Origin of the sequence: Bradyrhizobium barranii subsp. barranii, from assembly GCF_017565645.3 — a bacterium.
In the GTDB taxonomy this organism is placed as follows: Bacteria; Pseudomonadota; Alphaproteobacteria; order Rhizobiales; family Xanthobacteraceae; genus Bradyrhizobium; species Bradyrhizobium barranii.
On sequence record NZ_CP086136.1, the window covers coordinates 1553501 to 1997260 of the forward strand.

A 443760-nucleotide genomic window follows, 5' to 3' on the forward strand; every position below is an offset into this window, starting at 1 on the left:
ATCCACTGACGGAAGGCTCTACGCGCTCGTTCTTCGATGCGTTGTATCCAGAAATTGCAGCGCGTCAAAATCTGAGGCTGGTTCTCATCGGGCTGTCTGACCCCGATATGCCGGCCCTTCAGAAGGTCGATCCAAAAAAAGTTGATGAATTGAAGGACCATCTTGGCAAGCTGGATATCAAGAACTGGGTCGCAAACAGGCTCCAAGGAGCAGTCTCCGACGAAGCGTTAACGAGCTTTGCTAACATCGCCGTGGCGCTCGCCGAGCGTGACGAAAAGCCTGCGCGCAGTGCCGCTGTCGGCCGCATCATCAACGAGTTTTTCGAGCCGTCGTTTCCGCGGAGGCCAGTCGCATGACCGGAGACGAAGCTTCATTAGGCCAGGGACGCATCGATCTCGTAAGGGCGCGAGCCGCGATCACTGGTGCATTCGATCCATTTGACCTGCTTGACCGGAATCTGGATGAGAAAACAGAAGCGAGCCTCCTGAATGCGCTCGCGAGCGATATCGACGAAGTGGTTGTCGGAACAAAGACGCTTTGGCGCTTGTCAGCGCATGCGAGGCACCGAGAGTTGCCACGCGCAATGGCGAGAGGCGATTTTTCAAAATTGCTTAAAGACGCGAAACCCCAGCCTGAGGATCTGTTTGCGCTGCATCTGATCAGGTTGCTGAAGGGGCCGCGTCCGCCCAGTTACGACAGATTTAGTCCTCCTGAATTGCTTAATATTGCCGTCGCGCAGGATTTCGTCAATCACGCGAAAGGCGCACCGGCTCCTGCGGGGACCGAGGATCCAAGATGGGTCCTCGGCCGCATAGACGAAAAGCAACGTCTCGACCATGTCGCTCCGAGATTGGTAGGTCGCAAGTCGCAACTCACCGCGCTACGAAAGTACGCGATGGCGGGTGAGATTGTAATGCCGCTGATTAAACTAGCCGAGCCGACAGTCGAATCAGGCAAGCTGCCCTGGCTAAGGCCCGTGCTTGTGACAGGCATCGGAGGCAGCGGTAAGTCGGCCCTCATCGCGGAGACCGTTAAATCTCTTCGGAGGGATGATTGGAGTGGTCCAATTACGGTTCTCCTTGACTTCGACGAGACTAACCTTTCGTTCGGCCTCGAGCGGGAGTGGACCGCCGAACTTACGCGGCAAATTGGACGAGCGCGCGCCGATCTCGATGGTCAGATGGATACATTGCGGCGCGAAATGGCGCGTGAAGCCCGGCGTCCAGATAGCGAACTGAAGGCGATAGACAGTGCGATGCTGGGTCTCGCCAAGGTTGTTTCTGAAAAGAGGAGGCAGCATCATCTCGTAATTGTCGTCGATACGTTTGAGGAAGTTCTAGTTCAATGTGCCATGAGGCGGCCGCAGGACGTCACTGTACAAGAACACGATGAAATGCTCGAGCTTACTCCATTCGGGCTGCTTCTTGGTTGGATCGATTCGATCAAATCGCTCACCGGACCAAATGGGAGGCCGGCGTTTGAGAGCGTACGGGTCATTGTAGCTGGCCGCGCAGCGCCTTTCCCGGACGAGCAAGAGCGGCTTGCCACTTGGTTCGGCGCAAAGATGGAAATCGAGGGCTTTTCATCAAGTGAGGCGGCCGAATTCCTCCGAGATCGACGGCGCGACGCCAAGGTCTTGTCGAATAGGCGGATTGAGAGAATAGCGGCTGTCGCTGGGGTCACATGGTACCCGCTACTTCTCTTGATCCTAATCCTCTACGCGCGCGGTCGATCGGGCGAAGAAATTGATGATCTTATTGCTGATTTTGGACGATCGGATCTCTATCGCTCCAAGTTTGCGATCTCCGTGCTCTACTCGCGCTTCCTTGACCGCATCAAGGATCACAAAATTGTTGCTGAGGGCGGGGAGACCAGGGAAGTCAAGGCCAGCGAGATAAAGAGCCTCGCTCATCCGGGGGTGGCGCTGCGCAGCGTCACTCCCACGCTTATCCGCGAGGTCTTGGCTGCGCCTTGCGGACTCGGGCCAATTAGCGGCGAGAAGGCTCGAGATCTATTTTCGGCGCTGGCAAAGGAAGTGTGGCTCGTTGAGTACGTGGGGCCTGACGAAGTGCGCCACGTGAAGAATCTGCGCAGAGTCATGCTGCCTATGCTTCGCGGCGACGGCACGAGAGAAGGGGGTGGCCGCAGTTTAAAGGAGATTGTTGCCGTCGTTCATGCTCGCGCCGCAGAGTGGTTTTCAGGGCAAGATTCAAACGATCCACGTAATCGGCAGATGGAGGCCTACTATCGTGCTTTTCTTGGGCAAACAGAGATGCTCGAGAATGACACAACATTGCGTCAACAGGTTGCCCTTCTCGCTGGTGAGGATGCGCACGCGATGCCGATCGAGGCCGCTTCTCTTCTGGTGCAGGGCAATCTCTCGGAAGACGAGAAGGCTGCTCTACCCGATCCGCTGCGCAAGAAGGTCAGGAGCGACATCAGAGCGAGAAAGGCAAGATCCGGCGTGGTTCACGCCTCACGGGTCCGTGTCCTTAAAGAAGACTACGATGATGAGGAGAAGATCGGTAGCTCGGCGCCGCCCACGCGCAGGCATTTGTCCAGAGTCCTTCAGGATCGTGACCTCGAATCGCGCGTAGGAGACTTATTCAATCAGGCAGACTTTTTCGGAGTACAGCGTCTCACTCGGTCAAAGCTGTTGAATATTAGCGCCGAGGATCTGGATCCCAAACCAGCCGGATGGCTTACCGGACATTGGATATGGAAGTGGGCGCTGGCAAATCTTGCCGTAGATCGTTCTCATGACGTCGTCGCGACATGGATGCTAGACGACCTGAGGGTATTTCGTCGCTACGGCGGGATGATACTCGCTGCGGTGGCGACCGTGGCAACCGGTGGGCAGGAGTGGGCAAGTCGAGGGCGCGTGCGTCGGCTAGACGTTGTGCGGGAGCGACTCGAACCTGACATCATGCGTATGATGGCGCTCGGCTTGACAATACTGCCCAAGGCGGCGGATCTGCCGACGGTTTACAGCCAGATCCTGCGCGGGGATAGCAACGCGCACGAGGGGCGTCCCCCGATACCCGTTAATCCTGCGATCGCGAGGCGACTTGCGGCTCTCCGTCGAAGCAAGCAAATCAATTATTTGCAGTTGGATGAGGTTATCAGCGCGCGCGAATCCGTCCGAATCGAGTTCCACGGTGACGATCAGGAGATGCGATGGCTAGTGCGTGGGCGCACTCACGAACTCTATGCGCCTGCTCGCGCAGCGTTGATCGATGCAGCAAAGTACGAACCCGGAAATTTTCGATCAGGGCTGGAGTATGTGAAGTCTCGTGCACCGCTCTGGCCAGTTGAATTGGAGCCGTCACGTTTGATTATTGAGCTGCAGAAGACACGACAAGCCGATTTCCTCCTTCAGCGGCTCATTGAGATATTGGACGCCGCTGGCTTGCTGGGGAAAATACTCGAAACGCTGGACTCAAGTTCGGCCCTTGAACGCGTCCACGGTGTTGCGCGATTGTTCTCCCTTTACGATGAATTGCTTTTGCACGGCGCGATTAGTGATGAGCCGGATGGGCGGAGGAAGAAGAAATGAAGTTGGACTTGTCCATTAGACCATTGCTGGCTGATCTTGAATATCTTCTGCCGCCAGACGCAACTCTCGAGAGTACTGGTTCGCTGGAGGCGGTCCGCCGGCCAAGGCGTTCACTACCAGAGCGATTTACGGGCCGTCAGGGCTTCAGCAGCGATTTCCTGGGCTTCGACGTCCCGCTCCCCGTTCCGCTTGGCCTGCGCAAAAGCGATGTGCTGAAGATCGACGGTGTTGAGGGTATCCGACCAACACTTTTCCAGACACTATTCAGGGCGTCATCAATCAGAAGTCCCAATTTTCTGCAATCAACGATCTCGGCACATGGGAGCGCCTGCCCAAGGCTCCAGACGCGCATTTTCAGATGGTGCTTGATTACATCCAGGGGCGCGCACAGGGCGGGAAAAGCGAGATCAAGGGCGCCACTCATTTCTTTAACCCGGATACGTCCGATCCAAGCTGGGGTGCGCCGATCAGGAAAAATCCAACTGCCCGCTTCGGCAGACCGCGGAATTCCCATATCCACGGCTTTCCGGACGGTTTTCATCCTCCCGAGGGCTATGCGATCCAGCTCGGCAAGCACTCATCGGTGTTTACAGGGGATGGGCAACCTCGGGGGCAGCTCATCAGTCCGGACAAGTCCGTTCCGTCGATTATCGCCGCCGCCAGCAAGGAATGGCAATTCTGGGGACAATCGACGCCGGGCCGCATTGCGCACTCGGACAACGAACAGGATTTTGCCATGTACGTCCGGGACAGGTATTGCAGCCCCCTGGGCGCTAGCCCTTCGCTGGCTGACATCGAGAATGATAAGTACGCGTGGTCGGCCGTTGCTATATCCTACTTCCTCCGGCAGGCCGGTTTGTCGAGTTCCGAATTCACGTTTTCGCAGCGCCATTCCACCTACATCCGCGAAGCCGTCAAGGCCCGCAATGACCGGGATAGGAGCAAAGCTTTCTGGGGATTCCGGCTCAGTGAGTCCGATGCTGTCGTGGCACCAGGCGACATTATTGGGCGGGCGCGTGAAGGAAGCATGAGCTTCGATCAGGCGCAGGCTCTTTTTGACAAGCACGAGGACTATGAAAGTCACAGCGATGTCGTCGTTGCCGTGAGAGCCGGCGTGGCTGAATTGATCGGTGGCAACGTCTCGGATTCGGTGACGAAGCGGACGATTGCCTTGGACCGCCGCGGCAAAGTCTCGGACAAGAGGTCGCTTGCATTTGTGGTGATGAAGAAGAACTGACGCTGCATCCTAGCCTGCTGCCAGCCGTCTTTCTTGCACGGGCCATAACACCGGCAGCGCGCACCGGCTGTTGTGCGGCGTGGGGTCCCGACGCCGATCGGCATCATAAGTCGGTGCTCCACATGACATTGGAGGGGTCATGCTTCGAGTCTGACTCATTTCTGATGAAGTTTGCCGGGCGACTGTGGTTCTCAAACGGAGAATCAGCGCCATGCGGACGGGCTTTCAAATCTCATCGCTCGTACCGAGTGGTTTGGTGTTTGATGGTGTAAGTGACTCAATGGATTCGCTTATTCTGGCGGTTAGGTCGGAAGCTGCGGAGGCTCGGTGCCCTTTGTGCGCAACAGCGTCGAGCCGCATCCATAGCCGGTACGTCCGGCATGTTGCCGATTTGCCATCAGCGGGCAGAAAGGTGCGCCTCCGGTTGCTGACGCGGCGCTTCACATGCGAGGCGCCGCATTGCCGCCGACGGATCTTCGCGGAGCGGTTCGGAGAAGACGCGGAATTCTGCTTGTCCCAGCAAGTGCCAACGCACGTGATCCGACGACTTACGTTAATCATAAAGTCGAGGAAATGTGCAAGGCGGCCAAGGGTATCGACACCCCGCTGGGCAAGGCCGTATTGGCCTTCCATAAGCGCTGGGGCTAGTCATTCGCCGGTGCGGATCGCCGCTTCAGTTAACTTAGGTCCGTATTGGCCGAGATGTCCTTGATGCCCTCACGTCAAAATCTTTATGACCTCTATGGGTCGACAAGCCTGCTGAACCTCGAGAGGCGCATTGCCGAGGGCAAAATTCCGACCGCTGAGGAACTCGCCGCAGTGCTGGAGGCTAATTCCGCGGAGCCACTGCCGGCATGGTTTTCGGCATTGGTCGTCAAAAGCCTGCGCGGTGAGCTAAAGAAGCGCGGTCGTCCACCAAAGGATGACGCACTTTTCAGCATCCGATTCCAACTCGCCCGGGCGAAATATCGCCAGTATCTGACGTGGCTGCAAAAGCGTGAGCGCGCTGTCGGCCTGAAAGGATGGCCTGCAGTTCGCGATCAAAAGTGGTGGACAGGCCCGCCCCACGAACGTGCGGCCCGAATGGCCTCTGCGCGCTGGCTTCGCCACATGGACTGGAGAGCTTTTTTGAATCGCGTCTCGTCTTCATAATAATTCAGTTGATTTATCGTGAATGATTGCTGCGGTTGCCGGCCCTAAGACCTCCTCATTTCCCAAAGGAGGTTACAGTGTCCCTATCAGAATCAAACCAACCCACCCTCTCGATCGTCTATCAGCCGGTAAGCTCGCTCAAACCGCGCGCCACCAATCCTCGAACTCACTCGAAGAAGCAGATCAGCCAAATCGCCAGCGCTATCCGTCGATTTGGCTTTACCAACCCCGTGCTGGTCGATGACGCTAACGGGATCGTGGCCGGGCACGGCCGGGTCGAAGCCGCGAAAGCCGTTGGCCTCGACCAGGTTCCGACCGTGCGTCTGTCCGCGATGAGCGAAGCCGAGATTCGCGCCTATGTGATCGCCGATAACCGCCTGGCCGAAAATGCGGGCTGGGATCGTGAACTACTGGCGCTTGAGCTAAAGTACCTTACCGACCTCGATATCGATTTCGACGTTACCCTTACCGGCTTCGAGCTGCCGGAGATCGATGTGCTGATTGGCGAGCTGTCGCTGGCAGACGATAATGATCCGGCCGATGCAGTGGTGGAGGTCGCAGCCGGGGCGCCTGTTACTCGGCTGGGCGATATTTGGCGTATCGGCGGCCACCGGCTGATTTGCGGCGATTCGACCCGATCCGAGACCTATCAGGCCTTACTTGGCGAGCAGCGCGCCCAGCTCGTGTTCACCGATCCGCCTTATAACGTGCCCATTTCCGGGCACGTTGGCGGCCTTGGCGCGGTCCAGCACCGCGAATTCGCCATGGCATCGGGTGAGATGTCGTCGGCCGAATTTACAGCGTTCCTGCGGACCGTATTTGGCCATCTTGCGACCTACTCTACTGACGGATCGGTTCATTTTCAGTGCATGGACTGGCGCCATCTCCGGGAAATGTTAGCCGCCGGTAGTGCCGCATACACCGACCTGAAGAATCTCTGCGTCTGGGTCAAGAACAACGGCGGCATGGGTTCGCTGTACCGGTCGCAGCATGAACTTGTGTTCGTTTTCAAGTCGGGCACCGCGCCCCACGTTAACAATGTGGAGCTCGGCAAGCACGGCCGATATCGCACAAACGTCTGGAGCTATGCTGGCGTTAACAGCTTTGGCGGCGACCGTGATGATCTGAGCCTGCATCCGACGGTCAAGCCGATGGCGATGGTTGCCGATGCTATCCGGGATTGCTCGCATCGGAAGGCCATCGTCCTGGACGCCTTTATCGGCTCCGGCACGACGCTAATCGCGGCTGAGAAGACCGGACGCCGGCGCTATGGCATCGAGATAGATCCGGCCTATTGCGACGTCACGATTCGCAGGCTGCTCGCTGTATGCGGTTTGGACGCTGTTCTGGAAGCCAGTGGACAGAACTTTGCCGAGGTCGATGCCGAGAGGGCGCCTGCAGCCCCGGCGCTCGTAGAAGCCGCGCCGAGGTTGGAGGGCCCAGCATGAAAGGTCAATCGGCCCGAGTTGTAGGTCCCCGCCCCCGCCAATCGCGGCTGTTAATCCGCGTGGGGTCTCGACGCCGATCGGCACGACAACTCTTTGATTCTTTTGACATTGGAGGGGTCATGCTTCGGCTCTGACGCATATTCGATGATCATGTTTGTTTTTATGGCGCGCCAATCAGCCTAGCCTGAAGGAGATCGAGCTTAGCGCGCCCGTACATCTGCCGTTTGACCAGCTTGAGTTTGGTGATCTGAGCTTCCACTTGGCCATTGGACCATGGTTGCGTGATAGCCGCGTGCACCGCGCCCTTATCTTTGGCTCTTTGGCGATGCCATTCGCAAACGAGCCAATGAGGCTCCGCTTGGATTCATCTATCCAAGGTTCGAGCTCGATCTCGGCCCTCTTTCGGATCATCGCGTGGAAGCGGCCAACGAGAGCGTGGGCATCGGCCAGCATAGGAACGCTTTGCGGCAACCGTTACGGTCTCGGCCTTGCTTAGGTGGTCGCGCTTTGTCGTCAGCAGCTGCGCTATCGTCCTGGCGGCGGGGACCTTCTGCAATTGTTGACGGCTGATAGTCTCGGCGCGCCGCCGTCGCGTGGCCCATTCCGCCACCACCCGCAGCGATCCCTTAAAGCCTTGCCCCCTCAAACGGCGCCAGAGTTCGGCGCCGTTGCGACAGCCGCCTGACCACTGCGCGTCCAGGAACGGCAGGTACCCATCCAGAGTGCTTTGACGGCTGCGGAACATATCCGTACCGCCGCCGCGGCTAATTTGGCGAACCAGATTGCGACTATGTCCTGTGCGGCGGACGATCTCCTTGAGCGGCACACCGTCGCTGACAAGAGCCGCAATTGCGGCATGGCTGTCCTGGCGCCGCAGATAGCCCTGATAGCGAAGCTTTTCCGCGCAGGTCAGCAGTTTAGGATCGATCGTCGTCGCCCCGATTGCGGTTCGGATTTGGCTCATGGAGCGGCGCACCGCATCAAGGAAGGCCGCGCTCGCGTTTCCATCAGATGCCAGCGGTCGGCGACCTGGATGGCGTTCGGGAGCGCCTTGGCTGCTGCCTCGCCATATCCACCACCGCGATCTCGCGACACAATGTTGATGCCCGGGTGCTTCGACAGCCACGCCTGAACGGTCGCCGTTTCCCGGTCGGGCAGCAAGGCAACGATCCGCCGACGCTCCAAATCGCACACGATGGTGCCGTACCGACGGTTTCTCCGGAACGCCCAGTCATCGATACCCACAACAAGCAATGGATCCGTCGGTATCGCCGTCCGCCGGCGGACCACCCGCAGCAAGGTATCGTTGCTGACAGGCAGCATGAGCCGCTTGGCGAAGCTTGCTGCCGGCCGGCCGCCGAGCGCCAACCCCAGGTGATGGACGATGTGTTCGAGCCGTGCCGTCCGACGCCGTCGAAGCGGAACGACGTCTTCTCCGAACCGCTCCGCGAAGATCCGTCGGCGGCAATGCGGCGCCTCGCATGTGAAGCGCCGCGTCAGCAACCGGAGGCGCACCTTTCTGCCCGCTGATGGCAAATCGGCAACATGCCGGACGTACCGGCTATGGATGCGGCTCGACGCTGTTGCGCACAAAGGGCACCGAGCCTCCGCAGCTTCCGACCTAACCGCCAGAATAAGCGAATCCATTGAGTCACTTACACCATCAAACACCAAACCACTCGGTACGAGCGATGAGATTTGAAAGCCCGTCCGCATGGCGCTGATTCTCCGTTTGAGAACCACAGTCGCCCGGCAAACTTCATCAGAAATGAGTCAGATGGGGTATTCGGCCTGTTGCTGAGCCCCGCGTTAGCAGGGTGCTGCGCTTCAGGTTGATGATAAACGTGGTCTGTTTTCGAACAGCCACAAGCATCAGACGGAGAAGCGCAGCATGAAACATTACGCTGGACTGGACGTGTCGGTCAAAGAGACGTCCCTGTGCATTGTCGACGAAACGGGCCGCATTTGCCGGGAAGCGAAGTTGGTGAGTCACCCGGACGATCTTCTTGCTGCACTCAACGATCCGATTTGGCGGTTTGATCGGATTGGGCTCGAGGCTGGACCGCTGTCGCAATGGCTGTTCAGCGGGCTGGCGGAGGCTGGCCTGCCGGTAATCTGCATCGAGACGCGACATGCCAAGGCGTTCCTCAAGGCGCAGGTGAACAAGAGCGACCGCAATGATGCGCGTGGCATTGCGCAGATGATGCGCGTCGGCTTGTTCCGGCCTGTCCACGTCAAGACCCTGATCAGCCAAAAGCGACGGGTCCTGCTTGCCGGTCGCAAGCTGCTTCAGGAGAAGGCCATTGCCATCGAGAATGACATTCGTGGGCTGTTACGCAACTTCGGCTTGAAGGTCGGAATTGTGGGGGTGATCGGCTTTGAACAACGTATCCACGAACTCGTCGGCGGTCAGCCGGAGCTGGCCGAACTCATGGAACCGCTTCTCGTCGCCCGACGCGTTTTACGCGAACAGTTCACACAACTGCATCGCAAAGTGCTTCTACTTGCCCGGGAAAGCGAGGTCTGTCGTCGGTTGATGACGATCCCTGGTGTCGGCCCCGTCACGTCGCTGGCCTTTATCAGCACGATCGACGTTCCCGCCCGCTTCAAGAGTTCGAAAGCCGTCGGGCCGTCCCTTGGATTGACGCCAGTTCTCAACCAGTCCGGCGAAAGCCACCGCATCGGCCGGATTTCGCTGTGCGGTGATGAAACCATGCGAGCGCTACTCTATGAGGCCGCACAGGTCATGCTGACGCGGGTGCAGAAATGGTCCTGGCTCAAGGCGTGGGCCATGCAGATCGCCAAACGACGCGGGCAGCAGAAGGCGATCGTCGCTTTGGCGCGGCGGCTCGCCGTCATCATGCACCGCATGTGGAGCGACGGAACGGAATTCCGCTGGACACGGGAGGCCACGCCCGCGGCACAATAGTGCGACGCGCGGTCCACGCACCCGTTGTTTAGCGGGAGGAGGTCCCTCGCGGGACGATGGACGAGATGAGTTCGCTTTGGGCTCTTGTACGGTCGCGTCCTTGCGATCAGCACGCGAGTCAGATTGTTCCGTCTCGTTCTACTGATCCCATGCTGGGAGAGCCATACGGCTGATCCCGAAGAGAAGCACGGCCCCGCGAGCGGTACCGAACCCAAGGAGGCGCCCAATCAAGCCCTTGACTAAATCCGGCCGAATAGAGAAGGGCCCGAAGGGGCTATTCCGGAATTGGCTGCGCAGCCGCCAAGAACCAACGTGCACGCAAGCGCTATCGCAATCCGCATGTGCTTTCCCCAGCATCACAGCGCGGCGTCCAAATCGCGGGGGCCCCGCCATAGCCCGCAAAACTGCAAGAGCCTCTCGTGTATCTTCGCGGAACAATTCTGTCAACAAGTTGTTGACAGGTGTCGCTAGGCCGCTTACATCGAACTCATGATCAAGTCGTTCCGGAACAAAGGCCTTGACAAACTCTGGTCTACCGGAGCGTCCAAGATTGATAGGAGAATGCACGAACGCATCGGGCGCCGTCTCGATACGCTCAACGAAGCCATCGAGACTTCCGAACTGAACCTGCCGGGCTACAATTTCCACAAGCTGGCCGGAAAGCCCGCGCGCTACACGATCCACATCAACGGCCCGTGGTGCATCACATTCGAATTTGAAGGAGGCGATGCATCTAACGTTGACTTTGAACAGTACCACTGAATCCACAATACCGAATGAGCGAATATGGAGCCCCAAGGGCTCCGACATTGGAGAGCATCAATGGCACAGCAGAGAGCTAAGCGCGACCCTAACCGCTGCCCGTCTCATCCTGGCGCCGTCCTTGATGACATTCTGCAGGACATCAGGAAGTCCAAGACCGAGATTGCAGAAGCGCTGGGCATTTCCCGGCAGCATCTGCACGATATCCTCGCGGAGAAGAAGCCGGTTAGTCCGAATGTGGCGGCCCGGATTGGAAAGCTGGTCGGCAACGGCCCGGCCATCTGGCTTCGTTTGCAGGCAGCCTACGATGCGTGGCACGCCGAACGCGAAGTTGATGTCAGCGAGATCAAGACGCTAGAACCGGCCTAGGGCGACGAGCCCGGACGATGAAATCCGGCGGCCGTTAACGCACTACGGAACGCGCTGCCACTCGGACAGGTCTTCCGGAATGCCCATCTTCGTGGGGTCGCCAGCCGACGGCCAATGGCATATCCCGTTCGCTAGTTCGCCTGCGGCTACAATCGGTGAGATGTATTGGCCTAACACCTGACCGTCAAACAAGAGCGCGCAGCCACCCGGGACGCTAACGATCTCAGCTAACCCCGCGCGTGTTTCGTACGTCCACTTCATAACTTAGCTACTCCGGTGACCGGAAGCAGCGCGAGCGCGACTCGGCGTCGGAATGCGTAACCGCCGCTGTCCCTGCCACACCCGCGCTGCCCAGTGAAGTTAGCAGCGACGTGACTCGGCGCTCGGCGGGGGGGGGCGCTGAAGCGCTGTCCCTGCCATGCGCCACCAACTTCGGCGGCCAGCCTTGCAATAACACGCTGACCGCCCTTCCCGCGGGTGCCAGGCTAGCCCGCGGGGCGCCGCCAAGTTGTATCGGCGAGAAGCCTCCCAGGCACCTACCAGGATTGGTTGGGCTGCCTGGGCCGCCACTGAACGCTAAACTGGTCACCCAGCCCTTGCATACGAAGGAGAGAGCCCTGTGGCTAAACTCGCACGCGTTCGGTGCATCAATAAGACCGACAGGATGAATCCCCACGAGAGGATTGAAAGTGCCGGAGGTGAATATTCAAACGGAAGTCAATGGAAGCAGTCTGTCGTTCAGACGATCAGAGACATCGAAAGCGGCGAATGGGAGTTCTATGTCGAAGAAGACCGACTCATGGCTGGCGTGGTCGTGGCCGAACACAACGGGCGCAAGTACATCAAGACGACGGCGGACGGCGTTCAGCCAGACAATCTTCTTTCACTGGCTGAGTGTCCGTGATCCCCACTAGCGAAGGCCTCCACAGCGAAGACCTCCACCTTATCGGGCTGAAGGCGAAGAGGGAAATGAGATGAAGATAGCGGTTGGACTTCTCGCGCTTTTGTTCGTATCAAGCGCGTTCGCTCAGACCCCACCGAAAGTGAGCAAAAAGCCAGCAGTACAGGCAAAGCCGCACGCGCCGATGGGTTGCAAACTAGTCGGCACCGTCAGGGGCACCAAGATTTGGGCTGGCGACTGTGCAGCTACACCGGAAACCGGCGCCGCTCCTGCTGGAGAACCCGAGTCGCCTACAGCTGCTCCCACCGACAAGCAATAGCCCCCGCGCGGTCAAGGCGCCCCTTGCCGCACTGTGGACTGAAATTTATCCCTGGATAATAGCCGGCTTCGGCGGATTCATCGGTTGCGCACTGCTGCTGCCAACGAAGCTCGGTGAAGCCGTGATTCAGTTCAGAACCAACAAGCTCCTCGCCTTCCCAAAGGGCTAACGCTTCCATTGATCAATCGGTTGCGAGACCGGACCGTGGCCCACAAGCCGCACCGGCTGGCCCCCTGCTCGACTCGCTCGCACCTATCGCCATGACCAAGGCAGAGAACAGAGCGGCCGCGATCGCGAGTTCGTTGATGTCGCCCCATGCGGGCGGCGGCGCCGGCGCATTCAGGGATCTTCTCAAAAAGCTACAGCCCGCATCTCCACCGGCGCTCGCAACCAGGTCGAGCGGTACTTCAACAGGGTCGAACAATGTCGTCGGGTGGCGACGCGCTATGACACTTCCTTGAAAGCAGCGACTGACGCGCTTTCTCCGCGGAAACAGCGAGAGCCCGAGACAACTCAAGCGCCTGCTCCACTGTCACTTGGAAGTGAACGCCGACAATGCTTGCAATGACGAGCGTGATTTCGTCGTCCATCTGCTCAACACAGATCGCCGCCGATTCATTTAGTTCGATCTCAGCAATACGTCCGATGAGATCATCCGGTTCATTCGTCATGGCTACACTCCATCCGGCGATTGGGCTCGCGACTGGCATAGGGTCCGCTCGACAGCGATTCAAGCCCAGAGAACACGAACTGGTCAACTACAAGAATTTGTAGTCGCACACCTACCGCAGTGACCGGCATGATTGCGGACCGTCGCAGCGGAGGCCGCAGGCGCAATTTCGGAGGGGGATGTGCCTGCGGCCTAGGGGGGAACTGATGAGCGAAAGCTTTAGGGTTGGTTTCGCGATAGCCATCACGGCAGCCATAGCCATCACGGCAGCCATAGTCACAGGGGCGTTTTTTGCTATCCGTTTTTTGATTTGATTTTACGGATAGGGTCTCACCGCCCTACTTCCAGCCGAACCGATCACAAATGGAGGCGATGATTTTGTCGATCGCTATCGCGATGTTCTCATCAGCATATTTTCTGGCCAGGGCGGCAAGTGCGACTATCTGAATCGGAAAAATGCAGATGACGGCCACAAATCCTAAGTGGGGAAATGTGGCCAAATCAATTATCGTGATGAACGCGCATATCCAGTAGAATCGTTCCTCGCGGCGCTCGTCGGCCTGCCCACCCTGTGAGGCACCGCGCGTTGCGTCACACTGCCCGCGGGATGATCCTCAGTCTCAGTGACAGCGCGGGCGCGCCGCGCTGGCGAAAGTCTCACAGGCATCCCACCCGAACCGGTTGGCACACACGCGGCTCTCCTAGAAGAGCGCGTATGCGTCCAGCGATCTTCCGCGCCTCCTTCGGCCCGAGGTTGGGTTTCAAGCTGTCGAGTATGCCTAGCACTGCCTGAGCCTCCTCGGCATTAAACGTCGCGACTTGGCGATCTGCTTGGCTCAAAGACTGATCGGCCGCGCTGGCCTGATTGGCTGCAAACACCGCAAGCGCTTGCGACCGCAGGGACGTGATTTGCTGCTCGAATATGTGCATCCATTGGCCTGTAGCTACCCGGTGGAGATCGCGTCGCAAGCGATGGTGGCCAGCCCGTCCTCGAAGACTGGGGCTGGCCACATTGCCCCTGAGAGGGTCACATTCTCAAGGGGCCCCAGATAATGGCGCAGACAAGTAACCGGGGCACCTACCAGAATCGGCCGGTCCCTCCTCCTCGACCAGTCTCTAAGCTGGTCCAACAGCTTGCACAGATGGGAGACACCCGCATGCCCAAACGCGTGCGCATTCGTTGCATAAACAAGACTGACAGGCGAAACGCACACGAGAGAATCAAGAATGTCGGCGGGGTAAATTCAGACGGAACGCGATGGAAGCTATCCGTTAAGAAGACTATCCGAGATCTCGAAAGCCGCGAGTGGGAGTACTACGTCGAAGAATCTGGCGTCACTGTCGAGGTCATCGTCGCCACAGACGGCCGAAACAAGTACATCAAGACAACAGTGGACGGAATTCAACCGGACAATCTCCTTTCCCTCCCTGAGTGTCCGTGATTGTCGCAGGGATTAATTTCATTGGCGATTGCGGCGGAGCAGTAGTACAATCTTTGAAAAAGAGCGCCTGTCGTTCCGCTTCGACGGCGTCGGACGGCACGGCTCGAACACATCGTCCATCACCTGGGGTTGGCGCTCGGCGGCCGGCCGGCAGCAAGCTTCGCCAAGCGGCTCATGCTGCCTGTCAGCAACGATACCTTGCTGCGGGTGGTCCGCCGGCGGACGGCGATACCGACGGATCCATTGCTTGTTGTGGGTATCGATGACTGGGCGTTCCGGAGAAACCGTCGGTACGGCACCATCGTGTGCGATTTGGAGCGTCGGCGGATCGTTGCCTTGCTGCCCGACCGGGAAACGGCGACCGTTCAGGCGTGGCTGTCGAAGCACCCGGGCATCAACATTGTGTCGCGAGATCGCGGTGGTGGATATGGCGAGGCAGCAGCCAAGGCGCTCCCGAACGCCATCCAGGTCGCCGACCGCTGGCATCTGATGGAAACGCGAGCGCGGCCTTCCTTGATGCGGTGCGCCGCTCCATGAGCCAAATCCGAACCGCAATCGGGGCGACGACGATCGATCCTAAACTGCTGACCTGCGCGGAAAAGCTTCGCTATCAGGGCTATCTGCGGCGCCAGGACAGCCATGCCGCAATTGCGGCTCTTGTCAGCGACGGTGTGCCGCTCAAGGAGATCGTCCGCCGCACAGGACATAGTCGCAATCTGGTTCGCCAAATTAGCCGCGGCGGCGGTACGGATATGTTCCGCAGCCGTCAAAGCACTCTGGATGGGTACCTGCCGTTCCTGGACGCGCAGTGGTCAGGCGGCTGTCGCAACGGCGCCGAACTCTGGCGCCGTTTGAGGGGGCAAGGCTTTAAGGGATCGCTGCGGGTGGTGGCGGAATGGGCCACGCGACGGCGGCGCGCCGAGACTATCAGCCGTCAACAATTGCAGAAGGTCCCCGCCGCCAGGACGATAGCGCAGCTGCTGACGACAAAGCGCGACCACCTAAGCAAGGCCGAGACCGTAACGGTTGCCGCTATTGAACAAAGCGTTCCTATGCTGGCCGATGCCCACGCTCTCGTTGGCCGCTTCCACGCGATGATCCGAAAGAGGGCCGAGATCGAGCTCGAACCTTGGATAGATGAATCCAAGCGGAGCCTCATTGGCTCGTTTGCGAATGGCATCGCCAAAGAGCCAAAGATAAGGGCGCGGTGCACGCGGCTATCACGCAACCATGGTCCAATGGCCAAGTGGAAGCTCAGATCACCAAACTCAAGCTGGTCAAACGGCAGATGTACGGGCGCGCTAAGCTCGATCTCCTTCAGGCTAGGCTGATTGGCGCGCCATAAAAACAAACATGATCATCGAATATGCGTCAGAGCGCATTGCCTCACCCAGAATGTTACTGGACAACTTCTCGCCGATGATTGGGTCGGTGCCATCGAATTGGTTCGGTGGCGTCTATGGCGGGAAAGATCAGCATGGGCGCGCGGCGCGAGGTGGTGTCGGTGGTAACGGAGCGTTACCGATCGGCCAAACGAGCGGAGAAGGGACGGATCCTCGACGAGCTGTGCGCGACGACTGGCTGGCATCGCAAGCATGCGGTGCGCGCGCTCAGGCGACGCGAGGCGGTTGGACCGGGCGAGGTCGAGGCAACAAGAAAGCGAAGACGCAGATATGGCGCGACGATCAAGGACGCGCTGACTGCGCTGTGGGAGGCGTCGGATCGGGTGTGCGGCAAGCGGCTCAAGGTGATGATCCCGACCTTGCTGCCTGCCCTTGAGCGACATGGCCGATTGCAGCTTGGCCAGTCGGACCGTGACCGTGTTCTGGCTATCAGCGCCGCCACCATCGATCGCCTGCTCGTCGATGTGAAGATCGCGGCGAGCGGCGGCAGGCGGCGCCGTGCCGGGTTCCATTCGGCAATCCGGCGCGAGGTCCCGATCCGCACCTTCAATGACTGGAACAGCCCGCCGCCGGGCTTCTGCGAGGTCGACATGGTAGCCCATGGCGGCACGTCGGTGGCTGGCTCGTTCATCCAGACCCTGACGATGGTCGATATCGCCACGGGCTGGACGGAGTGCCTGCCGTTGCTGACGCGGGATGGCTCGCTGGTTGCCGAGGCGATCAACCGCGCACAGAGCCTGTTCCCCTGGCTCTTGCGCGGCGTGGACTTCGACAACGACAGCGCCTTCATGAACGATGTCGTCGTGCCATGGTGTCGCCAACAGAAGCTCGAGGTGACGCGCTCGCGTGCCTATAAGAAGAACGATCAGGCGTTCGTCGAGCAGAAGAATGGTGCCGTCGTCCGCCGCCTCATGGGCTATGGCCGCTTCGATGGCGTCGAGACGGCGCGTATGATGGGCCGCCTTTATGCTGCGGCACGGCTCTACGTCAACTTCTTCCAGCCGTCGTTCAAGCTGAAGGAGAAGCGTCGCGAAGGGGCTAAAGTGATCAAGCGTTATCATGCTCCGTTGACGCCCTATCAGCGCGCGCTGGCCCATCCCAAGGTGACCGCGGCTGTAAAGCGGCGGCTACGCGATCAGTATCGCTCGCTCGATCCGGTCGCGCTGTTGGCCGAGATTCGCGCAACGCAGGACGAACTCGGCAATCGCGTCGATCGTCGTGCCGGACAGGCGCGCTGCCTGCAACGCGCTTGCACGAGCACCGCGCCGGCGACCGCGGCGACGTTTGCGAAGACGCTCGGCAAGACGGTGACGGCCGGCGAGCCGCGTGCCACGCACCGGCGAAGCCGTCGGCCCTATAAGACCAGGGTTCGCATGCCGTCCAAGCTCGACCCGCATCTTGCTGCGATCGAAGTCTGGCTCGCAGAGCAGCCGCAGCCGCAGCTGACTGCACTCGCCATCGTCGGCCGGCTGAGCGAGAAACACCCCGAGGAGTTCGGGACGAGACAGCATTCGATCGTGCAGCGTCTGCTGAGGGCGCTTAGACGGAGGGCTGCCGAGCAGTTGGTCGCGGAGGAGTCGCTCGGCGACGCCACCACCGCTGCCCCATTGTCCGGGGTTGTGGACGGCTCGGGCTATGTAGGGCCCGACCCGCCCACAGCCCCTCCCACCGAGCAAGCTTGGAAAGCAACCTGGCGCGGCCAATCAGTCGACATCGCATCGACCGCTGCAACGGCGCCATCAGGGTAACATTCGCAGATGCGGCAATACGAGAGCCATGCTTCGGCGCCGATTTACAGCGATGGGGGCGCAAAGGGCGCGGCGGCTCGCGGGTCAGGTGGCGCCCGCCGCGCCCGACGCAACCCCATGGAGGGCTTCCGCGGCCCGCTCGGCCTCGACAAAGCGCTGCCCGGTAGCCTCCAGAACTGCATCCAAGCCGCATACCGCGCGCAGCCTCCGAATCGTGACATCGCAGTAGGCCGGATCGATCTCAATGCCATATACGCCGGACAGTTCGTCGTCAATCTTATCGGTGCGATCATTGCCATCATTCAATGTTCTTTCATGGCGGCAATCAGCGGGTCCTCCTTCAGCTCAGGGTTGGTCCGAAAGCGGCTCAAGAACATCTGCTGCGCGATATATTGTTCGTCAGGCATAGTTTCAGGCACAACCAAGAACCCGACGTTGCTTTCCTGGGGCAGCTGCCGCTCTCGGTATTCGCCGAGCCATTTCGCGGCCTGCAAATGTCCGGTCATGGCGAGATTACGCATCGAAAGCAGCAAGAGCTCGACCGTGTTGAGCTCAATTTGCCGGCCGCTGTGCTGAACCTGATGCCGTTCGCTCGCAATTTTCCGTGTGATCGCCTTCTCGCCGAAAGCTCCCTTTGGGCGGCCGGCAGCGCGCTTTTGCCCGCGCCCGAACTGCGTCCCCGATGGGCGGCTGCGCCCCGTTTTTGAATCCTCGCTCATGGCGGCATCACTCCCGCTTCGTCGCAGAGGCGCTCAAGCTCGGTCCTGGTCTCCTCGTACTGTTTGCGGCCCCAGGCGATGTGGCGCTTGGTCCAGTTCTCGGGAACGCCGTACTTCTCCAAGAGCAGCCACGCCATTCGCGATGGCATACGGCTCGTCGGAAGATTGACCACGCCGCAAACGCGTTCAGTTGCAAAGCAATTATGCTTTTGGAAAAGGCCGAGCAGATGAGCGGTCGCTCTGAAGTCCTTTTTCTCCAGCGCACGCTTCAAGATCTGCCGGATCTCAACTTCCTTGGCCGACATCGCCTGCACACGGCCGGCAACACTGACCTGAAACGTCTCATTGAGAATACTCTCTAGATCAACGTGAACAGGCCCCGACTTTTTCCGGCGACCACCAGGGTTGCCGGATTGGCCTTTCTTGAACTGGCTTTGCTTAGGCGGGCGCTTGTAACCGATCGAGTAGTCCTTCTGTTTATGATCCATGACGCCTCACAAGGCTGCCTTCCCGCTTGAGCAGGGCACAGCTGATGGATGTAAGAATGTGGGAAGCGTACGAAAACGCACGGGTCCGGTTTACCGAAACCACGCAATCTGCCCATGCAGCGTCGAGGTACCCTAAGATCAGCTCCGGCCCATGCCGGCTCTCTGTCACGACGGGAAAGAACATCACGGCCCATGCCGCAGCTCCATCTCCCATCTCAGGCAATAGGTATCTAGCGTGATCGGCCGAGAAATTCAACTGCTGCATCCATGATCGTGCCCAACCGGGCGCGAAGCTTTCCCTGCATGCCCTGCCAAAATTCCCTGCTAACTCAGCATCCCGATTCCTGGATAAATGACTGAATCACCGCAGGAATCGCGGCATGGGCAGCCGTTTGCGGGCTCCAAATCGGCTTTTTTCCCAGTAAATTCCCTGATTTCAGGGAAATTGCGCCCGAGACCGGTTCGCAGCAGACTGCCTGCACCACCATCCTTCGCTCGCGATAGCGAGAGAAGGATGCCACGCCGAAGCCCAGAGGGCGCAGGCGGGCTGCAGCTGCGAGCTTCGGCCAGCCAAGCCCAAACAACCTGCCATTGCGAAGCGTGCGTGTAGCCCGGATGGAGCGAAGCGCAGTCCGGGGTGTATCCTCTCCGACGCTGTCCCGGATTGCGCTGCGCTCCATCCGGGCTACGATTCTGGATCGCGGCTATTTCAGTTCCGTGTTCGCGACCGGCAGGACGGAGGCGACGGACCAGCCGTTCGCATCCCGCACGTAGGTCTGGCTGATCAGAAACGTATTCTGTTGAGCTGGCTTGCCGGGAAGGCCGCGCGTGAAGACGATGGGAACGAGGACCTGCATGACCTCGTTCGAGATCACGGCGACGTGGAATTTCGACATGTCGGGTTCGAGGTGCCAGGTGCCCTCGTAGTAGCCCTTGAAGCGGTCCGCGACCGCATCTCGTCCTCTCGTCTCGATACCTCTCGCAAACAACAGCACGCCGGGCGAATTCCACAGCATGGCCTTCACATCGTTCGCGTTGTGCGCGTTCTGCGCGGCAATGAACTTTTCGAAGATGGTTCGCGCCTCGGCATCATCTGCCGCGGCCAGCGCCGGCCCGGTGGACCAGGCTGTCGCGGCGAGAAACAGCGCTGCGGCAATTGCCGCAACATGACCGCGCCGTGCAACTCGTCGTAGCCTGATGGAGCCGCGGGACATCTTGGAAGGGGGCATGATCATCTCTCTTTTGGATGACAATGATCATACCATTGATCGCCGCGCCGGCTTTTCAGGATCGCGCGAGCGGCGGTCACCGTTGCATCACGGATGCGTTGGTTCACGCCACGTCCGATGCCGCGGACGTGGCGCATCGTCGTCACACCGCCACTCGCCTCACGTCAGCGGCAACAGATGATCCGGGATCGGCACGGGTGCTGCCGGCACGAGCGATGCGACCGAGACGTGCGGCCAGGTCAGCCCGGCGAAATCCAGCATGACCTTCTGTGAATACTGGATCTGCGTCGTCGCCACCCTGACGTGGCCGCCCTTGAATCCCTTGTTGGGCACGAACGGGATCGCGGCGACGAAGCTCGGAACCAGCGGCACGTTGCTCCTCTGGCGCGGTTGCAGGATCACCGGCGGCGTTCCCGGCGGCAGGGCCGGCACGTCGATGTCGTAAACCACCGTCTCGATCCAGAACACTGCGTCCATCTGGAAGGCGTTGGCGTTCGAGCCATTGCCGCCCGGCGTCGGAACGGGCAAGCCCTGAAGGAACGCGATGTTCGCGGCGCCGCCGGCAAAGCTCGGCGCCTGCGGATGCGGGCCGGGCGAGGGGATGGCCGGCAAGGGGCCGCCGGACAGCGGCGTGCCGGGCTTCGTGGATGTCTCGATGACGATGGTCTGCGTGATGGTCTGATGCGCGATCTGATTGCGCAGCACCGTGTTCGGGTCGGTGATCATCGCCTGGGTGAGCTTGCCGGAGGCCATCAGTGCGGTCAGATCCTGAGGTAACCTGCGGGTCGTGTTGTTGGCCGCGGTCTGATTTTGGAAGAGGATCTTGTTGCCCGGATTGCCGCCGATGAACGGGGTGATGTCGATTGCCGCGATGGTCGGTTTGCCGGCAACCGGAGGCAGCGCGGTGCCTTGCGCGACGATCGTCGTGCCGTGCGGGATCGACGCCATGCGCGCAACGGTGAACGGCTCGTGCGGAATGGTGGTGGCCGGCACCGCCAGCCAGATGCCGGGTTCGAAGTGAATGCCCACGGGCGTTCCCGTGGTGATGTCGTTGATGGTCTGGAGGTATGGCACGCCGTTGAGGAATGCATCCGCCTGCTGCAGCGAGCCGCGATTGGGAATCGAGCCGAGATTGTTCGAGAACGACATCGTCTCGTCGGTGAGATTCAGCTCCAGCACGTTGTCGTCGGGGTCGGTGGTGTTGATCGGCCCCGGCATCGGCGTCGGCGTGATCTTGCTGTCGGGCCGGAAGATCGTATTGAACCCCTGTCCTGTGAAGGTGCCCGCGAAGGCCGACAGCGGACCGAGGATGGGCGGCAAGGTGACCGGCGGACGCGCAGCTCGGGCGGCGGCCCCCGCGGCGGGCTGCGCGGCGTCCCTGAACACCTCGTCGACCTCGTGGATGGAGAAATTCGCGGTCTTGGTGAATGCACTGGTGAGTGGTTTGGGCTCGTCCATGGTGATTCCTCGCGATGCTGCAGCTGTCGATGCCGGCATTTCCCCGGGCCGGCTGTCCGGGCAGGTGAATCCTGCGCTATTGCGCCTCGTGATCCCGATCGCGTCTCGTGATCCGCCCGATGCCGGGCATGACAACATCGTTCACGCGCGCTCATGCGCGCGGGCCGACTACGAACATCGATCGGCCCTACGTTGTCGGCCGGGCCGGATACTGTACGGATCTGCGTGAATCGATCGTGATTTTCAACTTGCGGTTCGGGCAAATGTGCGGTCGGGAAATAGCCGGGCCCTGCGAACTGAGCGAAGCATTGCTTCCTTCTCCGTGCTCGAAAATGAGATCATCAAAATGGATGTCGGGCGCCTGGCCGGCTTCGGTTATGCTGGGCTATCATACAACCTTAAGATGGTCGCAAATGTGTGCCAGGTCACAGGGCCAAAGAGTCGCAGCAACGAGAGACGAGCGAGGCTGCCCATGAGCGTTTCCGTCATCGAGCAAGCAAAAATCCAGGCGCAGGTGCTGGTGCCGCTGGTCAAGGCATTGCAGGCCGAGCTCGGCGAGGCGCGCGCCAACGCGCTGGTGCGCAAGGCGCTCGGCGATCTCTATCGCGGCTTCGGTGAGGAGTTCTGGAAAACGAAGAACGAGACCGATCTCGGCAACGCTGTATCGTCGGCGTTCAAGACCTATGCCCGCGACGACGCGCTCGCCTATGACGTCGTCGAGCAGACGGCGGACACCTTCGCGTTCGACGTGACGCGATGCGCCTATGCCGAGTTCTACAAGGCGCTGGGCGAACCGGAGTTAGGCTTCCTCCTGGTCTGCACCGCCGATTTCGCGACCGCGGAAGGGTTTGGTCCCGACGTCAGGCTCACGCGCACGCAGACGATCATGCAGGGCGCCAGCCATTGCGATTTTCGCTACCGGCGCGACGCCGGGAGATCACAGTGAAGGGAATGCAAATGATGCGGGCAAGCTGCCTTGCCATGGCTGCGCTGGCGCTGATGGCATCACGCGCCGATGCGGCGATCATCGACTGGCAGGCCGAGCTCCAGCGCTGCCGCGTGCTGCGGCAGAACGTGGCGCCGCTGCTTCAGGCCGGCGAGGGGATATCCGCCGTCGGCCGCTCCAACAGATCCGTCCGTCGCTGCATCTGGATCCAGCGCATGGCGGTGCGCAAGAAAATCCCTGGCGCGGAGGTGTGGTAGCAGGCGCCCGTCAGGTGGACTGGCTCTTCTGCCGGAGCAGCAGGTCCTTCAGTCCTGTCGGATAGAGGCTCGGTCCGCCCTGCGGAGCGGCGTCTTGCGTCGATCGACAGTCTTGCGGGCGTCGCCTCAGCCGGCGGACACGCCCGGCTTGAACAGGGCTCCGACCGGCAGCTTTTCCTGGAGGTCATACGAACTCGGCCGGTTCTCCTTGACCCATCTTTTTTCGGCGTGGGATTCGAATGGCGGCGGAATTTGCCCCTGAATCGACCAAAGGTCGGCCGGTAGCTCGTCGATGGTGACCTCCCAGTCGTATCCCCGGTCCTTGACGTAGGGCGCGATCAACTTGTCGACGGCTTTCACCCACCATTCCCTGATGACGGGGCCGGGCATTGTCCTCGCCATGTGGTCGATCTTGAAGCGGACGAATTTCTCGTGCGAAGCTCCGCCGACATAGACCGAACCTGCGGCGACTTCCTAGAAGATCATCACGGCGTAGAATTTCGAGATGGGAATCCTCGCATACATTGCGGTGACCTTCTCTGCGAATTCCTTCTTGTCATGAGCCGAGTAGGCCCCGACGGGGTGATAGACTTTCCACAACGGCACTCGAGTTCTCCTTGACGTTGGCTGGTTCTTAGGGAAGCCCGCGCAGCATTTGGTATGATGGGGATAATATCACTGACTGCGCCGTCGGCTCTTCAGGATCTGGCGATCCGCGGTAACCGCTGAATCACGTCTGCGTTGGCTCAGCCTTGTTGGGGCCGCCACAGCTGGGCGAGCCGGAGCTCGGCTTTTCTCCTTTGTCTGCACTTCCGACTTCGCGACTGCGGAAGGGTCCGGCCCCGACGTCAAGCTGACGCGGGCGCAGACCATCATGCAAGGCGCGCGAGCCATTGCGACTTCCGCTACCGGCGCGACGCGGGGGGATCACAGTGAAAGGAATGCGAACGATGCGGGCGACCTGTCTTGCAATGGCTGTGCTGGCGCTGATGGCGTCACGCGCGGATGCAGCGGTGATCGACTGGCAGGCCGAGCTCCAGCGCTGCCGGGCGCTGCGCACGAACATCGCGCCGCTGCTTCAGGCCGGCGAGGGGATATCCGCCGTCGGCCGCTCCAACAGGTCCGTCCGTCGCTGCATCTGGATCCAGCGCATGGCGGTGCGCAAGAAGATCCCCGGCGCGGAGGTTTGGTAGCCAGGCGCCCGTCAGGCGGACTGGCGCTTCCGTCGGAGCAGCACATCCTTCAACCCGTTCGGATAAAGGCTCGGCCCGCCCTCGACGTCGAGCTCCGCAAGATCGAACCAGCGTGCGACGATCTCTTCGCCGTTATCCTCGCGGAAGTCGATGCGATCCCGGCCGCTGAACGCGCCGTCTGGAAGCGCGACCTCCGCAATGAACATCACCTCGTGCCCGGTCGATCCCTCGTGCAAAAAAATGTTCTCCATCACCAGCGGCTCGCCGATGATCGTGATGTCGATGCCGAGCTCTTCGTGGAATTCGCGCAACAGCGCAGTTCGCCAGCTCTCGCCAAACTCGATCTCGCCGCCGAGCGGCCTGACGCCCTTGATCCGCCCCGCATCGTCACGCACCTCGGCCGCGAGCAGGCGCCCGTCCCGCCAGTGCAGGCCGAGCGCGACGACGCGGATGTGAGGGTGGGGCCGCCATGTGGACATGGGGGCATCGTTATCGTGCCCGCCGCCGCTGCGCAATGCGCGGTGGCGAGGCCTTGTCGGGCCGGATGCGCACTGCCTTCGGCATGCAGATGCTTCGCAGCCTTGATCCGTGACTCGCCGCCTGCCATTGTCCGGTCATCCATGACGGCGACGAGCCTGGTGAGATACAATTTGCGGCGTTCGGCGAAACGTGTCGCTTCGCCGGACGTGAGCAGAAGGCAGGTTTCCGAGATGAGCAGCGTGAACAAGCCCGGCGGCAACTATTTGCCGGTGATCATCCATGGTGGAATTGCGTATGTCAGTGGTCAGCTGCCGCGTCGCGGTGAGGACCTGCTGTATGCGGGCAAGGTCGGCGCAAATGTCGATATCGCGGCCGCGCAGGAGGCCGCTGCTCTCTGCGCCGATCTCTGCATTTCGGCCATCAACCACGCAACAGGCGGAGAGGACAGGATCGTCCAGGTCCTGCAGCTCGTTGGATACATTGCTTCAGCGCCTGGATTTACCCAGCAGTCGCAAGTCATGAATGGGGCCTCCGACCGGCTGATCGAGCGCTTGGGCGATCGCGGTCGTCACACGCGCACGTCTGTCGGCGTCGCCGAGTTGCCGCGGGGCGCTCCCGTCGAGCTGAGTATGATTGCCGCTGTTCGGTCGTAAGAGGCGGTCTTATCAGACGAGATACTTCTTCACCGCCGCCTCGTCCCAGGCAATCCCGTTACCCGGCTCCTCGCCCGGCAGGGCAAAGCCGTCCTTGATCTGCAATCGTGTCGCCAGCACCGCGTCGGCCCAGTCGACATATTCCAGCCAGTGCGCGGTCGGCGTCACGCAGAGCAGGTGCGCGCTCACTTCCGAGAACAGGTGCGTCGACATCTCGATGCCGGCGGCATGTGCGAGCGCGGCGGCGCGGAGCCACCCGGTGACGCCGCCGATGCGCTGGACATCGGGCATCACGTAATCGCAGGCCTCCGCGGACAGCGCTGATTGCATCGAGAAGGCGCTGTCAAAATTCTCGCCGATCTGGACCGGCGTGCGGAGCGCATCCGCAATGCGCGCGTTACCAGCGTAATCGTCGTGGCGGACCGGCTCCTCGATCCAGGTCAGCCCCTCGTCGTCGAGCATCTCGCCGCGGCGGATGGCCTCGGTGACCGTCAGGGCCTGGTTGTAGTCGCACATCAGCGTGACCTGATCGCCGACGGCCTTGCGCACCGCGCGCACCACGGCGAGATCCTCCCGCGCATCGGGCCGGCCGACGCGGATCTTTGCGGCGTGAAAACCTTCGGCCAGCAGCTTGTGGGCTTCGTCCACGGCGGCGCCCGCCGGCATGATGCCGAGCCCCTTCGAATTGTAGGCCCTGACCGGCTTCGGCGCGCCGCCGAGCAGGCGCGCGAGTGGCAAGCCCTTGCTGCGCGCCAGCGCGTCCCACGCCGCCATGTCGATGCCGGATTGCGCCAGCCGCTGCAGGCCGGCGAGGCCGAGCAGGGTGAAGCGCTGGGTCAGCTTGCGCTCGATCTCGAACGGCAGCAGCTCGTCGCCGGCAATGAGCTCCGACATTTCCGTGACCATCGCCGTCAGCGGCTTCAAGGCCGAAGGCGTGATCGAGAACAGATAGGCATGCCCCACCGCGCCCTGGTCGGTCTCGCAGTCGATCAGCACCAGCGGCGCCTTTGCGACCGCGCCGGTCGAGGTCTTGAGCGGCAAATTCATCGGCACGATCACGGGGCGCGCATTGAAGCGCCTGATGCGGACGGTCTCGGTCATATGGAGGATCTCCCGGCGGAGTGAATGCAGGTTCATACCGATCTTAAACAATCGCCATGAAACGAAAAGCCATTTGCTGCGACCCACCATGAAATGGGGTTGCGCGGCCTCGCATTTGCGGGCTCTGTGCCGCCGCAAGCTCTTGCCGCGAATTCCAGGGATTTGCGACAAGATCGCACACGACGGAGCCACAGGGTGAAACAAGAGATCTCCGAAGAACAGCGCAAGAGCGGCATCCTCACGGGGGCCGTGATCGCCTTGCTCCTGCTCGCTTTGCCGGTCGCGGTGTGGCTGGACCTGACCGACCTCAGCAAGACCGCGCTGCGCCGGCAGGCCGCCGACCTCAACTCGGTGATCACGAGCGTGCGCAGCTACTATGCGTCCAACGTCGTCGGCCGCATCCTGGCCAATCCTGATGGCACCACCAGGGTCGTGCACAATTACGAATCCGTCCCCGGTGCGATCCCGATCCCGGCGACGCTGTCGCTGGAGCTCGGACGGGTGATCGGCGCGCAGCAGGAGAACATCACCTACCGCTTCGTCTCGGATTTCCCGTTCCAGAACCGCGCCGCGCACCAGCTCGACAAGTTCGAGAAGGACGCGCTCGACGCGCTTCGCAAGGACCCCGAGCAGAAGATCGTCGAGACCGAGACCTCGCTGTTCTCCGACAAGGTCCGGCTGGTCGCGCCCGTCACGATGGGCCCGGCCTGCGTCAGCTGCCACAACAGCCACCCCGAGAGCCCGAAGAAGGACTGGAAGGTCAGTGACATCAGAGGCATCCAGGAGGTGATCATCGCGCAGCCGATCGCCGCCAACATCTTCTCGTTCAAGTTCCTGCTGGCCTATTTCCTGATCGCCGCGGGCTGCGGCCTGTCGTTCCTCTCGCTCCAGCGCCGACAGGCCGGCCGTATCAAGGGCATGAACAAGGAGCTCGAATCCGCCAACGACTTCCTGGCTTCGTTGTCGATGAAGATCTCGCGCTACATCCCGCCCCAGGTCTACAAGAGCATCTTCAGCGGCCAGAAGGACGTCACCATCCACACCGAGCGCAAGAAGCTCACGATCTTCTTCTCCGACATCCAGAATTTTACGGCGACCGCGGAGCGGCTGCAGCCGGAATTGTTGACCCAGCTCCTCAACGAGTATTTCACCGAGATGTCGGCGATCGCCCATGAATATGGCGGCACCATCGACAAGTTCATCGGCGATGCCATGCTGATCTTCTTCGGCGACCCCGAGACCAGAGGCGACCGTGCGGACGCTGAGGCCTGCCTCCAGATGGCCTGGCGCATGCAGCAGCGTCTTGCCGAGCTCAATGCGAAGTGGCGCGCCTCCGGCATCGAGCAGCCGTTCCGCTCGCGGATGGGCATCAATTCCGGCTATTGCAATGTCGGCAATTTCGGCAGCAGCGACCGCATGGACTACACCATCATCGGTGCCGAAGCGAACCTCGCCGCGCGCCTGCAATCGATCGCCGAGCCCGGCGGCATCGTGCTGAGCTACGAGACCTTTGCGCTGGTCAGCGACATCGTCCGCGCGCACGCGCTGCCCGCGATCACGATGAAGGGCATCAGCCGCGAAATCATTCCCTATTCGGTCGACGCGCTCAACGACGCGGCGGCGGAGCGGAGCGGGGTCATCACCGAGCGCGCGCCCGGCCTCGAGCTGTATCTCGACCCTGCCGTGGTGAAGTCAGGCGATGCCGCGCGCGTCCGCTCGCTGCTGGAAAACGCGCTGGCTTCGCTGAAGCCGGCGTGAAGGTGCGCGCAGACTTGCGTAGCCGCGTTTCTGATTGAGAGAGTCCCCGTGCGGACCCCTCTCCCTAACCCTCCCCCGCAAGGGGGGAGGGAACGCATTTGCGCGTGCGGTTGGATTGAGGTGCTGACAATTGGCTTTGGTCCTGTGAACTCATTGAGCTTGTGAGCCCAGCCTTCGCCGCGCGGCACACTGCGCTCCCTCCCCCCTTGCGGGGGAGGGCGGGGGAGAGGGGTGGCCCAGCAAAAGGTGCGTGCCTGAACGCCGCGCTGCACCAACCAGCGTCGACGCGAGACTCACCGCGCCGCCCCTTCCGTGAACGCGGTCTCGATCACATCGCCAAAAGGTTGCCAGGAACGGCCGTCGAACTGGACAAGCCGCATCTGCTTGATCGGCAGGTAGCTGTTGGGCGAGGTGCTCATCCTGATGTTGGGCAAGGCAACGGAGGGCTGCTGATCCCTCAGCGAAGCCGCCTGACGCATGATGTTCTCGCGCGACAGGTCGTCGCCGCATTGCTTCAGCACCTGCGTCAGCGCCTCGGCGGCGCCGTAGCCGTAGACCGCGGCGCTGTTGTTGGTGCTTTCGACGTGGTGGTACTTGTCCATGAAGGCGAACCAGTCCTTCATGGCGGGGTCGTTCTTCCATGCGGGGTCGCTCGGATCCTTCAGGAAAGCCGCCGAGATCACGCCGGCCGAATTCTCCAGGCCCGCGGGCGCCATCGCGTTAGCGATCGAGGCGGAGGCGTCGTTGACGATGATGACCGGGCGCCATTTGAGCGAGGCCGCCAGCTTGATCACCTTGGACGCCGTCGACGGCACGCCGAGGAAGACGAAGATGTCGGCGCCGGCGCGCTTGAGGATCGAGACGTGTCCTTCGAGATGCTCATCGGCAATGTCGAAGGCGATGTCGACGAGGACGAGGCGGTTCAGGTCGCCGAGACCTTCCTGGATGCCCCTGTAGAGCATGCGTCCGAACTGGTCGTTCTGCCAGAGCACCACGATCTTCTTCTTGGGGTAATAGGCCTGGATATAGTTGGCATAGATGCGCCCCTCCGACCGGAACGACGGCTGCCAGCCCATGGTCCAGGGAAACGCCTTGGCCTGGCTCAGCTCCTCGTCGCCGGATGCGACGAACAGCTGCGGGATTCTCTTCTCGTTCAGGTACCAGCGCGTGGCGATATTGCCGGGCGTGCCGAACGAGCCGAACATCAGGTGCACGTCGTCCTTCTCGACCAGATTGCGCGTCAGCTCCAGCGCGGTGGCCGGATCGGAATTGTCGTCGCGCGTGATGAAGCGGATCTTGCGGCCGTTGATGCCGCCGCGCGCGTTGACCATGTCGAAATAGGCGGCTTACGCCTGGCCGATGGCGCCGAATTCCGAGAGCGGTCCCGAATACGGCATGACGTTGCCGATGCGGATTTCATCGCCGCTCGCGGGTTGTTCGGCGTGTTGCTGGGACATCGCGCCAAGCGACGCGATAGCGATCATCGAAACGAACAGCATCCTGCCGATGACGCGCATGCTCGATACCTTGATATTGGCCCCTCCAAGAGGTCGGCTCAATCCGCACCAAGTCCGCTTGATCTACGTCAAGCGTTTGTCAAAGCTGTGGCTTGATCGCCCGCTTCAAGGCGACGCATCGCGAACGAAACGACAGCCGTGTTGACGGGCCATCAATCGACAGAGCGTGCCGTGTGGCACCCCTCTCCCTAACCCTCCCCCGCAAGGGGGGAGGGAACGCATCTTTCGTTTGGCGAGTGACTCCATTCATTAGCGCGTCGGCGATGAGGGCACAGCGTGGCCACGTGCTCCGCTGCGCTCCCTCCCCCCTTGCGGGGGAGGGCGGGGGAGAGGGGTGGCCCAGCAAAAGGTGAAAGTCGTCGCGCCGCCCGCAACGCGCCGCTACGGCAGCTCCCGCGCCTCGAGCTGATGCACCAGCAGCAGCGTCGGTTCGGCGAGGCTGTCGCCGGAGCCGTCGAGGCCGAAGGCGGCGGCGATGCCGTCGCGGCTGCGCATCAGCGTGCTGCGCGGGCAGTGGCCGGCGCCGCAGAGGGTCTTCTTCAAGGTCTCGCCCTGCGCCACGAGGTTCGCGGGATCGTTCGCGGCCCAGGCCAGCACGATCGGCGCGTCGACGTTGAGGATGCCGGGGAAGACCGACCGCTTGTCGTATTGGGTGGGGTCAGTGCCAAGATAGGCCTTCTCGCTGTCGCTCGCGTCCTTGCCCGCGCGGTAGATCCCGGACACCAGCACGACGGCGGCGACATCGGCGCGGTCGGTCTGGAATTCGGGATGCGCCAGCAAGGTGGCGACATGGAAGGCGCCGGCGCCGTAGCCGACCGCGACGATCTCGCGGGCATCGCCATTGAACAGGTCGATATTGCCGTGGACCCAGGATAGCGCCGCCGCGACGTCGGTTGCACCCATCGGCCAGGTCGCCGCAGGCGCAAAGCGATAGTTGACGCGCACGCCGATCATGCCGTTGCGCGCGGCAAAGCACATCGCCTGGTCCTGGACCTCGCGGGACAGGTCCGGCGCGCCGCGATCGCCGGTAAAGGTGTCGCCCCCCACGAACAGCAGCACGGGCCGGGGCGTATCCGCCTTGGTCTCGCTGCTGGTGGCGACGTCGAGCACATTGGCCTCGCTGTCGCCGTAGCGCAGCCCGCGCGAGAAGGAGATCTGCTCGCACAGCCGCGCGGTGCCACCGGCGGTCGTGTCGTTGTCGGTGAGGCCCACCCGGACGAGATTGGACGGCCCCGTGAGCCGCGCCGGCAACGGACCGTGTGCGGAGGCTGCCGTCATGCCCAGGATGAGAAAGAAAGCGAGATAATTCTTCATGTTGGTATGTTGGTGCCGGCCCTGCGTGCCCGATATGGGTTCGCGCGTTTGGCCCGTCTTTTCAATTCGCCTTATTAGTTAGTTGGTCTTGAGGCGATTTCACGGCACCCGGTTTCTTGCCCATGTTCTTGCCCATGCGCGGTTCAATTCCCCGGCTGGAAGGTGCAGTCGGCTCCGCTCCCGTCCTTGCGGCGGATGGCATTGGGGTCGATCGTGCAGCTCAGCTTGCTCAGGCTCTCGAAGTTCGATCCCGCCGCACCATCGGGCGGAATGCCGGCGAGCGCTTCGGTCGCGAAAATTTCATTGGCCGTCGAGCCGTTCACGGTCCTGCTCTTCTTGCCGAAGGTCAGCTCGCAATTGCGTAGCGTGATGTCGACATTGCCGGTGCGGCAGACGATTCTGTCCACGGTCACCACGATTGGCTTCTTGTAGGGAATCTCGGCATTGGCGGCGAACAGCATCGCCACCGCCTTCCTCTCGGCGCCGGTCAGGTCCGGCGACAGCGGCGCGATCACGCCCGCGAGCGCCAGCGCCGTCGAGCCCGAGACTTTTGCAGGCGTCGCCCCCGAGGCTCCGGCGGCGTTGAAGGCGCCGGCAAAAGCGAGCGCGGCGACGATGCGGGCCCAAATCCTGGATCGGGCCCTTGTCGTGAATGTCATTCGCGTCGCTTCCTCTCCGGTCACGGCTTCGCCGCCGCAAGGCGCCCCGAGCCTATGACAGAATTGCTAGTCCGGGCAGTGCCAAGCGCTTCAGGCTGCTTGTCGATCGCCTTGATGATCGCAGCCGCCGCCGTCTGGCCGGACTGGAGAGCGCCTTCCATGTAACCGAAATAGGCAAAGCAGGTGTGCTCACCGGCAAAGAACAGGCGGTCCTCGAAGCCCCTGGCGAGCAGCGGCCCGGCGCGGCAGACCTCGCCGGGGGCGGGACAGGAATAGCCGGCGGCGGTCCATTCGTCGCGCGGCCAGGCCATGAACTCCGGTTGATCGGCCAGATGCGCGACATAGCCCTTGTAGACGCTGCCGATCTGCTGCGCGTAGAACGCGTCGACCTGCGTCTGGTCACCGGGCCGGTAGTGCTTGAGAGCTTCCGCCGCGACGTCGGCGCCGGCGAACAGGCTGAGCTCGACCGGGTGCTCCGGCGGGGCGATCTGGTTGTCCGTCCCTTCCCAGGTGACACCGAACTGGTTCGAGATGGCGGTTGGGGCGAGGCCCTCGCCGATCCAGAAGCGCTTCTTGAGCGGGCTGAGATATTTCACCGCCGTCCCCATCGTGACGTAGTAGTCGTGCGGCAGGTGGGGCGTGATCGTGATCTTGGCGTTGGGTGAGTCCGGCCACAGGCTCGGGGGTATCGCGAGCACGGCATAATCGGCGGCGAAGGGCGCGCGTGCCGTTCCGTTGCCGCAGGGGCTGAATTCCAGGGTCACTCCTTCGCTGTCGATGCGGATGGCGCGCACCGGCGTCGACAGGTTGGTGCTGGCGCCCTTGTCCTCGATGTCCTGCGCGAGACGAATGGCGAGCTCCTGATTACCTTCCGAGCAGCGCAAAGTCTCGGTCTGGGTGAAGAAGGCGTCGATCTGGTCCTTCATCCGTCCGCCCGCGACGACGGCCAGATTAGCAAGAAGGCTCTGCTTGGTGGTCGGCTGGCCGGCGTCGTTGGAGAACTGCTCCTCCATGGCGTGCTTGGTGAGCTTCGAGCAGTCGAGGCTGGCGATCCACTCCGCAATCGTCCTGGCGTCGAGCTTCCTTGCACCCTTGGCGCGCCAGGGCTTGTCAGGCTTGACCCGGCCGGCCCACCGGCTGAGCTTGCCGAAAGCGTCGTCCATCTCGTGATAGACCCGCTTCATCTGGCCGTCGGAGAGCTTGTGGCCGTCGAGAAACACCGGCATGTCGAGCTCGAGCGCGTCGAAATTGGTGTCCGAGGTGATGACGGAGAGGCCGAGCTCGAACCGCTTGGCATATTTCAGCCAGAGCGGATGGTTGTAGCCGATCAGCTCGCCGCCGGCCTCGACGATCCCGCTCGGCTTCTTCTTGCTGAGAACGCGGCCGCCGAAGCGGTCGCGGGCCTCGAACAGCGTCACCTCGCAATGCGCGACGAGCTCGGAGGCCGCCATCAGGCCGGCGAAGCCGCCGCCGATGATCGCGACTTTCGGGCGTCGCACCGCCAGCGCGCGGAGCGCGGTGGGTGAGCGGATCGTGGGTGGGGTGGGTTGAAGGGCGAGCTTGTCCTTGACCCGCCGCTGGCGCTCCGCCCCCGAAATCCTGGGCCCGTAACGCCGGTGCAGCCGCGCAAACAGCGAACGCATCGCGAGCTTCCCTTGAAAATGTCTTCTGCCGGGACGGCGCCGTGCCGCGCCCTGAAATGCTGCAACATCGGTTAAAAATAGACCGGCTGATAGAAGCGAGATTAACTTACAATCTTGCGGAGAGTCGAGTGGCGGCTTCTCTTCCGCCCGAAATCTTGCCCCAGGCCCGCAATTGAAGGGAAAATCCGCGAACCGCGCGGCGATTGCGTGGCGCGGCTGTTTTGGTCCGACGTGTCAAACATTTGGGGCGCGCGACCGCGGCCGCATGCCGGCCGCGCGTTCTACTGTGCATGGGGTTGTTTTCGCAATTTTAGTTTTGGACCGGCCGTTACACCCGCTGCATCGTCCGGAAGGTGATGGAATAGCGGCGTGCCTCGACCGGCGGGATGCTGTGCTCCCATTGCGAGCGCGCCTCGCGGTCCATCAGGTAGAGCGAGCGCGGCAGGGCTTCGAGCGCGTGGCGCTCCCATTTGTCGCCGCTGCGGCGGCGGAAGCGGAATCTGCACGGTGAGCCCAGCGACAGGCCGAGGATCTCCTTGAAATGCGGCTTGTCGCGGTGCCAGCCGATGCCGACGCCGGTGTCATATTCGGTGCAGAGCACCTGCCGGACGCTGCCGGCGGCGAGGCCCGCCCAGGCCTCGACCTGCCGCGCGACGGGCAGGACCCAGTCCGGGATCGGCTCGGCCTCGGCCAGCCGTTGCAGCGAATAGTCATAGCGATAGCCGAACGACGCCACCCGGCGGTTGCCCTCGAAGGCGCCGAACTGGAAGCGCTGCAGCGGCAATGCTGCGATGCGGCCGATCAAGTCCTGCTCGACGGCGGCCTCGACGAAGTCATCGGTATAGCGAAGCCCGGCAGGACCGGCTTGCGGTTCGGCGAACAGACCAAGTTGCGTCATTCCTCGCATTTCCGTGATGGAACCTATTGGCGGCTGAAGCGACTTACATAGGACACGGAAAAAAACGTGCGAGGCTGTCATGGCAGAGAAGCATACCGCCGATCCGGCAGAGATCATGCGGGCGACTGGTCATCCTGAGCTGGAATATGCCGCCGGCTGGACCATCGCCGGTCTGGTCACCATCGGCACCATCGTCGCCGCCTGGGTGTTCGCGATCTAGGCGATCGGAAACTGGAGCTCGAAGGCCGCGCCCTCGTCGGTCGGCTTCAGCTTGATCGAGCCGCCATGGCTCGCCATCACCGCGCGCGCGATCGCCAGCCCCATCCCGGTGCCACCCTGGTCGCGGCGGGTCGTGAAGAACGCATCAAAGATCCTGTCGCGGTTCGGCGCCGAAATCGGCTCGCCGTCATTGCTGACCGTCACAAGCAGGGTCGTCCGCTCGTCCACCGCCTCCAGCCTGATGGTCCTCGCCCTGTGCCGCATCGCGTTGTCGGCGAGATGCGACAGCACGATCAGCGCCTTCTCGCCGGACATGCCGATCGTCCGGTCGAGGCGGCCGCTGGCCTCGATTGAGCTGGCTGGAAACCGGCTCCGGAGGTCGGCGATCACGGGCGCAAGCTCAGTGCGCTCGTTCTGCGGCAGGCTCTCGGCGCGGGCGAGCTCGCGCAGCCGCTGCGCCATCGCCTCCAGCCGCTGCGTGTCCGACAGGATGTTGGCGATGAACGTCTTCTGCTCGGCCGGCGTCAGGCCTTCCGGCTTTCCTTGAAACGAATCCTGCAACAGCTCGGCCGCGCCCTTGATCGAGGTCAGCGGCGATTTCAGCTCGTGAGTGAGGTGGGCCGAGAACGTCGCGATATAGTCGGAGCGCCGCGCCAACTGCTCGGCCATGCCGAGAAAGCTGTGCGAGAGCTGGGCGAACTCCCGGGTTCCGTAATGCCGGAGCGGCCGAAACGCCTCGCCGTCGCCGCGGCCGATCCGCGCGGCGCGGTCGATCAACTCGCGCATCGGCAGCGTGATGGTGCGCGAGAATACGAGGCCGATCGCGATGGTGCCCAGGATCACGGCGAGCCCCGCCAGCACGAACTTGGCCCGCTCCTGGTAGAGATGGTCAAAGATGTTGCTCGGCGTCCGCGTGGTGTAGATCACCCCGGCGACGCGGTTGTTGACGATGACGGGCATTGCCGAGAACACGTGCACGCCGAGGCCGCGGCTGAACGAATAGATTGGGGGCGGCGGCCGATCCGGGACGCGGTTGCGCAGCGTGGCGCGGTACTGCCCGTGCAGCGCGTCCGCGACCTCCTCGATATGGGCGAGCGATTGCCCGACCTCGTAGCGCCCGGCGATCACCACGCCCTGCGGATCGAGGATGCGAAAGCCCGCCAGCGTCACCTTCTGGGTCTCGCGGATGATCGGCGTCAGTCTTGCGCCGATCTCGACATAGGCTGGCTGCGCCGGCTGCGGAGCAGCTTGCGCATCGGGCCGCCGCCGCAAGAGATCGTTGGCGGTGAGGTCGAGCGCGGGACGGATCGGGGTGACCTGGTCGCCGGGGTCGGGCAGCACGTTGGGCGGCACCTCGGCGCCGAGCGTCAGGCCGCTGTCGAGCCGCGCCGTGACCTCCTGCGCATAGATCGTCGCCAGCACGCGGCTCTGCGCAATCAGCTCGGCCTGGGTCTGGCGGATCAGCTGGTTGTCGTAGAGGCGGAAGAAGAACAAGCCGACCAGCGGCAGCACGCCGACGGTCGCCAGCACCGTGAAAATCACGAGGGTGAGCGACGGCCGCCATTTGTCGGGCGCCGCGCTCATGCCTCTTTCTCGCAGCGGCCGAGCTTGAATCCGACGCCGTGGATGGTCTCGATCACGTTCTCGCAATCGTGCGCCGCGAGCTTGGCGCGGATGTTGCGGATGTGGCTGTCGATGGTGCGGTCGGAGACCTGGATGTTGAGCTGATAGGCCGCGCGCATCAGCTGCTCGCGGTTGAACACCGAGGTCGGCCGGGTCAGGAAGGCGCGCAAGATGCCGAACTCGATGGCGGTCAGTTTCAGCGGCGTGCCGGCAAAGGTCGCGACATGCTGCTCGGGATCGATCAGGAGGCCGCCTTGCGACAGTGCGGCCGGCCCCGCCTTGGCCTCGCCATTGCGCGGGCTGAGGCGGCGCAGGATGACGTTGACCCGCGCCACCAGCTCGCGCGGGCTGAACGGCTTGGTCACGTAATCGTCGCCGCCGATCTCGAGGCCAAGGATGCGGTCGATCTCCTCGTCGCGCGCCGACAGGAACAGGATCGGCACGTCGGAGGTCTTGCGCACCTCGCGGCAGACATCGAGCCCGTCGAATTCGGGCATTCCGATGTCGAGCACGATCAGGTCGGGCCTGTCGGCGGCAAAGCGGGCGAGTGCCTCCTTGCCGTCGCGCGCCTCGACCACGTCCATGCCGGCCTTCTTCAGGGCGACGCGGATGACCTCGCGGATGTGGCCCTCGTCGTCGACGATGAGAATGCGATGCGCCAAGAACCTCTCCGCTTCCTCAGCCTGCCTGCTGATCCTTCGCCGGCGCGTCCAGCCTGCGCTGGAGCCGCCAGCTCCGAAAGCCCCAGCTCCGCCAGGCCAGATCCTGGCGCTGCTGTTCTACAAGGCGGTCGCGGCGCGACACAAGGCAGCTCTCGGGGGCGCCGGGCCGGAGCAGAAGCGCCTTGTCGATGGCGGGCAGCGCCTGCGGCCCGAGCGTCAGGAGATAGTTGATGTCGATCTGCACGCCCTTGCCCGATGCTTCCCGGCTGTGGACGACATTGTAGTCGGCAATGAACGCATCGAAGTTCACGAGCGAGCAGCTATAGAGCACGACCGTCAGCGCGATCAGATTGGCACCGACGAGCCATTGGTTGGACCGGTTGAGCGCGATGCGCGCCACGATCAGGACCAATCCGAGCGCCACCAGCCCCATCCAGATGAAGGCCGCGATCCGCCAATAGGTCAGCATGTAAATGTCGACATAGAGGTCGAGGCGGAGGATGGAGGAGGCGACGAGCAGCACGTTCTGCCCGACCCAGAGATAGACCAGCGGCCGGATCACTTTCGATTTCTCGGCCGCCCCGCCCGGGCGCATCGCCACCAGCACGAAGGCGGCGGCGAGCAACGCGGTCGCTATCAGCGGATAGGCGCCGCGATGGGCGTAGGCCGCATAGGTCAAATTGTCGGGCAGCGCCACATGGCCCCAGAGATAGATGCCGTCGAGGATGGATTGCGCGGCGAACAGCAGGTTGAACAGGATCAGCGAGCGCAGAATGGTGGAGGGGTTCAGAAATTCGGCCGAGACCAAGGGCGGGAGCGGGGGCGGCACAGGGCCATCGGCAACGGCGGTGGTGACAATCGTCTGGCGCCGCCAGCGCACATGAATGAACGGCCAAACCAGCGCCAGCATCATGGCCCAGAACAGCAGGCGTGGGATGCTGATATATTCGAGGATGAGCTTTGGATTGAGCAGCGACACCCACTGCTCGATCACCGGATTGGCCGCAGCGAACAGTGCGACGAAGACGGTGCTGAGCGCGGCAGGCATCAGCCAGAGTGCAATGCCGCGGGTGAACGCCGACATGTTGAAGATCTGGAGCGCCTCGAGGAAGAACCTGAAGGGCCCGAACAGGACAAAGTTGCGCAGCGCGCGGGCACGCTCAGCGAACCCGGTCGTTTCAGGATTGGTCGCGATCAGAAGCGCAATGGTCAGCGCCATGGTGAGGATCAGGAAGGACAGCATGTTCAGCTCCTCGACGGCCGGAACGAGGCCGGCGACGAGTATGGCCCCGCCGATCATGGCGCGCCGCAGATCCAGGGCCGCATGATTGAAGAGCACCGACACGCAGGCCGTCGCGATCGCAAAGAGCGTCAGCGACAGCCCGATCCGCTGGCCGTAGAACAGCCAGTCGGCGAGCGCGGCCAGCACCAGCGCGAGGCCGACCTTGGCCGGGATCGAGGAATGTCTGATCGGCTGGATTTCCGCTGCTATCGTCGAAGCCAGGCTCGTCATGTCCAAATGACCTTTCGTGATGGGTGGCATCACGAAGTCTGAACGGCGCTTGTGCAGAAGGCGGGACCATCGTCTGCACGGTTTCAGGAGTCTTTTGCAGTTTTCGTGCAGGGGCGCGTTTGCCGCTCGCACAGCGTGATTCGCTTTGATAGGTGCGAAGCATTCGCCACTCATAGCGTGTGACGCATCATGCAATTCTTCGGTCGTATTGGTCTCATCCTGCTCTGGCTGGCCGCGCCGCTCGTCGCATTCGCGGCCGCCAACAAGAACGATCCCTATCTGGTCCCACTGCGCGGCGCGGGAAACCTCGCGCTTGTCGTCGCAAGCCTCGCGATCGTCATCCTGCTGCTACGCAGAGGGCGTTGGCGTACCGTCGCGGGCAAGCTGCTCGTCGTGCTCTGGTGCCTGCCGCCGGTCCTGATGTCCGCGGCGCATCTGAAGTTCGAGCTGCGCAAGCACCACGTGCTTGCCGCGAGCGCCACCGAGGCGCGTCAGCTCGGGCCTCACTTCATGGTGGGCTATTCCTCCTTTCCCGAGGTTGCGCGCCTTGCCGAGCAGGGCTTGATCGGCGGCGTCTACGTGACCCGGCGCAACATCCGCGGCCGGACCGTCGAGACGTTGCGCACCGAGATTGCGGCGCTCCAGGACAAGCGGCGCGTCGCCGGCCTGCCGCCGCTGGTCGTTGCGGCAGACCAGGAGGGCGGCATCGTCGGACATCTCGCGCCGCCGCTGACGAAGGTACCGGCGCTGGCGACGCTCAGCGGGCTCGCTCCCGACGACCAGCAGGCCAGGGCCGAAGAGTTCGGCCGCATCCACGGCCGCGAGCTCGCCGGGCTCGGCGTCAACCTCAACCTCGCGCCGGTGCTCGACCTCAAGCCGCCGGTCCGGCGCAATCGCCTCGACTTCCATACACTGATCGGCCAGCGCGCGATTGCGACCGACCCTGCCGTCGTCAGCACGATCGCGAGCGCCTATGTGCGCAGGCTGGAAGAGTCAGGCGTCGGTGCTACGCTGAAGCATTTTCCCGGCATCGGCCGCGTCCGCACCGACACGCATCATTTCAGCGCCAATCTCGATACGCCGGTTAGGGAATTGGAGGCAACCGACTGGCTGCCGTTCCGCGAGGTGCTGTCGCATTCGCGCAGCGCGCTCATGGTTGGGCATGTGACGCTCACGACCGTCGATCCCGATCGTGCGGCCTCGCATTCGAAACGCGTCGTCGAAGGGATCATCCGCGACAAGTGGGGTTACCAGGGCATGGTGATGACCGACGACCTCGTGATGGGTGCGATCTACCAGCACGACGTCTGCAAAGCCGTGGTCGAGGCGATCAACGCCGGCGTCGATCTGCTGCTGGTTGCCTACGACGGCGCACAATTCTACCGGATCTTCGCCTGCGCGCTGGATGGGGCGCGGCAGGGCAAGCTCGACGCCGCGATGCTGCGCACGAGCGCGGCACGGTTGGCGCGGGGCTTCCCGACCCAGCAGGCGCGAGCCGCCTCGGACGTCATCCGCGTTGTCGACCGGCATCAGCCCTTCGCGAACTGGCGGTAGTCGGGTTCGCGGTGAAACCAGAACTCGTAGCCGGTGATGGCCTTCTGCATGGCGACGTCGTGGATTGGCTGGTTGAGCGGAACGACGGGAACGTCGCGCATGCAGAGCGCGATGAAATCCTTCACGCACCGGTCGTATTCCGCCGCATCCGCCGTGAAGCGCGCCTTGTCGATCAGCGCGTCCATCGCCTTGTTCTGGTATGACGAGATGTTGAAGATCGAATTGTTGCCGTGGAAATTCCAGTAGAAATAGTACTCGGGATAATCGAGCCAACCGCTGAAGCGGTTGAGCGCGAGCGGCAGCTCCTTCTTGTTCAGCGTCGTGCGCCAGTTCGCGCCGGGGATTTTTTCGATCGACGCCTTGATGCCGATCTTGGCCAGACTCTCCTGGATCAGGATGGCGGTGGGCTCGCCGACGGTCGCAGTCCCCGTGTCGAGCGACAAGGTCGTCTCCAGGCCGGACTCGAACCCTGCTTCCTTCATCAGTGCTTGGCTTTGTCGAGATCGGTGACATAGGGAGAGGGCTGCGGCCACACCGGTTTTGAAACGTCCGCCGCTCCGCCGTACATCGGAACCGCGCGTCCAAAGAACGCGCTGCTCTGGATTTGCTCATACGGCATCGCCCAGGCGACGGCTTGGCGCAGCTTCACATTGTCGAACGGCGGCTTCGCCGTGTTCAGCGCGACGTACCAGAGCGCGTTCGGGATCGGCACGCCTGATACCTTGACCTTGCTTTCCCGAATGATCTGCTCGAAATCACGCGGCGCAAAGCCGCTTGAGATGTCCGCATCGCCCCGCTCCAGCATCGCGCGGCGGGTGCCGGCCGAGGGGACGTCGCGCGCGATCACGCGCTTGATCTTCGGTAGCGGACCACTTTTCCAATCATCGAAACGCGCCAGCACGGTTTCGCTGCCGGGCTTCCAGCTTTCGATCCTGTAGGCGCCGCCGCCGGCCTCGTTGGTCCTGAGCCAGGCGAGCGCCCATGGGTCTTCCGCCGTCGCGTTCTTCTTCGCGAGCTCGGAATTGATGATGAAGGGCACGACGACGGCGACATTGAACAGCAGCATCTTGTCCTTGCGGACATAGTCGATGCGGAAGGTGTGATCGTCGACCACCACGAACTGCTCGGGCTTCTCCAGCGAACCCGCCGACATCTGGAAGGTCGGAAAGCCGCCGACCCTCACCGCGCGGTCGAACGACCATTTGACGTCCTTGGCGGTAACAGGCGTGCCGTCGTGGAATTTCGCGTCCTTGCGAAGCTTGAAGGTGCAGGACATGCCGTCGGCGGCGACTTCCCAGCTCTCGGCGAGTTCGGGCGCGAGCTTTTCGCGATCATAGGACACGGTCCCGTCGGGCAGCGTCTTGGAGGCGTAAGTGAGCAGGCGGTCGTAACAGTTCCAGGACAGGCCGTTCACGGTCTGGTTGGAGCCGACGCCCTGCATGTCGAGCGAGTTCGGCCCGAGCTCCTGCACCACCAGCAGCGTCTCGCTACGCCCTTGGGCAGTGGCGAAGCGAGGTGCGATGGCGGTCAATCCAGCTGCGCCAAGGCCTCCCAGCAACACATTGCGGCGGCTGATGTCGAAAGACGATGCATTCATCGATGCCTCCTTGAGCCAATTGCGACCAAAGGAAGCAAGCGCCATGCCAGTAAATGCGACGCATGGTGTCGCAGCCCGCTGTGCCCGCGGAACGGTCCGGCGCGTCGCTCATGGCGTCTGCTTCATGTCGGTCGCGAGATAGTCCACCAGAGCGCGCACCTTGGTCGAGGGGCGGCGGCCACCCGGGAAGACGGCGTAGACGTCGATGGGCGAAAGCTTGTAGCTCTTCAACAGGGGGACCAGCGTGCCGGCGGCGATCTCGGGTCCGGCCATGATTGGCGATGTGATCGCGATGCCGAGCCCCGCCTGCACACAGGCGAATACGCCGGGGCCGGAATCGGTGGTGATGCGGCCGCGGACATCGACCGATGTCTCCGTTCCGTTCCGCGTGAACGACCAACTGGTGCGGCCGGACTGGCCTGGTCCGAAAATGCAATCGTGGGACGCGAGGTCCGCCGGCGTTTTCGGTGTGCCACAGATGGCAAGATAAGACGGCGATGCCACCACGAGGCGCGGCAATATCCCGAGACTTCGCGCGCCAAAGCCGGAGTCGTTGAGCAGGCCGAGCCGAATGGCGACATCGGTCCCCTCGGCGACGAGGTCCTGGCGTTCGTCGACCACGGATAGCTCGACGCGCAGCAGCGTATGCGCAGCCAGGAATTTCGGCAGGCGCGGGATGATGTTCCGGGCGCCGTACATGACGGGCATCGTGATGCGGATCGTGCCACGCAGCGAGTCGATGCCGCGCGCGGCGTCCTCGGCGTCCTCGATATCGGCCAGCACTTCGCGTGCGCGGGTGAGGAACAGCGCGCCGGCGTCGGTGACGGTGATGCGGCGCGTGGTTCGCAGCAGCAGCTTGACGCCCAGCCGGGCCTCCAGCTCGCCGATGATGCGGGACACCGAGGGTTGCGACAGGCCGAGCTCGCGTGCGGCCTTCGAAAAGCTGCCACTCTCGGCCGCGCGGACGAAGACGGCCAATTCCTGGAGCCGGTCACTCATTTGAAATCCAGATAAATGTTCTCCGTATCGACCGTATACCCCTTCATTTTCGAATGATCCAGATAGGACGGGCCAACAGCAAAAGATGGAGCTACCCATGGCCCTTCAAGACAAACTCGATGCCTTCAAAGCCGACTTCGAAGCCGGCCGCTTTCCGCTCAAGCCCAGCAAGGAGGCGCTCGACACCATGCAACGCGCCACCGCCGAACTGATCGCGAGCGGCCAGGCGCAGCGCGCCAAGAAGGCCGGCGACGCAGCGCCGGAATTCGTCCTCAGGGATCCCGACGGCAAGCAGGTCGCGTCGCGCGACCTGCTCGCGAAGGGTCCGCTGGTCGTGTCGTTCTATCGCGGCGTCTGGTGTCCGTATTGTAACCTCGAGCTCCAGGCGCTCCAGGAAGCGCTGCCGGAGATCGCCGCGCGTGGTGCGAGCCTTGTTGCGATCTCGCCGCAGACAGCGCCGAACAGCCGCAAGTCGGAGCGCGAGAACAAGCTGTCGTTCCCGATCCTGAGCGACGTCGCGAGCGGCCTCGCCGACGCCTTCGGCATCCGCTTCGCGCTGCCGGCCGATCTCGTCTCGCTCTACAAGTCCTTCAAGAACGACCTGCCGACGTTCAACGACAATCCGGCCTGGGTGCTGCCGATGCCCGCGCGCTACGTCATCGGCCGCGACGGCATCATCGCCTATGCGGAGGTGAACCCGGACTACACGCAACGCCCCGATCCATCCGAATTGCTGCCGGTGCTCGACCGGTTGCGGGCCGGCAAGGCGGCCTGATCAAGAACCGGCCGGCTCACGGGCCGGTCACTCTCTCTTCCTCAAATGGTCAACGGCGTGCGCGTGCCGAACGCCCGCGCACGCCCAAACCAAAGGACTGTGTCATGTCAAAGCTCGAAGGAAAGATTGCCGTCATCACCGGCGGCTCCAGTGGTATCGGTCTCGCTGCGGCGAAGACCTTTGTGACCGAAGGCGCTTATGTTTTCATCGTTGGACGGCGTCAGGGCGAGCTCGACAAGGCCAAGGCCGAGATCGGGCGCAATGTCTCCGCGATCCAGGCCGACGTCGCCAATCTCGACGATCTCGACCGGCTCTACGCCCGGGTGAAGGATGAAAAGGGTGCGCTCGATATCATCGTCGCCAGTGCCGCGTTCGTCGAGCGCAAGCTCACGGTGGACGTCACTCCGGCGCATTTCGACACGACATTCGGTATCAATGCGCGTGGTGCCTATTTCACGGTACAGAAGGCGCTGCCGCTGATGCGCAAAGGTGGCTCGATCGTGCTGGTGTCGTCTGGCCTGCACCTGAAAGGCCTTCCCGAGCACGGCACCTACGCCGCCACCAAGGCCGCGCTGCGCTCGTTCTCGCGGACCTGGGCGATGGAGCTGAAGGATCGCGGCATCCGCGTGAACACGTTGTCACCGGGCGCCATCGATACGCCGATCATCGACGGCCAGTTCAAGACCTCTGAGGAGGCCGAAGGTGCCCGCGCGATCTTCGCTTCGATTACCCCGCTCGGTCGGATTGGTCGCCCGGAGGAAATGGCCTCCGCCATTTTATTTCTGGCGTCGGACGACAGCAGCTACAGCACGGGCATCGATCTCGCGGCCGATGGCGGTATTACGCAGGTTTGAGGTAACCCTACGGCGTCACCGCTCCGCGTGCGACCGCACGCGGGGCGGTCAGTTGCTTCCACGTCGAGTTGGCGACGTGCACCGGCGAGAACGCCGGACGTTCGATGTAGTGGCCGTCGCCGGCCTCGGCGCGCAGATCGCCAGCCTTCCAGACGACGCGGCCACGCGAGAGCGTCGCGGCCGGTCCGCCGGTGCAGGCGAAGCCTTCGAACACGTTGTAATCGATCCGGCTCATCTGCCGCTTCGCGCTGATGGTCTTGCTCGCCCTGGGGTCCCACACCACGACATCGGCATCCGAACCGACGGCGACCGCGCCCTTGCGCGGGTAGATGTTGAGGATGCGCGCGATGTTCGCCGAGGTCACCGCGACGAATTCTTCCTTCGTGAGCCGTCCCGTGGCGACGCCTGCGGTCCAAAGAAGTGCGAGCCGATCTTCGAGGCCGCCGGTGCCGTTCGGGATCTTCCTGAAATCGCCGAGCCCGAACCGCTTCTGCTCCGTGGTGAAGGCGCAATGGTCGGTGGCGACCACCTGGAGCGAGCCTGATTGCAGGCCGGCCCAAAGACTATCCTGATGCGATCTGTCGCGAAACGGCGGCGACATCACGCGTTGCGCGGAATGATCCCAGTCCCTGTTCTGGTACTCGCCGACATCCAGCAGCAGATGCTGGATCAGCGGCTCGCCGTAGACACGTTTCCCCGCAGCCCGCGCGCGGGCGATCGCCTCATGCGCTTCGCGGCAACTCGTGTGGACGATGTAGACGGGCGTGCCCGTCATGTCGGCGATCATGATGGCGCGGTTGGTGGCTTCGCCCTCGACCTCCGGCGGCCGTGAGTAGGCGTGGCCTTCGGGGCCGGCGACGCCGCGCGCGATCAGCGCTTCCTGCATCAAGGCGACGACGTCGCCGTTTTCCGCATGGACCACAGGCATGGCGCCGAGATGGGCGCAGCGCGCGAACGAGTTGTAGAGCTCGTCATCGTTCACCATCAGCGCGCCCTTGTAGGCCATGAAATGCTTGAAGGTGTTGATGCCGTAGGTTTTGACCACGGTCTCCATCTCGTCATAGATCTGCTTCGACCACGACGTCACCGCCATGTGGAAGCCGTAGTCGGTCGCCGCCTTCTCGGATTTGTGCCGCCACTCCTGATAGGCCGCGAGCATCGACTGGCCGGGATCGGGCAGGCAGAAATCCACCACCATGGTGGTGCCGCCGGTCAGCGCCGCCTTCGTTCCGGATTCGAAATCGTCGGCAGTCACCGTGCCCATGAACGGCATTTCGAGATGGGTGTGCGGATCGATCCCGCCCGGGATGACATAGGCGCCGCCGGCATCGACGATCTCCGCGCCCGTCGGTGCATCGAGCGATGTTCCGATCGCGACGATGGTCTCGCCGTCGATCAGCACGTCCGCACGGCGCGAATGATCATGATTGACGACGGTGCCGCCGCGGATGAGGAGGGGCATGGGAGACTCCGGAGAGAGGACGAGACGCGGCGAAAGCTAAGCGTGCTGCCAGCGATGCGACAGGCGAAATTTTAGTCAGGCGTCGCCGCCGGTTTCGCTGCGCTCTCTCGGCTTCTACGCCGCCCGCGCGATCAAGCCGTCGATCATCGCCCGCACCAGGCCCGCGATTTCCTTCCGCAGCGCCGGCAGCGGCACGGCGACCAGCCTCTGCTCGAGCCCCAGCGCCACCATGCCATGCACGGCCGAGAACAGGCTGCGTGCGGTGATGCCGAGCTCCTCGGTCCCTCTGTCCGGAAACAACGCTGCCAGTGGCGCGTAGATGTGGCGGAACAGCTGCAACTGGTCGTCGACGGACCAGTCGGGGACTTCCTTGCCGGGCTCCATGCGATGCTCGAACATTGCGCGCCAGAGCTCGAGATTTTCTGCGGCGAAATCGCAATAGGCGATCGCGATGCGGACCAGCGTCTCCTGCGGCGACGGATTGCCCGCGCTCACCGCCGCGCTGAGCACCTTGTCGAGCCGGAGCAGCGTGCGCGAGCCGACGCGCAGGACCAGCTCGTCGACATCGGCGACGAGATTGTAGACCGCGCCATTGGCGCAGCCGATCTCGCGGGCGAGATCGCGGGTTTTGAGACCCGCCAACCCTCGCTCAGCGATCATCCGCTCGGCCGCCTGGATCAGGTCGGCCCGCAGTTTCTCTCGACGTTCCAAGGCTTTAGTCATTTATTAATCAAATTCTTGAGCGATGCTCAAATATTTATTGAACGATGTTCAAGGTCTCTGCTACAAACCATCTGTGAGCAACGCTCATAACAGGGAGCAGCAAATGTTCAAGACCGTAGTGACACTTTTCCGCGGCAGCGTGGCGGCCGCGGGCGAGGAACTGGAAGACCGTACGGCCCTCCTGATCCTCGACCAGCAGATGCGCGACGCGGCCGCCGCCGTCGAGCGCAGCAAGCGGACGCTGGCGCTGGCGATCGCCCAGGACCAGCAGGAAGGCCGCAAGCTCGAGGCGACCGTCGCCCGCATCGCCGACCTCGAGACCCGCGCGGTTGCGGCGCTCGACGGTGGCCGCGAGGACCTCGCCAAGGATGCCGCCGAAGCCATCGCGGGCCTGGAGGCCGATCGCGATGCGGCGATGACCGCACGCGCATTGTTCGCGACCGAGATCATCAGGCTGAAGCGCCATGTCGCGAGCGCGCAGGCCCGCATCACCGAGCTCGATCGCGGCCGCCGCGTCGCCCGCGCCTCGGAAGCGGTGCGCTCGCTTCGCCGCAGCGGCATCGAGGCGGCACGCCCTTACGAATCCACGCTGCCGGAAGCGGAGAGCACCTTGAGGCGCCTGCGCGACCGGCAAATGGAAGCCCAGGCCGCTGACGACGCGCTGGTCGAGCTCGATACGGCCAGCGGTCCGCTCGCCACTGCGGAAAGACTCGCCGAGCAGGGCTTTGGCCCCCGGCTCAAGACGACCGCGGACGACGTGCTGGCGCGGTTGAAGTCCAAGCGCATGCCGACTGCCTGACCCCAAACCCCATCATCATTCGAACCGACAGGAGACCATCATGAACCAGAACGGCCAGCCCCACAGCAGCGCCTGGGTGACCTTCACTTACGCGTCCTTCGCAGCCTCCGCGTTCCTCGTCGCCATCGGCATCTTCTTCCTGCCGATCGATCTCTGGATGAAGGGCTATCTCACGATGGGCATCGTGATGCTGATCCAGACCTGCATCACCCTGACCAAGACAGTGCGCGACAATCACGAGAGCAGCCGGCTGGTGAACCGGATCGAGGATGCAAAGGCCGAGCGCCTGCTGATGGAAGTGTCCAAGGCGGCTTGAGGCGAGAGCGCATATAAGCGCAAAGCTACCTGCAATATGGAGCGGAGGATGCCGTCGCATCCACCGCTCGCGCCGTGAGACCATCCATCCTCGAGCGGTCGCCCCGTGCGGCGATCGCGGAGCTTCGTATCGCGCCTGCGAAATGCAACCGAGCCATGACGGATCGCGCGGGCGGGCGACCTTGCGCGCCAGCGCGGGCAGGGGCACTCTGCGCAAGCGGCGCACAAGAACGCCGCCAACAAGATGTGCTTACAAGATCCCGGCGAGGAAGCTTCATGGCGGTGACGCGGATCGACTGCGATATCCACCCGGCCGTTGGTGGCACGCGCACGACGCTGCTTCCCTATCTCAGCGATCACTGGAAAGAGCAGGTCGTGAGCCGTGCCATCGACGGGCTCGATCTCACCTCCTATCCGCCGAGCATGCCGCTGACCGGCCGTGCCGACTGGCGGCCGGCCAATGGCGCCAAGCCCGGCTCCGACCTCGCCATGGTGCAGAAGGGCGCCTTTGATCAATTGGGCGCCAGCCACGCGATCCTCAACGTGCTCTATGGCGCGCAGGCCGTGTTCGACGCCTATATGGCGGCAGACTTCTGCAAGGCGATCAACGACTGGATCGCCGCCGAATGGCTGTCGCGCGATCCTCGCCTGCGGGTTTCCATCGTGGTGCCGATGCAGGACCCTGATTTGGCGATCGAGGAGATCGAGCGCCGCGCCGGCGACAACCGTTTCGTCTCTATCCTGGTCCTGGCGCAGGGCGAGACGCTGCTGGGCCGGCGGCATTACTGGCCGGTGTACCGGCTCGCCGAGAAGTACAAGCTGCCGCTGGCGATCCACGCCGGCACGCAATATCGCCAGGCGCCGAGCTCCGCCGGCTGGCCGTCGCACCGCTACGAATATTACTTCGTCGAGGCGCAGGCGTTTCAGGCGCAGATCCTGAGCCTCATTTATGAAGGCGTTTTCGGCAAGTTTCCCAACCTGAAGGTCGTGCTGATGGAATCCGGCGTGAGCTGGCTGCCGGCCTTCATGTGGCGCGCCAACAAGACCTGGCGCGGCGTCCGCGTCGAGGTTCCCTGGGTCGAACGCGAGCCGGCCGCGATCATCCGCGATAATTTCCGCGTCACCATGCAGCCCTTCGACGCGCCGACTGATGCAAGAAGCGTCGAGGAGATCATCGACCAGATCGGCTCGGCAAAGATGTTTCTGTTCGCGTCCGACTATCCGCACTGGCAGTTCGACGGCGACGATCCGATCCCGCCGAACCTGCCGAAGAGCATCATCGCGAAGATGTGCGTCGACAATCCGCTGGAGACGTTTCCGCGGTTGTCGCTGAATTGACGCATGATCCGGAAAAGTGGGTACCGGTTTTCCGATAAGATCATGCGCAAACAAAAAGTTTGGAGGATCGCATGAGTGACGTCATCGACCGCCCGCTGCTCGACGAAGAAAAGCCCGCCGCCTCGCGGCTGCGCATCGTCGATTGCGACGTGCACCCGAGCCTGCGCTCGACCGACGATCTCAACGAGTTCCTGCCGAAACGCTGGCAGCAGCATCTGAAGGAATATGGCAGCCATTTGCGCACGCCCTATCTCTTCACCACGCCCTATCCGCGTTCCTCGCCACTGATCGCGCGCCGCGATGCCTGGCCGCCGACCGGCGGGCCGCCCGGCTCCGATCTCGCTTTCATGCAGAAGCAGCATCTCGACCCGTTCGACGTCGAGTTCGGGATTCTGCAGGTGCTCGATCTCTTCATCTTCTCGCAGCAGAACCTGGAATTCGGCGCCGCGATCCAGCGCGCCATCAACGATTGGCAACTGGCGTTCTGGTCGCATCGCGATCCGCGCCTGAAGGCGTCGATCCTGGTCGGGCAGGACGGCGTGGATCTCGCCATCGCCGAGATCGAGCGCTGCGCCAAAATCGGCGAATACATCCAGATCAACGTCTCGCCGCGCGCCAACGAGCCGCTCGGCCGCCGTCGCTACTGGCCGATCTACGAGCGCGCCGAGGCGCTGGACCTGCCGCTCGGCATCCATGTTGGCGGCTATGGCGGCCATGCGCCGACCGGTGGCGGCTGGCCGTCTTATTATGTCGAGGAGCATCAGTCCAACGCGCACACGATCGCGGCGCAGCTTGCGAGCCTCGTCATCGAAGGCGTGCCGGAGCGCTTTCCGAAGCTGAAGATCGTCTTCATCGAGGGCGGCTTCGGCTGGATCCCCTCGGCGGTGTGGCGGATGGACCAGCATTTCGAGCGCTTCCGCAGCGAGGTGCCGCATCTCAAGCGCAAGCCGTCCGAATATGTGCGCGAGCATTTCTGGTTCACGACGCAGCCGATCGACGAGCCCGACGAGGCGCGGCATCTGCGGTCGCTGATCGAATGGGTCGGCATCGACAGGCTGCTGTTCTCGTCGGACTATCCGCACTGGGATTTCGACGATCCGCGCTTCGCCTTCAAAACGCCGCTGACGGACGCCGAGCGCAAGAAGATCTTCAGCACCAATGCCCGCGCGGTCTACAAGTTCTGAGCAAAGAGGTTCCGAAGGGTTATGGCCCGTCACATCGTCGCGCGCACCTCGGAGATCCCGCCCGGCGGCAACAAGGTCGTCGATATCGCGGGCCGCGACATCGTCGTGTTCCACGTCAACGGCGAGTTCTTCGCGCTGTTGAACCGCTGCCCGCACGAGGGCGCGCCGCTGGAGAAGGCGGCCTGCGTAGCGCGGCTGACCTCGCCCGAGCCCGGAATCTATGAGCGCTCGCGCGTCGGCGAAATGCTGCGCTGTCCCTGGCACGGCTGGGAATTCGACATGCGCAACGGCCAGTCCTGGTTCGATCCGAAACGGGTCAAGATCCGGTCCTATCCAGTCGCGGTGGAACGTGGCGAAGAGTTGCAGAAGGGCCCGTATGTCGCCGAGACGTTTCCGGTGCATGTCGAAGACAGCTATGTGATTGTCGAGGTCTGAGCCGGCATTGCCGATTGAGATTCCAACGCAGGTGCGTTATGGCTCTCGCGCTTTCCAGAGGCGGAGATGAGCTTTGTCGAAACAATCCCTGCGTGAGGAGGCCGAGCGCCTGATCCGCGAATCGATGGAAAAGAAGACCATCGTCGTCAAGCAGGGCTCGACCCGCATCGAGGCCGTCTGCGGCAAGTGCGGCGCGCCGAACCGGGTGCAGGCTGAAAAAGGCCAGAGCCGGGTCAAGTTCGCGTGCAAGAATTGCGGGCATCAGCAGGAGACGCTGTAGGGCGCTTGCGCGGTATTGCCGCGCCGCGAGGCTCTAGCTCCTCATCCTGAGGAGCCCGCTGAAAGCGGGCGTCTCGAAGGATAGAGGCCGAGCTGTCGCAGCGGGGCCTTCATGGTTCGAGACGCGCGTTCCGCGCTCCTCACCATGAGGGTCTGATAGTCACTCCCCCTTCACGAACTTCGCGAACGCGTCCGTATAGTCCGGGTGCCAGCGCGACAGCGGCGGGCGGTTCTCGACGATGTCTCCGGCGGCCCACAGCATCCGCTTCTCGTCGAGCGCGCGCGGCACGTCGTTGTCCGGGCAGAGGATGTAGAAGTCGCCGGCCTCCAGCCGCGCCAGCATGAAATCCACGGTCTGCTCAGCCGTCCAGGCCCCGGCCGGCTTTTCGATGCGGCCCTTTGCGGTCAGGCCGGTGAAGACGAAGCCGGGGATCAGCAGATGCGCGGTGATGCGGCAGTCCTTCGTGTTGCGCAGCTCGTGCTGGAGCGCTTCCGTAAACGCCTTCACGCCGGCCTTGGAGACGTTGTAGGCGGGATCGCCGGGCGGCGTGGTGATGCCCTGCTTCGAGCCGGTTTTGATGATCAGCCCAGCATTGCCGCGCGCGATCATGCCGGGTGCGAAGATGCGCGAGCCGTTGATGATGCCCCACATGTTGACGCCGATGATCCGCTGCCAGTTGTCGGGCTCGCCGAACAGCGTGCTGCCGGGCTGGATGCCGGCATTGTTCATGAGGATGTCGGTGCCGCCGAAGCGCTCGCGCACGGCGCGTTCCAGTTCCGTCACGCTCTCGGCCTTGCTGACATCGACCGCGAACGTCATCACATGTGTGGCAGGCGTGACGGATGACAGTTTTGTTGCAGCTTCCGCCAGCCGCGCCTGATCCACATCTGCGATGCACACCTTCAAGCCGGCGCGCGCGAAGGCCAGCGCGGCAGCCAATCCGATGCCGGATGCGCCGCCCGTGATCACGGCGACATTGTCTTTGACGATGGCGGAATGTGGCATGGTTGGTCTCCGGGGAAGGGCTCGGTCGAGCTATAACATGGCACTCGCGCGACCCTGCACAAGTCGGCATGGGAGGTCTTCGTTCCACGCCGCCTTTACGCCTTTCCGGCGGCGCTGTATTCTATTCGACTTAACGATCCCGCCCAGATCGAACCAATCAATCATTTGACAGGGAGTGCAGCCATGGCTGTGTCGCAGGCTATTCCGATCACGCGCCATCCGTTCGCCAACGGGTCCTACAAGCAGATGCTGATCGACGGGAAGTGGGTCGATGCTGCCTCAGGCAAGCGCTTCGAGACCCACAACCCCGCCACCGGCGAATTGCTGGCGACGGTCGCCGAGGGCGACAAGGAAGACATCGACCGTGCGGTCGCCGCCGCCCGCCGCGCCTTCGAAGGCCCCTGGAGCAAAGTAAAACCGTTCGAGCGGCAGAACCTGCTGCTCAAGCTCGCCGACCTCGTCGAGAAGAATTTCGACGAATTGTCGCAGCTCGACACGCTCGACATGGGCGCGCCGCTCAGCCGCACCCGCGCCTATCGCCTGCGCGCCGTCGGCATGCTGCGCTATTACGCCGGCCAGACCACCGCGATCCACGGCGAGACCATTGAGAACTCGCTGCCCGGCGAAATCTTCTCCTACACGCTGAAGGAACCGATCGGCGTCGTCGGCGCCATCATTCCCTGGAACGGCCCGCTCACCGCGACGATCTGGAAGATCGGTCCGGCCATCGCGACCGGCTGCACCGTGGTGCTGAAGCCTGCCGAAGAGGCGCCGCTCACCTCGCTGCGCATCGCCGAGCTGGCGATGGAGGCGGGTGTACCGCCCGGCGTCATCAACGTCGTGCCCGGTTATGGCGAGACCGCGGGCGCTGCGCTCGCCTCGCATCACGACGTCGACAAGGTCGCCTTCACCGGCTCGCACGTCACGGGTCAGTCGATCATCCGCGCCTCGGCCGGCAACCTCAAGCGTGTCTCGCTCGAGCTCGGCGGCAAGTCGCCGGACATCGTGTTTGCCGATGCAGATCTCGATGCCGCCGTCCCCGGCGCCGCGATGGCGGTGTTCGCCAATTCCGGCCAGATCTGCAGCGCCGGCACGCGCCTGTTCGTCGAGCAGTCGGTCTACGAAGAGTTCGTCGGCCGCGTCGCCGAGTTCGGCAAGAAGCTGCAGGTCGGCAACGGCCTTGATCCCAATGTGCAGATCGGCCCGCTCGTGTCCGAGGAGCAACTCAAGCGCGTCACCGGCTATCTCGACATCGGCCAGAAGGAAGGCGCGCGTGCGCTCGCCGGCGGTGGCCGTGTCACCGAAGGCGCGCTGTCGAAGGGCTTCTTCGTCTCGCCGACCGTGTTCGCGGGCGTGCAGGACAACATGCGCATCGCGCAGGAGGAGATTTTTGGTCCCGTCATCTCCGCGATCGCGTTCAAGGACATGGACGAGCTGGTCAAGCGCGCCAACAACACCACCTTCGGCCTCGGCTCGGGCCTGTGGACGCGCGACGTCACCAAGGCGCATGCGGTCGCGAAGAGCCTGCGCGCCGGCTCGGTGTGGGTGAACTGCTACCAGGCGATGGACCCGGCCGTGCCCTTCGGCGGCTACAAGATGAGCGGCTATGGCCGCGAGTCCGGCAAGCAGCACGTCGAGGAATATCTCAACGTGAAGGCCGTCTGGATCAAGACGGCGTAGGGCCTGCTCTCTCCGGCGTTCCGCGAGAGGGAATATCTGCTTTTAATGGGGCGGCGCCTTTTCCAGGGGCCGCCCCTCGCTATATGATCCGCATCCTTCCATAGCCGTCTGAGGCCCACATGAAATTCGAGGCGTTGTTCAAACCGTTGCAGGTCGGTCCGTACAAGCTCGCGCATCGCGTCGCGTTGGCGCCGCTGACGCGCATGCGCGCCGAGCGCGAGAGTTTTTCGCCGCGGCCGCTCAACGCCGAATATTACGGTCAGCGCGCCACGCAAGGCGGCTTGATCATCGCTGAAGCGTCCCCCGTGCTCTCGCATGGCCGCGGCAACCCCGCGACGCCCGGCATCTATTCGGAGGCGCAGATCGCCGGCTGGCGCAAGGTGACGGATGCCGTGCACGCCAAGGGCGGCATCATCTTTCTTCAGCTCTGGCATGTCGGCCGCGTCTCGCATTCGTCCTTCCACGGCGGTGAGCCGCCGGTCTCGGCTTCGGCGATTGCGATCAAGGCCGAAGGCATGAAGGCGATGACCGCCGACGGCAAGATTTCTGATTACGAGACCCCGCGCGCGCTGGAGACCGACGAGGTCAAGGGCATCGTCGAGGCCTTCCGGCAGGGCGCCAAGAACGCGCTCGCAGCCGGCTTCGACGGCGTCGAGATCCACGGCGCCAACGGCTATCTGCTCGAGCAGTTCCTGCAGTCGCGCAGCAACCAGCGCACCGACCAATATGGCGGCGGAATCGAGAACCGCGCGCGGCTTCTGCTCGAAGTCACGCAGGCCGCCATCGACGTCTGGGGCGCGAACCGCGTCGGCGTGCGGCTGTCGCCCCACGGCATCGCCAATGATTCCGGTGAGCCCGATCCGATGCCGCTTTACACGCACGTCGTGAAAGCGATCGACAAGCTCGGCCTTGCCTATCTTCACTTCATCGAGCCGCGCTCCAGCGGCGCCGGCCGTGCCGACGTCCACTGGGAGAACGTGCCGTCGGCGATGGTACTGTTCCGCCCGCTCTACAGCGGCGTGCTGATGACCGCCGGCGGCTTCACCGGCGAGACCGCAAATGCGGCGATCGCCGACGGCCACGCCGACATCATCGCCTTCGGCCGCATCTTCATCTCCAACCCCGATCTGCCGCGCCGCCTTCGGCACGACTATCCGATCACGCCGTATAATCGCGCGACGTTCTACGGCGGCGAGGAGAAGGGGTATACGGATTACCCGGTGTATGACGAGCTCGCGACGGCGTAGAGACCTTCGTAGCCCGGATGGAGCGCAGCGAAATCCGGGTTTCTCACCTCGCCGATAGACTTCCCCGGATTGCGCTTCGCTCCATCCGGGCTAAAGGTCTATATTCGTAGCTCCGACGAGCCCACAAACTCCGTCATTGCGAGCGTAGCGAAGCAATCCAGAGTCTTTCCGCAGAGGCAGTCTGGATTGCTTCGCTGCGCTCGCAATGACGACGGAAGGACCTACCATGGCCAAAGCCGCAGTCGCCGCAGGAACCGCCACCGGCCAATGCCTCTGCGGCAAGGTCACCTTCGAGATCGACGTCCCCGCGCGTTGGGCCTGGCATGATCATTCGGCCGCTAGCCGCCGTGCCCACGGCGCGGCCTATGCGACCTATGTCGGAAGCTGGAAGAAGCGCTTTCGCATCACCTCGGGGAAAACCGTGCTCGCCCGCTACGAGGACAAGGCCACCAAGACCGCGCGCAGCTTCTGCGCCCATTGCGGCACGCCGATCGCGTACGAGCGGCCGCGCGGACCGCACATGGTCAACATCCCCCGCGCACTATTCAACGAGCGCACCGGCCGCCAGCCGCTCTATCACATCGCGATCGAAGAGCTTCAGGAATGGGCCTATACCGGCGAGCCGCTGGTGCCGCTGAAGGGCTTTCCGGGCGTGGTCTGGCAGCGCTCGAAAAAGAAGAAGCGCGCTAGCGGCGAAGACCCTTTCGAGCTCGGCCGCGAGGAGGTGCTTTAGCCTTGGCGGCGACGTTGGTCTTCGCCGCAACAGCCTTCCGCGGCGCCGCTTTGCGTCCCGCCGCATTCGCCGCCACGAAGTCGAGCCCGCGCTTGACCCATTTTTTCAGATCGGCATCGCTCTGATAGCCGTCCGGCGCGACGCGCACAAAGCCGGTCATGATGCGCCCGCGCATTTCCATCGGGCTGGTGTGCGGCTCCTGCAGCATGCGGGCATGCGCGTCCGGGCCGACACGGATCAGCATGCCGCCGCGCCCGCTGACGGTGCAGCACATGGTGTTGTTCACCATGAAGCAGAGGCCGCCCATCATCTTCTTTTCCGCGACGTCTCGCTGACCCGCCAGCAATTTGCGCACCCGCGCCGCGGTGTTCTCGTCATAGGCCATCGCGTCTCCCCGTGCAGGTTTACGCCCGAGCATGTTCCCAGCTTGCCCGCGCCGACGCAAGATGTGATGGCCATGCAGGAGAGCCTGGTGGTCGCGATCGCCGATGGCTACAGCCGCGCCTCCGGCAAGCTCGTCGCCTGCAACGTCCATGTCGCGCCGGGGCTCGGCAACGCGATGGGCTCGCTCTACAACGCCCAGTTCACGGGCACGCCGATGATCCTGACCGCCGGCCAGCAGGAGCAGGGCCACGGCCTGATGGAGCCGGTGCTTTATGGCCCGCTGGTGCGGATGGCCGAGCCGCTGGTGAAATGGGCGGTCGAGGTGACGCGGCTGGAAGATCTGCCGCGCATCGTCCGCCGCGCCGCCAAGGTCGCGATGACGCCACCGACCGGGCCGGTGTTCATCTCGCTGCCGGGCGACATCCTCAACAGCGAGGCCGGCATCGATCTCGGCCGCTCCACCCGGATCGACGCCCGCGTAAAGCCGTCGGACGAGGCGCTGAAGGCGTTTGCCGCGCGGCTGCTCAAGGCCGAACGTCCCGTCATCGTCACCATGGACGAGGTGGTCAAGAGCGATGCACTGAAGGAGGCCGCCGAACTCGCCGAGCTGCTTGGTGCTGCCGCCTATCAATCCTCGACGCCCTACGGCTCGCATTTCCTCTCGGAAAGCCCGAGCTTCGTCGGCGCGCTGGCGCGCGTGCAGAAGGTCGCGCGCGACGCGCTTGCGCCGTATGACCTCCTGATCGCACTCGGCGGCGATCCCCTGCGGATGTCGGTCTATAGCGAGGTCGATGCGCTGCCTGATGGACTCGGCATCGTGCAGATCGGCCTCGTCGATTGGGAGATCGCCAAGAACTACGGGGCTGAAATCGCGCTCAAAGCGGATCTGAAGGAAACGCTGCGGGCGCTGATCCCGGTGCTGAAGGAGAGGGGCGGCGCCGCGCTGGCAAGCCGTGCAAAGCAGCGCCTTGCCGAGCTCGCGCCGAAGAACTGGACCGCGCGGCGTGCCGCGCTGGTCGAGCAGATCGGCAAGAGCGCCGGCCGCAGCCCGATCGATCCGGATTTCCTGGTGCTGCAAATGGTCGAGGCCATGCCCGACCATGCGATCCTCGTCGACGAAGGGCTCACCTCGAGCCGCCAGATCACGGCGTTGCGTCCGCACCGCGACCGCTTCGGCTATCATGGGCTTGCCTCCGGCGGCATCGGCTGGGGCCTGCCGGCCTCCGTCGGCGCCAGCATCGCCAATCCGGATCGCCCGGTGGTGTGCTTCTCCGGCGACGGCAGCGCGATGTATTCGATCCAGTCGTTGTGGACGGCGGCACATCACAAGCTGCCGCTCAACGTCGTCATTGCCAACAATGGCGGCTACCGCATCATCAAGCAGCGCCTGCTCGCTTTCCATGGTGACGACAATTACGTCGGCATGGATTTCGTCGATCCGCCGGTGGATTTCGCAGGGATTGCGAAGGCGCTCGGCTGCGAGGCGATCAAGGTGAGTGATCCCCGTGAGCTGAAGGCGACGCTGTCGTCGGCGTTCAACCGCCCCGGAACGAAGCTGATCGAGGTAATGGTGGACGGGAAGGTGTAGCGCAGCGCGCCATCGCGTCGGTGCTCGCCACGTTCTCAGCTGTCATCGCCCGACTTGATCGGGCGATCCAGTATTCCAGAGACGGCTGTGATTCCTCGATAGGCCGCGGCGTACTGGATGCCCCGGTCCCGGCTCCGCCAAGGCTACGCCGGGGCCACAAGGGTGCTCGGCCGCCGAAGCCTTTTGGCGAAGGCGGCAAGCCGGGGCATGACAGCGTACCTCGCGGCTACCCCTTCTTCCCCACCCGATATCCAGCAGCCGGATGCGGTGCGTCGAGCCTTGCGCGGCCGTCGCCGAACAGCTTCTCCCGCAATGTGCCCTTTGCGTATTCCGGCTTGTAGCGGCCGCGCTTGGTCAACTCCGGCACCAGCATGTCGGCGATGTCCTCGAAATCGCCGGGCGAGATCGCGAACGCGACATTCAGCCCGTCGACGTCAGTCTTCTCGAACCAATCCTCGATCTTGTCAGCGACGCTCTCCGGCGTGCCGACCACGACCGGGCCGGCGCCGCCGATACCGACATGCTCGATGACGTCGCGGACGGTCCAGACGCGGTCGGGGTCGCCGCGGGTGACGTTGTCGAGTGCGCTGCGGCCGGCATCGTTCTGGACGTGACGCACCTGCTGGTCGAGCTCGTAGCCGGAGAAGTCGATGCCGGTCCATCCCGACATCAGGGCCAGCGCGCCTTCCGGACTGATATGCGACCGGTAGTCGGCATACTTGGCCGCCGCTTCGGCTTCCGTGTTGCCGAGGATGATCGTCATCATGTTGAACATCAGGATCTCCGCCGGATTGCGGCCGAGCGCGGCGGCTTCCTGGCGGATCGCGGAGACGCGCGGCGCAATGATCTTGGCCGATGGTCCCGACATGAACACGCATTCGGCATGCTTCGCCGCGAACTGCCGCCCGCGCGGCGAGGTGCCGGCCTGGTACAGCACCGGCGTCCGCTGCGGCGACGGCTCGCTGAGATGGATGGTGTTGTTGATGCGATAATTCGCGCTCTCATGATCGATGCGATGAACCTTGCTCGGATCGGTGAAGATGCCGCGCTTGCGGTCGCGCAGCACGGCGTCGTCCTCCCAGCTGCCTTCCCAGAGCTTGTAGACGACCTCCATATATTCGTCGGCGATGTCGTAGCGATCGTCGTGTCCGGTCTGCTTGTCCTTGCCGGCGCCGCGCGCGGCGCTGTCGAGATAGCCGGTGACGACATTCCAGCCGATCCGTCCCTCGGTGAGATGGTCGAGCGTCGACATCCGCCGCGCGAACGGGTAGGGCGGTTCGAAGGACAGATTGCTGGTGACGCCGAAGCCGAGATTTTTGGTCACCGCCGCCATCGCCGAGAGCAGCAGCAGCGGCTCGTTCGACGGCGTCTGCGCTGCGTTGCGCAAGGCCGCGTCAGGGCTGCTGCCATAGACGTCGTAGACCCCGAGCACGTCGGCCAGGAACAACCCGTCGAAACGGCCGCGTTCCAGTGTCCTGGCGAGATCGATCCAGTAGGGCAGGCGGTTATATTCGGCGGTGCGATCGCGCGGATGGGTCCACAGCCCGGGTGATTGATGCGCGACGCAATTCATCGCAAAGGCGTTGAGCCTGATCTGCTTGGCCATGATGATCCCCCGGCGCCCTGTACCGAGCGCTCTTCGAATGATAAACGTGCGCCTCAACTTGGCGAAGTTCTTGCATATTCTTGGCCCTTGGCAAGGGCCAAGAATAGAAAGGCTTGCGCTTGGCAAGGCCAAAATCAGCGGCGCTCCCGCTCTTGGCAAGCCAATCTCAAGAGAGCAAGAACGAAATCGCAAGAGAACTACAAGAACTGTCCAAGTCCCCGCCACTTTCGAAGGCCACCCTGTCTCGGGTAGGGTCCTTCGCCTCGAAGTCCGAAAAGCAAATCATGACCAGAGCCGACGCCATCTCCCGCGCCCGTGAGGATTTCAAATCCGGCGCGTTCCTCGCTGAACTCGACCGCCGCGTCGCCTTCAAGACTGAGAGCCAGAATCCGTCGCGCGGCGCCGAACTGCGTTCCTATCTGGAACAGGAGATGATCCCCTCCTTTGCTGCGCTCGACTTTACCAGCCACATCGTCGAATCTCCGAGCGGCAAGGCGCCGTTCCTGTTCGCCGAGCATCACGAGAGCGCGTCAGCGCCGACCGTGCTGATCTACGGCCATGGTGACGTCGTCGACGGCATGGAGGGGGAGTGGCGCGACGGCCGCGATCCCTGGCGCACGACGGTTGCGGGCACGCGGCTCTATGGCCGTGGCACCGCCGACAACAAGGGCCAACACAGCATCAACATGGCGGCACTCCGCGCGGTGCGCGAGGCCCGCGGCGGCAAGCTCGGCTTCAACGCAAAATTCATCGTCGAAATGGGCGAGGAGATCGGCTCGCCCGATCTCGGCAAGGTCTGCGACCTCAATCGCGATGCGCTCAAGGCCGATTTGTTCATGGCCTCCGACGGACCGCGCCTGTCGGCCGACCGGCCGACCTTGTTCCTGGGCTGCCGCGGCGGCATCCGCATTCATCTCGACGTCAATCTGCGCGACGGCGGCCATCATTCCGGCAATTGGGGCGGCGTGCTCGCCAACCCCGCGACCATTCTCCTCAACGCGATCTCGACGCTGGTCGACGGCCATGGCCGGCTTCAGCTCGACACGCTGAAGCCGCCGCGGCTCACCAACCAGATCCGCAGCTATCTTGCCGACGTGCAGGTGGTGCCGACCGAGGACGAGCCGGCGCTCGCGGAGAACTGGGGCGAGGAAGGGCTGTCGGCCGCCGAGCGGCTCTATGCCTGGAACACGCTCGAAGTGCTGGCGATGTCGTCCGGTAATATCGAGAAGCCCGCGAATGCCATCCCCGGCCACGCCAATGCCGTGCTGCAACTGCGTTTCGTGGTCGGCACCAAGGTCGATGGCCTGATCGATGCGGTCCGCGCGCATCTGGTGCAAAAGGGCTTTCCGATGGTCGAGGTGCGGGCCGCCCAGAGCTTTGCGGCGTCGCGCACCGATTTCGACAGCCCCTGGATCACGTGGGCGGCGGATTCGGTTAAGGAGACCACCGGCAAGGCGCCGGCCGTTTTGCCGAATTTCGGCGGCTCGCTGCCCAACGACGTGTTTTCCGAGATCCTGGGCCTGCCGACGATCTGGGTCCCGCACTCCTATCCCGGCTGCTCCCAGCATGCGCCCAATGAGCACATCCTGCTGCCATTGACCGAAGAGGCCTTGACGGTGATGGCCGGGCTGTTCTGGGATCTAGGGGAATTGCCCAAGCCATTAAGCTGTGCCATTAACCTGAGCCGCAATCCAGCCGAAAGTCACATTCTAATCCGGCCCAATCTGTGCTTGCATCCGGGCCGCATCATCCTGGCCGCATCATCCTGAAAGGGGAATAAAAAAGTGAGACATTTCCGTAGCATCGGCCTCGCGCTCGCCGCGACCTTCGCCGTCAGCCAGGCCGGGGCCCAGGAGCTGACCGGCACGCTGAAGAACATCAAGGACACCGGCGCCATCACGCTCGGCTTCCGCGATTCCTCGATCCCGTTCTCCTATCTCGACGACAACCAGAAGCCCGTCGGGTTCGCGATGGACATCTGCTACAAGATCGTCGACGCCGTGAAGAAGGAGCTCAAGCTCGACAAGCTCGAGGTCAAGCTCAATCCGGTGACTTCGGCGACCCGTATTCCGCTGATGGCCAACGGCACGATCGACCTCGAATGCGGCTCGACCACCAACAATGCCGACCGCCAGAAGCAGGTGGCCTTCACCAACACGCACTATCTGACTGCCAGCCGCTACGTCTTCAAGAAGTCGAGCGGCCTGAAGTCGATCGACGATCTCAAGGGCAAGACGGTGGTCTCCACCGCCGGCACCACCAACATCAAGCAGCTCACCGAGGCCAATGTCGCGAAGAGCCTGGGTGCCAATATCATCCCGGCCAAAGACCATGCCGAGGCCTTCCTGATGGTCGAGACCGACCGCGCGGTCGCCTTCGTGATGGACGACGTTCTGCTCGCGAGCCTCGTTGCCGGCTCGAAGACGCCGGACGACTATGTCATCTCCAAGGACGCGTTCTCCAAGCCTGAGCCCTACGGCATCATGCTGCGCAAGGACGACGCGCCGTTCAAGAAGGTGGTCGATGCAGCAACCGCTGCGCTCTACACCTCCGGCGAGGGCCTGAAAATCTACGATAAGTGGTTCACGGCCAAGATCCCGCCGAAGGGCCTCAACCTCAACACCCCGATCTCGGCCGAGCTGAAGAACGAGTTCGCGAAACCTTCGGACTCGCCGAACCCGGACGACTACAAGTAAGATATAACCTCGGTCTCCGGATCGGGATCATGTCCGGCCACTCTTGACACCAGAGTGGCCGGACATTTGCATAGGCGCCGGGACATCCATAGCTGGCGCGTTCGCGCGGGGGACACGTGAACTACCACTGGAACTGGGGAATTTTCTTCGAGCCGAACCCGATGGGGACCGGCACCTATCTCGATATGCTGCTGTCGGGACTGGTGTTGACCCTCAAGACGGCGGCGCTCGCCTGGATCATCGCGCTGATCTTCGGCTCGCTCGTCGGCGTCATGCGCACGCTGCCGTCCAAGGGCGCATACTGGTTCGGCTTCTGCTGGGTCGAGTTCTTCCGCAACATGCCGCTGCTGGTGCAGCTGTTCCTGTGGTTCTTCGTGCTGCCGGAATTGCTGCCGAAGGCCGCCGGCCTCTGGCTGAAGCAGCTGCCGAACGCGCCGTTCTGGACGGCCGCGATCGGCATCGGCTTCTTCATGTCGGCCCGCGTCGCGATACAATTGCAGGCCGGTATCGGCTCGCTGCCGCGCGGCCAAAAAATGGCGGCGACCGCGCTCGGGCTCACCACCGTGCAGTCCTATCGTTACATTTTGCTGCCGATGGCGTTCCGCATCATCCTGCCGCCGCTGACCTCCGAGTTCCTCAACACCATCAAGAACACCGCTGTCGCCATCACGATCGGCCTGATCGAGCTGACTGGTCAGGCGCGCTCGATGCAGGAATTCTCGTTCCAGGTGTTCGAGGCTTTCACGGCCGCGACCTTGCTCTATCTCCTTGTCAACGCCATTGTCGTGACGGCGATGCGCTTCCTCGAGCGCTGGGTCGCGATCCCCGGCTACATCACGGGGAAATAGCACCATGTTCAGCAATCTCGATTTCGAGGTCATCCGCCGCTCGCTGCCCTATCTGTTCTACGAGGGCATGACCTTCACGGTGACGCTGACGGCGCTCGCCGCCCTCGGCGGCCTGATCTTCGGCACGGCGATCGCCCTGATGCGGCTGTCCGGCTACAAGACACTCGGGCGCATCGCGGGTGTCTATGTCGACTTCATGCGCTCGCTGCCGCTGGTGCTGGTGATCTTCTGGTTCTATTTCCTGGTGCCCTATATCGGGCAGTGGGTGACCGGCGCCTCGCGTCCAATCAGCGTCGGCGCGTTCGCATCCTCGCTCATCACCTTCATCATGTTCGAGGCGGCGTACTTCTCCGAGATCATGCGCGCCGGGATCCAGTCGATCTCGCGCGGCCAGCCGGCCGCCGCCAACGCGCTCGGCCTGACTTACGCGCAGACCATGCGCTACGTCGTGCTGCCGCAGGCGTTCCGCAACATGCTGCCGGTGTTGCTGACGCAGACCATCGTGCTGTTCCAGGACACCTCGCTGGTCTACGTGCTGTCGATCCCGGACTTCCTCGGCGCGGCCAGCAAGGTCGCGCAGCGCGATGGCCGTCTGGTCGAGATGTATCTGTTTGCCGCCGTCGTCTACTTCACCATTTCCTGCATCGCGTCTTTCGGCGTTCGCCGCCTCCAGTCGCGCATCGCCATCATTCGATAGAGCGCATCGGTCATGATCGAAATCAGCCACGTCAACAAATGGTACACCCCGACCTTCCAGGTGCTGACCGACTGCACCACCAGCGTGACCAAGGGCGAGGTCGTCGTGGTCTGCGGCCCCTCGGGCTCGGGCAAGTCGACGCTGATCAAATGCGTCAATGCGCTGGAGCCGTTCCAGGAGGGCGACATCAGCGTCGACGGCACCAAGGTCAATGACCCCAAGACCAATCTGCCGAAACTGCGTTCGCGCGTCGGCATGGTGTTCCAGCACTTCGAGCTGTTCCCGCATCTGAAGATCATCGACAACCTCTGCCTCGCGCAGCAGAAGGTGCTAGGACGGTCGTCCGACACGGCTGTGGCAAAGGGTATGCAGCTCCTGGACCGCGTCGGCTTGAAGGAGCAGGCGCAGAAATTTCCGGCGCAGCTCTCCGGCGGCCAGCAGCAGCGCGTCGCGATCGCCCGCGCGCTTGCCATGGACCCGATCGTCATGCTGTTCGACGAGCCGACCTCGGCGCTCGACCCCGAGATGGTGAGCGAGGTGCTCGACGTCATGGTCGATCTCGCCCGCGAAGGCATGACCATGATGGTCGTCACCCACGAGATGGGCTTTGCCCGCAAGGTCGCCAACCGCGTCATCTTCATGGACCGCGGCGAGATCGTCGAGGACGCGGCGAAGGAGGACTTCTTCGGCAAGCCGCGCAGCGACCGCGCGCAGAAGTTCCTGTCGAAGATCTTGTCGCATTAACCTCTGCTGTCATTCCGGGACGCGCCTCTTGGCGCGGGTCCGGAATCCATAATCACCATCGGGGGTATGGATCCCGGGCTCGCGCTACGCGCGCCCCGGGATGACGAAGAGTGGGGTTTATCGGGCCCGCCAAATCTCCTATACCGGTGGCCAAATTCCCCACTCCCGCCAGGAGACCTGCCTTGGACTCGATCGCCTACGTCAACGGCTCATTCGTCCCGCTCTCGGACGCCAAGATCTCGGTGCTTGATCGCGGCTTCCTGTTCGCCGACGGCATCTACGAGGTCTCGGCGGTGCTCGACGGCAAGCTGGTCGACAACGCTTCGCACCTGACGCGCCTGGAGCGCTCGGTCGGCGAGATCAAGCTGAAGTTGCCGGAGACGGTCGAGCGCATCACCGAGCTCCAGAAGGAGCTGATCGCGCGCAACAAGGTCGAGAACGGCCTCGTCTATCTGCAGGTCACGCGCGGCGCCGACAAGGGCCGCGACTTCGCCTTTCCCAAGGGCGACGTCAAGTCGAGCCTGGTGATGTTCACCTCCGAGAAGGACATCATCAACGCCGCCTCGGCCAAGACCGGCATCAACGTGATCACCGTGCCCGACATCCGCTGGGAGCGGCGCGACATCAAGAGCGTGGCACTGCTCGCGCAGGTTCTGGCGAAGCAGGCCGCGGCCGAAGCCGGCGCCGGCGAGGCCTGGATGCTGGAAGACGGCTACGTCACCGAGGGCGGCTCGTCCTCGGCGTTCATCCTGACCAAGGACGACGTCATCGTGACCCGCAAGAACTCCAACGCGATCCTGCCGGGCTGCACCCGCAAGGCCGTTGTGGCGCTCGCCGAAGAGCGTCAGCTCCGCGTCGAGGAACGTTCCTTCACGGTCGCCGAGGCGCTCGCCGCCAAGGAAGCCTTCGCCACCTCGGCGTCGCTGTTCGTCCAGCCGGTGGTTGCGATCGACGGCAACAAGGTCGCCGACGGCAAGCCCGGCCCGATGGCCACGCGGCTGCGGGAGATTTATATCGAGTTCGCCAAGGCGACGGCGGTCTGAGCCGCAAACTCCGCTGTCGTAGGGTGGGCAAAGCGAAGCGTGCCCACCGTTCCTTCAGCGAAGGCGTCAGAAGACGTGGGCACGGCGCAAGTGCGCCTTTGCCCACCCTACGAGATTTGCGCGCGAGGCGGCGTTGCGGCCTACGCCACCGACGCCTTCACCTTGACCGGATGGACCGCGCGGAACGCGATCGCGATCCGGTTCCAGGCATTGATCGCCCCGATCAGCATCGTCAGGTTCACCGCCTCCGCATCGGAGAATTGCGCGCGGACCTGCTCGTAGACGTCGTCCGGCGCGTGGGTCTCGGAGATCAGCGTCACTGATTCCGTCCAGGCCAGCGCGGCACGCTCGCGATCGGTATAGAGCGGGGATTCCCGCCAGGCGTTGAGCAGATAGATGCGCTGTTCGGTCTCGCCGCGCTTGCGGGCGTCCTCGGTGTGCATGTTGATGCAGAAGGCGCAGCCGTTGATCTGCGACGCCCGGATCTTGACGAGCTCGATCAGCGATTTCTCGAGTCCCGTGGACTGGATCTGCTCCTCCAGCGCCATCAGCGCCTTCATCGTGTCGGGGGCGGCCTGGTAGAAGTTCATGCGGGGCTTCATGGTCGTTCTCCTTTGCTTGAGTTAGTCTCTTGGGTTGATCTCAGTGAGCTCCACCGGCCGAGGTCTGGCCGGGTTTCTTCAGGAAGAATACGGCGATCAGGGCCACGATCAGTGCCATGCCGAGCAGATAGAAGGTGTCGCTGAAGGCGAAGATGTAAGCCTGCTTCTGCACGGTATGGCCGATCGCGACATAGGCGCGATGCGCGGCGTCGGCGCGGTCGAGCACGCCGTGATTGATGAAATACTGGGTGAGCTGCTCCAGCCGCGTCCGCGTCGCCTGCTCGAACACCGAGACCGACTGCGTCAGCACGTTGGAGTGATATTGCTCGCGCTTGGTCAGCAACGTCTGAAGCAGCGCGATGCCGACGGCGCCGCCGAGATTACGCATCATGTTGAACAGGCCCGAGGCCGAGCCCGCATTCTCCGCTTCGATGCCGGCGGTTGCCACAGCCGACAACGGCGCCATCACGAGCGCTTGGCCGATCGCACGGACGACATTGGGCCACAACAGCTGGTCGGCAGCGTAATCGTTGGTCATATAAATGTTCAGGAAGTTCGAGGCCGCGAACAGGACGAAGCCGACGCCGATGATGATCCGCGCGTCGAACTTCTGCATCAGGCGCGGCACCAGCGGGATCAGCACGAGTTGCGGCAGTCCGGTCCAGGCCAGCACCATGCCGATCTGCTCGGCATTGTAGCCCTGGATGCGCGCCAGATATTGCGGCAGGATGAACACCGAGCCGTAGAGCGCGACACCGAGCAGGAAGTTCGCGAGCATGCCGAAGCCGAAATTGCGGCGCACCAGCAGGCGCAAATTGAGCAGCGGCTTCTTCGCCGTGAGCTCGATGATCAGGAAGGCGGTCAGCGCGGTGGCGGCGATGACCGACAGCTTGACGATGAAGGGCGAGCCGAACCAGTCGTCCTTGTTGCCCTCTTCCAGCACGGTCTGAAGCGCCGACAGGCCGATCGCCATGGTGATGATGCCGGCCCAATCGCCCTCGCGCAGCAGCGCAAGCTTCATGGGCTTGGCGTCGAGCGCGTACCAGAGCATGCCGACCATGATCGCGCCGGGCACGAGGTTGACGTAGAAGATGTACTGCCAGCCGAAATTCTCGGTGAGATAGCCGCCGATGGTCGGGCCGATCGCCGGTGCGAACGTCGCCGACAGCGCGAACAGCGCAAGGCCGACGGGCTGCTTGGCGCGAGGCAACAGCGTGATGATCAGCGTGAAGGCCATCGGGATCAGCACGCCGCCGGTGAAACCCTGCACCGCGCGCAGCACGATCATTTGCGGCAGGTCCTGCGCCAGTGCGCAGTCCGCGGACAGAACCAGGAACAGGACTGCATTGGTGAGCAGATAGATGCGGATCGAGAACACCTGCGCAAGCCAGCCGGAGAGCGGGATCACCACGATCTCGGCGATCAGATAAGAGGTCGAGATCCAGCCGCCATCGTCGATACCGGCGCCGATCGCGCCCTGGATGTCGGCGAGCGAAGCGTTGACGATCTGGATGTTCAACACCGCCATGAAGGCGCCGAGGGTCGCGCCGATCACCGCGATCCAGGTTTTTGCGGAAACCGCCGGCGTGGCGGGCGCAGCAGGGGCTGGAATGCTGGCAGCGGAGGCGGTGTCGGCGGTCGGTTGGGGCGTGCTCATGGAAGCCTCGTCTCGGTCACGGAGACAGGATGCATTAGGCGGTTGGTTTTGATAATCGAGGAAGCGTGGGAAGGATCATCCGGCAGGATTTGATAATCCTGCCGGCCTTCCCGGCTTCAGCCGCCGTTCGGGCGGGAGGCGTTGTCGGCTAGTCGCTTGGCCGTCTCGCGCTCGGTCAGCACAGTCGCCTTGGTGTCGATGGTCGGCACCGCCGACATGCCGGGCCTGAGCAGGCCGGTCAGGCTGTGGTCGTCGAGCACGATCTTCACCGGCACGCGTTGCACGATCTTGGTGAAATTTCCGGTGGCGTTATCGGGTGGCAGCAGCGCGAATTCAAGTCCGCTGGCCGGCGAAAGGCTGTCGACATGACCGCGCAGCGTGCGATTGCGAAAACTGTCGACCTGCAGCTCGACCGGCTGGCCCGCACGCACATGCGTGAGCTGCGTCTCCTTGAAGTTCGCGACGACATAGACCGCATCGAGCGGCACCACCGCCATCAATTGCGTGCCGGCCTGCACATACTGGCCGACGCGTAATGAGCGTGCGCCGACCGTGCCGTCCACCGGTGCGGTAATCTCGGTGTAGGACAGGTTCAGCTCTGCCTGCTGTGCGACCGCGCGGGCGCGGTCGAGCTGCGCCGTGGCCTGGGCGCGCTGGGTGGTGAGCACATCGACCTTGCGCTGTGCGGCCACCAGGCCCGACTTGGCGTGCTGCAATTGGGCGTTGCTGGCGCGCAGCGCCGCATCGGTCTGTTGCGCACGCTGGATCGTGCCGGAGCCCGACTTCATCAGGTCGTCGTAGCGGGCGCGTTCTTCCTGCGCGAATTTCAGATTGGCGTCGGCCGCGGCCACGTCGGCCGTGCTCTGCTCGATGATCGGCTGCTGCAGCTCGAGCTGGGCATCGATGTTGCGCACCGAGGCTTCGCCGGCGGCGACATCGGCGCGGGCCTGGTCGAGCGCGGCCTTGAAGTCGCGGTCGTCGATCTTCGCGAGGAGCTGGCCGGCCCGGACCTTCTCGTTGTCGCCAACCAGCACCTTCGCGATGTAGCCGGAAACCTTGGGGGCGATGATGGTGGAATCCGCCTTCACATAGGCGTCGTCGGTGGATTCGAGGTAACGGCCGGTGCTCAGGTAGTTGTAGCCGAAGTCGCCGGCCGCGGCGATTCCGAGGGCCAGTGCCAAGCCGATGGCCGCCCGCTTGATCGCCTGCCGGGATGGACGAAAGCTGATTTTCTGATTGGTTTCAGTAGCATAAGAAGCGTTCGACATGGCATCCTCGGAATTCCCAACCGCCCCGGTCCGAACGGTGCGCCGTTGATGCCGGCAAGATGCGCTGTCTTCCCGCTTGTGATAATCCCGGAAGAAATGGAAGCATTATCCACCCATAGCGGATAATCCGGAGCCAGACCGATGGACCGCTTCACCAGTCTCACCGCCTTCGTCCGGGTGGTCGAAAATGGCGGATTTTCCGCCGCCGCCCGCCGGCTCAACATGTCCACGACCATGGTGAGCAACCACGTCCAGGCGCTGGAGGACCGGCTCGGGGTTCGGCTGCTCAACCGCACCACGCGAAAAGTGAGCCTCACCGAAATCGGCAAGGCCTATTACGACCGCTCGACGCAGATCCTCGCCGATCTAGAACAAGCCGATGACATCGCCGGCGCGCTGCAATCGACGCCCCGCGGCACGCTGCGCATTCACACCGCCACCCACATGGTGCCGTTCGTCGCGCCCGTGATGGCCGAATTCCTCGCGACCTATCCGGAGGTCAAGGTCGATCTGCGCATGGGCGAGACCAATGTCGATCTGATCGAGGAGGGCTTTGATCTCGCGCTGCGCATGGTCGCGCCGCCGGACTCCAGCCTGATCGTGCGGAGCCTGGCGACCTGGCGACACGTGCTTTGCTGCTCGCACGGCTATATCGAGGCGCATGGGCGCGTGCAGACGCTCGAGGAACTCGCCGGGCACAATTGCGTGCGCCACATCAACTATCCCTTCGACGAGTGGCGCTTCTTCGATCGCAAGGGCACGCCGGCCTCGGTCCGCGTCTCCGGCAATTTGATCACCAACAGCGGCGAAGCGCTGCGCGAGGCCGCGTTGCAGGGCGCCGGCATCAGTCTTGCGGCCGGCTTTCTGGTGGGGGATGACCTCGATGCGGGCCGGCTGGTGCGCCTCCTGCCGGAGTACCGGCCGGTCGAGATGTCGATGAACGCGGTCTATCCGCATCGGCATCATCTGTCGGCGAAGGTCAGGACCTTCATCGACATGCTCGTCCAGCACAGCGCCGAGCAGCAGAAGCTGATCAATCCGTATGCGTGAGCGGCGCGGCGGTGGCAGAACTGTAGGGTGGGCAAAGGCGCGAAGCGCTGTGCCCACCATCTTTTCTAATCGGCACCAATGGTGGGCACGCTTCCGCCTTCGCTCTGCGAGCTACGGCGGACAAGTCGCTTTGCCCACCCTACAATAGCGTTAGTGTGGCGCGGGCAGCCGCCCGAACACGCTGTCGAGCGCCATGCCGATCCCAAGCAGGCGGCGATCGCTGCCCGCCGGGCCATCCAGCTCAAGTCCAATCGGCAATTTGCTCGTCGCGCCAAGCGCGATCGGAATCTGGACGCCGGGAATGCCGGCATTGCTGCCGGGATCGGTGTTCTGGATGATCAGGCCGAAATTCTCGAGACTGCTGGCGTCCGGGTTGGAGGCAATTGCAACGCGCGGCGTGGTCGGGAAGGCGACGGCGTCGAGCTTGTTGCTGGCAAACGTATCGCTGTAGAGCGCCTGAAGCGCGGGGCGGGCGGTCGTGATCGCGGCGTCATAGATCGGCCTCGCGTCGAACAGCGCGTTGTCGGGTCCGGGCAGTTTTCGCGGGATCACCATGCCATCATAGATGCCTTTCACGTCGGCGCTGGAGATCTTCTCTGCCAGCGCCTCGACGCTGAGGCCGGTCCCGGTGTGCTTGAGATAGGCGACCATGTCGTCATAGGCCTCATACAGCGCGACGGGAAAGCTGACCTGGCCGTTGAGCTCGGCGAGCTCAGGCATCTCGATCTCGACGACCGTGACGCCCTGCGCCTTCACTTTTGCGATCGCCGCGTGGAACGCGGCTTCCGTGTCAGCGTCGAGATTGGTCAGCATCGCCTTCGCGATGCCGATCCGCACCTGCTTCAGATCAGCCGGCGTAACCTCGTCGCCGCCGGCGATCACGCGATCGAGCAGCGCGACATCTGCCATCGTCGCGGCCATGGGCCCCGCGGTGTCGCGGGTGTGCGAGATCGGCGCAATACCCTCTTGCGGATAGCGCCCGACCGTCGGGCGCAACGCGGCGCATCCGTTCAACGCGGCGGGGACACGGACCGATCCGCCGGTGTCGGTGCCGAGCCCGCCCGCGACGATCCGCGCGCCGAGCGCGGCGCCCGTGCCGGACGAGGAGCCGCCGGCGATCAGCGTGCGGTCATAAGCGTTGCGCACGCCGAACTCCGCGCCGGTCTTGAACGCGGTGTTGTAGCCGGAGATGCCGAAGGCGAGCTCGTGCATGCTGGTCTTGCCGATGATGACGGCGCCTGCAGCCCGCAGCTTCGCGACTACGGGCGCGTCAGCCTTCGGAACGTAGTCCTTCAGTGCCGGTGTGCCGGCGCTGCAGGGCAGTCCCGCGACCTCGATATTGTCCTTGATCACGATGGGCACGCCGCCGAGCGGCTTTGTCCTGTCGCCCGTCGCGTCGAACGCAGCCGCGGCCTTCAGGGCGCCGGCCTCGTCCAGCGTGACGAAGGCATTGAGCTCGGCATGGGCTTTGGCGCGGCTCAGTGCTTCCGTCGTGAGTGCGGTACTCGTGACTTTCCCGGCGCGCAGGTCGGCGACGGCCTGACTCAGGGTCAACTGGTCCAAATCCATGATGCGTCATCCGATTGCAGGGGCGCCAACAGGGTGCCGCCTAAAGTCCGGAGGCTGAGGCCTCACTGGTGCCGCGTCAACCGTGGGCGTGCATCTTTTGCGTTACCGACGTCGTCAAATTCGTGAGCAGCCGCTCGACCTCGGGCTTCACCTTGGCGATCGCGGTGTCCTTCACTGGTCCGTAGCCGCGGATCTCCATCGGCGCCTTTGCGACGGCAACGAGGTCGGGTAGATGCGCTGCGTCGAGCTGGCCGAGCATGCGTTCGATCAGGCCTTCATACCAGGCGATCAATTCCCGTTCAGTGCGCCGCTCATCCGTGTAGCCGAACGGATCGAATGGCGTTCCGCGCAATCCCTTCAACCGCGCCAGCATCGCGAGCGGCATCTGGATCCACTGACCGAAAGCGCGCTTGCGCGGACGGCCGCGTGCGTCGGGTTTTGACGGCAGGAACGGCGGCGCGAGGTGATATTGGATGCGAAAACCGTCCTCGAACTCGCGCTTCAGCTCGCCGAGGAAACCGCTCTGCATGTGCAGGCGCGCCACCTCGTGTTCGTCCTTGTAGGCCATCAGCTTGAACAGGGCGCGCGCGATCGCCTCGGTCAGCGCCTCGCTGTTCAGGTTGGCTTCGGCACGGCGGACCTTCGCGACGCTCGTCCGGTAACGCGCCGCATAGGCCCTGTCCTGATAGGCGGCGAGGAAATCGGCGCGGCGATCGATGATCTGATCGAGCGTCTCGGCTTCGGGCGCCTCGTATGCCTTCGGTAAAAACTCCGGATCGGCCGCGGCGATCCGGCCCCAGGCAAGGGCCTGCTTGTTGCGCTCGACCGCGACGCCGTTGAGCTCGATCGCACGCAGCAGCGCCGACAGCGCGACCGGAATAAGCCCGCGCTGCCAGGCAAAGCCGAGCATGATGATGTTGGCATAGACGGCATCGCCGAGCAGCCGCTCGGCGAGCGCGTTGGCGTTGATGGTGTCGAGATTGTCGTTGCCAATGACTTGTCGGATCGCGCGCAGGCGGGCGGGTGAGGCGAGATCGGCGTCGCGGAAGCGGACGACGTCGCCGGTTGGCATCTCCGCGGTATTGACCGCTGCGCGTGTGCCGCGGTGATAGGTGCCGGACGCCTTAGGTGAGGAGCTGACGACGAGGTCGCAGCCGATCAGCGCGTCGGCCGCGCCCTGGTCGATGCGGACCTGATGCAGCGCGTCCGGACTTGATGCAAGGCGGATGAAGCTCAGCACGGGACCAAATTTCTGAGCAAAGCCGGTGAAATCCAGCACGGAGACGCCACGCCGCTCCAGATGCGCGGCCATGCCGATCAGCGCGCCGACCGTGATCACGCCGGTGCCGCCGACGCCGGTCACGAGCAAATCGTAGGGACGATCGAGCGTGGCGGGAGCGGGCAGGGGAAGCGTAGCCGCGCGACCGACTACGTCGATCTCGCTCGCGCTCTTCTTCCGGCGCGTCGCGCCTTCGACGGTGACAAAGCTCGGGCAGAAGCCGTTGAGGCAGGAGAAATCCTTGTTGCAGGACGAGAGATTGATCTGGCGCTTGCGACCGAACGGCGTCTCCCTCGGCTCGACACTGAGGCAGTTGGATTCGACCGAGCAGTCGCCGCAGCCTTCGCAGACGAGATCGTTGATATAGGCAAAGCGCCTTGGGTCGGCCATCTGTCCGCGTTTGCGCCGGCGACGCTTCTCGGTGGCGCAGGTCTGTTGATAGATCAGGACAGAGACGCCGGAAATGTCTCGCAGCTCGCGCTGCACGGCGTCCATTTCCTCGCGAGGATGGATGGTCACGCCGATCGGCAGGTCTGCCGGCAAGAACTGCGCGGGATCGTCCGACACCAGCGCGATGCGCCCCACGCCTTCGGCGCGAACGCTGTGGGCGATAGCATGCACGCTGATGGGACCGTCGACCGGCTGGCCGCCGGTCATCGCCACCGCATCGTTGAACAGGATCTTGTAGGTGATGTTGGCCCTGGCGGCGATCGCCTGCCGGATCGCCATCGAGCCGGAGTGATAGTAGGTGCCTTCACCGAGATTCTGGAACACGTGCTTGTGGCCGGTGAAGCGTGACGACGCCGCCCAGTTGACGCCTTCGCCGCCCATCTGGATCAGCGAGGAGGTCTCGCGGTCCATCCAGCTCGCCATGAAATGGCAGCCGATGCCGGCCAGTGCCTTGGAGCCTTCCGGCACCTTCGTCGACGTGTTGTGCGGACATCCGGAGCAGAAATACGGCGTGCGCGTCGCACCGCTGACGTTGATCGTGCGCGCGGCCTCGGGCATCAAGCCGGCCGCGCGTGCGGCGAGATTGAGGCCTGGGAACATCGGATCGAGCCGGCGTGCGAGCACGCCAGCAAGCGCACGCGGCGACAATTCGCCGATCCAGGAGATCAGCCGCGCCCCTCGCTCGTCGTGCTTGCCGACCATGCGCTCGGGCTTTGAGCCTGGATAGTCGTAAAAATATTCCTTGAACTGGCTCTCGATGATGCCGCGCTTTTCCTCGACCACGAGGATCTCGCGCTTGCCTTTCACGAAGTCCATCGCGTCGTGCAGCGCCAGCGGCCAGACCATGCCGACCTTGTAGACGTCGATGCCGATGTTGCGGCAGGCCGCTTCATCGAGGCCCATCAGCCGCAGGGCCTCCATCAGGTCGAGATGCGCCTTGCCCGTCGTGACAATGCCGTAAGTGGCATTGGGAATATCGTAGATGTGGCGATCGATCGGATTGGCTTTTGCAAAGGCGTAAACCGCGTGCTTCTTCGCCTCCAGCCGCTCCTCGATCTGGGGGCCCGGCAGGTCGGGCCAGCGATAGTGCAGTCCGCCCGGCGGCGGCGTGAAGTCAGGCGTCTGGAAGGCGCGCGGCGGGTGCAGCGCGACGGATGCACCTGACTCGACAATCTCCGAGATCGCCTTGAAGCCGACCCACATGCCGGAGAAGCGGCTCAGCGCGTAGCCGTATTCGCCGAACTCGAGATATTCGCTGACGCTTGCGGGGTGCAGCGTCGGCATGAACCAGCTCATGAAGGCGACATCGGACTGATGCGGCATCGAGGAGGATACGCAGCCATGGTCGTCGCCGGCGACCACCAGCACGCCGCCACGCGGCGAGGAGCCATAGGCGTTGCCGTGCTTGAGGGCATCGCCGGAGCGATCGACGCCTGGGCCTTTGCCGTACCAGAGCCCGAACACGCCATCGACTTCGCGATCTGCCTGCGTCTCGACCTGCTGCGAGCCGAGCACTGCCGTTGCCGCGAGGTCCTCGTTCACCGCAGGGAGAAATTCGATGCGATCCCGCTTGAGCCGCTCCTGGATGCGCCAGAGCTCGAGATCGACGCCGCCGAGCGGCGAGCCACGGTAGCCGGAGATGAAGCCGGCGGTGTTCAGCCCGGCGGCGCGGTCGCGCCGCGCCTGGTCGAGCGCGATGCGGACGATGGCCTGCGTGCCCGTGAGGAAGACACGGCCCTCTTCGCGGTCGTAGCGGTCTGAGAGCTCGTAGCTGTCGAGTGATGGAACGGCGTCCATGGCGGACCTCGTGCGGCATCCTGCCTGATGACGGAAGGGTATGCCGGGGAGGCTGGTAGGTCTTGCCTATTCACCCTGTCTTGATCGATAATTCGGTAAAATTTTGCGGAAGATGGCATAATTCGGTAGAAGTTACCGAATCGGGGGCTTCCATGATTGAAGAGCAGGACGCGCGGATTCTCGCCCATCTCCAGACGGACGGCCGCGCCACCAACCAGCAGCTCGCCGACGAGGTCGGCATGTCCACCTCGGCGTGCTGGCGCCGGGTGCGTGCGCTGGAGGAGGCCGGCGTCATCCAGGGCTATGCCGCGCTGATCGCGCGCGAGCAGGCGGGCTTTGCGATGTCGGCCATCCTGCATGTCTCGCTGGAGCGGCACGATGCCAAATTCGTCGACGAGTTCGTCGCGCGGGTGACCACGCGGCGCGAAGTGCTGGAGTGTTTCGCGACCACGGGCGACGCCGACTATCATTTGCGCGTCGTCGTGCAGGACATGGCGGCCTACAACAGGTTCCTCGACGAGTTCATGTTCCGCATTCCCGGCATCCGCTACGTCCGCAGCAACGTGGTGCTGAAGGAGATCAAGACGAGTGTGGCGCTGCCGTTTTGATTGCGCGGGAAGTGCCGTGGTGCCGTAGGGTGGGCAAAGGCGCGCTTGCGCCGTGCCCGCCATCTCGCCTCGATTTGCGAAGGTGGTGGGCACGCTTCGCTTTGCCCACCCTACGGCACCTCTACTACCGCTGCTCCCGCACAAACCTGTTCCGCAATGTCCCCACGCCCGTGATGTCGATCTCCACCACGTCGCCGTGCCCGATGTCAGGCGAGGCGCCGTCCGTGCCCATCCAGATCACGTCGCCGGGCCACAGCGTGAAGTACTTGGTCAGCTCGACCAGGAACGGCACCACGCCGAAGATCATGTCGTTGGTGTAGAAGCGGTTGGTCTCCTTGCCGTTGACCCGGACGACGGTTTCCATTTTCGCCAGATTGGCCTCGGTTTCGATCCACGGGCCCATCGGCTTGAACGTGTCGGCGTTCTTCGAGCGCCACAGGCTGCGGTCGGCCTTCTGCCAGCTGCGTTCGCTGACGTCGTTGCCGATGGTGTAGCCGAACACGCAATCCATCGCATTCTGCTTGGTGAGATGCTTCACCTTCTTGCCGATCACGACGACGAGCTCGCCTTCATAGTGGATCTTGTCCGTCGCAAAGGACGGGATCACGACGTCCTCGTCATGCGCGATCAGCGCGTTCTGGGCGCGGTAGCCGATCTCGGGTCTATCAGGGACGGCCGGCACCTCGCCGCGCTTGTCGGCGGCTTCCTTCAGGTGCTTCAGATAGTTCAAGCCGACGCAATAGAAGGTGCGCGGGATCAGCGGCAGCTCGATCCGAACCTGCGCCAGCGGATGCGTGCGCGAGGTGCGCTGCCATTCGCCAAAGGGATCGCCGTCGACCGCGATCACCTGGTCGCCCTCGACAATTCCCCAGGAGGTCTTGTCCGAGACAGTGAATTTCAGCCAGCGCATGCTCTGTCCTCGTTGTTATTCCGCGGCATCGCGCGGCTGCACCTTCCAGGCGCCGGCCGTGGGCCGCTTCAGCCCGAGATTTTCGCGGAGTGTCTTGCCCCGATACTCCTTCTGGAACAAGCCGCGCCGTTGTAGCTCCGGCACGACGTGTTGCACGAAGTCCGCATAGGAGCCGGGCACATAGGTCGCGGCGATGACAAAGCCGTCGCAGCCACGCTCGACGAACATCTCTTCCAGCCTGTCCGCGATCTCCTTGGGACCGCCGACCATGGCGTCGTGGACCTGGCCGCGGCCGGAGAAGGTGACGAAGTCGCGCGCGCTCGGATTGCTCTTGCCGGAATTCTTCAGCACGCCGTCGCGGAGGCCCAGAATGCCCTGCATGCTCTTCAGATCGTCCGTCGTCAACGGCTCGTCGAGGTCCTTGGAGGCGAAGTCGTAATTGAGCGCTTCGGCAAGCAGCGACAGCGCGTCGATCTCGAGCGGCAGCTTGTTGATCAGCGCCATCTTGTCCTCGGCCTCCGCCTTGGTCGCGGCGCAGACCGGCGTCGTCAAATTGCAAAGGCGCATCTGATCGGGATCGCGGCCAGCCTTGGCTGCCTCGTTTCGAACGGCGGCATAACCTTCCTTGGCACCAGCGAGATTGCGCGCAGCCGTGAAGATCACCTCGCCCCAATGGCCGGCAAAGCGTTGGCCGCGGCCGGATGCGCCGGCCTGGATGATGACGGGATGGCCCTGGTCCGAGCGCGGCACGGTGAAGGGGCCACGGGACTTGAAGGCCGCCCCCTTGTGATCGAGCCGCTTCACCTTGGCCGGATCGGCAAAGCGGCCGCTCTTCTTGTCCATGATGAGCGCGCCGTCTTCCCAGGTGTCCCAATGCCCGAGCACGACCTCCATGAATTCGTCGGCGCGGTCGTAGCGCGAATCATTTTCGGGATGGGAGTCGCGGCCCATGTTGAGGGCCTCGCCGTCATTGAGCGAGGTGACGACGTTCCAGCCCGCGCGCCCGCCGGACATCAAATCGAGGGTCGCGAAACGGCGGGCAACGTCGAACGGCTCGTAATAGGTGGTCGAGCAAGTGGCGCCGAGGCCGAGCTTGTCGGTGACCATGCCCATCGTGGTCAGCACGATCAGCGGATCCATCTTCACGCAGCGGATGCCGTATTCGACGGTGTGGGCATGATCGTTGCCGTAACGGTCGGGCATCGCCAGCCGATCGTCGAAGAACGCCATGTGGAACTTGCCGGCTTCGAGGATTTTCGCGATCTCTTGATAATAGTCCGCCGACATCGAATCGTCGCGCGAGTCCGGATGCCGCCACGAGCTCGGCAAATTCGTGCAGTTCTGCGCCTGGAGGAAGCCGACCAGTACCATCTGCCGCGTCATACTGTTCTCCCAAATTCCGTCAGGCCAGATCGAGGACGGTATCGAGCCGGTACTCGCCCGCCAGCGCGCGCAGTTTTTCCCAGGTCGCATCCTCGATCTCGATGCCGTCGCGCAAGCGTTGCTGCTCGCGCAACCCCTCGATCTCGCCGGGATAGTACACGCCCTTGCTCCCTTCGGAGGGTGGCGTCGATTTCAGATAGCGCGCGAATTCGGCGACCTCGCGCTTGAAATCCTTCAGCGGACGGAACGCGGCGACGTTGAACACCGCCATGAAGCATCCGTCATTGTGACGGCCGGTCGGTTCGACGCCGAAGCCGAGACCGGTCAGCAGGCCGCACAGCACCTCGACCATGGCGGCGAGGCCGCTGCCCTTGTAGCCCTCGGTGCCGCCGAGCGGCAGCAGCGCGCCGCCCTTGCGATATTGCGTGGGGTCGGTGGTGTGCCGTCCCTCGGCATCGATGATCCACCCGGTCGGAATCTCCTCGCCGCGGGCGACCGCGAGCTGGATCTTGCCGGCCGCAACCGCCGAGGTTGCCATGTCCAGATAGAACGGCGCGTCGAGATCGGACGGCACCGCGATCGAGATCGGGTTGGTGCCGAGCCGCGCCTCCTTGCCCCCGAACGGCGCCACGTGCTTCGGCGAGCGGCCGGAATCCGCCGTCGCAATCCCGATCATGTCTTCGCGCATCGCCATCAGAGGATAGGCGGCGAGGCGGCCGACATGGCTTTGCCGGAATACGGTGCAGGCGGCAACGTTCGCCGTCTTCGCCTTCTCGATCGTCAGCGCCATCGCCTTGGCGTTGACGTGGAAGCCGAACCCCCACTGGCCGTCGATCACGGTCGTGGTCGGCGATTCCTGGACGATGGTCCATTTGGCGCCGGGCACGATGTGGCCGGCCTTGATGCGGTCGATGTAGGTCGGAACCGCGATCACGCCGTGGGAGTCGTGACCGGCGAGGTTGGCGTTGACGCAGCCCGTGGCCACCGCATCGGCCTCTTCGTCGGAAGCTCCGGCGGCGCGGAGCAGCGCGGCGCTGATGAGCGTGAGGCGGTCGGCCTTGACGATGGGCATGGTGTTCCCTCGGTATTGTGCCCTTAACGGGCTGCTTGTTGGGAGCCATCGTCTCAAAGCGTGGGAGCGATATCAATCTCCCGTAAACCAATACAGGGCTGCAAATTCGTGACGAGAGCGCGCCTTTGGCCGGAGAATCCTCCCGTGCGGCGGCATTCCCGACAGTTTGGCGCCGGCCGTTCGCAGCTCGTTCACTTTGATCGAGGGTTTGCAGCGCGCAATAACGACCACTTAGGCCGTCGCCGTTCATAAAGCACCCGGGAGAATTAGGCAGAAATGCCCGGGAGCTGAGACCGTGCAGACGACCCTCGCGCGCACCTTTGCAGCGTTGAGCGCCATCAACGAAGCGATCCTTTACGCGAAATCGCCGGACGAGCTGTACCAGAAGGTCTGCGACGCCGGGTTTTCGAGCGGAGACTTTTTGGCCGTTGCGGTTTTCCTGGTGGGGCCGGATGGCCGGCGGCTGTGCTTTGCGGCCGGTTGCGGCGATGACGTTGCGCGGCTGCGTTCGCTCGAGATCACGACTGACTCCGTCACGCCCGAGGGAGCGGGTGTCGGCGGCGAAGCCTTTCGCAATCAGAAGCTGAGCATCAGCAACGATTACCTGAATGATCCTCGCTCGCTGGCGTGGCGCGAGGGCGCAGCCAAGGCCCACATCGGCGCGGCGGCTGCGCTGCCGCTGCTCTGCAACGGCAAGAGCGTCGGCGTGCTGTATGTGACCCGCAGGGAAGCCGGCTCGCTGAACGAGCAGATGGTGTCGCTGTTCGAGCGCATGTCGGCCAACATCTCCTATGCGCTGGACAATTTCGCGCGCGAGACCGCGCGGCAGACCAGCGAGCTTGCGACGCGGCGGCTCAACCGCATGTTTGGCGCGCTCAGCGCGACCAACGAAGCCATCCTGCGTGCGAAGACCGAGCGGGAATTGTATCAGCTCGTGTGCGACGCCTCGGTGCACGGCGGCAAGTCGCTAGCGACCTTCGTTCTCCTGAAGGAGCCGGACTCGCATTGGCTGAAGCCTGTCGCCGGCACCGGCGAGAATCTGGAGATCGTGGCCCGGACCCACTACTCCGTCGACCCCGAGAATCCCTATGGTCGCGGCATTTCCGGCGAGGTGTTTCGAACCCAGAAGCCCCATGTCGAACGCGATCTCGCGCGTCGCACCAGGGGAACGCCGTGGGAGCAGGCCAATCTCAACACGGGTGTTGCCGCCTGCATCGCGGCCCCCCTGATCCGGAACGGCGAGAGCATCGGCGTCATCCTGTCCTTCCTCAGCAAGTCCTGGGCGAAGGACGAGGGGGTCGTCGCACTCATGCTGCGCATTGCCGAGAACGTCTGCTTCGCGATCGACAATTTCGACCGGGAGGCCGAGAAGGCGCGGATCGCCGAGGAGGAAGACCGCCTGGCGCGCATGTACGCGGCGCTGAGCGCGACCAATGAGGCGATCCTGCGCGCACGCTCGCGGGCCGAGCTGTTCGACCTCGTTTGCGAAGCGACGGCGAAAGGCGCCAAGTTCACCTCGGCCAACATCGCGCTCGTCGATCGCGATGCCGAGCTGCTTCGCGTCGTTGCTTGCTACGGGCCGAACGCGGATATGGTCCGAAATTTCAAATTCTCCACGTCCGACCAGGTGCCTGAAGGCCGAGGGCTGACGGGAACCGCTTTCCGCACGCGCCAGCCTTGCATCAGCAATGATGTGCAGTCCGACGACCGGATCGCGCCCTGGGCGGCCAACGCTCGTCGGAACGGCATCGGCTCCTCCGCGGCGCTGCCGCTGTTCAATGGCGACAGCGTCGAAGGCGTCTTCCTCTTCAACTCGCCGGAACGCGGCACGTTCACGCCCGAATTCGTCGAGCTGCTGCAACGGCTCCAGGCCAATGTCGCCTTCGCGCTCGAGAACTTCGATCGCGCCGACGAGAAGGCGAAGGCCGAGATGCAGCGCAACCGTCTTCGGGGCATGTTGGAGGCGCTGAGCGCGACCAACGAAGCGATCATGCGCGTGAAGTCCCGCGCCGAGTTGTTCGAAGCCGTGTGCGAGGCCGCCGTGCTCGGCGGCACGTTCACGTCTGCCACCATCGCCCTGGTCGATCCGACGGGGCGCTATCTCGACATCGCCGTCACCAAGGGCGAGTGCCGCAGTCACGTCGAGAACTGGCGGTTCGCGACGTCCGCCGATGAGCCCGAAGGACGCGGGCTCGCCGGCACCGCATTTCGCACCAAGGCCCCCTGCGTCGCGAACGAGCTCCTCACGGACGTTCGTGCGACGCATTGGCGTCGAATCGCGCGGGATCAAGGGACGAAATCCGGCGGCTGCTTCCCGCTGCTGAAGAACGGCACCAATGCCGTCGGCGTCCTTCTGTTCCTTTCGCCGGACGAAGGCACCTTCACGCCCGACCTCATCCAGTTGCTGGGGCGCCTCGCGGAGAACGTCTCTTTTGCGCTCGACAATTTCGCCCGGGCCGAGGAGCGGTCACGGGCCGAGGCGCAGAAGGAGCGCCTGACGCGCATGTTCGCCGCGCTGAGCGCCACCAATGAGGCGATCGTGCGGGCCAAGTCCCGCACCGAGCTGTTCGAGCTGGTGTGTCAGGCCGCGTCCACCGGCGGCAAGTTCACCTCGACGACCATTGCGCTCGCCAAGGCCGACAGCGACCAGCTCGCGATCGTCGCGGCCGCAGGGCCGTCCGCCGAGACCACGAGGAATGTTCGTCTCTCCATCGACGCCGACCGGCCCGAGGGGCGCGGCATGAGCGGCACCGCGTTCCGCACCCGGCAGCCCTGTGTCAGCAACGACTATGTCAACGACAGCCGTGTGAGCGCTTTCCATGCCGTCCTGCAAGGTGACGGCACGCGCTCGGGCGCGGCGTTCCCGCTGATCACGCACGGCCAGCCCGTCGGCGTCATGATCTACATGTCGACCGAGCAGGAGACTTTCACGGCCGAGTTCGTCGAGCTGTTGCAGCGCCTCGCCGACAACGTCTCCTTCGCGATGGAGAATTTCGATCGCGCCGACGAGAAGAACGAGGCCGACGAGCGGATCGAATACCTCGCCTCGCATGACAGCCTGACCGACCTGCCGAACCGCGAGACCTTCAACGGGCTGTTGCGGGAGGCGATCGACGAAGCTCAGCGCCACGATCATCGTTTCGCGGTGTTGTTCATCGATCTCGACCGCTTCAAGGTCATCAACGATTCGCTCGGCCATGAGGCCGGCGATCTGCTCCTGCTCGAAGTGGGGAGCCGGCTGCGCGGCGCGCTGCGGGAAACCGACGTGGTCGCACGCCTCGGCGGCGACGAGTTCGTGGTGATCCTCGACCAGTGCGGTGAGATCGACGACGTCCAGCGCATCGCGACCGGGCTGCTCGTGGCGCTCGCCGAGCCCATGGAGTTGGCCGGCCACGAATGCCACACCACAGCCTCGATCGGGATCGCGATGTATCCGGCCAACGGCTCCGACGTTCAGACGCTGACCAAGAACGCCGACATGGCGATGTATCTCGCCAAGGAAGACGGCAAGAACGGCTATCGCTTCTTCTCCAAGGAGGTGAAGACGCAGTCGATCGAGCGGCTGTCGCTCGAGAGCGCGCTGCGCCGGGCGCTGGAGCGCGAGCAGTTCTCGCTGAACTACCAGCCCAAGGTGGACATGGAGACCGGCCAGATCACCGGCGTGGAAGCGCTGCTGCGCTGGACGCACCCGGATCTCGGCAGCATCTCGCCGGCGCAGTTCATTCCGCTTGCGGAAGAGACCGGGTTGATCGTGCCGATCGGCCGCTGGGTGGTGAAGGAGGCCTGCGCGCAGGCCATGGCCTGGCAGCGCCGCGGCCTGTTGCCGGTGTCGATGGCGGTCAACCTGTCGCCGCGGCAGTTTGTCGACGAACATCTGTTGCAGGACGTCGACGAGGCGCTGGCGGCCTCCGGCATGTCGCCGGTGCTGCTCCAACTCGAGGTCACCGAGAGCATGATGATGCGCAATGTCGGTCGCGCGCTGAAAGTGCTGGACGCCATCCAGAGCCGCGGCATCCGCCTCGCCATCGACGATTTCGGCACCGGCTATTCGTCCATGTCGCTGATGAAGCATTTTCCGATCGACACCATCAAGATCGACCGCTCCTTCGTGCGCGACCTGCCGCAGGATTCGGAGGACCAGGCGATCGCGCAGGCGATCATCAGCATGGGCAAGGCGCTCGGCATGACCGTGGTCGCCGAAGGCGTCGAGAACGCCGAGCAGGAGGCGTTCCTGCGCGCCCATGGCTGCGACGAGATGCAGGGCTTCCTCATCTCCAAGCCGGTGCCGGCGCGGCAGATGGCCGAGCTGCTGCGGCCGATCGAGCTGCCTGTCGCGCCGCCGCTCCAGCCGGAGCCGGACCTCGCTGCGACCGAAGCCGCGGCGTTACGGCTGAAACGCGCTGTCATCTGACGGCTGCGGGTGCAGCTCGCGGACGTTGTCTTGCTTGATGTCCGCTTTGCGCGGAAAATCATCCGGCCAGGGCTGCGAGGTTTGCTCGGCGAACAGCTCGAGGAGGGCATGCGCACCTTCGGCAAAGCTTGAGCCCTCGCCGAGGCCTAGCTCACAACACCACACCTGTCGCATCGGCTCGTGCGCGTCGACCACCGCCATCGCCGGTCCCCACCACCAGGCCGGTGCCGGCGAGCGTTCATCCTCCGGCACGGCGTGCCATAGGACGAGCTCGTCCATCACGCGTTCGAATTGCAGGCTTGCGGCCTGATGCATTCGCTCCGTGCTCCCTGGGCCGCGCCTGAAAGCAGGCCGATGCCCGGACTCGATCGTGGCCTTCGCTGTGAAGAACAGGCTCGCGCTATTGGCGGAGCCTCACATGCCGCTTCCATTGGCGGCCATAAGAGCAACATGCGGCGGTCGGGACATGCGCCGCCGCCGGCTGTGATCATCTCTTTAGCCGCTCGGGGGCCCGACCGGCAAGCCGTAATACGGGTGTCTAGCGCGACCTGAGCGGATGCGCCGTCTGGTGCCAGGCCCAGGCAGTCCGGATCACCGTCTTTAGATCGGAATGGCGCGGCACGAAGTTCAGCACCTTTCGCGCGGCGGAGGCATCGGCGACCAGATAGGTGGGATCGCCGGCGCGACGCGGCTTCATGGTGTGCGGCACCTCGCGCCCGGTCTCCTGCCTGATGGCGTTCAGGATCTCGCGGACCGAAAAGCCTGAGCCGGTGCCCAGATTGAAGCTGCCGCCGGCATGCCCCGTTTCCAGGAGCTTCAGTGCTGCGACATGCGCCGCAGCGAGGTCGGTGACGTGGATGTAGTCGCGGATCGCGGTGCCGTCGGGCGTGTCGTAATCGTCGCCGAACACGGCGAAGTCGACATGGCCCTGCAGCGCCATCATGGCGCGCGGAATGAGATGCGTTTCGTTGTCACGCAACTCGCCGATGCCGCCGGCCGGGTCGGCGCCGCTGGCGTTGAAATAGCGCAGGCAGAACGCGCCGAAGCCATAGGCTGCGCGATAATCGGCGAGCATGCGCTCGATCATCCATTTCGACGCGCCGTAGGGATTGATCGGTGCGCAGGGGAAGTCCTCCGGCAGCTCCTTGGAATCGGCGTTGCCGTAGACGGCGCCGGTCGAGGAGAACACGATGCGCTGGCAGCCTGCGTTGCGCATCGCCTGCAGCAGCGACAGCGTGCCCTGGACGTTGTTGATGTAGTATTTCTGCGGGTCGGTCATGGACTCGCCGACGAGGCTTGCCGCCGCGAAATGCATCACCGCCGTGACCTTGTGGTCGGCGAAGGCGCGCGCCAGCGCGGCGCCGTCGAGCAGGTCGCCTGTCACCAGCGGGCCGGCGACGAAGCTGCGATGACCTGTCGAGAGATTGTCATAAACGACGGGCTGATAGCCGGCGGCAGACAGTGCGCGGCAGGCATGCGAGCCAATATAGCCCGCGCCCCCTGTGACGAGGACGGTCGGTCGGTCGGTCATGTCGTCTTCTACTCTTCTCTCAGCGATTGGAAGGCCGTTTGCGGCTGAAGAGAAGATAGAGCGCGCGAGGGTTGGTGGTCAAATAGCGCCAGAGCAGGCGGCGCGGCTCGAGCCATGTGCGCCAGGCCCATTCGAGTCCGATCTTCTGCATCCATTGCGGCGCGCGGGATCGGCTGCCCGATAAAAAGTTGAACAAGCCGCCGGATGTCTTGATAACGCCAACATTGGTCAGCAGCGGCGTGTATTGCTCGACGAATGCCTGCTCGTTGGGCACGCCGAGCGCGACCCAGAGGTAATCCGGGGCGAGCGCGTTGATCTCCTCGACTTTCGCGCGCAGGGCGTCGCCGCGCAGATAGCCGTGGCTGTACCCGACGATCTTGAGGTTTGGATACAACTGCTGGACATTCGCGACCGCCGCGGCGTTCTCTTCCTCGCTGGCACCGAACATGTAGAAAGTGCGGCCGACGGCTTCGGCCTTGCGCGCGACCACGTGGAACAAATCGGTGGTGGCGACGCGCTCCGGCAGCGGAAACCAGGATTGCAGCTTTGACGCCGCGACCAGCGGCTGGCCATCGGCGTTGATGAGGTCGGCGCCGCGGAACAGGCGTTCGGTCTCTGGTTCGGTCGAGCAGCGCGCCAACACCTCGCCATTGGCCGAGGTCAGGTGCAGCGGACGGCCGATGCGATTGTCGGGATCGGTCGCCTCGATCATGAAATCAGCGGTTGCTTCCAGGTCGAGCGCGGCCATGCGAAGGCCGCCGATAGCGATCCGCGGCACGTCGGCGGTTGCGGCCCGGCCGTCCAGATTGACGCGGCGCTCAAGCATATTGTCTGCCTCGCTGGCGCGCTTGAGTTGCGGGGGTGAGCTCGTCGAGCACGACACCGACGAGCTTGCGCTCGGCGCGACCGAGCGTGTTCAGGATTTCTTCCAGGCCGTCGTTGATGTCGAGGCTGGTCGGCAGCACCGCCACCAGCGCGTCGGCGTCGTCGAGCAGCTTGCGGCTGGCCGCACCAAGCGGCGTCACGGGGCCGTCGAGGATCACGAGATCGTAGCCGCCGGCGGCGCGCGCCTGCTCGATGGCCTTGCGGATGCCCGCAGTCGCCTTGCCGGCATCGCCATCGGCGGCAGGCAGCACCGAGACGCCGTTGACCGTCTTGATCTCGCGCGCGGCCTTGCTGCCGATCGAGAGCCAGCCGAGTCGGCTCGGCTCGCTCTTGCCGGGGCGGCTCACCTTGTTGGAGAGCGAGTGTGCCTGATGATCGGCATCGATCATCAGCACGCGGGCGCCGTCGCGCGCGGCCGCGAGTGCGAAATTCAGCGCGGTCACGCTGCGCCCGGTGGTCTCGCCCGCGCCGACGAGCGCGATGACCGGCATGGCCTTGCCGCCGGCACGCCGGGCCACGGCAGTGCGCATGTCGCGCCAGGCGTTGAGCAGCGTCGTCAGCGGAAAGCCGGGGCGCAGCGTCGGCCAGCCCAGCCGGGTCAGATCGACGCCGCCGCCGGTGGCGAGGATGGCGCCGAGCGTGTGAATGACGTCTGCCTCCTGGAGGCGCGCGATCAGCGGCTTTCCGATCAGCGTGTTTTCGTCCATCTCCGGCTGCAGCGATGGCGCGGCGAGCTTCGGTAGAGATTGCGCAATTTCCGGAGCTCGCGGAGCCGGCTGCGGCTGGGCTACCTCCGGTGTCCGTGAAACCTCCGGCGCGCGCGGAGGCCGCGGTGCCGGCGTGCGCTCACGACGGGCCGGTGTGGGCGCTGCCGGCGCGGTCGCACCGGCGGACAGCAGCTCGGCCGCGACGAACCAGCTTGCAGCAGCGAGCGCGCCGAAGATGAAGCCGATCATGGCGAACATGCTCATCGCCGGCGGGAACGAGCGCCGCTGCGGCACGGTGGCTTCGCCGATGACGCGGGCCGCCGAGGTGTTCAGGGTCTCCTGCTCCTCGGTCTCGCGCGAGCGCTTGAGGAAGGATTGATAGACGTCGCGGCTGGCATCGGCCTCGCGTTCGAGCTCGCGCAGGCGCACGGCGGCCTGGCTCAGCTGGACGCTCTGCCGCTTCTGCGCTTCCAGCGCCCGGTTGAGCGAGGCTTCAAAGTCGCGGGCGCGCGTCAGATCGTTCTTGGCGGACTGCGCGAAGCGATCGATCTCTTCGTTGATGGTGCGCTTGAGATCCTCGACCTGCTTCTCGGTCTGGCGCAGCGCCGGATGCCGCGGGCCGAGCTCGCCGGCCTGCTCCGCATATTTCTTGCGCGCGTCGGCATATTGCGCGCGCAGGTTCGCGATGGTCGGCGATTGCAGCGCTTCCGAATTCGCGCCGGCATCGGCAGCGGTGCGCCGGCTCGCCTCGATCTGGTCGAGCCGCGCCTGTGCGTCCATCGTCGCCGCGCGGGCCGCGGAAAGCCGCTGGTTGCTGGCGGAGAGCTGCTGGTCGCTGATCAGCGCGTCCTGGGTGCCGACGAAATTGTTCTGGGCCTTGTAGGTGGCGAGCGCGGTCTCGGCACTGCGCAGCCGCTCGCGCAGCTCCTTGAGGCGGCCGGAGAGATCGTTGGTGGCGCGTCGAGCGGCCGAAGCCTGCGAGTTGCGGGATTCGGCGAGGTAGGCATTTGTCAGCGTGTTGGCGAGCATCGCCGCCTTCGCCGGATCGGTCGACCAGACCTCGATGTCGACGATGAAGCTCTTCTCGGTCTTGCGGACCGTGATGTGCCTGTTCAGCGCGTCGAGTGCCGCGAGCTGCACTTCCTTCGTCTCCGCGGCGGAGGGCGCGCGGGGCTGAAGGCCGATCAGGCCGAGCAGCGACGACATCAGGCTCCTGGCATCACCGCCGCCGCCGAATTCGGGATCCTTGTCCAGATTGGCCTGCTGGATCACCTGGAGCAGCACGCTGTTCGAGGTAATCAGGCGCGCCTGGCTCTCCACCACCATGGCCATGCCGGAGACGTCCTGGGCGCGCGGCGTGAGCTCGCATCGACGAGCTGAAGCTCGCGCGGGTCGACGTAGAGCTGGGCGGTGGCGGTGTAGCGGGGCGTCACGCTCTTGCCCGCGGTGACGGCAAGCGTCGCGCCGAGGAGCGCGGCAGCGGCAATCGCGATCTTTCGCCGCCAGAGCAGATTGACGAGCTCCAGCACGTTGAAGCCGGTCTGAGGCCTCTGCTGCGGGGCCTCCGGTCCGGCCCGATCTATCGGCTGGTTGTAGTCAAGCATAGTCCCCAGCTTTCATTCCAACGACCGCGGGCTGAGGGGTTACTCTTCGCTTTACGCCACGCACCCGGGATATAGGTGCCCAATCAACGCAACAGGGAAAATTAACCATACTCATTGAGGGACTATTCACCGAAATGGCAAACAAAGCGTTTAAGCGCATGCCACTCTTCGACGCGTCGCGATGACGCTGAGGTCCCCAAGGGATTAACGGTTCGTTACCGCGCGCAGCGAGGCCGCAAGGCTTCGCTCGTCCTGCGATGGACCGCGCGCGTGTCATGATTGTCAGCGCTTCCGCAGGATGACGTGGTAATCACCGCGGCGAACGTCGATCCCGCCCGGCAGCACGGCGTTCATCACGGCGGCGGCGGCATCGACCAGAGCGGCGAACAGCGGCTTCCGCCGGCGCATCTCGGGATAGCGCGGACTCTCGACCTCGCGGCGGTAGATCATCTCGAGGCCGTTGGCCGCGGCGAATGCTTCGAGCCGCGGCAGCGTCACCAGCGGATGGAAGAAGGTCGGGAACGGCGGCTCGCCGGGCAGGCCGGCATCCTTGATGCCGCGGATATTCCGGTAGAACCAGACGTGAAACCAGTGCGGCGAGTATTTGGTGACGACGCCCGACAGCGAGCGCGGATTGGGTGCACCGATCAGGATCATTCCACCGGGCTTGAGCGCGTCGCGGAAATTCAGGAGCGCGGCATCGACATGGGGCAGATGCTCGATCACGTTGTAGCAGATCACCAGATCGAAGGTTTCGCGTCCAAAGCTGTAAGTCTGCACGTCGCCGAGGATCGCCTCGTCCGCGTAAGTGTTGTTGCGGACCTGGTCCTCGTCGATGTCGACGACGGTGACCTTGCTGCGGTTGAGCAGCTCCGGTGGCAGAACACTGCACGAGCCGCCGCCGGCTTCGTAGGTGGCGAGCTGGCCCTGCGGCAGCTCGCGGCGGAGCACGTCGTGGACGGCGAGCAGGCTGTCGCGGGCTTCGCCGGGGACCAGATCGTGCAGCGCCTGGGTGCGTGCCGTGGCCGTTGGGATTTGGATCGCCGTGGCTGTCGCGAAATCGATCGAGGCTGGCTTGTTCATTTTTTCTGACCGCGCTTGTTCGACTCAAATTTACAGGAAAAATCTCGCATGCCCGAAGAGCAAATCCGGTGCCGCGCCGCTTCACCGGTCGCGGTGCTTACGGTCGGGTTAATGCGGGCAGGCGTTAACTACGGCATCGTCCATGTTGGGCTGTTGTCCGCGTGATGGACTGCGAATTGCACTATCACGTATGCAGGCACTTGCAGGAGAAACGCGCAAAAGCGGTTAAGTGTATGGAGGGCGGGAGATCGGCGGCGTTGCGCCGTCGCGAGCCTCGGGCCCGCCGTTCATTTTGGGGCTGATATGTCCCGCGGCGATGTGCCGTCGCAGGACAGCGCCGATTACTGCGCGATTGACGCAGGGCTTTTTCAATACATATCGGACATCTAGGATGCCATGACGCTGATCCCGACAGACCTTTCCGCCAGCCGGATCTCGGATGCCGTGCGCGATCCCAACCGGGAGATCGCGGCGAGCTCCTGCGTCATCGACCTGTCGGTCGGCATCGTCGTCTGTATTCCCTGCTTCCGTCGCCCCCACCATCTGCGGCTGACACTGGACTCGCTCGTGAGCCAGCGCACGCCGCGCTCCTTCGCGGTGGTCATGGTCGAGAACGACGCGGCGGGGCGCGAAAGCGCGCCGGTTGCCGCGGAGTATCTGGCCGACGGCCGGCTCCAGGGCGTTTGCCTGGTCGAGAAGCGGCAGGGCAATTGCCAGGCGATCAACGCCGCCTTCGAGACGGCCCAGGCGCTGTTTCCCGCCGCGACCCGCTTCCTGATGATCGACGACGACGAGATCGCTTCGCCCGACTGGCTCGAGCTGATGGTTCGCACCGCGGAGGCGACCGGCGCCGACGTGGTCGGCGGGCCGGTGCTGCCGGTCTTCGACGATGACAGCAAGCCCTGGCTCGCACGTCATCCCGCCTTCTGCCCCGCCTATGATTACAGCGGCGCGGTGCCGCTGATCTATGGCTGTGGCAACTGCCTGATCACGCGTGCGGCGTTCGAGCGGTTCGATCGTCCCGCGTTCGACCTGCGCTTCAATTTCCTCGGCGGCGGCGATTGCGATTTCTTCGTGCAGTGCCGCGATGCCGGCATGATCTTCCACTGGACGGCTGAGGCGATCATCACCGAGACCGTGCCGCAAAGCCGCACCAGCCTCGGCTGGATCGCCAAGCGTGGCCTGCGTATTGGCGCCATCAATTATCGCGTGCAGTACAAGGCCGCACAAAGCGCGCCCGCGCGGGCGCGGGTGTTCGCGCAGATGCTCGGACGGCTGCCGCTGTCGCTGGTGCGTTCCGCCCGTCTGCTCGCGACATCGAAGGCCGTCGTCGCCATGCATCCCGCGCTGGTCGCGCTTGGCTCTATGCTCGCAGCGTTCGGCTTCGCACCGAAGCCTTATGAAGCGTCGAAAATCGTATCGTGACGCGGGTCAGATGCCCAAACGGGCGAGGGCGACCCTGACCGCGGCGCGGGGCAGCGATTTGAGCGAGCGCCGGCCGACCATCCCGAGATAAGCCAAGGCGTCGCGATATCTGCCGAAGCGGACGGCCTGCATCGCCGAATAGGTGACGAGATGGACCTCGGCGGCCTGGCGCAGCCCGGCCGCCGTGCCCTCGGGCAGTCTCGCCAGGATCAAGCCATCGTCGAACACCCGCGCGATCGCAGGGAAGAAGTCCTTCGGCGTCCGCACGGCCGCATTCATGGTGTTGGCGGTGTGCAGGCGATAGTCCAGCAGAAGCTTTGGTGCGAACTCGAACTCGCCGATAGCGGCGAGGCGGCACCAGCAATGCCAGTCCTCGCAATATCTGAGGGAGGTGTCGAAGCCACCGATGGCGCGGAAGGCCTCCGCACGTGCGAGCGCGATACCGCCATTGACGATGAAATTGCCGGCCGCGAGCCGCGCCAGCACATCGCCTGACGGCTTGCGGCGTCCCTTCAGCAGGCCCCGCCGGCCGATCTGCCGTCCCTCGCTGTCGATCGTGTTGTAGTCGCCGTAGACGAGAACCGCGCGTGGAGCATTGCGGGCCGCCACCAGCAGCGCGGCCACCGCGCCGGGACGCAGGCGGTCGTCGGCATCGAGGAAGAGCAGCCATTCGCCGCTCGCATATCGTGCGCCGAGATTGCGCGCGGCGGATACGCCGGCGGAGTCGTTGGTCATCAGGCGCAGCCGCGGGTCACGAATGGCGCGGACAATGGCCGTGGTGGTGTCGCTCGATCCGTCGTCGACGACGATCACTTCGGTGATCTCGCCTTGCGCCAGTGCGCTGGCGAGGGTTTCGCCGATATAGGCTGCAACGTTCTTGGCGGGAATGACGACCGACACCGATGTGGACGAGCTGGCCGGCAGCGGGAGACGCGGCGCCGGAACGACGCGCGAGGTAGCCGGTAAATCGAGAACATCTTCGGCGGTGATCAGAGCCACGGCTCGCCTTTAAGGGTCTGTTAACCAGGGCGCATCTGCCGACTGACATGGCGATCAATCGCAACATTGGCCCGCCGCGAATGATGCCAAATCGTTGTCGCGAAGGCCTGCGTGTTTCTGGTTTCGTAGATTAGCGTTAAGCCGCGGGCATTAAGCCTGTCGCAAATTTGGAAGAGTGCGACAGCGGGTCCCATGCGAGAATGCGGACCTGTTTGCCGCGGATGGATCTAGTGCCCGCAAAGACGTTCGAACACGACCCCGATGCCATGGTCCTCAACCTCTTCTACGAGGACAAGGACGATCGCTGGTTTCCCGGCGATCGGCATCTGCGGCGCATGGCGCGCCGGATGCTGCTCGGCGAGCCGCGCATGAGCGGGCAGCTTCGCGTGTTCCTCAATCTCCGCGCGGGGCTCGACCGGCTCGGCATCCGTTACCGCGTCAACGACTACGGCTACATCGCGCAGCATCCCGACGAACTCGCCTGCATCATCGGTCGCACCTTCCTGCTCGACAAGTTCGCGTGGAAGAATCCGATCCTGCTCGGTGTCGCCGCCCACAATCATCCGCTGGACGATCCTGATCTGTTCAAGCGGCTGCCGGTGAAGAAGGTCGTGGTGCCCGGCCCTTGGTACGTCGACATGTACCGGCCGTACTGGCCCGACACGGAGGCCTGGCCGATCGGAATCGACACGGATCTCTGGGCGCCGTCGGCGCCGACGCAAAAGACCGTCGACGTCCTGATCTACGACAAGGTCCATTGGGACCGCGAGCGCTATGCACCGGAGCTGATCGAGCCCGTTCGCGCCCGCCTCCTCAAGGAGGGCCGCTCGTTCACGGAATTGCGCTACGGCAGCTACAAGGAAGAAGACTATCAGGCCGCGCTGGCGCGCTCGCGCGCGATGATCTTCCTGTGCCAGAACGAAAGCCAGGGCATCGCCTATCAGCAGGCTCTGTCCTGCGGCGTGCCGGTGTTCGCATGGGATCCCGGCGGCCCGTGGCGCGACCCGGATTATTATCCGCACCGCGTCCAGTTCGAACCGGTGTCGTCGGTGCCGTATTGGGACGACCGCTGCGGTGCCAAGTTCATCGACATCGCGGGGTTCGAGGCGGGCTTGGACAGTTTCTGGGCCGGGTGCACCGCTGATGCGTTCGATCCGCGCGGCTTCGTGCTCGACAATCTCACGCTGGAGCAGCGCGCGCTGCAATATTACGAGATCGCGCGCAGCATCGTGCGGCCGCAGGCGGCAACGCAGGCCTCCGGCCTATTGGTTGACGGATGCTTAACAAGGATGGGCTAGACCCAAAGCTTCCCCGGCTTCATCACCTGCCTTGAGCCATGGATCGCAGCGCCGCTGACATGACCGACGTGGAGACCCGAACGCTGGGCCGCGTCCTGCACGATGGGCTCGCGGGGCTGAATGCCGCGCAGGCGGCGCGCTGCCTCGTCGCGGTTGCGGCGCTGCTGCTGGTGCTGATCACGCTCGATCCGTTTCCCGACCTTCGCAACGAGGATGTGACCACGGTCGTCGGCGGGCGCATGGCGCTCACCTATATATCCTGGGGTCTGCTGGCTGCGGTCGCGATGTTGTTCGTCGCCGCCACCGATGCGCCCGCGCTGAAGAGCCTGGTGACGCCGCTGCATCTTTGCCTCGTCGGCTGGCTGTTGATCAACATCGTCCTCTCCGAGAGTCGTGGCGTTTCGATCCAGCGCTTCGTGCTGGCGGTCAGCGTGACGTCGCTCGCCATGCTGTTGCCATTGCTGCCGCCGACACAGCGGACTTTCAATCTGTGCCTAGGCGGAGCCGCGCTCGTGCTGCTGGTGCTGTGCTATCTCGGCGTCTTCCTCGCGCCGCAATATTCGATGCACACCGCGCTCGATCTCACCGAGCCGCAGCTTGCCGGCGACTGGCGCGGCAGCTTCGGCCACAAGAACATCGCTTCGCCCGTGATGACCATCCTGGTCTATGTCGGCATTTACCTCTGCGGCGTCGGGTCGTTCGTGATGGGTCCCGCGATCGCTGCGCTGGCCGGCATCTTCCTGATCTTCACCGGCGGCAAGACGTCGACGGTGCTGTGCCTTGCGATCTACGCGCTCGCCTCGCTGGTCTATGTCACGCCAGGCCTGTGGCTGAAGCGGCTCATCTGCTTCGTGCCGCTGATCGTGATGAACCTGCTGACGGTCGGCAGCGTCCTGAGCCCGACGCTCGGGGCGCTGACGCGGCTGCTTCCCCTCGATCCCACCTTCACCGGCCGGTCCGCCATATGGGAATTCGCGCTCGCGGCCGTCGCCGAGAAGCCGATCATCGGTCACGGCTATGCGGCGTTCTGGGACGACGTGACCGCGCGGCAGACCGCTCAGGGGTCCGAATGGGCGACGTCCGCCGCGCACAGCCACAACAGCTATCTCGACCTCGCGGTCACCATCGGCCTGCCGGGGCTGATGCTCGTGATCCTCGTCTTCGTGCTCGCACCGCTCGGCAATTTCCAGTCGGCCCAGGCTCACAACCGTAGTCGCGCGCTGGCAAAACTGTTCCTCACCGTATGGCTGTTCGGCTTGTATTACGGGGCCACCGAGACCTTCCAGCTCGAACGGCAGAACCCGATCTGGTTCATGTTCGCGCTTGCAGTGGCTGGCCTGCATTTCCTCGCCAGGTTCCAATGCGTCGAACAGACGGAACCGGAGCGCTGACAGCTTGTCGCAGCCGGAGCGATAGTGATGTTGGCTTAACGATAAGCCGTTACGTCACTTGTGGTCTGCGACAAACATAATCTATCTGGAAACATTCAGTAATCGCATGTCCCGCGGATGACGTTTCTCAGCGTCGAGCAATCAGATGGTCTTGTGTCCAGCACGTCGGGAATCGCTGTCGATTTCGTGCGTGACTGGCGGCAGGCCGCATCGCGCCTGAGCGTGGGGCATCGCACCGCATTCCAGCACGGTTACTGGCTCGGCGCATGGTACGAGGCGTTTCACGGCTTTGCACCGCTGATCGCATTGATCTCCGATGCCGCGACCGGCAAGGACATCGCGGTGGTGCCGATGATCAGCCACATCAGGCGCGGCATCCGCATCGTCGAATTCGCCGACCTCGGCGTCTCCGACAACAACGCGCCGATCCTGGCGCTCGATGCCGCGTTGGACGCTGCGGCGACGGATGCGATCGGCAGGGCGCTGGTCGACGCTGTGCGCGCCTTGCCCGACTGCTTCGATCTGCTGCGGCTGAAGAAGATGCCGGCCCATGTCGGCGGCAAGCCGAACCCGCTGGTGTCGCTCGGACGGATCGGATCCTGCTCGCTCAACGGCAATCTCGTGCTGACGGGCGACGACTATGAAGCCTACCGGGCCTCGATCAAGCGCATGCAGATGCCACGCTGCTGGCGGGTCTTCAGCCGTCATGCCGGCGCGCGGCTCGAGATCGCCGTGGATGTCGCGCGTGCGCGGGAGCTGCTGGACATAATGGATGTCCAGCAGCAGGCCCGCATGCGAAAGCTCGGCTCGCGCTTCGTCCTCAACGACGACGCTCATGCCCGATTCTATCGCGAGGTCGCCCGTCAGGGTATCGCGGAGGGCTATGCCGTCATCTCGGCGCTGGTCTGCGACGAGGCCGTCGTCGCCACCACGTTCGGCGTCAGGTTTGGTGCGAGCTATTTCCTCCTGCGCATCAGCCACGCCGGCGATTCATGGTCGAACTGCTCGCCGGGGCTGCTCGTCACCGAGCGTACCATGGCGGCGCTGCATGCAGAGGGCGTGCGCCGTTTCGATCTCAGCATCGGCAACCAGGACTACAAGCGCCGCTTCGGCGCCGCGAAGGTCGCATTGACCGATGTCAGCATCGCGCTGTCCTGGCGCGGCGCTCCCTATGCATGGCGCGACCATGCCGCGCAGAACCTGCGTCGCTATCCCAGGCTCGCCGCCTTCGCCAGCCGGGCGATACGCAAGATGCGGTGACGGAGGCCGTCCGTACCCGCGTCATCTCGAAAGGCCGGCACTGAAGGCGTCCAGCAGCGCGCGACCCTGCGGCCAGTCGCCGAGCCCGCTCGACGCATTGATGTGGCCAAGGGCGCCCAGTCCGATCAGACCGGACTTCCAGGCACGCGCCCGCTGCTGCGTCTTATCGAGCCTGCCAAAGGGATCGTCGGTGCTGGCGATGATGAGTGAGGGGAAGCGCAGCGTACGGTCCGGCACCGGCTTGAACGCAGCCGCCTCCGCGGGAAAATTGGCGCCATCGGGATCGGGCACCGCGACCAGAAAAGCACCCGCGATCGTGGATGGGAAGCGCGTGGCCCAGTGCGCCACCAGCAGGCAAGCGAGGCTGTGTGCGACCAGCACCGGCGGTTTCGCGCAGCGCCCGACCGCCTGCTCCAGGGATTGCTCCCAATCGGCGAGCTCCGGCCGGTCCCAGCTCGCCGGCTGAAACCGCGTGAAACGTGTATCGTTGCGCTCCCAGAGTGTCTGCCAATGAGCTTCTGCGGAGCCGCCGAGGCCGGGCAAGGTGATGATGTCGTGCATGATCGTCCCGTGATATCTGAGATGCACGTGCAGTGTGGCCGGTCTTGGTGCTGCGTCACATGGCAAGTCATCGGCGAAAGAGATCATCTGCCGATGATCTCAAGGTGGAATGGAGAATTGTCTTGGATCGCTTCGGAAGCATTGACACCAAGGATCTCAAGACCTGGAGGCATTGCAGGCCAATGCGCGCGTGCCGCTGTCCGAGCTCGGCCGTTCCGTCGGGCTGTCTCAGCCGGCCATCTCCGAGCGCGTGAAGCGGCTCGAGGAAGCCGGGATTATCGAAGGCTACGGCGCCCGCATCAATCCGCGCGCGCTAGGGCTCGGCCTGATGGCGCTGGTCCGCCTGCGCACGTCGCATGAGCACATCAAGACCTGCCTCAAACGGTTCAGCGAGATTCCGCACATCGTTGAAGTCCATCGCGTGACCGGCGATGATTGCTTCGTGCTCAAGGTGCTGGTTCCGGCGCCGGAAGATCTGGAGACGATCGTGGATCGTATCGCCGGCTTCGGCGCTGTGACGACCTCGCTCGTGCTGCGGAGCGAGCCGGCGCGACCGATCGGTAAAGACCTCATCAGGAAGAAGACCGAACGCGGTTGAGGCGTGGCCCGCGCGATCGACACGTCACCGGGCTGTCACAAAGCCTTCGATTGCGCCGAGCTTCGATGATCGCGCGCGTTGTGCTATCGTCACTTCCGCTTTCCGGAGGCGACATGGAAGATCGTTCGGCGAAATATCGCGCATTCTATGCGCAGTTGATCTGCGCTGCGGCCAAGACGACAGATCCCCGTATCGAGCAGGCCTTTCGCACGGTCAGGCGCGAACCCTTCGCCGGACCCGGACCGTGGTCGATCTCCGTCGGTGGCCATCCCTATGTCGTGACGCCCGACGATGACCCCGCCTTCCTCTATCAAAACACGCTTCTGGCGCTGGATCCGGCGCGCGGCCTCAATATCGGGATGCCCGGCGCGCACGCCTATTGGCTCAGCGGCTGCGGCGTGCGGGAAGGCGAGACGGTGATCCAGATCGGTGCCGGCAGCGGCTACTACACCGCCATTCTCGCCGAGCTCGCGGGACCTTCGGGCCGTGTCCATGCCTATGAGATCGACGAACGCCTGGCGGCATTCGCGCGCGAAAATCTGAAGGACATCCCGCATGTCGAGCTGGAAGATCGCTCGGGCATCGCGTCCGATTTACCGGGCGCGGATGTGATCTATGTCTGTGCGGGCGCGGCGCAGCCGGCCACGCAATGGCTCGATGCGCTGCGGCCCGGCGGCCGGCTGGTGTTTCCGCTGGCGCCGGAGGGCATGCTCGGTGGCATGTTGATGATCACGCGCCCGGACGAGGGCGCGGTCTGGCCGGCGAAATTCCTGAGTCGTGCCCAATTCATCGGCTGCGCGGGACTGCAGGACGCGGATGCCGGCCGGCGATTGGCCGAGGCGTTCGCGAAAGGATGGGAGAGCGTACAGTCGCTGCGCAGAGGCGGCGCTCCGGACGAGACGTGCTGGTTTGCCGGTGAGGGCTGGTGGCTTTCGACGGCGGCGGCGCCCGTCCCGACGGATTCAATCAAGCCCCACGCCGACCTCACGCAGGCGTAACGGATCGCTCACGCCTTACGATTTGGCGCACCCGGCGCAATGCAGCCGGCCGCGTGAGGCGCGGAACAGGCTGCGGCAATACCAGCGCCGCGCCAATGCTTGCGCAGGCCTGCGGATCATCTGCGCGATCAACAAGAGTTCGAAAGCCATTCGTATCGCTTTGGTCAAATATCCTGACCACGTAGATGGGGCGGCGCTCCCGAATGAGAACGCCGCCCCCGTCGCATCAGCCATGCAGTCGTTCGTACGTAAAGCCTAACTGCGCTCAGCCATGAAGTTCAGCCATGAAGTTTCTTGGCGGTCTCCGCGATCTGGCGGCCCTGGTAGCGTGCGCCGGCGAGCTCGTTGGCGCTGGGCTGGCGGCTGCCGTCGCCGCCGGTGATCGTGGTGGCGCCGTAGGGGGCGCCGCCGGTGACCTCGTCGAGCTTCATCTGACCGGCAAAGCCATAGTTCAGACCGACCACGACCATGCCGAAATGCAGCAAATTGGTGATGATCGAGAACAGCGTCGTCTCCTGGCCGCCATGCTGGGTCGCGCTCGCGGTGAAGGCGCCGCCGACCTTGCCGTGCAGAGCGCCCTTGGCCCAGAGTCCACCGGCCTGGTCCAAAAAGTTCGCCATCTGCGAGGCCATGCGGCCGAAACGGGTGCCGGTGCCGACGATGATTGCGTCGTAATTGACGAGGTCCTCAATCTTGGCGACGGGTGCTGCCTGATCGACCTTGTAATAGGACGCCTTGGCGACTTCGGCCGGCACCAGCTCGGGCACGCGCTTGATGTCGACGGTGGCGCCGGCCTCGCGCGCGCCTTCGGCAACAGCGTTGGCCATCGCTTCGATGTGGCCATAGGCGGAATAATAGAGGACGAGAACTTTGGTCATGGTGGTCTCCGTTGGGATCGATGTTGACTGTTTGTGGGGACGTCATGCCCGGGCAGAAGCGCGAAGCGCGTCTTCGCGCTAGATGTCCCGGGCATCCAGGTTCTTGTGCGCCCATGATGGGGCGTGGATGGCCGGGACAAGCCCGGCCATGACGAAGCGCGTTGTTAGGCCGCGTCGACGAGCACGAGCTCGGAATCTTCCAGCGCCGTGATCTTCAGCTTGTCCTCGTCGCGGATCGCGGCGCCGTCGCGGGCGTTGACGCGCACGCCGTTGATTTCGACCGCGCCTGCCGCCGGCACGAGATAAAGGTGGCGCGACTTCTGAGCTGAATACTCAGCCGTTTCGCCGGCCTTCAGTGTGGTCGCCAGCACCCGCGCATCGGCGCGGATCGGCAAGGCGTCCTTGTCGTTCTCGTCGCCGCTGGCGATGGTGACGAGCTTGCCGGTGCGGTCCGCCTTCGGAAACGGCTTCGAGCCCCAGGTCGGCTGGCCGCCACGCGCGGTCGGTTCGATCCAGATCTGGAAGATCCGGGTCTTGGTCGGCTCGAGATTGTACTCGGAGTGGCGAACACCGCTGCCGGCGCTCATCACCTGCACGTCGCCCGCTTCGGTGCGGCCCTCGTTGCCGAGGCTGTCCTGATGGGTGATCGCGCCCTCGCGCACATAGGTGATGATTTCCATGTTGGCGTGAGGATGGGCGGGAAAGCCGGTGTTCGGCGCGATCTCGTCGTCGTTCCACACCCGCAAGGCGCCATGACCCATGTTGTTCGGGTCGTAGTGGCTGGCGAAGGAGAAATGGTGCTTGGCCTTGAGCCAGCCGTGATCGGCACCGCCGAGCTTTCCGAAAGGTCTGAGTTCGATCATCTGCGTAATTCCTTTGTGTGATCCTTTGGGTTGAACGGCTGGCGCCTTGATCAGGCGCCGAACCCGCCGTCGACGTTGAGCACTGTGCCGGTGACGAAGGAGGCTTCCGGGCTTGCGAGGAACACGACTCCGGCGGCGACTTCCTCGGGGCGGCCGAAGCGCTGCAACGCGTGCTGCTTGCGCTGCGTCTCGGCGAACTCGCCGCCGTCCTTCGGGTTCATGTCGGTGTCGATCGAGCCGGGCTGCACCACGTTCACGGTGATGCCGCGCGGGCCGAGGTCGCGTGCCGCGCCCTTGGTGTAGCCGACGACGGCCGCCTTGGTGGCGACGTAGTCGGCAAGCCCCGGGAACGAGGCGCGGTCGGCGAGCATGGAGCCGACGGTGACGATGCGGCCGCCTTCGCCCATCAATTGCGAGGCAGCGCGGATCGCCGCGATCACGCCGTGTACGTTGATGGAATCCTGCCGTTCAAGCGCGGCCGTGTCAGCCTTCGCATCGTCGATCGCGCCGCCCGCGGCAACGCCGGCATTGTTGACGAGGATGTCGAGATGGCCGAATTCCCTGGCGACGTCATTGACGAGCTGCGTTACGTCCTTGGCCGAGGCCTGGTCTGCCTTGAAAGCGCGGGCCTTGACGCCGCGGGCCTTCAGTTCGGTGACGACCGCCTCGGCCTTTTCGGGCGAGGCGACATAGCTGATGGCGACATCCGCGCCTTCATCGGCGAGTGCGCGGGCCGATGCCGCGCCGATGCCGCGCGAGCCGCCGGTGACGAGGGCAACCTTGCCTGAGAGCTTCTTGGTCATTGGATTTCTCCATTCCTGAATGTCTGATGACCCTTGGATAAGCCTCCGCCTATGGTATAGAAATAGAAACTGTCGAAACACATTGTTTCCCGAAATACCCCAATTGGACCTGCGCACATGGCAAAACTCCCCGATTTCGAGGCGCTCGCGATTTTCGCAAAAGTCGTGGAATTACGGTCGTTTGCAGGGGCCGCGAGCGAACTTGCGATGTCCAAGGCAACGGTGTCCAAGGCGGTCACGCGGCTGGAGGAACGGCTCGGTGCCCGGCTGTTCAACCGCACCTCGCGGCGGCTGGCGCTGACCGATGCCGGGCACAAGCTCGCCGAACGCGCCACGCGTCTGCTCGTCGACGGCGAGGCGGCCGAGAACGAGGCGCTGGCGCAATCGGTGGCGCCGCGCGGCCTGGTCCGGCTCGCCGTGCCCATGACGTTCGGGATCAAGGCGGTGGCGCCGTTGCTGCCGGAGTTCTTCGAAACCTATCCGGAGGTCTCGGTCGATCTGCATCTGAGCGATGCGACGATCGATCTGATCGGCGAGGGTTTTGACATGGCGGTGCGGATCGCGCGTCTGCCGGACTCTTCGCTGATCGCACGGCGGCTCTTCACCATGCCGCGCTTCACGGTGGCCGCGCCGTCCTACCTCAAGAAACATGGCCGGCCGACGCATCCGATGCATCTCGCCGAACACAAATGCTTCAGCTACGCCTATCTCTCCACGCCCAATGTCTGGAACTACACCAATTCGGCAGGCGAGCAGGCCAGCGTCCGTCCGGGCGGACAGCTTCGCGTCAACAACGGTGAGGCGGTGATGCCGGCGCTGATCGCCGGCCTCGGCATCGCCGAGCTGCCCGAGTTCATCGTCGGCGAGGCGATTTCGTCCGGCGAGGTCGAGGTGATCCTGAAAGACTGGAAGCAGGCCGAAGGCGCCGTGCATCTGGTGACCCCACCCGGCGGCCCGCGCCCCGCACGCGTCGAGGCGCTCGGCGATTTTCTCGCGGCGAAGCTGCCGGGCACCTGCAAGCGGCGGCCTCGCGGGAAAGCAAAGACGTCGTAGAGCGAGCCGCCTCAACAATTCGTCATTGCTTCTCGCAATGACTGGACCTGACTACGACACTTTCACGCCGTTGATCGCGACAATGCGCAAGGCTGGCTTCAGCGTCCCCTCCAGCTGCGTCTTCAATTCGTGAACGCGCGGGTCGTTCGAGCGTGCCGCGCAGGCGGTGTATTGATGGACCGATTGCGCCAGGGCGCGCCGCGCTTCCGGCGTTCGCGTCAATTCGGGCTTTGAAAGCCGCAGGACGATCGCTGCGAGATTCACCAGCATCTCGTCCAGGGCGACGTCGATGGTCGCAAGATTCCGCATCACTCACTCCCTCAAGAGGGCAACAGCGGGTTCAGGGAAGCGTTCCGGGCCGGGCCGAACATGGTCAATACTTCGTAAACGCCTTGTTCTTGCCGCTCGGCCGGTTAGGCTGCCAGCGAAACAAAGATAATCGGGGGCGAGGGGACCATGATGGATCGACGCGATCTCTTGCGCGCCGCTGCGGCATTGCCGTTGTTGCGGGCTGCTTTACCTGACAAGGCCTTCGCGCAAACCTATCCGGTGCGCAACATCACCATGATCGTGCCGTTTCCAGCCGGCGGTCAGGCTGATCTTGCCGCGCGTCCCGTCGCGATGGCACTGGAGCGGATCCTCGGCAAGCCCGTCATCGTCGACAACCGCGCCGGTGGCGCCGGCGGATCGGTCGGCAATGCCGCGGCGGCGCGCGCAGAGCCCGACGGCTACACGCTGCTGATCACGCTGTCCTCGCTCGCGGTGCTTCCCGAGGCCGACCGTCTGTTCGACCGACCCGTTGCCTACGAAGTCTCGCAGTTCATGCCGATCGCGCGCGTCCTCGCCGATCCCACGCTGCTCGCGGTGCCGGCCTCGGCGCCGTGGAAGACGGCGCAGGATTTTGTCGAGGATGCGAAGAAGCGGCCGGGCCAGATCACTTACGGCTCGTCCGGTCCTTACGGGACGCTGCATGTCGCGATGGAGATGTTCGCGAGCAGCGCCGATATCAAATTGCTGCATGTTCCGTTCCGCGGCGCGGGCCCGGCGCTGACCGCGCTGCTCAGCGGCACCGTGCAGGCGATAGCAGCCGCGCCCGGCACGCTGAAGCCGCAGGTCGACGACGGCAAGCTGCGCGTGCTCGGCAATTGCGGCGCACAGCGCATCTCGAGCTTCCCCGACGTTCCGACCTTCCAGGAGCTCGGCTACAAGGACGTCGAGATGTACATCTGGGCCGGGCTCTTTGCACAGAGTGCGCTTCCTGCGCCGGTCGCGAGCCGCCTGCGCGAAGCGATGGCGCAGGTGATGACGAGCCCGGATGTGCTCAGGAGCTTCGAGGCCTCGGGCAGTCTGGCCGCCTATCAGGACGCGCCGGCATTCTCGCAATTCGTGGCGACGGACAGCGCGCGGCTGATCACGGCGGTGAAGAAGATCGGCCGGGTGGAATAGGTTCCCGTCGCACTTTCACATTATTTTGTTGGTTCAGAACCTGACCGCGTCTCATTGATTGAAGACAAATCAAGGAAAGCGAGAAGGATCGGGACATGCGAACAGAGCGAATTGCGCTGGGTCTGGCGCTTGCAGTCAGCGGCATCGTCGCGCAGGGCGCGGCATCAGCCCAGGACTATCGCGGCACAATGGAACAGCAGATGGCGTGCACGCCGGATGTCTGGCGCCTGTGCAGCGACCAGATTCCGGATACGAACCGCATTGTGGCCTGCCTGCAGCAGAACACGCCGCAGCTTTCGAGCGCATGCCGGGCGGTGTTCCAGTCGAACAACCAGGCTCAGCCTCAGCAGCCTGTCCCGCGCGGCCGGGCTGTGCCGCCGCCGCGCTACAACAATGCGCCGCCGGCTGTCGCCGCGCCACCACGTCCCCATGATGATGACAACGACTAGAGCATGATCCGGAAAAGTGTGATGCGATTTTCCGAAGAAGTCATGCTCAAGTCATAACCTGAAGCGACCGTCTCACTCCCGACTCGTTTGGCGCTCCCGCTTGCTGTTCGGCTCGGGTCGCTGCCGGAGCGCTGTCCGCAAGAGGGCACCGAAGAGCAATGCTGCGACTGGCCAATGGAACCAGATCTTGTGCATGCCGGTGAAAACGTTGATCAGAATCAGAAAGCCCGAAACCGTGAGGGCCACTGCGACCGGGCGGGGCAGCTTCGCCAGCCAATCCGAGACGAAGCCCATCCAGGTGGATGGCTCGTGCCTGCTGTCAATCCATCGCGCGCCAGTTTCCGAATCTGCAACTGCCCGCCCCTGCGGAGGGAGGCTTTCGTCAACCGGGAAGCTCCGTCGCCCAGCGCTTTGGCCGCTCATGGCCACGCGATAGCTGGTCATGGGAGCAACGTTCTTCATTGGTCGCTGGCCGAGACAGTCGAAGCCAACGGACAATTTGTTGTGCACCTGATCGTAGACGGAGCTTGAGATCACGACGCCGCCGGGTTCGGCGAGCTCTTGCAGCCGTGACGCGATATTGACCCCGTCGCCATAGATGTCGGACCCGTCCACCATCACATCGCCGAGGTTGATGCCGATGCGAAACCGCATCGGGTTCGCGTGAGGTGGGTCCGAATCCTGGTTGGAAATTTCCTGCTGAATTTCGACCGCGCATTGCACGGCCTCGACGACGCTGGCGAACTCGGCGATCACAGCATCGCCCCAGGTATTCACGATCCGGCCGTCATGGCGCTCCACCAGTCCCGCAAAGGCAGTGCGGTAGCGGCGCAGCGTCTCCAACGTTCCGGTCTCGTCTGCTTCCATGAGGCGAGAATAGCCCTGCACATCAGCGCACAGGACGGTGGTCAATCGTCGTTTCACCTTGTCGTCGGCCATGGTCCGTATGGTAGCCTTCCTGACCGGCAATTGCATCAGGCATCGCATCTGGCGCCATCGCGGTTCAACGACCGGTCGTCCAGTCCCGAAACCGTCATAACCGTGCAACGAATGCGGTCAGCCAAGTGCCAAAGCCGACCTGAGGCCGTCCTCCGCGCCCCGGTTCATGAGTGCAGGCCAGAGTCGCCTTAAGGCCTGTGCTCGCAGACGTCGACCCATTCGGCCGCGGTGAGCTCCGCCATCCGCTCGGGCGTGATGCGTACGGCACTGTGGGTCGAGCCTGCGGCGGGCACCACCACGTCGAACGCCTTCAGCGACACGTCGCAATAAATCGGCAGCGGCGACTTCAGTCCGAACGGGCAGACGCCGCCGACCTCGTGGCCGGTGATCTCGGCGACCTCTTCCAGCCCCAGCATCTTCGGCTTGCCGCCGAACGCAGCCTTGACCTTCTTGTTGTCCATGCGCGAGGTGCCGGCGGCGACGATCAGGATCACGCGTTCCCCGATGCGCAACGACAGGGTCTTGGCGATCCGGCCGGGCTCGACGCCATAGGCTTCGGCGGCCAGCGGCACCGTGGCCGAGCTGATCGGGGATTCGATGACGGAGATGTCGGGGGCTTTCTCGGCGAAGAAGGCGCGAACGGATTGAAGGCTCATTCCAAACAGCTCATTCCAGACTCATGGGCGGGCGGCGATGCTTAGGCGACCGTTGGCAGTTCCGAGAGCGCGCGGACACGATGATCCGGCGCGAACCCAAGCTCGTCCATCTGGGTCCGGATCGCCTTGTACATCGTCAGCGGTGCCACGAGTTCGTTCTCGACGCAAGCCAGCGCCATCGCCTCGGGCGTCACACGTTCGATCCAGGCGACGTTCAGCCCGAACGACTTCGCGCCGGCGACATCCCAGGGATTGGACGAGACGAACAGAACCTCATCCGGCCTGGTGCCGAACGTCTCGCCGATCAGCGTGTAGGCCTCTGGAGATGGCTTGAAGACCTTCTTCGCATCCACGCTGATGGTGGCATCGAGCAGACGGTCGAGCCCGGAATTGCGCACGAGCGCATTCAGCATGTCCGGACTGCCATTCGAGAGGATGGCGAGCTTTCGCGGCTTCAGCGCGGCAAGCGCGGCGGCTGCATCCGGATAGAGATCGAGATCCAGATATTTCTCGATCACCCGCTCGAACGCTTCGCCTTCGTAGGCGAGGCCGAGCAGGCGCAGCGTATAGGCGAGCGAGTCGCGCGTGACGGCGGAAAAATCCTGGTAGCGCCGCATCAGCGAGCGCAACCAGGTGTATTCGAGCTGCTTGATCCGCCAGATTTGCGTGATGATCTCGCCATAGCCCGGAAAAGCATCCTCGGTGATCTCTGCGACCGACTGGATTTCGTACAGCGTTCCGTAAGCGTCGAAGACGACGGCCTTGATGCTCATGGCTCGCTCCTTTGGGACTTTGCGGTGGCGCACGGACAATACCGAAACGGCCCGGTACTCGACAAGGTCGGAACCTTCTTCAAACAATCGTCACCCCGTCGACCTCGCGCAGCAGATTGACACTGCCGCCGGCAGGCGTTTAATTCAGGGTACGGGGATTTGCGATCTCCCCGCGAGGCGACATGCCCAAGTATCGCGTCCTGGTCACCAAGGACGCCGCATGTCTTCTTTCATCTCGATCTCATCAGAGAAATTGTCCCGTCAATTGGTGCCGCCAGCGCGCCGACCCTCGTCGATGTCCGTATCGACAAGGGCCGCGCGGTCTATTTGCGCACTCGACAAGACGGCGAGCACCAAGAGCTAGCGAGCACGCGGGGCAAGTCGGGGACAACGATGAAGTGGAGGACTCCATGACGACGAATACCGACCGCCGAGACTTCATCAGGGGCGTGGGGGCCACCGCGGCATCGACTGCAATACTCGCGGGGACGCAAGCCCTTGCGCAAGCCAACCAGCCAACAGGAGCCAGGCCAATGCCATACCAGCCCAAGCCGATGCCGTTCGATCCGAAATCCATTGCCGGCATCTCGGAGAAGGTGCTCGTCAGCCACTACGAGAACAACTATGTCGGTGCCGTAAAGCGACTCAACGCGATCGGACGCAACTCGCCGAGCTCGACTTCGCAAAAGCTCCGAACTTCGTCATCAACGGCCTGAAGCGCGAGGAACTCGTCGCGTCAAACTCGATGATCCTCCACGAAATCTATTTCGACGGGCTCGGCGGTGCCGGCAAGCCGAGCACACCACTTGCCGACGCGATCGCGCGCGATTTCGGCAGCATGGAGCGGTGGCGCGCGGAGTTCTCCGCCATGGGCAAGGCCGAAGGCGGCGGCTCCGGCTGGGTGATTCTTTCCTACTCACCACGCGACAAGCGGCTGGTCAATCAGTGGGCCGCCGACCACACGACGACGCTGGCCGGCGGACGCCCCGTGCTGGTGCTCGACATGTATGAGCACGCCTATCACATGGATTATGGCGCGGCGGCCGCGAAGTATGTCGATATCTACATGGAAGCGATCAAATGGGACAACGCTGCAACACTGTACGATCAATACAGGCGGGAAGCTTAGACGTTGTGCAAAAAATGAGCGTAGCGCTGTTGGGGGCGGCGTTGTTCCTATTGTTGGTGGGAGGAAACGCGATGGCAGAAACTGTAAATTTTGACAACGCAGCAACCGGCGCAGCGCCCGAAGGCTGGACTCTGACGATGACGGGTCGTGGCCAGCCCAAATGGACGGTCGAGGTGGAGTCGACGGCGCCAAGCAAGCCGAACGTCCTGAAACAATCCGGTCAGGCGACGTTTCCAGTGGCGCTCAGGAACGGTACCAGCATCATAGACGGGTTTGTCGAGGTCAAGTTCAAGGCGATCGCAGGCTCCGAGGATCGTGCGGCCGGTATTGTCTGGCGCGCAAAGGATGCCGACAATTACTATGTCGTGCGGGCCAACGCGCTTGAAGACAATGTTGTGCTCTATAAGACGATCAAGGGTGTTCGCAGCGCGCTCGATATCGTCGGCCGGAAAGGCGGCTATGGCGTCAAGGTATCGGTGCCGTCAGGTCAATGGCATTCCCTACGTTGCGAATTCGCGGGAAAGCTATTCAAGGTGACGTATGACGGCAAGCCGATGTTCGAGGTCGAGGACGAATCGATCAGGGAGGCCGGCATGATCGGCTTGTGGACCAAGGCCGACAGTGTCACCGTATTCGACGACCTGACATACGGTGTGCTGAACTAGGTTAACATCGGCGTCGACCCGCTCACGTCGGAGAAACCATGCTCGCTCGAACCCTGCTTGCGGCCACCGTCCTGTTGATGCTCGCGCACCCGGCAATGGCGCAGGAGCCGCTCGCGACCTACAAATCCCTGAGTCCCGAGCTGGCGCTTGATCTGGCCCGGGCATCGCTTGATGACTGCCGATCACGCGGGTACCAGGTAGCCGTCGCGGTCGTCGATCGCTTCGGGGGGACACAGGTGATCCTTCGTGACAGGTTCGCAGGTGCTCACACCGTTTCAACGGCCTCGGGCAAGGCGTGGACCGCAGCAACATTCCGTACCAGCACCACCGAACTGAATGCCGTCAGCCAACCTGGCATGATGCAGGCCGGTATCCGCAATCTCCCCGGCGCGGTCATTATAGGTGGCGGATTGATTGTCGAAGCGGGCGGTTCGCTGGTCGGAGCCGTCGGTGTGTCTGGGGCGCCCGGCGGTGATGCTGACGAAGCCTGCGCCAGGGCCGGAATCGACGCCATCCGCGACAAGCTCGAGTTTTAGGGCCGCCTTGCCCGCCTCAGCGAGGCCTTGAGCGCCTGAGCGTGAGGGCTTCGGCAACCGGTCGAAGCCCTCAATGCGCCGTGGCGATGAGTGCGCGACTAGATCCCCAGCAGTTTTCGCGCGTTGGCCTTCAGCACCTTCGGCCGGATCTCGTCGCGGATCTCGATCTTGGCGAAATCCGACAGCCAGCGGTCCGGCGTGATCACCGGCCAGTCCGAGCCGAACAGCATCTTGTCCTGAAGGATCGAGTTGATGTAGCGCACCAGGATCGGCGGGAAATACTTTGGCGACCAGCCCGAGAGGTCGATGTAGACGTTCGGCTTGTGGGTCGCGACCGACAGCGCTTCCTCCTGCCAGGGGAAGGAGGGATGGGCGAGGATGATCTTGAGGTCGGGGAAATCTGCCGCGACGTCGTCCATGTACATCGGGTTCGAATATTTCAGCCGCATGCCCATGCCGCCGGGCATGCCCGAGCCGACGCCGGTCTGGCCGGTGTGGAACAGCGCGATCGCGCCGCCATTGTTGATCTCTTCGTAGAGCGGATAGGCCATGCGGTCGTTGGCGTAGAAGCCCTGCATGGTCGGATGGAATTTGAAGCCGCGGACGCCGTATTCCTCGATCAGCTTGCGCGCCTCGCGCACACCGAGCTTGCCCTTGTGCGGGTCGATCGAGACGAAGGGGATGAGGACGTCGAGATGGTCGGAGGCGATCTCCAGCATCTCCTCATTTTTGTAGCGGCGGAAGCCGGTCTCGCGCTCGGCATCGACCGGAAAGATCACCGCGGCGATATTCTTGGAGCGGTAGTAGGCCGCGGTCTCCGGCACGGTCGGCGGATGCTTGTGCGGCGACTTGAAATAGTCCGCCATCTGCGCCTGGAAATCGTCATAGCCGTCGTCGGGATGGGTGCCGCAAGGCTCCTCGGCGTGGGTGTGGATGTCGATGGCGACGACATCGTCGATGTTGGGCAGCTTCAGCTTCGGCATTGGTTTCCTCCCGACGGGTTGTCGAATTGATTATATGATATAACGAATTTGGCAAGGCACGTCGTCGAAGCGAAGCCCCAAGTCGACAAATGTGTAGATCGGGCCGATCCGGCCGTTTCTACTTGCTTTCTACTTTGCATGGGGTTGTTTTCCAGAATTTGCTGGTCCGGAACCGGGCAGTTAACATTGACATCCGGTCCTCCCATGCCTTAAGAACCGCCCCGTCCCGGGCGGTCGGTCCGCCAGCGGGAAAGATCTCATTTTGCCACATTCGCGCGTGCCGAAACGGTAGTGCCGAACACGGCCTTTCGAACGTTCAGGATTCTGCCATGAAGGTCCGTAACTCGTTGAAGTCGCTGCGCGGTCGCCATCGCGCCAACCGCCTGGTCCGCCGCAAGGGTCGGGTCTATGTGATCAATAAGGTGCAGCGCCGCTTCAAGGCTCGCCAGGGCTGATATTGCCCTCGCGGTCGCCGCGCGCGCGCCCCGCAAGACCACGGCTCACACGAGTTTGACGCCGCCTTTGCTTTGCAAGGGCGGCTTTGCGCGTTTAGACTTTGCGCATGGCAGTGAGATTCCTGGCAGTGAGCTTCCCTTTCGCGCGCACCCTGTGTCTGGCCCTTGTGCTGGGCGCCACTGGCCTTACGCCAGCCCTGGCGCAGAAAGAGCTGCCTGCCCCTCCCGGCAAGGAACAGAAGAAGCTGCCGGAGGCGCCGGCCAAGCTGCCCAAGGTCGACCGCAGCAAGAATCTCGATTTCCTGTTCGGCGCGCTGAAGGCCGCGCCCGACGAGGCCAGCGCCAAGCATGTCGAGGCGCGGATCTGGGCGATCTGGATCCAGACCCCGAGCGACACCGCATCGCTGTTGATGGCGCGGGCCAAGACCGCGGTCGACGCGCAGAAGATCGACATCGCGATCAAGCTGCTGGATTCGGTCATCAAGCTCAGGCCCGACTACATCGAGGCCTGGAACCGGCGCGCCACGCTCTACTACATGCAGAATGACTACGGCCGCTCGCTTGCCGACATCCGCGAGGTGCTGATCCGGGAGCCTCGCCATTTCGGCGCGCTCGCAGGCCTCGGCATGATCATGCAGGAGGTCGGTGACGAGAAACGTGCGCTCGAGGCCTACCGCAAGGCGCTCGCCGTCAATCCGCACCTCGAGAAGATCCCCGAGCAGGTCAAGGCGCTGACCGAGAAGGTCGAAGGCCGCGACATCTAGCGGACAAGTTGATCATTTCCCGAGTGATTGCAGCGTGCGCGGATTAACCACGATCACACGTGCGGCGTTCTCAGGGGTATTGTTGAAGCGCGCGCAGGCCTACCTGCATGGCAGGAGCACGGCCATGAAGCGTTTGATCTTTGCAGGTGTATTGCTGCTCGCGTCGGGCTCGGTGAGCCTCGCCGACGGCTTGTTCTGGGTGGTCGGCAATCGCGCCACGGGCAAATGCAACATCGTAACCAGCAATCCCGTGATCATCGGCGACATCTGGTTCGGCGACGGTCCCTACAAATCCAGGGCCGATGCCAAGCTTGCCCGTTCGACGATCCGCGCCTGCCCTGCGGCCACACCCGACGAGGAAAAGGACGAGGACGGAACGAACTAGCCTGCACTTAGTGCAGGACGCTACCGGCGCGCTCGACAAGGCCGTGATCGGCGGCCGCGGCGTAAGCCTTTGCAAGCTCCGTCTCGAGATGCTCGTTGATCAGAAGCAGTGCCCGCACTGCACCGCGCAGGTCACCGTTGCAGCTCGCCACGATCTCGTCGATCGCAGTGTCTTTGGATCTGAAGCTCATCGACATTCTCCGGTTCAAATCAGGACAAATCCTGCCGGCCTTTCCCGCATCCCCTTGGAGTTTGCGAGGAGGATCGGCGCCCACCCGCGCCTAGATGGCGGAACCGACCGTGGCGATTATATGGAAGCCGCGATGACGACTGCATGAAGCTGGTCCGAGGCTTGCGCGCTGCGGGGAATGCCATTGATTTTATTGCATTTTTTCATGCTTGAATTATGCACATATCCACAGCCCCGGCATTTCAAGTGGAGCGCCGGGTTCCACGAAGCGAAATTGCCGCCCGCTAGTCTCGTAACTGCCAGGTGCCCTGGACCGTCCGGATTCTCTCCATGATCGTGATGTCAGTCGTGACCGCGCTGGTGCTGCTGGCGCTGGCCACGCAGGCCGGCGTCCTCGCCGTGCAACGCGCCTTTCCGCCTCAGGGCCGGATGGTCGAGGTCGACGGCGCTGTGCTTCACGTCGTCGATATCGGTCCGCGTGGTTCCGGCGTGCCGATCGTGATGCTGCACGGCGCGAGCTCCAATCTCGAAGCGATGCGGCGTCCGCTCGGCGACCTCCTGGCCAAAGACCATCGCGTCATTTTGATCAACCGTCCCGGTCACGGCTGGAGCACGCGGATGCGGCGGCACGATTCGACGCCGCAGATCCAGGCCCGGATGATCGACGAGGCGCTTCGTAAGCTCGGGATCGATCGCGCGGTCTTCGTCGTGCATTCCTGGAGCGGTGCGCTCGGCGCGCGGATCGCGCTCGATCATCCCGGCCGCGTCGCCGGTCTCGTCATGCTGGCGCCGGTGACCCACCCCTGGCGCGGCGGCGTCGGCCGCTACAACGAGATCGTCGCAACGCCGGTGATCGGCCCGCTGCTCGCCTACACCGTCACGCTGCCGCTGGGGTATTTCGTTGCCGAGGCCGGCGCGCGCAGCGTCTTCCTGCCGCAAATCATGCCGGACGGCTTCGTGCAGGACTCCGCGACGCCGCTATTGCTGCGCCCGCGCGAGTTCATCGCCAATGCCTATGATTTGGTGACGCTGAAGGAAGCGGTGACGGCGCAGGCTGCGCGTTATGGCGAGATCAAGGCACCGGTCACGATCATCGCTGGCGAGCCCGACAAGACGGTGAAGACCGCCATCCACGCGCGTCCCTTCGCCGCGATGGTGCCGGGTGCAAAGCTGATCGTGCTGCCCGATCTCGGCCACATGGTGCAGAACGCTGTGCCGGATCTGGTGAAGACGGAGATCGAGACGATGATCGGGAAAATCGTCCCTGCGCAGGCGGCCGCCGATTAAAGCGTTTTCGAGCGAAGTGGATACCGGTTCGCGTGAAGAAAACGCGTCAAAACAAGGAGCCCGAGCTTCGGTTCTTCTCTATTCGGCCGGATTTAGTCAAGGGCTTGATTGGGTGCCTCCTTGGGTTCGGTACCGCTCGCGGGGCCGTGCTTCTCTTCGGGATCAGCCGTATGGCTCTCCCAGCATGGGATCAGTAGAACGAGACGGAACAATCTGACTCGCGTGCTGATCGCAAGGACGCGACCGTACAAGAGCCCAAAGCGAACTCATCTCGTCCATCGTCCCGCGAGGGACCTCCTCCCGCTAAACAACGGGTGCGTGGACCGCGCGTCGCACTATTGTGCCGCGGGCGTGGCCTCCCGTGTCCAGCGGAATTCCGTTCCGTCGCTCCACATGCGGTGCATGATGACGGCGAGCCGCCGCGCCAAAGCGACGATCGCCTTCTGCTGCCCGCGTCGTTTGGCGATCTGCATGGCCCACGCCTTGAGCCAGGACCATTTCTGCACCCGCGTCAGCATGACCTGTGCGGCCTCATAGAGTAGCGCTCGCATGGCTTCATCACCGCACAGCGAAATCCGGCCGATGCGGTGGCTTTCGCCGGACTGGTTGAGAACTGGCGTCAATCCAAGGGACGGCCCGACGGCTTTCGAACTCTTGAAGCGGGCGGGAACGTCGATCGTGCTGATAAAGGCCAGCGACGTGACGGGGCCGACACCAGGGATCGTCATCAACCGACGACAGACCTCGCTTTCCCGGGCAAGTAGAAGCACTTTGCGATGCAGTTGTGTGAACTGTTCGCGTAAAACGCGTCGGGCGACGAGAAGCGGTTCCATGAGTTCGGCCAGCTCCGGCTGACCGCCGACGAGTTCGTGGATACGTTGTTCAAAGCCGATCACCCCCACAATTCCGACCTTCAAGCCGAAGTTGCGTAACAGCCCACGAATGTCATTCTCGATGGCAATGGCCTTCTCCTGAAGCAGCTTGCGACCGGCAAGCAGGACCCGTCGCTTTTGGCTGATCAGGGTCTTGACGTGGACAGGCCGGAACAAGCCGACGCGCATCATCTGCGCAATGCCACGCGCATCATTGCGGTCGCTCTTGTTCACCTGCGCCTTGAGGAACGCCTTGGCATGTCGCGTCTCGATGCAGATTACCGGCAGGCCAGCCTCCGCCAGCCCGCTGAACAGCCATTGCGACAGCGGTCCAGCCTCGAGCCCAATCCGATCAAACCGCCAAATCGGATCGTTGAGTGCAGCAAGAAGATCGTCCGGGTGACTCACCAACTTCGCTTCCCGGCAAATGCGGCCCGTTTCGTCGACAATGCACAGGGACGTCTCTTTGACCGACACGTCCAGTCCAGCGTAATGTTTCATGCTGCGCTTCTCCGTCTGATGCTTGTGGCTGTTCGAAAACAGACCACGTTTATCATCAACCTGAAGCGCAGCACCCTGCTAACGCGGGGCTCAGCAACAGGCCGAATACCCCATCTGACTCAATCAGAACCGAAGCTCGGGCGGCCGCCATTCACGCGCTTACTGCTTGATTTTCCCGTCCTTGTCGAACTGCGCGACGAAGGACCAGAGATTGTTGATCTCGTTCTCGTTCTTGATGCCGGCGAACGCCATCTTGGTGCCGGGGATCTTGGCCTTGGGGTCCTTGATGTATTCCTTGAACGTGGCTTCATCCCAGGTGATGCCGGAATTCTTGTTCGCATCCGAATAATTGTAGTCCGGCGCGGTGCCTGACTTGCGGCCGTTGAGGCCGTTGAGCTCGGGGCCGACCTTGTTCTTGGCGCCTTCGCCGATGGCGTGGCAGGCCAGGCATTTGTTGAACGACGATTTGCCGGCCGCAACATCCTGCGCCATCGCGGCGGGTGCGGCGGCAGTCACGGTGAGGATCATCAGTGCGCCAAAAGTCAGTTTTGTCATCGGGTGCTCTTCGTCTCTTCCCTGGTGGGTCTAGGCTGGTCGGTCTTGCCTGGTCGGCAAACGACGGACCCGCCGGTTTTGGCAGGCCCGCCCGGCTTGGACAAGCCACGAAACCATGACAGGTTTCATGCTGCCCTACTTGTCCCAGAGCGAACTCGCCGATGATCGCCGCTCCGACTTTCGGATGGCCTACCCAGACAGGCGCGGACGTGGTTGATTTGCCGCGATAATTTGATCGTGGGCTACGAGTCGGAAGGATATGTTATGGCCATCATGATGCCCGCGAGCGACCAGACCGTGCTGGCGCGCCGCGCTGAGATCGTGGCTGCATTGCGCGCAATCGTGCCCGGCGAGGGCGTGATCGACAGCGCCTCCGAGATGCGGGCCTACGAATCCGACGGGCTGACGGCCTATCGGCAACCGCCGATGGTCGTGGTGCTGCCCGATACGACCGAGCAGGTCTCGCTCGTCCTGAAATATTGTGCCGGGCAGGGGATCAAGGTGGTTCCGCGCGGCTCCGGCACTTCGCTGTCCGGGGGCGCGCTGCCGCTGGAAGATGGCGTGCTGCTCGGGCTCGGCAAGTTCAAGCGGATCCGCGAGATCGATTTCGACAACCGCGTCGTCGTCACCGAGCCGGGCGTCACCAATCTCGCCATCAGCCAGGCGGTCGCGCATGCCGGCTTCTACTACGCCCCCGATCCGTCCTCGCAGATCGCCTGCTCGATCGGCGGCAATGTCGCGGAGAATTCCGGCGGCGTGCACTGCCTGAAATACGGCATGACCACCAACAACGTGCTTGGTTGCGAGATTGTCCTGATGAGCGGCGAGATCCTGCGCATCGGCGGCAAGTCGGCGGAGAACACCGGCTACGACCTGATGGGCGTCATCACCGGCTCGGAAGGGCTGCTCGGGGTCATCACCGAGATCACGGTGCGCATCCTGCAAAAGCCGGAGACCGCGCGGGCGCTGATGGTCGGCTTCGCGCAGGTCGAGGCCGCCGGCGAATGCGTGGCGCGCATCATCGGCGCCGGCATCATCCCGGGCGGCATGGAGATGATGGACAAGCCGGCGATCCACGCCGCGGAGGCCTTCGTTCATGCCGGCTATCCGCTCGACGTCGAAGCGCTGCTCATCATCGAGCTCGACGGTCCCAAGATCGAGGTCGACGAGCTGATCACGCGCGTCGAGACCATTGCGAATGCTTGCGGCTCGACGACCTGCCAGATCTCGACCTCGGAGGCCGAGCGCAATTTGTTCTGGGCCGGCCGCAAAGCGGCGTTTCCGGCCGTGGGCCGCATCTCGCCCGATTATCTCTGCATGGACGGCACGATCCCGCGCGGCGCGCTGCCGAAGGCGCTCGCCCGCATCCGGGAGCTCTCGGAGAAGTACCAGCTCGGCTGCGCCAACGTGTTCCACGCCGGCGACGGCAATCTGCATCCGCTGATCCTCTACGATGCCAACAAGCCCGGCGAGATCGAGCGCGCCGAGGCCTTCGGCGCCGACATCCTGCGCGCCTGCGTCGAGTTCGGCGGGGTGCTCACCGGCGAGCACGGCGTCGGCATCGAGAAGCGCGACCTGATGCCGGAGATGTTCACCGAGATCGACCTCAACCAGCAGCAGCGCCTGAAATGCGCTTTTGACGCGCAGGGCCTGCTCAACCCCGGAAAGGTGTTTCCGACCCTGCACCGCTGCGCCGAGCTCGGCCGCATGCATGTGCATGCCGGGAAGGTGGCATTCCCGGATATTCCGCGGTTCTGACGGTCGATACCCGGCATGGCGGCGACATGGCGGACGTTCGGATCAGTGTGACGAAAGAAGCGCCGGGCAGGCCGCTGGCGAAGTCGCGCCTGCTGTTCATCGACAACGTCCGCTGGTCGATGATCATTCTCGTGCTGAGCATGCACGCAGCCGACACCTACAGTCCGTTCGGCAATTGGTACTATGTCGACCGGCGGGAGACCGGCTTCGGCACGGCCCTCTTCTTCGGCATCTATCAGAGCTTCCTCCAGGCCTTCTTCATGGCCGCGCTGTTCTTCATCGCCGGCTATTTCGCCGTCGGCGCCTTCGATCAGAAAGGACTTTCGAAATTTGCGCGTGATCGGCTGATCAGGCTCGGCTTGCCGACTTTGCTCTACATGTTGGTGATCGGCCCGCTGACGCAGTATTTTCTGTCATGGACTTGGGGCAAGGGCGGTTTCGGCCATCAATGGCTGACCCATCTGATGGACGGCGAATGGCTTTCCGAGACGGGACCGATGTGGTTTTGCGCGGTGCTGCTGCTGGTCTCGCTCCTCTATGGCCTGATCCGCCAGACTGGATGGCGGGAGCCCGAGGTTGCGCTGTGCGGCACGGGGATTGTTCTGTTCGTTGCGGCCATGGCGGCACTCACCTTCGCCGTTCGCATTGCCATCCACGCCGATACCTCCGTGCTCAACGTTCACCCCGGCGATCTCCCGCAATACGCTCTCATGTTCGCAGCCGGCGCCGTCGGCTATCGCGGCAATTGGATGCTTGGGCTTGCCGCGCGCTCCTGTATCCGCTGGGGACTGCTCGCGCTGTCGCTCTCTGTGCCGCTGTTTGCAGCGCTCGTGCTGTTCGGCGGAGGCCTGCAGGGTGACACCGCGCTCTATGCAGGCGGCTTCAACTTCGTCAGTGCCGGGAAGTGCCTGTGGGAGGCGCTGGTCTGCGTCGGCATGGGTCTCTTGATGCTGGCCGTCTACCGCCGCTATTTCGACGCGCAAGGGCCGGTCGCCAAATGGCTCTCGGACAACGCCTTCGGCGTCTACCTGATCCATCCGCCGATCCTGGTCGGCTTTGCCCTGCTTCTGCACGCACTGCCGCTCTTCGCACTCACGAAGGCGCTCCTGCTGACCATGTTGGCCGCGATCGGCAGCTTGGCCGTCTCGGCACTGATCCTGCGCAGATCGCCGCTGCGCGCGATCATATAGTCGTATGCCGCGGTCCGGATCGAACCGCGGCATACGAGTTGGTGTTTACATGAGTGCGTATCGAACCCGTTCGCGCTTCGCCAGCAGCGGCAGGGCTTCGCCGGCGATCCAGGTCTTGAAATGTGCGCTCTCCTGATGCGCCTTGAAAGCCGCCTCGTCGCGGAACAGCTCGTAGAACAGGAACTGGGCCGGATTGTCCCTGGCGCGCGAGATCAGGAACAGCTTGACGCCCTCCTCGCGCTGCGCCTCCGGCAGGAAGCGGTCGAGGATCGCGGCGACCTTGTCGGCCTCGCCGGGCTTGGCCTCCCATTGCGCGACGACGAGCAGGCCGCCGCCGTCGACGGCGTCGCTGAGGGATTTCTGCGTGGCATAGTGGTTCATGGTCCTTGCTCCTTGCTGCTGGGCTTGAGATGACGCCGCCGCCCATGGCGAGAGATAGATCGCCAGGACGGCGCCGAAGGCCCGGATCACCGATCTGCGGCTGAACGCTTCGTGGACGCGCGGAACCAGCCGCTGATGTGTCGATCGCATGCTTGTCTCCATCGGTTGGCCTCGATCGCGATCGGCGCAAGCTTGTAGCGAGGGTCTGCCGGCTTTGGTTCGCCGCTGATCGAAGTGTCGATGTCGTGAACGCTTCGATCATGATCGAAGCGTCGTGGTCGCCCGTGCAGGATCCCCGACTGCACCGGCGCTGATCGCCGGCGTCACGCCGCATTTGATTTTGGCGGCGAATTTCGCTACCGCCTTTTCCCGTGGATACGCTCAGGGTCAGAGACGCCAAAGACGTCGAAGAGGTGGTGCGCGCGGCGATTGCCAACGAGCAGCCGCTCGAGATCATCGGTCATGGCAGCAAGCGCGGCATTGGCCACACAATGGCGACCAACGCCGTGCTCGACCTCTCCGCGCTGAATGCCGTCACCTCTTACGAACCCAACGAGCTGATCGTCACGCTCCAGGCCGGCGCCCCGCTGGCCGATGTGCTGTCGCTGATCGATGCCAAGAACCAGCAATTCGCCTTCGAGCCGATGAATACGGCGCCGCTGCTCGGCACGCCCGCGTTGGGTACCATCGGCGGCATGATCGCGGCCGGTCTTGCCGGTCCGCGACGGATCAAGGCGGGCGGGGCGCGCGATCACCTGCTCGGGGCGCACGCCGTCTCCGGTTTCGGCGACAGCTTCAAGACCGGCGGCAAGGTGGTGAAGAACGTCACCGGCTACGACCTCTGCAAGCTGCTGGCGGGGTCCTGGGGCACGCTGTCGGTGATGACCGAGGTGACGTTCAAGGTGATGCCGAAGCCCGAAGCGGAGCGGACGCTGCTGCTGCGCGGGCTCGACGATGCCGTCGCCAACAAGGCGATGACCGCGGCGCTCGGCTCGCCCTTCGACGTCTCCGCCGCCGCGCATCTGCCGAAATCGGCCTTCCGGGCGAAGACCGACGGGCTGGGCGACATCGCCAGCCAGGGCGAAGCGCTGACCGTGCTGCGGCTCGAGGGCATCACGGCGTCCGCCGCGCACCGCGCCGGCTCGCTGCGCGAATTGTTGGCGCCGTTCGGAACCGCGACGCTGGTCGAGGATGTGGCGTCCGCCGCATTGTGGGCCACGATCCGCGACGTCCTGCCGTTCGCGGCCGGCGGTGCAGTTGGGGCCTGGCCGGTGTGGCGGATCGTCTGTCCGCCGGCTTCCGGCGCGGCGCTCGGGACCCAGCTGGCGCGCGAGACCGGCGGCGACATCATCTACGATTGGGGCGGCGGCCTGATCTGGGCCGCACTGCCGCCGAAGGCCGATGCGCATGCCCCGGCCGTGCGCCAGCGCGCGGATGCGGTCGGCGGGCACGCCACGCTGATCCGGGCGGCCGAGGACGTCAGGCGCGGTGTGGACGTATTCCATCCGCAGGCGCCCGGCGTCGCCGCGCTGAGCGATCGGGTCCGCGCCAGTTTCGATCCGAAAACCATTCTCAACCGGGGGCGGCTGACGCGGGGCGCTGCGGCATGAAGACCGAATTCTCACTGGCGCAGCTCGCCGACCCCGACATCGCGGAAGCCGACAAGATCCTGCGCGCCTGCGTCCATTGCGGCTTCTGCACTGCAACCTGTCCGACCTATGTGCTGCTCGGCGACGAGCTCGATAGCCCGCGCGGCCGCATCTACCTGATCAAGGAGATGCTGGAGAAGGACCAGGCCCCGACGGCCGAGGTGGTCAAGCATATCGATCGCTGCCTGTCGTGTCTGTCCTGCATGACGACCTGCCCCTCAGGGGTGAACTACATGCACCTCGTCGACCAGGCCCGGGTCAGGATCGAGCAACGCTACCAGCGGCCGCTGACCGAGCGGCTGTTGCGCCAGGTGCTGGCCTTTGTCCTGCCGAATCCGCAGCTCTTCCGCACCAGCATGTGGCTGGCGCGGCTCGCCCGTCCGCTTGCCGTATTCCTGCCGACGCCGCGGCCGTCGGCGACGCCCGGCCTGATCCAGCGCCTCAAGGCGATGCTGGCGCTGGCGCCGAACCGTCTGCCGTCGCCGGGCCCGCTCCCCGGCAGCGTGTTCGCGTCACTCGGCAAGAAGCGCGGCCGGGTCGCGCTGCTGCAGGGCTGTGCCCAGCAGGTGCTGGCGCCGCGCATCAACCAGGCCGCCATCAGCCTCCTCACCCGCCACGGCATTGAGGTTGTCCTGGTCCGGGACGAGCAGTGCTGCGGCGCGCTGACCCATCATCTGGGCAACGACCAGGATGCGTTGGCGCGGGCCCGCGCCAACGTCGCGGCGTGGCGAAAGGAAGCGGCCGGCGAGGGGCTCGACGCCATCCTGGTAACGGCCTCCGGCTGCGGCACGGTGATCAAGGACTACGGCTACCTGCTGCGCGAGGACACGGCGTTCGCGGCCGATGCGGCGCAGGTGTCCACGCTCGCCAAGGACATCACCGAATTCGTCGCCGGCCTCGAGCTCGCGACCACTACGCGACAGGACAACATCGTCGTCGCCTATCACTCCGCGTGTTCGTTGCAGCACGGCCAGAAAATCACGGGCCTTCCGAAAGAATTGCTTTCCAAGAATGGATTCGTGGTGAAAGATGTGCCGGAGAGCCATTTGTGTTGCGGCTCGGCGGGGACCTACAACATTCTCCAGCCCGAGCTTGCGGGCCGGTTGCGCGACCGCAAGGTCGCCAACATCGCAAGCGTCAAGCCGGACATGATTGCCGCGGGCAATATCGGCTGCATGGTGCAGATTGCCAGTGGCACGTCAGTTCCGGTCGTACACACGATTGAGCTTCTCGATTGGGCTACGGGCGGGTCGCGGCCGGCATTGAATGCCTCGAGCTAGCCTTCGTCCGGAGGTGACGGCTGAAGACGCCCGATCGACCATTGTTCGGCGGCAACAGGAGGACCACGATGGCGAAAGCGAAGAAGAAAAAAAGCAAGAAGGCCAAAAAGGCCAAGAAGGCTGTAGCGGCGAAGAAGACCGCGAAGAGGGCAGCCAAGAAGTCCGCGAAGAAATCTGCCAGGAAGGCCGCCCCGAAGAAGGCCGCCAAGAAGGCTGCGAAGAAGTCGGCCAAGAAGGCTGCCAAGCCGGCTGCACCGAAGAAGGCCGCAAAGAAAGCGGCACCGAAGAAGGCGAAGGCAGCTCCTGCGCCGAAGCCCTCAGCGCCGGTGGCGGCTCCGGCTCCGGAGCCCGCCGCCGAGACAAGCTGGGCGATGCCTTCGTCTTCTGCGGAGCCGACGCCGGCTGAGGGGCAAGGTTAGGCCCCGAGGTAGGGTCCAAGTCAGGTCCAAGGTGAGGGCAAAGGCTGGGTCCATCCCGACGACAACGACCGACAACAGGAAGGCCGCAGCGGTGACGCTGCGGCCTTTTTGCATCGGCACAATGGTCTCGGCGGTTGTCGTTTCTCGCGTCAGTCCGATTCGTGGCACAGGCACCCTGCACCGGCGGCTCCCGTATTAATCCGGGCGGCTCTGTGCACTTTGGAATGAAAATAATGTGATCGAGAAGCAACACAGGCGGACAACCTTCTGTAGAATCGTCAGAACGCCTAAAAAGTCGGCAGATGCTCGTGATTTTTGCTTCACGGTTCGCATCCTCCCATCCAGATTGTCGCGGTAACGAAATTTTGCAGACACGTCGTACGCCCGGGGGGCTTCCGGGAAACCGACTGGGTAGAACTGGTGATGGGGATCGAAATGAAAAAAGTGGCTTTGTTGGCAACGGCGCTGGCAATGGTGACGGGTTCGGCTTTCGCGGCAGACATGCCGGTCAAGGCTCTGAAGGCCCCGCCGCCGCCCGCCTTTGACCCCTGGGATGTCGCCTTCGGCGCCGGCATCATGAGCGATTACATCTTCCGCGGCGTCACTCAGTCGAACCACAATCCGTCGGTCGCGGCCTATTTCGAGCCGCGCTACAACGTCAACAAGGACCTCCAGCTCTACGTCGGTGCGTCCGCGGAGAGCATCTCGTTCCCGAACCGCGCCGCGGCTGAAGTCGACATCTACGGCGGTATCCGCCCGACCTTCGGCATGTTCGCCTTCGACTTCGGTATCTGGGGCTACCTCTATCCGGGCGGAAGCTGCTTCGGTTCGCAGGGCACCCTCGCCCAGGGCAATTGCGGGACCGGCCTCGACAATTCGCAGGGCGCGATCGGCCTTCCGATCAACGGCAACTTCGCCAAGAAGGACGCAAGCTTCTACGAAGTCTACGCCAAGCTGAATCTCAACATCAACGACCAGTGGGTCGTTGGTTTCAACGAGTACTATTCGCCGAACTTCCTGAACCTCGGTGCCTGGGGCAACTACGCCTCGATCACCGCCAAGTGGACCGCGCCGAGCACCACGTTCGGTGCCAGCGGCGTCGGCATGTATGTGTCGGGTGAATTCGGCCGTCAGTGGCTCGGCACGTCCGACATCTTCTACGGCATTGCCGGCGACCCGCTGTATTCCAACGGCATCAAGGAGCCGAGCTACAACACCTGGAACGTCGGCGTCGGCTTCACCTACAAGGTGTTCACGCTCGATCTGCGCTACTACGACACCGACCTCTCGAAGGGTAACTGCAACGCCTTCACCAGCGACTTCTCGGCCACCAACTCCAGCCCCGGTTTCGTGACGCCCATCAATGGCGGCGCGAACGCGGCCACGGCGTTCGGCTCCAACTGGTGCAGCGCGGCCGGCGTCGCCAAGCTCTCGGTCGACCTGACGGCGATGACCAACCTGAAGTAAGTTTCTTCCCGAGACGACCTAACGAGGGCGGCAGAGCAATCTGCCGCCCTTTTGCTTTGGGCGTAGGGTCGTCTGTGAGAGCGCGTAGGGTCGTCTGTGAGAGCGCTCGGCCTGCATTGGTTCGAGACGCGCCGTAAGGGCGGCGCTCCCCACCATGAGGGTCTAGGATCTTGCCGCGAGACAGACCTCATCCTGAGGAGCCCGCCGGAGGCGGGCGTCTCGTAAGGATGGCTGCAACGAAGGTCCTGTCGAGGCTAGCCTCAGGCCTGGTTGTGCCGCCTCAGCTCGCCGCGGTCGGCTCCGCCTGGGCCGGCTCGCCGTCCTTGCCGAGGACGTGGATCTCGCCGTCCTTCACCAACGCCACCTTGCGGGTGTGGAAGGCGTCGAGCGTCGAGCGGTGGCCGATCGAGACGAGGGTGGCCTGCGGCAGCTTCTCCGCCAGCAGCCGGTACAACCGGGCTTCCGATGGTTCGTCCAGCGACGCCGTGGCCTCGTCGAGGAACAGATAATCCGGCACGTGCAGCAGGGCGCGCGCGAGCCCCAGGCGCTGCTGCTCGCCGAGCGAGAGCGTCCTGTTCCAATGACCGTCCTCGTCGAGTCGCTCGGCCAGCTTCGGCATGCCGACCGCAATGAGTGCGTCCCGGATTTTCTCCGGTGCGACGGCGCCATGTTCTGCCGGGTAGATGACCGCGTCGCCTAGCGGGCCGATCGGGAAGTAGGGGCGCTGCGGTAGCATCATCAGCTTCGATTTCCCGGGTATGGCGATGGTGCCGGTGCCGAACGGCCAGACGCCGGCAATGGCCCGGAAAAGCGTCGACTTGCCGGAGCCCGACGGCCCGGTCACCAAGACCCGCTCCGCCGGTTGGATCGTGAAGGCATCGGCTGCGACCAGAGGCGCACCGTTCGGTAGCTTCACGAGCAGCTGCTTGAGCGCGATCGCCGTCGTGCTGCCGGATGGTGCAAGGCCGATGGTCGGCTCATGCGTCGGCGGGTGTGCGGCCGAGGCCACCGACATCTCGAAGCCGTCGAGACGGGCGACGATCGCGCGCCATTCCGCCAGCGCCCGGTAGGCCACCACGAAGAACGACAGCGCACCCTGGACGCTCGAGAAGGCCGATGCCGTCTGCATCATGTCGCCGAGCTGGATCTTCTTGGCGAAGAAGGCTGGCGCCACCAGCACGTAGGGAAAGATCACGGCAGCCTGCTGATAGCTCGCCGTGAACGCGGTGAGGCGCTTGGTCCGGCTCATGATGGCGTACCAGTTGCCGATCACGAAGCCAAAGCGACGGAAGAGACCGCCGCGTTCGGCACCCTCGCCCTTGAGCAGCGCGATCTGCTCGGAATTCTCGCGGACGCGGACGAGGTTGAAGCGGAAGTCGGCCTCATAGCGCTGTTGCTCGAAATTGAGATTGACCAGCGGGGCGCCGATCCAGTGCGTCAACGCGGTGCCGAAGATCGCGTAGATCAGCGCGCCCCAGCACAGGTAGCCGGGGATCATGAGATCGGTGCCGAACAGGTGCAGCGGCGCGGCGTTGGACAGGCCCCAGAGGATGATCACGAAGGAGAACAGCGTCACGATCGACGAGAGCAGGCCCAGTCCGATCGTCAGGGTCTGCTCGACAAAGTTCTTGACGTCGTCGGTGATGCGCTGGTCCGGGTTGTCGGCCGCATCGCCCTTGAGCTGCATGCGGTAATGCGTCGAGCCGTCGAGCCATTCGCGGAGATAGTGTTGGGTGAGCCACTGCCGCCAGCGGATCTGGAGCCACTGGTTCAGGTACAGCTTGTAGACCGCCAGCGCGATCGCCGTGAAGGCGAGGCCGATGAAGATCCAGATCTGCGTGACGAAGGCGTCCCAGTCGCTGTTCTGGAGCGCGCTGTAGAACCGGTTCTGCCACTGGTTCACCAGCACGTCGATCGCGACCAGCGCCAGCTCGATCGCGATCACGGCGGCGAGCAGGCCGCGGCCGACCCACTTGTCCTCCGATCGGAAATAGGGGGCGGCGATTCGCCAGACGATCGCGAGCGTGGCGCTGATGTTCTTCACAGAGCTCTGTCTCCTGAGGGGATGTGCACAACGCCCATAGGCCAAATGGCTGTGGCAACGGCAGAAAGCGCTTAGACTAAAGTCGCAAGTTCAGCAATTTGCGTTGGCTTGTCGCAGCTTGCAACCCTAGCATGGGTACAACGGCGCGGGGTGGGGGCCTCCGGGACTTCGCGGGCTTGTGAGCGGACGGGAACCGCCGCACTCGCGAGGAATTCGCGTCCAGCTCGGGGGTTATCGCTTCCAGCGTCAAGCAGGTTCGGCTGTCCACGCGGGCCGCCTGCCGCAACAGGCGTGGGGGAGGAAGACCATGTGGAATCAAGTCTATGACCCGCTGCACAGCCCGGTGCTGTCGACGATCGCGGCGGCAATACCCGTCGTCACGCTGCTGATCCTGATCGCGAGCGGTCGCGTCCAGGCCCATATTGCTGCAATCATCGCCGTGATCGTGGCCAACCTGATCACGATCTTCGTGTTCACCATGCCGGCGAACATGTCGATCCGCGCCTCGATCCTCGGCATCGTGACCGGCTTCTTCCCGATCGGCTGGATCGTTCTCAACGTCATCTTCCTCTACCAGGTGACGGTCACCACCGGGCGCTTCGAGCTGCTCAAGCGCGCGGTCGGCGGCGTCACCGAGGACCGGCGGCTGCAATTGCTGCTGATCGCGTTCTCCTTCGGCGCGTTCTTCGAGGGAGCCTCGGGCTTCGGCACGCCGGTCGCCATCACGGGCGCCGTGCTGATCGGGCTCGGCTTCTCGCCGCTCGCGGCCTCCGGCCTGTCGCTGATCGCCAATACCGCGCCGGTCGCTTTTGGCGCGCTGGGCACGCCGATCCAGGGTCTTGCCTCGGTCACCGGCCTTGATCCCTACATCCTCGGCGCGATGGTCGGACGGCAGTTGCCGATCTTCTCTCTGATCGTGCCGTTCTGGGTGGTGTGGGCGTTTGCGGGTTGGAAGGGCATGAAGGACGTCTGGCCGGCGATCCTCGTCACCGGCGTGTCGTTCGCGGTCCCGCAATTCGTGATCTCGAACTTCATCAATCCCTGGATCGTCGACATCGGGGCGTCGCTGATCTCGATGGGCGCGCTGATCCTGTTCCTGAAGGTCTGGCAGCCCAGGCAGCTCTGGTTGTCGCCGGCGCTGCGCGGGAACGATGAATCGGCCTCCACCATGGCCGCGGCCAAGCCGCTCGATAAGACGCCGCTGACGCAGAGCGAGCTGTTCAGCGCGCTGCTGCCGTGGATCATCGTCTGCATCGTGATGCTGGTCTGGGGCAATGGCGGCTTCAAGACCTGGGCGAACTCGATCTTCACCTGGAACTATCCCGTTCCCGAACTGCATCAGATGATCAACAAGATGCCGCCGGTCGCGCCAGGGCCGACAAAAGAGAGCGCGGTGTTCGGCTTCACCTACCTGTCCTTCACCGGCACGGGCATGCTGATCGCCGCGATCATCTCAGGCTTCCTGATGGGTGTCGGTCCCGGCAGGCTGCTGATCCAATACGGCCGCACCATCAGGCTCTGCGCGATCTCGCTGATCACGATCTCGGCGATGCTCGCAATCGGCACGCTGACGCGGCTCTCCGGCGTCGACGCAACGCTCGGCCTCGCCTTTGCCGCAACCGGCGTGCTCTATCCCTTCTTCGGCACGCTGCTCGGCTGGCTCGGCGTGGCGCTGACGGGGTCGGACACTGCCTCCAACGTGCTGTTCGGAAACCTCCAGAAGATCACCTCCGAGCAGCTCGGCCTGTCGCCGATCCTGATGGCCGCGGCCAACTCGTCCGGCGGCGTGATGGGCAAGATGATCGACGCGCAATCGATCGTGGTCGCCTCCACTGCCACCAACTGGTACGGCCATGAGGGCACGATCCTGCGCTTCGTGTTCTGGCACTCGATCGTGCTGGCCTCTCTGGTCGGCCTGTTCGTGACGTTGCAGGCCTATGTCTGGCCGTTCACGGCGATGGTGCTGAAGTAGCAGGCCACGCCTCGCTTCAACGCAAATCCCCGCAGGGCTTCGCCGCCTTGCGGGGATTTTTGCATCTAAAGTATGATCCGGAAAAGTGCGAACCGGTTTTCCGAAAAGATCATGCTCAAACAACAACCTGAAGCGCGATGACGATTCGTCCCAATCTCATCGCGCTTTAGCCTCCGCGAACCTTCTCAACGGCGCCGCCGTCTTATAGAACGTGCCGCAAATCAGGTCGGTCGAGAGGTCTCATGGTTTCGCTCAAGCAGATGGCGTGTTTGGCGGTTGCAATGCTCGCGATGTCCACGCTCGCGCGTGCCGAGGACGGTTTTCCGTTCGGTACCGAGATGACGCTGGAGGCCCTGCCGCAGCCGGGCTCGAAGCGGATTCCGAACATCGAGATCGGCGACAATGGCGAAGTCGTGCTGGAGCTCTGGTGCAAGGGTGGCAAGGGCCAGTTCTCGGTCGCCGGCAACACGGTGATCTTCGTCCCCGGCCAGATCCAGGACCGTTCCTGTCCGCCGGCCAGGGCGCAGGCCGACGACGAACTCGTCGCGTCGCTGAGCAGCGTCGAGACCTGGAAGCGTCAGGGCGACGTACTGACACTGATCGGTCCCAAGCCGCTGCGCTTCAGGACGACGGGGAATTGAGGCGCGATCGCTGTCGTGCCCCGGCTTGACCGGGGCACCCAGTACGCCGCGGCCTCTCAATTCAACCACAACTGTCTCGGAGTACTGGATCGCCCGGTCAAGCCGGGCGATGACGGCGAGAGTGGGTGTCTGCGCCTACTTCCACACTGACTTGTCGGCGTCCCAGCGCTGGCCCTTCAGCTCTTTCACGAGCGCTTCGATCGAGCCGTTATCGTCGGGCTGATCGCCTTCCTCGTCGGCCGAAGCGTCATCCGAGAGATTGAGCTTGGCGCCGCTGCTCTCATCGGCGGTCGTGGTCGAGGGGCTGCCGATCCAGAGCATCAGTTTGTCGGTCGTGCCGGGCTTGTCGGGCGAGATCAGGCCTGCAACCTCGATCGTGTCGGTGAGCTCGAGTGCCGGAAAATCCTGGTTCGGCCGCTTGAAGACGAGCTTGAGCTTGCCGGTGGCCGGGTTGAAGCTGTGCGAGACCTGCTTTGCCGCAAGCGTCCGGCTCATCACGCCGGCGACGGCTGAGGCGAGCTTGTCCCGGCTGATCTTGTCGCCGTCGCGCCAGTCGGCCGCGGGAAAGCGGATGGTGCGGTCCATCTCGGTCATGCCCGCGGTCCAGCCCGCCGCGGTGACGCCGGGCATCGCCTTGAACTTCGCCAGCAGCGCGCCGGCGCGTTCCGGATCGACCGACATGTTGATGGTCTGCTCGCCGGCGCGCAGCGCGTCGCAGCCGACGGTCAGGCTCGCCAGCGTCACCTCGACGTCCTGGCCCTTCAGGCTCTTCAGGAACTCGGTCGCCGCATCCAGCTTGACCTTGACCGCGATCGCTTCCGGCGAGACGTCGGTGAAATCCTTCGGCTGCGGCGTGATGCCGTCGTCGGAGGTCTGGTTGTCCTGAAATTCCTTCTCGCTGAGATCGGAGTTGTCGGGCGAGGTGACCTCGGTCACGGTCTGGCCGATCGCGATCTGGCCGCGGAACTCGAACGTGTCGCCGGCCTGCTTGCGCAGCAGCTTGACGGTGACGGGCGCCTTCTCGCCGAGGCTCTGCGTGGTGCCCGTCAGGTTCTGGCCCGCGACCTGGAGATTGACGACGAAGCGGTCCTTGCGGTCGGAATTCTTTGCGACGGGATAGCAGACGTCGAGCACGGCCGCCGTCACCGTCTTGCCCTGCCGCGTCTCCTTCAGGATCACGTCGGCATTGCCGTCCATCAGGCCGTCGATCGAGGTGAAATAGCGGGTCTCTGTCCCGCCCGGCGCCGCGGCCTTCGGCGACAGCTTCATCTGGGCCGATGCGACATCGGGCGAGACGGCAAGCAGGGCCGCCAAAAGGGCTGTCGAACAAACCAGAAGCGCACGCATCGATGAATCCTCGCGCAATCGAATCGGCGCGCCACCGTAGTGGGTTTTGGCCGCCGGTTGAATTGGAAAGCAGAAGGGGCAGGGTCGGCAAAAAAGAAGGCCGCCCGGAGGCGGCCTTCGCAACATTGTAACGGAACGGAGGCTTAGAAGCCGCCCATGCCGCCGCCGCCCGGCATGGCGGGCGGAGCTTCCTTCTTCGGCGTTTCGGCGACCATGGCCTCGGTGGTGACCAGCAGGCCGGCCACGGACGAGGCGTCCTGCAGCGCGGTGCGGACCACCTTGGCGGGATCGATGATGCCCTTCTCGACCATGTCGACATAGTCCTCGTTCTGGGCGTCGAAGCCGAAGGTCTCGGACTTGTTCTCCAGGATCTTGCCGACCACGATCGAGCCTTCAACGCCCGCGTTCTCGGAGATCTGGCGGATTGGGGCTTCCAGCGCCTTCAGCACGATGTTGATGCCGGCCTGGACGTCGGCATTGGCGTTGGTGAGACGGCCCACCGCCTTCTTGGCGCGCAGCAGCGCGACGCCGCCGCCGGGGACGATGCCTTCCTGCACCGCGGCGCGGGTGGCGTTGAGCGCGTCCTCGACGCGGTCCTTCTTCTCCTTGACCTCGATCTCGGTCGCGCCGCCGACGCGGATCACCGCGACGCCGCCGGCGAGCTTGGCGAGGCGCTCCTGGAGCTTCTCACGGTCGTAGTCCGAGGTGGTCTCCTCGATCTGGGCCTTGATCTGGCCGACGCGGGCCTCGATCTCCGGCTTCTTGCCGGCGCCCTTGACGATCGTGGTGTTCTCCTTGTCGATCACGACCTTGCCGGCGCGACCGAGCATCTTCACCGTGACGTTCTCGAGCTTCATGCCGAGGTCCTCGGAGATGAGCTGGCCGCCGGTGAGGATCGCGAGGTCCTCGAGCATGGCCTTGCGGCGGTCGCCGAAGCCCGGCGCCTTGACGGCGGCGACCTTCAGGCCGCCACGCAGGCGGTTGACGACCAGGGTGGCCAGCGCCTCGCCCTCGACGTCCTCGGCGATGATGACGAGCGGCTTGCCCGACTGCACCACGGCTTCCAGCACCGGCAGCATGGCCTGAAGGCCGGACAGCTTCTTCTCGTGCAGGAGGATGTAGGCGTCCTCGAGCTCGGCGGTCATCTTCTCGGCGTTGGTGACGAAGTAGGGCGACAGATAGCCGCGGTCGAACTTCATGCCCTCGACGATGTCGACCTCGGTGTCGAGCGACTTGTTCTCCTCGACGGTGATGACGCCCTCGTTGCCGACCTTCTGCATCGCCTGGGCGATCATCTTGCCGATGGCGGCATCGCCGTTGGCCGAGATGGTGCCGACCTGGGCGACCTCGGAGGAGGCGGCGACCGGCTTGGCGCGCTTTTCAATGTCCTTGATCACCGCTGCAACCGCGATGTCGATGCCGCGCTTGAGGTCCATCGGGTTCATGCCGGCGGCAACCGCCTTGGCGCCTTCGCGCACGATGGCCTGGGCCAGCACGGTCGCGGTGGTGGTGCCGTCGCCGGCGAGGTCGTTGGTCTTGGAGGCGACCTCACGCAGCATCTGGGCGCCCATGTTCTCGAACTTGTCCTCGAGCTCGATCTCCTTGGCGACGGTGACGCCGTCCTTGGTGATGCGGGGCGCGCCGAAGCTCTTCTCGATGACGACGTTACGGCCCTTCGGACCGAGCGTCACCTTGACGGCGTTGGCGAGAATGTCGACGCCGCGCAGCATGCGATCGCGCGCGTCTCCGGAAAACTTGACGTCTTTGGCAGCCATTTCTTCAATCCCTCGTGTTTCGTGATGTGTTTGCCGCTTGCGGAATGACCGAATGCCCGGATCGCGCGATCCGGGCATGACATTCAGCGGCTGTTCAGGCTGACGGCCTTAGGCCATGACGCCCATGATGTCCGACTCCTTCATGATCAGGAGCTCTTCGTTGTCGATCTTGACCTCGGTGCCCGACCACTTGCCGAACAGCACGCGGTCGCCGACCTTGAGGTCGATCGGGATCAGCTTGCCGGCCTCGTCGCGGCCGCCGGGGCCGACGGCGACGACCTCGCCCTGGGACGGCTTTTCCTTGGCGGTGTCCGGAATGATGATGCCGCCCTTGGTCTTTTCCTCGGCGTCGATACGTTTGACCACGACACGGTCATGCAGCGGACGAAATTTGGATTTAGCCATGACGTTTCCCTTTGGAGGCTCGCTTCGGAAGGAATGGAAGTGGGTAGGGGTGGCGTCCGTCCACCCTCTTGCCGAGGATCGAACGGCGCGCTTAGCAATCGGGCTTTCCGAGTGCTAATAGTGCGCCCGGAAATATGGCTTGGCCGCGATCCTGTCAAGCAAGGGTGGTTAAGCGATTGGTGAGGCGGATATAGGATCGTGTCTAGAGAAACTTATTGGTCGCGCTGGCGTATAAAGGACGTCATTGCTCCGACAGCGGTTTTGCGCTTGGCTGCAGGAGGGATGCGGTCGGGGTCTCATTTGGGGGACGGTTTGCTCGGGGGAATGTCATGATCAGGTCAGCTCACGCACGCACGGTTGCCAATCTGGCGGCCGCCTCTTGCCTGGCGCTGCTGCTTGGCGCCTGCGGCGGCGGTATGAGCCTGCCGTCGTTCTCGTCGTCTTCGCCGCCGCCCGAGGCCGAGCCCGGCACCGGCCCGGAAATGCCGGCGAGCATCCGCGCCGACGAGATCGTCGGCCGCTGGGGTCTCGCCTCGTTCCAGAACCCGGCCGACCGCGCCCGCACCGAGGCCGCGGCCCGGGCGCAGTGCAAGAATCCCTACGTGATCACCGCCGGTTCCTCCGGCGGCGTGATCATGCATCTCGCCGACCAGGCGACGCCGCAGGAGCTGCGGCTGAAGGGCTCGCCCAGCGGCAAGAACTACATCGGCCCGGCGGGTCCCACCCCCGGCGAGCAGGACCGCGAGATCGTCTCCTTCGACGGCCGCGTCCTGATCACCCGCTTCATCGACAAGGACGCCGCCACCCGTTACGGCAACATGGTCTACGTCCGCTGCGCGCCAAGGGCGTAGTCTCTCCTTCGTCATGCCCCGGCTTGACCGGGGCATCCAGTACGCCGCGGCCTCTCGGCTCAATCACCGCCGCCTCTGGAATAATGGATCGCCAGGTCAAGGCCGGGCGATGACAGTGGAGGGGATGGCCCCACAAACAAAAACGCCGGCTCTCGCCGGCGTTTTGTTTTTCCGTAATGCCGCGCCCGATCAGTCGAACAGCGCGTCGATGTCGTCCTGCGAGGCGTGGCCGACGTCGCCGGCGAGCTTGGGGCCGTTGAGGAGCTTTTCGTCGTCGCTGCGGGTGTCGGCCGGCGCGGGCACATGAGCCTTGATCGCGTCGACGCCGCCCCAGATCTCCATCATCGCATTGATGTGCTGCTCGATGAACTTCATCGTGGTCATGACCTTGCTGATGCGCTGGCCGGTCAGGTCCTGGAAGTTGCAGGCTTCGAAGATCGAGATGACGCGTTCCTGGATGTCGTCGGCGAGCCGCTTCTGCTGGTCGGCCGATTGCGCCTTGGACATCGCGCTGGCCGCCTGGTCGATCGATTCGGCGGCTTCGAGGATCTGCTGGGTCGCCTGCTCGGTGCCGCCGACGACCGCGCCGAGCTCGCCATTGACCTTGGCCATCTCGCCGCCGTCGAAGCTCTTGCCGTGCAGCGTCGCGATCTCGCGCTTGGTGCGATCGATGGCGTCGTGGATGAGGTCGAGCTCGACCTTCAGCTTGTCGCACTGCTCGATCTGTGCCCGGTAGGTATCGAGCATGGTACGAGCTTCAGAGAGCTCGTGGGCGGTGGAGGCGTCGATCGCCGCCATGGCCGCGCTGCCGGACAAGGGCACGGTGCCCTTCGCCATCTGTGCGCGGATCGCACGCAGCTCCGCCATGATCTCGTTATGCATCGGCGCAGCCTCCTCAATCATTTCGGGGCTGGGCATCTCGCCGACAATAGCCTCCTCGACACGAAAACGTTTGCGGTGAATAGCCATCAGGAACTCCCCCCACCTCACTCACGCGTCTTTGTAGGCAGAAGCAATTTAACACGAGGTTCACAGCGGGAACTGTTGCGCGGCCGCACGCGACGGCGCGAAAAGAAGCGATTAACCATGGGCCTGCGGCGTTTATGGAAAATAAACGCTGATCGCCAAATTGCACCCTCGCTCGCGACGTGGTGAATCGAAACGGCTGATACGTTTACCAAACAAAACGGCTTTTGCTCTTTATTGACCACGTCGCGGTCGCCGGTCAGCCATCGGCTCTGCGCGACGCATGGGATCTAGACGAAACAGTACAGAGTACGTCGATGTTCAAGAAAATGTCTGTCGCGCTGCTCGGCAGCGCTTGCACCTTCATTGCCGGCGCGAACAGCGCCAGCGCCTTCGACAATAGTGTGCCGAACGATCCGCCCGCGGTGCTCTACCAGCCGCAGGTGCAGCCGGCGCCGGTGCGTGTCGCCTCCAATGCGAATATGGGCGGCGGCTTCATCGAGTTCCTGTTCGGTGACGGTCCCGGCCGCGGCCCGGCCTACGCGCCGCAGCAGCCGGTTTATCAGCAGCAGCCCGGCTATTACGACCAGCGCCGCCTGCCGCCGATGGGCGAGCCGCAGATGCAGGGTGGATATCAGCAAGGCGCAGGTCTCCAGCAGGAGGCGGTCGATCCGCGCCAGCGTCCGTTCGATCCGAGATTCGAGAAGCAATCCGTCGACTATAGCGGCAAGGAAACTGCCGGCACCATCGTGGTCGATACGCCGAACAAGTTCCTCTATCTCGTCGAGGGCAACGGCCGGGCGATGCGCTACGGCATCGGCATCGGCCGTCCCGGCTTCACCTGGTCCGGTGTGAAGTCGATCACGGCCAAGCGCGAATGGCCGGACTGGACGCCGCCGGCGGAAATGATCGCGCGCCGGCCCGACCTGCCGCGGCACATGGAAGGCGGCCCGGAAAACCCGCTCGGCGCGCGCGCGATGTATCTGGGCTCGACGCTCTACCGCATCCACGGCTCCAACGAGCCCTGGACCATCGGCACCAACGTCTCCTCAGGCTGCATCCGCATGCGCAACGAGGACGTCATCGACCTCTATGGCCGCGTCAATGTCGGTACCAAGGTCGTGGTGATGTGAACGCCTGACGTTCGACATGAAAACGGCCGCCTTCCGGGCGGCCGTTTTTGTTTGTCGCGCTGATCGGGCAGCCTCACGCGTAGTCGCTGCCGCCATCGTCTCCGCCGCCGAAATCGCTGTCGTCGTCGGCTATGTCCATATTGCCGTTGTCGTGGTCGTTGTCGTCGTAGTTCTGATCGTTGTTGTTGTCCCGGTCGTTCGACGCCTGGTCGGTGAGGCCCTGGCGGGAACCGTCGTCGCGGTCGCGGTTGGAGCCGATGTCGTTGAGACCGGCATCGCGCGAGAGCGAGCCGCCGGACTGGTCGCTACCGCCCCAGGGGCTTCCACCCGCGCTGCGGTCACCGCTCAAGGCGTTGGTGTCGCCGAAGGCCTGCTGGTGCGATCCGCCCATCATCCCGCGAATGCTGGAGAGCAGCAGCGAGCCGCCGACGACGCCGGCCGCAGCTGCCGCCGCGGTGCCGAGGAACGAGCCGCCGCCACCGCCCATCGGCGGAGCGCCATAGCCCTGACCCGGAGCTTGACCGGGACCTTGACCTTGACCTGGGCCTTGGCCGTAGGCCTGTCCATAAGGAGGCGGCGCGCCGTAACCGGGCTGCGTCTGCGGCATCGCCTGACCGGTGTTCCAGACTGGCCGCGAGTCACGCGGCGGCACGTTCGGAACCGAGCCGCGCGAGGGGCCTCCGCCGAACAGCGAGTCGCGCATGGTATCGAGGAAGCCGCCGGACTGCGCCTGCTCGGGCGCATGGGCCGCTTCCAGCTCCTGGATGCGGTTATGAGCACGCTTCAGCGCTTCGTCCTGCAATAGCGTGGTCTGCACCAGTGCGTAGACCGCGCCGGGCGCCTTGCGCAGCCCGTCGGAGATCGCGGCGATCGCGTCGGGATCCCGCGGTGCATTTTCCAGTTTCGAAAGCCGGTCGAAAAGCTCGTCGACGAGCTGGCGTTCCTGCGGCGTCATGATCAGTCTCCCTCGCTCAAACCAAGCGCGAGGCAGATGGTTCCATTGTGGCCCCAACAGTGCCGGCCGGATTAAATTTCGGTATGCGACAAGCTGCCCGGCGGCTTGCTTTCCGCCGGTTTCACCCCAGCGTGACGCCGCTGTCGGCCAGCAGGCGCGCAAACCCATCGCCTGAAAGATAAGCATGCTCGCGTTCGCGGACGTCGGTCATCGGATCGAGGCCGGTGAGGACATCGTCGACGAAGCCGGGGTGGCACATCACGAGGCCGCCATCGGGGAGGCCGTCCAGAAACTGCCGCATCAGCGCGCCGAAATCGGCTTCGCGCGTAAAATCATAGGCGCCGGCAAAGCCGGGATTGAAGCTGAGGCCGGCGCTGGCGGCGCGGCGGCGGAATTGTGCGCTCAGGATATCAAGCACCATGGCTTTTGGTGAGGCCAGCCGCTGCACAAGCGGCAGGTCGCGCCCGCCCTGGCGGACCCAGGCTTTCGGCGCGGCTTCGCTGGCCGCATCGACAAAGCCGTCACGCACCTGCGGATACAGCTGCACATGCTGGTGGCCGTCGACGAAGTCAGGCGCGCGCCCGAACGCTTCCGCGAACGCCGCCAGCTGCGCCTTGACCTCATTGCGAAAGAATTCGCGATCGAGCCGGCGCGCAAGGCCGGCGCGCAGCAGCTTCGGGAACGGCATGAACATGTCGCCGTCCAGCGGTCGGAAATGCATGGTGAGCGGCCGGAACGGCGCCGACAATGTCACGTGCAAGCCGATCGCGCAGCGCGGGCTCGCCTTCGCCGCCGTCTGGAGCGCCTCGATCTCGCCGCGCTCGATCGCCGGTCCCACCATCATCACCGAGGTGGCATTGAGACGGCCGCGTTCGATCAGGTCGCGGATGGCGCGATTGACGCCCGGGCTGATGCCGTAATCGTCGGCGCAGAGCCAGATCCGCCGCAGGCCCGCGGCCGCGCTCATTCGGCGGCCGTCCTCTTCGAGGCGTCGTCGGCCTTCCCGGTCTCGAAATGCTTTTCGCTGTGCTCGGCGACGAAGTAGATCGGGCGCGCCTTCAGCTCGGACAGGATCTTGCCGATATATTCGCCGACGATGCCGATCATGATGAGCTGCACGCCGCCGATGGTCATCAGGCCGATCACGAGCGAGGGATAGCCGGGCACCTGCTTGCCCGTGGTCCAGACTTCCCAGAGGATCGAGAGGCCGAACAGGAAGGCGCCGCCGGCGAGGATGACGCCGAGCAGGCTGGCGAAGCGCAGCGGTGCCACCGAGAACGAGGTCACCCCTTCGATCGAAAGACCGAGCAGGCGCGCGGCGCTGAAGGTCGTCACACCATGGGTGCGCGGCGCGGGCTCGTAATCGACGCGGATCTGGCGGAAGCCGATCCAGCTCGCGAGGCCTTTGAAGAAGCGGTTACGCTCCGGCAGTTGCCTGAGCGCTGCGACGGCGCGCGGCGACAGCAGGCGGAAGTCGCCGGCGTCTTCAGGGATCTTTTGGCGCGCGCCCCAATTGATCAGCGAATAGAACCCGCGCACGGCGACGCGGCGCAGGAAGGGCTCGTTGTCGCGATGCGCCTTGGCGGTGTAGACGACGTCATAGCCGTCCTCGATCCAGTGCCGCACCAGCTGCTCGACGAGCATCGGCGGATGCTGGCCGTCGCCGTCCATGAACATCACGGCGCCGAGCCGGGCGTGGTCGAGGCCGGCCATCAGCGCGGCTTCCTTGCCGAAATTGCGCGACAGCGACACCACCTGAACGTCGACCGCGTCGGCCGGCAGCGACCGGGCGATCGAGAGCGTGGCGTCCGCGCTGCCGTCGTCGACATAGACGACTTCGCAACGCAAGCGATAGCGCTGCTGCAAGGTCTTGGCGAGATCGCAGATGCGCTGGTGCAGGGCGGCGAGGCCAGCCGCCTCGTTGTAGACGGGGACGACAATCGACAGCCCCTTCGCGGCGGCACTGGCCGCGGTGGTCGTCATGCCGGAAACGTCAGAGCCCAGCGTCATTGATCAAGGTTCCAGAGGCGTCCATGGTTCTCAACAGCATATGGTAGCTGCCGTTTGCTGTCGCTACGCTGAACGGACCTGAGGCTCACTGCCGCAGGAATGCCTCGAGCTTGGCGAACAGCGGGTTCTCCCGGTCGAACACATAGTCGAGCGAAACCACCGAGACGGTCTCGGCGCCATGCTCGCGCAGGAAGCTCGCCAGCGCATAGAGCTGACCCGGCGGACAGTGCAGCGTCAGCATGCCCGACGAGGTCGGCCCGCCGAACGGGGCCTCGACGCCGAAGCGCTCGTGGGCTTCGCCGAGCAGGGCGGCGTCGCATTGCTGGAAGCGGGTGCGGACCTCGCGGTATTTGTTGGCCCGCGCCCTTGCTGCGATGTGATCGAGGATGACGCGCGCGGTCTCCCGCGCCTGCGGCGACCAGTCGGCATCCCTAGAGGCGACCAGATTGGCCTGGCTGCGCAGGATCACGCCGTCGTCGAGCACCCGCAAGCCATTGGCGGCGAGCGTCGCACCGGTCGTGGTGATGTCGACGATCAGCTCGGCGCTGCCGGCCGCCGGCGCGCCTTCGGTCGCGCCCGCGCTTTCGACGATGCGGTAATCGGTGATGCCGTGGCTCTGGAAGAAGGTGCGGGTGAGGTTGATGAACTTGGTCGCGACCCGCATCCGCATGTGATGCTGCTCGCGGAAGCCGGTGGTGACGTCGTCGAGGTCGGCCATGGTGCGGACGTCGATCCACGCCTGCGGCACCGCGACGACGACGTCGGCATAGCCGAAGCCGAGCCCGTCGATCAGGGACACGCGCTTGTCGGCATCCGCGATGTTCTCGCGCACCAGGTCTTCGCCGGTGACGCCGAGATGCGCAAAGCCGCGCGACAGTTGCGATGCGATCTCGCTCGCCGAGAGATAGGCGACCTCGACATTGTCGAGGCCTGCGAGCGTGCCGCGATAGTCGCGCGCACCGCCGGCCTTCGACAGCTTGAGCCCGGCGCGGGCGAAGAACGCCTCGGTGTTTTCCTGCAGGCGGCCCTTGGAGGGAACGGCCAGGACGAATGGCGCGCTCATGACTTAAGCTCCCACCTTGCGGCCGATCCGGGTCAGCGCGTCGACCCAGACCGAGAAGCCGACCGCGGGGATCGGCTCGGCCGATCCGAGCTGGGTCATCAGCCCGTCATAGCGGCCGCCGGCCACCAGCGGCTCGGCGCCGTTGCCCCTGTGATGCAGCTCGAATTCGAAGCCGGTGTAATAGTCGAGGCCGCGTCCGAACGCGGTCGAAAAGCGCGTCTGCTTCACGTCGATGCCGCGCGCGGCCATGAAGCCGACCCGGCTTTCGAACTGGTCGACGGCAGCGCTGAGGTCGAGCTTCGCGTCCGTGGTGAGCGCGCGGAGTTCGGCGACGGCATCGTCGGGATTGCCCGCGATCGACAGGAAGCGCTTGAGCACGGCGATCGCCTCGCGCGGCAGCGCGCCGCCCTTCAGCGTCGACTGCTCCAGGAAACGGTCGGCGATCTCGGCCGTGGTGCGGCCCCCGACATTGGTGGTGCCGGCGATCGACATCAGATCGGTGACGAAGGCGAGCGCCGCCTTGCGGTCGGAGCCGGCGAGCGCGGCGAGCACTCCCTCATATTCGCTGCGGGTCGCGGTGGTCGCGGCCGCCAGCTTCTCCAGATCTTTTTCCAGGCTGATCTTGCGGTTGAAATCCTTGACCAGGCGGCGGCGCCAGACCGGGTAGAGGTCGAGCGCATCGAGCAGGGCGTTGAACAGCGCCACGTCGCCGGTGCGAATCTCGACATCGCGGACACCGAAGGCTGCGGTCGCTTCCAGCGCCAGCGCCAGCATCTCGGCGTCGGCCGCGGCGCGGTCCTGGCGGCCGAACGATTCGATGCCGGCCTGAAGAAATTCGCTGGCCTGGCCGCTGCGGTAGCGGAACACCGGGCCCAGATAGCTGAACCCGGCCGGCTGGCCGGCGCGGTTCGAGGTGAGGTAGTCGCGGGCGACGGGAATGGTCAGGTCCGGGCGCAGGCAGAGCTCCTCGCCGGACAGGTCCGTCGTCAGGTACAGGCTCTTGCGGATGTCCTCGCCGGAGAGGTCCAGGAACGGCTCGGCCGGTTGCAGGATCGCGGGCTCGGCCCTGACATAGCCGGCCTGCGCGAACGACAAGAGCAGCGTATCCGCCCAGGCGGCGGAGCCGGCAGCATTTGAGGTGGCAGTCGCGGTCATAACAGGGGTCCATCGTCCCGGTGGAACCGGGCAGGGCGAAAGAAGGGAGGCGAATTGGCGCAGGCCTTAGCATGGCGCGAAAGCGGTTTCGACCTCCAAAGGATCAATCGCTTAACGGCTTTGGAGGCGGGACGCAGCGATCCGTCAGAAGGTATTCTAGGTATTTTAATACCTAGGGCGGGAGGGGCTTGGTTTTCACTCAGTCTGGCCAGGGAGATCTCTGGGCGCATCGCCAAGCGATGCATCGGTCGAGGCGAAGGCAAGCCCTGCGGTTTCGGACGCGGCGTGATCTGCGAGCTCCTCGGCAAGCTCGAGAATTCTCTGCCTCCTGCTCGGGTCCATTATGCCGAGAAATGCCTTGATGAGCCCGAGCTCCTCGCGTCGCCGCCTGTCCGATGCAACATCGTCGTCCATGGCCATGTCGTCCTGCGCGACAGCCTCATTGCCCGTCGCCGATTTTTGTCCGCGCATGCGACTCAATGCAGCAACCGCAAGCTCAACGTCACATTGAGAAATTGAGGAGGACAGGCAAGTCGTCGCATACTCAAATTGGGTATGGCGGATGATCCGTTTGCTGCTGCCTTCGTTTACAATGTGAATATTGGTTTCGATTCATGCGCAATGCATCAGATGTTATCCGGACGGTCTCGCGACACACGCTGGCCTATATGCTGTTTTCGATCAGCGAGCTGTTCCGGCACTACGACGAATTCGATCCGCTGGACCTATTGATCGTTCATGCGATTCTCAACGCGAACGTGATCAATGTGATGAACGATCCGTCGCTGGACGAGAGATTCTCCAGCATCCACGCGGTCGAGCCGGATGCGATCAAGCAAGGGGTGTCCCGCGCGGCGCTCTCTCGCTTCCTCAGCCTGCCGCTCGAGACGGTTCGCCGTCGCGTGACGGGACTTAAAAGACGAGAGATTCTCGCCGAAACCAAGGCCGGGCTCATCGTGACCGAGCAGAACGCATTCAGGTTTGGAAACAATCACGAACTGCAGAAGACTAATATGCTGCTGCTCACGAAACTGCTTCGCGATCTCAAGCGCGCCGGCATCAACGGGCCGGATGATCTGCGTGCCCCCAAGGGCGCTGCATCGACAAGGAAGGCGAAGTAAGCGGCAGGATATGGATCAAAGCCTTCTCGATACTGCTCGCGATGGAACGCAAAGAACAGCATTAGACGGCTTGCTGTCGTTCCAGGGTCTCAAGCCATCGGCGGCTCTCGAGCTCCGATCGTACGACATCGATCATTTCGGAGAGAGTGAGAGATATGTCGGCGCATCCAGCATGCCGCTGTCGGCCGGGGCGACTGCAATCAAGCGCGCCCGGCTCAGCCTGCCGATCCTGACGCTGTCTCTGGTGAAGACCTTCCCGCGGATCATTCGCGGCTATGATCTGGCGCACGCCATCGCGGTGGCGGTGCCGATGGACCACGTGACCTCCACCCGCATCAACGGGCAATCAATTGGCAGCTCCATACTCGTTCTCAAGGGGAGATCCGATTGCCTGGTCTATGAGCCGGCGGGGCGTTTGTGGGCTGTCGCCTATTTCAGCCCGCCCGAGCGCGAGCCCTGGTCTCAGCTGGATGACGGCTATCATTTGCTGAGTCCGGCATCGGAAGTACTTGCCTCCCTGCATGGCTCGATTTCCACGACGCTTGAAACCGCGGCACATGATCCAGACTTCCTGAACGAGCCGACGTCGCGAACGGCGGTCGAACAATCCCTGTTCGCCGCAATGGATGCTGCCATTCGGTCCAACGTGAAGCGCGGGCCCATGCACTCCACGACGGACAGCTATCAGCGGATCGTCGCAGAGACGGAACGATTGATCCGCCACGATCTCGCGATCTGGCACAAGACGACCGAACTGGCAGAGCGGGTGGGCGTGTCCGTTCGGACCCTCCAGAGTGCGACGCAGGCCATCTGCGGCATGAGCCCTCATCGCTACAGCCGGGTCTTGCGCCTCTGGTCGGTGCGAAAGCAGCTGCGCACCGGCCCGGCTCGTCGCAGTGTGAAGGCCTGCGCAATCGGCCATGGCTTCTGGCATCTGAGCGAGTTCGCAGCGAGCTACAGGGCGGCTTTCGGAGAGCTGCCGTCCGAGACCCTGCATCGGTCGAAGCGAGAGGTCATCTGAAGCGCGAACCAGTAGAGCCGCCGCGCGCGAATCGACGTTAGGTTCGCTTGGCTAGGTTAGGTGCCATTCCAATCGCCCAGCACCGCCTGCACCAGCGCCAGCGCCGCCACGGCGGCCGTGTCGGCCCGTATGATCCGGGGTCCCAGCGCCAGCCGCAGGATTTTCGGCTGCCGCAGCAGCAGGGCGCGCTCTTCCTCGGCAAAGCCGCCTTCGGGGCCGATCAGCACCTCGATACCTTGTCCGGCCTCGCGCGCGTCTTGCAGGCTCTGAACGGGATTTTGGACGTCCGCCGCCTCGTCGCAGAAGATGAGCAGCCGGTCGGCAGGGCGCTGACTGAGATACCGGTCCAGCGGCACCGGCTCGGCCACCGTGGCGATGCTGAGGATGCCGCATTGCTCGGCGGCCTCGACCACATTGGCACGCATCCGCTCGGTGTTGACCCGGGAGGCCTGGGTGAAGCGGGTCAGGACCGGCTGAAGCGCGGCGGCGCCCATCTCGATGGCCTTCTGGACCATGTAGTCCAGCCGGGCATGCTTGAGCGGGGCAAAGACGTAGGTGAGGTCGGCGAGCCGGTCCTGGGGCCGGGCCTGCTGGAGGATGACGAGGCCGTCCGGCCGCTTGCGGCCTTCGATCGCGGCCTGCCACTCGCCGTCGCGGCCGTTGAACGCCAAAACCTCGGCCCCGGCGGTAAGCCGCAGCACATTGCCGAGATAATTGCTCTGGTCGCGGTCGAGCGGAACCCTGGCGTCCTGGGCAAGGGGGACATCGACAAACAGGCGGGGGGCGCGAAAATCGTGGGAGGGCATCGTTCAAAGGTCCAATTTACCGCCGTTATTAACCGAAAGCCGCCATTTCGGGGGTAAATATTGCCGAATCGGTGCGTCGGCGCGCCGCGCTCTTGCCCTATTCGACGGGTTGTTAAGGGCCGGCGGGAATCGTAAAATCGCGAGCACGCTGGTTGCGCTTCAATTTGGGAAGACGCCGAACCCCGTAAGCTCCTGCCGGAGAGACTGCCTTGATGATCCGTCGTTTGATGGTTCCGATCACTGCCGCCATGGTCACCCTGGGCGCCGCGGGTGCCCACGCGCAGGGCTTCCCTGCGCCGCTGCCTGGCCAAGCCCCAACCAGTTCCGCGTTTCCGCCCGTGAACGGCTCGGCGCCGAGCGCTTCGGTCGGTGCAGCGCCCCAAGGATCGTTTCCCGTGAACGGCGCCGCGCCCGTCGGTGGCGCAGGTGCCTTCAGCGCCACCCCGCCGACGCAAGGCGGTCCCGGCGAGGACTGCATGAAAACCTTCATGCCGCTGCGCGAGGAAGCCGAGAAGCGCGGCAAGCTGATCAAGGCCGCGAGCGATCGTCACGCGTCGCCGGACGAAGCCTGCAAGCTGATCCGCAATTTCAGCCAGGCTGAGACCAAGATGATCAAGTACATCGAGGTCAACGCCTCGAAGTGCGGGATTCCGGCGCAGGTCAGCGCGCAGATGAAGGACGGCCACAAGAACACCGAGGCCATGGCGACGAAGGTCTGCAACGTCGCGCAGCAGATGCAGAACCAGCCGCGCGGTCCGGCCGGTCCGTCGCTGAGCGAGGTGCTGGGCTCGGGCTCGGCGCCTGAAGCCAATGCCGGCAAGAAGGGCGGCAGCACCTTCGATACGCTCAACGGCAACGTCCTCACCCGATGAGTAATACATCCGCCCGCGTTGCCGATTCCACCGGCAACTGGGTCGATACGCTCGCGCCGCAATGGGCGCGGCCTTATTTGCGCCTGTCGCGCTTCGATCGTCCGATCGGCTCCTGGCTCCTGTTGATGCCGTGCTGGTGGTCGGCGGCGCTCGCTGCCGGCATGGCGCACGACGTCCGCGGCCTGCCGCTCACCATCGTGCTGTTCTTCATCGGCGCCTTCGTCATGCGCGGAGCAGGCTGCACCTGGAACGACATCACCGACCGCGATCTCGACGACAAGGTCGAGCGCACCCGCTCGCGGCCGCTGCCGTCGGGGCAGGTGACGACCAGGCAGGCGCTGGCCTTCATGGTCGCGCAGGCACTGACCGGTCTCGTGGTGCTGCTGCAATTCAACCGCTTCGCGGTCCTGACCGGCATTGCCTCGCTTTTGATCGTCGCGATCTATCCCTTCATGAAGCGCATCACCTGGTGGCCGCAGATCGTGCTCGGCCTCGCCTTCTCCTGGGGCGCGCTGATGGGATTTGCCGTCACCTTTGGTCGCATCGAATTGACCGCGCTGGTGCTCTATGCGGGATCGATTTCGTGGGTGATCGGCTATGACACGATCTATGCGCACCAGGACGCCGAGGACGACGCGCTGATCGGCATCAAGTCCACCGCGCGGCTGTTCGGCGCGCACACGCACCAGGCGCTGATCCTGTTCTACGGGCTTGCGGTGATGCTGATCGGCGTCGCGCTGGCCTCAGGCGATGCGCGCTGGCCGGCCTGGCTCGGGCTTGCGGCGTTCGCCGTGCATCTGGCCTCGCAGATCGTGCGGCTGGATATCAGCGACCCCTTGCTCTGCAAGCGCCTGTTCTTCTCGAACAAGTATGCGGGCTTCCTGCTGTTTGCGGGATTGCTGGTCGACGCGGTGATGCGGGCGGCGTAGCCCGTAGGGTGGGCAAAGGCGCTCTTGCGCCGTGCCCGCCATCTTCCCGGGATTGAGATCAAAAAGGTGGGCACGCTTTCGCTTTGCCCACCCTACGGCGCTGTGCGTGCCGTTCAATTCCTTGCGATGATCTCGCGTTCGCCCTGATGAACCGACAGCTCGCGCGTCATGGCGGTGCGCCGGCGCATCAAAAATTTCGGACGGCGGGCGCGGATCGCGTTGGCGCGACGACGGCGCGGCGTCGGCTTGCGGGCACCTTCGTCGAGCTGCGGAAGCGCAAACAGCTCGCTCCAGATCGCCCAGGCCTCGGCGAGCTCGTCGCCATCGGTGCTGACCAGCAGCGGAACGGACAGCGAGGGATCGCGATGCACAAGGACGAGGGTCTGCGCCTCGTCATTGCCGCGCAACGCAACGCCGATGAAGTCGCTGACGCGGACGTTGATCGCCATCTGCATGCCGCGGACGGCACGGCGCAGCACGACACGCTCGCGATGAAGCTCGATCTGCCTGGTGTATCCGTCGGCGCGCGGATCGTGCGCATCGAAGCGGACCGGAAGGGAAAGAGGGTCGAGCCGCAAGCTGCGGCCCGACCCGGCGGGAGCGATCCCGCTTGTTGCTGTTTGACGCCTCACGGCTTTAGTTCTCCCCGCCGGGATTATGTTCCCGGTCGATGCGAGGACCTTAGCGCGCGCCGTTCCGAAACCACTTAAAAAGGCTGGTTAATCCAGCGTCACCGCCGCTCATGATTGACAAGACCTTGGCACGCATGATTGACGAGACGTTGCGCCGGACTTGCGAATCTGAGCTTTTTGCGGGCTGAAAACGCTTGAAGTCCGTACCAATTGGGCACATCTGGTGTTCAGGGCCGGTATCGCCCCGAAACCTCCCGCCGCAACAGGATTTCGTTTGTGAACCCTTCACCAAGCTCGACGCTTTCGCCCCAGGATTCGTCCAAAGCCAATCGCGACCTGTTCGATCAGACCGCGCTCTCCGATCTCGCGCAGCGGCTGGTCGAGGCGGCCAAGCGCGCCGGTGCGGATGCGGCCGATGCGGTCGCCGTGCGCGGCGTCTCGCAGGGCGTCGAGGTGCGTGACGGGCGCGTCGAGGAATCGGAACGCTCCGAGGGTGACGATGTCGGGCTGCGCGTGCTGGTCGGCCAGCGCCAGGCGGTGGTCTCGACCAACGACGTCAGCGGCGATGCCGTGACCAAGCTTGCCGAGCGCGCGGTGGCGATGGCGCGCGTCGCGCCCGACGACAAATATGTCGGCCTGGCCGATCCCGCGCTGCTCGCGCGCGACTTCCCCGATCTCGATCTGCTCGATCCCGACGTGCCCGCGACCTCCGAGCTCGAGCGCCGCGCGCTCGAAGCCGAGGCTGCCGCGCTCGCCGTGAAGGGGGTGACCAAGTCCGGCGGCGCTTCCGCCTCCGCCGGCATGGGCGGCATGGTGCTCGTCACCAGCACCGGCTTCCATGGTTCTTATTTGCGTTCCAGCCAGGGCATTTCGGCGACCGCGATATCGGGCGAAGGCACCGGCATGGAGCGTGATTACGACTTCACCTCTGCGCCGCACGGCGCCGATCTCCTGTCGCCGGAAGTCGTCGGCCGTTCCGCCGGCGAGCGCACCGTGGCGCGTTCCAATCCGCGCAAGGTCGAGACCTGCAAGGTGCCGGTCGTGTTCGATCCGCGCGTTGCGGGCTCGCTGGTCGGCCATGTCGTCGGTGCCATCAACGGCGCCTCGATCGCACGCAAGACCAGCTTCCTGAAGGACAAGCTCGGCCAGCAGCTGTTCGCCAGGAACATCCGCATCATCGACGATCCCCTGCGCAAGCGCGGCCTGCGCTCGCAGACCTTCGATGCCGAAGGCGTCGCGGTGAAGAAGATCGCGCTGGTCGACGAGGGCGTGCTGACGACCTGGCTGCTCGACTGCGCGACTGCGCGCGAGCTCGGCCTCACCACCACGGGCCACGCCCATCGCGGCGTCTCGTCCTCGCCGTCGCCTGGGCCGTACAATCTGCACCTCGAACCGGGCACGCCGACCCCGGCCGAGCTGATCGCCGACATCAAGCAGGGCTTCTACGTCACCGACCTGATCGGCTCCGGCGTCAACGGCGTCACCGGCGATTACAGCCGCGGCGCCTCCGGCTTCTGGATCGAGAATGGCGAGCTGACTTATCCCGTCAGCGAAGTCACGATCGCGGGCCATCTGTTCGAGATCTTCAAATCGATGCAGCCGGCGAACAATCTCGAGTTCCGCTACGGCATCAATGCGCCGACGGTGCGCATCGAGGGTTTGACGCTTGGCGGACGCTGACGCGCATGCAACGGACGAAACCATCCTGACGCGCGACGCGGCGCTGCTGCGGGACGCGGTGCGGGAGGCAGGCAGCCTCGCGCAGTCGATGTTCCGCACCGAATTGAGGAAGTGGACCAAGGGCGCGTCCTCGCCGGTGTCGGAAGCCGACATTGCCGTCAACGATTTGCTCGAAGCGCGCCTGCGCTCGGCGACGCCCGATTATGGCTGGCTGTCCGAGGAGAGCGCCGACGACGAGGTGCGGCTGTCGCGGCGGCGGACCTGGGTGGTCGATCCCATCGACGGCACCCGCAATTATCTCGGCGGCCATGACGAATGGTGCGTCAGCGTCGCGCTGGTCGAGGACGCCTCGCCGGTGCTGGCTGCGGTGTTCGCGCCCGCGACCGACGAGTTCTTCTTTGCGGCCCGCGGGCAGGGCACGACGCTCAACGGCAAAGCCGTGCGGGCGGCGTCCGGATCCGCACTCGACTTCTCCCGCGTCGCCGGCCCGAAGCCGATGGTCGAGCGGCTCAATACGGCTGGCGGCGACATCAAGCTGCATCCGCGAATCGGTTCGCTCGCGCTGCGCCTGTGCCGGGTCGCCGATGGCGTGCTGGATGCCGCTTTTGCCGGGGGCAACAGCCATGATTGGGACCTTGCGGCGGCCGATTTGATCGTGCAGGAAGCGGATGGTAGGATGAGCGACCTCTCCGGAGATCCCATCCTCTATAACCGCCGGGAAGTCACGCACGGGGTGCTGGTGGCAGCGGGTCGCGATCGTCATGCGGGCATCGTCGCGCATTTTCGAAATCGGCCCTTGCCCTGAGTGCGTCCGCCGTGCTTCTCGAACACTGCTTTGCCGGGCAGCCCGTTAGGAACAGAACCCATGCCAGATAGTGCCCCGCAACAATTGCTGCATCTCGTCATCGGCGGCGAATTGCTCGATCTCGAGCACAACACCTTCAAGAACCTCGATGACGTAGAGATCGTCGGCCTCTATCCGAACTATGCGTCCGCGCACGTCGCCTGGCGCGCCAAGGCGCAGAGCACGGTCGACAACGCGCAGATGCGCTATTTCATCGTCCATCTCCATCGGCTGCTCGACCCGAATCAAGAACCGGCACGTTGAAAAAACTGCTTCGCAATACGCTGCGAAGCAGCTGGCTTCAGCGTGCCGTCGGGGTTCTGGCGGCCGAATATCTGCGTCTGGTCTGGCGGACCAACAAATTCACGTTCGATCCGCCTGACGTCTATGACATCGTCGAGCCGCAGATCCCCGCGATCTTCGCCTTCTGGCACGGCCAGCATTTCCTCACGCCCTTCATCAAGACCAAGGACTCCTACCGGGCCAAGGTCCTTATCTCGCGGCATCGCGACGGCGAGTTCAACGCGATCGCCGTCGAGCGGCTCGGCATCGGCCTGATCCGTGGTTCGGGTGACCACGGCGGCGCCTTCCACCGCAAGGGCGGGGTGGGGGCGTTCAGGGAAATGGTGCACACGCTCCAGGACGGTTGTAATGTCGCGCTGACCGCCGATGTCCCCAAGCGCTCGCGCGTGGCCGGGCTCGGCATCATCATGCTGGCACGGGAATCGGGGCGGCCGATCATGCCTTTCGCGATGGCGACCAGCCGCTTCATCCGGCTCAAGAACTGGGACCGCACCACCATCAACCTGCCGTTCGGGCGGGGCGCATTGGTCGGCATCAAGGAAATCCACGTGCCGCCGGATGCCGACGCCGCCACCATGGAAGCGCTGCGGCTGGAGCTGGAAGAGACCTTGAACGAGGCAACCCGCCGCGCCTATGCGCAACTCGGCCGTCCGGGGCCCCAAGATGGCTAACTCGCTGCCGATAACGCTGCGGATGTACCGGCGCCTGGCCTCGGGCCTGGTGCCGCTTGCGCCGGCGCTGATCAAGCGGCGGCTGAAGCAGGGCAAGGAGGATCCCGCCCGCGTCGGCGAGCGGCGAGGCCTGTCCCGGGACGTGCGTCCGCACGGCCCCCTGGTCTGGATTCACGGCGCCAGCGTCGGCGAGGTGCTTGCCGCAGCCGCGCTGATCGAGCGCCTGCGCGACCTCAATCTGCGCATCCTGCTCACCTCGGGCACCGTCACCTCCGCCGCCGTCGTCGCAAAGCGCTTTCCGCCCGACGTCATCCATCAATACGTGCCGTATGATTCCCCGCGCTATGTCGCGCGCTTCCTCGATCACTGGAAGCCGTCGCTGGCGCTGTTCATCGAATCCGATTTGTGGCCGAACCTGATCCTGGCGGGCGCCGCGCGCCGCCTGCCGATGGTGCTGATCAACGGGCGGATGTCACCGCGCTCCTTCCCGCGCTGGCGGCGGATGTACGGCACCATCTCGGCGCTGCTGTCGCGGTTCGACATCTGCCTGGCGCAATCGAAGACCGATGCTGAACGTTTCTCCGCGCTCGGCGGCCGCGACGTGGTCACCACGGGCAATCTCAAGCTCGACGTGGCCGCGCCGCCGGCCGATCCCGCCAAGCTCGAGCGGCTGATGGCGATGACGCGCGGCCGCCCGATCATCGTCGCGGCCTCGACCCATACGGGCGAGGACGAGATGCTGGTCGCGGCGCATCGCAGCCTCGTCGGTTTCTTCCCGCAGCTTCTGACCGTGATCGTGCCGCGGCATCCGGATCGCGGCACCTCGATCGCGGGCCTGATCACGGCGTCGGGCCTGAAGCCCGCGTTGCGCTCGCGCGAGGAATTGCCGACGGCCGCGACCGACGTCTATGTCGCCGACACCATGGGCGAGCTCGGCCTGTTCTACCGCCTCTCGCCGGTCGTGTTCATGGGCGGATCGCTGATCCGTCATGGCGGCCAGAATCCGATCGAGGCAATCAAGCTCGGCGCTGCGATCGTCCATGGTCCGCACGTCTTCAACTTCGCCGATGTCTACGAGGCGCTTGATAGCAGCGGTGGCGCGCGCCAGGCCGACACACAGGAGGCGCTGGTCAAGCAGCTCGGCCAGCTGCTGGCCGATCCCACGGTGCGCGACGGGATGCAGCGCGCAGGCTCAGGCGTGGTCGAGGATCTCGGCGGCGCGCTCAATCGCACCATGACGGCGCTCGAGCCCTATCTCCTGCAGCTCACCATCGAGATGGGGGCCGCCAATGCGTGAGCCGGCCTTCTGGTACCGGCCGCGTTCCTTCAAGTCTCATGCGTTACGGCCGTTGGGCTTGCTCTATGGCGCGATCACCGAACGGCGCATGTTGCGCCAGGGCTTTGACGCCGGCATCCCCGTGATCTGCGTCGGCAACTACCATGTCGGCGGCGCCGGCAAGACGCCGACCGTGCTCGCACTGACGAAGCTGTTGCGCGAGCTCGGCGAGACGCCGGTGGTGCTCAGCCGCGGTTATGGCGGGCGCCTCAAGGGTCCGGTCATGGTCGACCGCGAGCGCCACACCGCTTCCGACGTCGGCGACGAGCCGCTGATGATGGTGCGCGACGTTCCTGTCGTGGTCGCGCACGACCGTCTCGAAGGCGTTGCGCTCGCGAAGTCGCGGGGCGCGACCGTGGTCCTGATGGACGACGGTTTCCAGAACCCGCGCCTGCTGAAGGACGCCTCCCTGATCGTGATCGACAGCGAGCGCGGCCTCGGCAACGGCAAGGTGTTTCCGGCCGGTCCCTTGCGCGCGCCGCTGAAGGCGCAGCTCGCGCGCACCGATGCGCTGGTGCTGATCGGCAATGGCCATGCCGCCAACGATGTCGCGGCGGAGCTTGCGAAGCGCAACAAGCCGGAGCTGCGCGCGCGCCTGAAGCCGGATGCGGCCTCGGTCGCGCAACTCCTCGGCAAACGAGTCTTTGCGTTCGCCGGCATCGGCGATCCCCAGCGTTTCTTCCGCAGCTTGCGCGCCTGCGGCATCGAGGTCGCGCGCACGCGCCCCTTCGCCGATCACCACATGTTTTCGCAGAACGAGATCGCGGCGCTCGCAGCGGAGGCGCAGCGCGAGCAACTCACGCTGGTGACGACGGAAAAGGATCTAGCGCGCCTGCGCGGCCGCGAAGGCGTGCCTGACGGCATCGTGCCGTTCGCGGTGCAGCTCGAATTCGATGATCCGGCAGCGCTCCGGCAATTGATCAGCGATCATCTCTACAAGGCGCGCGAGCGGCGGTTCGGCAGGCGATGATTTCTTGATGATTTCCTGGTGTGGGCAAAGCGCTCCGCCGTAGCCCAACACCGCGCGCCATGCGATATGCGACAATTGACCGGGGCGACATGTCGCGGCGGATGAATTGTCTTCCGCACGTTCGGGAGTTGATGTAGCCTCGCATGAGAGCCGTCACCGGGACGTGCCGAACTCCCGGCAATCATCGGCGGCGTTTATGCCCACGGCGGGCAACGTACCATCATCATTTCAGATGCGAGACCGTTACGATCAGTTCGGAACGGCCGGAGAGTTATTGCCAAAAGCTCAGAGGAGAACATGCCATGCATTTTTGCCTCACTGGACAATATACACCACGCGCTCTCAACGCCATTTTGGAAAACCCCACGATCAATCGCCAGGAGGCGGCGACAAAACTCATTGAAGCGGCCGGCGGCAAGCTGATTTCGATGTACAGCGTTGCTGCCGACGGTCCGGGCGTTCTGGTGATTTTCGATGTGCCTGATCCGAGCACGGCTCCGGCCATCTCCGGTCTGACCGTCACGGTGGGCACCCTGCAGAACGTGAAACTGACCCGGCTGTTCACGCAGGACGAGATCAAGCAGGTCCGCCAGAACGCGGCGAAGCTGCGCTCTTCGTATAGTCCGCCCGGAGGCTGACATCCGGATCTCAAGCGATGCCGCCGCAATCGTATCGGGCGGCGGCAACGCTTACCTCACAGCAAAAAGCAGGTCTGCGCGCTGAGGCGAGGCGAAGGCCTTCCGGCGTCTATCGACGGACGATGCGGAGGGCGCGTGCTGTGTCCGGCGCCACAGGTCCGACTGAACGTGCTTGCCAGCGGACCCGTCAAGGGCATGCAATCCCGGCTCAGCGGTCAGTCCCCTCACCAGGCTCCAACAGCCATCATTCCGATGATGGTCAGGCACGAGACGCAGGCCACCATGACAGTATAGCATTCGGGTGTATTCATCGCTTGCTCCCAAACTGCCGCCAATTGCTTGGTCACTGCTACGCGGGAGAGTTCGCCGGTCTCGGGCCGCTTCAATGCGGCACGCCGCGACCGGTCTTGCGTTGTGCGTCCGTCCTCTCATCGTCACCCTGATCCGCAAGATGATGATGCGCTTCGGAAGCTTCAGAGCGTTGAGCTATGATCAGAAGCTGTTTCCGCATTTCAGCGAGGCGGGCGCGGCAATATTCACGATAGAGCATGTCTAGTATGGTGGGCATGATCACCCCCATCCTTTGACTTTCGATCTACAAAATATTCCACCGCGAATTTTCGAGGTGATGGTAGCCCGCCAGATGGCTCTTCGATATGAGCCCGTTCACAGACTGCGCCAATTCCAAAGCTCAATGGCCGTTTGGTTGACTTGATTGTCTGCGCGATAAAAGAGCAGGGCTAATTACCTAACACGCAGTTTAGCAGCGCTCTGTTTCACCAAGACTTCGTCAAACAACCTGAGGGCGCCGAACCGCAACGAAAAATCCAACCACAGCGCGAAGTGACTTACTACGGAGTGCAAGCGCGATTCGATGCAACGCGGATCGGCGCGACGGAGATCATTTCGGCGGCGAGGTGCGCAGTTCAGGTGCGCGCGAACATCGTCTCCATCCTCCTGCTGCGCGATAAGCTGTGCCGCTCGTGCGACGCCGGCGGGACAGCTACACTTTGCTCACCCTGTAGCAGCCTACCATTCAGGCAACATTCATCGCTAGACGCCTATCGGTTCCAGACGATCAGGAGGATCCGATGAAACTGCCATCCGCAGCCGTCGCTGCCAGTCTTGTGTGTCTGATCATTGCGCCCGTGTTTGCGCAGACGCCGCCGACGACGGCTCCCGCTGCTCCAACCAGCACGGTGCCAGTCCCCGCGACCAAGCGCGTCACGTGCCTTGCGACGACGCAAAGCCTGAAGGGCCAGGACAGGCGCGATCAGATGCAGCTCTGCATGGCGCAGGCACGGGTCGATTGCCTCAAGCAGGCGATCGATCAGAAGGTCGTCGGCGAGCCCAGGAAGACCTTCATCAAGACCTGCGTGGGCGGAGATGCCACTGAACAGCAATAGAAGCGCAGGCGCGGCCTCACGGCTGTGGCTTCAGCGCGCCGGGGAAATGCCGCTGCAGCACGGCGGCGGGCGTGGCGTAGGCCTCTTGCAGGTCCACGCTCCAGTACTTCAATTCGTCGAGCGGTATCCGCGTGTCGGTGATCGCGCAGCGCACGAAGGTCCCTGGCGAGATCACGCGGAAATCGCCGTCGAGATATTGCACCTGCGCTTCGCCATGGCCCGAGGGGCCGAACTTGTTCAGCACGGTCGAAAGTCTCCGTGGAAGGCCTCTCCGTGGAAAACCCTGGAGGGCACGATGTGTTGCACCGGATTTAGCATAGATAGGGTGGCTTGTCCGCCCGGTAAACCCACCGGTTTGTGATGTTTTGCCGCCGTTTCCGCATGATAGTGCTTCGCGCGAGGGATGGCCGGTTCCGGCATCTTCCACGGCAGAATCCGATGCGCCTTCGACTGACCGCCCTGTTCCTGATGTTGCTGATGTCGGCCGCGCACGCCGCGCCGGCGCCGCAGCAGGTCGACATTCCGCTGTCGTCCGGAATCCTGCATGGGCAGCTCTACAAGCCCGAAGGCGAGGGGCCGTTTCCGACCGTGATCGCGCTGCACGGCTGCGGCGGCCTTGGCAATCATTCAGAATCGGTGCTGCCGCGCTATCGCGACTGGGCGCTGCAATTGCTGAAGGCCGGCAACGCCGTGCTGCTGCCCGACAGCTACGGCTCGCGCGAGCTCGGGCCGCAATGCCGCGTCAAGGAGATGCACATCAAGGCGCGGCGCGAGCGCGTCGCCGACATCGCGGCCTCGCGCGCCTGGCTGATGAAGCAGACTTGGGTCGCGCGCGACCGCGTCAGCCTGATCGGCTGGGCCAACGGCGCCAGCGCACTGCTCTGGGCGGTGCGTCCGCAGAGCGCCGCGCGCGAAGCCGGGCCGGATTTTCGCGCGGCGATCGCGTTCTATCCGGATTGCCGGATCTCCGCCGGCCTCGGCTGGAGCGCGCGGGTGCCGACCCTGGTGCTGATCGGCGCCAATGACGACGTCTCGTCGCCGCCGGCCTGCCGCCAGATGGTCGACGGCGCCCGCGGCCGCAGCGCGCTCACGCGCATCGTAGTCTATCCCGGCGCCTATCACGATTTCGACCGGGCCAATATGCCGCTGCATGCAGCTGCCGGTACCACCGACGCCGCCGCGCCCGAGCACGGCCATCTCGGCACGGACGCAGAGGCGCGCGCGGAGTCGCAGAAGGAAGAAGTCGCGGAGTGGCTGGCGCGGTGAGGGTTTGTAGCCCGGATGGAGCGGACTTGTCCCGCCGTAGCTCGATAGAGCGAAGGCGGAAGCGGGGCCGCCCGAGGAACAAATCTGGCGGACAGCCCCGCATCGACCACCGCCCTGCACGGAGTATGGCCGACCGTGAATCTACGTATCGCGTGTCGCGACGGTTTCAGCAGGTGACGGCGCCTTAGTTCGACCACGATGTCGATTAAACGCAGTCCTCATGCGCAATCGCTTCGTCCTGTTCTCATCCGCACTGATCGTCTTCACCGTCGCGATCTTCCTGTTCGAAGCCCACGCCGGCGCGCCGATGATCGCGCCGGAACATTGCGGCTTCTGGACCACGATCGACGCGGGATTGTCCTGCCGGTAGGCGGGGGTACGCTCGCAATGACGAGGTTGTGGCGACACGCGTCCCCCACACTCACTGTCATCGCCCGGCTTGACCGGGCGATCCAGTACGCCGAGGCTGCTATGATTCACCGAGACGCCGCGGCGTACTGGATTCCCCGCTTTCGCGGGAAATGACACCGAGAGTGGAGCGCTATCCTCGCGCCTCAGAACAACGTGCCCTGATCCACCGGCTTGCCCGCGCGCTTCGGCGCGGGCTTGGCGTCCTGTGCGGCCGGCTTTGCTTGCGCCGGCGCACGCTTTGCCGTCGGCGCCGGGCGATCCGCATCCGCCGTCGCGCCGACACGGCCGTCCGCAAACTCGATCTCGAGGCGTGCGCCGGGACCAATCGCGTCGGCCGAATGCAAGGGATGGCCGGCTTCATCCCGCACCAAGGCAAAACCGCGCGCGAGCACGCCGCGATACGACAAGGCCGAGAGCAGCTTGCCGCTGTTCTCGATGCGGGCATCCAGCCGCTGCAACAACGTGACAAGCGCGCGGCCCGCGCGTTCGGCCAAACGATGCGTGCGCTCGCGCTGGCGGGCAATTGCGTTGCGCTGCGCCTGTGCATTCGAAAGTTTCGAGGCGCGCAAGCGCACCTCCAGCCCGGCGAAACGGTCGCGCCGTTGCCGCAGCAGCGAGCGCGCGGACAGGCCGAGCCGCTCGCCGCACACGGTGAGGCGGTGATCGGCCTGCGAAATCTGCCCGTGCAGCACCCGCAGCGTCAGCTTTGCGCTCGCAGCGGTAAACCGGCGGAAATGCGCGTGCGTGTTGGCCTTGAGGCCGCGAGGTAGCGACGCGCCCGCCGAATCCAGCCGTTGCCGCGGGATTGCGAGCAGATCGCCCGCCGCGGGCAGGGCGCGCGCGGCGGCGCGCAGCTCGCTGCGGCGGCTCTCATGGGCACGCTGCCAATAGGCCCGGGTGCGCCGCGCGAGATCGGCGACCTCGACGAACAGATCGCTGCGCACCGGCACCGCCATCTCGGCCGCCGCCGTCGGTGTCGGCGCGCGCTTGTCGGCGACGAAGTCGATCAGCGTGATGTCGGTCTCGTGGCCGACCGCGGAGATCAGCGGGATCATGCTCTCGGCCGCCGCCCGCACCACGATCTCCTCGTTGAACGACCAGAGGTCCTCCAGCGAGCCGCCGCCGCGTGCGACGATCAGCACGTCGGGCCGCGGAATCTTGCCGCCTTCCGGCAGCGCATTGAAGCCGCGGATCGCGGCAGCGACCTGCTCGGCCGAGCCTTCACCCTGCACCTTGACCGGCCACACCAGCACGTGGCGGGGAAAGCGGTCCTCCAGCCGATGCAGGATGTCACGGATGACGGCGCCGGTCGGCGAGGTCACCACGCCGATCACCTCCGGCAGCCAGGGCAGCAACTGCTTGCGCGCCTCGTCGAACAGGCCCTCGGCGGCGAGCTTCTTCTTGCGCTCCTCCATCAGCGCCATCAGCGCGCCGATGCCGGCCGGCTCCAGCGCCTCGATCACGATCTGGTACTTGGAAGAGCCCGGATAGGTCGTGAGCTTGCCGGTGGCGATGACCTCGAGCCCTTCCTGGGGCTTGAAGCGCATCCGCCCGTGCACGCCCTTCCAGATCACCGCCTCGATCTTGGCGCTCTCGTCCTTGAGCGCGAAATAGCAGTGGCCGGAGGAGTGGGCGCCACGGAAGCCTGAGATCTCGCCGCGGACCCGGACATGGCCAAAGGCGTCCTCGACCGTCCGCTTCAGGGACTGCGAGAGCTCGGAGACGGTGAATTCGGGGGCGTTGAGCAGTGGTTCCGCAGGCGGCATCGGCAAACGATTCGGCATTTTGGGGTCAGACCCGACGTTAAGGATTTTCGCCGCGCGGCGCCAATCCGGGGATTGATATGGAGAGTACTCTGTATTATAGAGTTATCTATAGTTGGTCAGTTCAACGGAGTTTGCACGATGGCGATGCGGTTGCTGCGGGTTCTCTAAGCCTGTTGAAATGGGGCCTGTGCGCGGTTGGCGCAGTCGCGCTGCTGCTCACCGCCCTGATCGCGACGCCGCTGGAGCGGCCACCTGAGATGCGCTCGGTCTCGGACTCCGCCAAGGGGATCGACTGGTCCACCCTCCCGCCGCTGGAGCGCTTCCAGGCCCGCGACGGCACCTGGCTCGGCTTTCGTCACTATGCGCCCAAGGGCGCGGACACTGGACGCGGCGCCATGTTCATCCACGGCTCGTCCGGTTCCTCCGGCACCGTCAATCATGCCCTGACGGCGGCATTCGCCGCGCACGGCGTCGAAACCTGGGCACTCGACACGCGCGGCCATGGCGCCTCCGGCACGCGCGGTGATATCGGCTATGTCGGCCAGCTCGAGGACGATCTGGTCGACTTCGTCGCCCATGTCCGTAAGGCCGCGCCCGATTTGCCGCTGACCTTGATTGGTCATTCCGCCGGCGCCGGCTTCTCGTTGCGTGTTGCCGCGACGCCGATCATGCAGGACCTGTTCGTCCGCACTGTCCTGATCGCGCCCTATCTCGGCTACGACGCGCCGACCAACAAACCGCACGCCGGCGGTTGGGCAAATGCTGACCTTCCGCGCTACTTCGGGCTGGCGGCGCTGCGCAAGCTCGGCATCGAATGCTGTGCGCAGCTTCCGGTGCTCGCCTTCGCCGTGCCGGCGAATTCGGCCAAGTACCTCACCTCTACCTATTCCGACCGCCTGATGCGCAACTTTGCGACACGCGGTTATCGCCTCGATCTGCCCGGGGTGACACACCCGATGACGATTTTCGGCGGCGCCGACGATGAGATGATGATCTCGGACAAATATGCCGAGACCGTGCAGGCGGTGAAGCCGTCGGTCGACGTCAAGATGATCGACGGCGTCAATCACATGGGCATGGTCACCAACCCGAAAGCGGTCAATGCAATCGCCGAGGACGTGGCAACGCGCGGAGCAGGCCAGTCATGATCGACAGCAAGGAGGCGTCTGCAGCGCTGGCCGACATCGACGATATCGTCCAGCGCGTGAAGCAATCGCAGCTCTACGAACTCGCAAGCCTCGCAGCGGTCTGGTGGGGAGTCCTGGTGTTCGCAGGCAATCTCGTGACCTGGCTCTGGCCGGTCTACGCGGTCCACGCCTGGGTTGCCGTGGACATTCTGGGCGTCGGCGGTCTGGTCGGAATCCGGTTGCTCAATCCATCGCCCCGTCCGCATGGTGCCGCCTTCGATGTCAGGCTCGTTCTGGTCTTCGTGCTGTTCTTCGCTTTCGGCTATCTCTGCACCAACGTCGTTGGCCATTTCGGTCCACGCCAGCTCGGCGCGTTCTGGCCGCTCTACTTCATGCTGTTCTATACGCTCGCAGGTCTCTGGTTCGGCTATGCCTTCGTCGCGATCGGTCTCGGCATCGCTGCGCTGACGCTGATCGGTTTCTTCTACATCGGCGAGGCGTTCCCGCTCTGGATGGCGTTCGTCAATGGCGGCGGTCTGATCCTCGGCGGGCTCTGGATGCGGCGGATCTAGCGCATGGCCGAGCTCGACGACATCATCCACCAGCCGCTGCGGCTGAAGATCATGGCGGCGCTCAACGCGCTACCGGTCTCCACCGGCCTGGAGTTCTCGCGATTGAAAAAGCTGACCGGCGCCACCGACGGCAATCTCGGCGCACACATCGAGACGCTGGCGAAGGCGGGCTACGTCTCGGTCGACAAGGCCTTTGTCGGCAAGAAACCGCAGACCACAGTCACCGCCACCGCCGCCGGCCGCGGCGCCTTCGCGCGGCATGTGGCGACGTTGCAGGAGATCATTGCGGGGAAGCAGGTGTAGGCCATCGGCATGACTGCTTACGGTACAAGGTGAGCGTAAAATGGGTCCGTAATAGCGACTGCGTGGATGGTTTTCAGTTGGGTTACTGCCACCGGCGCAATGCCCGCGTTCCGAAGGAGCGAGAGGAGCATCAAGAATTTTGCGTGCGAAATGCGATTTGGAAGTGAAGTGTTGTGAGCAACGATGAATTTTCTGATGGCTGTGAAGCCGGCAACGGTATTAGCAAGCTCGTGGTGAAACTGAGTTACACTTGAAGCAGCAAAGCTCCCTGCCTTGCGAAGTATTGCCTCAAACTTTGGTTGAAGCGGAGAGCCAACGAATCTGGAAAACATTCCAGCGACTAACCGGGTGAGATGCTCGTTGCTTCCCCACATGGAGGCCTTCGTCTCAATAATTGCCATGAGTTCATCGTTCGATGAGTACTTCGAAGCAACCCAGATTTGGGCATACAAGCTCCATATAGCTGTGAGAAGACTTCTCGGATTTGCGCGAGCAGATGATGGACCTTCGTTTTTGTGGGTCCATCGAAACGAACCGAATATCCTTGTACGCGGCGGCCATGCCGTATTTCGAGGCGGGTCCGATAGTGCTTCACCCGCTTACTAAATTTTGGTACGTTTGAAAATCGACGTTCTCAATCTGGGGCACCTCAGTTTCGCCAAAGGCAGCCTCGACGAGTTCGAGTTCTTCAGCTGCCCCAAGGACCTGGGCAATGTAGTCAGTGTAATAAACACTGACGTTCTCCTGCTCGTGCGCTTGTTGGACGGCCACTTCGCACTCGCGCCTGAACCGATCCTCCAGCGTTAGAAACGCTTCTTCGGGATCAAGCGGCAGCTCTTGAAAATCGTAGCTCATCCGGCAGAGCCTCAATTCAAATAGGGCGACAACATACGCTGATCAGAGCGCGATCAATGCTCCCATACCCATCCTGCCGCGGAGACTTTCGAATTGGAACCAGCATTGCGTGGCTTTTCACCGCAATTGGTCTGCTCATGGCCGAATGAATGCCGATTCGCGCCCAAGGCGTGCACCCCAGAATGCCCGGGAGTTTGGGCCGTTCCCCCTTCACACCCGCCCCGATTCGTGCGACCTCCGCCCCCATCAAACCCCTCATTTTCGAGCCCTCGATGCACATTCTCCTGCTCGGTTCCGGCGGCCGCGAACATGCCCTGGCGTGGAAGATCGCTGCCTCTCCCCTGGTGACCAAATTCTGGTGCGCACCCGGCAATGCCGGCATCGCGCGCGAGGCGGAATGCGTGGCGCTCGATGTCGCCGACCATGCCGCCGTGATCGACTTCTGCAAGACGAATGCGGTCGAGCTCGTGGTGGTCGGCCCGGAGACGCCGCTGGCCGCCGGCATCGTCGACGATCTCACCGCCGCCGGCATCAAGGCGTTCGGGCCGAGCGGGGTGGCGGCGCAGCTCGAAAGCTCCAAGGGCTTCACCAAGGCGCTGTGCACCGAATTCGGCATTCCGACCGGCGCCTACAAGCGCTTCACCAACGCCAATGATGCGCGTGCTTACGTCCAGAGCCAGGGTGCGCCGATCGTGGTCAAGGCCGACGGCCTTGCCGCCGGCAAGGGCGTCGTGGTCGCCAAGACCGTGCGCGAGGCCGAGGACGCCATCGCCATGATGTTCGAGGGCGCCTTTGGCGAGGCCGGCGCCGAGGTCGTGATCGAGGAATTTTTGCCGGGCCGCGAGATCAGCTTCTTCGCGCTGTGCGACGGCGAGACCGCCATCCCTCTCGCATCCGCGCAGGACCACAAGCGCGTGTTCGACCACGACGTCGGCCCGAACACCGGCGGCATGGGCGCCTATTCGCCGACGCCGCTGGTCACGCCCGCGATCCACGATGCGATCATGGCAAAAATCATTTTGCCGACGGTTGCCGGCATGAAGCAGCGCGGCACGCCGTTCCGCGGCATCCTTTACGCCGGGATTATGCTGACGACGCAGGGCCCAAAACTGTTCGAGTTCAACGTGCGCTTCGGCGATCCCGAGTGTCAGGTGCTGATGCTGCGGATGATATCCGACATCGTGCCGGCGTTCCTCGCCTCCTGCGACGGGGAGCTTAAGCACTTCGACCTGCGCTGGCATCCGGACTCCGCGCTCACCGTGGTGATGGCGGCGAAGGGCTATCCCGGCGATTATCAAAAGGGCACGCGCATCGAGGGCCTCGATGACGCCGCCAAGGTCGAGACCGCCGAGATCTTCCATGCGGGCACGGTTGAGAAGGACGGCGCGATCCTCGCCAATGGCGGCCGCGTGCTCAATGTCTGCGCGCTCGGCAAGACCGTGACGGAGGCGCAGGCGCGTGCCTATCAGGCTGTCGACCGGATCAACTGGCCGGAAGGCTTCTGCCGCCGCGACATCGGCTGGCAGGCGGTGGAAGCCGAGAAGGCCCGGGGCTGACAGGCTTTTTTCTGCAATACGCGCACGGTGGCATCAAGATTGCCGCGTGCCTCCGCCCCGCCACATCGACATTCCAAAATTGCGCAATCGCCTGTTGGGGTTAGCAACCCTCACAGGTGACCATCGTGCTACTGTGCACGGGGTTGTTTTCGACATTTTTGTTCGAGGCGGCCCAGGACTGACCAGACGGGACTGACCAGATAAGGATGCCGAAGATGTCCGATCTCGCCGACCTCTACCCCGGCTTCGCCTCCGAATGGATCAACACCTCCTTGGGCCGCATCTTCGCCCGCGTCGGCGGCAAGGGGCCGCCGCTGCTGTTGCTGCACGGCTTCTCCGAGACCAACGTGATGTGGCACCGCGTGGCGCCGCAGCTCGCGGACAAGTTCACGCTGATCATCGCCGATCTGCCGGGCTATGGCTGGTCCGACATGCCCGAGAGCGATGCGCTGCACATTCCCTACAGCAAGCGCGCGATGGCCAAGGCCATGGTCGAGGCGATGGAGCAACTCGGCCACGTCCACTTCGCGCTTGCCGGCCACGACCGCGGCGGCCGGGTGTCGTATCGGCTGGCGCTCGACCATCCCGGCCGGCTGTCGAAGCTCGCCGTGCTCGATATCCTGCCGACCTATAATTACTGGGAGCGGATGAACCGCGCCTATGCGCTGAAGATCTATCACTGGACCTTCCTCGCCCAGCCGGCGCCGCTGCCGGAGACGCTGATCTCGGGCAATGGCGAGTTCTTCCTGCGCTTCAAGATGGCGAGCCAGACCAAGTCGAAGACGCTGGACGCCATCGACGAGCGTGCATTCGAACATTACATCGCCCCGTTCCGCGATCCCGCCCGCGTGCATGCGATGTGCGAGGACTACCGCGCCGGCGCCTATTTCGATTACGACCTCGACAAGGTCGATTTCGAAGCCGGCAAGAAGATCACGGTGCCGATGCTGGCCCTGTGGGGTGGCGCAGGCATCGCCCAGGCCGCCGCAACGCCGCTCGATATTTGGAAGCAATGGGCGACCAACGTCGACGGCATGCCGGTGGACTCCGGCCATTTCCTCACCGAGGAGAACCCGGACGTCACCGCAAAGGCGCTGCGCGAGTTTTTCTCGGCGCCTTAACGCCGCTCGCGAAAGAAGTCCTTGAGCAGCCGCGCCGCCTCGCTCTCGCCGACCCCGGAATAGACATCCGGCGCATGATGGCAGGTGGGCGAAGCGAAGAACCGCACGCCGGACTCGACCGCGCCGCCCTTGGGATCGGCGGCGCCGTAATAGAGCCGCCTGACCCTTGCAAAGGAGATCGCGCCCGCACACATGGTGCAGGGCTCCAGCGTCACGTAGAGGTCGCAGTCGACCAGGCGCTCGCTGCCGATCTTTTTGGCGGCCTCGCGTAGCGCAATGATCTCGGCATGGGCGGTCGGGTCGTAATCAGTCAGCGTCCGGTTCGCCGCGGTCGCGATGACCTCGTAATTGCGGACCACGACGCATCCGATCGGAACTTCGCCCGCCTTTCCGGCATTTTCGGCCGTTTTGAGCGCCAAATCCATGAAAGAGGGGGCTTTCAAGCCTCGTATCATCGCCAGAAACCTGCTAGTAGCTCCGCCTTCAGCAAGAGTGAATACCGGATTTGCCTGAGCATGCGGCTCGAAACGAGCGCGCACAATGCTTTCTGGCCACCCCCTAAGTGAGATTATTCATGCCTCGCGACAGCGACAAAGACAACGATTCCCGCGGCCGGCGTGATCGAGGCCCGGGCAGGGGTGGCCCGCCCAAGGGCCGGTCCGGCAAGCCGCGTGGCCCTGAGAAGAAATTCGCCAAGCGCGGCCCTGAGGGCAGGAGCGACGCCCGCCCGCCCCGTGGCGACCGCGACAGCCGTCCGCCTCGCGCCGACCGCGGGGATCGTCCGTTCCGCCGCCGCGAGGAGGGCGATGCCCCGCGCCGCGATTTCAGCGACCGTCCGAAATTCAAGCGCGACGACCGCGGCGGTGAGGAGCGCGGCGAGCGCAGCTTCAAGCCGCGCGGCGACCGCCCGTTCTCCGATCGCGGCGCGCGCGATGGCGAGAAGCGGCCGTTCAAGCCGCGCGGTGATCGCCCGTCCTATGGCCGTGACGACCGTCCGCCGCGGAGCCGGGATCGCGACGATTCCCGTCCCGCCGGCCGGTTCGGTGACAAGAAGTTCGGCGACAAGCGGCCCTATGCGCCGCGTGGCGACCGCCCGGAACGCAAGTTCGACGGTGAGCGGAAGTTTTCGCGGGGAGCACCGGATCGCGAGCGCGACCGTGGGGATCGCAGCGACCGCCCGCGTGACTTCGGCGACCGCCCGCGCGATCGTGGCGAGCGCAGCGATTCAAAGCCGTGGCAGAAGCGCGACGCGGGTCCGCGTGGCGATCGTCCGCCGCGTAAGGACTTCAGCAAAGGTCCGCGCAAGGATTTCGGCGGCCGTGACCGCAGCGAAGACAAGCCCTGGCAGAAGCGCGACGATCGGCAGGGTGGCGGCGATGACCGTCCGCGTTTCTCGCGCTCGCGCGACGATCGCGCGTCCGGCGATCGTCCGTTCCGCGAGCGGCCGAAGTTCGATCGGCCCAAATTCGATCGCCCGCGCGACGATCGTCCGAAATTCGATCGGCCCCGTCGTGATGGCGATGGCGAACGCGGCGGTGACCGTCCCAAATTCAATCGTCCGCGCGAGCGCTCCGAGGGCCGCTCCGACTGGCACGAGCATCCGCGCAGCGAAGGCCGCTTCGGCGACCGTCCGCGCCGTGAAAACGAGGATGAGAGCAGGATCTTCGAGAAGCGCCCCGCCTTCGGTGGCCGCGGCGCCTATCGGGACCGTGATCGGGATTTCGAGGGCCGTCCGCGCCGTGACGAAGCACCGAAGCCGAAGAAGGCCGGCGAGCGTATCGCAAAAGTGCTGTCGCGTGCGGGCCTCGCCTCGCGCCGCGATGCCGAGGAGATGGTCACGCAGGGCCGCGTCGCCGTCAACGGCCGCGTCATCAATTCGCCGGCGCTCGACGTCACCTCGAACGATGTCGTCACTGTCGACGGCAAGCCGTTGCCGGAGCGCGAGCGCACGCGGCTGTTCCTCTATCACAAGCCGCGCGGGCTGATGACCACGCATGACGACCCCGAGGGCCGTCCGACCGTGTTCGACAATCTTCCCGAAGGCCTGCCGCGGCTGATCTCGATCGGCCGGCTCGACTTCAACACCGAAGGCCTGCTGCTGCTCACCAACGACGGCGGCCTTGCGCGCACGCTCGAGCTGCCGGACACCGGCTGGCTGCGCCGCTACCGCGTCCGCGCCCATGGCGACGTCACGCAGGCGCAGCTCGACGAATTGAAGAACGGCATCGAGGTCGAGGGCGTCAAATACGGTCCGATCGAGGCGACGCTGGAGCGCGACCAGGGCGCCAATGTCTGGCTGGTGTTCGCGATCCGCGAGGGCAAGAACCGCGAGGTGCGCAACGTCTGCGCCCATCTCGGGCTCGAGGTGAACCGGCTGATCCGCGTGTCCTATGGACCGTTCCAGCTCGGCGAGGTCCCCGAAGGCCAGGTCGAGGAGATCAAGTCGCGCGTGCTGCGTGATCAGCTCGGTGACAAGGTGATCGAGAAGTCGGGCGCGCAGTTCGACGTGCCGAAGAAATCTTCTTCACCCGACGGCGAAGCGCCGCGCGAGAAGAAGCCTGCCAGCAAGCGTGACGTGATCAACGATCGCAAGGGTCGCCGCGTGCTGGTACAGCGCACCGGGAGCGAGGAAGCGCGCGAGCGCAACGAGTCCGAGGCCAACGGCTACGGCCCGCCGCGCCGCCCCAAACGCGGCTATCACGGCAAGCGCGACCTGACGCCGCGGGAGGACTAATTGCGCGTCGTCGGCGGTCGTTTGAAGGGGCGCAATCTCGCCTCACCGTCCTCGCGCGACATCCGCCCCACGGCGGACCGCCTGCGCGAGTCCGTGTTCAACATCCTCGTGCACGCCTATGACGATCCGATCGAGGATGCGCGCGTGCTCGATCTCTTCGCCGGCACCGGCGCGCTCGGCATTGAGGCGTCGTCGCGCGGCGCAAAGTTCACGCTGTTCGTCGACAACGGCGCCGAGGCCCGCGCGCTGCTGCGCAACAATGTCGAGACGCTCGGCCTTGGCGGCGTGACCAAGGTCTATCGCCGCGATGCGACGGATCTCGGGCCTGCGCATCCCGTCGAGCCGTTCTCGCTGGTGTTCCTCGATCCGCCCTACGGCCAAGGATTTGCGGAGAAGGCGCTCGCGAGCTTGCGCGACGGTGGCTGGCTCACACCGGGTGCGCTGCTGGTGGTGGAGGAGGCGAAGGCTGCGCAGTTCGTGACGCCTGGGGGCTTCGAGGAATTGGAGCGGCGGGCGTATGACGACACGGAGTTCGTGTTTTTAAGGAAGCCGTAGTCTCGCTGCCGTAGGGTGGGCAAAGGCGCAACGCGCCGTGCCCACCAACTTTCTGCGATCGCGGTAGGTGGTGGGCACGCTTCGCTTTGCCCACCCTACGAAGATCATCTCCGCCCGAACAGCTTCTCCACGTCGCTCAGCTTCAGCTCGACATAAGTCGGGCGGCCGTGATTGCACTGGCCGGAGTTCGGGGCGTCCTCCATCTCGCGGAGCAGGGCGTTCATCTCCTCCGGCCGCAGCCGGCGGCCGGCACGCACGGAGCCGTGGCAGGCCATGGTCGCGGCGACGTGCATCAGGCGGCGCTCCAGCGGCAGCGCCTCGTCCCATTCGGCCATATGCTCGGAGAGATCGCGCAGCAGCCCGCCTGCATTGGTCTTGCCGAGCAGCGACGGCGTCTCGCGCACCGCGACCGCGCCGGGGCCGAAGGATTCGATCGCCAGCCCGAACGACGCAAGCTCCTCGCTGCGCTCCAGCAGGCGCTCGACTGTCGCCTCGTCCATCTCGACGATCTCGGGAATCAGGAGGATCTGCCGCTGCACGCCATTGGCGGCGAGCGAGGCCTTCAGCCGCTCGTAGACGATGCGCTCATGCGCGGCGTGCTGGTCGACGATGATCAGGCCGTCGCGGGTCTGCGAGACGATGTAGGTCTCGTGGATCTGGGTGCGCGCCGCGCCGAGCGGGCGGTCAACGAGGTCGCTGACGGGCTGGGTCTCGATCCGCACGTCCGCACTGGGCGCGCCGACATCGAATGCCGCCTGCGCGCGCTCGGCGAAGGCGGGCGCAGCCGATCCGTCGAACGACGGCATCGGCGCGACCGGGGCGGATGGCGAGGCGCGCCAGTCCCAGCTCGCAGGCCGCGGCGTGAAGGCCGGCCGGAACGAGGACAACGCGCTCTCGCCACTGTTGGCGGCCGTGCGCCGGCCCTCGCGCGCGAGCGCGTCCTTCAATCCGTGCACGATCAGCGCGCGCACGAGGCCGGCATTGCGGAAGCGCACCTCGGTCTTGGCCGGATGCACGTTGGCATCGACCTCGCGCGGATCGAGCGTGACGAACAACGCCAGCACCGGATGGCGGTCGCGCGGCAGATAGTCGGCATAGGCCCCGCGCACGGCGCCGAGGATCAGCTTGTCGCGCACCGGGCGGCCGTTGACGAAGAGATATTGCCCGAGCGCATTGGCCTTGGTCAGCGCCGGCGCTGCCGCATAGCCGGCGACGACGACGCCCTCGCGCTCGGCATGGACCTCGATGGCGTGGCTGCGGAACTCCGCGCCCAGAATGTCGCCGAGCCGCGTCAGCCGCCCGGCGGCGCCGGGCAGCGCGGCGGTCCAGGTCACCGGCGCGCGCTCTTCGCCCGCGAGCGTGAAGGCGACGTCGGGCCGCGCCATGGCAAGGCGCCTGACCACCTCGCGGATCGCCTCCGCCTCGGTGCGATCGGTCTTCAGGAATTTCAGCCGCGCGGGCGTTGCATAGAAGAGGTCGTTGACCTCGACGCGCGTGCCATGCGCTAGCGCCGCCGGCATGATCTCGGACTTGTCGCCGCCCTCGACTGACAGCGCCCAGGCATGTGGTTCGCTCGCGTGCCGCGTCGTGATGGAGAGACGCGCGACGGAGCCGATCGAGGGCAGCGCCTCGCCGCGGAACCCGAGCGTGCGGATCTGGAGCAGGTCCTCGTCGTCGAGCTTGGAGGTGGCATGGCGTTCGACCGCGAGCGCCAGGTCCTTCGCGGTCATGCCGCCGCCGTCGTCGGTGATCCCGATTCGCCGACGGCCGCCGCCATCGGTGAAGACGTCGATCCGGCTCGCGCCGGCATCGATGGCGTTCTCGACCAGTTCCTTGACCACGCTCGCCGGGCGCTCGACCACCTCGCCGGCGGCGATGCGGTTGACGACTTGCTCTGGCAGCTGGCGGACGGGCATGGGGCTTTCGATCTGGATTCGCTGACGGCGCTATTCTAGGCCGTGTTGCGTCAAAAGCATGTGTTGGGCAACAGCCGTGTGGCGGGCTGGGGAAGAGGGATGCCTATCACATTGAAGGGATTGGACGTTCGAGAAAATTGCGCAACCGGGACGGAGCGGTCGCCCTGCCTGCCGTCCTGATTGTGGGGGCACGGGCAGCGGTGTAGCATCGTGAAAAAATGGCAACAGGACGGGAGGACGCCATGTGCAATTTCTTCGCGCACCAGCCCCAACGCAACTACGAATCCCAGACCCGCTCGTTGCGGATCGGCGGGCACTGCACCTCGATCCGGCTGGAAATGGCGTTCTGGGACACGCTGGAGGAGATCGCGGCCAAGGAGAGCATGAGCGTCGGCAAGTTCCTGACCACGCTCTACAACGAGGTGCTCGACCATCACGGCGAGGTCAACAATTTCGCCTCGCTGCTGCGCTGCTCCTGCCTGATCTACCGCTCCCGGAGCATGGTGCCGGTGCAGGATTTCAAAGCAACTGTCGCGCCCATCCTCGATGCGGCCGAGTAGCTATCCCGACAAAAGCGCGTAGCCCGGATGAAGCGCAGCGCAATCCGGGATTTAGCTCACCCGCGAGGACCCCGGATTACGCTTCGCTCCATCCGGGCTACGATACTCTCTCCGCCGTCATTGCGAGGAGCCCGCGACAAAATTGCCTAGCAATTTTGCGCTAGTGCGACGATGCAATCCAGGCCGTCACCGCGGTGGGATTCTGGATTGCTTCGCTTCGCTCGCAATGACGGGGAGCGGAAACAGTTTTCTTTGGACCGTCAGATCTCCTTTTTCTGCATCGCGCCGGCGATGTAATCCGCCTGCCGGATCGCGAGCGCGACGATGGTCAGCGTCGGATTGCAAGCCGCCCCGCTGGTGAACTGGCTGCCATCCGAGACGAACAGATTCTTGACGTCGTGGCTCTGCCCGAACTTGTTGACCACGCCGTCCCGCGGCTTCTCGCTCATCCGGTTGGTGCCGAGATTGTGCGTGCTCGGATAGGGGGGCGTCGGATAAGTCACCGTGGCGCCGACGGCGTCGTAGACCGCCGCCCCCTGCTTGTAGGCGTGCGCGCGCATCGCGAGGTCGTTGGGATGGTCGTCGAAATGCACGCTCGCGACCGCTTGGCCGAACTTGTCCTTGACGACGGGGTCGAGCGTGATGCGGTTGGTCTCCTGCGGCATGTCCTCGCCGACCAGCCACATGCCGGCCATCCTGGGATAGCCGTCGAGCGCCGCGGTGAACGGACGGCCCCAGGCGCCGGGATTGAGGAACGCCGCCATGAACGGCAGGCCGATCGACAGCGTCTCCATCTCGTAGCCGCCGACGAAGCCGCGCTTCGGATTGTTGGCGGATTCATCACGGATAATGCCGGCCATGGTGGTGCCGCGATACATGTGCACGGACTTCTCGAACACGGCGTAGACGCTGCCGGTCATGTGCCGCATGTAGTTGCGGCCGACCTGGCCCGATGAATTGCCGAGGCCATCGGGGAACATGGTCGAGGCACTGTTCAACAGCAACCGCGGGCTTTCAATCGAGTTGCCGGCCACCGCGACGACGCGCGCCTTCTGGCGCTGCATCGCGCCACTCTCGTCGGCATAGACAACGCCGGTCACCTTGCCGGAGGCGTCGTGCTCGATCTTGACCGCCATGCTGCTCGGCCGTACTTCGAGATTGCCGGTCGCCTCGCCCTTGGGGATTTCGGTGTAGAGCGTCGACCATTTCGCGCCGGATTTGCAGCCCTGGAAGCAGAAGCCGATCTGCTGGCAGGCGCCGCGGCCGTCACGCGGCTGGCTGTTGATGGCCATATTGCCGGTATGCACGGTCTTGTAGCCGAGCTTCTTCGCACCGGCCTCCAGCACCTTGAAATTATTGTTGCCGGGAAGTCCGGGAATGCCGTTGGTGCGGGTCACGCCCATCTTGTTCTCGGCCTTGGCGTACCATGGCTCGATCTCGGCGAGCGTCACCGGCCAGTCCAGCAGGTTCGCGCCGGGCAGGCCGCCGTAGGTGCTCTTCACCTTGAACTCATGCTCGTCGAAGCGCAGCGACGCGCCGGCCCAATGCGTGGTCGAGCCGCCGACCGCCTTGACGATCCAGGCGGGAAGGCCCGAAAAATCCTTGGCGACGCGCCATGTCCCCGACGTGGTGCGGGCATCGGTCCAGGCGAGCTGGGAAAAGCTCTCCCATTCGTCGTTGACGAAATCCTGGTTCTCGATGCGTGGGCCGGCTTCAAGGATGACCACCTTGACGCCCTTCTGCGCGAGCTCGTTGCCCAGCGTGCCGCCGCCGGCACCGGAGCCGACGATCACCACAACGCTGGAGTCGTTCAGATCGAATTTTGCCATATGCGTTCTCCTGAACCGTTGGGTGAGCCTTAAGCCTTCGGCAGCCAGTCGATGTCGGCAAAGCCGCGGTTGATGTAGCCGCCGTGCTCGGCGGAGGAGCCCTCGTAGCCGAACCGCGGCCAGACCTCTTTCTGGTTGTAGAGCGACACGACGAGGTCGCCGCGCACCTTCTGGAAGAAGTCGCTCTGCTCGATCTCCGTCAGCAGCACCACGCGGTCGGCCTCCCATGGCACTTCGGCGTAAGCCACCTTGTGGCGATCCCGCGCGTTCTGATCGAGCCGCGTGATGCCGTCGCTGATCAGAGACTTGACGGCGGGGTCCTTGGCCGCCTTGCCGTCCCACGGCTTGATCGCGGTGATGTAGTAGCTGTCGCCGAGGACGTCGTGCGGATAGATGTCGCGCGCGACCTTCAGCAGCGTCTTCATCGTTGCGGGCGAGAGCGTGCTGGCATCATCCGCCCAGGCATCCTCGATGCTGACGGCGACGCTGGTCGCGACAGCGACGACCGGAACGGCGGTCGCCGCGCCCTTGAGAAAGACGCGGCGGCTGTGCTTGCTTCGACGATCGACTTCTCTCATGGCATTCCTCCGTAGATTTTGTGATTTGGATTTTTGTGATTTTGATCAGCCGAAACGCCCCCCTCGCTGGATCACCTCGATCTTGTAGCCATCGGGATCGCTGACGAAGAAGAAGCGCGCCAGCGTCTTGCCGTCGTGCTTGAAGTCGCGCAGCGGTCCCGGTGCGAGCTTCTCGCGCTCGAAGCGGGCATGTTCGGTATCGAGATCGTCGACCACCACGGCAATATGTCCGTAGCCGTCGCCGAGCTGGTACGGCTCCTTGCGATCGAAATTCACCGTCAGCTCCACCTCGAAAGGTGAGGAGGGGTGACGCAGGTAGATCAGAGCAAAGTCCGAAAATTTCAGATGGTCGGCGACCTCCAGGCCGAAGGCGCGCTTGTAGAAGTCGAGCGAGCGGGCCTCGTCGAGCACGCGGATCATGGAATGAACGGGCTTTGCCATTCAGTTCAGCTCCTTCAGGTAGGTGATGATGGCGGCGCGCGTCTCCGGCTTCGCCTGCCGGTAGACCATGGTCACGCCGGGAATGACGGCTTGCGGATTGCTCAGCCAGGCGTCGAGCCTGGTCTCGTCCCAGGCGAAGTCCGCTTTCGACAGCGCCTCTGAGTACTTAAAACCTTCGGTCTTGCCGGCGGGACGGCCAACGACCTTCACCAGCGCGGGGCCTTGCCGCGCCGGTTCTGACAGGTTTGTCGTGTGGCACACCGCGCATTGCTGCTTGAACAGCGTCGCGCCATCCGGCGGCTTGGCGGCCGGCAGGGGCATTTGCGCATCGGCAACCCGCGTCACCAGCACCATCGCGGTGCACAATCCAAGCACGACTGCGCGCATCGCCAAGAATCCGCCCATCCACATCAACGTGCGCAAACTCTAGGCGGCGTCAAAGATGCGGTGGTAGTAGCGGGCTGTTTCGATGCGCGCGGAAACACTGGTGGCCGCGTGTGTTCCGCAATGCCTTATATGCGGAGCACAATTCCGCGAAACCGCCGTCAAATCCCTAAACGATCACCACACCATGCGCATTGCATGACGACCGCGCCGCTTGAACTCTCTACGCGATGCAATGACCCGGTGCAGGTGAGCGGCGCAGGATGCAGCCGGGCCATTCGTCGCGGAAAAATCCAGGAGAAATGGATGAAGTTGGTGAAGACCTCGATGATCGCATGCGCTCTGTCGGCTCTCATTGCGACGCCGGTTCTCGCGCAAGGCGCGCCACCCGCCAAGACAGGCGGCACCGTGCAAGGCAAGCCGATGCAAGGCAGCACAATGGGCAGCGGGGATGAGGAGATGAATGCTCAGCCGGGCGCGGCGGGCGAGAAGACGGGGATGAAGTCGACCAAAGGCACCAGGGGCACGGTCGGCACCACCGGTAGCGCCGCGCACAAGGGAACCGCCGACGATTCCGCGACGGGCGGTGCAGCCCCGAGCAAGCGCTACTAGTCCCGCTGGGTGAAGCAAGCAGACTCCGGTCGCCCTGCGGCCGGAGTTTTTTTGACTTGGTCTGCTTTGCTAGTCGTCGAAGCGGCCGCCGCCGCGCCCTGCCTTGATGTCGCTGCGGCGCTTCTTGCCGTCGAGCCGGCGCTGCTTGGAGCCAAAGGTCGGCCGTGTCGCGCGGCGCGGCTTCGGCCGTATCATCGCTTCGGTCAGGATCTCGGTGAGCCGATCGATGGCGTCCTGACGGTTACGCTCCTGGGTGCGGAAGCGCTGGGCGTGGATCACGATCACGCCGTCCTTGGTCAGGCGCTGGCCGGCGATGCGGGCGAGCCGGATCACCGCATCCTCCGGCAAGGTCAGCTTGCGCGTGTCGAAGCGCAGCTGGGCCGAGGTCGAGACCTTGTTGACGTTCTGCCCGCCCGGGCCGGAGGCGCGGACAAAGCCGATCTCGATGTCGTCCTCGTCGATGACGAGATCGCGGGATATCCGCAGCATGATGGCACCATTCGTGATGTCCGGACATATCGCGGACGTCCACGTTCGGCAATGGCGCATCCTGGAAACGCAAATGGCCGGGCGAGCCCGGCCATTTCAGGAAATGTCAGGGGACGTCAGTTCGACTTCGTCGCCGGTGCCGCGGCCGGTTGCGCGGCCGCCTGTGGGGCGCGGCCGACGACGACGGTCAGGAGGCCCTGGCCCCAGAGGCGCTTGGCGGCGGCCTTGGCGTCGTCCAGTGTCACCGCATCGACGATGGCGTTGCGCTTCTCGATATAGTCGATCGGCAGCTTGTCCTGCTGGTATTGCAGCAGCGCCTGCGCGAGCTTCGAGGAGGTGTCCAGCGCCAGCATCTGCGAGCCCTTGAGGTAGGACTTGGCTTCGTCGAGCTCCTTCTGCGTCGGGCCCTCCTCGGCGATGCGGCGCACTTCCTTGTCGATGGCGTCGATGGTGTCGCCGGCACGGTCGGCGCGGGTGCCGGTGTTGCCGATGAAGACCGCCGAATGTTCCATCCAGAGCAGCGATTCGAACACGGAATAAGCCAGCCCGCGCTTCTCGCGCACCTCGCGATAGAGCCGGGAGGACAATCCGCCGCCGCCCAGGATGTGGTTGACGACATAGGCGGCCATGAAGTTCGGATCGTTGCGCTTCACGCCGGGGCCGCCGAAGGTGATGACGGTCTGCGGCACGTCGAGCGGCACGAAGGCGCGCTGCGGCGGTTTTGCCGCCTCGACGTCGGCGACCGGCGTGAGATTGGCTTTTGCGGGCAGGCTACCAAAAGTGTGGTCGAGCAGCTTGCCGAGGGTGGCCGGATCGACGTCGCCGACCACCGCGATCTTCAGCCCGTCCTTCGCAATCACGCGGCCGACATAATCCTTCATGTCGGCGACCGTGATGGCCGGCACGCTGTCCAGCGTGCCATTGGTCTGCCGGCCATAGGGATGGTCGCCGAACGCGACCTCCAGGAACTTGCGGCTCGCCAGCGACGACGGATTGGTGGTCTCGCGGCGCAGGCCCGAGATCACCTGTGAGCGAATGCGCTCGACGTCGGCGGTGTCGAAATGCGGCGAGGTCAGCGCGCTCCTGAGCAGGTCGAAGGCCTCGTCCTTGTTGTCGCGCAGCATCCGCAGGCTGCCGCGGAACGTATCGCGGGTGGCGCTGAAGGAGAGCTCGATAGCGCGGCGGTCGAGCCGCTCATGGAAGGTCTTGGAGTCGAGATCGCCGGAGCCCTCGTCGAGGAGGTCGCCGACCAGATTGGCGACGCCGGATTTGTCCTTGGGATCCTGCGCCGAGCCGCCGGCAAAGGAATATTCCATGGCGATCAGCGGCACGGTCGCATCCTGTACGAACCAGGCTTCGATGCCGCCCGGCGAAGTCAGGTGCTGGATCTTTGCAGCCGCCTGTGACGGCGAGACCGTAGCCAGCGCGAGTGCCGCGCCGGTGGCAAGCGAGAATGCAACACGTCGAAGGAAGGGATAGGTCACGAACGCTTCTCCTCGCGCTTGGCGGCACTGGTGTCCTTGATCAGATAGCCCGTCACCGAGCGCTTCTTCTCGAGCCATTTCTGCGCGACAGTGCGAACCTGCTCGGCGGTGACCGCGCGAATGCGGTCGGGCCAGCTCCTGATGTCCTCGATCGAGAGGCCCGTGGTCAGCGCGCCGCCATACCAGCGCGCCAGCACCGCCTGGTTGTCCTGGGCGTAGATCGCTTCCGCAATGAGCTGGGTCTTGACCCGCTCGAGGTCTTCGGCGCGGATCGGGTTCTGTGCGACGTCGGCGATGACGCCGTCGACCACTTGCTCGACATCGGCAAAGCTGACGCCCGGTTTCGGTGAGGCCGAGATCGCGAACTGGGTCGGGTCGAGCGAGATGCTCGAATAGCTGGCGCTGGCGGATACCGCGAGCGGCTTGTCGACCACGAGCGCGCGGTAGAGATAGGAATTGCTGCCGCTGCCCATCAGCTGCGCCAGCACGTCGAGGGCGGCGCTTTCACCTGCAGCGGCGGTGGTCGCCGACGGTACGAGATAATAGCGGCGCAGGCTCGGCTGCTCGACGCGCGGGTCGGCCAGCGTGACCGTGCGCGGCGCCGCCGGCTCCGGCTCCTGCGGACGGATGCGCCGCTCCGGGATCGCGGGCTGGGCCGGAATGGAGCCGAAATTCCGCTCGACCAACGGGCGGATGTCGGCGGCTTCCACGTCGCCGGCGATCACGAGGATCGCGTTGTTCGGCGCGTAGAAGCGGCGGTAGAAGGCGAGCGCATCCTCGCGGTCGAGCTTCTCGATCTCCTGGTGCCAGCCGATCACCGGCCGGCCGTAGGGATGGTTGAGATAGAGCGCGGCCATGATCTGCTCGTTGAGCCGCGCATCCGGATTGTTGGCGACCCGCATGTTGTACTCTTCGAGCACGACGTCGCGCTCGGGCAGCACGTTCTCGTCCTTGAGGATCAGGCCGGTCATGCGATCGGCCTCGAACTCCATCATGGTCGGCAGCTGCTCTTTCGGCACGCGCTGGTAGTAGTTGGTGTAGTCGACCGAGGTCGAGGCGTTCTCGTTGCCGCCGACGCGGAGCACGGTCTGGGAGAATTCGCCGACCGGATGCTTCGAGGTGCCCTTGAACATCAGATGTTCGAGGAAGTGCGCGAGCCCGGACTTGCCCGGGGTCTCGTCGGCCGAGCCGACCTTGTACCAGATCATCTCCGTGACCACGGGCGTGCGATGGTCCGGGATCACCACGACCTGCATGCCGTTGGCGAGCGTGAAGCTGGCGGGCGGGGCCGATGTCACCGTGGTCTGGGCGAGGGCGGCGCTGGCTGAGAGGACACTCGTCGAAAGCAGCGCGGCAAGGAGGCAGGCGGCCGATCGGTAAGAGGACATCATAATCCTTATGAAAAGGCCGAACCCGGATGTCCGGCTCGGAGGCACGGCATGCTACACCGTGCGGCTGAGGCTTCGCGTCACGAAGCAGAGAACTCAACGCGGTGGCAAGTTACTGATAAGCAATATGCAGACTGCGTCCGGCGTGCGTAAGCCGCCGGTGCCAGGATGCGCCTGTCAGGATGTCGCGGTGGGCAGGAGCGCTACTATTCCTTTTCCTTGCCCGACATGATGTCGAAATAGGTCCGGCGCGACTTGTCCGGCCCGGCGCCATAGGCGTAGTTCGGGGACGGCGTCTGGTAGCCCGGCGGCGGCTCGACCAGCGACGAGCGCGGCGGCTCGCTGGTGAATTTCTTCTCTTCGGAGCTGTTGCCGCCCTTCATCATGTTCCACAGACCGCCGGCGTAGCCGAGTTCGGCGGGACTGAGCGACGGGTTGCCGTTGGTGCCCGGCTGGATCGGGTCATTGCTTGTACGGGGGGCTGCGGCGACCTCGCCGGCCTTCATCTCGGCGGGCGTCAGCGGTTGGGCCGCCTGCCAGTTCTCCGTCGCCTTGGTCGCCTTCTTGCGCGCTGCGATGGCTTCCTTGCGGCGCTTCTCTTCGGGGTCCTTCGGCCAGTTCGGAGCATTCTTGGCCTGGGTTGCCGGAGGCGGCAGGTCGAGCTTGGGCGGCACGACGAGCGGCGAGCGCTCGCGGTATTCGATGCCGGGCTTTTCCATGCTCTTGGCACCGATGCCGGACATCAGATTGTCGATGATCTTCTCTTCGAAGGTCATCCCGTCATCATCATCGTCGTCGTCACCGGCACGGACCGGGCCTGCCGTCATGACGAGGCCGATGCCGAGCGCGACAGCGGACAATTTCAACGCCCGCCAGAACCCCGCTTTGGGGTCTCGAACCATCGAACCGCTGGTCTCGGAGCTGCGCATCACTGTACCTGTTCCATATTGTGGCAGATTGCTGCACTTTGCCGCTCGCACGCGGCCAATCCTCGCAAAAAGCAGGGTTCCACCTGCCGGTCCGTATCGGCCGGGATCAGGGCGCTTTTGCGGCGGGTACCCCCAGGAAGGAATCATACAATAGCGCCGCCACCCCGACAACGATGGCCACGTCCGCGAGGTTAAACACATACCAATTATAGGTATTTCCGCCGATCTCGATGTGGAACAGGGCGAAATCGACCACCGCGCCGTAGGCGAAGCGGTCGATGCCGTTGCCGATCGCGCCGCCGATGATCAGCCCGAGTGCGACCGTGGCGAGCAGGGTGTGCGAGCGGGCCATCCAGATCGCCAGGGCGACCACGGCGACGACCTTGACCGCCATCAGCGCGATCTGCGCCGACTGGCCGTCGTTCTGGAGCCAGCCGAAGCTGATCCCGATGTTCCAGGCCAGCACCAGGTCGAAGAACGGCATCACCTTCACCACGCCACGGCGGGCAAGGTCGAACACGTTCAGGAGCCACAGCTTTGAGGCCTGGTCGGCCACCAGCGTGACCACGGCCGCGAGGATGCCGGCGCGAAGCGGGGTCATGGCCGGGGATCAGACCCCCACCCCCAGCGCCTTCCATTCGCGCAGCGCCTGGGCGTCGCGCGGAGTGACGTCGGGGTATTCAGGGTCTTCACCGACCATGGGCGAGATCTTCCAGGAGCGGGCGCATTTGGTGCCGACCGCCTTCTCGACGACGACCGCGACGCCGGGCACCGCATCGAGACGGAACGCGCCCGCAGGCGCCTCGCCCTCACGCACCTCGTAGTTCGAGGTGATGCAGACCTCGGCGAGATCGGTGTCGAACAGCGTCGCCAGCATGTCGCGGTCGGCGACATAGATCACCGGGGAGGCCTCGAGCGACGAGCCGATGTTCTTGGCGGCGCGCTCAAGCTCCAGCGCGCCGGTGACGACGCGGCGGACGTTGCGGATGGTCTCCCACTTCGCGGCGAGCTTGTCGTCGCGGAGCGTCTCGATGCCTTCGGGAAACAGGGTCAGATGGACGGAAGGCTCCGCGTTCGGCCGGAACATGCGCCAGGCTTCCTCGGTCGTGAAGCTCAGGATCGGCGCGAGCCATTTCAGGAGCGCATCGCACAACAGGTCGATCGTGGTGAGCGCGGCCTTGCGCGCCGCCGAGGACGGCGGGTCGCAATAGAGCGTGTCCTTGCGGATATCGAAGTAGAACGCCGACAGCTCGGAGTTCATGAAGGCTGCCAAGCTCGCGACCACGGTCTTGTAGTCGAAGGCGGCATAGGCCTTGCGAACGGTTTCGGCATGGCCGGCCAATTCGTGCAGCATCAGCCGCTCGAGCTCGGGCATCTCGGCATAGGCGACCTTCTCGCTCGCCTTGAAGTGATGCAGCGTACCGAGCATCCAGCGGATCGAGTTGCGCAGCTTGCGATAGGTCTCGATGGTGTTCTTCAGGATCTCCGGGCCGATGCGCTGGTCGTCGGCATAGTCGGTGGCGCAGACCCACAGGCGCAGGATGTCCGCGCCCGAATCCTTGATCACCTTCTGCGGCTCGACGGTATTGCCGAGCGACTTCGACATCTTGCGGCCGTTCTCGTCGAGCGTGAAGCCGTGGGTGAGCACGATGTCGTAGGGCGCGCGGCCCCGCGTGCCCGCGCTTTCCAGCAGCGAGGAATGAAACCAACCGCGATGCTGGTCGCTGCCTTCCAGATACATCACGGTGTCGTTGCCGCCGTCGATCTTGCGGACGATGTTGCCGAGCTGCGGGAAGTTCTGGCGATCCTCGAGCACGAAGGCGTGCGTGGAGCCCGAATCGAACCAGACGTCGCAGATGTCGTCGACCTTCTTCCAGTCCTCGCTCGCGCGGGACCCGAGGAAGCGCTCGCGGGCGCCGTCCATGTACCAGGCGTCGGCGCCTTCCTCCATGAAGGCTTCGGCGATGCGCTGGTTGACGATCTCGTCCTGCAGGATCTCGGCCGAGCCGTCGCTCTTCTCGCGCACGAACACGGCGATCGGCACGCCCCAGGCGCGCTGGCGCGAGATCACCCAGTCCGGACGATTGGCGATCATGCCGTTGATGCGGTTCTCGCCCGACGGCGGCACCCATTGCGTGACCGAGATCGCGTGCAGCGCGCGGGCGCGCAGCGTGTCGCCCTTCTTCGCATGGCCGTCATCGCTGATGTCCTTGTCCATCGCGATGAACCATTGCGGCGTGTTGCGGAAGATTACCGGCTTCTTCGAGCGCCACGAATGCGGATATTGATGCTTGAGGCGGCCGCGGGCGAGCAGCTTGCCGCCCTCGATCAGCGCCTTGATCACGGCCTCGTTGGCATCGCCCTTCTCGCCCTTGTCGTTGAGCACGCGCTTGCCGGTGAAGCCGGGGGCCTGCGCGGTATAGGCGCCGTTCTCGTCGACGGTGTAGGGGATCGCGGTCGGGATGCCGCGCGCATCGAGCTCGCGGGTGTTGGCCGTCCAGACGTCGAAGTCCTCGCGGCCGTGGCTCGGCGCGGTGTGCACGAAGCCGGTGCCGGTGTCGTCGGTGACATGCTCGCCGGCGAGCAGCGGCACGATGAACTCGTAACCGCCGTCGAACCCGCGCAGGGGATGGGCGCATTCCACGGCGTCCAGCGTGTCGCCGGGAATGTCGCGCACCTTCTCATAGGACGTGACGCGCGCCTGCTTGAACACTTCTGCGGCGAGCGCATCGGCCAGGATCAGGAGATCGCCGGTCTTGGCCCAGTTGTCGGCGGGCGCATCCGTCACCTTATAAAGGCCGTAGGCGATTTTCGGCGAGAACGAGATCGCGCGGTTGCCGGGCAGCGTCCAGGGCGTGGTGGTCCAGATCACGACGGAGGCGCTGGCGAGTGCGCCATGTGCCGGTGACGTGACGGGAAACTTCACCCACACCATGTCGGAGGTGTAGTCCTCGTACTCGACCTCGGCTTCCGCAAGCGCGGTCTTCTCGACCACGCTCCACATCACCGGCTTGGAGCCGCGATACAGCGTGCCGTTGGCCGCGAACTTCATCAGCTCGCGGGCGATCTGCGCTTCGGCCGGATAGCTCATCGTCTGATAGGGATGATCCCAGTCGCCGATGATGCCGAGCCGCTTGAACTCCTCGCGCTGCACGTTGATCCAGTGCGTCGCATAGGCGCGGCATTCCTTGCGGAACGCCACCATCGCGGCCGAGTCGCGGAAATCGGGCTTCTGCTTGCCCTTCTTGCGGTAGTTCTCTTCCTCGATCTTCCACTCGATCGGCAGGCCGTGGCAGTCCCAGCCGGGCACGTAATTGGAGTCGAAGCCGAGCATCTGCTGGCTCTTGGTCACGACGTCCTTGAGGATCTTGTTCAGCGCGTGTCCGATGTGGATGTTGCCGTTGGCGTAGGGCGGGCCGTCATGCAGTACGAATTTGGCGCGGCCCTGGGCTTCCCGGCGCAGCTTGTCGTAGAGGCCGATGTCGTTCCAATACTTCAGCAGTTCCGGCTCGCGCTGCGGCAGGCCGGCGCGCATCGGGAAATCCGTCTGCGGCAAATAAAGGGTCTTGGAATAGTCTTTGGCGTCGGACTTTTGCGGCTTTTCGGACATGGGGCTGACTGGCTCGGAAGGGCGCGGAAACGGATAGCGACTGGAATCGCGGGGTGAAACGACGAAATCCCGGTCTTGCGCCGAGCCTTCAGGCTCAGGCGGAAGCCGGGCCGCTAATCCCTATGATGCGCCGCGCAAACATGGGCTCTCCATAGCAGGGGCCCAAGGGAAGCGCAAAAGGTAGAAGCGCAAAAGGTTCGGCGGGCCGGATTTGGGCCTCAATCGATCACGCCAAGCCGCGGAAACGCGTCCGGGGCGGCGGCCAGCACGGCGCGGGCGCGGGCGGAATCGTCGTCCATCTGGCGGATCAGGGCCTCCAGGCTGTCGAATTTCAGCTCCTCGCGGATGAAGCCGACGAAGGCGCAGTCGAGCGCTTGTCCGTAGAGGTCGCCCTTGAAGTCGAACAGGAAGATTTCCAGCAGCGGCGCGCCATTATCAAAGGTCGGACGGCGGCCGAAGCTTGCCACCCCGTCCAGCCGCTCGGCGCCGCGGCCGACCCGCACCGCATAGATGCCGTGCTTGAGGCCGCAATTGGCATCGAGGCGGATGTTGGCGGTGGGATAGCCGAGGTCGCGGCCGCGCTTCTCGCCGTGGATCACCTCGCCGGTGATGAACCAGGGCGCGCCCAGCATGGTGGTGGCCTCGTCGATGAGGCCCTCGGCGAGCGCGATCCGGATGGCGCTGGAGGAGACCGGCCGCTCGTCGATGTCGACATGGGCCTGCACGTCAACCTCGATGCCGAGTCGAGGCGCCTCGTTGACCAGGAGGCTCGGCGAGCCGACGCGACCCTTGCCGAAATGGAAGTCGTAGCCGACCGCGATGCCGCTGACGCCGAGGCGTCCGATCAGGTCATGGTGAATGAAGTCTTGCGCGCTGGTCCCGGCCCTGGCCTTGTCGAAGGTCATGACCACGGCGCCGGCGAGCCCGGTGCCGGCTAAAAGCCGCAACTTGGCCGGCTCGTCCGTCAGGCGGAATTGCGGGGTGTTCGGGCTGAAAAACCGGCGTGGATGCGGCTCGAAGGTCAATGCCAGCGCAGGGTGGCCATGCGCCCGGCCCATTTCCAGGGCGGCTGCGATCACCGCGCGATGACCAAGATGAACGCCGTCGAAATTGCCCATGGCGACCACGGCGCCCCTCAAAATCGCGGAATCCGGCGTTGTGTCGCGGATAACGGTAAAATGCGGGACCATCAGGGGAATTCTCGAAGCGGCAGGACCTGCGGACCGTGGCTTGACCGGCCGGACGAAGTCAAGCGGCAGGGGGAGCGGCCGCATGAACGTGATTTCAGTCCTTCGGAGGCGCCCCCAGTTAACGCGCTGTTTAACGCCTTGGTGCTAGTCCTTGAAATGTGGAACAGCGGGGCTCCGGCTCCGGTGGGTCCGATCGTAATATTTCCTGGGTTTGCGTTGGGGGAGTCGAGATGGCGGTTGATTTGTCGATGTCGGTTCTGGTGGTTGATGACTACAGCACCATGATCCGTATCATCAGGAATCTCCTGAAGCAGCTTGGCTTCGAGAATATCGATGATGCAAGCGACGGTTCGGCGGCGCTGAACAAGATGCGTGGCAAGAAGTACGGGCTCGTGATTTCCGATTGGAACATGGAGCCGATGACGGGTTACGACCTGCTGCGCGAAGTGCGCGCCGATCCGAACCTCGCCACCACGCCTTTCATCATGATCACCGCGGAATCGAAGACCGAGAACGTGATCGCGGCCAAGAAGGCCGGCGTGAACAACTACATCGTCAAGCCGTTCAACGCGGCGACGCTGAAGACCAAGATCGAAGCGGTCTTCCCGGACATGGCGAGCGCGTAAGCGCGCTCTTCGCCGGACAATAATCTTCCATTTTGGAACGTCGTGCCCGGGCTTGTCCCGGGCATCCGTGTTTGTGGATGCCAGAGGCGTGGATGGTCGGCGCATAGGCGCGCGGAAGCGACGCCGTCCTTCGGCCGGCTAGCCGGGCCATGACGACGATTGGGGCTTAGCAATTCGTCTAAGCCGGCGTCGGTTCAAGCCGCAGCCGTCACCACTTCAATTCGCGCATCAGCGCCTTCGGCGGGTGGCCGAACAACTCCATCACCGAATTTGGGTCGAGCTGGTCGAGGCCCTCGAACTCCTCGGCATGGATGCCGCGGGTGACGAACAGGCAGTCGATGCCGAATTCGCGCGCGCCGGTGAGGTCCGTCCGGACGGAATCGCCGATCGCCAGCACCTTTTTCCGGTCGATCATGTGACCCTGGCGTTCGCCGGCGAGCATCATCGCACGCTCGTAGATCGGGCGATGCGGCTTGCCGTAGAAGATCACCTCGCCGCCGAGTTCGCGATAGAGTTCCGTGATCGCGCCGGCGCAATAGATCAGCCGGTCGCCGCGCTCCACCACGATATCGGGGTTGGCACAGACCAGCGTCAGCTTGCGCTCGCGCGCCTTCAGCATCATGCCGCGATAGTCTTCCGCCGTCTCGGTCTCGTCGTCATAGAGGCCGGTGCAGACGATGTAGTCGGCTTCTTCCAGCGGCGCGGTCGTCGCATCGAGGCCGCGATAGATCGAGTTGTCGCGCTCGGGTCCGAGCCAGAACATCTTGCGGCCGGGATGCTCGGCGACATAGAGCCGCGTCAGGTCGCCCGACGAGACGATCGCGTCATAGGTCTCGTCCGCGACGCCGAGCTTGCGCAGTTGCCGTTGGACAGAGTCGGCCGGGCGCGGGGCATTGGTGATCAGGATCACCGTACCGCCGCGGCTGCGATAGGTGTGCAGCGCCTCGCAGGCCTCGGGGAAGGATTCCAGGCCGTTGTGAACCACGCCCCAGATGTCGCTGAGCACAACGTCAACGCCGCCCACGAGCTCGCGCAGGCTTTCGGCGAAATGCAGCGTGGTCATGATGCGTGCGGCCGATCAAATCCGGCGCGCGAGCGCCGCGTTGCCGGTGATACGTTGGGCTGGAGGCGCTGAAGACGTGGCGCCTGGGCTGGGAGAAGCGGAGCCATTGGATCCCTGAATTTCCTGCGCCGGGTTCGGCGAGGCCCCGCCGGTAGCAGATGCCCCTTCAGGCCGCAATGGCCGGGGCGGCGCGAACAGGAACCCCTGACCGAACCGCACGTCAAAGTCGAGCAAATCGACCACTGCGCGCTCGCCCTCGATCCGTTCGGCGATCAGGTCGATGCCGAAGCGGCCGAGCAGGTCGGAGAGGTCGGAAGGGTGGATGTCCGAGGTCGAGGCCTGCCTGGGGTCGAGCAGGAGGGACGCCGGCACCTTGATGAAGCGCACGCCGCGATCGGCGAGCTCGCGCGGCTCGATCCTGAGGTCAGTGACATGGTCGATCGAGAAGCGGAAACCGCGCTGGGCGAGCGCCGCGAGATTCTCGATCTCGGCCGGGCCGAGATTGCGGAAGGTCGACTGCTTGAACTCCAGCACCAGCGAGGGCGCCAGCGCCCGGTTGGCTTCGAGGAAGTCGAGGCACTGCGCGAAGGTGGTGGAATTGCCGAGCGTGGAGGCCGCGACGTTGCAGAACACGCCGACATCCTTGTTGCGCACCATCAGGCGCCGCAGCACCTGCACACAGCGCAGCATCACCATGTTGTCGATGCGTCCGATCAGACCCGAGGCTTCGGCGATGCTGATGAATTCCTCGGCGGCGATCAGCTGGTCGCGCTCGTCGCGCAGGCGCGTCACGGCTTCGTAGAACCGCACCTTGCGCTGCGGCAGCGTCACCATCGGCTGGAGGAAGATGTCGATGCGGTTCTCGTCGATGGCGTTGCGCAGTGTCGCCAGTAACTGGGTCGGGTTGCGGCCATTGGCCGTCTGAACCGGAACGGCGGTGTGGGTCTGGATCGCCGGTGTTGGCCGCGGCGGCGGTGCGGGCAGCGGCGGAGGGGCGGCCGGCCGCTCCTCGAAGGCCGCAATCAGGTCGAGCGGCGCCTCCGGCTCTGGCCGGGCGACCGGAGCGGGGGCGGGGGTCGGCGCGGCCCCGGCCAAGAGGTCTTCATGGGCTGACACGGTGGTGGCGAGCTGCCTGACCAGCCCGCCGAGCTCGTTGATCTCGCCGACCACGGACTGGATGCGGTCGGAGTTGGTCGAATTGGCCGAGGCGATGCGCCCCTCCATCGCCGCGAGCCGGCGGCCGAACTCGGCGACCTGGCGGGCGAGGTCGGCGGTGCCGCGCGAGAGGTCGGCGATCTGGCCGCCGACGTCACTGCGGTCGCGCAGCCGCATCGAGACCGCGTTGTAGAGGATCAGGAAGGTCAGCGCGGTCAGCGCCACGATGGCGGATTCGGTTCCGCTGATGCCGGCGACCGAGTAGAGGACAAGCCCGAGCGAGGCCGCGACCAGAACCATGCAGATGGCGATGAAGATCGTCGAAATGCGAATCATGCCGCGCGTTACGCCTCAAAGAGCTGACTGCCTCATCCGGGAAAACACGGGTCAGTGTGCGAACCCGTCACGCCTCATGCTCCCCTAAGCAAGGCGACCTTAACATCATTGTTGATTCGAGGGGATAGCGGCCTGTTCGCGGCGCCGGAGCATGATCCGGAAAGTGTGCAACGATTTTCCCTCGCGACAAACGCGGAACGCGTTTGTCGCGGAGATCATGCCCAGACAGTCTAGGTCAGGCCGGCCCGGCGAAAGCCTTCGAGGTAGTGCTCGCGGTCGGCGGCGAGCTTGATCGGCATGAACTCGGCGATCCAGGCGAGCGAGACGTTGGGCTGGGCACGCTGGAGTTCCTTCAGCGCCGCGCGGGCGGTCTCGGTTTGCCCGGCCATCGCCGCGGCCGCGGTCAGCACCCGGTGCCCGCCGACGAAGTCACTGCGCTGGCGCAGGGCCTCCTGTGCGAGCCGGATCGCTTCCGCATAGTCCCTGCCGAGGAAGCGGGCAAAGGCGGCGATGCCGAAATAGACGGGTGCATAGGGGTCGCGCGGGCTGAGGCGGATCGCCCGCCGCGCGGCCTCGTCGGCATCCCGCCAGCGGCCGCAATAGCTGAGCGTCAGGCCATAGTAGCCCTGCGCCAGCGCAAAGTTCGGATTGAGCCGCAGCGCGGTCTCGAATTCGGCAAGCGAATCCTCGAACCGGCGTGCGAACAGATCGACATGGCCGAGCGCATTATGCGCCCAGGCATCCTGGTCGTCGGCGCGGATCGCGGCCCGTGCCGCGCGCTCGGCCACCGGCAGCGCCGCGGCCATCTCCATCCAGCCCATATGCGCCGTGAACATGTAGCTGGTGCCGAGCAGCCCGAGCGCCTTGCCGTAGTTCGGGTCGAGCGCGATGGCCTTTTCGAGCAAGGCTCGCGCCGCGACGTGATCCTGCCGCGTCACGCGCCAGTAATGGGAGAGGGCGCGCATCAGAAGGTCCCAGGCGTCCAGGCTGTCGGGCGGCTTGCGCTCGGCGCGAAAATTCTCCGCGGCATAGAGCTGCGGCTCGATCGCGGCGACGATGCGTTCGGTGATCTCGTCCTGTACGGCGAAGACGTCGGCGAGCTCGCGGTCGTAGCGTTCGGCCCAGAGATGGCTGCCGGTGGCGACATCGTTGAGCTGCGCGGTGATGCGGACGCGATCGCCTTCCTTGCGGACGCTGCCCTCGACGACATAGCGCACGCCGAGCTCCTCGGCGACCTGCCGCAGGTGAACCGTGCGGCCCTTGTAGATGAAGGAGGAGTTGCGCGCGATCACGAAGAACCAGCGCAGCTTCGACAGCGCGGTGATGATGTCCTCGCTGATGCCGTCGGAGAAATAATCCTGCTCGGCCTCGCCGCTCATGTTGGTGAAGGGCAGGACGGCAATTGCGGGACGATCGGGCAGCGGCAATTCCGTCGGTGTTGGGTCGGGCGGCTTGCCCGGCGCCGACGATGAGGCAGCGGCGGAGCGTTCGGTCACTTCGCCGACGAACCGCACGCCCTTGCGCGCGACTGTGCGGATCAGCCGCTGATCTTCGCCATTGTCATTGACCGCGCGCCGCGCCGCGTTGATCCGGCTGGTCAGCGTCGATTCCGAGACGACGCGGCCATTCCAGATCGCGTCGAGCATGTTGTCCCGCGTCACCACGCGCTCGCGGTTGCGGACCAGATAAAGCAGGAGATCGAACACCTGGGGCTCGAGCGCGACGAGCGTCTCCGCCCGCCGCAATTCGCGGCGCGCGGGGTCGAGCACGAAATCCTCGAAATGAAATGTCACGCCGCCCTCGGCTCGCGCGGGGAAATCAAGGTGTTCTCAGCGTAAAATAACGCCACTCTCAAGGCCAGCGAGCCGCATGCGCCCTATCGTCCCGGCGTCTTCAACCGCAGGAGAATTGCCATGTCGACATCCGCCGCGCTCAAGCCGGCCCTCGCCCAACCAGATCTCGCCGCCGTCAAGCAGCGCCAGCACAGCGCCTGGTCATCCGGCGACTATGCCATTGTCGGCACCACCTTGCAGATCGTCGGCGAGCAACTCTGCGAGGCGCTCGACTTGCGCGCCGGCAGCAAGGTGCTTGATGTCGCCGCCGGCAACGGCAATGCGACGCTGGCCGCCGCGCGGCGCTGGTGCGACGTCACATCGACCGATTATGTTCCCGCGTTGCTCAAGCGGGGACGCGAACGGGCCGCGGCGGAGCATCTGATGGTCGAATTCCGTGAAGCGGATGCCGAAGCGCTGCCGTTTGCGGATGCCAGCTACGACGTCGTGCTCTCGACCTTCGGCGTCATGTTCACGCCGGATCAGGACAAGGCGGCGTCCGAGCTCGCGCGGGTCTGCAAGTCCGGCGGCAAGATCGGCCTCGCCAACTGGACGCCCCAGGGCTTCATCGGTCAGCTCTTCAAGACCATCGGTAGGCATTTGCCGCCGCCAGCGGGCGTGAAGTCGCCGGCCTTGTGGGGCACGCCGGCACGGCTTGAGGAGATGTTCGGCAGCCAAGCCTCCGAGATCGCCGCCGAGCCGCGCATGTTCGCCTTCCGCTATCGCTCGCCGGAGCACTGGCTCGAGGTTTTCAAATCCTATTACGGGCCGATGCTGAAAGCGTTCGTAGCGCTGGAGGAGACCGGCCAGGCCGCGCTGCGGCGCGATCTCATGGCGCTGCTCGGCGAATTCAACCGTGCCGACGACGGTACGGTGGTGGTGCATAGCGAGTATCTGGAGGTCGTGATCAGCAAGCGCTGAATTGCTGTCGTGATCCGGTCAGGCCGAGCCCCGGCCTGGCCGCCGGCAATCAGGATGGCGCGGCGGCGCCGACCGTGTCGGCCGAGACGGCCTCGCGGGTGCCGAGCGGCTTGGGCGGTCCGGTGGTCGTATCCCGAAGGGTCTGCCGTTCGATCTCCGAGTTCAGCTCGGCCCCGAACATGATGACGATCGCCGACATCCACATCCACATCATCAAGCCGATCGCGGCGCCAAGCGAGCCGTAGGTCGCGTTGTAATTGGCGAATTCCGAGAGATACCAGGACAGGAGCGCCGAGCCGGCGATCCAGAGGATGGCGGCCGTCACCGCGCCGAGGCTCAGCCATTGCCAGCGCGGCGCGTCGCGGCTGGGCGCGAAGCGGTAGAGGACGGCAAGCGCCGCCAGCAGGATGACGAACAGCACCGGCCATCGCGCGAGAGCGACGATCAGCCTGCTTTCCGGCGCGATGCCGAGATGGTTGAGCGCGAGCGGGAAGGCGACCACGGTGCCCACCATCAGCAGCAGCGCCGCGATGCCGCCGACGGTGAAAGCCAACGACACCGTGTTCAGCCGGACGAAGCTGCGCTTTTCGCGCTCCTCATAGGCGACGTTGAGGGCGTCGAAGATGGCTTTGACGCCCGCATTGGCGCTCCAGATCGCGAGCAAGAGGCCAAACAGGAAGGTGACACCCAGGGCGGTATTGCCGTTGGACACCACGCGCGTGACCTGGTCCTCGACGATCTGGAACGCGCCCTCGGGCAGCAGCATCGCGAGCGAATGCAGGTTGGAACTGATCGTCGAGGGATCGGCGAACAGGCCGTAGGACGAGACCAGCGCGGTCACGGCGGGGAAGATCGCGAGCAGCCCGAAGAAGACGACCCCGCCCGCGGTCGCGAGCAGGCGATCGTCGTCGATGCGCTGATAAGTGCGCCAGAAGATGTCTTTCCAGCCCGCCCACGGGATCGCGAAAGGGCTTTTCGCGCGCCGGCCGTGGCCGGGCTGCATGGCTGCGCCGGCCGGGCTCGTTTCCGGCGAATTTGCTTCATTGTTGCGATGGTCTTGCGGAGGCCCCGACCGGATGGGGCCGGACTCCTGAAAGTAGCGTTCCGCGGACAGCACGAAGACGGCCGTGGCGGCGACCAGCAACCAACTGTCGAGGTGCTCGGTGCGCCGCGCGCGCATTTCAAGCGTCCAATCTGTGGCCGTGCCGCCGCCGCCGAGCGGCCGTGAAGCCCAGCAGCCCGACGGCTGCGAGCATCAGACCAAGCTGCACGGGCCGGTTGGTCCGGGCCGACAGGGCGTTGCCGCCGCGGCCACGTTCGCCCGGTGCGAGCACCAGCGGAATCGTCGTTGCGACCTCTTTCACCGCCTGCTTGACCGTTCCGCGCGGGATCCGCGGGGTGGCGATCGCAACGCGCATACGGCTGGCAAGCGGCACGATCGGCTTGTCCCGACGCTTCATTTGGGCCTGAGCCACGCCGGCGCAGGATACGGCCAGCACCAGGAGCACGGCCGCGACGGCACCAAAGCCCCAGAATTGTCCGTGGGTGATTGCGACCCAACGATAAAGGGCGATCAGGCCGACAAAGAGGGTGGCGATCAGGAACAGCCCGGCCATTGCGAACTGTCCTGCCGCGACCGCATAGGACGTCGCGCGGCCCGTGGCCTGATTGGTGCGGTCGCGCAAGTACGATCGCGCGGCGCGCTTGAGATGATTGATCTTGAGCGCCATGCCGGCGCGCAGCAATTCGCCCGATGGCGCGAGCATGCGGACATCCTCCGAGAACGAAAAAATCGTCGGGGGATGAACGTGGCGGAATTTGACTTGTTCCGCGCGGAGCGCGGCTGCCGGGACGGATCAGCCGAGATCGGCGGCCGCGATCCAGAACACCTCGCCCTCGGATTCCTCGGTGTCGAGCCAGAGCAGCGGCAGTTCCGGAAAGGCCTCGTCGACCAGTTCGCGGCCGCGGCCGATCTCGCAGATCAAGCCGCCATCCGGCGTCAGGTGATCGGGCGCATCGCGCAGGATGCGGCGCACCACGTCGAGACCGTCGGGGCCGCCGTCAAAGGCGAGCTTTGGTTCGGCCCGGCATTCCGGCGGCAGCGCGGCCATGCCTTCCGCATCGACGTAAGGCGGATTGGTGATGATGAGGTCGTATCTGTTGTCGCCGAGCGGGGCGAACAGGTCGCCGCGATGCAGGCTGATCCGGTCATCGAGACCGAATTCGCCGACATTTCGTGTGGCGACTTCGAGCGCGCCCTTGGAGATGTCGACGGCATCAACGGTGGCATTCGGGAAATGATGCGCGGCAAGGATGGCGAGACATCCAGAGCCCGTGCAGAGATCGAGCACGCGTTCGACGGCCGTGGGGTCGTCGATCAGCGAGCCCGCCTCACCGTCGCCGCCGAAATGCGACTCCAGCAGCTCGCCGATGAAGGAGCGCGGAACGATGACCCGCTCGTCGACATAGAAGGGCAGGCCGCGCATGTAGATCTTGTTGACGAGATAGGCGGTCGGTTTGCGCGTGGTGACGCGCTGATGGATGAGGTCGACGATGGTCTTGCCTTCCGCCGACGTGACGCAGGCATGGGCAAAGATCTCGAACTGGTCGGGATGCAGATGCAGGGCTTCGCAGACCAGGAAGGCTGCTTCCGCGACCGGATCGGTCGTGCCATGGGCAAAGGCGAGCTTCGCCTCGGTGAAGCGGCTCACGGCGTAGCGCACGAAATCGATCAGCGTGAGCAACTCGCCGCGGCCGACCTTCGCGAGCTTTGGCGCGGCGCGGCCGCGCGTGGTCTTCTTGGATGCTCTTGCCATCAGGATCGGGTCCAGCGTGCGGCGGCCTCGTCGTCACGGGCGTGGGCTTCGACCCAGCCGGTGCCGGTGGCGCTCTCTTCCTTCTTCCAGAACGGCGCGCTGGTCTTGAGATAATCCATCAGGAACTCGGCCGCCTGGAACGCCGCCTGGCGGTGCTGCGACGCCGTGAGCACCAGCACGATGTTCTGGCCGGGCATGAACCGCCCGACGCGATGAATGATGGTGACGCCGTTGAGCGGCCAGCGCGATGTAGCTTCGTCGGCATGGCGCTTGATCTCTTCTTCCGCCATGCCGGGATAATGTTCGAGCGTGAGGGCGGCGATCTTCGCGCTGTTCTCGTCACCGCGGCAGATGCCGGAAAAGCTTACGACCGCGCCGATGTCGGTGCGGCTCCCGGTCAGGATCGCGATCTCGCGCGCGATGTCGAAATCGTCCTGCTGGATGCGGATGGTGACGGGGCAGGGGCTAGCGGGGGCGGTGCTTACGGGGGAGGTCATGGCCTAGCCGCCGGTCATCGGCGGGAAAAACGCGATCTCGCGGGCGCCCGCGATCGCGGCGTCCGATTTGACGTGGGCATGATCGATCGCGGTGCGGATCACCTTCGGCCTCTCGAAGGCGTAGGCATAGGCCTCGCTCCGGCCGGACAGCCAGGCGATCAGCTCCTCGACGGTGCGCACGGTCGCCGGCGGCTCGATGGTCTCCTCGGCCTTGCCGACGCGCTCGCGCACCCAGGCGAAGTACTTCACCTTCATGCCTCATCCTCCTTGATGAGGTGATGGATGCCGGCGCGGAAATAGTCGTAGCCGGTGTAAATGGTGAGGATCGCCGAGGCCCAGAGCAGCGCCAGCCCGATCATCGAGACCACGGGCACCACCTCATCGCCGGCCGGGCCCGCGAGCAGGAAGCCGATGGCGATGAGCTGAACGGTCGTCTTCCACTTCGCAAGCTTTGTCACGGGAACGCTGACCCGTAACGCGGCGAGATATTCGCGCAGGCCCGAGACCAGGATCTCGCGGCACAGGATCACGATGGCGGCCCACAGCGACCAGCCATGGATGATGCCGTCGGCGGCCAGCATCAGCAGGCAGGAGGCGACCAGCAGCTTGTCGGCGATCGGATCGAGCATCCGGCCAAACGCCGATTGCTGATTCCAGATCCGCGCGTAATAGCCGTCGAGGTAATCGGTCACTGCTGCCGCGATGAAGATGGCGACCGCGACCCAGCGCAGCCACAGCGGCTGATCCAGAATCGACTGCGCATAAATGCACCCGACCACGACCGGGATCGCGGCGATCCGGCCATAGGTCAGGATGTTCGGGAGGGACATCGCGCGGCTGGTCGTCCCTCGTGTCGTGGCGATGTTCATCCGTCCTACCAATACCGCTCGTGCCTGAAGGTCAACCGTCCCGCTCCCCAAATGAGGTGCAGCATGCGACGACCATATGACCGCGGCCCCCTTAGTTCACCCCGGCTGGGGATGGAAATAGTCGAAAATCCTGCGAGCGCTCTCGGCGCTCACCCCCGGAACCTTGCCGAGATCGGCGATCGAGGCCCGCTCGATCTCCTTCAGGGTTCCGAAATGGTGCAGCAAGGCACGTTTGCGTGACGGGCCGATGCCCGGAATTTCCTGCAAACCGGCCTCGCGGATGTCCTTCTTGCGCAGCTTGCGGTGCGAGCCGATGACGAAGCGGTGGGCCTCGTCGCGTAGGCGCTGGATGAAATAAAGCACGGGATCGCGCGGCTCCAGCTTGATTGCCTCGCGCTCCGGCATGAACAGGGTTTCGCGGCCGGCATCCCGGTCCGGTCCCTTGGCGACCGACATCAGCGACACCTGGGTCAGGCCGAGATTCGTAAAGATCTCCCGGACGGCGTTGAGCTGGCCGCGACCGCCGTCGATGATCACGAGGTCGGGCCATTGCGGGAAGTCGTCGTCCTTGGCCTTGCCGGCGGCGTCCTCGGGCGGATTGATCAGGCGCTTGAAGCGGCGTTCCAGCACCTCTTTCATCATGCCGTAATCGTCGCCCGGCGTGAGCCCTTCCGACTTGATGTTGAACTTGCGGTACTGGTTCTTCACGAAACCATCGGGGCCGGCGACGATCATGGCGCCGACCGCATTGGTGCCCTGGATGTGGCTGTTGTCGTAGACCTCGATGCGCTTGGGTGAATGCGGCAGGCTCAGCGTCGTCGCCATGGCGTCGAGCAGCCGGCTCTGCGTCGCGGTGTCCGCGAGCTTGCGGCCGAGCGCCTCGCGCGCGTTGGTCAGCGCGTGGGCGACCAGCTCCTTCTTCTCGCCGCGCTTCGGCGTGGAGACCTCGATCTTGTGGCCGGCCTTGATCGACAGCGCGTTGGCGAGCAGCTCGCTCTCCTCGATCTCGTGCGAGAGCAGGATGTTCTTCGGCGGCGGCTTGTCGTCGTAGAACTGGGCGAGGAAGGACCCCAGCACTTCCTCCGGCGGATAGGTCTTCTCCGCGCGCGGGAAATAGGCGCGGTTGCCCCAGTTCTGACCGGTGCGGAAGAAGAACACTTCGACGCAAAAGAAACCGCCCTCCTGGTGGACCGCGAACACGTCGGCTTCCTCCACCGTGCGCGGATTGATGCCCTGCTGCGACTGGATCGCCGACAGCGCGGCGAGGCGGTCGCGGTAGAGTGCCGCGGTCTCGAATTCGAGCTCGCCGGAGGCCTTCTCCATCTCGCCGGCAAGCTCCTGCTTCACCGCTTGGCTCTTGCCGGAGAGGAAGTCCGTCGCCTCGCGCACCAGCGTCGTATAGCCGGGGAAGTCGATCTCGCGAGTGCAGGGGCCGGCGCAGCGGCGGATCTGGTAGAGCAGGCAGGGCCGCGAGCGGCTCTCGAAGAAGGAATCGGTGCAGGAGCGGATCAGGAACGCGCGCTGCAAGGCGGTGATGGTGCGGTTGACCGCGCCGGCGGAAGCGAACGGGCCGAAATAGCGCCCGGGCCGGGTCTGCGCGCCGCGGTGCTTGAGGATCTGCGGCGCCCAATGGTCGCCGGTGATCAGGATGTAGGGAAACGACTTGTCGTCGCGCAGCTGCACGTTGAAGCGCGGCCGGAGCTGCTTGATGAGATTGGCTTCCAGCAGCAGCGCTTCGGTCTCGGTGTTGGTCGAGACGATCTCCACGGTCACCGTGGCTGCGATCATGCGCAGGATGCGCGCCGGTTGCGGCGCGCTCTGGCGCGCATAGTTCGACAGGCGCTTTTTGACGTTCTTGGCCTTGCCGACATAGAGCACGTCGGCATTGGCGCTGAGCATGCGATAGACGCCCGGCGAGGTGGGCGCGAGGCGGACCGCGCGCTCGATCGCTTCATGGCCGGTCGCCAGCGGCTCTTCGCCGACCGCGCCGCTCTCCTCCAGGATGTCAGGCAGCAGCGCGTCGTCCTCGTCCTCGCCAGCGGTGGTGGCGGGATCGAGGTCCGGCGGCGCCAGGCTCTCCGGCGGGGCGTCGGCCGTCGTGCCGCGCGGAGATTTGCGCGCGCGTGCGTCGTCCGGATTGTCGGTGGAATCGTGAGCCATGATGCGAATTTAAGCGCTGGGGGTGCCGATTTGAAGTTCCAGCCTTGCGGCACACACAGGATGGCGGCGCGGTTCCGGGTAACACTTGCTTAAGCCTGTTAAGAGCGTGGTAACCCGGCTTAACAGGCCTTTAACTTAAAACTCTCGATAAATCTTACGCGAAAAAGAGGAGGTTCCGTAACCATGCGATTTTGCCTTGCGCGGCGGCGCAGGCATCGCGGGGGGCGGCCGTTGCGTTGGAGAGTACCGATGAGGGGGTTCGTTGTAGGCGCAGCCGTGTTGGTTGCAGCCGGCTGGACAGCTTCGGCAGAGGCCGCCGATCTCAATTACGGGCAGGGTGCGCCCTACACCGTCAATCAGCCGCTCAATGCCTATAGTTGGGCCGGTCCGTATCTCGGTGCCAATCTCGGCTATGAGTGGGGCTCGGTGAGTAACTCGCCCGTCAAGCCCTCCGGTTTCGTCGGCGGTGTACAGGCCGGCTACAATTTCCAGAACGGTCCATGGGTGTTCGGCGTCGAGGGCGATATCCAGGCCGCGGGCGCTGATGACACCTTCGCGCCGTGGAAGTTCTCCAACCCCTGGTTCGGCACGCTGCGCGGCCGTGCGGGCTATGCCTTCAGCAACGTGCTGTTCTACGGCACCGCCGGCCTCGCCTTCGGCGAACTGCGCGCGCAGACATTCGGCTGGACGGAGTCGCACACCACCGCAGGCTGGACCATCGGTGCCGGCGCGGAAGTCGGCTTCGCGCCGAACTGGAGCGCCAAGCTCGAATATCTCTACATCGATCTGTCGACGAGCCAGTTCGCAATTACCGGCGTGTCAAACGGCTATAGCGCCAGCGTTGTGCGCGCAGGCGTGAACTATCACTTCTGATAGTTGAAGAAGAAAATACCGGACAACAGCCTCCCGGCCGCTCGCGGCCGGGATTTTTTTCGCCAGGTGTTCGCTCGAAAACGCTCTAGGAGACGATGACCAAATTGACTGCCTTTGGTCCCTTCCCCTTCTTGTCCGGCTCGACTTCAAAAGTAATGCGCTGTCCTTCGGCGAGATCTTTCAGTCCCGCCCGCTCCACAGCAGTAATGTGCACGAAGACGTCGCGCCCGCCGTCGTCGGGCTTGATGAAACCGTAGCCGCGCTCGCCGTTAAAAAACTTGACCGTTCCCGTCATGGCCATCGGGAAACTCCCCCTCATTGCTCCTCCGTCGCGACGCAGACTCACGTCACGACATGACCGGGCCTTACGAAGCCCGGGAGCTGGCCATCCTTGGGCGGACCTTTCTTTCGGTCCGATCGGATCTTTCTTAGGCCTTCACTCCGCCGCAACCATTCGCGGAAGCGGAACGTAAAGCCAGTCACGGAAACAGCATAATACGGTTCTCTGCAGATTGACTACCGCTCCTGCATCTTTTTCCCAAGAATGCCGGTGTGTTACGGCCTCGGCACCTCTAATCGGAATCTGGCAGCTCCGCCCTGTCCGAGCGGTATCTCCAGCTCGGGCAGGATCGTCTTGAGCTCGCCATGCAGCGTGTACGGCGGATTGACGATCAACAATCCGGCGGAGGTGAGGGCGGCGCCATCAAGCTGCGGCGCGACACTGAATTCGAGACGCAGACATTTTCCTGGTGGTTTTGCTGCGGCTGCGAGCCGCGCCACTGATTGCACCAGCGTGTCGGTGGCGCGCCGGCTCTTGGCGGGATACCAGATTACATAGATACCGGTCGGCCATTTCACGAAAGCCGCCGAGAAGGCGTCGCCGAGCTTTTCGAACTCGTCTTTCGCCTCGAACGGCGGGTCGATCAGCACGAGCCCGCGCCGTTCCTTCGGTGGCACGAAGGCCGGCAGCGCGACCCAGCCGTCGAGATCGACCACGCGCGCCTGTTCGTCGCGGCGCAGCACACCGATCAGCGCCTTGCGCGCCTTCGGCTCGAGCTCGCAGGCAACGAGGCGGTCCTGCGGCCGCAGCAGGCCGCGCGTGATCAGCGGCGATCCCGGATAGGTCTTGAGCTCGCCCTTCGGATTGTAGGCGCGAACGATGTCGAGATAGGGCTTGGCCAGCGCCACGGCGTCGTTCGACAGGCGCGCCTGCATCAGCCGCGCGATGCCGGTCAGCCATTCGCCGCTGCGGCGCGCCTCGTCGCTTTCGAGATCATAGAGGCCGGCGCCGGCATGGGTGTCGATGACACGGAATGCGCCCGGCTTGTCCTGAAGGTAGGTAATGATGCGCGCGAGCACGATGTGCTTGATGACATCGGCGAAGTTTCCGGCGTGGAAGGCGTGACGGTAGTTCATGAGACAGGACTACGCTACGTCTCGGCTTGAGCAAAGCGGCATGCGCGTCTGTGCCGGCATGGACCCCGATTCTGCAGCGCACCGCCGAACCGGCGCTGCGTCCGGGGCACAAACACTTGGACTAGTACCCGGAATCAGAGCTGAGTGATACGGCGGCCTTTGAAACGGCGTTGACGGACCTTTTTCTTGGTCCAGACGAAGGGCTCGGCTCTGTCGTTGTATGCGTTGACGTAGGCATCGATGTGTTCCTGAAGCTGCTTGAGGCTCGTGAAGGAGGTGCCGCTGAGCGACTGCCCCTGCAAGATGGAAAACCATACTTCGACCTGATTGAGCCATGACGCACTTGTCGGCGTGAAATGAAATTGCACGTTGGGGTGGGCCTTGAGCCAGTCCTCGTTCTTTTTATGGGTGTTGAGGTTGTCGAGGATGACGTGAAGCTTGCGGTTCGGAAAAGCCGCGGTGACGCTGTTCATGAAATCGAGAAACTCGACGCGGCGCCGGCGTTTTGAATTGGTCGCGATGATCTTTCCGGTGGCGACTTCGAGCGCCGCAAACAATGTTGTGGTGCCATGCCGCTTGTAATCGTGGCTTTGGCCGGTTAAGGCGCGGCCATTGGGCAACTTCAGATAACCCTGCGCTCGCTCCAAAGCCTGGATCGAGGGCTTCTCGTCCACGCACAGCACAATGGCCTTCGCCGGCGGCGCGACATAGAGGCCGACAACATCGGCGGCTTTGGCCGTAAAGTTCGGGTCGTTGCTCTCGCACCAGGACTTGCGAGCCACCAGGTCAATCTTGTGGCTGCGCAGGAACCGCCAGACATATTGGACATCGACATCGCCCAGCGCCTCGGCCAGCAGGGGGCCGGTCCAGCGCGCAAACCCTTGCGGTGGCGGCTTATCCAGCAGCTTCAGAATCCGCTTGTCGGTCGTCTTCGTATAGATCGGCTGCTTGCCAGGCCGCGGCTTGTCTTGCAGCCCTTCAAGGCCATGGTCGGCATAGCGATGCCGCCAAAGGCTGACAATCCGCGGCTGGACCCCAACTTCCTTGGCGATCGACCGGGTGCTGCGCCCATCCGCCGCCAACAGAACTATCCGCGCCCGCTTCAAATCGCGCTGCAACGTCACCGGTGAGCGACAGCACGCCTCAAGCACCTTGCGATCTTTCCTCGAAAGGTGGACTTCTCTTGCTTCGGGTATCATCCCGACCTTGAATCACGACTCACGTTCCAAGAAAAGTGGGTACTAGCCACCTCTGATCGGCGGCATCGTCACCTGGTCGCGGCGGCAGGCGCGGCGCTCGATCTCCTCGCAGGCCCGGAATTGCAGGTCCTTGCTGAGGCAGATGCGGACCTCGGAGAGCCGGGTCCGATTGCAGGTGACCGAGATGGCCGCGTTGCTCAGGCCCGCATTGGCCTTGATGAAGGCTTCCTCCACCTCGCCCGGCGCCACGGTCTTGGCCTGCGACAGTTCGAGATATTCCGCGGGGATCTTGATCGCGGCGCGCGCCTTTCGGATCGTCTCGAAATAATTGCGGCTGTCGAGCCCCGAGCAGGTGCCGTGCTTGTCCCACTCGTTGAAGATCAGCCCCGGCGCCGGCATCAAATCGAGCATCGAAGAGACGATGTTGCGGTTCAGGCGTGGCGACGGCCGCTGGCAATATTCGGGGAAGCCATTCTCATATTGCGGCCACAGCCCGTGCACCACGAACGCGTAGGGCCGCCCGCTGCACTGCATCTGCGAGCGACCGCCGCCGCCGCGGTTGCGCTCGGACGCCTCCTCGCAGAACGAGGGCGACCATGACAGCGACAGCACATAGAAGTCGAATTCGCCGGGCGCGTTCTGCCGTTTGTCCTGGGCCTTCGCGCCGCCCGGCAGCGCGACCAGCCCGGCGGCCAGAACCAGAGGAAGGGTCAGTGAGATCACGAGACGGGTGAACGAATGCAATCTAAAATGAAACATGGCGACGCCCCTCAACTAGACTGTGCAATCAGCCTAGCAGGCAACAAGAACATTTCAAGAACAAAATTCGGGCCGGCCCGCTGGGCGCCTGATCAGTCCGATTCAGGCCTTTCGATCGAGGCTCAGGGCCTGGCGGCGCGGCAGGACGGATTGTAGGCCCAGTTGCGGTCAAGCCCGACCACGCACCATTCCACACCATTGCCGTAGCCGGAGAAGCCGCCATCCTCGATGATCGAGAAATGCACCTTGCGCACCTTGCCGTCATTGAGCATGGCGTCGCCGGTGCAATAGCGGCGCGGAATGTTGTCGGACTGCCAGGGCCGGAACGCGATCTCGTGAACGGCGGCGAAGCCGGTGATCTTCAACGAGGAATTCCAGAACGAGCTTTCCTTCTCCCAGAACTGGGTGGCGATGGTCGGCAGCGCCCTCTCGCAATCGACGACGGCGCCGTCATAGCGCGGCCCGTTCAGCCAGAAGTTCAGCTCCAGCGGATTGGCAGCCCTGGCCTCACCGAGCGACAGCGCTCCGAACATGAGGCCAAGCAAGGTGGCAAAGCGGAGCGATTTCAGGGGGAGGGCGCGCATGGGCAATCCGGACAGCTGGGTCTTGCGAAGGATGGACGGTGCCGCGAAGGCCGGGGCAGGTCAAGTGCAGCGCGGCAACACTTGGCCAAGAGTTGACCCCAACCTCGCAGCCGGCGGGGCATCAGTTCTTTTCATGGACCTCCCGGCACCGTAAACTGGCGCCAACCAATTGGAGTGACGGGAATGCGAATCATTGCGGCCGCGGGCTTTCTTGCCCTGGGTATGATGGCCAGCCAGTCGGCACGCGCCGATCTCCTTCCGGTGCCTCCGTTCAAGGGCAACGACACCGGCGGCATCATCGCTTATTCGCTGGCGACCCAGGCGGATGCGCGGCAGGTCGCGGTCGATCACTGCGCGCGCTACGGCAAGGTCGTGAAATTCCTCGCGGTGCAGGCCTTTGAGGGCGGCTACATCTCGTTCTCCTGCCGTTGGGTGCCCTATGGCGCTGCCCAACAGCCGATCCGCACGCTGTACTGAGGCGCTTTCGGAACGTTGGGAGCTTCCCACATGACGCGCAAGCTCGCTTTGCTCGGCTCGGCCCTTTGTCTTGTGGTGTCGGCAGGCAGCGCCGGCGCTGACGATCTGCCGGTGCGCAAGGCCGGTCTCTGGGAAATGAAGATGGTCAGGACCGGCACGCCCATGCCGGAGATGACCATGCAGCACTGCACCGACGAGACCGTCGACAAGGAGATGAACAACAACGTCTCCCCGATGGCCAAGCAGATCTGCGCCAAGCAGGACATCAAGAAGACCGCGACCGGCTATGTCAGTGATTCCGAGTGCAACGTCGCCGGCATCAGCACGACCTCGCATGCCGAGATCACCGGCGATTTCAACTCGGCCTATACGGTGAAGACCTCGTCGCATGCGCAAGGCGGCGCCGCCGGCGCAGCAGGCCGCGACACCACGATGCAGCTCGAAGCCAAGTGGCTGGGGGCCTGCAAGCCCGACCAGAAGCCCGGCGACATCGTGATGCCCGGCGGCTTCAAGATGAACGTGCGCGACATGGACAAGTTGAAGGCGTTGCTGCCGAAGTAGGTTTGTCTTCCCCTCTCCCCTTGTGGGAGAGGGTGTCTCGCCGCGTAGCGGCGAGACGGGTGAGGGGTATCTCTCCGCGCGTGACTCTCTTACTTCTGAATTCGAGGAAACAACCCCTCATCCGGCGCTTCGCGCCACCTTCTCCCACAAGGGGAGAAGGGAAGAGCCGCCTACACCGGAATCCGGACACTCGCCCTTAATCCCCCCATCGGGCTGTCGCCGAGGGTGATGTCGCCGCCATGCGAGCGCGCGATGTCGCGGGCGATGGCTAGCCCCAAGCCCGTGCCGCCTTCGTCCTGGTTGCGGGCGTTGTCGAGACGGAGGAACGGCTTGAACACCTCTTCGCGCAAGTGCGCGGGAATGCCGGGGCCGTCGTCCTCGACCGTGACGGTCAAATAACGGTGATCGCGCTGGCCGTTGATGGCGATGCTCTTGCCGTAGCGCGCCGCGTTGGTGACGAGGTTGGCGAGGCAACGCTTGAACGAGGCCGGCTTCACGGTCACCACGGGCAGGCCGTGGAACGCGACGGTCGCGGTGTGGCCGTGGCGCTCGGCGTCGCTGCGCAGCTCCTCGAGCGCCTGCGCCATGTCGGTCGGCTGCGACTGCTCGCCGGAATCGCCGCGGGCAAACGCAAGGTAGTCCTCCAGCATCATCGACATCTCGTCGACGTCCTTGCGCATGCCCTCGAGCTCCGGGTTGTCGCCAATCAGCGCCAGCTCGAGCTTGAACCGGGTCAGGATGGTGCGGAGATCGTGGCTGACGCCGGCAAGCATCGCGGTGCGCTGCTCCATCGTGCGCTCGATGCGTGACTTCATCTCGAGGAAGGCGACCGCCGCGCGCCGTACCTCGCGCGCGCCGCGCGGCCTGAAGTTCGGCGCCTCGCGGCCCTTGCCGAAACTCTCGGCGGCGTCTGCCAGCCGCAGGATCGGCTTGATCTGGTTGCGCAGGAACAGCACGGCGACGATCAGGAGGATCGAGGAGGTGCCGACCATCCAGAACAGGAAGATCTCCGAGTTCGAGGCATAGGCGGCGCTGCGCTGCGCGAACACGCGCATTACGGCATCGTCGAGCTGGATGCGGATCTCGACGAGGTTGGAGCGGCCGACGGTGTCGATCCAGAACGAGCGTCCGATCTGGCGGCCGAGCTGCACCGACAGCGTCTGGTCGAGCAGCGAGAAGAACGGCTTTGGCCCCGGCGGCGGCATGTCACCGGCAGGCAGGAAGTCCACCACGAGCCCGAGGCGCTGCTGGGCGATGCGGCGGATCTCGTTGCGGTCCTTGTCCTGCGGATAGCCCTTGTAGACGTCGATCAGCGCGGCGATGTCCTGCACGACAGCAGCCGACAGGCGGCGCGTCACCGTGTTCCAGTGCCGCTCCATGAACACGAAGGCGACGACCGATTGCAGGATCACCATCGGCACGATCATGATGAGGAGCGCGCGCGCATAGAGGCCGGTCGGCATCCAGCCTTTGAACGCGTTGCCCATCCAGCCATAGGCGGCGGAGACGCGGCCGGCGGCGCTCTTCAACAGCGTCAGGCCGGTATCGATCGTGCTCATCGGTCGCGCTTCACTGCTTTATGGCGAGGCCACCAGGCGGTAGCCGATGCCGCGCACCGCCTGGAGGAACAGCGGATTGGCGGGGTCGGTCTCGATCTTGCGCCTGAGGCGGTTGATCTGCACGTCGACGGCGCGCTCGTTGACGCTGCCATTGCCGGTGAGCGCGCTGCGCGGCACGGTCTCGCCCGGTGTCTCCGAGAGAATCCGCAGCATCTCGCGTTCGCGGTCGGTGAGGTGAATGACCTCCTCGCCCTGGCGCAGCTCGCCGCGATCGAGATGGTAGACGTAAGGGCCGAACGCGATCTTCTCCACCGCGGCGGTTTGCGGCGGCGGTGCGGCGCGCTTGAGGATGTTGTTGATGCGCAGCGCAAGCTCGCGCGGCTCGAACGGTTTTGCCACGTAATCGTCGGCGCCGATCTGCAGGCCCTCGATGCGGGCTTCGGCCTCGTGCCGTGCCGTCAGCATCACGATCGGCACCGAGGAGGAAGTCCGGATGAAGCGGGCGAGATCGAAGCCGGTCTCGCCGGGCATCATGACGTCGAGGATCAGGAGATCGAAATGCAGGCCCATGAGCTTCGAGCGTGCATCGCCGGCGCTTGCGGCGGTGGTGACGCGATAGCCTTCGCTGGCGAGGAAGCGCGACAACAGATCGCGGATGCGGCGGTCGTCGTCGACCAGCAGCAGATGCGGCGCATCGTCGGCCGGTTCTACCGGCGGGCGGGCGAGCGTGGCAGCGAACGGCACGTTCACTCCTTTCCGTCCTGATTGACGTTGGCGAAGATCGTCTCCAGCACCTTGTCCGGATCGTCGCGGTCGATCATCGCGCGCAGGAAACGCTTGACGGTATCGGCATCCTGCGGCGCCAGCTCGGCGAGCGCCTTGGTGATTCGCGTGGTCTGGAGCCCGGCGAGCTTCTGCACCAGCGCCTCGCCCTTCGGCGTCGCGTAGAGCAGGCGCTGGCGGCGGTCATTGTCGCCGGTCTTCTGCACGATATAGCCCTCGTCCAGGAGCTGCTTGAGCACGCGGCCGAGCGACTGTTTTGTGATGCGCAGGACATCGAGCAGGTCGGCCACCTTGAGGCCGGGATAGCGATAGACGAAATGCATGACCCGGTGGTGGGCCCGGCCGAAGCCGAAAGCCTCCAGCTCCTGGTCGGGATCGCCGACGAAATCACGATAGGCGAAGAACAGCAGTTCGATGATATCCCAGCGCAAATTGCCTCCATCGCCTGCGGCCGGCCGCGGCTCGGCTGCGTCTTGAGAGGGAGTTGCGAAATTTATGTCAGGCATATTGACGTATCTTGGGTTCAATGTTACAAAACGATCAGCCCGCACGAAATTTTAGATCGCTTCGCGTCGGGTGGCAGTTCTAGGAGCGGCCGGAGAGAGCCGGACAGGCGGCGACGGCCGAAGCAGATCTACCGTGCGATTGTCGAGCGGCATTTCGGCAAAACATACTGGACTTCCGCCTTCCGCAAAAGCATGTCCTCGGCGACATGCTGGCCACGGAAACCGGCCGTAACAAGGCTGGCGGCGGTCCAGCCACAACCTAATCAAGCCAGCCGGGCCCAAACAGGGCAGGCGGGCGCCAGAACAGCGCCGCTACCGGCAGCGGGAGGCAAGGACATGAGTATGAAATTCGACATCCAGCCCGCATCCAATCCGACATCCGAGAAGGACCGCGTCGCCAAGCTGGTGGATCCCGGCTTCGGGCGGGTCTTCACCGATCACATGGCGATCGTCCGCTACAATCAGGCCAAGGGCGGCTGGTACGAAGCACGCATCGAGGCGCGCGCCAACTTCCAGCTCGATCCGGCCGGCGCGGTCCTGCACTACGCGCAGGAAATCTTCGAAGGCCTCAAGGCCTACAAGCGTGACGACGGCGGTGTGAACCTGTTCCGCCCCGACGCCAATGCGCGCCGCTTCAAGGATTCCGCCGACCGCATGGCGATGGCGCAGCTGCCCGAGGACGTCTTCATCGAGGCGGTCGAGCAGGTCGTGCGCATCGATCGCGCCTGGATGCCGGGCGGCGAGGGCAGCCTCTATCTGCGCCCCTTCATGATCGCGAGCGAGACCTTCCTCGGCGTCAAGCCGTCGTCCGAATACATCTTCGCGGTGATCGCTTCGCCGGTTGGCTCCTATTTCAAGGGCGGACCTGCGCCGGTCTCGATCTGGGTCTCGGAGAACTACACCCGTGCCGCGATCGGCGGCACCGGCGCCGTCAAGTGCGGCGGCAATTACGCGGCGAGCCTGCGTGCGCAGGCCGAAGCGATCCAGCACGGTTGCGATCAGGTCGTCTTCCTCGACGCGGTCGAGCGCCGTTACATCGAGGAGCTCGGCGGCATGAACGTCTTCTTCGTGTTCGAGGATGGCTCGCTCTCGACGCCGCCGCTCGGCACGATCCTGCCCGGCATCACCCGCGACTCCATCATTGCGCTCGCGAAGGATGCCGGCAAGACGGTGCGCGAGGAGCCGTACTCGCTCGACCAGTGGCGCAAGGATGCGGCGAGCGGCAAGCTGAAGGAAGCGTTCGCCTGCGGCACCGCTGCCGTGATCTCGCCGATCGGCAAGGTGCGCTCGGTGAGCGGCGATTTCGAGATCAGCGGCGGCGCCGCCGGCCCCGTCGCCACGGGCCTGCGCAAGCAGCTCATCGACATCCAGTACGGCCGCACCAACGATCCGCACAACTGGATCCGCAAGGTGTTTTGATCGACGGCGATTACGTTTCCCCTCTCGCACAAGGGAGAGGGGAAACGCGCAACGTTTGTGGCTTATTGCGCTATGAACGTGCTGCTGCCGACACGCGACAAAGCCAGGAGATATCGAAGCATCCTGGACATCGCGAACATGGCAACAAAACTCTCCCAGCCCATGAAATGGGTCGTTCTCGCCGCAATCACCGGCGTCAGCGTTTTCGGCATCCTGACCATTGGGCCCATGCCGGAGGTCGTCGCGCAAGACCGCTCGCCGATCGTCGACGTGCGCACCACCGATCCCGAGATGAACACCGCGATCGCGCGCGCCCGCGGTACGCTTCCCACCTTCTGGGCGTCCTATGACGCGCCAAAGCCGTCGGAGACCGGGCACGCCTTGAAGGTGCGCTTTTCGACCCGCAGGGGCGGGGAGCATATCTGGATCGGCGACGTGAAGAAGCTGCCGAACGGCACCTATTCGGGCCTCTTCGCCAACGAGCCGCGCGATCTGCCGGGCAAGCGGGCCGGCGACGCGGTCAAGTTCAGCGAAGCCGACATTTCAGACTGGATGTTCATGCGCAACGGCAAGATCGTTGGCGGCGAGACCATCAAGCCGACGCTGAAGTCGCTGCCAAAGGCGGATGCGGATGCGCTGAGGGCCCGGATGGAGCAGCCGTAGATTCTCTTCCCCTCTCCCCGAAGCGGGGCGAGGTAAAGCGAACTTTGGTTGCCGCACCGCGCGTCGGCTGGTAAACGCCGCGCATGGCCGAGAAACCCAAAAAACCCCAGAAACTGAAGGCGCGCCTGCCGCGCGGGCTCGAGGATCGCGATCCCGCCGCGATCCGGGCGACGCGCGAGATGGTCGAAAAGATCCGCGCCGTCTACGAGCTCTACGGGTTCGAGCCCGTGGAAACGCCGGCGATGGAATACACCGACGCGCTCGGCAAGTTCCTGCCCGATCAGGACCGTCCGAACGAGGGCGTGTTCTCGTTCCAGGACGATGACGAGCAGTGGATCAGCTTGCGCTACGATTTGACCGCGCCGCTCGCACGTTACGTCGGCGAGCGCTACGGGACCGACGCTCTGGTCCTGCCCTACCGCAGCTACCGCGTCGGCTACGTGTTCCGCAACGAGAAGCCCGGCCCCGGCCGCTTCCGCCAGTTCATGCAGTTCGACGCCGACACGGTCGGCTCGGCGACGCCGGCGGCGGATGCCGAGATCTGCATGATGGCCGCGGACACGATGGAGGCGCTCGGCATCGCGCGCGGCTCCTATGTCGTGAAGGTCAACAACCGAAAAGTGCTCGACGGCGTTCTGGAAGCCATCGGGCTCGGCGGTGACGAGAACGCCGCGCGCAGGCTGACTGTGCTGCGCGCGATCGACAAGCTCGACAAGTTTTCTGCCGACGAAGTGCGCAAGCTGCTCGGTCCCGGACGATGGGATGGCGGGGAAGAAGGCAAGGGCGACTTCACGAAGGGCGCGAACCTGAGCCCGGCGGAGGCTGATGTTGTTCTCGCCATCACCAAACCGCGCGACGATTGGAAAGACGCGATCGCCGCAGCGGAAACCTACCTCGCCAAGAGCGAGATTGGTCAGGCCGGCGTGAGCGAGCTGGAAGAGATTGCCAAGCTGGTCACGGCGTCGGGTTACGGCGCGGACCGTATCCGCATCGACCCCTCCGTCGTGCGCGGCCTCGAATATTACACCGGCCCCGTCTACGAGGTCGAACTGCTGCTCGAGACCAAGGACGAGAAGGGCCGGCCCGTGCGGTTCGGCTCGGTCGGTGGCGGTGGACGTTACGACGGCCTCGTCTCGCGCTTCCGCGGTGAGCCGGTGCCGGCGACCGGGTTCTCGATCGGCGTGTCCAGGCTCCAGGCCGCGCTGACGCTGCTCGGCAAGCTCGACATGCGGCCCGAATTCGGCCCCGTCGTCGTCACTGTGTTCGATCGCGACCGCGTTGCCGAATATCAGAAGATGGTGGCGTCCTTGCGCGCTGCCGGCATTCGCGCCGAGCTCTATCTCGGCAATCCCAAGAACATGGGCAACCAGCTCAAATATGCCGACCGCCGCAACTCACCTTGCGTGATCATCCAGGGCTCGGATGAAAAGGCGCGCGGCGAGCTGCAGATCAAGGATCTGATCGAAGGCGCCAAGGCCGCCGCCGCGATCGCCTCCAACCAGGAGTGGCGCGAGAGCCGCCCGGCGCAGTTCTCGTGCAGCGAAGCCGACCTCGTCGCAAAGGTGCGCGAAGTCCTGGGCCGCCATGACGTAAAGTGGGGATAGCCATTCCGGAAGGCCGTCACGCCCGGGCTTGTCCTGGGCATCCACGTCTTGTTTGATGGCGACCGTCAATGGCCGGTGTTCGGCCGCAAGGGAGAGAACGATGCCTGAGATTACCGTCAGCATGGCCGAAGGCCGCACCGACGAGCAGAAGGCCGGCATGATGCGCGACATCACCCAGGCCCTGGTGAAGAATCTCGGCGTCGATGCCGATACCGTCGTCATCCAGATCAACGAAGCCCCGCTCCGTCACAAGATGAAGGGCGGCAAGACCTTTGTGGAGCGCGCGGCGGCTGCGAAGAAATAGCCAGCGCTGTAGCGCCAATCACAACTGTCGTCCCCGCGAAAGCGGGGACCCATAACCACAGGGAGTGGTTATCTGGCGAAGCGATAACTCCGAGTCCCCGTAACCACGACGTCCTGTGGTTATGGGTCCCGGATCTGCGCTTCGCTTGTCCGGGACGACACTGAGCAAGCACCATGGACGCACGCGACTTCATCAAGGTCGGCATGAGCGCCGAGCGCACGCTGGTGGTGCCGGCTGAGCGGACGGTCGGGCATTTCGTGCCCGGCATGCCCATGGTCTATGCGACGCCGATGATGATCCTGGAGATGGAGATGACGTCGGGCGATGCGATCCGCGCCGCGCTTCAGCCGGGTTGGGTCACCGTCGGCACCGAAGTCGATATCCGCCACCTCGCAGCCGCTCTCGTCGGCGCGACGGTGCGGACCACCGCGAAGGTGGTCGCAGTCGAGCGCCGCGTCATCCGTTTCGAGGTCGAGGCGTTCGAGGGCCCGCGCAGGCTCGGCGAAGGCCGCCACGCGCGCGGGCTCGTGAATGTCGAGATGTTCAACAAGCGGCTGGGGGCGTAGCGGCGAGCGCGAATGCCGTAGGGTGGGCAAAGGCGCAAAGCGCCGTGCCCACCATCTTTTTGGGATCGCGAACGAAGTTGGTGGGCACGCTTCCGCCTTCGCTTCGTCGAGCTTCGGCGGACAAGCCGCTTTGCCCACCCTACCTGCCTACTTCGCCAGCTCCTTCGACCGCTTCGTCGCGGCCGCGATCGCGCGGATCATCAGCTCGCGCAGGCCCGGCTCACCCATCAGCACGCCGAGTGCCGCGGCCGTGGTGCCGCCGGGCGAGGTGACATTCTGGCGCAACGTGCTGGACGGCAGCTCCGACCGATGCAGAAGTTCACCAGAGCCGGCGACGGTTTCGCGTGCAAGTTTCGTCGCCAGCGCCTCGGGCAGTCCGGCCTCGACGCCGGCGCGTGCGAGCTCTTCGGCGAGCAGGAACACATAGGCCGGGCCTGAGCCGGACACCGCGGTGACCGCATCCATCAGGCCTTCATCCTCGACCCATTCGACCGAGCCGGTAGCGCGCAGCAGCGCATCGGCCACGGCGCGCTGCGCGGTGCTGACGTTCTTCGCCGCGACGGCGACCGTGATGCCGCGACCGATCGCGGCCGGCGTGTTCGGCATCGCGCGCACCACGGCGCCACCGCAGACCTCTTCGAGCGATGCGATCGTGGTTCCCGCCATGATCGAGACCACCGAGGTCTTGGCGGAGACGAATTGCTTCAGCCTGGCGCCGGCCTCGCGGAACATCTGCGGCTTCACCGCGACGACCAGCGTCTCGACCGTGCCGGCGGCCCTGACATCGGGATTGAGCGCAACGCCGTTGGCGGCAAGCGCGGTGATCTCAGGTGAGATGTGCGGATCGATCACCGCGACGCGACGCGGGTCGAGTCCGCCCGAAAGCCATCCGGTCAGCATCGCGCCGCCCATCTTGCCGGCGCCGGCGAGGAGGATGGTGCCGGTGATGTTCTTGAGAGTGCTGCTGTCTGCCACTGTGGTCACCACAAACAAAGGTGTCGTCCCGGCGAAGGCCGGGACCCATAACCACAGGCGGTTCTAGTGGATGGAGGGCGGAGCAACAAGCATCGCGCGATACGGAGAAATCACACGGTTTGGGTCCGGATCTGCGCTCCGCTTGTCCGGCACGATGCTGAGGAGGGCGCGCGCGCCCCTCACCATCTTGGAGAGAGGCCTTACGCCTCTCCCACCGTGTCGAACATCGCCGCGTCCATCGCCTGCGCGGTGGTCTTGCCGGCCCACACCACGAACTGGAACGCGGGAAAGTAGCGCTCGCAAGCGTGGATGGCGCCGGCGAGCATGGCTTCGCATTGCGCGGTCGAGGCGGTGAGCCCGCCCGGCAGCACCAGGGCCTGACGGTGCATGATCATGCCGGTGTTGGTCCACAGGTCGAAATGGCCGACCCACAATTGCTCGTTGACCGCAGCGACCAGCCGTTGCACTTCGCTCCGCCGCGCAACCGGAATCTTCATGTCGAAGGCGCAAGCCAGATGCAGCGCCTCGATCTCACCCATCCAGGTGAAGGAGATCTGATAGTCGGTCCATTGTCCCTTGGAGACAATCGTGAGCTCGTCTTCGCCGGAGCGTTCGAACGGCCAGTTGTTGCTGGCAGCGATGTCCTCGACCACCGCGAGCGGGTGATTTCTGGAATCGATAGTGCCTTCGAGCAGGGACATTCCGTCTCGACCTCTTGCCTTTTTGTTGTCTTTGATACGCACGCGGTCGGCCCGGCGCGCTCCCTCAACGTCGCTGTCGCGATCCCCTCGGATCAGCGCGAGCCTGTCGCGGATCAAGTGATGTGATTTGCGGAATCTGCGCAACTGGCTGCCGAGTCCGTCCACAAGCCAGGACTCGTTCGTCCACAGCTCATCTCCGCCACAATTCTTAACGAATGAGAACAAATCGGAATCGGATTCGCCGATGGCGCGCCAATCGTTAATTCCGCCGGGCGAGGCCACACCCGTCATGGCGGCATGGGACCATGCGGTTTTTCATGCGGAACGCGCTTGCTGCGGCCGCCGGGTGGCGTCATATTTCCGGTCAGGCCGTTCATCCCGGGCGGCCGATGTTCTCAGGGCGGGGTGAAAGTCCCCACCGGCGGTAAGGGTCGCAAGGCCCAAGCCCGCGAGCGCCTTCCCCCAAGGATCTTCCTGAAAAGGAATTTTGCCGAAGGGAAGGGTCAGCAGATTCGGTGCAACTCCGAAGCCGACGGTTAAAGTCCGGATGAAAGAGAACGGTCGGTGGCAGACGCATCGCAAGGTGCGGCTGCTTGTCGTTCCGTATGCCCTGATTCTGGTCCTTTGAAGGAAAGCCATGAATCAGATGTTGCAAGACCCCCAAACCGAAACTTCCGAAGTCACCCAACCGCCGGTTCCGCAGGATCCGGCACCCGAGCATCCGCGCTTCGCCAAACCGCAGCGGGTGGCCTTCGTGCAGGCCTGCTGGCACCGCGACGTGGTCGAGGAGGCCCGCATCGCCTTCGTGAAGGAGGCAGCCGCGCGTCACCTCAATCATGTCGACGTGTTCGAGGTGCCGGGCTCGTTCGAGATCCCGCTGCATGCGCAGATCCTCGCCAAGACGCGGCGCTACACCGCGATCGTCGCGGCGGGCCTCGTCGTCGACGGCGGCATCTACCGCCACGAGTTCGTCGCCGACACCGTGATCAAGGCGCTGATGGACGTGCAGCTGCGCACCGAGGTGCCGGTGTTCTCGGCGGTGCTGACGCCGCAGCAATTCCACGAGACCGAGGTGCACTACGATTTCTTCCGCAGGCATTTTGCGATCAAGGGCGTCGAGGTCGCCGCAGCCTGTGCCGAGACATTGCTCGGCCTGGAGCGCCTGCGCGGTCAGGTCGCGGCGGGCATTGTGTAGCCGTCCGCTCACACGCCGCTGATTGTCAATCCCGTCGCCGTCCCTATAAAGTCGGCGGCGGGAGGAGGCCGTGCCGTGGAGACGGACGGCCGACAAGATCATGTTCGAAGGACACGATCCCTATCTCGTCGCGCTCTCTGTGGCGGTCGCGAGTCTGGGTGGCTATACCGGCTTTGCGCTTGCTGCTCGCATCCGCAACACGCCCGGCGTCAGCAACCGCGTTCTGCTCGCGGGTGCGGCCGCGTTTCTGGCCGTCGGCATCTGGACCATGCATTTCGTCGGCATGCTGGCCGCGCCGCTGCCGCCGGACACGGTCTATCTCGTTCTTCCCACCATCATCTCGTTCCTGATCTGCGCGCTGGTGGTCGGCATCTCCTTGTTCTTTGTCTCGATCGGCGAGCCATCCCTGAAGCGAGTGGCCTCGTCGGCCGTTTTGCTCGGCGTCGGCATCGCCAGCATGCATTATGTCGGCATCCACGGCCTCGCCGGTCATTTCAGTATCGTCCACGACCGGACCATGGTGCTGCTCTCGGTCGTGGTCGCAATCGTCACGGCCTATGGCGGCCTGCGCGCCTTCCTGGCGCAGCAGGAGGGCGTCCGGCTGATCGTCAGCTCGATTGTTTTTGGCGTCGCCGTCTCCAGCATGCATTACACCGCGATGCTGGGCATGCATTTCGAGCCGCTGACCGGTGCGGCGCATCAACACGCCGGCGGCGGTCTTGCCGCGTCGCAACAAATCCTGTCGATCATCGTTGCGGTGCTGTGCTTCGTCATCGCAGCCGGCTTCCTGCTGTCGCTGGTTCCCGACCAGCGGCGTCAGACTTCGACCTCTGTTGCCGCCGAACCGGTTGCTTCGCCGGTCGCGGTGGCCGCCATCGAACTGATCGCTGCGCCGGCCGCAGCTCCGCGCCCGGTGGCCCCGCTCGGCGGTCTCGGCCAGCCGCCCCGCGCGCCGGTTCCCCGGTTGCCGGTCGAGAGCGCCGACGGCACGCACTTCATCGAGACGGCCAATGTCCGCAGCGTCCGGGCCGACGCGCACTACACCCGTGTTCACGACGGCACCCGCGAGCGACTGTGCCCCTGGTCGATCTCGGAGGCCGAGGCCCAGCTCGATCCCTCGCTGTTCCTGCGGGTGCACCGCAGCCATATCGTCGCGATCCCCCATGTCGCGCTGGTCCGGAAAGAGGGGGATGGCGCCGTGCTCGAGCTCGACGGCCCGTCGCCGCACCGGGTGCCCGTGAGCCGGGCGAAGATCGCCGAGGTAAAGGCGCGGCTGGGGCTGGCGAACCGGCGGCACGCATAGAGTCGGGCCGCCCGGGAGGCGCGTTCTTTCTTACCCTCCCCTGGAGGGGGAGGGTCGCTTCGCATGGAGCGGAGCGTAGTGCGGAGCGGGGTGGGGTGACGGTCCCTCCGCGATGAATACTCCCCGAGTGGAGAGATCACCCCACCCCGCCCGTGCTTCGCGCGGTCGACCCTCCCCCTCCAGGGGAGGGTAAGTGGCCGCCGCGCCATACGTCGCCAAACCTGACGCAATTCGTGCGTTCCCCGCCGCAACTCGTGCGAAATCCGCTGTTCCGTGCCCGAATGATTGCGGGGCGCCCCTCTCGGAGTGACCGTCCCCTCCAACGTCCGCGCCGTCACGCGCCAGAGGACGACGAGGAGGAGATGATGATCCCAGGCTCATTCAGCTATCACCGGCCGGCGAGTGTCGCCGATGCCGTCAAGCTCTTGGCAGACCTTGGCGAGGATGCCCGGCCGCTGGCCGGCGGGCACAGTCTGGTGCCGATGATGAAGCTTCGGCTCGCCACCCCCGCCCATCTGATCGACCTGCACGGCATCGCCGCCCTCAAGGGCATCAGCCGCGACGGCAACAATCTGGTCATCGGCGCGATGACTACCCAGCACGAGCTGCTGGCCTCGGACGACGTCGCCAAGTCGATGCCGATCCTGCATGAAGCGGCACTGCTGATCGCCGACCCGCAGGTGCGCTACCGCGGGACGATCGGCGGCAATGTCGCCAATGGCGATCCCGGCAATGACATGCCGGCGCTGATGATGACCTTGGGGGCGAGCTACCGGCTCGAAGGCCCGGGTGGCTCCCGCGATGTTCCCGCGGCCGACTTCTATCAGGGCGCCTATTTCACCGCGCTCGAGCCCGGCGAGATCCTGACCTCCGTCTCGGTTCCCGTGCCCGCGGCCGGCCACGGCTACGCCTACGAAAAACTCAAGCGCAAGGTCGGTGACTACGCCACCGCCGCCGCCGCCGTGGTTCTCACCATGTCCGGCGGCAAGGTCGCGACCTGCGCGATCGGGCTCACCAACGTCCACGAGACGCCGCTGCTGGCTGCCGATGCCGCCAAGGCCGTGATTGGCACCAGCCTCGATGCGGCGACGTTGAAGAAGGCCGCCGCTGCGGCCGCAGCGATCATGGCGCCAGCTGCGGATGCCCGCGGCCCGGTCGAATACCGAAAACATGTCGGCGGCATCATGGTGACGCGCGCGCTTCAGCGCGCCGCCGCTGTCGCGAAGTAAGGGAGGGGGATCGATGGCTAAAACACACGTCACCATGAAGGTGAACGGCGCCGAGGTCGAAGGCCTCGTCGAGCCGCGCACGCTGCTGGTGCATTTCATCCGCGAGAATCTGCAGATGACCGGCACCCATATCGGCTGCGAGACGACGCATTGCGGCGCCTGCACCGTCGATATCGACGGCATGTCGGTGAAATCCTGCACCATGTTTGCGGTGCAGGCCGATGGCAGTGACATCACCACGATCGAAGGCATGGCCAACGCCGACGGCACGCTGTCGGCCTTGCAGGAAGGTTTCCGCATGATGCACGGCCTGCAATGCGGCTTCTGCACGCCCGGCATGATCGTCCGCGCGCATCGGCTGCTGAAGGAAAATCCCTCGCCGAGCGAGCCGGAAATCCGGATGGGCATCTCCGGCAACATCTGCCGCTGCACCGGCTACCAGAACATCGTCAAAGCCATTCAATACGCCGCCGCCAAAATCAACGGCGTGGAATTCCAGGAGGCCGCAGAATGAACGACCTCACTCCCACGCGGGAACAACGCACCGCGGCACTCGAAGGCATGGGCTGCAAGCGCAAGCGCGTCGAGGATATCCGCTTCACCCAGGGCAAGGGCAATTACGTCGACGACGTCAAGCTGCCCGGCATGCTGCACGGCGACTTCGTCCGCTCGCCGCATCCGCATGCGCGCGTCAAGAAGATCGACGACAGCGCGGCGCTAAAGGTGCCCGGCGTGCTCGCGGTCATCACCGCGGAGACGCTGAAGACCGTGAACCTCGCCTGGATGCCGACCTTGGCCGGCGACGTGCAGATGGTTCTGGCCGACGGCAAGGTGCTGTTTCAAAATCAGGAGGTCGCCTTCGTTGTCGCCACCGACCGCTATGCGGCCGATGACGGCATCAACGCGGTCATCGTCGAATACGAGCCGCTGCCGCCACTGGTCGATCCCTTCAAGGCGATGGACGCGAACGCGCCGGTGCTGCGCGAGGATCTCGTCGGCAAGATGTCCGGCGCGCATGGTCCGCGCAAGCACGACAACCACATCTTCGAGTGGACCGTCGGCGACAAGGAATTGACCGACGCGGCCTTCAACAAGGCCGAGGTCAAGATCAAGGAGATGATCTCCTACCACCGCACCCATCCATCGCCGCTGGAAACCTGCCAGTGCGTCTGCTCCTTCGACAAGATCAAGGGCGAGCTGACGATCTACGGCACGTTCCAGGCCCCGCACGTGATCCGCACGGTGGTGGCGCTGATCGCCAAGCTGCCGGAGCACAAGATCCACGTCATCGCGCCCGACATCGGCGGTGGCTTCGGCAACAAGGTCGGCGCCTATCCCGGCTACATCTGCGCGGCCGTAGCCTCCATCGTCACCGGCAAACCGGTAAAATGGGTCGAGGACCGCATCGAGAACCTCACCGCGACCTCGTTCGCGCGCGACTATCACATGACAACCGAGGTCGCCGCGACCAAGGACGGCAAGGTGACGGGCCTGCGTGTGCACGTGCTCGCCGATCACGGCGCGTTCGATGCCTGCGCCGACCCGTCGAAATGGCCGGCCGGCTTCTTCAACATCGTCACGGGATCCTATGACTTCCCGACCGCGCATCTCGCTGTCGATGGCGTCTACACCAACAAGGCGCCGGGCGGCGTCGCCTACCGCTGCTCGTTCCGCGTCACGGAGGCCGCCTACTGCATCGAGCGCGCCATGGATATTCTGGCGCAAAAGCTCAACATGGACCCCGCTGAACTCCGGCTGAAGAACTTCATCAAGCCGGAGCAGTTCCCCTATCACTCGGCGCTCGGCTGGGAATACGATTCCGGCGACTACCACACCGCCATGCGCAAGATGATGGAGACGACCGGCTACGCCGCGCTCCGGAAGGAGCAGGCGGAGAAGCGTGCCGCGTTCGCGCGGGGGGGGGGGACCCGCGAGATCATGGGGCTCGGCATCTCCTTCTTCACCGAGATCGTCGGTGCCGGCCCGTCGAAGAACTGCGACATCCTCGGCATCGCCATGTTCGATTCCTGCGAGATCCGCATGCATCCGACCGGTGCCGGCATCGCGCGCATGGGCACCAAGAGCCAGGGCCAGGGCCACGAGACCACCTGGGCGCAGATCATCGCGACCGAGATCGGCATTCCCGCCGACAACATCATGGTGGAAGAGGGCAACACCGACACCGCACCTTACGGGCTCGGCACCTATGGTTCGCGCTCCACACCGGTGGCGGGCGCCGCGATTGCAATGGCGGCGCGAAAGATCAAGGCCAAGGCGCAGATGATCGCAGCCTACAAGCTCGAGGTCCACGAGGACGATCTCGAATTCGACATCGACGGCTTCCGGGTGAAGGGCCTACCGGAGAAGTTCATGTCGATGAAAGACATCTGCTGGGCGGCCTACAACTCGGTGCCTCCGGGCATGGAGCCGGGGCTGGAAGCGGTCAGTTATTATGATCCGCCCAACATGACCTATCCGTTCGGCGCCTATCTCTGCGTGATGGACATCGACGTCGATACCGGCGTGTACAAGGTCCGGCGCTTCTATGCGCTGGACGATTGCGGCACCCGCATCAACCCGATGATCATCGAGGGCCAGGTGCATGGCGGCCTTACCGAGGCCTTCGCCATCGCGATGGGCCAGGAGATCCGCTACGACGAGGTTGGCAATGTGGTCACCGGCTCGTTCATGGATTTTTTCATGCCGACCGCGGTCGAGACGCCGCATTGGGAGACCGACTTCACCGTCACCCCGTCGCCGCATCACCCGATCGGTGCCAAGGGCGTCGGCGAGAGCCCGAATGTCGGCGGCGTGCCGGCCTTCTCCAATGCCGTCAACGACGCGTTCTCGTTCCTAGGCTCCACGCACATCCAGATGCCGCACGATTTCTGGCGCAACTGGAAGGCGGCAAAAGATCTCGGGGCGGTAGCGTAGCGATGAAAGGCCGCGACGAGATCGCGCAAGCACTGGCCGCATCGGGGTATATCGCCGATGCGGACCTTGCGACCGCGATCTCGCTGATGCAATTGCTGCGGCGTCCGCTGCTGCTCGAAGGCGAGGCGGGCGTCGGCAAGACGGAAGTGGCAAAGGCACTTGCAAAAGTGCACGTGACCGAGCTGATCCGGCTGCAATGCTATGAGGGCCTCGACCAGTCCGCCGCGCTCTATGAGTGGAACTACCAGCGGCAATTGCTGGCGATCCAGGCGCATCGAGGGACTGATAGCATCGAGGATCAGGTGTTCTCGGAGAAATATCTGCTCGAGCGTCCTTTGCTCGCCGCGATCCGCCGCGCGCAGGCACCGGTGCTGCTCATCGACGAGATCGACCGGGCCGACGACGAGTTCGAGGCCTTCCTGCTGGAATTGCTGTCCGACTTCCAGGTCTCGATCCCCGAGCTCGGCACCATTCCCGCAATCACCATCCCGCATGTCGTGCTGACCTCGAACGGCACGCGCGAGCTCTCCGACGCGCTGCGCCGGCGCTGCCTCTATCATTATGTCGACTATCCCGACGTCGACCGCGAGACCCGCATCATCCTGGCGCGCGTCATGGGCGCCAGCCCGTCGCTGTCGCTCCAGATCGCGCGCATGGTCGAGGGTGTGCGCAAGGAGGAGCTGCGAAAAGTCCCCGGTGTCGCGGAGACGCTGGATTGGGCGGCAGCTCTCGTCGGCCTCGACGTAACCAATCTTCACGACGCGCCCGAGACTGTGCATGAGACGCTCGTCTGCCTGTTGAAGACTCACGAAGACCGCGCCCGTGTCACGCCAGAGGTGACGCAGCGCCTGCTGGGAAAGGTCGCATGAGCTGCTGTGGCTCCAGCCCCGGATATGATGACCTCAACGAGGTCTCGCGCCTCGTCTCCGCGAAGCTTGCGGCGTTCCTGCGCACGCTGCGCGAGGCCGGCTTTCGCGTCGGGCTTGCCGAGGGGCAGGATGCGGCGACGCTGATGTCATCGGGCTATGCGGCGCGGCCGGGTCTGCTGCGCGCGGCGTTCAAGCACCTGTTCTCGGCGCGCAAGTCCGACTGGGACAAGTTCGACGGGTTGTTCGACGCGTTCTGGTTGGGCAAGCGCGTGCGCTCGCGCTCCCGTACGATTGGATCCGCGCCGGGCGCCAGCAACCCATCGCTGAAGAGCTTGCAGGACGCCGCGGCGGAGCAGGGCAGTAACCAGTCCGCCGTAGACCAGCTTCCGTCCTCCGACGACGCGCCGGAAGGCCGTTCCGGCGAGGGCCGCATGGAAGGTGCTTCACGCGCCGACAATCTTGCCGAGGTCGATTTCCGAAAGCTGAGCGATCCCGATCAGGTCGCGCAGGCCCATGAGGCCGCCGCGCGCCTCGCCAAGGCAATGCGCACGCGGCTGACCCGGCGCGATTTCGCGCGCCGGCGCGGCTACCGGCTCGATCTCCGCCGCACCATCCACCGCAACATCAGCCATGGCGGCGTGCCGATTAGCCTGGTGAAACGCCAGCGCAAGGACAAGCCGCTGCGGCTCGTCGTGCTGCTCGATGCCTCTGGATCGATGAGCATGTACACGTCAGTCTTCCTGCGCTTCATCCACGGCGTGCTCGACCAGTTCCGCGAGGCCGAGGCGTTCCTGTTCCACACGCGGCTCGCCTATGTCTCCGATGCGATGAAGGAGAAGGATGCCGGCCGCGCGCTCGACCGGCTCTCGATCATGGCGCAAGGCGCGGGCGGCGGCACCAGGATCGGCGAGTGCTTGCAAACCTTCAATCGCTGGCACGCCGCGCGCGTAATCCATTCCCGCAGCTGCGTGATGATCGTGTCCGACGGCTACGAGACCGGCGATGCCGCATTGCTTGGCCGCGAGATGGCGGCGCTGCACCGGCGCTGTCGCCGCATTGTCTGGCTCAACCCGATGATGGCGTGGGAAGGCTACACGCCCGAAGCGCGGGGCATAAGAGCTGCGTTGCCGCATGTCGATCTCTATGCGCCCGCGAATTCGCTGCAAAGCCTGCGTGCGCTCGAACCCTATCTGGCGAAGCTTTGAGGAGGCTTCCGATGACCGCTCATGTCGAAGTGCTTGATGTAGTCGCTCAGATGAAGGCCGCCGAGCGTGCCTTCGTGCTCGCGACGGTGGTGCGCACGGTGTCGGTGACCGCGGCGAAGGCTGGCGCCAAGGCGATCATCGCCGCCGACGGCACCATCGTCGCGGGTTGGATCGGCGGGGGCTGCGCCAAGGGCGCGGTGCTGAAGGCGGCGCGCGAGGCGCTCGCCGATGGCGAGCCGCGGATGGTCTCGGTGCAGCCGGAGAACCTGCTGGCCGAGCTGGGCGTCAGCGCAGGCGAGAGCCGCGACGGCATTCGCTTCGCCAGCAACATGTGCCCGAGCAAGGGCACGATGGACATCTTCGTCGAGCCGGTGCTGCCGCATCCCTCGCTTGTCATTCTCGGGGCAAGCCCGGTGGCGCTGTCACTTGCGGCGCAGGCGCGCGTGCTCGGCTATCACGTCACGTTTGCTGCGCCGTCCGCCGATCTCACGGCGCAGCCGGACGCCGACGCGGTCATCGATGGTTATCAGCTCGGCGAGCTCAACGACGCCAAGCGCTTCGTCGTCGTCTCGACGCAGGGCAAGGGCGACGAGGCCGCCTTGCGCGCGGCGGTCGCGACCAAAGCCGACTACCACGCCTTCGTCGGCAGCCGCCGCAAGATGGCTTCGTTGCGCGCCAAGCTTCTCGCGGAAGGCACCAATGCCGCCGCGATCGATGATTTCAAGGCGCCGGCCGGCCTCGATCTCGGCGCTATCACGCCGGAGGAGATCGCAATGTCGATCCTCGCCGAGATCACCAGGGAACGCCGGCGTGGCCAGCGCGCGGCCAATCAAACAGCAAGCAGAGAGTGAGACACCGATCATGCAGATGAACGACAGCCAGCGAATTCCCGCCTCACGCGAGCAGGTGTGGGCGGCGCTGAACGATCCTGCTGTGCTGAAGCAGTGCATCCCCGGCTGCCAGTCGCTCGAGGTGACCGCGCCGAACGAGATGACCGCGACGGTGGTCTTCAAGGTCGGCCCGGTGAAGGCGACGTTCAGTGGCAAGGTGACGCTGTCCGATTTCGATCCGCCTAACAGTTACCGTATCTCAGGAGAGGGCTCCGGCGGCGTCGCTGGCTTCGCCAAGGGTGGCGCGGTGGTGCGGCTGGAATCCGAGAGTGCCGACGTGACAGTGTTGCAATACGAAGTCGATGCGCAGATCGGCGGCAAGCTCGCGCAGTTGGGAGCGCGGCTGATCAATTCGACCGCGACGAAGCTGGCGGGGGAGTTCTTCAAGTCATTTGCCGACGTGGTGAGCGCGAAGGCCGAGGCGCAATAGGTCGCGTAGGGTGGGCAAAGCGTAAGCGTGCCCACCATTCTCTATCGCAAACAAAGACGGTGGGCGCGGCGCTTCGCGCCTTTGCCCACCCTACGATATCCGTGCAAGCTGACGCAGCTCATCCCAACGACACCCCCGCCTTGGCCCGGCTGATCCCCAGCGTCAGGATGCGCTGCAGGAGATCCGGATATTTGAGCCCGGCATGTTGAGCCGCCGTGGCGAACTCCTGGCTCTTGGCGATCTCGGGGTTGGGATTGGCTTCGATGAAATACGGCGTGCCGTCGGCGGCGAGACGAAAATCGATGCGTGCGTAGCCGTCAAGGCCAAGCGCCCGGTAGATGCGCTTCGCGGCGCGCTGGATGCGCGCGGTGACTTCGGGCCCAAGGTCCTTCGCCGGCCCGTCGACGATGCCGAGCTTCTCCTGATAGTCGGTGTCGTGCTTGGCTTTCTCCGTGGCGATGTGCCGTGATCTGCGCCCGCCCATGCTGCCGAATTTCAGTTCCCAAACCGGCAGGACGCGCAGCCGGTTGTTGCCGAGCACGCCGACATAAAGCTCGCGCCCCTCGATGAACTGCTCGGCGATGGCGGCGGATTCGACCCGCTCGTGGATGAAGGCGACGCGCTCCACGAGCTTCTCGTCGGTATCGACGATCGAGGCCTGCGAGATGCCGAAGGACCCGTCCATGTTCAGGCTCTTGACGATCAGCGGCAGCGCAAGGCGCGTCGGGCGCTTCACCTTGCGGCGCATCGGGAAGACGGCGAAGGCCGGCGCTGCGATCCGGCGGTGATGCACCAGCGTCTTGGACAAATCCTTGCCGCGCGCCATGATCAGGCCGCGCGGATTGCACCCGGTATAAGGGACCTTCATCAGCTCGAGATAGCTGGCGATGTGCTGGTCGTAGGCGACGTTGTTGTGGAATTCCTCGAGCAGCGTGAAGACCACGTGGGGCTTGAATTCTTCGATCGCCTCGCGGATCGGCTTGATCTCATCCTGCGCACCGAGAGCGCGAACCTCGTGGCCGGCCGCGCGCAAGGTGCTCACCACGTCGTATTCCGTCTTCCAGTTGTTGATTTCCTGCGGCGTGTATCCGTCGGAGGAGTCCGGAGGCATGAAGTCCGGATGCATCAGCACCAGAATGCGCGAGCGTCTCATAGCGCGATCCATTTGCGCCGAGACGGGCCAAACAGCGCGTGCATCGTCTTGGCGGTCACGAGGACGGTGAAATCGAGAACGAGCTTCTGTTCGGGGCCGACGGCGCGCAGGTCGAGCTCACGGCAGCGGGAGATCATATCATCGAGCACGGCATCGAGCGTGAGCTGGTTCTCGCCCGTCCACCGCGCGACCAGTTGCCTGATCTGCGCGCGGTGCCGCCTGATCAGGGCCGAAGCCGGCTTTGAGCGGTGATGCCGTGGATCGGCTGAAAACAGCCGGGAGAGGTCGCGGTCGTAGGTCTTCGGCGCTGTGAAGGCGTAGAACGCCTGCTTCTTCTTGTAGTGGTCTTCGAGCGTCTGGCTGAGCCGGCCCAGCGTATCGACACGCTCCCGCGTCGTGATCAGCGGCCGCTTTCCCGCAATCTCGTGCATCAGCTCGTCGACATATTCGAGCTTCTTCAGCGCCGGCCATCCGGCATATCGCGTCCGCCAGTTCGAGCGTGGGCGCAGCCACACCGCGAAGGTCTCGGCGAAGTCTTCATCCGGATGGCTTTGCGCGTACCACAGCCGGAGGTGCTGGACGTAGCGCCTGCTGGCAGGATTGGGCCGGTAGTAGCGCGGGTAGTGTTTCGACGACGGGCCGAACAGCTGCTGCCAGCGCCGGCGGCGCTGCAGCTGATAGCCGTGCTGCACGGCATGGCCGGCCTCGTGACGGAGGATACCCATGCACTCGCGCCAGGTTCCGCCCTCGACGTCGAACATCATCTTCTTCTCGAGCTTCATCAGACGGGGATGGGCGAGATAGAAGGGGATGGCGATGCCCGGCACATCGCCCGGACTGAACCATTCGCTCGAGATCCATGTGTGCGGTCGCAGCCGGATGCCCCGCTCTTCGAGCTCCTCATGGAGCGTGCTGACGCAGTCCTCGAGCCAGGTGCCTTTGACCGTAACCCTCAGGCTGGAGAGGCGCTGCTTGAGCAACTCGTCATCCGACAGCTTCTCCCAGGCAAATTTCCGGCGCGGCATCAGGAATCCCGGGGGCAGAGATGACTCGGTATCCGGATGATGTCATGGGCGGTCGTTGGCAACAACCCGGGGGGCTGCGTCGTAAGGGACGGACGGCGCTCGCGCTCCCTCGCCCCGCTTGCGGGGAGAGGGTGGGGTGAGGGGGAGTCTCCACGGGGGCGGTGAGAGTGAGACTCGCGGAGAGTCCCCCTCACCCGGAATTCAGGCTTCGCTTGAATTCCGGCCTCTCCCCGCACGCGGGGAGAGGCGAAGAAAAATCAGTCGAACAGGCTCGACACCGACTCTTCCGCTGCGGTGCGCGCGATGGCGTCCGAGATCAGGCTGGCTATCGGAAGCGTGCGGATGTTCGGAGCCTTGGTCACCGCCTCTGTCGGCAGGATCGAGTCGGTGATCACGAGCTCCTTCAGCTTCGAGCCCGCGATGCGGGCGGCCGCGCCGCCGGAGAGCACGCCGTGGGTGATGTAGGCGTAGACGTCCTTGGCGCCCTTGGCGATCAGCGCGTCGGCCGCGTTCACCAGCGTGCCGCCGGAGTCCACGATGTCGTCGATCAGGATGCAGGTGTAGCCGGCGACGTCGCCGATCACGTTCATGACCTCGGATTCGCCCGCCCTCTCGCGGCGCTTGTCGACGATCGCGAGCGGGGTGTTGATGCGCTTGGCAAGGCCACGTGCGCGCGCCACGCCACCGACGTCAGGCGAGATCACCATCGTCTTCGAGAGGTCGAACTTGTCCTTGATGTCGCGCACCATCAGCGGCGCCGCGTAGAGGTTGTCGGTTGGGATATCGAAGAAGCCCTGGATCTGGCCGGCATGCAGGTCGAGCGTCATGACGCGGTCGACGCCGGCCTGCGTGATCAGGTTGGCGACGAGCTTGGCCGAGATCGGCGTGCGCGAACCCGATTTGCGGTCCTGCCGGGCGTAGCCGAAATAGGGCAGCACCGCGGTGATGCGGCGTGCCGAGGAGCGGCGCAGCGCATCGGTGATGATCAGCAGTTCCATGAGATGGTCGTTGGCGGGGAACGAGGTCGACTGGATGACGAAGGCATCCGAGCCGCGGACGTTCTCCTGGATCTCGACGAAGATCTCCATGTCGGCGAAGCGCCGTACCACCGCCTTGGTCAGCGGCAGGTCGAGGCCTTGCGCGATGGCCTGCGCGAGAGCCGGATTTGAGTTGCCGGCGACAAGCTTGATGGAGCCGTTCTTGGCCGACATGGACGCTTCCTCCCGCGCTTTGCTGGATACGACGTTCAACATCAGAGAATACCCACTGGGAGCACGGTTATGACGGGCGAGGAAATATCAGGCCGGGGGCTGCAATGGCAACCCGGGATGCTACGTTTTCCCTCCGAAATCCTGAGTCGGGCCAACGGTTTGGCGGCAACTTGGGGCCGTGGTTTAGCGGGGGTTATCGCTCGGCATAGCCGAGCGCGGAGGCCGGCATCTCGGCCGCCGGAGCCTCCGGGATCACGCTGGCCACCGCCGGGCCCCGCAAGCCGGGAACAGTGCCCGGCGCGTCCGGGGTTCCGTTGATCATGTTGGAAAGTCCGCTGAATCCGGCCTGGGCGATCTTCCGCAGTACGAGGTCGTCGGCGGCGCCCCAGGGATCGCGGCCACCCTTGGCGGCGGTCAGTTCCTCGCCGGAGAGGCGCAATGCCCGCTGCTGGTTGGCGTCGTAGACGTCCCAGACCCAGGCGATCACGGTCTTGCCGCGCACGATTTGGGCGGAAAGGTAACTGCGCACGCGATAGGCAGCCGTCCCCTCGCGGGAGACGACGGACAGGCTGCGCAGCTTGGATTCGCTATCGAGCACGCCGACCATGCGGTCGAACACCTGCGGGGGCGGCCCGTCGATCGATTCGAAGGCCACGGTCGCCCCTGAGCCGGTACTCGGCGCCATCGCATAGGAGTTGGCGGCACCGCCGCCGCCGGCGCAGCCGCCAAGCGCGACCGCCGCTGCCAACAGCATGACCGCCAGCACACGCGAACCCGCGCGGCCCAGGATGAATGACGCGTCCCTCATTATGGAGGGCAGCGATATCGTTAAAATCGATTAAGGTCTAGGGCAGGAAGGACACATCATTGGGCCGATCCGGCCGAGGAATTGTCGATGAGGGGAGCGACTTTGGGGGTAATCGTTGCCTGCCTCATCGTGGGGCGGGCCGCGGCGGCAGAAAGTGCGGCCGAGGCAATCCGCGCTTTCGGACTGATCGGTACCTGGTCAATTGATTGCAAACGGGATCCGTATCAGGCCTGTGAGAACAACCGCTGTGGCGCGCGATTGACGTACATCGCGTCGTCCTCCGGAGCGCCGACGACAAGGAATGTGATCGGGACGTTCACACCTGGGCAGGTAAGGACATTCATCAGCACGATCTATTCGGCGACGCGTATTGCCGACGACAAGATCAAGATCGTGTCGGTTCAGGACTCTCCACCCAGCACGACACTGATCTGGTGGCGTCAGCCGGGCGAGGTTTGGGAGATCGTTCTGCTCAAGGTCGGCGACAAGTATCGGACTTTCTCCGCGCATCGCGACGATTGGAAGAAGATCGAGGTCGATGAAGGTTTCGAGGTCCGACCGCCGCCGCCGCCTCCACCAGCTCAAATGTACGTTGATTTGCCGACTAAAAGGCTTCGCGGAAAGAATGAAACGCCATTATTCGAAAGATGCAGCGACTAACCTGATGGGTTGCGGCAAGAACTAGGCTGAATTCGTTGTTAACCCTCGAGCGCGATCGCGTGAATGTGGCGGCCGTAATCCGGCTCCTTGCGATGCACCGAGCGGCGATAGCTGAAGAAGCGCTCGTCGGCATAGGTGTCCAGGCCAAGATCGTCGATCATCAGAATGCCGGCGGCTTCCAGCCGCTTCCGGATGAAGCCGGCGAGGTCGAACATCGCGTGTCCGGCGCGCACCGACGGGATGAAGAACATGGCGTTGTCCGCGTCCGCCTCGATGAAGCGCGCCACGAATTCGTTGCCGACCTCGTAGCTGTCCTGCCGGATCAGGGGGCCGATCGCGGCGATGATGACGCTGCGCGTGGCGCCGAGCTTCTCCATCGCCGAGATCGTCTGTTCCAGCACGCCGGTCAGCGCGCCCTTCCAGCCGGCATGGGCGCCGCCGATCACGCGTGCGTTGGGGTCGACGAACAGCACCGGACCGCAATCGGCGGTGGAGACGCCGAGCGCGATGCCGGGTGTTTTCGTGACCAGCGCATCGCCTTTCGGCCGCGGCCCGCTCGGCCACGGCGCTTCGGCAACGAGAACATCGGGCGAATGGATCTGGTGCAGGCTGATGAAGCGCTCCGGGGCGACGCCGACATGCTCGGCCATGCGGCGGCGGTTCTCCGCGACATGCGCCGGATCGTCGTTGGAGCCGAGCCCGCCATTGAGCGCCGAATAAATCCCGCCTGAGACACCGCCCTCGCGGGTGAAGAAGGCATGGCGCAGGCCGGGCACGGCCGACAGCAGCGACGAAGCAAGCGTCATGAGGCGCCTCCGGCCCGTTCGAGATCGCTGAGGCCGGCGATGCCGGTCAGCCGCGGTTCGGAGATGCCGAGCACCTTGAACATCGAGCCCATGCCGCTGCGCCCGGTATCGGTCAGGCGCTTGAGCGCCACCGAAATGTCGGTGGCGACTTCAGGCGTCGCCTTCTGCATCAGGGCAGCTGCGCGGGTATCGATGCCGACGCGCTTGAGGAAATCGCCCTGCGTCACCGGGCCGTGCACACGGGCGCCGACATCCTCGGCCGCGCGCGCCAGGGCCTGGAAGTCGACATGGGCGGTGACGTCGGCCTGGCCCGGCGCCTTCAGGGGATCGGTGAAGGTGTGGCGCGCGATCGCCTGGAACGTGTCGCCGGCATCGCTGCGCAGATGGCCGTAATCGATGATCAGCGCCGCGCCGTCCTGGTCGCGCACGCGCGTGGCGAGCTTCATGATCTCGCCGTCGGGCCGCCATTCGAACACGGCGCCGACGGGAGCGGCGCGCACCAGAGGCGGCAGCAGCACGTCGAAGCGCGGCGTCGGGTCGGCGGCCGCGCCGAATTGAAGCTTGCCGTTGGGATCGATCTCGATCACGCGCTCGTGCCAGCCGTTCTCGCGCTTCACCATCTGGCGGATCGGCAGCACGTCGAAATATTCGTTGGCGAGGATGATGCTCGGGCCTTCCGGCACGTCGTCGATGCTGTCGTGCCAGGCGATGTTGCGCACACCCGCCAGCGTCGCACTCTGCCGCTCGCGCAGCACGGGATTGACCTCGACCATGTGGACGTGAAGCGCCTGGTAGAGCGGCGGCAGCACGCGCAGTGCGCGCAGCGCATCCGCCATCATGGTGCCGCGGCCAGGCCCGAGCTCGATCAGCCGCAGGAATTGCGGCGAGCCCATCTGCTTCCACACCGAGGCGGTCCACAGCCCCAGGAGCTCGCCGAACATCTGGCTGACCTCGGGCGCGGTGGTGAAGTCGCCTTCGCGCCCGAGCGGATCGCGCGAGACGTAATAGCCATAGCGCGGATGCATCAGGCACAGTTCCATGTACCGCCAGACCGGCATGGGCCCTGAGGATTTGATCAGCGCCCTGATCTCGTTGAGTAACGGCTGTTCGGTCACGGTCTGTCTTCTCGAAAGGAATTAACTGATAGCCCCGGCGGGCTTCGGCGCGCCGCGCCTGATAGCCAATACAATAAGTATGAGGCCTACAATAAGCATCGGGATCGACAACAGCATGCCCATGGTTAATCCGCCCCAGAGGAAGCCGAGCTGGACGTCCGGCTCGCGAAAATGCTCGCCGGCGATGCGGGTCAGGCCATAGATCAGGATGAAGGCGCCGAGGATCATGCCGGGCCGCTTCAGGGCGCCGAAACGGATCATGATCGCGAGCACGGTGAACAGCAGGATGCCCTCCATGCCGGCCTCATAGAGCTGGCTCGGATGGCGCGGCAGCTGCGTCGGATCGTTGGGGAAGATCATCGCCCAGGGCAGGCTGGGGTCGGTGGCGCGGCCCCACAATTCGCCATTGATGAAATTGGCGATGCGCCCGAGCAGCAGCCCGATCGGGGCGACTGCGGTGGTGATGTCGCCAAGCGACAGGATCGAGATGCGATTGCGATAGGCAAACCACATCACCGCGACGACGCAGCCGAGGAAGCCGCCATGGAAGGACATGCCGCCCTCCCACAATTTGAAGATCGCGGCGGGGTGATCGATGAAGAAGGGCAGATTGTAGAACAGCACGTAGCCGGTGCGGCCGCCGAGAATGATGCCCAGCGTGACCCACAGGATGAAGTCGTCGATCTGCACCAGCGACATCGGCGCGGGGCCGCCCCACAGGCGCTCTCTCTTCAGCAGCGAGCGCGCATAGAGCCAGCCGAACACGATGCCGCTGATATAGGCCAGCGCATACCAGCGGATCGCGAACGGACCGATCTCGATCGCGATCGGCTTGAAGGCGGGAAAGTCGATGAGCAGAAAGGGCATCAGGCCTTCTAGACTTAAACGAGATTGCGGCGATAGAGCGCCAGCAGACGCTCCCAATGCCGCTCGGCGGCGTCGCGGTCGTAGACCGGGCGCTTGGGGAAGGCGAAGCCGTGATGCGTGCCGGGATAGATCTCGACCTCGGCCTTGGCTCCGCTCATGCCCTGCTTGACCTTCTCGATGACCTCGGCGGGCGCGTAGATGTCGGTCTCGGCGCAGGCGAAATAGAGCTCGGCCTTGGTCTTGCCGGCGGCGAGATGCGGGCTGTTGTCTTCGTCGGTCGCCAGATGCGTTCCGTAGATCGAGGCGGCGGCCTTGACGCGGTCGGCAAAGTGCGTGGCCGCGTTGACGGCGTAACGGCCGCTCATGCAATAGCCGACGGTGCCGACGATTTTCGTATTGGCAGCCGTCTGGCCCTCGGCATAGGTGAGCAGGGCCCTGGTGTCCTCCATGATCATGGGAATGTTGAGCGAGGCCATGAGCTGGAACATGCGCTTGCGCTCAGGCGCGTTCGGATCGGCCGGCAGCGCGCCGAGCTCCATCACGCCGGAGCGGTAATAGAGGTTCGGCAGCATCACGTAATAGCCCGAGGTGGCGAGCCGGCGCGCCATGTCGCGCAGCTCTTCGCGGATCGCCGGCGCATCCATGTAGAACAGGATGACCGGAAACGGCCCGCCGCGTTCGGGATGGGTGATGAAGGTTGCGGTGTGGCCGTCCTTGGTGGGAATCGCGATCTGCTGATCGATCATCTCGTGCGCCTTCTGATTCTTGTTATGCAGGGACGTTGAATACGATTGCAAGGAAACCGGGGCATGACAAGGATACCGCCGATCGGCCCTTGAACCGTTTCGCCCGGATTGCCATTGTCTTTTCGCGCGTTCGCGCAAAGTTTATCTGAGGCCGCCAGGAGACCGACATGACCCAGACCAACAACCGGTTTTTCGACGAGATCGGCCGCCTGATGAACGACGCCGCCGGTGCCGCCCAGGGCGTCAAGCGCGAGTTCGACACCGTGATGCGCACCCAGGCCGAGAAATTCCTGCGCGACATGGACCTCGTCAAGCGCGAGGAGTTCGAGGCGGTCAAGGACATGGCCCGCCTCGCCCGCGAGGAGAACGAGGCCCTGAAGGCGCGCATCGTGGCGCTGGAGGCCAAGTTCGGCGGAACGCCGACGTAAGGCCGCCGCTCTCGCTTACCCTCCCCTCCAGGGGAGGGTGGGAACCCCGCCGGGCGGGCCATTCTCCTTGTCATTTCCGCATCTTCCGGGTAAAAGCCCGCCAAGTTCGCGGCCCCCGCACCCCTGGAGGCTTGCTGCGAACTGCACCATGGGCCGCGCTGCGGCCCATTAACTTTTGCAAAAACAAGGACTTAGACTATGGCGACGACCGTCAAGGAATTGAAGGCGACCGCACGTCCGAAGAGCGGCAAGGGGGCCGCCCGGGCAGAGCGTCGCGCCGGGAAAGTGCCCGGAGTGATCTATGGCAACAAGCAACCCCCGCTCCCGATCTCGGTTGACGATCGTGAACTGCGCCAGCGCATCCTCGCCGGCCGGTTCCTGACCACGCTGGTCGACATCGACCTCGAGGGCAAGAAGCACCGCGTGATCCCGCGCGACTATCACCTTGATCCGGTCAAGGATTTCCCGATCCATGTCGACTTCATGCGTCTCGGCGAAGGTGCCACCATCCGCATCAGCGTTCCCTTGCATGTGGTGAAAGCAGAAGGTTCGCCCGGCGTGAAGCGCGGCGGCGCCGTCAACATCGTCGCGCATTCGATCGAGCTCGAATGCGGCGTCGAGAGCATCCCGCAATTCATCGAGGCTGATGTCGGCTCACTCGAAATCGGTCACTCGCTCCATCTGTCGGACATCAAGCTGCCGGCCGGCGTGAAGGCGCTGACCCGCGAGGACGCGACCCTCGTCACCATCGTGCCGCCGTCCGGCTACGCCGAAGAGCAGAAGGCCGCGGCTGCGGCTGCAGCTCCGGGCGCTGCTGCGGCTGCTCCGGCGGCTGGCGCTGCGGCTCCGGCTGCGGGTGCTGCTGCTCCGGCTGCGGCTGCCAAGGCTCCCGCCGGCGGCGACAAGAAGAAGTAATCTCTCAAAGCTGGCGCGCGGTCCTTGATCGCGCGCCGAGCGAGGGGCGCGCCGCGTCATGCGACTCTTTGTTGGGCTCGGCAATCCCGGCGCTAAATACGCACGTAACCGGCACAATGTCGGCTTCATGGCCGTCGACGAGATCGCGCGGCGTCATGGCTTTGCGCCATGGCGCCGTCGTTTTCAGGGCGAGACCTCGGAAGGTGCGATCGGCACTGAGCGGATCATCCTGCTCAAGCCGACGACCTACATGAATGACTCCGGCCGTAGCGTTCAGGAAGCGGCAAGCTTCTTCAAGATCGCGCCGGGCGACGTCACCGTGTTCCACGACGAGCTCGAACTGCCGCCGGGCAAGGTGCGGGTGAAGATCGGCGGCGGCATCGCCGGCCACAACGGCCTGCGCTCGATCTCGGCGCATATCGGCAACGACTATCGCCGGGTCCGGCTCGGCATCGGTCATCCCGGCGTCAAGGAACTGGTGCACGGCCACGTGCTGTCGGACTTCGCCAAGGCCGACAACGACTGGGTGGCGACGCTGTGCGAGGCGGTGGCCGAGCACGCGGCACTGGTTGCCAAAGGCACGGACGCGACCTTCGCCAACAGGGTGCATCTCGCCATGCAGGCGAAGGGCTTTTTGACCAAGGACGAGAACGGCAAGGAATAGGGCGCCGTTTTCTCCGTCAAGCCCGGCCATGACGAATACGAATAGAGGACGACCATGGGATTTAAATGCGGGATCGTCGGGTTGCCCAATGTCGGCAAGTCGACCTTGTTCAACGCGCTGACCGAGACGGCCGCGGCGCAGGCCGCGAACTATCCGTTCTGCACCATCGAGCCGAATGTCGGCGAAGTCGCCGTGCCCGATCCGCGGCTCGACAAGCTCTCGGCCATCGCCAAATCGGCGCAGATCATCCCGACCCGGCTGACCTTCGTCGACATCGCCGGCCTCGTGCGCGGCGCCTCCAAGGGTGAAGGCCTCGGCAATCAGTTCCTCGCCAACATCCGCGAGGTCGACGCCATCGCGCATGTCGTGCGCTGCTTCGAGGATTCCGACATCACGCATGTCGAGGGCAAGATCGCCCCGCTCGCCGACATCGAGACCATCGAGACCGAGCTGATGCTCGCCGACCTCGACAGCCTCGAGAAGCGCGTCGACAACCTCACGAAGAAAGCCAAGGGCAACGACAAGGACGCCAAGGAGCAGCTCGACCTCGTCAACCGCACGCTGGTGCTGCTGCGCGAGGGCAAGCCCGCCCGCCTCGTCGAGCGCAAGGCGGAAGAGGAGCGCGCCTTCGGGATGCTCGGCCTGCTGTCGTCGAAGCCCGTGCTCTACGTCTGCAACGTCGAGGAAGGCTCGGCCGCCACGGGCAATTCGTTCTCCAAGGCGGTGGAGGAGCAGGCGGCCAAGGAAGGCGCCGTTGCCGTCGTCATCTCCGCCAAGATCGAATCCGAGATCGCCACCATTTCGCGCGAGGAGCGCGCCGACTTCCTGGAGACGCTGGGTCTCGAAGAAGCCGGCCTCGATCGCCTGATCCGCGCCGGCTACACCCTGCTCGACCTCATCACCTATTTCACGGTGGGCCCGAAGGAAGCGCGCGCCTGGACCATCTATCGCGGCACCAAGGCCCCGGGCGCGGCCGGCGTGATCCACACCGACTTCGAGAAGGGTTTTATCCGCGCCGAGACGATTGCGTATGAGGACTATGTCGCGCTGAACGGCGAAGCCGGCGCACGCGATGCCGGCAAGCTGCGTCTCGAAGGCAAGGAATACGTCGTCGCCGACGGCGACGTGATGCATTTCAGGTTCAATACGTAAGGTCTCAACGGATGCGTAGGGTGGGTTAGCGAAGCGTAACCCACCACTGTTTCTATCCGCGGAAACAGAAGAGGTGGGTTACGCCTTCGGCTAACCCACCCTACGGCACCTACAGCCGCCTCACCGCGCCCCGCCGCCCTGGTCGCGGATCGCGCCGAGATGCTCGTTGATGCGGAAGACGATCAGGATCAGCTCCGCGGCGATGCGCGAGAACACGATGCCGACGACGATGCTCGCGATCGACGACAGCAGCACCAGGAAGCCGCCGAACGGGCTGATCGCCATCGTCGCGAGACCGGAGAAGATTCCGGAAAGGCCGAACAGGCAGATCAGTGCGATCACCAGCCAGTAGAAGGTCTTGATGATCGTAGGGGTTATGAATCGGTCCCATTGAAACAGGTCGCTGAATGAAAACATTGCTCTCCCCAGGGCAAATCGGGCCTCGGCCTGCCGGTTGATCCGACTCAAGACCAACGCCGACACCCCATATGTAGCACGAGCCATGCGGGCCGGCGGGTTGAGATTGCCGCAAAGTGCGGCCACAATCTGTCATTCCCTCGAAGCTTTCCCGAGATGACCCTGACCTTCGAAGATTTCCCGCCCGGCCGGTTCGGAACATTCGGCCCGCGCCATGTCACCCGCGACGAGATCTTGGCTTTCGCCGCCGAGTTCGATCCGCAGCCGATGCACCTCGATGAGGAGGCCGCGGCCAAGAGCATGCTGCGCGGCCTGTCCGGCTCGGGCTGGCACCTCTGCTCGCTGATGATGCGGATGATGGCCGATGGCTTCATCACACGCGCCGCTTCGCTCGGCTCGCCCGGCGTCGACGAGGTGCGCTGGCTGTCACCCTTGCGGCCCGGCGACGATCTCATGCTCGACGTCGACGTGCTGGAGGCGCGCGCCTCGAAGAGCCGGCCGGAGCTCGGCATCGTCAAGTTCAAATGCACGGTGCGCAACGCCAAGGGCGAGGCGCTGTGCGAGATGACCTCGCCGATCATGATCAAGCGGCGCGAGGGAGCAGTCTGATGCCCTTCTTCGAGGAGATCGAGATCGGCCACCGCCGCGAGATCGGCGCCTACACGTTCACCGCGGAGTCCATCAAGATTTTCGCCGCAAAGTTCGATCCGCAGCGCTTCCACCTCGACGAGGAGGAAGGCAAGAACTCGCTGTTCGGCGGCCTCGCGGCCTCAGGCTGGCATATCGGCTCGGCCTGCATGAGCCTGCTTGTCGCCGACGGCCAGCGTCTGGCGCGTGAGGCCGCTTCGCGCGGCGAGGAGGTCGCGGTGTGGGGGCCGTCGCCGGGCTTTCGCGACCTGCGCTGGATCAGGCCGGTGCTCGCCGGCGACACCGTCGCCTACGTCAACGAAGTCATCGACAAGCGCAGCTCCGCCTCGCGCCCCGGCTGGGGCATTCTGACGGCCCGCACCACCGGCACCAATCAGCGCGGTGAGGAGGTCTATTCCATCACCGCCAGCGCCTTCGTGCCGATGCGGAAGGGCGGTTAGACCTGTTCCAAGATGAACGGTCCAAATGTGTGCGCGAGTGTTGCCCGCGCGCTATGGACGCGATTCCGGGCGGCTGCCATAAGCCTGCTCAACATGATGACCCGCGAAGCAGTTGGCGGAACCATCGAGTTGCTAACCAATTATGAACCTGTCGCTGTCTAATTGAAACGAATTGGGCAGAGAACAGGGGACGAGGACCATGGCAGACCGCGGCGCACTCAAGCTGGTGGGATTTATCTTTGCGACCGCGACGCTGGCAGTGATGCTGGTCGCCGGCATGGTGGTGAAGGGCTATGCCGATGGCGGCTACACCCTGGAAGCCTCGACGGTCGACGCGAGCCGTTAAGGGCTCGTTAACTCTTCGGGGCCGGACGTCCGGCCTCCGCCGTCAGCGGCTATAGACGAACGCCAGCACCGCGATCGCGACCGCCAGCAATCCGACGAAGCGCAGCATGATCGTGCCGAACTGGTTCGGCGCGGGCCGCAGCGGGATAGGGTCCGTGTTGTCGGGCCGAATGCTTTCCATCTGAAATGTCCCCAGGCCCGGCCGCAAGGCTGCGGGCGCTTGGCATTGGTCGGCGGGGAGGGGCGGTGGGTTCAAAGTGAATGTTGTCGCCCGCGCGGCGCTCACCAAACCCTCCGCTGTCATGCCCCGCGAAGGCGGGGCATCCAGTACGCCGCGGCTTCTCGGCTCAATCACTGTCGTCTCTGGAATACTGGATCACCCGCTTTCGCGGGTGATGACACCTGGACAGAAGAGACGGAGTACCGCTTCACGCCCACGAATCAAAACCGCCGCGCCCCTTGCGGAACGCGGCGGCTGATGATGCTTGACGTGAGTGATCAGCTGTTGCGCAGGCCGTCGGCGGCGCGCTTCCACTGCGCGACGTTGTCGGCGATCATGCGGGTCGACTTCATCGCGGCCTGGCTGAGCTGGGCGTAGCCGGAGATCTCGCGCTGGACGCGCTGGCCTTCGGCATGGAGCAGGTCGCGCAGGCTCTCGAGCTCGGAGATCAGGTTCTCGATCTCGGCGAGCGAGGTGCCGGCGACGCGCTGGATCAGCGAGTTGACGTTGGTGACGGTGGCTTCCGCGCTCGGATCGAGCGGCGGCGTGTCGGTGGTTCCCGATGCCGGCCGGCGCAGATAGGCGATGTCGTTGCGGACGAAGTCGCGGATGCCGGCTTCAACTTCCGTCACTGCGGCGAGGTTGGTGTCGACCGTCTCGGTCTCGGTGGCTTCGGTCTTTTCCGGACGCATGGCGTTCATCGTTATTCCCCTGTTCGCGTTGAGCGCGGCGCGAGTGTCCCCCGCACGACGAGTTCGGCCATCCGACTAGGGCGTCGGATTTTGACCGCAACTTGGCCGAGATACGGCAAGGGCGGACGATTCGGGGGCTTTGCCGTGGCGTATGGTTACGAGAGTCTGAACTGCTGGGAAAACGAACCTATCCCGGGATGATGGGAGAGGGTGGGCGCGGAACTTGCTACCAGCTCTTCTTGAAGCCCGCCGTCAGGCTCTTGTTGATCGCGCCCTGCGAGGTCTCGCCGACCGAGCCGGAGACGGTGACGTTGTCGAACAGCTTTTGCTCGGCGCCGACCTTGCGCAGCCATTTGTCGTCGGTGGTCGACAGCGACTGGCCGGCGGTGATGCTGGTGCCGGTGTCGGTGAGGGTGACTTTGGCGCTCTGCTCGGTCTCGTAATTGCGCGTGACGCGCCCGCCGATGCCGGGCACCGCGGTGGTGCCCTGCTGGTTGACGCTGTAGCCGTTCTGGAGCGTCAGCGACGTGTCGCTCGACAGCGGCACGGACTTGATCAGCGACGCCCCGATCTTGCTCTGCTCGGCGCCGGGATCGACGCGGGCTTCCACCGCGGTCTTGTCCCAGATCGAGCCGGCGCCCGGCGCGGTCGCCGCCGCCCAGGCGCTGCCGGAGGATTGCGGCAGGCTGCCGCCATTGGTGGCTTTCTGCGCCAGCAGCTCGGACATCGTCCGCGGCTCGCTCGTCACCGTCATGTCGGCGCCGATGCGGGCGTCCCAGAACGAGGAGACCGACTGCTTCACCGTCACCGCCGAGGAGCCGTTGGCATTCGCGTTCGACGACCAGTTCAGGCCGTCCTTGGCGGCGGCCTGGGCGCGCTTCTTGGCGGCCATGACGTCGTTGCCGGTACCGGCGTCGACCGCGAGCTGGCTCCAGTCGAGCTTGTCGACGTCGATGCCCTTTAATATGTCGGGGTCGTTGACGTCGGGGGCTGCGGCGGTCTCTGTGGCTTCGGTCTCGGCCTCGTCGTCAGGCGCAGCCGCCGAGAAGGGCGGGATGATCTGCGCCGAGACCGTCAGGACCGAGCCCAAAATTAATGCGGCCGCCAGCACCGGCAGCCTGGTCCAGCCAAAACCTGTCGAGAATTCCATCGTCCTGCCCGCGAGCCCAGCGCATGCTTGCCGCCACTATAATGCGGCCTTCGGTGATGACCATGCGCCATTCGGTCCACTCAACACATGGTGATCTATCGTTGCGAAATTGTGGCGGCTCGCCTCGGCAAGGGCATGATCCGGACCCGAAGGGCCGCGCCGGCGCAAAGTGTGCAGCGGGTTTTCCCTCGCGACAAACGCGGAACGCGTTTGCGCGGAGATCATGCTCAAACCACTGGAATGGCGAACCAACGGGCCGCGCGAAAGGCGCGCCCGATGACGAGCTTCGCCACGACGGCATCCGGCGGGGCTGGAGGCCAGGACGCGGGTCGGGCGAGCATCAATCATCGGTCCCGGCAAGCGGGGCCCGTTGGCGTCCCCCTCAGCCGACGCGGGTCATCTTCGGCAGATGAATGGCGCGGCCGAGTGCCTGTTCAACCAGATCGAAAGTGTCGACCAGCACGCGCATGCTGATCAGCTTGCCCGCCCTGAACTGGGCGAACTGTGCGACCCGCAAGCTGATCGGCTTGTCGGAATCCAGCGCGGTCAGCGAATAGCGCAGCATCGAGGCGGCGGAATCCACGCCGAGCATGATGCTCTCGCGGTCGAAGCGGCGGACGTGGAAATTGTCGGCGAGCTGGCGGATGACGTCGAGCACGGCGTCCCGGCCCTGGCGCGCGCCGAGGAACGGAAACATGTCGATCGGGCCGTAGATCGCCCACTCGACGTCCTCGTCGATCAGGGCCTCGATGTCCCTGAAATCCCGGTCGTTCACCGCGCGATGCAACGCGCGCGAGAAACGCCAGAGGCTGTGCTCTGTCATTTGGGGGCGTCCTGAAGCTGGCTTGCAGAAAAAAAGGAAAGCAACCCCATGCACAGCAAAGGTGCGGGGGCCGCTTAACTCATTCGTATACAAATAAAATAGGCGATTTCGGCCAAAACGCAATTCACGTTTTCGCAATGCACAATTGATGCGGCTTTGTGAGATTTACAACAGAACCCCGTAATCTCCCGGTCTCTGCTTTATCTCTGCCCGTCAGAACGGGGCGAGGGCGAAGGGTCATCCTCCGTCCACCCGCGCGCCCACGATCAGCGGCCCGATCTCCCGCTCCAGCACCTGCTGCACCAGATCGTAGGAATCGATGATCTCGCGGATCTGTGCCACCAGTCCGCCCCGGAAGCTGTAGAACACGGCCATGTCGAACTGCACGACGCGATCGTTGCTGCGCTTCTTGAAGTAGGTGTGCATGTAGGTCGCGACCTCGTCGCCCTCGGCGAGGATGTGCGGCGCCTTGTAGCGGATTTCGGAATAGCGCGACCAGACCGTCTGCCACAGCTCGCGCAGCTCCTGCTTGCCGTGGCGCGGCACCATGTGCGGCAGCACGTCGATCGGCGCGTGGGTGAGGAAGTCGACGTCGTCGGTGCAGCACGACAGCGCGGCCTCGATATCGCCGCGTGCAAAACTGTCCAGCAGATGCAGCACGCGTTGCCTGTTCAGCGATTCAACCGTCATGCCGCTCCCGCCCTCGTGGGGTGTCGATTGCAAACGCCAATGCGCGCTCCGCGGGTCCATCAATCCGCAAAAACAAAGGTGTCCGGATCATATGACGCGCCGATGCAGGGCCGGGTTCATGAAATGCAATTATGGGTTGCGTACGTAGTCGCCTGCACGATTTCGAGCGGGTTTTCGCGTCCCGCGATGACGCCGCGTGCATGCCGGCGGGCGCGTCCCGCCACGCACGGCACGCGGGAACCCGCGCCCGTCGGTGCTCGTTGAGACACCGAAACCGATCCGGAGACATCGATCATGAAATCCCTGCTTCTCACCGTCACCGCAGCACTTCTGATGTTGGGCGCGACCTCCGCCGCCAACGCCAAGGGCTGCATCAAGGGCGCGGTCGTCGGCGGCGTCGCCGGCCACTATGCCGGCCATCACGGCGTCCTGGGCGCCGCCGCCGGCTGCCTCTACGGCAGACATCACGCCAAGGAGCAGGAAAAGCAGCAGCAACAGCAGGGTCAGGTAAACGGGCAGGGGAAGCTGTAAGGCGCGAACGGCACCACATGCTCCCTCGTCATTCCGGGGCGCGCGAAGCGCGAGCCCGGGATCCATAACCACGACAAGCGCAGACGATACTCCGTCGCCTACCTCTTCTTCCACCCACCCCGCCGTCCCGGCTGTCCACCCGTCGACTTCGGCGCCGGTCCGAACTCCGGCCCGGACTGCCTTGAGTCCGTCGGCTGGATGATCCGGCTCGTGTTGCCGAACGGCTTTGCCGGCAGGCTCGGGTTTTCGCGGTAGGGCAACGATTCCGGCCCGTGCATTTCGTCGAGATGCGGCTTGTGCACCTTCGAGCCGCTGCCGCCGCCGCTCGCTTTCAGCGCGGAGCTCACGGTTTTCTTCTTCATCGCGCTGACGGGCAGGTTGGCGGCGTCGCCGTACTTCTTGGTGCCGGCATAGGCGCCGGCCTTGCCCTGCACGGTGCGCTGCTTGACGGTGGGGTCGTCGACCACTGCGAGCTCGGTGGCGCGCAGGCGCTTGACTTCGTCGCGCAGGCGGGCGGCTTCCTCGAAGTTCAGATCGGCGGCGGCCTCGCGCATCCTTGTTTCGAGATCGGCGAGCACGGCTTCAAAATTGTGGCCGATCGAGATGACGTCGTCGGTCATGTCGTGGCCGCCGACCTCGACCAGCACGTGGTCGCGCTCGTAGACGGAGTTGAGGATGTCGCCGATCTGCTTCTTCACGCTCTCCGGCGTGATGCCGTTGGCGGTGTTGTACTCGACCTGCTTTTCGCGGCGCCGGTTGGTTTCCGCGATGGCGCGCTCCATCGAGCCCGTCATCTGGTCGGCATAGAGGATCACCTTGCCGTCGACGTTGCGCGCGGCGCGGCCGATGGTCTGAATCAAGGACGTTTCACTGCGCAAAAAGCCTTCCTTGTCGGCGTCCAGAATCGCGACCAGCGCGCATTCGGGAATGTCGAGGCCTTCGCGGAGCAGGTTGATGCCGACCAGCGCGTCGAACGCGCCGAGACGGAGGTCCCTGATGATCTCGATGCGCTCGATGGTGTCGATATCGCTGTGCATGTAGCGGACGCGAATGCCCTGCTCATGCAGATATTCGGTGAGATCCTCCGCCATGCGTTTTGTGAGCACGGTGATCAGCGAGCGATAGCCGGCTTGGGCTGTGGCGCGCACCTCGCCGACGAGATCGTCCACCTGGGTGCGGGCGGGGCGGATGTTGACGGGCGGATCGATCAGGCCCGTCGGGCGAATGACCTGCTCGACGAATACGCCGCCGCTTTCGTTCAGCTCCCAGCCGCTCGGCGTCGCCGACACCGCGACCGTCTGTGGCCGCATCATGTCCCATTCCTCGAAGCGGAGCGGGCGGTTGTCCATGCAGGAGGGCAGGCGGAAGCCGTATTCGGCCAGCGTCGCCTTGCGGCGGAAGTCGCCGCGGAACATGCCGCCGATCTGCGGCACGGTGACGTGGCTCTCGTCGGCGAACACCAGCGCATTGTCGGGGACGTATTCGAACAGTGTCGGCGGCGGCTCGCCGGGCAGGCGCCCGGTGAGATAGCGCGAATAATTCTCGATGCCGGCGCAGCTTCCGGTCGCCTCCATCATCTCGAGATCGAAGGTGGTGCGCTGCTCCAGCCGCTGCGCTTCCAGCAGGCGGCCCTGGTCGTGGAGCTGGTCGAGCCGCTGCTTCAGCTCCGATTTGATCGACTTGATCGCCTGCACCAGCGTCGGGCGCGGCGTCACGTAGTGCGAGTTGGCGTACATCTTGATGAATTCGAGCTCGTCCTGCTTGTGGCCGGTGAGCGGATCGAACTCCTCGATGGTCTCGATGGTGTCGCCGAACAGGTTTACGCGCCAGGCCCGGTCCTCGTAGTGCGCCGGGAAGATGTCGATGACGTCGCCGCGGACGCGGAAGGTACCGCGGGTAAAATCGGCCTGGGTGCGCTTGTACTGGAGGGCGACGAGGTCGGCGATCAGCTGGCGCTGGTCGATGCGCTCGCCCTTCTTCAGCGCGAAGGTCATCGCGGTGTAGGTCTCGACCGAGCCGATACCGTAGATGCAGGACACCGACGCCACGATGATGACGTCGTCGCGTTCGAGCAGCGCGCGCGTCGCCGAGTGGCGCATGCGGTCGATCTGCTCGTTGATCGAGGAGTCCTTTTCGATGTAGGTGTCCGTGCGCGGAACGTAGGCTTCCGGCTGGTAGTAGTCGTAATAGCTGACGAAATATTCGACCGCGTTGTCGGGGAAGAAACTCCTGAACTCGCCATAGAGCTGGGCGGCGAGCGTCTTGTTCGGCGCCAGGATGATGGCGGGCCGCTGCGTCGCCTCGATCACCTTGGCCATGGTGTAGGTCTTGCCGGAGCCGGTGACGCCGAGCAGCACCTGCGAGCGGTCGTTACGCTGGATGCCTTCGACCAGCTCGGCGATCGCGGTCGGCTGGTCGCCGCGCGGCTGGTAGGGCGATTTGATCTCGAAGCGCACGCCGCCTTCGGACTTTTCCGGGCGCGGCGGGCGGTGCGGCGTCCACACCTTGGTGGAGCCGTCGTCCCTGCGGAACTCCGGCCGGCCCTCGCGGATCAGCGATTCCAGCGCGTCGGCGGTGGCCTTGACGCCGAGCGCCTCCATCTTGGTGCGCGGCGGACGCGCCAGCGCCTCGGCGTCGTCCTCCTCGGTGGGAAGCCCGAGCTGCCGCGCCAGTTCCGGATCGAGGGTCGGGATCGTGGCGGCAGTGCCGTAATTGGCCTGCGGCGCTTCTTCAAAGCCTTCGGTGGTCGCGCGCGCGCCCGGCGGCTGCGGATTCGGCCGCAGCGGCATCGGCTTGGCATTATCCTGCGGAAACTCCTTTGGCGTCGAGGCGCGTGCGCGATGGGCGGCAGCCTCGCCCCCGGCGCGGCGGTCGCGCGAATTGTCCGGCGGCGGCTGCAGCCCGGTGCCCGATCCCAGCCCGGCATCGCCGCGATTGATCGCGGGATTGAGCAACTCGGCCAGCGCCGGCCCGATCGGCTGCACGTCAGGCCGATGTGCCTTGGAGTTCGGGGCCTTGGATTTGGGGGATTTCGGGGGAGCAGGTTTCTTCGCCATGCCCCGAATATGGGACGAGTCAGCGCTTCAGAAAAGAGCGAATGCCCGTCCGTGCTCAGGCTGCTGACAGCAGGTTGGCAGCAGGAGCCATGATCGCCCCGACGCGACAAATTTGTCGTTGCGTCGGACGGCGATGGCGCTACTTTAGGCGGTGTTTATTGCGCGATGATCTGACCATTTTCATGCATCTCGGCGGCGCTTTCGGCCGCAGGCGCGGCCAGTCGCCTCAACAGCGGGTAGATTCCATGACAATCAATTTCATCCCGAACGACCCCAATGCCGTGACCGACATGCAGCAACGGCAGCAGGACGCGCGGCCCGACCGTCCGGCCGGGCGTGCAAATTTCAACTATGAGGCTCACGCGGCCGAGGCCCCGTTCGGTGTCAATCAGCGGGATTTTCTGTTCTGGCAGAGCCGGGAAGCGGCGCTCGCCGCTGTGGAGGCCTGGGAGACCTATGCCGGCAACCTCGCCAGATGGTCGCAAGGGCCTCGCATCGACATCAGCCTGACCTACAATGACGGTGAAACGGTCGGCCCCCGGCGGTTGAATGCCTATTACGACACGCAAGGTGTTCGGTTCTTCGACTTCAACGACGGCACCACAACCACCTTCTCCGCGGCCAGCACCGACACGGTCAGCCATGAGGTCGGCCACGCCCTGCTCGATTCCCAGCGGCCGGAGCTGTTCAACAGCCCGCTACCTGAGGTCGGAGCGTTTCACGAAGCGTTCGGCGACGTGGTTGCCCTGCTGACCGCGCTGTCGGACCAGGCGACGCGGATCAAGCTGCTTGAGATCACGCCCGACCTGTCCCTGCCGAATTTCGTCGAGGCGAGTTCCGAATATCTGTCGGCCGCCATTCTCAAGCAGTTCGGCAACGTCAATCCCTCGAAGCCGCGGCGGGCGCTGAATACGTTCAAATGGCAGCTGCCCAGCACCTTGCCGGCCGGCAAGTTCGAAGATCCGCCCGAATTGCTCACGCGCGAGAGCCACAATTTCAGCCGCGTCTTCACCGGCGCATTCTATGACACGCTCCGCGGCGTGTTCGCGGCGAGCGGCGCCGGCAGCGAGGCGGCGCTGCTGACCGCCGCGCAGACCTGCGGCAGGCTGTTGGTCGAAGCGGTGCGGCAGACGCCGGAGACGGCGCGATATTTTCAGTCCGTGGGCCGGGCCATGGTCAAGGCCGACGGCCAGATCAACAACGGCGCCAATCGCGAGATCATCGGCAAAGCGTTCTCCGATCACGACATCATGCTCGGCAGCGCCGCCATGACCGCGCCGACCGCGGCGTTGGCGGGGCCGCCACCCAAGATCCTGAAGGCGAGCGCCACGATCGCGCCGAGCACGCTCTCGGATCTGCGCGAGCGGATCGGCGCGAAGGGCGCCAGATTCGCGATCCGCCCGCTCGCCATGCTCGGGGAGGGCGTGGCGGAAGCGGTGCATCGGCGCGAAGTCCCGCTCGGCGATATCGACACCAGACTTCGCGGCGTGGTCGCCTTCGCGGCGGAGCCGGTTCTGATCGGCCGCTCCGGCGCCCGTGCGGCGGTGCTCGGCGCGTTGCCAGAGCACAACCGCACGGAGGACGAGGTCGGCGCCTTCGTCGAGACGCTGCTCAGGAACGGTCGCATCGAGCTCGACGGCAAGCCGAAGGCGACCGCAAAGACGGCGAAGAAGAAGAAAGGGCTGGTGGCCGCCGCCGCGGCCGACGATGCGTCGTCGAACAATGTTCGCACCCACGTCATCCGCACGGTCGGCGGCAAAAGGGTGCTGACCCGCATCCGCTTCCTGTGCGGCTGCTGCATTTGAGGCGGCGGTCTGCGGTCAAAAGGCCGTCAAGCGGCGGCGGCGCAGAATGCGCCGCCCCTCAGAATCCGTTTCCACCCGATAGGTCGGCAGCACGGGCGATGCGGGATCGGGCGGACCGTCGGCGATCTGCTTGTTGGCCGCGAGCGACTGCACATTCAGAATGGCCTCGGCCACGTCGTCAGGACGGGGCGTCGAGTGCACCGCGGTGATGCGACCGGCCGAATCGAGGCTCGCCGCGACCTCCACCGGCAACTCAACATGCACGTCGTTGAAGCTGCCGAGGTCGGGCGAATGCAGCTGCACCAGATTGCGTGCAGTGCCGCGGAGCTTGTTCGGGCTGAGGTCCTCGATGGATTGAAGCCTCAGGCCACGGTCGGCCAAAGCGGGTCTGAACACCGCTTCGCTGTTCTTGAAACCGGCGGCGCCAATGTCCTGCGAGATCAGCAGGGGGGCCTGCGACCAGGACGTGAAATCGGTGCCATATCGCAGGGTCTTCATCCCAAGTTTGCGGCAGGCCGCTATATGATCGGCATTTTCCGTGATGAACAGCGCCTGATTCAAGCCGCCATCGACACCGGCGCGCTTAAAGGCTGTCTCGAACACCAAGGCATCGGGCTTTCTCGCGCCGGCATGGGTCGACAGCGTCACGCGTTCCTCGACCGGTTCGAAGAAGCGCCGCAGGCCGGTCCTGTCGAGCACCTCAAGGTATTCGGCAAAGGTCGCAGCGATCGCCTGTGATGTCCGCGGTTCAGGCATCGTGTAGTCCGAGACCAGGCACACGACCAGCGGCGCGTGGTCCGCCGTCTCGAAGGTCTCGATCACGCCGAGCGCGTCCTCGACGCCGGGAAACGGTTTTTCACTGGCGGAGTCGATCAGTGTATCGCCGAGATCGAGCAGCAGAGCCTTGATCATCCGTCATGCCTCGCCTGCGCGCGCGGTTGCTGCGCCAGCATAGCAGTTGCAGGGGCCGGATGGAATTGCGATTGCGAGCGTGCGACCGGATCGCCGGTCGCGCCTTACGCCGCCGGCGGCGGGGCCTCGTCGTCGTTGCTCGCCCGGTGCGGCTCGAGGATGTCGAGATGGATCCCGCCGCAATCGGTACAGCGCATGGTCCAGTACTCGCACCCGGCGCGGCCGCCGATCACGCGAAGCACCGCGAGATCGCCATCGCATTCGGGACATTTCGACAGCACATTGCGAGCGTAGATCCTCGGCCGCGGCGTGTCTTCGAATTCGATGACTGACATGACCGGTTCCCCCTTTATGCTGCGCTGTCCCTTGGTTCGCTTGGAGTCCCGCGCTTATTCGTCGTCGTGGTCGTCGGCCCGCCGGCGGAAGCGGTCGATGTGGTGCTTGGCATCGGCGATCGCCGCGTTCTGATCCGGCCAGGCGAAACCGACTTCCATGGCCGGAAACAGCACGCCGTCGATGGCGAGGGGGCTGAGATCGGCGCGGCGGATGCGGGCATGCCAGAGGCCTTTGCCGGCCTCGAAGGATTCGATGTCAAAGCCGTCGTAGATGGTCGTCATTGTAGTCCCCAAATGTTCCGTAAGTGTCTTGTTGAAGGGTCAGGGGACCACGTTTGGCGGGTTCAGTATGTGAAGCCATTCACAAGCGGCCGGCTTTTTTGCCCAGGGCCTCGTGGAACGGGCGTCAGTTCCGCGGCGCGGCGCGGCCGATCCGCCTGGCGGGGCGTGCGGCGGGCTCCGAGGCCGCCCGCATGATCCAGCGCCGGAACGCGGCGAAGTCGCGCTGCTCGGTCTGAAAACTGCGATACAGCAGGTACCAGCGCATGCCCTTGGGAACCGAGAGATCGAACGGCGCGACCAGCCGGCCGGCGGCGAGATCGTCGTCGATATAGGGCCGGATGCCCATGGCGATGCCGAGGCCGTCGGCGGCGGCCTGGAGCGCCTGGCCGTAGAACTGGAATTCCGGTCTGCGCGCGTTGATGCGGGTGAGGTTCGCGGCCTTGAGCCAGATCGGCCAATCCTCCGGCGAATGCGTAACGCGGATCAGGCCTGGCCCTTTGAGGTCGGCGGGCCGCTTCAGGCCGGTGGCGAGGCGAGGCACGCAGACCGGCGTGAGGTCGCCGGCGAATAGCGGCTCGGCGACCAGGCCGGGCCAGTCGCCGGTGCCGAGCTTGATGCCGCAGCTCCAGTCCTCGCCGAATGGGACCTCGGCACCGCCGGTGGTGAAACGCACCTCGATGTCGGGCTCCTCGCTGCGAAACTCCGACAGCCGCGGGATCAGCCAGCGCATCGCAAACGTATGTCCGACGCCGATGGTGAGCACGCGGACGCTGGAGGGCGCCGTCACCTGCGCGGTGAGGCTTGCCAGCGCGTCGAAGATCGGCGTCAGCCCGCCTTGATAGGCGCGGCCTGCCTGCGTCAGCACGAGCTTGTTGGCTTTGCGCTCGAACAGCGCGACGCCGAGACGTTCCTCCAGCAGATGCACCATGCGGCTGACAGCCGCCGCCGACACGCTGAGCTCGAGCCCGGCCGCCGCAAAGCTGCCGGTCCGCGCCGCCGCCTCGAATGCCTTGATGCCGTTGAGAAACAGCAGCCGCCGCAAATGACCCACCCTCAGGAAAGCTGATGCAAGGCCAAGATAACTCAGTTTGCGAAGCCGGGGCAAGCGAGGCACAAGAATGAGAGTAATTCCAAGTTGTGTTTCGGGGCCGCCGCCGCGTTCTTCGCCTCTCCCCGCACGCGGGGAGAGGCCGGAGTTTGCGAGAGCAAATTCCGGGTGAGGGGGACGCTCCGCGAGTCCCTCTGCCACCTTCCTTGCGGAGACTCCCCCTCACCCCACCCTCTCCCCGCAAGCGGGGCGAGGGTGTGATGCAGCCTTCGTTCCTTACGCGTTTGCAGGAGAATCTCTCGTGACGCCCATCATGATCGCTGCCCTTGGATTGCTGATGGTCGCCACCGCGTTCCTGTCGGGGCTGTTCGGCATGGCGGGCGGGTTGATCCTGATCGGCGTGCTGCTGGCGCTGATGCCGCTGCCGACCGCGATGGTGCTGCATGCGATCACGCAGATGGCCTCGAACGGCTGGCGCGCGTTCCTGTGGCGCGCGCATATCCGCTGGCGGCCGGTCGCGAACTACATGGTCGGCGCTGCCGTCGCGCTCGCGGCCTGGTCGCTCACCCGCTACGTGCCGGACAAGCCGATGGCGCTGCTGCTGCTCGGCGTCACCCCGTTCATGGCGCGGCTGCTGCCGTCGAACATCAAGCCGGATCCTGACCGTCTCTGGCAGGGCACCGTCTATGGCACGATCTGCATGGGCTTGATGCTGATGACCGGCGTGTCGGGACCGTTGCTCGACACCTTCTTCCTCGGCGGCGATTTCGGCCGGCGCGAGAAGGTGGCGACCAAGGCGATGTGCCAGCTCGTCAGCCATTTCACCAAGCTCGTCTATTTCGGCGGCATCATCGACCAGGCCGCGAGCCTCGATCCCGTGCTCGCCGGCGTCGCGATTCTCGCCTCGATGCTCGGCACCACGCTGGCGCGGCGCATCCTCGAAGCCATGACCGACCAGCAATTCGTGGCCTGGTCGAACAAGCTGATCACCACCATCGCCTGCTACTACATCGCCTATGGCGGCTGGCTCCTGCTTCGTACCCCGGTGCTGGCGGCCTTCGACAAGGGAGGTTTGCAATGAGCGAGACGGCCGACCCGCTGGTGCTGGACTTCGTCGAATGGATCGCGCGCGAGCCGCGCGCCTATGCCGAGGTGATCGCGACCTGGAAGACCTCGTGCCCGCGCCTCACCATCTGGGAAGACGCCGCCGAGCGCGGCTACGTCACCCGCGAAACGATTGCAGGCGTGGGGCTGATCATCGCGGTGACGACGGACGGCGAGAGGTTGCTGCGCACGAACGGGCGGTGACACACACCTCCGCCTCCACATCGTCATTGCGAGCGCAAGCGAAGCAATCCAGAATGGGAGACCCTCACCCTGAGGAGCGCGCATCTTGCGCGCGTCTCGAAGGGCGAGGCCGAGATCGGGCCTTCATCCTTCGAGACGCGCGTTCCGTGCTCCTCAAGATGAGGGTCTGGCAGGGAAGGCCTTTCATGTCGCTCAAGCTCTTCGAACTCGTCGGTACCGATGCCGCGCGCCCGTTCAGCCCCTATTGCTGGCGCACGCGGATGGCGCTGGCGCACAAAGGCCTGTCGGCGGAATCGCTGCCCTGGCGCTTCACCGAGAAGAGCGCGATTTCGCCGCACGGCTCGGAGAGGGTCCCGGTGCTGCTGCATCATGACAAGCCCGTGATCGATTCCTGGGCGATCGCGAATTATCTCGAAGACAATTTTCCAGACCAGCCGTCGCTGTTCGGCGGCGAGGGCGGCCGCGCCATGGCGCGCATGCTCAATGCTTGGGGCGACATCGCCATCGTCGGCGGCCTCTCTCTGCTGATCGTCGCCGACATCCCGAAAAACCTCGGCGAGGTCGACGCCGCCTATTTCCGCCAGTCGCGCGAGGCGCGGTTCGGCAAGCCCCTGGAAGAGGTCCAGGCGAGCCGCGAGACCGGCGTCGTCGCGTTCCGCAAGTCGCTCGAAGTGATGCGGCAGACGTTCAAGACGCAGGCCTATCTCGGCGGCAGCGCGCCGAACTATGCCGACTATATCGTGTTCGGCGGTTTTCAATGGGCGCGTGTGGTGAGCCCGTTCAGCCTGCTGGAAGCGGATGATCCCGTCTATGCGTGGCGCGAAAAACTGCTCGACGCGTTCGACGGCCTGGCGCGGAAGTCCCCGGGGCACGCGGTGTAGCTTCGTAGCCCGGATGGAGCGCAGCGAAATCCGGGATTGGTGCCCGCGGAAGGATTCCCGGATTACGCTTGCGCTCCATCCGGGCTACGCGCTTCTGCCGCCGCCTTCCTCAGACATTCCCGGCACAAACAATCCTCGCCTTTGACTGGCATCGGCAGCCGCGCCGTTTCCTCCGCGCACCAGCAGCTTCCCGAGAGATCGCAGCCGAACTCGGTGCCGCAACGGGAGCAGGCGAGGCGGCGCGGCTCCGGCAAGGGAAAATCGGAGGGAAATTCTTTCGGATTTGTCATGATTTGCCCAAAGGCTTCGCCGTCATTTTCATGCCGGGTTCATCTCCCGCTACGGTATATTAGGCGCTGCGCTCAGACTCGGAAAGCGGTTGGCAACGCGCGAAGGACACATCGATGGCCCGCGATTCGCAAGCTGCCCTCGTCGCGCTCAACCGCTTCGGTTTCGGAGGGCGCGGCGGGGCGTCCGGCGATCTCATCAACGCGGCGTCCGATCCGCGCGGCTTCGTGATGGCGGAACTCGCGCGCCCCAACGGCGTGCTGCTGGAGGCGCCGGGGCTGCAATCGACGCCGCAGCTGGGCCAGGCCGTGTTCGCCTATCAGGATCAGGTCAAGCAGGCGCGCGAGGCCGCGAAGGCCGCTGCGCCCGCTGAAGGGGCGCAGCAGGCACCGGCCGACCAGAAGCCGGGGCTGCGCCGCAATCTCTCGCTGAACGCGGCCGCGACCGAGATCGCCGGCCAGATGGCCGAGGCCAAGCCCGCCGACAATGCGGCGAAGCCGGATACGATGCAGCCCAACGCTGCCGCGCCCCCTGCTGCCAAGCCCGCGCCGCAGCCGCTCAACGTGATCCAGAAAACCTTTCGCGCCGAGGCGCTGGCGCGGTTGCAACGCGCGACGCTGGTCGAGTGTGGCTTCACCGAGCGGCTGGTGGTGTTCTGGTCCAACCATTTCTGCATCTCCGCGAGCAAGGGCGAGCTGGCGCGGATCTGGGCCGGCGCGTTCGAGCGCGAGGCGATCCGGCCGCATGTGCTCGGGCGCTTCGCCGACATGCTCAAGGCCGTCGAGCAGCATCCGGCGATGCTGTTCTTCCTCGACAACCAGCAATCGCTCGGGCCGGACTCGCGCGCCGGGCAAAACCGCAAGCGCGGGCTGAACGAGAATCTCGCGCGCGAGATCATGGAGCTTCATACGCTCGGCGTCGGCGGCGGCTACACGCAGGACGACGTCACCTCGCTCGCGCGCATCATCACCGGCTGGACCTTTGCCGGACGGCAGGGGCAGCTGGGAACGCCCGGCTCCTTCGTGTTCAACGTCAATGCGCACCAGCCCGGGCCGCAAATGCTGCTCGGCAAGACCTACGAGCCGACCGGCCTTGCGCAGGGCGAGGCCGCGCTCGCCGACATCGCGCGCCACCCTTCGACCGCCAATTTCATCGCCACCAAATTCGTCCGTCATTTCGTTGCCGACGATCCGCCGCCGGCGCTCGTGGCGCGATTGCGCGACATCTTCGTCAAGACCGACGGTGATCTCAAGGCGCTTGCCGCGGCGCTCGTCGATTCCGACGAAGCGTGGAAGGCGCCGTTGACCAAGATGCGCTCGCCCTACGACTTCGTGGTCGCGAGCGGCCGGCTGCTCGCGCGCGTGCCGGAAGATCCCGGCGGTTATCTCAACAATCTCAATCTGCTCGGTCAGCCGCTGTGGTCGCCCGCCGGGCCGAACGGTTTTCCGGATACCAGCGCGGCCTGGGCCGCACCCGAAGGCATCAAGCTCCGGCTCGACATCGCGGCACAGATGGGCGCGCGGCTCGGTAACAACATCGATCCGCTCGACCTGCTGGAGTTCGCGGCTGCGGATGCGGCCTCGATCGAGACGCGCAAAACCATCGAGCGTGCGGAATCGCGCCAGCAGGCGCTGGCACTGCTGCTGATGTCGCCGGAAATGCAGAGGAGATGATGATGATCGACTGCGTCGAGAACCGGCTCCTCACCTCGCGCCGCGGCCTCCTGCTCGGCGGCGCCTCCTTCGCGGCCTGGGCCTATTTGCCGAAATTCGCCCGCGCGGCCGGCGGGCGCGATCCGTGCTTGATCGTGGTAATCCTGCGCGGCGCGCTCGACGGGCTCTCGACCGTCGCGCCGCTCGGTGACCCCGACTATGCCGGCCTGCACGGCTCGATCGCGCTTGCCGCCGACGGCGCGCATCCCGCGATCATGCTCGATACTTTCTTCGCGCTGCATCCGGCGATGCCGGAATTCGCGCGCATGTATCGCGACATGCATGCCGCGGTGATCCATGCCGTTGCGACGCCCTATCGCGACCGCTCGCATTTCGATGGCCAGGACGTGCTCGAAAGCGGCTATGCCGGCCCCGGCCGCGTGCAATCCGGCTGGCTCAATCGCGCGCTCGAAGCGCTGCCGCGCGGCGAGCGTGTGTCGAGCGGGCTCGCGGTCGGTCCGACCACGCCGCTGGTATTACGCGGCAATGCGCCAACCGTCGGCTGGGCGCCGGTGGCGCTGCCGCAGGCCGACGACGACACCGCGATGCGGCTGGTCGATCTCTATCGCCACCGCGATCCCGCGCTGGCCTCCGCGCTGTCGCAGGGCCTCCAGTTGGAGAAGGCCGCGAGCGGCGACGACATGAAGCCGAAGCCCGGCAATCAGGTCGCGCAGATGCGGCAGGTCGCGCGCGGCGCCGCAAAACTGATGGCGGCCGACGACGGTCCGCGCATCGCCGCGCTCGCTTTCGACGGCTGGGATACGCATGCCAATGAAGGCGGTCCGGTCGGGCGTCTGGCCTTCCTGCTCGGCGGCCTCGATGGCGCGCTTGCCGAGTTCGAAAGCGGCCTAGGCGAGCGCTGGCGCGACACCGCAATCGTCGTCGCCACCGAGTTCGGCCGCACCGCGCGCATCAACGGCACCGACGGCACCGATCACGGCACGGGAACGATCGCACTGCTCGCCGGCGGCGCGGTGAAGGGCGGCCGCATCATCTCCGACTGGCCCGGCCTCAAGCTCGCGAATCTCTACGAAGGCCGCGACCTCAAGCCGACCACGGATTTGCGCTCCGTGATCAAGGGCGTGCTGCAGGGACAGTTCGGCCTGTCCGATCGCGTGCTGGCGGAGACGGTGTTCCCGGACAGCGCCGCCGCGCGGCCGATGAAGGGATTGGTGGCGTAATAACAGCCACCGTCATTCCGGGCCCGCGCCTTGCGGTGCGTCCCGGAATGACGACATGATGAGCCGAGCATCAGGAGATCACCCGCATGTACATCGCCATGAACCGCTTCCGCGTCACCAAGGGCTCTGAAACCGCTTTCGAACAGGTCTGGCTCTCGCGCGACACGTTTCTCGACGGGGTGCCGGGCTTCGTCGAATTCCATCTGCTGCGCGGTCCCGAGCTCGAGGACCACACGCTCTATGCCTCGCACACGATCTGGGCGAACCACGCCGCGTTCGAGGCGTGGACCAAGTCGGAGGCGTTTCGCGCGGCGCATCAGCGCGCTGGCGATAACAAGCCGCTCTATCTCGGCCATCCCCAGTTCGAAGGCTTTGAGGTGATGCAGACGGTGGGACGCGGCGCGAAGTAACGCGCCGCGCTTTAAACGTCAGCCCTGGGTGATCTTGTCGATCTCCGCCATCTCATAGGCGCTGAGCTTCCACGCGATCGCCTTGACGTTCTGCTCGATCTGCTCGACGCGGGTGGCGCCCGCGATGACGCTCGAGACCTGCGGGCGGCCGGCGAGCCAGGAGAAGGCGAGCTCGAGCATCGAGTGTCCGCGCGCTTGCGCAAAGGCCTGCAGCTTCTCGACGATCGCCTCGTTGCGCGGGGTGACGTAGCGGTCGCGCAGCCGCGGAGTTTGGCCAAAGCGGGTGTCGCCGGGTGCGGACTCACCCTTTTTGTATTTGCCGGTCAGAAGTCCACTCGCGAGCGGGAAGAACGGCAACAGGCCGAGCTTGTATTCCGTTGCTGCCGGCAGCAGGTCCTTCTCGATGTCGCGCACGACCAGGGAATATTCGTCCTGGCAGGAGACGAAGCGGCTGACATTCATCGCGCGTGCGACATACTCCGCTTCCGCAATCCGCCACGCCGGAAAGTTGGAATTGCCGATGTAGCGGACCTTGCCCTGGCGGACGAGATCGTCGAGCGCGCGAAGACTCTCCTCGATCGGTGTCAGCGGGTCGTAATCGTGCTGCTGGTAGAGGTCGATGTAATCGGTCTTCAGCCGCTTCAGGCTCGCGTCCACGGCCTCCATGATGTAGCGGCGCGAGGCGCCCTGCTTGGTTCCGTCCTCCGCCATCGGCTTGGAGTATTTCGTCGCCAGCACGATGTCCTTGCGGCGATCGCCCAGCACGGCGCCGAGCACGTTTTCCGAGCCGCCCATGGCCGAATAGATGTCGGCAGTGTCGAACAGCGTGATGCCGAGATCGAGCGCGCGGTGGATCACCTTGCGCGAGGCCTCGAGGTCGATGCGCTGGCCAAAATTGTTGCAGCCGAGCCCGACCGCGGACACGCGCAGGCCGGAGGCGCCGAGATTACGAATTTCCATGGGAGGTCCTGTCAGGAGAAAGCGGGCCATTGTGGCCGCGCTGCCCGCTAGCGGCAAGGCGTCGCCTTGCGTTGCTGCCATGCTGCCGGGAACTGAAGCCAAAAAAATGCGGCCCCTGTCAGACGCGGCGACTGACGGGGACCGCTTTGGGGCGCTTGATCGGTGACGGGGGGCCTGATCAGACGCAGGTGCAACGTAGTCCCGCTATGTTACGCGCGGGTGACAGGCAGAGTTATCCACAGGGACTCCGCGGCTGCCGCGATCAGAAGATCTTGCGATAGACGATGAAGCCGGAGCGCTCGGCGACCTTGTCGTACAGGCTCTGCGCCGTGACGTTGGTCTCGTGCGTCTGCCAGTAGACCCGCGGGGACCCCGCGAGCTTTGCGCGCTCGTAGACGCCGTATATCAGCGCCGAGGCGACGCCCTTGCCGCGCGAGGCCTCCAGCGTGAACAGGTCCTGCAGATAGCAGGACGGTTCGATCGCCGTGGTGCTGCGGTGAAACAGATAGTTCGTCATGCCGAGCAGCTTGCCGTCGCTCTCGGCGACCAGCCCATGCACCGGTTCATAGCCATCGAAGAAGCGCTGCCACGTCATCCGCGTGTCGGGGGCCAGCGCGGTCGGGCCGGAGCGGCCGTAGAAAGCGTTATAGCCATCCCACAACGGCAGCCATTGATCGTAGTCCTGTTTCGTGACGGAGCGAATGGTGAGCGACATGTGGGTTTCCGCGATCTCGGAGGACGCAAGGCGATGAAGCGTCCTTCATACGTGATGATCGCACTGCCGATCAATCGCGCCGTCGCATCACTCCGCGACGCGCAAGTACCGCATCAGCCTGCGGCCCGCGGGGTCGCGTAGCGAGCGGTAGTACTCGGCGCGCGCGGGCGGGTCGGTGTGGCGTACGAGGTCGGTCACGGGCGTGTAGCTCAGCATGCGCCCGCCATCGGGCAGGACGGCGCCGACGAAGCGCAGCACCTCGCCATTACGCAAGGCGATGTTGATCGGCGTGGCATCGCCGATCCGCACCATTTGCATCCGCTGCGCGATGAAGGGGCCGAGCTCGTCCTCGGGCAGCTCGAACGCGCCGGTGTCGCGGCCGTGATACATCAGCGCAATGAAGGGCGGCTTGCCGTCGGCCACTTCGTCCGGCAGCGCAAAATAGTCGCGAAATGCGCGGTTGATGAATTCGGCACGCGTTTCGGCGTCGAGCAGCACGATGCCGATATCGACCTGGTCGAGCGCGGCCGACAGCCGCGCGGCGGTGGCGTGGCTCTGGCGCTCGGCGGCGAATGTGCCGAGCAGTCGCTCGCGCATCAGGCCGGTGATTGCGGCCGTGCCGGCAGTCGTCACGGCGAGGAGGCCGAGTCGGACCAGATCCGCCGCCGCATAGCCCGGCAGGGCCCGATGGGCCAGAAAGAACAACGCCGCGCCGATCACCGCGACGGCAGCGCTGGTCATGGCGGAAGCGAGGCCCGACAGTGAGCCGGCGAGCGCCACGATGCAGACGAACAGGGGCGCAGGCGAGGGAACATGGATATAGCGATCGAGCAGGATCGCCAGCAGCGCAATTGCCGCTGTGAGCGCCGGACCGGAGATCGCACGCCATCCGAACCGCATGGGCCAGTCTCGCTCCTCCCGAACGAGGTAAGGCCGCAACACTGGCTGATCGTTGCGCCCATGCGATGCGATTTCATGCGGTGCGCTTAAGGAGCACTTGCCGGCAAGGGCAAAGCTTTCGGATGATTTTAGGCCAAATGCGCGTGCCTGAGGCGCTGCTGCTGCGCCGGCGCATTCAGCGTCGACGTCCCCGAGTTCTTGCGCACGCCGGTGAAAATCAACAGCGATGCCGCGACCAGGATGGCCGCAGTCAGGGTGATTGCAACGACTACCACGGGCGATTTCATCGGTGTCCTGTCGCGATGCCGGTCGGCGCGGGCCGCGCGGCACCTTGAAGGCGGGTCCGGGATGAAACGGGGATCAGACCGGCAGGCCCATCGCCATGGTCGCCTTGGTCGACAGCACCGTCAGGGTGACGATCAGGCACAGCGAGAGCGCGGCAACGGCGAGCGAGGCCACGACCGCGTTGGTCAGCCGGGAAGACGAAACGGTAACGGTTGGCCCCGAAAGCCTGCCGTGCCGGACGCCCGAATCATGGTCTAAATCCTTCAACGTGCGAGCGAATCACCCGCGACTCGAACAATTTCCCCGTTTCAACCGGCAATATTGGGACGGCCATAGCGTCGAAATGGCGAGAATGCGGCATAGGCTGTCCTTATGCCCGCTATTCCCGGAGTCAGGCGCCCGCCGCGATGCTGGCGGGGTCGTCGACGTCGGCGGGCCGCCAGTCCATCGCCACGAAGCCGGGTGCAGCTTCCACGCGCTTCAGCCAGTCCCGGATCGCCGGGAAGGTCGAGAGGTCGTAGTCGCAGCGCTCGGCGAGGTGGGTGTAGCCGTAGAGCGCGATGTCGGCGACCGTGAGCTGGCGGGCGGCGAAATAGGCGTTGGTCTTGAGGTGGTTCTCCATCACCTGGAGCGCGCCATAGCCGCGCTCCATCCAGTCTTCCAGGGAGTGGGTCTGGAGATCGCGGCCGCCCTTGACCAGCGACAGCCAGAAATAGGCGGCGCCGATGTTCGGCTCGAGCGCGTGCTGCTCGAAGAACATCCATTGCAGCGCCTCGGCGCGGTCAATGCGGTTCTCGGGCGCAAGCGGCGTGCCGACCGCGACGTACCAGAGGATGGCGTTGGACTCGGCGAGATAGCGGTCGTCGCCGACCTCGAGCAGCGGCACCTGTCCCGACGGGTTCTTGGTCAGAAAGTCCGGCGTGCGACTCTCGCCGCGCAGAATGTCCACCTCGACTGCTTCGTAAGGCACGCTCAACAGGGCCAGCGCAAGGCGGACCTTGTAGCTGTTGCCGGAGCGTTGCATCGAATAGAGCTTGTACATTCTGGAGTTCGTTCCGAGGACGGGAAGGCGCGGTGTTCGTTGCCCCGCACCGCGGCTAAACAATGATGCCGTTGCGAATCCGCCGCAAGACCCGCGCCATAGAAAAACTCGAAAACCCTACCGCACCGCAATGCCGCGAAAAATCATTTTCGTGCGACGCTGCAAATCGGATCACGCTTGCGTTAGCGCGCGGCCGCACGTTCGTGCGGGACGGTTGAACGATCGTGATCGCCTCGGCCGCTGACGGCCAAAGTCTTTCAAAGCAAGTCGCTCAAAGGTTGTCTCGAGCGTCCTGTCGAGCGTCAGACTGCCGTCAGCTTCATGGCGGCGCGCAACGCGCAAAATTGCTCCGAGGACAGGCCTTGCCGGATATGAGGGATTCCGGCGGCAAAGTTACGGAAAATTGCGGGAAATCGCGCCTTGAAACGCTCCAGATCCGTAAACTTTTTCGAGATCGGACCGAAGTTTCTTGCAGCGCAGCGGCACACGTTTTAGGGTGGCTCATTCGCACAATCGGAGTCGTGAGGCCAAAGGGTTCACGACGCTTGTCAGGAGATGACGATGTCCTTCCTTGCCGCTGCGCTCGACCGTGTGAAGCCGTCCGCGACCATCGCGGTCACGGATAAAGCACGTGCGCTGAAAGCGGCGGGCCGCAACGTCATCGGCCTCGGTGCCGGCGAGCCCGACTTCGACACGCCCGCCAACATCAAGCTGGCTGCGATCCATGCCATCGAAGCCGGCAAGACCAAGTACACCGCCGTCGACGGCATTCCCGAGCTGAAGGAAGCCATCATCGGCAAGTTTCAGCGCGAGAACGGCGTGGCCTACAAGCCGAACCAGATCATCGTCGGCACCGGCGGCAAGCAGGTGCTGTACAACGCGCTGATGGCGACCATCAATCCGGGCGACGAGGTGATCATCCCCGCGCCGTACTGGGTCAGCTATCCCGAGATGGTGGCGCTCGCCGGCGGCGAGCCGGTGCCGGTGGTCTGCACCGCCGCGACCGGCTTCAAGCTCCAGGCCGAGGCGCTCGAGCGTGCGATCACGCCGAAGACCAAATGGGTGATCCTGTGCTCGCCGTCGAACCCGACCGGCGCGGCCTACACCAGGACCGAGCTGAAGGCGCTCACCGACGTGCTGGTCAGGCATCCGCATGTGTGGGTGATGACCGACGACATGTACGAGCACCTCGTCTATGACGACTTCCAGTTCACCACGGTCGCGCAGGTCGAGCCGAAACTCTACGACCGCACACTCACCGTGAACGGCGTGTCGAAGGCCTATTGCATGACCGGCTGGCGCATCGGTTACGCCGGCGGTCCGGCGCAGCTGATCAAGGCGATGTCGACGATCCAGTCGCAGTCGACCTCGAACCCGTCGTCGATCGCACAATGGGCCGCGGTGGAAGCGCTGAACGGTCCGCAGGACTTCATCCCCGCCAACAACAAGGTGTTCAAGGAGCGCCGCGACCTCGTGGTCTCCATGCTCAACCAGGCCAAGGGCATCGAGTGCCCGCGTCCCGAAGGCGCGTTCTACGTCTATCCCTCCTGCGCCGGCACCATCGGCAAGACCGCGCCGTCGGGCAAGGTGATCGACAATGACGAGACCTTCGTGACCGAGTTGCTCGAGACCGAAGGCGTCGCCGTGGTGCAGGGTTCGGCCTTCGGCCTCGGCCCGGCGTTCCGCATCTCCTACGCGACCAAGACCTCGGACCTCGAAGACGCCTGCAAGCGCATCCAGCGCTTCTGCGGCAACCTGCGCTGAGCCTGTCGCAAATACCTTTCGAAAAGGGCCGCCTCCGGCGGGCCTTTTTATTGTTTGCACGCTTATCGTCACGCGTGATCTGGCACCACCACGGCTGTTGTGGCATAGACCATCGCGCAACACGGGTGGGGCGCTCTCTCTGCTCGCATCACATTCATCGCCGGAGATATTCATGCGCCGTTCGTTCATCCTCGCCGGGCTCGCCGCGGCCAGCCTCGTTGCCTCCGTCGCAAACAGCGGCGCTCAGCAGCAGCGGATGGTCCGGGTCGGCGTGCTCGAATGCCGCGGCGGCGCCAGCGTTGGCTTCATCGTGGGATCGGTGACCAATCTCGGTTGCGTCCTGCGTGCCGACGGTTTGCCGGAAGATCGCTACGTCGCGACCATTCGTAAAGTGGGCCTCGACATCGGCATCACCCAGGAGACCACGCTGGCCTGGGGCGTGTTCGCGCCGGTCGACCGGCTCGGCCCCGGCGATCTCTCGGGCAATTATGCCGGCGCGCAGGGCAGCGCCTCGGTCGGCGTCGGTATCGGTGGCAACGCGCTGATCGGCGGCTCCAACAATTCGATCGCGCTCCAGCCGCTCAGCGTGCAGGGCCAGGTCGGCCTCAACGTCGCCGCTGGCCTCGAGAGCCTGGAACTCCGTCCGGGTCGTTGACAATTTCGCGTGTGCAGATCGCGTCAGTCCGACGCGATCTCGGCAACGACGCACCGCAGCGATTTTTGATGCTTGCCAAATCTCGGGGACGGGCAGAGCATCGGCGTTTGCCGACCCAATCATGGGCCGAGCTCCACACCAAGGAGGCGGCGAATGGGACAAGACGTCAGAAGTCCCCGAGGTCCACGGTGCATCGCACTGGTGGGCCCATTCCAAAGCGGTAAAACCACACTTCTCGAAGCAATACTGGCGCGAACGGGCGCAATCCCCCGCGTCGGCAGCGTCGACGCCGGAACATCCGTCGGCGACGCCTCCCCGGAGGCCCGTCATCACAAGATGACCGTCGGCCTGACTGCCGCCACCACGAGTTTCATGGGCGACAGCTACACCTTCCTCGATTGTCCCGGTTCCGTTGAGTTCGCCCACGACATGCGTGCAGCGCTTCCCGCTGTCGACGCCGCGGTCGTGGTCTGCGAGGCCGACGAGAAGAAGCTGCCGCAGCTTCAGATCATCCTGCGCGAGCTGGAGGAGCTGAAGATCCCGCGTTTCCTGTTCCTCAACAAGATCGATCGCGCCAACAAGCGCATCCGCGAGACGCTGGCAACACTCCAGCCCGCCTCGCGCGTGCCGCTGGTGCTGCGCCAGATCCCGATCTGGAAGGGCGAGCTGATCGAGGGCTTCGTCGATCTCGCGCTGGAACGTGCGTTCATCTACCGCGAGCACAAGGCCTCCGAGGTGGTCGCGCTCGAAGGCGGAGATCTCGATCGCGAGAAGGAGGCCCGCTTCTCGATGCTGGAGAAGCTCGCCGATCACGACGATGCGCTGATGGAGCAATTGCTCGAGGACATCCAGCCGCCGCGCGATGCGGTGTTCGACGATCTCGCCCGCGAATTGCGCGAGGGGCAGATCTGCCCCGTGTTGCTGGGTGCCGCCGCGCGCGAAAACGGCGTGCTGCGCCTGATGAAGGCCCTGCGCCACGAGGCGCCCGGCATCGAGGAAACTGCAAAGCGTCTCGGTGTCCCGGCCAGCAAGGAGGCGCTCGGCTACGTCTTCAAGACGCTGCATTCGCAGCACGGCGGAAAGCTGTCGCTGACGCGATTGCTCGCCGGCCATCTCGACGACGGAGCCACGTTGCAATCCGCCTCCGGCGGGAGCGGCCGCATCTCCGGCATCCTCGCCGTCAACGGCGCCTACGATACCAAGCGTGCCGCGGCCGAAGCCGGCGACACGGTTGCGCTCGCCAAGGTCGACCCGATCAAGACCGGCGACACGGTCTCGAGCGGCAAGTCCCCGCCGGCTGCGCTGTTCGCCCCGGAGCCGACGCCGCCGGTGCTCGCGATCTCGGTCGCCGCCACCGACCGCAAGGACGACGTCAAGCTCGGCCAGGCCCTTGCCCGGCTGCATGAGGAGGATCCCTCGCTCGGCGTCGTGATGAACGCCCAGACCCACGACACCGTGCTGTGGGGGCAGGGCGAGATGCATCTGCGCGTGGCGAGCGAACGGCTGCGCGACCGCTTCGGCGTCAAGATCACCTCGCATCCACCCGCGATCGGCTACCAGGAGACCATCCGCAAGCCGATCGTCCAGCGCGGCCGCCACAAGAAGCAATCCGGCGGTCACGGTCAGTTCGGCGATGTCGTGCTCGACATCAAGCCGCTGCCGCGCGGCGAGGGCTTCAAGTTCACCGAGAAGGTGGTCGGCGGCGCGGTGCCGCGCAATTATATCGGCGCGGTGGAAGAGGGGGTTGTCGACGGGCTCACACGCGGCCCGCTCGGTTTCCCCGTCACCGATCTGCAGGTGACGCTGACCGACGGCTCCTATCACAGCGTCGACTCCTCCGACCTCGCCTTCCGCACGGCGGCGCGGGTCGGACTCAACGAAGGCCTGCCGCAATGCCAGTCGGTGCTGCTGGAGCCGATCCACGTGGTCGAGATCGTCTGCCCGACCGACGCCACCGCCAAGATCAACGCGATCCTGTCGGCGCGGCGCGGCCAGATCCTCGGCTTCGACACCCGTGACGGCTGGAGCGGATGGGACTGCGTCCGCGCCATGATGCCGGAAGCGGAGATCGGCGAGCTCATCGTCGAGCTGCGTTCGGCCACGGCTGGAGCCGGCAGCTTCACCCGTCAGTTCGACCACATGGCCGAGGTGACCGGCCGCGCCGCCGACCAGATCATCGCCGCGCATCAGCACGCGGCGTGATGTAAGGGAAGCACGGCTCTCTCACTCCCTCTCCCCGTTCTTTACGGGGAGAGGCTGAGGTGAGGGGCTGTTTCCGCGGGCACGGTGTTTCGTTTGGCCGAACCCGCGCCCAACCTCCGTCATTGCGAGCGTAGCGAAGCAATCCAGACTGGCTCTGCCGAGGCGGTCTGGATTGATTCGTCGCGAGAGCTCCTCGCAATGACGGAGGCAGACGGGGCAGCCCCTTGCGCTCCCCTTACAATGATGTATTTTACATCATTGTACATGCTCCAGATATCACTTATAAACTCTGATACGTGAGGCCACGGTGATCACGTCGTTCCAGATGCGGGCAGCCCGCGCGCTGCTTGGCATTGACCAAAGAACCTTGGCCGAGCTCGCCGGCGTTTCGCTGCCGACCATCCAGCGGATGGAGGCCAGCACCGGCAATGTGCGCGGCGTGGTTGAGACCTTGATCAAGGTGGTCGAGGCGTTCGACCGGGCCGGCGTCGAGCTGATCGGCGAGCAGGCCCGCAGCGACAGCGGCGGGCGGGGCGTTCGCCTGAAGGAGCCGGGGCCGCCGCGTCGCGTGGGAGCATGATCGCGTTGATCGTGCTCGGGATGAGCTAGCGCATCGTCGCACGCGCGCGCTGCACGATGCACCGGAGCATTGTGGGCAGCGGAGCACTCTGCGGACATGAGCATCACAGGCGAACACGCAGGCAAGCTGCATCAGCTGCGTCGACCGACCTTTACCGAACTCTATCTTCCCAAGCTCGTCACCGTCTGGCGCGAAGGCTACGGCCTCGCGGATCTCCGCGCCGATGTGTTCGCGGGCCTGACGGTTGCCATCGTCGCGCTGCCGCTGTCGATGGCGATCGCAATCGCCTCGGGCGTGACGCCGGACCGCGGGCTCTACACCGCTGTCGTCGGTGGCTTCATCGTGTCGCTGCTCGGCGGCAGTCGCTTCCAGATCGGCGGGCCCGCCGGCGCCTTCATCGTGTTGGTCGCGGTAACCGCGGAGCGGCATGGCGTCGACGGAGTCATCCTCGCCACCCTAATGGCGGGCATGGTCCTGATCGCCGCGGGCCTGTTGCGGATCGGCACCTACATCAAGTTCATTCCCTACCCCGTCACGGTCGGCTTCACCGCGGGCATCGCCGTGATCATCTTCGCCAGCCAGCTCCGCGATCTCGGCGGGATCACGCTGGCTGGGAAAGAGCCCAGCGAATTCGTGCCGAAACTCGTCGCGCTCGCCGGAGGCCTGCACACGATCAATCCCTCCGCCGTCGCGGTCGCGATCGTCAGCATTGCCATCATCGCGGCCTTGCGGCGCTGGCGGCCATCCTGGCCCGGCATCCTGATTGCGGTCGTGCTCGCGGCGGTGGCGACTGCCGTGCTGTCGCTGCCGGTTGAGACGATTGGCAGCCGGTTCGGCGGCATTCCGCGCGAATTGCCGTCGCCGGCGCTGCCGGCGTTCTCGCTTGCGAAGGCGACGGCCGTGCTGCCCGATGCGATCTCGTTCGCGCTGCTGGCCGCGATCGAATCGCTGCTGTCGGCGGTGGTGGCCGACGGCATGACCGGTCGCCGTCACCGCTCCAATTGCGAGCTGGTGGCGCAAGGCGCGGCCAATATCGGTTCGGCGCTGTTCGGCGGCATCTGCGTCACCGGCCTGATCGCGCGCACCGCCACCAACATCCGCGCCGGCGGACGCGGGCCGCTCGCGGGCATGCTGCATTCGGTCTTCCTGCTGCTGTTCATGCTGATCGCAGCGCCGCTCGCGAGCTACATCCCGCTGGCCGCGCTCGCCGCCGTGCTCGTCGTCGTCGCCTGGACCATGGCGGAGAAGCACGAATTCGCGACGCTGCTGCGCTCATCCTGGGGCGATGCCGTCGTGCTGCTCGCGACCTTCCTGCTCACCATCTTCCGCGACCTGACCGAAGGCATCCTGGTCGGCTTCGCGCTCGGCGCGGTGCTGTTCATCCACCGCATGGCGGAGATGACGGGCATCGAGGAGCGCTCCCCGCTGGTGGCCGCCGATCGTCCCGATGACGGCAATGGCGAGCGCGTGCCTTACGATCCCGCGCTCGCCATCGATCGCGACGTGCTGGTCTACCGCATCACCGGCGCGTTCTTCTTCGGTGCCGCCTCGGCAATCGGAAACGTGCTCGACGGCATCGCCGACCAGCGCAAGGGTCTTGTGGTCGATTTCGCCGCGGTGCCGTTCCTGGATTCGACGGCCGCCAACGTGCTCGGTCGCGTCGCCGTCAAGGCGCACCGCCACGGCATCCGGCTGTTCATCACGGGGGCGTCGCCCGCGGTTCGCCGCGCGCTGCTCACCCACGGCGTGACGCCGCCGCGTGCGCGCTATCGCGCGACGATCGCGCGTGCCGTCGCCGACATCAAGGGCGGCGCGGCGCAGCCCGTGGCCGATGACGCGGTCGCGACCTGACGGCAGCGCACTTCTCAAGCCGGCCGATTTGATCGACACTGCCGCGTCACGGCGGTGGTGCAGGGAATGCTGGATTCGCGTCGCAATATTGCGCTGGCCTGCGCGCTCAGCATGCTGGCGGGCTATGTCGACGGCATCGGCTTCCTGCATCTCGGCGGCCTGTTCGTCTCGTTCATGAGCGGCAACTCCACGCGTCTCGGCGTCAGCCTTGCGGAAGCGCAGTGGTGGCAGGCCGCCAGCGCCCTCGGCCTGATCGCGCTGTTCGTGGCCGGAGCCGCGGCCGGCAGCCTCGTCGTGCTCGGCGGCGGGGCCGAGCGGCAGCCCTGGCTGCTTCTCATTGAAACCGGGCTGCTTGCGGGTGCCGGACTTTGCCATGCCTACGGCCTGTCGAACCTCGCGATCGCGGCCATCGTGCTCGCGATGGGCCTGGAGAACGCCGTGTTCCAGATCGACGGCGGCGCGGGCCTCGGCCTCACCTATGTCACGGGCGCGCTGGTCAAGGTCGGCCAGTTCCTCGCGGTGAGCCTCACCGGCGGACCGCGCTGGAATTGGGCGCCGAACCTGCTGTTGTGGGCGGCGCTCGTTGCGGGGTCGGCGGGCGGGGCGCTCGGCTATGCCCGGATCAACCTCGCCGCGATCTGGTTCGCCGCCGCCGCCGCGGCGCTGGCTTTGGCTGCGATCGTGGCCGCGGCGATGCGGCGGCCGCGCGCTTGACAGAGCCGGCGGGACGCGAAATGGATCGCCTCGAACACGACCCGAGGGAAAGATGACCGCGCCCAGGACTCCCGCAGCCTGTTTGATCGGATGGCCGGCCGCGCATTCGCGCTCGCCGCTGATCCATCGTTACTGGCTGCGCACGCTCGGGATCGAGGGAGGCTACGTCATCGAGGCGGTCCCGCCCGAGGATCTGCGCGACTTCGTGCTGCGGCTGTCGCTGCGCGGCTTCGTCGGCGCCAACGTCACCATCCCGCACAAGGAAGACGTGCTGGCGCTGTCCACGCCCGATGCGCGCGCCAGGGCCGTCGGCGCTGCGAACACGCTGTGGTTTGCCGACGGCGAGCTGCGCTCGACCAATACCGATGTCGAAGGCTTCATCGGCAATCTCGATGCCGGAGCGGCCGGTTGGGACAGCGCGGAAGAGGCATTGGTGCTCGGGGCCGGCGGTTCCTCGCGCGCGGTCGTGTTCGGCCTGCTCGAACGCGGCATCAAGCGCATCCACCTCGCCAACCGGACCATCGCGCGCGCCGAGACGCTGGCAGAGCAATTCGGGCCGAACGTGCATCCGATTCCCTGGGACGGCATCAACGACGTGCTGCCGCGCGCAAGACTTCTCGTCAACACGACCTCGCTCGGCATGCACGGCCAGCCTTCACTCGATGTCGATGTGGCGCGCCTGCCGGACGGGGCGGTCGTCGCCGACCTCGTCTACGTTCCCCTGGTGACGCCGCTGCTGGCGGCTGCGAAGGCGCGCGGCCTGAACACCGCCGACGGTCTCGGCATGCTCCTGCATCAGGCGGTGCGCGGCTTCGAGCTGTGGTTCGGCCAAAGGCCTGCTGTCACGGCCGAGCTGCGCGCGCTGGTCGAGGCCGATCTCACAAAGACTTGAAAGGATAACGGCGAATAGCACCCCACCTCCGGAGTTCTATCCCCGTGGGGACAATCCGGAGACCGTCATGCCTATTCAACGTGCAACTTTCACACGTCCGCTCATCGCCGTCGCGATGGTGGCCGCTTCCACCCTCTATGCCGTCGCGCAGAGGGCGCCGGTGCCGACGCGCGTGCGCGGCACGATCGAGAGCGTCAATGGCGACACCATGCAGGTCAAGTCGCGCAGCGGCGAGGACGTCAAGCTTCGCATCGCCCCTAACGTGAACGTGTCGGGCGTTACCAAAATTTCACTCGCCGACATCAAGGTCGGCTCCTTCGTCGGCGCCACCACGGTGCCGGGTCCGGACGGCGGCCAGAACGCGGTCGAGGTCCACGTGTTTCCGGAGAGCATGCGCGGCACCGGCGAGGGCTCGCGGCCCTATGACCTCAAGCCGAACTCCACCATGACCAACGCCACGGTGTCGGAGAGCGTGGTCGGCAATGACGGCCATACGCTGCTGGTGAAGTACAAGGACGGCGAGAAGAAGGTGTTCGTCGCCGACAACACGCCGGTCGTGACCTTCGTGCCCGGCGACAAATCCGAGCTGAAGGCCGGCGCAAAAGTCGTCGCCTTCATGAAGCAGCTGCCGGACGGCTCGTTTGAAACCAACCGCGTCAGTGTCGGCCTCGACGGCCTGACACCACCGATGTGATGGAGAATCGCAACATGTCGAAATCAAGCTGGATGCCGCGCCTGTTCGTAGCGGCGTTCGTCGTCACTTCCGTGTTCTCCGCCTCGGCGCAGCAGTCGCCGACGGTCCGCATCCGCGGCACCATCGAGAGCGTCGACGGCAACACCCTCGGCATCAAGACGCGCGAAGGCAGCGACGTGAAGGTGCGCATGACCGACAACGTCGCGGTCTTCGCCGTGGTCAAGACGTCGCTCGCGGAGATCAAGGAAGGCTCCTATATCGGCGTCACCGGCATGCCCCAGCCCGACGGCACGCAGAAGGCGATCGCGGTGCACATCTTCCCGGAAAACCAGCGCGGCGCGGCCGAAGGTTTTCGTCCCTGGGATGCGCGCGCCAACTCGACCATGACCAACGCGACCGTGGCGCAGACGGTGGAAGGCACCGACGGCCAGAACATCACCGTCAAGTACAAGGACGGCGAGAAGAAAGTGGTGGTGCCGCCGGATACGCCGATCGTCACCTTCGTCGCCAGCGACAAATCCGAGATCAAGCCCGGCGCCAAGCTGATCATCTTCGGCGCGGCGAAGAAGGAGGACGGCTCGCTCGAGGCCAACCGGGTCAATGTCGGCAGGGATGGGATTACGCCGCCGATGTGGGGCGGAAGCTGCCGCCACAAATTCGCTGTCGTCCCGGCGAACGCCGGGACCCATACCGCGTGATCTATCGCTGGGCAGAGGTATCAGTACCGCGCGAAGACTGAATAACCACCAGTCTTCGCCAAAGCACTCCCTGTGGTTATGGGTCCCGGATCTGCGCTTCGCTTGTCCGGGACGACGGCGGCGCTTGAGGCTGCGGAATCGTAGGGTGGGCAAAGGCGCGCTGGCGCCGTGCCCACGACGTTCTAACGAATGCGACGGAAATGGTGGGCACGCTTCGCTTCGCCTCACACCGCAATGATGTGATCGTCGATCTCGTCGATCCTGTTGACGCCGCACAGGCCCATGGTCGTGAGCAGCTCTTTCTGGATGATGTCGATCGCCTTGGCGACGCCGGCCTGGCCGCCGGCACCGAGGCCATGGGCGTAGGCGCGGCCGATCATGCAGGACTTTGCGCCGAGCGCGAGCGCGCGCATCACGTCCTGGCCGGAGCGGACGCCGCCGTCGAACATGATCTCCATCTGCGAGCCGACCGCGTCGACGATCTCCGGCAGCGCCTCGATCGAGGACGGTGCGCCGTCGAGCTGACGGCCGCCATGGTTGGAGACGACCAGCGCCTGCGCGCCGGTCTTCGCGGCGAGCTCGGCGTCCTCGACGTCGAGGATGCCCTTCAGGATCAGCTTGCCCGGCCAGATGCTGCGGATCCACTCGATGTCATTCCAGTTCAGCGAGGTGTCGAACTGCGAGTTGATCCAGGTCGAGAGCGACGTAATGTCGTCGCTGACCTTCAGATGACCGGCGAGATTGCCGAAGGTGCGGCGCTTGCCCTGCAGCACGCCCGACACCCAGGCCGGCTTGGTGGCGAAATCGATCAGCTTCGACAGCGACCATTCCGGCGGCACCGTCATGCCGTTCTTGATGTCCTGGTGGCGCTGGCCGATCACCTGGAGATCGACGGTCAGCACGAGCGCGCTGCATTTCGCCGCCATCGCGCGCTGGATCAATTCCTTGATGAAGCCGCGGTCCTTCATCACGTAGAGCTGGAACCAGAACGGCTTCTCGACATTGGCGGCGATGTCCTCGATCGAGCAGATCGACATCGTCGACTGCGTGAACGGGATGCCGGCGGCCTGCGCGGCGCGACAGGCGTGAATCTCGCCGTCGCCATGCTGCATGCCCAGGAGGCCGACGGGCGCCAATATCAACGGCATGGTCGAGGACTCGCCGAGGATCATGGTCGAGGTGTCGCGCCTGGAGACGTCGACCAGGACGCGCTGGCGGAACTTGATCGCCTGCATGTCCTCGCGGTTGGCGCGCAGCGTTTCCTCGGCATAGGAGCCGCGGTCGCAATAGTCGAAGAACGCCTTCGGCACGCGGCGCTGATGCAGCGTGCGAAGATCGTCGATACAGGTGATGTGCTTCATGAACGTTTCCCCGGCCCGTCTTGCATCAGAAGTCTTGCTTCAGAAGTCTTGCTTCAGAAGTCTTGCATCGGAAGATCGAGGGGTCATCTAGCATGGTTGGATGCACAGCCAAATCGTTTGGGAGGAGGGCGCCATGAGCAAACCGCACGGCCAGCCGACACCGGAAGAGATCAAGGAGAAGCAGGATCTCGACGACGCGCTGGAGGAGGGTCTGGAAGAGACCTTCCCGGGGTCCGATCCCGTCAACGTCACCCAGCCGGCGCCGAGCCGCCAGGACGGCCATGTGAAGCGCTCCGACTAGGGGCGGGTTCCGCTCCGTTCCGCCCTGTCGGCCGGAAATATAGTGCTAACAACAAGTTACCGGGGCGCCTTGGGCCCGGTCCCGTAATGATTAATCACATTTTTTGAAGCCAAGTTGGCCGCGAAGGCATTATAACGTCTCAGCAAATCAGGGATGCGGGTCCCTTTCGGGCATCCCGTAGTTGTAGAGGGGTCCCTGGTTGTTGCGTGGGGGACGATATGAGCCGCAAATATTTCGGGACGGACGGGATCCGGGGCCGCGCCAACGGACTGATCACGCCGGAGCTCGCGCTCAAGGTCGGCCAGGCCGCAGGCCTTGCGTTTCAGCGTGGTGACCATCGCCACCGGGTCGTGATCGGCAAGGACACGCGTCTGTCCGGCTACATGATCGAATATGCGATGGTCGCGGGTTTTACCTCGGTCGGCATGGACGTGCTGCTGGTCGGCCCGATGCCGACGCCGGCGGTGGCGATGCTGACCAAGTCGATGCGCGCCGATCTCGGCGTGATGATCTCGGCCTCGCACAATCTGTTCGAGGACAACGGCATCAAGCTGTTCGGCCCGCAGGGCTTCAAGCTCTCCGACGACGTCGAGAAGCAGATCGAGCAGCTGCTCGACGAATCCCTCGACAAGCGGCTCGCTCAGAGCGCGAGCCTCGGCCGCGCCCGCCGTATCGACGGCGTGCATGACCGCTACATCGAATTCGCCAAGCGCACGCTGCCGCGCGATCTCTCGCTCGACGGCCTGCGCGTCGTGGTCGATTGCGCCAACGGCGCCGCTTACAGGGTGGTGCCGGAAGCGCTGTGGGAATTGGGCGCCGACGTCGTGCCGATCGGCGTCGAGCCCGACGGTTTCAACATCAACAAGGAATGCGGCTCGACCTCGCCGGAAACGCTGTCGAAGAAGGTGCGCGAGATGCGCGCCGACATCGGCATCGCGCTCGATGGCGACGCCGATCGCGTCATCCTGGTCGACGAGCGCGGCCACACCGTCGACGGCGACCAGCTGCTCGCGGTGATCGCGCAGAGCTGGAAGGAAGACGGCCGGCTGTCGCGGCCGGGCATCGTCGCCACCGTGATGTCCAATCTCGGCCTCGAACGCTTCCTCAAGGGGCAGGGGCTCGATCTCGTGCGCACGCCGGTCGGCGACCGCTACGTGCTCGAGCAGATGCTGAAAGGCGGCTACAATCTCGGCGGCGAGCAGTCCGGCCACATCATCCTGTCCGACTATGCCACCACCGGCGACGGCTTCGTTGCGGCGCTGCAGGTGCTGGCCGTGGTACAGAAGCTGCGCCGGCCGGTGTCGGAGGTCTGCCACCGTTTCGACCCGCTGCCGCAGATCCTGAAGAACGTCCGCTACAAGAGCGGCAAGCCGCTCGAGGATTCCGACGTCAAATCGGCGATCTCCGACGGCGAGAAGCGGCTCAACGGCCACGGCCGCCTTCTGATCCGCTCGTCCGGCACCGAGCCCGTGATCCGCGTCATGGGCGAGGGCGAGGACCGCCTTCTGGTCGAGGACGTCGTCGACACCATCGTCTCCGCGCTCGGACAGGCGGCGGCCTGAGGCGCATCGCTACGCGAAGCACGATCGTAGCCGGATGGAGCGCAGCGAAATCCGGGGATCGAGCCGGCGGACATAGACGTCCCGGATTACGCTTCGCTCCATCCGGGCTACGAAATCCCCGGACCCTCATGGTGAGGAGCCCGCCAACGGCGGGCGTCTCGAACCATGCAGGCCGTGTCGCCTCGCGGTGAAACCGGCACGTGCATTCCAGCCATCGACGATTGGCGGTGGATCGGCCGCAGCCGGCATCGTAGTTAGGCGGTGCGGCAATCTGCCGTGCCCGCCAGGATGCTCCATTGAACAAGCCTGTCGTCGTCTCCGAGGAAACGCTGACCGAGCCGGTCGTCGTCAGCGACGTGGCGCCGGCCGCCCGGGCTGCCGCAGGGCCGGCCTATGGCGTGCTCGCCGGCATCAGCTTCTCGCACTTCCTCAACGACACCATGCAGTCGCTGATCGCCTCGGTGTATCCGATCCTGAAGGACACCTACGCGCTCGACTTCGCGCAGATCGGCATGATCACGCTGGCCTTCCAGTTCACGGCCTCGCTGCTCCAGCCGGTGGTCGGCCATTACACCGACAAGAAGGCGCAGCCCTATTCGCTGTCGATCGGCATGGCCTCGACCTTCTTCGGCCTGCTGCTGCTCAGCGCCGCGCACCAATATCTCGTCATCCTGATTGCTGCCGCGCTGGTCGGCCTCGGCTCGGCGGTGTTTCATCCTGAATCCGCGCGCATCGCGCGGCTCGCCTCCGGCGGTCGCTACGGTTTTGCGCAATCGGTGTTCCAGCTCGGCGGCAGCTTCGGCACGTCGATGGGGCCGGTGCTGGCGGCGCTGATCGTGGTGCCTTTCGGGCAGGGCAGCATCGCATGGTTCTCCTCGATCGCGTTCCTCGCGATCCTCATCCTCTGGCGCATCGGCCGCTGGTACGAGCCGCAGATCAAGGCGAAGAAGACGGCGACGGTTCAGGCCCATCCCGACGCGCCGAGCTCGCGCCGCGTCGCGGTCGCGCTTGCGGTGCTGGTGGCGCTCTTGTTCTCGAAGCAGCTCTACGTCTCGAGCCTGTCGAGCTACTACATCTTCTATCTGATCGATCGCTTCGGCGTGTCGACGCAGGCGGCGCAGATCTATCTCTTCATCTTCCTTGCCGCGAATGCGGTCGGCGCGTTCTTCGGCGGTCCGCTCGGCGATCGCTTCGGCCGCAAGATCGTGATCTGGATCTCGATCCTCGGCGCGCTGCCGTTCACGCTGGCGCTGCCTTATACCGGGCTCTATGCGAGCGCGGTGCTGTCAGTGATCATCGGCCTGATCATCTCCTCGACGACGTCGTCGATCATCGTGTTCGCGCAGGAGCTGGTGCCGCACCGCTTCGGCATGATCTCGGGCGTGTTCTTCGGCGTTGCCTTCGGCATCGGCGGTCTGGGTGCCGCCGTGCTCGGCAAGCTCGCCGATCACACCTCGATCGAGTTCGTCTACCAGGTCTGTGCCTGGCTGCCGGCGATCGGCCTGCTTGCGGTGTTCCTGCCCAAGCTGCCGCGGCACCTGCGTTAACAAATCCTGTTTCGCTGCATTGCGGCTTCATCAATCGTTAGCAATTGGCGCGCCGGGGCGCCGCATTTTTGCAACGCTTCTGCCGCATGCGCGCGAGTGGTGAGAAAAAATCAACCTTAAAAATTAGGGTTAAGTGGCGCTTAAACATTTGGTGCCATCGTCCTCCCGTGAGTTTCCAGAACGTGGGGCGTCAGCATTTTGCCTCACCGGCCATAAGGACGAAGCCAAAATGCGTAGCGTTAAGTCTCTCCTTGCCGCAGGTGCGGCGACCCTCATCTCTTCGATGGCGTTCGCCGCCGATATGCCGATCGCCGCTCCGCCTCCCATGTACGCGCCGCCGGCTCCGCCCGCCGACTTCGGCGGCTGGTATCTCCGCGGCGACATCGGCATGACCAACCAGAGCGCCAAGCGGATCGACAGCGCGACCGCGCAGACGTTCCCGACCCAGACCGTGGGCCTCGGCTTCGACAGCTCGCCGCTGTTCGACCTCGGCGTTGGTTATCGCTTCAACGACTGGTTCCGCACCGACGTGATCGGCCAGTATCGCGGCAAGGCCAATCTGCACGGTTCGGACAATGTCACGCTCAGCGCGACCGACTTCGAAGCCAACAACTACTCCGGCAGCAAGTCCGAGTGGGTCGTCATGGCCAACGCCTATGTCGATCTCGGCACCTGGTGGTGCATCACCCCGTTCATCGGCGCCGGTGTCGGCGGTTCCTACAACAAGCTCAGCGGCTTCCGTGACGACGGCACCCGGATCAATCCCGGCGGGCTCTCCAACAGCGTGACCTACTTCGCCGACAACGGTAAGTGGAATTTCGCCTGGGCCGCCCATGCTGGTCTCGCCTACAAGGTCAGCCCCGGCCTCACCGTCGAACTCGCCTACAGCTACATGGATCTCGGCGACGCCAATCCCGGCAACTTCCGCGCCTACGACAACAGCATCTCGGGCTCGTCCACGATCAAGGTCAAGGACATCACCTCGCATGACGTGAAGCTCGGCGTGCGTTGGGACCTGAGCAGCCCGCCGGCCTACATGCCGCCGCCGCTCATCACCAAGGGCTGATCGTCAGCCTCATCGCTTAACGTCTCTTAACGGCGCGGGATCATCCCGCGCCGTTTTGCTTTGCATATTTTTCATGGCGAGCGGCGACGAAAACGTCAGACGCAACCATTGGTTAAGGTTAACAGGCGATGATCATCGCAACAGTTCGAGTTCGATGGAGCGTTGTGATGCGTGGGCTGATGTTGTTGGCGGCGGCGATGTTGGGGACGGTGTCTGCTGCGCACGCGGCCGATCTCTCCGATCTTCCCATCTTGCGCGGCAGCTTCACCGACGGCCTGTCGAAGTCATCCCATAATTGGGACGGCTTCTATGTCGGCGGCCAGTTCGGCTTTGCCACGACCGACATCGACTTCAGTCACGCCCCGAAGTCGATGACCGATTTCATGCTTCGCAACAGCATCCTGCAGGCGCCGGTCGGCGGTTGGTCGCTGCTGCCGAAAAACCACGTACAGTCGACGGGGTTCGGCGCCTATGTGGGCAAGAACTGGCAGCTCTACGACGCCGTGATGGGCGTCGAAGCCAATTACAGCTACATGAGCAGCATATCGAGCACGGCCAGCGACTCCATGGGCCGAATACTTCCCGGCGAAACGGGTCCCGCGGGCCATACCTACACTTACAACACCTCGCTCGGTGGCGGTGCTTCATTGAAGCTCAAGGATTATGCGACTTTCCGGGGTCGGGTCGGCTGGGACGGCGGCGACTTCATGCCGTATGGTTTCGCCGGGCTGGCGGTCGGGCGCGCTGAAGTCTCGCGATTTGCGACCGTGAGTTGGCAGAAATACGACGACTTCGACGAGGCTGTGGTCAGCGGCGGCGTGACTACGACGGTTCATCGCCATCTTCCCGCCGGTTCAGCCACACTGTCCAGCACCGAGCAGCGCACCAACAGCTTTATGTACGGATGGACGGCCGGCATCGGCGTCGAATACGCGATCTGCGGCAACTTCCTCATTCGCGGTGAATGGGAGCATGTCGGCTTCTCAAACGTGAAGGACATTACTGTCGGCCTGAACAACTTCCGCGTCGGCGCCGGCTACCAGTTCTAGACGCGCCGATGCAGCCGGTTGACAGGGCGGCGGCGTCCTGATGCTCTGTCGCTAGACGCGGAGCGGCAGCGATGAAGATCTACGGCGATACCAACTCCGGAAATTGTCTGAAGGTGAAGTGGGTCTGCGACAAGCTCGCGCTGCCTTACCAATGGATCGAGATCGACACCCGCAAGGGCGAGACGCGCACGCCGCAATTCCTTAAAATGAACGGCGCCGGCCAGGTGCCCACCGTCGCCTTCGACGACGGCCGCACGCTGGCGCAGTCCAATGCCATCATCCGCTATCTCGCCCGCGACAGCGCGCTCGTTCCGCGCGATGCCTTCACTGCGGCCAAGATGGACGAATGGCTGTTCTGGGAGCAGTACAGCCACGAGCCCTATATCGCGGTGTGCCGCTTCCAGCTGGTCTATCTCGGCAAGGATGCGTCCCAGCTCGATCCTGACAAGGTCAAGCGCGGCTATGCGGCGCTCGACCGCATGGAGCAGCATCTTGCGGCAAGCCGCTTCTTCGCCGGCGACCTGATTTCGCTCGCCGACGTCTCGCTGCTCGCCTATACCCGCCTCGCGCATGAAGGTGGCTTCGATCTCGGCCGCCATGCCGCCATCCGCCGCTGGATCGGCGAGGCCGAAGCCTGGCTCGGCCTTCCACCGGCGCGCTGAGAGTCGCGCTGATTCTTGGAGTTTCCCGACATGAACGAGAAGTCCGTCTCCATCCGTCCCGCGCGCCGCGAGGACGTTGCGGCGATCGTCGCCATGCTTGCCGACGATCATCTCGGGCGTGCCCGCGAGCGCGTGGAGGATCCGCTGCCTGAGTCCTATTACCAGGCGTTCGAGCGGGTCGCGCGCGATCAAAATCTCACGCTCGTGGTGGCAGAGAGCGAGGGCAGGGTGGTCGGCTGCCTGCAACTCGCGATCTTGCCGGGCATCAGCACGCAAGGCGGCATCCGCGGTCTGCTCGAAGATGTCCGCGTTGCTTCCGATTGTCGCGGCCGCGGCATCGGCGAGCAGCTGGTGCAATGGGCGGTCGCGGAAGCGAAAGCGCGCGGCTGCAATCTGGTCGAACTGCTGACGCATCAGACGCGAACAGACGCGCAGCGCTTCTACAAGCGGCTCGGCTTCGCTGCGAGTCACGTCGGCATGACTGTCCGCTTTTGACGCAGCTCGTCGCGAGCCTTGCGCGATCAGCAAATTCGGATCGCGCATTCGTTCATATTAAGAGCCGGTAAACTACCCAGCCGTCGTTCACGTTGAGCCGGGAACGAACGGTGCTACGGCAGCGTCAGACACCGGGCTCGGTCGGTTCGGGGATTTCGATGACAAGCTATTCCATGATCAAGGTCGGCAACGATTACGTCGTGCAGGCCAATGACAAATGCATTTTGAAAGTCGGCAGCCGCCGTCGTGCCGCGCAATTGATCAGCGATGCCACGGACTTGCTGAACGCGCTTGCCGTGGTCGAATCCCCCAAGATTGCGCCGGAAGCGCCTTCACTCCAGCGTGAGATGCCGGAACTTCCTTGACGACTCTTCCCGTTTCCCGTATCAGCCGCGGCGGGACACCTCCCCCCAACGGGAGGCTTACTATCTGGAAGGGTAGATCATGACTGTAGCGAAGCCCGCTTCGCGGCCGAACGTGCCGCATTTCTCCTCCGGCCCCTGCGCCAAGCGCCCCGGCTGGAACGCCCAAAATCTCAAGGACGCAGCGCTCGGCCGTTCGCATCGCGCGAAGGTCGGCAAGACCAAGCTCAAGCTCGCGATCGACCTGACGCGCGAAGTGCTTGAAGTGCCCGCCGATTATCGCATCGGCATCGTTCCCGCGTCCGACACCGGCGCGGTCGAGATGGCGCTGTGGTCGCTGCTCGGTGCGCGGCCCGTCACCACGCTCGCCTGGGAATCCTTCGGCGAGGGCTGGGTCAGCGACATCGTCAAGGAATTGAAGCTCAAGGACGTCACCAAGCTCAACGCGGCCTATGGTGAAATCCCCGACCTCTCCAAGGTCGATCCGAAGTCCGACATCGTCTTCACCTGGAACGGCACCACCTCAGGCGTGCGCGTGCCGAACGCTGACTGGATCAGCGCGACCCGCGAAGGCCTGACCATTTGCGACGCGACCTCTGCCGCGTTCGCGCAGCCGCTCGACTGGGCCAAGCTCGACGTCGTCACCTTCTCCTGGCAGAAGGCGCTCGGCGGTGAAGCCGCGCACGGCATGCTGATCCTGTCGCCCCGCGCGGTGGAGCGGCTCGAGACCTACAAGCCGGCCTGGCCGCTGCCGAAGATCTTCCGCATGACCAAGGGCGGCAAGATCAACGAAGGCATCTTCGTCGGCGAGACCATCAACACGCCGTCGATGCTGTGCGTCGAGGATTATCTCGATGCGCTGAACTGGGCCAAGTCGATCGGCGGCCTCAAGGCGCTGATCGCGCGCGCCGATGCCAACACCAAGGTGCTGGCTGACTGGAAGGCGAAGACGCCCTGGATCGACTTCCTGGCCAAGGACGCCGCGATCCGCTCCAACACCTCGGTGTGCCTGAAGTTCACCGATCCCGCGATCACCTCGCTCTCCGAGGACGCGCAGGCCGACTTCTCCAAGAAGCTGGTCGCGCTGGTCGAGAAGGAAGGCGCGGGCTACGACTTCGCCTACTACCGCGATGCGCCGGCCGGCCTGCGCATCTGGTGCGGCGCTACCGTCGAGGCCAGGGACGTCGAGCTCTTGACCCAGTGGATCGACTGGGCGTTTGCCGAGACCAAGGCGCAGCTCGCCAAGGCGGCTTAGTTTTTTCACCTCTCCCCGTTCTTACTGGGAGAGGTCGGATCGCGCCTGGCGATGCGAAGCATCGTCCAGCAGCAATCCGGGTGAGGGGCTCTCTCCGCTTGCACCTTCGCCTGTGGCTGCCCCTCACCCCAACCCTCGCCCCGTAAGAACGGGAGAGGGGGAAGACAAAGCTTCTTCACTCAATTCCGGCCGTCGCAGGCCGATCCTCCCGTTAGGGAAGGCGAAGGATCATCCCCATGACCAAACCCAAAGTTCTCATTTCCGACGCGCTCTCGCCCGCCGCCGTGCAGATCTTCAAGGACCGCGGCGTCGAGGTCGACTTCCAGCCCAACCTCGGCAAGGACAAGGACAAGCTCGCCGAGATCATCGGCAATTACGACGGTCTCGCCATCCGCTCCGCGACCAAGGCGACCGCCAAGATCCTCGAGAAGGCGACCAACCTCAAGGTGATCGGCCGCGCCGGCATCGGCGTCGACAATGTCGAGATTCCCGCCGCCACGGCCAAGGGCATCATCGTGATGAACACGCCGTTCGGCAATTCGATCACGACCGCCGAGCACGCCATCACGCTGATGCTGGCGCTCGCCCGCGAGATCCCGCAGGCCGACGCTTCGACCCAGGCCGGCAAGTGGGAGAAGAACCGCTTCATGGGCGTCGAGATCACCGGCAAGGTGCTCGGTGTCGTCGGTTGCGGCAACATCGGCTCGATCGTCGCCGACCGCGCGCTCGGCCTGCGCATGAAGGTCGTCGCCTTCGATCCGTTCCTGTCGCCGGAGCGCGCCAAGGACATCGGTGTCGAGAAGGTCGAGCTCGACGACCTCTTGAAGCGCGCCGATTTCATCACGCTGCACACCCCGCTCACCGAAAAGACGAAGAACATCATCGACGCATCCGCGATCGCCAAGATGAAGAAGGGCGTGCGCCTGATCAACTGCGCCCGCGGCGGCCTCGTCGACGAGCAGGCGGTGGTCGATGCGCTCAATTCCAAGCACATCGCCGGCGCCGCCTTCGACGTCTTCGTCGAGGAGCCCGCCAATGCGAACGTGCTGTTCGGCCATCCCAACGTGATCTGCACGCCGCATCTTGGCGCCTCCACCACGGAAGCGCAGGAGAACGTCGCGCTCCAGGTCGCCGAGCAGATGTCGGATTACCTGCTCACCGGCGCGATCTCGAACGCCGTCAACTTCCCGTCGATCACGGCGGAAGAGGCGCCGAAGCTGAAGCCGTTCATCTCGCTCGCCGAGAAGCTCGGCTCGTTCGCCGGCCAGCTCACCGAATCCGGCATCCTCAAGGTGCAGATCACCTATGAGGGCCACGTCGCCGAGATGAAGATCAAGGCGATCACCTCGGCCGTGCTGTCGGGCCTGCTGCGGCCGATGCTGGGCGAGGTCAACGTGGTGTCCGCCCCCGTCGTCGCCAAGGAGCGCGGCATGGTGGTGGACGAGATCGTGCGTGCCGCCCAGAGCGACTATGAGAGCCTGATTACCGTCACGGTGGCGACGGAGCGCCAGGAGCGCTCGGTCTCCGGCACCGTGTATCATGACGGCAAGCCGCGCCTCGTCGACGTCAAGGGCATCCGTGTCGACGCCGAGTTCGGCAAGTCGATGATCTACGTGACCAACGAGGACAAGCCGGGCTTCATCGGCAAGTTCGCGAGCCTGCTGGGTGACGCCAAGATCAACATCGCGACCTTCCATCTCGGCCGCGTCGCGCCGGGCTCCGATGCCATCGCGCTGATCGAGGTCGACGGCGTCGTGCCGCCCGATCTGCTCGCCAAGGTGCAGGCCCTGCCGCAGGTCAAGCAGGTCAAGGCACTGACGTTCTGAGGCGCTCGCGCGCCACGGAATGACGGCCGTCATATATTCCGACCTGCGGAACAATCACGCCGCCCTCCCGAGAGGGCGGCGTTTTTGTTGATGCTGCGGCCCGCTTTATTTCTCCCAAGCCAGTCGAACTTTGTGTACCAATGGCGCCCAGGACGCTCCGTTCAAAATCGTTCGAAAAGGGAGAAGACAATGCGTGAAGCCGTCATCGTTTCCTATGCACGCACGGGCCTCGCCAAGTCCGGCCGCGGCGGGTTCAACATCACGCCGCCGATGTCGCTTGCGGCCCACGCCATCCACCACGCGGTCGACCGCGCCGGCGTCGAGAAGGACTATGTCGAGGACTGCTATCTCGGCAATTGCGCCCATGGCGCGCCGAACATCGGCCGCCAGGCCGCGCTGCTCGCCGGCCTGCCGACGACCACGGCCGGCGTCTCCGTGAACCGCTTCTGCTCGTCGGGCCTGCAGACCATCGCGATGGCCGCCAACTCGATCCGCTCCGACGGTGCCGACTGCATCGTTGCCGGCGGCGTCGAGAGCATCTCGATCCCGGGCGGCGGCTCGCCGAAGGAATCGATCGATCCGGAGCTGCTCAAGGTCGCGCCCGATATCTTCATGGCGATGATCGACACCGCCGACATCGTCGCCGAGCGCTACAAGCTCAGCCGCGAATACCAGGACGAGTTCTCGCTGGAATCGCAGCGCCGCATGGCCGCGGCCCAGCAGGCGAACAAGTTCAAGGACGAGATCGTCCCGATGAAGACCAAAATGAAGGTCGTCGACAAGGCGACCAAGGCCGAGAGCATCGTCGATTACGTCGTCGATCGCGATGAATGCAATCGCCCTGAAACCACGCTGGAAGGATTGGCAAAACTCGAGCCGGTGAAGGGTCCCGGCAAGTTCGTCACCGCCGGCAATGCCAGCCAGCTCTCCGACGGCGCCGCCGCCGTGGTGCTGATGGAAGCCAAGGATGCCGAGAAGCGCGGCCTCAAGCCGCTCGGCCGGTTCGTCGCCTGGGCAACGGCCGGCTGCGAGCCCGACGAGATGGGCATCGGCCCGGTGTTCGCGATCCCGAAGCTGCTGAAGCGCACCGGCCTGAAGATCGACGACATCGATCTGTGGGAGCTCAACGAGGCTTTCGCGAGCCAGTGCCTCTACTCGCGCGACAAGCTCGGCATCGATCCCGCCAAGTACAACGTCAACGGCGGCTCGATCGCCATCGGTCATCCCTTCGGCATGACCGGCGCGCGTCTCACCGGCCACATCCTCCAGGAAGGTGCGCGCCGCAAGGCCAAGTGGGGCGTCGTGACCATGTGCATCGGCGGCGGCCAGGGCGGCGCCGGCCTGTTCGAGATCTACAGCTGAGATAAGCCACATGAATGTGAAAGGCACGGCGCCGCAAGCGCCGTGCCTTTTTCGTTGCGGATCGATCGCCACGAAACTATACAGCTCGTGTCGGAAAAGGCAGATTTGGTCTGGTAAGCCCAAATCCTTTCGGTAACGAAAGCTCTGGTCTTTGGCCTTGTGCACGAGATCCCCGCGACGAACATCGGACGCCACCATGGCGCCCAATCGTTCGTCCGTGTGATTCTCAAGCTCAGGGAACGCTCCGGTCGAACATCGACCTCAGGAGCGTCCTATGCACGATCAATCTTCGAATCCATACGACGTCGTCATTGCCGGTGCCGGTCCCGTCGGCCTGTTTCTCGCGTGCGAGTTGCGGCTCGCTGGTCTCCAGGTTCTGGTGCTGGAGCAATCGCAAGATCCGCATTCGGCCCTGAAGCAACTCCCGTTTGGCCTGCGCGGTCTTTCGATCCCCACACTCGAGGCCTTTCACCGGCGCGGCCTGCTGGAACAGATCGTGGCCGCGCAGCAGCTTGCCTCAGGCGCGATCAAGAGCGCAGCCCACTGGATGCAGCAGACGCGACGGCCCGCGGGTCATTTCGCCGGCATCCAGTTCTATCAGGACAACATCGATGTCACGAAGTGGTCCTGGCGTCTGCCAACGTCGGCCGATGCCAACCTTGCCGTCGATATGGAAACGCTCGAATCCGTTCTGGCTGCGCGCGCATGCAGCATGGGCGTCGAGATCCGGCGCGGTTTTGGCGTGAATGCCGTTGTCGCCTCGAGCGAAGACGTGACAGTGCAGGCGGCCGGCGAGACCTTCCGGGCACGCTGGCTTGTCGGATGCGACGGCGCCCGCAGCACGGTACGCAAGACTGGCGGCTTTGACTTCGTCGGCACCGACCCCGAGTTCACGGGCTATTCCATCGATGTCGAGCTGGCCGATCCGGACAAGCTTCGTCACGGCCGCAACTACACGCTCGCCGGCATGTATACCTATGCGCAGCCCGGGACGATCGCGATGGTCGATTTCGACGGCGGAGCTTTCCACCGGACCGAGCCGATCACGCGCGAGCATGTGCAGAGCGTCCTGCGTCGCGTCTCCTGCACCGACGTCAGCGTCACGGCGCTTCGGCTCGCCGCCACCTGGACGGATCGGGCCCATCAGGCAACCACGTATCGCAGAGGGCGGGTGCTCCTCGCGGGCGACGCTGCTCACATCCATTCGCCGCTGGGCGGCCAGGGCCTCAATCTCGGTCTCGGCGATGCGATGAACCTGGGCTGGAAACTGGCGGCGACGATCCGCAGGCAAGCACCGGCCGATCTCCTCGACAGCTATTCGCGCGAGCGGCATCCTGTGGGCGCGCAAATCCTCGACTGGTCGCGCGCGCAGGTCGCGATCATGCGGCCGACACCGAGCACCCGCGCGCTCCAAGCCATCATTCGCGATCTCATCGAGACGCGGGACGGTGCGACCTATTTCGCCGGGCGCGTGCGCGGCGTTTCGCTCCGCTACGATCTCGGTGGCAGCCATCCGCTGATGGGACGGAGCGCGCCGGATTTCGAGTTGCGCGACGGGACGACGGTTGGAGAGCGCCTCAGGACGTCGAAAGGTCTGCTGCTGGATTTCGACGCGCGTTCACCGCTTCAGGCGCTGGCAAGTCGCTGGGGCGACCGGATCACCTATGTCGCGAGCGAGGCGAGGGATCGGCTGGGTCTGAGCGCCGTGCTGCTGCGTCCCGATGGCTTCGTCGCGTGGGCCAGTGACGGCGTACCCGACGATGAGGAGGCTGCTCAGGCGGCGGCGAGATGGTTCGGTGACCCCACGATCACGTCTGCGTAGCCCGCATGCGCGGAGCGATATGCGGGACCTTCCCGGGTATCGCTTCGCTCACCTCGGCTACGCAGCTGTTCCGCCGCCGCTACGCCCCCACCGCCACCGGCGCGAACACCACCTCGATCAGCGTGCCGGAATTGGCCGCGCTCTTGATGTTGAACCTGGCGCGGTTGGCTTCGACCAGGGCCTTGGTCAATGACAGGCTCAGCGCCGAACTGTCCGCGGCATCGCCGGGCGGCGGCGTGCGGAACGGCTCCATCGCGGCGGCGACCTCGCGCTCGCTCAGGCCGTGGCCGGTGTCGCGGATGCGCAGGGCAATCTCGCCGCGGTCGGTGAGCGCGGTCGAGACGATGACCTGGCCGCCGGCGCTGGCGAGCCGGATCGAGTTCGAGATCAGGTTCATGGTGATCTGCCGCATCGCGCGCGCGTCCACGCTCACCTGCGGCAACGCATGCCCGAGCGAGGTACGGATGATGATGCGCTCGCGGTTGGCCTGCGGCTGCATCACCGTGACGCAGGCTTCGACGAGATCGTTGAGATTGAGGTTGGCGAAATTGAGATCGAGCTTGCCGGTCTCGATCCGCGACAGCTCCAGCAGATCGTCGATGATGGTGATGACGCGCTCGCCGGAGGCGCGGATGTCCTTCATGTACTCGCCGTAGCGCTCGTTGCCGAGCGTGCCGAAGCGCTCGGAGATCATCACCTCGGCGAAGCCGATGATGGCGTTGAGCGGCGTGCGGATCTCGTGGCTGATCCGCGCCAGCATGTCGGCCTTGGCATTCGCCGCGCCGTCGGCGAGACGGCGGGCGTTCTTGAGCTCGCTCTCGCCCTTCTTGCTCTGCGAGAGGTCGCGAAACACGGCGAAGAAGTTCGGGCCGTCGGGCCTGGTGCGGCCCATGATCATGGCGAGCGGAATGACGCCGCCCTTCTTCTCGCGCCCCAGCACCTCGCGGCCGTGGTCGAGCAGGCTCGCGATGTCCTGGCTCTTGAGGCTTTCGAGATAGTCGAACACGATTTGCTGGCTCTCCGGCGCGAACAGCGTCACCAGGTTCCGCTGCATCAGCGTTTCGCCGTCATAGCCGAACAGCGCCTCGGCGCTGCGGTTGCAGGCGTGGATGTTGCCTTCGGCATCGAACATGACGATGCCCTCGGCGGTGGTGTCGAGGATCGCGGCGAGATCCTCGGCGTCGGTATCGCCGGCCTCGGGCTCGAGCTCGGGCGCGTAGGGGAAGGATTCCGCGACGACGGGGTCGACGACGACAGACGGCGCGATGACGGGCGCAGCAACGACTGTTGCGGCTTGCGGCAGCGCGCAGATCAGCGCATGCGCGCTCGCGCCGTCCCAGTCGATCGTGTGCAGATGCGCCTCGGTGGTCGGAAGCGGCTCTTGGCCGTTCGCCACCGTCGCGCTGATCGTCACCGGCGTGCCGGCTTGCGACGTGCTGCTCGCCGACGACACGCCGGGCTCGACGTAGAGCGCATCGAGCCCGCCGGCATCCTCCAGCGCGCCCAGGCTGGAATAGCCCATGCGCGCGAGGAAGGCGGGGTTGGCGTAGAGCAACCGGTCGAGCCGGTAGATCAAAATGCCCGTCGGCAGCAGATCGAGCAGCGCGCGGTCGCGCACGCTGTGGCCCTGCGCGGGCGGCGCGGGTTCGGTCAACCATTCGGCCGGCGCGTGCGGCGCCTCAGGCTCCGGCATCGAAGGTTCGGGCGTGGTTTCCGTCGGCGGCCCGGACGCGACGGCGGCGATGGTCTCGCGTTCGCGTTCGAGCCGCTCGGACAATTGCCGGGCGAGCTCGTTGAACGCGCTGTTCTCGACCGGAGTCAGCGTCGGCGATCGCGCATCGCCGGGCGGGCGGAACGGCACGACATTGGGAGGCGTTTCCACTGGTGTTTCCGGATCGGTTGGGTGTGAATTCGCGTCGGCTACGGGTTCGGGCAGTTCAGGTTCAGGGGTTGGCTCAGGCTCAGGCTCGGGCGGCTCGCTCGGCGGAGGCGACGCCTCCGCCACGGGCTCCGGCTCGGGATCGAGTTCGACGACGTCGGCGGAGAGGCCGTGCTGTGCGGGCGGCGCGGCGAACAGCTCAAAGCGCCTGAGCGCATCGAGCCGGTTCAGTCCGTCGAGATCGCGACAGACGCCAAAGCCCCTGAAGCCCGCGAAATTGCGTTCGCGGTCGTAGACCGGCAGGCCCGCGAGTTCGACCGGCAGATGCTCGCCGCCATCGGCCGGCCAGTTCACGGTGATCCCGGCCCAGGTGTCGTGGCTTGCAAGCGCCTGCGCGACGCGGCCTTCGGGGTCGAGCGCAAATTCGTCGGCGATCTCGCGCCAGGGGCGGCCGAAGCCGGCGGCGGTGTGCGCACCGATCAGGTGGATGAACTCGTCTGAGCCGAGCACAAAGCGCCCCTCCGCATCCACCTGCCACAGGAAGCGCAGCGGATGCTGACGCGGTGCGGACGGCTCCGCTGGCGGCGGTTCGACCATGTGTGAGGTGATCGGCGCGGCCTGCGGCGACACAATGGCCTCTCTCGGGTTTTCAACCGGAGTTTTGGGCGCGGCGTCGACTGCTTCGCTGACAGTTTCCTGGACAGGCGCTTCGGCCGCCTCCGAGATCGTGACGACCTCCGGCATCGCGTCGCTCGCGGCGGCTACGTCCGCGATCGTCGCTGATGGCGGGGCGGTCTCGGTCGGAGCCGGCGTATCGACCGGCTCGGCGAAGGCGTCGAACAGCGCGATTTCGGATGCAGCCTCGTTCGACTGCGCAGGCTGCGCTTGGTCCGGCGCCGCGGCCGGAGGGACCGGCGGCGGAGCCTCAGGTGCGGGCTGAGCGTCTTGTTCGCGCGCGATGGTCTCTTCGGCAGCGGGCGCCGCCTGCCGGGCGGCCGGCTCGATCAGCGCGACAAGACCGACATCGGCGCCGACGCCGACCCGTTGCAGCACCATCTGGCCGATTCCGATCGGCGTCTCGGCGCGGCCTTTCGTCAGCGCATCGCTGCGGGCCTGGTCGAGCCCGGCATCGCCGAGATCGCGGAAGCCGAGCAGGGAGCGGGCGGCTTCGCTGGCGCCGACGAACAGGCCGTCGGGCGCGAACGCCGCCATCGGCACCCTGGCGCCCTCGACGAGACGATGCAGGCGCTCGACCAGCGGCATGGAGCGCAGCGTCGGATCCATCGCGGTGACGAGCACGCCGGAGCTTCCGTCGGCGAAGTCGAGACGGGCGCAGGCGCAGGTCATCAGCATGCCCAAGCGGGCGCCGAAGCCGTGCAGCCGTTCCAGCCTGATCGCGCCGTTCGGCGCCAGCCGGCGCGCGAGCCGGGCGACCTGGCGGCGATGGCTGTCGGCCGGGCCGAAGGTCCTGTCCGCAAGCGCTGTGGCATTAGCCGCGCCGAACAGCTTTGCACCGACCGGATTGGCCCAGAGCACGCGCGTGCCGTCGATCGACCAGAGCCAGGCGGGCAACGGAGAGGTCGCGTGCACGGCCAGCCGGGGATCGCCCACGCCTCGCAACTGGAAATCCGAACTCGTCATCCGACCGGCTTCAAGTCTCGCTTGGTAGCATCAGGGTGCAAGGCTGCCGGAATGACAGCCTTAAGAAAGGGTTAGTATCGCGCGCAGGCGCGGGCAGGTCCGCGGCTCCGGTCTACACGGCCAAGCCTAAAGCCGCGATAACCTTAAGTAGCCGCCCCCGCAAGCCGCAGCCCGGCGGCATCCGCAGGATTCGCGGGCGGGGCAGCCCAGCGAAATGCGCCAGATCGTCAGCGGCATCACAGGTGCCCATCCTCCCCTGGAGGGGGAGGATCGGTTCGCATGGAGCGAAGCGCAATGCGAACCGAGGTGGGGTGACAGCCTCTCCGCAGATGCGGTGCCCGAGTGGGGAGATCGCCCCACCCCGCTCGCGCTTCCGCGCGCGGCATCACAGGTGCCCCATCCTCCCCCTGGAGGGGGAGGATTGGTTCGCATGGAGCGAAGTGCAATGCGAACCGAGGTGGGGTGACGGTCTCTCCGCAGATGCGGTGCCCGAGTGGAGAGATCACCCCACCCCGCTCGCGCTTCCGCGCGATCGACCCCCGAGCGAGCTCCGCTCGTCTCGCCCCCTCCAGGGGAGGGTAAGGGCACTCCGCTACCTCAACCACGGGTTCCTCGGCCGGGAACCCTCATCCTCACCGCGATTAAATTTCGCGGCGCAGCCCGGATCACGTTTGCGTTGCACAATGTTGACATCTTGGGCAGCGATAGTGATGGGCGCTGGGCGAGCCATCTTTTTGTATCGCGTTCCAGTGTTCGTTCCCGCTGAATTTGAGGCCTAGGTCGGGGCCGGCGGGCGCGCCAGAAGGCTCACTCCATTTTTTCTTTATCGTGAGGGACATCATGACAGGTGCGACTGATCCGTTTTCTGCCTCGATCATTCCGTTCGAGGTTCCCGAGCAGATGCGTGCGTTCGCCGAAAAGGGCGTGTCGCAGGCCCGCGAGAGCTACGCCAAGTTCAAGGACGCGGCCGAGACCCACAACGGCACCGTCGAGGCCGTGTTCACCTCCGCCAACAAGGGCGCGAGCGAGTACACCGCCAAGCTGGTGGAGTTCATGAAGGCCAACACCAGCGCCCAGCTGGACTTCGCCCAGCAGCTGTTCGGCCTCAAGTCGCCGGCGGAAGCGCTGGAGCTGTGGACCGGCCACACCCGCACCCAGCTCGAGACCTTCCAGTCCCAGGCCAAGGAGCTGGCCGAGCTGACCCAGCGCGTCGCGGCCGAGACCGTCGAGCCGATCAAGGCCTCTGCCTCGAAGTTCTACAAGCCCGCCGCCTGATCAGGCCGGGTCGTTCAAATTGAGAAACCCGGGCCTAGAGCCCGGGTTTTGCTTTGGAAATAACCTCGTCGGAAGCGCGATTCTCGGGTTTTGCGGCCTTGCCAAAAACGCCCGTTGCACCTAGTTTCCGCCCCGTCCAGCCCCCCTTAGGTCGACGGCCCGTCCAGGCGCCCAAGGCGGCTCGCAAGGATGCAGTTGTAGCTCAGTTGGTTAGAGCGCCTGTCTGTGGAACAGGAGGTCGGTGGTTCGAGCCCACCCAACTGTACCAACAAAAACAAATACTTACAGAAATCATCGAACGCTTGCGGATTGTTGTAGCTACCAGATAGCTACCACGAGAGCGCTAGTGTGCCAGGCACGTGAATTTCGGTCGCGCTCAAGCGAGCGCAATGCACGTTGCCCAGATGCCGCTTAGTCCGGCCTGTGGGTTGCGGTCGGTGTGAATGAAAATGAAGGGACTCGCACCGACATAGTCTCGGATCCGCCGGTCGATCGAACTCAACTTGTAACGAGCGCTGACACCAATGCTCGCTCAAGGCTGAAACAGGGGTTCGATTCCCCTAGGGGGAGCGCCACCTAACGCTTCTCCCGTCCGCCAGTTCTTTGAAGCGTGTGGCGTCCTTAAGAGCCTCCAATCGGAGGCAAAAAATTGAAGATACAAAATATTCCCGCCATTTCACAGGATGGCGACGATAGGCTCTTTCCGGTTCACCCGGCTTGGAGCCAAGCCTTGCACCCGAAAGCGTCCAACAAACCGTCCAACAGCGGGGTGAGTCATGCCTGACTTCCTCACGCGGCGGAACGGCATGTGGCATTTTGTTCGCCGCGTCCCAAAAGAATACTGCAACCTGGACACCCGAGGCGTAATTCGTCACGCCGCTGCTTGTTGGCGAGCATTATCTCGAAGGAAACGGCGAGCGCTGGGCATCGGCGCTTGATCCCAGGACGGGGCGCTACTCCGGCTTTTTCCGCGCCAGCGAGCTAGAAGCGCTTTCACCAGAGCGCGTGCCTTCTGTCGCACCTGCCGCGAAGGCCAAGAGCATTCGATTTCAACAAAACACTCCATAACCAAAAATGACTTTGACGAGAGACGGCCATGACTGAACCTGCAAACGACGAGAATAACGAGAACGCCCACAAGGAGCCGCTGTGGAGCGATCTCGTCGATCTTCTCCCTGGCTTTGCCAAGCTTACGCGGTTGCGGGACGGCCATGCAGATTCCCTTTTCAATCGCGTGCGCGGGATCGCTTACCGTGAAGCCTTTCTCGCGCAGAAGGATGGACGGGCCATTGTCCATACCAAGGGAGACTTGCCGGACGCCGGATTCCTGGAGATCAAGACCCACGCCGGTTACATCCTGATGTCGACGCCGCTGAAGCGGGCCTTTCTCTACCCGTTCGATAAAGGCGATGCTTTCCTGAAGGTGATGATGGAGCCGTTGCTGTCCGCCGCCGGATGGGTGGACGCCCTGCAACGGCAGAACATGGAAATCCGGGAAACGCTCGCGCCCGACCAAGAACCACCTTACTTCACGCTTGCGACCGAACTCGAAAAAGATATCCGCGCCGCCCAGGAACAGGCCGAGGCTACGGCGGGAGACTTCGACCTCAAGCCCTATTTTACGGATGAGCTTCACGACTATTACAGTCGCCGTGTCGATCTACACACCGATCGGGGCTACGAGCATGCCGTCCGGGACGAGGAAGCCAAACGAAAATGGGAAGCGGAATCCAGTCAGGCGTGCATATTGATACGTACGGCTCTCGATATGCTTAAAAGCCGCGGCGTGCACAAAATCATCTTCGCAAAGGCACGCCCTGAGGCCTATGAAGAAGCGGTCAAGCAGATCGCTGAAATACGAAATAGTCACATGCCAAGCGTGCCCTTCGCAGGTGACGACATGGGCTTTCCCCTGGTCTTCCGGAGAACGCAATCGAAGCCGGAAGAAACTGAGCCGCAGGTATCGAATATCGAGAAGGCCAAGGCCTTCATGAAAGAGCGCTGGGAGGGGTACCTCAAGGCCGCGCGTGAATTCCAGGATAAAAACGGCACGAACGTGGCCAATTCGCACACGCAGAATCTAAAGCGCGCGCGTAATGTCGTGCGCGATCTTGATGCGTTGATGAACAGCGGCGTAACCGAGATCGGCTATGCGCCGGACGATTCCGAGGATGATGTCGTTGCCAAGATCGCCGCCGTAAAACCGTCGGCCGCGCCCGAGGCCAGAGACGAGCAAACCGGTCCTATCGTGGTCACTCCTCCCGCGGAAGCAGATAATGAATCCGTGGTCGCGCCTGAAATAACTGAACGGGAACCAAGCGTTGCACCGACGCCAACGCCGTCTCCAGCACCGGCAGGGCCCGCGCCAACCATATCCACGGCACCTGCGCCGCAAAATGTTGGGCCGCAGACGCAGCCTACTGCTTCTGCGCCGCCATTTTCCGCAGGCACGCCACGCCCGATCCCTCCGCGCGCGCAACCGCAGCCACACCAGCCGCCTTCCGTTCGCGATGAATGGAAATACGCCAAAACCATCTTCGCTTTAGCGAAGGACAAAGCGCCTGCGCTCCTTCTCGGCGCAGCAACCGGCGCGGCCGTTCGTATCGGCGCACAGTTTGCCATGGCGGCCTTTGTCGCGACGACACCCGGTATCGCCGTTGTCATCGGCTCGGCGATGGTCGCGGGCGCAGCAGCGGGTGCGTCCTCGCGCCTGGCGGTCACGGCTGCATTCGGCGGTGCCAAGAAGCAGGAACAAGGCTGGCAACGAAAGGCGCTTATCGAAGGCGCGCTGATGGGTGCGCTTGGTGGTGCGCTGGGCGCGAGCGCCATGCATTTCGCGCATGATTATCTGCAAAGCTGGTTAGGCCATCCTCCGGCCAGCTCGACGCCGCCTGCACCGCCAAACGTGCCGCCGCCGGTCAGCGATTCACCTGCGGCTGGAGGCCCTCCGGTACCGGGGCCCACACCTCCGAGCGGCCCCGTGTTGCCGTCTGCCGATGTCCCGGCACCGCGAGCCACTCCCTCGCCACCCGACGTCACCGTACCAGCAGATCAAACCGGCTCGCGCGTGCCGAACGCACCGGGAGCACTTGACGTCCCTTCAACGCAGTTACGCGGCTCGCTTACCCCCGATCAATTCGCATTGCTGCCTGATAACGTTCGCCATCTAGCGACATCCGCATCCCCGAAAGCAATGTGCCTGTTCTGCAAAGAAGCCTCTTACGTGATGCTCAACGCACCGCAGCGCGATGCGGCCTCGATCGCGGCTGGCGCAAAGCTGTTGAAGTACGGTGTGCAGATCGCGCAGCAGGCCGATCTGCATGGGCCGGTTAGCCGTATGTTGAACGCCGACCTCGCCTATGTGAAAGCGTGGGGGATCGGGACCGACAAAGACCTGCCGCAAGCGATTGCCTGTGCAAGGCAAGCCGGTCATGCGGTCAACAACTATGGGCCCCGGCTGCTTCGTTCCCTCGGGTTGTCATAGAACCTCTGGAAACGAGAGCTGGCTCGACGGCGCGATGGGCGCAGGCACACGCGACATTTCTAGTGCCGTGTAGCTCGTCCTAGTATGGGGTCGCATTGGTCGTCGAGGATTCTCGATACCTCGCCTGTTCTCAAACCGGCGGCTTCCACCGCGCCACCGTCCATCGAGCCGTTGACCACTGCCGCGCAGCCTGCGGAAAACTTCAGGGCAGCATCGATGGCCTGCGCGGGATCTTCAATCGCAACGGCGTACATCTCATGGCCGACCCCGCCATCGGCTTTCATGATCGCAACGGTGACCATCCATCCTGCCATCGAACATTCCTGACTTGTGCTGCTCACACGCGCCAACCATTATCGCAGAATTCGAACGTTAGGAAGCCTGGACGCCGGTCGCATCCGTTTCGGCGCGTGGGGCAGGGTGCGTTGCCTCGTCACCGCGTGTTCGATGCGACCTCGCATCGCATACGTCGCTGTTCGTTCCCGGTCGATCCGTTCTTCCGATTTATCCTCCCGAGTACATCACATCCGAAATCGCAAATTCCGCCTCTATGAACCGCCTTGCCAGCAGGTGCATGACGCGGGCGGCCGTGTGCAAGCGAACGATCTCGTGAGCATCATCGGGATCGGACTTTGAGTGCTTACCTGCATGCGCTACTGCAATACGGCAGGAATCGTGAATGTATTTGTGCGGCGGTTCGCTGCCGCACAGTGCGAGGAAACGGCTGATATCGTCGTTCTTCGTGGACGTGGCGCGCAAGGCCTCGAAATTGGCAAGAAACCATTTACGCGCCGCTTCCTTGCCGTGATTCCGGATTTCGATGATCTTGTAATAGTTCAGCACGGCATAGCTCACGAAGCCGTTCTGCTGGGCGTTGCGCGCCTCCCGGAACAGCGCGAGCGCGCGCCGTGCTTCCTCGGAACCCGGGATCTTCCGGTCGAAGATGTAATGGTGTGCCGTTGTGAAGGCGAGGTCGCGCTTGGTCACCGGAACCGGGACGGGATTTCCCGACCACCCAAACCCGGCGATCGCAAAATTGTCGTCGCACCATACCATCACGCTCAGGAAGCGATTGATGACCGTCATGGCGGTTCGCTCATCAACCCGATTGGCTGCAAGGTCGATGTGCACCGATTGCACGTGCTCCTTCGTCTTCGGCATGAGGACCAACTAGTATTGGTCGAACGTGATAAGCTGCTCCTCCTTTGGCCACGTGACCTGGTTATCCACGCCGATATGAAGGAAGCGAGAATTATTGCGAACGCCGAGCTTTCGGTAACGCTCCCGCTCCACTTCCTCGGCATCGTATTCCGAGCCATCGCCTTCGGGAGGGGCAGGGAAGCGCTCGGCTAGTTCACATTCGCGCGCGAGGCGATGGAAAAACTCATTTGTAAACGACATTTCACGCATTGCTGCCGCGTTCATTTGGCGATCCGGATCGAAATCGACCTCGCTCCCGGCCGAGAGCAGCGAAACGGCTTCCTTTTGCACGAAATGTGCCCGCTGCTTTTGCCCGTCGCGTAGATACGTTACTTCAGCGCCGCCATTACTGTTGATGCCAGTCTCGGCGACGGTCAGCCTCATACGGATGAAGCTCTTTCGGGCTTCTTCATTTGCCAGAAGCATGACGACAACGTCACTAATGGTTTCCGCTTGGAAGAATGACGCATCGGCTCCCCCGACCGGGCGTAGCCCATTAAGCACGGTGGCCACATGCCCGGCCCATCCCGGATGCAACGGGATAAGGCCGAATACGGCAGCGGCAATATGCTGTGGAGACAACTTCTCCTCGCGCCGCTCCCGTCCGCGCGGCAGCCGGCCGTATCGACGCAAGGACTCAAATCGCTGATCCATTTCCTGCGGCGCGCTGTGTGACACGTCGCTGTTCTGAAGCTGTAGTCCGAGAATACGGGCCAGGTTCTTTGCATACATCGCAATTCGCTTCTGTCGGGGTATGGGCTCGCCGCGATCAAAGCACGGGGGACAGCATCACCAAAGCGGCGCGATTTGTCGAGCAAACGACGCTCGTTTATACAGTGCTTGACGTTGGTGTAAGTCGTTGAAATTACGAAAATTCTTGGCTGTGGCTCTATGGGCTGTCTCTTGTCGAGCGACCGCGATGTTATTCTCGTTGACCATCGACTTCATATTCGCTCCCCGGTTGCAAGACCGCTCCTCCTGCTACAATCTCGGCCAGCCCCACTATGTGAGGAATTGGCGATTCGCATGCACATCACGAAAGCGAAGATCAGAAATTATAGATCACGTGCACATTGCGATATTGAATTCCGTGACGGCCTGAACATTCTCGTCGGCGACAACGAAGCCGGAAAATCAACGCTCCTCGAAGCCGTAAGCCTAGCGTTGACGGGCTCCTTGAACGGACGGCCTCTTGCCCAGGAGTTGCACCCGTTTCTTTTTTCGGTGCAGGCAACACGCAACTACCTTGCGGCGCTGCATGGCGGAAAGCCCGCAACTCTTCCGGCAATCACGATCGAGCTGTTCTTTAGCGATATTCCGGAGCTCGCCGAGTTCAGGGGCGATAACCATTCGGAGAAGCCGGGGGATCTCCCGGGCATTATCTATTCGATCGAATTCAACGATGCGTACAAGGACGCCTACGAGCAATACATTGCCAAGCGCGACGACGTTCGCTCGATCCCGGTTGAGTATTATCAGGCGGTATGTCAGTCCTTCGCGCGGAAATCCGTCTTGCCGCGTCAAATTCCGCTATCTCCCGTCATCGTGGATGCCAGCCGCATTACCACGATCACGGGTGCGAACCGCTATGTGACCGGTCTCATCCGGGAGGCATTGCCGCCCAAAGAACAGGTTCAGTTGTCCGTCGCCTATCGGAAGCTCAGGGAGATTTTTCTCGCCGACGACAGCATCAAGCAGATCAATGCAAAGTTTGCGGAGCGGCACGGGGAAATCTCCGAGAAGACGCTCTCGATGACGCTCGATCCTACGGCGCGAGGGGGCTGGGAAACCGCCGTCATGCCGAGCCTCGATGATGTTCCCATCACCCTCGTTGGCAAGGGCGAACAGAACGCCGTCAAGATCAAGCTGGCGCTTGAGAATAGCTCCGATGCGAACGTCTTCCTTATCGAAGAGCCTGAGAACCATCTTTCCTTTTCCCGCTTGCACGGTCTCATCAATGCGATAACGAAGAAGGCGGGCGCCCGCCAGCTCATCATCACGACGCATTCAAGCTTTGTCCTCAACAAGCTCGGCATCAACAACGTCATTCTGTTCAGGGATGGCGCCTCGATGAGGCTCGATGCACTGACTGCGGACACCTACGAGTACTTCAAGAAGCTGCCCGGTCACGACACGCTTCGGCTGCTGTTGAGCAGCAGAAGCATACTTGTCGAAGGCCCGTCGGATGAGCTTGTTGTTCAGAAAGCCTTCATCGCAAAGCACGGCGTAAGCCCTCTCGAAAAGGGCGTCGACGTGATCTCGGTGAAAGGGCTGGCGTTCAAACGGTTTCTCGAAATCGCGAAACTTCTCGGTATCAAGACCGACGTGGTTACGGACAACGACGGCGACGTTGAAGCGTTGAAAGCCAAATACGCCGATTACCCTGCGGATGGTAAGATAAACGTCCGTTATGATGATGACGAGGCGTTCCCAACGCTTGAGCCCCAGATGCTCAAGGCCAATAGCCTTGAGCGCCTGAACAGCGTGCTCGGCACCGACTACGACGACCCAGATGCGCTGACCGAATACATGACGAAGCCCGCCAACAAGACCGACGTCGCCCTTAAGATTTTCGACACGACGGAGGCGATAACGTTCCCCGGCTATATCAATGCCGCCGTCGAATAAGATTGTCTTTGCGTCCGCCGGCGCGGGCAAAACAACGGAAGTCGTGACGCAGGCGCTTTCGATGCGTCCGCGTAAAGTGCGATTACTACGTTCACGCTCAAGAACGTGGAGGAGATCAGGCGCAAGCTGATCGAGCTAAACGGATGCGTGCCGCCGGAGATCACGGTCTATCCGTGGTACACCTTCGTCCTTCACGAGATGGTGCGCCCTTATCAAGGTTGCGTTCATCAAGAGCGGGTCGGGGGCGTTCATTTCGCCAAGGGCGCCACCCGGACCTATGTCCCGAAGGCAGATGTCGCCCGGTATTATTGCGACCGTGAGAACCAGGCCTACTCCGATCGCCTTGGCGATTTTGCCTTGCTGTGTAACGAGGCGAGCGATGGGAAGGTCATTCGCCGGTTGAACGATATGTTTGCCCACATCTTCGTTGATGAAGTGCAGGACCTTGCCGGATTTGACATCGATGTCCTTGAGCTGCTGCTCCGCTCTCCCATCGCCATGTCGCTTGTCGGCGATATTCGCCAGTCGACCTACCGCACCAGCTACGCGACAAAGAATAAGAAGTTTTGCGGACGCGGCTTCATTCTGAAGGCCGAAGCCTGGAAGAAAGCTGGGCTGTGTGAAGTGACTTACATGGCGCAAAGCCGCCGTTGCATCCAACCGATCTGTGATGTGGCGGACCTCATTTTTCCCGATCTCCCCAAAGCTCAATCGAAGAATGAGAGCCAAACCGCACACGACGGGGTCTTCGTGGTGCGGACGATCCACGTCGAGGAATACCGGAGGCAGTACCAGCCACAGGTACTTCGGCTCGACCGGCGATTTGGCGCCGGTCTCCCGGCCGAGAACTTTGGCATGGTGAAAGGCCTAGGTTTCGAGCGCGTCCTGATCATTCCTTACGGAGGGATCACCAAATGGCTCCGCACAGGCAAGCCGGAGCACGTTGCCGGGTCGGCAGACGAGGTCTATGTCGGTATTACCCGTGCCTATCAGAGCGTCGCTTTTATCCACGATGGTGATGTGGCCGTGCCGGGAATCTCTATCTTTGAGCCATAGGCTCAAGGGTCGATGCGGTTCGTGGTACAGTAGCGCGATGATCGAATCCCCGCCCGAACAGGACCAGCCTCGCCCACCCGGGATCATGGCACGAAACATCGCCGATCCTATAAAGCTGTCCGGCCTCCAGCTGCACGGCGTGTCCGCGGAAACAGCCCGCGGAGGGGATGCCATCAAGGTCTACACAAGGCTGAGTCTCACTTCGGATGACAAGTTCTTTCACCGCGTAGCGGAGGGCCTGTGTAATCACATCGAGCACATCGCGCGGCAGTCCGGAGGAGCCGTCAACCTTAAGCGCGCCGACGTCGTGCTCCTCGTCGTGCATCCGGATGACACGGGCGACTTGTGGCTCGATACGGCAGCGGTTGCGCTTCAGATCATGACCAAGCGAGACATGGTCGCCGGGGCGGTGGTGTTCGAGCAGGATATTGCCGACGTTATCGGCATGGGTTTCCCTCTTGTCCCGATCGGCCAGGAAGATCGTGTCGTCTGCATGTTTCGCGAAGGCTGGCGCTTTGGCTTGTTCTTCGATTTCAACCCTGATGCCGAATTTTCCGTAGAGGAAATGCAGCGCGACCTTGGCACGCTGCATCGCAGGCTGAAGTACCGAGACCTTTACGATGCGATCGCCGACCAGGCCGTGTTTTCACGGCTCATCGCCGCGGGCTGGTTTCCATTCGTAGAAATTCTCGGTCCCGAATTTGGGGAGCTCCTAAAGTTCAGCGAAGCCGGATTTGAGCTCGATGAAGTGGAAGCGAAGATCCTTGCGAAGTTCGACTCTGAGCGGATCGAGCGGATGTTCAGCCGGTGGATGGCGAAGGCGCATTTTGCCGGCAAGGAACGGCTTTTGCGCTCGGCGCTGAAATCCTTCGCGGAAGGCGACGCCGTGCCCGTGCTGAAAATTGCCTTGACTGAGATCGAAGGAATTTTGGGTGACGCCTATCGCAAGGTTTATGGGAAGGGCGCGCGGATCAAGAAGCTGCTGGAATTCGCGGTCGCGTCGGCGGAGGCAAAGGCGGGGCACCCGGATACACTCTTGTTCCCGGCCGCTTTCGCTCATTATTTGAGATCGCATACCTTTGCTGACTTCGACCCCGCGGCTCGGACCGGCAATGCCAGCTCGCGCCATGCCGTCGGTCACGGTGCGGCAGCACCTGAAACCTATACGATGGTGCGGGCGCTTCAGGCCCTGCTTACCCTCGATCAATTGGCTTTTTACACGTGAAGCGCCCCTTTGTGAGAGGAAGGCGTGCTAAGTGAGCTATAAATAGGTCACAAAGGCTTAAATGATCTATTTATAGATCGTATACTTGACGTCGGTTCCGTTTTGGTCTATAAATAGATCACAAGGCTACTTATGGCCTATTTATGGATCAGACGTGCCCAAGACCAACCGCCCTGTCTCGCCCTATGCTGCGGATGCCGCGATCCGGCTGGGGCAGCTCATCCGCCGGGGACGCATTGACCGCCGCATGACGGTGGCTGCCTTGGCGGAACGCGCTGGGGTCTCGCGTGGCCTCATGCAACGCATCGAGGCGGGTGACCCCGGTTGCACCATTGGCGCCGTGTTCGAGGCCGCGGCGATTGTCGGCGTGCGCCTGTTCGATGCAGGCCAGGTGACGCTGTCGCGCGACGTCGAATCCAGCCGCGAAGTGATGGCCTTACTTCCCAAAGCAATCCGCAGCCACCGAACCGAGCCCGACGATGACTTCTGAGCAAAAACATACCCAAGCCTATGTATGGGTTTGGCTGCCGGACAGCACGCAACCTGTCGTCGCGGGTCTCTTGTCCGTGAGCGGGAAGCAACTCGTCTACAATTACGGGCAGAGCTATCTTCGCCGCAACAATGCCATCCCGCTTTATGAGCCGGAATTGCCGCTCAAGACCGGCGTCCTTCCGCTCCTGAACGGGCTCAACATGCCCAGCTGTATTCGCGACGCGGCACCCGACGCGTGGGGCCGCCGCATCATCATCAACCGCAAATTCGGCTCAGGCGGAAAAGATGTCGACCCCGGCAGCCTTGACGAACTGACCTATCTCCTGGAGTCCGGATCGGACCGTATCGGCGCGCTCGATTTTCAGGCGTCGGCGTCGAACTATGTACCGCGCGAGAGCGCGGAAGTGTCGCTCGATGAACTCCTGAACGCCGCCACGCTGGTTGAACAAGGCGTGCCGCTGACGGCCGAACTCGACCGTGCGCTTCTCCACGGGAGCTCCATCGGCGGCGCGCGGCCAAAGGCCATGATTACGTCCGGCAACAAGAAATTCGTGGCGAAGTTCTCGTCCCAGAACGACCTCTTTGGCGTGGTGAAAGCCGAATTCGTCGCCATGCGCCTCGCGTCCCTCGTCGGTCTCACCGCCGCGCCCGTGGCCCTCAAGCGCGCCGCCGGAAAGGACGTGCTGCTCATCGAGCGCTTCGACCGTGAAAAAGCCCCGGAAGGCTGGCGCCGCAAAGCCATGGTCTCGGCGCTCACGCTGCTGGAGCTCGACGAAATGATGGCCCGCTATGCGAGCTACGAACAGCTTGCCACCGCGATCCGTCATCGTTTCACGTCACCGAAGGAAACGTTGAAGGAGCTTTTCGGCAGGCTCGTGTTCAATATCCTGTCCGGCAACACCGATGATCACGCTCGAAACCATGCTGCGTTCTGGAATGGTACGGAGCTTACGCTCACGCCCGCCTACGATGTCTGTCCGCAGAACCGCACGGGTGGGGAGGCATCGCAGGCCATGCTCATCATGGGGCAGGAGCGTGCGAGCCAGATCGCACTTTGCCTGAAAGCCGCGCCCTCGTTCCTGCTTAATGAGGGGGAGGCGATCCTTATCGCGACCGCGCAAATCAAGACCATCAAGGAACGCTGGACGCAGGTATGCGACGAGGCCACGCTCAGCGAGGTCGACCGGAATTTCCTGTGGCGCCGCCAGTTCTTCAATCCCTATGCGTTCATCGACGCGCCGGAAGCTATCACGCGCCTCGTCGGTTACCCGCGCGACCCGCCAGATTTTCGAAATCGGCCTTCGAGAGCGCATCCACCCCGCCGATGACGATCGTTCCCGTCGGCCACTGCTGGTCCGCGAGCGCCGCGTCGATCAGGTCGATCCCATCCAGGCCGGGGATGCTGTATTCCGGGAAGATCGTGAAGTGCGTTTTCTCGGCGTGATGCGGCGCGGTCCGCGAGACAGCCAGTGTCGCGGTCAGGTTCCTCAGAAGTTCGAGCTTGCCGGCAAGGGGGGTCCTATACGGCTCCTGCTGTGTCAATGTCAGATGGGGTTGGGCGATCACCATGCCCACGCGATCATGCGGCAACAGGATGCCCCGCTCGGTCAGGTCTACGCGTGAGGTGTGGATCATGGCGGAACGAACTTAAGCCTCGACTTGGGTTAGACCACGAGAATTGGCTCCTAGGAAGGTGTGGCCGCCGCTCGTACAACTTATAGGCTAGGCAGCAAAACCGACACAAGCGTGCTCCTTGGACGGGTCTTGCACATTGGTCCCGTTCGCGGCGACCGCCGCGGCGTTGATTGCCTACGACCTTATTTTTGCTGCAAGGCCTACCGCATTTAAGAAGTGAAGCAGATGGAAGGCCACGTCTAAGCGGCTGGATATACGTCATTGTAGTCTAAGCCATTGTAATATAATATATTTTATTTATATGCCACTGTGGTCGAAGTGAATTGGAACTCTAGCGTAACCATCTTTGGCACGAAGTCCCGGTAGGGATGAAAATAGACGGGGCTGATCGCGGTCATGCTGAAACGGCAGTCGCCTCCCGCTCCGCTTGCGCCGCAATGTTCGCGAGAGGGTGATGAAAATAATGCTCGCTCATCGCGCGGCGGATGGCCGGCGACGGTGCTTTATCGACGTAGGGCTTCATCGCCGCGCCGTCCTTCCATGCGACAGCGTAATCCGGCGATGGGGGATACGCCTTTAGATATTTCAGGGCCTCTGGATCGATCGGCCCGTTCGTCCATAGCTCGAAAGTAAACGGCTTTCCCGCGATCCGAGATTCATGTCTGAGAATTTTATGCAGCAGCGGCACACGGTCGTCCCGCCACTTCGTCGCTTCCTCCAGGGTTACGCGGGCTACAGGGATCTTCGCCTTGCATTCGATCACAAGCACGCCTTTGTTATCGGGCTTGTCGAGCAGCACGTCGGTTTCGGCGGATCGGCCGGTCTCATAATCCTTCCATTTTTCACCAGCCCGCAAGTATCCGCCCTCGACATCCTTGACGAGCGAGCCGACGATGATCTCGAACAGCGCGCCGCGCAGATTGTTTGCCGCACCCTCGATGCGGGGCAGGCTGTTCAGTACCCGCTCGACATGATCCGGATTGACCGAAGCTGTCGCGCCGGTATCCGTCAAAAGCGAAATCAAATCGCGCAAAGCCTTAGCGACATCCTCTCCGAACAGATGAGATGTCGTCGTCGCAAGAATCCCTCGCGATCGCGCGAGCCCCCATGCCTTGCTTGAGAAGCCATCCGCCACCAAGAACGGCATGATCGGCGCGACATTGGCTGGCGCCGACGCTAGATCGTGTTTTCGAACGAAGGTCGCGACGGAGTCTTCGCTGAGCACATCGCGCAGGTTGACATCGCACACGATAAAACCGGGTTTCAGCCCCTTGCCGGACGGCGCGACAAGCGGCCTCGCGTAAGAAGGCGCGCTCAAGTCCCACGTGACGCTCGAAACGACAGGCGCCTCGCCGTCGCCTCTAACCCTCACTTTATCAAAGCTGCCGAACCCCGTTCGCCGGAACCATTCCTTCATGCCGTGCAGCACGACGTTTTCGGCGACCATTCGCGCTCTAATCTGAGCAATTGGGTCGGTTCGGTATTCATGCGGGCGAAACTTCACGTAGGTTTCGTTGGTTGCGTCGTCGTGAAATTCCTCAAGCAGATGAATCGCCGACAGGCGATCGAAGATGCGCTGCGGGGACAATTGCCGCGAGCGGGCTGCGGGACCGCCGCAGACTCCGTCGAACAGATGGCGCGGACAGATGCCGCCGCGTGCTTTTAATCCAGCGATCGCACCCCAATACGATTTGCCGTGCTCGCGGAAGACGCGCTCCATCGCCTGCCAGTAAGTCTTGTCGCCAAACTGGTCATCGAGATAGAGAAAGCGCGCGTTGTGGGGAAAGCGAAGCCCGGCGAGCCGTTTGATGGTGAAGTCGTCCGCACGCGCGATGCGCTGACGCGCGGCGTCGGGCGAGACGCCGTCCTTCGCCATTTCGGCGATAAGATCGGTGGTCAGGGCGGGGCCGATCCGCCGCAGGAGGTCTTCAATACTGGCCATAGCTTCAGTATGTCACACTGCTCTATTTATAATAGGTTGTCTGTACGGCGGCCGTCTTTTTCGAACTTCCCGAGCATCACAAAAGAATATTGTATATCAATATGTTACGAGGCAGTTTTTGAGATCAGAAAAGCCTGATGTCACACCGAATTTGTCGCAAGTGATCCTAACCGCCTCGCTTTTGCTCGGCTGCGTCTGGGGTCGGCATGTCCTACGATCGAAAACAAACCGATTGCTTTGGCTCGCACCGAACACCGAGAGCAGATGAGGAATGTCCTCCGGCCGCCTAGTTAAGATGTACATATCGCTTTGGGCGTCTCCCAGAATCGCGAAATGCACTTTCGCTGGGTCAAGCGCATCGAAACCGGTTCGCAGCTCTGTCTCGTCCTGCTTGATGTCCGTCACGATCCAGGCGCCCTGTAGTCTATTGTCAGGATCTGCGGCCAAGAACTTCGGCTCGACACTCCTGAACAGCAGCTGCACGTCGTGCGCCGGGGGCGCACCGCTCGTTAAGACAGCATCAGTCATCTGCGAATAAAAGTCGGCAAAGCGCCGCTTCACGTCAAACAGGATGCGCCGCGTTCCTGCCGCGCCCAATACCCAATCGACAGTTCGGTTGCCGGCACCAAGTCCCGTGACCTCATGTTCCGCCGGAATGGCATCGCTTACGCGCAACATGGGGAGCATCTCGGCCAGATATTCTTGATGCTTCGCCTCGTCTGCGAGCAAGGGGAGATAAGCCGTCCTCTTCTGCTCCGGCAAGCGCCGGCGTGCACAATCGAGCACGTCGAACAAGACTTTGACAGGCGGCCACATATGGACGCCCCACACAAGCGATCCGTCAACCTTGTGCGGCTCTCCGAACTCATAACGCCAAAAAAAATCAGCTTCTCGAGAAAGCATTCGCAGGCGGCAAGCTTGGGCGGAAGGATCGCGAGCAAGCCATCGCAGTCCGCATCAGTCCTTCCGCGCGCAAGGCCTTCCTCGCGCAGGCGTACCGGCAAGGTGCCTTTCGCGGCGACGAAATCGGGCTGAATCTTCTCGAGCCACATCTGATCCCACCCTTCTGGAATTCCAACCCGGCGCAGCCTCAACTTTTCTTTCTTGGGAAGTGGCCTATCGATCTGGAAAAAGCCTTTGTGAGTATTGATTGCCAAGCGCCTAAGTTCTGTTTTTGTTCCCATGGATAAATTGTCAAGATCGCGAACTCGTCAGACGTTCTCCACATTGTATCGATCGGGTCGATAGTCCTTGGTCAGACCGTCGCCGGAGTTGTAGACCCGCAATAGGCTTCCTACAGGGTTGTCTGAGACCGCCAGCCCTCCGGTCCCAGGTCCACTGAGCTTTTGCAAACTTCTCCATGGGAATGGCCATGGCAGTGGCAAGCCCTCTCCTAAGGGATCAAATAGTTCAGAACGTTCTTCAAGATCCTGTTCTATCGTGTTTGTGCGAGCGTGAATTCGCACGCCCTTGAGTGGTTTTCCCTTGCCCCAATAGTTGGCCGGATCTCGGGTGATCGCGGCGTCGGCACTCACTGGCGCCAAGACGGGGAGAGATATTCCAGCAGGCTCGTCCGCAGTGAAATCGAAGTCCTGGATCCCATCCTTTGGTACGTCAAAATAGTACCAGGCTCCGAGCTTCGGATTTGTCCATCCTGTTGAACTCGTCCTCCCGGATGCCGAAACGACAATTTGCGGAGGATCGCTTTTGAGTATCTTTATCACTGCGCTTTGTACATCATCACTGCGCTTTGTACATCGTAGATGCGTACCATTTTCGTCACTCCCTGCTAGCACTGCCTGAGCCTCCTCGGCATTAAACGTCGCGACTTGGCGATCTGCCAGGCTCAAAGACTGATCGGCCGCGCGGGCCTGATTGGTCGCAAGCACCTCAAGCGCTTGCGACCGTAGGGCTGTGATTTGCTGCTCGAATATGTGCATCCATTGGCCTGTAGCTACCTGTGTGGTGACGTCGCAAGCGATGGTGGCCAGCCTTCGCCCTTGGATTGGAAAGGCTGGCCACCCTGCTCCTGAGAGGGTCACATTCTCCAGGCGCCCCAGATAATGGCGCAGACAAGTAACCGGGGCACCTATCAGAATCGGCGGGTCCCTCCTCCTCGACCAGTCTCTAAGCTGGTCCGACAGCTTGCAGAAACGGGAGACACCAGCATGCCCAAACGCGTGCGCATTCGTTGCATAAACAAGACTGACAGGCGAAGCTCACACGAGAGAATCAAAAATGTCGGCGGGGTAAATTCAGACGGAACGCGATGGAAGCTATCCGTTGAGAAGACTATCCGAGACCTCGAAAGCCGCGAGTGGGAGTACTACGTCGAAGAATCAGGCGTCACTGTCGAGGTCATCGTCGCCACCGATGGCCGCCACAAGTACATCAAGACAACAGTTGACGGAATTCAACCGGACAATCTCCTTTCCCTCCCTGAGTGTCCGTGATGCTTATCGATCCCAGATCGTGGCAGCGCGAGCGCGACTCGGCGTCGGGAATGCGAAACGACGCTGTCCCTACCACGCCCGCGCTGCCCCAGTGTTAAGGCGACATGACTCGGCGCTTCGCGATGGAGCGATGAAGCGCCGTCCCTATCACGCTAACTTCGGTGGCCAGCCTTGCCAGGACAACGCCAACCACCTCGCTTTCCCGGGAGGGTCGTCAAGCTCCACGGGCGCCAAGTTGTAGCGCCAAGATCGCTCGTGGGGCACCTACCTGGATTGGTTGGGCTGCCTGGGGGCAAGGCCGATGTCGAAGCTGCCCGCGTCGCGAATTCTATTTCTCCGACTGCGGTATGTAGTCCCGGTGAAGGACGGTTGGCCTTGCAGCACCGTCAAAGAGCACAGTGATGCCGGTAGTTCGCGGGCTGATTTCGACTACCGTCCCGGTTTTGTGCAGCAAGTCCGAGCACCGGACATATTCCCAAGTCGGCTCATCTTGAAGCGACTGCCGACGGCAAGTCGGTGTGTCTTATGCGCGGTCATTCCTCGATTCGGGAATAGGTTTCCGTGACGTGCGCCACCGTAAGCTGGTAGCCCTGCGTCCTCGCCTCCGGAATATCCGCCAACCGACGATCAGAGGGTAGTGTGAGTCGAGAACTGATGTTGAAGTGAGGATACTTGCCCTTGATCCGGGGATGTAGTTCAGCCGCAACTTCCACGTCTGACGTCGCAATGTATCTGCCACCCCACATCTCGATGATGTTCTTTAAGGGGTAGGTTGGCTTTGCGAGTCTCTTTGTCGTACTTTGCGCATCAAACCACTCAAACGCGATCCTGATGCAGTCGTCATGTTCGTGCACATTATTCGGTTGTTGATATCGGACGCGTTTTTTGGCCTCTGAGATTTGTTGAGCGGTGAGCATACTACAGGCTATCCCTGTCGCGTCCGATGAATTGATTGCGATCAAAAGCGGAGGCCGCGCGAGCGCAAATTGTATCGCTGGGAGCTCGCGCAAGGCACCTACCTGAATTGGTCGGCGGCATGGTCCGCCACTGAACGCTAACCTTGTTGCTCCTTTTGCATCCGAAAGAAGAACTCCCGTGGCCAGACTCGCACGCGTTCGTTGCATCAGGAAGACCGACAGGACGAATCCACACGAGAGAATTAGCAGCATCGGCGGGGTATATTCGAACGGAAGTCACTGGAAGCAATCTGTCGTTCAGAAGATCAGAGACATCGAAAGCGGCGCGCGGGAATTCTATGTCCAGGAAGGCGGGCTCACTGCTGGTTTGATCGTGGCCAAACACGAAGGGCACAAGTACATCAAGACGACGGCAGACGGCATTCAGCCAGACAATCTTCTTTCACTCGCTGAGTGTCCGTGATGCTTGTCGATCCCAGATCGCCGGTAGTGCGGGCGCAACTCGGCGCCGTTCGGCTGCGCGGCGTCAGGCGCTGTCCCCGCCACGCCCGCACTACCCTTTGAAGTTAGCGGCAACATGACTCGGCGCTTGAAAAGTTCCTCGCGTTTACCCTGAGGAAGCGCTGTCCCTGCCACGCACCGCTAACTGGGGCCAGCCAGCCTCAGGCAGGAAAGAAGCTGACCTGGATCTTATCGCTCGCAGAACGAGCATAACTACCATAACGGGGCTTAGCCCGCGATGGAAGCAGCGCGAGCGCGACTCGGCGTCGGAATGCGTAACCGCCGCTGTCCCTGCCACACCCGCGCCGCCGGTGAAGTTCGCGGCAACGTGACTCGGCGCCTTGACGTGAACCGAGGAGGCGCTGTCCCTATCACGTGCCGCTAACTTCGCGCTGGTCAGCTTCAAGCGGGCAGCAAGAAGCTGATGGGTGTGTATCTTTCAGCCAACGCCACAACAGCGCAACTACCTGAACCGGTCGTTCACCTGTCTTGGCAATCAGTCTGGGATTGCAGGCGGCGCAGGTGCGAGTCGCAATCGGTAACTTATACCAAGCCAGGTACAGCGCGACGAACAGTACCAAGGCTGCAAGCCCGAACGCCCAGCCGATGCAATAGCGCCTTATCCATCGGCCAATTCCGATCGATCTCCTCGGCCGCCTGCAGCGACATACCACTGCGGCCTTTCTGTTGAACAACACAATGGGCGCATCACCCGATTCGTAGATTTTCCGCCGAGTCTTTTCCGCGATTGTTCACGACGTCGAAGCTAACCTTGGCTCCCTCGGCGAGAGAGGTGAAACCGGCCTTCTCGACTGCCGAGATATGGACGAACACGTCCTTCTGGCCGTCGTCCGGCTGGATGAAACCATAACCCTTTTGGGTGTTGAACCACTTCACGGTGCCCATTGCCACTTAACTTCTCGATTTTTCAAAAATGAAAAGTAGTGCGCGACTCCGACAAAAGAATGGCTTACGCCGCGCCTTGCACGCGCCAGGCCTAGCCGAAGAAGCTGGTGCTGTCGGCGGTGCCGGCAACCGTGCCGGGGAAGAAGGTAGACACTCCGGCGCCGGCTGGTGAGTTCGGGCGGTAGGTTGCCGAGATTCAATTTCATTTGTGGCGTCCGATTTCCTTCAGCAGCTGCGCCCGCATTCCGAGCACAACATCGGCCGGCAAATCGTTTGTTGCAAAAATTGGCTGGGCGCGCGCTGCTGTTCCCCGCTCGCGCGCGCCCATCGTGCGCCGCTAATTGACCGGCGCGACCTTTGGATTGCCCAACACAACGGTCGCACCAGCAGCGAGCGAAGTCCCGGAGTTCAGCGTCAACACAGCCCGAAGGTATCGATTTCCGCTGTGGGCTTCGGATATTCCCGCCATTTCGCAGGGTGGCGACAGTAGGCTCTATCCGGATCATCCGGCTTGGAGCAGAGCCCTGAACTCGAAAGCGTCCAACAAAACGTCTAACAAACCGTCCAACAGCGGGGGTAAGTCATGCCTGACTTTCTGACCCGCAGGGACGGCACGTGGCACTTTGTGCGCCGCGTTCCCACTGAGTTCTCCAAGTACGACAGCCCAGCCAGAGACCGCAACAACGCAAACGCAAAATCGTAAGAATGAATGCCGGCAAGAATATTTTGAAAGAGGACGTCATCAATTGCGGAAAGGAGATCATGGCGGAAGTCCCTGCCGCGATTGGCCTGAAACTCGTCCCGCACCTTCGCAAGGACCTCCAGCTTGCTCCCTTGATACTTCTCATCATCGATCAGCATGACGATGCCGATCAGGAAGTAGAAACGCGCCGCAATTCCACTTTTGTCGGCGATCCTTTTAAATGTATCGGCGTCTCGATCGAGTGCACATAACTTAAGCCCCTCAAGCGCGCCGATGAGGACGGCTGGCTCACTGTTGGCTTGCAACCTAGTCACGGCAGCCGAGACGATTTCGGCTTCCGTAAGTTGGCCTAGCCGCATGGCTGCGGCCGTCAGTACCCGGAGCCCTGCCGCACTAACCACGGAAAGAGCTTCCCGGCGTGCATCGGCAGCGCGTCCCGGCACAAGAGTAACCCGCATGTCCTCGACGATGGAAACCGGACCGTATTCGGTCTGTCCGTTCTTGTCGCGCCGCCAGTCGGGCGCCGCGAGCGTGCCGTCCCGCTCGAAATGAAAGTTCTGAATGACAAGCATGCCGCTATGCCCGCCGGGATGCTCCACCGCGTTTCTCATCGCGACAAAGGGCGCGATACACGCCGGAAGCTGTTTCAAGTACCGGATGTGATCGGGCTGGGCCTGGAAGTTCGCCTCGGCATACTCGATCACGGACGGACGTGGCTTCTTCGGCATCGTCCATTCGCTCGCTTCCTCGAAGCTGGTCCCGAACAGGAGATTAAAGACCTGGAGCAGATCGCGCAGGAAGTTCTTCGCTTCATAAAGATAGTTGCGGCATTCTTCCTCGAGCTGCATGACCTGCGGCAGCGTCACGGAGACCGCGCCCCTGCCGGGCGGCTTGTAGGAGGCCGCCAGCTTTTCAGTTTCCGCGCGAAGCTTTTCTTGGATTTGCGAGAGGCGCAGCAGCTTTGGCGTGAGGTCGTTCAGGTAAAGGCTCTGGATCTTCTCCGCCTTGTCTTTTGCGATCGCGCAGTTCTGCAAAATCTCGAAGTTTTGCAGCGTGAGGCGCGCCACGATCGGATTCGTGACCCTGGTCCAGCTTTTGGGCAACAACAAAGGGTAGCATAAAGGCCTCTTATCACCTTCATGTCGTCGGGTCGCGGACGGGGTGTCTTCCATAGAACGCGACACTTGAACGATCCAAGGATGGCCGACGTCCTGGGACCTACAGCTCCTGGTTCAGGAAAACGAAATCGTGGACGCTATTCGGCTCGTGCTCGCTGGCCACAGGATGGCAATCGAAGGAGCCGCAGGAGTGGCGGTAGCCGGCTATCTGAAGACGGCGGAGCGATACGCTGGCCAGAACGTTGCCGTCGTGGTTTGCGGCGGTAATATTTCCTATGAGAAGAGCTGGCCCCGCAAATTCGGACAGTAGCTTGAGTGGATTTTCTGCCTGACAGCGGCGAGGATTCTTGCTGCGAATCAGGAGCGAAGATGACGAAGAAGAGCCGCCGGACGCATTCTCCGGCATTCAAGGCGAAGGTTGCTTTGGCTGCGGTCAAAGGCGACAAGACACTGGCGCAGCTGTTTGATGTTCATCCGAACCAGATCACGATCTGGAAAAACCAGCTCCTGGAAGGCGCCGCCGGCGTGTTTGGGCATGACAAGACATCGGCCGAGACGCCGGTCGATTTGAAGGCGTTACATGCCAAGATCGGCGAGCTGGCGTTGGAAAACGATTTTTTGTCCGGCGCGCTCACCAAGGCGGGCCTGCTGAGCGCAAAGCGATGATCGACCGCGATCATGATCTTTCTATCGTGCGCCAGGCGAAGGTCCTGAAGCTGGCTCGCAGCACGGTCTACTATGAACCTCGGCCAGTTTCGGCCGAGGACCTTGCCTTGATGCGTCGGCTCGATGAGCTGCATCTCGATTATCCCTTCGCGGGAGCGCGTATGCTGCGATCGTTGCTGCGGCGGGAGGGCGTATACGCCGGTCGCCGCCACATCGCGACGCTGATGAAGCGCATGGGGATCGAGGCGGTCTATCGTCGCCCGAACACGAGCAAGCCGGCTCCGGGTCACAAGATCTACCCGTACCTGTTGCGCGGATTGAAGATCGAGCGGCCCGACCATGCGTGGGCAATGGACATCACCTACATTCCGATGCGGCGTGGCTTCGTCTATCTCGCGGCGGTCGTCGATGTGTTCAGCCGACGGGTCCTGGCCCATCGCGTCTCGATCACAATGGAGGCGGCCTTCTGCGTCGAAGCGGTCCAGGAGGCGTTGGCGAAGCACGGCAGGCCCGAGATTTTCAACACGGATCAGGGCAGCCAGTTCACCAGCCTCGAGTTCACCGATGTGCTGCTGGACGCGAAGATCGCCATCAGCATGGACGGCAAGGGCGCCTGGCGCGACAACGTGTTTGTCGAGCGGCTCTGGCGCACGGTCAAATACGAAGAAGTATATCTCCGCGCCTACGACAGCGTGTCCGAGGCGCGAGCGTCAATTGCCAAGTATCTGGCCTTCTACAATCAGGGACGCCCTCACTCGAGCCTTGACGGGCGCACGCCCGACGAGGCTTACTTCGGCACGCAAGCTATGGTGATGGCCGCATGACCGTCGCCGACGGTTTTGTCGTCGCTCTGGTCGGGCTACGCCCTCCCGACGCAACGACAAAACCGTAAAGCCCCGCGTTCAGCATAACCCGGCAGGAATCCACTTAAATCCAGCGGGGCGCTGTCCAAACAACCGGGGCCAGCTCTAGATGCTATGCTCAATCCTCTGCTAACAGAGCGGCCGGCCGTCGGCTTCAGTGCGCGTGCGGTGACGAACGGGGCGTGGCATGCCGCGATTGGAGCGCGATCGTCGGTGCCTCGCAAACTATCGATCCTAGCCGAGCTCGCACAAATAAAGCCTAGGAGATGGGGTAGTTGAAGTATTGCTGTTTGCACGGCACTTTCCAGCTTGGATCCAGCGCTCAGGCGATTGTCACTTTACCAACCCAGTGGTGAGCTGAACCGGGGACACGAGCCCGCCCTCGGGGAACCCAGAGTGCGACTCCGAACAGACCACACTCGCCAACCAATCTGCGTCAGTAACTAACGGAGAATTACCCAATGGATTATGAAACGCGGGGTCGCTGACGACATCCGCACGCGACGCGCCATCGAGAACCTGCCTGTTCTGGGCGGCTATACCGAGACGCGCCAGAAGGCAAAGTCTTGGATCGCGAACGGCGCACCGTGGCCCGTATTGAGGTGACCATGCTCGGCCTCGACATCCGCTTCCTACTCCTCGTCAGAGCAGATGTGCGGCCGCATCAATCGGACTAAAAACCGCACTCTCACGAATAGGACGGGCTAAAAGCGAAGTTTACCCCGTCGAGGCGCGATCCCGCATCCTGTCGGAAGGTCGGCGCCCGTCTGTAGGCGCCGAAGGTCTAAGCGACCCTTCGGCCCGAAAGCTCTTGGTTCGCCGCCAATCTGATTAGACCGTCGACTGCGTTTCGAACTGCACGCTCGTTGACCAAGCGCTCTTCGGCCTGTGAGAGATAGATCCGTCCTTCATCGCGCTCGGCAAATGTCTCTCCAGACATCGCCTGTTCAGTGAAGGCAAGTCCCTTTCGGTCTCGCGATCTGGGCATTCATCTCTTCGATGAGCGACGCAAGCAAGGCCCAATTTTCAGCCCCGACCTCATGCAAGAGAGCATTTTTTCTGGTCAGGCAGACTGGCCGGATGGCGTTCTCGACCGGGTTCGTGTCGAGCTCGAGGCGCCCGTCTTCGAGGAAGCGGGTCAGCCCCTGCCAGTGATTGAGCGCGTAGCGGATGTCCTCGGCGAGCGTCGAACCGCTGGAGATCATCGACAGCTGTTTCTCGAACCAAGGCTTTAACGCGGCGACCATGGGCAGCGAGTGCTCCCTGCGCGCGGCCAGCCGGATGTCCGGCGATGAGCCGCGCACCATAGCTTCGATGGTGTAAAGCTGTGCGATGTGCCGAACGGCGGCCTCGGCGATCGGCGATTTGCTGTTACGGGCCAATTTGACGAAGCGCCGGCGCAAATGGCTCCAGCAATGCACGAGCGTCCACGGCCCTTGCGGTCGAGCGACTTCGGTTAGCCGGTCATAACCGTCATAGGCATCGCATTGCAGGAAGTGTCCGCAAGAGCCATCCAGGAACTGCTCCGCAAAGGCACCGCTGCGACCGGGGGCATATCGGAACAGCACGATCGGCGGACTTGGGCCGCTGTGGCCGCGGTCGTCGGAGACGATCGCCCAGAAGTAGCCCTTCTTCGTTTGGCCTCGCCCGGGATCGAGCACCGGCGCCGTGGTTTCGTCCATGAACAGACGATCCGCCATGGCCAGGCGGCGGCGCATGTGGTCCGCGATGGGCTGAAGATGGAAGCAGGCGCGGCCGGACCAGTTGCCCAGTGTCGCCCGATCAAGTCGGATGCCCTGGCGCGCATAGATCTCGGCTTGGCGGTAAAACGGCGCATGGTCGCCAAACTTGGAGACGATCACGTGAGCAATCGCCGCTTCGGTCGGCAGCCCGCTGGGCACGACGTGCTCCGGTGCGTGCGCCTGCACGACAGGGCCCGAGCAGTGGCGACAGATGTATTTCGGGCGGCGCGTGACCAACACCCGCCATTGCGCCGGGATCACGCCGAGGCGTTTGCTGACGTCCTCGCCGATCTTTGTCATGGCGCCGCAACCGCACGGACAGAGCGTGCTCGCAGGCTCGATGATCCGTTCCACCCGTGGCAAATGGGCAGGCAAGCAGCCGCGATTGCGATGAGAACCTTGATCCGGCACGCTCCGCGATCAGCCCTTGATCACAGCCTCGGCTCTCCTGCGCCGCGTCCAGGATGCCTTGCGCGATCTCCACGTCTTCCAACGGTAAGTGATACTGATCTGGCCGCAGCTTCTCGGACTTCGCGCCGAACTTTTCGCGTCGCAATTCGCCGAGGATGACCTCCAGCCGACGCCGCGCTTCCTCCGACGCCGCCAGCGCCCCCTGATGCTCGCTCAAGGCCGCCTGCGTTTGCGCCAAAAGCGCTTTCAGTTGTTCATTTTCGTCGCGCAGCGCCGCGATGCTACGCTATTTCGAGCACATCGCCGCCGCGCGTGCCACGTTCAAAATAGCTTCCGAGTCATTCTGCCGCAGTTATCCAGCCGCCTGGGGACGCCGCGCTTCTTCCGGGCGGACCAACCTCCAATCCAGCCCCTCGAACAGGGCTGCGAACATCGCCGGCGATATCCGCATCACGCCGTCTGCAATCGTTGGCCAAACGAACTTGCAACCTTCAAGACGCTTGTGCACCAACACCAGGCCCGTTCGATCCCAGACCAAAATCTTGATCCGGTCCGCTCGTTTCGATCGGAACACGAAGGCTGCGCCGCTGAACGGGTCGAGACGAAGCATCTCCTGCACCTTCGCCGCAAGCCCATCGTGGCCACAGCGGAAGTCGATCGGCCGCGTCGCGATGTAAATCTTCAGATCGGCACCGGCCGCGATCATCGTGACGCTCGCACTGCGCGGATCACCCGGGACAACTGCTCGCCATCTATGGCTGTGTCCGTCCGCAGCACGACATCGCCGATCGCGATCTCAAGCTTGATCGCCGGAACGTGACGCTCCTCCACCGCGCTTTCCACGACCAGCGGTGCGAATGTCGACTGCGATGCCTCGCACGGCGCCAACATGCCTCGCTGTCGAAAGCGTCGTCGCCAATCGTAAATTTGCCAGCGCGTCGCTCCGTGCTTGCGCGCCACCTCGGACACCTGGGCACCAGGTAGCAGGCTCTCGGCGACGATCCGGGCTCTCTCAGCCTCCGAACGCACACGGCGCCCCGAGGGTCCTTCGAGGACCTCCAGCCGGCTCACCGGCCCTACCGGTGAGCCGGCCAAATGGACGTCCTTTTTGCTGTCCAATCCCATCCAAACCTCCGTTCCAAGTCGGAGGCTTCTTCGCACATTCATTCTAACTCTGAAGCCAGGGTAGCGGCTTCGCGCTTACGAAGGAATGGCACAAGGTCCATCAGCGCAACGAACCGCTCGACCTCCGCGTCCACAACATCGCGGCGCGGCTCTCGCTCGGGATCAATATCGAGCGCCGTTTGATGACCTTGCGCGCCGCAGCGGCGAACGCGCTGAATGCCGCTCCGCAGCCGACCGCCGCGCGCGAAGAACCCGTCCCGGCGGCTCCTGAGGCCGTTCCTGCGCGGCGGCGCATCCGCAGCCGTGGCGTTGAAAGTTAGGAATTGAGCAGTTAGATGAAGAGAATGATGACCGGAGATAATGTTCGAGCCGCCCGTGCGAAGCTGGGCCAAATGTGGAAGCCCGGCGGCGGCGCGCTGACCGCGCAAGAGCTTGTGCCCGCCCTTGGCGCTGTCTGACCACGGCACCGACCACGTTTACAACGTGGAGAAGAGCGAATCCGCCGTGTCGGGCACTATCGAGATGCTTCTGCGCATCTCTCGCCGGTGGAGTGCCGCCCGACGATGCCGTGATCTTCAAGGCCACGCCAAAGCGAGCGCGCTAGGTAGTCTTCTGGCAGCTAACTTCCGGCTGTGCTCTGTAAGCGGACGGTCGTCGGCATAGACGGGGTTGTCCGAGATGGGCCAAAACCAGCCGCACCCGCTTGGGCGGCTTCCGCTTGAAGCAGAACGCAGCTTGGGTATCTGGGGCCCGCATCAATCTGCTATCGTCGCGCGCATGATGGCTAAATTGACCGTTGCCCGCATCGGCTGCGGTACCCCATACATGCATGAGCGCCAGAGCCACTCGACAGGACCGAACCGATAGTGGCGCAGCCACCACGCGCTGAACCCCACCTGCGCGACATACACGAAAATGCCGATCGCCAGTGTCGCGGCCACGCCGAGGCGGCCAAATTGGCCTAGACCATAGCCGTAGAAGATCCAGCCGCAGATCACAGATTGCGCCAGATAGTTGGTTAGCGCCATGCGGCCAAGCGGCGCGGCCCAGCCCAGCATCCTCCGCTCGCCCGAGAGGTTCACAGCGGCGATGACCGCGGCCGCATAACCCACGGCCAACACGACCGCCCCCAGCTGTTCCACCGGAAAATGCGCGCGCCCGAGCGACGGCCCATCGAAGAGCTCTTGTCCTGCTGCCGCGAGACTCAATCCGCCGCCGAGAAGAATGCCAAAGGTTGCGACGACGAACAGCAGGCGCCGGTTCGCCGAGGCCCGACGCAAAACCCCGCTGCGCCACGCGAGGGCGCCAACGAGGAACAGCGCGACAGTGCGCGGAAAGACCACGACGTGCGCCGGAAAAATCGCCGGCACCTCGCGGATCCGGAACGCGAGCACATCGAAAAATCCGCCCGTGCCGTAGGCACGCATCGCGTCCGCGGCAAGAGCGGCCATCCCGGCTGTTCCCGGCAGCGGCACGATCGGCGGTAGCACCGGCATGGTCACGTAGAGCCCCAGGAGCAGCAGGGCTGCACCCGCCATGAGCCACCGCGCGCAGCCGAGGAAGGGCAGCACCACGAAGCCCGCCAGCGCATATTCGACGAGAATGTCGCCGTTCCAGATCAAATAGAGATGCACCAGGCCAATCGCCAGCAACACCACCAGCCTGCGCCCGAGCAAGATCATGCGCCGTGCATCGCCGGCAAGCCGCTCGAATTGGATGACGAGGCCGACGCCGAACAGCAGCGAGAACAGCGCAAGCGCCTTCCAGTCGACGGCGACCGTCAGCACAGCCGCCACCACCCGGTCGAGCGGCCCCGCCGGCTCCGCGTTCGGCAAGAACGGCGCGTAGAAGGAGACCCGAAATATGGTCACGATGTTCATGGCGAGCACGCCGAACAGGGCCAAGCCCCGCAGCACGTCAATCGCGTCGAGCCGCTCCGACGGGCTCATAGGCTTTGGAGGCGCTTCACTCGCCATTGGCGCGCTGCGTGAGCCGATGCTTCCGCTGGAAATCGCAGGACTCCCAATTTCCGGTGGAGAGATTTAGAATCCTGCCTCGTGCCGCGTCAAACTACCTGAATTGGGCAAAGTCTCACAATGCGCTCGATGTGAGTTCGGGGTTTTGCCGGTTCCAGTCGATGTGGTCCGGATGGCACCGCCGAGGTCGGTTCGGGGCAAAAGCGGCAAGACTTTGGATAAGCTTAACATTTCCGGTCAGCCCCGGTAAGCGGAAGTCTGCACGAGTTGAGGTCGTGCTAAGGGAGATCGGAACGAGCGGTCAGCGTTACACGATCAAGGATCGTGAGCTTTGGTGCGCCGATTTGCGCCAACTCGATCAGCGCGCCCAACACTTGGAAAAGCGGGCAGCGCGTGCGAAGCGCGGCGGCATTCGTACCCAGCGGGTGATCCCGCTGTGATTAAGCCCGTCGCTCCGACCCTTATGGACCGCTTCCTGGCGGGCGTCGCGCCAAACTTCGCGACGCGCCGCTACCACGCGCGCCTCTCTCTCAACTACATGGGCCAGTACGCCGGTGCGCGCTCGAACCGGGCGGCGCTCAAGGCGTGGAAAACGCATCCCGGCTCGGCCGATTCCGACTCGCTTGGCGATCTTCCCACGCTGCGCAGCCGCTCGCGCGATCTCGGCCGCAACAACCCCATCGCCGCCGGTGCCAAGCAAACCTCCAAAAACAACGTCGTTGGCTCCGGCCTGCGCGTGCGCTCGAAGCTGAACCCGAAGCTTGTCGGCCTCTCTCCGGAAACCGCCGAGTTGTGAGAGCGCAACACCGAGACGCTGTTCGATCTTTGGGCGCAGTCAAAGCTCTGCGACATCACGCTCACGCAGAATTTCTATGAGCTTCAGGGGCTCGCTTTCAACGCGGTGTTTGAGTCCGGCGACACGTTCGTGCTGCGGCGGCCCCCGAAACGCCCGAATGCCGTTGTGCCGCTCGCGCTCAACGTGATCGAGGCTGCTCGCCAGTCGTGATATCCTCAATGGAATCGGCGAGGCAGTCGAGACGCGCGGCTTCGCCCACATGACCAGCGGCCCTTCCATTGGCGCGCTGCTCGATCAACTTGACTGCACGCAACGCGCGCTCAACCTCGCCGTCGCGAGATGACCTTCTTCGCGATCATTTCAGTTAGCGGATCGTCACCATCCTTCACGCAAACGGTATAGAGCGCTTGCTTGTAAGCCGCCCTGATGCGGTTGACCATTTCGGGCTCCATCGCGGCGTCTCGAACCATTCGGTGAATAATTCACATGTCTCAACCTGGGGTTCGGCACGTCTCCCTCCGACTGAGACGAACCATAAACGCTTCCCCCGAACGGAGTTCACCGAGAGAAGCAATGCTAGAACGTGAATTTAGTATTCCCCCGGGACTGGTAAAGCGACGCGCATCGTCCGGACCGGGCGCATGCTTCGCGGTGGCCTTTTGACCTTTGGTTTCTCGCAAAAAGTGGCTTCCCGAGCCGTGATTGGCCCGCCGCCGGGACCGTCACTCCAGACGCCGATGGCATTGTGACCGACCAACCCTGATAGGTGCGTCTTGGGTCTCTTCGGAGATACGATGTGACGCGTAAGGGGCGGCTGCGTAGGGTAAGAGACTAGATGACTAATAGGCGCGTGCTTTGGTTCGCTCTCGGGCTCGGGCTCTGTGTCGGCCTTATTCTGTGGCTGGTTTTGCCCGGCGGGCTGGCCGGTAAGGGCGACGGCGTCCGTGCGGATGACAACCCTCTGATCGACAAGGTTAGATCAACTTGGCGAGCGGAGGATGGTGAGACGGCGGAGGAAATCTTTGCCAAGGTCGCGACGGTAGCCCACTTCGTTCCCAGAGGATGGGAGGCTGGCCGAAAGACCGACACTGGCGAGCGCGTTGTCTTTTCATGGGCCAAACACAGGTCTGACAAAACGACGGACGAAAATATGGTCATGTGGGAGGTGGCCCCCGATGGCACGGCGAAACTTGTGACTCTATATGCGAAACCGATGGAACTAGGCTGGCAAGCGTTCGCACTGTCTCTTGTTGTTGACGAGGTAGCCAATAACGAAAGAGGCGTGAACCGCCGCTTTCTGCATGATCCCGCTAACTTCAACTTCGTGACGACCGCACAAGGCAAGTTGGGCGATCTTCTGCGGCGCGGCCGCTGCACTATCGGCGAACCGGTTGGAGTGCACTACTCGCCAAAGGCAGAGGATCAGCAAGCCGCCGAGGACGACCTGTGGCACGTCGAGCTTTCGGTCGGCTGCAATGTTCAAGGACTTGGCGACGGAGCCATCATTTTCGAGAGGCCCAAACGGCAAGATTGGGAACCGCAATCCGTGTTCGCCAAGCTTTTCGCCACGTCTTCGCCGCTCTTGGTTTGAGCTTGCAGTCCCAAAAGACCCGGAAGCATTCGAGCCGACCCGAAGGACATTGCCAAAGTGAAGGCAGAAAACAAGCTGGAGATGCAGGGCCGTCTATCATAGTTAGCGTTGATACATACGATCGCGCGCGCAGAGAACCGGGCGCGAGAGCCTGTCATCCGGGGTAGACCATGGATGCACTGGCGAGCAAGCCGACCGTGGAAACATGGCCGTTGCCCCATATAGGCCTCTGTGAACGCAATTCCGGCGCCATTCGCCCGAGGAAATCCAGCAGATCGCGGCATCGCCAGTGGGGCTGGACGATGCCGATCCTTGCGGCGGATGACGGCATGGCTCTCGCAGGTCACAGGCGGCTCGCCGCGGGCAAACAGCTCGGCCTCGCCGAGGTGCCAATCGTCGTCGCGTGCGGTTGGAGCGATCAGCAGAAGTGCGCCTATGTCATCGCCAACAATCGGCTGACAGACGCCAGCGATTCGGACGACGAGATGCTGCGGCTCGAATTGTCCGACCTCGTGGAGGGCGGCTTCGAGAACGCGCTGACTGGCATAACCGGGTAGGTCGGAATCCAGGAGTTCGTCCTTGCGCGCCGCCGCCGCAGTCCGAGCACGCAACAGGAGTCGGAGCCGTCGCTTGTCTTGCAAGGATCGTGCGATCAGTCGTATTCTCGCCTGTGTGCTCCGATCACAGATTTAGAGCAGCAATCCCGACGCACAACACAAACAGGCCATCGTCAACGGCTCGGCTCCCCGGCGCGGTAGGCTCCACGAGCGAGCGCCGCGCGCGGCGCGTCTGCCTAGCACACCGCTTTTTCGTTTCTTCCGTGTGGCTCATGATCTGACGCCCCCTCGACAAGCTTTTTCAAGACCTACCGCCACAGCTCTCGAACTTCCTCCGAGGCTCTTCCCTCTTGTGCAAACTCGGTCACGCCTAATCCTGCCCCAAGCACGTCCTGATGGTCATTGCGCTGTCCGACATAGGGCAGCGCAAGCACCCCGAGCGAATTGAGCGACGTTGCAGCTTCAGTCAAGCGGCAGCCCCGCGGTGGTGTCTGATTGAGGACGAACGCAAATCGGCGGTTGAGCCTACGAATAGCAATCAGCGTCGGTATCGCAGCTTCGATGTCCGCCGGACTCGGACGCACCGGAATCAGGCAAAGATGGGCCCCCGCGATGGCGCGCATGGCCAGTGCATTATTCGTGGCGGCGGTATCGATGACGGCGAGCGAGATCCCCTCAGCTTCAAGGCCGACGAGCGCCCCTTCTATTTCGACGGGATCGGCGAGCCACCACGCAGAACGAGACGTCTATCGTGTTCGGCAATCGCCACGCCAGAACCGCACGGCTGGTCCAGTCGACGATGACGACGAGATAAAGAAAGTGGCGGCCGATGGGCAGATACCTGATGTCGGCCGCCCATACCTGGTTTGGCCGGTCGATCGTCATGTTGCGCAACAAATAGGGATAGATCTTGTGGCCCGGCCCCGGCCTCGTCGTGTTCGGCCTTGGTCCCAGCGCCGCGATGCCCATCTTGCGCATCAACGCTGCACGCGCTTGCGATTGACCTGAAGCCCCTCAGCCTTCAGCATCGCGGTCATCCGCCGCGAGCCCAGGAACGGCCATCGCTTGCTGGATCGCATTGTACAACTGCGCATCAGAACACCCATCTGGCTATGTGATTGAAGAGAAGAGACTTTGTTGAGCGGGATGCGATCCCGCGGGGTATTTTGGTTCTTTCGCGCTCGTTCGGCGATAGATTGAGCAGCAGTTGTTATCAGCCAGGTGCGGGCGAAGATCCAAGGACCATCCGGCAGAGGATGGATGGATTCGATCTCGCCGGCTTCAGCGGCCAGCCGGAGCGTCTTGGGCGCGATCTTCAGGAGCTTTGCGGCGTTGCCAAGGTTGAGCCATGGCTCGATCCCGTCCTCGGCGGGCTTGAACACCGGGATGTGGTAGTTCGAGCGCATTGATGTGACGCGCTCGCGGGTCCAGCGATTGCCGTTGCCGGTCTTGAGGCCGTTGCGATTGAGGAGGCCGGCAATCAGATCATCGCTGGCGATCAGCACCAGTTGACGCGCGGCTTGGACGGTATCGGCAGAGGTGCTGTTGCGCTGTCCGCGCCGGCGCTTCGGCAAGCGCAACTCGCTGTGGGCGCCCCCCACCCAATGGACGATGAGAACGATCTCCGAGGCCGCGTCGTCGATATCGGCCACGACCTCATGGATGAGGGTGCGCACGATGCGCTTCTTGAGGCGCGTATCCGCCGTCGGCGCATCCCAGACCGCTTTGAGGTTCGAGGCCAGAACACCGAGCGAGACTGGATCAGCAAGGAGTGCGGGCGTGGCCGCATCATGCATGGCGATCTTGGCCTCAACCTCCGCCGCGCTAGCGCCCTGTTCCAGCGCGCTTCCAGCTCACTGGCCACCAGCCGGTTCGCGGGATCAGCGGCATCGTATTGGCCCGGTCGGCGGCATAGCGCGCCGCTTCGAGATCGCGACTGAGAGCATCTCGCACCTGATCCCGCCGCTCCCTGGCTCCCTTGGCGGCAGCGGTTGCAGCGGCAATAGCGCCCGGACGACGACCCCAAGCAGTGCTTCCTCGATGGCGTCATCGACGCGCAGTCCGCCGAAGGCGATGCAGTGGGGCCCGCCATTGTCCAACCAGGCGCGGCTGCAGCCGTAGCGCGGGATATGGTTTTCCATGCCGGAGTACCGGAGTGTGAGCTTGCGACCGCAGCGCTCGCAGCGGATTAGACCGGCCAGCAACGCGTCACCATGCTTGGGCGCGCCGTGATGCCGACTGGTGGGAACATTGCTGCTGACCATGGTGCGAATCGCCTCGAACCTCTCCCAGCTCACATACCCTTCGTGAGTGTTGGGCTTCAGCGTCGGCCATTCGTTCCGCGCCTTGCGGCGGATCTTCACGCTCACGCCCGCGGTGCTGTATCCCGCCGCCACAGCTGTATTATAGGCATAGGCGCCGCCGTAGACCGGGTTCTCAATGATCCGGTGGATGGCAGAGTAGTTTGGTCGCCGCCAGGCCGTGTCGCCGTTGGTCTGCTTCACCGGCAGATCGAGATTGTACGCGTGGAGCCAGCAGAGCGCCTGTCGCGCGCTGCCCAGTTCCTCGACCTTGTCGAACACCAGCTTGATCGCTTCCTGGACACGCCTATCCGGGTCTTTCTCATAACGGTCGCCAGCCTTCACGAAGCCGACGGGTGCTGCCACAACCAACTCGCCCCGGCGCGCCTTCTCGTAGCGGGCCGAGAGCGAGCGCTGGCGCAACAGATCCAGCTCGTACTCGTTGAGGCTGCCCTTGAGCCCGAGCAGCAGGCGGTCGTTGCCGTGCCTTGGCGCATAGATGGTCTCTTGATCGACCAGAACGGTATCGACCACGCGGCACATCTCGATGAGTTGCTGCCAATCCCGGCTGTTGCGAGCGAAGCGCGAGACCTCGCGGGCGCAAACCGCACCAACCTTACCGAGACAGACCTCCGCTACCATTCGCTCGAAGCCGGCGCGTTGAACCGCACCGGCGGCTGACCGACGACGCGAGGCATCGCTTGACAGAGGCTGGGACGCAAATCTCGATGATTGCGGGCTTCAGAGCGAACAGCGAACAAGCGACGGCTCAAGCTGTTCGGCGACGAGACGACGATGCCGGTACTTGATCCCGGCCGCGGGCGCACCAAGACCGGTCAGCTCTGGGCCTATGCGGCGGACGATCGGCACGGGCGCCCGGCGCCGATCCGCCGGCCGTCGCCTATATCTATGCCCCGGCCGCAAGGCCGATCGACCGATGGCCATCTGGCAGGTTCTGGCTACGCTGGCTATGGCAAGCTGGCCGAGCGTGGCGACGTTCAGCTTGCATCCTGCTGGTCGTAAATGGAGCTATGGCTGATTTTGGGTGACGCGGCCTGATCAGGCGGCGTGGCTTTCAGTGTTCGGAATGACTTCGATTCCGTCGATGAACTTTACACCGGCGATGACTTTCGGCAACTGGTTCGTGCTCTTCAATCGCCGCCAGGTCTTCGATGCGGCGTCGATGAGCTTGAACACCATCAGCTTCGCAGTTTGTTGCGACAGCGATCCCTTGGTCCGCACCGTTCGGTGGCGCACCGTGGCGAAGACGCTCTCGATCGGGTTCGAGCTGCGTAGGTGGATCCAGTGCTCAGCAGGGAAGTCGAAGAAGGCGAGCAGCGCATGGCGATCCTTGATCAGGCACTCCACCGCACGTCCGTATTTGACGTGGTATTTCTCGACGAAGACGTCGATCGCGGTTTCAGCTTCGGCCCGGTGTGGGGCCAGATAGATGTTCCGCAGGTCGTTCTTCATGGGGCCCTGCACGGATTTGGCGACCTTGTCGAGTACGTTGCTCACTTTATGGCACCAGCATCGTTGGTGCCGCGTGCCGGGAAAGGCCTCGTCCAGTGCCTTCCAGAAGCCGAGGGCGCCGTCGCCGATGGCGAGTTGCGGGGCAATCCGTAACCCGCGTTGCCGCAGGTCGATCAGGAGTTCGCGCCAGCTCTGCGCGCTCTCGCGCACGCCGACCTGGAAGCCGATCAGCTCCTTCTTGCCTTCCGGCGTGGTGCCAATCAGCACCAGCATGCATTCGCTGTGATCTTCCATGCGGGCCTGCAGGTACACGCCATCGGCCCAGATGTAGACATAGCGACGCGCCGACAGATCGCGTCTCTGCCAGCGTTCGTACTCGACCTGCCAATCGGCCTTCAGGCCGGCGATCACCGAAGGCGACAGGTTCGGCGCATCCTTGCCGAGCAGCGCCGAGAGCGCCTCCTGGAAGTCGCCGGTCGAGATGCCGCGCAAATAGAGGACCGGGATCAAGGCATCCAGGCTCTTCGTCCGCCGCGCCCATAGCGGCAGGATTGCCGAACTGAAGCGGAGGCGGTCGCCTGGCCCGCTCGCTCCGCGGTCGCGGACCTTGGGACGAGCGACCTCCACCGGACCGATGCCGGTCGCAATCTCGCGCACCGGACCGTGCCCATGTCGGACCAGGCGCGCTCGACCGTCGGGCAGCGTCAGATTGGCCTTGCTGGCCAGAAACGCGCCAACCTCGATCTCGATCGCCCTGGCAAGCAGGTCCCGCGCGCCGGCTCGAACGATATCGGTCAGTGGATCATCAACCGCGGACGGCTGACGGAAAGCAAGAACATTGGTAGTCTCGGTCATGGCGTATCGCTCTCCTCGAGAGGTTCTGGCAGGCTCGTCACCCGCCTCGATACGCCGCCTTCCTCACACCGTCATCACCCAGATTCCGCCATAGCTCTCGTAAATGCGGCCCCAACTTCTATGAGCCCGCAACCCCTAGCCGGGCGCCTACTGCTTAGCGAGGGGCTCAAGCACAGCACCGAGTTCTACGTGATCGAGAAGGACATCAGCGGCCGCGGCGCCGAGGAGCGTCGTCTCGTACGGCAACAGAAAGCCGGCTGCTTGCCGATATCTTCCAGAGGTGGCTTCACGCAAGGCTCGGCCCGATCAGCCGGGCGGCGAGCTTGCCCATCAAAAGCCGTTGTCATCCGGCGCCATACCGTCTCGCCAGGAACTCACATCGACCCCGTATTCGGTCTCGCTGAACGCCATGTTGAGCGGATCGTCCAGTGAAACCCGGATATCGCAATGGAAGGGAAACGATAGATCGGCCTCGGCTCCATCGCCGCGCCGCATGTCCGAATTTGATCCCCATTGCAAACCAACCGCGATCTTCCCGTGGCGCGGTATGTAATAAAGTGCGCGCCGATCGAGCGTACCGCTGTCGTGTCCACATAGACTGCATCGACGGAGTGATGGGTCGCCAGCTCGTCCACTTCCATGATCGTGTCGGTAATCAGCGCATCCACGGTCGTATTGTCGAGTTCGTCTTGGATGGCGTCCAAGATCGTCTTGCGGCATTCGTGATAGGTATCGAGGAAATTTCCAAGGGCCTCGATCCCGCCGGATGCTGCAGCGTCCTGCTCGTCGCGGCGCTCGATGATCGTGTCTTCACAGCCGTGGACGTGCTTGCTCAGATTGTCGACGGCCTTGGCTTCTGCCGGATCGGGGCGATATCGATTTGAAGTGCGTCCTTGACGAACTCGTCGCTCAAGCCGCCCTGAATCGCAAAGACGATCCGTTGGCCTCGGGTAGGAACGTTCCCTTCGCGCTCGGATACGAACCATTCCGATTGAACGACCTGATCGGCCGGGGCAAGCGTCCCCATCGTGTGTTCGAACAGGATCCGCATCGCGGTGCTGAAGAAATTGAGGCGCAGCGGGTTGTCGACATCGCCAAGGGCGTGTTGCGCCCCGGTGATCGTGGTTCGGGAGAAATCGTCGAGCGCTTTCGGCTTCAAGGCCGCAAGTTGCTCGTTCAGCCAAGGCGATGCCATCGTGGGGGCTTCCGCTGATGTCGCGGCGCCGGACCCGCCGCTCGTGCTTGTAGTCGAACTGCGGGACATGCGGCTCACGAACCCACCTTTACCATGAAACATCCGCACCAGCACAAGATCGTAAATTTGGAACGCAACGCTATTGAAGCGATTAAGCGTGGCGACACTCTCCGTGCCCGGATCATCGCCCTTGTCCGATCGGATCACCGCGTTCTGAAACTGCCGAACATCGGCATCCATTCTGGCTCGTCTCCGAAACCGGTGTAGCCGATCCTGTAGGTGCCGGCTACGCCATCAACCAGCGCCTTCGAGACTGCGCCGCTCTCTTTATCGCCGACATTCCTAAAGCGGGCGTGGCTGTCGGCACAACCGCGGTGCGAACAATGGCTCGCTCAGATCTAGGGTCTGTACCTAAATAGCGCCACGTGATTCTCTTGCCTACGTGTTGATTCGGGGGCGAGAGAATGCGCGCTGGTTTGTTTTGGCTGAACGACAGGCAATGGGCGCGTATCGAACCGCATCTGCCGAGGGGACTGACGGGGCCGGATCGGGACGACGACCGACGCATCGTCAGCGGCATCATTCACATGCTGCAATCGGGTGCACGATGGCGTGATTGTCCACGTGAATACGGCCCTTACACGACGATCTACAATCGCTTCAATCGCTGGGCCAAGCGAGGACGATGGTGCGCAATCTTCGAAGCGCTGGCCAAGCCTGGCGAAGACGGCGTCGTACTGTCGCTCGACTCGACCTCGATTAAAGCTCACCGGTGTGCCTCCGGCGGAAAAGGGGGGAGCACAATCAAGCAATCGGCCGCTCGCGCGGAGGCCGCACGACAAAAATCCATGCGCTGAGCGATCCGCTCTGCCGGCCGGTCGTCCTGCATCTGACTCCAGGCCAGGATGCCGATATCGCTGCGGCTCCCGATGTCCTGGCGCTCGCGCCACCCATGAGCGTGCTCCTCGCCGACAAAGGGTATGATGGCGACAAGCTTCGCGGCGAAATCATTCGTCGTGGCGCCAAGCCCGTAATCCCCAATAAATCTAACCGTGTCGTCATCCATCGCTTCAACAAACGCGCCTACAAAGGACGAAATGTCATCGAACGCTGCTTTTGCAGGCTCAAGGACTTCCGGCGCATCGCCACGCGATATGACAAGCTCGCCCGTAATTTTTTGGCCGCTGTTCATCTCGCCGCTCTCGTCGCATATTGGCTCAATTGAGTCTGGACCCTAGGTCATCAGTGAGCCGTCCGAGGGCAGCATTGAACTGCTCCCACAAGCGGAGCCATCGCTCCAATTTCGCCGCCTCATCAGGGGGCTGCTGCCTAAGTCCGTCGGCCCCGGCTGGCTAATCGCATCCCCGACCGATTCTTCGGGCCCGCCGCAAAGCACATGCCAATTGCTCAAGAGATAGCGTTCTTGCGTCGTGAGGTCGCGAACGGTAGGTCCCAGTGTGCCCGTGATCCGCTGCTTGAGATTGCCCACGCTGAGACCCGGCTGGACAAGACGTCGGGGCGCGCACGGAGTTCCGGTGTGAGGGCTGTAGCCGATCTCCAGGACATCGAGGTCGATCCCGTCGATCCTGTTCGGCAGTCTCTGGTCGACGGACAGACGCTGCTTCCGGTTCATATGAAGTCGAACCGACAGCCGGGCGGTACGCATGCCGTCCTTAAAGGCAAACCCGTAGTCGACCCTCGAAACACCATCGAGCGACCGAGGCAGGCCTCTTGGCCTTGTTCAACGCAATCGCAGCACGGGAAGGTGGCCAGCGCGCCATTGGCCGACGATCACTGCGAGCTGAACGGTATTGACCAGAGAAAGTCCGTTCGCAATCGTCCAGAGGCGTAGGCGCGATCGTTTTGAAGATCGGGCTTGCCGCGAAAGACTGGAAGGAACACCGGTCCGCCTTGGCCGTACCAATTTGACCTTCGAGCGGACCGTTGTGGCAGTTCACGTGCGGTTGCCCGATCCGCCATCCGGAAAACCGGCCTCAAGCTGTTATTCTGTGAGGACGGCGGCCTTAACGGATGTCCTGCTTCTTCTTTGCAACCAACCGCTACCAGATAAGGCAGGTATGACGTTTTAAAGGTTCTGGTACCCTCTTGGTCATCGAAAGCTCCAGCGAGCCACTCAGCCCGTAGCAATCCTTTCCGGGAGATATGGAATGCCTGAGATCGTAGGCGAAGACGGAAAACGCGAACGGCGAGCACGTGGAGGACCCGAACTGGCCGAGGCATCGCCCCCTGGAGCAGGTGGCACCACGGATCATGTTGGAGAAAAGACCTCAGCTGCATCGCGCATTTCATTCACGGTTCCGGAATGGCAAAAATCAATCGAGGCGACAAGAAACCTGTTCGCCGCGGCGCTCCGCGACGCGCTAAAGCTGACTGCTTCCTCTCTGCATGATCAGGCCACTTTTATGAAGACTCTTGCGGACTCCAAAACTCCCTCTGAGCTACTGAAGTGCAACCTGGATTATGCGGAGCAATCCTGGTCGAAATTGTTCGGCGAGGGCTCGAAGATGTTGGATCGTCTCAAGCAGAGCCAACGGTCTTCGGTAAGTTAAGAAATCGCCAAGCTTGAAATAGGCTGATGGCGCGATATTCTCTCCGGTGTGCGTTCGGGAGACCTGAGGAAGTCGGCCCGCGTTCAGACCATGCCTATTGCTAGTTTTGAACTCGACATGATCTTTTACTGGAATATAGCCATGGACTTGTAATTCTTGGGGTGTTCCCACGATTTTCTCTACCGTGTTCAGTAGTATCGCCCGTCTCGCCTGAAAACTCAAGTTGTGGAGCGCTGTCTGCGCTGCATCAGAGAATTGTTTGATCTCGTCGGCGCTCGGCATCTCGGTGACATAACTAGCGTTCGTTTGTTGTTGCGCACTCGCGATTGTGTTTTTCAACGACGTAAGTTTCTCCCGTAGCGGGGTCGTGTATTCTCTCAGCTGCTCGACCGTGAACAGGCCAGCGCCATACGCTTTGTTGTAGCGATCCTCCTGTACCTTCAATGCGGCTAATTCTTTTTTCGCAGCGGCAACATCGCCGGCAGATGACTTCACGTTCGCCCGGCGCGTCCCCAACCAGCGACTAGTCTGTTCCGAAAGCAATTCTTCCGAGCCCATCAAATCGGCAATCTTGTCCCAAACGAGCCTATCGGCGATACGCGCATTTATTCCCCGTTCTTTGCACGTTGCTGACAGAGGAAAGCTGAGCGCTCTATCGGTACAACGATAGTAGAGGTGCTTGCCTCGCAGCACACCTTCACCGGATCTGCTTCTCCCGCAGACGCATCCAATCTTGCCCGCAAGGAGTACTCATTCTTTCTGTTCCGTTGAGACAGCGCGAAGTTGGCGTCGAGTTGTGCGCGAGCGCGTTCAAAGAGCTTTTTATCTATGATCGCGGGCACCGGAATAATGAACCACTCTTCTCCTGGTCGCATTCGACGACTCGTCTTTTTTACTTTTCGATACGCGTCTTGTTTGATTGGGTGCTGAGGTGCCACAGCATATGATGCGCCCCAGTGGGCTTCGCCGATGTAGCCCTTAACCGCGCTGACGAGCGAAATCTCGGAGCGTTGTTAACTGGGTCTCGACGGTCCCCTCCTCCTCTTGTCGCGCAGTCGAGACCCTCGCGTATATTGCAATCAGCTTTGTGCTTGGTACCAATTCTTCGTGGTTCATACTCTCTATAGCGATAAGTTTACTCCCGACCCCCGGTATGAGTCGAGTCGGTTGGTGCAACGTGATGATGAACACATCCAACAACGGGGCGCATTCTCAGGACCTCCTCAAATAGAACATCAAAAGCGCTAGCTAACCGCATTTGGTGTCCAGCTGGTGGCTCGTCATGTAATTGATAGTGAACTTGAGGCATCGTCCTTGTTCTCATCCTCGCATCATGTACTTTCCAGCAGCTAAGATGCTAGGCGGCAAACAATGCCAAACACGCACATTCACCCACTATCCGTTTTGAGCTGGACTGCCGTACTTCTCACGAAGCGCCTCAGCTCGCGTAATGTGCTCGCAAATCATCCGCGAGGACCTTCTCGCCTTTGACGCAAGCTAGTAAATCGTACCCGTCGATTGAATGGCCGGCGTTATCTTGAATTGAGAGTAAGCGCGGTTTTCCGCGCACGTGTGGATGTCCCGGGTTCTGTTGAATTTCTGAAGAGGTCGGCGTTGCCCACCTTGAGCCGGTAGGCTCGGGGTGCTGATTCCACAAAGGAGAGCAACGCCATGACGAGAGATATCACACCGGCTGATTGGCCGGCGACCGGGGCTGTGGACGAAGTGACCTGCCACTGAATTTTCATCCAGCGGCAGTTAGAGTCTCGGAGTTTTGTACGCCAAGTGGCGCGGGTGGAGCAACGGACGAACGGCGGAGCTGGTCGGGGTTGCGCAGCCGATCGTCCGTTGCGGTGAGGTGGGCGGCATAGGCCGCGGGGGTCAGGTATTTCAGCGATGAGTGGGGGCACTGGAGATTGTAGAAGCCCTCGATGAAGGCGAAGATATCGCGCTGGGCTTCGGCCCGGGTCTCATATTGGCGATGATGAACGAGCTCGGTCTTCAGGGTATGGAAGAAGCTCTCCATCGGGGCATTGTCGTAGCAGTCGGCTTTGCGGCTCATTGATGCCGTGATGCCGTGATGCCGTGATGCCGGCGGCCGACAGGATCGCGCGATAGTCCTGTGAGGCGTACTGCACGCCGCGATCGGAGTGATGGATCAATCCGCCTTCCGGCTGCTGCTGCTGATTGCCATCTTCAAGGCGGACGAGGCGAGTTCGACCTGCATGTGATCCCGCATCGCCCAACCGACGATCTTGCGGCTGAAGAGGTCCATGATGGCCGCCAGGTAGAGCCAGCTGCGCGTTTCGCGGGATCGTGAGCGCGGATTTCAGGGGATCGTGAGCAGAGATTTCAGACGATCGTGAGCAACGATTTCGCGGGATCGTGAGCAAGGCTTTCGGAGCCTTGCAGCGCTTCGGCCGACAACTCAACCGGCTTAGGGATGACCTCGTGGTTAACGAGGAAGTCCAATGCCTACCCAGAGATTGTCGATGCGCCGGATCAAGGAAGTCCTTCGGTTAAAACATTTTCAAGGCCTGCCAGAGCGGGCCATCGCGCGGAGCGTGGGCGTCAGCAACGGCGTTGTGCACAGCTACCTGAGCCGCGCCCGCTCTGCTGGGTTGAGCTGGCCGCTTCCGGAGGGAATGACCGATGAAGACCTGGAGCTTTTGCTTTTCCCGGCCCCACGACCAGCGTCTCAGAGCCCGCAGCGGCCGGTGCCCGACTGGAGCTACATCGATAAAGAGCTCCGCCGGCGCAACGTAACCCGTCGCCTGCTCTGGGAGGAGTATCGCGCCGTTAATCCCGACGGTTTCGGGTACACGTGGTTCTGCACTACCTACGAGGCCTGGAAGGGGCGGGTCCGACCTTCGATGCGGCAGATTCATCTGGGCGGCGAGAAGGTGTTCGTGGATTTCGCCGGCGACACCATCGACATCGTCGATCCGCTGACCGGGGAAGTGCAGCCGATGAAGCTGTTCGTCGCGGCGATGGGCGCTTCGAACTACACCTACGCCGAGGCCTGCCCCAGCGAGAGCTTGGCCGACTGGATCCGGGCCCACGTCAACTTGTTCACGTTTTTGAGCGGAACGCCGACGTTCGTGGTCTGCGACAACCTCAAAGCCGCCGTCAGCAACCCCGACCGCTACGATCCCGGCCTCAATCGCACTTATGCCGAGATGGCGAGCCATTACGGCACGGCCATTCTCGCCGCACGGCCGCGGCGCCCAAAAGACAAGGCGAAGGTCGAGGTCGCGGTGCAAATCGCCCAGCGCTGGATTCTGGCCCGGCTGCGCAATCAGCGCTTCTTTTCCCGGGCCGAGCTCAACGCCGCCATCAAGACACTCGTCGACGAACTCAATGCTCGTCAAATGCGTGGCTTCGGCTCAAGCCGCGCCGAACTGTTTGCCGAACTCGACAAACCCAAGCTAACCCCGCTGCCAGATCAGCCTTATGCCTTCGCACGCTGGAAGCGCTGCCGCCTCGCTCCCGATTATCATGTCGAGGTCGACGGCCATTGGTACTCCGCGCCGTATCGTCTGATTGGCGAGCTGGTCGATGCCCGTATCGACGATCGGACGGTCGAGATCTTCCACAAGGGCCAGCGGATCGCCAGCCATGCCCGCGCGCCCAACCGACGCGGACACACCACCATCGCCGACCACATGCCCAGCGCCCATCGCCGCTACGGCAAATGGACCCCCGCCGCGGTGATCGCCGCCGGCGAGCGGATCGGTCCTTCGACAGCAGCGTTTTTCCAGGCCGTGATCGACGCCCGGCCCCATCCAGAACAAGGCTTTCGAACCTGCCTTGGCATTCTGGCGCTCGTCAAAAGCTACGGCGCCGAACGCCTCGACGCAGCCTGCCGGAGGGGCATCCTCATCAAGGCGCGCTCCGTCGCCTCGATTAGATCGATCCTCCAGAACGGCCTCGATCGCACGTTCTTCGACGAATCTTTCGAGCACCAGCCCCTGCGCCACGGCAACATCCGCGGACGCGACTACTTCCACTGAAGCAAGGAGAGACCCGGCATGCTTAACCACCCAACCCACGAACGGCTGATCGAGCTTGGCCTGACCGGAATGGCCAAGGCCTTCGAGGAGCAGCGCCGATCGCCCGATCTCGAAGCCCTGCCGTTCGAAGATCGCATCGGCCTGTTGGTCGACCGCGAAGCCGCCGAACGCGACACCAGGCGGCTCACCACGCGCCTCAAGATCGCCGCACTGCGCCAGACTGCTTGCGTCGAGGACGTCGATCTGCGCACCCCGCGGGGCATCGACCGCGCCGTTTTCGCCAAACTCGTCGAAGGTCGCTGGATCGATCGCCACGAGAATTTGCTCGTCACCGGGGCAACCGGCCTGGGCAAAAGTTGGTTAGCCTGCGCGCTCGGCCACAAGGCCTGCCGCGACAACCGATCAGTCCTCTATCATCGCGTTCCAAGGCTGTTCGAGGCGCTCGCGCTCGCGCGCGGAGACGGACGTTACGCTCGGCTCCTCAAAAGCCTCGGCCGCGCTCAGCTTCTGATTTTGGATGATTGGGGACTATCGGTGCTCACCGCCGCGGAACGCCGCGATCTGCTCGAAATCCTCGAGGACCGCCATGGCCGCGCATCCACCATCGTCACAAGTCAGCTCCCCGTGGACACCTGGCATGGAGCCATTGGGGACCCCACGGTCGCCGACGCCATTCTCGATCGCCTCGTCCACAACGCCCACCGCCTCCAGCTCACCGGAGAAAGCATGCGAAAACGCAGCGCCAAAACCATCACCCTTGACGGCCAACCAGAACACTGACTCTATCTCCCATCGGCCGTAGCGGGCTGCTCACGATCGTCTGAATTCAGTGCTCACGATCGCGCGAAATCGATGCTCACGATCCGTGAAATCCGCAGAGCCAGCCCTCTGCAGTCGGAATGTAGGTAATATCGGCGAGCCAGATCCGGTTTGGGGCCGCGGCTGCAAAACGACGTTCGATGAGGTTCGGCGCGATCGGCAGGCCGTGGCGGCTGTCGGTGGTCCGAACGCGACGCGGTGATGCCATGATGGCGCGGATGCCGTGCCGATGCATCAAGCGTTCGATCCGGCCACGGCTGGCGCCACGTCCCTGTACCCGCAGAGCGGCATGGACCCGTGGGCTGCCATAGCGTCCGCCACTGTCTTGATGGACTTGCCGGACCGCAGCCAGTCGCGCGGAATTGGACGTCGCACGGGCGCTCACCGGGCGCTCGCGCCAGGCGTAATAGCCGGCCGCCGAGACCCCGAGCACGGCGCACGTCAGCCGCACCGGATAGTGCGTGCGTTCGCTTGAACACCTCGCGGTCGGAGAGACCATTCTCTACGACACCGAGCTCAGGATCACCTGCGCGCCGCTGGCTGCCCGCAAGACTATCGGTGGGCGCTGCTTGGACACGAAAAGAAGACGGTCGCCGAAGGCTATGGAGAAGGTTTCCCGGTGCCCTTGCTTCGCAAGTGGATCGACCGCATTGGCACCTGAGAGCTTGCTATTCCGGCAAATCCGTTTCGCCTACCTTTGCGGTGCTGGATTTTTCCGCAGGCGCTGTGCTCGCGTCGTGGCCGCGCACCATCGATGGCCTAACCTCTCGCACGAGTGCCAGCGAACCGAACCGGGACAGGATTGCATCTTGCGTGGCATCCGACGCAGGCAGACCCTTCAATTCTTTTGGCCAGGTATCTAGAGCGCGTGTTGCGGTCTGCCGCATTTCACGCTCCAACACCCTTAGGTCCACCTCGATGAAGGGAGCGATGCGGCGGAGGCGCGCAGTGTCCACGATTTTCGGGTCCTTGGTGCCATTGAACCTAAGTGCCATGGTATCGTGGAGGTAAGTCAGGGTTGAGACGATATCGTAGGCCGGCGTTAGTCGCGCATGGCGTCCATCGGGGTAAATGAACGACCAGTTTTTCAGATGTCCATCGCTATTGCCTAACATGACGTCGACAACAAGCCGCCTCAACCCTTCCAACACGTCGCCGATCGGATCGTTAGAAAAGCGCTTTATCGAGCGCAGAAGGGTCTCTTGGTTCCACCTGAAGTATTTGTCGTCCGCGATGGCTCCGGCGATTTGAGCGAAATCCTCGGTATGGATGCGAACATTGCCGGCGGCTCGGTCAAAGCGGCTTAGAGAAAGTGCGTACCCGCCGAGTTCGCGAAATTTCTCCGGAACACCTTGGATCGTCTTCATGTCGACGAGCCGAGCATCGGAAACGTTCACACCAGCCAAGCGAGCAAGTTGCAAAGAGGTGTATTCGTTTTCGACAAGACCGGGAAACTTATTGCTCGGCAGTTTTAGAATCACATCACCACTCTCGTCCGCGCCCGGTGCGGTGAGCCGGTGGGTGTCGCCGTGCATTGAGAACTTGAGCTGCACGCCGGCTAACGAAAAGCTGATTGGCTTGCCGGTTACCGGCGCTTCCACCGCCTCGTCCGACAGTCGCTTTGGTGGGGGCTCGCCAGCCTCTCGACGTGCGACTATTGCGCCAGGAAGGTCGCCACCCAATCTTGCCAAGACATCGTAGTGGTCAAAGGAGCCGGTTCCGAATTCACGCTCGACGAGTTCGAGAAGCGCTCCTTCCGGGAGCAGATTGTCAAAGTACGGAGGCAAGATCCGCCCGTGCGAGATCTTGTCTCCTCTATTCCGAAGTCGCGCGAGCGTTTCCTGCTCGGTGGCGCCATGCCACGCCAAACTAACAATCGGACGTTCTCGACCAAGCCTCAAATATGAATCGTCGACCTCAAACATTATTACGCCAGGCGCGTCCCGCACCAGCGTTCCTACGCGGACCTCACGGTCCGCGGAGGGGCGTAGAAAGATGCCAAGGATGCTGGGACGATTAAGAACCACCATGCGTGCTCACGACTCCTCATCCTCGGAGGGGTCGGGGATAAAAACCTCATCGTGCAGGCTACGAACCGGCACTGGATAGGCGGTTTCGGTTGGAGGCTGTTCAATCAGGGACATCACTTCCTCCAGCCTTTCGGCAGGGACAAAGGTCAACGTCAGGCCAGCCGCTTCGCCCGCTTGGGCCAATGCGTCGACGGTGGCATTGATCTTACCATGTTCGATGCTGCTCAGACGGCTGGGCGCATTTGCGGTCCGGCGTCCCAGATCGGCCAGGGTCCATCCCTTGCTCCGACGGGCGGCTGTCAGTTGCGCCCCTAAGCGCTCTCGGGTTTCCCTCTGTTCCATCGCTTATCTTTTAAGGTAAGTTCCATCGAATATTCATCTATAGGATAATGTACACGCCGTCAAGTAGATTCATTTATAATATAAAAATCACGTGAACTTCACGTATAAGATAAAGTAATGCCGCAATCAAACCTTCGACACCCAGCCGGCTTCCAAAAGGAATGCCAATGACCTGCACATGTTAGTTCGCGAATTGCGGCCCACTCGGCCACTTGGTTCCCTCGTCTCGCTATTCACCTCTTCGTTGTCTATATTCAGAGCGAGGAGCAGGCATGAGCGGACAAGCGACCATCAGCATTGATCGCGACATTGTCACGGCCGCGACCGACCGCGCCAAACAAGGTCTCACGATCGAAGACTACGTCATGCAAGTGCTGCTTCGCGATATGGAGCGGGACCCCGGCGAACGAAACATTCTAGCCTACGATGCAGCTGGGCCAGGCTCCCAATTCATGATGACGCGCGAGGAAGGCGAAAGTGACGAGCACTACGAAATGCGCTCCTCCACTCTGCGCATGCTCTTTCCCTAGCGTATGAAGGCCGGTGATTACGTCCGCTGCAATTTCCCCTTCCGGGAAATCGCGGGTCCGGGACCTTCGCCTCACATCGTGCTCTGCCTGGCGGTCGGTCGTATCCAAGATGAAGACTTCGCCGTGGTGGCCTACACTACGACCAGAGTGTCCTTCGAAGGCGAGCGGCGGCCTCGCCAGCATCTGCTAGCCAACGAACAGCGAGCTGTGGCTCTGGGCCAAAGCAAGGCTTTCCATGCCGATGCCAGCCGCGTCGCCCGATTGCCCCTAACTCAGGAATACTTCCCGGATCTGCACAACGGTCAGATCGCGACATTCGGTCACGATCCGGCGTTCGTCGACAAGGTAGCCTAGGACGCGTTTGGCGAGCCGGAGACGGATTGTCGTCGATGTTTAGCGCCGGTCCTCCTCGTCAGGACGGCATTCTGGGCAGGTGTCACCAATCGAGTTAAGCACGTCGCGAACCGCGGCCTCCGCTGCGTGAGGGGAGACGTCTGCTGGCGGGTCCTGACGGGCGATATCGAAGGCGCGCTCTCGTGCATGCGGATCGGCGCGGTCCTGCATCCAACCGTGCTCCTCGCACTCGCGGATGGCGCCCGTTTCCTGGAGTACGTGGATCGCCCATCCGCGCAGTGTCCGTATCACCGGCCTTCGTTCACTTGTCATCAGCTTGGAAATGGCTCCTAAACGGCGAATCGTTTTGTCCGTCATTCGTTCCGGCCGATAACACATGGCTGGGATTCGCAACGGCGGGAGTTTAAGGTTTGGTTCGAATCTTTGACCCGCAGACACCCAGTCCCTGAGCTTTGTCTTCCTGGCTTTTCGTTTGGCGCGTGCGGCAAGTGCCGCACAGGGCTCTCGTGTTGGGGTGGACGGCTCCCTTCCGCCACACTGCGTGACAAGATGAGGTCGTCGCTGACCTCACACGAAGGAGCCGCCCGTGGAAACGATTGTTCGCATCGGTTTGGATACGTCAAAGAGTGTATTTCAGTTGCATGGCGTTGATGGGACAGAGCAGCCGGTTTTGCGGCGTAAATTGAGGCGCGGGCAGGTTTTGGAGTTCTTCAGGCGTTTGCCGCCCGGGCTTGTGGCTCTGGAGGCTTGCGGGGCATCGCACTATTGGGCGCGGGAGCTGCAATCACCCGGACATGAAGTGGCAATGATCCCGCCGCAATATGTCAAGCCGTATGCAGCGCGGGAATCCGACGCTGCGGATGCGGAGGCTATTTGCGAGGCAGCAACCCTCGTGCTCGCCAGCAGCGAGCACGAGGCCATCGCCAAGGGCAACGCCATCCACGGCCTCGCCGGCCTCGGCAATTTTTCGTTCAGCGATTGCGGCGAAAGACTGGGCTCGCCTAGGTTCATGAGCCGGAGGCGCATTCATGAACGTCGTCCTCAAGCCGGGTACGCTTTGAGGATAGATCTCCGACATATTCATCCGAAGCCGATGGCAGCAGCGCGACGCCTGCCGCATTCAGGCGGTTGCCTCAGCTTCCGGCAGCAGGAGCCAAGCTCAAGATCTTAGCGATTGCTCAGAAAACCGCCTCTGTGCAAGACAATGGGTCCCTGTACGCGCAATAAGAGGAAACCGCGCTGTGACAGTCTCTCTTGACGGCGAAATTCGAGACGGACGGCATTACATGCAGGTCCGCGTCTATTTCGAGGATACCGATTCCGGCCAGATTGTTTATCACGCGAATTTTTTGCGTTTCATGGAACGTGGCAGAACGAATTACTTGCGCCTGCTCGGAACCAATCAGCAAGCGCTGCTCGAGGAAACGCGGAACGATGCGCCGGGCTTCGCCTTCGTTGTCCGTTCGATGACAATCGATTTTCTAAAACCGGCAATCTTGGACGACCTGCTTGACATTGTCACGGTCCCGCAAGAGGTGAGAGGCGCGTCAATTGCCTTGCTGCAGGAGTGCAGGCGCGGGGGTGATCTCTTGGTCTCGGCGCGTGTACGGGTCGCGTTTATCTCAGGCGGAAAAGCGCAGCGCATCCCAAAGGCTCTGAGGCTTGCTATGGAAGAGCACAGATAAATCTGCCTTTCGTTCACGCTTTAACGCTCCAGCGACCCAATGAAAGCAATGCGTTCGCCTTCTGTTGCGATATCGTCAAGTCAGAGTTCTCCGGCATCGTCTATCACGCCAATTATCTCCGATACATGGAGCGCGGGCGCACCAATCATCTGCGGCTGATGGGGGCCGAGCAGCAGGCGCTGTTCGACCAGGTCGAAACGGAGGGTGCGGGCTTTGCCTTCGTGGTGCGCTCGATGCATCTGGACTTTCTGAAGCCCGCGCGGATGGACGACGTGCTCGACGTCGTGACGTGGCCGGTTGCGGTGAAGGGCGCCTCCATCATGCTGGCGCAGGAGGTGCGGCGGGCCGAGGACGTGCTGGTGAAAGCCGAGGTCCGCGTCGCCTTCATCAGCGGCGGCCGCGCCCAGCAGATCCCGAAATCGATCCGCATCCTGATGAAGGCCGATCTGATTTCCTGATCGCCCGATAAGTGATCGGCCGATAGGTGATGGCCTATCGACTCCGCCAATTGCGGCGATAGATTGCGGCCCGGACCAACCGATGAGGCCACCATGTCGCGCCCGCCGCTTCCACCCTTCACCCGTGAGACCGCCGCGCAAAAGGCGCGCATGGCCGAGGACGCGTGGAATTCGCGCGATCCGGTGAAAGTCTCGCTCGCCTATACCGAGGACAGCCGCTGGCGCAATCGCTCGGAGGTGTTCCAGGGCCGGGAGGCCATCGTCGCGTTCCTCACCCGCAAATGGGAGAAGGAGCACGACTACCGCCTGATCAAGGACCTCTGGGCCTTCGACGGCAACCACATCGCGGTGCGCTTCCAGTACGAATGGCACGATGCGGGCGGCCAGTGGTATCGCTCCTACGGCAACGAGCAGTGGGAGTTCGACGAGCACGGGCTGATGCGGCGCCGCGAGGCGTCGATCAACGATATCGCGATTGCCGAGAAGGACCGCCGGTTTCACTGGCCGGCGCCGGGACCGCGGCCGGCGGATGTGCCGGGATTGGGGACGGATCCGTTCTGAGACGCGTAAACAACTCTCGCCCCTCATGGTGAGGAGCCGCGAAGCGGCGTCTCGAACCATGCAGGCCCCGCCGTTGTTGCATCCGGGCCTCTATCCTTCGAGACGCGCGCGAGAGCGCGCTCCTCAGGATGAGGGGATAGATCTGCGCGCCAAAAACCGCGTGATTGCCCCACCCAGCTTCGCGTTGTCCATCGGCTCCGCCAGCGACTCCCTCGCGGTCGCAACGACATCCTCCGGCGCCTTGCCGTCGCGGAGTTCGCAGCACACTTGCGCAAACTCCACGTCGAATTCCGGATGCGGCTGCACGGTCAGCGTGGTGCCGTTGGCGTAGAGCAGGCCGGCATGCGGGGTGAATTCGGACGAGAGGATCGTCAGCGCATCGCTGGGCGGCTCGACCACCTGGTCCTGATGCGAGGCGGCGATCGCAACCGCTTTGCCGTCGACGACGCCGTTCTCCGGCAGCACCTGATAGACGTGGCGGCCGATGCCCCAGCCCTTCTCCGACTTCTGCACGGTGCCGCCGAGCGCCTGCGCGATCAGCTGATGGCCGAAGCAGACACCGACCATCGGCGTCTTGTTGGCGTAAGCCGTGCGCACGAAATCTTCCAGCGGCGCGATCCAGTCGAGCCCGTCATAGACGCCGGCGGCAGCACCGGTGATCAGCACGGCCTCGAGCTTGCTCGGGTCGGGCAGCGCATCGCCTGGGAATGCTGACGACGTCCACCTTGGCGGTCGGGTCCTCGGCGCGGACCATGCGCTCGAACATGTCGGGAAACGAGCCGTGCTGCTCGCGGTACTTTTGCGGGACCTGTCCGGTCTCGATGATGGTGATGCGTGCCATGTGCCCCCGGGTCAAAAGGTTGCGAAGCTCAGTCGCTTTCTGCCCCATGTTGCTGGTGTGGCGCTGTGCGCTCCAGCAGTGCGCTCTCTTTCCGGACCTCGTTGAGAAACGCTTTGGCCAGGCGCGACAGCGGCTCGGCTTCCGACCATAGCATATAGGCGACGGCGTGCGTCGTGGGCGTGAACGGCCGCACCACGAGGCCGCTGCCGCCGTTCTGTCGCGGCGAGAACGGATCGACCACGGCGGCGCCGACGCCGGCGGCGGCGAGCACGCAGGCCGTGTTGCAGTAGCGCACCTCGACCGTGGGCTGGAACGGCGCGCCGGCGCGGGCAAAGCTGTCGCGCACGGCCTCGCCGAGGCGCGTGCCGCGCTCGAGCCCGATGAAGGGCATGCCGGACAGATCGGCGGCCGAGATCACGGGCTTGTCGGCAAGCGGATGCCGCGGCGGCAGCACGCACACCATCTCGCCGGTGTGCACCACCTCATGCGCGATGCCGGGATGATGCGTCAGCCCCAGCGCGAAGCCGAGCTCGGCAACGCGGCTGAGCACCCCCTCGATGATGCCCTCATAGCGCCGCACGTCGAAGAACACGCGCGTCTCAGGGCGGCGGCGAAGGAAGCTTGAGAGCGCCGACGGGATGATGCTGTAGGCCAGCGGCGGCGTCGCGACGAGCGCGAGATGCCCGGAGCGGTTCTCGCGCAGATCGCGGACGCGGTTCTCGAGCTTGGCGTGCAGCGCGAAGATCGCTTCGCTCTCCTTGTAGAGCGCCATCGCCTCGGCGGTCGGAAACAGCCGGTTGTTGACGCGCTCGAACAGCGCAAAGCCCGCCTGCGCCTCCATCGTCTTCAGCGCGTTGCTGACCGCGGGCTGCGACAGCGCCAGTTCGTCCGCCGCCGCCACCGTGGTGCGATGGCGGATGACGGCACGCAGGATCTCGAGCTGACGCAGGTTCATATCACTGCCGATTATACTCTGGGCCAAAACATCATAGCAGAACGAATTGATTTTGCAGCCCCGCTTCCGCGTAATGGTCGCGGATTTGCACGTCGCATCAAAGGGTTCATTCGCCCATTGAGGCAGCACTGCGCACATATTGGAGGCAATCTTGGTTCGTGTCCTTCGCGCCGCCGCCGCACAGATGGGGCCGACGCAAAAAGCCGATACGCGCGAGCATACGCTGGCGCGAATGCTCGACATGCTGGAGGAGGCCGCCCGTCGCGGCGCCAGCCTCGTGGTGTTTCCCGAGCTTGCCTTCACCACCTTCTTCCCGCGCTGGCTGCTCGAAGGCGCCGCGCTCGACCACTATTTCGAGCGCGGCATGCCGAACCCGGCCGTGGCAAAACTGTTCGACCGTGCGCGCGCGCTGCGCGTCGGCTTCTATGTCGGCTATGCCGAGCTGACACCGGACGGTCGCCGTTATAATTGCGCCATCCTGGTCGATCGCGACGGCGAGATTCTCGGCCGTTACCGCAAGGTGCATCTGCCCGGTTCGGTCGAGCCGCGCGAAGGCGCGCGCTACCAGCAGCTCGAGAAGCGCTATTTCGAATATGGCGACCTCGGCTTTCCCGCTTTCCGCGCCGGCTCGGCCTGGGCCCACGCTATCATGGGCATGATGATCTGCAACGACCGCCGCTGGCCGGAATCCTGGCGCGTGCTCGGCCTGCAAGGCGTCGAGCTGGTCTGCATCGGCTACAATTCGGCGGCCTATGACCCCAATGGCGGCGTCACTGAAGATGCGTCCTTGCGCACCTTCCACTCGACGCTGGTGACGCAGGCCAACGCCTACATGAACGCGACCTGGGCGATCTCGGTGGCGAAGGCGGGTGAGGAGGACGGCTCCGGGCTGATCGGCGGCTCCTGCATCGTCGATCCCAACGGCCGCATCGTCGCGCAGGCCCAGACTCTGGCGGACGAAGTCATTGTCGCCGACATCGATCTCGATCTCTGCCGCCAGGGCAAGGACAAGATGTTCAATTTCGCCGCCCACCGGCGGCCGGAGCAATACAGGGTGATCACCGAACGCGCTGGCGTCATCGAGCCGGCCGTTCTCGACGCGGACTGACTGGCACGGCGCTGGCAAAGGACTCAAAGCAAAACGTTGGCAAAGGAGCTGACATGATACGCCTCTCGCTCTCTCTCGGTCTCGCAGTACTGGCTACCGTAACGTCGGCGCAAGCGGCGGAGCTTCCCGCGGAGATCAAGCAGGCGGGCGCGTTGAAGCTCTCGGTCAACTCCACCTACGCGCCGATGGAGTACCGCGATCCCGCCACCAACGAGCTCGTCGGGCTCGACGTCGATCTGGCCAACGAACTTGCGAAGCGGCTTGGCGTCAAAATCGTCTGGAGCGAGACGCCGTTCGCCGAGCTGATCCCGTCGCTCCAGACCAGGCGCGCGGACTTCATTATCTCCGGCATCTCGGACCGCGCCTCGCGGCGCGAGACCGCCGATTTCGTCGACTACCTCGCGACCGGCCCGCAGTTCTTCGTGATGGCGGACAATGCGGCCAAGGACGCGACGGATCTCTGCGGCAAGAAGGTCGGCACCACCCGCAGCACCAGCTTCCCGGTCGAGATCGAGAAGTGGAGCAAGCAGAACTGCGAGCCGGCCGGCAAGCCGGCCATTCAGTACGTCCCCGGCGAGAACTCGATCGACGTCCGCAACCAGCTCAAGCAGGGCCGCATCGACGCCGCAGTGCAGGGCAGCGAGACGCTGCCTTACGCGCAGACGCAGGAGCCCGGCAAATATCGCGTCGTCGGCGAGCCCTTCGCCAAAGGCTACCAGGGCATCATGTTCCGCAAGGACGATGCGGCTTTGCGCGAGGTGGTGACGGAGAAGCTCACGGCGATGATCGCCGACGGCGCCTACAAGGCCGTTCTCGACAAATGGGGCCTGGGGGCCAACGCGGTGGCCCAGCCCATGCTGAATGCGGCGCCGCAATGAAGCCGGTGCCGGCACTCGCGGAGGGTTTCCCTGATTTGTCGGGGATGCGGATCGCGCGCGAGCCGCACTGGTTTCGCTGGCTCAGCGCGGCGCTGATCGTCCTCGTGCTGGCGGCGATCGTGCGCGCCTTCGCCGGCGGTCAGATCGAATGGTCCTATGTCAGCCGCTTCCTGACCGCAAAAGTCATTCTCGAAGGTATCGTCAACACGATGGTGATGGCGGTGCTGGCCATGGCGCTCGGCATTGTCCTCGGCGTCGTCGTCGCGGTCATGCGGCTGTCGCCCAATCCGGTGCTGAAGACGGTCGCGGCGGGCTACACCTGGTTGTTCCGTGGCACGCCGCTGATCCTGCAACTGCTGTTGTGGTTCAACCTCGCGCTGGTGTTTCCGACCATCGGCATTCCCGGCCTGTGGTCTGCGCGCGCGGTCGACGTCATGACGCCGTTCCTCGCCGCGCTGCTCGGGCTCGGCATCAACCAGGGCGCCTATACGTCCGAGGTGATGCGCGCCGGCATGCTGTCGGTCGACATCGGGCAATACGAGGCGGCGCAGGCGATCGGCATGGGGCGGCTGCGCGCGCTGCGCCGGATCATCCTGCCGCAGGCGATGCGGGTGGTGATCCCGCCGCTCGGCAACGAGTTCATCGGCATGGTGAAGGCGACCTCGCTCGCGAGCGTCATCCAGTATCCGGAACTGCTGCACAACGCCGAAAACATCTACTACGCCAATTCGCGCGTGATCGAGCTGCTGATCGTTGCCGGGCTCTGGTACCTGCTCGTGGTCTCGATCCTGACGCCGCTCCAGATGCTGCTCGAACGCCGTTTTGCCCGCGGCACATTGCGGCTGGCGCGATGACAAAACCCCTCGTCGCGATCCGCTCCGTCAGCAAGAGCTTTGGAGAGTTCCAGGCTCTCAGAAGCGTCTCGCTCGACGTCTGGCCCGGCGAGGTGATGTGCCTGATCGGCGCCTCCGGCTCCGGCAAGACCACGCTGCTCCGTTGCATCAACCAGCTTGCGGCGATCGATGCCGGCGGCATCTGGCTCGACGGCGAGCTGCTTGGCGTGCGCGAGCAAAGCGGCAAGCTCTACCGTCTCAGCGAGCGGGAGATCGGGCGGCAGCGGCTGAAGACCGGCATGGTGTTCCAGCGCTTCAACCTGTTTCCGCACAAGACCGCGCTGGAGAATATCACCGAAGGCCCACTTCAGGTGCAGGGGCGCAAGTCCGACGAGGTGCGCGCGGAGGCGCTCGAACTGCTCCGGCGCGTCGGATTGTCCGCCAAGGCAAACTGGTATCCCGCGCAGCTCTCCGGCGGCCAGCAGCAGCGCGTGGCGATCGCGCGCGCGCTCGCCATGAAGCCGATGTTGATGCTGTTCGACGAGCCGACCAGTGCGCTCGATCCGGAACTCGTCGGCGAGGTGCTTGCGGTCATGAAGGAGCTGGCGAAGAGCGGCATGACCATGATGGTGGTGACGCACGAGCTCGGCTTCGCGCGCGAGGTCGCCGACCGCGTCGTCTACATGGACCAGGGCGCGATCGTCGAGCAGGGGCGCGCGTCGGACGTATTGGGTGCGCCGCGCGAGGAGCGCACCAAGGCATTTCTTTCGGCTGTGATCTGAAATGGGGGCGTGTTGATGAAGAGACTTTGGGTTGCGGCGGCGCTTTTCGGCGCCATGACCGTTTCGGCCTTGTCCATCGAGCTGCCGGCGGAGATCGCCAAGCGCGGCAGTCTCAAGGTGGCGCTGGTCCCGAACTATCCGCCGATGGAATTCCGCGATCCCGCCACCAACGCGCTGTCCGGCTTCGACATCGATCTCGGCGAAGCCATCGGCCGCAAGCTCGGCGTCAAGATCGAATGGCAGGAGACGAGCTTTGCCGAGTTCATGCCGTCGATCTCGACCGGGCGGGTGGACGCCATTCTGTCCGGCTTCACGGACTACGCGAGCCGTCACGACATCGCGTCCTTCGTCGATTATCTCAGGAGCGGCCCGCAGTTCTTCGTGCAGCAGTCGCGCAAGGCGGAGTTCAAGGACGCGGCATCGCTCTGCGGCAAGAAGGTCGGCGCCAGCCGCCGCACCATGTTCCCGGCGCAGATCGCGGCGTGGAGCGAGAAGAATTGCGGCAGCAGTCCGATCCAGTTCATCGGCACCGACGGCTCGGCCGACGCCCGCACCCAGCTCAGGCAGGGCCGCATCGATGCCGCCGCCCAAGGCAACGAGACGCTGCCCTACATCATGGACCTCGAGCCCGGCGCCTATGCGTCCGTGGGCGAGCCCATCGCGCAGCAATTCACCGGCATTGCCCTGCCGGTCAAGGAAAAGGCACTGCAGCAGGCCATTCTCGAAGCGGTCGATGGGTTGATCGCCGACGGCACCTACAAGACCCTGCTTGCCAAATGGAAACTGAACGACAACGGATTTGAGAAGGCGACCATCAATGCTGGACAGTAAGGCACTCAAGAGCATCCCGCTCGTTCCGGCCAACACCGCCGATCCCGCGCCGGAATATCCCTGGCCGAAGCCGTACACTTCGGCGATGTTCCTGTCCTTCGACGTCGACGCGGAGAGCGCGTGGACCAGCAAGGACGCGGTGCACGCGCAGCGGCTCATCACCATGAGCTATGGCGGTTACGAGGCGCGCGTCGGCACGCCCAGACTCTTGGAGCTGCTCGACCAGCTCGATCTCAAGGCGACCTTCTTCGTCACGGGATGGTCTGTCGACGCGCATCCGGCGATGGCGGAGTCGATCCTCAAGGCCGGCCACGAGATCGGCCACCACGGCTATCACCATCTGCTGCCCGATCCTGGTGATCCATGGATCGAGGAGGAGCTGGAGCGCGGTTTCGAGGCGCTGAAGCGCCGGCTCGGCGTCAGGCCGACCGGCTATCGCGCGCCCTATGGCGAGTTCACCGAGGAGCTGCGCGCAGCACTCGTACGTCACGGCATCGTCTACACGTCCTCGTTCCGCGACGACGTGCGGCCTTATCGCCATCGTCTGGCCGACGGCAAGCCCGGCACGATCGAGCTGCCGGTCACAGCGAGCTATGACGACTGGATGCACGGCCTCTCTGCCCGCTTCAGCCCGCGCTCGATCTTCCCCAAGGAGCACGTGCTCTCGATCTGGAAGGACGAGCTCGACGAAACCAGGGATTGGGGCGCGATGGTGACGACCGTGCTGCATCCCCAGTGCAGCGGCCGTCCGATGCGGCTGCGCCTGCTGCGCGAGTTCCTGACCTACGCAAAGTCGTGCCCTGACGTCTGGATCACGACCGGCGAGAAGATCGCGGAAAACTTCCTGCGCCACGAAGCCGGCAACCGCTGAGCAGCACCATGACCCGTCGCCGCATCCTCGTCATCAACCCCAACTCCTCGGCGTCGGTGACGGCGGCGATCGACGAGGCGGTCGCGCCGCTGCGCATTGCCGGCGGGCCTGACATCGAGGTGGTTGGCCTCGCCGAGGGGCCGCCGGGCATCAGCTCGCAGCGCGATGCCGACAGCGTGGTCATGCCGCTGGTCAACCGCGTCACGCGCGACGATGCGGATGCCTTCGTGCTGGCCTGCTTCAGCGATCCCGGCCTGCATGCGGTGCGCGAGGCGGCCGGCGGCCGTCCGGTGCTTGGTATCGCCGAATGCGGCATCTTTCGCGCGCTGATGCTGGGCGAGCGCTTTGGCATCATCGCGCTGTCGCCGTCGAGCATCCGCCGCCAGCAGCGCCTGGCGCGGGTGATGGGCGTCGACAGCCGTTACGCCGGAAGCTGGTCGGTCGGCGCCAGTGCCGCGGAGACGGCGGGCGCCGACATCCGCGGCCGCTTGATCGACGCCGGCCGCGCGCTGGTCACCCAATGCCGCGCCGATGTCGTGGTGATGGGCTGCGCTGGCATGGCGTCGCACCGCGCGGCGATCGCGGAAGCGATTGGTGTGCCCGTGATCGAGCCGGCGCAGCAGGCGGTGGCCGCTGCGATCGGCGCGGTCTTGTTGAACACGTAAGATCCGTCAGGAGCCTCTCGTAATGCCTATCTCCCGCCGCTCGCTCCTCAAGGCCGCTGCAACAGTGCCGGCGTTTTCGCTGCCGGGCATCGTCCGCGCCGAATCCCAGAGCACCTTGCGCTTCATTCCCGTCATCGACCTCGCCTTCGTCGACCCCATCTATTCGACAGCGCAGGTGTCGCGAAACCACGGCTTCATGGTCTACGACACGCTCTATGGCATGAGCTCCTCGCTGCAGGTCTCGCCGCAGATGCTGTCGGGCCACGCCATCTCCGCTGACTTGCTGCAATGGGACCTCAGCTTGCGCGACGGTCTGTTCTGGCACGATGGCGAACGTGTGCTGGCGCGCGACTGCGTCGCCAGCATCCGCCGCTGGGCCGCGCGTGATGGCTTTGGTGGCGAGCTGCTGGAGGCGACCGCCGAGCTCTCGGCCGCCGACGACCGCATCATTCGTTTCCGCCTCAAGCGCCCGTTCCCGCTGCTGCCGCAGGCGCTCGGCAAGGCCGCGATCAATCCCTGCTTCATGATGCCGGAGCGGCTGGCGAGCCAGGACCCGTTCAAGCCGCTGACCGAAGTTATTGGCAGCGGCCCGTTTCGCTATCTCGCCGACGAGCGCGTGCAGGGCGCCCGCAACGCCTATGCCAAATTCGACCGCTACCAGCCGCGCACCGACGGCAAGCCGGATTGGACCGCGGGACCGAAGATCGTGCATTACGACCGCGTGGTCTGGACCACCACGCCCGATGCCGGCACCGGCGTCGCCGCGCTCCAGACCGGCGAGCAGGACTGGCAGGAGACCACGCCGCACGATCTGCTGCCGATCATCAAGGCGGCCGGCGATATCGAGACGCGCATCCTTGACCCCAGAGGCTACGCCTGCATGCTGCGCCTCAATCATCTTCAGCCGCCGTTCGACAATCCCGCCATTCGCCGCGCGCTACTGGGCGCGATTGATCAGTCCGCGTTCATGACGGCAGTGGCCGGCACCGATCCGGCCTTCCAGGTCTCGCCGATCGGCTATTTCGCGCCGGATACCCCGATGGCGAGTGACGTCGGCCTCGATGTGTTCCGTGGGCCGCGCGACTACGCCAAGGTCAAGGCCGAGCTGAAGGCCGCGGGCTACAATGGCGAGAAGATCGTGGTGCTGGTCCCGACCAATTCGCTGGCGCAGAAGCCGCTCGGCGAGATCGCGGTCGACTCGCTGCGCAAGGCCGGCATGAACGTCGAATATGCCGGGCTCGATTTCGCCGTCGTCCTGCAGCGCCAGCTCAAGAAGGACCCGATCGGGCAGGGCGGCTGGAGCGCCGCGGTCGGCAACTGGCAGGGCATCGACTGGCTCAATCCAGCTGGCAACACCAACATCCGCGGCGAGGGCAAGGTCGCCGGCTGGTATGCGAGCGAGAAGATGGGGCCCTTGCGCAGCCAGTGGCTGGCCGCCTCCGAGCTTGCCGAGCAGCAGCGCATCTGCCGCGAAATCCAGACGGTCGCGTTCGACGAAATCCCCTATATTCCGATCGGCCTGTACAAGCAGCCGACCGCCTATCGCAAAGCCATCACCGGCATTCTCGACGGCACCGCTGTCTTCTGGAACGTACGCCCCGCATGAGCACCACAGCAATCTTCGGCAGCTATGTGCTGTCACGGAAAGACGGCGTGCAGGATGTGCTGCGCGACCATTGGGTCTTGGTCGAAGGCAAGAAGATTGCCGCAATCACGCGCAGCAAGCCGAGTGCGGATCAAACTTACGATCGCCCCGGCCGCTTCGTGCTGCCCGGTCTCTTGAACCTGCACAATCACTGCTTCTCCGAAGCGGTGGCGCGCAGCCACACCGAGGATGGCAACGGCCGCAAGAACAACCAGAGCATCGTCTATACGGTGCTCTTGCCGCTGACCAAGCGCGGCGCCGATATCCTGTCGGCGGAAGAGCGCCTCGCGGTCGCCCGGCTCGGCATCCTCCAGCTCCTCAAGGGCGGCGCCACCACCGTGATGGAGCCGTTCCGCAATTCGATTCCGGAGATGTTCGATGCCGCCGAAGAGATGGGCATCCGCTTCTACGGCGCGCCCTATCTGTTCTCGACGTCCGACGCCAAGGCGGGCCCTGATGGCGTCGTGCGCTATTCCGGCGACGACGGCACCGCCGACATGGCAACGTGGGACGCGCTCTATCAGCGCTGGAACAATCGCGGCGACGGCCGCATCAGCCTCGCGATGAGCCCGCACGCAACGGACACCTGTGGCCCCGATCTGCTGAAAGCCTGCGCCACGCGGGCGCGCGAGCTTGGCGTGCCCATCACGACGCACATGGCGCAGAGCCGTGCCGAGGTCGAGACCATCGGCAAGCGCTATGGCGGCCGCACGCCGGCGCAATATCTGGACTGGCTCGGCCTGCTGGCGCCGGACCTGATGGCGGCGCACTGCATGTTCAGCACCGACGACGATCTCAGGCTGATGGCCGCGCGCGGCATGACCGTGCTCAACTGCCCGCGCGTATTCGCGCGCGCCGGCGTCACCGCGGCGTTCAGCCGTTTTGCCGAGCATGGCGTGTGCACCGTGGTCGGCACCGACGGCTACAACATGGACCTGCTTGGCGAGCTCAATGCGGCCTCGCTGATCTCCAAGGTCACGTCACAGCGCGCCGATGTCGCCAATTCGCCGGAACTGATCGAGGCCAACACGGCCGTGGCTGCCGACGTCATCAAGCGGCCCGATCTCGGCCGGATCGAGCCGGGCGCGACGGCCGATCTCACCGTCGTCGATCTCACCCATCCGCATCTTCAGCCGCTGTTCGATCCGCGCCGCGCGCTGATCGCGCTCGCCAACCGCGCCAACATCGATCAGGTCATGGTCGACGGCCGCATGCTGGTCGATGAGGGATGCTATCTCGGCGCTGACGAAGCGGCGATCACGGCGGCGGGCAGTGCGGCGATCGGCAAGATCTGGGACCTGCCGGAGGCGCAGGTCGCGTTCAACGGCTGAGCGCTGCGTCGTCCTCGAATTCAACCAGCGCTTTGCGCATGGTCTCGACGAGATCCAGCGCCACCGGCGAGGGGCTGCGCTGCGCCGGAAAAACGGCGGAGAATTCGAAGTCGATGCGCGGCAGGAAGCGGCGCACGACGACGCCACGGGTGGAGAATTCCTGCGCGGTGAAGGGATCGCAGATCGCGACGCCTAATCCCGACGACACCATGCCGCACATGATCTCCGACAGCGTGGTCTCGACCCTGAGCACGCGGCGGACGTCGTGGCGATGGAACACCTGGTCGACGAGGTGACGGCTCGACGACCCCGCCGACAGCGAGATGAACGTCTCGCCCTCGAAATCGCGCGGCTCCAGAACTTCCTTCTCCGCGAGGCGATGGCCGGTCGGCAGCACCGCGACGCGCGCCAGCGCGGGTAGCCGCTGGCTCGGCAGGCCGGAATGGGCGATCGGCACCTCGGCAAAGCCGATGTCGCATTGATTGTTGAGCACCCAATCGACCACGATCGGCGAGATCACGCCGAAGAAGGCGAGGTTGAGGTTGGGCCGCTCTTTCAGGAAATGTCCGGCGAGCCGCGGCAGATAGCCGTTCGACAGCGCTGGCAGCGCGGCGATTCGTAGCGAGCCGGTGCGGCGGCCACGGATTTCCTCGGCGGCGGCGGTGATGCGTTCGAGGCCGACGAAGGAGCGCTCCACCTCGGTATAGAGCGCCATCGCCGCGGCGGTCGGCACCAGCCCGGTACCGCGCCGCTCGAACAGCTCCATTTTCAGCAGCGCCTGGAGGTCGCGCAGCAACCGGCTCACGGCCGGCTGCGTCACGGTCATCAGCGCCGCCGCCTCAGTCACGGTGCCGGTCAGCATTGTCGCGCGGAAGGCCTCCACCTGCCGCGAATTGATCCGCGCCATCCCAATTTCCATCCATAATATTTAGGCATGCAGAGGGTGCCATTATTCATTGGACGATGGAAGCCAGGGTTTGCGATCTTTTTCATCAGGACTGGAGACAGCCCGCTTTTTCGGCAGATTGGAGGGGTTCAAACCTCCGAATCGCGCCAAAACCTGGCGAACAGGGGCCGGAGCCCTGTCCGGAGAGGGTTGGCGCGGAAGGAAATGCGGAAGGCGCCTCAGTCAGAGATTTTTCGGCACGTCACCTCATCCCGGTATTGGAGATCGGTCCATATGAAGACTCTCAGCCTTCTGACCGCGGTCAGCATCGCAGCGCTCATTGCTGTCCCGTCGGCCGCCTCGGCCCAGCAGAAAACGCTCTATGTCGCCGGTTACGGCGGCTCGTTCGAGAAGACCATCCGCGACGAGGTGATCCCGGCCTTCGAGAAGGAGAACGGGGTCAAGGTCGAATACGTCGCCGGCAACTCCACCGACACGCTGGCCAAGCTCCAGGCGCAGAAGGGCAATCAGCAGATCGACGTCGCCATCGTCGACGACGGCCCGATGTACCAGGCGATCCAGCTCGGTTTCTGCGGCAAGCTCGAAGGCTTGCCGGCCGCCGATCTCTATGACACCGCGCGCTTCAAGGACGATCGCGCCGTTGCGATCGGCATCGTCGCGACCGGCCTGATGTACAACACCAAGGTGTTCGCCGAGAAAGGCTGGGCGCCGCCGACCTCCTGGAACGATCTGAAGGACACGAAATACGCAAAACAGCTCGTGATCCCGCCGATCAACAACACCTACGGCCTCGAAGCGCTGGTGATGCTGTCGAAGATGAACGGCGGCAGCGAGACCAACGTCGATTCCGGCTTCAAGATCTTCAAGGAGCAGATCAATCCGAACGTGCTTGCCTATGAGCCGTCGCCGGGCAAGATGACCGAGCTGTTCCAGTCCGGCCAGGCCGTGATCGCGGTGTGGGGCACGGGCCGCGTGCAGAGCTTCGCCAACACCGGCTTCCCCGTCGACTTCGTCTATCCGAAGGAAGGCGCGGCGACGCTGCTGACGACGGCGTGTCCGATCACCAAGCCGAATGCCTCGCCGCTCGCCTCCAACTTCGTCAAGATGCTGCTCGATCCAAAAATCCAGCTCGTGATGCTGAAGGACTACGGATACGGCCCGGTGCTGAAATCACTGGTGGTACCGCCGGAGCTCGGCAAGATGGCGCCGATCGGCGAGCGCGCGGCAAAGCTCTATAATCCGGACTGGACTGTGATCAACGAGAAGCGCGAGGAGTGGACCAAGCGCTGGAATCGCGAGGTCGAGCGTTGATCTGATCGTTCGTAGCGGAGACAGCGCATGGCCTATCTCGAGCTCGATCGGGTCGCAAAACAGTTCGGCGCGCAGACTGTGGTCGATGACTTCAGCCTGTCGGTGGGGAAGGGGGAGTTCATCTCCTTCCTCGGCCCGTCCGGCTGCGGCAAAACCACGACCCTGCAGATGATCGCGGGCTTCCTCGATCCCACACGCGGCGCGATCCGCCTGGAGGGCAAGGACCTGACCGCGATCCATCCCGCGAAGCGCGGGCTCGGCATCGTGTTCCAGAGCTACGCGCTGTTTCCGCATATGACGGCGGCGGAGAACGTCGCGTTCGGCCTCGAGATGCGCAACGTGCCGCGCGCCGAAAGAGCCGAGCGCGTCCGCGCCGCGCTCGCGATGGTCGGGCTTGCCGGTTTTGAGGACCGCCATCCGCGCCGCATGTCCGGCGGTCAGCAGCAGCGCGTGGCCCTGGCGCGCGCGTTGGTGATCAAGCCGAGCGTGCTCTTGCTCGACGAGCCGCTGTCCAATCTCGACGCCAAACTGCGCGAGGAGATGCAGATCGAGCTGCGCCAGATCCAGCGCACCATCGGCACCACGACGATCCTGGTCACCCACGATCAGAACGAGGCGATGTCGCTGTCCGACCGCATCGTGGTGATGAGCCAGGGCCGCATCGAGCAGATCGGCTCGCCGCAGGAGACCTATGAGAAGCCAGCCTCGGCCTTCGTCTCGCAGTTCCTCGGCAAGACCAACGATTTTGCGGCGACGATTGATCGGACCGCGACTCCGGTGCGGCTGGTGGCTGGCTCCTGGAACGCGCCGGCGCCGGCCGGGCTCAGTGGCCCTGTCACTGTCAGCATTCGCCCTGAACGGATCGGCTTTGGCGATACCGGGCTCAGCGCAAAGATCGTCACGCGTATCTTCCAGGGCAATCACTGGCTGTTCCAGTGCGACAGCGAATGCGGGCCCGCGATTGTGATCCGCCAGAATGATGGCGAGAGGCAGCCGGCCGAGGGCGAGGCCGTTCACCTCGCCTGGCGTCCCGAAGACATGAGCGTGCGCGGCGGAGCCTCCGCATGAGCGCGGCCGCCGAAGAGCGCAACGCGCGTGCGCCATGGGCGCTGACCGCGCCCGCCTTGATGCTGTTCGTCGGCGTGCTGCTGATTCCGCTGGCGATGACGGTGATGCTGTCGTTCCACGACTGGGGTCAGTACAAGGGCATCGAGCTGGTCTTCATCCTGAAGAACTGGCACGAGATCGCGACCGATCCCTATTATGCCGAAATGTTCTGGCGGACGTTTCGCATCGCGATCCTGACAACGCTGCTCACCGCGTTGCTCGGCGCACCCGAAGCCTACATCCTCAACCGCATGAGTGGCCGCTGGAAGAGCTTTTTCCTGCTGATCATCCTCGGGCCGCTCTTGATCTCCGTGGTGGCGCGGACGCTCGGCTGGGCGCTGCTGTTCGGCGGCAACAACGGCCTCGTCAACAAGCTGCTGATGTCGCTCGGAGTGATCCGCTCGCCCATTCCCTTCATGTTCACCGAGACAGGGATGGTGGTTGCGCTCGCCCATGTGATGATGCCCTTCATGGTGCTGTCGGTGTGGGCCGCGCTCCAGCGGCTCAACCCGCAGATCGAGAACGCCGCGATGTCGCTCGGCGCGGGACCCGTGACCATCATCCGCCGCATCATCATGCCGCAGATCATGCCGGGCGTGCTGTCGGGGGCGATCATCGTGTTTTCGCTCTCGGCCAGTGCCTTCGCGACGCCCGCGATCATCGGCGGCCGCCGGCTCAAGGTCGCGGCGACGCTGGCCTATGACGAATTCCTCAACACGCTGAACTGGCCGCTCGGTGCAGCGGTCGCAACGCTGCTGCTGGTCGCGCTGGTGCTGATCGTCGTCGGCAGCAACGCGCTGATCGAGCGCCGCTACGCGGAGGTGTTCCGATGAGCCGGAACGGCCCGCTCGCGCTGATCTTCCACACGATCTTCGTCATCGTCATGGTCGCGCCGATCCTCGTGGTATGCCTCGTTGCCTTCACGCCCGAGGGCTTCCTGTCGCTGCCGACCAACGGCTTTTCGCTGCGCTGGTTCAGGGCGATCGCCAACTATCCCGAGTTCATCCATGCCTTCTGGGTGAGCCTGGGGCTCGGTGCGCTCTCATCCTTCGTGGCGCTGCTGTTCGCGGTGCCGGCGGCGCTGGCGATCGCGCGTTATCGCTTCCGCGGCCGCGATGCGCTCGCGGCGCTGTTCCTGTCGCCGCTGATGATCCCGCATGTCGTGCTCGGCATCGCCTTCCTGCGCTTCTTCACCTCGGCCGGCCTCGGCGGCAGCTTTGCCGCGCTGATCATCGCGCATGTCATCATCGTGTTTCCGTTCGCGCTGCGGCTGACGCTGGCGGCGGCGACCGGCATGGACCTCTCGGTCGAGATGGCCGCAGTCTCGCTCGGCGCCAACGGCTGGACGCTGTTTCGCCGCGTGACGCTGCCGCTGATCCTGCCCGGCGTCATCAGCGGCTGGGCGCTCGCCTTCATCCAGTCCTTCGATGATCTCACCATGACCGTCTTCCTCGCGGCACCCGGCACCGAGACGTTGCCGGTGCGCATGTTCCTTTACATCCAGGACAACATCGATCCGCTGGTGACGTCGGTCTCGGCCTGCGTGATCGCTGTTACCATGACCGCCCTCATTCTGCTCGACCGCTTCTACGGGCTCGACCGTGTGCTCGGCGGCAAGGGCGATACGGGACGATAGGAGAACCCATGTCCAGGGATTATGACGTCGCTGTGGTCGGCGGCGGATTGCTCGGCTCCGCTATCGCCTGGGGCCTCGGCCGGCTCGGCAGGAGCGTGGCCGTGCTCGACGAAGGCGACATCACCAAGCGCGCCTCGCGCGCTAACTTTGCGCTGGTCTGGGTGCAGAGCAAAGGTCTGGGCATGCCCGCCTATACGGTCTGGACCGTGCAGGCGTCGCAAGCGTGGGGCCGGCTCGCCTCCGAGCTGAAGCAGCAGACAGGCCTCGATGTCTCACTCCAGCAGAATGGCGGCTTCCATCTCACGCTCGGCGAGGATGAATTTGGCCAGCGCACCGAACTCGTCAAGCGCATGCACAACCAGACCGGTGCTGCCGACTACAAGATGGAGATGCTCTCTGCATCCGAGGTGAAGAAGTCGCTGCCGCTGATCGGGCCAGAAGTCTCCGGCGGCAGCTATTGTCCGCTCGACGGCCACGTCAATTCGCTGCGGACCTTTCGCGCGTTCCACACCGGCTTCAGGGAATTCGGCATCGACTATTTTCCCGAGCGCCCGGTCTCGGCCATCACCAAGAGCGGTGGTGAATTTCGCCTGACCACGCCGAAAGGCGAACTGCGGGCCGCCAAGATCGTGCTCGCGGCCGGCAACGCCAACCAGACGCTCGCGCCCATGGTCGGCCTCTACGCGCCGATGGGCCCGACCCGCGGCCAGATCGTGGTGACCGAGCGCACCATGCCGTTCCTGCCGCACCCGCTGACCACGATCCGCCAGACCGACGAGGGCACGGTGATGATCGGCGACAGCAAGGAGGACGAGCTCGACGATCGCACCCTGAAGCATTCCGTCAGCGCCGTGATGGCCGATCGCGCGCAAAGGATGTTTCCGCATCTGGCGCGGCTCAACGTGGTCAGGAGCTGGGCCGGCATCCGCGTCATGCCGCAGGACGGCTTTCCGATCTACGACCAGTCGGAGACGCATCCCGGTGCCTTCGTGGCCTGTTGCCATTCCGGCGTGACGCTCGCCTCCAACCACGCTTTCGAGATCGCGCGCATGGTTGCAGCTGGCGCGCTCGAGCCGGAGCTGGTCGGCGCGTTCTCGGCCAGCCGTTTCGGCGCCGCCGGTGCCGCGAACAACAGCGGCTACTAGAGATATCTAAAGGAGCCAAGAGGCATCCCATGTTTAGACGATCCGAACAGGAAAGGCGACCGCAGGTGCAAATCTTCGTGGATGGCACGGCCATCGCGGCGCGCCAGGGCGACACCGTCTCCGCCGCGCTGCTGGCCTCCGGCTGTGATGCGCGCCGTTCCACCGCAGTGAGCGGCGCGCCGCGTCTGCCCTATTGCATGATGGGCGTGTGCTTCGACTGCCTCGTCACCATCGACGGCGTCGGTAACCGCCAGGGCTGCCTCGTGCCCGTCGCCGAAGGCATGCAGATCGAGATTCAGAAGGGCAAGCGGGAGATCGGAAAATGACTGTAGCTCCCAAGCGCGAAGCCTATGACGTCGTGGTGATCGGCGCCGGGCCCGCCGGCCTCGCGGCCGCTGCGACGTCCGCCGAAGCCGGCCTGTCGACGCTGCTGCTCGACGAAAACATCGGCCCCGGCGGCCAGGTGTTTCGCGCCATCTCGTCGACGCCGGTGACCGAGCGCAGTCAGCTCGGCGCCGACTATTGGGTCGGTGCCGACCTCGTTCAGTCGCTCCGCGCGAGCCGCGCCGAGGTTATCCATCGCGCCACCGTCTGGAGCCTCGACCGCAATCTCGAGATCGCCGTCTCGATCGGCGGTGCGTCCGCTTTTCTCAAGGCGCAGCGCGTGATCCTTGCGACCGGTGCGCTGGAGCGGCCGTTCCCGATTCCCGGCTGGACCTTGCCGGGCGTGATGACCGCGGGCGCGGCGCAGACGATGCTGAAATCATCGGCCCTGGTGCCTGACGGACGCACGGTGATCGCGGGGCAGGGGCCTCTGCTCTGGCTGCTCGCCGCGCAGATCTTGCGGCTGGGCGGCCGCATCGATCGCATCCTCGACACCACCGAGCGCGGCAACTACTTCGCCGCGTTGCCGCATGCCTTCGCCTTCCTGACCTCGCCCTATTTCACCAAGGGGCTGTCGATGATGCGCGAGGTAAAAGCCAAGGTGCAGGTCGTCTCAGGTGTGACCGAGCTCTCAGCATCCGGTGATGGCCAGCTCGCGAGCGTGAGCTATGTCGCCGGCGGCAAGCGCGAGACCATCCCCGCGGATCTGTTGCTGCTGCATCAGGGCGTCGTGCCCAATGTCAATCTGGCGATGGCCGCCGGTATCGAGCATCGCTGGGATGATCTGCAATTGTGCTGGTCGCCGGTGTTAGACGCGAGCGGCAATTCGTCGGTAGCGGGCATCGCGATCGCTGGTGACGGCGCCGGTATCGGTGGTGCCAATGCGGCTGTGGTCCGTGGCCGCATCGCGGCGCGCGCGGCAGTGGAGGCATTGGCGCCTGCGGTTGCGACAAAGCTTGCGCCGATGGCGACGCTCCGCGCCGATCTCGCCAAGGCCGAGCGCGGCCGCGTCTTTCTCGACACGCTGTTCCGCCCGGCGCCGCAGTTCCGCATTCCCACGGGCGACACCATCGTCTGCCGCTGCGAGGAAGTCACCGCGAAGGACATTCTCGATGCCGTTGCCATCGGCGCGACCGGGCCGAACCAGCTCAAGGCCTATCGCCGCACCGGCATGGGCCCGTGCCAGGGCCGGCTCTGCGGCCTCACGGTCACCGAGTTGATGGCGCAGGCGCGGGGCAAGACGGCACAGGAGATCGGCTATTACCGGCTGCGCGCACCGGTCAAGCCGATCACCCTCGCCGAGCTCGCCGCTGTCCCGAAGAGCGAGGCCGACGTCAAGGCGGTGGTGCGCGGATGACCCAAAACGTGGATGCGATCGTCGTCGGCGGCGGCATCCACGGATGCTCGACCGCGCTGCATCTGTGCCTCGCCGGCATGAAGCCGGTGCTGATCGAGAAAGACTACGCCGGCCGCCATGCATCGGGCGTCAATGCCGGCGGCGTCCGCCAGCTCGCGCGGCACGTGCCGGAAATCCCGCTCTCGATCCGCTCGATGGGGATCTGGGAGAAGATCACCGATCTCCTCGACGACGATTGCAGCTTTGAGAGTTACGGTCAGGTTCTCGTCGCGGAGAACGAGGAGGAGCTCGCGGTCTGCCGCGCGCGTGTCGCCGAGCTGAACGCGCTTGGCTTCACCCATGAAGAGCTGATCGACGCGACTGAATTGCGGCGGCTGGTGCCGGCCGTGGCTGAGACATGTCCGGGCGGCGTGGTGTCGCGCCGCGATGGGGCCGCCAATCCGGCGCAGACAACGACGGCGTTCCGGCGCAAGGCCGAGCAGCTCGGCGCGACCGTGTGCGAGGGCATGGCGGCCAGCAACATCCGTCAGAGCGGCGGCCTCTGGCACGTCGATGTCGGCACTGAAACCTTTGCCGCGCCGGTGCTCGTCAATGCCGCCGGCGCTTGGGCCGGAAACATTGCGGCCGCACTCGGCGAGCCCGTTCCGGTCGAGACCGTGGCGCCGATGCTGATGATCACCTCGCGCGTGCCGCACTTCATCGACCCCGTCGTGATCCTGCGCGGGCGCAAACTGTCCTTCAAGCAATTCTCCAACGGCACCGTGCTGATTGGCGGCGGCCATCTGGCGACGCCCTATCAGGATCGCAACGAGACCGTGCTGGACTGGAAGAGCCTCGCGGTCAGCGCGCGCACCGTGTTCGAGCTGTTCCCGGTGATGCGCAGCGCGACGATCGTCCGCGCCTGGGCCGGCATCGAGGCGAAGATGAAGGACGATATCCCTGTGTTCGGACCGAGCAGCCGTCACAAGGGCCTCTATCACCAGTTCGGCTTCTCGCTGCACGGTTTTCAGCTCGGCCCCGGCGCCGGCGCCGTGATGGCCGAGCTGATCGTCAATGGCGGCACCCAGACCCGAATCGGCGATCTCGGCATCGACCGTTTCCATCCTTCCACGCTCTAAGAAGAGGACATCATGAGCATCACCCGCAGCATCCGCACGCCCATCATGCACCGCGCCGTCGAGGCCAACGGCTTCGTCTTCATCGGCGGCACCATCGCCGACGACACCTCCGTGTCCATGGGCGACCAGACCCGCAACATCCTCGGCAAGATCGCCGGCTATCTGAAGGAAGCCGGTACCGACAAGTCGCGCGTCGTCAGCACCTCGATCTTCGTCACGGATCTTTCCAAGAAGAAGGAGATGGACGCGGTCTGGACCGAGTTCTTCGGCGACAACCTGCCGACGCGTGCCACGGTCGGCGTTGCCGATCTCGGCGGCGGTGCACTGATCGAGGTGGTGGTGACCGCACTCAAGGGCTGATTGCGCTCTTCTCACGGGCCCGTGAAGAGAGCCGTCGATCCGAACATGACGAAGATGTAATGGTCTGGATTAGCTGCGGCGCTTTGACGCGCCGCAGTTTCCGTTTATCAGTAGGGGACTCGGCTGGAATGCCCAATGTCCTCGCAGAATAATAACAACGAGCTCGCGATCAAATTTCGCTGCCCCGGAGAACTCGAAGGCCTGCTGCCGCAGCCGGTGCCGGCGAATCTCGGCGTTCCCGACTGGCTCAAGGCGATGCCGACCACGGCCTTCAGTGCCCTCAATCAGCAGGATGACGAGACGGTCAAGCGCTGCCCGCCGTTCATCGACGCGATGACATGCGGTTTCCTGATCCCGCTAATCTGCGATATCAGGGTCGAGGATGGCGAGATCAGCTGGGACAACGACATCCCGCCCGGCGGTGAGATCGATTTTCCGCGCTCGCCGATCAGCTTTCACGATCAGGGCCAGCTCACCGGCTCGCCGCTGTTCGAGGCCGATCGCTTCGTCATCAAGTTTCACAATCTCTGGACCATCGAGGCGCCGGAAGGCTATTCGCTGTTCTTCACCCATCCGGTCAATCGCTTCGACCTGCCGTTCATCACGCTGAGCGGCCTCGTCGATTGCGATCGCTATCGCGACAGCTGGATCCACTTTCCGGCGCATTGGCACAATACGGGCTTTCGCGGCGTGCTGCCCAAGGGCACACCGATCGCGCAATGCATTCCGGTCAAGCGTGAGGATTGGACGCGGCAGACCTCGGCGTTCACCGAGGATGAAGCGCAGAAGGTCCACGCCCTGCGCGCCGCGCTGAAGCGCGAGCCGGGTCTGTACCGGCGGAAATTCAGGGCGTAGCCCGCTCGGGCCTGGCTCCCAGGAATTTCGCCGCGGCGCTCGGGCGGAAGAAGAAGCGGCCGTGCGACGAGGCGGCGAGTGTGAGGGCGGCGCGGCTGAGCATCTGCGGCCGTCCGCCATACACGGACCGCAGCGCCGCCTCGCCGCCATCGCGTTCGCCCATCTCCATCAGGCAGATCGCGAGATTGGCGCGGGAGAGAGCGTCGTCCGGGCGAAGCCCGAGCGCGTGACGGTAGGTGTCGGCGGCCTCCGCATAGGCGCCGTCGAGAAGCTCGGCCCAGGCAAGTTCGGTCAGGATATCGGTGCGTCCCGGCCCGATCGCGCGCGCCGCGGTCAGCACGGTACGCGCTTTGGCGCGATTGTTATTCCGGACATGCATGCGGCCAAGGTCGAGTTGCAGATCGACGCTGGCCGGGGCGAGCGCGAGGGCTTGCTCGATCATCCCGACCGCCTCGCCAACCTCGCCGGCGTTCGCAAGCTGGCCCGCCAGCTCCTGGAACGCGGGCAGATAGGGCGGACGGCGCGCTGTGGTTCGCCGCAGTTGCGCCAGTCCATCGCTTCTGCGCCGCGCGGCACACAGCACATGGCCGAGCAGCGTCTCGATTTCGGGATCGCTATTGCGCTTCGCGGCTTTCGCCAGCGGCGCAATCGCCTCCTCCGCACGCTCCTGGCCGAGCAGGGCATGGGCGAGGATCAGCACGGCATTCCGGTCGGTGCGATTTGATTTCAGGGCTTCGGTCGCAAGCTGCCTTGCAATGTCGAACTGCTTTGCACGTAGCGCCAGAAAGGCTTGCTGAAGCAGTTGGGCGAGGGGGCTATTCGGCTTGCCGCTCAAGAGATGGCCTCTTGGTTGAGACACGTTGTTTTTTGCCCCTTACCGCATGCCCCATGCAGCGTCCATCAACAGCTTCGTGATGCTTTGCTGATTGGCGCGGACGCGTCGCACGGAATGCGCCTTGATCTCGGCGCCCGGCGGGATTATCAGCGAGACATCAATCAGGAGTTTCGCATCCATGGATTTCACCCCGACCGCAACGCCCATCCGCCTTGCTCACGGGGAATTCCATGCCTGCATCGATCATCCTGTCGAACCTCTCGCTGTCCACGCCTGACGGCCGTCCTCTCCTTTCCGACCTCAACCTGACATTTGGTGCCGAACGGGCTGGTCTCGTCGGCCGCAACGGCGTCGGCAAGACAACGCTGCTTGCTGCGATCACCGGAGAGCACATTCCCCAAGCGGGACGCGTTCTCGTGAGCGGAACCGTGGGAATGCTCCGCCAGGACGTCCAGCTTCCTGCGGGCGCCGCGGTGATCGATCTGTTCGGCGCGCGCGCAGCGCTGGAGCTGCTTCGCCGTGCCGAGCGGGGCGATGCATTCGCCGACGAAGTCACCGACGTCGACTGGACGCTTGAAGCGCGGCTTGCGTCCGCGCTAGCGCGTGTCGGGTTCGATCCTGATACCGACACGGAGCTGGATCGTTTGTCGGGCGGGCAGATCACGCGGATCCGTCTGGCCGCGCTGGTCTTCGCCGAGCCGGACTTCCTGCTGCTCGATGAGCCCACCAACAATCTCGATCGGGATGGACGTAAGTCAGTGGTCGACCTGCTCGCAGGCTGGCGGGGCGGGGCGATCGTCGTCAGTCACGACCGCGACCTGCTCGAGACCACGGATGCCATCGTCGAGATGACATCGCTCGGGGCAAGACGGTACGGCGGCAATTGGAGCAGTTACCGCGAGCAGAAGGCCATCGAGCTCGCTGCCGTCAGGCACGACCTTGCGCATGCCGAGAAGCATCTTGCCGAGATCGACGGCAAGGCGCAGGAGGCGGCGGAACGCAAGGCGCGCAAGGACAGCGGCGGCAGGAAGAAGCGCGCCAAGGGCGACATGCCGCGCATTCTCGCCGGTGCACGCAAGGACCGCAGCGAGGACAGCGGCGGAAAGACCGCGCAGATCGCCGAGCGGCGGCGCGCGGAGGCGATCGAGGCCGTCGACACGGCCCGCCGGCGCGTCGAGATTCGCAAGCCGCTGTCGGTCAAGCTGCCCCCGACCGGCCTGCCGGCGGGCAGGGAGGTGGTATGGCTCGATCGCGTCAACGCCGGCTACCAGCCGGTGCAGCCGGTCCTGCGCGATCTCTCACTCACCCTCGTCGGCCCGGAGCGCGTCGGGGTCGTCGGGCCGAACGGTTCCGGCAAGACAACGTTGCTCAAGCTCGTCACAGGCGAGTTGCGCCCGTTCGCGGGCACCGTGCGGGTCAGGCCGGACTTCGCGCTGTTCGACCAGAAGGTCAGCCTGCTCGATCCCGCGATCTCCATCCTTGACAATTTCGGGCGTCTCAATCCGAAAGCGAGCGCGAACGAGTGCCATGCTGCCCTGGCCCGGTTCGCGTTTCGCGCCGATGCCGCCGCGCAGATCGTGGGGAGCCTGAGTGGCGGACAGCTGTTTCGTGCGGGCCTCGCCTGCGTTCTAGGCGGGGCGGCGCCGCCGTCCCTGCTCATCCTGGACGAGCCGACCAATCATCTCGACATCGAGTCCATCGAAGCCATCGAGGCAGGCTTGAGGGCCTATGACGGCGCACTGCTCGTGGTCAGTCACGACGAGGCGTTCCTGCAGGCGATCGATATCACGCGCAGGGTCGAGCTGGTCGCCAACACTGCTCTCTAAGGCCCGACAACAAGAACCCGACGCCCTGCCCCCAGCGGGGCTGCGTGGCGCGGCCTACGAGGCCGCGCTGCCGCCCGGTTCCAGCGCCTCGCCCATCTCCAGCGGATGAGCCATGGTCTCGTGCAGCGCCTCGCGATCGAGCTCGCCTTCGGAGATGCTGATGACGACGCAGGCGATACCGTTGCCGATCAGGTTGGTCAGCGCGCGGCACTCGCTCATGAACTTGTCGATCCCGACCAGGATCGCGATCGACTGGATCGGGATGTCGGGAACGATCGAGAGCGTCGCGGCAAGCGTGATGAACCCGGCGCCGGTCACGCCCGAGGCGCCCTTCGAGGTGATCATGGCGATGCCGAGAATGCCGAGCTCCTGCCAGATCGTCAGATGGGTGTTGGTCGCCTGCGCCAGGAACAGCGTCGCCAGCGTCATGTAGATGTTGGTGCCGTCGAGGTTGAAGCTGTAGCCGGTCGGAATGACGAGGCCGACCACCGAGCGCGAGGCGCCGAGATGCTCCATCTTCTGGATCATCTGCGGCAGCACCGTTTCCGACGAGGAGGTGCCGAGCACGATCAAGAGTTCGTCCTTGATGTAGGCGATGAAGCGCAGGATCGAGAAGCCGGAGAGCCGCGCGATCGAGCCCAGCACGATCAACACGAACAGGATGCTGGTGAGATAGAACGTGCCGATCAGGGCCGCGAGGTTGAGCAGCGAGCCGAGGCCGTAGGCGCCCACGGTGAACGCCATCGCGCCGAACGCGCCGATCGGCGCCACGCGCACGATGATGCGGATAATGCCGAAGAACATTTTCGCGGCCTTGTCGATCGCCTCCGCGATCGGCTCGCCGGCCTTGCCGAGGAAGGCGATGGCGAAGCCCGACAGGATCGAGATCAGCAGCACCTGAAGCAGGTCGCCGCGCGCGATCGCGCCCACATAGCTGTCGGGAATGATCGCCATCAGATGGGCGACGATGCCCTCTTCCTTGGCCTTGGTGACGTAGGTCGCCACCGATTTCGGATCGATCGTGGCGGGATCGATGTTGAAGCCGTGCCCGGGCTGGAGAATCTCGCCGACCAGCAGGCCGATGGCGAGCGCGACGGTCGAGACCGTCTCGAAATAGGTCAGCGACTTCAGCCCGACCCGGCCGACGCGCTTGAGGTCGCCCATCGAGGAAATGCCGTGCACCACGGTGCAGAAGATGACAGGCGCGATCATCATCTTGATCAGCGCGATGAAGCCGTCGCCGAGCGGCTTCAGCTCCTTGCCGAGATCGGGATAGAAATAGCCGATGAGAACCCCGAGCGCGATCGCGATCAGCACCTGGATGTAGAGGATCTTGTACCAGGGCTGATGCCGGCGATGGATGGCTGGCTGGATCGCGACTTGTGTCATAGTGTGTGCCCCGGAACGCATTGATTTTTGATTCTGCAAGATCTGGATTTTGCAAGCTTTGAATCTTGCATGACTCGCATCATGTGATGGTCGCCGCAGAAGCGACAATCACATTTTTGTCGGATCGCACGAAGATCGGTCGCTGCACCGCAACGGGGGGAATATGACATCCACGATGGGCTCGGACGAGCAGCCGCAGAGCTATTTTCCGCGCTGGAAATTCAAGGCCTCGGGCGTGATCATGCCGGAGGAGCGGCTGTCATGGGGCCAGACCGTCGTCTCCGGTCTCCAGCATTGCGTCGCAATGTCGGGCTCGACGATCATCGCGCCGCTGCTGATGGGATTCGATCCCAATGTTGCGGTCCTGTTCTCCGGCATCGGCACGCTGATCTTCTTCGTCATCGTCGCCGGGCGCGTGCCGAGCTATCTCGGCTCGAGCTTCGCGTTCATCGCCGTCGTCATCGCCGCCACCGGCTATGCCGGGCAGGGGCCGAATCCAAATCTCTCCGTCGCGCTCGGCGGCATCGTTGGCGCCGGCGTGCTCTACGGCGTGATCGCGCTGATCGTGATGTGGTCGGGCGTTGGCTGGGTCGAGCGCCTGATGCCGCCGGCCGTCACCGGCGCCGTGGTCGCCGCGATCGGCCTCAATCTCGCGCCCGTGGCGGTCAAGGCGGTGAGTGCCAACGCGTTCGACACCTGGATCGGGCTTGCGACCGTGCTGATCATCGGCGTGGTGGCCGTTGCCGCTCCAGGCCTGTGGCGCCGCCTGCCGATCATCCTCGGTGCGATCGGCGGATATCTGCTGTACCTGCTGCTCGCGAACGGCCTTGGCTTCGGCAAGCCGATCGACTTCGCGCAGCTCTCGGCCGCGCCGTGGTTGGGCATGCCAAGCTTTACCACGCCGACGTTCCAGGCCGATGCAATCTTTCTGATCGCGCCGGTTGCGGTCATCCTCGTCGCCGAGAACCTCGGTCACATCAAGGCCGTCGGCGCCATGACGGGCCGGAGCCTCGATGCCTATCTCGGCCGCGCCCTGTTCGCCGACAGCCTCGCGACCATCGTGGCGGCCTGCGGCGGCGGCACTGGAGTCACCACCTATGCCGAGAACATCGGCGTCATGGCGGCGACGAAGGTCTATTCGACACTGCTGTTCGCGTTAGCTGCGGCGGTCTCGATCCTGCTCGGCTTCTCGCCGAAATTCGGCGCACTGATCCTGTCGATTCCCGGTCCCGTCATCGGCGGCCTCTCGATCGTGCTGTTTGGATTGATCGCCGCGATGGCCGGACGGATTTGGGTCGAGAACAAGGTGGATTTCGCCAATCCTGCGAACCTGATCACCGTCGCCGTGGCGCTGACCGCGGGCGCCGGCGACCTCACGTTCAAATTCGGCGCGTTTACGATCGGCGGGATCGGCACGGCGACTTTTGGCGCCATCATCCTTTATCAAATCCTGACCTCGCCGCTGGCGCGGCGCGCGGAATGAATCCCAGGGATGCACGGAAGGATGGAACAAAACGCGCCGTCCGTCGATGATGAGACATTCCGGAGAGAACACATGCCGCAGACCGATCGCTCGACCCCGTTTTCCTCCCGCCTCGTCGGCCACTACGCGCTGGTGACCGGTGCCTCGCAAGGCATCGGCCGCGCCGTCGCCATACGGCTCGCGCAGGAGGGCGCGACCGTCGCCATCAACTATGTCGATCACCCTGAGAGGGCCGAGGAGACGCTCGCGCTTGCAAGGACAGGATCGGCTGACCGCGGCCACGGCAAGCTCGATCATGTCGTCGTCAAGGCCGATGTCAGCAATGAGCAGGAGGTCGCCGCGATGTTCGAGACGGTGCTTTCGCGCTGGAAGCGGCTCGACTGCCTCGTCAACAATGCCGGCTTCCAGCGGGAGTCGCCGAGCGAGGCGCTCGACATCGAGACCTACCGCCGCATCATAGATGTCAATCTCAACGGCGCCGTGCTCTGCGCGCAGAAGGCGCTCGCCCACTTCGTCGCGCGCGGCGGAGGCGGCAGCATCATCAACTGCTCCAGCGTCCACCAGATCATCCCGAAGCCGGGCTATCTCGCTTATTCGATCAGCAAGGGCGGCATCGCCAATCTGACGCGCACGCTGGCGCTGGAATTCGCCGGCCGCGGGATTCGCGTCAATGCGGTCGGCCCGGGCGCGATCGACACGCCGATTAACGCGGCCTGGACCGGTGATCCCGCCAAGCGCGGCGTCGTCACCAGCCACATTCCGCTGGGACGGGTCGGCACGCCGGAAGAGATCGCCGCCGTGTTCGCCTTCCTCGCCTCGGATGACGCCAGCTACATCACGGGCCAGACCATTTACGCCTGCGGAGGCCTGACGCTGTTCCCCGAGTTTCGCGAGAACTGGGCCAGCTAGAAACGTGGATTCACGACCGAAACCACGAACTCATCACCCCATGCCGACCGCTTCAAAAATCTGCCGCGAGCAGGTCGTAGGAGCCCCGGCTGCCGCGGACATACTTCCTGGCCGCAGCCGCACATATCAAGTCGCGGTTGGAATCGAACGCGATCAGAAATCCCAATTCGCTGGAATGGGTGCCTGGTTGAAGCCGCTTCAATGCGTCTTCGTCGATGAAGAACGAGGCCTCGATGGCGCTGTCGTGTCCCCAGAACCGCACGGCATGCCGCGTCCGGTCATACGAGCGGCTGTGATTTGGAAAGTCGATCATGGTCAGGCCGATCAGGTTGCAGGTGCCGCGCGCCAGCCTTTTCGCCGTTTGAGTCGGGGCTCGCCGGGTGGCCGACGCTCGACCCGCGTACGTCAGGAACACGGACGTTCCGTCGAGACGAAGACGCGCCGGTTGTGCCTCTCTCAAATGAAGATTTGGCAACAGGGCAGCAATCCGATTCAATGCCGATCGCGACAAATAGTTTCTTGATAAGCCTCGCTATTCGGCGAAGGGATCACTAGATACAGTTTATCACCGCGCGCCCCTCGGCTGTCATCGGTGACTGAGAGCATTGCGCTCCCGCCGGAACCAACAGGCGGTCAGTATGTCGGATTCCCATAGATTCAGCCTTCGCGAGTGGCTCGTACCTCCGGTCTTGCTGCCGGTTTTTTTCGTGGTGTTGATCGCCGCATCGATGCTCATACAATGGTAGCCGGTCTCGGCGTGCCTTCGCCATCGACTCAAGCAAGCAGTTCGTCAGAATCGATCCCGGTCTCTTTGGCTTGCGAGTTAAATTCCAGGGCGATCAACGCCCTCGATCGAGCCCGCAAGCTGCCGTCGGGAGACAAGCGCACGGTGGCAATGCGCCGGGCAGCGATCCTCGGAAATGCCGCTGAAATCCTCGCGTATTTCTCGGCGGCGAAGGACCGCTGCTGAAGGAGCCCGCATGTTCAAGTTTCTTCACTACCGTGCAAAAGCGGCCGCGTATGGCGAACTGGCGAGGAATTCGCCCGGCAAAGCCGATACGCGCAAATTCGAGCAACTGCAGGACAGCCACACATCGCGCGCGGACAACGAGCAGATGCTCGCGGACCAATATGTGGATGCAGTCAACGCCGGGGAGACGGAGCGACTGCGTGGCGCGGCCCTCGCGGCGGAGGAAGAGCGCGTTTTGCGCTGTCTCGGTGCGGCCGTCATCATGCAATGGAATTCGTTGCCGACGACGCTCCAGCGGGAGATCTTCGATACCGCCGGATCGGTTGGGACATTGCTGGATACGGCGGCGCTCCGCGGGCAGATTGCCCGGTTTCTTCACAAGCATAGGCACGACGCCGATCCCGCCAAGATCTGACGTGTTCAGGGGCTGAGCGAGAGGCGCGGTTCGCGAAGCATATGGACGCAAACAACAGGAGGATCCCGATGGCACTGACAAGATTCCGTATCGATGAAGAGCCGCATGCCATGGACGGGCTGCGGCTTCTTGCCCAGGAAGGCACGAGAGAAGTCGAAGCGTTCGTCAGTCGCAAGGTGATGGACGTTTGGGCTGAATCGGTCGAGCACAGTGGCGGACGTCAGAGTTTGTTCCGGAAGCAATACAACGCGCTTGGCAAACGGAACTTTGCCGCGCTTGAGCACATCGTGAGCGCCAAATACCAGCGGGGCACCCGGTTCAACCGTCAGCATCCGTTTGTCGAGGTGTTGTTCTCGGACATTGCGGAAAGCGGGGAGACCTTGAATCTCAGCGAACTGGTGCGCGAGCCGTTGCCGCCGGCATTTCACCGGCGCGCCTGATCCGATTGGAACGCCGCCCGGTAGCGGCTACTGGTTTGCCAATGTGCCCCGTCACAAAGGTAAGCGGCGTGGCCTGCTCGGGCTGACGCAGGCTAAAAGCTGATCGCCGGCTTCGAGCTGCCGGCGCGGGGGTGATCTGGCAAAACGACACGGCGTGAACTACATCTGCGCCATGGCAAAACCTCCGCTGGCAAACCGTTCGCTCGAAGATTTCGTCGGCCGGCACGAACGTCTGTTCGTGCTGACCGGCGCCGGCTGCAGCACCAATTCGGGCATTCCCGATTACCGCGACAGCCATGGCAATTGGAAGCGGACCCAGCCGGTCAATTTCCAGGCCTTCATGTCGGAAGAGCCTACGCGCCAGCGCTATTGGGCGCGCAGCTTGATCGGCTGGCGGCGGTTCGGCCAGGCGAGGCCGAACGATGCGCATCATGCGCTTGCCCGGCTCGAGGCGAGCGGGCGCTGCGAGATGCTGCTGACCCAGAACGTCGACCGGCTGCATCAGTCCGCCGGCCACCGGCAGGTGATCGACCTGCATGGCCGGCTCGATCTGGTCCGCTGCATGGGCTGCGGGGCGAAGACCCCGCGCAACGAATTCCAGGACAGGCTCGGCCGTGCCAATGCGGAATGGCTGACGCTCGACGCCGCCGATGCGCCTGATGGTGACGCCGATCTCGAGCATGCGGATTTCTCGTCGTTCAAGGTGCCCGCCTGCGAAGCCTGCGGCGGCATCCTCAAGCCCGACGTCGTGTTCTTCGGCGAGAACGTCCCGCGCGATGTGGTCGCCACCGCGCAGGATCATCTGGCGCAGGCCGACGCCATGCTGATCGTCGGCTCCTCGCTGATGGTCTATTCCGGATTCCGCTTCGTGCAGGCTGCCGCGAACCGGCAGATCCCGATCGCCGCGGTCAATCTCGGACGCACCCGCGCCGACGATCTCCTCGCGCTCAAGGTCGAGGAGCGCTGCGAGGCGGCGCTTGCATTCCTGCTCTGAGCGCGTGGGCCGCACCCTTCTACCGCATAGGTGCCACGCAAAACGGCTCGGACGCTTCACCCCGGGCGTTGTCGCTGGTATGAAAATTGCTGCGGTTTTCGCGCAGTTTGTCGATCAGTACGGAGAATTTGGAATGCTTGAGGGAGCCGAGGTGCGGCTTGCCGTTGATATCGGTGGCACGTTCACCGACATCGTGCTGGACGTGGGGCAGGATCGCAAGACGCGCAAGGTGCTGACGACGCCGCAGCGGCCCGAGGAGGCGGTGCTGGATGGCATGCGTCTCATTCTCACTGACGCGCGCGCGCATATGAGCGACATCGACGTCTTCATTCACGGCACGACGCTCGCGACCAATGCGATCATCGAGCGCCGCGGCGCCAAGACCGCGCTGATTGCAACCGACGGCTTTCGCGACGTGCTCGATATCGGCACCGAGAGCCGCTATGACCAGTATGATCTCGGCATCGACAAGCCGAGGCCGCTGGCGCCGCGATCTCTCCGCTTCACCGTGCCGGAGCGGATCGACGCGCACGGCGCCGTTCGCCTCCCGCTGGACGAAGCGGCGGTCCGCGCACTCGCGCCAAAATTGCGCGCGCTGAACGTCGAGAGCGTCGCGATCGCCTTCCTGCACTCCTACGCCAATCCCGAGCACGAGCGCCGCACGGCCGCGATCCTCAGTGAGGAGATGCCCGGCATCTCCGTGACCGTGTCCTCTGCGGTGTGTCCGGAAATCCGCGAATACGAGCGCACGTCCACCGCGGTCGCCAACGCCTATGTGCAACCCCTGATCGACGGCTATCTCGCCCGCATGGCAGATGCCTTGCAGGTCGAGCAGTTCCGCGGCGCGATCTATCTCGTCACCTCCGGTGGCGGCGTCACCTCGATCGAGACGGCGCGGCGCTTTCCGGTGCGCCTCGTCGAATCCGGTCCCGCCGGCGGCGCGATCTTCGCGGCGCAGATCGCAGCGCGGCTCGGCGAGAGCAAGGTGCTGTCCTTCGACATGGGCGGCACGACCGCAAAAATCTGCCTGATCGAAAAATACCAGCCCGAGACCTCGCGCGTGTTCGAGGTCGATCGCGCGGCGCGCTTCCTGAAGGGCTCCGGCCTGCCGGTGCGCATCCCCGTGATCGAGATGGTCGAGATCGGCGCCGGCGGCGGCTCGATCGCGCATGTCGATGCGATGAAGCGTGTCACTGTCGGCCCCGAGAGCGCCTCGTCGGAGCCGGGACCTGCCTGCTACGGCCGCGGCGGCCAGCGTCCGGCCGTGACGGATGCGGACGTTGCGCTCGGTATGATCGATCCTGATGCCTTTGCGGGTGGTACGATCAAGCTCAGCCCGGAGCTTTCGAAGGCGGCGCTGTTGCGCGCCGTCGGTGAGCCGCTGGGCCTGTCGGCGGAAACCGCGGCTTACGCCGTGCACGAGGTCGTCTGCGAGAACATGGCGAGCGCGGCGCGCGTGCATGCGGTCGAGCGCGGCGAGATAGTCGGCCAGCACACGCTGATCGCCTTCGGTGGCGCGGCGCCGTTGCATGCGGCGCGCGTCGCCGAGAAGATCGGCGTCTCGCGGGTCATCGTGCCCTCGAATGCCGGCGTCGGCTCGGCGGTCGGCTTCCTGGCTGCTCCCATTGCCTATGAGCTGGTGCGCAGCCGCCATGTCCGCCTCGATGATTTCGACACCGAGGGGGTCTCTGAGCTGCTCCAGGAGATGGTGACTGAAGCGCGCGCGCTGGTGGAGCCGGGCGCGGCCGGTGCGCCGGTGCGCGAACGCCGCGCGGCCTTCATGCGCTATGTCGGCCAGGGCCACGAGATCTCGGTCGAACTGCCGAACCGGCGGCTGACATCGGCCGATCTCGCCGGGCTACGCCAGAAGTTCGAGGCCGACTATTCGGCGATGTTCGAGCGGCCGATCCCGGGCGCCGCGATCGAGGTTCTGAGCTGGTCGGTGCTCGCGACCACCGATGCGCACAATCCTTCTGTCGTCGCTTCCGTCGCGCGCAAGCCCGCCGGCAAGGCCTCGGGCAGCCGCAAATTCTTCGACGGACGCGCGGGGGAAGTGATCGAGATCCCGCTCTATCGCCGCGAGGACATGGCACCGGGCGCGACCATTGCGGGTCCCGCCGTGATCGCCGAGGACGAAACATCCACCTTCGTCTCCAACAGTTTTGACGCCCATATCGACGGTGCCGGCAGCATCGTCATGGAACGAAAGGCGGCCTGATCATGACCAAGGCAAATGGCGCGAGCCTGATCGACCTTCAAATCATGTGGCACCGGCTGATCGCCGTGGTCGAGGAGCAGGCTCAGGTGCTGCTCCGCACCGCCTTCAGCCCGATCGTGCGCGAATGCGGCGATCTCTCCGCCGGTGTGTTCGACCTCAGGGGGCGGATGCTGGCGCAGGCGGTGACCGGCACGCCCGGCCACGTCAACTCGATGGCGGAATCGGTCAAGCACTTCATTGCGCATTTCCCGATCGAGACGATGAAGGAGGGCGACGCCTACATCACCAACGATCCCTGGATGGGCACAGGTCATCTCAACGACTTCGTCGTCACCACGCCCTGCTTCAAGGACGGCAAGCCGGTCGCGCTGTTCTCCTGCACCAGCCATCTCATGGACATCGGCGGCATCGGCTTCGGCCCTGACGCCACCGACGTGTTCATGGAGGGGCTCTACATCCCCATGCTGAAGCTGATCGACCAGGGCGTCGTCAACGAGACGCTGATGGCGATGATCCGCACCAACACGCGGCTGCCGATCGACACCGAGGGCGACACCTATTCGCTGGCCGGCTGCAACGACGTCGGCTGCGAACGGCTGGTCGAGATGATGACCGAGTTCGAGATCGACACGCTCGACGAGCTCGGCGACTACATCTGCGACCGCTCGCGCGAGGCCGTGCTGGCCGAGATCGCAAAACTGCCGAAGGGAAGCTGGCACAGCACCATGGTCGTCGACGGCTATGATGCGCCGGTGACGCTCGCCGCGACGCTGACGATCTCCGAGACGGGCATCCACGTCGATTTCGACGGCACCTCGGCCGCCTCGAAGTTCGGCATCAACGTGCCCCTGTCCTACACCACGGCCTATACCGTGTTCGGCCTCGGCTGCGTCGTCGCCTCGCAGATCCCGAACAATGCCGGCTCGCTCTCGCCGCTGACGGTGTCGGCTCCCGCGGGCGCGATCCTGAATGCGCCAAAGCCGGCGCCCGTGGCGTCGCGTCATATCGTCGGACAGATGCTGCCGGACGTGGTGTTCGGCTGCCTGCGCCAGATCATTCCCGAGCGCGTACCCGCGGAAGGTACCTCGTGCCTGTGGAATCTCAACGTCCGCGGACAGACCCGCTCAGGTGCCGGCGGCAATTACGGGTTCTCGATGGCGGTAACTTCGAATGGCGGTACCGGCGCGCGCTTTGCGAAGGACGGGCTGTCGGCCACCGCCTATCCCAGCGGCGTGCGCGGCACGCCGGTCGAGATCGCGGAGACGCAAACGCCGCTGATCTTCTGGCGCAAGGAGCTTCGCCCGGATTCCGGCGGGGCAGGGCGCACCCGCGGCGGCCTCGGCCAGATCATCGAGGTCGGCAGCGGCATCGATGCGCCCTTCGACATCCTCGCGGCGTTCGATCGCATCGATCATCCGCCGCGCGGCCGCGACGGTGGCAAGAACGGCGAGGCCGGCTATGTCGGATTGAAGTCCGGCCAGAAGATGCGTGGCAAGGGCTTTCAGACCATTCCACCGGATGACCGGCTGCTGGTGATGACCCCGGGCGGCGCCGGTATCGGCGACCCCAAGGAGCGCGATCGTGCAGCGATCAAGGATGACGTTGAGAGCGGTCTCGTGTCGGCTGACAACGCTGTTGCCGTTTATGGGTAGCTAACGCTCCGGCAACGACTGCGGCGATTACCCGCCGCAGTCATTCGGCGCCGGCTTCCCGGCAAAACGATCGGTCATCCAGTTCACCGCGACCATGGTGCTCGCCTGCGCGGCGCGGCCGTGTCCGATGTTGGGAAGGGTGACCATTTTCACGGGGCTGCCCGCCTTGCACAGCCGGCCCATATAGGCGCGCGTCACCGCGGGCCGGATGATCTGGTCGACAGTCCCTTGAGCGAGGAACACTGGCATGCCGGCGGGCAATGTGCCGGCGCTGTTCTTCTCCAGCAGCGAGCGCCAAGGCTCGCGCTTGGTCGGATCCGGCACAGTCAGAAAATATTGCTGGAGCGGCCGCTCGGTCCGCTGCCGGATGAAGATATCGAAGGGACCTTCGATGCATTCGCGCGCCAGTCGGTCGATCACCGGAAGTGCGCGCGGATCGACGACACCGTCGAGCGCGGCGTCGTAGACGCGATGCCATGACCACAGCGTCATCGCTGTGATGTTCTTGCCGCCGACTGAGTTGATGTCGTCGCTCATCAGCGTGGCGAGATCCGTCGCGGGCGCCGCAGCGGCAACGCCGAGCAGATGGAGATCGGGCGCATAGGTCGGCGCCAGCCGCCCGGCAAACAGCACAGCCTGTCCGCCCTGCGAGTGTCCCCACATAGCAAAATTCTTGGCCCCGTCGGCGCCCGGCAGATCGCGCGCGACGCGCACGATGTCGAGCACGGCGCGGCCCTCGCTCTCGCCGACGAGATAAGGATGCGGACCCGGCGTGCCGAGCCCGGGATAGTCGGTCGCCGCGACGATGTAGCCACGCGCCACCATCGAGCGCAGTCCCTGGATCTGCTGGAACAGGAAGATCGCGAGCGACGGCGCGCAGCGCGGCACAATGCCTGACGTTGGATGCGCCCAGGCCACGATCGGGCGGCCGTCGGGCGGCGGTGGGCCCTGCGGCACGATGACGACGCCGGAGACGAGGATGGGTTCACCCTTCAATCCGGTCGATCGGTAGAGCACGCGAAAGGCCGATGCGCCGAGCGGCGCGCCATCCATCGGCTCCTGTCGCACCAGGCTGCCAGGCGGTCCGTCCGCAAGCGATGCCGGTGCGTCGTAAAATGCCGATTGCGCGTGGGCAGTCACGATGCCGGCGGCGAACATGACGAGTGCGGCCATCAGAGCGCGGGCGGCGACAAGCATTTGCGATCCGCTCCAGCGCACGATCACATCCCGTACAGGATTTTCAGCTCACCGCTCGCGCGCAGCGCGAGTGTGATCCCGTCGGCAAGCAGCAAGGCCTTGTCGAACTGCACCGAGGAGAGCTTGCCTTCCATACGGAAGCCGTCCTTGAGCGGACGCGTCAGCCGCTGGTTCGCCGCCATCAGCAGGTTCTGGTAGGAGACGCCATAGTCAATGTTCACGGCCTGCTTCAATTGCGCGACGATCGACTGCAAGCCGGGGTTTGCCTCTCCGTCCTGCGCGGCGAGATCGAGATCGGCGAGCGCGACGCTCTTGCTGGTATCGTCCACCTTCAGTGCGCCGGAGAGATAGCTCCATTGGCCTGCATTGGGGTCGCTGTCCGACGTCTTCGCAAGACGCAGGCCGATCACAAGCTTGCCCGCCGACGGATAGACCTGAACCTCGCGGAACGCGCTGTCTTGCGCCGGCAGCGCGGCGATCGCCTGGCTGATCTTGTCCTTGATCGCGTCATAGCCGAGCCGGACCGGAAGGATGACGTCGAACGTTCCCGGCGCGGTCACGTCGGTGCCAAGCGGCGGCAGCGATGTCGGGGTGACGCTCGCACCCTGCTGCCCAATCGACGTCACGGCGCTGCCGGAGAGTTCGAGCGAGCCGAACAACACCTTGTCGTTGGCCCGCACGCCGGCAAATGCGGCAGCTTGCGGCGTCACTTGCAGCCAGACCGGCGGCTCGTCGGCGAGCTTCATCGGTTCGAACGCATGCGTCCAGGCAGCGGCCGCCTTGTCCCGCAGATTGAGTTTCCTTGCCGCGGCCAGCGCACGTGATCGCACGCGCGCGAGCTGCGTACGGATGCGCGGCTCGACGTAGGGCGCAAGATCGACCTCGCGGCCGAGCACATGCAAATAAGGTGCTTCGCTCCAGTGGAAGGATTCGCTGAAATTCAGGTCGAGCGACCAGTCCTTGCGCAGCGCGGGCCGTGCCTCGGCCTCGATCGTCGCGCGCGCTTCGGTCTGGCCGCGGATGCGCGCGGTGAAGCGGTTGGCGCCCTGGCCTTCGGCCGCGCCGTAGATCGAGACTGCACCATAGACGTGGTCGCCGCGGCCATAGAGCGAGACGCCGCTGGTGCGATTGACGAAGCCAAACACGTCGCAATTGGCGTTGACACGGAACATCAGTACGCGGCGGTGCACGCAGTTGACGCGCTCGTCGATGGTGGCAAGCCGCTTGGGGATATCCTGCTCGATCGCCTTGGCGAGCGCCGGCAGACCGAACTCGATGGTTGCGGACACCCGCGAGGTCGTGGCGAGCGGCGCCGGCGGATCGGGAGCGAGCGGCGGCTAGTCGGCGGCGTGCGCGGCTTGCGCGAGTGCGGTGAGGGCGAGCGCAACAAGGCCGGCACGTTTCGTGGAACGAACAATTCGCAAAGAAACGGGCATTCTTCTTATTCCGGCTTGGCCCTGCTTCGCGCCCAGGCCGCCGGCAGCGGTGCCGTTCGGTCTTCAGAGCAAAATCGCGGAAGGAGAGGGCGGTCAGTGGATCAATTATTGCTTGTATTCAATGGTCGCGTATCGCGGCACTTGTATGGCGCGGCGTCGCGCTTTGAGCAAGGCTTTGTATATCGCTCCGTTATGATGGCCGTTCTTGAATTGCTCAAAAGAGATTGACGCCGCCCCCGTCCAAATGATCACGCGATGAAGCTTCTCCGTGGGCGCTGCGATTTTTGAGTCCGAGATCTGCGGCCAAGACGAAACGGTCAGCGCAGCTGACGTTTCAAATTCGTGCTGCGCGTTAAATTCGCGCCGCTCGCGCATTCCATCTTTGCGCCCTCCCTCATCCGGCGTACTCTATGAGAGCGAGCAGGAGTGCAACAGCAACCAGTCCAGGAAACGTAGCTCCTTTTGGCGATGTCCGCCGAGAGAGATCGAGAGCTGTTGGCAGCTCATATGCGATGGAGAAGAACCGACACTTAGCGAGCTGCAAACATCCCTCGCAGCGTCTGCGAGACGCGAGTTCAACAAAACACAAAAGCGGGAGGAACGGATGAAGAAGCGTTGGTGTAATTCTGGTCTACCTCTTGTTGTCGGCGCGACACTTGCGGCGTCGGCGGCGTTGGCCCAATCCGTGGATACTGCCCGGATCGAGAACGCCGGTCAGAACGATTGGCTCACCTATCATGGTTCATACAAATCCCATCACTACAGCCCGCTCGCGCAGATCAATGCGAGCAACATCGGCAATCTGGGCGTAGCCTGGACGCACATTCCCGGACGATCGACGCGCGGCCTGCAGTCAATGCCGCTCGTGGCCGACGGCGTGCTCTATTATTCGGGTTCGTACAGCCGGGTCTTTGCGCTGAACGGCGCGACCGGCGAGGTCATCTGGTCGTTCTTTCCGGAACTCGATGAGGCGCTCATCAGCCGACAGACCCACTCGCCCTACAACCGCGGTGTAGCCCTTGGTGAAGGCAAGGTCTTCGTCGGTACGATGGATGGTCGTCTGTTCGGGCTCGATGCGAAGTCGGGAAAGGTTCTCTGGGAAACCAGGCTGATCGACTCGCAGAAGCTCACGGTCGGCTTCACTGGCGCGCCGCTTTACGCGAAGGGAAGCGTCATCATCGGCTCGCAGGGGGGTGAATGGCCGGGCCGTGGCCCGATCTTCGCTGTCGATGCCACCACCGGCAAGAAAAAGTGGGAGTTTCTGACGGTCGCGGGCACCGACGAGGCCATGAAGACCTGGGGCAACGATTCCTGGCGCACGGGCGGTGGCGGCGGCTGGATGCCGGGCACCTACGACTCCGAGACCAACTCCGTCCTGTGGGGCACCGCGAACCCGGCGCCGCTCTACGATTGGTCGGGCGCTGATTACAAGACGCAAGGTGCGCGTCCCGGCGACAATCTCTATACGAGTTCGGTCATCGCTCTCGATATCGATACCGGAAAGCTGAAATCCTACCATCAGGAACTGCCTCACGACGCCTGGGACTTCGACAGCGCCGTCGGCGAGTTCGTGATGCTGGAGCGCGATGGCCAGAAATACGTGGTTCATCCGAACAAGGGTGGCTTCGTCTTCGTCTACGACCGTAATCTTGGCGTGAAGAACGTCTGGCGGCTGGTTGAGAACATCAACTTCGTCAAGGATATCGATCCCAAGACGGGCGCGCTGATCGGCCGTCGCGATTTCCCTGTCGGGAAAGTCACTGAAGTACCGCTGTGTCCCTTCATTGGCGGCGGCATCAGCTGGAATGCCGGCTCGTACAACCCGAAGACCGGGCTTTATTACAAGATCGGCCAGGAATGGTGCATGACGCTGGATATTCAGAAGACGACGCCGGTCACCGCGCCCCAGGTCCAGCTCAACATCGGCGCCGACTTCAAGATGGTGCCGCCTCCGAGCGGCGAGATCTACGGACATCTCGACGCGCGCGACCCGATAACGGGCGCGAAGAAATGGGAGGTTCGCTTTCCCGAGCCGCCGCTTGGGAGCGTTTTGTCGACCGGGGGTAATCTTGTGTTCGTACCCGACTCCCGTGGCATCCTTCACGCCTACGATGCCGAAACCGGGGCCGAGTTGTGGAAGCACAACAACGGCACCGGCCACCAGGGCGGTATCGTCAGCTACTCCGTCGGCGGCAAGCAATATATCGCCGTGGCGGCCGGCTTCGGCGGCATGCTGGCGGACGAATATGCGCCAAACTTCGGCGGCGTCTACAAGAGCATGCCGCGTGACGACGGCGCCCTCGTCGTCTTCAGCTTGAAATAGTCTGTCTCAAACGATCTGCCGAGGAGCGGGTGCAAACCCGCTCCTCGGTCGATTGCAGCGGCCGGGCGTGATTCAGGAATGGAGCGGACGTGTTGAAACTGCATTTGAAGTCGCTTCCGGCGGTGCTGGGCGCTTCGTTGCTGTGCGTTGTGGTGGCTCGAGCTCAATCTGCCACGCCGGCGCCGGACAACGGGTCACTGGACGTCGAGCAGTTGTTCGCGGGGACCTGCGGCTTTTGCCACTCCGACGGCGGCCGGGCTGCTGGCAGGGGACCGCAACTGATGAATTCGCAACGAGACGACGAATTTCTGCACAACCGTATCAAGATCGGCAAGCAAGGTGCGATGCCGGCATTCGGCGAGAGCTTCAGTGACGCGCAGATCGACCAGATCGTCAAATATATCCGCGCCTTGAAGCCGCGCGAGGGCTGACCCGCCGGGGCCTGATCCATCCAGATGAGACGCGGCATGAAGGCAATTGTCCTGATTATCGTCGGTGCCGCCATCGGGCTGTCCGGACCGGCGCAGGCGCGAACCCTGGAGGCGATCCGCGCGAGTGGCGCGCTCAGACTCTGCGCGCATCCCAACTCACTTCCTTTTGCGCGCAAGGGCGGCGATCCATCCGGCTTTCAGGTCGAGTTGGGACAGGTGCTGGCACGCGAGCTCGGTGTCTCGCTACGGCTCGACTGGATCATCACGCAGTACCAAATGCGCAGCGCCAATTGTGACATTCTTCTGGATGTCATCGCCGATCGCGAAGCGCAAGGCGAGACCCGCTTGAGGATCTCGAAACCGTACTATCGCACGGGCGTCGCGCTCGCGGTGCCGTCATCCAGCGCGCTCACATCGTTCAAGAGCCTCGGCGAGCATACCAAGGTGGGGGTGCAGGTCGGCTCTGTCGCCGCCATGATCATCGGTCAGCGGCACGTGCCCATATCGATCTTCGGCTTCGAGACCGACAGCCTCGACGCCGTATCAAACAAGGAGATCGATGCGGCTGCGGTCACGCCCACCGCGGCGGGCTACTTCAATCTGACGCATCCTGACAAGGCACTCCGGATCCTGGATCGCGACGAGGGCGTGGCCGATCTCAACTGGAATGTCGCCGTCGGCATGGTCCGCCCGGATGATGCGTTGCGCGAGGCGATCGACGGAGCGCTGGAACGGCTGCGCAACGACGGTACGATCGATCGGATCTACGGTCGCTATGGGATCGTGCTGCAAGCGCCGAGGTAGCCGATTGCCGAAAGAACGACGCCGTCCCGGTTTGGCCAGGACGACGTCGCTTTGCGAAGATATCGCTTTGGCCTTAAGCCGCCGCCTTCTTCCGCGCCTGTTCGGCCTTGTACAGCTCGAACTCTTCGGCGATCGCCTTCGCGACCGACGGCCGCTGGCGCAGGCGGTCGTGATACGCCTTCACGTTCGGCCATTTGGCGAGCTCGATCGGCGGGGTCGCCATGGTCCAGTTGATGACCGTGACGAGATAGGCGTCGGCCACGCTGAAATGGTCGAGCAGGAAGTCGCGCCCCTTCAGGTAGTTGTCGAGATAGTCGAGCCGCGACAGGTTCTTCTCCAGCGCATAGGCCTTGGTTTCCTGCGGCGCCTTGCGGTCGAGCAGGGGGATGAACAGGCCCTTGTGCAGCTCGGTGCCGATAAAGCAGAGCCATTGATGCAGCCGGGTGCGATCGATGCCCTGGGCCGCACCGAGGCCGGATTGCGGGAACCGATCCGCGACATATTGCAGGATCGCGGCGTTCTCGGTCAGCACCACGCCCTCGTCGGTGCGCAGCGTCGGCACCAGGCCGATCGGGTTGACGGTGCGGAAATCGGTGCCGTCGTTCAGCACTGTCTTGGTCGGCGGATCGACTTCGAGATAATTCGCTTCGGCGCCGGCTTCATACAGCGCGACGCGGGTCGCCATCGAACAGGCGAGCGGCGAGAAATAAAGATCCATCTTGGGCCTCCTTGGGCAATTCCTCTTTGGGTGTCGCTCGACCTGGCCAGATTGATTTTTGTACCATCTTGTATAATATCGCGGCGGTCAAGGATTAATTTGCGAAATGGTACAAAAATCGAAGCCGCCAGCTGCTGCCAATGAACCGAAGCGGCGTGGCCGTCCGCGCGCCTACGAGCCCGACGTAGCGCTCGGCAAGGCGCTCGACCTGTTCCGCCGGCAGGGTTTTGCGGCGACGTCGCTGGACGATCTCAGCGAAGCGACCGGCATGAACCGGCCGAGCCTCTACGGCGCCTTCGGCGACAAGCGCGAGCTCTACATCAAGAGCTACCAGCGCTACCGCGAGGACGCGCGCGCCTCGATGGTGGAGATCTTTCGCCAGGAGATGCCGGTGCGCCAGCGGCTCGAGCGCATCTTCGCGTCCGCGCTGAACATCTATCTCTCCGGCGAGACCGGTCCGCGCGGCTGCTTCACGGTGGTGACGGCGGCGTCCGAAGCCGTCGGCGATCCCGAGATCCGCGCCATGGTGCTGGATGGACTGACCGAGCTCGACAAGGCTTTTACGAATTGCTTCCGCCGCGCCAAGGAGAAGGGCGAGCTGCCTGCGAGCGCCGACCCGGCCGTGCTGGCGCAGCTCGCCTCCGCAACCGTGCACTCGATCGCTATCCGCTCCCGCGCCCGCGTGTCGCGCAAAGAGCTCGAGGCGATCGTGAAGGGCGCGATTGACGTGATGGTGGGGGCCAAAAGTTAGGCCGTCGTCCCGGGGCGCGCGCAGCGCGAGCCCGGGACCCATAACCACAGAGAGAACTTTGGCGAAGACTGGTCGTTCGGTACTGCGACCATCCGCAACGATAAATCACGCGGTATGGGTCCCCCGCGTACGCGGGGACGACAGCGAGGGTGGGGCGCGTGCGTGCCTCTCTCAGCCTGCCGAAGCGTCTAATATCCCCGTGCCCGGTCCACCACGTTCTCCAGCGCACCGCCGGCCTCGAACTTTGCGATTTGCTCGGCGACATAGGCCGAGATTGCATCGGCGTCGGTGTCGGCCGCGTTGTGCGGGGTCAGCAGCACCTTGGGGTGGGTCCAGAACCGGCTGTCGGCAGGCTGCGGCTCCTGCACGAAAACGTCGAGCGAGGCCGCGCCAAGCGTCCCGTCGTCGAGGCAGGCCAGGATATCGGCCTCGTTCTGCAAGCCGCCGCGACCCGCGTTGATCAGCACGGGCGCGCCGAGCGGGCTGCTGCGGTTGAGCTTGGTGAAGACGTCGCGGTTGAGGATGCCGTGCGTATCAGGCGTCAGCGGCAACAGGCAGACCAGGATGTCGGTCTTGCGCAGGAACGCGTCGATCTGCGCGGCGCCATGGAAGCATTCGACGCCCTCGATCGTGCGCGGGCTGCGGCTCCAGCCGGCAACGCGGAAGCCGAGCCGGCGCAGCACGTCGGCGGCATCGGCACCCAGCGTGCCAAGTCCCATCACGCCGACGGTGACGGCGCTCGCCGGCCACTGATATTGCGGCTCCCAGCGTTTTGCGCGCTGCGAGTCCCGCAAGTACAGCTCCTGGCGGTGGTGCATCAGCACGTGCAGCACGACATATTCGGTCATGCGATTGGTGAGATCAGGCACGGCGACGCGCACCAGCGGCACGTCGGGCAGGCTCTTGTCGGCCATCAGCGCGTCGACGCCGGCGCCCAGATTGAAGATCGCACGCAGATTGGGGAAAGAGCTGAGGTCGCCCGGCACCGGCTTCCACACCGCGGCATAGTGCACCTCGGCCGGATCGAGCCCGGCGTCGGGCAGCAGCACCACGCGGCGGCCGCCGCAGACCGCGTCGAACCGGGCCTTCCAGCGCTCCGGCAGCCAGTTCTGCTGCGTGCTGTTGATCAGGACGGCCAGTGTGCCCATGCTCATTCGAAGTGCCTCGTCGGTTCCGTTTTGAAAACCCTCCTTGGCACGATCCGACGGATTTTTCTCGCAAATTTTTTCCGCAGCCCTGTCGGGGCGGGGCATATTGGATCGTCTTAAAAACAAGCGTTCAGGAAGGTGCTGCCCATGCTTTATGCGATCCTCTGCTATCACGACGAGGACTTCGTCGGCTCCTGGAGCAAGGACCAGGACGAGGCCGTGATGAAGAAGCTCGCCATGGTGCAGGACAAGCTCACACAGCAGGGCCGGCTCGGTCCGGTGGCGCGGCTGTTGCCGACCACGGCGGCGGCGACGCTGCGCAAGGAAGACCCGCCGCTGGTGCTCGATGGCCCCTATGCGGAGACCAAGGAGCAATTGCTCGGCTTCTACATCGTGGATTGCAAGAACCTCGACGAAGCCCTCGACGTTGCGCGCGACCTCGGCGCGGCCAATCCCGGCGGCGCCTATGAGGTGCGCCCCGTCGGCGTATTCCGGCCCGGAGGAATTTCGACGTGAGCGAGGCCGACACCGCCTGGATTGAGACCGCGCTGACCTCGGCGCGACCCCAGGCGGTCGGCGCGCTGCTGCGCTATTTCCGCGATCTCGATACCGCCGAAGAGGCCTTCCAGAACGCCTGCCTGCGCGCGCTCAAGACCTGGCCGCAGAACGGGCCGCCGCGCGATCCCGCGGCCTGGCTGATCATGGTCGGCCGCAACGTCGCCATCGACGAGGTCCGCCGCGCCCGCAAGCAGCAGCCGCTGCCGGAGGACGACCAGGCCATCTCCGATCTCGACGACGCCGAGGGCGCGCTCGCCGAGCGGCTCGACGGCTCGCACTACCGCGACGACATCCTGCGGCTGATGTTCATCTGCTGCCATCCGCAGCTGCCGGCGACCCAGCAGATCGCGCTGGCGCTGCGCATCGTCTCCGGTCTCACCGTGAAACAGATCGCGCGCGCCTTCCTGGTCTCAGAAGCGGCGATGGAGCAGCGCATCACCCGTGCCAAGGCGAAGGTCGCCGAGGCCGGGGCGCCGTTCGAAACGCCCGGCGCGGTCGAACGCTCCGAGCGGCTCGCCGGCGTTGCCGCAATGATCTACTTGATCTTCAACGAAGGCTATTCGGCCAGCGGCGACACGGCGGAGATCCGAAAGCCGCTGTGCGAGGAAGCGATCCGGCTGGCGCGGCTGCTGCTGCGGCTGTTCCAGAGCGAGCCGGAGATCATGGGGCTCGCGGCGCTGCTGCTGTTGCAGCATGCGCGCAGCGCCGCGCGCTTTGCCGCGGACGGCGCGGTGATCCTGCTCGACGACCAGGATCGTACGCTGTGGAACAGCAACATGATCGCGGAAGGTCTCGCGCTGATCGACAAGGCGATGCGCCATCGCCGCAGCGGCCCCTATCAGGTCCAGGCCGCGGTCGCCGCGCTGCATGCGCGCGCGTCGACGCCCGAGGAAACCGATTGGACGCAAATCGACTTGCTCTACGGCGCGCTCGAAGTGATGCAGCCTTCGCCGGTGGTGACACTCAACCGCGCGGTTGCGGTCTCCAAGGTGCGCGGACCGCAAGCGGCGCTCGAGCTGATCGAGCCGCTGGCGCCGAAGCTCGCCAACTACTTTCATTTCCACGGCGTGCGTGGTGCCTTCCTGATGCAGCTCGGCCGTAACGACGAAGCCCGCATCGCCTTCGACCACGCCATCGCACTCGCCAATACTTCGGCGGAAGCCGCCCATATCCGCATGCATATTGATCGCCTGATCCGGGACAGCCAGCCGAAGGGCGCCAATGGCGGCGCCAGGCAGGGCGCAAAGGCAAAGTGACGGCCAAAAATTTCGTCCCGCCAATTGTCGGCTCCCGCCGTTCCCCTTCGTCTTAATTCCATATCCAGGGAGCCACTCATGCTGAAAGCCATTGCCATCATCGCCGTCGTCCTCGCCGTCGGCATAGCCGCGGTCCTCGTCTTCGCATTGACAAAGCCCGATATGTTCCGTGTCGAGCGCTCGCTCGCCGTGAAGGCGCCGGCCAATGCGATTTATCCGCACGTTGCCGATTTCCATTTCTGGATGAGCTGGTCGCCCTATGAGGATCGCGACCCCACCATGAAGCGGACCTTCGGCAGAACCGCGTCAGGCAAGGGCGCGACCTATGCCTGGGACGGCAACAATAATGTCGGCGCCGGGCATATGGAGATCCTCGAGGCGAGCATGCCGTCGAAGCTTCGGATCAAGCTCGATTTCGAGCGCCCGTTCGAAGGCCACAATACCGCCGAGTTCACCTTTGTGCCGCAAGGCGATGCCACATTGGTCACATGGGCGATGTACGGTCCGGCGCCGTTCATGTCCAAGGTGATGCAGGTGTTCATCAACATGGACAACATGATCGGCAAGGACTTCGAGGCCGGCCTCGCCAGCCTGAAGAAGCTCACCGAGAAGTAGCAAGGCTTGCTGCCCCAAGGGGCAGCCAAGGAACTGCCAAGGAATCGCCAAGAAAACGAAGAGGAGAGAAACGATGATCAATGCCTATCTGTTCTATCAGGACACCTGCGAAGCGGCGTTCAACTTCTACGCCAAGGTTTTGGGCGGCAAGATCGACGCCATGATGCGCTCATCGGAAGCGCCGCCGGACATGCCCGCCGCGCCCGGCCGCGAGAAGATGATCATGCATGCGCGGATGTCGTTGCCCGACGGCAGCGTGCTGATGGCCTCCGACGCGCCACCCGAGCATTTTCAGAAAGCCCAGGGCTTTTCGGTCTCGCTCACGGTCACGGACCCCGCGGATGGCGAGCGCAAGTTCAACGCGCTCGCCGACGGCGGCACCGTCACCATGCCCTTCAGCAAGACGTTCTGGGCCAAGGGCTTTGGCATGTGCGTCGACAAGTTCGGCATTCCCTGGATGGTGAACTGCCCGGCCGAGGGCATGTGACGGGCGCGTCGGCCTGATACGCCAAGCCGCGATCCCACTCCCGTTGTTACGGGAGTGGGTCACTCATGCCGTCGTCATGTCACACGGCTGTTCGCCGCGTGCTCGCTCACCGGAGCGATCCGGTCGCGTCATCGCTTGGCGGCGGCGATTCAACGCAGCGAGGGCAGATCACGAGTTTCGTGCCAAGCTGCCTGTCGTTCTCCGCCTCGATTTCGTCATGGACCACCCACCACGCCTCGGAGAACGGGCGCAAGGTGCCGAGCACTCTTTCCCGCTCCTGATTGGGATTGTCCTGCGCAGGCGCCGGGTTCGCGGCGCGCCGCTTTGTGACAGAGGAGCGGTGAGGGGCCTGGTTCGGATCCCGGCCGAGGCCGTCCCATGCGATCGGTCGGCGCTCCTGCGCCGGCGCCGCCGCGCATCCGAGGAGCGCTGCGCAAAAAGTGAGCAAGACGAAGCCGTGACGCAGCATGCCGGACCCTTGGTGCGGTACGCGACACGCAAACTCCGCATGCGGAGCCTTGCATCGCGCCGGTTAAATGGAACCTAAGGGAAACGACGTGGCCGCCATGGCCCAATATGGAATCGTGCTCTCGCATCACATTGCGAGAGCAGTGAGGCCGCTTCGTGAAATCATGCGGATCGCATCGCACAACAACTGGCGAAATATTAGGCTGTAAACTCCACGACAGAATCGCTAATAATTTCTTCATAAATTCTACAAACTGGGGTGGGCGTAACTTGGGAAGGGAGCGACCGATGGCAGCGGCGCTACAAATCAATTTTGCACTTTGGGGCATGCTCATCTGCGCGACCTTGGAATTGGCGCAGACCATCCAGAGGCTCTACTAGGCCCGACGAAATGCGTGACCGGCGCAATTTCGCCGTCGCGCTTGCCTGCTAGCTCACCAGCAACGCGATGAGCGTGAAGCTGACGCTCGCGATCACGATCATCGAGAGGATGTAGTTGCGCGGCCGTGCCGTTCGCGCACGCTGCGGTCTCCGCCGCTGGAGTGGCTCGCTCGCCTGCCATGCGAGCTCCGACGGCGCGAGCGCAGCCTCTGCGCCCGAGCCGATATATTTCACATAGAGCTCGAGCAGCCGCAGCTCGGACGGCAGGTCCATCAGGCCCTCGCGGTGGCGCCGCGACAGCAATTCGAATTCGACGGTTTCCTGGGAGCTCAACTGGCCAAGGACAATGCGTCCCTGGTCCGACAGGCGGTAGTGAAAATCGATGGGCTGCACGGCCTGCGACCGGTTTGAAAATGTGCTGGTGTGGACGGCCTCTCATCCCCACGGTTCTATGGCGCTCCGGCGTCATAGCTAGATGAGAGGAAAGTCTGATGAATCTTCCCATTCGTATCGGTATGGATACTTCCAAGTCGGTCTTCCAGCTTCACGGTGTTGACGAGAACGAGGCGGTAGTTGTCCGGCGGCAGTTTCGGCGAGCCGAGATGATCCGCTACTTCGAGCGCCTTCCGCCGGTCCTCGTCGCCATCGAGTCCTGCGGCAGTTCGCATCACTGGGCGCGCCTGCTGCAGTCGTTTGGTCATGAAGTGAAGCTGATCCCGCCCCCAATATGTGAAGGCTTTCGTAAAGCGCGGCAAGAACGACGCGGCCGATGCCGAGGCGCTGTGCGAGGCGGTCACCCGGCCGAGTATGCGGTTTGTACCGGTGAAGTCAAAAGAACGGCAAGCGGCCTGCATGTTGATGACCGTGCGGGAACGCCTGGTCAGCGTGAAGTCCCAGCTTTCTAATGCCTTCAGGAGTTATGCGGCTGAGTTTGGCATCGTTGGCCCCGCCGGTCGGCAGAACGTCACGGCTCTTATCAAGCGGGTGCTCGAGGATGACAACTTACCGGAAATGGCGCGGGATCTCTTCCGCCTTCAAGCGGAGGAGTATGCCGCGGTCGAAGCCCGCCTGGCAAAGATCGAAGCCAAGCTGATGAAGTGGCATCGTGAGGATGATGTCAGCAGGCGGATCGCGACGATTCCCGGCGTCGGTCCGATTGGGTCGTCCATGCTAAGCATGAAGGCGCCCCCGCCGGAGACGTTCAGATCAGGCCGCGACTTCGCGGCTTGGCTCGGACTGACACCCAAGGATCACTCAACTGGCGGCCGGCAACGATATGGCGGTATCACAAAGGCCGGAGATTCAATGCTCCGATCGACGTTGATTGTCGGCGCGACTGCGCTGCTGAGGCACATTCGAAAGGGCCGTCATAAGCCGACACCCTGGCTCACTTCGCTGCTGGAGCGAAAGCCGCCGAAGTTGGTCGCGGTGGCCTTAGCCAACAAGTTCGCCCGTATCGCCTGGCGCTTGATGATATCGGGTGGCGTGTACAACCGGCCGGTAGCCGCCATGCCCATCTGATCTGAACTCGGTGTACCGGTCGAGATTGCTCGCCGGATAACCCACGAACTTGCAGGACGCAGTAGATGGAAGGTGGACCGATCGGTCGATACGCGCGAGCTTCCGTAGATTACACTGGCATCACGAATGTCGCCTATGTGCTTGGAGCGTGCGTAGCGAACACCATCTTGGCCAGCGGGCTTTGTCCGCGCAAACAGGCCGGACATCTGATAGCAAGCGATCTGGCCAGAAGTCTGCTATAATCCTGACAAGCGGGGGGCCGTCCACATCTGTAATCTTGAAAAAGCGAAACCATCCTAGTCTGTGACCATTGCTGAGATTATGACGGCCCTGCAGCCATCGTGACCCGAGCGGCCTCAATCTGGACGGGACCATCATAGATGGTCGGGAAGAGCCGCAAACCGCGTAAATTGGGCAGGCATTGCCAAGCGGTTGAGCGGATTTCGTGTCCGGATCGTCGTAATTTTGCAAAACTGCCTAATCGCCGGACAGCGGCGGATGCAACCGGTCACATCGCTGGCGGGCGCCTGTTGCTCAGCGGCAGCGCGGATAGATCGCCGCAAGGTCGCGGCCCTTCAGCAAAAGCAATCTGGACGAGAGGCCACCGTGCCGGCTGATCCAGTCGCGCACCGGGCCGGGATAGGCCTGCAGCACCGCGTCGGAGGCTTCGGGCTCGGCATAAAAACGCCCACGCCGGTCGACCGAACGCGCCGCGTGGAAGCCGAGTACCGCGCGTTTGGTGACGCAGATGCGCTCGCCCGGCACGATGCTGAGCACCAGCGTGCAGGCGGACAGGCACGGACCGTCGATCACCACGCGCTCGCCGCTCTCGCGCACCTGCTCGAACAGGTCGAGGAACGGCCCGACCTGTCCGCCGGGCGACTGGATGATGCGGATTTCGGCCATGGCGGGGGTAGTGGTAAAGAGCGCAGATGCGAGCATCCAGGCACCCACAAAGAACATGCGTCGCATGGAGCACTCCACTAACTCGATCCCGTAGGGTGGGCAAAGCGTAGCGTGCCCACCAATGGCATCGCAAATCTGGAGGGAAGGTGGGCGCGGCGCTTGCGCGCCTTTGCCCACCCTACGACGTTCACCCGTTCCGCCGTTCGCCGCGCAGCGTCGGCAGGCCGATGCCAGCCGCATCGAAGCCGCCATCGACGGCCAAAATTTGGCCGGTGATGTAGCTCGATCGTTCCGAGCACAGGAAATAGATCGCTTCGGCGAGTTCCTCCTCCAGGCCGTAGCGGTTGAGCGGAATGGCGTCGTGATAGTCGGCGCGGATCTCCCTGCTGTGCACCTGCTTCGCCATCGCGGTGTCGACCGGCCCCGGCGCGACTGCGTTGACGCGGATGTTGAGCGAGGCGAGCTCGACCGCGAGCTGCTTGGTCAGGTGCGCAAGGCCCGCCTTGCTGGTGCCATAGGCCGAACGCAGGGTCGAGGCGCGCACCGCCGAGATCGAGGTGACGTTGACGATGGCGCCGCCGCCTTGCTCGCGCATCAGCGGCGCGGCCGCCTTGGTGCACAGGAACGGGCCGGTGAGATTGACCGCCATGATCCTGTTCCAATCGGCGTCGCTGGTCTCCAGCACTGGCGCGAACACAGCGACGCCGGCGTTGTTGACGAGAGCATCGAGCCGACCGAAGCGGCTCATGACCGCCGCCATTGCAGCTCCCACGGCGGCCGCGTCGGACACGTCGCAGGTGATTGCCAGCGTGTTATCGGGATTCTTCAGGGCCGCCGCCGCGCCCGTCTGCAGCTCCCCCTCGATATCGAGCAGCGCGACGCGCCACCCTTCGGCCAGGAATTTCTTGGCCGTCGCCAGCCCGATGCCTCGCGCGGCTCCGGTGACGAGGGCGACGTTTTGTGGGGCCTGCGGCATTTGCTAATCTGTCCTGTGTTCGAAAGGGGCGCGCACGAGCGCCGGCTCCTTTTACTTCGCTTTCGTCCCGGCAAGAAGGGCTCCAGGCCATGCTCATCGATCCCAGCACGATCCCGCTCGAGGACTGGCGGCCAGGTGTGAAGACCCGCATGGTCACATCCGCGCGCAACGGCGCGACCGCGCTCTGCATCTTCGAGCAATGGGTCGATCCCGGCGCCGGCGCGCCGACGCACAGCCACACGGTCGAGGAGGTGCTCACCGTGCGGGCGGGCGAGGCGGAGATGTGGATCGAAGCCCGGCGTATCACGGTGACGGCCGGACAGGCGCTGCTGGTTCCCGCCGGACGCAAGCACGGTTTTCGCAATTCGGGAGCGACCATGCTGCATGTCCATGCGGTGTTGGCCTCGCCGGTCTTCGAGATGCTGCCGGAAGGGGCGAGTGAAGCAACGCGACGCTGGGAGCGGTAGGATAAGGACGTCGGTCTCTCTCACCGTCACCCCAGAGTGGCCGCTTCTTCAGCGGCCCTCGAAGGATGACGGCGATCGTGATAAAGCGAGAACTTACGCCAGCTCCGCCGATGCGCGCTGCATGTTCGACGACATGTCGGAGGTCACGATGCTCTGCTCCTCGACTGCGGCTGCGGTGGAGGCGATGAACTCGTTGACGCCGGCGATCGCGGCCTTGATCGCGGTGAGCGAGCTCGCAACGTCGCCCGAGATGGTGTTCAGCGCGTCGATTTCGGAGGTAATCGTGTCGGTGGCCTGCTTGGCCTGGCTGGCGAGGTTCTTCACCTCGGAGGCGACCACGGCAAAGCCGCGGCCCGCTTCGCCCGCCCGCGCCGATTCGATCGTGGCGTTGAGCGCAAGCAGGTTGATCTGACTGGTGATGCCCGAAATCATCTCAACGATGCCGCTCATGGCCTGGGCCGCTGCAGTCAACTTCTGAGCCTGACCGTCCGCGGACTCGACCCTGGTGGTCGCGACCTTGGAGGTCTCGCGCGATTTCGCCATGGTCTCGGAGATCTCGCGGATCGAGGCGCTCATCTGCTCGCTGCCGGCCGCGACCGCCTCGATCAGCCCGCGCGCATTGTCGGCCTTCTTGCGGCCGATCGCCTGCGCGGTGATGTCGGTGGCGTATTTCACCACCTTGTAGGGTTTTCCGTTGAGATCCAGAATCGGATTGTAGGACGCCTGGATCCAGATTTCGCGGCCGCCCTTGGCGATCCGCCTGTATTCGGCGGCCTGGTATTCGCCGCGGTTGAGCGTCTGCCAGAACTGGCGATAGGCAGCCGAATTCCTCTCGTTCGGCTCGACGAACATGGAATGGTGCTGGCCCTTGATCTCGGCCAGCGAATAGCCCACCGCCTTGAGAAAATTCTCGTTGGCGGTTCGGATCGTGCCGTCCATGTTGAACTCGATCACCGCCTGCGACTTCTGGATCGCGGCGAGCTGGCCGTCATTGTCGGCGGCCTTCATCTTCTGCGCGGTGATGTCGGTTGCGAACTTCACCACCTTGAACGGCTTGCCGGTCTCGTCGAGGATCGGGTTGTAGGTCGCGAGAATCCAGATCTCCTTAGCCCCCTTGCCGAGCCGCTTGTATTCGGCCGCCTCGAACTCGCCGCGGTTCAGCCTGGCCCAGAACGCGGCATAGGCCGAGCTCACGCGGTCCTCGGGCGTCACGAACATGCTGTGATGCTTGCCCCTGATCTCGTCGAGCGAATAGCCCATCGCGCCCAGGAAGTTCTCGTTGGCGGTGACGATGGTTCCGTCCATGTTGAACTCGATCACGGCCTGCGCGCGGTTGATCGCGGCGATCTTGCCGGAGTCTTCCATGGTCTTGATCTTGTACGCCGTGATGTCGGTGGCGAACTTGATGAAGCTGACCACCTTGCCGTTCTTGTCCAGCAGCGGGGCGTAGGAGGCATGAACCCAGACTTCCTTGCCGTTCTTGCCGAAGCGCTTGTATTGCGTGGTCTGGAATTCGCCGCGGTTCAGGCTGGCCCAGAAGTCGCGGTAGCGGGCGCTCTCGCGCTCAGTCGGGCTGACGAAAATGCTGTGATGCTTGCCCTTGATCTCGGCGAGCGAATAGCCGCTCATTTTCAGAAGGTTCTCGTTGGCATCGAGGATGGTGCCATCGAGATCGAATTCGATGACGGCCTGCGAGCGATCAAGGGCGTCGACTTCTGCGAGCGCGTGCTGGACTTTGGCCTTGCTGTTGAAATTGAACACTTGAAGGTCCCCGGAATGGTTCAACTATGCGTCGGCCGGGCTGCAATTGGCCTTCCCGAAAAAGTTGCATGCACGCGTTGATCAACTGTAAACCCTTGCAGCAAGCTGCGTGGTCTCCGTGGTTCCGCGTGCGCCGGCCATGTTGTTCTGCTTTCGAAGATTCTCGTCCTATATGCACGGCGGTGGACATAGTCGGTCCGTAGTCGTACGGACCCGCCTCGCGATAATTTCGCATCGTCCCTGTTGAAGTTCGGCAAGCAATGTCGGGGCACGCGTTCGTGCATCGTCTTCAAGAGGATCTTCTCCGCGGAGACCATCAATGCCTGACGACCGCGAGCGCCTGATTCGAGACCTCTTCGCAGCCTATCTCGGCAACGACCGGCAACGGGTCGCCGACGCACTGGCCGACGATTTCCGCTTCACCAGTCCGTTCGACGACGACCTCGACAAGGCGGCCTATTTCGAGCGCTGCTGGAAGGACACCGGCTGGATCGCGCGACACGACATCGAGCGGATTTTCGTCCGGGGCGACGAGGCCTTCGTCACCTATCTCTGTCTGGCGAAAGATGGCAGGAGCTTTCGCAACACGGAGTTCTTCACCTTTGCCGGTGGCGAGGTCAGCCGCATCGACGTCTATTTCGGCGCGGCCCGGACGGATGGGCGTTTCCTGCCACAGCCGCGCTAGCGGCCGGCGCAATGACCTCCGGAATAATTTTCATCACCCTGTCGGTTCCGTAAAGGTTGGTTCGTCTTAGAGGTAAGGGTGGGCGGCCCGGGCCGCCGCTCCCGTCCTTCCGGGGGTGGCGCCGCGCCGCGCAAACCCGAAACGACAAAGCAAACAAGGACTGCTCATGCGATTCATGATGCTGATGATTCCGCTCGGCTACGAGACCGCGCCGCCGGACGTGCAACTCGATCCCGAACGCGTCGCCGCGATGATGCGCTACAACGAGGCGCTGAAGGATGCCGGCGTGCTGATCACGCTCGACGGCCTTCACCCGCCGTCGATGGGCGCGCGCGTCTCGTTCGCGACCGGCGCGCCCATCGTGACCGACGGCCCCTTCGCCGAAGCCAAGGAAGTTCTGGGCGGCTACTGGATGATCGAGGTTGCCTCGCGCGAGGAGGCGATCGCCTGGGCGAAGAAGTGCCCGGCCTCCGCCAATGAAGTCATCGAGATCCGGCAGGTGCAGGAGATGGCCGACTTTCCGCCGGAGGTGCAGGCAGCCGCCGCCGGTTTCGACGATCTGAAGACGCAGCCGAGACGGCCGCGGATCAATTCGCGGCTCGTCAATCCATCATCCATCAACAAAGGAGAGAACCAATGAGCACCGATACCTATCTCGCCGTTTTCCTCGGCAGCAAGACCAGCCCGCAATGGGCCGCATGGAACGCGATGTCCGAGACCGCGCGGAAGGCGAAGGAGCAGGAGGGCATGGCGGCCTGGAAAGGCTGGGTCGAGAAGCATCAGGGCGCGATCCAGGCCATGGGCGGCCCTCTCGGCAAGACCAAGAAGGTCGACGGCAAGGGCGTCGCCGACATCGCGAACGAGATGGGCGCCTTTACCGTGGTCCGCGCCGCGTCCCATGAGGCCGCGGCCAAGATGTTCGAGAACCACCCGCACTTCGCGATCTTCCCCGGCGAACGCGTCGAGATCATGCCGGTGCTGCCGATTCCCGTCGGCTAGGCCGTGTCATTCCGGGGGCGCGCACACGCGAGCCCGGAAATCTCGAGATTCCGGGTTCGGCTCGTCGAGCAGCCCCCGGGTCGAGCCGCCCCCGGAATGACGAGTTGGCCGGTTAATCAAATCCGGCCTGCGCTAGTGACTTCACGCCCGGCTCATGTAAAAGCTGTTCACATGAGCTGGCGTAAGGACCAGGGCCGCACCGAGCGCGGCTATCACCACGGCAATCTGAAGGAAGCCCTGTTGCAGGCTGCCCTCGGGCTGATCGCCGAGAAGGGCGCTGCCGGCTTCACCTTTGCCGATGCCGCGCGCATGGCCGGCGTCAGCGCGGCGGCGCCTTACCGGCATTTCCGCGACCGCGAGGAGTTGCTGTCCTCGATCGCGCAGCGCGGCTTCGAGCAGTTCGAGCAGCGCCTGACCGCGGCCTGGGACGACGGGCGCCCGGATACGGTCTCGGCGTTCGAGCGCGTCGGCAAGGCCTATCTCGCCTTTGCCCGCGAGGAGCCTGCCTTCTACAACGCGATGTTCGAATCGGGCGTGCCGGTCGATTCAAATCCGGCCCTGCAGGCCGCCAGTGAACGCGCCTTCAACATCATTCGCGCCGCCGCCGAGCGGCTTGCGGCGCTGGCGCCGCCCGGCACGCCGCGGCCACCGGCCATGATGATGGCGCTGCACATCTGGTCGATGGCGCACGGCGTGGCCTCGCTGTTCTCACGCGGCGACGCCGCGCGGCGAAAACTGCCGATGTCGCCGGATGACCTGCTCGAAGCCGAGGTGCTGATCTATCTGCGCGGCTTGGGCTTCCCGACCGACCGCCGTCCGCCGGCGAGAAGCGCCGAGCCGCCGCCGGTGCCACCGGAGGCATCCTCCGGTTCTGGCCTGCCGCCCGGCGGCCCCTGGGGCAAGCCGAAATAAAATTGCGCAAATAATTCCGCGACCCTGTCAGGCGGCCGGCTTGACAAAATCGCGGGATGGTCTAGCTATGTAAATGTTATTTACATTCACAACGGCGCTGGTGCCGTGATGGAGATGGAAATGGCCTACACCGCTGATGTCAATCGATGGCGCGGTTCCTCTGACGAACGCTATGAGCGCCCCCACATGCTCGATACGCCCTGGCATCCCGGCTGGATCGCCGTGACCATCCTCGGCTTCATCATCTGGTGGCCGATCGGACTTGCCCTTCTCTTTTTCACACTCGGGAGCAGAAAAATGGGTTGCTGGAGCCACCAGGATCGCTGGCAGAACAAGATGGAGCGGATGCAGTACAAGATGGACCGCATGCGCGGCCGCATGGAGCGCCGTGGTTTCGGCTTCGGCTTCGGCCCGCCCTCGAGCGGCAACCGTGCCTTCGACGAATACCGCACCGAGACGCTGCAGCGGCTTGAGGAAGAGCAGGTCGAGTTCAGGAACTTCCTCGACCGTCTGCGTCACGCCAAGGACAAGGAAGAGTTCGACCAGTTCATGGCGCAGCACAAGACGCGCCCGACCCCGCCGCCGACCGACCAGCCGCAAGGCTGATATAAAAAGGCTGATCCGGGGTCTGCCTCTCAAAGCCTTCAGGCGCATGCCCCCAAAGTCCTGATGGCCCCGAGCCGCCCGCCTGCGCAACCCGCAGGCGGGCGGTTTGGTTTTTGGGGACCCGAACCAACCGCCGACGATCCGACACCAAGACTTGCGCGTGCCACCTCAATCCGCCGCGCTGCTGGACGACGCGCATCATGGACCTCTACACCCGCCTGCTGCTTGCCGTGACCGCCTTGGCGGTGCTGGGCTACATCGGCTTGGTCTATGGCAGCTGCGCGTCTGATCCCGATTGCCATTTTCGCCTCTGCGCCGGCGGGCGCGCGTTCTGCGGCGTTGATCACGTACATGTGCAGGACCGGTAGAACCCGATCCGCGCCGGGCCCGACCAAGCCCTGACGGCGCACCTCCCGCGCGCTGACGGGCCCGACCATGACCAACGCCGAACGCAAAGAGATCAGCCAGCGCATCGCGCTCCTCGAGCGCGCCTCGGCGCTGTTCGACCGGTTCGGAAACACCGTGCCGGTGGCGATCGCGTTCCTCAATGGATGGCCGACGGAAGTCCAGCTCTATCCGCAGTGGCAGCTCGGCGAATCCTGGCGGTTCTTTCTCAGCCTTTATCTCTATTGGTTCGCCTCGTTCGCACTCAGCCGCGCGGTCTCGTTGGCAAAGGGGAGCATCGCCCCATGATCCTGCTCCGCGATGTCGCGCTCTTCGTCCTGCCGGTGCTCATCGCGGCGGGCGGCTGGCTCTACGCGCTCAGCCTGCGCAAGCGGGCCCGGCCCGGTCTTGAGGGCGAAAGCAAGCGCGTCCCGGCGGCGTGACTGGCGCCCCGACCCGGACCGCCTATATTCGCCTTCACAAGAGTGGGCGGACCGGAGGCGACAATGGCGGAAGCTGCGATCACGGCGAGCGACGGCCTCTGGCAACAGGTCCGCAGCGAGGCGCAGCGCGCGGCTGATGCCGACCCCGTGTTCGGTACGGCCCTTGCGCGTGCCATTCTCGCTCATGATGATTTTGCCGCCGCCTTGGCCGATTTGATCGGGCAGCGGCTCGGCAGCGGCACCACCGGGCGCACGCGCTTCACGTCCTATTCCCGCGACGCCTTTCAAGGCGAGCCAGACCTGATCGAAACCGCCAGCCGGGATCTGCAGGCGATCGCATTGCGCGATCCCGCCATCACCGACCTGCTGCCGCCGCTGCTGCATTACAAGGGCTACGTCGCGCTGCAAGCCTGGCGCGTCTCGAACTGGCTCTGGCGTCGTGACCATCGCGACGCGGCGCTGCTGTTTCAGAACGAGGCGTCGAACCTCTTGTCAGCATTCATCCGGCCGCATCCATTGGATCGTCCGTCTATCTCGACCACGCCACCGGCATCGTGATTGGTGCGAATGTGGTGATCGGCGACGAGGTCACCATCCTCCAGAACGTCAGCATCGGCCGTCGCGGTGAATTGCCGACGCGCTCGCCGCGCATCGGCCGCGGTGTCTACATCGGCGGCGGCGCGACCATTCTCGGTGACATCTATATCGGCGATTTCGCAAAGATCGGCGCCGGCACTGTTGTGACCGGTGACGTGCCCGCCGGCTGCACCGCGATCGGCAGTCCCGCGCGATTGACCAATTGCCCCGAGCCCGCCTCGGCGGCTTGAGCCATCAATCGATCCCTAGGAGACATGCAAATGAAGACGGCAATCGTGATCGGCGTTGGACCGGACCGCGGGCTCGGGGCCCGGCTGTGCAAGCGTCTTGCGGCCGATGGGCTCAAGGTGATCGTCGCGGGCCGGACGCTGTCTGCCTTGCAGGCCGTTGTAGACGACATCACGAAGGCGGGCGGCGCAGCCGTGCCCTTCGTTGCCGATGCGACCAGGGAGGGGGACATCGTCGCGCTGTTCGATGCCGCCGGCGACAACCTCGACCTCGCCATCTACAACGCCGGCAACAACACGCCCGGCAAGATCATCGAGATGGAGGCCGACTATTTCGAGAACGCCTGGCGCGTGGTCTGCTTCGGCGGCTTCCTGTTCGGCCGCGAGGCGGTGCGCCGCTTGGTGCCGAGGAAGACCGGCACGCTGCTGTTCACCGGCGCCAGTGCCTCGCTGCGCGGACGCTCTGGCTACGGCGCCTTCAACTCGTCCAAGGCCGGCCTGCGCACGCTGGCGCAGGCGATGGCCAAGGAATACGCGAGCGACGGCATCCATGTCGGCCATGTCGTGGTCGACGGCGCGATCGCCGGCGACAAGATATTTTCACGGTTCCCGGATGCGGCCGGCCGCGAGGACAGCCTGATCGACATCGATGGCATCGTCGATGCCTTCGCCTTCCTCTATCGCCAACCCGAGCGCGCCTGGTCGTTCGAGCTCGACGTGCGGACCTCGAAGGAGAAATGGTGAGGGGCGGTCCTCGACCATTTCTACCGCCGTCATTGCCCGCGAAGGCGGGCAATCCAGTATTCCAGAGACAGCATTGAGATGCGGAGGAGCCGCAGCGTACTGGATACCCCGCTTGACGCCTACGCTAAAGCTTCGGCGCCCCTGGACCGCAGCCCCGGCGAAGCCTTGGCGTAGCCGGGTCGCGGGGGATGACAGTCGTAAGGGTGGCGTAGATCAATACCCGGCGGCCAATCCCGAGTTTCGGCGTGGATCGTTCGCACCGTAGTAACGGTTGTTGCCGACTTGCTCGCCATTCAGTGACGGCGCGCCGACGATGATGACCGCGAGATGGTTGGCCGGCTGCGGCGGCCCGAATTTGTGGCCCATGCCTTCCAGGATCTTGCGCGTGTCCGGTGACAGCGCATAGTCCTCGACATTGGTCATATCCGGCAGCCATTGCTGGTGGATGCGCGGCATGTCGACGGCTTCCTGCGCGTTCATGCCGTAGTCGATCGCATTGATCATGGTCTGCAGGACCGCCGTGATGATGCGGCTGCCGCCGGGTGTGCCCACCACCATGACGGTCTTGCCGTCCTTGGTGACGATGGTCGGGCTCATCGAGGACAGTGGACGCTTGCCGGGTGCAATCGCGTTGGCCTCGCCCTGCACGAGGCCATACAGGTTCGGCACCCCGATCTTGGCGGTGAAGTCGTCCATTTCGTCGTTCAGCAGCACGCCGGTCTTGGCCGCCGTCACCTTGGCGCCGAACCAATCGTTCAGCGTGTACGTCACCGATACCGCGTTGCCGTCCTTGTCCGCGATTGAATAGTGCGTGGTGTTGTTGCCCTCGTGCGGCGCGACGCCCGGCTTGATGTCCTTGGAGATCCCGGCCTTGTTCGGATCGATCACGGCACGGATCTTGGTGGCGTAATTCTTGTCGAGGAGGCGGTCGAGCGGATTCTTCACGAAATCCGGATCGCCGAGATAGCTGTTGCGGTCCACGTAAGCATGCCGCATGGCCTCGATCTGCACGTGGACGGCCTGCGCGGAATGGTAGCCCAGCTCCTTCAGAGGATAGCCCTCCAGGATATTCAGGATCTCGCAGATGACGACGCCGCCCGAGCTCGGTGGTGGCGCGGAAATCACGTGATAGCCGCGATAGTCGCATTCGACAGGTGCGAGCTCGCGCGTCCTGTAGCCGTCGAGGTCGTCCTGCGTCAGCAGGCCTTTGCCGGCTTGGCTCGATGCCACGATGGCGCTGCCGACCCAGCCCTTGTAGAAGCCGTCGGTGCCCTTGCTGCTGATCTCGCGCAGCGTTTTCGCCAGTTCGGATTGCAGCAGTCGATCGCCCACGCCGAACGGCTGGCCGTTGTTGAGGAAGATCGCGCTCGATGCTGGATCGTCCTTGAAATCGTCGGTTGCCGAGCGCAGCAGGTCGATGTCCCCCTGGTCGAGTACAAATCCCTGTTCGGCGAACTGGATCGCGGGAGCGAGCAGGTCGGCGCGCTTCATGGTGCCGTATTTTTCGCGCGCATATTCCATGCCCGAGACGGAGCCTGGCACACCCACAGCCAGATGCCCCTTGGTCGAGATGCCCTTGATGACGTTGCCATCCTTGTCGAGATACATATTGGCCGTCGCCGCCTTGGGCGCGGTCTCGCGGAAATCGACGAAGGTCTTGCGGCCGTCGGCGAGCTGGATCGTCATGAAGCCGCCACCACCGAGATTGCCGGCGGCCGGATAGACGACGGCCAAGGCATAGCCGACGGCCACAGCGGCATCGACGGCATTGCCGCCGCGCTTCAGCACATCGACGCCCACCTGGGTCGCCAGATGCTGCGCGGACACCACCATGCCGTTTTGCGCGGCGACCGGTGCGACCGACGCCGCGCGCGCGGCGCCGAACGCGACGAGGCTGACCGATATGATCGCGGCGGCCATCCACCGCACATTGGTTTGTGGTTTCGGCACTGGACGCTCCTCAGGCTGGGCCGGTGATGCCGGCACGTTGTTGTCCGCGAGCGCAGCCTATCAGCTCGTGCCCGCCGTGAGATGCGAGATGGAGCATGTGGTCGTGGTGTAGCTGTGGCGCACGCTAAGTTCCCTGCGATTTCGGGCTGGGCAGGGGAGGAGGTTCCAGAAGGGGCGTCCGTTGTGCCCGGTGTCATAGCGCCACGAGTCCGACTGCGCTCCCTCCCCCTTGGGGAGAGGGGGGGGCAGAGGGGTAACCCAGGAAAAGTGCTCGTTGCGTGCGTCCGATTTCATCACGGCGGGAGTCCTCGTGTGGTACCCCTCTCCCTAGCCCTCCCCCGCAAGGGGGGGAAGGAACCGACCTCGCCAGTGGACCCGGCTCCGATCCGTCGCCGCCATGTCCCGCGGCAAAGCGGCCAACCGCCTGCGCTGCCTGCCTTTCCGGCAGCCAAATTCGGCCGTGGTAACCGCACGTTAACCATCGGCGGGCTCTGGTAATTGCGGACAGTCGTGCCCGGAGCCGTGCTCAAGGCCCATAGTTTTGACATCTTGGCAGGGAATGCAGACGGCCGGCTTTGGACGAGCCCCTGCACCCCAGAAAGACAAGGCTTTGAGCGGGCTTGCCGGCCGCGCCGGTGCTAGCGCGGCTGTTGGGGAACCGGCAGCCATTTGCTGGCCGGAGAGGTCAGGTAAATGATCGCCTTGAGAGGATACTGCTTATGAATCCGGCCGACGTGGCTCAGTCAGCCCTTCCGGTTGCCGCTTCCGCGGACGTGTCGCTGATTGCGCTGTTCTGGCAGGCTCACTGGATCGTGAAAGCGGTGATGCTGGGGCTTCTCGCCTGCTCGGTCTGGGTCTGGGCCATCGCGATCGACAAGATCTTTCTTTACGCACGCACGCGGCGCTCGATGGACCGGTTCGAGCAGGCCTTCTGGTCCGGCGAGTCGATCGAGGAGCTCTATCGCACGCTCTCGGCCAAGCCGACGCATTCCATGGCGGCCTGCTTCGTCGCCGCCATGCGCGAGTGGAAGCGCTCGTTCGAGAGCCACGCCCGCTCGGTCGCGGGCCTTCAGATGCGCATCGACAAGGTGATGAACGTCTCGATCGCCCGCGAGGTCGAGCGGCTGGAACGCCGGCTGCTGGTGCTCGCTACCGTCGGCTCCGCCGGCCCCTTTGTCGGCCTGTTCGGCACGGTCTGGGGCATCATGTCGAGCTTCCAGTCGATCGCGGCGTCGAAAAATACCTCCCTGGCGGTGGTCGCGCCGGGCATCGCGGAAGCGCTGTTTGCGACCGCCGTCGGCCTTATCGCCGCCATTCCTGCCACTATTTTCTACAATAAGTTCACTTCCGAGGTGAACCGGCAGGCCCAGCGGCTGGAAGGTTTCGCCGATGAATTTTCCGCCATTCTGTCGCGTCAGATCGACGAGCGGGGCTGACGGACGGCATGTATAGTGTGAGGGGCAATTTGGGCACTCGATCATGGCGATGAACGTAGCTAGTTCGTCCGGAGGCGGCGGGCGCCGCGGCCGGCGCAAGCCCGTCGTGGCCGAGATCAACGTCACGCCGATGGTGGACGTGATGCTGGTGCTGCTCATCATCTTCATGGTGTCGGCTCCGATGTTGACGGTCGGCGTGCCGCTCGACCTGCCTCAGACCCAGGCCAAGAGCCTCGAAAACAACGACCAGAAGCCGATCCAGATGTCGGTCGACATCAAGGGCAAGGTGTTCATCAACGACGCCGAGATCGCGATCAACGAGTTGATCCCGAAGCTGAAGGCGATCACGGACGCGCGCGGCGGGCTCGAGGAGCGCATCTATCTGCGCGCCGACAAGAAGGCGGATTACGGAACGGTGGCCAAGGTCATGGGCCTGTTGTCCGGCGCGGGCTTCAAGAAGCTGGCGCTCGTGACCGAGGCGGATCAGGGGTAAACCGGTGAAGGTGAACGTCGACAAGACACTCGTTGCGTCGATTGCCCTCCACGTCCTCGTGCTTGGATGGGGACTGGTCACCTTTAGCAGCAAGGCCTTTGTCGCGGAAGAGTCGCTTCCGATCGACATCATCTCCACCGATCAGCTTGCGCAGATGATGTCGGGGCAGAAGACCGGCAAGAAGGAAGAGCCGAAGCCCAAGGTCGAGAAGATCGCCGAGGCCAAGCCCGAGGAAGATGCGGTCGGCAAGGTCACCGAGAAGAAAGAGCTGATCAAGACCAACTCGACGCCCGAGCCGCCGCCGAAACCCGTCGAGAAGTCGGTCGAGAAGAAGCCCGAGCCGCCCAAGCCCGTTGCCGAGGCCAAGCCCAAAGAAGAGCCGAAGCCGCAGGAAAAGAAGCCTGATCCGGCGAAGGAAGATCCGATCGCCGAGCTCCAGAAGAAGCTGGAGACCAAGAAGCCTCCGCCGAAGCCCGTCGAGCAGAAGGTCGCGGCGGTGCAGCCGCAACAGCAACCGAAGCCCATGGAGCGCAGCTTCGATCCCGCGCAGATCCAGCGCGACCTCGACAAGCGCGCGGCGACCCGGCACGAGCTCTCCGGCGCGGCGCTGAATGCGTCGGCTGCGCTGGGATCGACGACCGGGACTGCTGCCAACAACGTTGCGACGTGGGGAGGCGCGTTCACGAATGCGGTCCGGCGCTGCTTCACCCCCACCTATAACGGGCAAGACGCCGAGCAATACGAGGCTGACATCGATATCCCGATGAAAATCGACGGCTCGCTTGCGTCCGAGCCGATTATCGTCGCGGTTCGCGGCCCGTCTCGGTCGATTGCTCAGGCGGTGGCGGAGAGCGCCAAGCGCGCCATCGTGCAGTGTCAGGTCTATTCGTTCCTGCCGAAGCAGCAGTATGACACTTGGAAGACCATTCCAATGCGCTTCGGCCTGAAAGATATGTTGTGACATCCGAACAAAAGAATTTTGCGATGAATGACGTCCTATCGATGAACCGCCGCCGCTTCATGACGCTGACAGGATCGGCGCTCGCGACGCTCGGGGGCGGACATGCCTTGGCCCAGGGCCAAAAGCGACTCGAACTCAATCCAACGGAGTTTCGGCCGATCCCGATCGCGATCTCCAACTTCGTGCCGGGCTCGCCCGCCGACGGCGACGTCAGCAACGGCGTCACCCAGGTCATCACCAACAATCTGAAGCGGTCGGGCCTGTTCGCACCGATCGACCAGGCCGCTTTCATCGAGCGCATCAGCAACATCGACGTCGCGCCGCAATTCCAGAACTGGAAGACCATCAACGCCCAGGCCCTCGTCACCGGCCGCATGACGCGGGGGCAGGACGGAAGGCTCAAGGCGGAATTCCGCCTGTGGGACGTCATCACGGGCCAGCAGCTTGCGGGCCAGCAATATTTCACCTCGCCGGAATATTGGCGCCGTATCGCCCACATCATCTCTGACCAGATCTATGAGCAGATGACCGGCGAAAAGGGCTATTTCGACAGCCGCGTGGTGTTCGTAGACGAGACCGGTCCAAAGGAGCGTCGCGTCAAGCGGCTCGCGATGATGGACCAGGACGGTGCCAATGTGCGCTATCTGACCCGCGGCTCCGACCTCGTGCTGACGCCGCGCTTCTCGCCGAACTCGCAAGAGATCACCTACATGGAGTTTGGCCAGGGCGATCCGAAGGTCTATCTCTTCAACATCGAGACCGGCCAGCGCGAGATCGTCGGCAATTTCCCCGGCATGACCTTCGCGCCGCGCTTCTCGCCGGACGGCCAGCGCGTCATCATGAGCCTGCAACAGGGCGGCAATTCGAACCTGTTTGTGATGGATCTGCGCTCGCGTTCGACCACGCGCCTCACCGATACGCCGGCGATCGACACCTCTCCGTCTTACTCACCGGACGGCACCCGCATCTGCTTCGAGTCCGATCGCGGCGGCAGGTCGCAGATCTATGTGATGGCCGCGGGCGGCGGACAGGCGCAGCGCATCTCCTTCTCCAAGGACGACACCAACGCCACCTATTCGACGCCGGTGTGGTCGCCGCGCGGCGATTACATCGCCTTCACCAGGCAAGGCGGCGGGCAGTTCTCGATCGGCGTCATGAAGCCGGACGGCTCCGGCGAGCGTCTGCTCACCTCGGGCTATCACAACGAAGGCCCGACCTTCTCGCCGAACGGCCGCGTGCTGATGTTCTTCCGCGATCCCGGCGGCAGCGGCGGGCCGTCGCTGTTCTCCGTCGACATCTCCGGCCGCAACGAGCTCAAGGTGCCGACGCCGGGCTTCGCCTCCGACCCGGCATGGTCGCCGCTGCTGTCCTCGACACCCGGCTAGAGCGCTTGCGAGCGAAGCGGATACAGGTTCGCGTGAAACATCGGGGCTAAGACATTGCGCGTTCAGACGCGCGATGTTTTCGAAAAAACATGCCGATTTTTTCGGGGTTTGGTGCAGGACGCAAGCTTTCCTTCACCTTGTGCCCGGCAACGCTTGCCTAGTTGCTTGATATTTCAGCGGAAACATGTTCGCTATTGCCGAAAAACAACTCGACTTTAACGATGTTCCCTCAGAAAGGCTTCATCAGGTCTGGGTAAAAGTACGCGCCAAACAGGACGCGTAACAAGCCGATGCAGCTGGCCGACCAGAAGCAGAGCGATCGAGACGAGCTGGAGCCGATACTCTACGCCGCTCTCATCAACTCTATGGTGCAGAATTTCTGGGCGATTTTCCTGGGCTCGGCCTCCGCGGCCGTGGCCGCGGTCATGACTGCGCTGAAGACAGGCGATGTCTGGCTGTGGCCGCTCGCATTTCTGCTGATCGCGATCGGCACCGCGCGCGCGTTCCAGATGCGCGGATACGAAAACCGTACGCACCCACTGTCGTTCGAGGAAGCCAAGCACCTGGAGCCGCGCTACTGGCTCGGCGCGCTCAGCTATGCGGCGGTGCTCGGCCTGTGGTCCTTCGTCGTCATCTACAACAATGACGATCCGATTGCCGACATGCTCTGTGTCGCCATAGGCATCGGCTACACCGCGGGCGGCGCCGCCCGCAATTACGGCCAGCCCCGGGTGATCCAGTGGCACGTCGCGCTCGCCTGCGCACCGATGTCGCTCGCGCTGCTGCTGCATGGTGGCTTCTACCACATCGGGCTCGCCGTCCTGCTCGTGTTCTTCTTCGTCGGGCTGAAGAACATCAATCTCAGCCTGCATGCGATCTTCGTCAAGGCGCTGACCTCGAGCTTTCGTGAGTCCGCGCTGGCAAGCCAGTTCGACACCGCGCTCAACAACATGCCGCATGGCCTGTGCATGTTTCGCGCCGACGGCCGCCTTGCGGTGATGAACCATCGCTTCGGCGAGCTGATGGCGTTGCCCGAAGATCTGGTCAAGCGTGGCGCCACCGCTGCCGACATCGTATCGGCCTGTATCGCCGCCGGCTCCATCTCGGCGGAGAGCGGCAAGCAGATCCTGGCCGAGATCGAGCATGCGCGGATCTGCGAGATCGTCACCACCGACCCGGATTCCTCGCGCGGCCGCGCGCTCGCCTGGACGTTCCAGCCGATGACTGGCGGCGGCACGGTGCTGCTGCTGGAAGACATCACCGAGCGTACCAACGCGGAAGCCCGGATCACCCATCTCGCCCGCTATGACGAGCTCACGGCGCTGCCCAACCGGGTCTCGTTCCGCGACGAGATCGAACGGTTGCTGGCGATCTCGCACGACGCCGAGCGCCTCTCAGCGCTGCTGTTCGTCGATCTCGACCAGTTCAAGCAGGTCAACGACACGCTCGGCCATCCCTGCGGCGACCAGCTCCTGTGCGCGGTTGCCAACCGCCTGCGCGAGATGCTGCGTCCCGAGGATTTCGTCGCCCGCTTTGGCGGCGACGAGTTCGTCGTGTTCCAGCAGAACATCAGCTCGGCCGAGGATGCCGCGAGCCTCGCCCGCCGCATCGTCGAACGCCTGAGCGAGCGTTATCGCATCGACAATCACTTGGTCGAGATCGGCGCCAGCGTCGGCATCGCGCTGACCTCGCCGGACGGCGACGTCAGGGCCGACACGCTGCTCAAGAACGCCGACATGGCGCTCTATCGCGCCAAGGCTGACGGCCGCGGCACCTTCTGCTTCTTCCGCGACGAGATGGCGGCCACCGTCGAGGCCCGCCGCATTCTCGAGCTCGACCTGCGCAAGGCGCTGGCTAACGAGGAATTCGAGCTGTTCTACCAGCCGCTGGTCAATCTGAAGTCCGGCAAGATCACCACCTGCGAGGCGCTGCTGCGCTGGAATCATCCGGTACGCGGCACGGTCTCGCCGGTCGACATCATCCCGGTCGCCGAGGACATGGGGCTGATCGTCGATCTCGGCCGCTGGATCCTGCGCCGCGCCTGCATGGAATGCATGAAGTGGCCCGACGGCGTCAGCGTCGCCGTCAACTTCTCGCCGCAGCAATTCCACCAGCGCGACGTGCTCAGCGAAATCCGCTACGCGCTCGAGGTCTCGGGGCTGCCGGCCCACCGGCTGGAGATCGAGATCACGGAGTCCTCGCTGCTTCGTAACACCCAGCTCACCCACGACACGCTGTCGCAACTGCATGCGCTCGGCGTGCGCATCTCGCTCGACGATTTCGGCACCGGCTATTCCAGCCTTAGCTATCTGCACAATTTCCCGATGCAGAAGGTGAAGATCGACCGCTCCTTCCTCGAGGGCATCGACACCGACCGGCCGCTGACGCTGCTGCGTGGCGTGGCGCGGCTGTCGGCCGACCTCGGCATGGCCGTGGTGGTCGAGGGCATCGAGACCAATGAGCAGCTCGAGCTGATCAGCGCAGACGGCACCGTCTCCGAGGCGCAAGGCTATCTGTTCAGCCGTCCGGTGCCCGCCGTGCGGATGCGCCAGCTCCTCAACGCCTCGCATGGACGGCGCGGCGAGGGCCTGCTCCAGGTTGTCAGCTCACGCTCCTTCGCCTGAGTCCACATCCAGAAATTGCACGTCGTTTCAGGCAGTTGCCGAACCGACCGTAGTGCTACGGGGTTAACCCTATCGCGTCGATTGCTTTGCATCGTCGTTAAGGAGGTGTTAATAAATCGTCACGCGCGCGCAAGTTGTTCAGCGGCAAATGGCCCAGGTTCGCGTGGTGGTGTTGTTGGTGGTGGGTAAGGAGTTCGAATGCAGTCCTCAGCCAGATCTGTCATTTCGGCTGTTGGACGGGGAGCGGAGCTTCTGACCGACGTCGACTATCATCTCGCGGCGACGGACGCGGAGAAGGAGCAAATCTACAACCTCCGCTACCGCGCCTATCTGCGCGAGGGTGCCGTCAGGGAATCCGCGGAAGCCCGCGTCACCGACCGCTACGACGAACTGCCGAACGCGTGGACCTTCGGCGTCTATCTCCGTGGCCAGCTCTGCAGCTCCGTGCGCATCAGCGTGCTGACCTCGGAATGGCGCGAGTCCACCTCGGCCGACGTCTTCCCCGACATCCTGCTGCCGCGGCTCGATCGCGGCGAGGTCATGATCGACCCGACCCGCTTTGTCGCCGATCCCGACCAGGTGAAGCGGGTTCCGGAATTGCCCTATCTGACGACCCGGCTCGCCTACATGGCGTGCGAGCACTTCAATGCCGATCTCGGCCTCGCCATCGTGCGTCCCGAGCATCAGGCCTTCTACCGGCGGGTGTTCCTGCACGAGACGATCGCCGAGCCCCGCCTGGTTCCGGGGCTCACCAAGCCGTTTGGCCTGATGGCGGCGGATTTCCCGACCTTCCGGAAGAAGGTGTTCGAGCGTTATCCGATCATGCGCTCCACCGCCTTCGAGCGGCGGATGCTGTTCGGGCGCGGCGGGCAGCGCGAGATTCCGCAGCGGTCGTCACTGGTCCCGGAAGCCGCTCACGTCTGATTGCCTGCCGTCACCGCCTTGAGCCGCCGCGCGCCTTTCGGCCGGGGCTCCGTTCATCCCCATCATCGTCCGAGCCCAAAATTCCAGCAAAAACCTGCACTTTTGCCGGTTGCTGCAGGTTGCTTCACCCTCGCGCCACATTTAGAACCCATTAACCATGACGGTTGCTTTTCGCGGTTTGGGGGCATTTGACCGGCTGAAGCAAGGTTCCATCAAGGTTGACGGAACGTTCGCTTAACCAACCCCCTGTAGACCGGACAGCAGTGGACGAACGTGAGCGTGGAGGCTCCGGAATGAAATACCCTATGCGTATCCTCCAGGGATTGAAGCTGGCTGCGGTGGTTGCGATCGCGCTGTCGATGGGCGCATGCGCGAACAAGAACGCAGCGACGGATGCGATGGCCAATGCTGCGACGCCTGGCAGCCAGCAGGATTTCGTCGTTAACGTGGGCGACCGCGTGTTCTTCGAGAGCGACCAGACCGATCTGACGCCGCAGGCGATCGTGACCCTGGAGAAGCAGGCGCAGTGGCTCCAGAACTATCGGCAGTACAGCTTCACCATCGAGGGGCATGCCGACGAGCGCGGCACCCGCGAATACAACATCGCGCTCGGCGCGCGCCGCGCCCAGTCGGTGCGTTCGTTCCTCGCCTCGCGCGGCATCGATCCGAACCGCATGCGCACGATCTCCTACGGCAAGGAGCGGCCGGTCGCGGTCTGTAACGATATTTCCTGCTGGTCGCAGAACCGTCGCGCCGTCACCGTGCTGAACGCGAGCTCCTGACGATCAGTCAGGCGCCGTTCATCTTCAGGAACCGATTATGCCGGCGCCCTCTCGGGCGCCGGTTTTGTTTCAGCCATCTGTGACCGAAACCCCGTGGTGCCAGTCACATTTTTGGCGTACTGCCTTTCAATGTGTGGCGCGTCGCAGGTTCCGTCGCAGATTTCGTTTTCGTCGTCAGGGCAAGATGTCATCCAGATCCAAGGTCTTTACCGGCACCGTGGCGATCGCCGCGCTGTTCTCTTTGTGCTCGCCCGCACTGGCGCAGTCGGACGATGACCCCGAGATGCGGATCGAGCGGCTGGAGAACCAGCTGCGCCAGCTCACCGGGCAGAACGAGGAGCTGCAATACCGCAACCGCCAGCTCGAAGAGCGGCTGCGGGCGCTCGAGGGCGGCGCGCAAGCCGCGCCCGGACAGGTGCCGGTGCAGCCCTCTGTCGCGGCCGTACCGTCTGCGCAGTCCGCGCCGGCCTATCGCCAGCAGCAACAGGCCCAGCCGAATTACGAGCAGCCGCAGATCGCTGCTCCCGCGCCGATCGTTCAGGAGCAGCCGGCGCCCGGTGCGCCCGGCGTGCGCCGCCGCGGTGACTCCTTCGATCCGAACCAGAACCCGAACGCGCCCGGCGCGCCGCGCGCGCTTGGTGGCGGGCAGCAGCCGATGGCGGCAGGCGCCCCTGGCGGCGGGCGCGCTGCCGGCGAGCCGCTCGATCTCGCCAACACCAGCCCGCGCTACCAGCAAGGCGTGCCGCCGGCAGCCCAGCCCGGCTATCCGCCGGCACAATCGGGCTATCCAGCGCCATCGGGCGGCACCGGCCTGACGACCCTGCCGCCCTCGGCAACGCCGCGCGACGAGTTCGACCTCGGCATCGGCTACATGCAGCGCAAGGACTATGCGCTGGCCGAGCAGACCATGAAGAATTTTGCGCAGAAACATCCGAGCGATCCGCTGCTCGGCGACGCGCAATACTGGCTCGGCGAAAGCTATTTCCAGCGCCAGCAATATCGCGACTCCGCGGAAGCCTTCCTCGCCGTCACCACCAAATACGACAAGTCCGCCAAGGCGCCGGACGCCCTGCTGCGGCTCGGCCAGTCGCTGGCCGCGCTGAAGGAAAAAGAGGCCGCCTGCGCCGCCTTCGGCGAGGTCGGCCGCAAATATCCGCGCGCCTCCGCCGGCGTCAAATCCGCGGTCGATCGCGAGCAGAAGCGGGTGAAGTGCTGACGCGTGGTATTTGCGCCCTGACAATGCGGATGGTGCTGCGCTAAATAGTCTGGCGATTGCCTAGGCAGCGTCATGTCGGACGACGACAACTCACCGATCTCGGCACGCGCGGCGAAGCAACTCTTCGCCGAGCTCAGAAGCGTGCCGGCACTGGTGCTCGCGGTCTCCGGCGGACCCGACTCGGTCGCGCTGATGTGGCTCGCCGCGCGCTGGAAGCGCGGCCTTGCCCGCGGTCCGCAGCTGACCGTCGTCACCGTCGATCACGGCCTGCGCCCGGAGGCGGCGCGCGAGGCGCGCGAGGTCAAGCGGCTGGCGGCTGAACTCGGGCTGGTACACCGGACCCTGCGCTGGCGCGGCGCGAAGCCGAACACGGGATTGCCCGCCGCTGCGCGCGAGGCCCGCTACCGCCTGCTTGCACAGGCCGCGCGCAACGCCGGCGCGAGCCATGTGCTGACCGCCCACACCCGCGACGACCAGGCCGAGACCGTGTTGATGCGCCTTGTCCGCGGCAGCGGGCTTGCCGGGCTGTCGGCGATGGCGCGCCTCACGGAGCGCGACGGTGTCATACTGGTGCGCCCGCTGCTCGATGTCCCGAAGTCGCAGCTGATCGCGACCTTGAGGCGGGCGAAGATCGGCTTTGCCGATGATCCCACCAATCGCGACACCACCTTCACCCGGCCGCGGCTGCGCGCGCTGCTGCCGCAGCTCGCGGCCGAGGGCGGCGACAGCAGGAGCCTGGCGCGGCTCGCGGGCAGGCTGGCGCGCGCCAATGCGGCAGTCGACGTGCTGGTCGATGGCGCCGAACGCTTCCTTCAGCTTCGGGCGCGCGGCGATGCGCCGCAGGCGGGCGTTCGCAGCTTCGAGGCCTCGGCATTCGCCAATCTGCCGGAGGAGGTCCGGCTGCGGCTTCTGCTGCGGGCCGTCAATGCCCTTGGTCATGAGGGGCCGGCGGAACTCGGCAAGGTCGAGACCCTCCTGGCCGCGCTCGATCAGGCCATAGCTGCGGGTCCCCGCGCAGCCGCAAATGGCCGGCCGGTCCTGAAGCAGACCCTTGCGGGAGCCTTGATCAGCCTTGCCGGGGGGCGTATCCACATCGCACCGGCGCCGGAGCGGCGGTCCAAGGGGCGGATGATGGCGGATGAGGGCGGATCATGACACCGGCCGTTTCCGCCGCGCGCCGTCAGGACACCTTAACCAGGCAGGAAAAACCAAGGGCAGGTCGCCATTATTTCAGCGGGAATCGCTCTAAGATGGGATAAATAGTCCCATCTCGTTCCCTTGGCAGCGACCGGGGCGGCACCTAAATTGTATCCGTCTAACCAAGAGGATTCCTTGGGGATTTCCTCGCACTGACAAAGTAACTGCTCAAGATACCGCCCAAGGATCAGGCCGCGATCCGCGCGACCATGAAGGAAGATCGATGAACGCCAATCTGCGCAATTTCGCCCTCTGGGTCATCATTGTCTTGCTGCTGTTGGCGTTGTTCACGCTCTTCCAGAATCCGGGTCAGCGCGCCTCCTCCCAGGACATCGCCTTCTCCCAGCTGCTGAGCGAAGTTGACCGCGGCAATGTGCGCGACGTCGTGATCCAGGGGCCGGACATCCACGGCACCTTCACCAATGGCTCAAGCTTCCAGACCTATGCGCCGAACGACCCGACGCTGGTGAAGCGCCTCTATGACAGCAAGGTCCAGATCACCGCGAAGCCGCCCGGCGACAACGTGCCGTGGTTCGTCTCGCTGCTGGTCTCCTGGCTGCCCTTCATCGCGCTGATCGGAGTGTGGATCTTCCTGTCGCGCCAGATGCAGGGCGGCGCCGGCAAGGCGATGGGCTTCGGCAAGTCGCGCGCCAAGATGCTGACGGAGGCGCATGGCCGCGTCACCTTCGAGGACGTCGCCGGCGTCGACGAAGCCAAGCAGGACCTGCAGGAGATCGTCGAATTCCTCCGCGACCCCGGCAAATTCCAGCGCCTCGGCGGCCGGATTCCGCGCGGCGTGCTGCTGGTCGGCCCTCCCGGCACCGGCAAGACCCTGATCGCGCGTGCGGTCGCGGGCGAAGCCAACGTGCCGTTCTTCACCATCTCGGGTTCTGACTTCGTCGAAATGTTCGTCGGCGTCGGTGCTTCCCGCGTCCGCGACATGTTCGAGCAGGCCAAGAAGAACGCGCCCTGCATCATCTTCATCGACGAAATCGACGCTGTCGGTCGTCACCGTGGCGCCGGTCTCGGCGGCGGCAATGACGAGCGCGAGCAGACGCTAAACCAGCTGCTGGTCGAGATGGACGGCTTCGAGGCGAACGAGGGCGTGATCCTGATCGCCGCGACCAACCGTCCCGACGTGCTCGATCCCGCGCTGCTGCGTCCGGGCCGCTTCGACCGTCAGGTCGTCGTGCCCAATCCCGACGTCGTCGGCCGCGAGCAGATCCTCAAGGTTCACGTCCGCAAGGTGCCGCTGGCGCCGGATATCAACCTCAAGACCATCGCGCGCGGCACCCCGGGCTTCTCCGGCGCCGACCTGATGAACCTCGTCAACGAGGCCGCGCTGACCGCCGCCCGCCGTAACAAGCGGATGGTGACGCAGGCCGAGTTCGAAGAGGCCAAGGACAAGGTGATGATGGGCGCCGAGCGCAAGTCGCTCGTCATGACCGAGGAAGAGAAGCTGCTGACGGCCTATCACGAGGGCGGCCACGCCATCGTCGGCCTCAACGTCGTCGCGACCGATCCGATCCACAAGGCGACCATCATTCCGCGCGGCCGTGCGCTGGGCATGGTCATGCAGCTGCCCGAACGCGACAAGCTGTCGATGTCGCTGGAGCAGATGACCTCGCGCCTCGCCATCATGATGGGTGGCCGCGTCGCCGAAGAGCTGATCTTCGGCCGTGAGAAGGTGACCTCGGGTGCATCCTCCGACATCGAGCAGGCCACGCGGCTTGCGCGCATGATGGTGACGCGCTGGGGCCTCTCGGAGGCGCTCGGCACCGTGTCCTATGGCGAGAACCAGGACGAGGTGTTCCTGGGCATGTCGGTGTCGCGCACCCAGAACGCGTCGGAAGCCACGGTCCAGAAGATCGACACCGAGATCCGGCGTTTCGTGGAAGAAGGCTACAACGAAGCGACCCGCATTCTCACCGAGAAGCGTGCCGACCTCGAAGCGCTCGCCAAGGGCCTGCTCGAGTTCGAGACGCTCTCCGGTGACGAGATCATCGACCTGCTCAAGGGCAAGAAGCCGAACCGCGAGTCCGTGCTCGAGCCGACCACGCCGCGCGCCTCCGCCGTGCCCCCGGCCGGCAAGTCGCGTCCGCGCCCCGATCCGGATCCCGGCCTGGAGCCGCAGCCGCAGGCGTAATCGAGAAGCGGCCAATCGAGTTGAAAAACGCGGCGGAAACGCCGCGTTTTTTGTTGGCCGATGTTGATGCAGTTGCGCTTCAAACTCCGGTCTCGTGCCCCGGACGCAGCGCAGCGCCCCTTCGGCGGTGCGCAGCAGAGCCGGGGCCCATGTCTCCGCATCTTACCGTGGCCTTCTGGGTCCCGGCTCAGCGCTGCAGCGTTGCACGCTGCAGCGCGTCCGGGACACGAGAGAGAGGCGCGTGTCGTCGCCACGAACTCCGTCATTGCGAGCGCAGTCTCGTAGGGTGGGCAAAGGCGCGTAGCGCCGTGCCCACCATCTCTCGGCAATTGCGATAGACGCGGTGGGCACGCTTCGCTTTGCCCACCCTACGATATCTCACTTCGCTGCCGCTCCGGGCCTCTCACCGGCACGCTCCAGAAAATGCAGCACGTCGTCGCTGAACTGCTCGGGATCCTGCAGGAACGAGAAGTGACTGACCTCCGGCTGGATCAGCAGGCCGGCGCCCGGAATGTTCGCCGCCATGAACTCGGTGTTCTCGCGCTTGATCGCCTCGTCGTGGTCGCCGTCCACGATCCAGGTCGGGACCTTGATCGTCGCGAGATCCGACGCCGTCCATTTCGGCTGGCTCTCCCACATTTTGGTGATCTCGGCGACGAAGCTCTTGTACTCGGTCGGGGTCGGCGACAGGCGCTTGTACTCCTCGCCAGCCCTGGCGATGTAGGCGTTGAAGACGTCGCTCGACGCGATATCCGCAACGCCTGACGGATCCGAATTCGCCGCGAAGGCGAACAGCTTGCTCACCCGTTCCGGGTGCTTCATCGCGATGTCGAGGCCGATGATCGCGCCGTCGCTCCAGCCGACGATCGCAGCTTTCCTGATCTTCAGGTGATCGAGCAGGGCGACCACGTCCGAGGCCATCAGATCGTAGCCATAAGGCTCCTGATTGCGGCTGCTGCGCCCATGCCCGCGGCTGTCCATGACGATGACCTGATAGTGCCGTTGCAGCGCGCGGACCTGGCGGCCCCAATAGTTGGCGTTGGCGAGGCCGCCATGCAGCAACAGGACGGGCTCGCCGCGGCCGAAAATTGCGTACCAGACCTTGATGCCGTTGACGGGTGCAAAACCGCTCTGCGTCGCCCTGGGCAGTGTCGGCGTCGGCGCCAGGTTCAGCCATTGCGGCGCCGCATGTGCCGCGCTGATCGCGACCGTGACGACAAGCGCGGCGAGAAGATTGCGAAACATCATGATACGCCCTCCTGTTCGACCGGATATTAGCGCACGGCAAGTTGGGGGCGTCACGTCGCAACACGGTCCACCACCGAGACGTGAAGCCTCGTGATCTCCGTTGCCAGGCAGATGATGTCGATGCCACAACGCAACGTCCGGGCTCAAATGGGGCGCGCGCTCGGTCTGACTTGTGTCATCGCAACGCCTGCGATCGCGAGCAGCCCGCCGGCGATCAACTTCGGGGTCATGCGCTCGCCAAGGAGCAGCACGCTCGACGTCAAGGCGAACACCGGAAGCAGCAGGCCGAAGGGCGCGACGCGGCCCATGGAGCAGCGGGCGATCAGCCAGAACCAGAGGCCGAACCCGACAATTCCGCCGATGAAAATCGTGTAGGCGAGCGCCAGCCAGCCGCGTCCATCCGCCGTGACGAGGCTCGCCAGTTGTCCGTATTCGAGCAGCAGCGACATCAACATGACCTGTGGCACCGTGAACAGCGACGACCACCCCATCAGCATCAGGGGATCGAATGGGCCGTAGCGCTTCGTCAGGACGTTGGACACCGCGAACGCGAAGGCGGCCCCGACCACGAGCAGCAGCGGAAGCGCGTTTGCCGAGAGGGCTGGACCCGCCGCCAGCACGACCACGCCGGCAAAGGCAAGCAGCACGCCGGCGGACGTGATGAGAGACGGCCGCTCGCCAAGCAGCGGCCAGGCCAGCAGGACGGTGAAGGGCGTCGCGAGCTGATACGCGACGGCCGACAGGCTTCCCGAGCCGAGCCCGAGGCCGACATAGAACAGGCCGAAGTTCAGGCCACCAAGGAAGATCGAAATCGCGACGACAGGGCCGAACTGCTCGCGCGTCGGCCGTTTGACGAACGGAACGAGCAGCAGTGCGATCGCGAGGAAGCGCAGCGCGAGGAAGAACAGCGGCGGGAACTCCGCAACGCCCACCTTGATGGCCACGAACTGAAGAGCTGGCCCCGGTTGTTTGGACAGCGCCCCGCTGGATTTAAGTGGATTCCTGCCGGGTTATGCTGAACGCGGGGCTTTACGGTTTTGTCGTTGCGTCGGGAGGGCGTAGCCCGACCAGAGCGACGACAAAACCGTCGGCGACGGTCATGCGGCCATCACCATAGCTTGCGTGCCGAAGTAAGCCTCGTCGGGCGTGCGCCCGTCAAGGCTCGAGTGAGGGCGTCCCTGATTGTAGAAGGCCAGATACTTGGCAATTGACGCTCGCGCCTCGGACACGCTGTCGTAGGCGCGGAGATATACTTCTTCGTATTTGACCGTGCGCCAGAGCCGCTCGACAAACACGTTGTCGCGCCAGGCGCCCTTGCCGTCCATGCTGATGGCGATCTTCGCGTCCAGCAGCACATCGGTGAACTCGAGGCTGGTGAACTGGCTGCCCTGATCCGTGTTGAAAATCTCGGGCCTGCCGTGCTTCGCCAACGCCTCCTGGACCGCTTCGACGCAGAAGGCCGCCTCCATTGTGATCGAGACGCGATGGGCCAGGACCCGTCGGCTGAACACATCGACGACCGCCGCGAGATAGACGAAGCCACGCCGCATCGGAATGTAGGTGATGTCCATTGCCCACGCATGGTCGGGCCGCTCGATCTTCAATCCGCGCAACAGGTACGGGTAGATCTTGTGACCCGGAGCCGGCTTGCTCGTGTTCGGGCGACGATAGACCGCCTCGATCCCCATGCGCTTCATCAGCGTCGCGATGTGGCGGCGACCGGCGTATACGCCCTCCCGCCGCAGCAACGATCGCAGCATACGCGCTCCCGCGAAGGGATAATCGAGATGCAGCTCATCGAGCCGACGCATCAAGGCAAGGTCCTCGGCCGAAACTGGCCGAGGTTCATAGTAGACCGTGCTGCGAGCCAGCTTCAGGACCTTCGCCTGGCGCACGATAGAAAGATCATGATCGCGGTCGATCATCGCTTTGCGCTCAGCAGGCCCGCCTTGGTGAGCGCGCCGGACAAAAAATCGTTTTCCAACGCCAGCTCGCCGATCTTGGCATGTAACGCCTTCAAATCGACCGGCGTCTCGGCCGATGTCTTGTCATGCCCAAACACGCCGGCGGCGCCTTCCAGGAGCTGGTTTTTCCAGATCGTGATCTGGTTCGGATGAACATCAAACAGTTGCGCCAGCTCCGCCAGTGTCTTGTCGCCTTTGACCGCAGCCAAAGCAACCTTCGTCTTGAATGCCGGAGAATGCGTCCGGCGGCTCTTCTTCGTCATCTTCGCTCCTGATTCGCAGCAAGAATCCTCGCCGCTGTCAGGCAGAAAATCCACTCAAGCTACTGTCCGAATTTGCGGGGCCAGCTCTCTGATAACCCCAGAGCAGCGGAACGGCTACCGCGCAGACGATCTGGATGGCAGACATGGCATCTATCCTTTCACGACCGATCGGTCCAGATATTGGTGCGCCAAGTGCGGAGGCGTCCGTGGGTAGTTGACCTGATTGGGTTGCTACCTGACGAACCGATCGAGCAGAGCGTCAGCGGTGGCTTGCGATGTGGCCCGCGCCGGCGCCGTCTTGCCGACCACGCGCAGGCCCTCGACGAAACAGACCAGAATTTTGGCGGCACTCGCGGGATCGACACCGTGGGCCAGCTTGCCCGCCACCTTCGCGCGGGACAGGGCATCGGCCACCCGGGCCTCCATGGCCCTGAAGAAGCCCGCGACGCGACGACCAATCGCGGCATCCTGGCCGGCCAGCTCCATGGCCGTGGCCACCAGCAGGCAGCCGCGCCGGCCGTTGGCACCGCTGGTGCGATCGACATAGCCGGCAAGATAGGCCCGCAGGGCGTCGACCGGCTCCCTGCGGGGAGCGAGCTCGACATCCATCCGTGTCACGGCATCGGCAATGTAGCGATCGAGCGCGCGCAGGAAGAGCGAATGCTTGTCGCCGAACGCGGCGTAAAGGCTGCCACGCGAGAGTTTCGTGGCTCGAAGCAGGTCCGGCAGTGCCGTGGCGTGATAGCCGCGCGACCAGAACACCCCCGTCGCGCGTTCGACCGCGGCGTCCAGGTCGAAGCTTCGGGGGCGGCCACGGGGCAACTGCACTGAGGTTTGGCGGCTCATGATCGATATATAGACCGATCGGTCTTTAACTCGCAAGTGCCCGCTTCGGTGCGAAAGCCGGCGTCAGCTTTGAACGCGGAAATGGCTACCGGGGGCCAGTTGCAGACATCCGACAGCCGTGTGACCATGGCGGCCGTTGTTGCAGCCTACGATCGAGAAATTCCAAAAAGAGTTGGTTGGCTGAGACAAAGGCTCCGCGAGATCGACGAGTCATCGAGGCCCGATGGAGGGCATGCATTTGAGAAATTCAAGCAACGCTGCGTGTCCTAGCGAAGGTGCAGTCCAGATCGGCGGTCGATCACTGGCTTACCTTCAGGTCGGCGATCCGAACGGTCCGCTCGTACTTCACAATCATGGCGGACCATCGAGCCGGCTCGAAGCCAAGGTTTTTGCGTCTCACGCGCTCAAACTTGGTTTGAGATTTGTGTGCGTGGACCGTCCAGGCCAAGGCAAATCAGATCCTCAACACGGTCGCACCTTCGCAGGCTGGGCCGCAGACCTGGAAGCGATTGCCAACGCTTTTGAGACCGATCGCTTTGCGGTCACAGGCTGGTCTGAGGGGGGTCCTTGGGCGCTCGCGGCAGCGGCGTACCTCGATCCCGCGAAGCTGATACACGTGACCAGCATCGCTCCCGGATCCTACGGCGCATTCGGTACGAATTGGGCAGCGAAGGATCTGTCCTCGACCGACGCCATGGGCGGGTTCCTTGCACTGCATTTCCGGCCGGGTTTCCAGCTGATGTATGACCTGATCGATCTCACTGCGACGCGGTTTCCGGAGCAGTACAAGAAGGCATTGCTGAAGGCGAGCTGCCCCGCTGACCTCGCGGCGCTTGCCGATGACGATGTGTTGAGTGCCATCGTGGAGTCCGGACGCGAGTGCTTCCGGCAAGGCGTTGACGGTCTCGTGACCGATGCCCAGATGCTCTACCAACAGTGGCCATTCGACGTCACGGCGATCCATAGGCCGGTTCATCTGTGGCAAGGCAGCGCCGATACGTTTGTGCCTTGCGCAGTAAACAAACCGCTGGGTGAGCGGATGCCCGGAGCGGTATGGCACGAAGTCGCTGAAGGCGGGCACTTTATCGCGAGTTCACACGCCGCCGAAATATTGGCGGTCGTTGCCAACGATCTGGCAGCAACGGCGTGATTTCGGTCTCCCATCGTTCCGATGGGTATGTCCGCTTTGGAATGCGAAGACCTCAGAGTGAGCAGAGTCAGTGCGCTCTCCCCCACCAAGCGGACCTCAATGAAAGGTGTCGCCACTTCGCTGATGGACCAGGAGCGGAAGTTGCGGCTCTCACTCTCTTGCCGCACCGTGGCCGTAGAGGTCATTCGGGCAGCCCGGCTCGTCGCAACCCTTCCTCGTATCGAGCGAGATCTTCGGCGCGCCGATAGGGGCCGAGCACGCTTTTGAGATTGGAGACACGCACCGAAGGATTCAATTGCCGCAGCCGGGCCACCGCCTTTTGCGCCTGCTCCAGTCGTCCGGCCATTGCCTTGCTTGCGGCGTCCATACGTAACGCAGGTTGAAAGTCCGGATTGTCCTGCAACGCCATTGCCGCCCACGATGCCGCGTCGCCATAGTGGCCCAGGAAGAAATGGGCATGCGAGGTCCCAGTTCGTACCCCGCTCATAAACGGATCAAGCGGGTTGAGGCGGATGGCACGGGCGAAGCGCTCGATTGCCGTCTCCGGCTCGCCTAGCCAGTTCTTCACCCAGCCACTCCAAAACCATGCCTCGGCCCAATTGGAATTGAACACGAGCGCGCGATCGATCAAGGCGGCGCCTCCCCCGAGATCGAGTAAAACAAACGCTGATACATATCCGCTCGCCGCGAGGGCGATCACGTCGTCTTTTCCTAGCTCAACCGCCCTCTGAACGAGCTTTTTTACTTTGGCAGTCTCGCTCGGTGTGACCTGAAATCCAGCCATTGGTCTTGGCAAAGGTGTAGCAAAGGGCGGCACGACCGTAAGCTGACGCAAAACCTGGGTCGAGCTTGATCGCCTTGTTGAATAGGCGTAACGCCTCTTCGTTCGCTTGCCGGTTAGCAAACTGATAAGAGCTGGCCAAACCGCGTAAGTAGTGATCATAGGCATCAAGGCTCTCGGTAGGCTTGCGTTTGGCGCGCTCGATCTCGGCTTTTTCAACCGCCGGTGCGATCGCTCCGACTATGCCCTCGGTGACCTGGTCCTGCAGGTCGAAGATGTCGGTGAGTCCACCGTCAAACCGGTCTGCCCAGAGATGTCCTCCCGTAGGGCTATCGACGAGCTGTCCCGTGATGCGCACCCGGTTTGCCGCCTTGCGAACGCTTCCTTCCAGCACATAGCGCACGCCAAGCTCGCGCCCCACTTGCTTGATGTCGACAGCGCGTCCCTTGTACGTGAAGCTCGAATTGCGGGCGATGACGAACAGCGCCTTGAAACGGGACAGGGCGGTGATGATGTCCTCCGCTATTCCGTCCGCGAAGTATTCCTGTTCGGGATCGCCCGACATGTTCTGGAACGGCAGCACGGCGATGGACGGCTTGTCGGGCAGCGCCAGAGCCTGGGTGGTCTCGACCGGCGACCTTTTCGAGATTGCCGCAGAACCGTCCGCGTTTATCCTCAATCGCCACGCGCGCATCGGCTCAACAATGTTCTTCAGGTTCTGCGGACCCATGTCCTCGAAGGCGATATCGACCTTGCCGCGGATTTGACGTTGCGTGTCCTCGGAGATGCAGATGCCGCCGGGTTCCGCGATGCCTTCAAGGCGGGCGGCGATATTGACGCCGTCCCCGAAGATATCATTTTCGTCGATTATGATGTCGCCGACGTGGATGCCGACGCGAAATTCGATCCGCTTGGCCTGCGGCACCGCGGCATTTTGCTCAACCATGCCGCGCTGCACCTCGATGGCGCATCGCGCTGCATCGACGGCGCTGGCGAACTCGACCAGCATGCCGTCGCCGGTCGTCTTGACGATCCGTCCGCGATGCGCGGCGATGGAGGGATCGAAAAGAGACTTTCTGGCGGCCTTGAGGCGAGCCAGCACGTCTTCTTCGTCCATACCCATCATGCGGCTGTATCCGGCAACATCCGCCGCCAGAATCGCCGCAAGCCTCCGTTCCACGCAATTGTCGGCCAAAACGGCCCCCGCGAGATCGGTAGATTCCGTCCCACGTATCAAAGCACAGGGTGTTCCTTTTGGGCTAGGGTCAATGTCAGGTCAGGGTCAAAATGCGAAGAACTCAGAGCGGGCAAAGTCAGTCCGCTCCACCCCACCAAGCGGACCTCAATGAAAGGTGTCGCCACTTCGCTGATGGGCCAGGAGCGAACTGGTGTTGGCGCGGGACACAAAGAGAGCGCTCCTCGCGTAACGGGGAAGGGTCAAGTCTTGCGCTCAAGCCTTGTGTTTGATCTTCACGGTGTTGATGGTGCCGGTGAAGGCGTTTTCCCAAGGATCGTAGTCATCGCACACTGGGGAGTAGGCATCCATGCCGATGTCGGCGGTCTCACCGGCCAGCGACCACACCGCACCCTGCGTCTTATTGATGCGGCCCTCGCCGACTTTCCTGCCGTTGATCGACAGCACGCCGGTGCCGCCCTTGTGCAGGCCGCCGCCGTCATAGGTGAAATCATATACCAGCGTGACCTTACCTTCCGGTAGAGCCTCCTTGCCTTCGATGAAGTATTTCTCCCGCGCCAGCCAGTTGTAGGCGAGCTTGGGTCTTCCGTCCTTGACGTAAAGACTCCAGCCGCCGAACAGGCCACCCTGCGAGACCACGACGCCGTTGGCGCCGCCTTTGGGAATGACCAGGTCGGCGGTGACAACATAGGAACGGCTGAGCGTGTCGATGAAGACATTTTCAGCCATGCCGGTCATCCCGGCGTAGTAGGTCACCTCGGTACGGCCGGCCATAATGTCAGGCCGGCCGGCATTGGTCGCATTCAGCCGTGCGAAGGAGCGATCATCCATCGGATAAACGCCGAACTTGATCGCCTCCTGATGGAATAGATCCTGCAGTTCTTTCAGCTTCGCGGGATTTTGCGCGGCGAGGTCGGTGGCCTGTCCGAAGTCCACGGCCACATTGTAGAGCTCCCATTTGTCCTTGGCGTAGTCATCGACGCGGGGGCTGCTCTCCCATGGCGCGCGGTGCATCACGCAGGCCATCCAGCCGTCTTTGTAGATGCTGCGATTGCCGCTGCACTCGTTGTACTGGACGGTGTGGCGATCCTTTGCCGCCGCATCGTCGAACGAGTAGATCATGCTGGTGCCGGCCATCGGAATCTGCTCGACGCCGTTGACTATCTTTGGCTCGGGGATGCCGACGGCTTCAAGGATGGTGGGGCCAACGTCGATCAGGTGGGTATATTGCCTGCGGATTTCCCCTTTCGATTTGATGCCGCCCGGCCAGCGAATGACCATCCCCTGATTCTGGCCGCCGCCCTGACAGGCATTGATGCACCAGGTTGCCGGCGTGGAGCCGGCCATTGCCCAGGCCACCGAATAGTTGGGGTAGGAGTTCGGTCCGCCATACTCGTCCATTCGGGTCTTGAGATACGGGATGTCTTCGGGTGCGTCGTTGAGGTTGGACCATTCATTGAAGGTTCCGTTTAGACCACCGATCGCGGTGCCGCCATTGTCGCCGGCGATATAGATCACGATGGTGTTGTCGAGTTCGCCGAGATCCCCGATGGCATCGATCAAACGCCCGATCTCGCGGTCGGTATGCTCGGCATAGCCTGCATAGACTTCCATTTGTCGCGACAGCACCTTCTTCGCGTCGTCCGAAAGGGCGTCCCATTTTGGAATTTCAGGAGGGTTTTCAGCAATCTTGGTGCCCGGAGGCATCAGGCCCATCTTTATCTGACGCGCAAGAATTTCCCCGCGTAGCTTGTCCCACCCCTGATCAAATTTCCCCTTGTAGACATCGAGCCATTCTTTCGGCGGCGTGTGAGGCGGATGCGCGCCGCCCGTGGCGTAATACATAAAGAACGGACGATCCGGGGTCAGCGAGCGCGTACCACGTATCCAGCCTATCGCCTTGTCCGTGATATCGACGTTGAAATGATAGTTTGGGTCGCGCGGCACGCCGAGTTCGGTAGTGCCATCCACGAGGTAGGGCCGGAACAAGTTCTTCTCGCCGCCGATGAAGCCATAGAATTTTTCAAAGCCCTGTCGCGCAGGCCAGCGGTCGAACGGGCCGCTCATGCTGGTTTCCCACGGCGGCGTCTCGTGGCTTTTGCCGAACATCGACGTGCAATAGCCCCACTGTCGAAGAATTTCAGCGATAGGCGCAACGCTCTTTGGCCGCATGCCGGTGTCGCCGGGATATGAGGTCGCACCGTCAACTACAGCGGCTTGGCTATTTTGATGTTGATTGCGTCCGGTCAATAGCGCGGTGCGGCTCGGCGAACACAGACTGTTGACGTGAAAGTTCGTGTACGTCAGCCCCTCTTTGGCGAGACGATCCATGGTCGGGAAGTTGATCGGTCCGCCGAAGGTCGATGGGTCCGCATAGGAAGTCTGGTCTTGAAGAATGACCAGGATGTTGGGGGCGCCCTTCGGCGGCCGGATCGAGACTGGCTTCGGCTGCGGCACCTTGCGCCAATCCGGCTCGGTGATGACAGGACGCGGCGGCTGCGGAAACGGCAGGATCTCGCCAAGCTTCGGCCCCGTCGATGCGGCTGCCGCTGCAGGTGCCGGTGCAGCCTGTTGCACTTGAGCGGTCGCTGGCGCCGTCGCTGCCAAAGCCGTCATCGCAGCGAGCGACGAACCACCCAACAAAAGGTCGCGTCGTTGCATGCCGTCATTGCCGCGCCTCTTTTTTTCGGATGCGTTTGAGGAGGATTCGTTCGGGGGACCGTCTTCTGGATGATCGCTCATAGCGTCCTCTCTTGTTCGACGATTGAACCAAACTTCCTGGATGTACCTCACGTTGATCTAGATCAATGGAAGACCGCTATGGGTCGAAATGCGAAGAACTCAGAGTGAGCAAAGTCAGTCCGCTCTACGCCACCAAGCGGACCTCAATGAAAGGTGTCGCCACTTCGCTGATGGGCCATAAGCTGATTTTCGGATGATGACCTTTGGTGTTTGCTCATCCGGGAAAGGCTGCCTTGGAAATTGGTGCGACTGGCCTGAACGACGTGCGGGTTAGCCGGACAAGAACAGAAATTGATGCTTGAAAAGGGTTATAATCCCGCCGCGTTGAGCCGTGCCTGATTTACTTCATCCGCAGAGGACGAAGCCATGACCCAGCTGTATTTTGAAGATGCCGAAATTGGTATGACTAGCAAGGCTGGTCCTTATCTGGTCTCGAAGGAAGAGATCGTCCAGTTCGCCAAGCAATATGATCCAGCGCCCCGTCACCTCGATGAGGAGGCAGCAGCACGTTCAATTTTTGGGGGACTAACCGCATCGAGCGCCCATACGTTTTCGATCTTCATCTCGCTCACGCCGAAGCTCCAGCCTCGGCTCCATGTCCTCGCCGGAATGGGTTGGGATGAGTTAAGGCTGCCGAACCCGGTACGCCCAGGAGATGAACTCGATCTTGAAATGATTGTTCTGGAGAAGCGGGAGTCTAAGTCGAAACCTGATCGAGGCATCGTGCGCAACCAAATCAGAGTGCGCAATCAACAAAACGAAATCGTCTTGCAGTGTATAGCCAATATTCTCGTTGCGAGACGAGCGGGTCCATAGCAACGAGCCATCGTCCGTCTTGGCGGCGCTTGCCAACGCAAAATGTTCACGGCCGCTATGGGTCAAAATGCGAAGAACGCAGAGTGAGCAAAGTCAGTCCGCTCTACCCCACCAAACGGACCCCAATGAGAGGTGTCGCCACTTCGCTGATGGGCCATGAGCGGCCTAATTCATCCTTTGAACCGGCGGCGGCGTCCAAGAACCGGCTAGAAATTCTGACTTCGGCGAATAGAGGCGCATCAGCAGCGTGAACGGCTTTTTGGCGACGGGTAGCCAATTCATCTCCTTGTCACCGCCGGGTGTGTCCGCCTGTATGTACAGATCCAGCGAGCCGTCAGCACTAGTGGCGAGCTTGTCACGGTCGCCCAGGGCCATCCGATTAAGCGCATTCGGGATGAAATAGCCGTCGGTGTCGTACGCCGTGACAGACCAGAACGCATCGACAGGCGGAAACTTGCCCTTGTCGAAATGGAGGACGTAGCTGCTTTTGCCATCGAGCGGCCGGCCATCGCTATCCGTAGAAAGCGAAGGATAGACGGCGTCCTGCGGCAAATTCTCGCCCAGACAACACAAGGCGATTGCAGCGCGATAAAGATAGTCTACACCGTAGACGCCACTGCGTGTGGTGTAGACCCACTCTTTCCCGCCTTCGCCGCCTGCCTGCTTGGCGGCTTTGGCGACCAATGCCTTGCCGTCTGTCGAAGCGCGCTCGAATGCCTGTTTGATCAGCAGCGTTCTGACATTGAGATCAAAATTTTGGCCCACCTTGAAGTCCACGCGCTCAAGTCGATGAATCATCGGATAGTCGAATGGTCCCGGCGGGTTATCCTTCAGGAGTTCTGCGAAGCGGGCGAAATATATTGCCGCATCCATCTTCTCGATGTGCACGGGCGGTGGTGTTTTCATGTCGATAGCCGGATCGACGATGCCTTTCGGAGGCGTGTAGTTGCCCTTGCCCCATGCCGACAGCGGCGTCAGCTTGTAGCTCGCTTGAATCTTGTGGACGTTGTCGTAGTCCGCGACGCCATTGGTTTGAGTGCGTCCGCCGACGCCCACGAAGCGGGTGGGACTGCGGATGATTTCGAGCCCTGCCGGAGGTTGTCCCTGCCAGCTTGGGCCGACAAGTAGAAACTCGCGAGCAGAGTTGCGCCCAGTGGTGCGCGTACCCGGCACGGCGAATACGTCGGTCCAGAAGCTCAGCAGGGGCAGCATGAAGTAGCGATCTATCGCCGGCACTGAGAGCACGATTGGTTCAGGACCGAGATCAAGGTGGGCGCCTGAGTAGAGCGTATCGACGTTTGCCCGTACCACGGCTTTGAAGTCCGCTGGAGGGAAAGCACGGGCGTGACTAAACTGGTTATAAGGCCCCTGCGTTACGATGCCGGTCGGCGCGGCATAGTTAGCGCCCTGCCGCGTGAAGACATCCATCAACAGCAACGGATAGGCGTAGACATACGCGTCCTTTGCGATGTCATAGGCTTCCCGTTCGGAAACGTTTTGCGATGACGCTGACGTGATGGGTGTCAGGGCGAGTGCAAGTGCAATGATTCCCAGAATCGTTCTGGTCATGGCTCCGCTGCTTTCATCCGACCCAATGCGTCATAGGTTGGAAATCTGCTCCAAATCCGACAGCTTCCATGTCTTCTCGAACAGCGGCTTGTCGGGATCGTAAAAACGCATGGCGGGGAAGAACGCCTTTCCCGGTGCCGTGTAGATCCAGTTTGCCTCCTTACCTTCTGGTGCCTTGGGACCGAAGTAGATGTCTACCGAGCCGTCGGCGTTCCGCTGCATGGCCTGATTGTAGCTATCGAGCGTGACCACCGGCGCTTCACGTATGAGCGCCGCGGTATCCACCGCATACACGATCATTGACCAGTATTGCTTCGCCGGAACGTTGGCCGGGATGTGCACCGTGTAGGTCCGCTCGCCGCTCAGCCGCTCGCCGCGGCTATCACGGAACGTGAAGAGATACACCAAGCTGGTCCCGGTCTTCTTCGGCAAGGCAAAAGCGGCGAAGTTCGCAAAGCCGCGAGCGTCAATATCTAACGCGTCCCCGATCTGGTAAGTAAACCCGGTTTTTACACCTTTGGGGTCGGGCGGGGACCAGCTTCGGTCCGGCCACCACGGTTGGCTGTAGGAGGTCAGCGCTTCAATGAAGTGCGCCTGTGCTTCCCGCGCCGCAGACTTCAGTATGCTCTGCGTAGCCGGATCTGGCTTGAAATCCTTTCCCTTCTCAATACCGATGCTTTTGAGCATGCCCATTATGGTGACGTCGCGCGGCAGCACCGGCTCTTCCTGAACCATGCGGTCGAGGTTCTCAAAGAAGCGCTCGTCGAAGCTGGCGATGCCATCGAACGTCTTGCCATAGATATCGATGAAGCGTTGTTCCGGGGGGCTGGCGGCTTGCGCGAGCGGATACACGCGTAACTTCTTCACGAGCGCCAATGCAGCCGCGGTATCGGCATCGGTCGGTCCGTTCCTGATCGCCCGATACAACGCATAACCGTTGTATGTGGGATACCTAATCGGGAAGAAGCCCGCTGGGGTATCACCTTTGAAGTCGGGCGGGACCAGCAAATACTTGCCGCCCTTGCCTTGGTCCTCGCCCGCTGGACCGATGTCGGTCATTGGCTCGTCCCATGCGTCAACCATGGAGCCGAGCAGCCCGGCGTCGACGGCTGCCGGGATTTCAACAACGACTGGGCCGTCTTTTAAATTGTAGTTGAGATAGATGTAGTTCGTCGAAGCATTAGGCGTCGTGACCTGGAACTTCCAGTCCTGCGGTTTCGAGAAGTAGCAGATGTCGTTGTACTTTGCGCCGACATCGCGAAAATACGCTTGCCGCATCGCGTCGGTGTTGACCAGCGGCATGCCCCAAATCGCTGCCTCGATGGCACGCCGTTCGATGGTGCGGCGGGCAAGGTCGTCGGCAGAGAATGGCTGAGCGTTCGCTGATACTGCTACGCAGACAACGCCTAGTGCTGCGGAGATGATTTTCCTCATAGCACCGTTACCCTTACTCATATGAGAGTCATCGGGACGAAGCCGGCCTCGGAATCGATGATCAACTCCAGATTGATCCGCCAATATAAGCGATTTTCGGATAGACGGTGGCAATTCAAAAGACAGAAGCATTGCCCTAAACAACGTTGTGCAGATAACGGGAATTGGAACCACGCGCACTGAGTGAAAGCATTGCGGATGTGTGATGGGTTTGTCACGCGAGAGCGAAAACTGGCGTGTTGGCCTACAAATTCCGGGAATCCCCTGGCGCGGGAATCTTGGAGCCACATAATCGTTCGTATTCCTTATTGGACTGATGGGTTGTCATTCGCGTTCGCCGGTACTGGAGGGACCATGAGACCTAGTCGTCATAGGCACCGACTCCTTGCTGCCATGGCTCTCATCGTCTGCACCTCTGCAAGTTCAACAGACGATGCGAAGGCCGATGCCGGCGGCGTCGGCTTCTGGTTGCCGGGAGGCATGGGCAGTCTCTCCGCCGTGCCGGGACAGCCGGGCTGGAGTTTCACCAGTATCTATCTTCACGTCGAGGCAAACGCCGGTGGGGGCAAGGATCTGCAGCTCAACTCGTCCGTTGTCGCCGGCCTGCATGCGCACGCCGATGCCGTGGGTTTCCTGCCCGCCTACACTTTTGCCACGCCGGTACTTGGCGGCCAGTTGACGGTCGGTGTGCTCGGCGTGCCCGGCAACGTCGGGGTTGGTATTGCCGCCACGCTAACAGGCCCGCGGGGTAACCAGATTTCGGGCAACGCCAGCGACGAGAGGGCCACGTTTGGTGACGTGTACTACCTCGGCACCCTGAAATGGAATCAGGGCGTCAACAATTACATGTGGTACGTGCTCGGCAACATCCCGAGCGGCACCTACGACTCCACGCGGCTGGCCAACCTGAGCATCGGCTATACCGGCGTGGACAGCGGCTTCGGCTACACCTATCTCAATCCGCAGACAGGGCACGAATTGTCCGCGGTCGCCGGCTTCAGCTACAGCGGCATGAACAACGCGCTGCAATACCGCAACGGTATCGACTTTCATCTGGACTGGGCCATGTCGCAGTTCGTCAGCAAGAGTGTTCATGTCGGGCTCGCCGGCTATGTCTATCAGCAGGTCACCGGCGACAGCGGAGCCGGCGCCAAGCTCGGCGATTTCAAGGGCCAGTCGGTCGGCATCGGTCCGCAGATCGGGGTCTTCTTTTCCGCGTTCGAGGGATACACCGGCTATCTGAACCTCCGTGGCTATTGGGACGTCGTAACCGAGAACCGGCCGACCACCCAGACCGTAATGGTCACGCTGAGTCTTGCACCGTCCGCGCCGGAAAAGCCGACGACGCCGCGCGGGCCGAGGCAATTGAAGTAGCTCGAAAGCGGATTACGTGGTCGTGGATGGCGAAGTGAGTCCGCTTCACATCTTTAAGCGAACGTCGCATCCGAGAGGACGCGCCTGAAGCTGCGCCCTCACTTCGACGGCAGCGCCGCGCCGTCAGCATTGTCCCGCACATGAATGACGGCGATGTCGTCCGCGTAAATCCGCTTCCAGCCCTTGAGCTGATCGAGGATTTGCGGGCCCGGCGCATCGGCGACCAATAGCGTCGCGTCGATCTTGTACTGGTCGAGCAGGCGCGGCAGCAGCTCGGGCTTCTTGCCTTCCGTCGCCTTGAAGAAGTCCATGACGAACTTTTCGCCATAGAGCTCCGCGCGGCCGTCGACGTAAACAGGGATGTCGCGCGAGATCAGATAGCCGCCGAACTGATAGGCGTTGAAGATGCGCTGCACCCTGAGTTTTTCGAGCAGGTCGACTGCCGCAACCGGCGTCTGCGTCATCGTGAACGTGAAGCGATGGTGTCCCATGTAGAGCGAGGTCGAGGTCCAGCTCGCGGCCACGATCATGAGCGCGCCGAGCGCGGTGACATAGCGGGCCGGCCAGCGGTCTGCGCCGGCGGTGTCCGCTAGCGGGCGCGGGAACATCTCGCCGAGCGGCTTTGCCAGCACCAGCGGCACCAGGAAGGCGAAGGCCTCGATATTCCTGACATGGGTCAGCGCGCTCCAGGTCAGGAACAGGATCAGGAAGATCCGCGGCGCCGACAGCACGAGGCCGCGATAATAGCCGAGCGCGATCAAGCCGAGCAGTGCGCCTTCGAATCCGGTGAAGGTGGCAAAGTTCGCCGGCATCCATTCGAAGATCAGTGACAGCAATTCGCCGAGGCTGAGGATGTTGGTCGCACCCATCAGCGTCCGCCAGCCGTAAGGCGTGCAGCAGGCAGCGATCAGCGCGCCGACGCCGAACAGCACCCAGCGTATGAACAGCTTCAGCCGCTTTCCCTTCTCGGCATGCTCGACCGCTTCGAGCGAGATCGGGCCGATCAGTGCGAGGCCCAGCACGAAGCCGCCATGTAAATTCGCCCAGAGCGCTATCAGCGGCAGCCAAGTCCAGGACGGCGCGCTTCTGCGGTCGGCAGCCGCCATCAGCAGGCCGACCCACGCCACCATGACGGGCAGCGCCAGAATATGCGGACGCGCCAGCACGTGATGGATCGACAGCAGCAGCGCCAGCATCGCGAACAGCACCGCGCGCGGCGCCTCGATCTGCGCGTCGAGCAGATAGACGAACACCGCAGCGGTGAGCGCCATCCCGGTCGCGGTGAGGATGACCGGACCTGCCCAGCCCCATTGCGGGTAGGAGAAGGCGAACAGCACCTGCGACAGCCACGACGTCGAGATCCAGGATTCCCCAGGGCGCGTGAAAGAATAGAAGTCGGTGTAGGGCAGGGCACCGTGATCGAGGATCCATTGCCCGATCCTGATCTGCCAGAACGAGTCGGAGTCCTGAAGCAGCGTGTCGCCGACGAAGAGGAAGAACAGATAGGTGCCGGCACCGACGCAGAGCGGCAGCAGTGCTCGCGCGCGGCTCTGCATCGCAATGCTGTGGGCAAAGGAAAGGGACATGCCGCCTCGTCGTCCTGCTTGTTCTTGTCGGCCGGAGCATGATCCGGAAAAGTGTGTAGCGGTTTTCCGGGAAGATCATGCTCAAGCAATAACCTGAAGCGCGATGAACGATTCATCTCGTCGTGCTTCAGGCCGAGCGGGCGGCATTGGACCATGCGCGGTCATAACTTCGGGTAAATCGCGCCCCTGCAGCATTGCCGCGGATAGCTACGATTTAACGAATTGTTTTCAATTCTCCTTTACCATCGTCGAATACGTGCAATCCGCTTCGTGTTTCCGCAGTCGAATTAACTGCGGCGCAATTCTTTGCCTCTAGGTTCGGTTCCATGGTCGGGCGGCGCTGGGAAGCCGAGAGACCAGACCATTTGTAAGCCACGTGTACTCTTTGGGAGCAGTCTATGAAGAACCTCGTTTCGCGTTTCGTGAAGGACGAATCCGGCGCCACCGCCATTGAATACGGCCTGATCGCTGCCGGCATCGCGCTCGCGATCATCACCGTCGTCAACAACCTCGGCAGCTCGCTGAACACCAAGTTCGGCTCGATCTCGTCCAGCCTCAAGTAAGACCGGACGATCTGAGAGTTTCGAGAGCCCCGTCCCGGACGGGGCTCTTTTCTTTTGCGGGGTGGAGTGAGCCGGAGGCTGCTCGGCCTGCATGGTTCGCCCGGCGATGCAGAGCATCGTCCGGAGACGCTCGCTTTGGCGGGGCTCCTCACCATGAGGGTCTGATCTCTTGACGCAAAACGCGACCTCATCCCGAGGGCCCGCCGTAGGTGGGCGTCTCGAAGGATGGGCTCGCAGGCAAGCTTCCCGCTACGTTCTTCTTCAAAGCCCTCCATCCGGCGTTGCTTGGCTTGGCGCTCCCGTCCGTCCGGCGTGACGTTCTACGCATTTGCATCTTGTCATTCACTTTGAATAGTTGTTCAGTCCTTGCGGGACGATTTGCATCTATTGCAGGGACGACGCGTTCGGCCGCGCGGGGCGTGCGGCTGGCGTGTGGGACAGGAAGCGCGCCATGGTTTATCGGCGAACGCATCAAGTGGTGAAGCGCCTTGCGGCCAGGCGCAGTGCGATTCTTGCTGCGGCGCGGGAAGCTGCGGCGGAAGGCGGGATGGCGGCGGTGCAGATCGCGCCGGTTGCTGTACGGGCCAGTGTCGCGGCCGGAACGGTCTACCGCTACTTCCCGTCCAAGTCCGAGCTGATCTCCGAATTGATAGCCGAGGTGTCGCGCGACGAGCTCGCGGCGATCCGCCGGGCGGCCGATGCCGCGCCCGGCCCATCCTCGGCGCTGGCGGCGGCCGTCACCACCGTGGCGGTCCACACGCTGTCGCAGCGCAGGTTGGCCTGGGGCATCCTGGCCGAGCCGGTCGACGTCGATGTCAGCGCGTCCCGCCTCGCCAGCCGCCGCGAGATCGCCGGCGAGATGGCCGCGCGGATCGACGCCGCCGTGCGGGCCGGCCATTTGCCTGCGCAGGATACCGCGCTCGCCGCCACCGCGCTGTTGGGGGCGCTGCATGAGGCCCTGGTCGGGCCGCTCGCGCCCGATAATCTCGACGATCCCGCCAGGATGCGCGATGCGGTGCAGACCGTGACGCTGCTGGCCCTGCGCGCAGTCGGTGTGATGGACGCCCGCGCCAGGGGTCTGGTGGTGCAGCAGACGCTGCTGCCGACCGCGAAAGCGCTGGTTGGGGCCTGAAGAGCAGGTCGCGGCCGGGGCCGAGACCTGATTCCGCTCAGGTCATTGCCCGAGCGCGCCTTTCCACAAAACCCGAGCACCTTCGCCGGCAACGCCGGCTACTGTGCATGGGGTTGTTTTCGACATTTTTTGTTTGCCGGGCTCCCGCGGACTAGATATCCGCGCCGCCCTCGGGGCCGACCGAGGCGATGCGCACCATGTTGGTGGTGCCGGGAATGCCGAGCGGCACGCCGGCGACGATGATCACGCGCTGGCCGGCGCGGACGAAGCCGTCGCGGAAGGCGATCTGGCCGGCGCGGCTTACCATGTCGTCCTGGTCGCGCGCGTCTTCCGCCACCACGCAATGCACGCCCCAGACCACCGCCAGCCGGCGTCCGGCCGCGATGTTGGGCGTGATCGCCACGATCGGCGGCTTCGGCCGCTCGCGCGCGACGCGCACCGCGGTCGAGCCCGAGCTGGTCCAGCAGATCAGGGCCGGCAGGTCGAGTGTTTCGGCGATCTGGCGGGCGGCGTCCGCGATGGCGTCGCCGGCGGTGGATTCCGGCGCGGGGCGCTGCGCGGTGAGCACGGAACGATAAATCGGGTCGCGCTCGACCTCTTCGCCGATGCGGTTCATGGTCGAGACCGCCTCGACCGGGAATTTGCCGGCCGCCGATTCCGCCGACAGCATGATGGCGTCGGCGCCTTCATAGACGGCGGTGGCGACGTCGGAGACCTCGGCGCGGGTCGGCACCGGCGACTGGATCATCGATTCCAGCATCTGGGTTGCGATCACCACCGGCTTGCCGGCGCGGCGCGCCATGCGCGTCATCTGTTTCTGCAGGCTCGGCACGCGCTCCAGCGGCAGCTCGACGCCGAGATCGCCGCGCGCCACCATCAGCGCGTCGGAGGCCTCGATGATGTCGGCGAGGCGGTCGATCGCCTGCGGCTTCTCGATCTTGGCCATGACAGCGGCGCGGCCGCGGATCATCTTCTTGGCCTCGATCACGTCGTCGGCGCGCTGCACGAAGGACAGCGCGATCCAGTCGACGCCGGTCACCAGCGCGGCCTCGAGGTCAGCGCGGTCCTTCGGCGTCATCGCCGAGACCGGCAGATCGGTGTCGGGCAGGCTGACGCCCTTGCGGTCGGACATCCGGCCGCCGACCACGACGCGCGTCACCGCGTGCTCCTTCGTGGTTTCCTCGGCGATCAGCCGCACCTTGCCGTCGTCGAGCAGCAGCGAATGGCCGGGCCTGAGCGCTGCCAGGATCTCCGGATGCGGGAGATTGACGCGCGTGGCATCGCCCGGCGCCTTGTCGGAATCGAGCGTGAAGATCTGGCCGTTCTGGAGCTGGACCGCGCCTTCGGCGAAGGCGCCGAGCCTGAGCTTCGGGCCCTGGAGATCGACCAGGATGCCGATCGGCCGGCCATAACTGCTCTCGACGTTGCGGATCGTCGCGACCAGCTCCCGCATCTTGTCATGCGGGGTGTGGCTCATGTTGATGCGGAACAGGTCGGCACCGGCCTCGAACAGGCGGCGGATCATCGCGAGGTCCGAAGAGGCAGGTCCCAGGGTCGCGAGAATCTTGATACGGCGAAGACGCCTCATGGCTTATTTCCAGACGGTGGCGAGGGGGCTGGCGGAAGGCCAGGCGCGGCGGGGGGCGTACCACCGGGCGGACTATTGGGCAAACCCGGAACGCCGCCACCCGGGCCGACCGGGCCCGGCAGGCCGGGCACGCGCTGCTGCTGTGACGGCTGCTCGTTGGCGTCGGTGAGCTGGACCGTCCAGGCCCGCTGCTCGCCGGTATCGACCTCGAAATAGCCGGTCCGGTCGTAGCCGCGCGCGAGGCAATCCTCGGTGCCGCGGATGGTGAATTCCTTGTCGCGCGAGCACATGAAGGCCTGGCCCGACCATTCGCCGCCGCGGTCGTAGTCGATCGCATAGATGTAATAGTAGCGGGCGACCAGCGTTCCCCGCAGCAGGGTCTCGCAGGAGCGGGACGAGATGTTCCACCAGCCCTCGGTGGTCCAGCCCTCGGCGTCCTTGTAGCCGAGCGCAATGCCGACCCGGCTCGAGGTGTTGTTGCAAAGCCGGAAGTCGGCGGAGGCCGGGCTGGCCCAGAGGCACAGCAGGCCAACCACCAGCACCGGGACCAACCGGGCGAGCAGGCGAAGGGGGGCGCGGGGAGATTCGGCGATCATTGTCGCGGAACGTATACCAGATGATTGACGATTTGGCGTAGGGCCGGGGAGCCGGCCTTCGGGTTGGCTCTGGCGCCGTTTGCGCCGCGATGTGGCAAAATCTGTGACAAGGACCCACCTGATCCCGTAAGGGTGACCCCCATCGGGGGCAGAACCAATTCAGGCCGAAGGGATCCAGCCATGGCAATCGACGACAAAACCAGAACGGAGCTCGAGGCGGCCGCTTTCCGGCGCCTGGTCGATCATCTGAAGACGCGGACGGACGTCCAGAACATCGATCTGATGAATTTGGCCGGCTTCTGCCGCAACTGCCTGTCCAACTGGCTCAAGGACGCCGCCGACGCGCAGGGCGTGAGCTTAAGCAAGGACGAGAGCCGCGAGGCCGTCTACGGCATGCCCTACGAGACCTGGAAGTCGAAATATCAGGGCACGGCCACGCCCGAGCAGGTCGAGGCGATGAAGAAGGTTCACCCCGGGCACTGAACGGCCTCGCCGGCAGTCTGGCGGTGAGTCGCACCACACAACTTCTTTCTTGGCCTCGCCGCAGGAAGGTGTGGGCGCGCTGTGGACGAGCGCGATGCTGCCTTGAACGCGAGAGCCGCGAACCCTAAGGGTCAACCAGCACGCGCGGTGAGGATGCCGGCGTCACCTCGTTTTGCCAGTTCCATTGGGAGTACCAAGATGGCCACCTCCGCCGCCGTCCGCGACGACGAGCCCGCGACGAAATTTGCCAAGGACCAGCTCAAATCCATCATCGAGCGCATCGAGCGGCTGGAGGAAGAGAAGAAGGCGATCTCCGACGACATCCGCGACGTCTATGCCGAGAGCAAGGGCAATGGCTACGACGTCAAGGCGCTGCGCACCATCGTGCGCATGCGCAAGCAGGACCCGAACGAGCGCGCCGAGGCCGAGACCATCCTCGAGACCTATATGCAGGCGCTGGGAATGCTCTGAGGCGATGCGCCTCTAGCACTGCTGCCGTAGCCCGGATGGAGCGCAGCGAAATCCGGGTTCTCGCAGTATGGAAGCATTCCCCGGATTACGCTTTCGCTCCATCCGGGCTACAAGCGTGGCGTGTTGCACTTCGTTTGTGAACGGAGACCGCTGTGACTGCGCCGCCGCTGCCGCGCGAGGTGGACCGTGCCTTCCGCGCCCTTCCGGCGCCGATCGGCAAGCGGCTACTCCAGGTGCGTGCGCTGATCTTCGCGACCGCTGCGGCGCATAAAGCCGTTGGCGAGCTCACCGAGACCCTGAAATGGGGCGAGCCGGCTTACTTGACCGATGAGAGCGGCAGCGGCTCCACGATTCGGCTCGGCCGCCTGAAGGACTCCGAGCGCGCCGCCATACTGTTCAACTGCAAGACGACGCTGGTCGATACGTTCCGCGAGCGCTTTCCCGATGAGTTCGAATATCGGCAGACCAGGGCTTTGCTGTTGCCCCTATCCGGCGCGCTGCCGAAGCAGGAGCTCACCGTCTGCCTCTCGCTGGCGTTGACATATCATCTGGATCGGCGGGTCAGGAAAGCGAGATAGAAGCTGCAGGCTTCGACACTGTAGTCTTGGAAGTGGCGAGGACGCCATTGCGCCGGTCCGGCACGCAGCCTCGATCCGCAAGATTGTCGGTCTCGGTCTCAATTGCCGCGTCCGCGTTTGGCGTCTCGTCGGGCCTGCGCCCGCTTGTTGGCCTGCGAGACTCTTCCGATTTTTTCCGGTGGGAGTTTCTTGAGCCGGCGACGGCTTGGGATCAACCGCATGCCGTCATGCGAAGTTGGGGTCGTCTGCGGGCGAGAAAACTGACGCGCCCGACGGAGTGCTAACGCCCGTCGCGCCGCTTCCCCGAGCTCCCGTCGTGCTTCAAACTTCCGGATGCGCCTCAGCTCGTTCTTGACGCGCTTGATGGCGGCAGCGAAAACCGATTGGCGCCGGTTTGCATGCTCTGCCGTGCCGGAGAAACTCTTGCCGCGCGGGTCGGCTGTTCCCTTTGTTTCGCGGCGTCGATGCCGCGACAATGTACGCTCCCTGTCGCGCAGATCCCGAAGTCGGGCGCGAAGGCTCTCAAGTCCATCGCGCTCCATCTCTCCGACCACGGGATGGTGCGTACTCAATATGACTTCGCGCTCGTCGTGGTTCAGAAGGCTGAGCTCAGACTTGCATGGAACTGACATCGCATGCTCCTACTTCGCTGTGGCGACTTCCCTTGAGGTGCGGCGCCGCTGCGGAAACGCGGAACACCAAGGCAAACGCAATCGCGTCCTCGGACTTTGTCATCGCGTCCGTTCTGGGCGCACTGCCACAATGCGCGTTTGGAATGCGTAGCGATACCGGGTGGATTACCCGTTGGAAGTGGGGGAATCTCCCCTAGTGCAGATGCGCACCAGGCCGGGACGACACTTGAGCGTGTGGCGCTGTCGTGCCCCAGGATTGCGCTGCGCTTCATCCCGGCTTGCGGGACTACCGAACGGCGTGAGGGGAAAGATCTCAGTGCAGCGCCGCGGTGCGCATGACGAACGACGTCGTCTCGAGCTTCGCGGTCGCGCTGCCCGTAAAGCTGTCGCAGGACAGGCCCTGCATCGGATCGTCGGCAAAGCCCATCGCGACCACGGCCTGCGGTTTGACGAAATAGCCGCGCAGGGCAACGGTATCCAGCTCGCCCATCAGCGTCACCGACATCGCGCGGCTGGCGCTCGGCGACAGCATCACGATCTTGAGCCAGATGCTTTCGCCCCTGGCGGCGGAGAGGCGGGTCGCGGTTGCGATCCTTCCGTCGATGCTCTTGCCGACCACCGTGTTGATCTCGATCGCGGGCGCAAGGCCGCGCGTCGCGGCAACGGGGCGGCCTGTGCGCGGGACCGGCGCGGAGGCGGCGACGACGTTGGCGCGGTCGACCGGGGAGGCGGACGCCGGCGCGTAGGCCAGCGCCTGATAGGCCGCGCTGGAGACGCTCGCGGTCGCTTGCGGCTCGGTGGCGGCGGCGAGCGCCTGGCGGGCCTTCAGCGCCGCCACTTGAGCTGGCGTCGCCTGCTGCGGGGTCGCAGGGGTATCCCAGAAGCCGCGGGCATTGATGATGTCGGCCGGGGTCTCGGGCTTGCCGGCTGCCGGCTTGTCAGCCACGGGCGCGGGCTTCGGCTTGGGCGGTGCAACGAGCTGTGCATCGGCCGAAGCGAGCTGGATCGCAGCGGCGATCTGCGGCTTGGCGCGCGGTGTCGGCACCGGATCGGCCGGCTTGGCCACGGCGGCAACCACGGTCGGCGCAACAGGCTTGGCGGCCGGGGCGGGCGCGCCCTCGTCATCCTCGTCGCTGCTCGTGGCGGCCGGAGCCGACTTGCTCTTGAACAGGGCGGCAAAGAAACTCGGCTTGCTGCCTGAATCGTCGCCTGTGCCGCGGCGCTCGATGTCGGCCTTGGCCAGCTCATAGCCCTTCAGCGGCGTGCCGTCGGTCGGGACGTGGACCGTGCGGCCATCCGGGAAGACGCGGGCGAGCTGGTCATGCGTCATGCGCGGCCAGTGCCGGATGCTGCCGGTATCCAGATGGACGAAGGGCGAGCCGGAGGTTGGATAGAAGCCGACGCCGCCGCGCTGCAGGCGCAGGCCGGCGAAGCGGATCTGCTCCAGCGGCACGCCCGGAATGTGGAAGTCCATCGCATGCCCCAGCATGTGCTGGCTGAAGCGCGCCACGCCGGAGGAGCGGCGGCGGAGCATCGCGTTGGTGGCGGGGGAGCGGTAGGAGGAGATGATCTGGATCGGCTGCTTGCCGTCGACGTCGCGATAGACTTCCCAGAGGATGTCGAACAGGCGACGGTCCATGACCGTCTCGTCCTGGGTCCGCCAGTCGCGCAGGAAGTGGTTGAGCTGCTTCAGCGCGGCCTCGTCGAAGCGGCCATCGCGCTTGAAGGTGACGGTGAGGTCTTCGCCGGAATGGGTGTGGTGGAACGAGAGCGTCTTGGTCTCGTTCAGCGCGGCGGCGTCATGGACCGAGCCCGCGGCAGCAAGCAGCAGTGCGGAAGCGAGGCCGATCCGGGATCCGGCCTTCACTCCCGCATGGGACAACGACAGCACTGCGAATTTGCGTGCGAGACCAGTCAGCACAAATGAGCCCACCCAGTCGACGAGCGTTCAAAATGGACTCTCCCGGCAACCCCGTTAGCGCGCGAAAGAGGATGAACGCTTTCTTAAAGCGAGAAGGTTAATTCGAGGTTGACCTTCCCGACCCCAAACCAAGTCACAATACGAACCTAAGCGGTTCAGTGTGGCAAAAAAACGCCCGCTGCCGGAGTTCGGGTGGAGAATGGTTAACGTTAAACGACCCCATCCAGGGGGATGAGGTCGCTGATCTTACTAGAGAATTTCCGGCAAAGACCGGTCGGGGAGGCGTCAGCGGGTAAACACCCGCTGCTGCTGCGGCCGGCGGCCGACCGGAGCCGGCGGCGGGGTCGGCGCCCCGAACAGCCGCTCGAAGAAGTTCGGACCCGACGAGCCGAAGCCGCCGCCATTGTTGGCAATCGCCACGCCCGAGGGCAGCGTCGTCGCCGGGCGCGAATAGCTCGGCTGGGAGTGAGCAACGACGTTCTCGAGGTCCTTGCCGCGGCCGTTCTTCAGGATGTTGATCATGGTCGCGTCACGGCCATAGACGTCCTTGCGGATTTGCAGCTTGCCGCCATCGTCCACGAACGCGGTCTGGTAGGTGATGTTGACCGGGATCGGCGTCGGGAATTTCAGGTCGATCTCGCTCTTGCCGTACATGCTGCGCACGCGCTCCGGCGTGTACTTCTCGTTCGGCATGGCGATGTTGAGCAGAACGGAGGCGTACTGATCCGGGTTCTGCACGCGCATGCAGCCATGGCTGAAGGCGCGATCGTCCCTGGCGAACAGGTTCTTGTCCGGCGTGTCGTGCTGATAGACCAGGAACTTGTTCGGGAAGTTGAAGCGGATGCGGCCGAGCGCGTTGGCTTCACCGGGGGGCTGCGAGATGTGCACGGAGCCGTCGCGGTTCTGCTCGAGCTTGAGGCCCATGCGCTGGAGCACGGTCGGGTCCTGCTGAAGCGCCGGCAGATATTCGTTGTAGACGATCGACGGCGGCACGTTCCAGGTCGGATTGACCGTGATGTACTTCATCGTCTCGGTGAGCAGCGGGGTCGCATGCGAGCCCGGCTTGCCGGTGACGACGCGGGTGGTCCAGACCTGCTGGCCGCGCTGCATCACCTTCAGCGTGTAGTCGGGAATGTTGAGGATGACATAGGCATCGCCCAGCGAGGGAACGCCGAGGTCGCGCGGCAGCCAGCGCCAGCGCTCCATGTTCACCAGCACCGTGTCGATCTGCTTGTCGCGCTTCGGCGTGTTGATCGCCTTGGCGGTCTTGTCGTCGAGGACGCCGGTCGCCTTCATCTCTGCGCCGCTCTGGAATTTGCGCACGGCTTCGGCGACGGTGGCGTCATAGCGGGTGTCGCTGGCGTTCTCGGCGAGGCCGAGCTTGGCGCGGAGCTGCGGCACGCGCGGATCTTCGACGACGATTTCAGCCTGCTTCTTGCCGGCCGGGGTGTATTTCAGCGCCGGACCGTCGGCGATCTCGATCACCGGGCCGCTGCCCTGGCCGCGCAGCTCGGCGAGCTTGGCCTTCAGCTCCTTGTAGAGCTTCTGCGGCGGGTTGTAGCCGTCGAGCGCTGCGGAGGCGTCGGCTGCGGTCGTGATCTTGGCGAGCACCTCGCTCGGATCGACCGGATGCTCGGGATAGAGGATGTCGCCGCTGACCTGCGACCAGTGCATGCGGCCGCTCTGGGCCTGGCGCGCATAGTCGAACATGCTGGCGGTGAGCTTCAGCTCGGCATCAGCGAGCGCATCGGGCGCCGTGGCGGTGGCGAAATCCGGCACCGGGTAGTCGGCGGGATTGAGGCCATCGGAGGCCGCATCCTTCAGCCGCGTGATCACGCCCTTGGCCGCAGCGGTCAGGCTGCCGGCCTGGGTCCAGACCGGCGCGAAGTCGCGTGCACCGTAAAACTTCTCGATCGCGGCGCGCTCGTTCTTGCGGTCGAAATGGCGCGAGGTCTTGGCGCCGATGATGTCCTTGAGCTTGTCGGCGACCGGCTGGTCGGCGGCGGGAACGTTGCTCGCGGCCTTCACCGGCTCGGCGGCCGGAGCGGCAGCGGGGGCCGCAGGCGCGGCCGGCGTTGCCGTCGCGGTGTCGGCCTTTGCTGGTTCGGATTTGGCAGGCTCGGTCTTCGCGGCCTCGGACTTGGCGGGCTCGGTCTTCGCGGGCTCGGTCTTGGCGGTTTCGCTCTTCGGCGCCTCAGCTGCAGGCGTGGTGGCGACGTCGGAAGGCTTGGTCTCAACCTTGTCGGGGGCCGGCGCGGTTTCGGCCTTCACCGGTTCCTTGGTCGGCTCCTTTGCGGAGTCCTGAACCGTCGCGGTGGTGTCGAGCTTGATGTCGGATGCGGTCGGGGGCGGGACGTTGGCGGGCTCGGGGCGCGGGATCGCGGCTTCGATCGCGAGTTCGGCGGCGCTGCTGCGCACCTGATCCTGCGCCAGGGCCGAGCTGGCCGATACCGTGAGGAAGGTCGCCGCGACCGTCATCAAGACGCGGTCAAAGCCCGCACGGTGGTTCAAACAGTCACGCATTGTGTCGCACCCCTCGGGTGAACTGTCCCTCGTGGAACAGCTTCATTATCGCCTAATGAGCTTCGGGCTAAACTGCGCCGGCCGCTCGAAAGTTGCACGCCTGCACGCAACGATTCATACGCGGACGAACGAATCCTACGCAGACGATATACAGGCCCCGTTTGGGCGGCCAGCGCTACCCGGGACAACTCACGACAAACTGACTTCAAGAAAGCCCGTTTGCAACGGATTGTGCGGCTTTGGCAGACGCTTTTCCATGTGTCTGTCACTTCCAAGTCACGGTTCACGTCGCAGCCGGATTTTGCCGTAATACGAAGGGCTTGCGGCGTCATCGCAACGCCAAGCGAACCTCCGTTCGCATGAGGCTCAGGGCGTCTCCTCACCGCTTTTGCCGCCATGTCCGGGAACCCCGGCTTCGTCGAGCTTGCGGTAGAGCGTGGACCGGCCGATTTTGAGGCGGCGGGCGACCTCGGACATCTGTCCCCGATAATGCGAGATCGCGAAGCGGATGATCTCGTTCTCCATGTCGTCGAGCGGGCGGACGTCGCCGGTGGGGGTCAGCATGGAAAGGGTCCCCGCCAGCGGCAGCGGCGCGATCGGTATTTCACCACCCGACACCACCGAGGGCGCCGCGATCGGCTCGAGCATCAGCGGCGCGGTCGGGATGTCGGTCTCGAGATGCGGCTGCGAGGTGAGCAGGGGGAAGTCGGCAAGGTCGAGCTGGTCGCCCTCGCTCATCACCACCGCGCGGTAGACCGCGTTTTCGAGCTGGCGGATGTTGCCGGGCCAGTCGAGCTGGGCGAGGTGCGCCACGGCCTCGCCGCTGATGCCGGTGATGAGGCGATTCTCCTCGGCGGCAAAGCGCGCCAGGAAATGCCGGAGCAGATACGGGATGTCCTCACGCCGCGCCCGCAGCGAGGGGATCGTCAGCGGCAGCACGTGGAGGCGATAGAACAGATCCTCGCGGAAATGGCCCTGCTTCACCCGCTCCAGCAGCCTGCGGTTGGTCGCGGAGATGATCCGGACGTCAACCTTCAACGGCTTGCGTCCGCCGACCGCTTCGACCGCGCCTTCCTGAAGTGCGCGCAGCAGCTTGACCTGTGCGGTGAGCGGCAGCTCGCTGACCTCGTCCAGGAACAGCGTGCCGCCATGAGCCTCGACGAACTTGCCGGTGTGCCGTTCGGTGGCGCCGGTGAAGGCGCCCTTCTCGTGGCCGAACAGGATCGACTCGACCAGATTGTCGGGGATCGCACCGCAATTGACCGCGACGAACGGCTTAGCCTTGCGCTCGCCGCTGCCATGGATGGCGCGTGCGAACATCTCCTTGCCGACGCCGGACTCGCCCTCGATCAGCACAGGGATCGACGAGCCCGCGGCCTTCTGCGCGGCACGCATCACGGCCGCCATCGCCTCGGCGCGGGTGATGATGTCGGAGAAAGTCAGCCGGCCCTCGCGGCTGTGACGGATACGCTGCAACTCGCCCTTGAGCGCGGAGGCATTGAGTGCGTTGCGCAGAGAGACCTGGAGCCGCTCCAAGCCAACCGGCTTGACGACGAAATCGGCCGCGCCCGCGCGCATCGCCGTGATCACGTTGTCGATGCCGCCATGGGCGGTCTGCACGATGACGGGGACGCCGAGGCCGGCCTCGCGGATTTTCGCAAGCACGCCCATGCCGTCGAGGCCGGGCATCACGAGATCGAGGATGACGGCGTCGATCGCCGGTGCATCGGGGGCGGTGAGGGCGGCGATCGCGGCGTCGCCGGAGTCCACGACGACCGTCTCATAGCCGCATTTCTGCACCATGTTCTCGACCAGCCGGCGGGCTACTGCGTCGTCGTCGGCGATCAAAATACAGGCAGCCATGGTGTTCCCCGCACGCTACTACTATCTGTCTCGAATCGGGTCACTCTGGCCGAAGCCGATTAACGCACTCTTAAACCTTGATGCCCCCGCCCGCCGTCGCGCTTGTTGAACACAGGTTTCCCACACAATGAATTCGCGCTCCAAATCTGCTCTCAAGAAGTCTGCCTCCAGCAAGCCCGCTCTCCGCAAGCCAAGCACCAGGAAATCCGCCGCCAAGGCAAAGTCCTCCAAATCTTTGCCCGCAAAGCCTGCGGGCAAGACCGGCAGGCTTCCGGAGTGGAACCTCGCCGACCTCTATTCCGGGATCGATGCGCCGGAAGTGGCGCGCGATCTCGAAAGGATGGACGCCGATTGCGTCGCGTTCGAGACCGACTACAAGGGCAAGCTCGCCACAGGGACAGCAAACGAAGATGGCGGAAAATGGCTCGCCGAGGCGGTGCGACGCTATGAGGCGATCGACGATCTCGCCGGGCGTCTCGGCTCCTATGCCGGCCTCGTCCATGCCGGCGACAGCGTTGATCCCACGATTTCAAAGTTTTACGGCGATGTCTCCGAGCGGCTAACGGCGGCGTCCACGCATCTCTTGTTCTTCGCGCTCGAGCTCAACCGCGTCGATGACGATATTTTGAACCGCGCGATGCAGGCCGCCGAGCTCGCGCATTACCGTCCCTGGATCGAGGATCTGCGCAAGGAGAAGCCGTACCAGCTCGACGACAAGCTCGAGCAGCTCTTCCTCGAGAAGTCGCAGACCGGCTATTCCGCCTTCAACCGGCTGTTCGACCAGACCATCTCCGGCCTGCGCTTCAAGGTCGGCGCCAAAGAGCTCGCGATCGAGCCGACGCTCAATTTCCTGCAGGACCGTGACGGCACAAAGCGCAAGGCTGCGGCCGAAGCGTTGGCAAAGACCTTCAAGGCCAATGAGCGCACCTTTGCGCTGATCACCAACACGCTCGCCAAGGACAAGGACATTTCCGACAATTGGCGTGGGTTCAAGGACGTCGCGGATTCTCGGCATCTGAGCAATCGCGTCGAGCGCGAGGTGGTGGACGCGCTGGTCGCCTCGGTGCGCGCGGCCTATCCAAAGCTGTCGCATCGCTATTATGCGTTGAAGGCGAAGTGGTTCGGCAAGAAGCGGCTGGCATACTGGGACCGCAACGCGCCGCTGCCGTTCGCCGCGACCGACGTCATCGGCTGGCCCGATGCGCGCAACATGGTGCTGACGGCCTATCGCGGCTTCTCGCCAAAAATGGCCGAGATCGCCGAGCGCTTCTTCACCGATCGCTGGATCGACGCGCCGGTTCGCCCCGGCAAGGCGCCGGGCGCGTTCTCACATCCGACCACGCCGTCGGCGCATCCTTACGTGCTGATGAACTACCAGGGCAAGCCGCGCGACGTGATGACGCTCGCGCATGAGCTCGGCCATGGCGTGCACCAGGTGCTGGCCGCGAAGAACGGCGCGCTGATGGCGCCGACGCCGCTGACGCTGGCCGAGACCGCGAGCGTGTTCGGCGAGATGCTGACCTTCCGCCGGCTGCTGGCGCAGACCAAGAGCGCGAAGCAGCGCCAGGCGCTGCTCGCCGGCAAGGTCGAGGACATGATCAACACCGTGGTGCGGCAGATCGCGTTCTATTCGTTCGAGCGCGCGGTCCACACCGAGCGCAAGAACGGCGAGCTCACCGCGACGCGGCTCGGTGAGATCTGGCTGTCGGTGCAGGGCGAGAGCCTCGGGCCGGCGATCGAGATCAAGGCGGGCTACGAGAACTACTGGATGTACATCCCGCACTTCATCCACTCGCCGTTCTACGTCTACGCCTATGCCTTCGGCGATTGTCTCGTGAACTCGCTCTACGCCGTCTACGAGAATGCGGCCGAGGGCTTTGCCGAGCGCTACCTCGACATGCTCGCCGCCGGCGGCACCAAGCATTATTCCGAGCTGCTGCGGCCGTTCGGGCTCGATGCCAAGGATCCCAAATTCTGGGACGGCGGTCTCTCGGTCATTGCCGGGATGATCGACGAGCTCGAGGCGATGGGCTGAGGCGAAGCGCGAGTTCCTTCCCGGCGCACGGAATGCGGGTGTCGCAAGTTTTTGTGGCCCCCAGTTCCATCCATCCATGCGCGCGGGCGACCTTCGCGGCGGAGGCCGGCAATTTGCTACGTGCGATTGAACGTTCGCGCGGCCCGCAAGACTAACTCAACAGATACTCGAAAGATGATTTTCTACTATTGATTGTGGATTGATCGGTTTCTCCCTGGGGAGGCACCCATGCTCCATCAAGGGCCCGCCACGCCGGCTCCGATGGCGAGAAATGCTGCCGCCGTCGATCAGGAAACGCCTTGGTGCGAGAAGCACCATCAGATCGTCTGCGATGAGATCGAGGCGATCAACACCCGCCGCGAGCCGGAACGGCGCCTCGATGCCGACGGCCTGCAACCCTGCCAGTTGCTCGACGTCGTCGGGCTTGCGTTGTCCGGCGGTGGTATTCGCTCGTCGGCCGTTTGCCTCGGCGTGCTCCAGGCACTGAACCACCACAATCTGATCGGCCGGATCGACTATCTCTCCACGGTGTCGGGCGGCGGCTATATCGGCACCTCGCTCAGCGCCACCATGACGACCGCACGGCGCTTTGTGTTCGGCGAAAGACCCGCCGGCGGAACCGTCACGTCGGCCGAGATCAGCGATACGCCGTCGGTCGGACACCTGCGCAACTATTCCAACTATCTGATCCCTGCCGGTGCCCGCGATCTCCTGACCGGAGTTGCGATCGTCGTGCGGGGACTGGTCGCCAATATCGGGTTGACGTTGCCCATCGTGCTGCTGCTTGCCGCCATCACCATCTGGTCAACGCCGCTGCGGAGCTGCCTGACGGATGCGAACATCTTCGGCATCAGTCTCAACAACAGGTCGTTGTGCGAGCTGCACGATTTCAGCGACATCGATCGTTACGGTTTCAGCACATTCGGCCTGGTCGTCGCGCTGGTGATGTTCGCTTGCAGCGGGCTCGCCTATTTCACCTCCCGCTCCGTCCGCGGCAGCGGTCCCAGCGTCGTGTTCGCCTATATTGGCGGCATCGCGCTGTTGCTGGGCGTCGCGTGCGACTTCGCGCGGTTTCTCAAGGTCCAGCATTTTGCGCTGAGCCTGTCGATCGCAATCATCGGGGGCGTCCTGTTTTTCGGATGGGCGCTCAAGCAGTCGCTCGCGAGCCCCGGTAAGCGGCAGGAGTTCCGTTCGCACTGGCCGAGCATGGGCGCGACCTTCCTGGTGCTGCTGGCGGTGATCGCCTTCTTCGAGTTTCAGCCCTGCATGCTGGAGCAGATGTTCGATGTCGCCGAGAGCAGCGCAATCGGTGGACCGGCTGCTGCGGTTGCGATCACCTGGATCAAGTCGCTCGCGGCGGTGGCTGCGCCAATCGGTGTCTTCGTCACCGCGTTCAGGCAGCAATTCGTGGAATTGCTGAAGGGCAACAGCGCATCCTCGCAATGGGGTTCGCTTGTGCTCGCGGTCGTCGCCAAGGTCGCGCTATGGATCGCGGGCCTTGCGCTTCCGCTCGTCATCTGGGTCGCATACCTCTATCTGTCCTATTGGGGCATCGCCAACGATCTGTTCGAGAGGTGCCCGTCCGTTATGGGCGCAACCTCCCAGCGAGAGTGCCTGGTCAATGCCAAATCGAACGCGCCGTCCGGAAGCCTCGCAGGCAGGATTCAGTTCGATGTCAGCAAGGGGACCTTGTCGGCGGAAATCACGCCGAAAGCCGCACCGCAGGTCGTGGCAGATGCCGAGCAGTTGACGCCGATCTGGCACACGCCCGCCTGGCTCCTGTTCCTGGCTCAGAAAGCGGGGCAGGTGGTTCAGGTTCGTTTTCCCAGCCTGTTCCAGGGCAATGCTTCGGAGCTCGCCTACTCCTACAGCCTGCACATGGTGATCCTCTACACGTTCGCCGGCGCCCTGCTGTTCGCCATCTCGTTCTGCCTGACGCCGAATGCGAACTCGTTGCACCGGCTCTATCGCGATCGCCTGAGCAAGGCCTTCCTGTTCGATCCGACGCGTTCGGCCGACGGGCGCGTCGCGCCCGCCGAAGCCAGTCTCGACCAGGGGCGCGATTTCAAGGCGCTCGATCGCATGAAGCTGACGGATCTCTACGCCGCTCCGGCCGCGACGGCCCGGATTCCAGGGCAGCCGGCTGCGCCGAAGCTGCACGCGCCCTATCAGCTCATCAATACGGCGCTGAATATTCAGGGCTCCGACTTTGCCAACCGGCGCGGACGCAACGCGGACTTCTTCGTGTTCTCCGCCCTGAACGTCGGCAGCGAGGCGACGGGCTATGCGCCCACCGATCTGGTGCAGGACGACGAGCAAAGTCTCGATCTCGCCACCGCAATGGCGATTTCCGGAGCCGCGGCCTCCTCGAACATGGGTTCGAGCTCGATCAAGGCGCTGACGCCCACGCTTGCGCTCCTCAACGTCCGGCTCGGCTATTGGCTGAAGAACCCGCGTTACGTCGATGAGCGTGTTCGGCCGCAGCGCCGCTCCACGCCGATCTATTTCTGGTCGGAGATCTCGGGGCGCCTGTACGAGAACAGCGACAGCGTCTATCTGACGGACGGCGGTCATATCGAGAATCTCGGCGTCTATGAGCTGTTGCGCCGCCGCTGCAAGGTGATCATCGCGGTCGATGCGGAAGCCGATGCGCCGATGAATTTCGGTTCCCTGATGACGTTGCAGCGTTACGCCCGCATCGATCTCGGCGTCCGCATCGACCTGCCATGGACGCCGATTCGCGAGCGCACGCGTGCGCTGATGGCGCGCAATGCCGACAAGGCGGGTGATCCCGGCGCGGCCGACGAGCGCGACGACATTGCGCGAGACCACGTCCACGTCGCGATCGGCACCATCGACTACGGAGGCGACGAGCAGGGTTATCTCGTTTACGTCAAATCGTCGCTCAATGGCGACGAGAACGACTACATCCGGGACTACGCGCGGCGAAACGACCGCTTCCCGCACGAGACCACGGGTGACCAGTTCTTCTCGGAGGAGCAGTTCGAGGTCTACCGCGCGCTGGGCTTCCACATGGCGCACGGTTTCCTGTCCGGTGACAATCCGGTCGCGGTCGGGTCCGGCGTCGATCCGCATATGGCCCGATTCACTGAAGCGGGCGAGCCGGCGATCGACGCGGTCCGCGAGGCGCTCGGTCTTCCGGTACCTCGGCGGCAAACTGCGAGCGTCACCGCCACGATGATCGATCAGGGCTGAGCAGCGCGACAGCCGGATTCCCGGCAATCGGAATTCCAAATCACCTGATTTGCCCGAAAACCGGCCATCGGTGCCGTTGCCCTGCCCGAAGGTTTGCGGTATCCCAGCCCAAGAATTCGACTTTCGACTGGGGACAATACATGGCTGACCATAGCGAAGTGGCGTACACCACCGCCGACGGCAACGACTACGTTGCCCACGAGCAGACCTATGAGGGCTTCATCAAGCTGGTGAAGTACGGCACGGCCTCGGTCGCGCTCATCGTGATCCTGATGGCGATCTTCCTGACCTGACCTATCGGCAGCTGCACACGCCAGCAGCAGCTGCCGCCTACAAAATTTGCATCCAAGCCGGTCCCAAAACCGGTATCGAACGCTGCGGGAGTAACGCTTAAGTTTGCGCGCGCGCTGTCCCGCGTCGCCGGAGGGCCTATGAAGATCGCCGTTGCCAAGGAAATCGATCCGTCGGAGCCGCGTGTTGCCGCTTCGCCTGATACGGTGAAGAAGTTCAAGGCGTTGGGCGCCGAGATCGCCGTCGAGCCGGGCGCCGGCCTCAAATCAGGCCTGCCGGATTCCGAATTCACCGCCGTGGGCGCCACCGTCAGCGCCGATGCGCTGAAGGACGCCGACATCATCATCAAGGTGAAGCGTCCTGAAGCCTCCGAGCTCGCGCAGTACAAGCGTGGTGCGCTCGTCATCGCCATCATGGACCCCTACGGCAACGAGGCCGCGCTGCAGACGATCGCCGATTCCGGCGTCTCCGCCTTCGCGATGGAACTGATGCCGCGCATCACCCGTGCGCAGGTGATGGACGTGCTGTCGTCGCAGGCGAACCTTGCCGGCTACCGCGCCGTGATCGAGGGGGCCGAGGCCTTCGGCCGTGCCTTCCCGATGATGATGACCGCCGCCGGCACCGTGCCCGCCGCAAAGGTGTTCGTGATGGGCGTCGGCGTTGCCGGCCTCCAGGCGATCGCGACCGCGCGCCGTCTCGGCGCCATCGTCACCGCGACCGACGTGCGGCCCGCGACGAAAGAGCAGGTGGAATCGCTCGGCGCGAAGTTCCTCGCCGTCGAGGACGAGGAGTTCAAGAACGCGCAGACCGCCGGCGGCTACGCCAAGGAAATGTCCAAGGAATACCAGGCCAAGCAGGCCGCGCTCACCGCCGAGCACATCAAGAAGCAGGACATCGTGATCACGACCGCGCTGATTCCGGGCCGGCCTGCGCCGAAGCTCGTCTCGGCCGACATGGTCAAGTCGATGAAGCCGGGGTCGGTGCTGGTCGATCTCGCCGTCGAGCGCGGCGGCAATGTCGAGGGCGCAAGGCCGGGCGAGGTCGCCGACGTCGATGGCATCAAGATCGTCGGCTACACCAACGTCGCCGGTCGTGTCGCAGCCTCGGCCTCCAGCCTCTACGCGCGCAATTTGTTCAATTTCATCGAGACCATGATCGACAAGGGCAGCAAAGCCCTTGCCGTGAACTGGGACGACGAGCTCGTCAAGGCCACCGCCCTGACCAAGGACGGCGCGGTGATCCACCCGAACTTCCAGCCGAAGGTTTAAGGAGAGTCGCCATGGAGCATGCAGCACAGGTCGTCGACCCCTTCATCTTCCGGCTGTCGATCTTCGTCCTCGCCGTCTTCGTCGGCTATTTCGTGGTGTGGTCGGTGACGCCGGCGCTGCACACGCCGCTGATGAGCGTGACCAACGCGATCTCGTCGGTGATCGTGGTCGGCGCGCTGCTCGCCGGCGGCGTCGCCAATGTCTCGAGCGGCTCGGGCTGGGCACGCGCCTTCGGCTTCGTCGCGCTGATCTTCGCCTGCATCAACATCTTCGGCGGCTTCCTTGTCACCCAGCGCATGCTGGCGATGTACAAGAAGAAGTCGAAGTAAGCGGCCACCTCGGGCTGATGGGATCAATGGGGACCTGAGATGAGCGCCAACCTCTCTGCATTTTTGTATCTCGTGGCGGGAGTGCTGTTCATCCTGTCGCTACGCGGGCTGTCGAGCCCGGCTTCGTCGCGCCAGGGCAATCTGTTCGGCATGGTCGGCATGGCGATCGCGGTCGCCACCACGCTCGCCAACCATCCGCCGGCAGACGGCCTCGCCTGGGTGCTCGTCATCGTCGGCATCGCCATCGGTGCCGCGATCGGTGCGGTGATTGCCCGCCGCGTGCCGATGACCTCGATGCCCGAACTGGTCGCCGCCTTCCACTCGCTGGTCGGCATGGCCGCGGTGCTGGTCGCCGCCGGCGCGTTCTACGCGCCCGAGGCTTTCGACATCGGCACGCCCGGCAACATCCATCCGCAGAGCCTGGTCGAGATGTCGCTCGGCGTCGCCATCGGCGCGCTGACCTTCACCGGCTCGGTGATCGCGTTCCTGAAGCTGTCTGCGCGGATGAGCGGCGCGCCGATCATTCTGCCGTTCCGCCACGTCATCAATATCGTGCTTGCAGTTCTGCTCGTCGTCTTCATCGTCGGGCTGGTGATGTCGGGCAGCGCGCTGGACTTCTGGCTGATCGTTATCATCGCGCTGGCGCTCGGCGTGCTCATGATCATCCCGATCGGCGGCGCCGACATGCCGGTCGTGATCTCGATGCTGAACTCCTATTCCGGCTGGGCCGCGGCCGGCATCGGCTTCACCCTGGGCAATTCCGCGCTGATCATCACCGGCGCGCTGGTCGGCTCGTCCGGTGCGATCCTGTCCTACATCATGTGCCACGCGATGAACCGGTCCTTCATCTCGGTCATCCTCGGCGGCTTCGGCGGCGAGACCGCCGCGGCCGGCGCTGGCGGCGGTGAGCAGAAGCCCGCCAAGCTCGGTTCGGCCGACGACGCCGCCTTCATCATGAAGAACGCGCAGAAGGTCATCATCGTGCCCGGCTACGGCATGGCGGTGGCGCAGGCCCAGCACGCGCTGCGCGAAATGGGCGACATCCTGAAGAAGGAAGGCGTCGAGGTGAAGTACGCCATTCATCCGGTCGCGGGCCGCATGCCCGGCCACATGAACGTGCTGCTTGCCGAAGCCAACGTCCCCTACGACGAGGTGTTCGAGCTCGAGGACATCAACTCCGAATTCGCGCAGGCCGACATCGCCTTCGTGATCGGCGCCAACGACGTCACCAACCCGGCGGCCGAAGAGGACAAGACCTCGCCGATCTACGGCATGCCGGTGCTCCAGGTCTGGAAGGCCGGCACCGTGATGTTCATCAAGCGCTCGCTGGCCTCGGGCTATGCCGGCATCGACAATCCGCTGTTCTATCGCGACAACACCATGATGCTGCTCGGCGACGCCAAGAAGGTCACCGAGAACATCGTCAAGGCGATGTAGGGCCGGAAGGCGAGCGGACCGTGGCCCTGAACAAGGAGTGGCACCGGTCCCATCGCATGCCACCGAAGGCGACACGCGAGCAGCGTGTCGCATGGCACGCCGCCCATGCGGCGGCGTGCGGCTGCCGCGAGATTCCCTTGAGCATCCGGCCGGACGTCCTCAAACTGCTCAAGAGCCGCCGCAAGTCCTGAACTCCGGAATGGCGGGCCGCGATGACATTCCTGAAATGGACCGCCACCATCCTTGCGACCGGCTACCTCGCCGGTCTCGTCCTGCTGTTTGCCAAACAGCGCGCGATGCTGTTTCCGATACCGACGGCCGAGCGCACGGCGCCCGCTGCCGCGGGACTTCCAGACGCCGAAGAGCATGTCCTGACGACGTCTGACGGCGAGAAGGTCATCGTCTGGCACGTGCCGCCAAAGCCTGGCCGTGCCGTGGTGCTGTTCTTCCACGGCAACGGCGATTCTCTCGCCGGCCTTGCCGGACACTTCAAGGCGATCACGGCTGATGGCACCGGTCTCGTCGCGCTGTCCTATCGCGGCTATTCGGGCTCCAGCGGCGCACCGGGCGAAGATGGCCTGCTGCGCGATGGCGCGGCTGCGTATGCGTTCGCGACGGCGCGCTATGACGCCCGGCGCCTCGTCGCCTGGGGCTTCTCGCTCGGGACCGGCGTTGCGGTCGCCGTCGCCTCCGAACATCCGGTCGGCAAGCTGATCCTCGAGGCGCCCTATTCGTCGATCGCCGACGTCGCCGCCGCGCATTTCTGGTTCGCTCCGGTTCGCCTCCTGATCCGCGACCCCTTCCACTCGGACGAGCGCATCGCACGCGTCACGGCTCCGGTCCTGATCATGCATGGCGCGCAGGACCAGACCATCCCGATCGCATTCGGCGAGAAATTGTTTGCGCTGGCCCGCGAGCCGAAGCAGTTCGTCCGCATTCCCGGCGGCGGGCACGACGATCTCGGCAGCTTTGGCGCCATCGAGATCGCACGAAACTTCATCAATGGGTCCTGAGGGCTGACGGATGCGATCTTCTCGCGCATAATCGGTCTCCCATTTGAAGGAATCGCCCGCATGAGCGCACACGGACCGATGCCTCGGTCGTCCTGGATCTTCCCCGCTCTGGCGGTGCTGCTGTTCCTGATCGTGACCGCGACCGGCTACAGCTTTACGCTGACGGCGGGCGGAGCCCTGTTCGCGATCGTGCTCCTGGTGATCCTGTTCGGCACCGTGTTCGCGGCCGTTCATCATTCCGAGGTGATCGCGGAGCGCATCGGCGAGCCCTATGGCACGCTGCTGCTGACGCTGGCGGTGACCATCATCGAGGTCGCACTGATCACCACGATCATGCTGGGCGACAAGCCGGCCCCGGAGCTCGCCCGCGACACCGTGTTCGCGGTCGTGATGATCGTCTGCAACGGCCTGGTCGGCCTCTGCGTCTTCATCGGCGGCATGCGCTATCGCGAGCAGGGCTTTCAGGTCTCGGGCGCCAACGTCTATCTCAGCGTGCTGATTGCGATGGCAACCATCACCCTGATCATGCCCAACTACACGCTGACGACGCCGGGCCCGATCTATTCGACGCTCCAGCTCGGCTTCGTCGATCTCGCAACGATCGTGCTCTACGGCGTGTTCCTCTACACTCAGACCGTCCTGCACAAGGACTATTTCGTCAACGAGAGGGCGGACGGCGAGGGCGGGGAGGCGCTTTTGTCGGGCAGGATGCTGGTCCTCAGCATCGTGCTGCTGCTGATCTCGCTGCTGGCGGTCGTCCTCCTCGCCAAGAAGTTCTCGCTGGTGGTGGACGCGGTCGCCGTTCAGATCGGCGCCCCGCCGGCGTTCGCGGGCCTCCTCGTCGCCCTCCTGATCCTGATGCCGGAGGGCGTCTCGGCGATTGCGGCGGCGCGCAAGAACGACCTCCAGAAGAGCATCAACCTGGCGCTCGGGTCCTCGCTCGCAACCATCGGCCTGACCATTCCAGCGGTCGGGATCGCCACCTACCTGCTCGACCAGCCGCTCGTGCTGGGCCTGAACCCGGCGAACACCGCACTCCTGTTCCTGACATTCTTGTTGAGCATGCTGACCTTCGGTACCGGCAGGACCAATGTCCTGTTCGGGCTGGTCCATATGGTGGTATTTGCCGTCTACGTGTTCATGGTTTTCGTGCCGTAGAAGGAAATTCCCGATGCTTGCCGCCAAATCCGAGGTTCAGGTCGACAATGAGCAGGTCCGGGTGACCGAGTGGCGGCTCGCCCCGGGCAGCGCGACCGGGCACCATACCCACGGCATGGACTATGTCATTGTTCCCGTCGTCGCCGGCGAGATGACCATCGTGGCGCCCGGCAGCGAGCGTTCCAAGGCGCAGCTCGCGGCCGGAAAATCTTACTTTCGCAAGGCCGGCGTCCAACACGACGTACTTAACGAAACCTCAACCGAGATCGTGTTCCTTGAGATCGAGCTGAAGCCGTAAGGCGAGCGAACCCTTTGCCATCGATCCGTCGCAGTTGATCCCTTACAATGCCCTAAAGTTCCCGCATCTGATCGCGCGGGGAGTGGCCGAGAAATGCTGAAATACCTCGCTAAAATCTCGATGGATATTCTCCCCTCGGTGCTCGCGACGATCATCGGGGCGTACATCGTTAACCACTACATCAACGCCAAGCCGGCGGCCGATGCCCCCGCGGCCGTGGTAGCGCCTGCCCAGGCTGGTAGTGACGGCAAGCCGACCGACACCGCTAACCTTCCGGCGCCCGGCGTGAAGGCCAAGGGCGTTGCCGAGAAGAGCGTTTCCGAAAAGGGCGTGGACAAGGTGGCGGCCGAAAAGCCGGCCGATCATCAGCCGGCCACCGAGACCAAGGCCGCAGACGTCGCTCCCGCCGAGACTGGCCCGCGCGGCCGTAACTCCGCGCGTGAGAAGGCGGCCGCCAAGTCCAATCCGGCCGTCACGGCTCCCGCCGCCGCTCCAGTGGTGGAGGCCAATTCGGCGCCGGCTGCGACCCCCGACGCCAACGATCTCGCGCGGGCCGCCATCGAGCGCCTGCGCAAGTCGCCTGAGGGCAAGGCTGCTGAGAAGGCCGCTGAGGCCAGATCTCCCGAAACCAAGTCGGTTGAGACCAAGCCGGTCGAGCGGACCCCGGAGCCTGCGGTGCGGGAAGCCGCCCGCACCCCGGAGGCCCCGCGCACCATCTCTGCGGAGCAGTCCATGGTCCGCCCGCTGCCACCGCCGATCACGGTGTCGACGCCTTTGCCCGAGGCCTATGGCAATAGCGGTTCGTCGCCGTCTTACACTTCCTCGGTCGGCAATGACGATCCGAACCGGATGACGCCGCCGGCCGACATCCCAGTCCCGATGATCGCGCCGCCGCTTGATCTGCGTGCCGATGCCGGCGGGGCCATGCCGCGGCCGAAGAAGACCAATGTGGCCGACGAGATGCTGTCCGGCATGAAGTCGATGTTCCACTCGGTCCTGCCGAAGAGCGCCACCCCCGATTAGACGGCGGCCTAGCCGCCCTGC

The 443760-nt window shown here is 63.9% G+C and carries 422 protein-coding genes, 1 tRNA gene, 23 pseudogenes and 1 riboswitch (1 of these 447 running past the window's edge); of the genes and pseudogenes, 252 read left to right on the forward strand and 194 right to left on the reverse strand.

Annotation, left to right across the window (positions count from 1 at the left end; genetic code table 11):
- The 6 genes and pseudogenes from J4G43_RS07580 to J4G43_RS07605 form a co-directional block, all read left to right on the forward strand.
- On the forward strand, positions 1-356 hold the 3' end of the coding sequence (locus tag J4G43_RS07580; protein ID WP_208084408.1) for a trypsin-like serine peptidase. It extends 1678 nt beyond the left edge of the window; the window shows 356 of its 2034 coding nt (coding positions 1679-2034); its start codon lies off the left edge, out of view; the stop codon is at positions 354-356.
- Entirely contained in the window at positions 353-3556 is a 3204-nt protein-coding gene (locus J4G43_RS07585) for an ATP-binding protein (RefSeq protein ID WP_208084409.1), read from the forward strand. Before J4G43_RS07580 ends, J4G43_RS07585 begins: the two co-directional genes overlap by 4 nt.
- A gap of 301 nt (positions 3557-3857) precedes the next feature.
- Positions 3858-4793 carry a DUF2272 domain-containing protein gene (locus tag J4G43_RS07590; protein ID WP_249814823.1) on the forward strand — a complete coding sequence of 312 codons (936 nt, stop codon included), beginning with the start codon at positions 3858-3860 and terminating at the stop codon, positions 4791-4793.
- Between the two features lie 211 nt (positions 4794-5004).
- Positions 5005-5296: pseudogene (locus J4G43_RS56505) on the forward strand (transposase family protein); the annotation flags it as partial.
- Between the two features lie 208 nt (positions 5297-5504).
- Positions 5505-5945 carry a hypothetical protein gene (locus J4G43_RS07600; RefSeq protein WP_155258294.1) on the forward strand — a complete coding sequence of 147 codons (441 nt, stop codon included), beginning with the start codon at positions 5505-5507 and terminating at the stop codon, positions 5943-5945.
- A 77-nt stretch (positions 5946-6022) separates the two neighbouring features.
- Positions 6023-7393: a site-specific DNA-methyltransferase gene (locus tag J4G43_RS07605; RefSeq protein WP_208084410.1), complete on the forward strand. Its 1371-nt coding sequence runs from the start codon at positions 6023-6025 to the stop codon at positions 7391-7393.
- Between the two features lie 160 nt (positions 7394-7553).
- Here J4G43_RS07605 and J4G43_RS07610 read toward each other — a convergent pair.
- Positions 7554-9109 (reverse strand): annotated as a pseudogene (locus tag J4G43_RS07610) (ISL3 family transposase).
- 175 nt (positions 9110-9284) lie between these two features.
- Between J4G43_RS07610 and J4G43_RS07615 the strand changes: the two are divergent.
- The 5 genes and pseudogenes from J4G43_RS07615 to J4G43_RS55885 form a co-directional block, all read left to right on the forward strand.
- Complete coding sequence (locus J4G43_RS07615) at positions 9285-10322, forward strand: IS110 family RNA-guided transposase (protein WP_208084411.1); 1038 nt, start codon at positions 9285-9287, stop codon at positions 10320-10322.
- Positions 10323-10811: 489 nt separating this feature from the next.
- Positions 10812-11084, forward strand: coding sequence for a type II toxin-antitoxin system RelE/ParE family toxin (locus tag J4G43_RS07620; RefSeq protein ID WP_028154511.1), 273 nt, complete (start codon positions 10812-10814; stop codon positions 11082-11084).
- A gap of 60 nt (positions 11085-11144) precedes the next feature.
- The gene (locus J4G43_RS07625) at positions 11145-11453 is read left to right on the forward strand and encodes a HigA family addiction module antitoxin (RefSeq protein WP_028154512.1); all 309 of its coding nucleotides are present in this window, start codon (positions 11145-11147) and stop codon (positions 11451-11453) included.
- A 619-nt stretch (positions 11454-12072) separates the two neighbouring features.
- Positions 12073-12357, forward strand: a complete 285-nt coding sequence (locus tag J4G43_RS07630; protein WP_028154514.1) for a DUF3892 domain-containing protein — start codon at positions 12073-12075, stop codon at positions 12355-12357.
- A gap of 676 nt (positions 12358-13033) precedes the next feature.
- Positions 13034-13124: pseudogene (locus J4G43_RS55885) on the forward strand (IS5/IS1182 family transposase); the annotation flags it as partial.
- Here the strand turns inward: J4G43_RS55885 and J4G43_RS07635 are convergent.
- On the reverse strand, positions 13081-13344 hold the full coding sequence (locus J4G43_RS07635; protein ID WP_049808116.1) for a hypothetical protein: 264 nt from the start codon (positions 13342-13344) through the stop codon (positions 13081-13083). The pseudogene J4G43_RS55885 and the gene J4G43_RS07635 sit on opposite strands and share 44 nt — an antisense overlap.
- A 337-nt stretch (positions 13345-13681) precedes the next feature.
- The gene (locus J4G43_RS07640) at positions 13682-13843 is read right to left on the reverse strand and encodes a hypothetical protein (protein WP_225004716.1); all 162 of its coding nucleotides are present in this window, start codon (positions 13841-13843) and stop codon (positions 13682-13684) included.
- Between the two features lie 657 nt (positions 13844-14500).
- On the opposite strand from J4G43_RS07640, the gene J4G43_RS07645 reads away from it, so the two are divergent.
- From J4G43_RS07645 to J4G43_RS07655, 3 genes and pseudogenes are all read left to right on the forward strand, one after another.
- Positions 14501-14785: a DUF3892 domain-containing protein gene (locus J4G43_RS07645; RefSeq protein ID WP_028154648.1), complete on the forward strand. Its 285-nt coding sequence runs from the start codon at positions 14501-14503 to the stop codon at positions 14783-14785.
- A 69-nt stretch (positions 14786-14854) separates the two neighbouring features.
- Positions 14855-16130 (forward strand): annotated as a pseudogene (locus J4G43_RS07650) (ISL3 family transposase); the annotation flags it as partial.
- 114 nt (positions 16131-16244) lie between these two features.
- Entirely contained in the window at positions 16245-17936 is a 1692-nt protein-coding gene (locus J4G43_RS07655) for an integrase catalytic domain-containing protein (protein ID WP_225004718.1), read from the forward strand.
- An 84-nt stretch (positions 17937-18020) separates the two neighbouring features.
- Here the strand turns inward: J4G43_RS07655 and J4G43_RS07660 are convergent, their stop codons facing one another.
- The 5 genes from J4G43_RS07660 to J4G43_RS07680 form a co-directional block, all read right to left on the reverse strand.
- Positions 18021-18242 carry a hypothetical protein gene (locus J4G43_RS07660; RefSeq protein WP_028147900.1) on the reverse strand — a complete coding sequence of 74 codons (222 nt, stop codon included), beginning with the start codon at positions 18240-18242 and terminating at the stop codon, positions 18021-18023.
- Positions 18239-18655, reverse strand: coding sequence for a DUF5681 domain-containing protein (locus J4G43_RS07665; protein ID WP_028147901.1), 417 nt, complete (start codon positions 18653-18655; stop codon positions 18239-18241). Before J4G43_RS07665 ends, J4G43_RS07660 begins: the two co-directional genes overlap by 4 nt.
- Positions 18652-19143, reverse strand: coding sequence for a DUF5681 domain-containing protein (locus J4G43_RS07670; protein ID WP_028147902.1), 492 nt, complete (start codon positions 19141-19143; stop codon positions 18652-18654). Before J4G43_RS07670 ends, J4G43_RS07665 begins: the two co-directional genes overlap by 4 nt.
- Positions 19144-19847: 704 nt before the next feature.
- Entirely contained in the window at positions 19848-20372 is a 525-nt protein-coding gene (locus J4G43_RS07675) for a Cif family virulence factor (RefSeq protein ID WP_208084412.1), read from the reverse strand.
- Between the two features lie 159 nt (positions 20373-20531).
- Complete coding sequence (locus tag J4G43_RS07680) at positions 20532-21830, reverse strand: heme-binding protein (protein WP_208084413.1); 1299 nt, start codon at positions 21828-21830, stop codon at positions 20532-20534.
- A gap of 472 nt (positions 21831-22302) precedes the next feature.
- Here J4G43_RS07680 and J4G43_RS07685 point away from each other — a divergent pair, with 472 nt between their 5' ends.
- Together J4G43_RS07685 and J4G43_RS07690 are read left to right on the forward strand one after the other, a co-directional pair.
- Positions 22303-22776 (forward strand): L-2-amino-thiazoline-4-carboxylic acid hydrolase, encoded by a 474-nt coding sequence (locus J4G43_RS07685; protein WP_208084414.1) that lies wholly within the window; start codon positions 22303-22305, stop codon positions 22774-22776.
- Positions 22777-22787: 11 nt separating this feature from the next.
- Positions 22788-23033 (forward strand): hypothetical protein, encoded by a 246-nt coding sequence (locus J4G43_RS07690; RefSeq protein WP_208089262.1) that lies wholly within the window; start codon positions 22788-22790, stop codon positions 23031-23033.
- A 126-nt stretch (positions 23034-23159) separates the two neighbouring features.
- On the opposite strand, the pseudogene J4G43_RS07695 reads toward J4G43_RS07690, so the two are convergent.
- Positions 23160-23639, reverse strand: a pseudogene (locus J4G43_RS07695) (tautomerase family protein).
- 344 nt (positions 23640-23983) lie between these two features.
- On the opposite strand from J4G43_RS07695, the gene J4G43_RS07700 reads away from it, so the two are divergent.
- Entirely contained in the window at positions 23984-24226 is a 243-nt protein-coding gene (locus tag J4G43_RS07700) for a hypothetical protein (RefSeq protein WP_208084415.1), read from the forward strand.
- A gap of 11 nt (positions 24227-24237) precedes the next feature.
- Here J4G43_RS07700 and J4G43_RS07705 read toward each other — a convergent pair whose 3' ends face one another.
- Positions 24238-24705: an NUDIX hydrolase gene (locus J4G43_RS07705; RefSeq protein ID WP_208084416.1), complete on the reverse strand. Its 468-nt coding sequence runs from the start codon at positions 24703-24705 to the stop codon at positions 24238-24240.
- 231 nt (positions 24706-24936) lie between these two features.
- Here J4G43_RS07705 and J4G43_RS07710 point away from each other — a divergent pair, with 231 nt between their 5' ends.
- Entirely contained in the window at positions 24937-25359 is a 423-nt protein-coding gene (locus J4G43_RS07710) for a RidA family protein (protein ID WP_014491815.1), read from the forward strand.
- 12 nt (positions 25360-25371) lie between these two features.
- Here J4G43_RS07710 and J4G43_RS07715 read toward each other — a convergent pair whose 3' ends face one another.
- Positions 25372-26460 carry an enolase C-terminal domain-like protein gene (locus tag J4G43_RS07715; RefSeq protein WP_208084417.1) on the reverse strand — a complete coding sequence of 363 codons (1089 nt, stop codon included), beginning with the start codon at positions 26458-26460 and terminating at the stop codon, positions 25372-25374.
- A 195-nt stretch (positions 26461-26655) separates the two neighbouring features.
- Here J4G43_RS07715 and J4G43_RS07720 point away from each other — a divergent pair, with 195 nt between their 5' ends.
- The gene (locus J4G43_RS07720) at positions 26656-28218 is read left to right on the forward strand and encodes an adenylate/guanylate cyclase domain-containing protein (RefSeq protein ID WP_208084418.1); all 1563 of its coding nucleotides are present in this window, start codon (positions 26656-26658) and stop codon (positions 28216-28218) included.
- 293 nt (positions 28219-28511) lie between these two features.
- Here the strand turns inward: J4G43_RS07720 and J4G43_RS07725 are convergent, their stop codons facing one another.
- From J4G43_RS07725 to J4G43_RS07750, 6 genes are all read right to left on the reverse strand, one after another.
- On the reverse strand, positions 28512-29549 hold the full coding sequence (locus J4G43_RS07725; RefSeq protein WP_225004720.1) for an ABC transporter substrate-binding protein: 1038 nt from the start codon (positions 29547-29549) through the stop codon (positions 28512-28514).
- Between the two features lie 15 nt (positions 29550-29564).
- Positions 29565-29735 carry a hypothetical protein gene (locus J4G43_RS07730; protein ID WP_225004723.1) on the reverse strand — a complete coding sequence of 57 codons (171 nt, stop codon included), beginning with the start codon at positions 29733-29735 and terminating at the stop codon, positions 29565-29567.
- 381 nt (positions 29736-30116) lie between these two features.
- Positions 30117-31049, reverse strand: coding sequence for an alpha/beta hydrolase (locus J4G43_RS07735; protein ID WP_208084419.1), 933 nt, complete (start codon positions 31047-31049; stop codon positions 30117-30119).
- A gap of 143 nt (positions 31050-31192) precedes the next feature.
- Positions 31193-31708 carry a hypothetical protein gene (locus tag J4G43_RS07740; protein ID WP_208084420.1) on the reverse strand — a complete coding sequence of 172 codons (516 nt, stop codon included), beginning with the start codon at positions 31706-31708 and terminating at the stop codon, positions 31193-31195.
- A 20-nt stretch (positions 31709-31728) separates the two neighbouring features.
- Positions 31729-33351: a flavin monoamine oxidase family protein gene (locus J4G43_RS07745; RefSeq protein WP_208084421.1), complete on the reverse strand. Its 1623-nt coding sequence runs from the start codon at positions 33349-33351 to the stop codon at positions 31729-31731.
- 328 nt (positions 33352-33679) lie between these two features.
- A complete protein-coding gene (locus J4G43_RS07750) occupies positions 33680-34249 on the reverse strand; it encodes an alpha-ketoglutarate-dependent dioxygenase AlkB (RefSeq protein ID WP_208084422.1) in 570 nt (189 codons plus the stop codon).
- Between the two features lie 79 nt (positions 34250-34328).
- Here J4G43_RS07750 and J4G43_RS07755 point away from each other — a divergent pair, with 79 nt between their 5' ends.
- Positions 34329-34469, forward strand: a complete 141-nt coding sequence (locus J4G43_RS07755) for a hypothetical protein (protein ID WP_007597071.1) — start codon at positions 34329-34331, stop codon at positions 34467-34469.
- Here J4G43_RS07755 and J4G43_RS07760 read toward each other — a convergent pair.
- From J4G43_RS07760 to J4G43_RS07770, 3 genes are read right to left on the reverse strand one after another with little or no spacing between them, the layout of a single operon-like run.
- Positions 34466-36052 (reverse strand): ATP-binding protein, encoded by a 1587-nt coding sequence (locus J4G43_RS07760; RefSeq protein ID WP_208084423.1) that lies wholly within the window; start codon positions 36050-36052, stop codon positions 34466-34468. The genes J4G43_RS07755 and J4G43_RS07760 overlap by 4 nt on opposite strands.
- Positions 36049-36753, reverse strand: a complete 705-nt coding sequence (locus tag J4G43_RS07765) for a response regulator (protein WP_208084424.1) — start codon at positions 36751-36753, stop codon at positions 36049-36051. Before J4G43_RS07765 ends, J4G43_RS07760 begins: the two co-directional genes overlap by 4 nt.
- A 16-nt stretch (positions 36754-36769) precedes the next feature.
- Positions 36770-38266 carry a DUF4153 domain-containing protein gene (locus J4G43_RS07770; protein ID WP_208084425.1) on the reverse strand — a complete coding sequence of 499 codons (1497 nt, stop codon included), beginning with the start codon at positions 38264-38266 and terminating at the stop codon, positions 36770-36772.
- Positions 38267-38455: 189 nt separating this feature from the next.
- Here J4G43_RS07770 and J4G43_RS07775 point away from each other — a divergent pair, with 189 nt between their 5' ends.
- A complete protein-coding gene (locus J4G43_RS07775; RefSeq protein WP_208084426.1) occupies positions 38456-39820 on the forward strand; it encodes a glycoside hydrolase family 3 N-terminal domain-containing protein in 1365 nt (454 codons plus the stop codon).
- On the opposite strand, the pseudogene J4G43_RS07780 reads toward J4G43_RS07775, so the two are convergent.
- Both J4G43_RS07780 and J4G43_RS07785 read right to left on the reverse strand, forming a co-directional pair.
- Positions 39796-41417: pseudogene (locus tag J4G43_RS07780) on the reverse strand (ABC transporter substrate-binding protein). The gene J4G43_RS07775 and the pseudogene J4G43_RS07780 overlap by 25 nt on opposite strands.
- A 108-nt stretch (positions 41418-41525) precedes the next feature.
- Positions 41526-42416 carry a LysR family transcriptional regulator gene (locus J4G43_RS07785; protein WP_208084427.1) on the reverse strand — a complete coding sequence of 297 codons (891 nt, stop codon included), beginning with the start codon at positions 42414-42416 and terminating at the stop codon, positions 41526-41528.
- A gap of 97 nt (positions 42417-42513) precedes the next feature.
- Between J4G43_RS07785 and J4G43_RS07790 the strand changes: the two genes are divergently transcribed.
- Positions 42514-43191 (forward strand): peroxiredoxin-like family protein, encoded by a 678-nt coding sequence (locus J4G43_RS07790; RefSeq protein WP_208084428.1) that lies wholly within the window; start codon positions 42514-42516, stop codon positions 43189-43191.
- Between the two features lie 104 nt (positions 43192-43295).
- On the forward strand, positions 43296-44045 hold the full coding sequence (locus J4G43_RS07795) for an SDR family NAD(P)-dependent oxidoreductase (RefSeq protein ID WP_208084429.1): 750 nt from the start codon (positions 43296-43298) through the stop codon (positions 44043-44045).
- A gap of 7 nt (positions 44046-44052) precedes the next feature.
- On the opposite strand, the gene hydA is transcribed toward J4G43_RS07795, so the two are convergent.
- A complete protein-coding gene (gene hydA, locus J4G43_RS07800) occupies positions 44053-45507 on the reverse strand; it encodes a dihydropyrimidinase (RefSeq protein WP_208084430.1) in 1455 nt (484 codons plus the stop codon).
- Between the two features lie 114 nt (positions 45508-45621).
- On the reverse strand, positions 45622-46230 hold the full coding sequence (locus tag J4G43_RS07805) for a TetR/AcrR family transcriptional regulator (RefSeq protein ID WP_028157857.1): 609 nt from the start codon (positions 46228-46230) through the stop codon (positions 45622-45624).
- Between the two features lie 103 nt (positions 46231-46333).
- Here J4G43_RS07805 and J4G43_RS07810 point away from each other — a divergent pair, with 103 nt between their 5' ends.
- From J4G43_RS07810 to J4G43_RS07835, 6 genes are all read left to right on the forward strand, one after another.
- Positions 46334-47029, forward strand: coding sequence for a PspA/IM30 family protein (locus tag J4G43_RS07810; RefSeq protein WP_208084431.1), 696 nt, complete (start codon positions 46334-46336; stop codon positions 47027-47029).
- Positions 47030-47069: 40 nt separating this feature from the next.
- A complete protein-coding gene (locus J4G43_RS07815) occupies positions 47070-47345 on the forward strand; it encodes a YiaA/YiaB family inner membrane protein (protein WP_014491840.1) in 276 nt (91 codons plus the stop codon).
- 275 nt (positions 47346-47620) lie between these two features.
- Positions 47621-48682, forward strand: coding sequence for an amidohydrolase family protein (locus tag J4G43_RS07820; RefSeq protein WP_208084432.1), 1062 nt, complete (start codon positions 47621-47623; stop codon positions 48680-48682).
- Positions 48683-48753: 71 nt separating this feature from the next.
- A complete protein-coding gene (locus J4G43_RS07825) occupies positions 48754-49866 on the forward strand; it encodes an amidohydrolase family protein (protein ID WP_208084433.1) in 1113 nt (370 codons plus the stop codon).
- A gap of 21 nt (positions 49867-49887) precedes the next feature.
- A complete protein-coding gene (locus J4G43_RS07830) occupies positions 49888-50301 on the forward strand; it encodes a Rieske (2Fe-2S) protein (protein ID WP_014491843.1) in 414 nt (137 codons plus the stop codon).
- Positions 50302-50374: 73 nt separating this feature from the next.
- Complete coding sequence (locus tag J4G43_RS07835) at positions 50375-50581, forward strand: hypothetical protein (protein ID WP_014491844.1); 207 nt, start codon at positions 50375-50377, stop codon at positions 50579-50581.
- A 159-nt stretch (positions 50582-50740) separates the two neighbouring features.
- Here the strand turns inward: J4G43_RS07835 and J4G43_RS07840 are convergent, their stop codons facing one another.
- Positions 50741-51586, reverse strand: coding sequence for an SDR family NAD(P)-dependent oxidoreductase (locus J4G43_RS07840; RefSeq protein WP_208084434.1), 846 nt, complete (start codon positions 51584-51586; stop codon positions 50741-50743).
- Positions 51587-51769: 183 nt separating this feature from the next.
- Between J4G43_RS07840 and J4G43_RS07845 the strand changes: the two genes are divergently transcribed.
- The 3 genes from J4G43_RS07845 (at position 51770) to J4G43_RS07855 (ending at position 55246) form a co-directional block, all read left to right on the forward strand.
- Positions 51770-53266, forward strand: a complete 1497-nt coding sequence (locus J4G43_RS07845) for an aldehyde dehydrogenase family protein (RefSeq protein ID WP_208084435.1) — start codon at positions 51770-51772, stop codon at positions 53264-53266.
- Positions 53267-53385: 119 nt separating this feature from the next.
- Complete coding sequence (locus J4G43_RS07850; RefSeq protein ID WP_208084436.1) at positions 53386-54513, forward strand: alkene reductase; 1128 nt, start codon at positions 53386-53388, stop codon at positions 54511-54513.
- A 226-nt stretch (positions 54514-54739) separates the two neighbouring features.
- On the forward strand, positions 54740-55246 hold the full coding sequence (locus J4G43_RS07855) for a GFA family protein (RefSeq protein ID WP_208084437.1): 507 nt from the start codon (positions 54740-54742) through the stop codon (positions 55244-55246).
- On the opposite strand, the gene J4G43_RS07860 is transcribed toward J4G43_RS07855, so the two are convergent.
- The gene (locus tag J4G43_RS07860; RefSeq protein WP_225004725.1) at positions 55200-55631 is read right to left on the reverse strand and encodes a TfoX/Sxy family protein; all 432 of its coding nucleotides are present in this window, start codon (positions 55629-55631) and stop codon (positions 55200-55202) included. The genes J4G43_RS07855 and J4G43_RS07860 overlap by 47 nt on opposite strands.
- A 63-nt stretch (positions 55632-55694) precedes the next feature.
- On the opposite strand from J4G43_RS07860, the pseudogene J4G43_RS07865 reads away from it, so the two are divergent.
- Positions 55695-57218, forward strand: a pseudogene (locus tag J4G43_RS07865) (thiamine pyrophosphate-binding protein); the annotation flags it as partial.
- A gap of 226 nt (positions 57219-57444) precedes the next feature.
- Here the strand turns inward: J4G43_RS07865 and J4G43_RS07870 are convergent.
- A complete protein-coding gene (locus tag J4G43_RS07870; RefSeq protein WP_208084438.1) occupies positions 57445-58824 on the reverse strand; it encodes an LLM class flavin-dependent oxidoreductase in 1380 nt (459 codons plus the stop codon).
- 284 nt (positions 58825-59108) lie between these two features.
- On the opposite strand from J4G43_RS07870, the pseudogene J4G43_RS07875 reads away from it, so the two are divergent.
- The 6 genes and pseudogenes from J4G43_RS07875 to J4G43_RS07900 form a co-directional block, all read left to right on the forward strand.
- Positions 59109-60491, forward strand: a pseudogene (locus J4G43_RS07875) (M20 family metallopeptidase); the annotation flags it as partial.
- Between the two features lie 117 nt (positions 60492-60608).
- Positions 60609-61520 carry an amino acid ABC transporter substrate-binding protein gene (locus tag J4G43_RS07880; protein WP_063985668.1) on the forward strand — a complete coding sequence of 304 codons (912 nt, stop codon included), beginning with the start codon at positions 60609-60611 and terminating at the stop codon, positions 61518-61520.
- A 116-nt stretch (positions 61521-61636) separates the two neighbouring features.
- Positions 61637-62368, forward strand: coding sequence for an amino acid ABC transporter permease (locus J4G43_RS07885; RefSeq protein ID WP_071909464.1), 732 nt, complete (start codon positions 61637-61639; stop codon positions 62366-62368).
- Between the two features lie 4 nt (positions 62369-62372).
- On the forward strand, positions 62373-63065 hold the full coding sequence (locus tag J4G43_RS07890) for an amino acid ABC transporter permease (RefSeq protein WP_166083568.1): 693 nt from the start codon (positions 62373-62375) through the stop codon (positions 63063-63065).
- A gap of 12 nt (positions 63066-63077) precedes the next feature.
- Complete coding sequence (locus J4G43_RS07895) at positions 63078-63809, forward strand: amino acid ABC transporter ATP-binding protein (protein ID WP_014491857.1); 732 nt, start codon at positions 63078-63080, stop codon at positions 63807-63809.
- A gap of 182 nt (positions 63810-63991) precedes the next feature.
- A complete protein-coding gene (locus tag J4G43_RS07900) occupies positions 63992-64852 on the forward strand; it encodes a D-amino-acid transaminase (protein WP_208084439.1) in 861 nt (286 codons plus the stop codon).
- Between the two features lie 140 nt (positions 64853-64992).
- Here J4G43_RS07900 and J4G43_RS07905 read toward each other — a convergent pair whose 3' ends face one another.
- From J4G43_RS07905 to J4G43_RS07915, 3 genes are all read right to left on the reverse strand, one after another.
- The gene (locus J4G43_RS07905) at positions 64993-65454 is read right to left on the reverse strand and encodes a carboxymuconolactone decarboxylase family protein (RefSeq protein ID WP_208084440.1); all 462 of its coding nucleotides are present in this window, start codon (positions 65452-65454) and stop codon (positions 64993-64995) included.
- Between the two features lie 40 nt (positions 65455-65494).
- A complete protein-coding gene (locus J4G43_RS07910) occupies positions 65495-67111 on the reverse strand; it encodes an MDR family MFS transporter (RefSeq protein WP_208084441.1) in 1617 nt (538 codons plus the stop codon).
- A 116-nt stretch (positions 67112-67227) separates the two neighbouring features.
- Positions 67228-68379, reverse strand: coding sequence for an HlyD family secretion protein (locus J4G43_RS07915; RefSeq protein WP_208084442.1), 1152 nt, complete (start codon positions 68377-68379; stop codon positions 67228-67230).
- Between the two features lie 141 nt (positions 68380-68520).
- Between J4G43_RS07915 and J4G43_RS07920 the strand changes: the two genes are divergently transcribed.
- A complete protein-coding gene (locus J4G43_RS07920) occupies positions 68521-69429 on the forward strand; it encodes a LysR family transcriptional regulator (protein WP_085403408.1) in 909 nt (302 codons plus the stop codon).
- 150 nt (positions 69430-69579) lie between these two features.
- Here J4G43_RS07920 and iaaH read toward each other — a convergent pair whose 3' ends face one another.
- The gene (gene iaaH / locus J4G43_RS07925) at positions 69580-70998 is read right to left on the reverse strand and encodes an indoleacetamide hydrolase (RefSeq protein WP_208084443.1); all 1419 of its coding nucleotides are present in this window, start codon (positions 70996-70998) and stop codon (positions 69580-69582) included.
- 76 nt (positions 70999-71074) lie between these two features.
- Positions 71075-74524, reverse strand: a complete 3450-nt coding sequence (locus J4G43_RS07930; protein WP_208084444.1) for an indolepyruvate ferredoxin oxidoreductase family protein — start codon at positions 74522-74524, stop codon at positions 71075-71077.
- 152 nt (positions 74525-74676) lie between these two features.
- Here J4G43_RS07930 and J4G43_RS07935 point away from each other — a divergent pair, with 152 nt between their 5' ends.
- Complete coding sequence (locus J4G43_RS07935) at positions 74677-75132, forward strand: Lrp/AsnC family transcriptional regulator (RefSeq protein ID WP_014491864.1); 456 nt, start codon at positions 74677-74679, stop codon at positions 75130-75132.
- 124 nt (positions 75133-75256) lie between these two features.
- On the opposite strand, the gene J4G43_RS07940 is transcribed toward J4G43_RS07935, so the two are convergent.
- The 3 genes from J4G43_RS07940 to J4G43_RS07950 are packed head-to-tail and all read right to left on the reverse strand — an operon-like array spanning position 75257 to position 78497.
- A complete protein-coding gene (locus J4G43_RS07940) occupies positions 75257-76042 on the reverse strand; it encodes a fumarylacetoacetate hydrolase family protein (RefSeq protein WP_208084445.1) in 786 nt (261 codons plus the stop codon).
- A 15-nt stretch (positions 76043-76057) separates the two neighbouring features.
- Positions 76058-77425, reverse strand: coding sequence for an LLM class flavin-dependent oxidoreductase (locus tag J4G43_RS07945; protein ID WP_208084446.1), 1368 nt, complete (start codon positions 77423-77425; stop codon positions 76058-76060).
- 19 nt (positions 77426-77444) lie between these two features.
- Entirely contained in the window at positions 77445-78497 is a 1053-nt protein-coding gene (locus J4G43_RS07950; RefSeq protein ID WP_208084447.1) for an Ldh family oxidoreductase, read from the reverse strand.
- Between the two features lie 295 nt (positions 78498-78792).
- Between J4G43_RS07950 and J4G43_RS07955 the strand changes: the two genes are divergently transcribed.
- The gene (locus J4G43_RS07955; protein ID WP_208084448.1) at positions 78793-82908 is read left to right on the forward strand and encodes a bifunctional diguanylate cyclase/phosphodiesterase; all 4116 of its coding nucleotides are present in this window, start codon (positions 78793-78795) and stop codon (positions 82906-82908) included.
- On the opposite strand, the gene J4G43_RS07960 is transcribed toward J4G43_RS07955, so the two are convergent.
- The 5 genes and pseudogenes from J4G43_RS07960 to J4G43_RS07980 all read right to left on the reverse strand — a co-directional run bounded on the left by J4G43_RS07960 (position 82882) and on the right by J4G43_RS07980 (position 88718).
- Positions 82882-83223 carry a hypothetical protein gene (locus tag J4G43_RS07960; RefSeq protein ID WP_208084449.1) on the reverse strand — a complete coding sequence of 114 codons (342 nt, stop codon included), beginning with the start codon at positions 83221-83223 and terminating at the stop codon, positions 82882-82884. The two genes, J4G43_RS07955 and J4G43_RS07960, sit on opposite strands and share 27 nt — an antisense overlap.
- 223 nt (positions 83224-83446) lie before the next feature.
- Entirely contained in the window at positions 83447-84439 is a 993-nt protein-coding gene (gene galE / locus J4G43_RS07965; RefSeq protein WP_208084450.1) for a UDP-glucose 4-epimerase GalE, read from the reverse strand.
- Positions 84440-84458: 19 nt separating this feature from the next.
- The gene (locus tag J4G43_RS07970; RefSeq protein ID WP_208084451.1) at positions 84459-85265 is read right to left on the reverse strand and encodes a WecB/TagA/CpsF family glycosyltransferase; all 807 of its coding nucleotides are present in this window, start codon (positions 85263-85265) and stop codon (positions 84459-84461) included.
- Positions 85258-87635, reverse strand: a pseudogene (locus J4G43_RS07975) (exopolysaccharide transport family protein). The gene J4G43_RS07970 and the pseudogene J4G43_RS07975 overlap by 8 nt, the downstream one beginning before the upstream one ends.
- 282 nt (positions 87636-87917) lie before the next feature.
- Complete coding sequence (locus J4G43_RS07980; protein ID WP_208084452.1) at positions 87918-88718, reverse strand: class I SAM-dependent methyltransferase; 801 nt, start codon at positions 88716-88718, stop codon at positions 87918-87920.
- 396 nt (positions 88719-89114) lie between these two features.
- Between J4G43_RS07980 and J4G43_RS07985 the strand changes: the two genes are divergently transcribed.
- Positions 89115-90143: a glycosyltransferase family 2 protein gene (locus J4G43_RS07985; RefSeq protein WP_208084453.1), complete on the forward strand. Its 1029-nt coding sequence runs from the start codon at positions 89115-89117 to the stop codon at positions 90141-90143.
- Positions 90144-90149: 6 nt separating this feature from the next.
- On the opposite strand, the gene J4G43_RS07990 is transcribed toward J4G43_RS07985, so the two are convergent.
- A complete protein-coding gene (locus J4G43_RS07990; RefSeq protein ID WP_208089264.1) occupies positions 90150-91136 on the reverse strand; it encodes a glycosyltransferase in 987 nt (328 codons plus the stop codon).
- Positions 91137-91372: 236 nt separating this feature from the next.
- Here J4G43_RS07990 and J4G43_RS07995 point away from each other — a divergent pair, with 236 nt between their 5' ends.
- The 3 genes from J4G43_RS07995 to J4G43_RS08005 all read left to right on the forward strand — a co-directional run bounded on the left by J4G43_RS07995 (position 91373) and on the right by J4G43_RS08005 (position 95091).
- Positions 91373-92440, forward strand: coding sequence for a glycosyltransferase (locus J4G43_RS07995; RefSeq protein ID WP_208084454.1), 1068 nt, complete (start codon positions 91373-91375; stop codon positions 92438-92440).
- Between the two features lie 38 nt (positions 92441-92478).
- Positions 92479-93831 (forward strand): O-antigen ligase family protein, encoded by a 1353-nt coding sequence (locus J4G43_RS08000; protein ID WP_208084455.1) that lies wholly within the window; start codon positions 92479-92481, stop codon positions 93829-93831.
- 117 nt (positions 93832-93948) lie between these two features.
- The gene (locus J4G43_RS08005; protein ID WP_208084456.1) at positions 93949-95091 is read left to right on the forward strand and encodes a GNAT family N-acetyltransferase; all 1143 of its coding nucleotides are present in this window, start codon (positions 93949-93951) and stop codon (positions 95089-95091) included.
- Positions 95092-95112: 21 nt separating this feature from the next.
- Here the strand turns inward: J4G43_RS08005 and J4G43_RS08010 are convergent, their stop codons facing one another.
- Positions 95113-95652, reverse strand: coding sequence for an RBBP9/YdeN family alpha/beta hydrolase (locus tag J4G43_RS08010; RefSeq protein WP_208084457.1), 540 nt, complete (start codon positions 95650-95652; stop codon positions 95113-95115).
- Positions 95653-95815: 163 nt separating this feature from the next.
- Between J4G43_RS08010 and J4G43_RS08015 the strand changes: the two genes are divergently transcribed.
- Both J4G43_RS08015 and J4G43_RS08020 read left to right on the forward strand, forming a co-directional pair.
- A complete protein-coding gene (locus tag J4G43_RS08015) occupies positions 95816-96250 on the forward strand; it encodes an Lrp/AsnC family transcriptional regulator (RefSeq protein ID WP_208089265.1) in 435 nt (144 codons plus the stop codon).
- A 113-nt stretch (positions 96251-96363) separates the two neighbouring features.
- The gene (locus J4G43_RS08020) at positions 96364-97248 is read left to right on the forward strand and encodes a protein-L-isoaspartate O-methyltransferase family protein (RefSeq protein ID WP_208084458.1); all 885 of its coding nucleotides are present in this window, start codon (positions 96364-96366) and stop codon (positions 97246-97248) included.
- Between the two features lie 278 nt (positions 97249-97526).
- On the opposite strand, the gene wrbA is transcribed toward J4G43_RS08020, so the two are convergent.
- From wrbA to J4G43_RS08035, 3 genes are all read right to left on the reverse strand, one after another.
- Positions 97527-98126, reverse strand: coding sequence for an NAD(P)H:quinone oxidoreductase (wrbA, locus tag J4G43_RS08025; RefSeq protein ID WP_208084459.1), 600 nt, complete (start codon positions 98124-98126; stop codon positions 97527-97529).
- 164 nt (positions 98127-98290) lie between these two features.
- Positions 98291-98989 (reverse strand): pirin family protein, encoded by a 699-nt coding sequence (locus J4G43_RS08030; RefSeq protein ID WP_208084460.1) that lies wholly within the window; start codon positions 98987-98989, stop codon positions 98291-98293.
- Positions 98990-99039: 50 nt separating this feature from the next.
- The gene (locus J4G43_RS08035; protein ID WP_028147961.1) at positions 99040-99792 is read right to left on the reverse strand and encodes an SDR family NAD(P)-dependent oxidoreductase; all 753 of its coding nucleotides are present in this window, start codon (positions 99790-99792) and stop codon (positions 99040-99042) included.
- Between the two features lie 117 nt (positions 99793-99909).
- Here J4G43_RS08035 and J4G43_RS08040 point away from each other — a divergent pair, with 117 nt between their 5' ends.
- Positions 99910-100845 (forward strand): LysR family transcriptional regulator, encoded by a 936-nt coding sequence (locus tag J4G43_RS08040; RefSeq protein WP_208084461.1) that lies wholly within the window; start codon positions 99910-99912, stop codon positions 100843-100845.
- Between the two features lie 51 nt (positions 100846-100896).
- Here the strand turns inward: J4G43_RS08040 and J4G43_RS08045 are convergent, their stop codons facing one another.
- Complete coding sequence (locus J4G43_RS08045) at positions 100897-101154, reverse strand: hypothetical protein (protein WP_166083593.1); 258 nt, start codon at positions 101152-101154, stop codon at positions 100897-100899.
- 150 nt (positions 101155-101304) lie between these two features.
- Between J4G43_RS08045 and J4G43_RS08050 the strand changes: the two genes are divergently transcribed.
- Together J4G43_RS08050 and J4G43_RS08055 are read left to right on the forward strand one after the other, a co-directional pair.
- Positions 101305-102291, forward strand: a complete 987-nt coding sequence (locus J4G43_RS08050) for a tripartite tricarboxylate transporter substrate binding protein (RefSeq protein WP_208089266.1) — start codon at positions 101305-101307, stop codon at positions 102289-102291.
- A gap of 95 nt (positions 102292-102386) precedes the next feature.
- Positions 102387-102740, forward strand: a complete 354-nt coding sequence (locus J4G43_RS08055) for a cysteine rich repeat-containing protein (protein WP_208084462.1) — start codon at positions 102387-102389, stop codon at positions 102738-102740.
- Between the two features lie 72 nt (positions 102741-102812).
- On the opposite strand, the gene J4G43_RS08060 is transcribed toward J4G43_RS08055, so the two are convergent.
- The 3 genes from J4G43_RS08060 to J4G43_RS08070 all read right to left on the reverse strand — a co-directional run bounded on the left by J4G43_RS08060 (position 102813) and on the right by J4G43_RS08070 (position 105108).
- Positions 102813-103679, reverse strand: coding sequence for an adenylate/guanylate cyclase domain-containing protein (locus tag J4G43_RS08060; RefSeq protein WP_166083595.1), 867 nt, complete (start codon positions 103677-103679; stop codon positions 102813-102815).
- Between the two features lie 188 nt (positions 103680-103867).
- A complete protein-coding gene (locus J4G43_RS08065; protein WP_014491890.1) occupies positions 103868-104335 on the reverse strand; it encodes a YbaK/EbsC family protein in 468 nt (155 codons plus the stop codon).
- A gap of 41 nt (positions 104336-104376) precedes the next feature.
- Positions 104377-105108 carry a haloacid dehalogenase type II gene (locus J4G43_RS08070; RefSeq protein WP_208084463.1) on the reverse strand — a complete coding sequence of 244 codons (732 nt, stop codon included), beginning with the start codon at positions 105106-105108 and terminating at the stop codon, positions 104377-104379.
- Positions 105109-105641: 533 nt separating this feature from the next.
- Between J4G43_RS08070 and J4G43_RS08075 the strand changes: the two are divergent.
- From J4G43_RS08075 to J4G43_RS08085, 3 genes and pseudogenes are all read left to right on the forward strand, one after another.
- Positions 105642-106237: pseudogene (locus J4G43_RS08075) on the forward strand (superoxide dismutase).
- A 14-nt stretch (positions 106238-106251) separates the two neighbouring features.
- Positions 106252-106902: a hypothetical protein gene (locus tag J4G43_RS08080; protein ID WP_225004729.1), complete on the forward strand. Its 651-nt coding sequence runs from the start codon at positions 106252-106254 to the stop codon at positions 106900-106902.
- A 38-nt stretch (positions 106903-106940) separates the two neighbouring features.
- Positions 106941-107438, forward strand: a complete 498-nt coding sequence (locus tag J4G43_RS08085) for a GlcG/HbpS family heme-binding protein (RefSeq protein WP_208084465.1) — start codon at positions 106941-106943, stop codon at positions 107436-107438.
- A gap of 98 nt (positions 107439-107536) precedes the next feature.
- Here the strand turns inward: J4G43_RS08085 and J4G43_RS08090 are convergent, their stop codons facing one another.
- Positions 107537-108421, reverse strand: a complete 885-nt coding sequence (locus J4G43_RS08090) for an amidohydrolase family protein (protein ID WP_027565452.1) — start codon at positions 108419-108421, stop codon at positions 107537-107539.
- Positions 108422-108750: 329 nt separating this feature from the next.
- Between J4G43_RS08090 and ykgO the strand changes: the two genes are divergently transcribed.
- The 3 genes from ykgO (at position 108751) to J4G43_RS08105 (ending at position 110025) form a co-directional block, all read left to right on the forward strand.
- The gene (gene ykgO / locus J4G43_RS08095) at positions 108751-108876 is read left to right on the forward strand and encodes a type B 50S ribosomal protein L36 (RefSeq protein WP_006611362.1); all 126 of its coding nucleotides are present in this window, start codon (positions 108751-108753) and stop codon (positions 108874-108876) included.
- Between the two features lie 107 nt (positions 108877-108983).
- Positions 108984-109640, forward strand: coding sequence for a tetratricopeptide repeat protein (locus tag J4G43_RS08100; protein WP_094184308.1), 657 nt, complete (start codon positions 108984-108986; stop codon positions 109638-109640).
- 124 nt (positions 109641-109764) lie between these two features.
- Positions 109765-110025 carry a hypothetical protein gene (locus J4G43_RS08105; protein WP_208084466.1) on the forward strand — a complete coding sequence of 87 codons (261 nt, stop codon included), beginning with the start codon at positions 109765-109767 and terminating at the stop codon, positions 110023-110025.
- A gap of 7 nt (positions 110026-110032) precedes the next feature.
- On the opposite strand, the gene J4G43_RS08110 is transcribed toward J4G43_RS08105, so the two are convergent.
- A complete protein-coding gene (locus J4G43_RS08110; protein WP_063986707.1) occupies positions 110033-110215 on the reverse strand; it encodes a hypothetical protein in 183 nt (60 codons plus the stop codon).
- Positions 110216-110544: 329 nt separating this feature from the next.
- Here J4G43_RS08110 and J4G43_RS08115 point away from each other — a divergent pair, with 329 nt between their 5' ends.
- On the forward strand, positions 110545-111501 hold the full coding sequence (locus J4G43_RS08115) for an alpha/beta fold hydrolase (RefSeq protein ID WP_208084467.1): 957 nt from the start codon (positions 110545-110547) through the stop codon (positions 111499-111501).
- Positions 111502-111836: 335 nt separating this feature from the next.
- Here J4G43_RS08115 and J4G43_RS08120 read toward each other — a convergent pair whose 3' ends face one another.
- Both J4G43_RS08120 and cycA read right to left on the reverse strand, forming a co-directional pair.
- Positions 111837-112874 (reverse strand): IS110 family RNA-guided transposase, encoded by a 1038-nt coding sequence (locus J4G43_RS08120; RefSeq protein WP_038381005.1) that lies wholly within the window; start codon positions 112872-112874, stop codon positions 111837-111839.
- Positions 112875-113033: 159 nt separating this feature from the next.
- Positions 113034-113429, reverse strand: a complete 396-nt coding sequence (cycA, locus tag J4G43_RS08125) for a cytochrome c-550 CycA (RefSeq protein WP_208084468.1) — start codon at positions 113427-113429, stop codon at positions 113034-113036.
- A 264-nt stretch (positions 113430-113693) separates the two neighbouring features.
- Here cycA and J4G43_RS08130 point away from each other — a divergent pair, with 264 nt between their 5' ends.
- Together J4G43_RS08130 and J4G43_RS08135 are read left to right on the forward strand one after the other, a co-directional pair.
- Positions 113694-115187, forward strand: coding sequence for an FAD-linked oxidase C-terminal domain-containing protein (locus J4G43_RS08130; RefSeq protein WP_063985637.1), 1494 nt, complete (start codon positions 113694-113696; stop codon positions 115185-115187).
- 26 nt (positions 115188-115213) lie between these two features.
- Positions 115214-116377 carry an acyltransferase family protein gene (locus tag J4G43_RS08135; protein ID WP_208084469.1) on the forward strand — a complete coding sequence of 388 codons (1164 nt, stop codon included), beginning with the start codon at positions 115214-115216 and terminating at the stop codon, positions 116375-116377.
- A 45-nt stretch (positions 116378-116422) separates the two neighbouring features.
- On the opposite strand, the gene J4G43_RS08140 is transcribed toward J4G43_RS08135, so the two are convergent.
- Complete coding sequence (locus tag J4G43_RS08140; protein WP_225004731.1) at positions 116423-116908, reverse strand: putative quinol monooxygenase; 486 nt, start codon at positions 116906-116908, stop codon at positions 116423-116425.
- Positions 116909-117129: 221 nt separating this feature from the next.
- On the opposite strand from J4G43_RS08140, the gene J4G43_RS08145 reads away from it, so the two are divergent.
- From J4G43_RS08145 to J4G43_RS08160, 4 genes are all read left to right on the forward strand, one after another.
- The gene (locus J4G43_RS08145; RefSeq protein ID WP_208084470.1) at positions 117130-118368 is read left to right on the forward strand and encodes an FAD-binding protein; all 1239 of its coding nucleotides are present in this window, start codon (positions 117130-117132) and stop codon (positions 118366-118368) included.
- Positions 118365-119687 carry a glycolate oxidase subunit GlcF gene (glcF, locus tag J4G43_RS08150; RefSeq protein WP_208084471.1) on the forward strand — a complete coding sequence of 441 codons (1323 nt, stop codon included), beginning with the start codon at positions 118365-118367 and terminating at the stop codon, positions 119685-119687. The genes J4G43_RS08145 and glcF overlap by 4 nt, the downstream gene beginning before the upstream one ends.
- A 68-nt stretch (positions 119688-119755) precedes the next feature.
- Positions 119756-120106, forward strand: coding sequence for a histone (locus J4G43_RS08155; protein ID WP_225004733.1), 351 nt, complete (start codon positions 119756-119758; stop codon positions 120104-120106).
- A 435-nt stretch (positions 120107-120541) separates the two neighbouring features.
- On the forward strand, positions 120542-121573 hold the full coding sequence (locus tag J4G43_RS08160) for a TorF family putative porin (protein ID WP_071909500.1): 1032 nt from the start codon (positions 120542-120544) through the stop codon (positions 121571-121573).
- A 280-nt stretch (positions 121574-121853) separates the two neighbouring features.
- Here the strand turns inward: J4G43_RS08160 and J4G43_RS08165 are convergent, their stop codons facing one another.
- Positions 121854-123617, reverse strand: a complete 1764-nt coding sequence (locus J4G43_RS08165) for an ABC transporter ATP-binding protein/permease (protein WP_208084473.1) — start codon at positions 123615-123617, stop codon at positions 121854-121856.
- A gap of 307 nt (positions 123618-123924) precedes the next feature.
- Between J4G43_RS08165 and J4G43_RS08170 the strand changes: the two genes are divergently transcribed.
- Together J4G43_RS08170 and J4G43_RS08175 are read left to right on the forward strand one after the other, a co-directional pair.
- On the forward strand, positions 123925-125589 hold the full coding sequence (locus J4G43_RS08170; protein WP_135214805.1) for an L-lactate permease: 1665 nt from the start codon (positions 123925-123927) through the stop codon (positions 125587-125589).
- Between the two features lie 242 nt (positions 125590-125831).
- Entirely contained in the window at positions 125832-126230 is a 399-nt protein-coding gene (locus J4G43_RS08175) for an META domain-containing protein (RefSeq protein WP_063985629.1), read from the forward strand.
- A 135-nt stretch (positions 126231-126365) separates the two neighbouring features.
- On the opposite strand, the gene J4G43_RS08180 is transcribed toward J4G43_RS08175, so the two are convergent.
- From J4G43_RS08180 to J4G43_RS08190, 3 genes are all read right to left on the reverse strand, one after another.
- Positions 126366-127577, reverse strand: coding sequence for a hypothetical protein (locus J4G43_RS08180; RefSeq protein WP_208084474.1), 1212 nt, complete (start codon positions 127575-127577; stop codon positions 126366-126368).
- Between the two features lie 143 nt (positions 127578-127720).
- A complete protein-coding gene (gene groL, locus J4G43_RS08185; protein ID WP_063985627.1) occupies positions 127721-129352 on the reverse strand; it encodes a chaperonin GroEL in 1632 nt (543 codons plus the stop codon).
- Between the two features lie 108 nt (positions 129353-129460).
- Complete coding sequence (locus J4G43_RS08190) at positions 129461-129757, reverse strand: co-chaperone GroES (protein WP_014491914.1); 297 nt, start codon at positions 129755-129757, stop codon at positions 129461-129463.
- Between the two features lie 329 nt (positions 129758-130086).
- On the opposite strand from J4G43_RS08190, the gene J4G43_RS08195 reads away from it, so the two are divergent.
- On the forward strand, positions 130087-130608 hold the full coding sequence (locus tag J4G43_RS08195) for a hypothetical protein (RefSeq protein WP_063985626.1): 522 nt from the start codon (positions 130087-130089) through the stop codon (positions 130606-130608).
- 189 nt (positions 130609-130797) lie between these two features.
- Here the strand turns inward: J4G43_RS08195 and J4G43_RS08200 are convergent, their stop codons facing one another.
- On the reverse strand, positions 130798-131577 hold the full coding sequence (locus J4G43_RS08200; RefSeq protein ID WP_208084475.1) for a protein phosphatase CheZ: 780 nt from the start codon (positions 131575-131577) through the stop codon (positions 130798-130800).
- Between the two features lie 314 nt (positions 131578-131891).
- On the opposite strand from J4G43_RS08200, the gene J4G43_RS08205 reads away from it, so the two are divergent.
- Positions 131892-132707 (forward strand): L,D-transpeptidase, encoded by an 816-nt coding sequence (locus J4G43_RS08205; RefSeq protein ID WP_208084476.1) that lies wholly within the window; start codon positions 131892-131894, stop codon positions 132705-132707.
- Between the two features lie 73 nt (positions 132708-132780).
- Here the strand turns inward: J4G43_RS08205 and J4G43_RS08210 are convergent, their stop codons facing one another.
- From J4G43_RS08210 to J4G43_RS08235, 6 genes are all read right to left on the reverse strand, one after another.
- A complete protein-coding gene (locus tag J4G43_RS08210) occupies positions 132781-133662 on the reverse strand; it encodes a DUF2076 domain-containing protein (protein ID WP_208084477.1) in 882 nt (293 codons plus the stop codon).
- A gap of 121 nt (positions 133663-133783) precedes the next feature.
- Positions 133784-134629 (reverse strand): ChbG/HpnK family deacetylase, encoded by an 846-nt coding sequence (locus J4G43_RS08215; protein ID WP_208084478.1) that lies wholly within the window; start codon positions 134627-134629, stop codon positions 133784-133786.
- Complete coding sequence (locus J4G43_RS08220; protein ID WP_208084479.1) at positions 134626-135672, reverse strand: glycosyltransferase family 2 protein; 1047 nt, start codon at positions 135670-135672, stop codon at positions 134626-134628. Before J4G43_RS08220 ends, J4G43_RS08215 begins: the two co-directional genes overlap by 4 nt.
- A gap of 85 nt (positions 135673-135757) precedes the next feature.
- Complete coding sequence (gene hisG, locus J4G43_RS08225) at positions 135758-136735, reverse strand: ATP phosphoribosyltransferase (RefSeq protein WP_028153072.1); 978 nt, start codon at positions 136733-136735, stop codon at positions 135758-135760.
- Positions 136736-136738: 3 nt separating this feature from the next.
- Complete coding sequence (locus J4G43_RS08230) at positions 136739-137890, reverse strand: ATP phosphoribosyltransferase regulatory subunit (RefSeq protein ID WP_028153073.1); 1152 nt, start codon at positions 137888-137890, stop codon at positions 136739-136741.
- A gap of 195 nt (positions 137891-138085) precedes the next feature.
- Positions 138086-138304: a hypothetical protein gene (locus tag J4G43_RS08235; RefSeq protein WP_225004736.1), complete on the reverse strand. Its 219-nt coding sequence runs from the start codon at positions 138302-138304 to the stop codon at positions 138086-138088.
- A gap of 254 nt (positions 138305-138558) precedes the next feature.
- Here J4G43_RS08235 and J4G43_RS08240 point away from each other — a divergent pair, with 254 nt between their 5' ends.
- Positions 138559-139011: a hypothetical protein gene (locus tag J4G43_RS08240; RefSeq protein ID WP_225004738.1), complete on the forward strand. Its 453-nt coding sequence runs from the start codon at positions 138559-138561 to the stop codon at positions 139009-139011.
- 172 nt (positions 139012-139183) lie between these two features.
- Positions 139184-140032 (forward strand): helix-turn-helix domain-containing protein, encoded by an 849-nt coding sequence (locus tag J4G43_RS08245; protein WP_225004740.1) that lies wholly within the window; start codon positions 139184-139186, stop codon positions 140030-140032.
- A 56-nt stretch (positions 140033-140088) separates the two neighbouring features.
- On the opposite strand, the gene J4G43_RS08250 is transcribed toward J4G43_RS08245, so the two are convergent.
- Positions 140089-140838 carry a 16S rRNA (uracil(1498)-N(3))-methyltransferase gene (locus J4G43_RS08250; RefSeq protein ID WP_208084483.1) on the reverse strand — a complete coding sequence of 250 codons (750 nt, stop codon included), beginning with the start codon at positions 140836-140838 and terminating at the stop codon, positions 140089-140091.
- Between the two features lie 212 nt (positions 140839-141050).
- On the opposite strand from J4G43_RS08250, the gene J4G43_RS08255 reads away from it, so the two are divergent.
- Both J4G43_RS08255 and ubiA read left to right on the forward strand, forming a co-directional pair.
- A complete protein-coding gene (locus J4G43_RS08255) occupies positions 141051-141710 on the forward strand; it encodes a hypothetical protein (protein WP_208084484.1) in 660 nt (219 codons plus the stop codon).
- The gene (ubiA, locus tag J4G43_RS08260) at positions 141707-142639 is read left to right on the forward strand and encodes a 4-hydroxybenzoate octaprenyltransferase (RefSeq protein WP_208084485.1); all 933 of its coding nucleotides are present in this window, start codon (positions 141707-141709) and stop codon (positions 142637-142639) included. Before J4G43_RS08255 ends, ubiA begins: the two co-directional genes overlap by 4 nt.
- A gap of 113 nt (positions 142640-142752) precedes the next feature.
- Here ubiA and J4G43_RS08265 read toward each other — a convergent pair whose 3' ends face one another.
- Entirely contained in the window at positions 142753-143271 is a 519-nt protein-coding gene (locus J4G43_RS08265) for a DUF6101 family protein (protein ID WP_071909513.1), read from the reverse strand.
- 276 nt (positions 143272-143547) lie between these two features.
- Between J4G43_RS08265 and J4G43_RS08270 the strand changes: the two genes are divergently transcribed.
- The 9 genes from J4G43_RS08270 (at position 143548) to J4G43_RS08310 (ending at position 151119) form a co-directional block, all read left to right on the forward strand.
- The gene (locus tag J4G43_RS08270; protein ID WP_208084486.1) at positions 143548-144951 is read left to right on the forward strand and encodes a TldD/PmbA family protein; all 1404 of its coding nucleotides are present in this window, start codon (positions 143548-143550) and stop codon (positions 144949-144951) included.
- Positions 144938-145756 (forward strand): 3'(2'),5'-bisphosphate nucleotidase CysQ, encoded by an 819-nt coding sequence (locus J4G43_RS08275; RefSeq protein ID WP_208084487.1) that lies wholly within the window; start codon positions 144938-144940, stop codon positions 145754-145756. The genes J4G43_RS08270 and J4G43_RS08275 overlap by 14 nt, the downstream gene beginning before the upstream one ends.
- Before the next feature lie 60 nt (positions 145757-145816).
- Positions 145817-146059: a DUF4170 domain-containing protein gene (locus J4G43_RS08280; RefSeq protein ID WP_014491932.1), complete on the forward strand. Its 243-nt coding sequence runs from the start codon at positions 145817-145819 to the stop codon at positions 146057-146059.
- Positions 146056-146769 carry a lysophospholipid acyltransferase family protein gene (locus J4G43_RS08285; protein WP_071909516.1) on the forward strand — a complete coding sequence of 238 codons (714 nt, stop codon included), beginning with the start codon at positions 146056-146058 and terminating at the stop codon, positions 146767-146769. The genes J4G43_RS08280 and J4G43_RS08285 overlap by 4 nt, the downstream gene beginning before the upstream one ends.
- Positions 146732-148066, forward strand: a complete 1335-nt coding sequence (locus J4G43_RS08290) for a 3-deoxy-D-manno-octulosonic acid transferase (RefSeq protein WP_208084488.1) — start codon at positions 146732-146734, stop codon at positions 148064-148066. The genes J4G43_RS08285 and J4G43_RS08290 overlap by 38 nt, the downstream gene beginning before the upstream one ends.
- Positions 148059-149075 (forward strand): tetraacyldisaccharide 4'-kinase, encoded by a 1017-nt coding sequence (gene lpxK, locus J4G43_RS08295; RefSeq protein ID WP_208084489.1) that lies wholly within the window; start codon positions 148059-148061, stop codon positions 149073-149075. The genes J4G43_RS08290 and lpxK overlap by 8 nt, the downstream gene beginning before the upstream one ends.
- 302 nt (positions 149076-149377) lie before the next feature.
- Positions 149378-149713, forward strand: coding sequence for a GYD domain-containing protein (locus tag J4G43_RS08300; RefSeq protein WP_063985608.1), 336 nt, complete (start codon positions 149378-149380; stop codon positions 149711-149713).
- A gap of 385 nt (positions 149714-150098) precedes the next feature.
- Positions 150099-150269, forward strand: coding sequence for a hypothetical protein (locus J4G43_RS08305; RefSeq protein ID WP_166083903.1), 171 nt, complete (start codon positions 150099-150101; stop codon positions 150267-150269).
- Positions 150270-150804: 535 nt separating this feature from the next.
- Entirely contained in the window at positions 150805-151119 is a 315-nt protein-coding gene (locus J4G43_RS08310; protein WP_208084490.1) for a hypothetical protein, read from the forward strand.
- Between the two features lie 16 nt (positions 151120-151135).
- Here the strand turns inward: J4G43_RS08310 and J4G43_RS08315 are convergent, their stop codons facing one another.
- Positions 151136-151363 (reverse strand): DUF2093 domain-containing protein, encoded by a 228-nt coding sequence (locus J4G43_RS08315; RefSeq protein WP_014491939.1) that lies wholly within the window; start codon positions 151361-151363, stop codon positions 151136-151138.
- A 194-nt stretch (positions 151364-151557) separates the two neighbouring features.
- On the opposite strand from J4G43_RS08315, the gene J4G43_RS08320 reads away from it, so the two are divergent.
- Both J4G43_RS08320 and J4G43_RS08325 read left to right on the forward strand, forming a co-directional pair.
- Positions 151558-152385: a dienelactone hydrolase family protein gene (locus tag J4G43_RS08320; protein WP_208084491.1), complete on the forward strand. Its 828-nt coding sequence runs from the start codon at positions 151558-151560 to the stop codon at positions 152383-152385.
- Between the two features lie 220 nt (positions 152386-152605).
- Positions 152606-152755: a hypothetical protein gene (locus J4G43_RS08325; protein ID WP_008130160.1), complete on the forward strand. Its 150-nt coding sequence runs from the start codon at positions 152606-152608 to the stop codon at positions 152753-152755.
- 184 nt (positions 152756-152939) lie between these two features.
- Here J4G43_RS08325 and xseA read toward each other — a convergent pair whose 3' ends face one another.
- Entirely contained in the window at positions 152940-154562 is a 1623-nt protein-coding gene (gene xseA / locus J4G43_RS08330) for an exodeoxyribonuclease VII large subunit (protein WP_208089268.1), read from the reverse strand.
- A 138-nt stretch (positions 154563-154700) separates the two neighbouring features.
- Here xseA and J4G43_RS08335 point away from each other — a divergent pair.
- The 3 genes and pseudogenes from J4G43_RS08335 (at position 154701) to J4G43_RS08345 (ending at position 156564) form a co-directional block, all read left to right on the forward strand.
- Positions 154701-155710 (forward strand): annotated as a pseudogene (locus J4G43_RS08335) (alpha/beta hydrolase).
- Positions 155707-156261, forward strand: coding sequence for a hypothetical protein (locus J4G43_RS08340; RefSeq protein WP_208084493.1), 555 nt, complete (start codon positions 155707-155709; stop codon positions 156259-156261). The pseudogene J4G43_RS08335 and the gene J4G43_RS08340 overlap by 4 nt, the downstream one beginning before the upstream one ends.
- A 3-nt stretch (positions 156262-156264) precedes the next feature.
- Entirely contained in the window at positions 156265-156564 is a 300-nt protein-coding gene (locus J4G43_RS08345; RefSeq protein ID WP_208084494.1) for a winged helix-turn-helix domain-containing protein, read from the forward strand.
- A gap of 17 nt (positions 156565-156581) precedes the next feature.
- Here the strand turns inward: J4G43_RS08345 and J4G43_RS08350 are convergent, their stop codons facing one another.
- Positions 156582-156965: a hypothetical protein gene (locus J4G43_RS08350; protein WP_208084495.1), complete on the reverse strand. Its 384-nt coding sequence runs from the start codon at positions 156963-156965 to the stop codon at positions 156582-156584.
- Between the two features lie 190 nt (positions 156966-157155).
- On the reverse strand, positions 157156-157419 hold the full coding sequence (locus J4G43_RS08355) for a hypothetical protein (protein WP_208084496.1): 264 nt from the start codon (positions 157417-157419) through the stop codon (positions 157156-157158).
- Positions 157420-157691: 272 nt separating this feature from the next.
- On the opposite strand from J4G43_RS08355, the gene purD reads away from it, so the two are divergent.
- Together purD and J4G43_RS08365 are read left to right on the forward strand one after the other, a co-directional pair.
- Positions 157692-158975 (forward strand): phosphoribosylamine--glycine ligase, encoded by a 1284-nt coding sequence (purD, locus tag J4G43_RS08360; protein ID WP_208084497.1) that lies wholly within the window; start codon positions 157692-157694, stop codon positions 158973-158975.
- 215 nt (positions 158976-159190) lie between these two features.
- Positions 159191-160096 carry an alpha/beta fold hydrolase gene (locus tag J4G43_RS08365; protein WP_208084498.1) on the forward strand — a complete coding sequence of 302 codons (906 nt, stop codon included), beginning with the start codon at positions 159191-159193 and terminating at the stop codon, positions 160094-160096.
- Here J4G43_RS08365 and J4G43_RS08370 read toward each other — a convergent pair.
- Complete coding sequence (locus J4G43_RS08370) at positions 160093-160551, reverse strand: nucleoside deaminase (protein WP_071909524.1); 459 nt, start codon at positions 160549-160551, stop codon at positions 160093-160095. The genes J4G43_RS08365 and J4G43_RS08370 overlap by 4 nt on opposite strands.
- Before the next feature lie 119 nt (positions 160552-160670).
- Here J4G43_RS08370 and J4G43_RS08375 point away from each other — a divergent pair, with 119 nt between their 5' ends.
- Together J4G43_RS08375 and rsmD are read left to right on the forward strand one after the other, a co-directional pair.
- Positions 160671-162830: a pseudouridine synthase gene (locus J4G43_RS08375; protein ID WP_208084499.1), complete on the forward strand. Its 2160-nt coding sequence runs from the start codon at positions 160671-160673 to the stop codon at positions 162828-162830.
- On the forward strand, positions 162831-163385 hold the full coding sequence (gene rsmD, locus J4G43_RS08380) for a 16S rRNA (guanine(966)-N(2))-methyltransferase RsmD (protein WP_208084500.1): 555 nt from the start codon (positions 162831-162833) through the stop codon (positions 163383-163385). It begins immediately after the preceding gene.
- A gap of 104 nt (positions 163386-163489) precedes the next feature.
- Here rsmD and mutL read toward each other — a convergent pair whose 3' ends face one another.
- A complete protein-coding gene (gene mutL / locus J4G43_RS08385) occupies positions 163490-165301 on the reverse strand; it encodes a DNA mismatch repair endonuclease MutL (RefSeq protein WP_208084501.1) in 1812 nt (603 codons plus the stop codon).
- A 242-nt stretch (positions 165302-165543) separates the two neighbouring features.
- Between mutL and J4G43_RS08390 the strand changes: the two genes are divergently transcribed.
- Entirely contained in the window at positions 165544-165861 is a 318-nt protein-coding gene (locus J4G43_RS08390; protein ID WP_208084502.1) for a ribbon-helix-helix domain-containing protein, read from the forward strand.
- A 260-nt stretch (positions 165862-166121) separates the two neighbouring features.
- On the opposite strand, the gene J4G43_RS08395 is transcribed toward J4G43_RS08390, so the two are convergent.
- Genes J4G43_RS08395 through J4G43_RS08410 form a run of 4 tightly spaced genes read right to left on the reverse strand, consistent with a single transcriptional unit; the run spans position 166122 to position 169096 of the window.
- The gene (locus J4G43_RS08395) at positions 166122-167690 is read right to left on the reverse strand and encodes a GMC family oxidoreductase (protein ID WP_208084503.1); all 1569 of its coding nucleotides are present in this window, start codon (positions 167688-167690) and stop codon (positions 166122-166124) included.
- A gap of 29 nt (positions 167691-167719) precedes the next feature.
- On the reverse strand, positions 167720-168268 hold the full coding sequence (locus J4G43_RS08400; protein ID WP_063985596.1) for a hypothetical protein: 549 nt from the start codon (positions 168266-168268) through the stop codon (positions 167720-167722).
- Positions 168269-168313: 45 nt separating this feature from the next.
- Positions 168314-168709, reverse strand: coding sequence for a VOC family protein (locus J4G43_RS08405; RefSeq protein ID WP_085403353.1), 396 nt, complete (start codon positions 168707-168709; stop codon positions 168314-168316).
- Complete coding sequence (locus tag J4G43_RS08410) at positions 168710-169096, reverse strand: c-type cytochrome (protein ID WP_208084504.1); 387 nt, start codon at positions 169094-169096, stop codon at positions 168710-168712.
- 303 nt (positions 169097-169399) lie between these two features.
- Here J4G43_RS08410 and J4G43_RS08415 point away from each other — a divergent pair, with 303 nt between their 5' ends.
- On the forward strand, positions 169400-169705 hold the full coding sequence (locus J4G43_RS08415) for a hypothetical protein (protein WP_038955600.1): 306 nt from the start codon (positions 169400-169402) through the stop codon (positions 169703-169705).
- Between the two features lie 69 nt (positions 169706-169774).
- Here J4G43_RS08415 and arfB read toward each other — a convergent pair whose 3' ends face one another.
- From arfB to J4G43_RS08450, 7 genes are all read right to left on the reverse strand, one after another.
- Positions 169775-170194: an alternative ribosome rescue aminoacyl-tRNA hydrolase ArfB gene (gene arfB / locus J4G43_RS08420; RefSeq protein ID WP_208084505.1), complete on the reverse strand. Its 420-nt coding sequence runs from the start codon at positions 170192-170194 to the stop codon at positions 169775-169777.
- 116 nt (positions 170195-170310) lie between these two features.
- Positions 170311-171678, reverse strand: a complete 1368-nt coding sequence (locus J4G43_RS08425) for a M16 family metallopeptidase (RefSeq protein ID WP_208084506.1) — start codon at positions 171676-171678, stop codon at positions 170311-170313.
- A complete protein-coding gene (locus J4G43_RS08430) occupies positions 171675-173069 on the reverse strand; it encodes a M16 family metallopeptidase (protein WP_408581411.1) in 1395 nt (464 codons plus the stop codon). Before J4G43_RS08430 ends, J4G43_RS08425 begins: the two co-directional genes overlap by 4 nt.
- 203 nt (positions 173070-173272) lie before the next feature.
- Positions 173273-173995 (reverse strand): hypothetical protein, encoded by a 723-nt coding sequence (locus J4G43_RS08435; RefSeq protein WP_085403350.1) that lies wholly within the window; start codon positions 173993-173995, stop codon positions 173273-173275.
- 106 nt (positions 173996-174101) lie between these two features.
- A complete protein-coding gene (lspA, locus tag J4G43_RS08440) occupies positions 174102-174596 on the reverse strand; it encodes a signal peptidase II (RefSeq protein ID WP_166103609.1) in 495 nt (164 codons plus the stop codon).
- A 9-nt stretch (positions 174597-174605) separates the two neighbouring features.
- Positions 174606-177605, reverse strand: a complete 3000-nt coding sequence (gene ileS / locus J4G43_RS08445; RefSeq protein ID WP_208084508.1) for an isoleucine--tRNA ligase — start codon at positions 177603-177605, stop codon at positions 174606-174608.
- A 218-nt stretch (positions 177606-177823) separates the two neighbouring features.
- On the reverse strand, positions 177824-178795 hold the full coding sequence (locus J4G43_RS08450; RefSeq protein WP_208084509.1) for a bifunctional riboflavin kinase/FAD synthetase: 972 nt from the start codon (positions 178793-178795) through the stop codon (positions 177824-177826).
- A gap of 230 nt (positions 178796-179025) precedes the next feature.
- On the opposite strand from J4G43_RS08450, the gene J4G43_RS08455 reads away from it, so the two are divergent.
- Positions 179026-179421, forward strand: coding sequence for a response regulator (locus J4G43_RS08455; protein ID WP_007596883.1), 396 nt, complete (start codon positions 179026-179028; stop codon positions 179419-179421).
- A gap of 208 nt (positions 179422-179629) precedes the next feature.
- On the opposite strand, the gene J4G43_RS08460 is transcribed toward J4G43_RS08455, so the two are convergent.
- The 3 genes from J4G43_RS08460 to J4G43_RS08470 all read right to left on the reverse strand — a co-directional run bounded on the left by J4G43_RS08460 (position 179630) and on the right by J4G43_RS08470 (position 183768).
- On the reverse strand, positions 179630-180484 hold the full coding sequence (locus J4G43_RS08460) for a TIGR01459 family HAD-type hydrolase (protein ID WP_208084510.1): 855 nt from the start codon (positions 180482-180484) through the stop codon (positions 179630-179632).
- 15 nt (positions 180485-180499) lie between these two features.
- Positions 180500-181975, reverse strand: a complete 1476-nt coding sequence (locus J4G43_RS08465; RefSeq protein WP_208084511.1) for an EAL domain-containing protein — start codon at positions 181973-181975, stop codon at positions 180500-180502.
- A 230-nt stretch (positions 181976-182205) separates the two neighbouring features.
- Positions 182206-183768, reverse strand: a complete 1563-nt coding sequence (locus tag J4G43_RS08470) for a winged helix-turn-helix domain-containing tetratricopeptide repeat protein (RefSeq protein ID WP_208084512.1) — start codon at positions 183766-183768, stop codon at positions 182206-182208.
- A 120-nt stretch (positions 183769-183888) separates the two neighbouring features.
- On the opposite strand from J4G43_RS08470, the gene J4G43_RS08475 reads away from it, so the two are divergent.
- Positions 183889-184728, forward strand: coding sequence for a class I SAM-dependent methyltransferase (locus J4G43_RS08475; RefSeq protein WP_063985583.1), 840 nt, complete (start codon positions 183889-183891; stop codon positions 184726-184728).
- Positions 184729-184777: 49 nt separating this feature from the next.
- On the opposite strand, the gene J4G43_RS08480 is transcribed toward J4G43_RS08475, so the two are convergent.
- From J4G43_RS08480 to uvrC, 7 genes are all read right to left on the reverse strand, one after another.
- Entirely contained in the window at positions 184778-185908 is a 1131-nt protein-coding gene (locus J4G43_RS08480) for a YihY/virulence factor BrkB family protein (RefSeq protein WP_208084513.1), read from the reverse strand.
- Position 185909: 1 nt separating this feature from the next.
- Positions 185910-186494, reverse strand: coding sequence for a phage holin family protein (locus tag J4G43_RS08485; RefSeq protein ID WP_208084514.1), 585 nt, complete (start codon positions 186492-186494; stop codon positions 185910-185912).
- A 90-nt stretch (positions 186495-186584) separates the two neighbouring features.
- Positions 186585-187544, reverse strand: coding sequence for a 50S ribosomal protein L3 N(5)-glutamine methyltransferase (gene prmB / locus J4G43_RS08490; protein WP_208084515.1), 960 nt, complete (start codon positions 187542-187544; stop codon positions 186585-186587).
- A complete protein-coding gene (locus J4G43_RS08495) occupies positions 187544-188041 on the reverse strand; it encodes a molybdenum cofactor biosynthesis protein MoaE (RefSeq protein WP_208084516.1) in 498 nt (165 codons plus the stop codon). The genes prmB and J4G43_RS08495 overlap by 1 nt, the downstream gene beginning before the upstream one ends.
- Positions 188042-188044: 3 nt before the next feature.
- Entirely contained in the window at positions 188045-188296 is a 252-nt protein-coding gene (gene moaD, locus J4G43_RS08500) for a molybdopterin converting factor subunit 1 (protein WP_208084517.1), read from the reverse strand.
- On the reverse strand, positions 188293-188910 hold the full coding sequence (pgsA, locus tag J4G43_RS08505; protein ID WP_014491974.1) for a CDP-diacylglycerol--glycerol-3-phosphate 3-phosphatidyltransferase: 618 nt from the start codon (positions 188908-188910) through the stop codon (positions 188293-188295). Before pgsA ends, moaD begins: the two co-directional genes overlap by 4 nt.
- A gap of 96 nt (positions 188911-189006) precedes the next feature.
- Positions 189007-191070 (reverse strand): excinuclease ABC subunit UvrC, encoded by a 2064-nt coding sequence (uvrC, locus tag J4G43_RS08510; protein ID WP_208084518.1) that lies wholly within the window; start codon positions 191068-191070, stop codon positions 189007-189009.
- 249 nt (positions 191071-191319) lie between these two features.
- Here uvrC and J4G43_RS08515 point away from each other — a divergent pair, with 249 nt between their 5' ends.
- On the forward strand, positions 191320-191943 hold the full coding sequence (locus tag J4G43_RS08515; RefSeq protein WP_014491976.1) for an outer membrane protein: 624 nt from the start codon (positions 191320-191322) through the stop codon (positions 191941-191943).
- An 85-nt stretch (positions 191944-192028) separates the two neighbouring features.
- Here J4G43_RS08515 and J4G43_RS08520 read toward each other — a convergent pair whose 3' ends face one another.
- The 5 genes from J4G43_RS08520 to J4G43_RS08540 all read right to left on the reverse strand — a co-directional run bounded on the left by J4G43_RS08520 (position 192029) and on the right by J4G43_RS08540 (position 195901).
- On the reverse strand, positions 192029-192244 hold the full coding sequence (locus tag J4G43_RS08520; protein WP_063986700.1) for a cold-shock protein: 216 nt from the start codon (positions 192242-192244) through the stop codon (positions 192029-192031).
- Between the two features lie 254 nt (positions 192245-192498).
- Entirely contained in the window at positions 192499-193359 is an 861-nt protein-coding gene (locus J4G43_RS08525; protein ID WP_208084519.1) for a 23S rRNA (adenine(2030)-N(6))-methyltransferase RlmJ, read from the reverse strand.
- Positions 193360-193493: 134 nt separating this feature from the next.
- Entirely contained in the window at positions 193494-194558 is a 1065-nt protein-coding gene (locus J4G43_RS08530; protein ID WP_208084520.1) for an IS630-like element ISRj1 family transposase, read from the reverse strand.
- A gap of 42 nt (positions 194559-194600) precedes the next feature.
- Complete coding sequence (locus J4G43_RS08535) at positions 194601-195317, reverse strand: ribonuclease T2 family protein (protein ID WP_028152821.1); 717 nt, start codon at positions 195315-195317, stop codon at positions 194601-194603.
- A gap of 122 nt (positions 195318-195439) precedes the next feature.
- Positions 195440-195901 (reverse strand): hypothetical protein, encoded by a 462-nt coding sequence (locus J4G43_RS08540; RefSeq protein ID WP_063985577.1) that lies wholly within the window; start codon positions 195899-195901, stop codon positions 195440-195442.
- 183 nt (positions 195902-196084) lie between these two features.
- Here J4G43_RS08540 and J4G43_RS08545 point away from each other — a divergent pair, with 183 nt between their 5' ends.
- Both J4G43_RS08545 and J4G43_RS08550 read left to right on the forward strand, forming a co-directional pair.
- Positions 196085-196378: a hypothetical protein gene (locus J4G43_RS08545; protein WP_063985576.1), complete on the forward strand. Its 294-nt coding sequence runs from the start codon at positions 196085-196087 to the stop codon at positions 196376-196378.
- 30 nt (positions 196379-196408) lie between these two features.
- Positions 196409-196939 carry a DUF3617 domain-containing protein gene (locus J4G43_RS08550; RefSeq protein ID WP_208084521.1) on the forward strand — a complete coding sequence of 177 codons (531 nt, stop codon included), beginning with the start codon at positions 196409-196411 and terminating at the stop codon, positions 196937-196939.
- Between the two features lie 170 nt (positions 196940-197109).
- Here J4G43_RS08550 and J4G43_RS08555 read toward each other — a convergent pair whose 3' ends face one another.
- The 3 genes from J4G43_RS08555 to J4G43_RS08565 are packed head-to-tail and all read right to left on the reverse strand — an operon-like array spanning position 197110 to position 199787.
- Positions 197110-198498 (reverse strand): ATP-binding protein, encoded by a 1389-nt coding sequence (locus J4G43_RS08555; protein WP_208084522.1) that lies wholly within the window; start codon positions 198496-198498, stop codon positions 197110-197112.
- Between the two features lie 18 nt (positions 198499-198516).
- A complete protein-coding gene (locus J4G43_RS08560; protein ID WP_028169830.1) occupies positions 198517-199248 on the reverse strand; it encodes a response regulator in 732 nt (243 codons plus the stop codon).
- Complete coding sequence (locus J4G43_RS08565) at positions 199245-199787, reverse strand: MarR family winged helix-turn-helix transcriptional regulator (protein ID WP_063985573.1); 543 nt, start codon at positions 199785-199787, stop codon at positions 199245-199247. The genes J4G43_RS08560 and J4G43_RS08565 overlap by 4 nt, the downstream gene beginning before the upstream one ends.
- 336 nt (positions 199788-200123) lie before the next feature.
- Here J4G43_RS08565 and J4G43_RS08570 point away from each other — a divergent pair, with 336 nt between their 5' ends.
- From J4G43_RS08570 to J4G43_RS08590, 5 genes are all read left to right on the forward strand, one after another.
- A complete protein-coding gene (locus tag J4G43_RS08570; protein WP_063985572.1) occupies positions 200124-201206 on the forward strand; it encodes a branched-chain amino acid aminotransferase in 1083 nt (360 codons plus the stop codon).
- 138 nt (positions 201207-201344) lie between these two features.
- Positions 201345-201869: a YegJ family protein gene (locus J4G43_RS08575; protein ID WP_208084523.1), complete on the forward strand. Its 525-nt coding sequence runs from the start codon at positions 201345-201347 to the stop codon at positions 201867-201869.
- 83 nt (positions 201870-201952) lie between these two features.
- The gene (gene hisS, locus J4G43_RS08580) at positions 201953-203473 is read left to right on the forward strand and encodes a histidine--tRNA ligase (protein ID WP_208084524.1); all 1521 of its coding nucleotides are present in this window, start codon (positions 201953-201955) and stop codon (positions 203471-203473) included.
- Between the two features lie 100 nt (positions 203474-203573).
- Positions 203574-203777: a tautomerase family protein gene (locus tag J4G43_RS08585; RefSeq protein WP_225004742.1), complete on the forward strand. Its 204-nt coding sequence runs from the start codon at positions 203574-203576 to the stop codon at positions 203775-203777.
- A 173-nt stretch (positions 203778-203950) separates the two neighbouring features.
- Positions 203951-204343: a thioesterase family protein gene (locus J4G43_RS08590; protein WP_208084526.1), complete on the forward strand. Its 393-nt coding sequence runs from the start codon at positions 203951-203953 to the stop codon at positions 204341-204343.
- 147 nt (positions 204344-204490) lie between these two features.
- On the opposite strand, the gene proC is transcribed toward J4G43_RS08590, so the two are convergent.
- Positions 204491-205327, reverse strand: a complete 837-nt coding sequence (gene proC / locus J4G43_RS08595) for a pyrroline-5-carboxylate reductase (protein WP_225004744.1) — start codon at positions 205325-205327, stop codon at positions 204491-204493.
- Positions 205328-205518: 191 nt separating this feature from the next.
- Positions 205519-206019, reverse strand: a complete 501-nt coding sequence (locus J4G43_RS08600; RefSeq protein WP_028169834.1) for a type III secretion system chaperone family protein — start codon at positions 206017-206019, stop codon at positions 205519-205521.
- Between the two features lie 387 nt (positions 206020-206406).
- Positions 206407-206582: riboswitch (FMN riboswitch) on the forward strand.
- Positions 206583-206656: 74 nt separating this feature from the next.
- Between J4G43_RS08600 and J4G43_RS08605 the strand changes: the two genes are divergently transcribed.
- The 9 genes from J4G43_RS08605 (at position 206657) to J4G43_RS08645 (ending at position 216074) form a co-directional block, all read left to right on the forward strand.
- Entirely contained in the window at positions 206657-207214 is a 558-nt protein-coding gene (locus J4G43_RS08605; RefSeq protein ID WP_071909551.1) for a 6,7-dimethyl-8-ribityllumazine synthase, read from the forward strand.
- 100 nt (positions 207215-207314) lie between these two features.
- Entirely contained in the window at positions 207315-208517 is a 1203-nt protein-coding gene (locus J4G43_RS08610; RefSeq protein ID WP_208089269.1) for an MHYT domain-containing protein, read from the forward strand.
- A gap of 365 nt (positions 208518-208882) precedes the next feature.
- Positions 208883-209746, forward strand: coding sequence for an FAD binding domain-containing protein (locus tag J4G43_RS08615; RefSeq protein WP_208084528.1), 864 nt, complete (start codon positions 208883-208885; stop codon positions 209744-209746).
- A gap of 13 nt (positions 209747-209759) precedes the next feature.
- Positions 209760-210260 (forward strand): (2Fe-2S)-binding protein, encoded by a 501-nt coding sequence (locus tag J4G43_RS08620; protein WP_063985567.1) that lies wholly within the window; start codon positions 209760-209762, stop codon positions 210258-210260.
- A complete protein-coding gene (locus J4G43_RS08625; RefSeq protein WP_208084529.1) occupies positions 210257-212680 on the forward strand; it encodes an aerobic carbon-monoxide dehydrogenase large subunit in 2424 nt (807 codons plus the stop codon). The genes J4G43_RS08620 and J4G43_RS08625 overlap by 4 nt, the downstream gene beginning before the upstream one ends.
- 2 nt (positions 212681-212682) lie before the next feature.
- The gene (locus tag J4G43_RS08630) at positions 212683-213549 is read left to right on the forward strand and encodes an AAA family ATPase (RefSeq protein WP_208084530.1); all 867 of its coding nucleotides are present in this window, start codon (positions 212683-212685) and stop codon (positions 213547-213549) included.
- Positions 213546-214754 (forward strand): vWA domain-containing protein, encoded by a 1209-nt coding sequence (locus J4G43_RS08635; RefSeq protein ID WP_208084531.1) that lies wholly within the window; start codon positions 213546-213548, stop codon positions 214752-214754. The genes J4G43_RS08630 and J4G43_RS08635 overlap by 4 nt, the downstream gene beginning before the upstream one ends.
- A gap of 11 nt (positions 214755-214765) precedes the next feature.
- A complete protein-coding gene (locus tag J4G43_RS08640) occupies positions 214766-215605 on the forward strand; it encodes an XdhC family protein (RefSeq protein WP_208084532.1) in 840 nt (279 codons plus the stop codon).
- A 10-nt stretch (positions 215606-215615) separates the two neighbouring features.
- Positions 215616-216074: an SRPBCC family protein gene (locus J4G43_RS08645; protein WP_208089270.1), complete on the forward strand. Its 459-nt coding sequence runs from the start codon at positions 215616-215618 to the stop codon at positions 216072-216074.
- Between the two features lie 118 nt (positions 216075-216192).
- On the opposite strand, the gene J4G43_RS08650 is transcribed toward J4G43_RS08645, so the two are convergent.
- The 4 genes from J4G43_RS08650 to J4G43_RS08665 all read right to left on the reverse strand — a co-directional run bounded on the left by J4G43_RS08650 (position 216193) and on the right by J4G43_RS08665 (position 220271).
- Positions 216193-217227 carry a D-alanine--D-alanine ligase family protein gene (locus J4G43_RS08650; RefSeq protein ID WP_208084534.1) on the reverse strand — a complete coding sequence of 345 codons (1035 nt, stop codon included), beginning with the start codon at positions 217225-217227 and terminating at the stop codon, positions 216193-216195.
- Positions 217224-218252, reverse strand: coding sequence for a putative zinc-binding metallopeptidase (locus tag J4G43_RS08655; RefSeq protein ID WP_063985560.1), 1029 nt, complete (start codon positions 218250-218252; stop codon positions 217224-217226). Before J4G43_RS08655 ends, J4G43_RS08650 begins: the two co-directional genes overlap by 4 nt.
- 257 nt (positions 218253-218509) lie before the next feature.
- On the reverse strand, positions 218510-219463 hold the full coding sequence (locus tag J4G43_RS08660) for a ribose-phosphate pyrophosphokinase (protein ID WP_028151562.1): 954 nt from the start codon (positions 219461-219463) through the stop codon (positions 218510-218512).
- A gap of 193 nt (positions 219464-219656) precedes the next feature.
- The gene (locus tag J4G43_RS08665; protein ID WP_208084535.1) at positions 219657-220271 is read right to left on the reverse strand and encodes a hypothetical protein; all 615 of its coding nucleotides are present in this window, start codon (positions 220269-220271) and stop codon (positions 219657-219659) included.
- Positions 220272-220358: 87 nt separating this feature from the next.
- On the opposite strand from J4G43_RS08665, the gene J4G43_RS08670 reads away from it, so the two are divergent.
- Positions 220359-220931 (forward strand): hypothetical protein, encoded by a 573-nt coding sequence (locus J4G43_RS08670; RefSeq protein WP_208084536.1) that lies wholly within the window; start codon positions 220359-220361, stop codon positions 220929-220931.
- 38 nt (positions 220932-220969) lie between these two features.
- Here J4G43_RS08670 and pgeF read toward each other — a convergent pair whose 3' ends face one another.
- Genes pgeF through J4G43_RS08690 form a run of 4 tightly spaced genes read right to left on the reverse strand, consistent with a single transcriptional unit; the run spans position 220970 to position 224465 of the window.
- Entirely contained in the window at positions 220970-221737 is a 768-nt protein-coding gene (gene pgeF / locus J4G43_RS08675) for a peptidoglycan editing factor PgeF (protein ID WP_208084537.1), read from the reverse strand.
- Positions 221734-222852, reverse strand: a complete 1119-nt coding sequence (locus J4G43_RS08680; RefSeq protein WP_085398494.1) for a class I SAM-dependent methyltransferase — start codon at positions 222850-222852, stop codon at positions 221734-221736. The genes pgeF and J4G43_RS08680 overlap by 4 nt, the downstream gene beginning before the upstream one ends.
- A gap of 21 nt (positions 222853-222873) precedes the next feature.
- Entirely contained in the window at positions 222874-223719 is an 846-nt protein-coding gene (lgt, locus tag J4G43_RS08685; protein ID WP_208084538.1) for a prolipoprotein diacylglyceryl transferase, read from the reverse strand.
- A gap of 14 nt (positions 223720-223733) precedes the next feature.
- On the reverse strand, positions 223734-224465 hold the full coding sequence (locus J4G43_RS08690; RefSeq protein ID WP_208084539.1) for a dienelactone hydrolase family protein: 732 nt from the start codon (positions 224463-224465) through the stop codon (positions 223734-223736).
- A 167-nt stretch (positions 224466-224632) separates the two neighbouring features.
- Between J4G43_RS08690 and J4G43_RS08695 the strand changes: the two genes are divergently transcribed.
- The 4 genes from J4G43_RS08695 (at position 224633) to ychF (ending at position 227624) form a co-directional block, all read left to right on the forward strand.
- Positions 224633-224893 carry an accessory factor UbiK family protein gene (locus J4G43_RS08695; RefSeq protein WP_071909564.1) on the forward strand — a complete coding sequence of 87 codons (261 nt, stop codon included), beginning with the start codon at positions 224633-224635 and terminating at the stop codon, positions 224891-224893.
- Positions 224894-225091: 198 nt separating this feature from the next.
- A complete protein-coding gene (locus J4G43_RS08700) occupies positions 225092-225808 on the forward strand; it encodes a 50S ribosomal protein L25/general stress protein Ctc (RefSeq protein WP_071909565.1) in 717 nt (238 codons plus the stop codon).
- Between the two features lie 58 nt (positions 225809-225866).
- Positions 225867-226472 (forward strand): aminoacyl-tRNA hydrolase, encoded by a 606-nt coding sequence (gene pth, locus J4G43_RS08705; protein WP_208084540.1) that lies wholly within the window; start codon positions 225867-225869, stop codon positions 226470-226472.
- Between the two features lie 54 nt (positions 226473-226526).
- A complete protein-coding gene (gene ychF, locus J4G43_RS08710; RefSeq protein WP_028151572.1) occupies positions 226527-227624 on the forward strand; it encodes a redox-regulated ATPase YchF in 1098 nt (365 codons plus the stop codon).
- A gap of 120 nt (positions 227625-227744) precedes the next feature.
- Here ychF and J4G43_RS08715 read toward each other — a convergent pair whose 3' ends face one another.
- Positions 227745-228041 (reverse strand): DUF4282 domain-containing protein, encoded by a 297-nt coding sequence (locus J4G43_RS08715; RefSeq protein ID WP_063985551.1) that lies wholly within the window; start codon positions 228039-228041, stop codon positions 227745-227747.
- Between the two features lie 156 nt (positions 228042-228197).
- Here J4G43_RS08715 and J4G43_RS08720 point away from each other — a divergent pair, with 156 nt between their 5' ends.
- From J4G43_RS08720 to J4G43_RS08730, 3 genes are all read left to right on the forward strand, one after another.
- Positions 228198-228650: a MaoC family dehydratase gene (locus J4G43_RS08720; RefSeq protein WP_208084541.1), complete on the forward strand. Its 453-nt coding sequence runs from the start codon at positions 228198-228200 to the stop codon at positions 228648-228650.
- Positions 228650-229129 carry a MaoC family dehydratase gene (locus J4G43_RS08725; protein ID WP_208084542.1) on the forward strand — a complete coding sequence of 160 codons (480 nt, stop codon included), beginning with the start codon at positions 228650-228652 and terminating at the stop codon, positions 229127-229129. Before J4G43_RS08720 ends, J4G43_RS08725 begins: the two co-directional genes overlap by 1 nt.
- A gap of 199 nt (positions 229130-229328) precedes the next feature.
- A complete protein-coding gene (locus tag J4G43_RS08730; RefSeq protein ID WP_166103493.1) occupies positions 229329-229475 on the forward strand; it encodes a hypothetical protein in 147 nt (48 codons plus the stop codon).
- Positions 229476-229517: 42 nt separating this feature from the next.
- On the opposite strand, the gene J4G43_RS08735 is transcribed toward J4G43_RS08730, so the two are convergent.
- The 5 genes from J4G43_RS08735 to J4G43_RS08755 form a co-directional block, all read right to left on the reverse strand.
- A complete protein-coding gene (locus J4G43_RS08735) occupies positions 229518-229655 on the reverse strand; it encodes a hypothetical protein (protein ID WP_014492018.1) in 138 nt (45 codons plus the stop codon).
- Between the two features lie 317 nt (positions 229656-229972).
- Positions 229973-230395 carry a hypothetical protein gene (locus J4G43_RS08740; RefSeq protein ID WP_063985548.1) on the reverse strand — a complete coding sequence of 141 codons (423 nt, stop codon included), beginning with the start codon at positions 230393-230395 and terminating at the stop codon, positions 229973-229975.
- Between the two features lie 217 nt (positions 230396-230612).
- Complete coding sequence (locus J4G43_RS08745; protein WP_208084543.1) at positions 230613-231536, reverse strand: hypothetical protein; 924 nt, start codon at positions 231534-231536, stop codon at positions 230613-230615.
- Between the two features lie 382 nt (positions 231537-231918).
- Positions 231919-232359 carry a nuclear transport factor 2 family protein gene (locus J4G43_RS08750; protein WP_063985546.1) on the reverse strand — a complete coding sequence of 147 codons (441 nt, stop codon included), beginning with the start codon at positions 232357-232359 and terminating at the stop codon, positions 231919-231921.
- A gap of 237 nt (positions 232360-232596) precedes the next feature.
- Complete coding sequence (locus J4G43_RS08755) at positions 232597-233049, reverse strand: nuclear transport factor 2 family protein (protein ID WP_063985545.1); 453 nt, start codon at positions 233047-233049, stop codon at positions 232597-232599.
- A gap of 294 nt (positions 233050-233343) precedes the next feature.
- Here J4G43_RS08755 and J4G43_RS08760 point away from each other — a divergent pair, with 294 nt between their 5' ends.
- Positions 233344-233580: a hypothetical protein gene (locus tag J4G43_RS08760; protein ID WP_208084544.1), complete on the forward strand. Its 237-nt coding sequence runs from the start codon at positions 233344-233346 to the stop codon at positions 233578-233580.
- Between the two features lie 98 nt (positions 233581-233678).
- On the opposite strand, the gene uvrB is transcribed toward J4G43_RS08760, so the two are convergent.
- On the reverse strand, positions 233679-236636 hold the full coding sequence (gene uvrB / locus J4G43_RS08765) for an excinuclease ABC subunit UvrB (protein ID WP_208084545.1): 2958 nt from the start codon (positions 236634-236636) through the stop codon (positions 233679-233681).
- Positions 236637-236881: 245 nt separating this feature from the next.
- Between uvrB and J4G43_RS08770 the strand changes: the two genes are divergently transcribed.
- On the forward strand, positions 236882-238441 hold the full coding sequence (locus J4G43_RS08770; protein ID WP_208084547.1) for a gluzincin family metallopeptidase: 1560 nt from the start codon (positions 236882-236884) through the stop codon (positions 238439-238441).
- A gap of 15 nt (positions 238442-238456) precedes the next feature.
- Here J4G43_RS08770 and J4G43_RS08775 read toward each other — a convergent pair whose 3' ends face one another.
- The 4 genes from J4G43_RS08775 to J4G43_RS08790 all read right to left on the reverse strand — a co-directional run bounded on the left by J4G43_RS08775 (position 238457) and on the right by J4G43_RS08790 (position 241012).
- Positions 238457-239263, reverse strand: coding sequence for an HAD family hydrolase (locus tag J4G43_RS08775; protein WP_208084548.1), 807 nt, complete (start codon positions 239261-239263; stop codon positions 238457-238459).
- 194 nt (positions 239264-239457) lie between these two features.
- Positions 239458-239688, reverse strand: coding sequence for a hypothetical protein (locus tag J4G43_RS08780; protein ID WP_063985544.1), 231 nt, complete (start codon positions 239686-239688; stop codon positions 239458-239460).
- A gap of 54 nt (positions 239689-239742) precedes the next feature.
- Positions 239743-239970 carry a hypothetical protein gene (locus J4G43_RS08785; protein ID WP_071909573.1) on the reverse strand — a complete coding sequence of 76 codons (228 nt, stop codon included), beginning with the start codon at positions 239968-239970 and terminating at the stop codon, positions 239743-239745.
- Positions 239971-240094: 124 nt separating this feature from the next.
- Positions 240095-241012 (reverse strand): LysR substrate-binding domain-containing protein, encoded by a 918-nt coding sequence (locus J4G43_RS08790; protein WP_208084549.1) that lies wholly within the window; start codon positions 241010-241012, stop codon positions 240095-240097.
- 307 nt (positions 241013-241319) lie between these two features.
- Here J4G43_RS08790 and J4G43_RS08795 point away from each other — a divergent pair, with 307 nt between their 5' ends.
- From J4G43_RS08795 to J4G43_RS08805, 3 genes are all read left to right on the forward strand, one after another.
- Positions 241320-242099, forward strand: a complete 780-nt coding sequence (locus J4G43_RS08795; protein WP_208084551.1) for a sulfite exporter TauE/SafE family protein — start codon at positions 241320-241322, stop codon at positions 242097-242099.
- Positions 242096-242326 carry a hypothetical protein gene (locus J4G43_RS08800; RefSeq protein WP_208084552.1) on the forward strand — a complete coding sequence of 77 codons (231 nt, stop codon included), beginning with the start codon at positions 242096-242098 and terminating at the stop codon, positions 242324-242326. The genes J4G43_RS08795 and J4G43_RS08800 overlap by 4 nt, the downstream gene beginning before the upstream one ends.
- Positions 242327-242511: 185 nt before the next feature.
- Positions 242512-243207, forward strand: coding sequence for a glutathione S-transferase family protein (locus J4G43_RS08805; protein ID WP_208084553.1), 696 nt, complete (start codon positions 242512-242514; stop codon positions 243205-243207).
- Positions 243208-243269: 62 nt separating this feature from the next.
- Here J4G43_RS08805 and J4G43_RS08810 read toward each other — a convergent pair whose 3' ends face one another.
- The gene (locus J4G43_RS08810) at positions 243270-243497 is read right to left on the reverse strand and encodes a cysteine-rich CWC family protein (RefSeq protein WP_225004746.1); all 228 of its coding nucleotides are present in this window, start codon (positions 243495-243497) and stop codon (positions 243270-243272) included.
- Between the two features lie 114 nt (positions 243498-243611).
- Between J4G43_RS08810 and J4G43_RS08815 the strand changes: the two genes are divergently transcribed.
- From J4G43_RS08815 to J4G43_RS08825, 3 genes are all read left to right on the forward strand, one after another.
- A complete protein-coding gene (locus J4G43_RS08815) occupies positions 243612-245168 on the forward strand; it encodes a DUF1800 domain-containing protein (protein WP_208084554.1) in 1557 nt (518 codons plus the stop codon).
- 2 nt (positions 245169-245170) lie between these two features.
- Positions 245171-246388, forward strand: coding sequence for a DUF1501 domain-containing protein (locus J4G43_RS08820; protein WP_208084555.1), 1218 nt, complete (start codon positions 245171-245173; stop codon positions 246386-246388).
- A gap of 86 nt (positions 246389-246474) precedes the next feature.
- Entirely contained in the window at positions 246475-246798 is a 324-nt protein-coding gene (locus tag J4G43_RS08825; protein ID WP_085399303.1) for a heme-degrading protein HmuQ, read from the forward strand.
- An 18-nt stretch (positions 246799-246816) separates the two neighbouring features.
- On the opposite strand, the gene J4G43_RS08830 is transcribed toward J4G43_RS08825, so the two are convergent.
- The 6 genes from J4G43_RS08830 to J4G43_RS08855 all read right to left on the reverse strand — a co-directional run bounded on the left by J4G43_RS08830 (position 246817) and on the right by J4G43_RS08855 (position 250700).
- The gene (locus J4G43_RS08830; protein ID WP_208084556.1) at positions 246817-247758 is read right to left on the reverse strand and encodes an aldo/keto reductase; all 942 of its coding nucleotides are present in this window, start codon (positions 247756-247758) and stop codon (positions 246817-246819) included.
- 262 nt (positions 247759-248020) lie between these two features.
- The gene (locus J4G43_RS08835) at positions 248021-248473 is read right to left on the reverse strand and encodes a GNAT family N-acetyltransferase (RefSeq protein ID WP_208084557.1); all 453 of its coding nucleotides are present in this window, start codon (positions 248471-248473) and stop codon (positions 248021-248023) included.
- Between the two features lie 87 nt (positions 248474-248560).
- Positions 248561-249373, reverse strand: coding sequence for a PAS-domain containing protein (locus J4G43_RS08840; RefSeq protein WP_208084558.1), 813 nt, complete (start codon positions 249371-249373; stop codon positions 248561-248563).
- Positions 249374-249501: 128 nt separating this feature from the next.
- Positions 249502-249648, reverse strand: coding sequence for a hypothetical protein (locus tag J4G43_RS08845; protein WP_208089608.1), 147 nt, complete (start codon positions 249646-249648; stop codon positions 249502-249504).
- An 85-nt stretch (positions 249649-249733) separates the two neighbouring features.
- Complete coding sequence (locus J4G43_RS08850) at positions 249734-249925, reverse strand: hypothetical protein (RefSeq protein WP_208089609.1); 192 nt, start codon at positions 249923-249925, stop codon at positions 249734-249736.
- A 124-nt stretch (positions 249926-250049) separates the two neighbouring features.
- Complete coding sequence (locus J4G43_RS08855) at positions 250050-250700, reverse strand: glutathione S-transferase family protein (RefSeq protein ID WP_071909583.1); 651 nt, start codon at positions 250698-250700, stop codon at positions 250050-250052.
- 561 nt (positions 250701-251261) lie between these two features.
- Between J4G43_RS08855 and J4G43_RS08860 the strand changes: the two genes are divergently transcribed.
- The 9 genes from J4G43_RS08860 to J4G43_RS08900 all read left to right on the forward strand — a co-directional run bounded on the left by J4G43_RS08860 (position 251262) and on the right by J4G43_RS08900 (position 260750).
- Positions 251262-252464, forward strand: coding sequence for a pyridoxal phosphate-dependent aminotransferase (locus J4G43_RS08860; protein ID WP_039157959.1), 1203 nt, complete (start codon positions 251262-251264; stop codon positions 252462-252464).
- 172 nt (positions 252465-252636) lie between these two features.
- Positions 252637-253119, forward strand: a complete 483-nt coding sequence (locus J4G43_RS08865; RefSeq protein WP_063985534.1) for a DUF992 domain-containing protein — start codon at positions 252637-252639, stop codon at positions 253117-253119.
- Between the two features lie 153 nt (positions 253120-253272).
- Positions 253273-255321, forward strand: a complete 2049-nt coding sequence (locus J4G43_RS08870) for an elongation factor G (protein WP_063985533.1) — start codon at positions 253273-253275, stop codon at positions 255319-255321.
- A gap of 307 nt (positions 255322-255628) precedes the next feature.
- A complete protein-coding gene (locus J4G43_RS08875; protein ID WP_208084559.1) occupies positions 255629-255901 on the forward strand; it encodes a helix-turn-helix domain-containing protein in 273 nt (90 codons plus the stop codon).
- A 96-nt stretch (positions 255902-255997) separates the two neighbouring features.
- Positions 255998-257752 carry a SulP family inorganic anion transporter gene (locus tag J4G43_RS08880; RefSeq protein WP_208084560.1) on the forward strand — a complete coding sequence of 585 codons (1755 nt, stop codon included), beginning with the start codon at positions 255998-256000 and terminating at the stop codon, positions 257750-257752.
- 66 nt (positions 257753-257818) lie between these two features.
- On the forward strand, positions 257819-258466 hold the full coding sequence (locus J4G43_RS08885; protein WP_208084561.1) for a YoaK family protein: 648 nt from the start codon (positions 257819-257821) through the stop codon (positions 258464-258466).
- A gap of 52 nt (positions 258467-258518) precedes the next feature.
- Positions 258519-259358 carry a shikimate dehydrogenase gene (locus tag J4G43_RS08890; protein WP_208084563.1) on the forward strand — a complete coding sequence of 280 codons (840 nt, stop codon included), beginning with the start codon at positions 258519-258521 and terminating at the stop codon, positions 259356-259358.
- A 67-nt stretch (positions 259359-259425) separates the two neighbouring features.
- On the forward strand, positions 259426-260052 hold the full coding sequence (locus J4G43_RS08895) for a hypothetical protein (RefSeq protein ID WP_208084564.1): 627 nt from the start codon (positions 259426-259428) through the stop codon (positions 260050-260052).
- A gap of 14 nt (positions 260053-260066) precedes the next feature.
- Positions 260067-260750, forward strand: a complete 684-nt coding sequence (locus tag J4G43_RS08900) for a single stranded DNA-binding domain-containing protein (protein ID WP_225004749.1) — start codon at positions 260067-260069, stop codon at positions 260748-260750.
- 224 nt (positions 260751-260974) lie between these two features.
- On the opposite strand, the gene J4G43_RS08905 is transcribed toward J4G43_RS08900, so the two are convergent.
- On the reverse strand, positions 260975-262111 hold the full coding sequence (locus J4G43_RS08905; protein ID WP_014492050.1) for an alpha-hydroxy acid oxidase: 1137 nt from the start codon (positions 262109-262111) through the stop codon (positions 260975-260977).
- A gap of 133 nt (positions 262112-262244) precedes the next feature.
- On the opposite strand from J4G43_RS08905, the gene J4G43_RS08910 reads away from it, so the two are divergent.
- The 12 genes from J4G43_RS08910 to J4G43_RS08965 all read left to right on the forward strand — a co-directional run bounded on the left by J4G43_RS08910 (position 262245) and on the right by J4G43_RS08965 (position 275420).
- Positions 262245-262412: a hypothetical protein gene (locus J4G43_RS08910; RefSeq protein WP_208084565.1), complete on the forward strand. Its 168-nt coding sequence runs from the start codon at positions 262245-262247 to the stop codon at positions 262410-262412.
- 218 nt (positions 262413-262630) lie between these two features.
- Positions 262631-263974, forward strand: a complete 1344-nt coding sequence (glmM, locus tag J4G43_RS08915) for a phosphoglucosamine mutase (RefSeq protein WP_063985528.1) — start codon at positions 262631-262633, stop codon at positions 263972-263974.
- Positions 263975-264270: 296 nt separating this feature from the next.
- Positions 264271-265521, forward strand: coding sequence for an MFS transporter (locus J4G43_RS08920; protein WP_208084566.1), 1251 nt, complete (start codon positions 264271-264273; stop codon positions 265519-265521).
- 229 nt (positions 265522-265750) lie between these two features.
- Complete coding sequence (locus tag J4G43_RS08925; RefSeq protein ID WP_208084567.1) at positions 265751-266587, forward strand: outer membrane protein; 837 nt, start codon at positions 265751-265753, stop codon at positions 266585-266587.
- Positions 266588-266754: 167 nt separating this feature from the next.
- Complete coding sequence (locus J4G43_RS08930) at positions 266755-267636, forward strand: outer membrane protein (RefSeq protein ID WP_208084568.1); 882 nt, start codon at positions 266755-266757, stop codon at positions 267634-267636.
- A gap of 71 nt (positions 267637-267707) precedes the next feature.
- Positions 267708-268298, forward strand: a complete 591-nt coding sequence (locus tag J4G43_RS08935; RefSeq protein WP_208084569.1) for a glutathione S-transferase family protein — start codon at positions 267708-267710, stop codon at positions 268296-268298.
- Between the two features lie 30 nt (positions 268299-268328).
- Entirely contained in the window at positions 268329-268793 is a 465-nt protein-coding gene (locus J4G43_RS08940; RefSeq protein WP_208084570.1) for a GNAT family N-acetyltransferase, read from the forward strand.
- A 173-nt stretch (positions 268794-268966) separates the two neighbouring features.
- Positions 268967-269158, forward strand: a complete 192-nt coding sequence (locus J4G43_RS08945; protein WP_225004751.1) for a hypothetical protein — start codon at positions 268967-268969, stop codon at positions 269156-269158.
- 79 nt (positions 269159-269237) lie between these two features.
- Complete coding sequence (locus J4G43_RS08950; protein WP_208084573.1) at positions 269238-270410, forward strand: phosphoserine transaminase; 1173 nt, start codon at positions 269238-269240, stop codon at positions 270408-270410.
- Between the two features lie 236 nt (positions 270411-270646).
- Positions 270647-272236 carry a phosphoglycerate dehydrogenase gene (gene serA, locus J4G43_RS08955; RefSeq protein ID WP_063985521.1) on the forward strand — a complete coding sequence of 530 codons (1590 nt, stop codon included), beginning with the start codon at positions 270647-270649 and terminating at the stop codon, positions 272234-272236.
- A 189-nt stretch (positions 272237-272425) separates the two neighbouring features.
- Positions 272426-273598 (forward strand): thiolase family protein, encoded by a 1173-nt coding sequence (locus J4G43_RS08960; protein WP_063985520.1) that lies wholly within the window; start codon positions 272426-272428, stop codon positions 273596-273598.
- Positions 273599-273872: 274 nt separating this feature from the next.
- Positions 273873-275420 (forward strand): FAD-dependent monooxygenase, encoded by a 1548-nt coding sequence (locus tag J4G43_RS08965; protein ID WP_208084574.1) that lies wholly within the window; start codon positions 273873-273875, stop codon positions 275418-275420.
- Positions 275421-275499: 79 nt separating this feature from the next.
- On the opposite strand, the gene J4G43_RS08970 is transcribed toward J4G43_RS08965, so the two are convergent.
- The gene (locus J4G43_RS08970) at positions 275500-278940 is read right to left on the reverse strand and encodes a PAS domain-containing protein (protein WP_208084575.1); all 3441 of its coding nucleotides are present in this window, start codon (positions 278938-278940) and stop codon (positions 275500-275502) included.
- Positions 278941-279780: 840 nt separating this feature from the next.
- Between J4G43_RS08970 and J4G43_RS08975 the strand changes: the two genes are divergently transcribed.
- From J4G43_RS08975 to J4G43_RS08985, 3 genes are all read left to right on the forward strand, one after another.
- The gene (locus J4G43_RS08975; RefSeq protein WP_063985516.1) at positions 279781-280215 is read left to right on the forward strand and encodes a phasin; all 435 of its coding nucleotides are present in this window, start codon (positions 279781-279783) and stop codon (positions 280213-280215) included.
- Between the two features lie 191 nt (positions 280216-280406).
- Positions 280407-280483: transfer RNA gene (locus J4G43_RS08980), tRNA-His, on the forward strand.
- A gap of 828 nt (positions 280484-281311) precedes the next feature.
- Positions 281312-283699 (forward strand): hypothetical protein, encoded by a 2388-nt coding sequence (locus J4G43_RS08985; RefSeq protein WP_028181864.1) that lies wholly within the window; start codon positions 281312-281314, stop codon positions 283697-283699.
- 59 nt (positions 283700-283758) lie between these two features.
- Here J4G43_RS08985 and J4G43_RS08990 read toward each other — a convergent pair whose 3' ends face one another.
- From J4G43_RS08990 to J4G43_RS09000, 3 genes are all read right to left on the reverse strand, one after another.
- Positions 283759-284013 (reverse strand): hypothetical protein, encoded by a 255-nt coding sequence (locus J4G43_RS08990; protein WP_155252103.1) that lies wholly within the window; start codon positions 284011-284013, stop codon positions 283759-283761.
- A gap of 190 nt (positions 284014-284203) precedes the next feature.
- Positions 284204-284860, reverse strand: coding sequence for a methylamine utilization protein MauJ (gene mauJ, locus J4G43_RS08995; protein WP_155252102.1), 657 nt, complete (start codon positions 284858-284860; stop codon positions 284204-284206).
- 9 nt (positions 284861-284869) lie between these two features.
- Positions 284870-285631, reverse strand: a complete 762-nt coding sequence (locus tag J4G43_RS09000) for a hypothetical protein (protein ID WP_028181861.1) — start codon at positions 285629-285631, stop codon at positions 284870-284872.
- A 294-nt stretch (positions 285632-285925) separates the two neighbouring features.
- On the opposite strand from J4G43_RS09000, the gene J4G43_RS09005 reads away from it, so the two are divergent.
- From J4G43_RS09005 to J4G43_RS09025, 5 genes are all read left to right on the forward strand, one after another.
- Positions 285926-287527: an ATP-dependent nuclease gene (locus tag J4G43_RS09005; RefSeq protein WP_208084576.1), complete on the forward strand. Its 1602-nt coding sequence runs from the start codon at positions 285926-285928 to the stop codon at positions 287525-287527.
- A gap of 105 nt (positions 287528-287632) precedes the next feature.
- Positions 287633-288583 carry a UvrD-helicase domain-containing protein gene (locus J4G43_RS09010; protein WP_208084577.1) on the forward strand — a complete coding sequence of 317 codons (951 nt, stop codon included), beginning with the start codon at positions 287633-287635 and terminating at the stop codon, positions 288581-288583.
- A 37-nt stretch (positions 288584-288620) separates the two neighbouring features.
- Entirely contained in the window at positions 288621-289808 is a 1188-nt protein-coding gene (locus J4G43_RS09015) for a hypothetical protein (RefSeq protein ID WP_208084578.1), read from the forward strand.
- A 154-nt stretch (positions 289809-289962) separates the two neighbouring features.
- Entirely contained in the window at positions 289963-290298 is a 336-nt protein-coding gene (locus J4G43_RS09020) for a helix-turn-helix transcriptional regulator (protein ID WP_028182183.1), read from the forward strand.
- Positions 290288-291628, forward strand: a complete 1341-nt coding sequence (locus J4G43_RS09025; protein WP_080660114.1) for a type II toxin-antitoxin system HipA family toxin — start codon at positions 290288-290290, stop codon at positions 291626-291628. Before J4G43_RS09020 ends, J4G43_RS09025 begins: the two co-directional genes overlap by 11 nt.
- Here J4G43_RS09025 and J4G43_RS09030 read toward each other — a convergent pair.
- The 4 genes from J4G43_RS09030 to J4G43_RS09045 all read right to left on the reverse strand — a co-directional run bounded on the left by J4G43_RS09030 (position 291549) and on the right by J4G43_RS09045 (position 295817).
- Positions 291549-291935 (reverse strand): hypothetical protein, encoded by a 387-nt coding sequence (locus tag J4G43_RS09030; protein ID WP_028182182.1) that lies wholly within the window; start codon positions 291933-291935, stop codon positions 291549-291551. The genes J4G43_RS09025 and J4G43_RS09030 overlap by 80 nt on opposite strands.
- A 394-nt stretch (positions 291936-292329) precedes the next feature.
- Positions 292330-293877, reverse strand: a complete 1548-nt coding sequence (locus J4G43_RS09035; protein WP_208084579.1) for a hypothetical protein — start codon at positions 293875-293877, stop codon at positions 292330-292332.
- A 96-nt stretch (positions 293878-293973) separates the two neighbouring features.
- Positions 293974-294672: a hypothetical protein gene (locus J4G43_RS09040; protein ID WP_155252150.1), complete on the reverse strand. Its 699-nt coding sequence runs from the start codon at positions 294670-294672 to the stop codon at positions 293974-293976.
- A 416-nt stretch (positions 294673-295088) separates the two neighbouring features.
- The gene (locus tag J4G43_RS09045) at positions 295089-295817 is read right to left on the reverse strand and encodes a hypothetical protein (protein ID WP_210387777.1); all 729 of its coding nucleotides are present in this window, start codon (positions 295815-295817) and stop codon (positions 295089-295091) included.
- A 228-nt stretch (positions 295818-296045) separates the two neighbouring features.
- Between J4G43_RS09045 and J4G43_RS09050 the strand changes: the two genes are divergently transcribed.
- Complete coding sequence (locus J4G43_RS09050; protein ID WP_080660118.1) at positions 296046-296330, forward strand: DUF3892 domain-containing protein; 285 nt, start codon at positions 296046-296048, stop codon at positions 296328-296330.
- Positions 296331-296863: 533 nt separating this feature from the next.
- Here the strand turns inward: J4G43_RS09050 and J4G43_RS09055 are convergent.
- On the reverse strand, positions 296864-297247 hold the full coding sequence (locus J4G43_RS09055; protein ID WP_050995255.1) for a hypothetical protein: 384 nt from the start codon (positions 297245-297247) through the stop codon (positions 296864-296866).
- A gap of 178 nt (positions 297248-297425) precedes the next feature.
- Here J4G43_RS09055 and J4G43_RS09060 point away from each other — a divergent pair, with 178 nt between their 5' ends.
- Positions 297426-297710: a DUF3892 domain-containing protein gene (locus J4G43_RS09060; RefSeq protein ID WP_028181455.1), complete on the forward strand. Its 285-nt coding sequence runs from the start codon at positions 297426-297428 to the stop codon at positions 297708-297710.
- A gap of 746 nt (positions 297711-298456) precedes the next feature.
- Here J4G43_RS09060 and J4G43_RS09065 read toward each other — a convergent pair.
- Together J4G43_RS09065 and J4G43_RS09070 are read right to left on the reverse strand one after the other, a co-directional pair.
- Positions 298457-298660: a cold-shock protein gene (locus tag J4G43_RS09065; protein ID WP_028181454.1), complete on the reverse strand. Its 204-nt coding sequence runs from the start codon at positions 298658-298660 to the stop codon at positions 298457-298459.
- A 546-nt stretch (positions 298661-299206) separates the two neighbouring features.
- Positions 299207-300424, reverse strand: a complete 1218-nt coding sequence (locus J4G43_RS09070) for a hypothetical protein (protein WP_208084580.1) — start codon at positions 300422-300424, stop codon at positions 299207-299209.
- A 420-nt stretch (positions 300425-300844) separates the two neighbouring features.
- On the opposite strand from J4G43_RS09070, the gene J4G43_RS09075 reads away from it, so the two are divergent.
- Together J4G43_RS09075 and J4G43_RS09080 are read left to right on the forward strand one after the other, a co-directional pair.
- Positions 300845-301965, forward strand: a protein-coding gene (locus J4G43_RS09075; RefSeq protein WP_208089272.1) for an IS3-like element ISRj2 family transposase whose coding sequence is annotated in 2 segments (ribosomal slippage) — positions 300845-301088 and positions 301088-301965 — 1122 coding nt in all. Because the reading frame shifts where the segments join, the coding sequence is not laid out codon by codon here.
- A 519-nt stretch (positions 301966-302484) separates the two neighbouring features.
- Positions 302485-302642 (forward strand): annotated as a pseudogene (locus J4G43_RS09080) (IS1380 family transposase); the annotation flags it as partial.
- A gap of 309 nt (positions 302643-302951) precedes the next feature.
- Here J4G43_RS09080 and tnpC read toward each other — a convergent pair.
- From tnpC to J4G43_RS09110, 6 genes and pseudogenes are all read right to left on the reverse strand, one after another.
- The gene (gene tnpC / locus J4G43_RS09085) at positions 302952-304157 is read right to left on the reverse strand and encodes an IS66 family transposase (RefSeq protein ID WP_225004754.1); all 1206 of its coding nucleotides are present in this window, start codon (positions 304155-304157) and stop codon (positions 302952-302954) included.
- Positions 304158-304242: 85 nt separating this feature from the next.
- Positions 304243-304395: pseudogene (locus tag J4G43_RS55590) on the reverse strand (hypothetical protein); the annotation flags it as partial.
- A 114-nt stretch (positions 304396-304509) separates the two neighbouring features.
- Positions 304510-304863: an IS66 family insertion sequence element accessory protein TnpB gene (gene tnpB, locus J4G43_RS09095; protein ID WP_061876445.1), complete on the reverse strand. Its 354-nt coding sequence runs from the start codon at positions 304861-304863 to the stop codon at positions 304510-304512.
- The gene (tnpA, locus tag J4G43_RS09100; protein WP_321576314.1) at positions 304860-305324 is read right to left on the reverse strand and encodes an IS66-like element accessory protein TnpA; all 465 of its coding nucleotides are present in this window, start codon (positions 305322-305324) and stop codon (positions 304860-304862) included. The genes tnpB and tnpA overlap by 4 nt, the downstream gene beginning before the upstream one ends.
- Positions 305321-305674, reverse strand: a complete 354-nt coding sequence (locus J4G43_RS09105; RefSeq protein WP_155252124.1) for a hypothetical protein — start codon at positions 305672-305674, stop codon at positions 305321-305323. The genes tnpA and J4G43_RS09105 overlap by 4 nt, the downstream gene beginning before the upstream one ends.
- Positions 305675-306037: 363 nt before the next feature.
- Positions 306038-307231, reverse strand: a complete 1194-nt coding sequence (locus J4G43_RS09110; protein WP_228411346.1) for a DUF418 domain-containing protein — start codon at positions 307229-307231, stop codon at positions 306038-306040.
- 565 nt (positions 307232-307796) lie between these two features.
- Between J4G43_RS09110 and J4G43_RS09115 the strand changes: the two are divergent.
- The 3 genes and pseudogenes from J4G43_RS09115 to J4G43_RS09125 all read left to right on the forward strand — a co-directional run bounded on the left by J4G43_RS09115 (position 307797) and on the right by J4G43_RS09125 (position 310202).
- Positions 307797-308264: pseudogene (locus J4G43_RS09115) on the forward strand (phage portal protein).
- Between the two features lie 625 nt (positions 308265-308889).
- On the forward strand, positions 308890-309645 hold the full coding sequence (locus J4G43_RS09120; RefSeq protein WP_208084581.1) for a nodulate formation efficiency C protein: 756 nt from the start codon (positions 308890-308892) through the stop codon (positions 309643-309645).
- 302 nt (positions 309646-309947) lie between these two features.
- Positions 309948-310202 carry a ParB N-terminal domain-containing protein gene (locus J4G43_RS09125; RefSeq protein WP_028182033.1) on the forward strand — a complete coding sequence of 85 codons (255 nt, stop codon included), beginning with the start codon at positions 309948-309950 and terminating at the stop codon, positions 310200-310202.
- A 308-nt stretch (positions 310203-310510) separates the two neighbouring features.
- Here the strand turns inward: J4G43_RS09125 and J4G43_RS09130 are convergent, their stop codons facing one another.
- From J4G43_RS09130 to J4G43_RS09140, 3 genes and pseudogenes are all read right to left on the reverse strand, one after another.
- The gene (locus J4G43_RS09130) at positions 310511-310825 is read right to left on the reverse strand and encodes a P-loop NTPase family protein (protein WP_225004756.1); all 315 of its coding nucleotides are present in this window, start codon (positions 310823-310825) and stop codon (positions 310511-310513) included.
- A 100-nt stretch (positions 310826-310925) separates the two neighbouring features.
- A pseudogene (locus J4G43_RS09135) lies at positions 310926-311260 on the reverse strand (IS3 family transposase); the annotation flags it as partial.
- Between the two features lie 822 nt (positions 311261-312082).
- The gene (locus tag J4G43_RS09140; RefSeq protein WP_249814755.1) at positions 312083-313144 is read right to left on the reverse strand and encodes a recombinase family protein; all 1062 of its coding nucleotides are present in this window, start codon (positions 313142-313144) and stop codon (positions 312083-312085) included.
- A gap of 153 nt (positions 313145-313297) precedes the next feature.
- Between J4G43_RS09140 and J4G43_RS09145 the strand changes: the two genes are divergently transcribed.
- Complete coding sequence (locus J4G43_RS09145; protein ID WP_081494806.1) at positions 313298-313525, forward strand: IS66 family transposase; 228 nt, start codon at positions 313298-313300, stop codon at positions 313523-313525.
- Between the two features lie 36 nt (positions 313526-313561).
- Here J4G43_RS09145 and J4G43_RS09150 read toward each other — a convergent pair whose 3' ends face one another.
- Positions 313562-314830 carry an IS256 family transposase gene (locus tag J4G43_RS09150; RefSeq protein ID WP_208083632.1) on the reverse strand — a complete coding sequence of 423 codons (1269 nt, stop codon included), beginning with the start codon at positions 314828-314830 and terminating at the stop codon, positions 313562-313564.
- A 330-nt stretch (positions 314831-315160) separates the two neighbouring features.
- A pseudogene (locus tag J4G43_RS55890) lies at positions 315161-315498 on the reverse strand (pPIWI-associating nuclease domain-containing protein).
- On the opposite strand from J4G43_RS55890, the gene J4G43_RS09160 reads away from it, so the two are divergent.
- The gene (locus tag J4G43_RS09160) at positions 315445-315714 is read left to right on the forward strand and encodes a hypothetical protein (protein ID WP_208084583.1); all 270 of its coding nucleotides are present in this window, start codon (positions 315445-315447) and stop codon (positions 315712-315714) included. The pseudogene J4G43_RS55890 and the gene J4G43_RS09160 sit on opposite strands and share 54 nt — an antisense overlap.
- Here the strand turns inward: J4G43_RS09160 and J4G43_RS09165 are convergent.
- Positions 315663-316265, reverse strand: a complete 603-nt coding sequence (locus tag J4G43_RS09165) for a pPIWI-associating nuclease domain-containing protein (RefSeq protein WP_208084584.1) — start codon at positions 316263-316265, stop codon at positions 315663-315665. The genes J4G43_RS09160 and J4G43_RS09165 overlap by 52 nt on opposite strands.
- A gap of 224 nt (positions 316266-316489) precedes the next feature.
- Here J4G43_RS09165 and J4G43_RS09170 point away from each other — a divergent pair.
- Both J4G43_RS09170 and J4G43_RS55895 read left to right on the forward strand, forming a co-directional pair.
- Positions 316490-317250 (forward strand): IS5 family transposase gene (locus tag J4G43_RS09170; protein WP_110115998.1). Its coding sequence is split into 2 segments (ribosomal slippage): positions 316490-316829 and positions 316829-317250, totalling 762 coding nucleotides; the frame shifts between segments, so codons are not numbered across the junction.
- Positions 317251-318193: 943 nt separating this feature from the next.
- Complete coding sequence (locus tag J4G43_RS55895) at positions 318194-318595, forward strand: phasin family protein (RefSeq protein ID WP_035694221.1); 402 nt, start codon at positions 318194-318196, stop codon at positions 318593-318595.
- On the opposite strand, the gene J4G43_RS09175 is transcribed toward J4G43_RS55895, so the two are convergent.
- The 3 genes and pseudogenes from J4G43_RS09175 to J4G43_RS09180 form a co-directional block, all read right to left on the reverse strand.
- Positions 318485-319153 carry a hypothetical protein gene (locus J4G43_RS09175; protein ID WP_208084585.1) on the reverse strand — a complete coding sequence of 223 codons (669 nt, stop codon included), beginning with the start codon at positions 319151-319153 and terminating at the stop codon, positions 318485-318487. The genes J4G43_RS55895 and J4G43_RS09175 overlap by 111 nt on opposite strands.
- 47 nt (positions 319154-319200) lie before the next feature.
- The gene (locus J4G43_RS55900; protein WP_408581413.1) at positions 319201-319533 is read right to left on the reverse strand and encodes a hypothetical protein; all 333 of its coding nucleotides are present in this window, start codon (positions 319531-319533) and stop codon (positions 319201-319203) included.
- 806 nt (positions 319534-320339) lie between these two features.
- Positions 320340-320891: pseudogene (locus tag J4G43_RS09180) on the reverse strand (IS3 family transposase); the annotation flags it as partial.
- Positions 320892-321066: 175 nt separating this feature from the next.
- On the opposite strand from J4G43_RS09180, the gene istA reads away from it, so the two are divergent.
- Positions 321067-322608, forward strand: coding sequence for an IS21-like element ISFK1 family transposase (gene istA, locus J4G43_RS09185; protein WP_060907903.1), 1542 nt, complete (start codon positions 321067-321069; stop codon positions 322606-322608).
- Between the two features lie 18 nt (positions 322609-322626).
- On the forward strand, positions 322627-323388 hold the full coding sequence (gene istB / locus J4G43_RS09190) for an IS21-like element ISFK1 family helper ATPase IstB (protein WP_011090937.1): 762 nt from the start codon (positions 322627-322629) through the stop codon (positions 323386-323388).
- A gap of 97 nt (positions 323389-323485) precedes the next feature.
- Here the strand turns inward: istB and J4G43_RS09195 are convergent.
- From J4G43_RS09195 to J4G43_RS09205, 3 genes and pseudogenes are all read right to left on the reverse strand, one after another.
- Positions 323486-323884 (reverse strand): annotated as a pseudogene (locus J4G43_RS09195) (IS3 family transposase); the annotation flags it as partial.
- 211 nt (positions 323885-324095) lie between these two features.
- Positions 324096-325352 (reverse strand): type II toxin-antitoxin system HipA family toxin, encoded by a 1257-nt coding sequence (locus J4G43_RS09200; protein WP_249814759.1) that lies wholly within the window; start codon positions 325350-325352, stop codon positions 324096-324098.
- A 111-nt stretch (positions 325353-325463) separates the two neighbouring features.
- Positions 325464-325799 (reverse strand): helix-turn-helix domain-containing protein, encoded by a 336-nt coding sequence (locus J4G43_RS09205; protein ID WP_208084589.1) that lies wholly within the window; start codon positions 325797-325799, stop codon positions 325464-325466.
- Positions 325800-326071: 272 nt separating this feature from the next.
- On the opposite strand from J4G43_RS09205, the gene J4G43_RS09210 reads away from it, so the two are divergent.
- On the forward strand, positions 326072-326329 hold the full coding sequence (locus tag J4G43_RS09210) for a hypothetical protein (protein ID WP_208084590.1): 258 nt from the start codon (positions 326072-326074) through the stop codon (positions 326327-326329).
- Between the two features lie 3 nt (positions 326330-326332).
- Positions 326333-326683: a hypothetical protein gene (locus tag J4G43_RS09215; protein ID WP_028181231.1), complete on the forward strand. Its 351-nt coding sequence runs from the start codon at positions 326333-326335 to the stop codon at positions 326681-326683.
- Positions 326684-326722: 39 nt separating this feature from the next.
- Here J4G43_RS09215 and J4G43_RS09220 read toward each other — a convergent pair whose 3' ends face one another.
- Positions 326723-327040: a hypothetical protein gene (locus J4G43_RS09220; RefSeq protein WP_051393980.1), complete on the reverse strand. Its 318-nt coding sequence runs from the start codon at positions 327038-327040 to the stop codon at positions 326723-326725.
- Between the two features lie 229 nt (positions 327041-327269).
- Between J4G43_RS09220 and J4G43_RS09225 the strand changes: the two are divergent.
- The 4 genes and pseudogenes from J4G43_RS09225 to J4G43_RS09240 form a co-directional block, all read left to right on the forward strand.
- Positions 327270-327572 (forward strand): annotated as a pseudogene (locus J4G43_RS09225) (IS110 family transposase); the annotation flags it as partial.
- Positions 327573-327924: 352 nt separating this feature from the next.
- Positions 327925-328368, forward strand: a complete 444-nt coding sequence (locus J4G43_RS09230) for a YbgC/FadM family acyl-CoA thioesterase (protein ID WP_028181228.1) — start codon at positions 327925-327927, stop codon at positions 328366-328368.
- Between the two features lie 71 nt (positions 328369-328439).
- Positions 328440-328826 (forward strand): YbgC/FadM family acyl-CoA thioesterase, encoded by a 387-nt coding sequence (locus tag J4G43_RS09235; RefSeq protein WP_225005678.1) that lies wholly within the window; start codon positions 328440-328442, stop codon positions 328824-328826.
- A 93-nt stretch (positions 328827-328919) separates the two neighbouring features.
- Complete coding sequence (locus J4G43_RS09240; RefSeq protein WP_085401797.1) at positions 328920-329387, forward strand: nuclear transport factor 2 family protein; 468 nt, start codon at positions 328920-328922, stop codon at positions 329385-329387.
- A 123-nt stretch (positions 329388-329510) separates the two neighbouring features.
- Here the strand turns inward: J4G43_RS09240 and J4G43_RS09245 are convergent.
- Both J4G43_RS09245 and J4G43_RS09250 read right to left on the reverse strand, forming a co-directional pair.
- Positions 329511-330228, reverse strand: a pseudogene (locus J4G43_RS09245) (type 1 glutamine amidotransferase).
- Between the two features lie 28 nt (positions 330229-330256).
- Complete coding sequence (locus J4G43_RS09250) at positions 330257-331183, reverse strand: LysR family transcriptional regulator (protein ID WP_208084591.1); 927 nt, start codon at positions 331181-331183, stop codon at positions 330257-330259.
- 184 nt (positions 331184-331367) lie between these two features.
- Between J4G43_RS09250 and J4G43_RS09255 the strand changes: the two genes are divergently transcribed.
- The 9 genes from J4G43_RS09255 to J4G43_RS09295 are packed head-to-tail and all read left to right on the forward strand — an operon-like array spanning position 331368 to position 340127.
- Positions 331368-332291: an N-carbamoyl-D-amino-acid hydrolase gene (locus J4G43_RS09255; RefSeq protein WP_249814825.1), complete on the forward strand. Its 924-nt coding sequence runs from the start codon at positions 331368-331370 to the stop codon at positions 332289-332291.
- A gap of 53 nt (positions 332292-332344) precedes the next feature.
- Positions 332345-333169, forward strand: a complete 825-nt coding sequence (locus J4G43_RS09260) for an ABC transporter substrate-binding protein (protein WP_208084593.1) — start codon at positions 332345-332347, stop codon at positions 333167-333169.
- On the forward strand, positions 333166-334023 hold the full coding sequence (locus J4G43_RS09265) for an amino acid ABC transporter permease (protein WP_014492344.1): 858 nt from the start codon (positions 333166-333168) through the stop codon (positions 334021-334023). Before J4G43_RS09260 ends, J4G43_RS09265 begins: the two co-directional genes overlap by 4 nt.
- Positions 334020-334784, forward strand: coding sequence for an amino acid ABC transporter ATP-binding protein (locus J4G43_RS09270; protein WP_208084594.1), 765 nt, complete (start codon positions 334020-334022; stop codon positions 334782-334784). The genes J4G43_RS09265 and J4G43_RS09270 overlap by 4 nt, the downstream gene beginning before the upstream one ends.
- A 15-nt stretch (positions 334785-334799) precedes the next feature.
- Positions 334800-335615 carry an ABC transporter substrate-binding protein gene (locus J4G43_RS09275; protein WP_208084595.1) on the forward strand — a complete coding sequence of 272 codons (816 nt, stop codon included), beginning with the start codon at positions 334800-334802 and terminating at the stop codon, positions 335613-335615.
- Positions 335602-336486, forward strand: a complete 885-nt coding sequence (locus tag J4G43_RS09280) for a polysaccharide deacetylase family protein (protein WP_208084596.1) — start codon at positions 335602-335604, stop codon at positions 336484-336486. The genes J4G43_RS09275 and J4G43_RS09280 overlap by 14 nt, the downstream gene beginning before the upstream one ends.
- 8 nt (positions 336487-336494) lie before the next feature.
- Positions 336495-337151, forward strand: coding sequence for an aspartate/glutamate racemase family protein (locus J4G43_RS09285; protein ID WP_208084597.1), 657 nt, complete (start codon positions 336495-336497; stop codon positions 337149-337151).
- 22 nt (positions 337152-337173) lie between these two features.
- Positions 337174-338757 (forward strand): ABC transporter substrate-binding protein, encoded by a 1584-nt coding sequence (locus tag J4G43_RS09290; RefSeq protein ID WP_208084598.1) that lies wholly within the window; start codon positions 337174-337176, stop codon positions 338755-338757.
- Positions 338754-340127: an amidohydrolase family protein gene (locus tag J4G43_RS09295; RefSeq protein ID WP_208084599.1), complete on the forward strand. Its 1374-nt coding sequence runs from the start codon at positions 338754-338756 to the stop codon at positions 340125-340127. The genes J4G43_RS09290 and J4G43_RS09295 overlap by 4 nt, the downstream gene beginning before the upstream one ends.
- On the opposite strand, the gene J4G43_RS09300 is transcribed toward J4G43_RS09295, so the two are convergent.
- Positions 340117-341034, reverse strand: coding sequence for a LysR substrate-binding domain-containing protein (locus J4G43_RS09300; RefSeq protein ID WP_208084600.1), 918 nt, complete (start codon positions 341032-341034; stop codon positions 340117-340119). The genes J4G43_RS09295 and J4G43_RS09300 overlap by 11 nt on opposite strands.
- Before the next feature lie 273 nt (positions 341035-341307).
- Here J4G43_RS09300 and J4G43_RS09305 point away from each other — a divergent pair, with 273 nt between their 5' ends.
- The 10 genes from J4G43_RS09305 (at position 341308) to J4G43_RS09350 (ending at position 350307) form a co-directional block, all read left to right on the forward strand.
- Positions 341308-342345 (forward strand): ABC transporter substrate-binding protein, encoded by a 1038-nt coding sequence (locus J4G43_RS09305; protein ID WP_208084601.1) that lies wholly within the window; start codon positions 341308-341310, stop codon positions 342343-342345.
- 27 nt (positions 342346-342372) lie between these two features.
- A complete protein-coding gene (locus J4G43_RS09310; protein WP_208084602.1) occupies positions 342373-343413 on the forward strand; it encodes an ABC transporter ATP-binding protein in 1041 nt (346 codons plus the stop codon).
- Positions 343410-344285 (forward strand): ABC transporter permease, encoded by an 876-nt coding sequence (locus J4G43_RS09315; protein WP_208084603.1) that lies wholly within the window; start codon positions 343410-343412, stop codon positions 344283-344285. The genes J4G43_RS09310 and J4G43_RS09315 overlap by 4 nt, the downstream gene beginning before the upstream one ends.
- Positions 344282-345088, forward strand: a complete 807-nt coding sequence (locus J4G43_RS09320; protein WP_208084604.1) for an ABC transporter permease — start codon at positions 344282-344284, stop codon at positions 345086-345088. The genes J4G43_RS09315 and J4G43_RS09320 overlap by 4 nt, the downstream gene beginning before the upstream one ends.
- An 8-nt stretch (positions 345089-345096) precedes the next feature.
- On the forward strand, positions 345097-346233 hold the full coding sequence (locus tag J4G43_RS09325; protein ID WP_208084605.1) for an NAD(P)/FAD-dependent oxidoreductase: 1137 nt from the start codon (positions 345097-345099) through the stop codon (positions 346231-346233).
- A gap of 29 nt (positions 346234-346262) precedes the next feature.
- A complete protein-coding gene (locus J4G43_RS09330) occupies positions 346263-346559 on the forward strand; it encodes a (2Fe-2S)-binding protein (protein WP_208084606.1) in 297 nt (98 codons plus the stop codon).
- On the forward strand, positions 346556-347974 hold the full coding sequence (locus J4G43_RS09335) for an FAD/NAD(P)-dependent oxidoreductase (RefSeq protein WP_208084607.1): 1419 nt from the start codon (positions 346556-346558) through the stop codon (positions 347972-347974). Before J4G43_RS09330 ends, J4G43_RS09335 begins: the two co-directional genes overlap by 4 nt.
- Positions 347971-349092: an NAD(P)/FAD-dependent oxidoreductase gene (locus J4G43_RS09340; RefSeq protein ID WP_208084608.1), complete on the forward strand. Its 1122-nt coding sequence runs from the start codon at positions 347971-347973 to the stop codon at positions 349090-349092. The genes J4G43_RS09335 and J4G43_RS09340 overlap by 4 nt, the downstream gene beginning before the upstream one ends.
- A 12-nt stretch (positions 349093-349104) precedes the next feature.
- Positions 349105-349452: a RidA family protein gene (locus J4G43_RS09345; RefSeq protein ID WP_028151454.1), complete on the forward strand. Its 348-nt coding sequence runs from the start codon at positions 349105-349107 to the stop codon at positions 349450-349452.
- A gap of 135 nt (positions 349453-349587) precedes the next feature.
- On the forward strand, positions 349588-350307 hold the full coding sequence (locus J4G43_RS09350) for a hypothetical protein (protein WP_208084609.1): 720 nt from the start codon (positions 349588-349590) through the stop codon (positions 350305-350307).
- Here J4G43_RS09350 and J4G43_RS09355 read toward each other — a convergent pair.
- Both J4G43_RS09355 and J4G43_RS09360 read right to left on the reverse strand, forming a co-directional pair.
- Entirely contained in the window at positions 350297-351142 is an 846-nt protein-coding gene (locus J4G43_RS09355; RefSeq protein WP_208084610.1) for a tetratricopeptide repeat protein, read from the reverse strand. The genes J4G43_RS09350 and J4G43_RS09355 overlap by 11 nt on opposite strands.
- Positions 351143-351181: 39 nt before the next feature.
- Positions 351182-351349, reverse strand: coding sequence for a hypothetical protein (locus J4G43_RS09360; protein WP_155257924.1), 168 nt, complete (start codon positions 351347-351349; stop codon positions 351182-351184).
- Between the two features lie 23 nt (positions 351350-351372).
- Between J4G43_RS09360 and J4G43_RS09365 the strand changes: the two genes are divergently transcribed.
- Positions 351373-352968 carry an ABC-F family ATP-binding cassette domain-containing protein gene (locus tag J4G43_RS09365; RefSeq protein WP_208084611.1) on the forward strand — a complete coding sequence of 532 codons (1596 nt, stop codon included), beginning with the start codon at positions 351373-351375 and terminating at the stop codon, positions 352966-352968.
- A gap of 54 nt (positions 352969-353022) precedes the next feature.
- Here J4G43_RS09365 and J4G43_RS09370 read toward each other — a convergent pair whose 3' ends face one another.
- On the reverse strand, positions 353023-354357 hold the full coding sequence (locus tag J4G43_RS09370; RefSeq protein WP_208084612.1) for a dicarboxylate/amino acid:cation symporter: 1335 nt from the start codon (positions 354355-354357) through the stop codon (positions 353023-353025).
- Positions 354358-354520: 163 nt separating this feature from the next.
- Between J4G43_RS09370 and J4G43_RS09375 the strand changes: the two genes are divergently transcribed.
- On the forward strand, positions 354521-355840 hold the full coding sequence (locus J4G43_RS09375; RefSeq protein ID WP_208084613.1) for a solute carrier family 23 protein: 1320 nt from the start codon (positions 354521-354523) through the stop codon (positions 355838-355840).
- Between the two features lie 72 nt (positions 355841-355912).
- A complete protein-coding gene (locus J4G43_RS09380; protein ID WP_208084614.1) occupies positions 355913-356749 on the forward strand; it encodes an SDR family oxidoreductase in 837 nt (278 codons plus the stop codon).
- A gap of 52 nt (positions 356750-356801) precedes the next feature.
- On the opposite strand, the gene J4G43_RS09385 is transcribed toward J4G43_RS09380, so the two are convergent.
- On the reverse strand, positions 356802-357164 hold the full coding sequence (locus J4G43_RS09385; RefSeq protein ID WP_225004769.1) for a DUF1488 family protein: 363 nt from the start codon (positions 357162-357164) through the stop codon (positions 356802-356804).
- A 324-nt stretch (positions 357165-357488) separates the two neighbouring features.
- Between J4G43_RS09385 and J4G43_RS09390 the strand changes: the two genes are divergently transcribed.
- The 6 genes from J4G43_RS09390 (at position 357489) to J4G43_RS09415 (ending at position 363438) form a co-directional block, all read left to right on the forward strand.
- Positions 357489-357719 (forward strand): hypothetical protein, encoded by a 231-nt coding sequence (locus tag J4G43_RS09390; protein ID WP_071909720.1) that lies wholly within the window; start codon positions 357489-357491, stop codon positions 357717-357719.
- A 10-nt stretch (positions 357720-357729) separates the two neighbouring features.
- On the forward strand, positions 357730-358134 hold the full coding sequence (locus J4G43_RS09395) for a hypothetical protein (RefSeq protein WP_071909721.1): 405 nt from the start codon (positions 357730-357732) through the stop codon (positions 358132-358134).
- Between the two features lie 68 nt (positions 358135-358202).
- A complete protein-coding gene (locus J4G43_RS09400) occupies positions 358203-358574 on the forward strand; it encodes a signal transduction histidine kinase (RefSeq protein WP_208084615.1) in 372 nt (123 codons plus the stop codon).
- A gap of 172 nt (positions 358575-358746) precedes the next feature.
- Positions 358747-359568, forward strand: a complete 822-nt coding sequence (locus J4G43_RS09405; protein ID WP_208089275.1) for an NAD-dependent protein deacetylase — start codon at positions 358747-358749, stop codon at positions 359566-359568.
- A 133-nt stretch (positions 359569-359701) separates the two neighbouring features.
- Positions 359702-361786: a hydantoinase/oxoprolinase family protein gene (locus J4G43_RS09410; RefSeq protein ID WP_208084616.1), complete on the forward strand. Its 2085-nt coding sequence runs from the start codon at positions 359702-359704 to the stop codon at positions 361784-361786.
- A 2-nt stretch (positions 361787-361788) separates the two neighbouring features.
- The gene (locus tag J4G43_RS09415; protein WP_208084617.1) at positions 361789-363438 is read left to right on the forward strand and encodes a hydantoinase B/oxoprolinase family protein; all 1650 of its coding nucleotides are present in this window, start codon (positions 361789-361791) and stop codon (positions 363436-363438) included.
- Between the two features lie 27 nt (positions 363439-363465).
- Here the strand turns inward: J4G43_RS09415 and J4G43_RS09420 are convergent, their stop codons facing one another.
- The 3 genes from J4G43_RS09420 to J4G43_RS09430 all read right to left on the reverse strand — a co-directional run bounded on the left by J4G43_RS09420 (position 363466) and on the right by J4G43_RS09430 (position 366446).
- Positions 363466-364635 (reverse strand): lipase family protein, encoded by a 1170-nt coding sequence (locus J4G43_RS09420; protein WP_210387316.1) that lies wholly within the window; start codon positions 364633-364635, stop codon positions 363466-363468.
- A 23-nt stretch (positions 364636-364658) separates the two neighbouring features.
- Positions 364659-365924, reverse strand: a complete 1266-nt coding sequence (locus J4G43_RS09425; RefSeq protein WP_208084619.1) for a DUF4403 family protein — start codon at positions 365922-365924, stop codon at positions 364659-364661.
- Positions 365925-366176: 252 nt separating this feature from the next.
- A complete protein-coding gene (locus J4G43_RS09430) occupies positions 366177-366446 on the reverse strand; it encodes a hypothetical protein (RefSeq protein WP_228411347.1) in 270 nt (89 codons plus the stop codon).
- A gap of 229 nt (positions 366447-366675) precedes the next feature.
- Here J4G43_RS09430 and J4G43_RS09435 point away from each other — a divergent pair, with 229 nt between their 5' ends.
- The 3 genes from J4G43_RS09435 to J4G43_RS09445 all read left to right on the forward strand — a co-directional run bounded on the left by J4G43_RS09435 (position 366676) and on the right by J4G43_RS09445 (position 369629).
- Complete coding sequence (locus J4G43_RS09435) at positions 366676-368394, forward strand: pyrroloquinoline quinone-dependent dehydrogenase (protein ID WP_063981075.1); 1719 nt, start codon at positions 366676-366678, stop codon at positions 368392-368394.
- A 152-nt stretch (positions 368395-368546) separates the two neighbouring features.
- Positions 368547-368825 carry a c-type cytochrome gene (locus J4G43_RS09440; protein ID WP_225005679.1) on the forward strand — a complete coding sequence of 93 codons (279 nt, stop codon included), beginning with the start codon at positions 368547-368549 and terminating at the stop codon, positions 368823-368825.
- Positions 368826-368861: 36 nt separating this feature from the next.
- Complete coding sequence (locus tag J4G43_RS09445) at positions 368862-369629, forward strand: substrate-binding periplasmic protein (protein WP_208084620.1); 768 nt, start codon at positions 368862-368864, stop codon at positions 369627-369629.
- 73 nt (positions 369630-369702) lie between these two features.
- Here J4G43_RS09445 and J4G43_RS09450 read toward each other — a convergent pair whose 3' ends face one another.
- Positions 369703-370347: a glutathione binding-like protein gene (locus J4G43_RS09450; RefSeq protein ID WP_208084621.1), complete on the reverse strand. Its 645-nt coding sequence runs from the start codon at positions 370345-370347 to the stop codon at positions 369703-369705.
- Between the two features lie 106 nt (positions 370348-370453).
- Here J4G43_RS09450 and J4G43_RS09455 point away from each other — a divergent pair, with 106 nt between their 5' ends.
- Positions 370454-371098, forward strand: a complete 645-nt coding sequence (locus J4G43_RS09455; RefSeq protein ID WP_208084622.1) for a TetR/AcrR family transcriptional regulator — start codon at positions 370454-370456, stop codon at positions 371096-371098.
- A gap of 188 nt (positions 371099-371286) precedes the next feature.
- Here the strand turns inward: J4G43_RS09455 and J4G43_RS09460 are convergent, their stop codons facing one another.
- Positions 371287-372252, reverse strand: a complete 966-nt coding sequence (locus J4G43_RS09460; RefSeq protein WP_085401828.1) for a 2-hydroxyacid dehydrogenase — start codon at positions 372250-372252, stop codon at positions 371287-371289.
- A 141-nt stretch (positions 372253-372393) separates the two neighbouring features.
- On the opposite strand from J4G43_RS09460, the gene J4G43_RS09465 reads away from it, so the two are divergent.
- The 4 genes from J4G43_RS09465 to J4G43_RS09480 all read left to right on the forward strand — a co-directional run bounded on the left by J4G43_RS09465 (position 372394) and on the right by J4G43_RS09480 (position 375162).
- The gene (locus tag J4G43_RS09465) at positions 372394-372762 is read left to right on the forward strand and encodes a YciI family protein (RefSeq protein WP_208084623.1); all 369 of its coding nucleotides are present in this window, start codon (positions 372394-372396) and stop codon (positions 372760-372762) included.
- Positions 372759-374060 (forward strand): RNA polymerase sigma factor, encoded by a 1302-nt coding sequence (locus J4G43_RS09470; RefSeq protein ID WP_208084624.1) that lies wholly within the window; start codon positions 372759-372761, stop codon positions 374058-374060. Before J4G43_RS09465 ends, J4G43_RS09470 begins: the two co-directional genes overlap by 4 nt.
- A gap of 78 nt (positions 374061-374138) precedes the next feature.
- Positions 374139-374675, forward strand: coding sequence for an SRPBCC family protein (locus tag J4G43_RS09475; protein ID WP_208084625.1), 537 nt, complete (start codon positions 374139-374141; stop codon positions 374673-374675).
- 73 nt (positions 374676-374748) lie between these two features.
- Positions 374749-375162: a VOC family protein gene (locus J4G43_RS09480; protein WP_028161093.1), complete on the forward strand. Its 414-nt coding sequence runs from the start codon at positions 374749-374751 to the stop codon at positions 375160-375162.
- A 106-nt stretch (positions 375163-375268) separates the two neighbouring features.
- Here J4G43_RS09480 and J4G43_RS09485 read toward each other — a convergent pair whose 3' ends face one another.
- Together J4G43_RS09485 and J4G43_RS09490 are read right to left on the reverse strand one after the other, a co-directional pair.
- A complete protein-coding gene (locus tag J4G43_RS09485; protein ID WP_063981083.1) occupies positions 375269-375631 on the reverse strand; it encodes a hypothetical protein in 363 nt (120 codons plus the stop codon).
- A 428-nt stretch (positions 375632-376059) separates the two neighbouring features.
- Entirely contained in the window at positions 376060-376404 is a 345-nt protein-coding gene (locus J4G43_RS09490) for a hypothetical protein (RefSeq protein ID WP_208084626.1), read from the reverse strand.
- 98 nt (positions 376405-376502) lie between these two features.
- Between J4G43_RS09490 and J4G43_RS09495 the strand changes: the two are divergent.
- A pseudogene (locus tag J4G43_RS09495) lies at positions 376503-377532 on the forward strand (IS110 family RNA-guided transposase).
- A gap of 534 nt (positions 377533-378066) precedes the next feature.
- Here J4G43_RS09495 and J4G43_RS09500 read toward each other — a convergent pair.
- Both J4G43_RS09500 and J4G43_RS09505 read right to left on the reverse strand, forming a co-directional pair.
- Entirely contained in the window at positions 378067-378495 is a 429-nt protein-coding gene (locus tag J4G43_RS09500) for a hypothetical protein (protein WP_371498094.1), read from the reverse strand.
- Positions 378496-378625: 130 nt separating this feature from the next.
- Positions 378626-379414, reverse strand: coding sequence for an SDR family NAD(P)-dependent oxidoreductase (locus J4G43_RS09505; protein WP_208084627.1), 789 nt, complete (start codon positions 379412-379414; stop codon positions 378626-378628).
- Positions 379415-379503: 89 nt separating this feature from the next.
- On the opposite strand from J4G43_RS09505, the gene J4G43_RS09510 reads away from it, so the two are divergent.
- Positions 379504-379881, forward strand: a complete 378-nt coding sequence (locus J4G43_RS09510) for a cupin domain-containing protein (protein ID WP_208084628.1) — start codon at positions 379504-379506, stop codon at positions 379879-379881.
- Positions 379882-379974: 93 nt separating this feature from the next.
- Here J4G43_RS09510 and J4G43_RS09515 read toward each other — a convergent pair whose 3' ends face one another.
- Positions 379975-381642, reverse strand: coding sequence for a methyl-accepting chemotaxis protein (locus J4G43_RS09515; protein ID WP_208084629.1), 1668 nt, complete (start codon positions 381640-381642; stop codon positions 379975-379977).
- 319 nt (positions 381643-381961) lie between these two features.
- Here J4G43_RS09515 and J4G43_RS09520 point away from each other — a divergent pair, with 319 nt between their 5' ends.
- The 10 genes and pseudogenes from J4G43_RS09520 to J4G43_RS09565 all read left to right on the forward strand — a co-directional run bounded on the left by J4G43_RS09520 (position 381962) and on the right by J4G43_RS09565 (position 387239).
- The gene (locus tag J4G43_RS09520; protein ID WP_208084630.1) at positions 381962-382327 is read left to right on the forward strand and encodes a nuclear transport factor 2 family protein; all 366 of its coding nucleotides are present in this window, start codon (positions 381962-381964) and stop codon (positions 382325-382327) included.
- A gap of 166 nt (positions 382328-382493) precedes the next feature.
- On the forward strand, positions 382494-382967 hold the full coding sequence (locus J4G43_RS09525; protein WP_225004771.1) for a YciI family protein: 474 nt from the start codon (positions 382494-382496) through the stop codon (positions 382965-382967).
- Entirely contained in the window at positions 382964-383326 is a 363-nt protein-coding gene (locus tag J4G43_RS09530; RefSeq protein ID WP_208084631.1) for a YciI family protein, read from the forward strand. The genes J4G43_RS09525 and J4G43_RS09530 overlap by 4 nt, the downstream gene beginning before the upstream one ends.
- Before the next feature lie 171 nt (positions 383327-383497).
- Positions 383498-384238 carry a TetR/AcrR family transcriptional regulator gene (locus tag J4G43_RS09535; protein WP_071909737.1) on the forward strand — a complete coding sequence of 247 codons (741 nt, stop codon included), beginning with the start codon at positions 383498-383500 and terminating at the stop codon, positions 384236-384238.
- A gap of 120 nt (positions 384239-384358) precedes the next feature.
- Positions 384359-384844: a DUF2852 domain-containing protein gene (locus J4G43_RS09540; protein WP_028152211.1), complete on the forward strand. Its 486-nt coding sequence runs from the start codon at positions 384359-384361 to the stop codon at positions 384842-384844.
- A 200-nt stretch (positions 384845-385044) separates the two neighbouring features.
- Positions 385045-385212, forward strand: a complete 168-nt coding sequence (locus J4G43_RS09545; protein ID WP_144030761.1) for a hypothetical protein — start codon at positions 385045-385047, stop codon at positions 385210-385212.
- A gap of 67 nt (positions 385213-385279) precedes the next feature.
- Positions 385280-385537, forward strand: coding sequence for a hypothetical protein (locus J4G43_RS09550; RefSeq protein ID WP_208084632.1), 258 nt, complete (start codon positions 385280-385282; stop codon positions 385535-385537).
- Positions 385534-385671, forward strand: a complete 138-nt coding sequence (locus J4G43_RS09555; RefSeq protein ID WP_187387923.1) for a hypothetical protein — start codon at positions 385534-385536, stop codon at positions 385669-385671. The genes J4G43_RS09550 and J4G43_RS09555 overlap by 4 nt, the downstream gene beginning before the upstream one ends.
- Positions 385672-385734: 63 nt before the next feature.
- A pseudogene (locus tag J4G43_RS09560) lies at positions 385735-386498 on the forward strand (serine O-acetyltransferase).
- A gap of 30 nt (positions 386499-386528) precedes the next feature.
- Entirely contained in the window at positions 386529-387239 is a 711-nt protein-coding gene (locus J4G43_RS09565) for an SDR family NAD(P)-dependent oxidoreductase (RefSeq protein ID WP_208084633.1), read from the forward strand.
- Between the two features lie 213 nt (positions 387240-387452).
- On the opposite strand, the gene ggt is transcribed toward J4G43_RS09565, so the two are convergent.
- Entirely contained in the window at positions 387453-389159 is a 1707-nt protein-coding gene (ggt, locus tag J4G43_RS09570; protein ID WP_208089276.1) for a gamma-glutamyltransferase, read from the reverse strand.
- A 749-nt stretch (positions 389160-389908) separates the two neighbouring features.
- Here ggt and tolQ point away from each other — a divergent pair.
- The 10 genes from tolQ (at position 389909) to ftsH (ending at position 402353) form a co-directional block, all read left to right on the forward strand.
- Positions 389909-390625 (forward strand): protein TolQ, encoded by a 717-nt coding sequence (gene tolQ / locus J4G43_RS09575; RefSeq protein ID WP_014492404.1) that lies wholly within the window; start codon positions 389909-389911, stop codon positions 390623-390625.
- Between the two features lie 43 nt (positions 390626-390668).
- Positions 390669-391118, forward strand: a complete 450-nt coding sequence (gene tolR, locus J4G43_RS09580; RefSeq protein ID WP_028152217.1) for a protein TolR — start codon at positions 390669-390671, stop codon at positions 391116-391118.
- Between the two features lie 4 nt (positions 391119-391122).
- Positions 391123-392079 (forward strand): protein TolA, encoded by a 957-nt coding sequence (locus J4G43_RS09585; RefSeq protein WP_208084634.1) that lies wholly within the window; start codon positions 391123-391125, stop codon positions 392077-392079.
- A gap of 41 nt (positions 392080-392120) precedes the next feature.
- Positions 392121-393464 carry a Tol-Pal system beta propeller repeat protein TolB gene (tolB, locus tag J4G43_RS09590; protein WP_049807612.1) on the forward strand — a complete coding sequence of 448 codons (1344 nt, stop codon included), beginning with the start codon at positions 392121-392123 and terminating at the stop codon, positions 393462-393464.
- Positions 393465-393754: 290 nt separating this feature from the next.
- Positions 393755-396088: a putative bifunctional diguanylate cyclase/phosphodiesterase gene (locus tag J4G43_RS09595; RefSeq protein WP_028152220.1), complete on the forward strand. Its 2334-nt coding sequence runs from the start codon at positions 393755-393757 to the stop codon at positions 396086-396088.
- Between the two features lie 198 nt (positions 396089-396286).
- Positions 396287-397012 carry an N-acyl amino acid synthase FeeM domain-containing protein gene (locus J4G43_RS09600; RefSeq protein WP_063981096.1) on the forward strand — a complete coding sequence of 242 codons (726 nt, stop codon included), beginning with the start codon at positions 396287-396289 and terminating at the stop codon, positions 397010-397012.
- 293 nt (positions 397013-397305) lie between these two features.
- Positions 397306-397794 (forward strand): peptidoglycan-associated lipoprotein Pal, encoded by a 489-nt coding sequence (gene pal / locus J4G43_RS09605; RefSeq protein ID WP_028152222.1) that lies wholly within the window; start codon positions 397306-397308, stop codon positions 397792-397794.
- Positions 397795-397978: 184 nt separating this feature from the next.
- The gene (ybgF, locus tag J4G43_RS09610) at positions 397979-399010 is read left to right on the forward strand and encodes a tol-pal system protein YbgF (protein WP_208084635.1); all 1032 of its coding nucleotides are present in this window, start codon (positions 397979-397981) and stop codon (positions 399008-399010) included.
- Positions 399011-399082: 72 nt separating this feature from the next.
- Complete coding sequence (tilS, locus tag J4G43_RS09615; RefSeq protein ID WP_208084636.1) at positions 399083-400165, forward strand: tRNA lysidine(34) synthetase TilS; 1083 nt, start codon at positions 399083-399085, stop codon at positions 400163-400165.
- 265 nt (positions 400166-400430) lie between these two features.
- Positions 400431-402353: an ATP-dependent zinc metalloprotease FtsH gene (gene ftsH, locus J4G43_RS09620; protein ID WP_071909744.1), complete on the forward strand. Its 1923-nt coding sequence runs from the start codon at positions 400431-400433 to the stop codon at positions 402351-402353.
- Positions 402354-402731: 378 nt separating this feature from the next.
- Here the strand turns inward: ftsH and J4G43_RS09625 are convergent, their stop codons facing one another.
- From J4G43_RS09625 to J4G43_RS09640, 4 genes are all read right to left on the reverse strand, one after another.
- Positions 402732-403601: an alpha/beta fold hydrolase gene (locus tag J4G43_RS09625; protein WP_208084637.1), complete on the reverse strand. Its 870-nt coding sequence runs from the start codon at positions 403599-403601 to the stop codon at positions 402732-402734.
- Positions 403602-403744: 143 nt separating this feature from the next.
- Entirely contained in the window at positions 403745-404545 is an 801-nt protein-coding gene (locus J4G43_RS09630) for a DMT family transporter (RefSeq protein WP_249814761.1), read from the reverse strand.
- 153 nt (positions 404546-404698) lie between these two features.
- Positions 404699-405828, reverse strand: a protein-coding gene (locus J4G43_RS09635) for an IS3-like element ISRj2 family transposase (RefSeq protein ID WP_208089278.1) whose coding sequence is annotated in 2 segments (ribosomal slippage) — positions 404699-405576 and positions 405576-405828 — 1131 coding nt in all. Because the reading frame shifts where the segments join, the coding sequence is not laid out codon by codon here.
- A gap of 231 nt (positions 405829-406059) precedes the next feature.
- Positions 406060-406674, reverse strand: a complete 615-nt coding sequence (locus J4G43_RS09640) for a TetR/AcrR family transcriptional regulator (protein ID WP_208089279.1) — start codon at positions 406672-406674, stop codon at positions 406060-406062.
- 223 nt (positions 406675-406897) lie between these two features.
- Here J4G43_RS09640 and J4G43_RS09645 point away from each other — a divergent pair, with 223 nt between their 5' ends.
- Positions 406898-407824 (forward strand): alpha/beta fold hydrolase, encoded by a 927-nt coding sequence (locus J4G43_RS09645; RefSeq protein WP_225004774.1) that lies wholly within the window; start codon positions 406898-406900, stop codon positions 407822-407824.
- A gap of 181 nt (positions 407825-408005) precedes the next feature.
- On the opposite strand, the pseudogene J4G43_RS09650 reads toward J4G43_RS09645, so the two are convergent.
- Together J4G43_RS09650 and J4G43_RS09655 are read right to left on the reverse strand one after the other, a co-directional pair.
- Positions 408006-409731 (reverse strand): annotated as a pseudogene (locus J4G43_RS09650) (adenylate/guanylate cyclase domain-containing protein).
- A 324-nt stretch (positions 409732-410055) separates the two neighbouring features.
- Positions 410056-412542 carry an arylsulfatase gene (locus tag J4G43_RS09655; RefSeq protein WP_208084638.1) on the reverse strand — a complete coding sequence of 829 codons (2487 nt, stop codon included), beginning with the start codon at positions 412540-412542 and terminating at the stop codon, positions 410056-410058.
- 366 nt (positions 412543-412908) lie between these two features.
- Here J4G43_RS09655 and J4G43_RS09660 point away from each other — a divergent pair, with 366 nt between their 5' ends.
- Positions 412909-413358 carry a MaoC/PaaZ C-terminal domain-containing protein gene (locus J4G43_RS09660; protein WP_063981102.1) on the forward strand — a complete coding sequence of 150 codons (450 nt, stop codon included), beginning with the start codon at positions 412909-412911 and terminating at the stop codon, positions 413356-413358.
- 165 nt (positions 413359-413523) lie between these two features.
- On the opposite strand, the gene J4G43_RS09665 is transcribed toward J4G43_RS09660, so the two are convergent.
- Both J4G43_RS09665 and J4G43_RS09670 read right to left on the reverse strand, forming a co-directional pair.
- Complete coding sequence (locus tag J4G43_RS09665) at positions 413524-414927, reverse strand: DUF1254 domain-containing protein (protein WP_208084639.1); 1404 nt, start codon at positions 414925-414927, stop codon at positions 413524-413526.
- Positions 414928-414957: 30 nt separating this feature from the next.
- Positions 414958-416361, reverse strand: a complete 1404-nt coding sequence (locus J4G43_RS09670; RefSeq protein ID WP_208084640.1) for a DUF1254 domain-containing protein — start codon at positions 416359-416361, stop codon at positions 414958-414960.
- Positions 416362-416754: 393 nt separating this feature from the next.
- Here J4G43_RS09670 and J4G43_RS09675 point away from each other — a divergent pair, with 393 nt between their 5' ends.
- On the forward strand, positions 416755-417735 hold the full coding sequence (locus J4G43_RS09675; RefSeq protein WP_208084641.1) for a SphA family protein: 981 nt from the start codon (positions 416755-416757) through the stop codon (positions 417733-417735).
- 98 nt (positions 417736-417833) lie between these two features.
- On the opposite strand, the gene J4G43_RS09680 is transcribed toward J4G43_RS09675, so the two are convergent.
- Positions 417834-419321: a hypothetical protein gene (locus J4G43_RS09680; RefSeq protein ID WP_208084642.1), complete on the reverse strand. Its 1488-nt coding sequence runs from the start codon at positions 419319-419321 to the stop codon at positions 417834-417836.
- A gap of 398 nt (positions 419322-419719) precedes the next feature.
- Between J4G43_RS09680 and J4G43_RS09685 the strand changes: the two genes are divergently transcribed.
- Positions 419720-419884, forward strand: a complete 165-nt coding sequence (locus J4G43_RS09685; protein ID WP_014492421.1) for a Flp family type IVb pilin — start codon at positions 419720-419722, stop codon at positions 419882-419884.
- Positions 419885-420335: 451 nt separating this feature from the next.
- The gene (locus J4G43_RS09690) at positions 420336-421016 is read left to right on the forward strand and encodes a TetR family transcriptional regulator (protein ID WP_063981105.1); all 681 of its coding nucleotides are present in this window, start codon (positions 420336-420338) and stop codon (positions 421014-421016) included.
- Between the two features lie 151 nt (positions 421017-421167).
- On the opposite strand, the gene pyk is transcribed toward J4G43_RS09690, so the two are convergent.
- The gene (gene pyk / locus J4G43_RS09695) at positions 421168-422604 is read right to left on the reverse strand and encodes a pyruvate kinase (RefSeq protein ID WP_208084643.1); all 1437 of its coding nucleotides are present in this window, start codon (positions 422602-422604) and stop codon (positions 421168-421170) included.
- The gene (locus J4G43_RS09700; RefSeq protein ID WP_014492424.1) at positions 422601-423200 is read right to left on the reverse strand and encodes a DUF1036 domain-containing protein; all 600 of its coding nucleotides are present in this window, start codon (positions 423198-423200) and stop codon (positions 422601-422603) included. The genes pyk and J4G43_RS09700 overlap by 4 nt, the downstream gene beginning before the upstream one ends.
- Before the next feature lie 180 nt (positions 423201-423380).
- Between J4G43_RS09700 and J4G43_RS09705 the strand changes: the two genes are divergently transcribed.
- The 3 genes from J4G43_RS09705 to J4G43_RS09715 all read left to right on the forward strand — a co-directional run bounded on the left by J4G43_RS09705 (position 423381) and on the right by J4G43_RS09715 (position 424732).
- Positions 423381-423683 (forward strand): DUF1244 domain-containing protein, encoded by a 303-nt coding sequence (locus tag J4G43_RS09705; RefSeq protein WP_028154102.1) that lies wholly within the window; start codon positions 423381-423383, stop codon positions 423681-423683.
- Between the two features lie 198 nt (positions 423684-423881).
- On the forward strand, positions 423882-424154 hold the full coding sequence (locus tag J4G43_RS09710; RefSeq protein WP_014492426.1) for a DUF2312 domain-containing protein: 273 nt from the start codon (positions 423882-423884) through the stop codon (positions 424152-424154).
- 152 nt (positions 424155-424306) lie between these two features.
- On the forward strand, positions 424307-424732 hold the full coding sequence (locus J4G43_RS09715) for a DUF1801 domain-containing protein (protein WP_208084644.1): 426 nt from the start codon (positions 424307-424309) through the stop codon (positions 424730-424732).
- 98 nt (positions 424733-424830) lie between these two features.
- Here the strand turns inward: J4G43_RS09715 and J4G43_RS09720 are convergent, their stop codons facing one another.
- The 4 genes from J4G43_RS09720 to J4G43_RS09735 all read right to left on the reverse strand — a co-directional run bounded on the left by J4G43_RS09720 (position 424831) and on the right by J4G43_RS09735 (position 431671).
- Positions 424831-425364: a hypothetical protein gene (locus J4G43_RS09720; protein WP_208084645.1), complete on the reverse strand. Its 534-nt coding sequence runs from the start codon at positions 425362-425364 to the stop codon at positions 424831-424833.
- 313 nt (positions 425365-425677) lie between these two features.
- The gene (locus tag J4G43_RS09725; RefSeq protein ID WP_225004776.1) at positions 425678-427285 is read right to left on the reverse strand and encodes a peptidoglycan L,D-endopeptidase MepK; all 1608 of its coding nucleotides are present in this window, start codon (positions 427283-427285) and stop codon (positions 425678-425680) included.
- Between the two features lie 285 nt (positions 427286-427570).
- Positions 427571-429808, reverse strand: a complete 2238-nt coding sequence (locus tag J4G43_RS09730) for a L,D-transpeptidase scaffold domain-containing protein (protein ID WP_208084647.1) — start codon at positions 429806-429808, stop codon at positions 427571-427573.
- 366 nt (positions 429809-430174) lie between these two features.
- Positions 430175-431671 (reverse strand): sigma-54-dependent transcriptional regulator, encoded by a 1497-nt coding sequence (locus tag J4G43_RS09735; RefSeq protein ID WP_208084648.1) that lies wholly within the window; start codon positions 431669-431671, stop codon positions 430175-430177.
- A gap of 127 nt (positions 431672-431798) precedes the next feature.
- Here J4G43_RS09735 and J4G43_RS09740 point away from each other — a divergent pair, with 127 nt between their 5' ends.
- The 11 genes from J4G43_RS09740 (at position 431799) to J4G43_RS09790 (ending at position 443739) form a co-directional block, all read left to right on the forward strand.
- Complete coding sequence (locus J4G43_RS09740; RefSeq protein WP_208084649.1) at positions 431799-433706, forward strand: M3 family oligoendopeptidase; 1908 nt, start codon at positions 431799-431801, stop codon at positions 433704-433706.
- 228 nt (positions 433707-433934) lie between these two features.
- Positions 433935-436922: a patatin-like phospholipase domain-containing protein gene (locus J4G43_RS09745; protein WP_208084650.1), complete on the forward strand. Its 2988-nt coding sequence runs from the start codon at positions 433935-433937 to the stop codon at positions 436920-436922.
- Positions 436923-437062: 140 nt separating this feature from the next.
- Positions 437063-437215, forward strand: a complete 153-nt coding sequence (locus J4G43_RS09750; protein ID WP_008136857.1) for an aa3-type cytochrome c oxidase subunit IV — start codon at positions 437063-437065, stop codon at positions 437213-437215.
- Positions 437216-437353: 138 nt separating this feature from the next.
- Positions 437354-438481, forward strand: a complete 1128-nt coding sequence (locus tag J4G43_RS09755; RefSeq protein ID WP_208084651.1) for a Re/Si-specific NAD(P)(+) transhydrogenase subunit alpha — start codon at positions 437354-437356, stop codon at positions 438479-438481.
- A gap of 11 nt (positions 438482-438492) precedes the next feature.
- A complete protein-coding gene (locus J4G43_RS09760) occupies positions 438493-438810 on the forward strand; it encodes a proton-translocating transhydrogenase family protein (protein ID WP_014492434.1) in 318 nt (105 codons plus the stop codon).
- 39 nt (positions 438811-438849) lie between these two features.
- On the forward strand, positions 438850-440247 hold the full coding sequence (locus J4G43_RS09765) for an NAD(P)(+) transhydrogenase (Re/Si-specific) subunit beta (protein WP_208084652.1): 1398 nt from the start codon (positions 438850-438852) through the stop codon (positions 440245-440247).
- 20 nt (positions 440248-440267) lie between these two features.
- The gene (locus tag J4G43_RS09770) at positions 440268-440438 is read left to right on the forward strand and encodes a hypothetical protein (RefSeq protein WP_208084653.1); all 171 of its coding nucleotides are present in this window, start codon (positions 440268-440270) and stop codon (positions 440436-440438) included.
- A 21-nt stretch (positions 440439-440459) separates the two neighbouring features.
- On the forward strand, positions 440460-441260 hold the full coding sequence (locus J4G43_RS09775; RefSeq protein ID WP_208084654.1) for an alpha/beta hydrolase: 801 nt from the start codon (positions 440460-440462) through the stop codon (positions 441258-441260).
- 60 nt (positions 441261-441320) lie between these two features.
- Complete coding sequence (locus J4G43_RS09780; RefSeq protein WP_208084655.1) at positions 441321-442418, forward strand: calcium:cation antiporter; 1098 nt, start codon at positions 441321-441323, stop codon at positions 442416-442418.
- Between the two features lie 13 nt (positions 442419-442431).
- A complete protein-coding gene (locus J4G43_RS09785) occupies positions 442432-442716 on the forward strand; it encodes a cupin domain-containing protein (protein ID WP_208084656.1) in 285 nt (94 codons plus the stop codon).
- Between the two features lie 93 nt (positions 442717-442809).
- On the forward strand, positions 442810-443739 hold the full coding sequence (locus J4G43_RS09790; protein ID WP_208084657.1) for a hypothetical protein: 930 nt from the start codon (positions 442810-442812) through the stop codon (positions 443737-443739).
- The last annotated feature ends 21 nt before the right edge of the window (positions 443740-443760 follow it).

What these genes read in the sequence shown, in the direction of transcription:
- pth (WP_208084540.1), top strand. Translation starts at nt 225,867, where the DNA reads ATGCGACTCTTTGTTGGGCTCGGCAATCCCGGCGCTAAATACGCACGT.
- J4G43_RS07820 (WP_208084432.1), top strand. Translation starts at nt 47,621, where the DNA reads ATGGCGGTGACGCGGATCGACTGCGATATCCACCCGGCCGTTGGTGGC.
- J4G43_RS09745 (WP_208084650.1), top strand. Translation starts at nt 433,935, where the DNA reads ATGCTCCATCAAGGGCCCGCCACGCCGGCTCCGATGGCGAGAAATGCT.
- J4G43_RS08005 (WP_208084456.1), top strand. Translation starts at nt 93,949, where the DNA reads ATGACGTTTCTCAGCGTCGAGCAATCAGATGGTCTTGTGTCCAGCACG.
- J4G43_RS09700 (WP_014492424.1), bottom strand. Translation starts at nt 423,200, where the DNA reads ATGATCGCCGAATCTCCCCGCGCCCCCCTTCGCCTGCTCGCCCGGTTG.
- J4G43_RS09740 (WP_208084649.1), top strand. Translation starts at nt 431,799, where the DNA reads ATGAATTCGCGCTCCAAATCTGCTCTCAAGAAGTCTGCCTCCAGCAAG.
- J4G43_RS08785 (WP_071909573.1), bottom strand. Translation starts at nt 239,970, where the DNA reads ATGACGACCATCTACGACGGCTTTGACATCGAATCCTTCGAGGCCGGC.
- J4G43_RS08925 (WP_208084567.1), top strand. Translation starts at nt 265,751, where the DNA reads ATGCGTAGCGTTAAGTCTCTCCTTGCCGCAGGTGCGGCGACCCTCATC.
- tilS (WP_208084636.1), top strand. Translation starts at nt 399,083, where the DNA reads ATGTCGGACGACGACAACTCACCGATCTCGGCACGCGCGGCGAAGCAA.
- J4G43_RS08045 (WP_166083593.1), bottom strand. Translation starts at nt 101,154, where the DNA reads ATGCGGAATCTTGCGACCATCGACGTCGCCCTGGACGAGATGCTGGTG.
- J4G43_RS09130 (WP_225004756.1), bottom strand. Translation starts at nt 310,825, where the DNA reads ATGCGCGCCATCGCGGGGGCCCATCTTTGCCTGATTCCGGTGCGTCCG.
- J4G43_RS09315 (WP_208084603.1), top strand. Translation starts at nt 343,410, where the DNA reads ATGAGCGCGGCCGCCGAAGAGCGCAACGCGCGTGCGCCATGGGCGCTG.
- J4G43_RS08655 (WP_063985560.1), bottom strand. Translation starts at nt 218,252, where the DNA reads ATGCCGCGCCGGAAATTTGCCTGGGAGAAGCTGTCGGATGACGAGTTG.
- J4G43_RS09450 (WP_208084621.1), bottom strand. Translation starts at nt 370,347, where the DNA reads ATGGATCTTTATTTCTCGCCGCTCGCCTGTTCGATGGCGACCCGCGTC.
- glmM (WP_063985528.1), top strand. Translation starts at nt 262,631, where the DNA reads ATGAGCCGCAAATATTTCGGGACGGACGGGATCCGGGGCCGCGCCAAC.
- J4G43_RS07715 (WP_208084417.1), bottom strand. Translation starts at nt 26,460, where the DNA reads ATGACCGAGACCGTCCGCATCAGGCGCTTCAATGCGCGCCCCGTGATC.
- J4G43_RS08740 (WP_063985548.1), bottom strand. Translation starts at nt 230,395, where the DNA reads ATGAACGCCATGCGTCCGGAAAAGACCGAAGCCACCGAGACCGAGACG.
- J4G43_RS08690 (WP_208084539.1), bottom strand. Translation starts at nt 224,465, where the DNA reads ATGATCGATCAGCAGATCGCGATTCCCACCAAGGACGGCCACACCGCA.
- J4G43_RS08450 (WP_208084509.1), bottom strand. Translation starts at nt 178,795, where the DNA reads ATGGTCCCGCATTTTACCGTTATCCGCGACACAACGCCGGATTCCGCG.
- ychF (WP_028151572.1), top strand. Translation starts at nt 226,527, where the DNA reads ATGGGATTTAAATGCGGGATCGTCGGGTTGCCCAATGTCGGCAAGTCG.
- J4G43_RS08945 (WP_225004751.1), top strand. Translation starts at nt 268,967, where the DNA reads ATGATCAAGGTCGGCAACGATTACGTCGTGCAGGCCAATGACAAATGC.
- J4G43_RS09410 (WP_208084616.1), top strand. Translation starts at nt 359,702, where the DNA reads ATGCTTGAGGGAGCCGAGGTGCGGCTTGCCGTTGATATCGGTGGCACG.
- J4G43_RS07935 (WP_014491864.1), top strand. Translation starts at nt 74,677, where the DNA reads ATGATTGAAGAGCAGGACGCGCGGATTCTCGCCCATCTCCAGACGGAC.
- J4G43_RS09260 (WP_208084593.1), top strand. Translation starts at nt 332,345, where the DNA reads ATGATACGCCTCTCGCTCTCTCTCGGTCTCGCAGTACTGGCTACCGTA.
- purD (WP_208084497.1), top strand. Translation starts at nt 157,692, where the DNA reads ATGCACATTCTCCTGCTCGGTTCCGGCGGCCGCGAACATGCCCTGGCG.
- J4G43_RS08565 (WP_063985573.1), bottom strand. Translation starts at nt 199,787, where the DNA reads ATGCCTGACATAAATTTCGCAACTCCCTCTCAAGACGCAGCCGAGCCG.
- J4G43_RS08615 (WP_208084528.1), top strand. Translation starts at nt 208,883, where the DNA reads ATGATCCCAGGCTCATTCAGCTATCACCGGCCGGCGAGTGTCGCCGAT.
- J4G43_RS07845 (WP_208084435.1), top strand. Translation starts at nt 51,770, where the DNA reads ATGGCTGTGTCGCAGGCTATTCCGATCACGCGCCATCCGTTCGCCAAC.
- J4G43_RS09665 (WP_208084639.1), bottom strand. Translation starts at nt 414,927, where the DNA reads ATGACCAGAACGATTCTGGGAATCATTGCACTTGCACTCGCCCTGACA.
- J4G43_RS08340 (WP_208084493.1), top strand. Translation starts at nt 155,707, where the DNA reads ATGATCGACAGCAAGGAGGCGTCTGCAGCGCTGGCCGACATCGACGAT.
- J4G43_RS09655 (WP_208084638.1), bottom strand. Translation starts at nt 412,542, where the DNA reads ATGAGCGATCATCCAGAAGACGGTCCCCCGAACGAATCCTCCTCAAAC.
- J4G43_RS09390 (WP_071909720.1), top strand. Translation starts at nt 357,489, where the DNA reads ATGGTAGCCGGTCTCGGCGTGCCTTCGCCATCGACTCAAGCAAGCAGT.
- J4G43_RS09785 (WP_208084656.1), top strand. Translation starts at nt 442,432, where the DNA reads ATGCTTGCCGCCAAATCCGAGGTTCAGGTCGACAATGAGCAGGTCCGG.
- J4G43_RS08480 (WP_208084513.1), bottom strand. Translation starts at nt 185,908, where the DNA reads ATGCGCGCGCGGCGCACCGAGCACCTCGACAGTTGGTTGCTGGTCGCC.
- J4G43_RS07915 (WP_208084442.1), bottom strand. Translation starts at nt 68,379, where the DNA reads ATGTCGAACGCTTCTTATGCTACTGAAACCAATCAGAAAATCAGCTTT.
- J4G43_RS08205 (WP_208084476.1), top strand. Translation starts at nt 131,892, where the DNA reads ATGTTCAAGAAAATGTCTGTCGCGCTGCTCGGCAGCGCTTGCACCTTC.
- J4G43_RS09755 (WP_208084651.1), top strand. Translation starts at nt 437,354, where the DNA reads ATGAAGATCGCCGTTGCCAAGGAAATCGATCCGTCGGAGCCGCGTGTT.
- J4G43_RS08605 (WP_071909551.1), top strand. Translation starts at nt 206,657, where the DNA reads ATGAATCAGATGTTGCAAGACCCCCAAACCGAAACTTCCGAAGTCACC.
- J4G43_RS08155 (WP_225004733.1), top strand. Translation starts at nt 119,756, where the DNA reads ATGGCGAAAGCGAAGAAGAAAAAAAGCAAGAAGGCCAAAAAGGCCAAG.
- J4G43_RS08520 (WP_063986700.1), bottom strand. Translation starts at nt 192,244, where the DNA reads ATGGCCATGACGGGAACGGTCAAGTTTTTTAACGGCGAGCGCGGCTAC.
- J4G43_RS09790 (WP_208084657.1), top strand. Translation starts at nt 442,810, where the DNA reads ATGCTGAAATACCTCGCTAAAATCTCGATGGATATTCTCCCCTCGGTG.
- J4G43_RS09415 (WP_208084617.1), top strand. Translation starts at nt 361,789, where the DNA reads ATGACCAAGGCAAATGGCGCGAGCCTGATCGACCTTCAAATCATGTGG.
- J4G43_RS09775 (WP_208084654.1), top strand. Translation starts at nt 440,460, where the DNA reads ATGACATTCCTGAAATGGACCGCCACCATCCTTGCGACCGGCTACCTC.
- wrbA (WP_208084459.1), bottom strand. Translation starts at nt 98,126, where the DNA reads ATGACCAAAGTTCTCGTCCTCTATTATTCCGCCTATGGCCACATCGAA.
- J4G43_RS08745 (WP_208084543.1), bottom strand. Translation starts at nt 231,536, where the DNA reads ATGGAATTCTCGACAGGTTTTGGCTGGACCAGGCTGCCGGTGCTGGCG.
- J4G43_RS08910 (WP_208084565.1), top strand. Translation starts at nt 262,245, where the DNA reads ATGAGCAAACCGCACGGCCAGCCGACACCGGAAGAGATCAAGGAGAAG.
- J4G43_RS09600 (WP_063981096.1), top strand. Translation starts at nt 396,287, where the DNA reads ATGCAGTCCTCAGCCAGATCTGTCATTTCGGCTGTTGGACGGGGAGCG.
- lgt (WP_208084538.1), bottom strand. Translation starts at nt 223,719, where the DNA reads ATGCCCTTTCTGCTCATCGACTTTCCCGCCTTCAAGCCGATCGCGATC.
- J4G43_RS08540 (WP_063985577.1), bottom strand. Translation starts at nt 195,901, where the DNA reads ATGCGCGCCCTCCCCCTGAAATCGCTCCGCTTTGCCACCTTGCTTGGC.
- J4G43_RS09300 (WP_208084600.1), bottom strand. Translation starts at nt 341,034, where the DNA reads ATGGCGCGGATCAATTCGCGGCAGGTGGAGGCCTTCCGCGCGACAATG.
- J4G43_RS09625 (WP_208084637.1), bottom strand. Translation starts at nt 403,601, where the DNA reads ATGATGTTTCGCAATCTTCTCGCCGCGCTTGTCGTCACGGTCGCGATC.
- J4G43_RS09720 (WP_208084645.1), bottom strand. Translation starts at nt 425,364, where the DNA reads ATGTCAGTTCCATGCAAGTCTGAGCTCAGCCTTCTGAACCACGACGAG.
- tolR (WP_028152217.1), top strand. Translation starts at nt 390,669, where the DNA reads ATGGCGATGAACGTAGCTAGTTCGTCCGGAGGCGGCGGGCGCCGCGGC.
- J4G43_RS08670 (WP_208084536.1), top strand. Translation starts at nt 220,359, where the DNA reads ATGAGGGGAGCGACTTTGGGGGTAATCGTTGCCTGCCTCATCGTGGGG.
- J4G43_RS09455 (WP_208084622.1), top strand. Translation starts at nt 370,454, where the DNA reads ATGGTACAAAAATCGAAGCCGCCAGCTGCTGCCAATGAACCGAAGCGG.
- J4G43_RS09250 (WP_208084591.1), bottom strand. Translation starts at nt 331,183, where the DNA reads ATGAACCTGCGTCAGCTCGAGATCCTGCGTGCCGTCATCCGCCATCGC.
- J4G43_RS09750 (WP_008136857.1), top strand. Translation starts at nt 437,063, where the DNA reads ATGGCTGACCATAGCGAAGTGGCGTACACCACCGCCGACGGCAACGAC.
- J4G43_RS09460 (WP_085401828.1), bottom strand. Translation starts at nt 372,252, where the DNA reads ATGAGCATGGGCACACTGGCCGTCCTGATCAACAGCACGCAGCAGAAC.
- J4G43_RS08495 (WP_208084516.1), bottom strand. Translation starts at nt 188,041, where the DNA reads ATGACCTCCCCCGTAAGCACCGCCCCCGCTAGCCCCTGCCCCGTCACC.
- J4G43_RS08750 (WP_063985546.1), bottom strand. Translation starts at nt 232,359, where the DNA reads ATGACAGAGCACAGCCTCTGGCGTTTCTCGCGCGCGTTGCATCGCGCG.
- J4G43_RS09165 (WP_208084584.1), bottom strand. Translation starts at nt 316,265, where the DNA reads ATGGATGCCGATGTTCGGCAGTTTCAGAACGCGGTGATCCGATCGGAC.
- J4G43_RS08660 (WP_028151562.1), bottom strand. Translation starts at nt 219,463, where the DNA reads ATGTCGGCCAAGAACGGCTCCATCAAGCTTGTCGCCGGCAACTCAAAT.
- J4G43_RS09290 (WP_208084598.1), top strand. Translation starts at nt 337,174, where the DNA reads ATGCCTATCTCCCGCCGCTCGCTCCTCAAGGCCGCTGCAACAGTGCCG.
- J4G43_RS09205 (WP_208084589.1), bottom strand. Translation starts at nt 325,799, where the DNA reads ATGGAACAGAGGGAAACCCGAGAGCGCTTAGGGGCGCAACTGACAGCC.
- J4G43_RS08835 (WP_208084557.1), bottom strand. Translation starts at nt 248,473, where the DNA reads ATGTCGCTCACCATTCGCTCCGTCACGAAACAGGACTACGATCAATGG.
- J4G43_RS08370 (WP_071909524.1), bottom strand. Translation starts at nt 160,551, where the DNA reads ATGATACGAGGCTTGAAAGCCCCCTCTTTCATGGATTTGGCGCTCAAA.
- J4G43_RS09710 (WP_014492426.1), top strand. Translation starts at nt 423,882, where the DNA reads ATGGCCACCTCCGCCGCCGTCCGCGACGACGAGCCCGCGACGAAATTT.
- J4G43_RS08585 (WP_225004742.1), top strand. Translation starts at nt 203,574, where the DNA reads ATGCCTGAGATTACCGTCAGCATGGCCGAAGGCCGCACCGACGAGCAG.
- J4G43_RS08460 (WP_208084510.1), bottom strand. Translation starts at nt 180,484, where the DNA reads ATGACCACGCTGCATTTCGCCGAAAGCCTGCGCGAGCTCGTGGGCGGC.
- J4G43_RS08040 (WP_208084461.1), top strand. Translation starts at nt 99,910, where the DNA reads ATGGCAAAACTCCCCGATTTCGAGGCGCTCGCGATTTTCGCAAAAGTC.
- J4G43_RS08245 (WP_225004740.1), top strand. Translation starts at nt 139,184, where the DNA reads ATGCCGCTGTCGGCCGGGGCGACTGCAATCAAGCGCGCCCGGCTCAGC.
- J4G43_RS08725 (WP_208084542.1), top strand. Translation starts at nt 228,650, where the DNA reads ATGCCCTTCTTCGAGGAGATCGAGATCGGCCACCGCCGCGAGATCGGC.
- xseA (WP_208089268.1), bottom strand. Translation starts at nt 154,562, where the DNA reads ATGCCGCCTGCGGAACCACTGCTCAACGCCCCCGAATTCACCGTCTCC.
- J4G43_RS08570 (WP_063985572.1), top strand. Translation starts at nt 200,124, where the DNA reads ATGAGTATGAAATTCGACATCCAGCCCGCATCCAATCCGACATCCGAG.
- J4G43_RS07825 (WP_208084433.1), top strand. Translation starts at nt 48,754, where the DNA reads ATGAGTGACGTCATCGACCGCCCGCTGCTCGACGAAGAAAAGCCCGCC.
- J4G43_RS08065 (WP_014491890.1), bottom strand. Translation starts at nt 104,335, where the DNA reads ATGAGCCTTCAATCCGTTCGCGCCTTCTTCGCCGAGAAAGCCCCCGAC.
- J4G43_RS07805 (WP_028157857.1), bottom strand. Translation starts at nt 46,230, where the DNA reads ATGACTAAAGCCTTGGAACGTCGAGAGAAACTGCGGGCCGACCTGATC.
- J4G43_RS09395 (WP_071909721.1), top strand. Translation starts at nt 357,730, where the DNA reads ATGTTCAAGTTTCTTCACTACCGTGCAAAAGCGGCCGCGTATGGCGAA.
- J4G43_RS08525 (WP_208084519.1), bottom strand. Translation starts at nt 193,359, where the DNA reads ATGAACTACCGTCACGCCTTCCACGCCGGAAACTTCGCCGATGTCATC.
- J4G43_RS08770 (WP_208084547.1), top strand. Translation starts at nt 236,882, where the DNA reads ATGACAATCAATTTCATCCCGAACGACCCCAATGCCGTGACCGACATG.
- J4G43_RS08190 (WP_014491914.1), bottom strand. Translation starts at nt 129,757, where the DNA reads ATGGCTAAATCCAAATTTCGTCCGCTGCATGACCGTGTCGTGGTCAAA.
- tnpB (WP_061876445.1), bottom strand. Translation starts at nt 304,863, where the DNA reads ATGATCGCGGCCGGTGCCGATCTGAAGATTTACATCGCGACGCGGCCG.
- J4G43_RS08345 (WP_208084494.1), top strand. Translation starts at nt 156,265, where the DNA reads ATGGCCGAGCTCGACGACATCATCCACCAGCCGCTGCGGCTGAAGATC.
- J4G43_RS09265 (WP_014492344.1), top strand. Translation starts at nt 333,166, where the DNA reads ATGAAGCCGGTGCCGGCACTCGCGGAGGGTTTCCCTGATTTGTCGGGG.
- hydA (WP_208084430.1), bottom strand. Translation starts at nt 45,507, where the DNA reads ATGCCCCTCCTCATCCGCGGCGGCACCGTCGTCAATCATGATCATTCG.
- istA (WP_060907903.1), top strand. Translation starts at nt 321,067, where the DNA reads ATGCCTACCCAGAGATTGTCGATGCGCCGGATCAAGGAAGTCCTTCGG.
- J4G43_RS08100 (WP_094184308.1), top strand. Translation starts at nt 108,984, where the DNA reads ATGGCAGTGAGATTCCTGGCAGTGAGCTTCCCTTTCGCGCGCACCCTG.
- J4G43_RS08760 (WP_208084544.1), top strand. Translation starts at nt 233,344, where the DNA reads ATGAAATCCCTGCTTCTCACCGTCACCGCAGCACTTCTGATGTTGGGC.
- J4G43_RS09680 (WP_208084642.1), bottom strand. Translation starts at nt 419,321, where the DNA reads ATGTCCCTTTCCTTTGCCCACAGCATTGCGATGCAGAGCCGCGCGCGA.
- J4G43_RS08130 (WP_063985637.1), top strand. Translation starts at nt 113,694, where the DNA reads ATGGCCATCATGATGCCCGCGAGCGACCAGACCGTGCTGGCGCGCCGC.
- groL (WP_063985627.1), bottom strand. Translation starts at nt 129,352, where the DNA reads ATGGCTGCCAAAGACGTCAAGTTTTCCGGAGACGCGCGCGATCGCATG.
- J4G43_RS09550 (WP_208084632.1), top strand. Translation starts at nt 385,280, where the DNA reads ATGACCAACGCCGAACGCAAAGAGATCAGCCAGCGCATCGCGCTCCTC.
- J4G43_RS07855 (WP_208084437.1), top strand. Translation starts at nt 54,740, where the DNA reads ATGGCCAAAGCCGCAGTCGCCGCAGGAACCGCCACCGGCCAATGCCTC.
- J4G43_RS07785 (WP_208084427.1), bottom strand. Translation starts at nt 42,416, where the DNA reads ATGAGTGACCGGCTCCAGGAATTGGCCGTCTTCGTCCGCGCGGCCGAG.
- J4G43_RS09565 (WP_208084633.1), top strand. Translation starts at nt 386,529, where the DNA reads ATGAAGACGGCAATCGTGATCGGCGTTGGACCGGACCGCGGGCTCGGG.
- J4G43_RS07920 (WP_085403408.1), top strand. Translation starts at nt 68,521, where the DNA reads ATGGACCGCTTCACCAGTCTCACCGCCTTCGTCCGGGTGGTCGAAAAT.
- J4G43_RS08070 (WP_208084463.1), bottom strand. Translation starts at nt 105,108, where the DNA reads ATGAGCATCAAGGCCGTCGTCTTCGACGCTTACGGAACGCTGTACGAA.
- prmB (WP_208084515.1), bottom strand. Translation starts at nt 187,544, where the DNA reads ATGGCAAGAGCATCCAAGAAGACCACGCGCGGCCGCGCCGCGCCAAAG.
- J4G43_RS09765 (WP_208084652.1), top strand. Translation starts at nt 438,850, where the DNA reads ATGAGCGCCAACCTCTCTGCATTTTTGTATCTCGTGGCGGGAGTGCTG.
- J4G43_RS09220 (WP_051393980.1), bottom strand. Translation starts at nt 327,040, where the DNA reads ATGACGGACAAAACGATTCGCCGTTTAGGAGCCATTTCCAAGCTGATG.
- J4G43_RS08830 (WP_208084556.1), bottom strand. Translation starts at nt 247,758, where the DNA reads ATGGAAATTCGTAATCTCGGCGCCTCCGGCCTGCGCGTGTCCGCGGTC.
- J4G43_RS07870 (WP_208084438.1), bottom strand. Translation starts at nt 58,824, where the DNA reads ATGGCCAAGCAGATCAGGCTCAACGCCTTTGCGATGAATTGCGTCGCG.
- serA (WP_063985521.1), top strand. Translation starts at nt 270,647, where the DNA reads ATGACCAAACCCAAAGTTCTCATTTCCGACGCGCTCTCGCCCGCCGCC.
- J4G43_RS08240 (WP_225004738.1), top strand. Translation starts at nt 138,559, where the DNA reads ATGCTGTTTTCGATCAGCGAGCTGTTCCGGCACTACGACGAATTCGAT.
- J4G43_RS08650 (WP_208084534.1), bottom strand. Translation starts at nt 217,227, where the DNA reads ATGAGACGCTCGCGCATTCTGGTGCTGATGCATCCGGACTTCATGCCT.
- J4G43_RS08545 (WP_063985576.1), top strand. Translation starts at nt 196,085, where the DNA reads ATGCGAATCATTGCGGCCGCGGGCTTTCTTGCCCTGGGTATGATGGCC.
- J4G43_RS07585 (WP_208084409.1), top strand. Translation starts at nt 353, where the DNA reads ATGACCGGAGACGAAGCTTCATTAGGCCAGGGACGCATCGATCTCGTA.
- moaD (WP_208084517.1), bottom strand. Translation starts at nt 188,296, where the DNA reads ATGAAGGTGAAGTACTTCGCCTGGGTGCGCGAGCGCGTCGGCAAGGCC.
- J4G43_RS08820 (WP_208084555.1), top strand. Translation starts at nt 245,171, where the DNA reads ATGATCGACTGCGTCGAGAACCGGCTCCTCACCTCGCGCCGCGGCCTC.
- J4G43_RS09310 (WP_208084602.1), top strand. Translation starts at nt 342,373, where the DNA reads ATGGCCTATCTCGAGCTCGATCGGGTCGCAAAACAGTTCGGCGCGCAG.
- J4G43_RS08840 (WP_208084558.1), bottom strand. Translation starts at nt 249,373, where the DNA reads ATGCGGTTCGGATGGCGTGCGATCTCCGGTCCGGCGCTCACAGCGGCA.
- J4G43_RS09380 (WP_208084614.1), top strand. Translation starts at nt 355,913, where the DNA reads ATGCCGCAGACCGATCGCTCGACCCCGTTTTCCTCCCGCCTCGTCGGC.
- J4G43_RS07680 (WP_208084413.1), bottom strand. Translation starts at nt 21,830, where the DNA reads ATGGACGAGCCCAAACCACTCACCAGTGCATTCACCAAGACCGCGAAT.
- J4G43_RS08280 (WP_014491932.1), top strand. Translation starts at nt 145,817, where the DNA reads ATGCCAGATAGTGCCCCGCAACAATTGCTGCATCTCGTCATCGGCGGC.
- J4G43_RS08860 (WP_039157959.1), top strand. Translation starts at nt 251,262, where the DNA reads ATGTCCTTCCTTGCCGCTGCGCTCGACCGTGTGAAGCCGTCCGCGACC.
- J4G43_RS09025 (WP_080660114.1), top strand. Translation starts at nt 290,288, where the DNA reads ATGACTTCTGAGCAAAAACATACCCAAGCCTATGTATGGGTTTGGCTG.
- pyk (WP_208084643.1), bottom strand. Translation starts at nt 422,604, where the DNA reads ATGAGGCGTCTTCGCCGTATCAAGATTCTCGCGACCCTGGGACCTGCC.
- J4G43_RS09545 (WP_144030761.1), top strand. Translation starts at nt 385,045, where the DNA reads ATGGACCTCTACACCCGCCTGCTGCTTGCCGTGACCGCCTTGGCGGTG.
- J4G43_RS08010 (WP_208084457.1), bottom strand. Translation starts at nt 95,652, where the DNA reads ATGCACGACATCATCACCTTGCCCGGCCTCGGCGGCTCCGCAGAAGCT.
- J4G43_RS09435 (WP_063981075.1), top strand. Translation starts at nt 366,676, where the DNA reads ATGAAGAAGCGTTGGTGTAATTCTGGTCTACCTCTTGTTGTCGGCGCG.
- J4G43_RS08430 (WP_408581411.1), bottom strand. Translation starts at nt 173,069, where the DNA reads ATGATGTCCTCTTACCGATCGGCCGCCTGCCTCCTTGCCGCGCTGCTT.
- J4G43_RS08085 (WP_208084465.1), top strand. Translation starts at nt 106,941, where the DNA reads ATGCTCGCTCGAACCCTGCTTGCGGCCACCGTCCTGTTGATGCTCGCG.
- J4G43_RS09335 (WP_208084607.1), top strand. Translation starts at nt 346,556, where the DNA reads ATGACTGTAGCTCCCAAGCGCGAAGCCTATGACGTCGTGGTGATCGGC.
- pal (WP_028152222.1), top strand. Translation starts at nt 397,306, where the DNA reads ATGAAATACCCTATGCGTATCCTCCAGGGATTGAAGCTGGCTGCGGTG.
- J4G43_RS08355 (WP_208084496.1), bottom strand. Translation starts at nt 157,419, where the DNA reads ATGAGCTACGATTTTCAAGAGCTGCCGCTTGATCCCGAAGAAGCGTTT.
- J4G43_RS08990 (WP_155252103.1), bottom strand. Translation starts at nt 284,013, where the DNA reads ATGGCAGGATGGATGGTCACCGTTGCGATCATGAAAGCCGATGGCGGG.
- J4G43_RS08930 (WP_208084568.1), top strand. Translation starts at nt 266,755, where the DNA reads ATGCGTGGGCTGATGTTGTTGGCGGCGGCGATGTTGGGGACGGTGTCT.
- J4G43_RS09670 (WP_208084640.1), bottom strand. Translation starts at nt 416,361, where the DNA reads ATGAGGAAAATCATCTCCGCAGCACTAGGCGTTGTCTGCGTAGCAGTA.
- J4G43_RS08815 (WP_208084554.1), top strand. Translation starts at nt 243,612, where the DNA reads ATGGCCCGCGATTCGCAAGCTGCCCTCGTCGCGCTCAACCGCTTCGGT.
- J4G43_RS09420 (WP_210387316.1), bottom strand. Translation starts at nt 364,635, where the DNA reads ATGCTTGTCGCCGCCCGCGCTCTGATGGCCGCACTCGTCATGTTCGCC.
- J4G43_RS09270 (WP_208084594.1), top strand. Translation starts at nt 334,020, where the DNA reads ATGACAAAACCCCTCGTCGCGATCCGCTCCGTCAGCAAGAGCTTTGGA.
- J4G43_RS09175 (WP_208084585.1), bottom strand. Translation starts at nt 319,153, where the DNA reads ATGGGCTCGGAAGAATTGCTTTCGGAACAGACTAGTCGCTGGTTGGGG.
- J4G43_RS08210 (WP_208084477.1), bottom strand. Translation starts at nt 133,662, where the DNA reads ATGACGCCGCAGGAACGCCAGCTCGTCGACGAGCTTTTCGACCGGCTT.
- J4G43_RS07730 (WP_225004723.1), bottom strand. Translation starts at nt 29,735, where the DNA reads ATGCGCGTCATCGGCAGGATGCTGTTCGTTTCGATGATCGCTATCGCG.
- J4G43_RS07745 (WP_208084421.1), bottom strand. Translation starts at nt 33,351, where the DNA reads ATGCGTTCGCTGTTTGCGCGGCTGCACCGGCGTTACGGGCCCAGGATT.
- J4G43_RS08590 (WP_208084526.1), top strand. Translation starts at nt 203,951, where the DNA reads ATGGACGCACGCGACTTCATCAAGGTCGGCATGAGCGCCGAGCGCACG.
- J4G43_RS08215 (WP_208084478.1), bottom strand. Translation starts at nt 134,629, where the DNA reads ATGAGCGCGGCCGCGGGCCTGCGGCGGATCTGGCTCTGCGCCGACGAT.
- J4G43_RS07600 (WP_155258294.1), top strand. Translation starts at nt 5,505, where the DNA reads ATGCCCTCACGTCAAAATCTTTATGACCTCTATGGGTCGACAAGCCTG.
- J4G43_RS07910 (WP_208084441.1), bottom strand. Translation starts at nt 67,111, where the DNA reads ATGAGCACGCCCCAACCGACCGCCGACACCGCCTCCGCTGCCAGCATT.
- J4G43_RS08300 (WP_063985608.1), top strand. Translation starts at nt 149,378, where the DNA reads ATGCATTTTTGCCTCACTGGACAATATACACCACGCGCTCTCAACGCC.
- J4G43_RS07840 (WP_208084434.1), bottom strand. Translation starts at nt 51,586, where the DNA reads ATGCCACATTCCGCCATCGTCAAAGACAATGTCGCCGTGATCACGGGC.
- J4G43_RS07710 (WP_014491815.1), top strand. Translation starts at nt 24,937, where the DNA reads ATGAGCAGCGTGAACAAGCCCGGCGGCAACTATTTGCCGGTGATCATC.
- J4G43_RS08170 (WP_135214805.1), top strand. Translation starts at nt 123,925, where the DNA reads ATGTGGAATCAAGTCTATGACCCGCTGCACAGCCCGGTGCTGTCGACG.
- J4G43_RS08350 (WP_208084495.1), bottom strand. Translation starts at nt 156,965, where the DNA reads ATGGCAATTATTGAGACGAAGGCCTCCATGTGGGGAAGCAACGAGCAT.
- J4G43_RS09430 (WP_228411347.1), bottom strand. Translation starts at nt 366,446, where the DNA reads ATGCGCGAGCGGCGCGAATTTAACGCGCAGCACGAATTTGAAACGTCA.
- J4G43_RS07755 (WP_007597071.1), top strand. Translation starts at nt 34,329, where the DNA reads ATGGCAGAGAAGCATACCGCCGATCCGGCAGAGATCATGCGGGCGACT.
- J4G43_RS08415 (WP_038955600.1), top strand. Translation starts at nt 169,400, where the DNA reads ATGAAGTTGGTGAAGACCTCGATGATCGCATGCGCTCTGTCGGCTCTC.
- J4G43_RS07790 (WP_208084428.1), top strand. Translation starts at nt 42,514, where the DNA reads ATGGCCCTTCAAGACAAACTCGATGCCTTCAAAGCCGACTTCGAAGCC.
- J4G43_RS08825 (WP_085399303.1), top strand. Translation starts at nt 246,475, where the DNA reads ATGTACATCGCCATGAACCGCTTCCGCGTCACCAAGGGCTCTGAAACC.
- J4G43_RS08485 (WP_208084514.1), bottom strand. Translation starts at nt 186,494, where the DNA reads ATGCTCGCGCCATCGGGCGAATTGCTGCGCGCCGGCATGGCGCTCAAG.
- J4G43_RS08640 (WP_208084532.1), top strand. Translation starts at nt 214,766, where the DNA reads ATGACCGCTCATGTCGAAGTGCTTGATGTAGTCGCTCAGATGAAGGCC.
- J4G43_RS08410 (WP_208084504.1), bottom strand. Translation starts at nt 169,096, where the DNA reads ATGCGCGCAGTCGTGCTTGGATTGTGCACCGCGATGGTGCTGGTGACG.
- J4G43_RS09690 (WP_063981105.1), top strand. Translation starts at nt 420,336, where the DNA reads ATGGTTTATCGGCGAACGCATCAAGTGGTGAAGCGCCTTGCGGCCAGG.
- J4G43_RS07760 (WP_208084423.1), bottom strand. Translation starts at nt 36,052, where the DNA reads ATGAGCGCGGCGCCCGACAAATGGCGGCCGTCGCTCACCCTCGTGATT.
- J4G43_RS08855 (WP_071909583.1), bottom strand. Translation starts at nt 250,700, where the DNA reads ATGTACAAGCTCTATTCGATGCAACGCTCCGGCAACAGCTACAAGGTC.
- J4G43_RS09780 (WP_208084655.1), top strand. Translation starts at nt 441,321, where the DNA reads ATGAGCGCACACGGACCGATGCCTCGGTCGTCCTGGATCTTCCCCGCT.
- J4G43_RS08325 (WP_008130160.1), top strand. Translation starts at nt 152,606, where the DNA reads ATGCGCAATCGCTTCGTCCTGTTCTCATCCGCACTGATCGTCTTCACC.
- J4G43_RS09500 (WP_371498094.1), bottom strand. Translation starts at nt 378,495, where the DNA reads ATGTTCTTTGTGGGTGCCTGGATGCTCGCATCTGCGCTCTTTACCACT.
- J4G43_RS07930 (WP_208084444.1), bottom strand. Translation starts at nt 74,524, where the DNA reads ATGGACGCCGTTCCATCACTCGACAGCTACGAGCTCTCAGACCGCTAC.
- J4G43_RS08970 (WP_208084575.1), bottom strand. Translation starts at nt 278,940, where the DNA reads ATGACGAGTTCGGATTTCCAGTTGCGAGGCGTGGGCGATCCCCGGCTG.
- J4G43_RS09360 (WP_155257924.1), bottom strand. Translation starts at nt 351,349, where the DNA reads ATGGGCGTTGCGGTCGGGGTGAAATCCATGGATGCGAAACTCCTGATT.
- J4G43_RS07940 (WP_208084445.1), bottom strand. Translation starts at nt 76,042, where the DNA reads ATGCGCTGGCTGAAATTCACTGTCTCGGACAAGACCTCCTGGGGAATT.
- J4G43_RS08390 (WP_208084502.1), top strand. Translation starts at nt 165,544, where the DNA reads ATGTGCAATTTCTTCGCGCACCAGCCCCAACGCAACTACGAATCCCAG.
- cycA (WP_208084468.1), bottom strand. Translation starts at nt 113,429, where the DNA reads ATGACAAAACTGACTTTTGGCGCACTGATGATCCTCACCGTGACTGCC.
- J4G43_RS09140 (WP_249814755.1), bottom strand. Translation starts at nt 313,144, where the DNA reads ATGGTAGCGGAGGTCTGTCTCGGTAAGGTTGGTGCGGTTTGCGCCCGC.
- J4G43_RS07670 (WP_028147902.1), bottom strand. Translation starts at nt 19,143, where the DNA reads ATGGATCATAAACAGAAGGACTACTCGATCGGTTACAAGCGCCCGCCT.
- J4G43_RS07615 (WP_208084411.1), top strand. Translation starts at nt 9,285, where the DNA reads ATGAAACATTACGCTGGACTGGACGTGTCGGTCAAAGAGACGTCCCTG.
- ybgF (WP_208084635.1), top strand. Translation starts at nt 397,979, where the DNA reads ATGTCATCCAGATCCAAGGTCTTTACCGGCACCGTGGCGATCGCCGCG.
- J4G43_RS09050 (WP_080660118.1), top strand. Translation starts at nt 296,046, where the DNA reads ATGCCCAAACGCGTGCGCATTCGTTGCATAAACAAGACTGACAGGCGA.
- J4G43_RS08365 (WP_208084498.1), top strand. Translation starts at nt 159,191, where the DNA reads ATGTCCGATCTCGCCGACCTCTACCCCGGCTTCGCCTCCGAATGGATC.
- J4G43_RS09145 (WP_081494806.1), top strand. Translation starts at nt 313,298, where the DNA reads ATGCCGGTACTTGATCCCGGCCGCGGGCGCACCAAGACCGGTCAGCTC.
- J4G43_RS09485 (WP_063981083.1), bottom strand. Translation starts at nt 375,631, where the DNA reads ATGCTGCGTCACGGCTTCGTCTTGCTCACTTTTTGCGCAGCGCTCCTC.
- J4G43_RS09760 (WP_014492434.1), top strand. Translation starts at nt 438,493, where the DNA reads ATGGAGCATGCAGCACAGGTCGTCGACCCCTTCATCTTCCGGCTGTCG.
- J4G43_RS08080 (WP_225004729.1), top strand. Translation starts at nt 106,252, where the DNA reads ATGAGCGTAGCGCTGTTGGGGGCGGCGTTGTTCCTATTGTTGGTGGGA.
- J4G43_RS09400 (WP_208084615.1), top strand. Translation starts at nt 358,203, where the DNA reads ATGGCACTGACAAGATTCCGTATCGATGAAGAGCCGCATGCCATGGAC.
- J4G43_RS09480 (WP_028161093.1), top strand. Translation starts at nt 374,749, where the DNA reads ATGATCAATGCCTATCTGTTCTATCAGGACACCTGCGAAGCGGCGTTC.
- J4G43_RS09275 (WP_208084595.1), top strand. Translation starts at nt 334,800, where the DNA reads ATGAAGAGACTTTGGGTTGCGGCGGCGCTTTTCGGCGCCATGACCGTT.
- J4G43_RS09660 (WP_063981102.1), top strand. Translation starts at nt 412,909, where the DNA reads ATGACCCAGCTGTATTTTGAAGATGCCGAAATTGGTATGACTAGCAAG.
- tolB (WP_049807612.1), top strand. Translation starts at nt 392,121, where the DNA reads ATGAACCGCCGCCGCTTCATGACGCTGACAGGATCGGCGCTCGCGACG.
- J4G43_RS07685 (WP_208084414.1), top strand. Translation starts at nt 22,303, where the DNA reads ATGAGCGTTTCCGTCATCGAGCAAGCAAAAATCCAGGCGCAGGTGCTG.
- J4G43_RS08050 (WP_208089266.1), top strand. Translation starts at nt 101,305, where the DNA reads ATGGATCGACGCGATCTCTTGCGCGCCGCTGCGGCATTGCCGTTGTTG.
- J4G43_RS09730 (WP_208084647.1), bottom strand. Translation starts at nt 429,808, where the DNA reads ATGCGTGACTGTTTGAACCACCGTGCGGGCTTTGACCGCGTCTTGATG.
- J4G43_RS07795 (WP_208084429.1), top strand. Translation starts at nt 43,296, where the DNA reads ATGTCAAAGCTCGAAGGAAAGATTGCCGTCATCACCGGCGGCTCCAGT.
- J4G43_RS07740 (WP_208084420.1), bottom strand. Translation starts at nt 31,708, where the DNA reads ATGACATTCACGACAAGGGCCCGATCCAGGATTTGGGCCCGCATCGTC.
- J4G43_RS08620 (WP_063985567.1), top strand. Translation starts at nt 209,760, where the DNA reads ATGGCTAAAACACACGTCACCATGAAGGTGAACGGCGCCGAGGTCGAA.
- tolQ (WP_014492404.1), top strand. Translation starts at nt 389,909, where the DNA reads ATGAATCCGGCCGACGTGGCTCAGTCAGCCCTTCCGGTTGCCGCTTCC.
- J4G43_RS07945 (WP_208084446.1), bottom strand. Translation starts at nt 77,425, where the DNA reads ATGACGCGGCAGATGGTACTGGTCGGCTTCCTCCAGGCGCAGAACTGC.
- J4G43_RS08320 (WP_208084491.1), top strand. Translation starts at nt 151,558, where the DNA reads ATGCGCCTTCGACTGACCGCCCTGTTCCTGATGTTGCTGATGTCGGCC.
- J4G43_RS08135 (WP_208084469.1), top strand. Translation starts at nt 115,214, where the DNA reads ATGGCGGACGTTCGGATCAGTGTGACGAAAGAAGCGCCGGGCAGGCCG.
- J4G43_RS08715 (WP_063985551.1), bottom strand. Translation starts at nt 228,041, where the DNA reads ATGTTTTCATTCAGCGACCTGTTTCAATGGGACCGATTCATAACCCCT.
- J4G43_RS08870 (WP_063985533.1), top strand. Translation starts at nt 253,273, where the DNA reads ATGGGACAAGACGTCAGAAGTCCCCGAGGTCCACGGTGCATCGCACTG.
- J4G43_RS08720 (WP_208084541.1), top strand. Translation starts at nt 228,198, where the DNA reads ATGACCCTGACCTTCGAAGATTTCCCGCCCGGCCGGTTCGGAACATTC.
- J4G43_RS08180 (WP_208084474.1), bottom strand. Translation starts at nt 127,577, where the DNA reads ATGCGTGCGCTTCTGGTTTGTTCGACAGCCCTTTTGGCGGCCCTGCTT.
- J4G43_RS09045 (WP_210387777.1), bottom strand. Translation starts at nt 295,817, where the DNA reads ATGCACATATTCGAGCAGCAAATCACAGCCCTACGGTCGCAAGCGCTT.
- J4G43_RS08695 (WP_071909564.1), top strand. Translation starts at nt 224,633, where the DNA reads ATGACCCAGACCAACAACCGGTTTTTCGACGAGATCGGCCGCCTGATG.
- J4G43_RS08960 (WP_063985520.1), top strand. Translation starts at nt 272,426, where the DNA reads ATGCGTGAAGCCGTCATCGTTTCCTATGCACGCACGGGCCTCGCCAAG.
- J4G43_RS07700 (WP_208084415.1), top strand. Translation starts at nt 23,984, where the DNA reads ATGCGGGCGACCTGTCTTGCAATGGCTGTGCTGGCGCTGATGGCGTCA.
- J4G43_RS08235 (WP_225004736.1), bottom strand. Translation starts at nt 138,304, where the DNA reads ATGGACGACGATGTTGCATCGGACAGGCGGCGACGCGAGGAGCTCGGG.
- J4G43_RS07705 (WP_208084416.1), bottom strand. Translation starts at nt 24,705, where the DNA reads ATGTCCACATGGCGGCCCCACCCTCACATCCGCGTCGTCGCGCTCGGC.
- J4G43_RS08735 (WP_014492018.1), bottom strand. Translation starts at nt 229,655, where the DNA reads ATGGAAAGCATTCGGCCCGACAACACGGACCCTATCCCGCTGCGGCCC.
- J4G43_RS09475 (WP_208084625.1), top strand. Translation starts at nt 374,139, where the DNA reads ATGCTGAAAGCCATTGCCATCATCGCCGTCGTCCTCGCCGTCGGCATA.
- J4G43_RS09030 (WP_028182182.1), bottom strand. Translation starts at nt 291,935, where the DNA reads ATGATCCACACCTCACGCGTAGACCTGACCGAGCGGGGCATCCTGTTG.
- J4G43_RS07985 (WP_208084453.1), top strand. Translation starts at nt 89,115, where the DNA reads ATGACGCTGATCCCGACAGACCTTTCCGCCAGCCGGATCTCGGATGCC.
- J4G43_RS07970 (WP_208084451.1), bottom strand. Translation starts at nt 85,265, where the DNA reads ATGCTTGAGCGCCGCGTCAATCTGGACGGCCGGGCCGCAACCGCCGAC.
- J4G43_RS09445 (WP_208084620.1), top strand. Translation starts at nt 368,862, where the DNA reads ATGAAGGCAATTGTCCTGATTATCGTCGGTGCCGCCATCGGGCTGTCC.
- glcF (WP_208084471.1), top strand. Translation starts at nt 118,365, where the DNA reads ATGAAGACCGAATTCTCACTGGCGCAGCTCGCCGACCCCGACATCGCG.
- J4G43_RS08535 (WP_028152821.1), bottom strand. Translation starts at nt 195,317, where the DNA reads ATGTTTCATTTTAGATTGCATTCGTTCACCCGTCTCGTGATCTCACTG.
- J4G43_RS08965 (WP_208084574.1), top strand. Translation starts at nt 273,873, where the DNA reads ATGCACGATCAATCTTCGAATCCATACGACGTCGTCATTGCCGGTGCC.
- J4G43_RS09405 (WP_208089275.1), top strand. Translation starts at nt 358,747, where the DNA reads ATGGCAAAACCTCCGCTGGCAAACCGTTCGCTCGAAGATTTCGTCGGC.
- J4G43_RS09520 (WP_208084630.1), top strand. Translation starts at nt 381,962, where the DNA reads ATGCCTGACGACCGCGAGCGCCTGATTCGAGACCTCTTCGCAGCCTAT.
- J4G43_RS08865 (WP_063985534.1), top strand. Translation starts at nt 252,637, where the DNA reads ATGCGCCGTTCGTTCATCCTCGCCGGGCTCGCCGCGGCCAGCCTCGTT.
- J4G43_RS08555 (WP_208084522.1), bottom strand. Translation starts at nt 198,498, where the DNA reads ATGAGCACGATCGATACCGGCCTGACGCTGTTGAAGAGCGCCGCCGGC.
- J4G43_RS08030 (WP_208084460.1), bottom strand. Translation starts at nt 98,989, where the DNA reads ATGATCGAACTCAGACCTTTCGGAAAGCTCGGCGGTGCCGATCACGGC.
- J4G43_RS09595 (WP_028152220.1), top strand. Translation starts at nt 393,755, where the DNA reads ATGCAGCTGGCCGACCAGAAGCAGAGCGATCGAGACGAGCTGGAGCCG.
- J4G43_RS08220 (WP_208084479.1), bottom strand. Translation starts at nt 135,672, where the DNA reads ATGACGCTGGGCTCTGACGTTTCCGGCATGACGACCACCGCGGCCAGT.
- J4G43_RS08975 (WP_063985516.1), top strand. Translation starts at nt 279,781, where the DNA reads ATGACAGGTGCGACTGATCCGTTTTCTGCCTCGATCATTCCGTTCGAG.
- J4G43_RS09110 (WP_228411346.1), bottom strand. Translation starts at nt 307,231, where the DNA reads ATGAGCCCGTCGGAGCGGCTCGACGCGATTGACGTGCTGCGGGGCTTG.
- J4G43_RS55895 (WP_035694221.1), top strand. Translation starts at nt 318,194, where the DNA reads ATGCCTGAGATCGTAGGCGAAGACGGAAAACGCGAACGGCGAGCACGT.
- J4G43_RS08610 (WP_208089269.1), top strand. Translation starts at nt 207,315, where the DNA reads ATGTTCGAAGGACACGATCCCTATCTCGTCGCGCTCTCTGTGGCGGTC.
- J4G43_RS07895 (WP_014491857.1), top strand. Translation starts at nt 63,078, where the DNA reads ATGATCGAAATCAGCCACGTCAACAAATGGTACACCCCGACCTTCCAG.
- J4G43_RS09120 (WP_208084581.1), top strand. Translation starts at nt 308,890, where the DNA reads ATGACTAATAGGCGCGTGCTTTGGTTCGCTCTCGGGCTCGGGCTCTGT.
- J4G43_RS08890 (WP_208084563.1), top strand. Translation starts at nt 258,519, where the DNA reads ATGACCGCGCCCAGGACTCCCGCAGCCTGTTTGATCGGATGGCCGGCC.
- J4G43_RS08880 (WP_208084560.1), top strand. Translation starts at nt 255,998, where the DNA reads ATGAGCATCACAGGCGAACACGCAGGCAAGCTGCATCAGCTGCGTCGA.
- J4G43_RS07725 (WP_225004720.1), bottom strand. Translation starts at nt 29,549, where the DNA reads ATGGTCAACGCGCGCGGCGGCATCAACGGCCGCAAGATCCGCTTCATC.
- J4G43_RS08160 (WP_071909500.1), top strand. Translation starts at nt 120,542, where the DNA reads ATGAAAAAAGTGGCTTTGTTGGCAACGGCGCTGGCAATGGTGACGGGT.
- J4G43_RS08400 (WP_063985596.1), bottom strand. Translation starts at nt 168,268, where the DNA reads ATGAGAGAAGTCGATCGTCGAAGCAAGCACAGCCGCCGCGTCTTTCTC.
- J4G43_RS09375 (WP_208084613.1), top strand. Translation starts at nt 354,521, where the DNA reads ATGACATCCACGATGGGCTCGGACGAGCAGCCGCAGAGCTATTTTCCG.
- J4G43_RS08575 (WP_208084523.1), top strand. Translation starts at nt 201,345, where the DNA reads ATGGCAACAAAACTCTCCCAGCCCATGAAATGGGTCGTTCTCGCCGCA.
- J4G43_RS07770 (WP_208084425.1), bottom strand. Translation starts at nt 38,266, where the DNA reads ATGACGAGCCTGGCTTCGACGATAGCAGCGGAAATCCAGCCGATCAGA.
- J4G43_RS08375 (WP_208084499.1), top strand. Translation starts at nt 160,671, where the DNA reads ATGCCTCGCGACAGCGACAAAGACAACGATTCCCGCGGCCGGCGTGAT.
- J4G43_RS09330 (WP_208084606.1), top strand. Translation starts at nt 346,263, where the DNA reads ATGTTTAGACGATCCGAACAGGAAAGGCGACCGCAGGTGCAAATCTTC.
- J4G43_RS09535 (WP_071909737.1), top strand. Translation starts at nt 383,498, where the DNA reads ATGAGCTGGCGTAAGGACCAGGGCCGCACCGAGCGCGGCTATCACCAC.
- J4G43_RS07905 (WP_208084440.1), bottom strand. Translation starts at nt 65,454, where the DNA reads ATGAAGCCCCGCATGAACTTCTACCAGGCCGCCCCCGACACGATGAAG.
- J4G43_RS07830 (WP_014491843.1), top strand. Translation starts at nt 49,888, where the DNA reads ATGGCCCGTCACATCGTCGCGCGCACCTCGGAGATCCCGCCCGGCGGC.
- ubiA (WP_208084485.1), top strand. Translation starts at nt 141,707, where the DNA reads ATGAGTAATACATCCGCCCGCGTTGCCGATTCCACCGGCAACTGGGTC.
- J4G43_RS08290 (WP_208084488.1), top strand. Translation starts at nt 146,732, where the DNA reads ATGCGCAACTCGGCCGTCCGGGGCCCCAAGATGGCTAACTCGCTGCCG.
- J4G43_RS07850 (WP_208084436.1), top strand. Translation starts at nt 53,386, where the DNA reads ATGAAATTCGAGGCGTTGTTCAAACCGTTGCAGGTCGGTCCGTACAAG.
- J4G43_RS09705 (WP_028154102.1), top strand. Translation starts at nt 423,381, where the DNA reads ATGGCAATCGACGACAAAACCAGAACGGAGCTCGAGGCGGCCGCTTTC.
- J4G43_RS09325 (WP_208084605.1), top strand. Translation starts at nt 345,097, where the DNA reads ATGTCCAGGGATTATGACGTCGCTGTGGTCGGCGGCGGATTGCTCGGC.
- uvrB (WP_208084545.1), bottom strand. Translation starts at nt 236,636, where the DNA reads ATGGCGAAGAAACCTGCTCCCCCGAAATCCCCCAAATCCAAGGCCCCG.
- ileS (WP_208084508.1), bottom strand. Translation starts at nt 177,605, where the DNA reads ATGTCCGAAAAGCCGCAAAAGTCCGACGCCAAAGACTATTCCAAGACC.
- J4G43_RS08310 (WP_208084490.1), top strand. Translation starts at nt 150,805, where the DNA reads ATGAAACTGCCATCCGCAGCCGTCGCTGCCAGTCTTGTGTGTCTGATC.
- J4G43_RS08090 (WP_027565452.1), bottom strand. Translation starts at nt 108,421, where the DNA reads ATGCCGAAGCTGAAGCTGCCCAACATCGACGATGTCGTCGCCATCGAC.
- J4G43_RS09640 (WP_208089279.1), bottom strand. Translation starts at nt 406,674, where the DNA reads ATGAGCCGCCAAACCTCAGTGCAGTTGCCCCGTGGCCGCCCCCGAAGC.
- J4G43_RS09530 (WP_208084631.1), top strand. Translation starts at nt 382,964, where the DNA reads ATGAGCACCGATACCTATCTCGCCGTTTTCCTCGGCAGCAAGACCAGC.
- J4G43_RS08755 (WP_063985545.1), bottom strand. Translation starts at nt 233,049, where the DNA reads ATGACGGTTGAATCGCTGAACAGGCAACGCGTGCTGCATCTGCTGGAC.
- J4G43_RS09645 (WP_225004774.1), top strand. Translation starts at nt 406,898, where the DNA reads ATGGAGGGCATGCATTTGAGAAATTCAAGCAACGCTGCGTGTCCTAGC.
- J4G43_RS09465 (WP_208084623.1), top strand. Translation starts at nt 372,394, where the DNA reads ATGCTTTATGCGATCCTCTGCTATCACGACGAGGACTTCGTCGGCTCC.
- J4G43_RS07950 (WP_208084447.1), bottom strand. Translation starts at nt 78,497, where the DNA reads ATGCCCATCGTCAAGGCCGACCGCCTCACGCTCATCAGCGCCGCGCTG.
- J4G43_RS09015 (WP_208084578.1), top strand. Translation starts at nt 288,621, where the DNA reads ATGATCGAATCCCCGCCCGAACAGGACCAGCCTCGCCCACCCGGGATC.
- J4G43_RS09200 (WP_249814759.1), bottom strand. Translation starts at nt 325,352, where the DNA reads ATGTTTGAGGTCGACGATTCATATTTGAGGCTTGGTCGAGAACGTCCG.
- J4G43_RS07980 (WP_208084452.1), bottom strand. Translation starts at nt 88,718, where the DNA reads ATGAACAAGCCAGCCTCGATCGATTTCGCGACAGCCACGGCGATCCAA.
- J4G43_RS08140 (WP_225004731.1), bottom strand. Translation starts at nt 116,908, where the DNA reads ATGCGATCGACACATCAGCGGCTGGTTCCGCGCGTCCACGAAGCGTTC.
- J4G43_RS08900 (WP_225004749.1), top strand. Translation starts at nt 260,067, where the DNA reads ATGTCGAAATCAAGCTGGATGCCGCGCCTGTTCGTAGCGGCGTTCGTC.
- J4G43_RS08395 (WP_208084503.1), bottom strand. Translation starts at nt 167,690, where the DNA reads ATGGCAAAATTCGATCTGAACGACTCCAGCGTTGTGGTGATCGTCGGC.
- J4G43_RS08120 (WP_038381005.1), bottom strand. Translation starts at nt 112,874, where the DNA reads ATGAAACATTACGCTGGACTGGACGTGTCGGTCAAAGAGACGTCCCTG.
- istB (WP_011090937.1), top strand. Translation starts at nt 322,627, where the DNA reads ATGCTTAACCACCCAACCCACGAACGGCTGATCGAGCTTGGCCTGACC.
- J4G43_RS07625 (WP_028154512.1), top strand. Translation starts at nt 11,145, where the DNA reads ATGGCACAGCAGAGAGCTAAGCGCGACCCTAACCGCTGCCCGTCTCAT.
- J4G43_RS07960 (WP_208084449.1), bottom strand. Translation starts at nt 83,223, where the DNA reads ATGCATCAGGCCGCAAGCCTGCAATTCGAACGCGTGATGGACGAGCTC.
- J4G43_RS09255 (WP_249814825.1), top strand. Translation starts at nt 331,368, where the DNA reads ATGGGGCCGACGCAAAAAGCCGATACGCGCGAGCATACGCTGGCGCGA.
- J4G43_RS09150 (WP_208083632.1), bottom strand. Translation starts at nt 314,830, where the DNA reads ATGACCGAGACTACCAATGTTCTTGCTTTCCGTCAGCCGTCCGCGGTT.
- J4G43_RS09735 (WP_208084648.1), bottom strand. Translation starts at nt 431,671, where the DNA reads ATGGCTGCCTGTATTTTGATCGCCGACGACGACGCAGTAGCCCGCCGG.
- J4G43_RS09280 (WP_208084596.1), top strand. Translation starts at nt 335,602, where the DNA reads ATGCTGGACAGTAAGGCACTCAAGAGCATCCCGCTCGTTCCGGCCAAC.
- J4G43_RS08730 (WP_166103493.1), top strand. Translation starts at nt 229,329, where the DNA reads ATGGCAGACCGCGGCGCACTCAAGCTGGTGGGATTTATCTTTGCGACC.
- J4G43_RS09000 (WP_028181861.1), bottom strand. Translation starts at nt 285,631, where the DNA reads ATGTATGCAAAGAACCTGGCCCGTATTCTCGGACTACAGCTTCAGAAC.
- pgeF (WP_208084537.1), bottom strand. Translation starts at nt 221,737, where the DNA reads ATGACGCTTGCTTCGTCGCTGCTGTCGGCCGTGCCCGGCCTGCGCCAT.
- J4G43_RS09525 (WP_225004771.1), top strand. Translation starts at nt 382,494, where the DNA reads ATGCGATTCATGATGCTGATGATTCCGCTCGGCTACGAGACCGCGCCG.
- J4G43_RS08200 (WP_208084475.1), bottom strand. Translation starts at nt 131,577, where the DNA reads ATGGCTATTCACCGCAAACGTTTTCGTGTCGAGGAGGCTATTGTCGGC.
- J4G43_RS08475 (WP_063985583.1), top strand. Translation starts at nt 183,889, where the DNA reads ATGTCGACATCCGCCGCGCTCAAGCCGGCCCTCGCCCAACCAGATCTC.
- J4G43_RS09240 (WP_085401797.1), top strand. Translation starts at nt 328,920, where the DNA reads ATGTCGCGCCCGCCGCTTCCACCCTTCACCCGTGAGACCGCCGCGCAA.
- J4G43_RS08195 (WP_063985626.1), top strand. Translation starts at nt 130,087, where the DNA reads ATGATCAGGTCAGCTCACGCACGCACGGTTGCCAATCTGGCGGCCGCC.
- J4G43_RS08935 (WP_208084569.1), top strand. Translation starts at nt 267,708, where the DNA reads ATGAAGATCTACGGCGATACCAACTCCGGAAATTGTCTGAAGGTGAAG.
- J4G43_RS09540 (WP_028152211.1), top strand. Translation starts at nt 384,359, where the DNA reads ATGGCCTACACCGCTGATGTCAATCGATGGCGCGGTTCCTCTGACGAA.
- J4G43_RS08000 (WP_208084455.1), top strand. Translation starts at nt 92,479, where the DNA reads ATGGATCGCAGCGCCGCTGACATGACCGACGTGGAGACCCGAACGCTG.
- J4G43_RS08175 (WP_063985629.1), top strand. Translation starts at nt 125,832, where the DNA reads ATGGTTTCGCTCAAGCAGATGGCGTGTTTGGCGGTTGCAATGCTCGCG.
- J4G43_RS08435 (WP_085403350.1), bottom strand. Translation starts at nt 173,995, where the DNA reads ATGCGCAGCTCCGAGACCAGCGGTTCGATGGTTCGAGACCCCAAAGCG.
- J4G43_RS09160 (WP_208084583.1), top strand. Translation starts at nt 315,445, where the DNA reads ATGGGTCGCCAGCTCGTCCACTTCCATGATCGTGTCGGTAATCAGCGC.
- J4G43_RS08550 (WP_208084521.1), top strand. Translation starts at nt 196,409, where the DNA reads ATGACGCGCAAGCTCGCTTTGCTCGGCTCGGCCCTTTGTCTTGTGGTG.
- J4G43_RS07675 (WP_208084412.1), bottom strand. Translation starts at nt 20,372, where the DNA reads ATGCCCCCTTCCAAGATGTCCCGCGGCTCCATCAGGCTACGACGAGTT.
- J4G43_RS09035 (WP_208084579.1), bottom strand. Translation starts at nt 293,877, where the DNA reads ATGGCCAGTATTGAAGACCTCCTGCGGCGGATCGGCCCCGCCCTGACC.
- J4G43_RS07620 (WP_028154511.1), top strand. Translation starts at nt 10,812, where the DNA reads ATGATCAAGTCGTTCCGGAACAAAGGCCTTGACAAACTCTGGTCTACC.
- J4G43_RS08780 (WP_063985544.1), bottom strand. Translation starts at nt 239,688, where the DNA reads ATGTCAGTCATCGAATTCGAAGACACGCCGCGGCCGAGGATCTACGCT.
- J4G43_RS07655 (WP_225004718.1), top strand. Translation starts at nt 16,245, where the DNA reads ATGGCGGGAAAGATCAGCATGGGCGCGCGGCGCGAGGTGGTGTCGGTG.
- J4G43_RS08625 (WP_208084529.1), top strand. Translation starts at nt 210,257, where the DNA reads ATGAACGACCTCACTCCCACGCGGGAACAACGCACCGCGGCACTCGAA.
- J4G43_RS08455 (WP_007596883.1), top strand. Translation starts at nt 179,026, where the DNA reads ATGGCGGTTGATTTGTCGATGTCGGTTCTGGTGGTTGATGACTACAGC.
- J4G43_RS08940 (WP_208084570.1), top strand. Translation starts at nt 268,329, where the DNA reads ATGAACGAGAAGTCCGTCTCCATCCGTCCCGCGCGCCGCGAGGACGTT.
- J4G43_RS09285 (WP_208084597.1), top strand. Translation starts at nt 336,495, where the DNA reads ATGACCCGTCGCCGCATCCTCGTCATCAACCCCAACTCCTCGGCGTCG.
- J4G43_RS07815 (WP_014491840.1), top strand. Translation starts at nt 47,070, where the DNA reads ATGAACCAGAACGGCCAGCCCCACAGCAGCGCCTGGGTGACCTTCACT.
- J4G43_RS07665 (WP_028147901.1), bottom strand. Translation starts at nt 18,655, where the DNA reads ATGAGCGAGGATTCAAAAACGGGGCGCAGCCGCCCATCGGGGACGCAG.
- J4G43_RS08635 (WP_208084531.1), top strand. Translation starts at nt 213,546, where the DNA reads ATGAGCTGCTGTGGCTCCAGCCCCGGATATGATGACCTCAACGAGGTC.
- J4G43_RS07810 (WP_208084431.1), top strand. Translation starts at nt 46,334, where the DNA reads ATGTTCAAGACCGTAGTGACACTTTTCCGCGGCAGCGTGGCGGCCGCG.
- J4G43_RS08230 (WP_028153073.1), bottom strand. Translation starts at nt 137,890, where the DNA reads ATGACCGCGACTGCCACCTCAAATGCTGCCGGCTCCGCCGCCTGGGCG.
- J4G43_RS07890 (WP_166083568.1), top strand. Translation starts at nt 62,373, where the DNA reads ATGTTCAGCAATCTCGATTTCGAGGTCATCCGCCGCTCGCTGCCCTAT.
- J4G43_RS08515 (WP_014491976.1), top strand. Translation starts at nt 191,320, where the DNA reads ATGAGGGGGTTCGTTGTAGGCGCAGCCGTGTTGGTTGCAGCCGGCTGG.
- J4G43_RS08530 (WP_208084520.1), bottom strand. Translation starts at nt 194,558, where the DNA reads ATGATACCCGAAGCAAGAGAAGTCCACCTTTCGAGGAAAGATCGCAAG.
- J4G43_RS07690 (WP_208089262.1), top strand. Translation starts at nt 22,788, where the DNA reads ATGATGCGGGCAAGCTGCCTTGCCATGGCTGCGCTGGCGCTGATGGCA.
- J4G43_RS08905 (WP_014492050.1), bottom strand. Translation starts at nt 262,111, where the DNA reads ATGAAGCACATCACCTGTATCGACGATCTTCGCACGCTGCATCAGCGC.
- J4G43_RS09295 (WP_208084599.1), top strand. Translation starts at nt 338,754, where the DNA reads ATGAGCACCACAGCAATCTTCGGCAGCTATGTGCTGTCACGGAAAGAC.
- tnpA (WP_321576314.1), bottom strand. Translation starts at nt 305,324, where the DNA reads ATGAATGTGCGAAGAAGCCTCCGACTTGGAACGGAGGTTTGGATGGGA.
- J4G43_RS09215 (WP_028181231.1), top strand. Translation starts at nt 326,333, where the DNA reads ATGAAGGCCGGTGATTACGTCCGCTGCAATTTCCCCTTCCGGGAAATC.
- mauJ (WP_155252102.1), bottom strand. Translation starts at nt 284,860, where the DNA reads ATGCCGAAGACGAAGGAGCACGTGCAATCGGTGCACATCGACCTTGCA.
- J4G43_RS07750 (WP_208084422.1), bottom strand. Translation starts at nt 34,249, where the DNA reads ATGACGCAACTTGGTCTGTTCGCCGAACCGCAAGCCGGTCCTGCCGGG.
- J4G43_RS08985 (WP_028181864.1), top strand. Translation starts at nt 281,312, where the DNA reads ATGACTGAACCTGCAAACGACGAGAATAACGAGAACGCCCACAAGGAG.
- uvrC (WP_208084518.1), bottom strand. Translation starts at nt 191,070, where the DNA reads ATGGCTCACGATTCCACCGACAATCCGGACGACGCACGCGCGCGCAAA.
- J4G43_RS08465 (WP_208084511.1), bottom strand. Translation starts at nt 181,975, where the DNA reads ATGATTCGCATTTCGACGATCTTCATCGCCATCTGCATGGTTCTGGTC.
- J4G43_RS08035 (WP_028147961.1), bottom strand. Translation starts at nt 99,792, where the DNA reads ATGACCAAGAAGCTCTCAGGCAAGGTTGCCCTCGTCACCGGCGGCTCG.
- J4G43_RS08250 (WP_208084483.1), bottom strand. Translation starts at nt 140,838, where the DNA reads ATGCCCTCCCACGATTTTCGCGCCCCCCGCCTGTTTGTCGATGTCCCC.
- J4G43_RS09005 (WP_208084576.1), top strand. Translation starts at nt 285,926, where the DNA reads ATGCACATCACGAAAGCGAAGATCAGAAATTATAGATCACGTGCACAT.
- J4G43_RS08885 (WP_208084561.1), top strand. Translation starts at nt 257,819, where the DNA reads ATGCTGGATTCGCGTCGCAATATTGCGCTGGCCTGCGCGCTCAGCATG.
- J4G43_RS09340 (WP_208084608.1), top strand. Translation starts at nt 347,971, where the DNA reads ATGACCCAAAACGTGGATGCGATCGTCGTCGGCGGCGGCATCCACGGA.
- J4G43_RS09345 (WP_028151454.1), top strand. Translation starts at nt 349,105, where the DNA reads ATGAGCATCACCCGCAGCATCCGCACGCCCATCATGCACCGCGCCGTC.
- J4G43_RS09055 (WP_050995255.1), bottom strand. Translation starts at nt 297,247, where the DNA reads ATGCTCACCGCTCAACAAATCTCAGAGGCCAAAAAACGCGTCCGATAT.
- mutL (WP_208084501.1), bottom strand. Translation starts at nt 165,301, where the DNA reads ATGCCCGTCCGCCAGCTGCCAGAGCAAGTCGTCAACCGCATCGCCGCC.
- J4G43_RS09305 (WP_208084601.1), top strand. Translation starts at nt 341,308, where the DNA reads ATGAAGACTCTCAGCCTTCTGACCGCGGTCAGCATCGCAGCGCTCATT.
- J4G43_RS08020 (WP_208084458.1), top strand. Translation starts at nt 96,364, where the DNA reads ATGGAAGATCGTTCGGCGAAATATCGCGCATTCTATGCGCAGTTGATC.
- J4G43_RS07775 (WP_208084426.1), top strand. Translation starts at nt 38,456, where the DNA reads ATGCAATTCTTCGGTCGTATTGGTCTCATCCTGCTCTGGCTGGCCGCG.
- J4G43_RS08305 (WP_166083903.1), top strand. Translation starts at nt 150,099, where the DNA reads ATGCGGCACGCCGCGACCGGTCTTGCGTTGTGCGTCCGTCCTCTCATC.
- ftsH (WP_071909744.1), top strand. Translation starts at nt 400,431, where the DNA reads ATGAACGCCAATCTGCGCAATTTCGCCCTCTGGGTCATCATTGTCTTG.
- J4G43_RS08630 (WP_208084530.1), top strand. Translation starts at nt 212,683, where the DNA reads ATGAAAGGCCGCGACGAGATCGCGCAAGCACTGGCCGCATCGGGGTAT.
- ykgO (WP_006611362.1), top strand. Translation starts at nt 108,751, where the DNA reads ATGAAGGTCCGTAACTCGTTGAAGTCGCTGCGCGGTCGCCATCGCGCC.
- J4G43_RS08665 (WP_208084535.1), bottom strand. Translation starts at nt 220,271, where the DNA reads ATGAGGGACGCGTCATTCATCCTGGGCCGCGCGGGTTCGCGTGTGCTG.
- J4G43_RS08805 (WP_208084553.1), top strand. Translation starts at nt 242,512, where the DNA reads ATGTCGCTCAAGCTCTTCGAACTCGTCGGTACCGATGCCGCGCGCCCG.
- J4G43_RS07635 (WP_049808116.1), bottom strand. Translation starts at nt 13,344, where the DNA reads ATGACGAATGAACCGGATGATCTCATCGGACGTATTGCTGAGATCGAA.
- arfB (WP_208084505.1), bottom strand. Translation starts at nt 170,194, where the DNA reads ATGCTGCGGATATCCCGCGATCTCGTCATCGACGAGGACGACATCGAG.
- J4G43_RS08895 (WP_208084564.1), top strand. Translation starts at nt 259,426, where the DNA reads ATGCCTATTCAACGTGCAACTTTCACACGTCCGCTCATCGCCGTCGCG.
- J4G43_RS09505 (WP_208084627.1), bottom strand. Translation starts at nt 379,414, where the DNA reads ATGCCGCAGGCCCCACAAAACGTCGCCCTCGTCACCGGAGCCGCGCGA.
- J4G43_RS08810 (WP_225004746.1), bottom strand. Translation starts at nt 243,497, where the DNA reads ATGACAAATCCGAAAGAATTTCCCTCCGATTTTCCCTTGCCGGAGCCG.
- J4G43_RS08700 (WP_071909565.1), top strand. Translation starts at nt 225,092, where the DNA reads ATGGCGACGACCGTCAAGGAATTGAAGGCGACCGCACGTCCGAAGAGC.
- hisS (WP_208084524.1), top strand. Translation starts at nt 201,953, where the DNA reads ATGGCCGAGAAACCCAAAAAACCCCAGAAACTGAAGGCGCGCCTGCCG.
- hisG (WP_028153072.1), bottom strand. Translation starts at nt 136,735, where the DNA reads ATGAGCGCGCCATTCGTCCTGGCCGTTCCCTCCAAGGGCCGCCTGCAG.
- J4G43_RS08600 (WP_028169834.1), bottom strand. Translation starts at nt 206,019, where the DNA reads ATGTCCCTGCTCGAAGGCACTATCGATTCCAGAAATCACCCGCTCGCG.
- J4G43_RS09365 (WP_208084611.1), top strand. Translation starts at nt 351,373, where the DNA reads ATGCCTGCATCGATCATCCTGTCGAACCTCTCGCTGTCCACGCCTGAC.
- J4G43_RS08110 (WP_063986707.1), bottom strand. Translation starts at nt 110,215, where the DNA reads ATGAGCTTCAGATCCAAAGACACTGCGATCGACGAGATCGTGGCGAGC.
- J4G43_RS08645 (WP_208089270.1), top strand. Translation starts at nt 215,616, where the DNA reads ATGCAGATGAACGACAGCCAGCGAATTCCCGCCTCACGCGAGCAGGTG.
- J4G43_RS08800 (WP_208084552.1), top strand. Translation starts at nt 242,096, where the DNA reads ATGAGCGAGACGGCCGACCCGCTGGTGCTGGACTTCGTCGAATGGATC.
- J4G43_RS07860 (WP_225004725.1), bottom strand. Translation starts at nt 55,631, where the DNA reads ATGGCCTATGACGAGAACACCGCGGCGCGGGTGCGCAAATTGCTGGCG.
- J4G43_RS08055 (WP_208084462.1), top strand. Translation starts at nt 102,387, where the DNA reads ATGCGAACAGAGCGAATTGCGCTGGGTCTGGCGCTTGCAGTCAGCGGC.
- iaaH (WP_208084443.1), bottom strand. Translation starts at nt 70,998, where the DNA reads ATGGATTTGGACCAGTTGACCCTGAGTCAGGCCGTCGCCGACCTGCGC.
- galE (WP_208084450.1), bottom strand. Translation starts at nt 84,439, where the DNA reads ATGACCGACCGACCGACCGTCCTCGTCACAGGGGGCGCGGGCTATATT.
- J4G43_RS09125 (WP_028182033.1), top strand. Translation starts at nt 309,948, where the DNA reads ATGCCGATCCTTGCGGCGGATGACGGCATGGCTCTCGCAGGTCACAGG.
- J4G43_RS09210 (WP_208084590.1), top strand. Translation starts at nt 326,072, where the DNA reads ATGAGCGGACAAGCGACCATCAGCATTGATCGCGACATTGTCACGGCC.
- J4G43_RS09350 (WP_208084609.1), top strand. Translation starts at nt 349,588, where the DNA reads ATGTCCTCGCAGAATAATAACAACGAGCTCGCGATCAAATTTCGCTGC.
- J4G43_RS09320 (WP_208084604.1), top strand. Translation starts at nt 344,282, where the DNA reads ATGAGCCGGAACGGCCCGCTCGCGCTGATCTTCCACACGATCTTCGTC.
- J4G43_RS08105 (WP_208084466.1), top strand. Translation starts at nt 109,765, where the DNA reads ATGAAGCGTTTGATCTTTGCAGGTGTATTGCTGCTCGCGTCGGGCTCG.
- J4G43_RS08950 (WP_208084573.1), top strand. Translation starts at nt 269,238, where the DNA reads ATGACTGTAGCGAAGCCCGCTTCGCGGCCGAACGTGCCGCATTTCTCC.
- J4G43_RS08255 (WP_208084484.1), top strand. Translation starts at nt 141,051, where the DNA reads ATGATCCGTCGTTTGATGGTTCCGATCACTGCCGCCATGGTCACCCTG.
- ggt (WP_208089276.1), bottom strand. Translation starts at nt 389,159, where the DNA reads ATGGCCGCCGCGATCATATCGGTCAGCCTCGTCGCGTTCGGCGCCGCG.
- J4G43_RS07735 (WP_208084419.1), bottom strand. Translation starts at nt 31,049, where the DNA reads ATGAAGAATTATCTCGCTTTCTTTCTCATCCTGGGCATGACGGCAGCC.
- J4G43_RS09370 (WP_208084612.1), bottom strand. Translation starts at nt 354,357, where the DNA reads ATGACACAAGTCGCGATCCAGCCAGCCATCCATCGCCGGCATCAGCCC.
- J4G43_RS09510 (WP_208084628.1), top strand. Translation starts at nt 379,504, where the DNA reads ATGCTCATCGATCCCAGCACGATCCCGCTCGAGGACTGGCGGCCAGGT.
- J4G43_RS09685 (WP_014492421.1), top strand. Translation starts at nt 419,720, where the DNA reads ATGAAGAACCTCGTTTCGCGTTTCGTGAAGGACGAATCCGGCGCCACC.
- J4G43_RS09555 (WP_187387923.1), top strand. Translation starts at nt 385,534, where the DNA reads ATGATCCTGCTCCGCGATGTCGCGCTCTTCGTCCTGCCGGTGCTCATC.
- lpxK (WP_208084489.1), top strand. Translation starts at nt 148,059, where the DNA reads ATGCGTGAGCCGGCCTTCTGGTACCGGCCGCGTTCCTTCAAGTCTCAT.
- J4G43_RS08115 (WP_208084467.1), top strand. Translation starts at nt 110,545, where the DNA reads ATGATCGTGATGTCAGTCGTGACCGCGCTGGTGCTGCTGGCGCTGGCC.
- lspA (WP_166103609.1), bottom strand. Translation starts at nt 174,596, where the DNA reads ATGACCCCGCTTCGCGCCGGCATCCTCGCGGCCGTGGTCACGCTGGTG.
- J4G43_RS09675 (WP_208084641.1), top strand. Translation starts at nt 416,755, where the DNA reads ATGGCTCTCATCGTCTGCACCTCTGCAAGTTCAACAGACGATGCGAAG.
- J4G43_RS07645 (WP_028154648.1), top strand. Translation starts at nt 14,501, where the DNA reads ATGCCCAAACGCGTGCGCATTCGTTGCATAAACAAGACTGACAGGCGA.
- J4G43_RS08405 (WP_085403353.1), bottom strand. Translation starts at nt 168,709, where the DNA reads ATGGCAAAGCCCGTTCATTCCATGATCCGCGTGCTCGACGAGGCCCGC.
- pgsA (WP_014491974.1), bottom strand. Translation starts at nt 188,910, where the DNA reads ATGAACATCGCCACGACACGAGGGACGACCAGCCGCGCGATGTCCCTC.
- J4G43_RS08060 (WP_166083595.1), bottom strand. Translation starts at nt 103,679, where the DNA reads ATGGCCGACGACAAGGTGAAACGACGATTGACCACCGTCCTGTGCGCT.